Below are 352,972 nucleotides of genomic sequence, written 5' to 3' on the forward strand. Positions count from 1 at the left end.
CGGCAGACCATGAAGCCGAACCTGTGGCAGAATGGCTCGCTTCGCTGGGGATCCACGCGTTCGTGCTGCGATATCCAGTGGCACCGCATCGGCACCCGGTGCCGTTAGCCGCCGCCAAGCAAGCCATGATCTGGATCCGTAACGGAGGGCATGGGCTGAAGGTTGATCCCTCGCGTGTGGGTGTCCTCGGGTTCTCGGCGGGTGGGCATCTTGCAGCCACCTTGTCCGTGCAGGTGCCCGCGGGCGATCCTGCGCTGGACATCCGCGAGTCGGTTCCGGACCTCAGCATCCTCTGCTATCCGGTCATTTCTTTCGTGGACTCGGCGCATCAGGGATCCGTGGACAACCTGGCCGGCGAGGTAACGGGGCCTGAAATCCTGCGGCAGCTCTCCGCCGAGCTGCACGTCACCCCGGCAACGCCCCCGGCGTTCATCTGGCACACGGCCGACGACGAACCCGTTCCCGTCAGCCACAGCCTGGCCTACGCAGGAGCGCTCAGCAGGGCCGGAGTTGCCACGGAGCTGCACGTTTTTCCGAACGGTATCCACGGCATTGGCCTGGCCGCAAAAACTCCCGGTGCACACCAATGGCCGGTCCTTTGCGCAGCCTGGCTCGGCCGCATGGGCTGGACCGTTCAGTCTTCTTAGTCTTCGCCCAGGGTGATGGTATGCAGGAAGGCGGCGTCGTTGAGCACGTTGTCCGGCAGGTCGTCTTCGACGAACTCCAGCATGATGTCCATGTCCTTGCCGTTGCCCCGCAGGACATCGGTGACGGTCTGCCACAGCAACTTCCGATTGCGCAGCGGGTAGCGCTCGGCCTCCGGCCCCCACGAGAAACAATGCACGCCCACCACATGCGGCAGGACCTGGTGGAGCGAGTCCAGAGCCTGCTGGTCTGAGAGCCCGACGGCGGGCTGCCAGTAAGTGCCCACGTTGGCGTGGTTGACCCGGTTCAGGAGGTCGAGGGTGGTGGCGGGGGAGTCGGTGAGAGTGTTGCCGTGGTATTCGAAAGCAATGGCCACCCCGCGTTCGGCGGCAAGATCGGCAATGCGTCGGGTGTCCTGCACAACCGCGTCGAAGTGTTCCTGGCTTGCGCCTGCCGAGCCAAGTTCGCCGGCCCAGACCCTGATGCGGGGCGCCCCCAGCCCTGCAGCGAGGTCCAGGATCCTGTCGAAATCTCCGAAGGACCCGCACCGATAGTACGAGCCCAGGGACAGGACGGTGAGCCCTGCCGCTTCCGAAGCTTTCCTGGCATGCGCCGCTGATTCGGCATCGCTGACGTGGACATCGGTGCCCCATTCGATGCCGGCCAGGCCCGCGTCCGAGGAAATCTGGACGACGTCGTCGATCCCGTGCGAGCGGAGAGTGACGGAACAAATGCCAGGCGTGAGGTCAGCCAGCGTGGTGAGGTCGATCATGCTTCACAGAATACCGGGAATGCGCTTACCCGGTAAGGGTGTATCGACTGGTGAACAGATATGAACGCTGTTGATTACAGAGTGATCCAGTAACGGCGGATCGGCTCGGTGATGCCCAGGTCTGGAGCAAACGTCTCCGCCGGGCGGACAACCTCAAGGACGCCGCCGCAGGCTTCGATGGTGCGGGCAGAAGCCGGGTTGGACTGCTTGCACGTCACCATGACCCGCTCCATCCCGAGCACGCGCCCTTCCTGCAGCGCGCCCTTGAGCGCGAGCTTGGCGAGCCCTCGGCCCCGCGCACTGGGCCGGATGCCGTAGCCGATGTTGCCTCCCACCTCAACGAGGTAGTCATTGACCAACGAGTGCCTGAGGCTGGCAGCCCCCATGTAGGCGTTGCCCTCGACAACCCAGATGGTGGTCTGGTTGGCCAAGCCTTCGGGAGGTTGGAAGCTCTCCTTGGGCAACTCGTGCAGCAGGCCAACCCATTCCGCGAAGTCGCTGCTGTCGCGGAGATCCAGGCCGTACCTCGCGGCCACAAAAGCCGCCGAGCCATCCTGATTAAGGGTCCCCCACTCGTTCCAGCTCTCCACCCAGGAAGCATGGAAGTTTGCGGACGGCCTCGTGAGCTTGGCGTCAATCATTGGGTGAGCGTACTACGGCCGCTTCAACGGGACCTGCACACGTGGCCATTAATTCGACTTACTCAGCGTCCGGCCCATGATGGCCTGGGTCAGGGCATCGATCACTTCGGCGTTGGCCAGTGGGTTGCGGATCAGGGTGAAATCGACATCCCCCACAGGCGGCAGGCCAAACCTCTGAGTGATGACTTTCAGGTCCTCCGGAACCAGTGATGCCGGCATCACGGCGACGCCGATGCCTGCCCGGACCGCAGCCAGGACGCCGCTGATCTGCTTGGTACTGCAGGTGATCCGCCAGGTGCGGCCCTCGGCTTCCAGCGCATCTATAGCCAGCTTCCGGCTCAGGCTGGGAGCCGGATAGGCGATAAGGGGAACCGGAGCTCCAGGTTCCAGCACGGTCTGCTCGACGCCAACCCAGGCGAAGTTGTCATGCCGGACTACTGTGCCTTCCTTGGCGCCGGCCACCCACTTTACGAATACAAGGTCAAGCTGCCCGGCGTTGAGTCGCTTGTAGAGCTGGTCGCTCTGGCTGACGGTGAGCTCGAGGTTGATTTGCGGGTACAGCTGCCGGAACTCGCGGAGGATGCGGGGGAGGCCCGTGATGGCAAGGTCGTCGGCGGTGCCAAAGCGGAGTCGGCCGCGCATGGCCGAACCCGAAAAGTATCGTGCGGCGGAGTCGTGGGCGGCAAGGATACTTCGGGCAAAGCCAGCCATGGCGTCACCGTTGTCCGTCAGCCTGACTTCGCGGGTATCGCGGGCAACCAGCACCCTCTTGGCGGCGGCTTCCAGCTTGCGGACGTGCTGGCTGACCGTCGGTTGCGCAAGTCCCAGACGCTCTGCGGCTTTGGTGAAACTCAGCGTCTCTGCGACGGCCAAAAAGGAACGGAGCTGGACAGGTTCGAACACGGAACTCCTAAAGCGCAGGTCAACGCCGGGCCGGAGTATTGCGCCGTTTCCCCTCGTGCTGCAAGCAGCTCATTGCATTCCGCAATGCTAGTTATAGGCGCAATACGCTTCCATAATTGCTGCTGGCAACCATAGCGTTAAACGCATCCCACCGAAACTCTCCATCCGAGGACTACTTTTGGCACCCCCACCGCCTTCAGCGGCACACGTCAGCCAGCCCGTCATCGATTCTCTGTCCGCCCGTCCCTTGCCGGACACAAACCAGCCGGACACCGTCACCCAGCCACTCGCCGTCGTGAGTGAAAAGCTGCCCTGGCGGCATACCTTCATCTCCCTGAAGGTCCCCAACTTCAGGATTTTCGCGATCGGCCACTTCATCGCCGTGATCGCGATCTGGATGCAGCGCATCGCGCAGGACTGGATGGTTCTTGAACTCTCCGGTTCCGTCACCGCTGTCGGAATTACCGTGGCGCTGCAGTTCATGCCGTCGCTGTTCCTGGGGCCCTGGGGCGGCATGATCGCCGACCGCTTCCCCAAACGGAAGATCCTCATCATCTGCCAGTCGGCAGCTGCGGTGCTGGCTGCCCTGTTGGCCGTGCTGTCACTGAGCCAGCGGGTTGAGGTCTGGCACGTGTATGCCATTGCCCTGGCGTTGGGCCTCGTGACGGTCCTCGACCAACCGGCACGGCAGGTCTTCGTCAATGAACTCGTCGGGCCAAAATACCTGCGCAACGCCATCAGCGTGAACTCAACGACCTTCCAGCTCGGCGGCCTGATCGGGCCGGCCCTGGCCGGTGTGCTGCTCACCGCCGTGGGCGCAGGCTGGGCGTTCGCCGCCAACGCGGTTGCGTGCTGCTCCACCGTGACCATGCTGCTCATCCTGCGCAAGGACCAGCTGCACCTCAGCCAGCCCACACCGCGCAAGAAGGGCATGCTGCGGGAAGGCCTGAACTACGCGCTCAGCAAGCCCACCATCTACTGGCCTTGGCTCATGGCGGGCTTCGTCGCAGTTTTCGCGATGAGCCTTCCGGTGCTGTTGGCGGCTTTTGCGGACCACGTGTACGACGCCGGAGCCGGAGGCTACGGCCTGCTGAACGCGATGGTTGCGCTCGGTGCACTGACCGGCGCGGTGGCGTCCACCCGACGTCGGCAGTTGCGGTTACGTTCGGTGGTCACCTCCGCCGGGTTGTACGGGCTGATGCTCTGCGTATCCTCCGTGATGCCGTCCATGGTGTGGTTCAGCGTCATCATGGTGCTCGCCGGATTCTGGTGCCTTATGTTCCTCACCGCGGCCAACCAGATGGTGCAAACCAGCTCCAACATGAGCATCCGCGGCCGCGTCATGAGCCTTTACCTCGTGGTGCTGATCGGCGGCCAGGCCATCGGCGGCCCCATGATGGGGTGGCTCGCCGAGCACCTTGGTCCGCACCTGGCTATTTTGATAGCGGGCGGCGTGCCGGCCATTGCGGCTGCGGTAGTCGCCGTCGTCCTGGCCCGGAAGTCGTCCTTGCACCTGAAGGTAGACCTGCGCGACCGGCGCCGGGTGCTGCGGATTGTGCAGGAGCCCCAGACGGCTTAACAGAGAAGGCAGCGCCGCTGGCGAACCGCGGGCGCTGCCTTCTGTGTGGTGCTATGACGTTGCGAGGTGCGGGTACTCCGCCGAGCGACCCTGGAACTCCAGGACGTCCGGATTCCGGATGACGCCGTCGCGGATTTCGATGGCTCGGGAGATGGTCTCGTTGGCATCCCATCCGTCCGGTCCCGCCACCACGGTGTCCAGGAACGGAAGCAGGGCCTCGCTGATTTCCCAGCTGGCCGAATTCCACAGGTAGGACGGGCTGTGGTCCACGGCGTAGTAATTGACGTGCCCGCCCACGCGGAACATGGGCTCGTCGAACGTCGTGGTCCGCGCCCAGCTGAAGCCCATGCCTTCGTCGCAGGAAACATCCACGATCAAGCTGTCCGGCTGGAATTCCGTCAAGTCCTCGGTCCGCAAGTATGTCAGCGGCGCATTCGGGTCCTGCAGGGTGCAATTGACCACGATGTCCGCCGCAGCCAGGAAGGGCGCCAACGGCTTGCGACCGTTGTTGGTGATGACTTCGCTGAGGAACGGGGCCTTACTGTCATGGTCGAACTGTACGATTCGCACTGAATGGATCGGCGATCCCACGGCAGCGACACCCCGATTGGTCAGGACCTGCACATCGTGGACGCCGTGGGCGTTCAACGCGGTGACGGCACCGCGGGCAGTGGCCCCGAAACCGATGACCACCGCACTCAAGCGCCGGCCGTAATCGCCGGTGGAACCCGTGAGGGCCAGAGCATGCAACACGGAGCAGTATCCGGCGAGCTCGTTGTTCTTGTGGAAGACGTGCAGGCCAAACCCGCCGTCGCCCGCCCAGTGGTTCATGGCCTCGAAAGCGATGAGCGTGAGCTTCTTGTCAATGGCCAACTGCGTTATAGCCCGGTCCTGCACGCAGTGAGGCCATCCCCACAACGTTTGGCCGTCCCGGAGTTCGGCCAGGTCCTGGGCTTGCGGCTTGGGCAGCAGGATGACGTCGCTGGTGGCGATCAACTCCTGGCGCGTGCCAAGCCCACCCACCAACGACTCCAGCGTGCTGTCCGGCACACCAAACCGTTCGCCGTAGCCGTATTCGAACCGGAGCTGTTGACGCACTTCCGGAGCAATACGCTCCAAATGCTGTGGGTGGATCGGCAGGCGCCGCTCGTTGGGTTTCAGCGAGGTAGCAAGGACGCCTATGCTCAGCTGGCCGGTTGGCGCCGTCACTTCTTGTTGCCGGTAGAAGGCTTCGCAGCCTCGGTGGCGGAGGACTCGGAAGCCCGCTTATCCGCCCGCTTTTCCTTGATGGACTTGCTGGATTTCTTCGATGCGGTTTGGCGCGGTGATTTGTCGCCCATGATGGCTCCCTTAGAGCGGAGTCGACATGACTCCTGACTCCTGACGATACACCTCTGCGGAACACGCTGTGGCAGGGGTCACTGGGCTGGCTCGACCGCGGGACGACCATGGGTGACCCGGTGGGTCACGCGTTCTGCGGTGTCGTCCACGGCCACGACCTTCTCCACGGGCTCCAGGTAGAACCGGGCGCTGCTGATGATGTCCTCGTCCACGCCGAAGATAATGACTCCGGTCATTTCGTGCGGGGTGCCGTCGCGCCATGCCCCCTTCAACTGCAGTTCAGTCCATATCGTGCTGCCGTTGACACTGTGCGAAAGCAGGTGCGCCTTGATGTCGGGGACACCCGTGAAGAGTTGCTCCCAGTTGCTGCGGATGGTGTCCCGCCCCGTAAAACCCCGCGTGGGATGGGCCGGTGTTTCATTGACATAGCCCGGCGCAAAGCACGCCGCCAGGCTCTCGAGATCGTGCTTGTTCGTGGCTTCCAGCAGGCGGTTGATGACGGCGAGCGGACCCGCCTCACCAGCGTCGGTGAGAGTCATGGGGGACCTCCCGGATAGTGGATGTACGTACGAGTGTAGGCTCGGGAAGCCTCCCGGTCGACGGGTTCCAGAACCCCCTTTGGCGGGTCCCGCCGTCGAGCGTTTCCTGCCTGGACGCAAAGAAACCCCGGATCGTGGGATCCGGGGTTTTCCTTGAGCGGGCGACGGGAATCGAACCCGCGTATCGAGCTTGGGAAGCTAGCGCTCTACCATTGAGCTACGCCCGCGTTGCCCGGGAAATTTCGCCCCGAGCGAGTCCTAGCTTAGCGCAGTTGCGGAGGTGCTCATGACAGGCGCGTCGGACGGCTACTTGAACAGCTTCAGGCCGTTCCATCCCGAGCCCACCTGACCGTATGTGGTCCACTGCCCGCGGCCCAGGCCATAGTTATAGAGGTTGCCGTCGGCGGTCTGCGCTGTGATGCCGCGCGTGCCGGCACCGGTCAGCCCGAAGCTCGGCGCCAATACACGCATGTACTGCCAGCCGGTGCCCACGGTTGTGGCCGGTCCGTAGAAGCCTGCCCAACCATCACCGCGGTAGTTGATAAGGGAGCCAGATGGGGTCCGGGCCAGAATGTCGTTGGCGCCGTCGCCTTCCCAGTCGGCAATGGTAAGTTCCATGCCGTTCCAGCCGGTGCCGATGGTGCGGGGGCTGCTTAGTGCGCCACCAAAAGTGTTGGGGTAGTAGCGGAGCACACCGTCCGGGAAGTACCCGACGACGCCCGGCCGGCCGTCCGCGTGGGTCCATTTGCCAACAGTGATGGTCATCCGATCCCAGCCGCCGTCGCCCACGATCACTTGGCCGGCAAAGCCCCCGGTGGGAAGGCCGCGGAAAACGCCCAGAGTGCCGTTGTTCCACTGGGCCAGGAGGTCATAGACGCCATCGATATCCCAGTCCACCACGAAGGCCTGTTTCAGGCCCGTCCACCCGGAACCGATCTGGACCGCGCTCATGTAGCCGCCCGCCGCCGTCGCCGGGTATCGCAGCAGACGGCCGGAAGCGTCTGCTGCCACCAGGTCTGCTCCGGATTTGATGCTGGCTGCTACCGCGGTGTTGCCGGCAAAATACTGCTCCAAGGTGGGGAAACCGCGGCGATTCATGTCGGTAGCCAAGGCCACGCCCACGTAGCGCAAGTGCCACGGCTCGTAGCTGTAACCCGTGGTTCCGGTGTAACCGTTGGGATACCGGACAATGAAGCCATACTTGTGGGCATTGGCCGCTACCCATTTCCCCGCGGCGGTATCGCCAAAGCATGTGCTGAGCCCACAGGAACCCGCCGCATTGCCGATGTCCATGGCCAGACCGGTCTGGTGCTCGCTGTAGCCGGGGCGGGCAGAAATGGTATCCGCGTACGCCTGGCCGTAAATGCTGACGTAGTACGCGTAGACCTGTTGCTGCTGGGCGTAGGAACGGTAACCGCTCACGATCGACAATCCGCCGGTCCCGGCATCAGCCGCGCCCTGGAACAGGCCGTTGAGCCACGCAGCGGCTTCTGCCCGCATGTACTGGCCCGAGCCGCGAGCGTTGACAAGGTCCGACGGCGCGTAGCTGGCAGGGTTCAATGGCCGGGACTTGTTGACAAGCACCGAATAGCTGGTGGGGTCCCCAATGGGATCCACGCTGGGAAGAGGATTCACTGTGGCGGGCAGGGCAGAGGCCGTGGCCGGAACCGCGGAAACAGCGCCGCCAACCACCGCAACGGCTAGGAAGACCGCGCAAGCAGCCGCCCGTCGTCGGAATTTGCCCTTAAGACCTTGGCGATCCTGAACCTGCATGACGTCCCCCATTTTTTGATTCTTCCAACCGGGGGCACTCTACCGTGTGCCCGGTCAGGTGTCATCGGAGACTTTATTGGTACGTCAGATAACCTTTCGGTCAAGGCTCGCTTCCAGAGGACCCAAGTGAAGTTCTGCTGGCTAGGCTGAAAGTGTTAGCTGCTGAGTAGGGGGGAACCGGGCTACGTTACCGAACCGTACGCCGAAAGAGGTTTCCATGGCATTCGCCGACCATGAAGTGGTGATTCACCGGGACGCCATGACCATTTATGCCTTCTTGATGGACGGAATGAACAACTCACTGTGGCGTTCAGGGATCCGTAGCATTTCCCTCCGATCCGGCAACCGTGGTCAAAAAGGCGCCCTGTACCAGCAGACAATCATTGGCCCGGGCGGCCGCCCCGTAGCGGCCGACTTCCAGATCACCGAGGCTCGGCCAGGTGCGGAAGTGCGCTTTGCCGTCGTGGCCGGACCGGCCCGGCCAACCGGTGGTTACTACCTCAGCACCGAAGGCCAGAGCACACGCCTGCGGTTCGCCCTGGAGTACCACCCTAAGGGGCTGCAGAAGCTGATGAACCCCATGATTCAGAAAAGCATGGAGCAGGAAGTGGCGCAGTTGGAGCAGTTGAAGAGCGTGATGGAATCGCGGTCCGTGGCCTGAGCCTTACTGGGCCAGCCTGAAGCCGGCCCAGCCGCCGCCTACTGTCACAGGCGTGGTGAGCTTGCCTGAGGTGAGGTCCCAATACTCCAGGACACCGTTGGTGCCCAACCCGGCAACGCCTGTGGTGCCTGGTCCATTGACTCCTTGCAGGGCACGCAATGCGGAGTAGTCAGTCCACGCCGCGCCTACCACCGGCCTGGCTTCTTGTTTGGGGGTGCCCAGGCCGCTGCCGCGGTAAAGGCGAAGGTATCCGTTGGGCTCAACGGTCAACAGGTCCTGCAATCCGTCTGCGTTGTAATCCACCATGCTGAGCCGTACGGCCTTGTTTCCTGTGCCGATCGCCGCCTGTGAACGGATGAACGTCAGGCCTGCGTTCCTGTACAACCACAAGCCACCCGAAGCATCCATGGCGACAATTTGCGGCAGGCGGTTGTTGGCACACCAGTTACCAATGGCAAGATTCAGGGACTGCCATCCCTGGCCAAGGACGCCCGGGGAGCCGAAGCCGCCGCTGGCCCTTCCCGGATAGACCAGTAGTGCGCCGTCAGTCCTTTGCGCTATGAGATCGAAAACGCCGTCGCGGTCCCAGTCAGAAACGAACAGCTCCTTGAGCCCCGTAAAGCCGACGCCGATCTTCTTGACAGCGCCATACTTGGCATTCCCTCGCGACGGATACGAGTACACCGTTCCGTCCGGCCCCACGGACACGAGGTCGGCAGCGCTGCTGATGGATGCCGCGCTCAGGTTGACCGTAGGCGGTTGGTATTTGTTGTCCGGTTCGCACACAGCCACCGGATCGGTGGGCGGGGTGACCGTTCCCCCGGGCCGTGTGGTGGTCCCCGCCGGGAGGGTGGTGTAGCCAAAGAAGTTCACCACACCCCAAATCGTGTAACGGTTCGGCGTGGTCTGCCAGTTGCCGTCCGTGTACGTGATGCCAATGCCCATCACGTTGAACCGCGGATCCCGGAGGAGGGCATCGTGGCCCGGTGACTGCTTCCACCACTCCACAAGCTGCGCGGCGTCACGGTCCCAGCGGACTGCGATGACTTCACCCGCGCCGTTGTTCGGGTTGAGTGCCCGGGGGTCGGTCCAGAAATTGGGACGGTGCTGGATCACTTCGCGGGTCGCGATGTTGTTGGACCACTCCTGGGCCAGGCTTGCCACGGTTGCGTGGTACTTCACCGGTGCCAAGCCGAGGGACGCGCGGTAGCTGTTGATCGCGTTGAACACCGTCAGGATCGCGGCCGCATTGCTGTCAGGGAGGAGCGCCAATGCTCCATTGTCGGGACCGGTTGCCTCGCTGGGTGCTTTGCCAGGGAAGGGGGTTGTGGTTGTCGCGGGTGATGTCGGATTCGGGGCTGGGGTTACCATCGACGGCGCGGGGCTTGGCGTCTGCGGCGGCGCGGACGGCGTTGTTGCCGCGGACGGCGCTGGGGTCGGCGTCTGGGTAGGGACCGACGGCGCGGGGCTTGGCGTTGTTGCCGCCGACGGCGTTATGCTCGGCGTCTGCTGTGGAACCGGTCCGATCGCGGGAGCCGTTGGCGCGGGATCGGGTGTAACGGCGGATGTGGTGTCGCGGGGTGCAGGCTCAGCCTCCGTGGCTGGGGGACCGGTGATCCCGGTATCCGGGACACTGGGGTTGTCAGGTCCCCACGACGGTCCGATGTTCGGCACCGGCGGTGGCGTCTCGAACATTGGATCTATCGCTACCGGCCCGTCGCCGGTAGCCGGTTCCGGAGCCGGAATGCTGGCGGGGTCCTCGGCGCTGCCGGCTACTGGAGCCGCTTCGGAAGGGCCAGGGTCAGCGAGCGGTGCCGGGTCCGCCGTCGTGGTCGCTTCCGGTGCGTTCAGCCGCGACAGGACACCCGCTGAAGAAGCGGTGCCGTCAGGGACCGTCTGCGTGGCCGGAAGGAGCTGACTGGAAGCAGCCACGCACAGGGCCAGCGCTCCGGCCAGCACGATAGCGGCAGGCGCTGCCAGTTTTTTCACAATTACCCCGCGAATGCTCGATGCCCCCAGGTACGGGCGCGGTTCTACATGTCCGGGAACTATAGTCCCATGGGGCGGGCCGGACAATGCATCGGGTATTTGGCGCATGGGGTATTTTTGATGCTGTGCTGATCTCTGACCGCGATATTCGTGCCGAAATAGACTCCCAACGGATTGTTCTTGAACCGTACGACCCCGCGATGGTCCAGCCGTCTTCCGTGGACGTCCGGATTGACCGGTTCTTCCGGCTCTTCGACAACCACAAATACGCCCACATCGACCCCGCCGAAGAACAGCCGGAACTCACGCGGCTCGTAGAGGTCGAAGGCGACGAACCTTTCATCCTTCACCCCGGTGAGTTCGTGCTGGGTTCCACCTACGAAACGGTCAGCCTCGCGGACGACATCGCCGCGCGCCTCGAAGGAAAGTCGTCACTGGGGCGCCTCGGGCTGCTGACGCACTCCACCGCCGGCTTCATCGACCCCGGGTTTTCCGGGCACGTGACATTGGAACTGTCGAACGTTGCCACCCTCCCCATCAAGCTGTGGCCGGGCATGAAGATCGGCCAGCTCTGCTTCTTCCGCCTCACGTCGTCGGCCGAGCACCCCTACGGCTCCGGCGAATACGGCAACCGCTACCAGGGCCAGCGCGGCCCTACCGCCAGCCGCAGCCACCAGAACTTCCACCGGACGTCTATTTAGTTCTTCTTAGTTCTTGGCGTCGAGGGGGTAAGTCCTACCGCGGACAGGACTTACCAGTTTAGGCGGGAGCGCGCTCGGGGCGCCGGGGTGGGGCTCCGGGGGTTTTGCGGAAGACCTTGACCACGGGTTCGACGAACCGTGCTGCCAGCGGGCCGAGGATGGCCATGATGAGGACGTAGGCCGTGGCGAGTGCGGCGAGTTCGTCGGGGACGGCTCCGGACGTGACGGCGAGGCCTGCGATGACGATCGAAAACTCGCCGCGGGCGATCAGGGCTGCCCCGGCGCGGAAACGTCCAGGCACTGCGATGCCGGCACGTTTCGCAGCCCAGAATCCCGTGAGCATTTTGGTGAGGGTGGTCAGGACGGCCAACACGAGGGCCCACCCGAGCACAGGCGGGATGGACGTGGGATCTGTGTTCAGCCCGAATGCCACGAAAAAGATTGCCGCAAACAGGTCACGCAAGGGTTCCAGGATCCGTGTGGCGTTATGCGCGGTGGCCCCGGAGATCGCGATGCCCAACATGAAGGCACCCACAGCAGCCGATACCTGCAATGCCGAGGCTATGCCAGCCACCAACAGGGCGAGCCCCAGCAAGTTCAGCAGGAAGACTTCGGAGTTTTCGCTGTGGATCGCTTGGGACACCCGGTGGCCGTGCTTGAGGGCGATCACCAGCACCACCGTGACCACGGCCAGGGCGATGCCCACGGTCTGAAGGCCGCCGAGGAAACCAACACCGGCGAGAATCGCGGTGAGGATGGGGAGGTAGATGGCCATGGCGAGGTCTTCGAACACCAGGATGGACAGCACGACGGGCGTCTCGCGGTTACCAATGCGGCCCAGGTCGGTGATGACTTTTGCGGCAATCCCTGACGACGAGATGTAGGTGACGCCGCCCATGACGATGGCGCCCACCAGGCCCCACCCCAGGAGGACGGCTATACCGGCTCCTGGAATGAAGTTCAGGATGAAGTCCAGTACGCCCGCCTGCCATGAGCGCCTCAGCCCGGTTACGAGCTCTGATGCTGTGTATTCCAGTCCGAGCATAAGCAGGAGCAGTATGACGCCGATTTCGCCGGAGAGGTGCGAAAACTCGTGCATGCCGTCCAGCTTGACGAATCCGCCGGCACCGAAGGCCAAACCGCCCACAAGGTAGAGCGGAATGGGCGACATGCCAATTCGACCCGCTAACCGAGCCAGGAGGCCGAGGCAGAAGACGACGGCCCCCAGTTCAACGAGGGCTAATGCAAGCGGATCCATCCGGGTTAGCCGTTACGCAGGATGTCGGCTGCTGAGTCAAGACCTTCCTGCGTGCCGACTGCTACCAGTAAGTCACCGGTGTGGAGTACGACGTCGGGCGCAGGCGAGGGTACGACCTCGCCTTCGCGCATGATCGCGACGATGGAAACGCCGCTGCGGGTACGAACCTGGGCTTTGCCCATGGGCTGGTTGACGAAGGGCGAGTCCGGGGTGATGGAGAACTGCCGCGTGACGATGCCGGGAACCTCGCGGTGCGCTTCCGCCAGACGCATGGCTATGTGCTGGCCACCGAGGAGGTTGCCCAGGGCGGCTGCTTCATCGGCTGTCAGGGGTATGGTCGCCTGGCACGTGTCGGGGTCGTCCCACGTGGACACGAAGAGTTGGGTCTCGCCCTCCCGCAGTTCCACCACGCCAATACGCCGGCCCGAGGCCGTGACGAAATCCTTACGGACCCCAAGGCCCGGGAGTTCAGTCTCATCCACATTCATAGCTACACCCTAACTCTGGGAACCGGTCTGGTGTGGGGGTGGCCCTCCGCCGGTCCTATGTAGTTAACGCTCTGGCACCACGGCTATTTCCACTTTTGCAGGTGGCTTTACCGGCAGGATCACCAACAGCCCAGCGAGGAGTACCACCATGATCCCAAGGATGCCCCAGCGTTGGGCCTCACCCTCTGCGACCAGGGGAGAAGCAATGGCGATGCACAGGGTGAAGAGTGCCGGGGCCAGGAAGCTGACGGCACGCCCCGTGGTGGCGTAGAGGCCGAAGAGTTCACCGGATTCTCCGGCTGGTGCGAGCCGTGCCAGATACGCGCGGGAGGACGACTGGGCGGGGCCTACGAACAAGCAGAGCAGCAAGCCGAAGACCCAGAACGTTGAGGCTCCCGGCCATTCATTGCCGAAGAACACGTAGTCCCCGTTGCCCAACACGAGGATGAACGTACCGGCCATCAGGAGGCCCACCAAAGACAGGACGATGACAGCCTTGGGGCCGATCTTGTCATCAAGGAAGCCGCCAATGATGGCACCCACAGCGGCGACAACATTGCCGAAGATGGCAAAGAAGATCACTTCCTTGAGCTCGAAACCAAAGGTGCCCGCGGCAATGACGCCGCCGAAGGTGAACACGGCGGCCAGGCCGTCGCGGAAGATGGCACTGGAGAGCAGGAAATAGATGGTGTGGGGGCTGGTCCGGTAGATGGCCCCGATACGCCGGATGAGCAACCTATATGAGGCGAAGAAGCCCAACGATGCGGTTGCTTTTTTTACGGGCACTTCGGGTACAGCGAACATGACCGGCAGTGCGAAGATGAAAAACCAGAGCGCCGAGAAGATCGCGACGAGCCGGATGTTGAGGGAGTCCTGGGTGGAGGCACCAAACCACTCAAAGGACGGCTGGACGAAGAGCTGAAGGACCAGCAGGAGTGCCACGATTCCGCCGAGGTATCCCATGCCCCAACCGAAGCCGCTGACCTTGCCGATATTCCGTGGCGTCGAGATCTGGGCCAGCATGGCGTTGTAGTTGACGCCCGCGAACTCGAAGAAGATGTTGGCCAGTGCAATCAAGCAGACGCCCAACAGTAGAAACTCCGGCCGCGGGAATACGAAGAAACACAGCGCCGTGAGGACGGCTGTGGCGGCAGTGTTGACCCCTAGCCACAGCTTGCGCCGACCGCCCGCGTCTGAGCGCTGGCCGGTAACGGGAGCAAGCAAGGCAATGGCGAGGCCTGCGATGGCCAAGGCTGCACCCAAGGCCGCCGACGCCGCGTCTTCTCCGCCGAAAGCGTTCGACGTCAGGTAGACGGTGAAAACGAAGGTGGTCATGACGGCGTTGAAGGCAGCCGAACCCCAGTCCCAGGACGCCCACGCCAGGATTTGTCCCTTCTTTGAAGCGACGGGACCGGAGGCGAGCTCGGACGTTGGGTGGGTTTCTGGAACTGCAGCCGCGTTCATAGCTTGAATGCTATAGGGACCACGCGAACGGTGCTGGCATGACAGACCCTATGTGGATATCACTGTCCGTGCCCCTTGATAAACTAGCTAAACCGAACCCAACGTATGACCGCTTGCTCCAACTTTTGACAATTCGTTCCTGACTTTGCGGAGAAAACAGTGCTCACAGTTCTCGCCATCACCTTTGTAGCGGCAACTGTGGCGCCCTTGATCTTCCGTGCATTGGGCCGGAATGCGTTCTACGTCCTGGCCGTCGTCCCCGCGGCTGCGTTCGTCTGGCTGCTCTTCCAATACGGACCCGCATATTCCGTTGGCGGCATGGAAGAGATCCTCCCGTGGATTCCCAGCCTGAAACTGGAACTCGCGTTCCGCATGGACCCTTTGGCATGGATGATGTCCTTGCTCATCCTCGGTGTCGGTTCGTTGGTGCTGGTCTATTGCGCACGATACTTCAAGAACCAAGATCCGGACCTTGGCGGATTCGGAGCCCAGCTGCTCGCTTTTGCGGGAGCCATGTTTGGATTGGTCACCTCTGATGACCTTCTGATGCTCTTCATTTTCTGGGAGCTCACCACCATCCTGTCCTACCTGTTGATCGGTTATGCCCGGACCCGCCTGGCCGCCCGCCGATCGGCGCTTCAAGCCCTGATGGTCACCACAGCAGGTGGCCTTGCCATGCTGGTTGGCCTCATCATCCTGGGTCAGGCCGCCGGAACGTACCGGATTTCGACCATCCTTGACCAAGCCGGGTCGCTCATGACTGGACCCATGCAGGGCGCGGTTGCCGCCGCCGTCGTGCTTGTCCTGTCTGGTGCGGTGACCAAATCGGCGCTGGTTCCGTTCCATTTCTGGCTGCCCGGTGCGATGGCCGCTCCCACTCCCGTGAGCGCCTACCTCCACGCAGCCGCGATGGTGAAGGCCGGCATCTACATTGTGGCCCGTTTGGCCCCTGGGTTCGCCGAATCACAATTCTGGCTGCCCGTGGTTCTGGGACTCGGGTTGGCCACCATGCTTGTCGGCGGGTACCGGGCCCTCCGCCAGACCGACATCAAGCTCATCCTCGCCTATGGAACGGTCAGCCAGCTCGGCTTCCTGATCATGGTGGTTGGGCTGGGTCGTCCCGATGCGGCGCTGGCGGGGCTGGGGCTGCTGCTGGCCCACGGCCTGTTCAAAGCGGCCCTCTTCCTGGTGGTGGGCATCATCGACCACCAGTCCGGAACGCGCGATATCCGTAAGCTTTCCGGCGTCTTCCGCTCTTCACGGGCGCTGGGCGTCGTGGCGGCCATCGCCGCAGCGTCCATGGCCGGTGTCCCGCCCTTGGCAGGTTTCGTCGCCAAAGAGTCGGTCTTTGAGGCTTTCGTCCACTACGGAACGGGCCATGACGCGCCGGCTTGGGGCATCTGGATACTGGTCGGCCTGGTGATCGGATCGATCCTCACCTTCGCCTACAGCGCCCGATTCATGTGGGGTGCGTTCGCCACGAAGCCCGGTGTGGAGCCCACACCGTTCAAGCCCATCAAGCCTGCGTTCCTCGCCGCCCCCGCCATCCTGAGCTTGCTCACTATCGCCTACGGCCTGTGGCCGGTTCCGGTGGACACGTGGATCCAGCCTTATGCGGCGTTGTTCGCCGACGGTCCGGACGCGGTCGACGCCGGACACTTGGCTTTGTGGCACGGCGTCACCCCGGCTTTGGGCCTGACAGCGATAACGTTCGCGGCTGGCGCCGCGATGTTCTACGGCCGAAACCTCGTTTCCCGCGCCCAAGGCCTGGTCCCGGACTGGGTGGATGGCGACCGCGCCTACCAGAACACCATTGGCGCCTTGGACGATGTTGCGGTGTGGGTCACGGGCCGTACCCAGCGTGGTTCGCTGTACTTCTACCTGGCTGTCATCCTGACGGTCGCCTTCGCGGTGCCGGCGACCGCGCTGATCATGGCCAACAAGCCCTTGCCGGATGGCATCTATTTCATCGACCCCAATTCCCCGTTGCAAATGGTGGCCGGGGCAGGCATCGTGGTGGGCGCACTGGCAGCCGTCCGCGCCAACAAGCGCTTCCTTGCCGTGCTCATGGTGTCCGTGACGGGCTACGGCATCGCCCTCATGTTCGCACTGCAGGGCGCACCGGACCTGGCCCTGACGCAGATGCTGGTGGAAACCATCGTGCTGGTGGCCTTCGTGCTGGCCATGCGCAGCCTGCCCGCGGAGCTACGGGACAGGACCGGCGGCAGGCTCAGGGTGATCCGCGTGATCATCGGAGCGGCCTTCGGCATCACTATGATCTTCGTGGCGATCTACGCCATGGGTGCCCGCGTGGCTACCCCTGTCTCCCTTGATTTCCCGCGCCTGGCTTATGAAGGCGGCGGGGGATTGAACGTGGTCAACGTGACCCTCGTGGACATCCGCGCCTGGGACACATTCGGTGAGATTTCCGTGTTGGCCATTGCCGCCACGGGTGTCGCCAGCCTGATCTTCGTCCGCAGCCGTGGCGACCGGATAAAGACCTCCGAAGCAGTGCCCGAAGGCAGCGTGGGGCGCCGCATCGGCGTCGAACGCGGGTCCCGTGCCAATGCCACGCTGGCCGTGGCGAAGAAGTTCACCGACGTGACCCGCGACGTCTGGCTCGTTGCCGGCCGCACCTTGGCGCCCGAGCGCCGTTCGATCATTTTCGAGGTTGTCACCCGGCTGATCTTCCACTCAATGATCGTGTTCTCCATCTACCTTCTCCTTGCAGGACACAACCTGCCCGGTGGCGGCTTCGCGGGCGGCCTTACCGCTGGACTCGCCCTGACCATCCGCTACCTCGCTGGTGGCCGGTTCGAGTTGAGCGAGGCAGCGACAGTAAGTGCCGGAACCCTTTTGGGGACGGGTCTTGCGACGGCGGCCGCGTCCGGCGTGGTCCCGCTCTTCCTGGGCGGGCAGGTTTTTCAAAGCGCCATCATCGAGTTCTGGCTTCCGGTGTTCGGCAACATCAAGTTCGTCACCTCCACCATTTTCGATATTGGGGTGTACATCGTGGTGGTGGGATTGGCCCTTGATGTCCTCCGCAGCCTCGGTGCCGAGATCGACGAGCATTTTGAGGGCCAAGGCTCACCGCTGGCAGAGGAAGATGCTGCAGGGCTGGCCGAAGAGGCAGCCGAATCAGCCGCATCAGGGAAAGGTACCGCATGAGCATCAACCTGACCCTGCTGATCATCATGGGCGTGCTGTACGCCTGCGGCATCTACTTGATCCTTGAACGCAGCCTGACGCGTGTGCTGCTGGGATTGATGCTGCTGGCCAATGCCACCAACATCCTGATCCTGAGCACCGGCGGTTACGCGGGGCTGGCGCCCTTGTACAGCAAGGAAACAAACCCCGAGGCTTACAGCGATCCCTTGCCGCAGGCACTGATCCTGACATCCATCGTGATCTCGTTCGCGGTGACCGCCTTCATGCTGGGCATCATCTACCGGACGTGGGTCCTGGCCCGCCAGGACGAGATCCAGGACGACCTCGAGGACGTTCGCGTGGCCAAGACTCCAAGCTTCGACGCCGAAGACGACGCCATTGTTCCCTTGGAAACCTCGGAGTTCGCCGTAACGCCCATCACGACGACGGACCGGAGCCATCCGGAAGCCACGGAAAAGCCGCACACCAGTACCACCCAGGAAGGAGGCAGCGCGTGAATCTCGCGAGCCTGTCGCCGCTAGCAGTCCTCCTGCCGATCCTGGGTGCAGCACTCGCATTCCTGTTGATCCGGCACCACTCAGCCCAGCGGGCGGTGAGCATAGGCATCCTGAGCGCCACCCTCTTGCTCGAGTGCCTGCTCCTGGTATCCGTGTGGAACGGCGGCACCACGTCCGTAACCCTGGGCGGTTGGCTGCCTCCGTGGGGCGTCGTCCTTGTAGTGGACCAGTTCTCCTCGCTGATGCTGGTGGTGTCCACCGTGGTGAGCCTCGCGGTGTTGATCTACGCCACCGGCCAGGGCATGGCTGATGGCGACCAGGAAGCGCCGGTCTCGATCTTCCACCCCACATACCTGATCCTGGTGGCAGGCGTGTCCAACGCGTTCCTCACCGGCGACCTTTTCAACCTTTACGTTGGCTTCGAGATCCTGCTCACGGCAAGCTACGTCCTGATGACCCTGGGCGGGACGGGGCCACGCATTCGTGCCGGCGTCACGTACGTGGTTGTTTCCGTCGTGTCGTCCGTGTTGTTCCTGGTGGCCATCGCCATGATTTACGGTGCCACTGGAACCATCACCATGGCGGACCTGGCGATAAAGCTCGCCGAGTTGGACCAGGGGACCCAGAATCTCCTGCATGTGATGTTGCTGGTGGCGTTCGGCATCAAGGCCGCAGTGTTCCCGCTGTCCTTCTGGCTTCCTGACTCGTACCCAACAGCGCCGGCTCCCGTCACCGCGGTGTTCGCTGGTTTGCTCACCAAGGTGGGCGTTTACGCCATGGTTCGCACCGAGACGTTGCTGTTCCCGGGAGATACCCTCAACGTCCCATTGATGGTGGTGGCGTTACTGACCATGGTGGTGGGTATCTTGGGCGCTTTGGCCCAAAGCGACATAAAGCGTCTCCTGTCCTTCACGTTGGTGAGCCACATCGGGTACATGGTGTTTGGCCTCGCCATGAGTTCCGTCGCAGGCCTGGGCGCCGCGGTCTTCTACGTGGCGCACCACATCACCGTGCAGACCAGTCTGTTCCTGGTGACGGGCCTTATCGAGCGCCGGGGTGGCAGTTCGTCGATCGACCGGCTGGGTGGCCTGGCCAAACTCTCGCCACTGCTGGCATTGCTGTTCTTCGTTCCAGCCATGAATTTGGCAGGCATACCGCCCTTCTCAGGCTTCCTCGGCAAGTTGGGCCTCCTGCAAGCCGGCGTGGAACTGGGCACGCCACTGGCCATCACCTTGGTGGTCGGCGGCGTGGTCACCAGCCTGCTGACGCTGCTAGCCATCGCCAGGGTCTGGAACAGGGCGTTCTGGCGTAAGCCCGAGGATGCTGAATATCCGGATCCCGTGCTGTTGGCCAGTGGGAACGTTGGGGTGCTCCCGCGGACCATGGTCGGTTCGACGGCGGGACTGGTAGTTTTCGGGGTGGCGCTGACGGTGTTCGCCGGGCCGCTCTTCCACCTCGCGGATGGTTCCGCGGAGATCATGCTTGACCGATCGGCCTACATCCATTCGGTCCTGGGCGATGCAGTCGAGGTTCCGGCGCTGCCGCAGACGGGTGGTCCCAAATGAGCCGTAAACCGAACTCCTTCCGTACCGAGCTGCCGCTGCTCATCTGGTTGGTCATTGTCTGGGGTGCGCTGTGGCGGGATTTCAGCCCGGGCAACTTGTTGTTCGGTGCTTTGATCGCGGTGCTGGTGGCAAAATTCTTCTACCTTCCTCCGGTTGAGCTCAGCGGCAGGTTCAACATTCGGCGGGCCATCCCGTTTGCCCTGATGTTCCTCTCCAAAGTGGTGGCAGCGAGCTTCCTGGTGCTGTACCTGGCTGTGGTCAAAGGGCCAAAGGTGCGCAGCGCCGTCGTCGCCGTTCCGTTGCGGAGCCACTCCGACCTCATGGTGACGGCAACAGGGCACGTCATCTCGCTGATTCCAGGCTCGCTGGTGGTAGAAGTGGACCGTTCGACGTCCACGCTGTACCTGCACGCGCTCAACATTTATCAAGAGGCTGACATCGATAAGATCCGTCAGGAAGTCCAGAACATTGAAGCCGGCTTGATCCGCATCATGGGCACCCGCGAAGAAGTCCAGGCGCTGGGAGCCGAGATGGGTTCCGGAGTGAAAGGGGCAGCCCTGTGAAGGAAGTGGTCCTCATAGTTACGGCCGTGATTCTCAGCCTGGCTGCTGCCGGCGCCATTGTGCGGATCGCGATCGGTCCTTCGCTGCTGGACCGGGTTTTGGCCTCAGACGTTTTGCTGGCCATTCTCGGCGCAGCCCTTGCGATCGACATGGCGGTGAACCGGCACCTGAATAACCTGATGCTGTTGGTGGCGCTGGCCGTGATTGGCTTCATTGGTTCGGTGACGGTGGCCCGGTTCGTGGCCGAGCGGAGGGAACAGAGCAATGAGTCCTGATGCCACCGGCGTGGATGCCGTCATCGATATTGTGACCGCTGTGTTCCTGGTGGTCGGAGCGCTGATGTCCCTTGGCGCAGCGGTCGGTTTGCTGCGTTTCCCTGACTTGATGAGCCGCATGCACGCTGCTACCAAGCCGCAGGTGCTGGGCTTGTTCCTCATGCTGGCAGCTATTGGTCTCCAAATGCGGACCTGGTGGGTTTGGCCCGTGCTGTTGGTGGCGTGGATATTCCAGCTGCTCACCGCACCCGTCTCGGCCCACATGGTGGGGCGGTCCGCGTACCGTACCAAGCATGGCCACCGGGAGATGCTCACCAAGGACGAACTTGAGGCCGTTGTTCAGCGGGCAGCCGCGGGTCAAACCGACCACGAGCGTTAAAGCCAACACAGGGTCATTTCCGGCCTATCCCGAGGGGAAATAGTGCCGGAAATGACCCCGCGTTGCCTTGGACGGTGATGCCCTAGACGATGTCCTGGGACTTCGCGAAGCGGGCGATTGCACGCTGCGTGCCCCTGCTGGCAAGCACCTGGATGAGTGTGCTCACGAACGCCGAAATCAGGGCGAAGGTGAGGGCGGAGCGCAGGCTCGTTTCCATGTCATCGTTGCCTACGGGCGGCTTGTTGCCTGTGGCCTTTTCCCACCCTTTGTTGACGAGTTTTGTTCCGACGAAGCCTGCCCCGAGGCTTACTCCGGCGCCGATCAGCTTGAAGAAGAGGTTCATGCCCCCAGCCTAGCCGCAACGGGTGGGCCGACAACGCTAGCGGCGGCTTTCCCGTTCCTTGAGGAATGCGGTCAGGGAGCCTACGGGTGCCAGCACGGGTACGACAGGGTGATCGGCCGACCATACGGCGTCGACAGTCCCGTATTCAGCGATTTCCTTGAGGAGATAGTAAGTGGGCGGCATCAGTTTCAGGGTGCCTTCCGCCTCCGACGCGAGGATTCCCGCTACAGGCATCCAGAGGGATTGCCACGCTTCAGTTGTTTGGTGGTGTGGTGCCAAGTCCGCCGACGGCTTGGCCACATAGAAGAACGTGTCGAACCGCTTGGGCATGTCGATCGGGGTAATCCAGTTGGCCCACGGGCGCAGGTCACTGGCGTCGATGCTCAGCCCGGCTTCCTCGCGGACCTCACGGATGGCGGCTGTGAGCACGGTTCCGGCATTCCTGGCCGCATCTTGTGGATCCGCCCCAATGGAGCTTGCCTGCCAGTCCGCCGCGTGGCGGTGGAGCAGTTCGGGGGCGTAGTCCCACCCGGAGTGGTCGGCGGGGTCCACGCGTCCTCCCGGAAACACCACCATTCCGGCGGCGAAGTCCATGGTGCTGACCCTGTGTTGGACGAACGCCTCGAGCCCGGACGGGGTATCGCGGAGCAGGATGACGCTTGCGGCGAGGCGTGCATCCGGTACGACAGCGTTGTCTGGGAGGCCTGAGCCGGGTTGGTCCGTCATGAAGTGCGCCCCTTTGCTGCGGTGGATGTTGCTGGATCATTCTCTCAGGTCCGTTGTGGGGCCTGGTGTGCGTGCCTAAGCGTGGGGCAAGGGTGCAGAGTGGGCCTCGCAAGGCGCGTTCGTTGGGTTGTGGGGCCTGGTGTGCGTGCCTAAGAGTGGGGCAAGGGCGCAGAGTGGGCCTCGCAACGGTGAGGGTGGGCCGGATTGTGACTGGACGGCAGTCCCCACCACGGAGGGCAGGTGTAAACTGAACCAGCCCAGCAGGGCAGATTTAATAACGACAGGGGAGCGCCGCCGTCGGAGCTTGCAGAGATGCAGGAGCCGCGAGGGCGCTGAGAGTGCGGACAGCCGCAGACCCTCGAACCTGATCCGGTTAGTACCGGCGCAAGGGAGTCGAGCTTCTCAGAGTGTCCGGAACCGGGCGGCGCAGGCCGGCCGGGGAATCCGGGGAGCACTTTCCCCTCCTGTAACTCAGGAGGCAGAAAAATGACCACGGTAAACGTGAAGAAGACCAGTTATAACTGGCGTGTTGTAGACATTGTGGTGGCAGCCTTGATCGCTATCGCCGGCGGCGTGATTTTCTGGGCATGGTCCCAAGGCGCCGCACTCGTATCCATCCCCATGAACGCGGCGTATCCACCGCTGACGGGCCTGATCGCGGGCGGTTGGATGATTCCTGCAGTCCTGGGCATGCTCATCATCCGCAAGCCGGGTGCTGCCCTGTTCTGCGAGGCCGTCGCAGCCACAGGCGAGCTCATCATGGGCTCCCAGTACGGCACCACCGTACTCATCTCCGGCATTCTGCAGGGCCTCGGCGCGGAGCTTATCTTCGCCGCGTTCCTCTACAAGAAGTTCAACCTGCCCACCTCGCTCCTTGCCGGCGCAGGTGCGGGCCTCTTCTGCGGCCTCAACGACTCCTTCCTGCCATGGGGCTGGAACATTGCCTACGAGGCAGTCGACAAGCTCGCTTACATCACGTTCACCACGATCTCCGGCGCGATCATTGCCGGGGCACTCTCATGGATTGCCACGCGCGGTCTGGCGAAGACAGGCGTCCTGAGTTCCTTCGCGTCGCGCAAGGCCGCTTCGGAGCCCGTCTTTAACTGATGTCCGCAACCGAACGCGGCGAGCGGGTCCGGCCTGCCGCCATCTCAGCCGAGGGCTGGGGATGGCGGCACGCCGGCAGGGCCACGCCAGCCATCCAAGGCCTTGACCTCCGGATCGAACCTGGGGAGCGGGTGCTGCTGCTCGGCCCTTCGGGTGCGGGCAAGTCCACGCTCCTGCATGCCCTAGCGGGGGTGCTGGGGGACGAGGAAGACGACTCGGACGAGACCGGCTCGCTGCTCATCGACGGCGTTGCTCCCCGCGAGCAGCGGGGCCGCGCCGGCCTGATGCAGCAGGACCCCGAAACGCAGGTTGTGCTGTCCCGCGTGGGGGACGACGTCGCCTTCGGCGCCGAGAACCTGGCCGTGCCGCGGGAGGAAATTTGGTCCCGCGTCCATGAAGCGCTCGACGACGTCGGGCTGCGCACCGCTTCGGGCGGCGGACTGGCGTTGGACCACCCGACGGCGGCACTCTCAGGCGGGCAGAAACAACGCCTCGCGCTTGCCGGGATTTTGGCGATGCGGCCCGGGCTGATCCTGCTGGACGAACCAACGGCCAACCTGGACCCGGCAGGGGTCCTGGAGGTGCGGGACGCAGTGGGGCGCTGCCTCGACAAGACCGGTGCCACGCTTGTTGTGGTGGAACACCGCGTGTCCGTGTGGAAGGACCTGGTGGACCGGATTGTGGTGCTTCAGCCAGGATCCGGCGCCGCGGGAGCCGCGGGCACTCCCGGCGTCCTGTTGGACGGGCCGCCGGAACAGGTCCTGTCCGAGGCCCGCACCATGCTGATGGCAGCCGGCGTTTGGGTTCCCGGATACGTCCCCGCAACTCGTGCCCGGCGCACTGAAACCGCCACCGCGCAACTGCTCCTTGCCGCCCAGGATGTGGCAGTCTCCCGCGGAAAGCCGCGCAGGAAAGGCTTCCGGACCATCCCGCCCGTTACCGTGCAATCCGATATCAGCGCCCTGGTCAGGGCCGGGCAAGCATTGACCATCACTGGTCCGAATGGTGCCGGTAAGTCTACGTTCGCGCTCACGCTGGCCGGCCTTTTGGCGCCGGTGGACGGCAAAGTGAGTGCCGCCGTCGAGCTTTCAGAAGGGGCCGGAATCGACCCGTTCAGGTGGAAGGCTGACCAGCTGATTTCACGCATCGGGACAGTATTCCAGGAGCCCGAGCACCAGTTCGTCACGGGCAAGGTGCTGGATGAGCTGATGTTTGGTCCGAAGCACCTCGGCCATGGCGAGGAACGCGTGGACGAACTCCTGGAGCGGTTGCGGCTCACGCATCTGGTGGACGCGAACCCGTACACCCTGTCCGGCGGCGAGAAGCGCAGGCTTTCGGTGGCCACGGTGCTGGCCGCGCATCCCAAAGTCCTCGTCCTTGATGAGCCCACGTTCGGCCAGGACGCGAACACCTGGGCCGAGCTGGCGTCGTTCCTTTCGGAGTTGCTCGACGCCGGTACAGCCGTGGTCTCCGTAACCCACGACCAGGAATTCAGTGCCGTGCTCGGCGGCACGGAGCTGCGTCTGAACCCTGCGGCGCGTGCCGAAAGCGACCGCCAGGAAGCCGGTGCGGCATGAGGGACGCACTGAACCTGCGAGGTAACCATGCCCTGCTGACCAACGCGAATCCGCTGGCCAAGTTCGCCGCGGTCTTCCTTATTTCGCTGGTGCTGGCCCTCTCCATCGACTGGGTCTCAGCATCAACCGCGCTCGTTGCCGAACTGGCGCTGTTCCCGCTCGCTGGGCTCACACTGCGGCTTTTGTGGCAGCGGGCGTGGCCGTTGATCATCGCGGCGGCGATTGGTGGCTGGAGCACGGCGATCGTGGCGGCTGACAGCGGCGTTGTACTGCTCGACGTCGGCCTGTGGTCCATCAGCGAAGGTTCCCTTGAGCTGGGGCTCGGTTTCATGCTGCGCGGCTTGGCGATTGCCCTTCCGGCGATCCTGCTGATGACCTGCACGGATCCCACGGACTTGGCAGATGCCCTGGCGCAGAAGGCGAAGCTGCCGCACCGGTTCGTCCTGGGATCCCTTGCCGCCATGCGGTTGGTTGGCCTCATGGCGGAGGAATGGCAGACCATCGGCATGGCCCGCCGCGCCAGGGGTGTCGGTTCGCAAGGCAGCCCGGTCCAGCGGTTGAAAGCTACCCTCGGCCAGAGCTTCGGGCTGCTGGTCCAAGCTGTTCGGCGCGCGTCGCGGTTGGCTGTGACCATGGAAGCACGCGGCTTTGGCGGGGGACAGCGGACGTGGGCGCGCGAATCCACGTACTCGGTGCTGGACATTTGGGTGGTCCTTGGCGGAGTGGTCATCGCTGCGGGTGCCGTGCTGGCCGCCGTGAGTGCCGGGACATGGAGCTTTGTCTGGCGCTAGCGGGCGGAACGTTCCTGGACTTCATCGAAGCCGGACCGGGTGAGGAAGCCCAGCTGGGCTTCCTTTTCCGCGAGCTGGACGATGGGTCCCAGTTCAAAGCAGGTTGCTTCCAAGCGGCGCAGGGCCTTGGCGTTGCGGGAATCGGGCTCCACGACGATCCGGTCCTTGCCCGGCAGGGAAAACATGTACTTGATCAGTGACGTGGCCAGCCGGGGAGTGAAATGCGGAATGGGCCGCGTCGCCGGAGCCAGCAGCAGGTGCATGCCGATGTCTTCCTCCCGCGCAGGGTAGGCCTCACCCACGGGGTCGTGCAACGGCTCGTAGGTCTGGAACAACGCCAGGGCCTCCCCGTCCAGGATCACCAGGAACGCGTGGTGGGTGTCCAGGGAGTCAAGGAATTCATAGATGCCCAGGACGTCCTCACGGGTGTGCTCGGTCATTCCCCAGAACTTCGCGCGGGGCTGGGTCACCCACTCAAAGACAAGCCCGATGTCCTCGCTTGGAATCAGCGGGACAATGCGCAGGGAACCCCACCCTTCGAGCTCTTCGGTGTAGACGGTGGTGCGGACGGAGAAGTCCTGGGCGGTGATGGTCATGGCTTCCTTCGGGTGCATGGGCTGGGTTTTCGTGCTGCGACTGGGGGTGAAGAGTCAGGATGCTTCTTTGCTCAGGACCGACCAATCCGTGGCCACCGGGGCAAGCTGCCCGGCGGTCCACAGGGGCAATTGGTCGGCGAAATGCTGGTGGCCCGGCGTTCCGGCGGCGCCGAAGGGAACAATCCACCGGCTGTTCCGGCGCTCGGACAGGTCCCAGACGTAGCGGGCCACAGGGCCGCGGAAGCTCCGGTCATCCACGCCCGGGAGGCTCTCAGTGCACAGCACGCATCCGGTGTCGCCGCTGAGGCCGGCAGTTGGCGCGGCGTCTGCAAGGGAACCGGGGAGGAGATGAACGGCCAGCAGCTTATGGCGGTCACCCCATGACGCTCCGTCCAGCAGAGCCTCTTCCAGCGCCGCGTCTTCAAGACTTGCAGCCGCTTCCACTCCAGCATCGATGCCGAGCTCCGAACCTCGGAGCAGCAGCGTCTCAAGGGCGAAACCGACCCGGGAGGGAACGGACAACCACGGCCCGAATAACGGTGAATAGCCTGCGGAGTCGTTCAATGCAGCAAGGGATGGGTGCTTGGCGAAGCGTTGGACCAAGGCACCCCTCCACCCGGAAAAAAGGGCAGCCGGCTTGCTGCCGGCATCCATCCGGCCATCCCACCGAAGCAGTCGTGAGCGCACTTCCTTGGCCTCCCGGGACAGGTCAGCGGGATCCAAGGCGGCCAAGATCGACCGGTACAACGGCCATGGACCCAGCAGAGTATCCATGTGGATGGCCTGCATGTGGTCGGGAGCGAGAGGGCCTTCAACCGCTTCAAGCAGCTCGCGGATCCGCGCGGCGCGGTATGCGGGTGCAAACTCCATTGCGACGGCGTCCCCACCGCCTGCTGCGCGGTCATTCGCGCTGACGGCGAACGTCTGAACCGCGGACCGGGGAAGGACCACGTACTGCCCGTTCCACGCATGGCGGGCTGAGTACGCGGGTGCGGGCAGGCGACGGTTGGCGGGATTCCGCTGGGGGACGAGCCCGGCGACAAACTGCGTCACGGTTCCGGACGTGTCAGCGGCAATCACACTGTTGACGGGCTCCACCCATGCATCCAAGGCCGCTTCCACCGCGGAGACGCTCCGGCTACGAAGCAACGGCAGGAGGGCCTCGAAACCCAGCCGCCCCTCAACCCACGCAGGAAAGCGCAAACTCAAGGCGCCGCCGTCGGGCGACTCCGAGATGACCGGTCCACGGGCGGTCTCGATAACCTCCACGACTACCTGATCGCCGCCGCGGACGTCGATGGTCTCGGTCCCGGCTTGGGCGGGTTCCCAGCCCTGCTCGCCACGTGCCTCGACGCGCACGCCGGAGTAGTCGGTGACACGGCGCAGTTCCTCCTCGAAGAGGTCCTGGTAATCGGCCATGGCGTTCGTGACGGCCCACGCGGTGTGCTCCGTCTGGGCGAAGTGCGGAAGGCCGGGAACTCCCGGAAACGCGAACCCGACGGCGTCGAATTCCGGGCAGCCGAGCCGCACCTGCTGATACACGCCGGGCAGTTCCATCAGACGGTGTGGGTCTCCGGCGATCAGCGGGGAACCGCTCACTGACGCCGAACCATGGGCCGCCCACGCGTTGCTGCCCGACCAAACCGGAGCTTCGATACTGAACAGGCCGACGGCATCTTCGCCGAGGGTCCGTGCGACGTGGGCCCGGAACAGCTTGTTGGGGAAAGTGGAGAAAAGGATGTGGTGCACCAGGAAGACGCCAAGGGGGGTCCAGGGATTCCATGGGTGGGGAGTGCTCCCGGACTCGGCGAACTCCGGGCTGTCCCGGTGCCCGTCAGCCAGTGCGCGGTTGACCCCGTCCACGTACTGGCTGCACCAGCTTTGCGTGTCGGCGTCGAGATTGTCGAAGCATCGGCGGGCGGTGTCGTCCAGCCGCGCTTGCCGGGCGAACCGGTCCCAACTCACGGCATCCGCGCCAAGCACTTGGGCGGTGCGGCCTTCGGAACGCCAGCGTTCCAGCTCGATCTGCCATGACCGGTCAATCGCCGCATTGCGGCCTTGCAGGAACGCCAGTTCGTTGGCGGATTCGGCCCAGAGGTGCGGGATTCCCCATGTGTCGCGGTACGTTCCGGGACCGCCTGCCGGTCTTGACGGTTGCGTTGGGGCAGGCGTCATCTTCTCGATCCGCTTTCGGGCTTAGGTTAGGCTTACTTAAGTTCAAGATAAGTGGCTTTGGCTCCGTGCACAAATCGTGGCCATTCGTGAAGGAGAGTTCCTTGAAGCGCAATTGGGAAAGCGTGGTCCTCAAGGTGATGGGCGCCAAGGACTTCACCCTCGAAGTGACGGGACGGGAGGAGATCACCCCGGATTTCCTCAGAATCCATGTGCGCGACGGCGGACTCCTGGAGCGCAGTGGACTCCATCCCACCATGTGGATCCGGTTGTGGTTCGACGACTCCGGCAAAGCGCACCAGCGCGCCTACACCGTGGTGAACGCGGACCCGGCAGCCGGTACGTTCAGCATGGACTTCGCGATGCACCAAGGCGTGGCGGCCGATTGGGCCTGGTCGGCACAGGCCGGGGAAACCATCGAGGCTACCGTCCAGGGCAGCTCGTTCGCCTTCCCGCAGCCGTCCCCTCGCCGCATCTGGGTGGTGGGGGACCCCGCGTCCATCCCCGCCATCAATTCCCTGCTGGACGAACGGGAACGCTGCGCCGCTGGAACGGCGCCCGTGACGGCATGGCTTGAATACCGGCACGACGCCGACACGTCACTCCAGGTGCGCACGTCCGGCTCCGACGTCGTCACCTGGATTCCGCGCAAACGTGACGGGGCTGCTTTGGTGGAGGAGGTCTGCCGCGCCCTTGATACTGACGTGGTCTCGGCGTCGGAGGACTTCTTCTGGATCGCCTGCGAAGCATCCAGCACCCGGGCCATCATCAAGCATCTGCGCAAAGAACTCGGTGTGGACAAGCACCGCATCGACGCCTTGGGATACTGGAGGGCCTAGGCCCCCCAACGGCTGGCCCCCCCACGGCTGGACCCCGCAGGGTGCCTGACGCCGCTTCGGTGACGGCCGGCGTCGTGCTTCATATCTCACAATCCGGGTATGGTGTGAGATTAACCGCTCAAAGCGAGTTTTTCTGGCCACTTCTAGCTCACCTGTGATATTTCTTGGGTATGACGCAAGCTACGCCAGAACACATAGGCCTCCTGCTCCGCAACGCTCGGGGCGAAAAGGGCTGGACGCAGGGGCAGTTGGCTGCCGAGCTGGGCACCAGCCAAAGCGCAATTGCCCGGATGGAACAGGGTAAGCAGAACCTGAGCCTTCGAATGATTGAACGCCTTGAAGCGATCTTCGGCCGCTCGATCGTCAAAGTCGGCAAACCCCAGATGACGCACCTCCGTGTGGAAGGTGGCCGGACGCTCTCCGGTGAGGTGGATGTCAACAGCAGCAAGAACGCCGGTGTGGCGCTGCTGTGTGCAAGCCTCATCAACCGTGGCACCACCACGCTGCGCCGGTTGGCCCGCATCGAGGAAGTAAACAGGATCGTAGAAGTCCTGACCTCCATTGGCGTCGAATGCACCTGGCTTAACGGCAGCGATCTCCGGATTCGCCGGCCCGAGGTCCTGGACCTCGAATCGATGGACGTTGACGCCGCACGCCGTACCCGCAGCGTCATCATGCTTTTGGGTCCGCTGCTGGACGAGACCAGCGCATACCTGCTGCCCTACGCCGGAGGTTGCGACCTCGGAACCCGCACCGTTGAACCGCACATGCAGGCCTTGCGGCAGTTTGGATTGGCCGTCGAAGCCCGGTCCGGGTTCTACTCGGTAACCGCACCACCCGCCGACGACGACAACCGGTCCTTCGTCCTGACTGAACGCGGCGACACCGTTACCGAGAACGCCATCATGGCTGCCGCCCACCGCGAAGGTACAACGGTCATCCGCAACGCCAGCCCCAACTACATGGTCCAGGACCTCTGCTTCTACCTGCAGGGGCTCGGCGTGGAGATCGACGGCGTAGGAACAACTACCCTCAAGATCACGGGCCGGTCCGCCATCGATGTGGACATTGAATACTTCCCGTCCGAGGACCCCATCGAGGCCATGAGCCTCATCACCGCAGGCATCGTCACCAACTCGGAGGTCACCATCCGCCGGGTGCCCATCGAATTCATGGAGATCGAACTCGCCACCTTGGAGCAGATGGGGCAAAACCTCGAGGTTTCCGGCGAGTACATGGCCCGCAACGGCCGCACCCGCCTGGTGGATGTGACCACCAAGCCCTCCGAACTCCGGGCACCCCAGGACAAGATCCACCCCATGCCCTTCCCCGGCCTGAACATCGACAACCTGCCGTTCTTCGCGGTGATCGCAGGCAATGCCGAGGGCCAGACCATGATCCACGACTGGGTCTACGAGAACCGTGCGATCTACCTGACAGAGCTCAACAAGCTGGGTGCGCAGGTGCAACTGCTGGATCCGCACCGGATCTACGTCAACGGGCCCACCAAATGGCGCGCCGCGGAAATCGGCTGCCCACCGGCCCTCCGTCCGGCCGCCTGCCTGCTCCTGGCGATGCTGGCGGCCCGGGGAACGTCGGAGCTGCGTAACATCTACGTGATCGAGCGTGGCTACGAGGACCTGGCTGAGCGCCTGAACACCATCGGCGCGAAAATCGAGTACTTCCAGGACTAAGCCTGCAGGAATGCGCCCACCCGGCCAACCCACTGTCGCCCTTGGGCACTCTGGCGCAGAATGAAGCATGCGGACTTTCGGGGTTGAGGAGGAGCTGCTGATCGTTGATCCCGTGACGGGGATGCCCTTGGCCCTCGCGGACGCGCTCCTCGCAGGCCAGGAGGAGCCAGGGAAAGCGGAAACGGGTCTGGGTCACGAACTGAAGCTGGAGCAGATCGAGACCCAGACGCGCCCCTGCCACAGCTACGCCGAACTCCTCCACCAGATCCACCGCGGCAGGGCCATGGCCAACGACGCCGCCCGCCACCACGGCGCCAGGGTGGCTGCGATTGCCACCTCGCCGTTGGCCTCGAACACGCACACCACCCCGGATCCCAGGTACGCCGAGATGTTGGACCGCTTCGGCATCATTGCCACCGAGCAACTGACGTGCGGATTCCATGTGCACACCTCGGTGGAGTCGCCGGAGGAAGGCGTGGTGGTACTTGACCACATCCGCGACAAACTTGCGGTGCTCACGGCCCTTACCGCCAACTCTCCCTACTGGCGCGGGCTCCCCACGGGATTCGACAGCTACCGAACGCAGGCTTGGAACCGCTGGCCCACCTCGGGCCCATCGGCGGTCTTCGGCTCGCTCACGGCCTATCGCCGGATCGTGAAACGGCTCCTGGAAACCGGCGTGATCCTCGATGAGGGCATGATCTACTTCGACGCCCGGATCTCCAGGAACCACCCCACAGTGGAGGTCCGCGTGGCCGATGTGTGCCTCAGGGCCGAAGATGCGGCACTGGTGGCGGTGCTGGTCCGGGCTTTGGTGGAGACGGCTTCGCTGGAAATGCTCGACGGCGTCGAACCCACCCATGTGCCGACGGCGTTGCTCCGGATGGCGAGTTGGCAGGCCAGCAGTTCAGGGCTCCGCGGGAAGCTGCTGGACTTCGGGGATTTCCGTCCCGCACCCGCCGCGGACGTCGTCTGGGCGCTGGTGGACTACGTGAGCCCGGTCCTGGATGACCAAGATGAGCTGGCTCTGGTGAAAGCGGGCATTTCGAAGCTTCTAGAGCGCGGAAACGGTGCCCAGGAGCAACGCGATGCCGCGATGCGCTACGGCGACAGGCGGGGCCACGGGCATAACCCGCCCGGAAGTCCGCCAACCGGGGAAGCCTTGGCCGCCGTAGTTGGACATGCTGCGAGAGTGACCGTGCGGGGCGCTGGAGCTGATGCGCGTAAGGACCCCGCACCGATGCTGACCATGGTTCGTAGGCCCTAGTTTTCCGGTTCCTCCCACGTCATCAGGTAAGCCCCGGTGGCCCCTTCGATGAGGTAGAAAACCAGCGGCGGAATGTCCTTCTTGGCGAGGAGAATTCCCCCGAATACAGGAGCGCTGGCCGCGGCGGTATAGCCGATCCAGCGCTTGGCGGGCGAGGAAAGCAGGCTCCCACCGAGCGCCCCCAGCGCCAAAACATGCAGGGCGGAATACAACAGGAACGGCGCGTTCGATCCGCGCCGCGCAGCGAAGCGCTCCAGATCCGAAGCGCGGCGCGAGATGCTGTAAACAAAAAACGGGGCGCCGGCCAGCAGTGCGGCCGCAGCGGCAACGGCCCACTTCTTCGACTTCCCGCGTTCTTTATCGATGCCCGGAACTGCGCCAGCGAACGCTGCGAAACCCACCGGCACGGCGACGGTTCCGGCGGCAGTCAGGTGCTGTCCCACCACCCAGCCGCGTCGACCGGCCTGGAGCATCCGCAGCCGTTCTGTTGCCTCTGGCGTGATGTATACGCGGCTGACCGGTGAGATTCCCACGAACCACACCACCGTGCCGGCAACGATGACCGCTCCGGCACGGCGGTAAGGGTAAGTCCCGCTCATGACAGCAAGGCTAGACCTGTTTGAGGGCCTTCTCCAGATCCAGGATGAGGTCGTCCACGTCTTCCAGGCCCACGGACAAGCGAACCACTCCATCCGAGAGGCCAATCGCCGCCCGGCCTTCCGGACCCATGGCCCGGTGCGTCGTGGTGGCTGGGTGGGTGATGAGGGACTTGGAGTCGCCCAGGTTGTTGGAGATGTCGATGACGCGGAGTCCATCAAGCAGCGCGAAAGCGGCTTCCTTGGCCGAACGCCCGGCTGACGGCGAAAGCTCGAATGTCAGGACCGTGCCGCCGGCTTTCATCTGCTTCGCGGCGAGCTCGTACTGCGGGTGCGATTTCAGCAGCGGGTATTTGACCCAGCTGATGGCGGGCTGCCGCTCTAGCCACTCCGCGATCTTCAAGGCCGACGCGGAGCTGTGGTTCACGCGGAGCCCCATGGTTTCCAAACCCTTGGTCAGCACCCAGGCGTTGAACGCGGATAGCGAAGGTCCGGTGTGCCGCATGAGCTGCTTGACCGGGCCGTCGATGAATTCCTTGGTTCCAAGGATGGCGCCGCCAAGTACGCGACCCTGGCCGTCGATGTGTTTGGTGCCGGAGTACACGATCACGTCGGCGCCCAGCTCACCGCAGCGCTGCAGCAGGGGAGTGGCAAAGACATTGTCGACGACGACGGTCGCCCCTGCGGCATGCGCCAGTTCGCTGACGGCGGCGACGTCGACGATCTCCTGCATGGGGTTGGACGGAGACTCGAAAAACACGGCCGTGGTGGGCTCGGACAGGGCCTCACGCCACTGGTCCAGGTCGGGTCCATCAACGAATACCGTCTCCACGCCCCAGCGCGGCAGGATTTCGTTGAGGATCACGAAGCAGGATCCAAACAGGGAGCGGGCAGCCACCACGCGGTCGCCGGCAGCCAGCAGGGCACCCAGGGCGGTGAACACCGCGGACATTCCGGACGCCGTCGCAAAGCACGCTTCGGTTCCTTCCAACAGGCGGAGCCGTTCCTGGAAGGTGGCCACGGAGGGGTTGCCGTAGCGGGAGTAGACGAATCGTTCGTCCTCGCCAGTGAAGGCGCGTTCGGCAGCGGCAGCGGATTCGTAGACAAAGCCGGAGTTCAGGAAAACGGGTTCGGACGTTTCCTGGAAGTTGGTACGGTCAAGACCGCCACGGACAGCCTGGGTGTCAGGGTTCCAGCCAGCGGCGTCGGGATTGAAAGTCACTTAGTCGGTCCCCAGGTTCGTCGGTAGGCCACGGTTTTTCCAGCCATTCACGGTGCGCTCGCCGTAGCGGTCGGGTTCACCTTCAAAGCCCTCGAGGACGTTGTATGCGGTGAAGCCTGCCTGCGTTGCTGCAATGGCCGCGGAGATGGAGCGCTGGCCGGAGCGGCACAGGAAGACCAGTTCCACGCCGTCGTTTTCAGGCGCCTGTTGCCGCAGGTCCTCGATGAAGCGCGAGTTGGGGATGCCGCCGGCGAGGTTCCATTGGATGAACAGGGGATCGTTCTCCGTGGCCTTGGTGTCCGGGATGCCGATGTGGGCCCATTCGCCCTCCGTGCGGACATCCACCAGGATGGCGCCCGCTTCAAGTTTGGCCCACGCGTCCTGCGGGGTCAGATCACCTGCGTAGCTCATGCGTGCCCCTCGAATGCTTCGTCGTCGTCATTTTCAAGCTGGTCGACGGCGTCGGCCACGGCAGCGTCTGCGTTGGCGATCGCCGCGGGAAGCACGATTGCCTGGGCGACGATGACGTCCGTGCCGTTAAAGGTGGCTGCCGGACTGCCATGGAGCACATAGCCTTCGGCGAGTGCGGCGCTGATCCGCTCGCAGAAATCGCGGGTGTCCGGGCCTGTGATCAGGCGGTAGGAGAGTTTTTCTTCAGTGGGTTCAGGCATTGCTGGTGCTCCTCAGTCACGCTTGCAGTTCGAGTTGTCGATACGCCGAGTAGTCACCTGAGGCACCCCGCCGGAGAGAGGGTTGCCGACCAGCAAGTCAGGGCTTCGCGCTGGTACTCATTACTCAAGAAAAACGTAACATCCACGACGGCTGGGCTGCATGCGGCGGGGGTGTAGCCGTCGTCATGTTGCGTAATCGGCGGCTGCTGGGAGCTAGCCGGTCCTAAGCGCACGTACGGCAGCGCCGATCGTAGGAAAGAAGTGCTCGGGTGTAAATCGGGCTGCGGTCCCGAAGCGGAGCAGCTTGTCCTTGACCGGTCCTTTGAGCTCGGCAAAGACCAAGCCCACCCCCTTGCTTGACAGCCATTCGTCGAGGGTGACGAGGTCGTCCAAGGCTGTGGTGTCAATGCCTGTGATGGGTTCGGAGGCCAGGACCACATGGGAGATCCCCTCCGGATTATCGTCCAGGAGTTCGCGGACAAAGGCACCCAGAACGTGGCCGTTGCCAAAGAACAATGGAGCATCAAAACGGAGGATCATTAGCCCGGGAATGCGGTTGGCCTCAGGGTGGCGCGCTCGGTCGTGATATCCCGGCAACCCTTTTTCGGAACCCAGTTCGGCGCGGTAGGGGTCCCAGGCACGGCGAACGAAGTCCAGAAGCGCCAAAGCGACAGCAACCAAAATTCCTTGCAGGACGCCCACCGTCAGGACCCCGAGGAACGCTGCCAGCATTACCACCGATTCGCTGCGGCTCAGGCGCAGAAGGCGTCGAACCCCGGATGGGTCCGCGAGGGCGACGGCTGCAGCGATCACGACGGCGGCAAGGGTGGCCGACGGAAGGTACTGGGTCACTCCGGGAGCCAGCAGCATGAACGCCAGTACCAGCACCGAACCCACCACCCCGGTCAACTGGGACTTGGCTCCGGCATCCACAGCTACCGGGGTCCGGGAGGCGCTTCCGGACATGGGGAAGCCGCCGAACAACCCGGTAGCTGCGTTTGCGGCGCCGAGCGCCGCCATTTCCCGGTTGCCGGAGACCGTTCTGCCCTCCTTGGCGGCCAGCGATTGGGACAAGACACCAGTGTCAGCGAAGGCCATGAGTGCGATGCCCGCAGCAGCCGGCAGCAGGAGCACGGCATCGGACCAGCCGATTCCGCCGAGTGCGGGCATGGGCAGGCCCTGCGGCAGGACGCCAGTGACCTTCACGGCGTCGCCGAGGCCCCAGACCGCCGTCGCAAGGCACGAGCCGACTACCGCAAGCAGGACGCCGGGAACCTTCCATTTCAGCACCCGGGGGACCCAAATGAGGGTCAACGAGCCAATTCCCAGCAGCGCGGCCGGGAGATTTACTGTGCCATGCATTACCCCGGACGTCACATTTGCGAGCTTCTTCCAGACGTCGCCGTCGGCCTCAATTCCCAGGAAAGCAGGCAACTGGGAGAGCGCCACCAGCAATGCGATCGCGTTGAGGTACCCGAGGCGGATGGGCTTGGACAGCAATCCCGTAATGGTCCCCAACCGAAGCGCTGACCCCACGAGCATGAGGAGTCCCACCAGTATGGCCAAGAGCCCGGCAAGGGCCACCGATCTCCCAGTGCTGCCGGCCGAAAGAGGCAAAATTGCGGCCGCGATCAGCGGAGCAAGAGCGGAATCGGGCCCCAGGACCAGGACTCGGGACGGCCCGATGACGGCGTAAACCAGCAAGGGCACCACGGTTGCATAGAGCCCGGTGACAGGGGGCAGCCCGGCGGCTTGCGCATACGCCATACCTGCGGGCACCAGAAGGGCGAACAGTGCTGTCCCGGCAACGATGTCGTGGCGCAGCCATTCGCGCTTGTAGCCCTTGAGCGCCCAGACGCCGGAAAGCCGGTCCCTGACGGAACGGCGGACGGTAGGCGCACTCATACAGCGATCATTCCCGACCCTTGCTGTTTGCGGAACCCGGGCCACCTCTGAGCTCCTCCCTTTATGACGCCCCGGGAGCATAATTGACGCAGTACGTCCCCCTGTAACTTCGCAAGAAATCAGGTAGCGGTGAACGGACAGAGCAGTTCTACACTCAAGCCCATGCTGCATTTTGGATGGTTCGTGGGTCACGGATTCGGAGTCCAGGGCTGGGGGACTCCCGGCTACAGCCTGGGCTACGACTGGAAAAAGCCCGCCCTCTATCAGGAGGCCGTGTGCGCGTTCGAGCAATCCGGGCTGGACCTGTTCATCATTGAGGACTCGCTCACCGTTCCGGACACGTATGGCGGTACGGCTGAGGTTTCGCTGGCCCATGCCTCCTTTGCGCCGAAACATGATCCTTTGGCCCTCGTCCCCTACTTGCTCGCGGCCACTGAGCATCTGGGGATCGTTCCCACTGTCAGCGCTTCCTTCTACCCGCCCTTCACGGCCGCCCGGCTGCTGGCCACGTTGCAGCACTTCTCTGAGGGCCAGCTGGGCTGGAACGTGGTGACATCGGGCAGCGACCTCGCCGCGCAGAACTACGGGCTGGATCAACAGATTGAACACGACCTGCGGTACGAAAAGGCGGAGGAATTCGTCGACGTCGTGAGGCGGCTTTGGCGGAGCTGGGAACCTGGCGCCGTGCTTGAGGACGTTTCCGCCGGGGTATTCGCGGACCATACCAAGGTGCACCCGATCAACCATGAGGGCGACTTCTTCAAGGTCCGTGGCCCGCTGAACACGGCGCCCCTGCCGGAGGAACCGGTTTTGGTTCAGGCGGGGGCTTCACCCCGCGGCAAGGCCTTCGCTGGCGGGCATGCCGATGTAGCGATCGCCTTGGCACGAGGTGTGGACGGGATGAAGGCCTACCGGGACTCCATCCGCGCTGAGGCTGCGAAGGCCGGCAGGAACCCCGATGACGTGAAGGTCCTGTTTGTCCTCAAGCCCACGGTGGTCGGTTCGCCTGCGGAAGCCGAGGAACTGCGCGCCCAGAGGCGTGAGCTCACCCAACGGGATATCGACAGCCAGCTCAACTCCATCTCCTACCTCTCTGTGATCGACTTCAAGCAGTTCGACCTCGATGCCCCATTGCCTGAGCTGAGCACCAACAGCAACCAGGGCACCCTGGAGCATTTCGCCAAAGCAGCGCCGCCAGGTTCCACGCTTCGCCAGATCCTGCAGGCCCGTAGTGGCGGGGCAGGCGACTCGATTATCGGTACGGTGGGCGAAATCGCCGACTACCTCGAGGAAACCGGCTCTGCCGTGGGCGGAGATGGATTCCTCTTCTCCGGCTTCGTGGATCCGGTGACGGTGCATGGCGTGCTGGACAAACTCACCCCTGAACTGCGCCGACGGGGGCTGTTGAGGAAGAGTTATGGCAACGGTGGATTCCGGCAGAACCTCCTGGACTTCTGATGGCTAGCGATGATCCAAGAACCCTGGTGATAGGAACGGCCCCAATACGGGCGGAACGCCTAGCTCTGGCGGCCAACGATGCCTCGTTTCACGTGAAACTCAACCACGATGCGTTGACTTTGATCGGCCGCTCCCGCGAGATCCTGGAGGAGGCTGCCTCTTCCGGCCAGAGGGTCTACGGGCTCAACACCCTGCTGGGATCCGGTCGGGACACCATTGTGGAGGACAAGTCGATCCTCAGTTACCAGGTGCAGGTGGTCCGGTACCACAACAGTGGTGTGGGCCCATATCTGGACCGTGCCGCCGCCCGTGCCGTCATCCTGGCCCGGCTCGTCGGATTCAGCCGTGGTGGCTCCGGAGTTCGTCCCGACACGGCCCGCTTCTATGCCGAACTCCTGAACCGCGGCGTCCACCCCGCCATCCCGGCCGAAGGCTCGGTGGGCTCATCGGACCTCACCCAACTCGCCGCCGTCGCTGCTGTCGCCCTTGGCGAAGGTGAAGCGTTCGATGCCGACGGCACCTTGGTTCCGGGTGCCAAAGCGCTCGCCGACGCCGGGCTACAGCCCCTCACCCTCGCAGCCGGCGAGGCCCTGTCACTGGTGAGCGCCAACTCCTACTCCGTGGGCGTCGGCACCCTGGTCCTCCTGCGGTTGCGGCACGTAGCCGAACTTGCCGACGTCGCGCTTTCCCTCTCGCTTGAGGCAATCGCAAGGTACGACGGCGGTGGGAACCTCAGCCCGTTTTCGCCGGCGATCCAGGCAGCCAAGGCGGTGGACGGCCAGCGGGACTCGGCCGCTGCTGTCCGACGCCTTTTGGGCGGAGGCTGGCTGGAGGATGTTCGGCCTGGGGTTTCGGTTCAGGACGCCCTCTCCTTCCGCGCCGCACCGCAGACGCACGGGGCATTCCGGTCCCTGATTTCGGACCTGGGCAAGGCGCTGGAGGTGGAACTGAACGGTCGCGGTGACAACCCGCTGGTGGACGTCGGGTCCGGGCTGGTGGTGTCCGGCGGGAATTTCCAGCCTACGCAGTTGGCGCTGTCCTTCGAAGTGTTGCGGCTCGCTTTGGCCCATGTGGGCATTTCCAGCGAGCGGCGCATCGCCAAGTTGTACCCGCCGCAGCGGGCCATCCGGGCCAAGCACCTCGCTGCAGCCACCGACAAGTTGGGCCTTGCACACGAAGAACTGCCGGGACTGCTCTGGTACTCCGCCGCGGGGCTCCTGGCCGAACTCAAGTTCCTGGCAGCGCCGGCGACCCTTGGAGCACCAACCCTGTCTGCCGACGTCGAAGACCACTCCACCCTGGCCCCGCTCGCGTTGCAGCAACTTGAAAAGTCGTTGGAGGCCGCGGAGAAGCTGTTGGCGATTGAAGCCCTCACTGCGTCCTACTTGCTGCTCGAAGCGGGGGCCGCGCAGCCACTCGGGAAGGGGACGGGCGCCGTCGTCGGACGTTTGGCCGATGTCCTGGCGGACCGGCCGTCCGCGCCGGATTTGGTGGAGAGGGCGCGGTCTGGGCTGCGCGAGGTCGTGCAACAACTAATCGAGTCCGAAGGAGGGGAAGGATGGTGAACACCGCTATCCGCAAACACGGCGCGCACTCAGCCGAGCCGACGCCGGACGTGCTGGATGCCTCAGTCCTGGACAAGGTGGGGAACACCCCACTGGTGAAACTCGAGGCCATAGGCCGTGGGTTGGGCAGCGCCATCCACGTCAAACTCGAATCCGAGAACCCCGGGGGCTCCATCAAGGACCGCACAGCCTTGAGCATGGTCCGTGCCGCTGAACGCTCAGGGGAGTTGAAACCGGGCGCCACCATCGTGGAGAGCACCTCCGGAAACACGGGGATCGGACTGGCCCTGATCGGGCACCTCACCGGCCACCCGGTTGTTGTGGTCACCGGCGACACCATCTCACAGGAGAAGCTCGCCGCACTGCACAACTACGGCGCACGCGTGATCCTCACGGACTGGAACGCGCCCTCGGAATCGCCGGAGAATGCCCGTGCAGTGGCTGCCCGCATCACCGCAGAGACGCCCGGCGCCTGGCGGCCGATGCAGTTCGACAACCCAGCCAATCCCGCCGCGCATTACGAGAATACCGGCCCTGAAATCTGGGAACAGACGGGCGGCTTGATCACACATTTCGTGGCTAGCATCGGGACCGGCGGGACCATCAGTGGCAACGGGCGGTTCCTGAAAGAGCAGGTGGCAGCTTCACGGCCGGGCGGTCACCTGGAAGTGGTGGGCGCCGACCCCTACGGATCCGCGTACAGTGGCGGCCACCCTGGAGAAATCCTGGTGGATGGCGTGGGCAACTCGTGGCCCGAACCCGAGTGGCCCAAGGCTTTCAACCGCGGGATCGTGGACCGTTTCCTCCGGATACCCAACGACGAGGTGTACACCACGGTGCACCGGCTCCTGGACGAGGAGGGGCTCGCCCTGGGGCCGTCGTCCGGGCTTGCGGTGGCTGCAGCCCTCCGGGTGGCCCGCGCCGCGCCGCACGGTTCGGTGGTGGTTGCCATAGCCCCCGACGCCGGCACCAACTACCTGAGCAAAGCCTTCAACCCCGTTTGGCTGGCAGAGCACGGCATCCGCCTGGCTGCCGATGTCCCCGAAGCACGCAACCCCCGGGAGTAGATCCTCGCTCACGTTCCGCCCGCTTGCGGCGGACGCTCGCTCACGTTCCGCCCGCTTGCGGCGGACGCTCGCTCACGTTCCGCCCGCTTGCGTCGGACGCTCGCTCACGTGCGGCTATTTCTTGGCCACGCGTACGGGGTGCTCGCTCAGAATGGAGAGCCGATTGAAGGCGTTGATCCCGATCGCTGCCATGCAGAGGACGCTGATCTGTTCGTCGCTGTAATGCTGTCGCGCCCGCTCGAAAAGTTCAGGGCGGGGGCGCGATGTGCTCATTCGCGTGATCTGTTCGGCCACCTCCATGGCTATCACTTCAGCGGGCTCGAACAGTTGAACTTCCCGGTAGACGGCCACCAAGGAAAGCCTCTGTTCTGTTTCGCCGTACTTCAATGCCCGCCGGTGATGAAGATCCAGGCAAAATGCACAGCCGTTGATTTGCGAGGATAAGTAATTTATGAGCTCGAGGGTGCGCCGCGGAACACCTAGCCGGTCAGCTTCTTCGACGAGCTGTTGGGAATAGTGGCTGAGCGTGGCATAAAGGTCTGGCTGCTGCTTATCCAGATAGCCGGCAAGACATGGTTTCGTTTCCTGTTCGGGCATGGATGGAGCCTAACGCACCGCGCGCGGGCCAACGAAGTGAGCGAGCGTTCGGTTAAAGGGGGTGGGATGTGAGCGAGCGTTCGGTTGAAAGGGGTGGGATGTGAGCGAGCGTTCGGTTGAAGGGGGTGGGATGTGAGTGAGGGTCGGACGAGACCAGCCCCTGGGCAACCCGATCAGGTTGCTCAGGGGCTGGTCCTTCGTAACGCTAGGTCAGGGAACTGGGGGCCTAAGCGCCGACAACCTTCTTGAGCGACCGCCGTCGTCCGTACTTGAAGTAGAAGAATGCGTAGCAGGCTCCGACGAACGGTACGCCGAACAAGAGCGCCGCGACCTGGTTGGGATCAAAGGCGATGCCAATCAGCGACACCACGCACAAGGTGAAGGCCAGGATCGGGACCAAGGGGAAGAGCGGGGCCTTGTAGGGGAGCGTCGAGACGTCGCCCCCGTTCTTCACGAAGGTTCGGCGGTAGATGAAGTGTGAAGCGACAATCGACATCCAGACGCCCACCGTCGCGAAGCCGGCCACAGACACCAGCACCAAGTAGACCGTTGCCGGCGCCACAACACTGCTGATCAGGGAAGCCAGACCACCGAGCATACTGACGCACAGGGCGATCATGGGGATGCCGCGTTTGGTCAGCTTCTTGAATGCCTTGGGTGCGTGGCCTTCGTCTGCCAACGAGAAGAGCATGCGGGCACAGGAGAAGAGTCCGCAGTTGCCAGCCGAAAGCAGGGCGGTGATGATCACGAAGTTCATGATGTCCGCGGCGAAGGGGATGCCCAGCATGGAGAAGACGGTGACGAACGGGCTCTCGTCCACGCTGACTTGTTCGTAGGGGATGGTGGCCGCGATGACCACGATCGCGCCGACGAAGAAGATCATGAGCCGGATGACCGTGGTGCGCATCGCTTTGGGGATGTTCGCCCCCGGGTTGGCGGTTTCGCCTGCTGCGACGCCGATGAGTTCGGAGCCGGAGAACGCGTAGAAAACAGCCAGGCACGTAACGAACACACCCGTGAAGCCATTCGGGAACAGGCCGTTTGGAGTCGCGAAGTTCTCCCCGAACGAAGGGAAGCCGCCTGTGGCGAGGGGGTGGAAGCCCGCCAGCGCAGCGCCGCCCAGGATGATGAGGCCGACGACGGCGGCGACCTTGATGAGCGCGAACCAAAACTCTGATTCACCAAAGACACGCGATGAGATGGCATTCAGTGTGAAAAGGACTGTGGCGAAGACGAAGCACCAGATCCATACATCGACACCGGGGAACCAGCGCTGCATGAGTAGGCCCGCAGCCGTGAATTCCGAGCCCAAGGCCACTGCCCAGCAAAGCCAGTACAGCCAGGCGGTGGCGAAGCCTGTTGCAGGGCCGATGGTCCGGGCCGCGTAGATGTGGAAAGCGCCTGAAACGGGGAACGCTACGGCGAGTTCTCCGAGGCAGGCCATCACCAGATAAACCACGACAGCGCCGATGAGGAAGGCCAGGACCGCGCCCAAGGGGCCTGCGGTGGCGATCGTGTAACCGGAACTGACGAACAGGCCAGAGCCGATGACGCCACCCATTGCGATCATCACCAGGTGCCGGGCCTCCATGGACCGGCGAAGACCTGTTGACGGGGCGTCAGTCTGGGGCTGCGCCTTGGTTGCCGATGCTTCGGCTTCTGTGGGGGAGCTGAGTCCCATATTCCCTCCGGGAAGTTAGCCAGCAAAGTTTGGGTAGTGCCAGCCGGACGTGATCCAACTAACACGAGAACAAGATTCATCACATGACGGATGACCATTTCAAGGAGGATAAGGAATGCGATTGGACGCGCAGGAAGCCCTCGGCTGAGGCCAAGCGTTTCTTATCTATAAGTCACGCGAGCGATTACTCTGCTTGCGATCTGCTAGATTCCAAGCGGAGTCCCTGCGCCTTCTCCTCCGCGGGGCGGGCTTACTCGATTCCCGCGAACAGCTCGTTCAACTCGGCTGTGAGCTGCTTCCGCACCGCGGGCGTGCCGATTTCCTTGCCGTTGATGTGGTTAACGGGAGCGATCAAGCGGATGCTTGAGATTAGCCAGACAGCGTCGGCGTCGAACAGGTCCTGTGGGACGAGGGGCCCGTAGCCAAGTTCCCAACCTGCGGCTTTCGCTGCAGCGAACAGGGCGCCCTGGGATGTTCCGGGCAGAATTCCGCTGTCGTGTTGGGGCGTGATGAGGCGGCGTACGGTCTTGACCGAACCCTCGCCGTCGTCGACCTCTTCAAGGTGCGCCAGCAACACGGTGGACGTCGGACCTTCCAGGACGCGGCCGTCCGTGGAGGTGAAGATGGCGTCGTCAGCGCCCTGCTTGTGCGCGTAGCGAAGCGCCGCCATGTTGACCGCATAGGAGAGCGTCTTGGCGCCAAGCAGCAGCCAGGGTGCCCTCTCGCCGGCTTCCGTGTCGAAGCCGCGGTCCAAAAGGACGACGTCGATGCCCGTCTCGCGCTGTCGGCGACTGCCCGCGGGGGACGGCGAAGCCTGTACCCAACACGTGGGGTTTGCCGCGCCTTCAACGCCGCGGGTCACAATCAGCTTCACGACCACCTCATCCTCCTCCGGCGTCGGGGCCGGGTGGAGGTGGCGGAACTCGGTAATGGCAGTGTCGATTGCCCTGCGCCAGGCGTCCTGCTCCGGGAGTGCCAGATCGAGTGCTGCAGCGGACCCACCCAAACGGTTCAGGTGTGCCTGCACTTTGCGGGGGCGTCCTTGGACCGCCAACAGCGATTCGAACACTCCATCGCCACGTGTGGCACCCAGATCCGTTGCCATGAGCTGGGGTTGGCTGGAATCGGCAAGACGGCCGTTTTCGAACGCGGGATCCAGGAAAACCAGGACCGTGGGGGCAGGTGAAGTCATGGTCCCAGCTTAGTGCCGGGCCATTGAATATGACTTTGCCGGATAGGCTGTGGTCACTGTTGTTCACGGAACGTGGGGGTTGGTCGGTGCTCTTTCCTTTTCCTTTTGGCCAGGAGTGGACCTGGTTATTGGGTGTCTGGGCCATTGTGGAAGTCGTCATGCGCATTGTGCTGCTTGGCATCATTCCCGGCAATCGTCGTCCCACCACGGCCATGGCATGGCTTCTGGCTGTGTTCCTCATCCCATCCGTCGGCTTTGTCCTGTTCCTTCTCTTCGGAAACTTCAAGCTGTCAAAGCGCAGGCGGGAGCAGCAGGAAGAAGTTAACCGCCGGGTCCGCGCAGTAACTTCCGACCTTTCCGATCCCGTGAGCGTCTACTCCGGCCCCGAATGGGTGAAATCGGCAGGCGAACTCAACCATCGGCTCGGATCGTTGCCCATGGTTGACGGCAACAAGGTAGAGCTCATTCCTGGCTACGAAGAGTCCATTAAGGCCATGGCTGAGGCAGTCAGGGGCGCCAACAGGTACGTCAATGCGGAGTTCTACATCATGAGCAGCGACTCCGTTACGGACGAACTGCTGACGGAGTTGGAAAAAGCCGCCGAACGTGGCGTCACTGTCCGGCTGCTTTTCGATCACATCGGCACACTCCGGGTCAAGGGCTACCGCCGGTTGATACGTAGGCTCAAGGCTGGAAAGATCCAGTGGCGGCGGATGCTCCCCCTGCTTCCGATCCATGGCCAGTGGCGGCGCCCGGACCTCCGGAACCACCGCAAAATCATGGTGATTGACGGCATGGTTGCCTTCACGGGCTCGCAGAACCTGATCGAACCGTCGTACAACAACCCCAAGCACCGCAAGGTGGGCCGCAAATGGGTTGAGCTCATGTCCCGTCTCGAAGGTCCGATCGTGGCAACCCTCAACGTCGTGTTTGCGACAGACTGGCTCAGCGAGACAGACGAATCCCTGGAAGACCAGCTTCGGCTGCCCTCCCAGCCTTCTCCGGGCAAGGTCACGGCACAGGTGGTTCCCAGTGGTCCAGGTTTTGCAACAGAGAACAACCTCCGCCTGTTCAACACCCTGATCTATTCCGCGCAGCACAGGATCTCCATCTGCAGCCCGTACTTCGTTCCGGATGACTCGCTGCTCTACGCCATCACCACCGCGGCACAGCGGGGCGTGGACGTGGAGCTATTCGTCTCCGAGAAGGGCGACCAGTTCCTGGTCCACCACGCGCAACGCTCCTACTACGAGGCCCTCCTGGGTGCCGGGGTACGCATTTACCTGTACCGGGCACCGTACGTCCTCCATGCCAAGCACTTCACCATTGACGACGAAGTGGCAGTTCTTGGTTCCAGCAACATGGACATGCGCTCCTTCTCCCTGAACATGGAGGTTTCGGTGATGCTGTTGGGCGCCGAAACCGTGAACCTCATGCGCGCCGTGGAGTCCACGTATCGCGAGGTGTCCCGTGAGCTTATGTTGGAAGACTGGGTTGATAGGCCCCCGCTGGCCAAGTATGTGGATAACGTGGCCAGATTGACGGCCACCCTGCAGTAGCCCTCAACAGGTATCAGCCAGGGAACTCCGCCCCCAGGGTGGAAAGCACGCCGTACGCCTTAGTCCGGATTTCCTCGTACTCGTCGTCGGCCAGCGAATCCGCTGTGATGGCCCCGCCCACGCCCAGGCTCAGGGTTCTCCCGCCTGCACCGGAAGGGTTTACCACCAGTGTTCGGATCACCACGGCGAGGTCCGTTGCGGCGTTCAGCGAGAAGTAGCCGATAGCTCCCGAGTAGATCCCCCGTGGCCCCGACTCGAGGTGGTCAAGGATGTCCATGGTGCTGATTTTGGGCGCGCCCGTCATCGACCCCGCAGGGAAAGCGGCCGCTACCGCTTCCGCCCGGGGAGCCCCCGGATTGAGGTGGGCATCCACCGTGCTCACCATTTGGTGGACCGTGGCGTAGCTTTCGATCGCGCACAGCCGGCTTACAGTGACCGAACCGGGGATGGCGAAGTGGCTGAGGTCGTTGCGCAGCAGATCCACGATCATGATGTTCTCCGCGCGGTCCTTCAGCGAGGTCTCCAGGTCATGCTGCAACGCTGCGTCTTCAGCGGGGTCGGCACTGCGCCCGCGCGTGCCCTTGATCGGTTCGGCGCGCATGCCGCCGTCGGACAGGATGCGAAGGAACCGTTCGGGCGACGTGCTTGCGACCACCAGTTCGCCGAACCGCAGGTAGCTGGCAAATGGTGCCGGGTTCCGGCGTCGAAGGTTAAGGTACGCAATCCAGGGGTCAAGGTCGCCGGCGGGGGCTTCGAGGGTGGTCGTCAGGCACACCTCGTAGGTGTTGCCTTCGGAGATTTCGTGTTGGGAGGCCGCGATTTTCCGCTTGTAGTCGGTCGCGGAGTCGCGGCTGACGAATTCGGGGACAATCCCCGAGGAGGCGGCGACGGCGGCGGCCGCCGGGACAGCAGCAGCCCCGACTGCGACGCGTGCTTCGTGGAACCATGCGTCGGCGTCGGGCGCATCCAGCGCGAGAAGCCACGCGGTTTGTTCGCGGTGATCGAGGACGACGGCCCGTCCAGCGAAGAGGAGCGCAGCGTCAGGGGTTTCGGACTGGACGTCGCTCCCGCCGGTTTCGCGTTTGAGCTCGTACCCAAGGTATCCGAGCCAGCCGAGCGTGAACTGGCCGTCGTAACCGCGGGGTGCGCGGACGGCCCGGCGGCCCCACACGGAGTCGAGCCAGCGGAAGAACGTCCCGGATGTGGTCACCGTGGCGGAGCCCGCTGTTACTTGCGTGGCCCCGGACCGGTGGGTTGCCAGCTGGCCGTAAGTGCCGCCGTCGTCAGCCAAAATGCTGAAGCGGCTGCGTGCCGCGGCCTGTGCCGTCCCTGCAACTGACGACGCGTTGGAGGAGTCGAGCCAGACGGCGTTGGCGGACTTGCCGTAGAGGGACTCGAAGAGCTGGGCTGCGTCAGGCATGCTGTCCACCCGCTCGGAGCGCAACTGGAGTCCGCGGCGGGCACTGAGTTCCGGCGCGAGGATTGCCGCCAGGGATGGCAGATACATGAGGGCCTGCAGGACGTCGTCAGGTGCACTGCCATCGGCGAGGTTGAGGACGTGGACGTCCGCGGCGCTGGCCGCCGGGTCCGATTCCAGCCATGCGTCTTCCTGCGCAGCCCAGCTGTCCCAGTACGGTTCGTAGGTACTTCCGTCCCGCGTCAAGGCCCGACGACGGCGGTCGTCACCGGGGGACTCGACCCACACCACGGCGTCCAACATCGGCCGGGCAGCCTCAGCAGCGGCACCCACGCCTTCCACGATCACGATCTCGGCGGGCAGGGTGACTTTCAGGCCGCCGTCGTAATGGCGTTCCCAATCCCAACTGGTCCATTCGGCAGCGAGGCCGGCATTCAGCGGCGGGAGGACAGTGGCCACGTAACGTTCGATGCCCGGCATGAGGCCGTTCCAGCCGGGGTAGATGTCCTCCAGGTGGAACAGTGAGACTTTGTGGTGCTGCCGCAACCTGGCCGCCAATTCGACGGCCAATGTGGTTTTTCCTGCGCCGGACCTGCCGTCAACAGCGATGATCACGGGTGCAGGGGTCATGACATAGAGGTTACCTGCTGGTGCTCGCCGGATTCGGCCTCCACCTGGGGACCGATGGCTGTTTTGACATGTTGCACGATCCCCGGGATGGCGTCCTTGATGAGGGTCCAGGTGGTGTCGAAGTCCGTGTGGCCCCCATACCAAGGGTCTTCGATGCCCAGATCGAGGGAGCTGCGCCCGGCCACGTGCGGATCGAAGCTGCGCAGCATCCTGACTTTTGCCAACGATCCGGCGTCCGGGGCGCCTTCCTGGAGCCACCCGAAATGATCGACGTCCAGGGCGAGGATGAGGTCCCGCTCAGCGAACCATTCTTGCCGCCATTTGCGGGCAACATGGTCTTCTGAGGCGATGTGTTTGGCGGATAAAACCCTGGCCGCACGGGGGTCTATGGGGTGCCCCACCTCGTAACCGGTGGTGCCGGCTGAATCCACCACCACAACGTCGCTGAGTCCTTCCGCTGCGAAGGCTTCGGTGAGCATGAGCGCCGCCATGGGCGAGCGGCAGATGTTTCCAGTGCAGACCGTGATGATGCGGTATGGGCTCGACGTTGAGTACATGAAGCAAGCATGGGTGATCCCACCCCCTCTTGGCTAGGGGCTACTTCACAAGCGAGTCACTTTTGATGTCAAACCTGTCACAGGGCCGCTGAAGTCAGGCTGTTGCCGGTTCGGTTGCTGCCGCTTCGGCGGCCAACGCTGCGGCCATCAAGCGGACGGTACGTACGACGGCAGCGCGCCGCCTTTCGGTGCGGCCCGGGTTGTCGCCGGCCATGAGCCCGTCGAGGGCCGGCAGTACGGGAGCGGAATCGCACAGGCTGACGATGGTGATGAGGAGATCGCCCGCGTCCTCCCGGGAGATGCCGGGGAGGGCTGCGATGGTGCTGTTGACCTTCGATGCGCAGTTGGCCATCCGCTTGGGCAGGCCCACGACGTCGGCGCCCCGTTCCAATCCTTCCCAGAACAGCAGGCGCGGGGCGGTGGCGTCCACCTGGTGGTGATCGAAAAGCCTCCCGGCGTAATCAGCCATGGCTTCCGGTCCGCTGCCCTCGATGGGGACCTCATCCATGAGGTTGGTCAGGGCGGTGACGATCACGGCGTCGAACAAGGCGTTCTTGTTGCCGAAGTACTGGTAGATCCGCTCTTTGTTGACGCCGGCTTCCGCGGCGATGCGGTCAATGCGGGCGCCGGCCAGTCCACGCGCGCAAAACTCTGTGGTGGCCGCGCTGAGCAGCAGCCCCTTGGTTCGCTCTGTGTCCCATGCCATAGAGTCATCTTAGCATTTTCCAACTATGTGGTTGTAATTTTTCTACGGCACGGGTTATGGTGATTCCAAGCCAATTTGCAACTATCTGGTTGGAGAATCCGATGACCACCGAAGCAACGCCCATCACCACAGAAGCGGAGCCCGTCGCAGCTCTCGCGACCGCGTCGGCCCGTCCCCAAGGTCCGTCCGTTCACATGCGGGCGCTCATCACCTGGCTCGCCATCTTCCCGCTGGTCTCCATTGGCATGCTGCTGCTGGGCCCCTTCATGGAACCGTGGCACCCTGTCCTTCGGGCACTCATCCTGACCGCATTCGTTGTTCCCACGGCTGTCTACCTGGTGGTTCCGCGGATGCTTGCGGGCCACGGCGTCCTCAGCCGTAAGATCGCCGCGCGCTCAGCCCTCCGCGCAGCCCGCAAGTCCGCTTAACCCAACTAGGGGACAGTAACGGCTCCACTGAGTGCCCAGTGGAGCCGTTGCTGTCCCCTAGTTGGGTGGGAGGCTGGGACTAAGCGCCCCGCAGTTCCTCAACCTCAGCGGCACTCGGGTACGCGGCCTGCGTGCCCTTCTTCGTGGCAGCAAGCGCGGCTGCCACTGAAGCGAACGCCGCGGCATGAGCCAGGGAATCTCCAGCTGCCAGGCGCGCAGCGACAGCACCCGTAAAGGCGTCGCCGGCTCCCGTGGTGTCGACGGCGGTCACGCGGGTAGGGGCGATACGGGTGATCTGATCCTCAGCACCATGTGCCAACGAATCCAGGACAACAGAGCCCTGGGCGCCAAGGGTTACCAATACCCGCTGCAAGCCCCTGTCAGCGAACTGGCTGCGGACTGGCTCCCATGCCCCCGCGCCAGCCTCAGCGTCAGGAATGTCCGCTTCCGAACCCAGGAACAGCGAAGCCTCGTGCGCATTTACCAGCAACACGTCGCTCAACCCGGCCAGTTCCTCCGGCACCTCGGCGTAAGGCGAGAGGTTCAGCAGGACTGTAGCTCCGGCGTCGTGCCCTGCTTGAGCGGCGGCCACCACGGTATCGATGCCCACCTCCAAGCAAAGGCACACCACGGCGGCGTCGCTGAAAGCAGCAGGCTCGACGTCGGCCGGGGTCAGGGTGCCGTTGGCGCCAGCCGAAATGATGATGCTGTTCTCGCCGCTCGCGTCCACTGAAATAACCGCGACACCGGTGGCAACATCCGCACGGAGGACGCGGGACACGTCCACACCGGCACTGGCCGTCGAGTCCAGGAGCATGGTGCCGTTGGGGTCCTCGCCCACGGCTCCGATCAGGGTGACCTGGCCGCCGAGCTTGCTGGCAGCCACTGCCTGGTTGGCGCTCTTGCCGCCGGGATTCACCGCAAAGCCGTTGCCGTGGACTGTTTCGCCGGGTTTCGGGAGACGGTCCGTGTAGATGGTGAGGTCCGCGTTGAGGGAGCCGACGACGACGATCCCCGCCTTGGGTGCGCCGCTCACACCGTCACCTCAGCATCTTCGGTTACTTCTGCGTCCACCGGCTTGGGGATCAGGAGCGACGCGGCGAAGGCAGCCAGGGTGATCGCAAGGCCCACCACAACCACCGTCAGGTACGAGGCTTTGGTGTCGTTCAACGAGGCGGTGGCGACCAGCACAGCGGGCAGTACCAGGAAGCTCAGCCCCGCGCCGAGGTTGAAAGCTCCCGCGTTCATGCCGGGGAGGAAGCCAGGGTTGCCCTTCGGTGAAAGGACCACGCCGAGTCCGTTCAGCATGATGTTGACGGTACCGGCGTACATGATGCCCAGCAAAGCCGTGCCAAGAATCATCATCGGCAGGCTACTCAGTCCGAAGAACGCGATGATGGCCAGGGCCACAAGGCTGCCGATGAGGCCGATGCGGAGAACCTTGGTGTACCCGAGGACCGGAGCAAGCCGGCCGCTGATGGGACCGAAGATCCAGCCAAGGAGTGCATAAGGGGTCAGGATCATGAGCGACATCTCGGTAGGCCCGACGCCGAAGCCGGGATCGGCTGCCTGAACGTACGCCGGGACGATGCCGTTGATGACCGCGAAGATACCGGTCATGGTCAGCGTGGTGGTCAGGAGCGGAGCCCACGTGGAGCGCTGGCGCAGGTGCACGGTTTCCACCATGGGCTGCTTTGCCCGCTTCTCGACGGTCCAGAACGCGAAGAACGCGACGGCGGCAATCACCGTCAGGAAGATCGCGAGGGTCAGGGTGCCGGCGTCGAAAGCCGTGGCCAGCTTGGAGCCCTCGTTCAGGGCCGTCAGCAGTGCGCCCACGGCGATCACGATGAAGAAGACGCCCAGCCAGTCCATGGTGGTGCCAGCTGCAGGCTTGCTTTCGCCGGCCAGGAATGCAATCAGGACGGTGGCAACGACGGCCAGTGCGACCATGAGCCAGAAGATGCTCCGGAAACCAAAGTTCTCTGCGAAGTAGCCGCCAACAAACGAGTCGACACCGGCCACGCCGCCGTTGACTGCCGTGATGAGGCCCATGAGCGTTCCATACTTGCGCGGGTTGCTTACTGCCGAGCGAAGCATGATCAGGCAGAGCGGAACCGTGGGCCCGCTGACGCCTTGGATGATGCGGCCAACAAAGAGCCAGGTAACGTCCGGGGCCATTGCTGCGATGACGGAGCCGACCGCCATCAGGACCATCATGCCGACCAGGATCTTCTTGCGGCCAACGATGTCGCTCAAACGTGGCAGGAAGAGGGAGAACAGGGCGGCCGCGGTGAAGAACCACGTCTGGGACAGGCCGATGGTTGCCTGGTCCGTGTTGAGTTCGTTGCCCATGGTGACCAGGGCGGGGCTAAGCATGGAGGCGTTGAGCTGGAAGGCTACGCAGGCTGCCAGCAGTGCCACCATAAGGGCGGTGACGTTGCCGCGGGCGGACTTTGTTTTAGTGAGCGTGGACATCAGTTGGACTCTCCTGCCAGGACCGCTTCGGCAACAATGGTGGCGTCAGCGCCGCCGTCGTGCGTTGGTTCGCCGATCCTGACAATCGCGTCGGTGACCAGGTCCCAGAACTTCTTGTGGTCCAGGTCGACGGCGACCGATGTGTGGCAGTCCTCCGGGGCGGGTGCGCGGAAGTCAGCCACGGTCATGCCGAGGGTGAGCTTGCCTTGAAGTTCGACGTCAACGGGGACCTTGCGCGTGGTCATGACCGTGGGGTCGATGACGTACGCGACGGCGCAGGGATCATGCACCGGCGGGAAGTCGAAGCCCTGGGCGTCCTTGTAGGTCTTCTTGAAGAATTCCATCAGTTCAAGGACGAACTTGGCGGGTTTGGTGCCGATCTTGGCGATCCTGTCCACAACCTCGTCCGTTGCCAGCGCTTGGTGCGTCAGGTCGAGGCCAACCATGACAACGGGCCACTTTTCGTTGAAGACGATGTGCGCAGCCTCAGGGTCGATGATGATGTTGAACTCGGCCACCGCGCTCCAGTTTCCCACGTGGTAGCCGCCGCCCATGAGGACAACTTCCTTCACGCGCTCCACGATGCGGGGCTCCTTGCGGGCCGCCATGGCGATGTTTGTCAGGCCCGCGGTGGGGACCAACGTGACGGTGCCAGGCTCGTGGGCCATGACGGTTTCAATGATGAGGTCGACGGCGTGGCGCGGGTCCAGTTCGATGGCGGACTCGGGCTGCTCAGGACCATCCATGCCCGAATCGCCGTGGATGCTGGGGGCGGTCTCGATGGTGCGGACCAAAGGGCGGTCGCAGCCTGCGGCGAAGGGGACGCCAGTGATGCCGGCAATGGTTGCCACCGAAAGGGCGTTGCGGGTGACCTTCTCGAGGGTCTGGTTGCCCACCACCGTGGTCACTGCGAGCAGTTCGATGTCCGGGTTGCCGTGAGCCAGCAGCATTGCTACGGCGTCGTCATGGCCAGGGTCGCAGTCAAGAATGATCTTCTTGCGTGTGTTGGGATCCACGTTTCTCTCCACGTCATTGGGGCCTGCCAGGTACTTGCCCGGGGCAGGGCGCTAAGCATTCAGGGGTGATTCTGGCACCGTTTCCGGCGTTACGTCAAACGCTTAACGTGGTGACTGTCCGGAATACGTCAAGCGCTTGATGCCTTCTCGCAGGTCAGGGCGGGATAACAACGCTACGATCGATGCATGGAATCCCTGGATCGGCGCCATGTACGCGCGCCACGAGTGACCGCCGCGATGGTGGCCGCCCGAGCCGGCGTTTCCACGGCGACCGTATCGCTGGTGGCCAACGGCAAGACGCAGGGTCGCGTATCCGATGACAACATCTCCCGCGTTCGCACGGCCATTTCCGAGCTTGGTTACGTAGTGGACAGCATCGGCAGCTCGCTGGCCCGCGGGGTCAGCTCCATCGTCATCCTGGTGACGCCGGACGTGTCCAACCCGTTCTTTGCCAACGTGATCGCCGGCGTGCGGGAATCGCTGGGTGCCGAATACCAGTTGCTGCTGTCAGTGACCGACGCCGGGGAGTCGCCGCAGGCCTCCGACGTGCGCAAATTGTTGGCCCTCCGCCCGGCGGGCCTGCTGGTGGGCGCGCCCAGTGCAGGGTTCCTTGAAGACCTCTCCGCGGCCGCACCCCTGGTGCTCCTGGACGCCCCCGGGCTAGAGAGCTTCGCGCCGTCCGTCAACCTCGATGTAGCCCAGGGTGCCCGCGAACTGGCCCGGCACTTGGCTTCCTCCGGACACACGAGGGCGGCGTATGTAGACGGCATCACTGGAACGGCCACGTTCCAGTTGCGCCGGGAAGCTTTCCTCGAGGAAGCCGCTTCCCTTGGCCTGGTGGTCTCGCAGGAGCACATCATCAGAACAGCGATCGACGTCGGTGCTGCCGCCGCCGCGTTTGCCGCCGCCTGGCCGGGATGGCAGCGTGAGGGGGTGACCGCCGTCGTCTGCGGTACCGATACGCACGCCTATGGAATGCTGCAGGAGGCGCGGGTGGAGGGGGTCCGCATCCCCGAAGAATTGGCTGTGGCCGGCTTCGACGACTTGCCCTATTCGGCTACCAGCAACCCCAGCCTCACCAGCGTCCACCTGCCGGCGACCCCCTTGGGACGCAAAGCGGGGGAGCAGCTGCGCGGGCTCATGGAGGGCCGTGAATTGTCGGAGCCGCATGTGACCTTGGAGAGCTCGCTGGTAGTGCGGGGTTCTACGGTCTCCAGCTGATCCTGGCTAGTGGATGACTGCCAGCAGGATGCCCACCAGCACGAACAAGCAACCGAAAATGCGGTTGAGGACCTTCTGGCCACGTTGGTCGTGGGTGAAACGCTGGAACGAACGCGCTGCAAGGGCGAAGAAGAACCACATCACCATGATGTCGATCGCCAAAACTGTGGCGGTCAGCACCACGTATTGCTGGACCAACGGCTGGTCCGGGCGGATGAACTGCGGCATGAAGGCCAGGAAGAAGACAATGGCCTTCGGGTTCAGCAGGTTGACCCAAACGCCCCGCTGGAACATGGATAGTGCGGGTTCGTTCTTCTTGTCCTCAACCTGTTCTTCGTCCAGATCGGGTTTCCGAAGGAACTGCCGGATGCCGAGGTACACCAGATAGGCCGCGCCCGCGTATCGGATCACATTGAAGATGACCGGCGAGTTGGAAACCAGGACACCCACACCCAGGGCCACGATCAGGATATGGATGACCAACGCCACCTGCTGGCCCAGAATGCCCCAAATGGAACGTCGGAAGCCGGAGTTGAGCGAGTTGCTCATGGTGAAGATGGCACCCGCGCCGGGAGTGAAACTGATCAGGGTGCCGGCACCAACCAAGGCCAGCCAGAGAGAAAATTGCACCACCTCAGCTTATGCCGGTGAAGGGAGTGGTTGGGACGCGTGCCGTCACCACCCACTTTGCCGGTGTCGGGCGGGGAATGCGCCCGAAATAGGTTGATTTCAGCAGCTGCCAAGTCCAAAGAAGGTGGTGAAGGTACAGCCAAGGCCCGCGTCCATGGGGCAGACTGATCCCGTGAGCGGAATCCCGTGGGTGTTGCACGTTGACCTGGACCAGTTCATTGCGGCGGTCGAGGTACTGCGGCGGCCCGAGCTGGCGGGCAAACCGATCATTGTGGGCGGCAGGGGAGATCCCACAGAAAGGGCTGTGGTGTCCACGGCATCCTACGAAGCAAGGGCCTACGGAGTTGGCTCAGGGATGCCCCTTCGCGTAGCGGCCCGGAAAGTCCCCGAAGCCATCATCCTGCCGGTCGACCAGAAAGCTTACCTTGCAGCATCAGAGGTGGTGATGGCGACTCTGCGGGAACAACCGGGTGCAACGGTTCAGGTGCTCGGCTGGGACGAGGCCTTTGTTGGCATCACAACGGAGGATCCCGAAGCCTACGCAGGGCAGATCCAAGAAGCTGTACTGGAACAGACCCGGCTTCACTGCAGTATCGGCATCGGCGACACCCTGGTCCGCGCAAAGAACGCCACCGACTTCGGCAAGCCCGCCGGGGTGTTCAGGCTGACCAAGGAAAACTGGCTGGAGGTCATGGGAGACAAGCCAACCAAGGAACTGTGGGGTGTTGGAAGCAAAATCTCACAGCGCCTCGCGAAGCACGGCATCACCACAGTCAACCAACTCGCCGCGGCAGACCCGCAGGACCTGGTGCCGGAGTTCGGCCCCAAGATGGGGCCGTGGTACGCACAGCTGGGGCGCGGCGAAGGCGCCACGGAAGTCGACGATACTCCCTGGGTGGCCCGCGCCCACGGTCGCGAAACCACCTTCCAGCAGGACCTCACCGAACCGGACCAGGTGGAGGCCGCCGTCAAGGAACTGACGGCCCGCGTCCTCGAGGATGTTGCAGCCGAGGACCGGCCAGTGGTGGGCCTTACGCTGAAAGTCCGCTACAAGCCCTTCTTCACCAAGACCTATGCGAGGAAGATCCCGGAGACCTTCAGCCGTGACGACGTCCTGACCCAGGCCTTGGAGCTCACCGGAAAAATCGAGCCGGACCGCCCGATCAGGCTGCTCGGACTGCGCGCCGAAATGGCCATGCCCGACGACGCCCGGAAGGGACACACTCCCACCCGGAGCGGTTGGTGAAAAACAGGTACGACGCCGGCCTGGCGGCTACCAGCGCGGGTGAATCGCTTCGCGGAAGTAGCGGTCGTAGATGTCCCGCACTCCATCTGCCAATCCAGCCCCGACCACGGGCATCTCCCCAGCCTCGGCGTTGATCCGGGCCTGCTCCGCGGACCGAGCTCCGGGGATCACGGAAGTGACGCCATCTTGTGCCACCACCCAGGCGAGGGCCGCTTGGGAGCTGGTGACGCCGTCGGGAACCAATGCACTGAACTCCTGGGCGGCTTTGACGCCAGTTTCGAAGTCGACGCCCGAGAAGGTTTCCCCCACATCGAAGGATGATCCGTCGCGGTTGTAGTTGCGGTGGTCGTCAGCCGGGAACTCAGTTGCAGCCGTGTATTTTCCGGACAGCAAACCCGAGGCCAGGGGAACCCGGGCGATGATGCCCACGTTGGCCGCCTTCGCTGCGGGCAGCACCTCATCGAGCGGCTTCAGGCGGAAGGCGTTGAGGATGATCTGCACGGAGGCGGTGTTCCCGCGCTTGATGGCTTCGAGGGCCTCGTCTGTCCGTTCGACGCTGACCCCGTAATTGCGGATGGCCCCTTCACTGACCAGCGTGTCGAGTGCGTCGTAGACTTCGTCGCGGCTGTAAACGGCGGTGGGCGGGCAGTGCAATTGGACGAGGTCCAGGGTGTCCTGTTGGAGGTTGCGCCGCGACCGGTCTGTCCACGCTCTGAAGTTCTCGAGAGTGTAGTTTTCGGGCACCTGGTCAACGCGGCGGCCCATCTTGGTGGCTACGGTGATGTCCAGGCCAGGGTTGGCGCGGAGGAATTTTCCGATGATTTCCTCGCTGCGGCCATCACCGTAAACGTCTGCGGTGTCGAAGAAGGTGACGCCGTGGTCCACGGAAGCCTTAAGCACGGACACCGCATCTTCTTCGCTGACATCCCCCCAGTCCGCCCCGAGTTGCCAGGTGCCAAGCCCGACGGTTGAGACGGATCGGCCGGTCTTGCCAAGTATGCGCTGTTCCATGGGTTCGACTATAAGGGTTCTTCCTTTGTTAGCGCTGCCATTTGGCACAGAAGATGCCACTGCTCCGGAATCCTCAGCGCGGGGAACGCCGATTGCGCGCTTGGCGGGCCAGCTGAATGAACCCATAAACGAAAGCAGCTTGCACAAGCACCATCAATCCCAGGAGCAGCCACTGACTCCGGGCAATGAAGACTACGGCGCCTGTGATGACCAGCGTGGTTCCCAGAATAAGGGCATACACGGCGAATCCAAGGGCGACTTTCGCGCTGCGCACACCCGTTCTGAAGCCGAAGCCCGCAGGTTCGTTGTCTGGATGGCCGCCCATGGGATCTGGGCGGGCAGGTTTGAGGTTGTCGAATTCTGCCCAGAGGTCCGGGTCCGGATTGCTCACGTCTTCATCATCCCTCAGCCTTCCGGTTTGGTGAACCAACCCAGGCATGGGACGGCCGATGGTTGCGGCAGCCGTGAGCCAGTAACTAGTATCTGGCCACGAAGGGGTAGAGCTCCATACCCACCATTGAACTGATGTTGGAGACCGTGATGCCTTCCTGGGGGTTCAAAGCCTGCACCACCTGCCCGTTCCCCAGATAGATGGCCACATGGTAAAAGTTGGACGGCGAACCCCATACCAAGAGGTCTCCACGCCGCGCCTGGGAGAGCGGGACATGGACGGGCGCTGCGGCATATTGCTGCGAGGCGGTACGCGGCAGTCGCATCCCGGCTGTGGCAAAGGCGGCCTGCACCAGTCCTGAGCAGTCAAACCCGTAGGGTCCGGTACCGCCCCACTGGTAGTAGAACGGCGAACCGACCTTACCCAGGGCGACGGAAATTGCTGTTTCGTAAGACCCGCTGGATGGCACAGACGGCGGCGCAGGTGCTGGGGCGGGTGCTGGGGCTGGCTCGGGTGCCGGTGCCGGTGCTGGAACGGGAGGCGCGGCGGGTCCTTGGACCGGGGCTGCCGGGACCGGGGCTGCCGGAGCCGGAGCAGCGGGTCCAGACGTGTCCGGCGACGTTGCCGGATTCCGGGGAGCCTGATCCTGCTCTGCCTTGTCGGTGCTGGCGGTCAGTGCCGCGAGCCGTGCCTCTTCGCGCTGCCGGTCCAGGGCATCAACCCTGGCCGACTCAAGCTCAACAGTGGAGTTGCGGAGCTGGGCCAGCTGGTCCACCAAAGTGGTCCGCTGCGCTTTCGCGTCGGCCACAGCCTTGACCTGCGCCGCGTTGGCCTGGTCAGCCTGTGTTTTGCGCTGTTCCGCTGTCTTGGCCGCGTCGTCCGCGGCTTTGGTGGCGTCATCCGCAGCTGCTGACAGGGACTTGGATGCGGCGGCGGCGCTGACGGCAACTTCAAGATCGCGGTTTCGCCTGGCTGAGAGGGCCTCCAGCGTGGCGGCCTGCTGGAAGCTTTCACTGCCACCGGCCAGCGTGACGAGTGCGGGATTCAGTCCACCGTTGCGGTACAGGTCACCGGCGATCTGCCCCACTTGTTTGCGCGTCCTGTCCTGCTGTTCCCGGGCGGCAGAGGCTTGGGCGCGGGCTGTAGAGGCGGTTTTGGTCCTTTGCTGCAGCTCCACCAGGGCCTCGCTGTAGGCGTTGTTGGCCTGCATGGCAGCCGTGGAGGCAACCTGCTGGTCAGCGGCTGCGTCTGCGAGGGTCCGCTCAATGGAGGCGACCTGGTCCGCCGTCGCCGCTTCATTGGCTTTGGCCGCCGCGATCTCCTCAGGCGAGGGCACGTCCGGAGACGCCCGGACAGTGAGGGGGGTAGTTGTTGCGGGTACAGCCGCTGAGGGAGTTACCACTGCCCCGAAAAGGACGACGACGGCGCACAGCACCGCGGTCCCGCGGGCGGATCGGGATAAAGCCATGTACAGAAACCTCGAAACGGGACGGGGGAGCGAGATTCTGGAGGAGGCGCGACTGCGACCCTCAGATGCTCTCGGCAGTCCTGAGGTTACGTGAGCGCTTGCACATTGGCAACAGCAGTCACACCAGTAACATAAACCACAATGTTGTGATTTCGGCCGACACGACGGGTGTGTCGTGGGTCAAGCTCCGCCGGTACCCAGCCCCGCTACTTTTCCCAACAAGTACCGCCGCTCCTGCAAGCTGGCAGTCTTTTTCGCGGCGCTGAGGTAGGCGGCGCGGGCTTCGGCGGGGGAGCCGGCCATCTCCAACAAGTGACCCCGGACTGCGTCCAAGCGGTGTGAGCGGCCAAGCACGGAATCCAATCCGTCCAGCAGCTCAAGCCCGGCGGCTGGCCCGTCAACCATGGCCACGGCAACCGCCCGGTTCAGGGTAACTACCGGGCTGGGCGCCACGGCTTCAAGGACTGTGTAGAGCGCCAGGATCTGTGACCAGTCGGTCGCGGCGTCTGTTGCTGCTTCGGCGTGCACTGCGGCGATCGCGGCTTGAAGCTGATAGGGACCTGCACGGCCGCGTCCGAGCACGGAAGAGAGCAGGGCGATACCTTCCTCGATTTGTTGGTGGTTCCACAGGCTCCGGTCCTGCTCCGCCAGCGGTACCGGAGTCCCGTCCGGCAGCGTTCGGGCGGCCCGCCGCGAATCGGTGAGCAGCATGAGCGCAAGCAGGCCGGTGGCCTCCAGCTCCGACTGCGCAGCAGCAACCAGCAACCGCGTCAACCGGATCGCCTCGGTGGTGAGGTCTTCGCGCTGCAGCGACGCCCCGGAACTCGCAGCGTAGCCTTCGTTGAAGATCAGGTACAGGACGTGAAGTACGACGCCGAGCCTCGCCTTCTGCTCCGAAGGCGGCGGCATGGTGAACGTGGCTCCAGCCTTCTGGATCCCCTGTTTCGCCCGGCTGATGCGTTGTCCCATGGTGGCTTCGGGGACAAGGAAGGCTGAGGCGATTTCCGCCGTCGTAAGTCCGCCAACTGCCCGTAGCGTTAGGGCGAGTTGTGAGGGTGCCGTGAGCGCCGGGTGGCAGCAGAGGAACATCAAGGTGAGGGTGTCATCTGTTGCCGGAGCGGAGCTGTAGGACAAGTCGACGTCCATGGCGGCGACGCGTTCCTCGCGGGAACGTCGTGCGCTTTCGCTCCGGTAAAAGTCCACCAAGCGGCGGTTGGCGACGGCCATCAGCCACGCTTTCGGGTCGCGCGGCAACTCGGATGGCCACTGCAGGGAGGCCTCCAGCAAGGCTTCCTGGACTGCGTCCTCACAAGCGTCGAACTGCCCGTGCTTGCGTACCAGCACGCCGAGGACCTGCGGCGCCAGCGTGCGCAGCAGGTCCTCGAGTCGCTTTTCCGGCGGGTGTTCCAGCTAGACCTCCGGAGGCGCTTCCTGGATAGCGCGTAGTTCCACGACTTGCGAGTACTTCACAATGCTCGCGCAGATCTCCACAGCCCGTTCCTCGCTGGCGACGTCAACCACCCAGTAGCCCACCAGGGATTCCTTGGACTCGGCAAAGGGGCCATCGGTGGTGATGACTCCGTCCGGGGTCTGCTTGACGAGCTTTGCGGTGCTGCCATCGGCCAGCCCGGCGTTGAAAACCATCTCACCGGACTCCGTCAGATCCTTGTCGATCTGGATCATGAACCCGATCATTTCCCGGATCCACTCAGGGTCGGCGGTTTCCATCATGCCCTCAGCCGACCCGAACATCATGATCATGTATTTCATCTCAAACTCCTTATGAACGGCGCCCCGTGTGGGCGCTTTCATTCATGGGTCGGAACTGCGGCGGGTATTTCTACATGGTGCGGCACATCTTTTTCGGGTCGCTACGCGCGGGCGATCACCTCGCCGTTGGGAATGAGGAAATAGCCATCCTCCGTGGCGCCCCAACGGTGCCAACCGGCGGCGATCCGGGCAAGATCGGCTTCGTTTGCCAGGCCGTATTCAAGAGCCTGTTCAGCGAAAGCGGAGTGCAGCACACGTTCGCTCCAAACCCGGGATTGCCAGGCGCGTTGCTGGGCGGTGGCATAGAGCCAGTTGCTGCTGGTGGGCGCCACCTGGGTGAATCCTGCCTGCTGGGCCCAGGAGACCAGGCGGCGTCCTGCGTCTGGTTCTGCACCGTTGCGGCGGGCGATCTTCTGGTACAGCTCCATCCAGTCGTCGAGCTCCGGGACTTCCGGGTACCAGCTCATGCCATGGAAATCGGCGTCGCGAACCGCCACGATGGCTCCGGGCTTGGCCACCCTGCGCATCTCCCGGAGCGCCGCAACCGGGTCGGTCAGGTGCTGGAGGACCTGGTGGGCGTGGACGAGGTCGAAGGTTTCGTCCTCAAAGTCGAGGTCGTAGATGTTGCCGGTCTGGAAGCTCACGTTGTCCACGCCGCGCTCCGAGGCAAGTTCAGCAGCCTGGGCCACGATGTCAGGTGAACGGTCCAGGCCGATTACCTGGCCGGGGGCAACCAGCCCCGCGAAATCGCACGTTATGCTCCCCGGGCCGCACCCGACGTCGAGCACGGAAGTGCCGGGGGTGAGATGCGGCATGACGAACGCCGCCGAATTCTCGACCGTCCGTGAGGCGTGGGCCCGGACAACCGACTCGTGGTGCCCGTGGGTGTAGACATCTTCAGGCTGCTGCGCGTTCATAGGGAAACGCTACAACCAGGAAGGCGAATTCAGGCGGAACGCGCACCCAACAGTCACCTAGTTGGGTTCAGGGTTCGTGGCTTCCTGGCGGGCGGCCAACGTCGCTTCCACCATGTCCGTCATGAAACGGGTGACAAGGTCCAACTCTTCGGCGCTGTAGGCGGCCATGGCCTTGCCCATTCGGAGGGCCAGCGGCATGAACATGGCGCTCCCGTCGCGGTAGGCCTTGGGTGTCATATGTAGCTGGACCTGCCGACGGTCAGTGCCAAGCCGTTCCCGGACAACGTGCCCGGACGCATGGAGCCTGTCGATTAAGGCCGTGGTGGCGGGCGAACTGAGCCGGAGCTCGGTCCGCAGGACGCCCGGCGTGACCACCTGGCCAGCGGCGGAGTGGCGCATGATCACGGCGAGCGCATTGAGGTCTGTGCGGTGCATGTCGTTGCGTCCGCCGGCTGCGTCGACGTAGTGGTTGGCTTCGAGGGTGAAGTTCTGGAGAAGCCGTACGAGTTCCTGCGGGGCCGCGTTTTCGGGCCTGCCGGCTTCGGGCCGCGGGGCTGATGGGTCAGACATTTCCGCCCTCCTGCCAGCGTTCGTCTCTTGTTTACTGCCTTCCGGATATTACTCCCAGCGGCCCCGGATTCCGGCATCAGCTCCAGGCGCTCTTGGAATAGTTCCATCATAGAGATAATCTATGATGGAATAAAGGCCGTGATCATCCCCGGAGAAGAAGGACGCATGAACGCGCAGAAAGTACCGTTCTGGCTGAGATGGCTGCTACCCGTGGTCCTGGTTATCACCTGGCTGGGCATCGCCGGAATCGGAGGGCCCACGTTCGGGCGGTTGGATGAAGTTTCTTCCAACGACCAGGCATCGTTCCTCCCTGCCGGCGCCGAAGCCACGGAGGCCGGTGACTGGCAGGCCAAGTTCAGGGACTCCGAAGAGATCCCGGCAGTGGTCATCGTTGAGAACGGTGCTGCGTTCACCCCGGCCCAGCTCGGCGAAGCAGCCCAGCTGAAAGCCGACATCGAGGCACTCAAGCTGGGGAGCGCCGTCGTCGGGCCTATCCCGTCCGAAGACGGCAAAGCCATCCAGTTCATCGTCCCCATGTCCTCCTCCGACGAGCTGCGGGATAAGGTCAAGGAGTTGCGCGACGTGGTTCAGCCCGGGGCTCCCGATGGCATGAAAGCGTTCGTGACGGGACCTGCCGGGCTTACCGCGGACCTCGTGAACGCGTTTGGCGGGATTGACGGCATCCTGTTGCTGGTGGCATTGGGCGCAGTGTTCGTGATCCTTCTGCTCGTCTACCGGTCCGTGGTGCTGCCACTGGCGGTGCTGTTCACCTCGGTGTTCGCGCTGTGCGCGGCTATCCTGCTGGTCTTCGGCATGGCCAAGCTCGGCTGGATCCAACTCAACGGACAAAGCCAAGGCATCCTGTCCATCCTGGTGATCGGTGCCGCCACCGATTACGCACTGCTTTATGTTGCGCGGTTCCGTGAAGCACTGACACACACCACCAACCGCACGCGCGCCGTCATCACAGCGTGGAAGGCATCTTTCGAGCCGATCCTCGCCTCGGGCGCCACGGTCATCATCGCCCTGCTCTGCCTGCTCTTCTCCGACCTGAACTCCAACAAAGCCCTGGGCCCGGTCGCGGCGGCCGGCATTCTCTGCTCACTGTTTGCCGCGCTCACGCTCCTGCCGGCCCTTATGGCACTGCTCGGACGTGCAGCCTTCTGGCCCTTCCGGCCCAAGCTACTGCCCGACGACGAACGCGAACCCGAGCTTGTTACTGGCCTGGAGGGGCAAAAGGGTCTCTGGAAGGGCGTTGGAACCCTCGTCTCCAAGCGCCCCCGGGTGGTCTGGATTGCTTCGGTCCTCCTGCTGCTTGTAGCGTCCGCGGGCGTGCTGCAGCTCAAAGCCAACGGCGTCCCACAAACCGACGTCATCCTGGCCAAGTCCGACGCCGTGGACGGCCAGGACGCGCTGGCGCGCCATTTCGACGCCGGTAGCGGCAGCCCCGCCGTCGTGGTCGCCTCCCAAGGTGCCGCGCAGCAGGTCCTGGATAAGGTCAAAGCGGCCGACGGCGTGGGTGACGCCTACCTCCTGGCTGACGGGAACGTGCCGATCACCGGAGCCCCGGGAACCCCGTCCGAACCGGCCGTGCGCGACGGCAGGGTGCTGATCAATGCGACGTTGAACTCTGCTGCAGACTCCATCGAAGCCGAGGACGCAGTGAAGTCCCTGCGTTCTGCCGTGCGCGAGGTTGATTCCGCGGCATTGGTGGGCGGGGTGACGGCCACTGCGCTGGACACCAACACCACCGCGCAGCGCGACCTTGCAGTCATCATCCCGATCGTCCTGGTAGTCATCCTGTTCATCCTCATGCTCCTGCTGCGATCCGTGGTGGCGCCGGTGCTGCTGGTGCTTTCCGTGGTTTTGTCGTATGGCGCAGCCATGGGTGTCTCGGCATGGGTGTTCAACGGAATCTTCGGATTCTCGGGGGCTGACGCTACTGTGCCGTTGTTCGGATTCGTGTTCCTCGTGGCGTTGGGGGTGGACTACAACATCTTCCTGATGAGCCGGGTCCGCGAGGAATCCCTGAAGCACGGGACGCGGCCCGGCATCCTGCGGGGCCTGGCCGTAACCGGCGGCGTCATCACCTCAGCCGGCGTGGTGCTGGCCGCGACGTTCGCAGCCCTGGGGGTCATCCCGATCATGTTCCTGGTGCAGCTGGCCTTCATCGTCGCGTTCGGGGTGCTGCTGGATACGGTGCTGGTCAGGTCGCTGTTGGTCCCGGCGCTGGCGTACGACATCGGCAGCAGGATCTGGTGGCCCAGTAAGCTCGGACGATCCTCCGGGGATGCGGTTGTGCGGCCACGCGAGGAAGAAGAAGCGTCGGTAGGGCGGTAGGTGTCCGGCTCCTGTTGAGTCCACCTAGATGACTCCGTGCGTATTAGACGACTCCTTCCGTCTAATACGCACGGAGCCGTCGAAACGGGGGTATCGCCCGTCCTCAAACGATCTGCTTCTGCTTCGCTTTCGCTCGTGACTTGCTCTTCCGCCTCCGCCGTCGCTTGGCTTGCACGTTGTACGGTGGCCGCGGTTCGCCGAGCCGCTGGCCCCTCCAGTACCGCCCGCCCAACAGGATCCCGGCCAGGATGCCATACGCCCACACAAAGGGAAGGGCCCCCTCCGTGAGGGCCCTAGGAGGGCTAGATAGTGGAGGATCGGCGTTCGATCAGGACGGTGTCCCGCCAGTGTCCTTCACGTGGTCCGTGCGGCATACGGGCGATACGACTTCTCCTGCCGACGACTGCAAATCCTTCGGCGGCGTGAAGTCTGAGGCTGGCCGCATTCTCGGGGAAAACGCTGGCTTGGATGGTCCAGATGCCTGCCTTCTCCGTGGAAGCAATGAGTGCACGTAGAAGGCGCTTCCCAACTCCCAGGCCCCTGGCTTCTCCGGCGACATAAATGGAATGTTCCACGACGCCGGAGTACGCGGCCCGCGATGACACGGGAGAAACGGCGGTCCAGCCAAGAACGCGGCCAGAGAACTCAGCCACAAACCTGTGATCCTTGAGTCGTGTGGCGTCGAATTGCTCCCAGTCCGGTGCCGCGGGTTCAAAGGTGGCATGCCCAGAGGCGATGCCTTCGCTGAAGATCTCCCTGACCGCGGGCCAGTCTGAGGGAGACATCGGCCGGATGGTGGCCTCGCTGCTCACAGGCTTTCCAAGAGTCCCGTGGTCCGTTCGATAGCACCGGGAACCAGGGAGTAGTAGGCCCAGGTGCCCCGCTTCTCGCGATGCAGCAGGCCCGCGTCGACAAGAATCTTCAGGTGGTGCGACACCGTTGGCTGCCCCAGGCTCAGGGGCTCCGTGAGGTCGCAGACGCACGCCTCACCGCCCTCCGAGCCCTTGACGATGGACAGAAGGCGCAGGCGGTTGGGGTCTGCGAGGGCTTTGAAGACGGAGGCCCGAAGTTGCGCCTCGTAGGTATCGATGGTGGGTTGCCCCGACGGTTCGCAGCACGCGTCAGTTGCTGCGTCCACTGGTGTCAGCTCGAGAGTTCTCCCGGAGTTCATGCATCCATTATGCACATACATTGACAACCATCGATATAGCTGCTGATACTTCTATATCGAAGTTCATCAATCTAACCGGGAGTGTTGTGGGTAGCGAAGCTGCTGTCATCGGAAAACTGTCTGCGTTGGACCGTCTCCTGCCAGTGTGGATTGTTGCGGCCATGGCATTGGGTTTGGCCTTAGGAGCGCTGATACCGGGACTCAATGTGGCTTTGGAAGCACTCGAAGTCGGCCAGGTGTCACTTCCCATCGCAGTGGGCCTGCTGGTGATGATGTACCCGGTCCTTGCGAAGGTCCGGTACGACCAAACGCGCAGGGTTCTGACAGACCGCAAGCTGATGGTCGCTTCCCTGGCCATCAATTGGGTTCTTGCACCGGCCTTCATGTTTACGCTGGCGTGGATATTCCTGCCTGACCTGCCGGAGTACCGCACGGGGCTGATCATTGTCGGCTTGGCACGCTGCATTGCCATGGTCATGATCTGGAACGACCTCGCCTGCGGAGACCGGGAATCAGCAGCTGTCCTGGTGTTCATCAACTCTGTGTTCCAAGTGGTCGCCTTCGGCGCCCTTGGCTGGTTCTATCTCCAGTGGCTCCCTTCACTCCTGGGCTTGCCCACCACCAGTGCCGACTTCTCCTTCTGGGCCATTACCTCTTCAGTGCTTATTTTCCTGGGTATCCCGCTGCTGGCAGGATTCTTGACCCGAGCGGTGGGGGAAAAGACCAAGGGCCGGGAATGGTACGAGTCCCGGTTCCTCCCCAGGATCGGCCCTTGGGCCCTGTACGGTCTGCTGTTTACCATCACTCTGCTCTTCGCTCTTCAGGGTGGGGCCATCACCTCCCGGCCAATGGACGTCGCCCGGATCGCCATCCCTCTGTTGGTCTATTTCCTGGTGGTATTCAGCGCCGGAATGGTGGCCGGGTTCTGGCTGGATCTTGGCTATGCGAAAACCACCACCTTGGCGTTCACCGCGGCCGGCAACAACTTTGAGTTGGCCATAGCTGTGTCCATAGGCACTTTTGGCGTGATGTCCGGACAGTCACTCGCGGGTGTCGTCGGGCCCTTGATTGAAGTACCCGTCCTTGTTGCACTGGTGTATGTGGCCCTCTGGGCGCGCACGCGCTATTTCACTACTGCTCCCGCCCCTATCGCTGCCTGACCCTCAAGGAGAATCCATGACCACCCCCACTGCCAGGAAGCCGTCGGTGCTGTTCGTCTGCGTTCACAACGCAGGGCGCTCGCAGATGGCCGCCGCCTTCCTCACCACTCTTTCCGACGGCGCCATCGAGGTCCGATCTGCTGGCTCGCAGCCGGCTGACAAGGTCAATCCCGCTGCCGTTGAAGCGATGGCTGAGCTGGGCATCGACATGTCATCAGAGATCCCCAAGGTCCTCACTACCGAGGCCGTCAAGGAGTCCGACGTCGTCATCACCATGGGGTGCGGCGACGAATGCCCCTATTTCCCTGGCAAGCGCTACGAGGACTGGGTTCTCGAGGACCCTGCCGGGCAAGGCGTGGACGCAGTCCGTCCCATCCGCGATGAGATCAAGACCCGCATCGAGAATCTGATCGCATCACTGATCCCCGCAGCTAAGTAAATCCGAGCATCCAGGAGCGATTTCCGTGAGCAACGAACAACTGATCATCATAGGGTCCGGCCCTGCCGGCTACACAGCTGCCATCTACGCGGCCCGCGCGGGGCTGAACCCCTTGGTTCTGGCTGGCTCGGTCACTGCTGGCGGCGCCCTCATGAACACCACGGAAGTGGAGAACTTCCCCGGGTTCCCCGGCGGTATCCAAGGGCCTGAGCTCATGGACGGTCTCCAGGAACAGGCCGAAAAGTTCGGCGCGCGGATAGTGTTCGACGACGTCACGGAGGTTGACCTGAAGGGTCACCTCAAGCGGGTGGTCACCGGAGCCGGTGAGACACACGAGGCACCTGCCGTCATCCTCGCCACAGGTTCTGCCTACAAAGAGCTGGGCCTGCCGGAAGAGAAGAAGCTCAGCGGCCACGGAGTGTCCTGGTGTGCCACCTGCGATGGCTTCTTCTTCCGTGAGCAGGACATCATCGTGGTTGGTGGCGGTGACTCCGCGATGGAAGAAGCTACCTTCCTGACGCGCTTCGGGAAGTCCGTCACAGTGGTGGTCCGGAAGGGTGAGCTGCGGGCCTCCCGCATCATGGCCCAGCGAGCCAAGGACAATCCCAAGATCACGTTCGCGTGGAACTCGGCCATCACCAAAATCCACGGTGACAACAAAGTGACCGGTGTGACGCTCACCGACACCCGAACCGGCGAAACCCGGGAGCAAGGGGCTACAGGTATCTTCGTGGCCATTGGCCACCTGCCGCGCACCGAGCTCGTCGCTGGGCAGGTAGAGCTTGACGACGAGGGCTACATCAAGGTGGAGTCGCCCACCACGCTGACCAATTTGTCGGGTGTGTTCGCATGCGGCGACGCCGTTGACCACCGCTATCGGCAAGCCATCACAGCGGCCGGCACTGGCTGCGCGGCTGCCTTGGACGCCGAACGCTATCTCGCAGCCCTGGACGACGCTGACAGCATCGCAACAGCACTGGTCGAAGAGCCTACCCACTTCTGAGCGTTACCAATGGAGGTATGAGTTACCCATGGTTGAAAACCTTCCCGTCGCCGTGATCGGTGCCGGTCCCGTCGGTTTGGCTGCAGCAGCCCACCTGCTTGAACGCGGTCTGGACCCGTTGATCTTTGAAGCCGGTGCAACGGCAGGTGCCGCCATCGAACAGTGGCGTCACATCCGGTTGTTCTCACCATGGCGATTCAACCTCGACGCCGCGGCCGTCCGCTTACTCGAACCCACGGGCTGGCAGTCTCCGCGGCTGACAGCTCTTCCCTACGGCGCCGAACTCATCGACAACTACCTTGCCCCGTTGGCCGCCATCCCGGCGATCGCTTCCCGACTCCGGACAGGAGCCCGGGTTCTCGGGGTCACCCGGCGTGGGTTGGACAAGACCCAGGGGCGCAACCGCGACACTACCCCCTTTGTTGTGCGCGTCCAAGATACGGCGGGGGAGGTGCGCGACTACGCCGTTTCGGCGGTCATCGATGCCTCAGGCACATGGTCAAGGCCCAACCCGCTGGGCATGTCGGGCCTGCCTGCCATCGGTGAGGACAGTGCCTCAGACCGGATCTCGTCATCCCTTCCCGACGTCTCAGGGCGGGACCGGCATTCCTTCGCTGGACGCCGGGTCCTGGTGGTCGGTGCGGGGCACTCTGCAGCGAATACTTTGATCAACCTTGCGGAACTTGCCAAGGAAGAGCCGGGGACACGCATTCTTTGGGCCGTACGCGGAGCCTCGGCAGAGAAGACATACGGCGGCGGTGATGCCGATGGTCTGCCCGCACGCGGACAGCTTGGTTCCCGACTCCGTCGCCTGGTGGAAGCCGGAAGGATCCACCTGCACACGGGCTTTGGTATCAGCTCCCTGGCCGAATCCGAGGGTGGCCTCACCGTCACAGCAAGCGACGGACGCACCTTGGCGGCGGACGTCGTCGTACCTTGTACCGGCTTTCGCCCCGACCTCGAGATGCTCCGCGAGCTGCGCCTGGACCTGGACCCGGCTGTTGAGGCGCCCACCGAACTGGGGCCACTCATCGATCCCGAGTTCCACTCCTGCGGCACTGTTCCGCCGCACGGCGCCAGGGTTCTCGCGCACCCGGAGAAGGACTTCTACATCGTGGGCATGAAGTCCTACGGCCGGGCTCCCACGTTTTTGCTGGCTACTGGCTACGAGCAGGTTCGTTCAGTGGCCGCGGCGCTGGCAGGAGATCGAGCGGCAGCTGACACCGTGCACCTGGAACTACCGGAAACCGGCGTGTGCTCGTCCGATGCCGGTACCAGCTGCGACGTTCCTGCTGTTGCGTCTGCGGAGGATGATTCCAGCAGCTGCTGCTCCGTTCCCGAACCGGTGCTCATCGGCATTCCGACCGGGCTGGCCCACGGTCGTTCCGGAGCCTAGCCCAAGCGATCAACCGGGTCAGGCGCTGACCGTATTCCGTTCCCTGTAGGAGTCTGCTGCGTAGACGCCGAGGACGCGCACTTCCGTTGTGAAGAACTCCAACTCCTCCAGCGCACGCCGCAGGCGGGCGTCCTCGGGGTGGCCTTCCACGTCGGACAGGAACATAGTTGCGGCGAACTCGTCGCCCACCATGTAGCTTTCCAAACGGGTCATGTTGAGGCCGTTGGTGGCGAATCCACCCAGCGCCTTGTAGAGGGCTGAGGGAACGTTGCGGACCCGGAAGACGAAGCTGGTGATCGCGGGACCGGGGAGTTCTTCTTTGGTGGGAAGCTCGCGTTCCCGGGCCAGGACAACAAATCGGGTGGTGTTGCTTGGGTTGTCTTCGACGCCGGAGGCAAGCACGTCCAGTCCGTACAGTTGGGCGGCAAGCGGCGGAGCCAGCGACAGCTTGCGCGGATCATTCCACTCGCTGACTTCGCGGGCTGAACCCGCCGTGTCACCGGCAATGACAGGCTTGAGCCCGGCTTCGCGGATGATCCTGCGGCACTGACCCAGCGCATGGATGTGGCTGTGGACCTCGGTGGCCTCCTCAATGGTGCTCCCCGGAATTCCCATCAGGTCAAAGTGGATCGGCAGGAAGTACTCTCCGACGATCTGGAGCTTCGATTGGGGAAGCAGCACGTGAATGTCGGCTACTCGTCCAGCGATGGAGTTCTCGATGGGGATCATGGCCAGATCGACGTCTCCGTTGGAGACCAGTTCAAACGCGTCCTCAAAGCTGGCGCACGGCACGCTTTCAAGTTCGGGGAACATTTCCTTGCACGCGAGATCCGAATTGGCTCCGGGCTCACCTTGGTACGCAATCTTCTGGGCCATGCTGCTCATGGTTACATGGCTGGCGCCCGGCAACCCAACCGCGTCCACCCTGTGACGGGACAAGCGGGGCAATCATCTGGTTTCGTGGCCTGTAGGGTTTCGAAGGTGAACTTCCACGCCTTTGAGCGCTTCGTGGCCCGGCAGTCGAGTCCCGATGATTCCCGTGGGGTTGTCCACGCGGAAGAGCAGAACAGCGACTACGAATCCGGAGTTGCATTGATCGACGGACAGCAGTGGCGCATCCGGACTGCACGGATCACACCGACGAAACCAGGCGCATTTGTGGCGGTGTGGAAGCGGGACAACAGTGGCTCAACCCGTCCCTTCACCGCCGCGGAGTCGCTGTCAGGCCTGCTCGTCTTCGTGGAGGTCGGTGAGAGATTCGGAGCATTCCGGTTCACCCCTGAGCAGCTGATCTCACTGGGTTATGTCAGCTCCGGGTCGCGTCAGGGCAAACGAGGCTTCCGGGTCTATCCACCGTGGTGCACTGATTTGAATCCCCAAGCGCTGCGCACCCAGCGCGGGCAGGCCCCTGCGTTCGTCGAGCTACCGTCGACGTGCGCAGCGGGGCCCGCCCCGGCCACTGGTGGAGCTAGCCGTTGATGACCTGCGGAACGCCGAGTGCTTTGAGGCCCTCGGCGCCGAACTCCAAGCCGTAGCCGGACTGCTTCGCTCCACCGAACGGGACGCGGGGGTCCACGGCTCCGTGCTTGTTGATCCACACGGTGCCGGCCTGGATACGTGAAGCGACTTCGCGCGCGGCACCCAAGTCTGAGGACCAAACCGAGGCGCCCAGTCCGACGTCGAGCGCGTTCGCCTTGGCGACCGCCTCATCAACGGTGCTGTACTTGATGATCGGCAGGGCCGGGCCGAACTGTTCCTCGGCGACCAGCGGGTTGTCGTTGTCGATGTCCGCCACCAGGGTGGTGGGGTAGAAGTTGCCGGGGGCGTCGGCGTCGGGGTTGCCGCCGATCAGCACCCGGGCACCGGAATCGCGAGCGGCTTCCACCAGACGGGCCACGATGTCGTATTGCTGCCGGTTCTGCAGCGGACCCAGAACGTTGTTCTCGTCCAGACCGTTGCCCATGGGCATCGCCGCAGCAACAGCAGTGAGCTCTGAACATACGGCCTCGTACTGCGATTCGTGGACGTACAGGCGCTTCAGTGCCGCGCAGGTTTGGCCGGTGTTGATGAACGCACCCCAGAACAGCCCCTCGGCAATTGCCTTGGGATCCGAATCAGGGAGGACGATGCCGGCGTCGTTGCCACCGAGTTCCAGCGTGAGCCTCTTGACCGTGTCGGCCGACGATCGAATGATCGCCTTGCCCGTGGCGGTGGAACCGGTGAACATGACCTTGCCGATCGCGTCGTGCGAGGCCAGCGCTTCACCGACGTCGCGGCCACCGGAGACCACGGACAGCAGGCCTTCCGGCAGTTCCTGGTTGATGATCGAGGCCAGTGCCAGCACGGACAGCGGGGTGTATTCGGACGGTTTGACCACCACGGCGTTGCCCATGCGCAGGGCCGGTGCGATCTGCCAGACGGTGATCATCATGGGCCAGTTCCACGGGCCAATGGCACCCACGACGCCGATGGGCCGGTAGTGCAGTTCGGCGTGGGTTTCGCCGTCGTCCACTACGGTTTCCGGGTCGAGCGGCGTGGCGGCGGTGGCGCGCAGCCATGCCGCGCAGGCGCCGACTTCGAAACGCGCGTTCGGGCCGTTCAGCGGCTTCCCCTGTTCGCGGGAGAGCAGCTGGGCGAGTTCTTCGGCAGAGCGTTCGACGGCGTCGGCTGCTTTCATGAGCGCAGCGGACCTGGCGTCGTGGCCCAGGGCAGCCCAGGCAGGTTGCGCTGCCGTGGCGGCGGTGATGGCTGCTTCGAGATCCTGGACGGTGTGCACGGGGGCTTCGCCAACCGCTTCACCCGTTGCCGGGTCAAGGATGGTGCGGCTGTTCTGGCCGGTGGCCGGGGTGATCGAGGCCAGCAGGGCGTCGTAAGTCTCCATTGGTACTCCGCTCGGGTAGTAAGTCTTGGCGGCCGGTGAGGCGCGCGCCGATGTTTCCAGTGTGGTCGGCGTCACGCGTTCCCGCCTTGTCGTTGAACGAACAGCCCTTGACGGGAAGCGAACGCTTTCCGTCAAGGGCTGCCGTGCCCGATAATCGAGCTTGTGACTCTTGCTTCCCTTGCGGCCTTCGCCGGTCTGTGCCTCGTCTTGTCCGTCACTCCCGGTCCGGACACGTTCCTCGTGCTGCGGATCGCGCTGAACCGGCCAAGCGCGGGAATCGCTGCGGCTGCCGGGTCTTCCGCGGCGGCGATCGTTTGGGCCGGGCTGGTGGGTGTCGGCCTGGCCGCCCTCCTGGAGCAGTCCGCGGAACTGTTTCGGTGGGTCAAGATCGCCGGCGGCTTGTACTTGCTGTATCTGGGAGTCTCGTCGTTCATCAAGTCACGCAAGGCAGCCAAAGCAGCCGGGGCAGCCGGAACAGCGGAGGAGAACGCGCCCCTCCCTTACAACCGTCTCTCAGCATTCGCCGCGGGCGCGCTCTCCACGCTCCTCAACCCCAAGGTTGGCTTGTTCTACCTGGCCGTGGTCCCGCAGTTCATCCCGCACGGCGGCGACACCATGGGTACGTCGCTCATTCTGGGCGTCGTCGTTGCAGTGATCGCCTTCGCGTACCTCTCGATGATCGCCGTCGTGGCCTTCAAAGCGATGCGGTGGCTCAAACGACCCAAGGTGAGCACCGTCGTCGAACGTGTCAGCAGCGGCGTGATCGCCGGTCTTGGCGTCGGCGTGGTTGCCTCGGGCGCTACGAGCTAAGCGGCCAGCAGCGCCAGGTAGTTATCCAACTGTCCGGAAAGATCCTGGGAGAAATGCTCGGCAGGGGAAAGCGCCGCGACGATCTGCGCGCCGAGCATCATGTTGAGCAGGTGGTCGGCGACGGCGGCGTCCCCGATCGGGGTGCTGATCTCACCGGCCGCGCGGGCTGCTGCGGCATGAGCCGTGATGGTGGTGTGCCACTGGTTCATGGACTCGCTGTGGAGCGCGGCCATGTCAGCGTCGTTGAGGGCCTTCTGCCAGAACGGAATCACAATGCGGGCCTCGTTGACGCGTTCCTCATCCAGCGGCAGAACTTCAGCGCAGAACGCGCGAAGCGCAGCGACGCCTGACAGCCCCTCGGTCATCGTGGCGATGCGCTGGTTGGTGCGGTTGAAGACGTGGCCGAAAGCTGATGTCAGCAGCAGGTCCTTGGTGGGGAAGTAGGGCTTCAAGGCACCGTTGGCGAAACCTGCTTCCTCGGCGATTTCCCGCATGGTGGCGCCTTCCATGCCGAGCCGGGCAATGATCCGCCACGTTGCGTCGACCAGCTCGAGGCGTCGTTGATCGTGGTCCACAATCTTTGGCACTTGGTGGTCTCCCGGAAAAATAATCGGCGGAAAGGTCTTGTGACTCATCTTACGTTTTGGTTATTCTCTACAACTATAGAAAATAAATCCTGACCGTACGCGGTCCCGGACAAGAGGCAGCCATGACGCCCACAGCAACTGAGACAGCCGCCATTGAGGAAACGCAGTACCGCCTCGCCACGGGTGCAGAAATCTCCGAGGTCCAGGGAATCCTGCAGGCCGCCGGACACCTCGGCTCCGGAAAACGAATCGCCTACCTGGGGCTGGTTGACCCCTCCCGCGGCCAGACGGAAGAAGACCGCCGCTTCCGCATCTTCATCCACGACATCTCCGGGGGCGCACCCACCGACGTCCTCGTCTCAGTGACCCGTGGCGAGATCCTGTCCGCGACCGAACTGGACACCAAGGTCTCTGGTGAACTGCCCGTACTGGAAGAAGAATTCGAGGTAGTGGAGACGCTCCTGGCTACGGACGAGCGTTGGCTCGCAGCCCTTGCAGCCCGCGACCTGGACGTCGCCAAAGTCCGGGTGGCCCCGCTGTCCGCCGGCGTCTTCGAGTACGACGAAGAAAAGGGCCGCCGCATCCTCCGCGGGCTGGCTTTCGTGCAGGACTTTCCCGAGGACAGTGCTTGGGCGCATCCGGTGGATGGACTGGTGGCTTATGTGGACGTGGTCAACAAGGAGGTGACCCAGGTCATCGATCTTGGGGTCATGCCCATTCCGGCCGAACACGGAAACTACACGGACCCGGAACTGACCGGCCCGCTCCGGGAAACCCAGAAGCCCATCAGCATCACCCAACCGGAAGGCCCCAGCTTCACCGTAACCGGCGGCAACCACGTCGAATGGGAAAAGTGGAGCGTGGACGTCGGCTTCGATGTCCGCGAAGGAGTTGTCCTCCACAACCTCGCCTTCCGGGACGGCGACAGGCTCAGGCCCATCATCAACCGCGCCTCCATCGCCGAGATGGTGGTCCCGTACGGCGACCCGTCTCCTATCCGGTCCTGGCAAAACTACTTCGACACCGGAGAATACCTGGTGGGCCAGTATGCCAACTCCCTGGAACTGGGCTGCGATTGCCTGGGTGACATCACCTACCTGAGCCCGGTCATCAGCGACGCCTTTGGGAACCCCCGCGAAATCCGCAACGGCATCTGCATGCACGAGGAAGACTGGGGAATCCTCTCCAAGCACTCCGATCTTTGGACCGGCATCAACTACACCCGCCGCAACCGTCGCCTGGTGATTTCCTTCTTCACTACCATCGGCAACTACGATTACGGCTTCTACTGGTACCTCTACCTGGACGGGACCATCGAATTCGAGGCCAAGGCTACCGGCGTCGTCTTCACCAGCGCTTTCCCGGAAGGCGGTTCGGACAACATTTCCCAGCTCGCGCCAGGACTTGGGGCCCCCTTCCACCAGCACCTGTTCAGTGCCCGCCTGGACATGGCTGTTGATGGCCTGACCAACCGGGTGGAAGAAGAAGATGTGGTCCGCCAGGCCATGGGCCCAGGCAACGAGCGCGGCAACGCGTTTTCCCGCAAGCGCACCCTCCTCACCCGCGAATCCGAGGCAGTCCGGGAAGCCGACGCGCGTGCGGGACGCACCTGGATCATCTCCAACCCGGAGTCCCGGAACCGCCTGGGTGAGCCTGTTGGTTACAAGCTCCACTCCGAGAACCAGCCCACCCTCCTGGCCGACCCGGATTCTTCCATTGCCAAACGCGCCGCGTTCGCCACCAAGGACGTCTGGGTTACCCACTACGCCGACGAGGAACGCTACCCCACAGGCGATTTCGTGAACCAGCACTCCGGCGGCGCTGGGCTGCCAGCGTATGTGGCCCAGGACCGCGACATCGACGGCCGGGACATCGTGCTGTGGCACACCTTCGGCCTCACACACTTCCCCCGCGTTGAAGATTGGCCGATCATGCCCGTGGATACGGTTGGCTTCAAGCTGCGCCCGGAAGGTTTCTTCGACCGCAGCCCAGTGTTGGACGTGCCTGCCAACTCCTCCGGCTCCAGCTGCCACAGCACCGCAGCTTCAGGTGCGGCAGGCGAAGAGCACGGCGAGCCCGCCGGGCACTGCCACTAGCGTGGCCACGGCCATCAGTGGAGGACGGGCCGGACCCGTCCTCCACCCCCGGGTCTGCGCCGTCCTGACCGCACTTTCCTGCGTGGTCCACCTTGGGCTCGCAGCCTCAGGGCACCACGACGCCTGGCTGGCTATCCTCATGATCGCCCTTGCAGCCGTGTGCATCCCCTGCACAGTCCACATCTGGCGCCACAGCCGCGTCGGTGCACTCCACCAGGTCACCGGCTCAGCCCTTGCCATGGTCACCTTGCACGCCGTGCTGCTGCTGGGAGCGGGCGGTTCCGGACACGCTCATGGGGGCAGGCCGACGTCGAACGCTGTTGATCCATCCGGCACTGTTGCTTTATCCGGCTCTGCCGGGTTGTTGCTGGTGATCGCGCTGGAAATCACGACGGCGTTACTCGCCTCGACGCTGGTGGCCCGCCTCAGGCGGGTCCGGGCGCAGTCCCTGTAACCGGAGTACCCGAAAATTCGGCAGGATATTGCTGTTTGCAGGCAGTATCCCTGCTTGTTGGACCCCTTCCGAATACTGTTCAGTGGGAGGGTGAATAAAGCTGTCAACAGTTCGGGTCTGGGCCTCTTCCGTGCAACGGGAATTTATGTTGGTGCCATTCTTGGTTCAGGCGTGCTGGTTCTGCCCGCCATTGCCGCTCAGGTGGCTGGGCCGGCGTCGATATTGGCGTGGGGCTTGCTCCTGGTGTTCTGCACGCCCGTGGCATTCAGTTTCGCCGAAATGTCCCGGCAACAGCCCGACGCCGGTGGCATAGCAACGTTCGTCACGAGGGCCTTCGGGCACCGGGCGTCAGCAGTGGCCGGCTACCTGTTCTACTTCGCGATTCCCTTCGGCGCGCCCGCGACCGCGGTGATTGGCGGGGAGTACATCGCCCACGCCATGGGAGGTGGCCGGGAGACGGCCCTTATTGCCGCCGGGCTGATCCTGGCGGCTGGTTTTCTGAGCAACGCGGTGGGCATCAGGGTCTCCAGCAAACTGCAGCTGCTCCTCATGGCGTTGTTGGTGGCGTTGCTTGCCTTCGCTGTTGTTGTGGCCGGGCCGTATGCCAGGGTGGAGAATTTCGAGCCCTTCGCCCCGCATGGCTACTGGGCTGTGGGAGGTGCGGCCAGCTTGTTGTTCTTTTGTTTCGCGGGATGGGAAGCCGTGACACACCTGGCCGGCGAGTTCCGCAACCCCGAGCGCGACCTGAAGCGGGCAACTTGGCTGACGCTCGTCGTCGTCGGTGTGGTGTACATCGGGCTCGTGGCTGCGTGCGTAGCTGTCCTGGGCCCCGCGCTCGCGGGCAGCAGCGTCCCGGTTGCCGAGCTGCTGGCGAAAGGGCTCGGCCCTGCGGCAGCACCGGTTACCGCCGTCGCGGCGGCGGTGCTCACGTTCGGTCCGTTGAATACTTTCGTGGCCGGTGCCAGCAAGCTCGGTGCCAGGTTGGCGTCCGACGGCGTGCTGCCGCGGGCTTTGGCGCGCGGCGCCGGGCCGGGGGAGGTCCCATCGGTGAGTCTCGGCGTCCTTGGCATGTTGGCGTCGATCTCCTTTGCTCTCGCCGCGACCGGTCTGCTGAGCATGGAGTTCCAGATCGGCGCGGCCTCGGCTTGCTTCACCGCGGTGACCGCCTTTGGCTTGGCTGCCGGAGTGGTACTGCTCCGCCGTGGAACTCCGGCTTGGTACGGGGTGATCGTGGCGGCGGTAGTGATGCTCGTTGTGCTCGTGTTCAGCGGATGGGCGCTGCTGGTCCCGGCCGGCCTGGGTGTGGCGGCGCTGGCTGCCTGGCGAGTTCGCGGGAAACCTGCCACTTCGCACGGAAGCTTCCCGGCGAGCCCGCAGCCTTCCCGCGAACTCGCGGCTAGGAACGGCAGACCCTCGTAAGTTTGTCCGGGTTGGACACCCCAGCAGGCGGTTCCGTTCGCTTTGCCACGCCACCGTGGCCGAGACTGCAAGCGTCATGCTGCCCACGTTACCGTTCAGGCCAGCGGATTCTTCTCGTCCACCGGCGGCTCCATCTGTGTGCTGATCGCAATCCTGTTCCATACATTGATGGTGGAGATCGCCAGGACCAAACCGCCCATCTGGCCGTCGTCGAAATGGGTTGCGGCAGCGTTCCAGATCTCGTCGGTCACAGTGTCGGGCCCCAACTGGGTCAAGGCATCGGTGAGGGCAAGGACGGCCTGCTCCCGGGCGTCGAAAAAGACTTTCGAGTGCTGCCAGGCGGCCACAGCATGCAACTTCCGTGACGGGATGCCACGCTTGTGGCCATCGGTCGCGTGCATATCCACGCAGAAACCGAAGCCGTTGAGGATCGAGGCGCGGAGCTTGATCAGCTCGTAAAGATCGGGATCCACAGAGGTGCGGGCGTAGCCTTCCAGGCCAATGACGGCAGCGTAGCCGAGTTTGTTGCTGCGGCCGATGTTGATGCGGGTCATGCTGACTTCCCTTCAGAGTTGGTGCGTTACAACAGTGATGTCGGAAGCAGCAGCAAAAGTGTGACAGGGCTGCCCGATTGTTAGAGTCGATCCGTGCGAGCAGTGATTTTTGATGAGGTCCGGACCCAGCCCTACGTTCGGGAGGTCGACAAACCGGAGGCACCCGCAGGGGGCGTCGTGGTGAAAGTGCTCGCTACGGGCATGTGCCGCAGCGACTGGCACGCGTGGGCCGGCCACGACGACATCGCCATGCCGCACGTCCCCGGGCACGAGCTTGCCGGTGTCATCGACGCAGTGGGCGAGGGCGTCCGGAACTGGAAGGTGGGCGACCGCGTCACCGTCCCCTTCGTCTGCGGGTGCGGCACGTGCGAATGGTGCCTGGCAGGCGACGCGCAGGTCTGCCCCGAGCAGCAGCAACCCGGTTTCACCCACTGGGGATCGTTCGCCGAGTACGTGGCGCTGCACGCAGCCGACAGCAACCTGGTTGCCATCCCGGACAGTATTGAATTCACGACGGCGGCCAGCCTCGGCTGCCGCTTCGCCACGGCTTACCGGGCATTGGCAGCCCGGGCGCAGGTCAAAGCCGGCGAATGGGTGACCGTGGTAGGCGTGGGAGGCGTCGGCCTCAGTGCCGTGATGATCGCAAAAGCCATGGGAGCGAGGGTCATTGCTGTGGACCGGAACCCGTCAGCCCTGGCTGTGGCCGCCCGGCTGGGCGCAGAACACACGGTCCTCGCTGATGGCACGGACATCCCTGCCACCGTAAACGTCCTCTCCGGCGGAGGCAGCCACGTGGCGGTGGACGCCGTCGGAAGTGAACAGACCTGCGCCGACGCGATCCTCAGCCTCCGCCGCCGTGGCCGGCACGTCCAGATTGGTTTGCTGCCGTCCATCGACGGCAACCCGCAAGTGCCCATGGCAAGGGTGATCGGTTGGGAACTGGACCTGTTGGGCAGCCACGGCATGGCCGCTGTGGACTATCCGGGGATGATGACGCTCATCGAGCAAGGCTTGCTTGAGCCGCAGCTGCTGATCGAACGCACCATCGGGCTGGAAGACGCGGCAGCGCTGTTGCCCGGCTTCGACCAGGCCAGTCCGGCCGGTATGACCATGGTGGACCCGGCACTTTAGTCAGTTGGTTTCCCGTGCCGGCCGGTTTCGGTAAGCCGCGAGGAAGTGCGATATACGGCGCACAGCTTCTTCGATGTCCTCCACTGCCGGCAGGATCACGAAGCGGAAGTGGTCCGGCGTTGGCCAGTTGAAGGCCGTGCCGTGCGAGACCAGGATCTTCTGTTCCTGCAGGAGTTGGAGGACAAACTTCTCGTCGCTCTCGATCGGGTAAATCTCAGGGTCCAAACGCGGGAACAGGTACATGGCGCCGGCGGCGGGGACACAGGAAACACCCGGGATGGCCGTCAACAGTTTCCAGGCCAAGTCCCGTTGCTCGCGCAACCGCCCGCCAGGACGAATGAGGGCCTCGATGCTCTGGTACCCGCCCAGGCAGGTCTGGATGGCGTGTTGCGCCGGAACATTGGCGCAGAGGCGCAAGGAAGCCAGCAGTTCCAAAGACTCACGGTACGCGGCAGTGGCAGCAAGTGGCCCCGTCACAGCGACCCAGCCGGCCCGGTACCCGGGCATGCGGTAGGCCTTGGACAGTCCGCTGAACGTCAGGACACACACGTCCTCAGCCACTGCCGCGGTGTGGATGTGGGGTGCGTCGACGTAGCGGATCTTTTCGTAGATCTCGTCCGAGAACAGCACCAGGTCATACTTCCGGGCCAGGGCGGCGAACTGCTCAAGGATGTGCCGCGGGTACACGGCCCCGGTGGGATTGTTCGGGTTGATGATCACGATGCCCTTGGTGCGCGGGGTGATCTTCGCTTCGACGTCGGCCATGTCCGGCCACCAGTTCTCGTCCTCATCACACAGGTAGTGAACAGCTTGGCCACCGGTGAACGTCACGGCGGCGGTCCAGAGGGGGTAGTCAGGGGCAGGAATAAGGATCTCGTCGCCGTTCTCCATGAACGCCTGGAGGGTCATGGAAATCAGTTCGCTGACGCCGTTGCCAATGAAGAGGTCTTCGACGCCGATGTTCATCAGTCCGCGGGTTTGGTAGTACTGCGAAATGGCGGTGCGTGCGGAGAAGATCCCTTTGGAATCGCTGTAACCCTGCGCGCCGCGGAGGTGATGGATCATGTCCACCACCACCGACTCCGGCGCCTCCAGGCCAAACGGCGCGGTGTCCCCAAGGTTCATCTTGAGGATCCTGTGACCCTCCGCTTCCATGGCCTTGGCGGCTTGGAGGATAGGACCGCGGAGTTCATAGCGGACGTTCTGGAGTTTGCTGGAGTGCTGCATCGGACGCATGGTTGATCTTTTCATGCCGCAGGGCAGGGCGGGCAAACTGTTCCAAAAACAGCGGGTTCACACCCAGCGGATCACTACCGGAAGGTCGCCGGCGATCGCTGAGACTTCCCTTTCGGTTCCGTCCACCGCTACGGCAAAGTGTTGCAGCTCGTCCATGGACGCGGGGACTTCGAAGTGCCCGGTGGCGTCGCTCCTGGCGGCTGACGCGGACGAGTGGGCGTGGATGTACGCATCAGGGATTCCCTTGTTGTGGACATCCACCAGGCGTCCCTGGATCCGGCGTCCCGTGCTGGAACTGGGGCCGGAGGTGAGTCGTTCGGGTGCCTCCGATGGTTCGTCGAAGCCCAGGGAAACCGGCACACACACCAAGAACCCCAGGCCTTGGGAGGAAACGTCGGACTGCTCGGCTCGCGTCATGTCGCCCTTGGAAACCACGGCGTAATCCCCATGCAGTTCAACTGCCAGCAGGAGCCGCTCCATGAGGTCCAGCTGCTGCGGCCCATGGCATTGGACCAACACACGCAATTCCAGGTCCAAGACGGGCCCGTTGTGCCTGGACCGGCCCACCCGGGTGAGCGACGAAGCGCGGACGGTGACCGGAGCGTCGGGCGGGGGAACAACGGCGACCGGGGACCCGTCGTCGAACCTTAGCCGCTGTGGAGCGGCGGCCTCCGCGAGTACCAGCAGAAGGTCGGACAGTGAAGAACGAACAAGGCCCACGGCAGAACCCCAGCCGGACGGAATCCACTAAATCAACTGGAACAAGGCTACTCCCGCCGTCCGCCGTGATCGAGTTTTTGCACGAAAGACTCCCGCGCCGGGGTCAGGCCAGGCCAGGAACGCCGTCGGTGATCGTGAAGGATTTTTTCGTGCTGACCGGGGCGCCTGGTGTGGTGACGTGGTCAAGCACCCGGAAGTCGGCGGTCATTGCGTCCTTGGTGATGCGCGTGTTCACGTAGCCGCGGTTGTCGTTGTAGAACTTCAGGTGCGGATTCCAGGCCATGGTTGCGTCCGTGGTGGACCCCGTCCCGTCGCCCGTGGATGTAATGGACGAGCACACGAGTTCCGAACCGACAACGGCTGCTGCCGGGTCCTTGTAGTCCACCTTGAGGTCGGTGGCCCAGTGGCGGTGGACGTCGCCGGTGAGTACGACGGCGTTGCGCACCTTGGCGTATACCCAACCTTGGGTGATGCGGCGGCGGGACGCTGCGTAACCGTCCCATCCGTCCATGGAGACGTCGTCGATGTCCGGCGCCTTGTCCCTGTCGCGCTCGGCAAAGAACACCTGCTGGCCAATGATGTCCCAGCGTTGGGTGGAGTTTCTGAAGCCGTCCAGAAGCCATTTTTCCTGCTCAGCGCCCGTGATGGTCCGGTTCTCGTCCAAACGTTCGGCCACGTTCTTCCGCCAACCGTCGCCGGCGAGCTGGTCGTCCCGGTACTGGCGCGTGTCCATCATGTGGAAGTTGGCCAGCTGGCCCCACTGGATGGTGCGGTAGATCTTCATGTCGAACCCAGCCGGGACCGAGGACGGACGCAGCGGCATGTTCTCGTAGTACGCCTGGAACGCGGCCGCGCGGCGTTGCCGGAAATGTTCGGTGGTGTCGTTGAGTTGGCCGGCATCGCTGTTCTCGGGGACGTCGTCAGCCCAGTTGTTGTCCACCTCGTGGTCATCCCACACCACCAGCCACGGTGCTATCGCGTGCGCGGCCTGCAGGTCGGCGTCCGCCTTGTACTGGGCGTGCCGCTGGCGGTAGCTTGCCAGGCTGACAGTCTCGGGCCCTTCGTGGTCGCGGGGATTGCCGCCGCCGATCACGTAGCTGCCCTTCTTGTACTCGTAGAGGTAGTCGCCGAGGTGGAGCACCAGGTCAGGGTGGTCTTCGGCAAGTCGCCTGTACGGGGTGAAATAGCCGTGCTCATACTGGGCGCAGCTGGCGAAGGCCATGGCCAGCGCGGCCGGGGTCTCTCCGGGCGCAGGGCTGGTCAGCGTGCGGCCCACTTCGCTCAGGTGCCGTCCGGTACGGAAACGGTAGAAGTACTCACGGCCCGGCCTGAGGCCCTTGATCTCCGCGTGCACGGAATGGGCGGTTTCGATCCTGGCATGCTCGACGCCGCGGGCTACTACCCGGCGCATGGCGGGGTCTTCTGCGACTTCCCAGGCGACGGCGACGTTGCGGGAAGGCATGCTGCCCAGGCCATCCTCGGCCACGGGATTCACTGCCAGGCGTGTCCAGATGACGAACCCGTCGGGCCATGGTTCGCCCGACGCGATGCCGAGCGTAAACGGGTAGGTGCGGAGACCGGCGTCGTCCGCTGTTGAAACCGCAACAGCGGCCTGCGGCATCGCGGCTGACACACCGGCGACGAGCCCGGCGCCGAGTCCGGCGGAGATGAGGGACCTGCGGGAGATGTTTTCCATACAGCCGACCCTATGAAGTCCGAATTGACTGCGTTCAAGCCGGGTATGAATAGCCGGTTAATTGTGTGACAAAACATGTTAACCCGTACTGGACCCCTGCCAGTCCTTAGGAGCGCTCGTCTATGCTCAGTCCATGATGACCGGGGAGCGACCCAAGCGCCCTGGTGCCGTGACGTTTTCGGTGGTCCTGATGTACATCGGCGGCATCGCCCAGATCCTTCTTGGAATCCTCACGATCTTCCTGCGGTACACGCCCGAGGCCCAGTCAGGTGGCATCGCCTTTCCCATCACCCTGCTCGGCGCGGGGATGGTCCTCTTTGGGTTGTTGGTCATCGGCCTGGCGTCCGGTGTGGCAAGGGGAAGCACCGCGGCGCGTCGCGGTGCTACAGCTGTCATGCTGCTCGGGTTGGCCTTCGCTGTGCTGGACCTCATCATCGGCGCTGATGGAGACTGGTCCGCGGTCATTTCCCAATCCATCGCAACGGTGATGGTGCTGGTGCCGTTGTGGACGGCGCGGGGTCGCCGCTACTTCGAGGGGTGATGCAGGGCTTCCTGGGCGTCCCGGTACGCCACCCGGCGGTGCACGAAACGGACAATCTCGATCAGCGCGATGCAGGCCGCGGACGTTCCCAGGATGAGTAGCGCAGTTGGGAGCGTAGGGTCAGTGAACTGCAGGAAGTCCCGCGCGACGGGCACGGAATACACCAGGACCAGGCCCACCATCATGGCGCCGATCACCAGTCCCTTGAACCGGGTCACTGGCCGTGAAAGCACCACCAGGATCCAGATGCCGATGATGGCCAGGATGAGTGTGGACCCCGTCCTGATCTCCACCTCGGGGATGGCCATGTTCGCGGCCAGGCGCGCATAGGACGCAAGCCCCAGCGTCACGGCCACTCCGGCTGGGACGGCGAAGGTCAGCGACCGCCGGAGGAAACCCGGAATGTAGCGCTGGGCGTTGGGCAACAATGCCAGGAAGAAGGCAGGGATGCCGATGGTGAGTCCGTCGGTGACCGAGAGCTGCCGGGGGAGGAAAGGGAACGGGAGCAGGAGGATGCCGAACGCGATGGCCAGGAAAGTGGCATATGCGGTTTTGGTAAGGAACAGCATGGAGACCCGCTCGATGTTGGCGATCACCTGGCGGCCTTCAGCCACCACGCTTGGCAGGTGAGAGAATTTACCATCCAGCAGGACCAGCCGCGCCACGGCTTTGGTAGCGGCAGCACCGGAGTTCATGGCCACTCCGATGTCGGCCTCCTTGATGGCCAGGGCATCATTGACCCCGTCGCCGGTCATCGCCACCGTATGGCCGGCCGACTTCAGAGCCAGGACGATCCGCTTTTTCTGGTCGGGCGTCACACGGCCAAACACCACGTTGTTGTTGATGGCGTCCAGAAATTCCCGGTCATCGTCCGGCAGCTCACGGGCATCAAAACCGTGGGGCGCATCCAGGCCTACCTCCCGCGCAATCGCGGCCACTGTGTGCGGGTTGTCGCCTGAAATGATCCGCACGTCCACGTCCTGCGCGGCGAAGTAGGCGAGCGTTTCGGCAGCGTCCGGGCGGATGTTCTCCTTGAAGGTCAGGAGCACTACGGGAACAGCGTCAGCGGGAACGGTCTCGTCCTGTGTTGGAGTTCCGTGGGCCAGGACCAGCGTCCGGCGGCCTGTTGCGGCCAATTCCTCGGCCTTGATCGCGAGCTGCTGCTGGGCGGGGTCGGTGGAGTTGCGAGCCGGGAAAACCATTTCAGGTCCGCCCAGGATCCACATTTCCTGGTCGAACACCACGGCGCTCCACTTGCGGGCCGAGGAGAACGGAACCCGGTCTGTTGGCAGTTCGGCGGGTGGAATGGTGAACTGCCCGGCGAGGCTGCGGGCCGTGGCATTGGCGTCGTTTTGCACCCCATACCAAGCCAGAATGGCTTCCCACCCTGCCCGGACTGTCAGTGGGTGGGCCGCGTCGAAAACGATGTCGCCTTGGGTGAGGGTACCCGTCTTGTCGAGGCAAATGATGTCCACGCGCGCCAGGCCTTCGACGGCGGGCAACTCCTGGACGAGAACCTGCTGGCGGGCCAGTTTCACGGCCCCCACGGCGAACGTAATGCTTGTCATGAGCACCAGCCCCAAAGGGACCATCGCGACGACGGACGCGATGGTGGCGGTGGCCGCGTCACGCCAGGCGCCACTCGAGGAGGCATGGCCCCACCCGCCTTGAGCAATCATCTGTGCGTTCAGGACCAACAAAGCCACGGGGCCCACGAACCATGTCACCCACTTGAGGACCCGATCGATGGAGGAGCGCAATTCCGAGGCCACCAGCGAAAACCTCTTGGCTTCGGCGGCGAGCGAGTTCGCGAAGGAATCAGCACCTACCTTGTCCACCACGGCTGTCCCGTCTCCGGCCACCACCACGGAGCCGGACAGGACCCTGTCTTCGGAGGTCTTCTCCACGGCATCGGACTCACCCGTGAGCATGGATTCGTCCACCTGCAGACCGCGTGATCCCGTGACCACCGCATCTGCTGGCACCTGGTCCCCGGCCCTGAGGACAAGGGTGTCGTCCAGGACCACATCATCCAGTGGGATTTCCGTTTCCGAACCTTCGCGCATTACCCGTGCATGTGGTGCGTTAAGCAGTGCCAAACGGTCCAAGGCCCGCTTTGCCCGGTATTCCTGGACGCTGCCGATAACTGCGTTAGCGATGGCACTGAATCCGAACAGGGCATCCTGCCAGCGACCGATCGCGAAGAGGACGATGAAGCAGGCAAGGATGATGCCGTTGAACAGTGTGAGAACGTTGGCGCGGACGATGCTCCACACGCTGCGGCTGGTGTCCTGGACGAAGGCGTTGGTTTGTCCGGCGGCGACCCTCTCGGCAACATCTGCCGCGCCCAGCCCCTGCGTCGATGACACCTTCGCCCGGACGGTTGCCCGTTGAAGGTCCTTCTCCATGCCAATCATGCCCCTGTTGTTGAACCGATCCCGGGATAACCACAAGCAGGTGGTGCGATGGTTTGAGTATGGCAGCCGTGGTGCCTTAAGTCCCGGTTTGCCGGGTGGTGGTGATGCCTGACGTTGGCCGAGGGGTAGTGGGCGTCGGCGGACCCTGATTCCGGACGCCCTCCCGCTTGCCGCCCAGCGGGACTAGGATGGCCCGCATCCACGGGCAGGCTCGGGCTTTCACCGAAGGAACACACTATGGGCACTCTTTCTGTTGACCTTTTCCTCACCCTCGACGGCGTCTACCAAGCACCGGGTGGACCCGACGAGGACACTTCCGACGGCTTCACTTTCGGCGGCTGGCAGGCGGCGTATTCAGATGAAGAAGCCGGTGCCGCGATCGTCGCCGGGATTGACCGCATGGACGCGCTCCTCCTGGGACGCAGGACCTACGACATCTTCGCGGGCTACTGGCCAAAGCAAAGCGACCACATTGGCGACACCTTGAACGCACTGCCCAAGTTCGTCGAATCGCGGACCCTGACCGACCCCAGGTGGGAGGGAACGACGGCCCTGACGGATGTGAAGGAGGTGGCTGCGGTGAAGGAGCGGTTCAATGACGTCCACGTCATAGGCAGCGGCGTCCTGGCACGCTCGCTCCTCGAAGCCGACCTTGTGGACCGGCTCAACCTGTACCTGTACCCACTGACGTTCGGAACGGGTAAGCGGTTGTTCCCGGACGGCGCAGGCGTGCCCGCAGCCTTCCGATTGGCCCAGCCACCCCAGGCATTCCCCAATGGCGCCATCCTGCTCGCCTACGACCGCGCCGGCGACCCCGTTACGGGCATTGATATCAGCCAGTCGTAGCCGGTCATCTTCCAACAGAAGCGTGGGGGGGGGGGGGGGGGCCCCCCCCCCCCCCCCCCACGCTTCTGTGGGTTTATGGGGGGGCCCCCCCCCCCCAAAAAAATAGAAAGGGGCCCCGCAAAACCCAGGGGGGGGGCGACTCCGCCCGCGGGGCCCCCCGGGTTCGGCTTTTTCTCCCCCCCCGGGGGTGGCGTCCCATACCAAACCCGTGGGGTGGGGGGGGGGGGCCCCCCCCCCCCCCCCACGCTTCTGTTTTCTGGTTCTTACGGCGGGCGCCCGCCACCGTCAATTCCTTGCCAGGGGCAGCGTAATCCGCATGCGGGTGCCTTCCGGGCCGGTGTATGCGACGTCCGCGGAGCCGCCCGCGGCGACGGCTATATCGCGGACCAGGGACAGCCCGATCCCGAAGCTACGCTGCTGTTGGCCGGGATGGGGGTCGGGTGTCCTGGCGAAACGATCGAAGATCCGGTCCTGGTCGATACCTGTAATACCGTGGCCGGTATCGGTGACGGTGATGACTGCCTGGTTAGCGGCCACGGTGCTGTCAACCGTGATGAGGCCGCCCGCCGGCGTGTGGACGAGTGCGTTCTCGGCCAAACCGAGGATGGCGCGGTGAAGTCGCTGCGGGGTGATCATGGCCCGGGGGTGCCCAGTGCTCGAACAATGCAGGGTGATGCCCCGGTCCGCGGCCAAGTGCTGGAGGCTGTCCACGACCTCCTGTGTGACGTCGGGGATATTCGTTGCCGTGGCGGCGGGTTCTTGGAGCGTGCCGGTAGCGGATTCGAGGAGTTCGTTGACTATTCCGGTGAGGGCGGCTGTGTCGTCCCGGATCCGTGTCAGTTGCCGGCCGGCGGGCGATTCCGGAGCGGTGCTGCGTTGTGCCACTTGGATCCGGGCATCAAGGATGGCCAAGGGCGTCCGCATTTCATGGCTGGCGTCCTGGATGAAACGTCGTTGCAGGATCAGGGCTTCGCCGAGGGGGCGGATGGCACTGCGGGCGCTGAGCCATCCAACACCGCCCGCCAGCAGGATGCCCGCTGCCCCGGCGATGACCATGGCTTTGATCAGGTCTTTGGTGTCGAGATAGGCATAGACGGCACCAGGTTCGGCTGGTTCCGGATTGCCGGCCTGGCTCAGCAGGTACATGGTGGCCGCGGTCAGGAGGCATAGGACCAGCAGGGCGCAGACTGCACTGATTCGTAGCGCGATCTTCAAGGAGGCCTTGCGAAGGATTGCCTGATCCTGGGCCGGGGCCATGGACTGATCAGTCATGGGCTTCGCCTATCTGGTAACCCACCCCGTGGACGGTCCGGATGACCGATCTGGCGACTTTTCGGCGAAGGTGGTGAACATGGGTGTCGATGACTCCGGGCAGGTCACCTTGGCTATCGGTGGCGACAATCAGCTCCTCCCTGGTGAACACCCGGTCCGGCTCGGCAGCAAGAACCGACAGCAACTCCGATTCGGTCGCGGTCAACGAGGCAAGGAACCCGTGAATGGAGCGCATGGATCTGGTGGTGGAGTCCAGTTCCCAGTCGCCGATGACGGTGATCCGGGGTGCCTGGTGGTAGCTGCGGGTCAAGGCCCTCAGGCGTGCCCCCAATTCCATGGCGTCGAAGGGCTTGGTCATGTAGTCGTTCGCGCCGGCGTCGAGCCCCCGAACCTTCTCGTCCACAGAACCAATGGCGGTGAGGATGAGGATTGGGGTGGCGATCCCCTTGGAACGTAGCGCGGCGATCAGCGCGATGCCATCCAGGCCCGGAAGCCCCCGGTCGATCACCATCGCATCCCACGTTCCCACCAGGGCCTGGCTCAAGCCTTCATGGCCGTCGACGGCGATGTGCACCTGATAGTCGGGCTCAAGGAGCTCCGCGATCAGTGGCCCCAGGGCAGGATCGTCTTCCACCAGCAGGACGGACAGCTTGGAGTCAGTGGTCACGGATCTATTCTTGCGCGGAGGAGGACTCCGCCGCGCGGGTACGCCTGCGTTTGAGGTATTCGATACCCCACGGCAGCACGGAGGCCAGCACCATCACCACGGCTATGACGTCGATGTTCTTTGCGATGATCTCGAAATGGCCCAACCAGGAGCCAAGGAGCGTAACGGAGCTCGCCCAAAGGATCGCCCCAGTGATGTTCCAGAGGGCAAAGGACTTGTAGTGATACCGGGCGATGCCGGCACTGAGGGGCGCGAAGGTGCGCACCACCGGCACGAAACGGGCAAGGATCAGCGCGGGCCCGCCCCGGCGTTGGAAGAAGTCTTCGGCCTTTGCCAGATGGGACGTTTTCAGGACCCTGGCGTCGTCGGAGAACCATCGGCGTCCGAAGCGGCGCCCCAGCAGATAGCCCACCTGATCGCCCGCGATGGCGGCCACAGTCACCACTGTTATCAGCACAGGAAGTGTCAGGTTCAGTTGCTGGTGAAGGAGCCCGGCAGTGAAGAGCAGGGAGTCACCGGGCAGGAAGGGGAACAGAACACCTGATTCAATGAAGATCATCAGGGCCACCACCCCGAGGGTCGCGGGTCCCAAGCCCTGCAGAAGGCTGGCCGGGTCCAGGAGGGGGAGGCGCTCGGTAGGGTTCAGTGCAGGCACCAAGGCAAGGGCTTCCATAGAGTCTCTTTCATTTGGGAGAGCGTGCGGACGTGGCCCGGGAATGAATCGTGGCCCTGACAGCTGGTGCACAGCGGTTCCAGGTTCCGGCCATGATCAGGACCGCCGCGATCGTTGCCGGGAACGAGGCAACAACGTCCAACGGATAATGGGCGCCGATGTACACCCGGGACCAAGCGACCACCACGGCCATGACCGTCCCTGCCCAGAGGACCGGGTTCGCCCACCGTGTTTCACGAACCAGCAGGAACGTCGCCAGCGTGAGTGCGACCGCCAAGGACGTGTGGCCGCTGGGGAAGCTGTTGGACACGGGCTCCGGCACCAGGGGATCGAACAGCAAGGCAGGATCCGGCCTGATCCGGCCGGTAACCACCTTGAACAATTGGCACGTCAGCCATCCACACGCCACCGTAAGGGAAAAGAGCGCTGCATTCTGCGGAGAACGTCGGATCAGTGCCAGATACAAACTGACAGCGATCACGATCAGCGTTCCCGCCACCGGACCGAAAAGCGCGTTCAACACCAGGGCCAGCCCGGTCAGCCCGGGTGTGTGATGGCGGCTGAAGTCATCGTCCACCGCCAGTTCAGCCAAGGTCAGGCCAGGGACCACCTGAATCGCCCACCCCGCCAAGACAACGGCGGCCGCAAGTACCAGCCCGATGATCAGCCAGTGCTTGGGTGCGGGCAGGGGGTTGAAGCGCACGGGATGCGGCGCGGAATGCGGAAACATGGAACCCCTCGACAGGACGACTCGTTTCTTGGATTCTCCGCCGCGGGTTTTAAGAACTCGTTAAGAACTGCGCTGGTCCGCCCCGCGCCACCACGCCATGGTCGCGGCAGCGGCCTCCGGCAGGGGAGTTGGGTCCAGGTCCAGTACCCGCTGGCTTTCGGAGGAATCCATCACGAATGGGCGCTCAAACTGGTACAGCAACTCAGCCAATTCGCGCATATCGGTTGAGACCAGTCCGGCGGCCCGCAGCACCCAGCCGGGAACAGCGCTCACCTTTGGTTCCGTCAGACCAGCCGCTTGGGCATGTGCTACTGCGATGTCCCGCTGGGTCACGGCCGCGCCGGTGGGTGCATGCAGCACGCTGTTCCAGAGTTCGGGCTTCCCTGCGGCGGCGATCATGGCCGCAGCGAGATCCGGCACATAGGTGAAGGAATGCGGCTGGCTGGCGCTGCCAATGAACTGCAGCCGTTTGCCCGCCAGGATTGGCGTGACCATGCGCTCGCCGGCATGTGCCATCTTCACGCGCGGTCCAAAGAAGTCGCCGGCCACTACGCTCACGGTGTTGGCCGCATGCGCCCGCCGCGCCTTCAACAGTGCCGTCCGGATGCCACGCTTTCCGCCCGCAGCTTCGCGGGGGCTCGATTCGGTCATGATGCGTTCGGGCTCACTGTACGAGTACAGGCTTTCGGGAAATACGACGACGGCGCCCGCGGCTGCCGCTGCGTCCATCACCGCTTGTTCGGCCCGGGGGAGTTCCGCGGCCCAAGCTGCAGCGCTGTACTCCGATCCGTGGATGCAGTGGAAGATGGCCGCTGATCCCGCGACGGCTTCCTTGAGCTGTTCAGGATCGGATGCATCTACGCGCATCTTCTCCACCAGTGGGTGGTCCGGGCCGCTGCCGGAGCGCGTCAGTACGCGTACCGGGTGCCCCAGCCCTGCGAGTTGTTCGGCGATGGTGTAGCCCACGGGTCCTGCTCCTGTGACGACGTACATGATGGTCCTCTTTCTTTGTGTAGGTGGGGTGCAAAGCAAGAGCAGTGCTCTCTGAATCCAGAATGACTGTCCTTTGGCGCGAAGTCAAGAGCACTGCTCTTGTTTGTTGACACCGCTCTCCTTTGTGGCAAGCTATGGGCATGACTCCAGCTGCAACCAAGGCCAAGCCGCCTACTCCCAGGGAACGGGCACGCGCACAAACCATCGCCGACATCATCCGGCTGGGCCGTCAGCATCTGGCCCTCCACGGCGCGGCAGCCCTGTCCCTTCGCGCGGTAGCCAGGGACCTTGGCGTCGTGTCCTCGGCCGTGTATCGCTACGTGGAGAGCCGCGACGAGCTCCTCACCCTCCTGCTCATCGACGCGTACAACGAGCTGGGCGACCATGTGGACGCAGCCGTGGAGGCCGTTCCCGGCAACGACTTCGCCGGGCAATTCCGGGCGCTTGGCACTGCCGTCCGATCGTGGGCGCTCCGCGAGCCAGCAAGCTACGCACTGCTGTTCGGTAGTCCCGTCCCCGGCTACCAGGCGCCGGGCGAGCGCACCACCGTCCCTGGAACGCGCGTCATCGTCCGCCTCGTGGGCATATTTGACGCAGCATTCCGCGCCGGAGCCATGCGCGCAGACGTGAGTCCCGCCGTCGTGGTTCCTCCGGCCCTTGCCAAAGACCTGGCGGCCATCCGCGAAGAGATGAACCTCGCGGCTCCGGACCCTTCATTGGCGCGGGGTGTGCTGGCCTGGACGTCGGTGTTCGGTGCCGTTAGTTTTGAGGTTTTTGGGCAGTATGGCGCCGATACTTTCGCCGCCCGCGATGAGCTTTTCGAGCATCAACTGAGCGTTCTCCAGGGCGTCGTGGGGCTCTAAGGTGCGAACGGTAAAGTATTCAGATGGTTCGTGGACTGGCTGACATTGGTGCGGAGGGCGTCCTCCTCGCCGGAGCGGGCCGCGCAATCCTCCTGCAGATCGCCGACCCCAAGGTAGGCCACGGCGTGGCAGAGCACAGCAATTTCGCCGAGCGCCCCATGGACCGGCTCCGCGCCACCATGACGTACGTGTACGCGGTGGTGTACGGCTCGGAGGACCAGCTGAAGGCCGTCCGCCGCGCCGTCAATCGTGCCCACGCCCCGGTCCGGCGCGGACCCGATGCCACCTCCGGCGGGTACAGCGCCTTCGACGCAGAGTCCCAACTCTGGGTGGTCGCCACCCTTTACGACACTGCCGTCACCGTTTATGAGCAGGTACATGGACCGCTCGACGGCGGGGATGCCGACCGTATCTACCGCGAGTACGCGCGGATCGGGACGGCCCTGCAGCTTCCGGCTGATAAGTGGCCGGCCGATCGGGAGGCCTTCGCAGAATACTGGGACTCCCATGTGCGGGGACTTCAACCGGATGACACGGCGATCAAAGTCGCACAGGACCTCCTCTATCCCGCTGGAGGTCCGCGACTCCTGCGCCTGGCGATGCCCTTGGCCCGGTTCCTCACGGCCGGCTTGCTGCCTGATCATTTGCGTGCCGGCTTCGGATTCGACTGGAGCCCTGATCGCGCGCGGCGTTTCGAGCAAACCATGCGGATGCTTGGCCGTTTCTACCCGCGGCTGCCCCAGCGGATCCGGCATTGGCCGCGAGACTACTACCTTGGGCAACTCGCCGCCGATCCGAAGGGCGGCAATGCGTAACTCCACCCCGGTTGAACAGTCCATCGACAACCTCGCGCACCGGTATCTGGACGGCAGGCGGGGCAGTCGCCTGCAGGCCGGGCTCACCGAGTTTGTGGTGTTCGGGCTGAAGCAGGCCTGGGCGTGCGTCTTCGGTGCAGCGCTGCTCGCGGTGATCATCGCTGTCCGCCTTTGGTACCCGGACAACGCGGCGCTCGCCCGGAACGACTTCCTCACCCTTGCCGCCGTCCTCATCCAGGTCCTGATGATCTCATTCAGGCTGGAGACGTTGCGGGAGCTGCGGGTAATCCTGCTGTTCCATGTGGTGGGGACGGTAATGGAATTGTTCAAAACCGACGTTGGCTCCTGGGCTTACGAGGCCGAGGGCCTCCTCCGGATCGGTGCGGTCCCGTTGTTCAGCGGCTTCATGTACGCGGCCGTGGGTTCCTATATGGTGCGCGTCTTCCGGTTGTTCGATCTCCGCTTTGACAGGTATCCCCGCCGGTGGATCACGGCTCTTGTGGCAGGGGCGATCTACGTGAACTTCTTCTCGCACCACTTCATAGTTGACCTGCGCTGGGTGCTGCTGGCCGCCGTCGTTCTTGTCTACGGGCGGTGCGTCATGCACTTCCGGGTGTTCCGGCGTCGTTTCCGCATGCCGATCCTGGTGTCCTTCCTGCTGGTGGCGCTGTTCATCTGGTTCGCGGAGAACATCGGAACGTGGTCGCGGGCGTGGCTGTATCCGAACCAACTGAATGGGTGGCAGGCGGTCTCGATCGACAAGCTCCTGGCGTGGTTCCTGCTGATGATCATCTCGGTGGTGCTGGTGGCCTGGGTGTACAAACCGGAGCCGCTCGGCGCTGAGGCCGCCCAAACCCCTGGTGACGCCCAAATTCGCCCAGGACGCTCGGATATGGGTGTCACCACTCCGAGTGAGTGACGCCGATCTGGTTGCGCGTCGGAAGCGCACTTCCGTGAACCACTGCGCCTTCGACGTTCCGCACCTGTTGATCCAGCCGGTCGTTCATGGCCCAGAGCCCGTCCGGCGGCACGTATCCCGAGAACTCCATCGCGCCATTTTGCCAGTTCACCGAGGGCGAAAACAGCCCTTCTGGCGCGGGATTCCGGGAAATTTCCTCAGCCTGAAAGTAAAGTTGAGTGCACTCGACTCAACTTTGGATTGACATCTAACTGAGGCTGAGTACAGTTGAGTGCAGAACGCTCAACTAGCCGATTGTTGAGCAGGCTCCCGGCACCTCAACCGCCCAGCGGACCGATGCCGGACGCAATCTCCAACATCGGCCATTGAAAGGAAACAAGATATGTCACGTGCAGTAGGTATCGACCTCGGAACAACCAACTCCGTGGTTTCTGTTCTCGAAGGTGGCGAGCCCACCGTTATCGCCAACGCAGAAGGCGGCCGCACCACGCCGTCGGTCGTTGCATTCTCCAAGTCCGGTGAAGTCCTGGTCGGCGAAATCGCCAAGCGCCAGGCCGTCAACAACATCGACCGCACCATCGCTTCCGTCAAGCGCCACATGGGCACCGACTGGAACGTAGCCATCGATGACAAGAAGTACACGCCGCAGGAAATCTCCGCGCGTATCCTCATGAAGCTCAAGAACGACGCCGAGAGCTACTTGGGCGAAAAGGTCACCGACGCTGTGATCACCGTTCCGGCCTACTTCAACGACGCCGAGCGCCAGTCCACCAAGGAAGCCGGCGAAATCGCAGGCCTCAACGTCCTCCGCATTGTCAACGAGCCCACCGCGGCTGCACTGGCCTACGGCTTGGACAAGGGCAAGGAGGACGAACTCATCCTGGTCTTCGACCTCGGTGGCGGAACCTTCGACGTCTCCCTCCTCGAGGTTGGCAAGGACGAAGACAACTTCTCCACCATCCAGGTCCGCGCAACCGCCGGTGACAACCGCCTCGGTGGCGACGACTGGGACAACCGCGTCGTCGAGTGGCTCCTGAGCCAGCTCAAGGTCAAGGGCATCGACCTCTCCAAGGACAAGATCGCCCTCCAGCGTCTCCGCGAAGCTGCAGAGCAGGCCAAGAAGGAACTGTCCTCCTCCACCAGCACCAACATCTCCCTCCAGTACCTGTCCGTCACCCCTGACGGCCCGGTCCACCTGGACGAGCAGCTGACCCGTGCCAAGTTCCAGGACCTCACCAAGGACCTGCTGGACCGCACCAAGAAGCCGTTCCACGACGTCATCGCCGAAGCCGGCATCAAGGTTTCCGACATCGACCACATCGTCCTCGTCGGTGGCTCCACCCGTATGCCTGCTGTCTCCGAGCTCGTGAAGGAACTTGCTGGCGGCAAGGAGCCCAACAAGGGCGTCAACCCGGACGAAGTTGTGGCTGTAGGTGCCGCACTGCAGGCCGGCGTCCTGAAGGGCGAGCGCAAGGACGTCCTCCTCATCGACGTCACCCCGCTGTCCCTCGGTATCGAAACCAAGGGTGGTGTCATGACGCACCTCATCGAGCGCAACACCGCCATCCCCACCAAGCGTTCCGAGACCTTCACCACCGCTGACGACAACCAGCCGTCCGTAGCCATCCAGGTCTTCCAGGGCGAGCGTGAATTCACCCGCGACAACAAGCCGCTGGGCACGTTTGAACTGACCGGTATCGCTCCGGCACCGCGTGGCGTACCGCAGGTCGAGGTCACCTTCGACATCGACGCCAACGGCATCGTCCACGTGTCCGCCAAGGACAAGGGCACCGGCAAGGAACAGTCCATGACCATCACCGGTGGTACGGCACTCTCCAAGGACGACATCGACCGCATGGTCCGTGAAGCCGAAGAGCACGCCGCGGAAGACAAGGCCCGCCGCGAAGCTACGGATACCCGTAACTCCGCAGAGCAGCTCGCCTACTCCGTGGACAAGCTGATCGCCGACAACGACGACAAGTTGCCGGAAGAGGTCAAGACCGAGGTCAAGGCCGACGTCGACGCCCTCAAGTCCGCGCTGGAAGGCACCGACGACGCCGCCGTCAAGACCGCGTTCGAGAAGCTCCAGGCATCCCAGACCAAGCTCGGCGAAGCAATCTACTCGCAGGCCTCCGCAGCTGATGCTCCGGGCGCCGGTGCAGAAGGTGCACCTGCCGGCGAGCAGGCTGCAGCTGACGAGGACATCGTCGACGCCGAGATCATCGACGAAGACGAAGCGAAGAAGTAGCCATGCCTCATCACGGCAACGAAGCAGAGCACTCTGAGGGCAACGAGCCACGCAAGCCAGTTATTCGGGACAACCGCAAGGTTGACCCGAAGACCGGCGAAGCCCGTCACCCTGACAGCGAAGCTGCGGCTCCCACCGAAGGCAATGCCGCTCCCACGGACGGTGACGCCCTCTCCCAGGCTGAGGAAATCCTCAACGGGGTAGAGGTGCCGGCTGAAGAGTCGGTAGCCTCCGGTGCCGCGGCAGAAGCCCAGGCAGCGGAGCTCCGCAACGACCTCCTTCGCCTTCAGGCTGAGTACGTCAACTACCGCAAGCGCGTCGAACGCGACCGCGCCGTAGCAGGAGAGATGGCCGTCATTGGCGTCCTCAACTCCCTGCTCCCGGTGCTGGACGACGTGGACGCCGCACGCCAGCACGGTGACCTCGAAGACGGCCCCTTCGCCGCCATCGCCACCAAGCTGGAGAACGCGCTGAAGACCTACGGTCTGGAACGCATCGCGGACACTGGAGTCGAATTCGACCCCACCATCCACGAAGCACTTATCCAGCAGCCCGGCGAGGACATCCAGGTGGATACGGTCAGCCAGGTCCTGCGCTCCGGATACCGCTCAGGAGAGCGTGTCCTGCGTGCAGCCCAGGTGATCGTCGCGGTTCCCGCTTAGTCCCACCGCGAAGCGAGACAAGGGGCCCCGCCCCTACGCGTGGCGGCTTCGTCCTACGGACTTAGCCGCCACGCTCCGGCAGCGGATATTGGCCTTCCCAACACTCGCAAGCTCGTGTCGGGGCCCTCGGCCAGATCCTTCGAAGCCTCTCCCGGGCCCCTTGTCTCGCTCCGCTCCGGCAGTTGACTCGCCTAAGGTGGGTGGACGCAGGTGCTTGTTTATTGATTTGAAAGGAAACGCTCTTGGCCAGCCAGGACTGGGTTGAAAAGGATTTTTACGCGATCCTTGGTATCGCCAAGGACGCGTCCGACGCGGATATTAAGAAGGCTTACCGCAAGCTAGCCCGGCAGTACCACCCGGATACCAATGCCGGGGATGCTGCCGCGGAGAAGAAGTTCAAGGACATTTCCGAGGCTTACTCGGTGTTGTCGAGTCCTGAGGACCGGCAGCAGTATGATGCCATCCGTGCCATGGGCGGTGCCCGGTTCGCTCCGGGTGCTGGCGCTGGACGCGGCGGGCCTGCGGGCGCCAACGGCGGGTTCGAGGACCTGTTCGGTGGTCTGTTTGGCGGCGGCCCGGGTGCCCGCCAGCCCCAGGGCGGCGGCATCCCTCCGGAGTTCGCCGACCTGTTTGGTGGCGGATTCGGTGGTGCCGGGCAGACCGGTTTCCAGCGTGCGCCTCAAAAGGGCTCGGATCGCACGGCCACCACGTCCATCTCGTTCGCCGGCTCAATCAAGGGCACCACAGTGAGCCTGCGTGAGAGTAATGGCAACGTCATCGACGTGAAAATTCCTGCCGGAATCAAGGACGGCCAGAAGGTCCGCCAGCGGGGCAAGGGCAACGTTGGTCCCGCCGGTAACGGCGACCTCATCATCACTGTGAACGTGAAGCCGCACGACTTCTTCCATCGAGACGGCGACAACATCCGCATCCACGTGCCCGTCACGTTCGCGGAGGCCGCGCTGGGTGCCACTATCGAGGTTCCCACCCTCGACGGCGACACGGTGAAGTTGCGCGTGCCGCCGGGAACACCCGCAGGCCGTACCCTCCGGGTCAAGGGCCGCGGTGTGAAGACGTCCAAGGGGACCGGCGACCTGTTGGTGACTATCGACGTCGCAGTTCCGCAGAATCTGAACAAGGAAGCGGAAGAGGCCGTGAAGGCGTTCGCCGCTGCCACCACTGACGCGAACCCGCGCCACGACCTGGCCGCTAAGGCCCGGTTGTAAGGAGGCGGTGATGGGCATCGACGTCAACCAGCCGATCTTCGTCATCTCCGTTGCCGCGGAGCTTGCCGACATGCATCCGCAGACGTTGCGCCAGTACGACCGCCTGGGCATCGTCTCGCCCAGCCGTGCACCCGGCAAGTCCCGCCGTTATTCGCAGAATGACGTCAACAAACTGCGGGAGGTCCAGCGCCTCTCGCAGTCCGGCGTCTCACTTGAAGGCATCAAGCGTATCCTCGACCTGGAAAACCAGGTGGCCGCCCTTCAATACCGGGTAGCCGAACTGACGGAGGAACTGACCCGCCGCCGCGCCCCAGTGGACACCCGCATCTTCGCGGCGGGCACTGCTGGCGACGTGGTTTCGCTGGCGCGTGGCCAGCGTCCCCGGGCGCGGTCCCAGGCCGTTGTGGTGTGGAGGCCGCGGCAGGGCGAAAGTCTCTAGCCCGTCACCGTGTCGGCATGCCGGTGGGCCACTTTCCATTCCCCGCCCTCGCGGCGGTAGACCTGGGTGGCGCGGAGCACGTACTGACGCGGTTCCCCATTGATGGACGCCGAGGTGTGCTCCAACCCGGCCGTGTAGGCCATGTCGCCTATCACGTCGTACGCCTGAAGCTCGAAGCTGTAGGAGAGGCAGTGCGAGAAACTCTCCGCCAGCGCCGCAAAGAGCTCATCCAATTCCTGCTGGCCGTGCGCGTTCCGAAACGCGCCGAGCACGCTGACGGGCTCTTTTCGCGACCAGATTGCCCGGCGTAGCGAGGCATCGCCGTTGTGGAGGGCGAATTCCGCCTGATACAGGGTGGACCTGACCCATCCGAGGAAATCTTCGGTCCCATTCATGCCTTCAGTATGCGCCTTGCTAGCGCTGCCGGTCCCAGCTGACCACAACCCGTACAGCCCCGTTCTCGGTGCGTTCCACATTGGTGACGATCTGCGACTCAGCCGCGCCCATGGCCCTGATCTGCTGACGGTAGTCCTCGATATGCGCCTGCAGTGACTCTTCTGTCCATTCGCCCGGGCGCATCCGGGTCGAGATCTCGACGGGTTCCTCCCGGACCATGATCTCTTCGGGCTCGCTGGGCTGTGCAGGTTCCGGCATCGGGGCTTGCGGCACCAACATGCGGAAAGCGAAAACTCCGCCCGCAACGCCTGCAACCAGGCCGGCGGCGATGAGCCAGAGCGTACGCCGGGGTCCGCGGCCAGCGGGGGTGGACTTCGGAAGCGCCATATTCTTTGCAGTTTTGTGTGCCATGGGAATTCAACTTTCCGGTCGGCGGTCTGTGTTTGTGCTCGTGGCGCAAGGGGCCCGCAGCCCCAGCGTATGCAAATTCGTGACTTGTAGGAACCCGCGGCTGATGGAACCCCAGCAAGAACCTGCCCCTTGGCATCTGTGGCACGTGCACCAAAACGGGCAGATAATGAAGGCATGGCACGGCAAGCAGCGCACGTGCTGATGGCCTGAGCATCGTGAGGATGATGTCGGTGTCGTTGTCGGATGAAGAACGCAGGAGCTTGGAAGAGCTGGAGCGGGAACTGGCTTCGACCGATCCCGATCTCGCCTCCGAGTTGACGTCGGGCCGCCCCCGCGGAGCGGCAGCCCGCACTCTGGTCGGCAGCCTGGCCGTTCTTTGCGGCTTCGTGATGATGATCGCCGGGATCATGACCCAGATAGTGGTTCTGGGCGTCTTAGGATTTCTTTTGGCCAGCGCGGGAGCCTATTGGCTGCTGGCCGGAACCTCGTTTCGGAGGCGGGTTGGGAGGCACGACGGCGACCCCGCACCTTAGCGGGGCCGCTCGCCAGTGCTGCTGGCTGTAGCTGGTAAGGGCGTTGCCTAGGGAACCGGTGGTACGGGAGGCTGACCCTGCGTCTCTTTCACGGGCTCAGGTTCGCCCGGGGGTACCATCATGCGCCATGCCAGGACAGCGCCCGCGCCGGCAACAGCCCCGATGAGCAGGCCGATCACCCATCCGGACAGGCGCGGAGCGCGCTGACGGCTGTTCCGTTTCAAGGCCTGCGTTGTCCTTGTCACAGCTTTGGCGGCCGTTCGCTGGGCTTCCTTGGCGGCTTTCTTATTTCCGGTCAATGTGAGAATGACACCGTGGACCACTGATGGCACATCGGCATGGTTGATCCGGGCAAGCGCCCACCGCACCACGGCATCCGTCTGTGCGGATGTGCCGTCTGTTGCGTGCTTCACCCATTCCCTGGCAAGGTCCTGTGCTGCTGGAATGATGTTCTGCGGTTTGTACATGGTGCACCCCTATCTCAGTAGCTGGCCTGTTTGCCAGCCTACGCCGGAGCCCCAATGACCAACAGGTACCCCGGCGTCGAAAGGCTTAGTCGCGGACCACGGCCGCGAGTTCCACCGGGTTCTCCAAACCGGCCCACTGTCCGTTCAGCGTCAGCTCGCCATGGAGCTCGGGAGCCGCAGCGGTGCTGGCAGAAGCGTCCGCAGCGGTATCAAGGACCCGTGCCACCTTCAACTTCAGCTCACCGGCATCAATGATCGTCACGCCGCTGCCCGATACCGGCGCCGAGGCACTCAAGGTGGGGACGCCGCCGTCGAGCTTTCCGCTGCCCTGCACCGTCACCGTGCTGGGTCGCGGTCCCAGTTCGCCGTCGACAATGAGTTCGGCCTCTTTCCGGCCGGTCAGAATGGTGGTCGCGAGGGCCCTGACGTAGACGGGATCGGCGCACGCGTCATACACATAGCGCTTGCCCAGGACCGAATGATCCATGGTGCCGATGAGCCATTCCTCGGCGCCGGCCAGCTCGTAGCCGCGGTAGCTCAAGGGGACCTGGTAGATCCGGTCGCCCGCGGCGACGACGTGCGTCTCGATTCCCACCTCACCGGCAGGATCATCGAAACGGTAGGCGCCGATGATCTCCGGCGCGCCTTCCTGGATAAACCAGGGCTGGTTCGGCAGGTAGTCAGCGATGAGTTCGAGCTTGGACGGGGACAGGGTTGCCTTGTGAATGATCGCCATGGTCTCCAGCCTAGGGCAGGGCGCGCTGAGACTGCGCGCGTGGGCGCAGTCTCAGGGTTCGTTCAGCCCCGGGTTGGGCCTAGGCGCTCGGGGTGGCCATGAGGGATCCGGGGACCGCGCCCACCATGCCCTCCACTGCGCGGGCAAGGTGGGTGCCGCGATCGTTGACGCCGTCCCAGCGGACCAGGGCCTGCGCGTTGAGGCCGTCCACCATGCCGAGGATCTGCCAGGCGACGGCAGCGGCATCGGAAACGTTGAAATCTCCAGTCGCGTTGCCGTCCTCCACGACTCCCTGAAAGACCTTCTGCCAGGCGTCCATTTGCTCGCGGACGGAAGCGGCCAGCATCTCATTGCGCCGCCCCAGCGTCCAGGCCTCCACCCAGATTGCCGTGACGTCCAGCCGGCTGTTGTCCAGGAGGGTGTCCACCAGCAGGCCGAGCCGTTCCGACGGTCCTGGGCGCTGGCTCAGCAGGCCTGCGACTTCCTGGGTTTCCGCGGCCACGATGGTTGCGAATGTGCTGGAGACGAGTGCATCCATATTGGGCTGATAGTGCGCAACCAGGCCTGAAGCGACACCCACGCGGGCGGCAACATTGCGCAGCGTCAGTGCCGTGAGCCCGGCCTCGAGTGCGAGCTCGCGGGCGGCTTCGGTGATTTCTGCGGCGCGTTCTGCCGGGGACTTCCGGACGGCGCGCTTCTGTGGAGTGCTTGACATCAAGGACCAGTCTAGATTACCTTTTCAGCATTGTTGATCGTGTGATCAACAAGAGGATTGCACTGAAGACGAAGGAGTCACCCATGGCTTGGAGAATGCCGGCCGAAACCGCACCGCATGAGCGCACCTGGATGGCGTTTCCCCGCACCGGCCTGACGCTTGGCCACGACGCCGCCTCGGCCGAAGAGGCGTACCAGGCCTGGACCGCCGTCGCCCATGCAGTGGCCGAATTCGAACCAGTCACCATGGTCGTGGACCCGAGCGAGCGCCAGCGCGCCGCCCGCATGCTGGGCAGCGGAATCGAACAGGTTGAGGCGCCGTTGGACGAGTTCTGGATGCGCGACGTCGGACCTACCTTTGTCATCGACGACGAACGTCCCGGCGTGCTTGGCGCCGTGGACTGGATCTTCAACGGATGGGGTGCGCCGGCGTGGTCCGAATGGCAGAAGAGCGCCGGAATGGCCCGCTTCGTCGCTGCGAACTCCGGCGCCGAACTGGTCAGCTCACTGCTGGTCAACGAGGGCGGCGCCATCCATGTAGACGGCGAAGGCACCGTGCTGATCACCGAAACCGTGCAGCTGGATCCGGGCCGGAACCCCTACGCCGACAAGGCAGCGGTTGAAGCCGAACTGGCCCGCACCATCGGAGCCACCAAGGTCATTTGGGTTCCCCGCGGACTGACCCGTGACTACGAGGACCTGGGCACGCGGGGCCACATCGACATGGTGGCCACCTTGCCCACTCCCGGCCGTATCCTGCTGCATTCCCAGACCAACCCGGAGCACCCGGACCACGAGGTCAGCCGCAGTCTCCAGAAATTCCTGGAAACGCAGACAGACGCGGCGGGCAAACCGTTCGAGATTGTGCCGCTGCCGGCGCCGGAAACGCTGCGCGACGACGACGGCTATGTGGACTGGAGCTACGTCAACCACCTGGTGGTCAACGGAGGCGTAATCGCCTGCGGCTACGGCGAAGAACGGGCTGACTCCCTTGCCACAGAAATCCTGGCGGAGGCCTACCCTGGCCGCCGTGTGGTCACTGTGGATGCCCGGCCCATCCTGGCCCGCGGCGGCGGTATCCACTGCATCACCCAGCAGCAGCCGCGTCTCAGCGGAACACAGGTCGCTGGAGGCGCAGCGTAATGGCTCCATTCGACGTCGTTGAGGCCTCTATCCTGCAATTGCGCCAGGCGCTGGAAACAGGGAAGGTGACCAGCGAGGAACTGACCCAGGCGTACCTTGACCGCATCGAGGCCTATGACCGAAACGGCACCAAGCTCAACGCATTGGTGGTCATGAATCCCGATGCGTTGGCCGATGCCCGGGCCTCGGACGAACGCCGGGCGCAGGGGACGGCGCTCGGACCGCTGGACGGCATCCCCTACACAGCCAAGGACAGCTACCTGGCCAAGGGGCTCACTGCCGCGGCAGGTTCGCCCGCCTTTGAGCATCTGGTGGCGCAGCGTGACGCATTCACCATCGAACGGCTCCGCGATGCCGGGGCCGTGCTGATCGGCCTGACCAACATGCCACCGATGGCGAATGGCGGCATGCAGCGTGGTGTCTACGGCCGCGCCGAAAGCCCCTACAACGCAGACTTCCTGACGGCCGCATTCGGTTCCGGTTCCTCCAACGGTTCCGGCACCGCGACGGCTGCCAGTTTCGGGGCCTTCGGCCTCGGCGAGGAGACCTGGTCAAGTGGCCGCGCACCGGCGTCGAACAATGCTCTGTGCGCGTACACGCCCTCGCGCGGCGTCATCTCCGTGCGCGGCAACTGGCCACTGGTCCCCACCATGGACGTCGTGGTTCCGCACACTCGAACCATGGCCGACATGCTGGAACTCCTGGACGTGATCGTGGCCGACGACGCCGAGTCCCGCGGTGACTTCTGGCGTGCGCAGCACTGGGTTCAGATCCCGAAGTCGTCCGAGGTCCGGCCGGAGTCATACCTGGCGCTTGCCGTGGAAGACGCCGACGGCGGGCGGCTGGCATTGCGGGGCAAGCGCTTCGGAGTGCCGCGCATGTACATCAACGCCGATCCGGACGCCGGGACCAGCGAGCAGCCGGGCATCGGTGGCCCCACCGGGCAGCGTATCGAGACGCGTGCTTCCGTGATGGAACTGTGGGAAGCCGCGAAGCGCGACCTTGAAGCTGCCGGGGCTGAGGTTCTGCTGGTGGACTTCCCCGTGGTCTCCAACTATGAAGGCGACCGGCCGGGCACACCCACCATCGCCACCCGCGGCCTGGTCAGCTCCGAGTACCTCAAGCGTGAAATCGAGGACCTCTCGGCCTGGGCATGGGACGACTTCCTGCGCGCCAACGGCGATCCCGCCCTCAACAGGCTTGCCGATGTGGATGGCGCACAGATCTTCCCCCACCCGAAGGGCGCCCTCGCGGACCGCTACACCGGATTCGACGACCACATCTCCGAATATCCCCGGCATGTCCGCGAATTCGGCGTATCCCAATTCACCGAGATCCCTGAGCTGGAAGGCGGAGTGCGCGGACTGGAAGAGACCCGGCGCGTTGACTTGGAGGACTGGATGGACGGGCTCGGACTGGACGCGGTCCTGTTCCCGGCAGCGGCCGACGTCGGACCTGCCGACATGGACGTCAACCCAGCCTCCGCTGACCTCGGCTGGCGCAACGGCGTGTGGGTGGCCAACGGCAACCTCGTCCCACGCCACCTAGGCATCCCCACCGTCACGGTGCCGATGGGAACCATGGCAGACATTGGCATGCCCGTAGGCCTCACGTTCGCAGGGCGAGCCTACGACGACACGGCACTGCTGACGCTGGCTGCTGCCTTCGAAGCCACGGGCTCGCGCCGGACGGTTCCGCCCCGGACGCCGGCGCTCTAGCGGCTTCGCGGCCGGCAAGCCCGACCTAATGCGTGACCGGGGCCTGGCACTGATTACAATCAAAGGGACGTCGACCACTGAGGGAATCATGAAGAAACTCACCACTGTCCTGATCGCTGCCGGGCTTATCGCCTCGGCATCCGCCTGCTCCGCCCAGCAGCAGCTGACCACAGCAGAAACCTGTGACCGGGTTGGCGTCGCCGCAGCCGGCATCCCGAGCAACCAGAGCAAGACCGCCACGACCCGCGTTGCCAACGCAATCCGGCCCCTGGAGCCGGTGGCTTCCACGGAGATGAAGCCTGTGGTGACCGCGATCCTGGAGTTCATGGATGAGCAGTCCAAGGAGAACCCGGACGAGGCCAAACTGGCCGAACTTGGTCAGGCCTACCAGGAAGCCGGCACCAAATACGGCGAGCTCTGCCGCGGCTAATGACGCCCGCGGCCTAGCGGCTTTGCAAGACCTTCAAAAGGGACCGGTTGATCAACCGGTCCCTTTTGCGCACCTGACGCTCTCTCACATCCCACCCCTTTCGCCCTGACGCTCTCTCACCTAACGGCCCTAAAACCGGAACGGTCTCTCACTTCTTTCAAGCAAGTGAGAGAGCGATCGGGGAAAGGGGGTGGGATGTGAGTGAGCGATCGGGGAAAGGGGGTGGGATGTGAGAGAGGGCTACTTTTCGTCGGAGCCCAGGTCAGGCCCGACGGCGAAACGTACCTCGCGTGTCGCGCTTCCGTGGAGTTCCAGGATGGCGAACTCGTTGGTGCCTTCGCGGATCAACGGACCAGGTACGTACAGGGTGCGCTGCGGACCGCGGCTCCAGTGGCGGCCGAGATTGAAGCCATTCATGAAGACAACTCCCTTGGTCCAACCGTCCAAGCGCAGGAAACGGTCACCGGGGCCGTCGGCCTCGAAGGTCGCAAAGGAAACGGATGGGCCAGCCACGCCTGCCGCAGCATCGCCGGGTGGTAGAGGCACGGCAGCGGACCGGAATGCCTCCAGAGAGTCCAGGTCCACAGCACCCACTTCCCAGTCCACAACCTCCACGCCGTTCAGCAGCGCCGGTCCGATCAAACCCTTGGCTTCGCCGATTCTCTGCCCGTAATTCACCCTGCCTTGGTCCTCAAGGAGAACCTGCAGGCGGCCACCCGCGGGGATGACGACAGAACGCTCGCCCAGTTCCCGGCTCAGCACCCCCACGGGCACGCCGTCCAGGAAAAACTGAGCCCTATCCCGGACTTCGGAAAAGGACAGGACTCCGCCACCGGGCAGCGAGGCCTCGTACAGGTAGAAGCCACGGTAGTGACCGGTCAATTCAACAGGAGGGACGGAGCCGGAAACCAGATGCGTGGCAACCGGAACATCCAGCAAGGACACAGAGTGAGAGACCGCGAGCGAGGACGTCGGAACCGGCATCCGCCCAGGCGGGACCTCGGCCGGAACCGGGAAATGCTTGGCAATGACGTCCCGGAAGGCGAAGTACTTGGCCGTCGGATGCCCGTCCTCGGACAGTGGTGCGTCGTAGTCGTACGAGGTGATGGTGGGCTCGTAGATGCCTTTGTCGTTGGCGCCGTTGGTGAAGCCGAAGTTGGTGCCGCCGTGGAACATGTAAATGTTCACAGAAGCCCCGGCTGTCAGAAGGGCGTCGAGTTCGGCGGCGGAAGCAGCGGCGTCGGTGGTGTGGTGGTGCGTTCCCCAGTTGTCGAACCAGCCGTTCCAGAACTCCGCGCACATCAGCGGCCCCGTGGGCTGCCGTTCGCGCAGGAACGCGAGCCGTTCATCAGCACGGGACCCAAACGTCCCCGTCTTGTGCAGATCCGGCAGCGAGCCGTCCTCGATCATGGCCCCGAACGGCTGGTCGCACGTGAACAGCGGAACGTCCACACCCAAGCGCTTGGACAGGTCCACCAGATGCTGCAGGTAGGCCTTGTCGTTCCCGTAGGCGCCGTACTCGTTCTCGATCTGGAACATGATCACGGGTCCGCCCCGCGAAATCTGCCGGGGCACCACCACGTCCAGAACCGACTCCATATAGGAGGAGCCGGCGGCGAGATAGCCTGTTTCGCTGCTGCGCACGCCAACAGTGGGATCGGTGAACAGCCACGCCGGCAGCCCACCGTTGTCCCATTCCGCGCAAATGTAGGGCCCGGGCCGGACAATCGCGTGCATCCCGGATTCGGCCACAAGGTCCAGGAATCGCCCGAGGTCCAAGCCGTCATCGGTAACAAACGCGCCAGGAACAGGCGAGTGCTCGTTCCACGGCACGTAGGTTTCGATGGTGTTCAAACCCATCAACCGGGCCTTATGGATCCGGTCCGCCCACAGGTCGGGGTGCACGCGGAAGTAGTGGATGGCTCCGGAGAGGATACGGAAAGGCTCGTTGTTCAGGAGGAAGTCCTGATCGCCGATCGCGAAGGTGTCCAAGGAGGGTCCTAACAGGGGTCTACGCCGGGCGCAGCACGGCGTGGAATGCGTACGAAGCGTTGCTCCAGATCACGAACAGCAGCGGCGCGGGAGCCAGCGCGATGCCCAGGACCGGCTGCAGCACGGCAGCGGAGACGATGATCCCCAGCAGGATCAGCATCGCCAGGCTGAGGTACCAGCGCTGCACCACCAGATACAGCGACGCCTTGAGGATGCTTTTCAGCCTCGCCTCGGGCAGAAGTACGACGCCGGCAATCGCCGTGACAGCGAGGCTCACCGTCACGGCGGCTGCTACGACGATCAGCGGCACCAGAAGGGCAATGCCCTGGACGTCCCCGCCCAGGTTGTGGACCAGGGCAAGGTCCACGCCGAGGAACATCAACAGGGCCACAGCGCCCACACCCAGCACCGCGGCTTTCGCGAAACTGCGTTTGTATCCCTGAAGGAAGGCGGCAACCGGCTTGACCGCGCCGCCGTCGTCGTTCAATGCCTTGAAGGCAGCGAAGATGCCGGCGAGGGATGGCGCAAGGGTGACCGAGAGTGCCAGGAAGAAGGGCCATGCGGCGGCGGGGTCTGCCACGAGCGAGAGGCTGAGGACCAGCGGCGCGTTGGCCACGGCGAGCAGTGCGTTGCCGGCCAGGAAGGTGTAGATGAACCCGAAGATGCTCCCGAAGGTTTCGAATCCCGGTCCGGCCCACCGCCGTCGCTTCTGCCCAGCCACGGCACTCATCCTTTCATCCCGCTGGTCGCGATGCCTTGGATGAAGTAGCGTTGGCCGATGAGGAAGATGATGAGGATCGGGATCACGGAAATCACAGAGCCCGTCATGATCATGGCGTATTCAGCGTCGAACTGGCCGACGAAGGACCGAAGGCCCAGCTGGACGGTCCAGAGTCGGTTGGACGTGAGGTAGATGAACGGACCCATGTAGTCGTTCCACGTGTTCACGAACGTCAGCAGGGCAAGGCTGGCGAGGGCCGGCTTGGACAGGGGCAGGATTACGCGGGCCCAGATGCCGTACTCGCTGAGGCCGTCGATGCGGGCTGCTTCGCAGAGTTCGTCCGGGATGGTCATGTAGTACTGGCGCATCAGGAACACACCGAAAGCACCGAATGCCTGCAGGAGAATCAACGCGTTGAAGCTGTTGGTCAGGCCAAGGTTCTGCATCATGATGTACTGCGGCACCATGTAGGCCTGCCACGGAACGGCGATGGTGCCGATGTAGGCGAGGAACAGCACGTCGCGGCCCGGGAAGCGGACCTTGGAGAATCCATAGGCAGCCAGCGAACCCGTGAGTACCTGAAGGCACGTGATGATCACAGCAAGGTACAGCGAGTTCTGCAGGTAGCCCATCATGGGGATACGGGTCCAGATGTCCGTGTAGTTGCTCCACACGAACTCCTGCGGAATCCACTGGATGGGGACCGTGAGGACCTGGTTGTTCTCCTTCAGCGAGGACGAAAGCATCCAGATGAACGGCACCATGAGCGCCACCACCAGGACCACCAGGACACCGTAGATCACGATGTTCGCGGTCCGCTTCTTCTGCTCGCGCGGGGAACGCTGACGGTCAGTACGACGGCGGTCTTCCGCAGAGGGTGCCCCTGACGGGGACGGAGCTGCGTCCTTCACAAGGGACGCCTTGAGGTCTTCGGCCATGTTGGTCATCAGCGTTCCCTCCGCTGTTGGATCTTGAACTGCAGGACGGTGACCGTCAGTACGATGATGAACAGGACCAGCGAAATGGCCGAGGAGTAGCCGAACTTACCTTCGCCGATGCCCTCCTGGTAGATCAGCTGGGACAGCACAGTGGTGGAGCGGCCCGGGCCACCGTTGGTCATGACCACGATCAGGTCGAACACCTTGAAGCTGGAGACCGTTAGCATGACCACGACGAAGAACGTGGTGGGACGCAGCGACGGGATGGTGACGTTCCAGAAGCGCTGCCAGGCGCTGGCGCCGTCCACTTCAGCTGCCTCGTACAGCTCTGTGGGGATGGCCTGCAGGCCGGCCAAATACAGGACCATGTAGTAGCCCATGTCCCGCCACACGCTGGTGATGATGACGGCGGGCATGGCCCAATCGGAGCTGGAGGTCCAGCCCGGCGGGTTGGCGATGCCGATGGCGCCGAGGAACTGGTTGATGGGGCCGCTGTCCGGGCTGAACAGCATGTTCCAGACCACTGCGACGGCCACCAGGGAGGTGATGTACGGGAAGAAGATGGCGACCCGGAAGAAGCCGATGCCCTTGAGCTTGCGGTTCAGCAGCATCGCCAGGATGAGGGCCAAGGCCATCGTGAGCGGGACGTGGCCGAGGGCGTAGACAAGGGTGTTCCGCAACGCGATCCAGAAGGAGTCGGATGCGAACATGCGCTCGAAGTTGGCCAGGCCAACCCACTTGGGAGCGCTGAATGAGGTCCATTCCATGAAGGAGAGCGCGAAAGCGGCCACGACGGGAATGAGGGTGAAGGCCAGGAAGCCAAGGAAGTTCGGAAGGATGAACGTCCAGCCGATCAGCGTGTTACGCCTGGCCTGCTTCCTGTTGCCGCGGCTGTGCACGGGGGCAGGCGCCTGGGTGATTGTTTCTGTAGTCATGATGACCGCTCCCTGGGTGGGGGCGTTCCTCCATTTCAGGATCCGGAGAATTCAGGTCCGGCCCGGTGCCGCGTCCAGGGACGCAGCACCGGAGCCAGTGGCTGGTCTGGACTTACTTGCCCAGGACTTCGCTGGTGACGCGCTTGCCCATCTCGGCGATGCCGTCGGTGACGGAGCGCTCGCCGACCATGATGAGGTCGTGCTCCTGGTTGAGGATCTTGTCGGTGGCGGCGGACTTGTCGCTGACGGGCATTTCCAGGGCGGTCTCATCCGGCGAGAACGCCTTCTTGGAGAGCTCGTCCGTGGGCATGCCGTCCAGCTTGAAGTACTCGTCCGTGATGGCGTCGTTCTGCAGCGCGGGGACAACACCGATCTTGGAGATGGCTTTGGCGCCTTCTTCTCCGGCAGCCCACTCGATGAACTTCTTGGCCTCATCGGAGTGGCTGGCGTTCTTGTTCACAGCGAAGGCTGTGGGCGAACCGAACGTGGTGACCTTGCCGTCGTCGTTCTTCTGCGGCATCGGAGCCAAGCCCCAGTTGACGTTGGTTTTCCCGTCCTTCTTGGCCTGCAGGATGCCCGCGGTGTACCAGGTGCCCATGGGCATCATGGCAGCCTGGCCGGACTCGAACATGGTGCGGTAGCTGGTCTTCTGGCTCTTGGCGGTGCCGAAGTCCAGGGTGGTGCCGGACTTCTGCAGGTCCAAGGCGGTGTTGTACTGATCCTCCATGAAGCCGTAGTCGCCGCTGTTCTGGTCAGCACCGTTCTGGGCTGCAGCGATGGCCTGGACCACGGAGCGCCAAATGTGGTGGTAGGTGCCGTAGACCTTCTTGCCCCCGGCCTCTGTGGTGAGCTTCTTGGCGATCTCCGTGTACTTTTCCCAGGTCAGGTCCTTGGGCTCTTCGATCCCGGCAGCCTTGAACAGGTCCTTGTTGTAGTACAGGAGCCAGAAGTCCTGGCGGTACGGGGCGGCGAAGTACTTGCCGTCCATGTCGAAAGCGTCCAGGCCAGCCAGGTTGTCCTTGCCCACCTTGTCCACAACGCTGTTGATCTCCTGCAGCTGGCCGTTGTTGGCATAACGGGAGTAGTCGATCACGTTCTTCATGGTGAGGACGTCAGTGGTGTCGCCACCGGCAAGCATGGTGGTGACTTTCTGGGGGTAGTCATCGGCCAGGATGTCCACGGGCTCAATGTCGATGTTCGGGTTGGCAGCTTCGTAGCCGTCAAAGAGGGCCTTGAACTCCGGGGTGCCCTCGTAGTTCCAGACCGAAACGGTCAGCTTGGTCTTGCCGTTTGCTGCCGGCTGCTCCGCGGGACCGGCGGCGCCTGCGCAACCGGTGAGTCCAAGCCCTGCAGTCACCGCAAGGGCGATTGCGGCGAGGGTTGTGCGCTTCATTGCGTTCTCCTTTAGTACTGGGTTACAAGTTTGCCGCAGGTGCGGCGGGTGTATTTGGGCCTAGGCGCTGAGGCCGAGGTCCGCGTGGACTACTTGGGCAAGGAGATCCTTGCCGGCGAGATACCGTTCAAGGTCATCCAGTGCGGCATCGGACATCCGCCGGGTCTCAGTCCCGAGCGAACCTGCGATGTGCGGGGTGATGATCACGTTGGGGAGGTCGTACAGGGTGGATTCGGCGGGCAACGGCTCGGGTTCCGTGACGTCCAACAGCGCCGTGATCCTGCCAGTGGCACACTCTTTCTCGAGTGCTGCCGTGTCAATGAGTGAACCGCGCGCCGTGTTGATGAGCGTTGCGTGGTCCTTCATGGCCTGGAGTTCCGCCGTGCTGATCATGTGTCGGGTCTCTGGGAGTGCGGGTGCGTGGACGGTGACCACGTCCGATACCGGCAAGAGCTCTTCAAGCGGGACCAACGTACCGCCGGCCGCCGCAACCTCCAGAGGATCAGCATGGGGATCGCTCACCAGGCAGGTGACGTCCTGGAGTTGCTGGACCAGATGGACCACCCGGCGGCCGATTCGGGAGAAGCCGATGACGCCGATGACGCGGCCAATATTGCCCAGCTCGCCGCGATCGCTGATGTAGCTCCAGTCGTCCCGGTGCGTACGGGCGTCGTTGGCCAGCACGTGTGCTTTCTTGCCTGCCAGGACGATCGAGGCGAACGTGAACTCCGCAACCGGGATGGCGTTGGCGTCGGCGCCGTTGGTGACGGTGATGCCGCGGTCCCACAGTGCTTCGCTGACGAAGCTGCGGACTGTTCCTGCGCAGTGGAACACTGCCCGAAGTTTTGGCATGCGCTCCAAACGCTCTGCGTTCAGCTGGGGAACCCCCCAGCTGGTGAGGAGGATTTCCACCTCTTCCAGGCGGTCCGCCAGTTCAGGTGCGTCCAAGGAATCCGTCCACGGTTGGTCACCAAGATCGACGAGCCCGGCAAGCCGCTCCAGTCGCGTGGAATCGAACTGGTCAGCAAAGGTTCCGCTATTCATGACCAGCAGTGCCTGGGGCTTGAGCGACATTGAGGGGATCCTCCCTTCGAAATTTCCGGTGGCCTGTTCGACCGTGATTTATGTGTTGCATCACATCTAATAATCAGTACATACTCATAAACAAGACAGTTCATTCAACTCAATCGAACTTGTTCTGAAACGTTCAAACTCGAACAAATGAGAGAAGAATCCTTATGGCAACCGGCATCGCCGCCGTTGAGGTGCCACCCCTGTATCCCTTGCGAAGTGCCTGGGGCTCCGCAGCCGCCGCGCCCTCCTTGGTGAATTCGCTCCGCGGCTCGTGTGACCGCCTCACCGTCCGTCCAGCGTCCGACGCCGGATGGCAGCGCGCTGCTGCCCAGCCCCTTACGGAGCTGCGCGCCCAAGCAGCGGCGGAGAAGGGGAGCGCTTGGCCCCAACCACTGGTCTCCCACTACGCGCGCTACTTCCGCGACGGCAATCGCACGGCATACGAGGGGCTCGTGGCGAGCAGACAGCAACGGCTGACGCGCGCCGTCGTGATGGCTGCGGTGGGTGAGCCCAATTGGCTCGATGAGGTGATCGACGGGGCATACCTCCTGTGCGAGCAGAGTTCCTGGAGTTGGGCGGCGCACGACGACGTGTTTACCCGCAATGGCGACGTGGTCCCGGATCGTTCCCGGCCTTACTTGGACCTTGGCGCCGGAGAAGTGGTGGCCCAGTTGGCGTGGCTGGACCATATGCTCGGTGATGCGCTGGATGAGCGGGCTCCCGGCCTGCGGAAACGCCTCCGTGCCGAAGCAAATGAACGCGTCATCCGCCCGTTCCTGGACCGCCTCGACTGGCACTGGCTGGGGTTGCATGGAGACGTCCATAACTGGAACCCGTGGATCCACTCGAACATCATTGTGGCCGCGCTGTTGCTGGTGGACGATCCCGAGCTGCGGGCACAGGTTGTTGTCCGGTGCATCGAGGGCCTGGACCGCTTCCTGGCCTCAATACCCGCAGACGGCGCCATCGACGAGGGCTTCGCCTACTGGTGGAATGGTGCCGGCCGCGCGCTGGAAGGGCTCGCCCTCTTGGAAGAAGCCAGCGGCGGTGTGCTCGACCCGGACTTGCCGGTGATCCGCGCCCTGGTCGCTTTCCCGCACCGCATGCACCTGGGGGATCGGTGGTTCCTCAACGTTGCCGATGGCCCCGCCCGTGCCCACCAAGGACTCCCGTGGGACATGCTGCGCCGCTGGGCCGTCCGGCTGGGTGACTCCGAAGCAGCCTGGCTCGCCGCCGCGTTCATGGCGGCAGAGCCCGAGCCCAACGCCGCCGCCGGCCTGGGCCGCGTCCTCACCCAACTAAGCGACAGCAGACCTCGCAATGGGGGTCCATCGGGACAATTGTCGTTACCTGGTGGGGGGACGTACCTGCCATCGGTGCAGATCATGGTCGCGCGCCAGAATCCAGGCTCCAGCGATGGGCTCACGCTCGCGGCCAAGGGCGGACACAACGGCGAGCACCACAACCACCGCGACGTCGGTTCGGTGGTGGTTGCCGTCGATGGCGTGCCCCTGTTGGTCGACGCCGGGCAGCCCACATACACCGCGCAAACGTTCGGCCCTGATCGGTACTTGATTCGGGCCATGCAAAGTGCGTGGCACAGCGTCCCGGCGCCCTTCGGCTTGGAACAGGGGACCGGCGCGGAATTCAAAGCGGCCGTTCTCCAGGAGCCCACTCCCGGTGAGCCGACCCTCGCGCTCGGGCTCGGGGCCGCCTACGGACTGGACCACGCTGAGCAATGGATCCGCACCTCGGTAGTGAACCGTGAGCAGGGGTCCGTGGTTATTGACGACCGCTGGAACCTGCCCGAACAGGCGCCTGAGGGAATGCACCCGCCCGAAGGAACGCCCGACATCGACATCACCTATCTGGTTGCCGGCACCGTCACTGTCGGTACAGACGCGACGGCGACCATCACGCCCGACGGTATTCCAACCGTCAGTGGCGGGCGGGGACTGCACCTCCGCTGGAAGCCCGCCACCGCCGTCGTGCTGGTGGACGAATGGCACCTCGACGATCCGCTCCTCAGCGATATCTGGGGCGGGAAACTGACCCGGATCCGGTTCCGCATGCCCGCCGAAAACCGCGCCTCGGGCGCGTTTACCCTCACAGTGGAGGCAACACCATGAGTTCCGAACAGACCCCGGAAACGGGCGGCAAGTCCCTCTTTTCCCTGCAGCGCCGTGAACGGCTGATGGAGGAGTTACGGGCCCACGGGGCCATCACGGTCCGCGATATTGCCGCGAAACTGGGCGTCAGTGAGCTGACTATCCGGCGCGACGTGAACACGCTCGCGGACGAAGGACTCGTCTCCCGCGTCCACGGTGGGGCGACGCTGCCGAGTCCGCTGGACCGGTCGGTGGCGGTGGGACGGCCGGCGGCGCACAGCTATTCGATCGGCATGGTGGTTCCATCGCTGGACTATTACTGGCCGCAGGTCATTTCCGGTGCGCGCGGGGAGGCCGAAGCGCAGAACCTCCGGATCCTGGTCCGGGGCTCGGCCTACGATGCCGCAGACAACCGCCGCCAAGTCCAGGCGTTGCTGGACACCCAGAACATCGACGGACTGATCGTGGCACCGGACATGGGTGGCGAGCACGGCAAGGAGTTGCTCCGCTGGCTCAATGCCCTGCCGATTCCCGTGATCCTGGCCGAACGGCGGGCACCGGCGGAAATCCCCGCGCACCGGCTCGAGTGGGTCGCCACCGATCACTCCTTCGGTGCCGGCATGGCCGTACGCCATCTCTGGCAGGAGGGGCACCGCATGATTGGCTGCCTCACGGACTCCACCAGCCCCACCAGTCCCCACGTGGTCCGGGGCTGGAAGCAGGCATTGGCTGCGCTGAAAATCCCGCTGGACGCATCAATCCATGAGGATTCGGCGAAGCTGGACAACGGCGACCGTGCCAAGCACTTCGACCACGTCCTGGAACTCTGCCGCTCCACCGGGACCACCGCCATGCTGGTGCATTCGGATACCCAGGCTGTGGCATTCGTGCAGCACTGCGTGGACCGTGGCGTGGACGTTCCCGGCAGCATGGCGATCGTGGGCTACGACGACGAAGTCGCCTATCTGGCTGAACCGGCCATCTCCGCCGTCCGGCCTCCCAAAAGCTACGTCGGCAAGGTGGCGGTGCAGCTCATGGCTGCACGCCTGGCCGAAGGAAGGATGCGCCCCGTGCATCGAATTGACCTGAACCCGGAGCTCATTGTCCGGGAATCATCCGTAGGCGCACCGCGAGGGTTGGCTGGAGTCGTCCTGGAGGATTCGCTCTGATGCTTTTGCCGCCCCTGGATTACCAGCTCTCACCCTGCACCGGCCTCACCCGCGGACACTGGTGTGCTTACGCCGACCACCTCCTGCGCTCGGCGCACCACTTTGGTACCCCGGATCACGCCAACATCCACCTTCCCGGGGCCAACAGCCGGTACGGCCCGCGGAGTGATTCACTGGAGGCCTTCGCCCGGACCTTCCTGTTGGCCTCGTTCCGAATCGCGGGCGACCCGGCTACCACCGGCTGGATCGCCGACTGGTACGCCGCGGGCCTTGATGCCGGAACCAACCCCGCGAATCCCGACCGGTGGCCGACGCCGGGTGAGCTGGGGCAGGCGAAGGTGGAGGCGGCGTCGTTGGCTGTTGGCCTGGCGCTGACCCGCGACGTGCTCTGGGACAAGCTGCCCCAGCGAGTCCAGGAGCAGCTCATTGCCTGGTTCGAGACTGTGATTGGCGAGGAATATCCGCCCATCAACTGGGTGTGGTTCCAGATCGTGGTGGAGACGTTCCTGGCGTCGGTGGGCGGGCGGTCTTCGGACGAGGACATCGACGCAGGGCTCGCCATCCATGACTCGCTGTACCGGGGCGGTGGCTGGTTCGCGGACGGTCCCGAGCGCGCGTATGACCACTACGTGGGTTGGGCGTTTCAGGTTTATCCGCAGCTGTGGGCCCTGATGGCACCCAACGATCCGCGGGTGATTGCCCGGAAAGCGCTCGACGGCGACCGGCTGGCAGATTACCTGGACGACGCTGCGTATTTGGTCGGTGCGAACGGAGCTCCGCTGATCCAAGGCAGGAGCCTGATCTACCGATTCGCGGCGGCCGCCCCCTTCTGGGTAGGGGAATTGTCCGGGCACACGCGGTTGGCGCCGGGCATGGCCCGCCGGGCTGCCTCAGGGATGCTCGACTACTTTGCCCGCCACGGCTCCATCACTGAGGACGGCCTCCTCTCCATCGGCTGGCACCGCGAGTTCCCGGGCATGAAGCAGGCCTACTCCGGCGCAGGGTCACCGTACTGGGCCGCGAAAGGCATGCTCGGGCTCGCGCTGCCCGCGGATCACCGGGTGTGGACTGCGGTGGAGGCGCCTTTGCCCGTTGAGGTTGCCGACACGCAGCGCCTCATCACTGCTCCGGGGTGGCAGGTGGACGGGACTGCGGCGGACGGGGTTGTCCGGATCCGGAACCATGCCACGGATCACGCCGTTCCCGGGGCCTTGGTGTCCGACTCTCCGCTGTATGCCCGCTTTGGCTACTCCACGCACACGTTCCCCGACCTGAACCCGGAATCCCGGGACAATGCCGTGGTGTTCGTTTCCCCTGACGGCGCCTTGACGCATCGGACCGGGTTTGAGTACTTGGGCTCCTTTGCCGAGGGCGGCGTCCAGGTGGGCGCTTCCCGGTTCACTGCCCACTGGATCGAACCCGACCCCGACGCCGGACCCGATCACGGCAGCGGCGTCACCGGCACCGCGACCCCTGGGCCTTCTGTAACCGTGGTGTCAGCGACGCGGGGTGCTGTTGAGCTGCGGTTGGTACGCGTTGCCGGTTCTTCGGTCGCTCCGCTCAGGATTGGGGGATGGCCGGTGGACAGTGCCTCCTCCGTGGTTAGCTCGGTGCTTCCCGTGCCTGGGTTTGGGTTGTCCTTGGATACATCGGGGACCTTCGTCCGTTCCGGCGCACACCCCATGGGGTCGGAACTCGCCATTCCGTGGGTGGGCACCTCGGGCACCGCGCACGACGGCGACTACGCCGCCGTCGTGGTTCTCGCCGGTGACGGAGGTGCTTCGGCGGATACTGGTGTCACGTTTGTTGCCGGAGAGGATGGCGGCCGCTTCGTGTTCCCCGACGGCGCCTCTGTGGCCCTCGCGCGGCTCGCCCGTTTCGACGCCTAGCTGCACAGTAGACGACTCCTACCATCTAACGCGCAGCAAACCATCGAGTCGGTTGCCCGGGGCGTGCGTGGGGAGCCCAAGAGGGTCTGCAGTAGGCTCGCTGGATGAGCCAAACCGATGATCGGGCACGCTTCCTCGCGGCCTATGACCAGGACCTTCGCACCGACGCTGAGACCCCAAGTGCCCTCAAAGTGACCCAGCATGGCCCCCTGCGCTTGGTGACCTTCATGAAGGGTCGCGGGTTCGTCACGTACAGGGATCTGGATGATGCGGATGCGCCGACCGTGAAGCGGCTCGTCGCTGAGGCAGTCGCCTACTTCCGTGCTGAACCTGAGATCACCAGGGTGGAATGGAAATCCCGCGGGCACGATCACGCTCCGGGTTTGCACGAGGCGCTCATTGAGAACGGCTTCACCCAGGACGAGCCGGAGTCGATCATGATCGGTGAAGCGAAGGCTCTGAGCACAGCCGTGCCACTTCCCGACGGCGTGACGCTGCGGCAAGTCAGGGACGAGCCGGACGTTCGGGCCATGAGCGCGATGCAGGATGAAGTGTTTGGCGAACCGGTGTCGGATGAGATGGCTGAGGCCTTGCTGCGACGGCTCTCGCTGGGTGACGGAATGCAACTGTGGGTGGCCGAAGCAGAGGGCCGGATGGTCAGCGCCGGACGCCTGGAGCCAGTGCCCGGCACAAGCTTTGCCGGCATCTGGGGTGGTGCCACAAGGGAGGAGTGGCGCGGCCGGGGGATTTACCGGGCATTGACCGCCCGCCGCGCTCAGGCCGCCCTTGAGCTGGGAAAGACCCTCATCCACAGCGATTCCACCGAATTCTCAAGGCCAATCCTGGAGCGCTCCGGGCTGCTCAAAGTTTCGACGACGACGCCGTACCGTTGGGTGCGTGGCTGAGAAGCTCAGACGGCTTTGAGGGCCAAGAATTACCTTGTTCCATGCGCTGTTCATTTGTGCGCGCTCGTCCCGCTTCGGTAAAGACACAGCAAGGCCCCCCAGGATCCACATCCGGAGGGGCCTCGCTGGCTCAAGAATCCACTACTTACCAGCCGCGAAGAAGCTCACGCACTGCCCCTGGTTCTTGAATACGGGTGACGGACTCGTCTTCCACCCATCGTTCTTGCACGCGTCCTTGCCGGTGGACACAGTCACGCGATACTCCTTCGTGGTGCCGTCGGGCGCTGTCACCGTGATTACCGCCGTCGGGTTCTCAACGGTGGAATGCTGAACCGTCACCTTTGCGTTCGTGTCCAGCGGGTAGCCAACGACGGCGGGAGTCGCCGACGTCGACAACACCCGGTAGTCGGTGGTCCCCGGGGCAAAGCCCACTACGGATGCCTGGTTCACCAGCAGGCGGCCGAGGTCTGCAAGGCTGCTGTCCGCCAAGCGGGACCCGGCGATGGCTACCTCTGCGATCTTCGTGTACGAAGCCGTGGTCACAAACGACACCCGGATCCCGCGGGTCGTTACGGGGTCGAAACGAACCGTCGCTGGTGAAGAAGTGGACAGGCCGGTGATGGTTCCCGCGGAGGTGTCCTGCCACGCTCCGGTCGCGTCCTGGTACTGGACCTTAAGGCTCGCAGCAGCCTTCTCCGCGGACGTCACGGTCACGGAGGAAACGGTGTAGTCGCGGCTGAAAGCGTAGCTCAGGTTGTCGCCGGCCCGGCCGCCGCTCACCCAGTTGGACCATCGCGTAGAGGCATTGGCGTCGCACGTGTTCTTCGCGATGTACGAGCCCTCGGTGTAGCTGGCGGTGGCGGCTGTGGTGGGGTCCTCCTTGCAGATGTTGCTGCTGGGAACCCGGTCCACTACCACGATGGTGAGTGTCGCGGGCAGGGAGCCGGCCTTGCCAGGAACGGTCACGGAACCAACGGATTCCAACGCAGAGTCAGACAAGGAAGCCCAGTCCCATGTGACCGGCAGCGGGTTGCGGGCAGGTCCGTCGCCGATCTGTCCGGGGACGGTTGCAGGTGCAGCAGCCTGCACGGCAGCGACGGTAGAGCCAACACCAACTGTCACGGAGGCGGGATCCGTGGCGACGTACTGCCCAACCGTCACAGTGAGGAGCGCGTCGTCAAAAACCTGCCCGTAAGGGTCAACGCCGGAACCGCGGAGGGTTACCTTGCCGTCCTTCTCCCAGACCGACGGATCAACTGCGGACCAGGTAACGGCCAGCGGCTTTCCCGGACCCGACTCATACAGCGGAGTCACTGTCGAAGGGAGGGTCGGCGCAACGCCGGTGAGTGTGCTCAAGTCAACGGGCGAAACACCCAAGAGCTTCAAGTCAGCGATATCCGTGAACGCCCACGCCTGATGTGGGCTGGCGGTAGCGGTAGCCGTAGTTCCGGTCGACGACGCCAGGGCCACCGATGTTCCAGCAGCCGTTTGATTGCCCGAAACCTGCAGCGCAATCGCCGCGCCGGCGTTCACCAAGGACCACTGCTTGCCGTTTTCAGTGGTCACTATCCACTGTGCAGAAGGAGTGGCTTTCGCCTGGTCCAATGTCAGGGAAGCCAGTGTTGCCGCACCGCTCTGGCTACCGTTCAGCACGCCTCCATTGCCCGTGAGCACCCGGCCATCCTTGTCCGTGACAACCCAGCGGCGATCGTTGGCGAACCCATCCTTGCCATTCACGGCGTTGAACGTCCACATCTGCGGAGCCACCCCGGCAGCGTCCGTGCCCAGTCCTTCAATCGAGGCAGATCCATCCGTACGCCCGGTCAGGTACTTGCCGCTCGCTTCACCGCTGAGGTGGTAGCTGTGGCCGTCCTGCACCGGTGCGGCGTCGTCCGAAACTCCACTGACGCCGTCGACGACGAACGTCACCACTGATGCGGCAGGAACCTCGAGCGTCGCGGACTTCGCCGCGGCGTCGACTGTAACCGGGGTACCCTTCACGAGCGCATTTTTCTCGATGTCATCCAGCGGCGACTTGGTGGTGACCACGGGCGTGACCTTGGCACCCGGCGCGATGCTGCCGAAGCGGCTGAGATCAATGGTGACCTTTTCCGGCGTCGGGGTGTCATTGAAGTGGACCAGCGTGGCGCCGTTGCCGTCGGCACGGAGGGCGCTGGCGGTCTTGGCGTTGTCGTTTTGGATCAGGAAGTCGCCGGGCCGGATGAAGTGGGTGAAGTTGCGGGTGGTGTTGTACTTCTGGTTGGTCAGGACCTTGCACTTGGCGTTATCCAAGGTGGCGCCATCGTTGATCCTGCGGTTTGAGTAGCCTTCCCGGCCGGCGTAGTTGCAGTCGAAGTCCACGTAAATGGAACCCCAGCCCTTATCAGCCTTCTCCTGCTTGTACGTGTCCTCCACAGGCTGCCAGAAGACCCAGGCGTTGGGGTCGAGCTCACGGAGGTCGTTGACCATGCGGCTGGCGATGCCCAGGCCGTTGGTGATGTTGGAGCGGTCCCAGCCGCTGGTGGAGTCGCCCAGCGCAGGGTTGCCCGGCCAGAATCCGCCCACCTCGCTCATCCACAGTGGCTTGTCCGTGGAGCTGGCCAGGTCCCGGACGCGGCGGCGGTCATTGGTGCCGTACGTGTGGACGTTGAGCTGCGCTACGGCGTCCTTGGCTTCCTGGCTGTACCCGTTCCAGTTGGTCATGAACTTGGTGGGGTCGGTCTCGTCCATCGCGGAGATGACGGCGTCCGTGGTGCCCTTCTCCAGCTCAGCGGACAGCAGTTTGGTCACGCGGTCCTGGGCCGCGGGGTAGATCAGCGCACCCTCCTGCTTCTGCGTGTAGGTGGTGGGCGGTTTGCCGGTGGTGGCGTTGATGTCCGTGCCCCAGTAGCCCGAGTTCGGCTCGTTGAAGGGATCGATGGTATCGACCTTGATGCCGCTTCCCTTTTCGAGAAGTTCGACGGCGTTCCTCATGTAGGCGGCGAACTTGGCTTCGGCTTCGGGCAGGAGATTTTCGCCCTTGGCCGTGTTGACCTGGCCGGAAACATATCCGCTCTTGGTCATGAACCACGGCGGGGAGTTGCTGAACGCTTCCCAATGGGTGATCTGCTGATCCGCGGCGAGGCGTTCCACCCACCAGCGCTGGTTCTGGTCGGCGTCGGGGTTGTAGGACGCGGGATCGTCCGGGTTCCATGCCTTGAGGAACGCGAGCTTGTTGGCCTGCGCTTTGTCGACGGTTCCATCCGGGTTGTACAGGTTCGACGCCGGCTGGCCGGGTTGCGCTTCGGCCACCGGCTTCCACCATCCCTCCACAGCGCTGCCATCGTTGAGGTAGTTGACTACGTCTGACGCGTTGCCTCCGCCCACGTTGTATCGGGCGATGTTGAGGTTGAGTCCGTCCTCCCCGAAAACTTTCTGGTACAGCTCCTCCCGCAGCTCGGGGGAGTAGCCCGCCGTCGCATTCGCGAACCACACCAGGCTGGTTCCCCACCCTTCGAACGCTTCGCCGCGGGTGGCGGGGTTCGGGGTGATGGTGACGGCTGTTGCATCGTCTGCGTGTGCTTGCAGTGTGGTTGCGGGCATGAGTGCCAGGCTCGCGGCTGCTGTAACGGCTGCCGCCAGGACTGCCACTGGCCGTCGGATTCTTCGCGCGGAAAACGCCATGGGTGGACCTCATCGTCGGGGTTTCATTGGGTGCTGTCCGGGCTTCGGGGAAGGCCGGGCAAGCCGAGACTATGAGGCTCTTGGGGTGATAAACAAGGCACTCGAACAGGCTCGAACGGGGTTGGTCGGATGTGGTCAGAGGGGTAACAAGATTGCCCGCCACTTCCCCAGCCATGTATAGATGTATACAAGTACACCTTCTTCTCGGCAGGGCGGCATCACTTGGCAGATCCACAATCACGCAACACAGGGGCTCACTTGGTCTATGGCGAGCTGAAGCGCCGAATCCTCAGCCTCGAACTGAAACCGGGTGAGCGTATCTACGAACCAGCCATGGCGGCTGAACTGAAGGTCAGCCGCACTCCACTCCGCGAGGCCATGCGTCTCTTGGTTTCGGAGAGCCTGCTTGAGCAGCAGCCCACCGGGGGAGTGCTGGTGCCGGCGCTGGATGAGAAGGTGATTTCAGAGCTGTACGACGTCCGGGCCGCTCTGGAATCCCTGATGGCCCGCGAAGCGTGCGCCAATGCCACCGCGGCAGATCTGGAAGAACTTCAGGGAATCGTGGCTCGGAATGCCGCGATGGTGGAGTTTCCCGACGAAGCCATGAAGTACGGGGTTGCCCTGCACGCCGCGATCGCCAGAATCGCCGGAAACTCCTGGGCCCAACGCTTCCATGGCCAGATCGCCAGCCAGGTTGAGCGCTACCGGTACTTCACCAACAACGCTCCCGAACGCCGCCACGAAGCACTCGCCAATCACCGGCTCCTGGTTGAGGCGATCGGTTCCAAGGACGCGGAAAAGGCAGCAAAGGTTGCCTTTGACCACGTGATCGGCGCGCGGGAGGAGACCTTGCGGGTCATTTCCGCCTCCGGCCTCGTCATCGAATGATCGGCGAACTCGGACGGCGCTCGTCCACCGCACTCCTGGTCCATTCGGCGCTCATCCAAGCCGTCACATTCCTGGTCCGCCCGGCTACCACGTACCGCGCACTCGAATTGGATGTTCCCGGGTTCGCCCTTGGCCTTCTCGCCGCCAGCTACGCAGTGTTTCCCTTGCTGCTCGCCCTGCCCATCGGCGGACTGGTGGACCGCCTTGGTGAGCGTCGGCTCATGGCGATCGGAGCCGCCGTCGTGCTGGGTTGTTCGGCTTTTCTGTTGTTTTGGGGGACGTCAGTCCCCGCGCTGGTGGCTGGAACGGCGCTGTTGGGCGCAGGCCAGCTGGCTTGCGTGGTGGGTCAGCAGGCGGTGGTCGCGAACAACGCTGCATCGTCGCGTCTGGATTCTGCCTTCGGGTACCTGACCTTCGCCGCATCTTTGGGCCAAGCCCTTGGACCGTTGGCCATTTCCGTGGTGGGCGGTGCTTCCGTTCGACCGAACACGCAGGCGATCTTCCTCCTCGCGACCGCCATGAGCTTGGTGATGTTCCTGACCACGTTCGTGATCTCTTCGAAGGTCAGCCGGGGCAGGCGGACAGCCAAGGGCACGGGTACCAAGGGCAGTTCACTGGCCCTTCTCCGGACTCCCGGCGTCGTCCGCGCGTTGGCCACCAGCGCCACCGTCCTGGCAGTAGTGGACCTGACAGTGGTCTATCTGCCTGCACTCGGCGCCGAACGCGGCCTAACTGCGGCCACCGTGGGCCTGATGCTGACCGTCCGGGCGGTGTTCTCCATGATTTCCCGGCTGGGACTCGGCAGCGTGACCCGAAAACTGGGGCGCATGAAACTGCTGATCCTGAGCCTGGCCATATCAACCGTGGCCCTTGCTGTGGCCGCCATTCCGATGCCCGAGTGGCTGCTGTTTGTGGTCATGGCATTCCTCGGCCTCGGGCTGGGTATCGGCCAACCACTGACCATGTCCTGGCTCTCAGCCCAGGCGCCCGAAGGCCAACGTGGGCGCGCGCTTGCTTTGAGGCTCGCGGGAAACAGGGTGGGCCAGGTGGTCCTCCCCAGTGCCATCGGGGTGGTGGCGGTAGGTCTTGGAGCGGCAGGGGTGTTCCTGGCCTCCGCGGTTGCCGTCGGCGGAACCATGCTGTTGCTGCGCGGGGTTCGGCTGGACGACTGACCGGGAGATCACTCCGCGAACAGCGCCGCCAGGTCCTCCGCCGTCAACGAGCCACCGGCAAGAGCATCGCCTTCCATCACATCCGCGAACAGTTGCGATTTCTTGGCCTTCAAAGCCATAACCTTTTCCTCGATGGTGTCCTTGGCAACCAGTCGGTAGACCATCACGTTCCGCGCCTGCCCAATGCGGTGCGTGCGGTCCACGGCCTGTGCCTCTGATGCCGGGTTCCACCACGGATCCAGCAGGAACACGTAGTCTGCCTCGGTCAGGTTGAGCCCAAACCCGCCGGCCTTCAACGAAATCAGGAACACCGGGGCGGACCCGTTCTTGAACTCGCTGACAACATCGCCACGGTTCCGGGTGCTGCCATCGAGGTAGCAGTACTCAATGCCCTCAGCGTCCATACGGTCGCGGACCTTGCCGAGGAAGCCCGTGAACTGGCTGAAAATCAAGGTCCGGTGGCCTTCGGAAATGATGTCTTCCAGCTGTTCGAACAACACATCAAGTTTGGACGACCGAACGCCGGACAGCGAAGAGTCCACCAACGACGCATCCAGGCTCAGCTGCCGCAGCAACGTCAAGGACTGGAAGATCGTGAAGCGGTTCTTGTTCACATCGTCGATCAGGCCAAGGATTTTCTGCCGTTCGCGCTGCAAGTGGGTCTGGTAGACCTTCTGATGCCGCGGGTTCAGCACGACCTCCAGGATCTGCTCCTGCTTGGGCGGCAAATCCTTGATGACCTGTTCTTTGGTGCGGCGCATCATGAGCGGACGGACACGACGCCGGAGCTTGCCCAATTGCGCGGAGTCGCCGTTCTTTTCCACGGGCTTTTGGTAGTTCTCGGCGAACCGTTTGGGGCTGGGGAACAACCCCGGCGCCACAATGGAGGTCAGGGCCCAGAACTCCATGAGGTTGTTCTCCAGGGGCGTGCCCGTGATGGCCAGCTTGAAACGGGCCGGCAGCTTGCGTGCGCACTGGTAGGCCTTGGACTGGTGGTTCTTCACGAACTGCGCCTCATCCAGCATCAGTCCGGCCCACTGGAACGACGCGTAGGCATCGTAATCGATCCGGAACAGTGCATATGAGGTAATGACGACGTCGGCACCCGCCAACGCGTCCACCGGTGACAGGCCGCTCTTGGCAAAGGTTTCACCGACGGTCCGCACCACCAGGCCAGGGGCGAACCGTTGTGCTTCCAGAGCCCAGTTGCTGACGACACTTGTTGGTGCGACCACCAGGAAAGGAGCGCGCGGATTCACCTCAGCAGAATCACCCTGCGCGGCAGCAACGGTCTCCGCGGCCAGGTCCTTGGCCGCGCACATCAGCGCGATCGCTTGCACGGTTTTACCCAGGCCCATGTCGTCAGCGAGCACGCCACCGAGGCTGTGCTTGTACAGGAAGCTCAGCCAGTTGAATCCTTCGAGCTGATACGGACGCAGCTCAGCGTTAAGGCTGGCCGGCAGCGGCAGCCCGGTCACGCCGTCGTCGAGCAGTCCGCCCACAGCTTCGCGCCACGCGGCGGCTTGCTCGTCCACAATCCCGAGCTGCGCCAGCTCGTCCCATAGCCCCGCCTGGAATCGGCTGATCTGCAGGGTGCCGTCCTTGTTGTCCGGGTTGTCCTGCAGGGAGCGCGCTTCGTCGATCAAGGCGCGCAACTGGTGGAGCTCGGGCAGGTCAAGCGAGAAGTAGGCGCCGCTGGGCAGCAGCATACGGCTCATGCCGGCGGCGAGGGCGGAGAACACCGCGGCAAAGGAAACGGGTTCGCCCTCGAGCGTGATCACGATGCCGAGGTCGAACCAGTCGCCGCTTGCTGTTTCCTTCGTGGAAATCGACACAACGGGAGCTTCGGCGGCCTCGCGGTAATCGGCGATGTCACCGGAGGTTTCCACCACGACGTCGGGCAGTTCCCGCAGTGCCGGAAGTACCTCTTCGGTGAACGCCAGCGTGTCCAAACCGCCTAGTTCCACCGAGGCAGCCAGTCGCGGAGCACCCCAACCACCCGTTGCCGACTCCGCCAACGCAGCCACGACATCCCATGGACGGCCCAGCGATTCCAGTATCCGGGCTTCCTCGGGATCATCGCGGTAGCCGCGGTCATCCGGGTGCCGCCAGAGCGGTTGGGCCGTGACCAAGGTCCCGGATTTGTAGTGCCACTCCCAGTGCAGCCGGACCTTATGGTCGTTGCCGTAGTTGGCCAGCAGGGACAGCGTGGGGACAGCCAGCGTGGGCAGTTCCACCGATTCGTCCGCGGCCTGGACCGGTGTGGACTGGCGCAGCTTCGGGTAGAACGAGGTCAGGAAGCGGCTCTCATCCTCGGCAGGAATCTGAAGCGTTTGGCCATCGGTGACGAACTCCAGGAGCTCATCGCTGACATCGCCCTCGATCGGGGCCAAGGTGATCAGGTTATTCTGCTGCGGCACGCCCGGCAGGGTGGCGCCCGAATGCGTGAAGAAAATCCCGTTGGCTGGCTTGCCCAGGAAGCCCACAGACGCGGCGTCAACAGGCTCCCCACCCACGGTGACGGACGGCGCAAGCTGCAGGCCGCCGTCGTGCGTTGTTTCGGTTCCGTCCGCGTCCAAGCGCGCCAAACTGAGTCCGACGACGGCGGGTTGCGTCTCGACGCGGACAGGCTCAGACCCAGCTGAATGAATGAGTGGGATGCCGGCTTTGGTGGCGTCGGAAAGGAGGGTCCAGAGGTTCTTGGCGGCGAAGTCGTTGAGGCTCAGCCACATGGCGCCCGACGGCTGCTGGCGGCCATTGCTGGAGCCATGCGCAGCCAGGAAAGTCTGAAGCCATTCCACCTGTATTTCGTTGAATTCGCGCCGGAAACTGACGTAGCTGAGGTTGTTCCAGGAGACGTCGCCTCGAATCCACTTGCCCTTGGCGCCCATCATGACGGGGCGGGCCTTGAGCTGGCGGACGCTGCGCATGGGGTCGCGGCGGCCTGTATAGGAGAAGTGGGCGGCGGGCTCTTCCACTTCGAACTGCAGCGCGAGCGGAATGCCGGCCGCGCTCGGGGCCGTGCCGGGTTTCGCGATGAGCCTGTTGAGTGCCTGTTCCCACGCCGGACGGGCGGTGCCGCCCTGCTGGCCCGAACCCAGGCGCGATGTCTGGATGCCCGGTGCCTGGGAAAGGAGCTGCGCGCGGATGGTGGGGTGATCCTCGGCAGTGAAGAGCAACGCGGCGACGTGCTTGCAATCCTTGCGGACCGGGCAGCTGCAGATACCTACCGTGCAGCTCCAGCCGCTGGGTTTGCGGACCAGTTTCGCCGACGTCGAATAGGGCTGTGGGCCCGTGCCGCGGACCTTGCCCATCAGGAGGCCCGTAGCCGCGTCGAAAGAAATCCCGCTCACTCGGCTGCCCATGGCATAGGCCAATCCGGCCGCCAGGGAGCGGTCGTTAATGGCAGGAGTCTGAATGGCCAGTTCCCAGGTTTCGTCTGTGTGGGACGGCATGCGTCGGGCTACTTTCGGCAGGAGGTTATCTGCTCAATCTTAGTCAGCAGAAAACGGCTCCCAAACTTCGCCCTCCGTTAACCTCAACCTCGATTGCGGCGGAGCTCCCACGCGTACGTTGAAAGAGTCCGGAGCACCATCAGCTTTCAGCAGTGAGGATTCCCCATGACTACCAACGAGTACCCCGTCGTCCTGAACAAGACCAGCTTCGAAGCAGGCAATGCGGATGTTGTGGATTCCAACGTCAACGTCGTGAACCAGATGTACCAGGAACTCCTGAACAGCGACGAAATCGCCACCGCTGCACTCAACAGCTATTTCGTGGATTTCTACCTGACCCAGGCGCTGTCCGGCGGCTTCGCCCAGTACGTCTTCACCGCACCGGAGCGCGAAGAAGTGGACGGGTACGTGCGCGCGGGGCTTTCGGAAATGGGTGCCGTACGCCACCTTGACTTGTTCAACCGCACAGCGTCGGCGTTCGATGCCTTGAGCGAGGACGAAGCCGAGGCCTACCTCGACGGCGAACTGGACGAGACCGAAGCCCCGCTTCCCGCTGTCGCGCTCCTTGACGAGCTGGACGGCGAGTTCGAAGCCCTCCTCGAAGAGGAAGACATCATCGACCTCAACGCCGCATACCTCCGGGACCAGTCCGAACTGCTGGTGCTCTCGGACGAAGACATCGAGGCACACATCGCCGAACGCGTCGCACAGATCCCGGACCTTGCCGAGCGTCAGGCTGAAGCCGAGGAAGAAGCCCTCGCCAACGCCCCCGAGTTCGAAGTCATCATCCGCGAACTGTGCGACGTCGCAGGGTACGCCCTGGAAAAGATCACCATGGGCGACCCCAACTACCAGCACGACGGCGTCACCACCCTCGCCTGGCACTTCACCACCGACCACGGCGACTACATCATGGTGGAAGACGACGACGAGGCCTTCATGATCCACCCCGAGACGAAGGAAATCATCGCCGCCGTGGAGTTCGAGGAGTCCGACGAGTTCGCTGACGCGTAAGTAGTCCCTATGTTCGGCCGGCCGGCCGGCATCCTCCGCATGCTGCTCCTTCGTCGCTTTGACGCACGCTTCCGGATGCCGGCCGCCCAGCCACCGTTTTACCTAAGGTGTGGATCCGATGGACTGGGTTTAGGTAGTTTTCGTGCGGCGCAGCTGGAGGAATCCCCAGATGATTGTCGCTTGCCAGAAGGCGAGTACGCCCATCCAGATCCAGTCGAGGCCACCTTCCGTGGCGTTGATGACCATGGCGACGAAGCCCAGGGCCCAAGCGACTTCCTGCATGACAAGGAACGCCGGGCTGGGCGGATTCTTGGTGCCGTTGCGTGCCATATTCCCTCCCCAATGAGTAGCCTGCAGTCTAACGGACCCCGAATTCGCTGGAACGATGCGGGACCTGGGGGTAAGCTCCCGCGGTCTCGCACGATTCCCGCGATCTCGACGTCCCAAGAACTCAGTAACCGGAGGCCGCAGCGCCCTTGACCATCTCACCCGTAGGGCTGACCAGGTACCAGACACTGCCCACGCCTTGGCCGGTCACGTCCCCAGGAGCCTTGTCTTTGGCGTAGTAGTAGAGCGGCATGCCGTTGAGGGTCACGTGCTTCTTGCCGTCCGGGGACGTAATGGTTCCCACGGTTCCGGTGACGCCTTCAACGGTGGGAGCGTCCGACGTCGTGGTGAAAATCGGCCACGCAGTCAGGCAAGCGTCGACGCAGGCGCTCTTGCCTGAGTCCTTGACGTCCTTGGTGAAGAAGTAGAGGCTCATGCCTTTGCTGTCCACCACGATCTGGCCGGCACTGGACGAGGCGACCTTCATCTCCGCAGCGGCCATGGCTGAGGCGGACGCTGAGCTCGGCGAAGCAGCAGCGGACGTGGGCGCCGCGGACGAAGCAGGCGGGGGAGCGGACGACGTGGTGGTTCCCGGGCTTCCCCCACATCCCGCCAGCGCAGCGCTCAATACCAACGCTCCGATTCCAAGGCTGAGTCGTGTAGTCATCTCTAGCTCCTTTGCTTGGCCGGCCGGGATGAGTCGGCGCTAACCCCTACGACGCAGATGGGGGAAGAATGGTTCACAGGACTGAACCTTTTCTGCACAGCAGGCGTCTTATGGGCGAAGGGGCAACGGGAAAGGGGTGGAGATGCCGCTGGATGAGGACGTGGTGGCTGCCATCTACCGTGACCACGGCACGGCCCTGAAGCGCTTTGTGCTCAGCTGCACCCCGGACGCCCATCAAGCAGACGATGTAGTGCAGGAGACCATCCTGAAGGTGTGGCAGCACGCGCCGCAAATCACGGGCAGCCTCCGCAGCTATCTCTTCCGCACGGCCCGCAACGTCATCATCGACAATTATCGGAAGGCGCAGCGGCGACCTGCCGAAACCGGTGAGCATGATCTCCCGGACCATGCGGCCACAGAACGCGTGGATGAGTTGCTGAACCGGGTCCTGATGGAGGAGGCCCTGCTCCGGCTCAGCCATGAACACCGCGAGGTCCTGGTGGCACTGCACTACCAGCGGTTCACCGTCAGCGAGGCAGCGCTGCAGCTGAACATCCCGGCGGGAACCGTGAAGTCCCGGGCTTTCTACGCTGTGAAAGCCCTCCGAACAATCCTTGACGAAATGGGGGTGGAACGATGAATGGCAACTCCGTCCACCAATTGCTGGGCGCCTACCTTTTGGGCGGGCTCGACCCCGAGGAGGAGGCGGCCTTCCGGGACCACCTGGCCAATTGCGCGGACTGCCGTCGCGAGCTGGAGGAACTGGAAAGCCTCCCCGCATTGCTCGACGCCGTCCCGGCGGCCGACGCTATCGCCCTCACCGCAGCCGGGGGTGCCAGCGCCCTCGCGCCGCTGGAACCCCTGCCCGAGGTGCTTCCGGAGAAGGTCCTTGTTGATTTGTCCGTCCGCAGGCGGAAATCACGACGGCGGTGGGCAGCTTTGGTGGGTGCAGTCGCCGCTGCTTGCCTGGCAGTCGGGTTCTTCGCCGGGCCGCTGTTGAACCAGGCACCGAAGCCTGATGCGAGCTACTCAGTCCAGTCGGACAGCGGATTGCAACTGACGGTGGGCATGGTGAAGAAGACCTGGGGCACCGAGCTTGAGGTGGAGGGCCGGAGCATGCCGCTTGAAGGCACCCTCTATTTGTGGGTGAAAGGCCGGGACGGTGCTGAGGAACGGACCTGCGGTTGGACAGCAACACCAAGCGGCCGGATCAAGATCACCGGTGCCACCCCGGTGCAGTTGGCGGGCATCGCCGGTGTTGAGTTACGCGACGACGCCGAGAAGACGGTCGCATCAATTTCGGTGCCGTAAGGGTTAGTGCTCCGGGGCGCCCTGCGATCGGAGGTCTGCCACGAGGGCAGGATCCTCGCAGGCCCTGGCGAACGCCTCGATGCGTCGCTCGATTTCGCGGCCCAGCAGCCAGCCGCCGATCCGCTCTGCCACTGGCTTCAGCAACGCCGGGCGGCATGAAAAGGTGTACTTCCAGACTGCCCGGGTGCCGCCGTCGTCCGCTGTGAACCGCCAACCGCCGCCGAAGTTCTCGAAGAACCAGGGCCCGGAGACCATGGTCATGCCCACGTTGCGGGGCGGCGTGTAGGAGACATATTCGCTGACCATTCTCAGGCCCATGCGGGAAACCGTCCTGGTCCGCACTCCTTTCCCCGCGGACTGGGCGCCGTCCAGCAAGCTCTGCGCCGAGATGAACGGATCCCACTTGAGCCGGAAGGCACCGGTGGTTTGTGAGAGGGCAAAAGCCGTTTCGGGATCGAGGCGAATGAGACGCTCGGCGCGGACCTGCGGCATATCAGTTCCCCTGCCCTGCGCCGAGCACAAGGAAAACCATGAAGACCACACCAAAGATGTTGACCGCCATGACTGCCAGACCGATGATGCCAGTGATGCGCCCGGCGTTCATGCGCCCGGCCCGGAACACAGCGATCAGTCCGCAGGCCACAGCAACGACGGCCAGCAGTACCGCAACCCCCGCCAGGATCAGCGCACCAAACCACCAGGCGTCGTTGCCCTGGTTGTAGCCGCTCATAGCCGAGGCGACGGCTGCAATGCCCAGGGGAATGCTGACTACTGCCGCGATGGGCGAGAGCACGGCAGCGATGATGCTCGTGATGCCGGCACCCAGGCCGCGGTTGCCGGTGCGTTCGGGTTGTTGGTAGTAGTCGATCGGTGGCTGGTAGCTCATGGTTCCCCCAAAGGTCCTTCGGCTAGATCTTGCGGTAGGTGAGGTCGAAGATCATGCGCCCGGCCTCGTGGGCTTTGTTCTCGAAGCTCGTCCGGATGCGGCCCTCAAAGCGCGGAGCCCAGCCACCTTCCTGGTCGACTCCCTCATTAGGGCCGGTGTGCTCGGTACTTACCGGCGCGCGGCCTTCCCTGACGGGCGCGCCGCCCACCACGGACTCGACGCCGGACTGCCACACTTGCGTCAGCGGGCTCTCCTCGCCGCTGCGCTCGCCTTCGTGCATGTTCTCGAATTCCTTTGAACCTGCCAGGACTTCGCGGACGTGCACGGCGTAGTTGGACCAGTCGGTGGCGATGCGCCAGTATCCGCCCTTTTCGAGTGCCTTTGCGGCAACCGAGGCGAAAGCCGGCTGGATCAGCCGGCGCTTGTGGTGACGGGCCTTATGCCATGGATCCGGGAAGAACACCCACAGCTCGCTGACCGAACCCTCCGGGAGCATCGACTCAAGGACCTCGGGAGCGTTGGCTTCCACCACGCGCACGTTGGTCAACCCGCGGCTGTTGATCTTGATGATGGTGTTGGCCAGTCCTGGCGTGTAGACCTCGACGGCGAGGAAGTCCTTATCGGGGTTTTGCTCGGCTGCGTGAACCACCGCATCACCCAGTCCCGAACCGATCTCCACAATCAACGGAGCCTTCCGTCCGAAGACGGCCTCGGCGTCGAACGTGTAGTCCGGGTGCACTGACGTGTTGGCGACGTGGCGGGGAACCTGGATGGCCCAGCGTTCGGCGTGCTCTTCCCATGCGGCTTGCCTACGGCCCTGCAAGCGGGTGCCTCGGCGCACAAAGCTGACCGGGCGGCCGCCGTAGGTTCCGAAGGAGGCCTGGGTGCCGGGCGTGACTGGTCGAGGGGAATCTGGGGTTTCACTCATCGCTTCCAGAATACTTTGGTCCCGCACTGTTCCAGGACGGAACCACCACGATCAGCGCTTCAGCCGACCTGCTGGCCAGCGTCTGGCGAATGGGGTCTCGCCTTCTTCCAGGTGCCCGCTGACTCAATACAAGTGGCCTCCACCTTGACGGTCTTGGGGCACAGTGGGCTCATTTCCGGAGTCAGGCAAAGAGGCGGGGCATTCCCCTGGTGGGATGCCCCGCCCCTGACCCTGAATAGAGTTGGTAGTTCAGCTTTGAGGCTCTGCTGCGTGTTTGGGGATGGTCATATCGTTTTCGGGTGATCCTTCCTCGTTCTCCTCGGCTCCAGCCCTTTTCTGGACCCTCTTTGCCCACGCTGAGGTGACGATCGGGCAGAGCACGGCGGTGACGACAACTGATGCTGCGACCAGGACGGTGGCGTGTTCTGCTGCCGGGGCGTAGACCGGGTTGGCCGTGGCGATGATTGCCGGAACCAGGGCCGCGTTGCCGGCTGTGGTTGCTGCTGCGAGGCCCGCGACGCCGTCGCCGCCGGTGAGTTTGTCGGCCAGGAGCAGCACTGCTCCGCCGACGAAGACCACGAACAGGCCAAGGGCGATTCCGAGCAGGCCGGCTTCGACAACGGCGTTGAGGTTGATGGTCAGACCGAGAGCCAGGCCCAGGAACGGCACCATCGCCGGTACCAGCGGAGCCAGAAGGTGGCGCATGTTCTTGTCTAGGTTTCCCAGGAGCATGCCCAGGGCGAGGGGAAGAATGGCGCCCACCAAGGCCTGCCAGGGGAACGCGGCGAGACCGGCGATGCCCAGGGTGACCATCGTCAGGAAGGGCCCTGATTCCAGGGACAGGATGGAGTATGCGCCTGCATCGCGTTTGCGCCCGAACTGGCCCATCAGGGAGATGTAAAGCCCACCGTTGGTGTCGTTCAGGGCTGCGACGAGCGCCAGGGTTGACAGGCCGGCGAGGACTCCGTGTTCTATGGGTGCTTCGCCAAGGAAGCGGCCTGCGATGACGCCGATGAGGACGGCGAAGAGAATTTTTGAGCCGAGGAGCACGCCGCCCTTCTTGAGGATGTAGGGCGTGGACTTTACCTCTAGGGTTGCGCCGAGGCAGACGAAGAACACAGCCAGCAGCGGTGCCAGGCCGGTAAAGAAGGCTCCTGTGAAGGATCCAAAGAATTTGCCAGCGTCCGGGGCGAGGGTGTGTATGACGGCGCCGATGCCAAGCGGCACCAGCATCATGCCGCCAGGAACCTTCTCCAGAGCTTTCTTGATGGGAATCGACATTGATTTCTCCTATGAATAGCTGAACGGTGGGAACTGCAGTTGGGGTTGTCAGTTCCGTTGTTTGTGGGGTTAGCCGAGGCCGGGGATGAGCAGGACTTTGCAGGCGTCTCCGGTGAGGAGCTCCACTGCTTCGTCGATTTCGCTGAGCTTCTTGCGGTGGGTGATGAGCCAATCGAGTTCGAGCTTGCCGGAGTCCAGCAGCAGCAGGCTCTGTTCCCAGGTTTCCCATAGCCGGCGGCCGAAGATTCCGCGAAGGGTGATGCCCTTCTTATTGATGTAGGCAGCAATGTCGACTTCAGCCGGGCGGCTGGGGTGACCGACGGTGATGACGGTGGCTTCCCGGCGGACGGCTTCGAAAAGAGTGGCCAGGGTGCCGGGCGCGCCGGAGCATTCGAAGGCAACGTCGAATCCGCCCCGGCGGCCGGTGAGTTCGCGGCAGCGTTCAATGATGCCGTCGTTGGGGTGCAGGGCGGTCGCCCCGAGCTTTTCGGCTTGGGCGCGGCGGTAGGGGTTGGGATCTACGGCGATGACGTGGGAGGCGCCCATGAGCAGTGCCAGATTCACTACGACGAGGCCCACCGGGCCCGCGCCGCTGACTAGTACTGCCCGGCCCGCGACGGAGTAGTTGGCGCGCTGGATCGCATGGACGGCTACGCCGGCGGCCTCAAGGAGGGCCCCGGATTCGAGTGACAGGCCGGTGGGGAGCTTGACGCAGATGTCCTGCGGGACGGCGGCGTATTCGGCGAAGACGCCGTCGATGTGCATGCCGAGGATTCCGGTGCGTTCGCAGGTGTGGGCGTCTCCGGTGCGGCAGGGGAAGCACTGGCCGCAGGTCAGATGGCTTTCCAGCGCAACTTGGTCACCGACTTTGAGCCCGGTGACGCCTGCGCCGACCTCCACGATGGTTCCTGCGCCTTCGTGGCCGAGGATGACCGGGAGGTTGAGGTTGAATGCCTGGGCGGAGGGGGTCCATTCGTAGAGTTCGCGGTCTGTGCCGCACAGGGAGGCCGCGCCGACTTCGATGACGACTGAGCCTTCTGTTGCCTTGGGATCTCCAGCGTCGGTGACGTATGTGACGCCTCGCTCGGCTGCGCTTTTGACTACTGCCCGCATGGGGGCCGCCTTTCGTTGGTTCTGGTGATGCGTGGAGGAAATTATGTGGAGTGCTAGCTGGGAAGCTGGCCGGCGAAGCGACGCAGGATGTCGATGGGTCCCACCTGTCCGCCCTTGAGCAGCAGTCGGGATCCGCTGACGGCCGATGCGCTATCGGCCAGGAGGACGGGGCCGGCGGTGACGAACTGGTCGGAGACCCGGAGTTGGCGGACGCCCATGGCAATAAGTGCATGGCTGGAGGTATCGCCACCGCAGACCGCGATGTCACGGGTGAGCCCTGCGGTGGCCATCCTGGCGGCGATGCCGCCGATCAGGGTGCCGACGTAGCCGGCGTCCACTGGTGTGCCTGTACCGTAGCGGGGGTCTGCCGCACCGCGGGTGGTGTGAACGACGACGTTTCGTCCTGTCCGTAGGGCGGCTGAAACGCGTTCATCGAGGACCTGGACCTGGGCGGCGTCATCGCGGTGGAGGAGCTCAGCAGGAACCGGGACGTCCACCCAGCCGTTCGAGATTGCGTCGTTGATCTGCTCGGCTGTCGTGCTGGAGGCCGAGGCGCTGATCGCCAGCACAGGTCCCGCGGGGTTCTGCGGTCCGGGGGTGCGTGGGGCGTGGTCTGAGACCGACCTTGCCAGCGCTGCCATGATCCCCCCGGATCCGACCACGATCGAGGGACCGTGACCGTGTTCTTCCCGGGTGAGGGCTTCCGCGACGGCGTCCATGTGATGTTCGTTCACGGCGTCGACCACGAAGGCCTTCGCGCCGTGTTCCCGACTCCGGTCCGCCCATGCGTCCTTGAAGGTGCCGTCTTCGTAAGCGGGAAGATGAATAGCTTCAGGGGTTTCGGGACCGCCGAGTTGTTGGGCCAGTACCTGGCGCAGGTCCGCTTCGGACATGGGCGTTGATGGATGACGGGACATGACCGGGTGGCGGTCCAGCCGGTAGATCTTCCCGGCGTAGGTTGCATAGTGATTGCTGAACGCGGTGTACCTGCCAAAGGCGGGCTGGGCAGGTACGACTGGGACGGGTCCGTGCAGCGGGAACTGCTCATGGAGCAGCTGGATCCCACGGCCTATGCTGCCGACGGTGGGCGAGCTGTCGAATGTGGAGCAAACCTTGTAGAGCAGCACTTCCAGGTTCAATGCCGCGATACCTGCGAGGTCACGGGTGACCAAGTTGTCGAAAGCAGCTCCGGACAGCGAACGTGCCGGCCCGGCGAACCCGACGACGTCAGTGTCAGTGGGCAATGGGGCGTCCCCGATGACAAGCGCAGCTTCAAGCCCGTAGCGGTGGGCCTGGGCGAGGACATCGGCTGCCCCGGTGAGGTCGTCGGCGACGAAACCGAAGGCGGTCATGTCAGGCCCCTTTCCCGAAGGTCTGGACTGCGTGCAGGAGAGCGGCGTCCCCGGTGTGGGCGAGTTTTTCTGCTGCGTTGTGCAGTGTCACGCCGTCCACGGCTGCCTCCCATGCCTGGCGGAGGCTCCGCACTCCGGCTGCCGGTCCGTCCGGGTGCGCTGCGACGCCGCCGCCGGCGAGCATCATCAGGTCTGTCGAACCAACTGCCTCGAATGTCGGGCCTGGGGTGGTGACGTTCTGCCCCGAGGACAACACGGGAAGCGGTGCAATGGTTTGCCCGAGTGGTTCAAGCAGGCTGCGGATGTTGGAGGCGACCTCTTCGTCGAGCTCATAGAACTTGCTGCCCAGACCGCTTGCATGAAGGTGGTCTGCGCCGGCCAAACGGGCCATCTGCTGCCAGACCCGGTAATCCATGCCCAAGGCTTTGGACCTCATGGAAGCTGCCAACCCCGCCCGGTGGCCGTGGATGGGGACCTCCGTGAAGCTGCGCAACAACGCCAGTGCAGGCATTCCCATCACTGGGATGTTCAGCATTACGCAGCGGCCGCCGGCTTCAACCACCAGGTCGTGGCGCTTTCGCAGTCCGGCGAGGTCACCGGTGATGTTGAACGCATACATGGTGGCGTGGCCTGTGAGCTGTTCGGCAGCGCGGATCTCTTCCGTGGCGACGGCGATCCGGCGTTCCAACGGAAGGTACGCCGGATCAGTCATGAGCTCATCGTCCTTGATCAGATCGATGGAGGCCATGGCCAGATCACGGACCACGAGCCGGAATTCATCCTCGGAAAGTCCTACGTTGGGCTTGACGATGGTGCCAACCATGACGCCCTGGACATCGCTGATGAGCTTGCGAGTGCCCTCGATACCGAATGCCGGCCCGGGATGGGCGGCAACGAAGTCTTCAGGCAGCTGAATGTCTTGAAGCCGGCACGCGTAAAGATCGCCCAACTCGAAGAGGTTCCCTGCGATGGCCGTCTGCAAAGTGGCCAAGTCTGTGCCGACATTCTCCATCGGGAAGTCAACGGTAACCAAGGCAGCGCGGACCTTCTCCGGATTTGCCCGGGACGGCAGCGAAGGGCGGCAGAAGCCAATCGCCTGGACAGCCGAGATCCGCGCGGCGTGCCGCTCCCGGATCCGGGCGGACTCGCCCGGGACCGGGAGGAAGGTACCGCTGGATTGTTCGCCGGCCATGATGGCTGCCGCCTTCTCCGGGTCAATCTCGGACTCAAGGTAGTAGGTGCAACGCACCGAGCGCGGGTCGCGCATGGACTCTCCAATTCGGGGGATTTTGAAACTTACGTATCCGACTGTCATCTGCAGGTACTCTCATTTCGCTTACGCTCCAGTGCGGGCTCAAGCAGGTAATTCGGACTTCGCATTCACGGCATCCTCGGTGATTCCGTTGATCGAAGTTGTACGTACCTTTGATACGTACAATAATAGGTGGCGTAGATCACGTCAAGACCAGATGTTCTTTCGCCCCCCATCGCGCACCGAAGGTTCAGGGCTAAGATTGCACAGCGGCAAAGGAGTCAACGTGAGTTTGGAATCGGCAGAAGCAGCGGCGGAGCCGGTGGGACGCATCAGCCCACTGAACCGGGACGGCGGCGGTCCTCTCCACGCTCAGATCCGGGACATCCTGCACCGTCAGATCGTGGACATGGCACTGTCCCCGGGATCTTCATTGCCCACTGAAGAGGAGCTGCAAAGGCAGTTCGGGGTTTCCCGCAGCGTAGTGCGCCAAGCTTTGTCCGGCCTTTCTGACCTTGGACTGATCCGGCGTCAGCGCGGCCGGGGCAGCGTAGTGGCCTCGACACCAGTGCTCCGACGCCATGTGCAGCGCGCGGGCGGCCTGGACGAGCAAGCCGCGGCGCATGGCCAGCGTCTTCGTACACATGTCATCAGCGTCGAACCTTCCGAACCGCCCCAAGCGGGCATAGACGCCCTTGGCACCACCAATACCTGGCAAATCGAGCGGGTACGCTACCTTGGTGACCTGCCCGTCGCCTTCATGAGAACGTGGGTCCCGCGCGACTTCTTTCCCCATTTCACTGCGGAATTGCTAGAAAACGCATCCCTTCTAGGTCTGATGCGGGACCATGGCTACCAGCCAGCCGGTGGCCCCCGCCAGGTGCAGGCCGTGTCTTCGGATCATGACCTTGCCCGAACGCTGAATGTCAACGCCGGAGAACCGCTGCTCCTGCTCCAAGGTGTGACCCGCGACGCGCTGGGCCACGGACTGGAATGGTTTAACGTTTGGCACAGCCCCAACACTGTCTTTGACGTCGATGCGCAAGTCACCACCCAGCCGGGGCGGATTTCCCAAGAACATGTCCGGCGCCTCCGCAACCTCACCCAGCAACTTGAGTCCGAACTCGCAGACCTCGAACGAGGAGGGCGTTAGAAGGCACCTCGCCCACCCTGAGTGTGCTGATCGCCCGCTGGGGTTGGTCCCTTCCTGGGTGAGGAATACCAGGAGTGACTCGATTCTTGAGAAGCCGTCTTCCGGGCAGCTGCAGTCAAGCGCATGTAGATAAGCCGCGCACTGGTCGCAATTGGCTCATGAGGCAATCCACGTCAAGCGGCTGACAGAATAGGACGTGTGACCTCCTCGAAGACGCCCGGCTACCCCAAGGATTCGGCCCTGCCCCCGGCCCCACCTTCAATCGCAGTTGACGCGGAAATCGACGAGGAACCACCGGCGGACCCCACGCAGCTTCGTGGCAGGAGGGGCCTCGTTTACCTCGGTATTTGCCTGGTGCTTATCGGACTGAACCTGCGGACGGTCTTCTCGAGTTTCTCCGCCGTGCTTCCGGAGATTACGTCCGACGTCGGCCTGCCGGGCTGGTCGCTGGTGGTCCTCACCACCGTCCCCGTCACCTTGTTGGGCGTCTTCGCACCACTGGCGCCCATCCTCGCCCGCAGGTTCGGCGCTGAGCGGGTGCTGCTGGGCGCGATGGTTGTACTCACGCTCGGGCTGCTCCTGCGCCCGGTTGACACAGAAAGCGCGGGCCACCTTCCCACGCTTATCGCCGGAACCGCCGCCTGCGGAGCGGCTATTGCGCTCTGCAACGTCCTCCTTCCCGGCGTAGTGAAGCGCGACTTCCCGCACCGACTGGGACTTATGGGCGGCCTCTACACAACGGCGATCTGCGCATCCGCCGCCCTTGGCGCGGGCTTCACGTATCCGGTGTTTGCGGCAACCGGCCACTGGACATCGGCGCTGTGGTTCTGGGCGGTGCCGGCCGCCATCGTGCTTTTGCTTTTCCTGCCGCTCGCCATCCGCCAGCCGTCGGTAAAGCATCAGGCCGTTCGCGGTGGCGTGAATGTGTGGCGTTCAGCCGTGGCCTGGCAGGTCACGCTGTTCATGGTGTTGCAGGCCATGATGTCGTTCAGCGTGTTCGCGTGGATGGCGCCTATCCTGCGCGACCGGGGGATCGACGGCGGAACGGCCGGGCTGATCGTGTCGGTGTCGATCGTGCTCCAGATGCTTGGCTCGTTGTTTGCCCCGGCCTTGGCCACGCGTTTCAAGGACCAGCGGATCATCAACATGGTGGTTGCCCTCATGACGGGTGGTGGTTTTGCGCTGACCATCTTTGGCCCCACCGAGCTGATCTGGGCCTGGACCGGGCTGAACGGCCTGGGGCAGGGATCGCTCACCGCCGTGGCACTCACCATGATCATGGTCCGCACCCGCGACGCCCACACCGCCGCGCATTTATCGGGGATGATGCAGGGCGTGGGTTACGGAGTGGGATCTGTTGGCACCTTGATGGTGGGGCAACTTCATCAGGCAACGGGCGGGTTTGAAGCGGCCGGGGTCCTGTTCCTGGTGGTCGGATCCCTGGCCGCGTTCTTCGGATACCGGGCCGGCCGCGATCGCTTCGTTTAACGTTGTGAGGCCCGCTCTGCGTCCCAAAACCTCAGGGAAGAACGCAGAGCGGGCCTCGCAACGAAAGAGAACTCAGACGGTGAGGTCCTTGCCCTTCGTCTCCGGGATGGTGAAGGCGAACACGATGCCCACCAGCAACAGGATCACCGCGTACACGTTGAACAGCTGAGCCTGGCCGATGCTGCCGAGCCACGTCTGCAGGTACGGAGCCGTGCCACCGAACGCAGCGACGCAGATGGAGTACGGGACGCCGACGCCGATGGTGCGGATGTGGGTCGGGAACAGTTCCGCGTAGACGGCCGGAACGATCGCAGCACTGCCGGCGATGAAGAACAGCATCACGGACATGGACACCGCGAGCTGCCACGGCGAGTCCTTGAGCAGCCACGTCATCGGGAAGTGCAGCAGAGCGGCGCCGGCCGCAGACGCGATGATCACCGGCTTCCTCCCGATACGGTCGGACAACTTGCCCCAGAACGGCAGGGCCGCGATGAAAACGACGTTGGCGATCACACCGGCCCAAAGGGCTTCACCCCGGTCCATCTTCAACGAAGTTGCAGCGTAGCTCGGAGCGACGACGCCCCAGATGTAGTACACAACGGTCAGGCCAACCGTGAGGCCGATGACCTGCAACGCCTGCTTGCGGTACTTGACGATCTGCGGCCAGATCGGCAGGCGCCTCTCCTTGGGAGCCTCGGCCTCGAACGCTTCGGTTTCCTTCATCTTGGCCCGCATGACCAGGGCGTAGACACCCAGCGCGCCACCGACAAGGAACGGGATCCGCCAACCCCAGGCACTCATCTCTTCCTTGCTCAGGACAGCGGTGAGGATAGCGCCCAGCAGTGTGCCTGCCAGAATTCCGGCAGTGCCCGAAGTGTAGATCAGGGTGGCCCAGAAGCCGCGCTTTTCCTTCGGCGCCATTTCGGACAAATACGTTTGCGACGACGGCAACTCACCGCCGTGGGCGAGGCCCTGGATGAGCCGGGCCACCAGCAGCATCACCGAAGCGAAAGCGCCCACAGCGGCGAACGTCGGCGCGATACCGATCATGAGGCTGCCCACCGCGCCCAACGCCACAGCGAAGGTCATGGATGTTTTACGGCCGATCCGGTCGCCGATCCAGCCGAACACGAAACCGCCGAACGGACGGGCAACGAACCCGACGGCGAAGATCGCCAAGGTGGACAGCACGGCCGACGTGGGGTCCGCCTGGCTGAACAGGGCGCTCGCGATGAATGGCGAGAACGTGGCGTAAATGGCCCAGTCGTACCATTCGACGGCGTTGCCAATGCCGGTTCCGACCAGTGTTCGCACATGGGACTTGTGGACTTTGACCTCGGGGGTCGTTCCTACGGTAGCGGTCATGTCATTCTCCAAGATGGGGAGGGGCTGGGAGTCAGTTGCCGGCGAGGGCAGCGATGCGGGACACGGCAAGTTCGGCATACAGCGCGGCACCGTCGGTGAGGACGCCGTCGTCGAACATTGCGTAGGGCGAGTGGTTGAAAGGCGACGTCGTGTGGTCGGTGCCGGGGGCAACGGCGCTGAGCCCCACGAAGGTGCCGGGAACTTCAGCGAGGACGCGGGAGAAATCTTCGGAGCCGCTGAGGGGAGTGGCCATCCGGGTGTGCCGGGATTCGCCGAACATTTCGGCGATGACGTTCTCCGCGGTGGTGGTTTCGTCGTCGTTGTTGATGGTGAGGGGGTATTCCTCCTGGTAGTGCACGTCCACCTCCAAGCCATGGGCTGCGGCGATTCCCTGGAGCAGCCGGGGTACTGCTTGCATCATCTTCTGCCGGGACGCCTCGGAGAAGGTCCTGATGGTGGCCTCGATGCGGGCAGTTTCGGGGATGACGTTCCGCTTGGTGCCAGCGTGCAGGACGCCGACGGTCAGGACGACGGGATCGAACATGTTGAACTGTCGCGTGACCATCACCTGGAGCGCGGTGACCATCTCGGCCGCTGCCGTGACCGGGTCCTTTGCTGAGTATGGTGCTGAGCCATGGCCACCCGCGCCCAAGACCGTCACCACCAGCCCGTCGGAGGAACTGAGCATGACGCCGGGCTTGGTGACGAACTGCCCGTGCGGTTCCAGGGAGGAGAAGACGTGCATTCCGTAGGCGGTGTCCGCGCGACGGCCGGCTGCGTCCAGGACGCCTTCCTTGATCATGTAGCTGGCCCCATCGAAGCCTTCTTCGCCGGGCTGGAACATGAGGATGACGTCGCCGGCCAACTGGTCACGCCGCTCCGCGAGAATTGTGGCTGCGCCGGCAAGCATGGAGGTGTGGAGGTCGTGGCCGCAGGCGTGCATTGCACCCTCAATACGGGAGGTGTAGTCCACGCCCGTGCGTTCCTGCACGGGAAGCCCGTCCATGTCGGCGCGCAGCAGGACCACGGGCTTCTCGGCTGAAGCGTGCGCGGCGCCGCCCCGCAGAACCGCGGTGACCGACGTCGTTTCCTTGCCGAGGGTGATCTCGTACGGCAGCCCGTCCAGCGCCTTGAGCACCTTCTCCTGCGTGCGGGGAAGCTGCAGGCCGATTTCGGGCTCGCGGTGGAGGTCGTGACGGAGTCGAACGATGTCGTCCTGCAGTTCCTTGGCGTCGGCCACGATGGTCATTTGTGCTCCTGGGTTGCTTGGGGGCGGGTTCCTTATGCCATTGTGAGGTGACGTGATTCACATGCTCTGAAACATCTGAAAATATGCACAAGAGGGCTGTCTTTTGCAGCAATCATGCAGCGTCTCTGGATAATGGACTCATGGAACTCAGCGAGGAAGACCTGCGCCTGGTCAACGCACTACAGATCTCGCCCCGGATCAGCTGGTCCGACGCCGGTCAGGTACTGGGCGTGCACGGCACCACTCTGGCCGCCCGATGGGAGCGTCTCAGGGCGGCCGGTGCGGCCTGGACCACGGCCCACCTCATGGGTGATCCGAAGGACATGTGCCTGGCCATGGTGGACATCGACTGCGAAATGCACCTCAGGCCCCTTGTCACTGCCGCCGTTGCCCAACTCCCCGAGGTCATCACCGTGGAAGAGGCGGCGAGCAACCGGGATCTTACGCTCACCGTCATCACCCAGGACCTGGAACAGTTCAGTACGCTGCTGCTGCCCAAGCTCAAGGAAATCCAGGGGCTCACCAAATACCAAACGGCCCTCTGCACCCGGATCCACACGAGCGGCTATGCCTGGCGGCTCAATGTCCTCACCAAGGCGGAGCAGCAGGCACTCCGGGCTCTCGCCGGACCCGAGTCCGCCAACCCCTCGGCGCAGGATGCGATCGTGGTCCCACTCCCGGAAAGCCACTTGGCACTCATCCCGTTCCTCGCCCGCGACGGCCGCGCTACCGCTGCGGAAATCGCCCGGGCTTTGGGCCGGAATCCAGCAACCGTCCAGCGACAACTCGGCCGTGTGCTGGCCAGCCGGATGCTGTCCTTCCGCTGCGAAATCGCCCAGCAGTTCTCCGGCTTCCCCGTCACGGTGCAATGGTTCGCGAACGTTCCAGCGGGAGAGCATGAAGCAGCGGCTACCGAACTCCGGGCCATCAGGAACACCCGGTTTTCTGCATCGACCACAGGCCGCACCAACTTCACCATGATCATGTGGCTGCGTTCATTGGCCGATGTCATGGAATTGGAGCTCATCATCCAACAGCGGATTCCAGGCATTGAATTGGTGGAAAGCGTGGTCATGTTGAACACGGCAAAGCGTGTCGGTTGGATGCTCAACCCGGACTCCACCGCCACCGGAACAGTGGTCCCGCCGTATGGAGAGCTGCTTCCGGACGGTGTTTAGCCCGCTGGCTTCGTCGTCAGTTACGCGCCGGGCCCAGTTTGGTGGCCTTGAGGACGGCGTCCAAGGTAGTTCCGGCTTCGCCGTTGGGCCCCGACACTGCGCGCTTCCTTTCGTCCAGCACCTCTACCTGCCAGCTGTCGCTGTTGCCCATGCCGAGCTCCGCGGCCAGTTGCTCCGGGGTGAAGAACATGCCGGAATCGTGGTGATGGCTCCACTCCGGCAGCCCCTGCGGGTGGTGCCCCACGATTAACAGCGTTCCGCCGGGCGCCACAGCAGCCGCGGCCTTTACCGCGGAGTCCTGCCACGGCAACAGGGGGGAATGCAGGAAATGGGCTGACACCAGATCAAATTCCGGCTCCGGATCCCATTCCGTGAGGTCCTGCTGCTGCCAGGTGATCCTGTTTGCGTACTCGGTTTCCGCTGCGTGGGCGGCTGCCCGTTCAAGCGCGACGGCGGACACGTCCAGTGCCGTGACGGTCCAGCCTTGCGCTGCCAACCAGATCGCGTCCCCGCCCTCTCCGGAGCCCAGATCCAAGGCCTTGCCCGGCAGCATGTCCGTGACCTCGGCAACCAACAGAGGGTTGGGGTTCCCGCTCCAGATTTTCGCCCGCTCCCGGTACATGCCGTCCCACATGTCCACGGCATTGTCAGCGTCTTCGTGGAGGTTGAGCCCGGTCTGTTGGGCGCCATCATGGGTGTGTTCGCCGTGCTGGTGGGTGCCGGCGTCGTGCAGGTTTTCGGTCATGGGACAAGCGTGCCGTGAGCCGCGTCCCCAAGGCAACGCCTGTTGCCGAATCGGCAAGCTACCCCAAGGTATGGTTTTTTGGTTCGATGGTGGCTAGCCTCAGGTGGACAGCGCCCCTGTTGGTCTCGCGGCGCATGAACCGGGGGATTCATGATGTTTCTTAGGCGAAAATTGCGTTGGTTCCGCGGACGGACGGGAATCGTGGGTGTCTTGGCGGTCGGCGGACTTTTGGCGTCCGGACTCCCGGCTGCAGCAGTGCCTGCCCAGGCTTGGACCAGTGACAAGGACGCGTTGCGTGCGGCCGCTGTTCCGAATCTTGATCCTGTGAAGATTGATGTGACCAGCCCCCGATTCGTAGAACCCAGCGCGGATAGCTCACGGCTCTTCGCGGCGTCCGAAAAAGGTGACTTCACTGTCATAAACGTGCCCACGGACCAGGTCTCGGCGACCCTCAAAGTGGGAAACGTGTCTTCCATGGTGGTCAGTCCTGACGGTTTGAGAGTCTTTCTCGCCACGAGCCAACAGCAGAAGTACGGCGTGACTCTCGTTACCGTTCCGTGGAAAGAGCCAACCGTCATACCAATGGAAGGCCCTGTGCGGGGTATGGCCGTCTCACCTGATGGCTCCTCCGTGTATGCCGCCGTGTCTGCGTCCCCTCTCGGCTCCATTGCCGTTATCGACGTTGCTACGGCACGAATCCGCATGACAATTCCTGTGGGCCACGACCCTTCACAGATCCTTGTGGCGCCGGCCGGGGACAAGATCTACATCCTCAGCGCCACCGACCGGTCCGTCACAGTCATAGCCACCTCGACGGGCACCGTAGGAAGCAAAATTCCCTTGGGCGGTGCTCCGATGGAGGGGGCTATATCTCCAGACGGAAGTCATTTGTATTACCCCAAGGGCGATGGCGGCATCGCCGTGGTGTCGGCGCTCAAGAGTGCTGTGATCGGTGAAATTCCGACGCGCGCCGTGGCCACAGCCCCGATCTTTACTCCCGACGGGTCCCGTGCCTTCACCGTTGACCAGACTGGTGACGAGTATTCGTTGGCGGAAATCGATCTCCAACGCAATTCGCTGACAACGGTGGATCTTCAACCCTTGGGACCGCCGACCATGAACCTGGGAGCCTTTACGGTCCGGTTGAGCCACGATGGTTCGCGTCTCTTCGTCGTCAGCTCCTACATCATGGTGGTCAACGTCCCGACGCTTGTAGTGGCAAGGCATATTTCCCCTCAGGGGGACTACCTGCAGGGTCTGCTGACAGTTCTTCCGAACGGGGAAAAGGGATATGTGGCGCCGGCGGATCAAGGGAACTACCTCTGGGTGATTCCCACTCCGCGGTCGGCGAATATTTGGAAGGACTATAACTCCGATGGCCGTACTGACGTCCTCGCCCGCGATACCGCAGGTGAGTTGTGGCTGTATCCCGGCAATGGCCGGGGTGACTGGCTTCCCCGCTCGCGGGTTGGAACCGGTTGGAACACCATGAACTTGATCATGACCCCCGGCGACTTCAACGGCGATGGGTCATCGGACGTTCTTGCCCGGGATCAAGCAGGTGATCTGTGGCTGTACCCGGGGAACGGTCGCTCTGACTGGCTGCCACGCTCAAAGGTGGGCGGTGGCTGGAACGTGATGACCGCCGTCGTGACCCCCGGCGACTTCAACGGTGACGGTCACGGCGACGTTCTGGCGCGCGATGCCCAAGGTGATCTCTGGCTCTACCCGGGTACCGGTAGAGGGGCCTTGCTTCCGAGAACCAAGGTAGGAACAGGTTGGAACGACATGACCGCCATCCTGGGTCCGGGCGATACACACCAGCAAGGACGTGACGTAGTCGCCCGGGACAAGTGGGGAACCCTGTGGCTGTATCAGGGGGATAACTCGGGCGGGTGGGTGCCCTTCCGGCTGCTGGTGGGCCTTGAGTGGAACGTCATGACGGCGATGGCCACACCCGGCGACTTCGACGGCGATGACCTGCCGGACATTCTGGCCCGGGACTCGGCAGGCGTCCTGTGGCTTTACCCAGGAACTCTTTATGGCGGCTATCAGCCCAGGCAGCGGGCAGGTGTTGGTTGGAATGTTATGACGGCTCTGGTTTGACCAGCTGACTCCAGCGCTGCGCTCCCGTGCCGGAAGCGCCGAGTTCATCGGACGGGTTCTGCAGCGTGCACGACTTCAGGCTGAGGCAGCCACAGCCGATGCAGCCATCCAGATCGTTGCGCAGGTGTTGAAGGGCCGCGATCCGTTCGTCCAGTTCTTTCCGCCAGCGCAGCGACAGCTTGGCCCAGTCGTGCCTGGTGGGGGTGCGGCCCTCCGGCAGCGAATCCAACGCCTCGAGGATGTCCTTCAGTGGCAGCCCTACACGCTGGGACGTCTTGATGAACGCAACCCGTCGGAGCGTATCGCGCCGGTACCGCCGCTGGTTTCCGGCGGTCCGCTCGGCGTGGATGAGTCCGTTGCGTTCATAAAAGTGCAGGGCCGACGGCGACACTCCGCTTCGTTCGGAAAGCTCGCCGATGCTGAGGGGCCGGTGCGTCTCAACGGGTGTCATGTGTTGCTCCGGGAAAGGGTGTGCTGGATTGACCTCAACATTAGTTGAGGTTCTAGGGTAGCGTGCATGACCACTGACACCCCAACGGCCGGGATACTCCGCCGTCCATACCTGCTTGCCACCGTGGGGGCTTGCGCGCTTGTTTTCCTCAGCGCGTTCGAGTCCCTGGCGGTGACCACCATCATGCCGCTCGTGAGCCGGGACCTGGACGGAGCCGCCCTCTACGCGCTCGCTTTCGCTGGGCCGCTGGCTACCGGTGTGATGGGCATGGTTGGCGCGGGAAACTGGTCTGACCGTCGTGGTCCGGCGGCGCCGCTGTACTCCTCGGTGGCGCTTTTTGTCCTCGGCCTCCTCATTGCCGGGACCGCGGGGGCCATGGAGATCCTGGTGCTTGGCCGGCTGGTACAGGGCCTCGGCGGCGGCGCTATGACTGTGGCACTATACGTGTTGGTGGCGCGCGTTTACCCGCCTTCCCTGCACCCCAAAATCTTCGCGGCCTTCGCGGCGTCCTGGGTGGTTCCTTCCCTGATTGGCCCATTCGCTGCAGGAGTAGTCGCCCAACTGAGCAGCTGGCACTGGGTGTTCCTTGGCGTGGTGGGCCTGGTGGTGCCGGCGTTGTTGATGGTGGTTCCCGCAGTACGCGGAATGAACTCCGAACCCCCTGCGGACCCGGTTCCGTGGGCCTTCGGACGCATGGGATGGGCAGCCCTGGCGGCCGTCGCCGTCCTGGGACTGAACTTGTCCGCAGGGGTGCCGGGCATCGGCGGGGTGATTGCCGCCGTCGCGCTTGTCCTTGCGTTGGTGGCCTTACGACCTTTGGTGCCGCAGGGGACCCTCACCGCCCGCCGGGGATTGCCCAGTGTGATCCTGGTTCGTGGGCTGGCATCGGCCGGGTTTTTCGGTGCCGAGGTGTACCTGCCGTACCTGTTGACAGAGCGGTACGCCTTCACGCCCACATTCGCGGGCCTCACACTGACCGGTGCTGCGCTCGCGTGGGCGGGGGCGTCGGCGATCCAAGGCCGGCTTGGCGGCCGCTTGGCTGACGACCTCGCCATTAAGATCGGTGCCTCGCTGGTCCTGGTCGCCATTCTTTCGACCCTGGCAACGGCGGCGTTCGCCCTTCCCGCAGCCGCGGCTATTGTGGGTTGGATCCTTGCCGGTGGCGGGATGGGGCTCATGTACCCACGGCTTAGCGTGATGACCCTGGCCCTCTCCACGCCGGAGAACCAGGGCTTCAACAGCGCGGCCATGTCCATCTCCGATTCGCTCGGGGGTGCCCTCTCCCTCGCCGCCACCGGACTGGTCTTCGCGGCGTTCTCAGCCAGCCCCTTCGCTGCCGTCTTCACGCTGACGGCGGTGATCGCCGTCGTCGGGGTTGTCATGGCGCCGCGGGTCGCTGCCCGCTCAGGCTCCTCCGACGCCCGGGGCGCTGGCGACCCCCAACCCGCCGACCCCCAAGCCGAACTCACGCGCCCCTGACCTGTTGTTGGGCCTGCTCTGCAGGGTATTCCGTCCGCGAACCCTGTTGAGCAGGCCTCGCAACGCACCCCTGACGCGTTGTTGGGCCTGCTCTGCACGGTATTCCGTCCGCGAACCCTGTTGAGCAGGCCTCGCAACGCACCCCTGACCTGCCCCGATGCGAGGGAGCCGACGAATCACTGCTAAGATGGGTTTACTTGATGTGCGGTGACGCCCTGAAGCAGGTGGCCTGAAAGGCTACGCGGCGGGGCATTTTTCATGTGAGAGGCACATCCTGCGTCGATGAACGCGTTCTATTTGGTCCCGGCCACCGCTGTTGAAGCGAATCGGTAGACCACCTGACTTTTCCTCGGCGAACCCCTGGCCCAACCGGCGTCGGGGGCCGATGTCCGCAACTGGACACCGCCCGAAAGACATGAAGTTTATGACTACTTTTGCTGCCCTTGGCACGCCCAAGCCCATTGCTGAATCCCTGGCCGCAGACGGCATCGAAGAGGCATTCCCCATCCAGGTGAAGACCCTCCCGGACACCCTCGCAGGTCGCGACGTGCTGGGCCGTGGCCGCACCGGTTCCGGTAAGACCATCGCTTTCGCCATCCCGCTCGTGGCCCGCTTGGCCGAGCGCGAAGCAAAGCATTTCCGCAAGCCGGGCCGCCCCATGGGCCTGGTCCTTGCACCCACCCGTGAACTGGCAACCCAGATCAACGCCACCATCGAGCCGTTGGCCAAGGCCATGGGCCTGAACACCACGGTCATCTACGGCGGCATCTCCCAGGCACGCCAGGAAAAGGCGCTGCGCGCCGGCGTCGACATCGTCATCGCCTGCCCGGGCCGCCTCGAAGACCTGATTCGCCAGCGCATCCTGACTCTCGAAGCCGTTGAGGTCACCGTGCTGGACGAGGCCGACCACATGGCCGACCTCGGCTTCCTCCCCGTAGTCAAGAAGCTCATGGACATGACCCCCACCCAGGGTCAGCGCCTGCTCTTCTCCGCGACGCTGGACAACGGTGTTGACAAGCTGGTCAACCGTTACCTGTCCAACCCGCTGACGCACTCTGTGGACGACCCCCAGGCCGCTGTCACCACCATGGAACACCACGTCCTGGTGGTCAACGACCAGACCGTCAAGAAGCAGCTCATCGTTGAACTGGCCTCCGGCGCCGGACGCCGCGTCCTCTTCATGCGGACCAAGCACCACGCCCGCAAGCTTGCCAAGACCCTCACCGACGCCGGCATCCCCGCCGTCGACCTTCACGGCAACCTGTCGCAGAACGCCCGCGACCGCAACCTTGCGGAGTTCTCCAACGGTGACGTCCGCGTCCTGGTGGCTACCGATGTCGCAGCCCGTGGCGTGCACGTTGACGACGTCGAACTCGTCATCCACGTGGACCCGCCCACAGAGCACAAGGCATACCTGCACCGCTCCGGCCGTACGGCCCGCGCCGGTTCCGATGGCACCGTGGTCACGCTGACGCTTCCCGAGCAGCAGAGCGACGTCAAGAAGCTCATGAAGGCTGCCGGCGTTGATGTTTCGTTTGAACGCGTTACCGCCAACTCGCCGCTGGTAGCCGAGCTTGTGGGCGACATTGCCGACAAGGTCGATCCCCGCACCCGTGCAGCCCTCCTCGCGGCGAAAGCCCCGCAGGGTGGCGGCACCTCCACCGGGGCCAACGCACAGCGCAAGCGCGCACGCCGTTCCACGCAGGCTGCACCCACCGCTGGTGGCCGTGGCGGTCGTAATGGACGCGGCAAGGTTGCTGCTGAGCCGGTTCGCACGGACACCAACCGTGCGGATCGCCGCGCAGCAGCAAACGACGACGTCGCCCGCAGCTCACGCGGTCGCGGCAAGTCGGGTGCAACTCACCGCAATGACGTTCCCGGCTCGCAGGGTCAGAACGGTCGCAGCGGTCGTCCGGCTACCGGCCAGCGCTCAGCCTCGGCTCCGCGCACGGCGTCCACCACCTCGACGCGCACTGGCGGAAACAAGGCCGTTTGGTCTTCCGCTACGGGTGCCACGTCCAGTGGATCCTACGGTTCGGGTGCTTCCGGCAACTCCGGTCGCGGTGGCTCGGGCGCAGGTCGTCCGGCACGCAACGGCCCGCGTCGTGCTTCTGCTCCGGCCTCGAACGAGCGTCGCGGCCGCTAACCTCCCATTGTGAGGCCCGCTCTGCGCGCTATTCCTGAGGTTTAGGACGCAGAGCAGGCCCCGCAAGTTACCAGCCTCGGGCGCGCCACTCCTCAAGGTGTGGCCGCTCGGCTCCGAGGGTCGTGGGCAATCCATGGCCGGGGTGCACCAGAGTTTCGTCCGGATAGGCGTCGAACAGTCGTTCCGACACGTCGTTCAACAGAGAAGTGAAGCGTGCAGGATCTTTCTGTGTGTTGCCGACGCCTCCCGGAAACAGCGAGTCTCCACTGAAAATGTGGGCCGGCCCGTCCGGATCCTGGTAAACGAAAGCGATCGAGCCCGGGGTGTGTCCACGCAAGTGGACTGCCGTGAGCTCAAAGCCGTCGAACCGCTCCACGTCCCCGTGGCCAAGGCGGACATCCACCGGAACTGGCAACGCATCGGCGTCGTCCGCTCCTGCTGAGGTGGTTGCCCCGGTGGCTTCCACCAAGTCAGCCAGGGCACGGACGTGGTCCCAGTGCTGATGGGTGGTGGCGATCCTCGCCAGTTTGGTAGCGGCCGACGAATCAGTGGCGCCGTCCTCCAGAAGCTGCTGAATGGCCGGAAGGTCGTCGGCGGCATCGATCAACACCTGCGTACCCGTGGACTTGGACGTCAACAGATACACGTTGTTGTTCATCTCGCTGACCGAAATGCTGCGGATGGTGACGTCACGGGATGAGTGAATAAGCGAATCCATCGGTTCAGCCTACGTTGTTGCCTCGCGACCCTGCGACACCCAGTTGGGGTCGGCGGAACGCGAACCCACGACGGCGGCCGCGGCCTGGTCGAGCACCTCAAGTTGTGCTGTCCCCAGTTGCAGGGACAGCGCCCCCAGGTTCTCGTCGATCCGATGCGTTTTGCGCGTGCCGGGGATGGGAACCACGGAAATCCCAAGGCGCTGACCTTGGGCGAACAGCCAAGCCAGGGCTACTTGGGCCGGAGTTGCATCCAGCCCACTGGCTACCTCGCGAACCGCGGCCACTACGGCCTGGTTCGCATCCAGGGCCTCGTTGCCAAAACGGGGGATCTTGTGGCGGAAGTCGTTCTCGCCCAGGTCGCTTGAGTTGATGGTGCCGGTGAGGAATCCCCGGCCCAGCGGCGAATACGGCACGAACCCAACGCCAAGCTCCTTGGCTGCTGGAACAACGTTGAGTTCAACATCCCTGCTCCAGATTGACCATTCACTCTGGACCGCGGCAATGGGATGGACAGCGTTGGCCTGCCTGAGTTCCTCGGCTGTCACTTCGGACAGTCCAAGGTGCCGGACCTTGCCCTCACGAACAAGCTCTGCCATGGCCTCCACGGTTTCCACTATCGGAACGCGGAGGTCGCGGCGGTGCATGTAGTAGAGGTCAATCACGTCAGTGTCCAGGCGGCGGAGGCTCGCTTCCGCCGCTTGCCTGATGTAGGGCGCATCCCCGCGGACTCCCGTGTACCCGTCCGCGGGGTTGCCCTCAATTCCAAACTTGGTGGCAACCTGGATTTCGTCGCGGCGCCCTTTCAAAAGCCTGCCCACGAGTTCCTCGTTGCTGCCCGCGCCATACACATCTGCGGTGTCGATGAATGTGATGCCGGCGTCTACGGCATGCCTGAGTGTTTGCAGGCCTTCCTCGGGGTCGATTCCGCCATAGACAGGGGTAAGGGCCATTCCGCCGAAACCGAGGGGGCTGACCGTGAGGCCATCGCCTAGTTGAACTGCAGTCATGAACGTCTCCAATGCGTGGGGGTGCTCTTGAAAGCGTGAACCCGGTGACGGCCGAAGGTATTCCGGCGGGGGGCTGATGCCCTGCCCGATTCGATGGTTTGCTGCGCATTCGATGGTAGGAGACGTCTAATGCGCAGCGAGGCATCGAAATGGATTACGTTCCACCCCGCAGTGGTCGCTACTCGCCGGCGGGCTGCGGCCTCTCGGTAGGCAGGGCCTTCAAACCAGCGGCACAGCCTACGATGCCCGCGATGAAGAGCAGCTTCAGCGGGCTCGCGGACTCCACGCCGGTAATCATGGCCCAGCCCACGGTCAGAGCTGCGCCGATGCCAACCCACACTGCGTAGGCCGTACCGAGGGGAATACGCTTCACTGCAATGCCCAGTCCCAGCATGCTCAGAACTGCTGTAACAGCGAAGACCACGGTGGGCGCCGGTTGCGTGAAACCGTTGGAGAGGCCCAAGGCTGTGGCCCACACGGCTTCGAGGAGGGCCGATGCCAGGAGTATGACCCAGAAGATTCCGGAAGTGCCGGAGTTCCTGATGTTTCCAGTGTTCGCGGTCATGGCTATGCCACCACCTTCAGGCCGACAACGCATGCGCCTATGCCGGCGAGCAGGAGCAGCCGGGCCGTCGTCGCGCGTTCGACCTTGGTGACCATGGCGTACGTCGCTGTCAGCACGACGCCAACACCAACCCACACCGCGTAGGCGGTGCCTGTGGGAATGGACTGCATGGCGATCGCGAGTCCGGCCATGCTGGCAATCACGGACACAAGGAACACAGCAGTTGGGATGGGTTTACGGAAGCCCTTGGAACGGTGGAGTGCTGCGGCCCAGACGGCCTCAAGCGCACCGGAGAAAATGAGAATTAACCACGACATGACATTTCCTTTGGCCAGTCTTGTCGCGTGCCGGGTACTGAACCGTCGTCCGGAGGTTCCAGAGCGGAACCTTCATTTCAGGCTAGCAACTCCCGCGCAGGGTGGCCACTTCTGGTGGTTAACGTCACCAGTTACGGTTCGACGTGGTCGATAGAGATGACTGCTACGAAGCCCCTGCCCGAGATCTCCGGGCTGCGTGAGTCCGAGCCCACTACGGTGTCGTAGCGGGACAACTCGACAGGTTCGCTGGTGGCGGTTGCCGGGGCGTCGCCGTCGGACTCTTCCTCTGCAGCGGCGCCGGGAGCAACGGTGGCCTTGCCCTCCAACAAGACAGCCAACTGGCCCTCGAAGACAGGATGCGCACGCTTCTTGGAAATTTCGACAATGGACGTGTAACCCTTGAAAGCGTCGGTGCGGGCTATGACGTTGAGGTCCCGGATGTCGCCGGTGGGAAGCGTCGCCGCGGACGCGGCCTCGCCCGAGAACCGGAACGGCCTGTACTTCTCCAGCGGGTGCTCGGAGCCGTCGACCGTAAGGAGCAGCAGTTCGCCGTCGATGATGGTGATGACCCGCTCCATGCCCGGAAAGGTGGAGAACTCGCCGGCTTTCGCGACGTCGGCGATGCTGACGCGCCAATCCCACGCACCGTCCTGTGCCGAAGCGGCCTTCGGATGGCTGGCGAGCTCGCGCGTCACCCCGCCTCCGTTGCGCCACGGTTCAGGACGGATGTCGGCAAAGCGGATGATCTCCATTCGACCAGCCTAGTGGTGGACAGCGCTTCTTCGTTGACGATTCGGCTTGCTAACGTCATATGTGGAAAACGTTGTGAGAATGGCTGGAGGCGCGGGAATGTTCGTCAAAGTGTGCGGTCTGAGCACGCCCGAGTCTGTCCGTGAAGCCGTCGACGCCGGTGCGGACGCAGTTGGGTTTGTGCTGACCGCCAGCCCCCGCGAAGTCAACCCCGACCAAGTGCGCGTTCTGTTGCCGTTGGTCCCTTCTTCGGTCAAGGCCGTTGGGGTGTTCCGCCACGAGTCTGCCGCTGATGCTGTGGAAATTGCCCGCGCCGCCGGGCTCGACTGGGTCCAACTGCACGGTCACCGGACCGCCGAGGACGTCACCACAGTGCACGACGCCGGGATGCGGCTCATCCGGGCCGTCACCATGGGGGCGGGCCAGGACGAGTTCGCTGATCTGGGCGAAGAAGTGTTCCTGGTCGATGCCGCAGTTCCGGGGTCAGGAGAGGCATGGGACTATGCGTCCGTGCAGGAGAAGGGGCTTGATGGCAGGAAGTGGCTGCTGGCTGGCGGCCTTGAGCCCGGAAACGTGGCCTTCGCTGCGACCGCGGCCGGCGCATGGGGTGTGGACGTTTCCTCGGGTGTTGAGGCTTCGCGGGGCGTGAAGGATCTGGCGAAGATCCGCGCGTTCGTTGAAGCCGCCAAAGCCTGACCCCCGCATGCAGGGCATCCAAGATGTCACTGCCACCCCCTAGACTCGCTCCAACAGCAGGTCCACCGCCGAAAACACGGAATCCAGGAGCCACCCAATGAGCACGGAACACTTCACCTTGACCATGATCCGCGAGTTCGATGCTCCCCGTGAGAAAGTCTTTGAGGCCTGGATGAACCCGGATCTGCTCACGCAGTGGTTCGGGCCGGTGGACGTGGATGCTCCGCGCGAGAAGATCATCATCGAACCCAGGGTCGGCGGTGCCTGGCAGGTAGTGATGGGGTGGACGGACGAGAATGGCAGGCAGGAAGCCCCGATCGAGGCCGTCATCAAGGAGTTGGATGCTCCTGCACTTCTGGTTTCCACGGCGAAGGCGGCCCCCGACGCCGATCACGAATTCGAGGAAATGCGTCTCGAGTTTGAGGACCTCAATGGCCGAACAAGGATGCACCTGACGCAAAGCCCGTTCGCTTCCGAGGATTGGGTTGAGATGACCCGCGAAGGCTGGGGTACGTCCTTCGACAAACTGGATGAACTGCTGGCCTAGGCTCCGGCCGGGCGGCGCCGCGCAATAAGCGCGTTATGAGTCAGGGAAGATTCAGGGCAGACCCCTAGGTGTTTTGTCTGACCCGCAGGGGAGAATGAGGACTATGAAAACGATCCTTAACGTCATTTGGCTTGTCTTCGGTGGGTTCTGGCTGGCCCTGGGCTATTTCGCAGCCGGCATTATTTGTTGCGTGCTGATCGTGACCATACCCTGGGGCATCGCCTCGTTCCGGATCGGCGCCTTCTGCCTTTGGCCTTTCGGGCAGATGGTGGTTGAGAAGCCCGGTGGCGCAGGGGTATTCGCGCTCCTCGGAAACGTCATCTGGTTGCTGGTTGCGGGTATTTGGATTGCCATCGGCCACGTGCTTACGGCCTTCGCCATGGCGATCACCATCATCGGAATCCCGCTGGCGATCGCCAACCTGAAGTTGATCCCGGTTTCGCTGATGCCGCTTGGCAAGCAGATCGTGCCCACCAACCAGCCGTTCGTCAGCACCTACCGCTAGGACACCTCCACGGCGCCGGTGCGCAGATCGAAACTGAACGTCCGCTCCAAGCGCACCGTGCCCGCAGCAGGTCCGGACCCGCCGTCGGCCTCTACGGCGAAGACGAGGTCCAGCGTTTCCCGGCGAAGGTCCGAATCGGTGATGGTGTATGTCGGTGTGAAGTACAGTGCGTGCCCGCCTGGCGGCAGGGTCGTGGCCGGGAAATCGTCCGCGTTGCCGTGCGGGCCAAGAAGCTCGACGCCGGTAGCCGCCTGTGTGCCGACGTTGCCCACCCGTCCGGTAAAGGCGAGGATGTCCCCGGCCTTATAGCCGGGGATGATGGCGCCGTAGTTCAGGTCCTGGGCTTCTCGTGTGCCCAAAACCTGGTCCTGGTCCGTATAGCCCTGGCCGATTTCTTTCCACGTTTGGACGTCCCATTGGCCGTCACTGTTGGAAGGGACCACATGAAAGTCGCCGGCATTCTGCCAGACAGCGGGACGACCGGGAGTGATGGAGCGCAGTTCCATGTGGAAGACCAGGCCGCCCGTTTCCGTAGCGGCCGCGGGAGCCTGAGCGGCCGCGGGAGCCTGGGCGGCTGCCAAAGCGCGGGCGCCTGCCGGACCCGGCCAGCCAGCCAGCTGCTGCGTCAGTTGCCCGGCGGGGATCGAAGCGAAAACAATCTCCCGATACCCTTGCCGCTCGTAGAGCACGCCCACATTTCCGTCGGGTAGCCGGGTAACGGTCGAGTACGCCGAGCTTCCGGGGCACACCATCAGCTTCGCGGGCCACGTGGCGCCGTTGTCCGGGGAGAGGCTCAGCACCGTATTTCGGCGAAGATGCGGGTCCTGGTTGTTGCTCGCGATCAGCCATCGGGAGGTGTCTGGCTGTGAAGTTCCTGCCTCGGCGAAGGAAGCCACGGATGGAAGTCCGTCAAAGCGGGCGAGGGAGCCGTTGTCGCTGGGGTCCGGCAGGTCCGCGACGGGCCGGAGCGGACTCCAGGAAAGCCCGCCGTCCTTCGACACGCCAGACAAGCGGTGGGGCGTAGCCCGCGAGTGGAGGAGCAGCCGGCCGTCGTCAAGGCACACAACCTTGTTTTCGTTGGGTCCTATGCCTGAAAGGCCAGGGCCGATCAACTCTCCCAGGGTCCAGTTTTCCCCGTGGTCGTCGCTGAACGCGGAGGCTGCCATGATGGAGCCGTCCACCAACAATACGAACTGCTGAACCAGGCGGCCCTTGTAGGGACCGGTATGCATCTGGATTCCCTGTCCTGCGGCCGCGAACAGCCCGGTGATCCCGCCTGTTTTGAGCTGGGCGGTGAGCCGGCGGTGCTGCCAGGTGTCGCCGTCGTCGTCTGAGTAGCTGAGATCGGCGTGCTGGATGTCGTCCTCGGGTTCCAGGCCAGGGACCGCTTCGAAAAATCCCGCATGCGTTCCCGCCGCGTGGAACATGAAAATACGGCCTGTCTGGGCATCTACCAACAAGCTTGGATCACCGAAGCCCTGGAGCCCCGATCCCGTGCGGACCACCTGTTGCGGGCCCCACGTGTTCCCGTTGTCGTAGCTGCGGCGCAGGAGGAGGTCGATGGGGTTGGGAAGGTCGTCCAGGTTTGGCCGCCCGTCGTAGGCGGCCAACACCGTTCCCCCGGTGCTCACGGCGAGTGCCGGGATGCGGTACTTGCGGTATCCACCCACCCCACGGACAGCCAGGACATGCTCAATCGACGGTTCCGCGAGTGGAGGATGGCCCTGTGATGGGTGGAGGTAGGAGGTCATACCTTATAGCTTAGACGCCTTGAAAAGCCCCGTCCCTCAGGAGGGCCACAGTAGTGCTGGCGTCCAGCCCGGCGGCGATCTCGACGTCGTCCGCGTAACCGGCATCCATGAGTTCCCTCCCACTGGAGCACCCACGCAGAACAGCTGCGAGCTGCGGTTCTGCAGCGTCAAAAGCCGCCGCCGCCGCTGCCGCCTCCGGGGAGAAATTGTGCCGCCCGGCCGCTGCGAGCCCCGCAATGAACGCGCCGGCTCCGAGCTGGTCTTCCAAAGCCGGCCGCAGTGCCCCATGGGCCCACTTCTCACCCGCTGCGATCACGGCGATGACTGCGCCCTCGGGCAGGGTGGAGTGGACCCAGTCGGCTGTCGCGGCGGCGTTGCGAAGCGACACCGCCACCACCTGCCGGGCCGAGACCGCGAGCTCATGGCTGATCGCCGAACCATTGGGTGAGGGCAGCACCACGCGGTCCAGCAGGTGGGCAGAGAGAAGGCTTGCGGGGGACAAGCTGAGGCCCTCCGACCCCCGCGCCCCCGCCAACGCAGCCCTGTGATGGGCGGCGAACTCGCTGGCCCCCGCATCCCGCTGAGGGTAGGGAAAAACCAGTGCCCCTCGATCCACGGCGACGCTGACGCACGTGGTGAATGACAGGACGTCAACCACTATCGCAAGGTCAGCTCCCGGAACAACCGACCGGGCGCCGTCGAGCCCCCATTCGAACCGTACCGAGTACGGCAGTTGACGTTGCGGCGCCCCGGGTTCGCTCAGCACGCTGTTCACCCAAGTTCGCTGGTGAGGTTCCGGTGGGCTGCTTCGAGCCACAGCGCCTTGGCGCGTTCGCCGTGGAACAACGGCTCCAAGCCCAGCAGGTGGCGTACGACGGCGACGCGACCCTTCGCGAAGTCGTCGTCGCTGACGTAGGCGTAGTCCTCGCGGACGGCGGCCAGGTAGCGTGCGTAGGATTCTTCGTCACCACCGAGTACGGAGAGGTCGGCGTCGCAGAGGAGGGCGCCGGCGTGGTCGCCGGGTTCGGGATCGTGCGTGGAGGTGAGCCGGACGAGCCGCGCAACTTCAGCCACGTCGTCGGGAGCCAAGCCTGCCTCGGACAGTCGGGCCTCGGCCAGGAGGGCGGATTCTTCCTCATCCTGGCCTGCCACGCCTTCGTAGACGGCATCATGGAACCAAGCGGCCAAGGATACCGTCCGGGCGGGGAGGGCAGGCTCGGTGAGGGTGTCCAAGGCTTCGAGGACCGCTAGCAGGTGGGTGCGGCTGTGGTACTTCCGGCCGTCCTCTCCCCAGCGTTCCAGCAGCTCAAGTCCCAGGGTTTCGTGGCCGGGGTAAATGCTGTTCCAACGCTCCATCAGCGGTACGGTCAATGCCTTGCTCCGCTCACGGGCGGGGATGCGGAGCCCGCTGGCGATGAGTTTGCGGACCAGGATCCGTGCTTCCACGGGGATGGCGCCGGCTGCGACGAGGTCGTCATAACGGCGTTCGGGAACGTCGTAGTGGTCGCCGTCGAAGGCCCGCTCCGGTACTCCGGCAGCGGCCGCGAACGCGTGGAGCTCAGTCAGCGATTTGTCTGAAACGAGGTGCGAGAACACGGTCCCGTGGGCCGGCCAGAGTGGTGGATCGACGTAGATGGCCATGGCCAAAGTGTACCGAAACGATCCTTCCCAGTTGCCGGCCATCAGGACGTCTACCGCCGTGCTTGCCGTCCCGGAAAACGGGCGTCTGTGCCCGTGCTATTCACGGCAACTGGGAAGGAGCGCAGTGAACCCAACAACAGGGTACGGCTGGGGACCGCCGACGGGCTAGGGTTCGACGGCGGACTGCCGCCCTCGGGGGTGGGCGCGGTGACGTGTCATATTTCGTTTGCGGAACAATCAAGGCTTGGAAACCGTACATGCGGAACTAGACTCATTTCATGCCGCAAATACGAATTTCCGAAGCTGCCCGTTTCCTCGGCGTCAGTGACGACACCGTGAGGCGTTGGACCGAGAACGGGACGCTGACGCCGCAGAAAGACGGGGGAGGCCGTTTGGCAGTGGATGGGCTTGAGCTGGCCACGCTTGCAAGGGACCAGTCCCATCTCCCGGACGACCGCGCCGGCAATGGAAGTTCAGCGCGGAACCGCTTCGTCGGCTTGGTTACGGGGATTACCACCGACAAGGTCATGGCCCAGGTCGAGCTTCAATGCGGTCCCTTCCGGGTTGTGTCGCTCATGAGCAGCGAGGCCGTCCGGGAGCTCGGGCTGGAACTCGGATCCGTGGCTACCGCCGTCGTTAAGGCCACCACCGTCATTATCGAAACTCCGCAGGGAAAGAGCATCATATGAGGGCACACATGAAGAAGGGCATTGTGGCCGCGGCTGTCGCTGTGGGATTGGCCAGCGCCCTGACAGCCTGCGGCACTACCGCCCCCGCAGCCGCACCATCGAGCAACAGCAACACGTCCCAGCTGAGCGGAACAGTGACCGTCTTCGCTGCGGCTTCCCTCAAGTCCACCTTCACCCAGCTGGCCAAGGACTTCGAAGCCCAGAACCCCGGCACCAAGGTGACGCTGAGCTTCGCCGGTTCCTCGGACCTGGTCACCCAGATCACCCAAGGGGCGCCAGCGGACGTGTTCGCCTCGGCCGATACCAAGAACATGACCAAGCTTTCCGACGCCAAGCTGCTGGACGGTACCGCAACGAACTTCGCAACCAATGTCCTGGAGATCGCCGTCCCGCCCAGCAACCCGGCGTCGATCTCTTCATTTGCGGACCTCGCCAAGCCCGGCGTAAAGGTTGTGACGTGTGCCAGCCAGGTTCCCTGCGGCGCGGCGACGGACACCGTGGAGAAGGCCACGGGAATCTCGCTGAGCCCGGTCAGCGAAGAGTCATCGGTGACCGATGTCCTGGGCAAAGTCACCTCGGGCGAGGCCGATGCGGGGCTGGTCTACGTCACGGACGTCAAGGGCGCCGGAGACAAGGTCAAGGGCATCGCCTTCCCGGAGTCGGACAAGGCGGTCAATACCTATCCCATAGCCACGGTAAACTCCAGCCAGAACAAGGAACTGGCCGCGGCATTTATCGGCTCGGTGACCAGCGAGGCGGGTAAGAAGGTACTGGGTAACGCCGGATTCGGCGCGCCCTAAGCACCGAGCCGCACCACTTTGAGGAGACCATGAAGACCGCCACCGGCTACCAAGGCATTCCACGCTGGATCTATGCCGTCGCAGCCGTGGGCGGACTGCTGGTGGTCCTTCCGTTGGTCGCCATGGTGGCCAAAGTGAACTGGCCACAGTTCATCCCGCTCATCACGTCCGATTCGTCGCTGGCCGCGCTGGGGTTGAGCTTGCGAACCTCGGCGGCCAGCACCGTCCTTTGCGCCGTGCTGGGTGTCCCGTTGGCGTTGGTGCTGGCCCGCGGCGAGTTCCCCGGACAGAGGCTCCTCCGCTCATTCGTGCTGTTGCCGCTGGTGCTGCCACCCGTCGTCGGAGGCATAGCGCTGCTGTACACGTTCGGGCGGCAGGGCCTCCTGGGGAAGTCGCTGGAAGTGGCCGGTATCCAGATCGCGTTTTCCACTACCGCAGTGGTTCTGGCTCAGACGTTCGTGGCCTTGCCGTTCCTGGTGGTCAGTTTGGAGGGTGCCCTGCGATCGGCCGGAAACAGGTTTGAAGCCGTTGCTGCGACGCTCGGTGCCCGGCCCACCACGGTTCTCCGGAGGGTCACCCTTCCCCTGGTCCTGCCAGGGCTGGCATCCGGGGCTGTATTGTCGTTCGCGCGGAGCCTGGGTGAGTTTGGGGCCACGCTGACCTTCGCTGGGAGCCTTGAAGGGGTCACCCGGACGCTACCGCTGGAAATCTACCTGCAACGGGAATCCGACGCCGATGCCGCCGTCGCGCTGTCCTTGGTCCTGGTGGCGGTGGCAGTTACGGTGGTGGGGCTCAGCTATGGTGCCCGCCGGAGCAGTGCACCTGTGGCGGTCCAGCCATGAGCTTCGAGCTGCAGGCCAGTCTCGGCGCCAGAAATTTCGACATGTCCCTGAGCCTCCGCGATGGCGAAACAGTGGCCATCCTTGGTCCTAACGGGGCGGGCAAGTCCACTCTGTTGGGAGTGATCGCGGGGCTGCTGCGCCCGGACTCCGGGGCCGCACGGATCGGCGATAAAGAACTGTTCAACCTCGACGGCGGCTCCCACCATTGGAGCCCACCGCACCAGCGCGGGACTGCGTTGCTGGCCCAGGAGGCGCTGCTTTTCCCGCACCTGAACGCGCTGGACAACGTGGCTTTCGGTCCCCGCAGTGCCGGAGCATCCAAAGCGGCTGCTCGGGAAGCGGCCCAACATTGGCTGACGGAGGTGGACGCCCTGCCGCTTGCCCATCGAAAACCCGCCCAACTGTCCGGCGGGCAGGCGCAGCGGATCGCCGTGGCCCGTGCGTTGGCTGCCGAGCCCGAGCTCCTCCTCCTCGACGAACCCATGGCGGCGCTGGACATCCACGCGGCACCGTTACTCCGCCGCGTGCTCAAGCGGGTGCTGAAGGATCGGAAGGCCATCATCGTCACGCACGATGTCCTGGACGCCTACATGCTGGCCCATCGCGTAATCGTCGTTGAAAAGGGCCGCATCGCCGAACAAGGACCCACGCGCCAAGTCCTGGAACGCCCCAGAAGCCAGTTTGCCGCCGGACTCGCGGGCCTGAACCTCATCTCCGGGACCATCGCCAAGGACGGAATTACGACGCCGGATGGCCAGGTTTTCGCCGGCCAGCACGATCCCGACTGGTCACCTTTGCCCGGCCAAGCTGGTGTGGCGGCCTTCCCGCCATCGAGCGTTTCTGTCTTTTTGGGCGACGTCCACGGGAGTCCGCGCAACGCGTTCCCCGTCACCGTCACGGACCTTGAGCGGCACGGAGACCAGATCCGCGTCCGGGCCAGCGCGGGCGCGTTAGCCCAAGCCTTGTCCGCCGATATCACGCCCGCGGCGTCGGCAGACCTCGGCCTTGTGCCAGGAATGGACGTGCGGTTCGTGGTCAAGTCCGCGCTGGTGTCGGTTTACCCGGCGTGACGGGTCAGTCCCGGTACATTCCGTCGGCGTAGGACGGTCCGTAGTAGGACTCCAGTTCCTCCAGCGGGGCTTCGGGCTGGGTGTAGGTCTTCGCGAGCACGGCAATGCTCGGCAAATCGCCGCTCTCCCAGGTTTCGGGCTGCCAGAGTCCGCTGCGCATGAACGCCTTGCCGCAGTGCGTGAACACTTCCTCCACGGTCACCACGACGGCGGCCCGTGGGCGGTGCCCCTTGACCACCATGTGTTCAAAGAAGTCTGCGTCGCTGACGATGCGCGCGGTCCCGTTGATCCGCAAGGTGTCGGTGCGCCCCGGGACGACAGAAAGGATGCCGACGTTGGGGTTCTCCAGGATGTTGTGGAAGCCGAAGGCGAGCTTGTTGCCCGGTCGTTCGGGGATGGCGATGGTGTTGTCGTCCAGGACGTGGATGAAGCCGGCGGGGTCACCCTTGGGTGAGGCATCCACGCGGCCCTGGGCATCGGTAGTGGAGATCACGCAGAAGGGGCTCGCGGCGAGCCATTGCCGGTCGAAAGCGCTGAGCTGGCGCCGCACCTTCTTCCGTACGCGATCCAAGGGGCGTCCAATGAGTTCTTCGAGTTCCTCCGCGCTGGAGATAGTGTCCATGCCCCCAGCCTAAGCGCCTCCCCAACCCGAAGGCTCTGGACACTGGTTTCGCCGTGGGCAAACATGGAACACAAGGCCCCATATTTCAAAGTTGAGCGTAGTACACTCAACTTGAAAGAATCGGTCTCACCAGAAAGGGTGCACTCTTTGGACGTCAAATTCACTACCAAAAGCCAGGAGGCCCTTTCTGCGGCCGCCATGAACGCCTCAACCGCGGGTAATCCGCAGCTCGAGCCCGCACACTTGCTCAAAGCACTGATGGACCAGCGCGAAGGCGTCGCGGTGGCGCTCCTGCGTGCCACGGGTGCGGACCCGGATGCCGTCAGCGTCCAGGCAAGCTCTGCCATCAAGGCGCTGCCGTCGTCCTCGGGCAGTTCGGTCCAGCAGGCGCAACTCTCCCGCCAGTCCATGCAGGCCATCCAGGCCGCCCAAGGCGAGGCCGACAAACTCGGTGACTCCTTTGTCTCAACCGAGCACTTGCTGCTGGGGCTCTCGGCCGGAAGTGACGCCGTCGGGAAATTACTGCGCGACGCCGGTGCCTCCCATGAGGCGCTGCTTGCCGCCTTGCCGGGTGTCCGTGGCGATAGGAACGTCAACTCGCCGGACCCAGAAAACACGTTCCAGGCCTTGGAGAAGTTCGGTACCGACCTCACGGCAGTGGCCCGGTCCGGCAAGCTGGATCCGGTCATTGGGCGCGACAGCGAGATTCGCCGCGTCATCCAGGTCCTGAGCCGCCGCACCAAGAACAACCCGGTGCTGATCGGCGAGCCCGGTGTCGGTAAGACGGCGGTCGTGGAGGGCCTGGCCCAACGCATGGTGGCCGGTGACGTCCCGGAAAGCCTGCGCGGTAAGACCCTGATCGCACTGGACCTCGCTTCCATGGTGGCCGGGGCCAAGTACCGTGGCGAGTTCGAGGAGCGGCTGAAGGCTGTCCTTGAGGAAATCAAGAACTCCAACGGCCAGATCGTCACGTTCATCGACGAAATCCACACAGTCGTAGGTGCCGGGGCTACCGGCGAGAGTGCCATGGACGCCGGCAACATGCTCAAGCCCATGCTTGCCCGTGGGGAACTGCGCCTGATTGGTGCCACCACCCTGGATGAGTATCGCGAGAACATCGAAAAGGACCCGGCCTTGGAACGCCGCTTCCAGCAGGTCTACGTCGGTGAGCCCAGTGTCGAGGACACCATCGGCATTCTTCGTGGCTTGAAGGAACGCTACGAGGCGCACCACAAGGTAGCCATTGCCGACTCCGCACTCGTGGCTGCGGCCACCCTGTCCAACCGTTACATCTCTGGCAGGCAGCTGCCGGACAAGGCAATCGACCTTGTGGACGAGGCCGCGTCCCGGCTCCGCATGGAGATCGATTCCGCGCCGGAAGAGATCGACCAGCTCCGCCGCGCCGTCGACCGTTTGACCATGGAGGAACTGGCGCTCCAGAAGGAGACCGACCCGGCCTCGGTGGAGCGGTTGGCTGCGCTGCGTGCCGACATGGCCGATAAGAAAGAGGAGCTCAGCGCCCTCAATGCTCGCTGGGAGGCCGAGAAAGCGGGCCTGAATCGCGTTGGTGACCTCAAAGCCAAGATCGACGAGTTGCGTTCCGCCGCGGACAAGTCGCAGCGCGAAGGCGACCTGGAATCGGCGTCGCGCATTCTCTACGGAGAGCTGCCCGCCCTGGAACGGGAGCTGAGTGCCGCGGCCGAAGAAGAAGCCCGCACCAGTGCCGACAACAAGCCGGAACTCATGGTGGCCGAGGAGGTGACCGCGGACGACATCGCCGAGGTCATCTCCGCGTGGACGGGCATCCCGGCGGGGCGCATGCTCCAAGGGGAATCGCAGAAGCTCCTCCACATGGAAGAGGAACTCGGGAAGCGCCTGATCGGCCAAAGCAAGGCTGTGCAGGCCGTGTCTGACGCCGTCCGCCGGGCCCGCGCAGGCATTAGCGATCCCAACCGGCCCACGGGTTCGTTCCTGTTCCTGGGCCCCACGGGCGTCGGTAAGACGGAGCTGGCCAAAGCGCTGGCAGACTTCCTCTTTGATGATGAGCGCGCCATGATCCGGATCGACATGTCCGAGTACAGCGAGAAGCATGCTGTAGCGCGGCTGGTGGGTGCCCCTCCGGGATACGTGGGCTACGAGGAAGGCGGCCAGCTGACCGAGGCTGTTCGCCGCCGCCCCTACTCGGTGGTGCTGCTGGACGAAGTGGAGAAGGCCCACCCCGAGGTCTTCGACATCCTTCTGCAGGTGCTCGACGACGGTCGCCTCACCGACGGCCAGGGCCGCACCGTGGACTTCCGCAACACCATCCTGGTGCTGACGTCCAACTCCGGAAGCCAGTTCCTGGTGGACCAGTCACTGGACGCAAGGGCCAAACGGGAAGCGGTCATGGCCGTGGTGCAGGCATCCTTCAAGCCTGAGTTCCTGAACCGCCTGGATGAAATCGTCCTGTTCGATCCGCTGTCCGTTGAGGAACTGGCCCGGATTGTTGAACTGCATGTGGCAGAGCTGGGCAACCGCCTTCGCGATCGCCGCCTGAGCCTGGAAGTCACCGACGGCGCGCGTGCGTGGTTGGCTATGTCCGGCTACGACCCCGCGTACGGCGCACGCCCGCTCCGCAGGCTTGTCCAGCGCGAGATCGGCGACCGGCTCGCCAAGGAGATCCTTGCAGGGGAGATCAGCGATGGTGACACCGTGCTGGTGGACACTGCCGCGGACCTGGACGAACTCACCATTGAGGGCTTTGAGGCGCTGACAGGGCCCGACGGCGGAATGCCGGTGGGTGCCGGCCTGACGGTCCGCAGGAAGTAGGGGACCCGGCAGCTACTTTTCGAGGAGGTCTTCCTTGATGGTGTTGCCGGAATCCACAACGATGAAGCAATCAACGCGGCGGTCGCCACGATCCCAGCTGGTGGTGCTTGGGTAGACGTTCTGCTGAAGCAGCACGTAGTTGTCGGCCGCCTTGTTGAGCTTCACTGTCCGGCACACTTCGCGGCCCTTGTCACGCAACGCATTGGTTCCGGGGAACGACTCGTCTCCGGCGTAAGTGAAAACAGCGCCGAGTTGGGCCGAGTGCTCGGTATCACACGCCACGGCCCGCGCTTTGGAAGCATTGGGGTCGAAGTCGGCAAAGCAGTCTCCCACTTGGAAATCCTTGGCCTCGGCATCACGGGGGAGAGGGCCGGGTGTTGCTGTGGCACTGGGGCTGGTGGTTGCCGCTTCCGGGCGGGTGCCAAGCAGGTTGAGCAGCACCCAGATCACCACGCCGATGAGCACCAGGACGCCTACGACGATCCCGCCAATGACCAGCCGCTGCCGCTTGACCGGATCACCGTGCTGCTCGGGCTGCCACTCTTCGGACCCATTCGGTTGCTGCCCCGGATACGCACTGGGGTAGCTCGGTGCCTGGCCGTCCGTCGGCGGGGCCGCGGGGTCCGGCTGTTCGCCGGGATTGGGTACGAAGTCGGGATCCATTTCGGGTGCAGGGTCGGGCTGCAGACCGGAAGGCGGGGCCCACGGTGCAGCGGGAGGTTCCTGGCCCGGCGCATTCGGTTCCACCGCGTCCTCGCCCTGTTCGCGTGGTGAACCGTCACGTGGTGGGGTGTTGTCCTGGCTCATATTCCGGTGAGTGCCTTCCTGCTCTGGGGTCGCATTGAGGCAGACTCTACCGAATTTTCGCCCTTGTTGGAGGTGTCCAGCCTTGGTTTTGCTTGTGGTTGGCTGTGCCGCCGCGTTGTGTTGGCACGCAGGCACCTCCGAAAGCATGTAATCTAGACATACGACAAATTGACCAAACATTCCGGGGCCTCACCGATAGCCAAGGTGACCACCTCCGGTCCAAGTACAAAAGGGGGTCACGCCATGGGGCGCGGCCGTCAAAAGGCAAAAGCTACCAAGCAGGCTCGGGACATTAAGTACTACTCCCCGAACACTGACTATTCGGCACTTGAGCGGGAGCTCACGGGTCCGTCCAGTCGTGTAAAGAGCCACTTCCCCGAAGATCCCCCCGAGCCGGACTATTCGGCCTATGAGGACAAGTACGCGGAAGACGATGACGACGAGGTAGACACCCGCCGTATCGGATAGCTGTCGTGACCAACAGGTGCCCCTGGCACTGAGTTGCGGACCGCCGTCGTACATCAAGGTCATCGCGCATCTTCGGATGCCGTAAATCTTTTGATAAGGGCCCCTCAGGGCGCGCCGTTCATTGGCGTACCCTGGGGGCCCTTTTCTGCGTAGTCTTGAGGTCGGGTGCATCGAAAGGGAGAACCATGCCGGAGGTCGATAGCTACAAGCAGGGGACACCGTGTTGGGTGGACCTGTCCTCCAATGACATCGACGTGTCCACCAAGTTCTACCGCGACCTTTTCGGCTGGGAGCTGGAGGCCCGGGATGCCGGGAACGGCATGACGTACTACATGGCGAAGCTTAAAGGCCGATTCGTTGCAGGCCTGATGCAGCAATCCCTGGACGCGCCACCGGGGATGCCGTCCTACTGGGCGAATTACCTCGCCGTGGATTCTGCTGACGCCACCGCCCGGAGCGTGGAAGCCGCCGGAGGATCGTTGCTTTCGCAGCCCGAATCGGTCCCCAACGGCAGCGGCCGCATGTTTTTCGCCACAGACCCCACAGGAGCCCAGATCGGTTTTTGGGAGGCCAAAAACCATGCTGGATCGGGTCTTGTGAACGAGCCCGGCACCATGATCTGGAACGAACTCCAAACCAACAACGTCCCGAAGGCGGTGGCGTTCTACGAGGCCGTGACCGGGTGCGACAGCCGGACCGAGCCCGCGGGTGACCTGCAGGAGTACACCAGCCTGCTGGTGGACGGAAAACGAATCGCCGGCGCCCTCACCCTGCCCATCGAGGGTCTTTCGCCCTTCTGGATGACCTACTTCGCCGTGGCGAACGTGGACGCCGGAGTGGACCGGGCGGTGGAACTGGGTAGCCATGTGATCGCCCCAGCGTTCGACGTGCCGGGCATAGGACGCATGGCAGTGCTCATGGACCCTGCAGGGGCAGCGTTCAGCATCATGACGGGGGTGGCAGCGTGACCGTCCGGAAGCACTACGCCAACGGCGAGCCGTGCTGGGCCGACCTGCAAACCAGGGACGTGGCGGCGGCAAAGGAGTTCTACCAGCATATTTTCGGGTGGAGCTATAAGGACCTGCCGACTCCGGACGGCCGGAGCTACTCCCAGGCCTTCGCTGGGGAGCACCTCGTGGCAGTCATCGCCCCGCAGAACCCCCTCCAGGAGTCCGCCGGGACACACGGTCAGTGGAACATCTACATCGCAGCCACGGACACGGAGGAAATCGGGGAGGACGCCGTTCATGCCGGCGGGAAGCTCCAGTTCGGACCGGAGCACGTCGCGGATACAGGGGTGTTGGCGTTCATTGAACCCCCTGGCGGCGGAACCACTGGTGTCTGGCAGGCCGGTACCCACATTGGCAGCCACCTCTTCAATGAGCCCGGCGCGTTGGCCTGGGCCGAGCTGTTGACGCCTGAGCCGCAGGCCGCCGTCGGGTTCTTCCAGCAGCTTTTCGGGCATGAGGTCACCGAATACCCCCAGGACGACGGCGGCAGCTACAGCACGCTGATGGTCAACGGTGACGAGGTGGCCGGCATTGTTCCCGCCGACGAGGGCGACGATCCTGGCTGGCAGGTCTATTTCGGTGTCGCGGACGTGCGCCGGGCTGTCGACGCTGCGGTAGCCGCCGGGGGAGAGGTGCTGGTGGAGCCTGAGGACAACACCGAGCCTGGCTCACTGGCCACCATCCGGGACCCCCAGAGCGGCGTGCTGAGCCTGATCCAGGTGGTGTCACCCAACTAGGGGACAGATAAGGTCGCTATGAACGCTCATAGCGACCTTATCTGTCCCCTAGTTGGGGAAGCGGGGAAAACGACAGGAGGCCGCTTAGGCGTACGCGTTCACCAAACGGACAGCGCCGCCGTCGACACCCTTGGCACCCTGGACGTAATCCGGGCCGGTCTTGTCGATCGAATCCGAGTCAGCGGAGACCGTACCCATGACCCACGACGGCAGTCCGCGGTCGTTGAGGCGGGCAACAGCAGCGTCGGCAACTTCGGGGGACACAATGGCGATCATGCCCACGCCGAGGTTCAGGGTGCGCTCCAGGTCGGCCAGGGGAACGTTGCCGAGCTCGGAAACCAGCTTGAAAATGGCAGGCAGTTCCCAGGTGTTGCGGTCAACCGTGGCCACGAGGCCCTGCGGGAGGACGCGCGCCAGGTTGGCGGCCAAGCCACCACCGGTCACGTGGCTGAAGCCGTGAACTGCGCCACCACCAGTGAGGGGGAAGGTACGTGCAAGGTCCAGGCAGTCGGCTGCGTAGACACGGGTCGGCTCCAGGAGCTCTTCGCCCAGCGTGCGGCCGAGCTCGGAAACCTGGCGGTCCAAGGCCCAACCAGCGTGGTTGATGACGCGACGGACCAGGGAGTAGCCGTTGGAGTGGAGTCCGGAGGATGCCATGCCGATCACGACGTCGCCGGCGCGGACGCGGTCCGGGCCAAGCAGGGCATCGGCTTCGACAACACCGGTAGCGGCACCGGCAACGTCGTACTCGTGCTCACCCAGGAGGCCAGGGTGCTCAGCGGTTTCGCCGCCCACAAGGGCGGTGCCGGCTACAGAACACGCAGCCGCGATACCGCGCACGATGTCGGCGATGCGCTCCGGGACAACCTTGCCGCAGGCGATGTAGTCGGTCATGTACAGCGGCTCAGCACCAACCACCACGATGTCGTCCACAACCATGCCCACCAGGTCGAAACCGATGGTGTCGTGGATGTCCATGGCCTGGGCGATGGCAACCTTCGTGCCCACGCCGTCAGTGGACGTGGCGAGCAGCGGCTTCTTGTAGGTCAGCAGCTTCGAGACGTCATACAGGCCAGCGAAACCGCCGACGCCGCCAATCACCGAATTGTTGTGGGTCGCCTTGACGGCATCCTTCATGAGTTCGACGGCGCGGTCTCCCGCTTCGACGTCGACACCGGCTGAAGCGTAGGTGATGCCGGCGTTGTTTTCAGCGGCGGGGGTTGCGGAGGTCATACAGACTCTTTCTTGTCGGCGTCGGTCAAACGATCAGCGTCGGTAAGGAGGTTTTCGAATTCGGCGTCGGGTCCCGGATCGCAGCCTGTGGCACCGGGCTTCTCGGCCGGGTCCTCGGAGTCGTCCACGGACTCGGACTCAGCGGCCGGTTCCAGACCGCCCAGGTCCGTGCGCTCCAGCAGGTTCTTGCCCAGCTTGTCCGCATGTGGCAGCTCAATCGGGTACTTGCCCGTAAAGCAGGCCGTGCACAGGCGTTCGCGCGGCTGCTGGGTGGCGCCGATCATGCCATCCTCGGAGATGTATGCCAGCGAGTCAGCGCCGATGGCCTGCGAAATCTCCTCGATGGTTGCGCCGTTGGCGATCAGCTCCGCGCGGGACGCGAAATCGATGCCATAGAAGCAGGGCCACTGAACCGGCGGGGAGGAGATCTTCACGTGCACCGCTGCAGCGCCGGCTTCGCGGAGCATCCGGACGATTGCGCGCTGCGTGTTGCCGCGGACGATCGAGTCATCCACCACCACAATGCGCTTGCCACGGATCACCGATTCCAAGGCGTTGAGCTTCAGGCGGATACCCAGCTGGCGCAGGGTCTGCGAGGGCTGGATAAAGGTACGGCCAACGTAGGCGTTCTTGACGAAGCCGTGGGCGAACGGGATGCCCGACTGTTCGGCGTAACCAACAGCCGCAGGGGTACCCGATTCCGGAACGGGGATGACCAGATCCGCCTCGTGCGTGTTTTCGCGGGCCAGTTGGCGGCCCATCTCCACGCGGGCCTCGTACACGGAGCGGCCGGCAATGGCAGCGTCCGGGCGGGCGAGGTAGACGTATTCGAAGACGCAGCCGGCGGGGGTCGCCTCAGCGAAGCGCTGCGAACGTACGCCGTCCTCGTCGATGGCAATGAATTCGCCGGGTTCGATCTCGCGGATGAAGCTCGCACCAACGGTGGCAAGGCCGGCCTGCTCGGAAGCGACCACCCAGCCACGGTCCAGGCGGCCCAGGCACAGCGGGCGGATGCCGTACGTGTCGCGGGCTGCGTAGAGGGTTCCCTCGTCCATGAAGACGAAGCAGAAGCCACCCTTGATCTTGGGCAGCAGCTCCAGTGCGGTCTGCTCCAGGGTCTTGCCCTCTTCACCCTCAAGGAGTGCGGTCACCAGGGCGGTGTCAGAGGTGTTGCCCTGCTTCATCTCACCGGTCAGCTGGCCATCGTTGCGCTCAAGGATCATTTCCCGGAGTTCAGCGGTGTTGGTCAGGTTGCCGTTGTGGGCCAGAGCAACCGTGCCGGTTGCGGTCGCACCCAGGGTTGGCTGCGCGTTGGCCCAGTGGCTTGCACCGGTGGTCGAGTACCGGCAGTGGCCAACGGCCAAATGTCCGGTCAGGGTGTTAAGGGTTGTCTCGTCGAAGACCTGGGACACAAGGCCCATGTCTTTATAGACATTGATGCGCTTGCCGTCACTGGTAGCGATACCAGCCGATTCTTGTCCGCGGTGCTGCAGCGCATACAGCCCGTAATAGGTGAGTTTTGCTACTTCTTCACCGGGAGCCCAAACCCCGAAGACGCCACAAGCGTCCTGGGGGCCTTTTTCGCCAGGGAGAAGATCATGAGAAAGTTTTCCGTCGCCACGTGCCACTGGTCGATTGTCTCATGTTGTGGCCGTGGTAGGTCCCCCCGCAGCCTATGTGACCCCGCGAACAGCGCCGATACGGGCAAAATGCGACACGTCTCACAGTGCCTCCCCCGCGAAAGGTGGGTCTTAACGCCTGGCCTAGCGGACGTCGTCGTGCTCTGGGCCTTCATCCGGGACCGAATCCGGAACGGCTTCCACCACGGCGCGCTGTGAACGCTTGACGCTGATGCGGTCCAGGACCAGGGCGAGGATCGAGAACAGGATGACGCCGCCGCCGGCGCAGACGATCAGGAAGAAACCAAAGACTGTGCTGGCGTCGAAGGCGGGGTCGGCCGGGCGGCCGTAGGCGATGATCGCGGCCACGATTGCGCCCACCACCGCGCCCAGAATCATGAAGGGTACGAACTTGGGTGCCCGGCGAACAGTGATTTCGCGGCGGGCGGAGTTGGGGGTGGTGTCCTCTGAAGCCATGCGTTAAAGCCTACCGTTTCCCGCCGATACGACAGTTAATGCCAATGTTCTTGGTGAACATTGGCATTAACTGTCAACTCGGCGGGGTGGGTTAGCTGCCGCGGTACGTCGAGAACGCGAAGGGGCTCAGCAGCAGGGGTACGTGATAGTGCTCGCCGGCGTCGGAGACCGTGAAGTTTAAGTCCACTTCCGGGAAGAACGTCTCGGTGCCGAGGCCTTCGTAGTAGGCGCCCGTGGCGAAGTTCAGCCGGTAGGCTCCGCCGGGGATCCGCTCGGGGCCGAGGGTCTTGATACGGCCGTCGGCGTCCGTTTCGCCCTTCGCCACCAGGGTCCAGTCGTCACCCTCGCGGACGTAAAGTACGACGGCGACACCTGCCGCCGGGCGGCCGGAACCGGTGTCGAGGATATGCGTTGTAACCTGCGAAACGCTCATGCGTTGACTCCTTCGCTGACCAGTCCGGAGAGGCGCAGCAGTGCGATCTCCCGCAGCTGGCCAGCCACTATTGTGTCTTCTTCTTCGGGGGTGTGGGTGAGGCGTTCCTGCAACGTGTTGAGGATTTCCTCGGCGCTGCGGCCGGCGGCACGGATCAGGAAAACCCTGCCGAATTTCTCCTCGTAGGCGCGGTTTCCTTCGGCCAGGGCTGCTGTTGTTTGGTTGTCGCCGGGGTCCACTCCGGCCTGCTCCGAACGCGACATGGCAGCCTCGGTGGTTTGCGCCTTGGGGCGTTCGCCGATCCGGGGGTGGTGAGCCATGGCGGACTCCACTTCGGCTGGGGTGAAGGGTTCGGCGGCTTTGTTGGCGTGGGCCAGCAACTCCTCCACGCTTGCGAAGGGGCGGGCGTCGACGGTTGTTTCAACCCAGCGGCTGATATCCAGGCAAGGCGTCAGGGTCTTGATGGCCTCGTCCCGGTCAAGGCTGTTGAATACTGCAAGCTCCATGCTTGTCATCCTCAGGCAAATGCTGGCATCCATGGTGTGGGCTATGCGGAACCCCTGCTTGTCAGCAGGAGGAAGCACTGTACTTCTGCTTCCGCATCATGGAACTGTTATTTCAGCATACGTAATTTAGTTAAGCGGAGAGATCGGCTCGGTGTCAAGAGACTACCGCGGCGTGACGCCTCGTACGCACAGTCAGATAGAGGCGATGGGCCGTGATGACCAGCGCCAACCACGAGATGCCAATAGCCCAGGCTGCCAGGACGTCGGTCAGCCAGTGGTGGCCGAGGTAGACGCGGCTCAGGCCCATGGTGATGGCAAATGCTGCCGCCACCGCCACGGTGATCACCCGCGCGCGCAGGGTCTTGAGCCTCAGGATGACCAGGTACGCCACGATGCCCGCGATCACCAGTGAGTTCAGGGAGTGTCCGCTGGGAAAGGAGGGCGAGTGCTCGTAGGGCGGGATGGCGTCGGCAAGGTCCGGCCGGGTGCGGCCAAAGAGTGGCTTACCGAGGACGGTGATGAGCAGTGAGCCGAGCCCGGCGGCAAGCATCAGGATGACCGGTGTCCAGGACTTCCTTCGCGAGGCCAGGAAAATCATGATCACCACGGCAATGATGGGCATGCCCACGGTGCCGCCGATATTTGTGTACGCGGTGATCGCAACATCCAAAGCAGGGGATCGGACCGTCTTGGCTGCATCAAGTACGGGATGGTCCAGGCCCGCAACGCCGTCAGCTTCCGTGACGGACTCGTAAACTTCGCCGAAAGCCAACGCCAGCGACAATGCAACAGCAAGTCCCAGCCCCAGCGTGATGATGAGCGCTGCATAGGGGCCGAGGAGCCTGGTGATCCACTCGGCGCCCCTGGCCAAGGTGCGCCCGATCGGGGATTTCCAGCGCGTCAGATCCTGGCCCGCAACGAAGCGGTCCTGGCTTACTTCGCCCTGGACGCCGGCTTCTGGCTGCTTCTGCCCTTCAGTCGTCACTCTTGTCCCCTATCCGTGGCGGCCTCCGCATTGGTGAGCAACCTTAGCATTTTCACCTTGGGCGATCCTGGGGATGCGTTCAGGGAAGCTGCTGGCCCACCTTGACCACCTGGGCTTCTTGGGGGTCGAGTTCCTTTCCGCCGGATCCGAAGGGGTGAAGCTGCGGGACTGGCTGTCCGGTCGACGTGTCGATGAGGACTGAGTGCCTTTCGTCGGGACCGAAAGCGTTGCGTTCGCCCCATTGCCGAAGGCTCAGGATCAGCGTGAAGAGGTCGCGCCCCGCATCAGTGAGCTCATACTCGCTCCGCGTGCCGCGGGGGTTGGGGATCCGCGTCAGGATGCCTCTGTCAACCAGGAGTCGAAGCCGGTCCGAAAGGATGTTCTTCGCGACGCCCAGGGACTTCTCAAACTCGGAGAAGCGACGTTTGCCATCCAGCGAATCCCTGATGATCAGCAGGGTCCATTTGTCGCCAACAAGGTCGGTCGTCCTGGCGACAGGGCACTCGGGATCTGTCCAGTCCACATCGGTTGGTTGCAACATGAAACCATTCTGCCATACGCTCGTTTGGTTGCATATCGAAACCAAGCGAAAGAGGTAAGCCCCATGGGCAACGCCACAAAATCTGCACAGGGCCTAAGCCCTGGATTACTCTTGCTGCTCGCAGTCGCTGCCGGGTTCATGGTGTCCAACCTCTACTACGGGCAGCCGCTCCTCGAAGTCATTGGCTCGGACGTCGGGATACCGGTGGCAGGCATCGGCTGGATTGTGGCCTCAGCCCAAGCCGGGTACTTAGTGGGGCTGGTTCTTTTGGTTCCACTGGGAGACGTAACCGATCGCCGAAAGCTGATGGCCCTTCAAGTCGGGGCCAGTGCCGTGGGAGCATGCACAGTCACCTTTGCGTCATCGCCCACCCTCTTGCTCCTTGGATTCGTTCTCCTGGGAGGTGCCTCGTCCGTGGTGCAGACCATCGTGGCGTTCACCGCCGCATCCAGTAGCCCGGACCAAAGGGGGCGCAACATCGGTACCGTAACTGCCGGCGTCGTGAGTGGCATTATCCTTGCGCGGACCGTAGCGGGTGGCTTGACGGATGCGTGGGGCTGGAGGTCGGTCTATATCCTGGCGGCTTCGGTTGCGGTGATCCTCTCCGCAGCCCTTTTCAGGGCGTTGCCCCAGGACCGGCCGGATCGAGGCGGCGTCAGCTACCGGCAGGCAGTCCAGTCGGTTGTGGTCCTCACCCGCAGCAATCCCGTTTTTCGGACCCGGGCCCTGATCACCATGCTTCTTTTCGCGTCCTTCGGCGTGCTGTGGAGCGGGATGTCACTGCTGCTGGGTGGCCCCGGCTGGGACCTGCCGCCCGGCGTCATTGGACTCTTTGGGCTGGCCGGCCTGGCGGGGATACTGGCCGCGTCAAAGGCCGGAGCAGCGGCAGACCGGGGTTGGGGCCAACGCGTCACCGGTGCGGGCTTAATCGCACTGCTTGGCTCGTGGATCGCGTTGTGGTTGGGAGAGTCGTCGCTGCAGTGGTTCGTCGTCGGAATCGTCGTGCTCGACGCCGCCGTGCAGGCCATCCACGTCAGCAGCCAAACGCTGATTGTTGCGGGGGCCGAGGAGTCGGCCAGCAGCATCATCGGCAGCTACATGGTGTTCTACTCCGTGGGCAGCGCCGCTGGGGCCGCGACGGTGGCGCCCGTTTACGCCGCGTGGGGCTGGGCCGGTGCCAGCATGCTGGGGGCGGCGTTCGCGTTCGGAGCGCTGGCCATTTGGGGTGCCGACCAGCTCCGATCGGCCAATTCCGGCTCCACGGCAGGTGCGGTTCGCGCCTCCCACCACGCTGGGGCAGAATGACCACTACCAGCTGAAGGAGTTCCACATGCCAGACATTCTGACGTCCAGGTTCCTGTTCGGTCCCGGCCCGAGCAATTGCTACCCCGAAGCCATGGCCGCCTTGGCGTACCCCGTGCTAGGCCACCTGGACCCAGTGTTCATTGAGCGGCTGGACCACACCTGCGAGGGCCTCCGGACAGTGTGGGGCACCTCCAACGCGCGCACGCTTCCGTTGAGCGCTACCGGTTCCGGCGGGATGGAAGCGGCTTTCGTGAACACCGTGTCCGACGGCGACGTGGCAGTCATCGCTGTTAACGGACTTTTTGGGGTACGGATGTGCGAGGTCGCCCGGCGGTGCGGGGCAGCAGTGGTCCGCGTCGACCACGAATGGGGGCAGCCCGTGGATGCTGACCGGGTCCTCTCGGCACACCCTCATCCGAAAGTGATCGCGGCGGTCCACGCTGAGACATCCGTAGGCGTGCTCTCCGACATCGCCGCACTCGGCGCCGGAAAGGGCGACGCTCTACTGATTACGGACGCTGTCACATCGATCGGCGGGTTGGAGCTCCTGGCAGACGACTGGGGGATCGACGTCGGATACGCGGGCACGCAGAAGTGCTTAGGCGTCCCGCCGGGATTGTCGCCGTTCACGGTGTCCGACCGCGCGTTCGAACGCCGCGTTAAGGACCCGCGCTCCTGGTACCTGGATATTGGGCTGCTCGGTGGCTACGTCGGCGCGGCCAGTGGTGCCCGGACCTACCACCACACAGCGCCGGTCACCATGATCGCCGGCCTCGAAGCTGCGCTGGACCGTATCCTCGCCGAAGGGCTGGACGTTGTGCAGGCCCGGCATCGCGCCGCTGGTGACGCGTTGCAGAACGGGCTGCAGGGGATGGGGCTGGAACTGTTCGCCGCCGAAGGTTCCCGGTTGCCGAGCCTCACCACCGTCAAAGTGCCCGACGGCGTGAACTCGGCTGCCGTACGCGCCTACCTTTTGGAGCACTTCAGTATGGAAATTGGCTCGGGGGTGGGGGAATACGCGGACACGGTATGGCGGATCGGCATGATGGGCCCCAACGCCAACAGTGCGTCGGTGACACTGGTGCTGGGCGCGCTGAAGGAGGCGCTCGCCAAAGCCTGACGCTCTCTCACGTTCCGCCTGTTTGGGCCTGACGCTCTCTCACGTTCCGGCTGTTTGGGCGTGACGCTCTCTCACGTTCCGCCTGTTTGGGCCTGACGCTCTCTCACGTTCCGCCTGTTTGGGCGTGACGCTCTCTCACATCCCGGTGTCGTACTTTAACGTCACCGAGGCGAGGGCCGAGTCGTCGTCGGGATGGATGCCGGTGACGGTGAGAATCCCCGCTCCGGGGAGGGTGACGGACTGGCCCTCCCGGAAGGCCTGCTTCCGTTCCTGCTCTGCCGTCCGGATCCAGAACTGTACTGCAGGGGCTCCTTCGGCGATGCCGATCTTCACCACGCCAACTTTCACGCCGTCGAAGGTTGGCTGCATTCCTTGTTTCACGGTTACCAGCTGTTCCACGGCCATCCCTACTTCACATCCACGGAGTACACGGAATCGAAGTTTTCCTTGTACTCATCTTCGGTCAGTTCCAGCGTTCCGGACTTGTGGTCGCTGTCGCCCTCCATGTAACCGCCTGAAGGCCCCCACGGGTTGGCCAGCACGATGACCTTCTGGCCGTCGTCGTTGGTTTTCACATCCACCACCATGTACGCGTGGTTGGGGACCACATCTGTGCGGTTGACCTCTTCAGATTCCCAGAACCAGTCGAAGTCGTCGTCTTTCACATCTTCGGTGCCTACCGAGACCGCTTTGCCGTCCGAAAGTTTGTCCTCGATTTCGTCCAGGTTCAGTTCCCCGTCCTTATCCGCGGACTTACCGGTCATCAGTTCCATGGCTTCGTTGCTGTAGCCGCCATCAATGTCATCGTAGGAGCCGCCCCGGTGTTCAGCGGCAGCGCGCTCGTAGATGGACAGCCAGTTCGGCTCGCCGTCGGCCCCGCGGACCCCGCCCTCCGTGGACTTGGCCTCCACAGTCACTTCCACGGGTTCGCCGTCCTCGTACAGGGTGACAACCCAGTGCGTGGGCGGGTCGCCGACTGGTCGCATGTGCGACTCGAGGAATTCGTCCAGCTTGCCTTGGCGCTCCAATTCCTGGGCCACCGAACCGATTCCGGCAAGTAGCCAGCAGTCACCGATCTGGCCCTGACGGATGTCGCTGGGGTCACCGGCGTCGGGGTCCTTTCGAACATCGCCGGGAACATCGACGTCGGGCGCGTCCGGGTTCAGGGGCCCGGGGTCGCCGGGTGGGTTGGAGTCGCCCTTGCCTGAGCCGTCCGAACCGGAGGCACCGGAGCTGCTGGTGTCTTGCTGGTCCGCATTGCGCTCCAGCTCACGTGCTTGATTGTGCAGCTCGGCAGAGATCCTTTTCAGCATTGGCCGGTGCTCGGAGTTCCAGGAAGCCCGAAATGTCGCGGCGTCGCGACCATCCCAGCGGGCGTTGGTGATGAGGTTGCCCAGCTCAAGGGACAACGAGGTCATTCTTTCTGAGTGTCTGGACATCGTCTTGGCGAGAGCCCGCAACTGTTCAATGTCAGCACCGTAAAATCCCGGCATTATTTGTCCCCCCCTGCCAGTTCGTTGGTATCGCAGCGTTCGGACGCCACCGGCGCGGTGATCCGCAGGTAGGCCGGGCTCTTCGATTCGATGGTGACAGTGGCGCCGACGCCGTCAGTGCTCCGGGTGACCACCCAGCCGCCCGGGACTGGGTCAGTGCCGTCAAATGCTGGGAATCCGTGCTTCTTGAGGACGGGATCGGCGGCAGTAAAGACCTCTTCGAAGTTCCTTGAACGCTCCACAATGTCCGCGCTGCTTTTCATACTCTGCGGGGAAAACACGCACCTGCCGTCTTGAACGCGGCTCATGCGTGCCGGATCATCCGCGGACCAAGTGATGTCCGGCATCTGTTTCTCCAGCGCGGCAACGAGGTCGGCGCGCAGCGAATCGTACTTGTCGGCGCTCTCGGCCAGGGGAGCCGGACTGGCGGTGACGGGAGGCGCGCTGCTCGGTTCCCGGGTGGGACCGTCGGGGGTGGTGGTGCATCCCGCAGCAACGGTCGCCATCAACAGTGCAGCAGCCAGCGCCCAAGGTTTTCGGTCCAGACGGCGGTTCATAGGATCCCCAGTTCGTTGAGCGCCCGACGGCGGTTCTCACCGAATGCTTTCACGCCGGCTTGGGTATGGCGATGGGGAGAACAACCCGTGGGATGTGAGGGAGGGTTGGCGGGAAGGGGGTGGGAGGTGAGAGAGGGTTGGGCGGAAGGGGGTGGGAGGTGAGGGAGGGTTGGCGGGAAGGGGGTGGGATGTGAGGGAGGGTCAGGTGTTGCGGGTGAGGATCCAGGTGTTGGTGCCGTCCTGGCGCTCGAACGTCACCGTGGTCACCAGGGCTTCGATGAGTGCCAACCCACGTCCGGACTCCGCGTCCTCGCCGGGCATACTGGCCTGCATGTCGTCGGCGAAGGGCTCGCGGGCGTTGAAAGCGCTGACCCTGGCCACCAGCCTGCTGGGCCGGACGCTGATGTCGACGTCGATCTCCACGGGCTTCTCCGCAGCCGGCAGGGCGTGCTGCACGATGTTGGCGGCGGCTTCGATTACGGCGGTGGCGAAGGTCATCCGGTCCATGTCCGGCACGAAGGATGCGTCGTCCCACAAGGCGTCCAGTTCGTTGTGGATGGACTCGATCGCTTCGTCGTTGGACTGGCCACGGTAGCCCCGGCGGGCGATCACGTCAGTCATCGCCGAAAGCTTCCTCAGCCGAAGGGTAGGCCGTGAGCACGCGGTCCATGTTGGTCAACTCGAGGACCATCTTCACCTGCGGTTGGACCCCGGCGATGCGGAGGTCTCCGCCGGCCTGGCGCGCTGCTTTGAGGCAACCGATGAGTGCGCCCAGCCCGGACGAATCCATGAAGTCGGTTTCAGCCAGGTTCACCACCACCCGGCTTGAGCCTCCGGCCACCACCTCGGCTACCACTTCGCGGAGTTTGGGCGCGGCCACCATGTTCAAACGGCCCACGCTCTTAACTTCGGCGTAGGAGTCCTTGACCTCATAGCTAAACTGCATCTGCATTCCTTTCCTCCGGGCGCTGCCGCCCAACATCCTCAGGCACGAAACCCTTGTACAAAACTGCCTTCACCAGGACGCTCAGGACCACCAGATCGAACGCCACCCACGCCACGTTCACCAACGTGCCCAACGGTTCGGAAAGCCCGGTCAGCAGGCGGGCGATGCCCACCACCAACGCCACGGCCAGCAGGACAGCCACGATGATCTGTGGCCGGATCAGGCTCCAACTCGGTCCGCCACTCTGGCGGGCCTTGGGGGTGACCGCGAACCCGAGGGGACGCCCGAACCAGACGTTCCGGGCAGCCGTCGTGCATGCCTTGATCCAGGTGGGGAACAGCGCAAGGCTGTACTGCTGCCCGCGCCACGTGGGGATGCCATGCCCGGCCACCACGAACAGCAGCTGGTTGACCACCATGAACGGGATGAAGCGGATGAAGAAGTCGTAGCTGAGGCTGCTGACCGGGAGGATGCCGAGCGTCAGGTAAATGATCGGCGCAGCGAAATAGACCACGGCCGCAAACCCGCTCAGGTAGCTCCACATGGTGGAGAAGTACATGAGCCGTTGTCCCCAGGAGAGCCGGGGCTGGACCAGCGGATTTTCGCGAAGGAGGACCTGCATGGTGCCCTGCGCCCAGCGGAGTCGCTGGGTGAGCATGGTTTTGAGGTCCTCGGGCGCGAGTCCGTTGGCGAGGATTTCGTGGTGGTACACGCTCTTCCAGCCGAGCCCGTGGATGCGCATTGCCGTTGCCATGTCTTCGGTGACCGAGATGGTGGCCAGCGGCATGATCGGCTGCGCTTCGTCGGTGCGCTCCACGGAGATGGCGTCCAGCACGGCGTGGACCGATTCGAGCGCGCCCAGGGGCGACCAGTCGCGCCCGGACATGCGGTCGACGGCGTCACTCGCCACAGTTGTCACGCCGGACTCGCCGACGTGGGCGAGTTCCATCGCCGCGATTTCTTCGAGGTCGGACTGCAGTGCGGAGAAGTCCGCGGCGACCAGGGTGCGTACGGCTTCGTCCACTTTGCGGCGCACGCGGTACGTGATCTCGCTGAGGGACACGCGTGCATCGAGTTCTTGCTGGGCCGTATTGGTGGCAGCTTCCACCTCGTTGAGCATCTGCTCCACCAGCGGGTTACGGGCCTCCTCTGAACGGCGCGCCTTCTTGATGGCCGAACGGGAGGCGTTCAATGCCCGACGGACACTCTTCTCGGTGGCTTTGACGTAGCCCACCAAACCCAGTTGCATGAGGGCTTCACGGCGCAGGATCGCGTTGGAGCCACAGAAGAACGCAGCGTTCCAGCCGTCCTTGCCTTGCTGGATGGGGCCGTAGAACAGGGGAGCCTGGCTGCCCAGGGGATCGTCCGCGGGGACGTTGATGAAATACTGCGGCGTTTGGACGAGTGCTACGCGATCATCGTTGAAGTAGCCCAGCGTTTTGTCCAGGATGTCCGGTTCCGGGATCTGGTCGGCGTCGAGGATGAGCAAGTACTCGCCCGAGGTGACCATGAGCGCGTTGTTGAGGTTTCCTGCTTTGGCGTGCCGCGGCATGTCCGGTGTCCAGTCCGCACCGCGGGTCACGTAGCCGATCCCGTTCGATTCGGCGAGTTCGCGCATCTCGGGGCGATTGCCGTCGTCGAGAATCCAGGTGCTATGCGGCCACCGGATGTCCTTGGCGGCCAAGGCCGTGGTCAGGACCAGGTCCAGGGGCTCGTTGTAGGTGGTGATGAAGACGTCGACGGTGGCGTCGGCGGGCGGCGGGGGAGGCGGCTTGCGGATCTTGAGGTTCCACACCGTCAAGCCGAAAAGCATCACGTCGATCAGGCTGTACGTCTCGGCAATGACCAACGGAACGGCGATCCACCATGCATCCCAGTTCAGCGAAGCCAACCACCGCCAGGCCACATAGTTGACGCCCAAAATGACCGTGAGGACAACCAGAAGCCGGGTCCAGAAACGTGTCACAATCCCCCCTTTAATGTGGCTCAGTGTTTACGGCGAACGACGACGGCGGTCACGTCATCTTCTGCAGTGTCGGCGGGTGCCAACTCCAGAAGGGCGGCGCAGACCTCGTCCGAGGTAGCTCCGTTACGTGTCACCTTTTCGACGTTCACCAGGAATTCTTCAAGGGAGGCGTGAGCATCGAGCACCCCGTCGCTGACGATCACCAGGGAATCTCCGGGCTCCAGCTCAAGTTCCGCGGCCGGCCACAGCTGGTCGTCGAGAATTCCCACCGGCGGACCGGCTGAGACCAGCCGCTGAGCCGTCCCTTCCGCCGGAACGTGCAGCGCAAGGCCGTGACCGGCGTCGATATAGCTGAGCCTTCCGGAGGCAGCGTCCAGCCGTGCGTGGAACATGGTGACGAATGAGCCGGACTGGTCCAGGTCCGACGTGATAGTGGCGCTGGCCGAGCCGAACGCGTCAGCAATCGCCGGCGTGTCCGCAACCGACCTCATCACGGCCCGGACGGTCGCTGCGATCAATGCCGCGCCCATTCCCTTGCCCATGGCGTCGGCGAACGTCAGGTGCATGCCGTCGTGGGTCTGGTACCAGTCGTAGAAGTCCCCACCAACGCTTCGGGTCGGGCGGAAGGCACCAGCGACGTCGTAACCCTCAACGCGGACCGTCTCCCGGGGGAGGAGGCTCTGTTGGACCACGGCCGCCCGTTCAAGTTCATCGGCTTGGCGCTGATCCTCGGCGGGAGCGGCAGGGGTGCGCGCCCGACGGAACAGCGCGCGGATGCGGGCCTGGACTTCTTTGGGACTGAAGGGCTTGCTGATGTAATCATCGGCGCCCGTGTCCAGGCCGTTGAGCCGGTCGATCTCATCTGCGCGGGCTGTGAGCATCAGGACGTAGGCGTCCGAGAATTCCCGCAGCCGGCGGCAGACTTCCATGCCGTCGATGTCGGGGAGGTTGATGTCCAGCGTCACCAGTTCGGCGTTGGTGGACCGGACGGCCTCGACGCCGGAAAGGCCATCGGGTGCCTCTGTCACCACGAAGTCGAGCTGCTCGAGGATGAGAACGAGGAGCCCGCGGATGTCGGCGTCATCTTCGACGACTACAGCGTGGCGTGGAGACGAGGTTGAGGCCATGGCTCCATTAACTAATGCGGCTGGGTATTTGTCACGTTTAGTCACGACATATGAAACGCCCGCTCACAAAAGTGAGCGGGCGTTACATGATTTGTGCAGTTATGTGAGAGAGGGATTCCCTCAAGCAGGCGGGATGTGAGAGAGGGTTAGACGCCCAGCTCTTCCTTCAGCGCCTGGACGTGGCCCTGCGCAGAAACCTGGTACTGGGCGAGCTGGACTGTGCCTTCGCCATCCAGGACAACGGTGGAGCGGACGATGCCCTCGACGATTTCGCCGTCTACCAGCTTCTCGCCCCAGGCACCGTAGGCCAGGGCAACCTTGTGGTCTTCGTCGGAGAGCAGCGGGAAGGTCAGCGCGAATTCGCCGGTGAACTTTGCGAGGGCCTCGGGGCCGTCGGGGGAGATCCCGATGACGTCGTAGCCGTTGCCCTGCAGGCTGGCGAGGTTGTCGCGGAAGTCGCAAGCCTCGGTGGTGCAGCCGGGGGTGGCTGCTTTGGGGTAGAAGTACACAATGACGTTGCGTCCGCGGTAGTCGGACAGCGAGACCTTGGTGCCGTCGGCGTCGAGAAGCGCGAAATCAGGTGCTTGCGTTCCGACGAGGAGTTTCTGGGTCATGGCGATCCTTTACATTCAACCGGTGTGCACCGGCGGTCATTTCAAACAACAGCGATCATTCAAAGAACGAAGTCAATGAAGTAGAACAGCGAAATCAGATGCTGTATTCCGCAGGTCCGCGCACTGTGGCATAAGGCCCTGGCACGAACTGGTAGCCGCCACCACGGACGGTGGCGACGGTGTGTCGGGCGGAGCCTAGCTTCCGCCGCACCCTTCCAACATAAACGTCGATCGAGCGAAATGCCGCGCCGGGGAGGTCAAATGACTCCAGGAAGCGTTGCAATTCTTCACGTGCAATGGCCCGGGAGCAGTTCACCACGAGGTAGCGCAGCAGCTTGTATTCCATGCCAGTAAAGGAAACGGGCTCCCCATCCAGCAGGACTACTTCAGCGGCCAGGTCCACCGCAAGTTGGCTGCGGCGGCTGGCCAACGTTACGGGCTCGACGGCGGTGCTGCCGCCCGCTGAGGCGCCGTCGCCGCCGTCGGAAGCGGCTTCCGAACGCGCCTCCGCGAGGGCGTCCGCGAGTGTCACGGTCGCCGCCGACTTGGTACCGGCGTCGGCGGCTTCCTGCGGAGTGCCGCCCCAGGAAGTGTCGCCGACGCCGGAGTGCTCTGCCCCGGGGGCGGGCCAGATGCGGACTTCCGCCTCCGGGGCAAGTTTCATGGCACGGGCCAGCACAAGGCGTGCTGCCCGTTCCCAGACCTCAGGATCGATCTCGTCGCCCTCGGCCGGGTTGACCCAGAGCGCGAGGCCGTGAGCTGTCAGGCCGTTGCGATCGTTGAGGCTCCGAGGGTTCTGGCCGGGCCGCCGTGCGGAGGACCCGCGTGCTGCGGGTCCTCGCGACGGCGGCGGCCCGTAGGCATTGACTGCCATGGCGGTTGACCTAAACGTTGCCGCGGCGGAGCAGCTTGCCGCCGGGGTTCTGGCCGTCGATCGGGGTTCCGCGCAGGTAAGTCTTGCGGACGACGCCGGCCAGCGGACGGCCGTCGTACGGCGTGATCGGGTTCTTGTGCTTGAGCTTGGTGACGTCCACAACGAAGGCTTCGTCCGGGGCGAAGATGGAGAAGTCGGCGTCGTAGCCCAAGGCGAGCTGGCCCTTGTTGTGCAGGCGGGCCAGGGCGGCGGGCTTCTCGGCCATCCAGGACACGACCTGCTCCAGCGGGATGCCGCGGTGGCGGGCTTCGGTCCAGATCAGGGACAGGCCCAGCTGCAGCGAGGAAACGCCACCCCAGGCAACAGCGAAGTCGCCGTTCTCCAGGTCCTTGAGGTCCAGCGTGGAGGGGGAGTGGTCCGAGACAATGCAGTCGATGGTGCCGTCCTGCAGGCCCTTCCAGAGGAGCTCGCGGTTGGAGGCTTCGCGGATCGGCGGGCAGCACTTGTAGGCCGTGGCGCCGTCGGGGATTTCTTCGGCCATGAGCGTCAGGTAGTGCGGGCACGTCTCAACGGTGAGGTTGACGCCGTCGCGCTTTGCTGAGGCGATCATCGGCAGCGCGTCGGAGGAGGAGAGGTGCAGGATGTGGGCGCGGGCGCCGGTCCAGCGGGCGCGCTCGATGACCTCGGCGATTGCCTTGTTCTCGGCGCCGCGGGGGCGGGAAGCCAGGAAGGTTTCGTAGTGGTCGCCGCCTGGGTGCGGGGCGCGGTCAATAGCGTGGGAGTCCTCGGCGTGCACGATCATGAGGGAGTCGAAGGACTTGAGTTCCTTCATGTCCTCTTCCATCTCATCCGCGTCCAGGTGCGGGAACTCGTCCACGCCTGAGTGCAGGAGGAAGCACTTGAAGCCGAAGACGCCTTCGTCGTGCAGCGGGCGGAGGTCGCTCTTGTTGCCAGGGATGGCACCGCCCCAGAAACCGACGTCCACGAACGCCTGGTCCTTGGCGACTACGCGCTTTTGCTCCAGGCCGTCCACGGTGGTGGTGGGCGGGATGGAGTTCAGCGGCATGTCGATGATGGTGGTGACGCCACCGGCAGCTGCGGCACGGGTGGCGGAGGCGAAGCCTTCCCACTCGGTACGGCCGGGCTCGTTGACGTGGACGTGGGTGTCCACCAAGCCGGGGATGAGGGTTTCGTCGTCTGCGAGTTCGATGACCTCGTCGCCCGTCAGGCCGTTGCCCAGGGGTTCGATGGCGACGATGACGCCGTCGCGGATGCCAACTTCGCGTGCTGCGAGGCCTGCGGTGGTCAGGATGCGCTGGCCCCGGATAACGAGGTCATAGGCGCCGATTGCTTCAGACATTGAGGTACTCCTTGTTTTCGGTCCGTTCTGCCAGGTACACGCCTATGTGCCTACCTAATTGTTCAAGCAACGGACCTGCTTCAGCGATACATTTTTGGACATCTTTTTCCAGATCGGTCAGTGCGTGGACCGTATGGAAGCCGGCATCCGTGAGTTGTTCCCGGCTCAGGGTACTCCGGCCGCACACTGCGATCACGGGAACGCCGTTCCTTTGCGCGGCGCGTGAGACACCCATGGGCGTCTTGCCGAGAAGGCTTTGCTCATCCAGGCTGCCTTCTCCGGTGATCACCAGATCGGCGCCCTTGAGCCGTTCTTCCAGTTCCGTGAATTCAAGCACGACGTCGATACCCGGCCGTCGCTCTGCCTTCAGGGCCGCTATGGCAATGTAGCCAACGCCGCCTGCCGCTCCAGCGCCTTCTGCCTTGGCGGCGTACTTGGCATGCTGCCCGGTGGTTGCTGCGAGGACGTCGACGAAGTGGCTCAGTGCCGCATCGAGCGAGGTGACGTCGTCCGGCGTCGCGCCCTTCTGCGGACCGAAGATGGCTGGGGCACCGCTGGCCCCCAAAAGGGGATTGTCGACGTCGGACGCCAACACGAACTCCGTGGCTTCGACGCGGACGTCGAAGTTGGAGAAGTCGATGCTATTCAGCTGTGCCAAGGCGGCACCGCCGCCGGGGAGCTCGTTGCCGTTCTCGTCCAGGAAGACGGCGCCGAGGCCCTGCAGGACTCCCGCGCCGGCGTCGGTGTTGGCGCTGCCGCCGACACCCAGGATGATCTTGCGGCAGCCGAGGTCCAGCGCGGCCCGAATGAGTTCGCCCGTGCCGATGCTGGTTGCGGTCCTGGCTGTTTCAGACGTGGGGCCGTCCGGGAGGAGGGCGAGACCGGAAGCCGCCGCCATTTCGATGACAGCTTCCTGGTCCCGCACCGCGAAGTCGGCCTTTACTGGCTCGCCGAGCGGGCCGGTGACGGTGGTGGTCCGGCGGGTGAAGCCGGAGCCGATGGCGGCGTCGATGGTTCCTTCGCCGCCGTCGGCCACCGGAATGCGTGTTGCTTCAATGCCTTGGCCGAACCCCACCTGCAGGCCTGTTGCCAGGTGCTTGGCGACGTCGGGCGCGGACAGCGAGCCCTTGAATTTGTCCGGGGCGATGACAACACGCATTCCGGTGCCTCCTTTCTTTTACTGTTACTTACGCTTTGGTCAGGATCGCGGTGGGTGCGTCCGCCGCGGTTTCTGCCAGCTCTTCGAACTCGTTCACGCCGTTGATCTCAACGCCCATGGAGATGTTGGTGATCTTTTCCAGGATCACTTCAACCACCACGGGAACCTTGAACTCGCCCATCAGTGCCTTGGCCTTGTCGAAAGCGGCAGGCAGATCGTTCGGGTCCTCAACGCGGATGGCCTTGACGCCCAAGCCCTCGGCAACCTTGATGTGGTCAACGCCGTAGCCGTTGGTCTCCGGGCTGTTGATGTTCTCGAAGGCCAGGGAAACGTTCTGTTCCATGTTGAAGCCGCGCTGGCTCTGACGGATCAGGCCCAGGTAGCTGTTGTTCACCACAACGTGGATGTACGGCAGGTTGAACTGTGCGCCAACGGCCAGTTCCTCGATCATGAACTGGAAGTCGTAGTCACCGGACAGGGCAACAACGGTGGCGTCCGGGGTTCCACGAACCACGCCCAGGGCAGCGGGACCGGTCCAACCCAGCGGGCCGGCCTGGCCAGCGTTGATCCACTTGCGGGCACCGAACACGTGCAGCATCTGTGCGCCGGCGATCTGCGAGAGGCCAATGGTGGACACGTAGGTGGTGTCGCGGCCGAATGCCTTGTTCATCTCCTGGTACACGCGCTGCGGCTTGATGGGCACGTTGTCGAAGTTGGTCTTGCGGTGCAGGGAGCCCTTGCGCTCCTGGCACTCGGCAACCCAGCCTGAGTAGTCCGGCAGGGTCTTGGCGGCCTGGCGTTCGCGAGCCAGCTCCAACAGACCGTCCAGCGCCGCACCGGCGTCGGACGTGATGCCCAAATCCGGCGAGAAAACGCGACCGATCTGGGTCGGCTCAATATCGATGTGAACGAACTTACGGCCGGCCGTGTAGGTGTCCAGACCGCCGGTGTGGCGGTTGGCCCAACGGTTGCCGATGCCGATCACGAAGTCGCTCTGCAGGAACGTCTCGTTGCCGTAGCGGTGCGAGGTCTGCAGGCCAACCATGCCGGCCATCAGCTGGTGGTCGTCCGGGATGGCGCCCCAGCCCATCAGCGTGGGGATAACCGGAACGTTCAGGATCTCAGCCAGCTCAACCAGCTGGGCCGAAGCGCCGGCGTTGATGATGCCGCCACCGGCAACGATCAGCGGGTGCTGGGCTGCGGTCAGCAGGTCCAAAGCCTTTTCCAGCTGCTTGCGGGAAGCCTTGGGCTTCTCCACCGGCAGGGGCTCGTAGGCGTCGATGTCGAACTCGATCTCGGCCATCTGAACGTCGATGGGCAGGTCCAGCAGAACCGGGCCCGGGCGACCCGAACGCATCAGCTGGAACGCCTTCTGGAACGCGCCGGGAACCTGGCCCGGCTCCAGGATGGTCATGGCGAACTTGGTCAACGGCTTGGCGATGGACTCGATGTCCACGGCCTGGAAGTCTTCCTTGTGCAGCTTGGCAACGGGTGCCTGGCCGGTGATGCAGAGCATGGGGATGGAATCTGCCCATGCTGCGTACAGGCCGGTGATCATGTCCGTGCCGGCGGGGCCCGACGTGCCGATGCAGATGCCGATGTTGCCATCAGCTGCGCGGCTGTAGCCGTCAGCCATGTGGCTGGCGCCTTCAACGTGGCGGGCCAGCGTGTGGCGGATGCCGCCGTGGGCACGCATTGCGGAATAGAAGGGGTTGATCGCTGCGCCTGGCAGGCCGAAAGCCTCGGTGGCGCCTTCCTTTTCCAGGATGGCGACTGCCGCGTCAACGGTGCGCATCTTAGCCATGGTGTACTCCTTGTTTTTTGCCCTTACGGGCGAAGTCTGTGGTGTTTTTGGGTGTGGTGAGGGAGCCGCCGTCGTTTAGGTACGACGGCGGGTTCCCTGCTTTTCGTTGCTTGGTGCCTCTGGGCTTACTTCCGGCCGCTGAGCTGGAGGACCTGCTTGAAGAGGCCCGAGTGGTCGAGGCCGCCGTCGCCCTGGTTGACGGTTGCGGCGACGAGCTGGGCGACGACTGCGCCGAGCGGGACGGAGACGTTGGCTTCGCGGGCTGCGGAGGTGACGATGCCGAGGTCCTTGTGGTGGAGGGCCAGGCGGAAGCCGGGGTCGAAGTTGCGGTCCAGCATCTTCTGACCCTTCTGGTCGAGGACCTTGGAGCCGGCCAAGCCGCCGCCCAGGACCTTCAGCGCTGCGTCGGTGTCTACGCCGTAGGCCTCAAGGAAGGCGATGGCCTCGCCGAGAACCTGGATGTTGACGGCCACGATCAGCTGGTTGGCTGCCTTGACGGTCTGGCCGGAGCCGGACGGGCCGACGTGGACGATGGTCTTGCCCACTGCGTTGAGGACATCCTGTGCTGCCTCGAAGTCTGCAGCTTCGCCGCCGACCATGATGGACAGGACGGCGTCGATTGCGCCCTGCTCGCCACCGGATACAGGGGCGTCAAGCGGGCGGATGCCGGCTGCAACTGCATCGTCCGAGAGGCGCTTGGCGACGTCCGGGCGGATGCTGGATGCGTCGATCCAGATGGTGCCCTTCTTCGCGTTGGCGAAGACGCCGTCCTTGCCGCTGACAACACCCTCAACATCGGGGGAGTCCGGGACCATAGTGATGACGACGTCGGCGTCCTTGACTGCGTCCGCGATGCTGGTAGCACCCTGGCCGCCCTCGGAGACGAGCTTGTCGATCTTGTCCTGGCTGCGGTTGAAACCGGTGACCGTGTGGCCGGCCTTGACGAGGTTGATGGCCATGGGGAGACCCATGATTCCGAGGCCGATGACTGCAACGTTGCTCATTGTGGTTCTCTTTCTTGAAAGTCTTTTTAGCTCAGGTGTGCTGGATGGCGAGTCAGCCGCTTAGGCGGGTGGCGCCGTCGTTTGCTAGTTGGCGTTGGCGCGCTGGCGGATGGCCCAGCTGAAAGCCGATTCCTGCGGTTCCTTGTACTCGAGGCCGATGTAGCCGTCGTAGCCGAGTTCGCGGCTGCGGGCGATCCATTCGCCGAGGGGGAGCGTGCCGGTTCCGGGAGCCCCGCGGCCGGGGTTGTCGGCGATCTGGATGTGGCCGAAGTCCTTGGCGTGGTTCTCGATGACGGATTCGACGTCGTCGCCGTTGACTGCCAGGTGGTAGAAGTCGGCGAGGAGCTTGATGTTTTGTGCGCCGGATTCTGCCTTGACGCGGGCGATGACCTTGAGTGCGTCTTCGGCGGTGAGGAGCGGGTACTTGGGTGCGCCGCTGACCGGTTCGAGGAGGACGGTGCCGCCGATGCGGGCGACGCCTTCCGCTGCTGCGGCGAGGTTCTTGGCGGCGAGTTCGTCCTGCTCTTCAGGGGTGAACTCGTCCTGGCGGTTGCCGTAGAGGGCGTTGAAGGCCTTGCAGCCGAGGCGCTCACCGATGCCGGCTACGACGTCGATGTTGTCCTTGAACTCGGAGCAACGTCCCTTCCAGGAAACCAGGCCGCGGTCGCCGCCGGGCATGTTGCCAGCGTTGAAGTTCAGGCCCGTGAGCTGAACGCCTGCGTCCTTGATGGCGTTCTCGAATTCGCTTACTTGTGCGTCGGTGGGGACGGAGGTCTCGAAGGGCCACCAGAACTCGACGGCGTCAAAACCGGCTGCCTTCGCGGCGGCGGGGCGCTCGAGCAAGGGCAGCTCCGTCAGGAGGATGGAGCAGTTCACTGTGTACGTCATCGTAGGTCCTTCCGAGGAGGGGCTTTGATCTATCTTCCGGATGCTTGCTGCTGCCTTGTTGCTTGGCTTCAGTTTCCGCTTTGTGGAATTTAGATTCTGCTTTATGAAAAGTTTAGGGAAGGTGGGGGTGGGAGTCAAGGGGGTGGGTGGGGAGGTGGGGGTTTGGGATACCAGATTCTTGTCTAAGAAGTCCCCAGTCTGCGTGCCGGTCTAGGCGGCAATCCCTTGAGGGCTGCGGCGCCCGAGCCTGGGGGTCCTCTTGAGTGGGCTGGCTTGATGCTCCTAATCGACACTGAAAGGTGGAATCTTGTAAAGATTCCGACGAGACGTATACTTTGAGTGCACTCTGAGTGCATCTAGGAAACCCAAGGAGCCCTCATGTTGCTCGCTCTACGCGTTAAAAACTTCAGATCAATCCGTGATCCCCAGGAACTTAACCTGAGACGCACGCGACCTGCCTTACCGGAGAAGCTCGGGGTGGGATACGAGGCGTGGGATCGATTGGTCACCCCGGTGGTTTCTATTTACGGAGCGAATGCTTCCGGAAAGACCTCCTTTATCGAGGCGCTTCGATTCCTCCTGAGGTGTATCCGCAAGTCGCAAGGCTGGGAGCCGGGTGAAGCTATAGATCGCACTCCGTTCCTCCTTGATCTAGGCTCTCGCAATGAACCCACCGAGCTTGAGGTGGAGTTCGCTATGAATGGCGATAGGTACCAATATGGCTTCAGTGTCAACGATAGTGAGTTCGTGGCTGAGTGGCTTTATGTTTACAAGTCTGCAAAGCCCACAGTTCTTTTTGAGCGCGGTGTTAACGATGAAGGATCTTGGACATTTGGTCGTTCATTAAAGGGACAGAATAACTCAATAGCAAAAAGGACCCGACCAAATGCGCTGTTCCTTTCGGCGGCAGCGAGCGACGCTCATGAACTGATGACTAGGGTTTTTGAGCATCTCATCGACAATGTGCTGATCTATAACTCATCTGGCTACGAACATGCCCACAGCAAACTTTCTACACGCATGTTTAAGGATAAGAAGTTTGCTGGACAGCTTACGGAGATCTTAAGAGCCAGTGACACTGGCATCAGGGGTGTGCATATTGAAGTAAATGATCAGACACCCGAGCAGCGTAAGGAAATAAGAGGCCAGCTCGTTGCAAGTGGAATGAGTGAGAAGCGAGCTGACACCATCCTCGATCAATGGGAAGCGGATACTAAATACGTACTCTCCTTTGAGCATCAAGCCGGCGAAGGTGTTCATAGGTTGCCGCTCGAAGTCGAGTCGACAGGTACACAGGCCCTTCTCTCGCACGGCGAAGCCGTTTTGGATGCGCTGACAACGGGTGGCGTCTGCGTTTTCGACGAGATCGATACCAGCTTGCATCCTTTACTTGTAGCTGAACTCGTCAGGCTCTTCCAGAGTCCCGCAACGAATCCCCTTCAGGCGCAGATCATTTTCACAACACACGAGGCCTCACTGCTAGATCCTGGGGGATCGACGCCGGGGAGCCTGGATCGAGATCAAGTATGGGTCACTCAGAAGGACGACTTCGGATCCACAAACTTGACGGCATTCAGTGACTTCAAGCCGCGACCGAATGAGAACTTGCGCCGCGGTTACATGTCAGGCAGGTTTGGAGGGTTGCCTCTAATCCCGTCGGACAAAGGCTACGCGGAGGCGATCAGCTAGTGTCTAGGCGAAGTTTTGGTAAGCCGACCAGTAATAGACCCAGGCGGGCGGGCTCCCGGCCCCAGTACCTAAAAGTCTTGATAGTCACTGAAGGTGAAGTAAGTGAACCGCAGTACTTTGAGTTCGTCAGAACTCAATTGAATTCTTTTGGTGTCAGTGTAAAGTGCGTTCCGGGAAAGGTGGATCCACAACGATTGGTTCAGAAGGCAGTCGAACTACGAGACAAAGAAGTATCTGCCTTTGGTGAATCCGGTGGATATGATGCTACATGGGTGGCAGTGGACGTAGATCGTCATGCAAAGTTGCCGGCGGCCATGGAACTTGCTCAACGACAAGGTGTCTCCATGGCTATCAGCAATCCATGTTTCGAAATCTGGCTTCTTCTGCACCTAGTGGATCATTCTGCTTTTGCTGAGACGAAGGATATTGTGACCAAGTGGCGTATGAAATCTGGAGCGACGGATAAGTCGATCGACTGGACAAAGCTGGTGGGTCAATTTGAAATCGCTGAGAAACGCTCCCAAGGTAATCGGGTAATGCATGAACGAGACGGAAAGTCTCATCCGGACGACAATCCAAGTTCGAACATAGATGAATTGGTTCGTCTGCTTCTGGACGGCGCTCGTGCCTCCTCAAACAATACTGAGTTGTCTCTTTGATCTAGTGCAGGGCTAAAGCCGTAGGGCGAGCATGCATCTACCTCGTTGGTTTGTCGGCCGTGTCGGATCTGCTTGCGCTTTGGAGGACTAACGTGCTGGCTATTTCGACTCGTGCGAATAGCCGCCCTGGATTCCTCCGTGTGGAGTAGTTGGATCGGTTGTCAGTGTTGGATGAAGATCAGAAGCCGGCATTCCAGTCGATAGAGTGGGCAAGGGCACGGCGGCGAGGACCATCGTCGCTGCTCGCGGAAGGACAAATAATGGCTCGGCCGACAGTGCAGGACGTCGCCAAAACGGCGGGTGTGTCCGTGGGTACGGTTTCGCGCGTCTTGAACGGGAGCTCGGCTGTAAGCGAGGCGGCCAAGGAAAAGGTCAACGCGGCCATCCGTCAGCTCAGCTATCGCCCATTGGCCTCCGCGCGGGATCTTCGAAGAGACCGGACAATGCGCGTTCTTGCGCTGGCCAAGAACCTAGACTCGCTCGTCATCAGCGAAGTCTTCCGAGGTGTCGGCGATGCTGCAGCTGACTCGGGCTACGTCAGCCTCATCGCAGCCACTGACGGCGATCTGGATCGCGAACAGCAACTGGTCGACATGCTGCGGAACGGATCTGTGGACGGACTCGTCATCTTTTCGCCAACAATGCCGGACGACGACGTCAACACGGTCGCTGAGCAACTGAGCGTGATCCAGGTCTGTGAAATCGTCGACGCCGAGGCCGCTTTCGGGGTGTCCATCGATGACCGCCAGGCCGCCTACGACATCACCAAGCACCTGATGGACACGGGCGCCAAGAAGCTGGCCATGCTCGCCCATAGGGGAGCCCGCTCGGGCCGGCTCCGGGAAGAGGGCTTCCGCCAAGCGCTCACGGAGCAAGGCCTGGAACCCGACCAGATCCTGTTCGGCGAAGGCAACTTCGGCTTCCACGCCGGCCGTACGCTCGCCAGGAAGCTTCTCAAAGCAAAAGACCGCCCGGACGCCGTTTTCTGCGGAACCGACGTCGTCGCCGCCGGTTGCGTTCGGGAACTCACGGATGCCGGACTCCGAGTTCCACAAGACATCGCCGTGGCAGGTTTCGACGACTCGGCCCAAGCAGAGATGTGCGTCCCAGAGCTGACCACGGTAAGACAACCGGCCTACGAAATGGGCCGAGTCGCCTTCGCTGAACTCCTCGACCGCATGACAGTGCCAGGCGCTCATCGCCAGGGAAGAACCTTCCTCGCGCACGAACTCGTCATCCGAGACTCCACCAAATAAAGAGGGTTGACAGCCCTCCGTGGTCCCTGTCACACTACTTTGGAATCGATTCCACGGCCGCAAGGCCGATTCTTTTGAATACATTTGGAATCGATTCCACGGATCAAAAAGAACCACCGGCAAAGAAGCCACCCTCAGCATGCGGGACAGCCAAAACGCGTACTGAATGCCACCGCCCACAGACCCCAAAGGAGCCACTTGTGGACTTGAACCGACCTGCTTTCCCGCTCCAGAGTCAGAACAAAGCCCCACGAAACCGCACGACGCTAGCGGCCACCGCGATGGCCGCAGCCCTCCTCCTCAGCGCATGCGGCGGGGGAGCCGCACCCCAAGGTGCGGAACAAGCGGCAGCTGCCGATCCGGCGTCGGGCGCTAATGCCAGCGGCGCTGTGAACATCTGCGGCGTCAAGGACGCGAGCGGCATCTACAAGGGCACGGCGGAGGCGTTCACCAAAGCGAATGGCAAAGTCACGGCCAAGTACACGGAGATCGGCGCCACCACGGATGAAGCCCGCACGCAGATCGTGCAGCGGCTTGAGGGCAAGTCCACAGAGTGCGACCTCTTCGTCACGGACGTCATCTGGACCTCCGAGTTCGCCTCCCAGGGCTGGCTGCTGGACCAGACCAAGCTGGTGGAAGCCAACAAGGACCGGCTCATTCCCTCCACTGTGGAAACCACCAAGTACCAGGACAAATACTGGGGCTCGCCGTTCTTCACCAATGCTGGGCTGATCTACTACCAGAAGGACAAAGTAGCCAAGCCCGAGTCCTGGCAGCAGCTCTACGCAGAAGCCGCGAAGGCTCCCGGCAACGGCTTCGTCTACCAGGGTAAGCAGTACGAGGGCCTCACGGTGAACTTCCTCGAAATGCTCTACAGTGCAGGCGGCGAAGTCCTCAACGACCAGGGCGAGGTGAAGATCGACTCCAAGGAAACCCGCGACGTCCTCAACTTCATGAGCGACGGACTCAAGAACGGCTCAGCCGACCGCGCCGTCCTCACCTACAACGAAGACCCGGCCCGCCTCGCGTACGAGTCCGGCGACTTCGGATACCAGCGCAACTGGCCGCACGTTTACCGCCTGCTCAACGCGACACCGCTGGCGTCCACCTTCGGCGTCGCGCCGTTGCCGGCATGGGAAGGCGGCAAGGCTTCCGGCGTGCTGGGCGGCTGGAACCTGGCGATCTCGGCCCACTCCACCAACCAGTCCGGGGCTGTCGCGTTCATCGACTTCGCCACCAGCCCGGACTGGCAGAAGCACGTGGCTATGGACTACTCCCAGGCACCGGTCAACGAAGCTGCCTACTCTGATGCCGCGGTGCTCCAGAAGATGCCGTTCGCCACGGAACTCCTCGCCTCCGTGAAGGGTGCCAAGCCGCGCCCGATCTCCCCGGTCTACCCGCAGATCAGCCAGGCGATCTACAAGAACGTCTATGCCGTCCTCTCCGGCACCGCCTCCACCGAGGACGCCGTGAAGAAGATGGCTGACGAAATCACCACCGCCAAGGCGAGCTTCTAGCTATGGCCATCAAAACAATCCCGGCAAGCCGCGGCCCAGCAAAAACAAGCGGCCGCGACCGCGCCGAGCGCAAGCTCGCGTTCCGCATGACCGCGCCGTCGCTGGTCATCATGGCGCTGGTTGCGGCGGTCCCCATCGGCTATGCCATCTGGCTCTCGCTGAACCAGTACAGCGTCCGCACCGCAGGCCTCTCCCGTTTTGTCGGCCTGGAAAACTACATCAACGCCCTGGCAAGCCGGGAGTGGTGGGCTGCGTTCGGCCAGACGTTCCTCTTTGCGGGCCTCTCGGTCAGCTTGGAACTCGTCCTCGGTACAGCCATGGCGCTGCTGCTCAACCTCGCGTTCAAGGGCCGCGCCGTCCTGCGCACCGTGGTTTTGCTGCCGTACGCCATCATCACCGTGGTCAGCGCCATCACCTGGCAAACGATGTTCCAGCCCAACATGGGCCTGGTCACCAACATCCTCTCCGCATTGGGGCTGCCGGGCGGCGACGTCGTCTGGCTCGGTGAGCACGGCTATGCGATGGCCGTGATCGTCATGGCCGACGTCTGGAAGACCACGCCCTTCGCGGCGCTCATCATCCTGGCCGGCCTGCAGGTCATCTCCGCCGAAACGTACGAAGCCGCGGAACTCGACGGCGCCAGCAAATGGCAGACCTTCGTGAACATCACCCTGCCGCTCCTACGCCCGGCAATCGTCCTCGCCGCGATCTTCCGCACCATGGATGCCCTCCGCGTCTTCGACCTGCCGTTCGTCCTCACCCGCGGCGCCAACGGCACCGAATCCATGTCCATGCTCGCCTACACGCAACTGCGCGAAAACCGGTTGGTGGGCGAAGGCTCGGCGCTGTCCATCCTGACCTTCCTCACCGTCATGGTGGTCTCGGTCATCTACGTCCGCTTCGCTGGCGGCAACATCCGCGACGTCGCGAAGGAGGAACAATGAGCACGCTGACTGCAGAACGCCCGACGGCGGAACTCGCCACGCGCCCCAAGGCGCCGAAGCGTCGCTTGCGTGGGGAATCGAAACTGCATCCCTTGGTGTGGGTGTTCGTGGTGGCCGTCATGGCCTTTTCGCTCATCCCGTTCTACTGGCTGGTGAACACGTCCCTTAAGAAGGGAGCGAGCCTGTCCCAAGGCGAGCTCTTCCCGAGCCAGCCGACCCTCGAGAACTATCTGGTGGTCTTCCAGAACCCCGAGTTCCTCCTGGCCTTGCGCAACTCGGTGATTATCGCCGTCGTGACTACAACCGTGGCGCTGGTGTTCGCGTCCTTCGCCGCCTATGCGCTGGCCCGGCTGAAGATGCGCCGCAAGGCGATGATCCTGACGCTGATCCTCTCGGTCACCACGTTCCCGGCCATCGCCATCGCGGCGCCGATGTTCTCCATCTGGCGCGAAATCGGCCTGTACGACACGTTGCTTGGCCTCATCATTCCGAAGCTGACGTTTGCGTTGCCGCTGGCGATTTACACGCTGACGTCGTTCTTCAAGGAGATCCCGCGTGAGCTTGAGGAATCCGCGTATATGGATGGCGCCACACCGTTTGTGGCCTTCCGCAAGGTGATCCTGCCGCTAGCGGTGCCCGGCTTGGCGACGACGGCGATCCTGGTGTTCATCTCGGTCTGGAACGAATTCCTCCTGGCCGTCACGCTGACCACCTCGCCCGAAGCCCGGCCCGTGCCGGTCGCGATTGCCTTCTTCAGCGGCACCAGCGAGTTCGACCAACCCCTGGGCACCATCAGCGCGGCGTCGGTGATCATCACCGTCCCGCTCGTGATCCTGGTGCTCGTGTGCCAGAAGCGCATCGTTTCGGGCATGACGGCCGGCGCCGTCAAGGGCTGACCCCAAACCTAGTAACCACAGAAAGAACAGGAACAACGTGAGCATTCAGCAGCAGGCCCCGTCCGCAACCCTCAAAGTAGGAGTTGTGGGCATCGGTTGGGCCGGCCAGCAGCACCTCAAGGCGTACAGCAATATCGACGGCGTCGAGATTGTCGCCGTCGCCGGCATGGAAGCTGATCTTCTTGCCCAGCTGAAGGAGGAGTACAGCATTCCCCACGCCTTCGCCCGCTGGGAAGACATGATCGAGCTCGAAGGCCTCGACGCCGTCAGCGTCGCCGTGCCGACGTTCCTGCATGCGCCCATCGCGATTGCTTCGCTTGAGCGGGGACTGCACGTGCTGAGCGAAAAGCCGTTGGCGCGCAACGCCGTCGAAGGTCAACAGATGGTGGACGCCGCCCGCAAGGCTGGCCGCGTCCTTGACGTTGCGTTCAACCACCGCCGCCGCGGCGACATCCAGGCGCTCAAGGAAGTAATCGACGCCGGGACGCTGGGTCGCCCGTACTACGCCAAGGCATCGTGGCTCCGGCGCCAAGGTATTCCGATGCTGGGCAGTTGGTTCACCAACCCGGAGCTCGCCGGCGGCGGACCGCTGGCTGACATCGGCGTGCACGTCCTGGACTATTCGCTGCACCTCCTCGGTGAGCCCAAGGTTCTGGCTGTTTCCGCGTCGACCCATTCCGAACTCGGCCCACGCGGACTCGGCGGCAACGCCCGCTACACAGCTTCGAACTCCAGTCATAAGTTTGAAGTGGAAGACTTCGCCTCCGCGTTCATCCGGCTGGAAGGCGGCGGTACCTTGATCCTGGAAGCGGGCTGGGCCACGTACCGCGACGAGCGGGACCTCATGGACTTCACCGTTTACGGGACCGACGGCGGCGCGGACTTGCGCTCGGTCGGCGCCTCCGAGAACCCGGTCGCGGACGTCCACGTCTTCACCGAGAAGGACGGCGAAAACGCCGACTTCGAAGTGGTGGCCGAACCCGGCAGAGCCCACCAGGCCGTCGTCGACGACTTCGTCGCCGCTGTGCGCGGCGGCGAGACTGTGTGGGGAAGCCACGACGGTTCGCTCGCCCTCAGCCGTGCCCTGGTGCTCGACGCCTGCTACAAATCCGCCCTCGAACAACGTGAAGTGGTGCTCTGAAATGTCTGATGCGAAATTGAAGATTGTCGTCTGGAACGAAGCTGTCCACGAGGCCCGCAACGAGCCTGCAACCATTGGCGAGATGTACCCCGAAGGGATCCACGGCGCCATCGCCGCCGGGCTGCGCGGCTTCTACCCGGACTCCGAAATCACGACGGCGACACTCGCCGATCCCGAGCACGGCCTTTCTGAAGAGGTGCTGGAGCAGACCGACGTGCTGCTCTGGTGGGGGCACATCGCCCATGGGGAAGTCGCGGAGGAAGTGGTGGAGCGCGTGCAGCGGCATGTGCTCGGCGGAATGGGACTGGTGGTGCTCCATTCCGGGCACTTCGCCAAGATCTTCACCCGGTTGCTGGGTACCACCTGCTCGCTGAAGTGGCGCAACGAGGGCGAACGCGAGCTGGTGTGGACGGTCAAGCCGTCGCACCCCATCGCGGCAGGTATCGAGAGCCCGATTGTGATTCCGCAGCAGGAAATGTACGGCGAACTGTTCGACATTCCCGAGCCCGACGACCTGATCTTCATCAGCTCGTTCACCGGGGGAGAGGTGTTCCGCTCCGGCGTGACGTTCTCGCGCGGCAAGGGCCGGATCTTCTACTTCAGCCCCGGCGACCAGGAATACCCGGTGTACCACCAGCCACAGATCCAGAAGGTCATCGCCAACGGTGTCGGCTGGGTGGCCCAGCCCGGCGTCTTCCGCGAAGCGCCCGAGGTTTCCAACCCTTCGCGGGGCTGGTTCGAGGCTTAGAGACGATGAACACTCCTCTTCCTAGTGGCCGTCCGTTGGGCGTGGCTGCCATCGGTTACGCCTTCATGGGGAAGGCCCACTCGAACGCGTGGCGGAACGTGGCCAGCTTCTTCGACGTCCCGGCCGTCGAGCAGAAAGTGCTGGTTGGCCGGGATGCCTTGGCGGTGAGCGAGGCCGCTGCCAAGTATGGCTGGGCCGAGTCAGCCACGGACTGGCGTTCCGTGATTGCGCGGGACGACATCGACATTGTGGACATCTGCGCAACGGGCTGGATGCACGCGGAGATCGCTCTGGAAGCTCTGGCTGCCGGGAAGCATGTGCTCGTGGAGAAGCCGCTCGCCAACACTCTGGAGGAGGCCGAGTTGATGGCTACCGCCGCAGTGTCGGCGCGGGGCCGGGGTGTGCAGTCGATGATCGGTTTCAACTACCGCCGCGTCCCTGCACTCGCATTGGCCCGCGAACTGATTGCCGAAGGGCGTCTCGGAACCGTGCGGCACGTCCGTGCCGCCTACCTGCAGGACTGGCTTTCCGACGTCGAAACCCCCATGAGTTGGCGGCTCCGCAAGGAGACGGCCGGCTCCGGGGCGCTGGGCGATATCGCCTCCCACGCCATCGACCAGGTCCAGCACCTCACGGGCCAAACCGTCACGGAGGTGACCGGAACGTTGCGGACTTTCGTGGCCGAGCGCCCCGGTGCCGCTGGGCTGGAGAAAGTGACAGTCGACGACGCCGCGTGGGCCACTTTGGGCCTGACCGGCGGCCTCAGCGCGTCGGTAGAAGCGTCACGAGTGGCTACCGGGCAGAAGAACTCTTTGAAAATCGAAATCTATGGATCGTTGGGGTCTTTGACGTTTGATCTGGAGAACCTGAACGAGCTCGGTTTCCTGGATGCCACGCTTCCCGTGCGGGAGCAGGGCTTCCGGCGGATCCTGGTCAACGAGCCCGAGCACCCTTACGCTGCGGCGTGGTGGCCGCAGGGGCACATCATCGGTTGGGAGCACACCTTCACGCACCAGGTCCGCGACTTCCTCCTTGCCGTTCGCGACGGAAACGAGCTGTCGCCGTCGTTCGATGACGGGCTGCAGATCCAGCGGGTACTGGCCGCCGTCGAAGAATCAGCGCGGAACAGAAGCACCGTGACTGAGGTTCCTGAACGGGTTGCCGTCAGTTAGCCGGAACTACGCTGGCTTCCGCGTGTATAAGAGCGAGTCCATCGCGGTAGGAGGTCACTGCGAACTCAGGGAAGCGCGTCGTGAACTTCGTGGAGTCAAAACGGTTGTCGTGCTCGTACCGCGGCAGAAGTTCCCTTAGTTCCCGTACCTGCGGCGAGAACAGCCCGGCTGCGCTGAGGACCCATCGGGGAACGACGATGTAGCCGGGTTCCTGGCCGAATTCTTTGGCGGCCATGGTGGCGAATTCCCGGTAGGTCGGCCGCTCTGCAGCCACCGGAAGGTGCCACGTCTGCCCATAGGCGTCCGGCGTATTGCCCAGAAGCGCAAGGGCGCGGCTCGCGTCCGGGGTCCAGATGAGCGTGCGCACTCGGTCGGCCCGCACCGGGACGCGGGGCTTCTTGCCCGACTTGAGAGGGTCAATGATCAGGGTGTTGGTGAAGCTCTGCGTCCGGCCGGGCCCGTAGAACTCGGGAGCGCGGGCGATGAGGACGGGAATGTCGCCCCGGGCCATCTCCTCAAGCACCATGGACGCCATAGCCGCGCGGACCTTTCCCTTCCGTCCGTTGGGAACGAAGGGGGTCTCTTCGGTCTGGATGCGGTCGTCCTGGGGGTACATGTAGGTGTTGTCGAAATAGACGAACTTGGCGCCGGCTGTCCGAGCCGCATCCAGCGCATTCTGGAGCATCGTAGGGAACTGCGCCTCCCATAGTTCAGTCTTCGCCGGCAGCCCCGCGGTGAAATACACGATGTCGCTGCCCCCAACAGCGGCAGCCGTCTGCCCGGCGTCGAGCAGGTCCGCACTTATGACGACGTCGGACTCGCTCACCTTGCGTGGGTTGCGGCTCACCAGCCGCAGGTCCTCGGTGTAGGCGCGGTGTAGCTCGCGGGCGAGTTCCACGGCGATCTGGCCGTTCGCGCCCAGAATGGTCTGCATTTCAACCTCCGCTGATGGGATGACATGGGAATCGCAATGCGGTATGTTTGCACTGCTTACATCAGCGTAGGAGGCAAAGTTAGCAGTGTCAACATCGACTAAGAACTACCACCATGGTGACCTTCGAGCCGCCTTGCTGGCAGCTGCGATCGAGAGTCTCGAAGCGGGTGAGCCATTCTCCCTGCGGGCTGTCGCCCGCCGCGCAGGAGTGTCGCCCACCGCGCCGTACCGGCACTTCGCGGACCGCGAAGCGCTCGACAGTGCGGTTGCGGTTGAGGGTTTCAGGGATCTCCGAGCGGACCTCGAGGCTGCGTTGGCTGTCTTGGCGGATCCCGCGGAGCCTGAGGGTGTGATCACGGCACTCGGAGTCACCTATGTTGGCTTCGCGTTGAGGCGGCCGGCCGTGTTCCGGTTGATGTTCGGCAACGAATGCGATGAGGAGGACAGTGAACGCGTGCTGGCCTCGGAGCAGCTCCACGGGATGTTGAACCAAGCGATCGAGCGCCTTTTCCCGGGCGCCAACAACTCCAACCTATCCATCGCGCTGTGGAGCATGGCGCATGGCCTGGCCTTCCTTCATCTCGACGGCAAGTTACGGCCTCAAACCAGCGACGACGTTACAGCCCGCGTGAAGTCGGCGGTTGGGGCGATCTTCGCGCTCAATGCCAACACTGCCGTAGCTAGTCCCGATCCCGTCACACGTCCAGGAGAACGAGCATGACAAAACGCATCCTTCACGTCGTCACCAATGTCAGCCACTACGAGGATCCTTCACACCAGACCGGCCTGTGGCTGTCCGAACTGGTTCACGCCTGGGAGGTCTTCGAGGCGCACGGTTTCGAACAGGACATAGTCAGCCCGCAAGGCGGAGCTGCACCTTTGGAACCACGTTCACTGAAGTTCCCCAGCTACGACAAGGCGGCCAAATCGTGGCACAACGACCCAGCTCGGATGGCCCTTCTTGAAAACACCGCCAGTCCGGCGAGCATCAACGCGGCCGACTACGACGCCATCTACTTCACCGGCGGCCATGCGGTGATGTACGACTTCCCTGACAGCGAAGGGTTGCAGAGGATCACCCGCGAAATCTGGGAACAGGGTGGCATCGTGTCGTCGGTTTGCCACGGGTACTGCGGCCTGCTCAACACCAGGCTTTCGGACGGCAGCCTTCTGGTCCAGGGCCGGAAAGTGACTGGCTTCGCGTGGCAGGAAGAAGTGTTGGCTCGGGTCGACAAGCTGGTGCCGTACAACGCCGAGGAGGAGATGAAAGAACGCGGGGCACTCTATGAGAAGGCACTGCTGCCGTTCGTCTCCTACGCCATCGCCGACGGCAACCTTGTCACCGGCCAGAATCCGGGATCGGCCAAAGCGACCGCCCAAAAGGTTGCGGCACTGCTCTAAAGCGTCTGGCGGGGACACCGCGAAAGGCGAGTGCCGGCGTCGTGGGTTAATCCCCAGAGCGCAGGGGCCGCGACCTTCGGTGGTCACGGCCCCTGCACGTGCAGGACTGCTATTTGATCAGTGCTGCGGCCTGCTCCATGAGGTCGCTGGCCGTGGCAACGCCGTTGGCATCAGCGCCCTTGCCGGACGCCGTAGCGGAGATCAGCACGCCCTCCTTGATGGCGTAGGCCATGTAGGTGGTTTGTGCCGCGCCGCTGGCTGTGGACATTTCGGTCTTGTAGGCCACAGTTCCGGGGACCGTGTTGATGCCGTCGAACTTTGCAGTGGAGACGTTCATCGATTGACCGGACATAGACAGCGTCATCTTCGAGCACTTCTCTGCCTGGACACCGCTCTTATCGATGCTGTCCTGTAGCTTCTGCTTATCGAGCCCGGACGTCAGGGTCACCATGGTCATGACCCCTGATGTAGCGTCCAGATCGGCGCCCGCTGCCGTGGTTGAACCGGCGAGGGTCTCACTGCCGCCCAGCGTTGCAAGGTCCTTGCACTCAGCGGGTTCGACGGTGAACATGCTCATGAGCGCTTTCATGGGGTTCTCCTGGGCGAGTTCATCGCTGGAGGCGACTGTCAATTCTTTGCCGGACTTCGGCTTGATCTGCTTGACCAGTTCAACGAGCTCGTCGTTGGTGTACTGCTTGGCGGCGGTGGGCGTCGGCGACGCCGTGGCTTCGGGCGAAGCGGCATCAGTCGAGCCCGTTGACCCGCCGCATCCGGTCAGTGCCATCATTGCCAGCGCCGATATTGCTACGCTCTGCAGCGCAAACTTCTTCAATTTGTTCCCCCATTGGGTCTACTTTTACGGCCGGGTGGTCCCCAGCTGAGATAACACTATCGGTCACTAACGTGCGGGCGCCGCTGGCTTGAGACGGGGGAAGTTCGCTATCCAACGTGGCTCCGCGTCCCTTTGCGGCTTTGAGTCAGGTTCGCTTGCGGCTCGCGATCAAGTCAGAAAGCTGCTGCACATCGACGGGGTCCGCGTCCGGGGCAAGGGCCACGTAGTGGTCCATGACTGCTGGGCGGTAGCGCACTGGCAAAGTCTGTCCTGGGGCGAGTCGGGTGAGAGCGGTGATCGTTAGGCTTTCGTCTGCGATGCCACGAAAGGAGACACCGTCGGCTGTTTCCACGTCGAGCATCAGGACAACGCGCGGGTTGCTGTTGACCTCCCGCCAGTCGACGAGAACACCAAGCGCCAGCGTTCCATTGCGCAGTTCCGCATTGCGCTTCCGCGCTTCACCGCTGAGGACCGGGTTCGGGGCGACGCCCGGGAAATTGGTGCCGACGCCGAGCGACTCCCGACTGAGGTCCGGCCTCAGCTGCTCCATAAGGTCGTTGAGCTTCTTCTTCGAACCGAACATTCTGACCTCTCCCCCCAACAGCGGTGCCGGAATTTCGGCCTTAAGCTTCGCCTCACCGCGATTCTATGTCATGGACATTCCCGGCCACTGTTGCGAATCTGGCACACCTCCCAACGTCCACAGAGGCCAAATATGGTCCCCCAATGGATGAGACGAATGCGGAACCCGGAATGACCTCCGCCATGTGGAGGGTCGGGCAAACGGCCGTGGAGATGTATTTCTTCGTTGCCCTTCGCCATCGGTCCAAATCGGTGTCGTACACGCCGACCGGAGCGCAACTTTTGAAGGTCGCCGTTCCAACTGAATAGCTGGTCGCCGATTAAGCCAAAGTCAGCCCCGGCAGTAAATCACCCGTGCCCGCCCGCCGCCAGCCCCGCACCCACAGCAGCAACGAACGCGTCCGTCTCCGCTGACCGCCTACTCTTCAACCACAACGCCGACGTTCGCCACGCCAGCGGGTCGCCGACCAGCGGCCGCCACACAATACCCGCGGGCAACGGAGTCCACGGCTCCTCATTGAAGTGCACGCCGCGGCCGGCCATGATCAGCCCGTGGGTGAAGTGCTGGTTCCGGGCATGAACAATAGCCGCGGGAAGATACCCGGCATCCCGGCACGTGTGCAGGAACGAGTCGTACAGCGTGGGCGCCATGTGCCGGGGGAAGATGATCAGCGGGCTCCCCGCCAATTCGCCTAAGCGCACGGAAGTAGCAGAAGCCAGCGGGTGCGCCGCGTTCAGCACCACTCCCAGCGCCCGCGAATACAAAGGCCCCGACTCGAAACCCACGCTGCTCAACGGGTGGCGCACCACCGCAACGTCCAGTTCGCCGTCGCGCAGTCGCTCAACCTGCTCAACGGTGGTGAGCTCATGCAGGTTCAGCAGAACGTCGGGCGCAGACGCAGCGAACGATGAAACCATCGTGGACAGGGCAACCGGGTTCGTGTCCGGCGGTACCGCCACCTGCAGCACGCCTGACGCGCCAGGCCGGATCCGCCGCATCGACTCCTGCGCCATCGCCACGTGATCCAGTACCCCACGCGCATGCTCCAACAGCAAAGCCCCGGCTTCAGACAGCTCCACGCCGGTGCGCCTGCGATGAAACAGCTGAACCCCGAGCTCTTTCTCCAGGTCCTTTATCCGTTGCGAAAGTGGCGGTTGGGCCATGTGCAAACGCTGCGCCGCGCGCCCGAAATGCAGCTCCTCGGAGAGCACCACGAAGTACTTGAGATGGTGGAGATCCATCCGCGCACCATATCAGTTTGGTATCAGGGCGAGTAGATATTGATGTTAGACGGGTCACATTCGCCGGTGGTCAGATGGGAATCAAGAAGCCCCAACGAGCCAAAGGAAATTCCCCAATGTCCCAGGACGTCCTCTTCGAACAAAACGGACCCATCGCCACCATCACCCTGAACCGCCCGGAGAAGCTTAACGCCTGGACCGAGGCCATGCGCAGCGAACTCATCGACTACCTGGAAGGCCTCAAGGGCAACGATGAAGTCCGCACGGTCATCCTCACCGGCAGCGGCCGCGCGTTCTGCGCCGGGCAGGACCTGGCCGAGACTGCATCCATGAACCCCGAGGATCACGAGTCCGCCGAGGCCTGGATCGACGGCTTCGACCGCCTCTACCGCGCCGTACGCAACCTCGACCAGATCACCATCGCCGCGGTCAACGGCGTTGCCGCCGGCTCCGGTTTCCAGTACTCGCTCCTCGCCGACCTCCGCGTCGGTGACTCCAAAGTCCGCATGGGCCAGCCGGAAGTCCTCTCCGGTATCCCCAGCATCACCGGGATCTGGGCCATGTGGAGCATCCTGGGCAAGTCCAAGACCTCCCAGTTCGTCCTCACCGGCGAGCTGGTGGACGCTGCCGAGGCTCAGCGTCTCGGCCTCCTCAACTACTTGGCGGACGACGGCGGCGTGCTGGCTTACGCGAAGGACCTCGCCGCTCGCTTGAGCCTCCTTCCTCCGGGTGCAGTCCGTCTGACCAAGAACCGACTGCGCAGCCTCGAAGACGACGACCTCACCGACGCCATGGCAGAAGCCAAACGCGTGCACCGCGAGGCATACGGCACCGGCGAACCGCAGCGCGAAATGGCCCGCTTCCTCGCCGGCCGCCGCTGATCGGACGGGAAAACAACATGAAAACAGCAACCCAAGACCGCTACACCGAACTCCGGAACAGCCACCGCTGGGAGGTGCCGGAACTCTACAACATGGCCGTCGACGTCGCCGACCAGCACCCAAGGGACAAGCGCGCACTCATCCTGGAGTCCGCCGTCGAAGGTCAACGTGAGGTGAGCTGGGGCGAGATCCAGGACCGTTCCCGGCAGATCGCCGCGACTCTCCAACAGGCCGGCATCAGGAAGGGTGACCGGGTTGCCGTCTTGCTCCCGCAGCGCTCCGACACCCCGGCCGCGTACCTCGGCGTGCTCCGGACCGGAGCCATCCTGGTCACGATGTCCCTGCTGTGGGCGGCTGAGCCGATCCGGTTCCGGCTGGAGGACAGCGGCGCGTCGGTGATCATCGCCGAGGACTCGGCGAAGCATCTCTTTGAGGGCTACGAGGGCACGTTCATCGACATCGACAGCCCGGCCGTCAAAGATGCGCCCACAGACTTCCAGAACGTCGAAACGAAAGCCGACGACCCAGCCCTGATCTTCTACACCTCGGGCACCACCGGCCGCGCGAAAGGAATCGTCCACGCGCACCGGACGCTTCTTGGCCACAACGAATTCGAGTACTGCCACCAGCTTGGCGACGGCGACGTGTTCTACGGCGCGGGGGATTGGGCCTGGTCGCTGGCCAAGCTCATGGGCCCGCTCCGGCTCGGCGCCACGCACCTGGTGTTCCGGCCAACCGGCGGCTTCGACCCGGCGGCCCTGCTGGACAGCATGAGCCGCCACCGCGTCACCAGCGCGCTGGTCAACCCGACGTTCCTGCGCAAGATGCGCGAAGACGTGCCCGACGCCGGCGCCCGCTTCCCGCTGTCCCTGCGGACGGTTTGTTCGTCCAACGAGCCGCTGACGTCGGACTTGATCGCATGGTTCGAAGCACAGTACGGCGTGACCCTGCTCGATTACTACGGTTCCACAGAGTCCTACCCCCTGCTGGGCAATTACCCCGACGTGCCGGTGAAGCCGGGGTCCATGGGGCGCCCACTTCCTGGCTGGGAAGTCCGGTTATTGGACGAAAATGAGCAGGAAGTGGCCCCTGGCGAGACCGGCGAGGTTTGCCTCCGTGCGCGGTCCAACCCTCAATTTCCCTTGGGATACTGGAACGTGCCGGAGGCGTCCGCTACCGCGTTCGGAGGCGATTGGTACCACACGAAGGACCAGGCCTACGCGGATGAGGACGGCTATTTCTGGTTCCTGGGGAGGACCGACGACGTCATCAAAACGTCCGGATACCGGGTTGGACCCTATGAGTTGGAGGCAGTCATTCGTGAGCTCGATCCCGTGCGGGACGTGTCAGTGACGGGTGTGCCTGACGAGCTCCGTGGCCAGTCCATCAAAGCCTGGATCGAACTGATGCCCGGTCACGCTGGGGGAGCGGAACTGAGCGAAACCATCGTGGCGCACGTCAAGGAGAACTTCTCCCGGTTTGCGTACCCGCGGTTCATCGAATACGTCTCCGCGCTGCCCAAGTCGGCCACCGGAAAAGTCCAGCGGGCCCAGCTCCGCGAACTCCCGCACCATCTCCGTGAAGGACAGTCATCATGAATGCTGTGACCCAGAATTCCGCCGCCGAAACCGAGGCGTCCCCGCGCCGGAGCCTCAAGCGCGTTGCCGCGGCAGCCGCCGTCGGAAATTTCGTCGAATGGTTCGACTCCGCGGCCTATGCGGTCATGTCCGTCACCATCGCGAAGCTCTTCTTCCCGGATTACTCAACGACGGCGTCACTTCTGGCCGTGTGGGCGATCTTCGCCGGCGGCTTCATCGCCAGGCCGCTCGGGGCAGCTTTCTTTGGACGCTACGGCGACCGAATTGGCCGGAACAAGATGCTCGGGTTGTGCGTCTTGATCATGAGTGCGGCAACGTTCTGCATCGGTATCCTGCCGACGTTCGCGGTGATCGGTGTGTGGGCGCCGATCCTGCTGTTCGTCTTCCGTGCGGTGCAGGGCTTCACAACGGGCGGCGAGTACACAGGGTCCTCAGCCTTCATTGTCGAATATGCTCCGGAAGGTAAGCGGGCCACCTACGCCAGCATCATCCCGGCGACTGTTGGGCTGGCCTCGGTTGCCGGTGCGTTGCTGGGTGCTGCAATTACCGCGACGTTGAGCACTGCAGACCTTCAAGCTTGGGGCTGGCGGATCCCGTTCCTGCTCGCGGCACCGCTGGGACTCATTGGCCTGTACATCCGGTCCAGGGTTGACGACACCCCTGTGTTCCGCGGCCTGGAAAATAAGGGTGAAGTGGCTAAGCGGCCTTTGGGTGATGCCATTCGGATGTGTTCGCGCCAGATCTTCACCCTCTTCGGCTACAGCATCACCAACGCGATCGCCTACTACCTGATGAGCAGTTACATGATTGCGTACATGACATCGAGCCTTGGATACTCCTCGGCAGAGTCGATGATCACGAGCGTGATCACGATGCTGGTGTACACGGCCGTCTGCCCGCTGGCCGCCCGTTTGAGCGATCGGCATGGTCGGAAGAAGATGCTGCTGGTTGCGTGTGTTGGTTTCGTGGTGATGACCATTCCAGCGTTCTCCATCATGCCGCTGGGTCTCGGTTTCGCGATCCTAGGAACGAGTGTCCTGGGCGCCCTGGTCGCGGTGATCGGAACGTCCAACGTGCCGGCACTGGTGGAGATGTTCCCGTCATCGGTCCGCGCTTCGGGATCTGCGATTGGCTACACGCTGGCCTATGTCCTGTTCGGTGGGACGGCCCCATTCGTGGCAACCGGCTTGGTAGCGGGCTTTGGAACTCCGTTGGCTCCGGCGTTCTACCTGATGGGCATGGCCTTGGTGTCAGCGGTGGTTGTGGTCCTGTTCTTCCGTGAGACCAAGAACCTGTCACTTTCGCGGGCGACGGTTCTGTAGGGGTTCGAAACGAAGCCCCGGCGAGTCCGTTTTATGCAGGCTCGCTGGGGCTTCGTTGCGTCCGGCTGCAGTCTGCTGGTTGGCTAGGCAGCATGGAACAACGCTTTGTGCGCTACCAGTCGACTACGCCTGATCCCAAGGGCCGATACCTTGGGATCTTCGCCTTAGCGAACAGACTGGCGAAGGAAGGCCGTCTCAGTCCGGAAGATTGGGGCTTTTGGCGCAGCGCCAACGACTTCTACGACGCTGCATACGCCACGCCTGAGGCATCGCTCTATGCATCCCCGCACGCACAGGCCTGGTTCAAGCTCTCAGCTACACACCTGATAGACAGAATAGGTTTCTATTCCGATCTTCTGCGTCGCCACGACATCCCCTGCGATGCGTTCTACTCTGCTGATCCCGGCGCGATCCTTTATGAAGACGACGTTCAAGTTGTTGCCGTTCCCTATGAACAATCAAGCGGTTCCTGATACCAGGGTGAGCGACGAGACAAATTTATCGATTCGGTCAAACACCTCACCCTGTGCCTTCTGCGAAGCCCGCCAATCGTCCGGAATCTGCAAAGAATGATCGGCCCCCGGCACCTCCAGGAATGTCCCGCAACGCTCGGACTTCCGTCCGCCGTCCCACAGCTTGTCCAGCGAACCGCCAACAAAGAGGTCCTCTTTGGTTGTCGCCGCAATCGTGCTGCGGACAAGGGAATCCGTAAGCAGCGGCGTCAGCCAGATACCCGGCACGTTGTTGTTTTCTGCCCACGGAATGCTCAACGTGCTGAATGACTTGGCAACAATCAACCTCTGGTGGGCATCCGGAGAGGAAGCGAAGGCGCTTTCGACGGCCCTGGCCATAAATGAGTGCGGGTCAGCATGAGGCGAATCATCGGGAGTCCACCGGACGGCTTGAACGTGCCAACCGAGCGATCCCAGCATTTCCCCGATCCAGAAAAGGACCGGGCCTTCTACTGGATACCCTGACCCCGGCAGCAGCACAGCGACCTTGGTTTTATCCGGCTTTTCTGTAGGGGCTTTAGCCCACATGAATGACTCCATAAGGCAGGCTACTCGTTGGCCGGTGACAGGTCCAAGCAATTGATAGTCGCATGTCAATAACATCGGTCCCGTCATTTACACTGAAAATTCGCGTCCGGCAAAGAAGCGCCGCGGCTTGAACTAGGGGATCAGGATGACGGAAATGTTGCAAGGAACCTACGCGATTTTTGACGGCGTCGAACTTCCCCTGAGCCGAAAAGGCCAGGGGTGGGAGTTGCGGACCGATGAGGCAATTGCAGGCTTCACCCGAAACGAGTACGGCCAATATGTGAAGCGGATAGCCCAGGGTGATCCTTTGGAATTGGAGTGCTTCACGCTCACGTATCAGGGCACTTATCGCGGCATCACCTTTGCGCTCCAAGTTCCTTCAGATCCGGTCCAGGCGTGGACGAACAACTCGCAGGCGCAGGCTGCGGGGTTCCGGCAGGTGGATCGTGGTGAGTGGAGGAAGGAAATCCCGCTCGATGACGCGGAGCTGCGCATCACAACTCACCGAACTGCCATTCCCACACCTTGGGCGGCAGCGGTAAAGGACGACGGCGGAAGGCAAGCCTGGGATGCCTTCCGGGACAGGCTCGCCACCACTTTCCGCAGCACCTCGGACCGGGACATCCTGGTTGTCGCATCGGCCGCGGACCCAAGGAGATACGTACAGTTCGCACGTGAGTCGGACAGACTCTACGCCGAGGCCCCGGGAGTGGAAGTTGTGACCGACGCAGGAGAGTCTGTGCTGAAAGACAATGAGTGGAAAGCTCCGGTGGTGGAACAACCCAATTGGACATCTGAACTCGCCCTTCCGGCATTGACCGCTGAGTACAAAGCGCTCGCGGATCGCTGTGTCGCGGCCCTGCGCCAGTCGTATCGCATCAACAGCCCGGAGGATCTTTGCTACCGCGCCTGGCGCGAGGCGGAGCAGATGCCGGCAGGAGAGACGTGGTCAGCGGAGAAAGTGGAGCGTATGGACCCGGGCGCCGGTTCGCTGGCAGTTCCTGGTCTGGGTCTCAAGCGAATGAAGCCTAAAGGAGCACGATCTTGAAAATCATGGAACCAGCCGAACTTTGCGACATCATGGACTTCTGGATTGCTGCGCCATGGCCCCTGACAGAGGATGAGACGCAACAACGTGCCGTCGAGCGGTTTGGCTGGACCATCGAGGTGGACGGCGGTACGCCGTATTTAATGGACACGGTTTCCAACTTCACCATCCCGGACGTCATGACCGTCCCATACAAGGACCGCATGATGGAGCTCAGCCTGCAGGCTTCTGACACCACCCGGGAGATCACGTCCCCACTGACGGAGCTCCTCGGCGACGCCTTCACTCTCATGGTCCGCGAGGGCGAAGGGCGGTGGGGGAAGCCCACACTGCTGGATTCCAAGAGCGGTCCCACAGCGCGGTGGAACGTCGACGGCGGTGCACGCGTGTCCTTCATCTTTCTCTCCCGTGGCCTCTTGGCGATGTTTGAAACACCGCAAGGCGCGGAAGTCGAGCGGAAACTAGGCGACCGATGACGCGCCGCCCCGCCCGAACCACCCCACCTTTCACCACCTAGATACCCTCGATTCAGCACCTAGGTACCCCTAAATTCCGGCCAAAACGGGCCTCTTCACCACCTAGTTCCCGCATACTGCCCTGTGGCCCTCCAGCCCGCCCATAGTGTCCTTCAAAGAACGAGCCCGCGGTAAAACACGGCGGCCGCTCCAGAAAAACGTGGACAACATTGGGGTTGGGGAATTGAAGCTGAGTCAGCAACAAAGCATTGCCGCCGCCACGGATCAGTGGATCACCGGCATTCCGGGTCGCATTCCGGGTCATGTCATTTTCGTAGAGAATCCCGAGCATACGGGCTACGCCAAGTCCCTCGCCGCTGAAGGCTCCACCATCCTCGTCTGCAATGGCGACAAGGATGACCGCGGTATTGTCCCGGTCAGCGGATCATTCGACGCCGCCGGTGAAGAGCTCCTGGTGGACGGCACACTCAGCCTCGAGATCCAGGATTACATAGCCATCCCGTTCGTGAACCTGGTGGGCGTAACCGTCGTCAGGATCACCACTAAAGAGGACTGGCAAGCCTTCTTCGACGATGCTGACGAAGCCCGCAGCTCGGGCCACTTCGTCCCGCAACTGACCGAGGTCAACGCGGTGCTGGCGGAACGCGGACTGCTGGCCGGGACCCAGAAGAACAACCTGCTGCTGTCCAGGCTCCACATCACAAGGGACGGATCTGTCCTCAGCGGACCATACGGAACCAGGATCGGCAAGGTGGGTGATCACCTGGCGGATCTCAAGATACGGGCCATCATGCTCCGTCCGGAGTCGGCGGTGGCCGCTGTTTACTACCCGTGGGACATCCAGGATTCCTTGGCTGCCAAACCTTGGATACCCCGCTACTTGGCCGCCTTGGACGCGTGGAAGTTCATTCCCCGTGAGGAGCGCCCCACCACCAAGCTGGTGGGATTTGGCACGAGCCTTTACGGTGCAGCACCAAGCGACCACCTTCCGTCACCACAGGCTCCCTTCATCCTCACAAGGGGCCTGGACCACACCCTTTTGGACACCAAGACGGGCCGTCTCTTCAAACTTGGACCGGATGCAGCCGTGATCATCGAGGCCGTCTCCAACCTGCGGGATGTCAAAGCAGCGGCCATCAGGACAGCGCCGCAGCTCAAAGTATCGGTCTCGATCGCTGAGGAATCCGCACGAGCTGTCCTGGCACGCTTTGAGCAGCTTGGCATCGACGTCATTGGTGCGAACCGATGACCGTTGTACCCATTCTCCCCACACCTCGCACACAGTTGCCGCTCTGGGTTCCCCTGACCACCCAGCATGATTTCGCTGCGGACAGCTTTACTGCAGTGAAGGCCGACGGCGTTCACGTCACCTTTGAGGATGGGCGGCGGAGGCTGTGTGCCAAGAGCGGACTCTGGAATGCCAACCTGGGCTACGGCAATCAGCACATTGCCGCGAACATCAGTACGGAACTCCAAGCAGCGTCGTATTTGCCGCTCTTCCGTTCGGCCCATCGCCAAGCCATTGATGCCTCCACAGCCCTCCTGGGCCTGCCAAAGCACGCCTTTCATCGTGTCGTGTTTTCCACCTCCGGCGGCGCTGCCAACGACGCCGCGATGAAGCTCGCCCGCCAGCACTTCGTCCTCGAAGGACAGCCGGAGCGGAAACTCATTGTCGGCCTCAAAGGCAGCTACCACGGGCTCACATATGGAAGCCAGGCTCTCAGCGGCGACGAACTCGGGCAGGCCATGTACTCAGTGGATCAAAGGAACATCCGCCACATAGCGTTCGACGACGGCAGGGAACTGACCCAACTGATGAACCGCGAAGGCCACAGGATCGCAGCCGTCATTGTGGAACCGGTCCTCGGATCGGGCGCGGAAGCAGTGCCGGACGACTTCCTGGAAGAAGTCATGAAGCACAGAAAGCAGCACGGCTTCCTCCTGGTGGCGGACGAGGTTGCCACCGGATTCGGCCGGGTGGGCGGCTGGTTCGCGTCGGATGAGTGGGCGGAGCAGCCGGACGTCATCATCACGTCCAAAGGCCTGACCAACGGCACCAGCGCATGCGCCGCACTGCTCATCGGCCAAAAGGTCACCGAAACCTTTGACAAGAACGAGGCCGTCTTTGTCCACGGCGAGACCCAGGCAGGAACCCCGGCAACGTGCGCCGCGATCCTGGGCACTATCGACGAAATGCGGAGGCTCGACTTCAGGACTCTCAACAAAGGCGTTTCACGTGGCCTGGACACACTCATCACTGAACTCCAGCGCACCAAGGGCGTGGGCAACTCCTCCGGCCGGGGCTGCATGCGGGGCCTCAAGCTTTTGTCCAACAACGGCTTGCCCCTCTCAGCCGAGGGAGTCCTCGCCGTAGTCAAACGCATCCACCATGCGGGCGCCATCGTGCAGCCCGGACCAGGCCGGATTCAGCTCTTGCCGGCTCTTGTTTACACCGAGGAGAACTTCCAGGAGCTCAGGACTGCGATCAAAGCTGGCCTCACCACAGCACACTTCGACGGAGTGTTCGCATGATCGCGGACCACCTGTGGAAGACGCGCTGCGTGGTGTTGGACGCAGGAATGTCGCCCAAGTACATCGATGGAATTACCCGCGGCCGGACAGGCCTGGTGGTGGACAAAGCACTGCCGCAGCATCGGGACAAACTCCTGGCCGGTGATCTCAAGGGTGTTCCGGTCCTGGAACTCACGGCCAGACCCGTCGATGTGGGCACCCTGCGCGTCGTGGGTACTTTCATTCGCGAGAACGGACTCCAAACCGTTGTTGGACTGGGAGGCGGGTCGGTTCTGGACGCCGTGAAACTCGCCGCCCTTTTCACGGCTGACCCGAGCCTGCCCATTTTCGCGGAACGGCACGCTAAACGCTCGGGACTCCTGGTCCTGCCTCCAGTCACCACAACCAAGGAACGCCCCAAGACCATTCTTATGCCGTCCACCGTGGGGACCGGCGCGGAAGTCAGCGGCGTAGCGTGCCTGGACACCGCCGTCGGGCGCCGTTTGATCGTCTCCCGCCGCCTGGCGGGTGACACCGCAATGCTCGACGCCGGCCACCTCGCCACCCTGCCGACGGCGATGGTCTTCGAGGGCCTACTGGAAGCGTTCCTTCGGGTGGCTGGAACCATGATCGGCAGCACCGCGAACATGTTCGACGACGACGGCTACTCGCTCATCCAACGGATCATCCGGCTGAGCCAACGCCTGCTCCGGGGCGATTCCCCGGAGCTGCGGCTGGCTGCGGGCCGCCTCAGCATGGAGACCCACACCGGTTGGGCGCTGATGGGACGCAACCCTTATGGCGCGAAACATTGGTACGTCGCCAACGAGCTTGCCTACGTCACCGGCGAACGGAAGATGGCGGCGACGGCGTCAGTAATCGGTCCCATCTGGCGGGAGATCGCCAGCGGAGCAGCAGCATGGGGAGACAAAGCCCGCCTCCACGAGCTGTGGGCCGTGGTGAGGGACGTTGAGCCTTCGCTTGACCCCAGTCCCGGCGGAGGCATCGATGAGTTGATGTCGCGGTGGGGCATAGCCGGGCTTGGCGCAATCAGCAAAGACACGGAGTCGCGAACCGCCGACGCAACCGTCCAGAACTGGGGTGGGGCGCTGCCCATGCTGCGCGGAATCGACGCCGTTCAGGTGCAGCACGTGCTCGCCGGAGCGGCGGCAGCAACCCGGACGGCGGCAGCAGCCCAAAACTTGCCAAGCCCAGTGGGCCAACTACGAGTGGCAGGGGAGAGGGGGTGAAGCACATGAACATCAGCACAGCAGTCAAGCCCCTGGACCTCAGCATCCAGGAACTTGAACCCATGGACGTCCCGGATGACTGGGACGAGCGCATCAAGGGAATCTCAGCAGGCCTGGCTTTGGTGGGGATCGCGGTCGCGATCACCTGATCGGCCTCACAGCGGAAAAGCACGCCCGCAGGCCACTCTGCGCCGAGAGGAGGTGAACGCACATGCAGGATCAGCTCAACATCTCCATCCAGGAGATCGAGTCGATGGATACCCCGGACTTCAACAACTGGTTCATCGGAGTCACCCAGGGAGTCGCCATCGGCATCATCGCCGTCAGCATCACCTAAGCCAGCCACGGCCCAAAAACGGCAAGCACCGAACAGACAAACAAAGAAGAGAAAGGAGGAGCCAATGATCGCAACCTCGAACCTCCAGCTGTCCATCGAAGAGCTCGAGAACCTCGACACCCCGGACGATACACCGTGGTACATCCGGGTCGGTGACGTCATCATCATCGCCGGCATCGTCGTCGGCATCGCCGCCACCTAGCCAGTGCACGCGGGTGGTGTTCCGTTCCGTCGCCACCCGCGTGCGCTCCCGGCCCAACCAACTTCCGGAGGACACAGTTGATGAAAACCGCTCCCGACAAGACTGCCGACGCCATCCTGCGCGTGCTCGGACACCTCGATCCGCCCGAGGATTTATACAGTGTTTCCGGGTCCCGCCTCTACGACCGGATCACCGCCAACGACCTCACCGAGCTTCCCGAGATCCTGGCCGCGGCTCGCAAAACGTCCGGTCCTATCCTCGAATTGGCTTCGGGTTCGGGCCGGATCACCCGGCCCCTCCTCACGCTGGGACGCCCGCTGACCGCCGTCGACTCTTCACCGGAAATGCTCGCACTACTTCAGGCCAGGGTAGCCAGCCGGGCCTTCAATCCCAGGGAGGTTCGGGTGGACTTGGTGGAGGCGGACATGTCCCGCTTTGAGCTCGACGGCGGGTACGGTTGCGTGGTTCTCGGTGCCAGTTCCATCACCCTCCTGGATGGGTCCACCCGGCGTGAGCTCTTCCGCCGCGTCCGTGACTGCCTGACGCCGGACGGCGTCTTCCTGCTGACCGTCCTGAACGCTGACAGCCACCAAGCAGCAGACGACGACGGCGACACCACCATCTCTGCGTTCGGGGAAGACTCATTCCTGATCACCGCCGAAAGCCGTGATCCTGTTAATGGGGCACGGCATGTGACCATGATCCACGTCAGCTTCAACGAGGGCGGCACCTACCGGTCCTCCGCCTACACCAGCGAGGTTGCCTTCGTCAGCAACGACCTCATCGCGGAGGAAATCGTGGGCCAGGGGCTCACCATCCGGGAACGCCGTCCGGTTCGGATCGCGTCCCGCAGTTCCCGCCTAAACGACATTGAGCTGTGGGTGTGCGCAGCATGAGCCTCGATCCCGTCCGCACGCTGGACCCATCCTCAGGGTTGGTGTCCGAGGCTTCCGTGTATGTGCCGAACGACGTCGGCTTGTGGCGAACCGTGGGGGTGCTCGCACAAGCGCGGGCCTCCCAGCCAGGGTTCGCATCCGCCGTCGGCGCTTTTGATGTCACCAAACGCGCCTCCTTGACCAGGGGCGCCGGGGAGGCTGTGGAGCGTTTCGCCCTGGTACCCGCTCAGACCGATGACGAGCACCTTCGTGCCCGGCCAGGCAGCGACGAGCAGCGCCTTGATTTCGTCACGGCCGGGCTGGGTCGAGCGTCGGCGTTGGCGTTCGATTTCCCTTGGTACCGAGCTACTGACCTCCTGACGCAAAAAGTGACCTATGTTCCGGCTCCGCTGGTGGATTACGGTCCCGGGCTCGCGGGGCTCAATCCGTGGGACACGTTCTTCGATCCGTCCCCGAATGGCGCCGCTTCGGGTCCGTCCGAAAGTTTTGCCCAGGCTGCGGGGATTGCTGAAGTTCTGGAGCGTGATGCCTTCCTTTCCGCTTGGCGTAACAGGACGCCGCTCCACCTCTTCGACGTCGCCGGTCTGCAGGATGCGCGCGGCAACCGAAGCTTGGTAGCGCTTCTCGCCACCGCCCGCGCAGCTGGGGTGGAGCCTACGCTCGCGTTCGTTCCTCAGCATGGCGGCCCTTTGGAGACAGCGGTTTGTATCGTTACCAACCCCTCCGGACCAAGGCCGTTCGGCGCCGTCGGGTTGAAAGCTTCGCCGGACCCCGTAGCAGCGCTGCGGGGAGCCCTGCAGGAAGGACTGCAGATACGGGAGCTCTTCCTTGCCCGCACACAGGCTGCTGTTCCCGTGCTGGCAGTTACCGACGACGAATCACGCGCTGAGTTCTGGACCACCGAACCCGCCATCTACGAGTTGCTTCAGTGGGTCAGTACATTCACGCCGTCTCCGCTGCCTGCCTGTCAGCCGGTAGCCAGCGTCGACGCCCTGGTAAATCACTTGGAGGGGAGGGACATCCCGACCTTGTGGGTCAGCCTCACCCACCGGCTCCCGGAAGCCATCCGGGATATGGGCTGGGTGGCCGGCAAGGTCATCTGCCCCGGTACGGTCCCCTTGTCGATGGACGAAACCAAAGGTCTGTCCGGTACGGCCTCTACCCCGCATCCCTTGATATGAACCGCGCAGCAAAAGCCGGAACCACTGTGGAATGGCCGGTCCAACTCGCCCCCACGGCCTCCATCGACGAACCGCTAAAGGAGGGCGGCCCGTGGATTGTTGCCGTGAACGGTGTGCCGAAAGCGCGGGTCTCTGCCGACGTCGCCCATGTCCTCAAAGTGGTGGACGGCCATAAAGACCCGGCGCAGGTTGCCGTCCGCCTGGGATCGCCGTGGACATCCGCGGACGTCATGGGAATTGTGCGTCAGCTCGCGCACACCGGAATGTTCGACGCCGGCGCGCGGCCGGCAGAGGCACGACGGGTCCAGTTCCGGGCGCCGCTGACCTTACAGTTCACGCTGTTCAACCCGGCCCCGCTGCTGCAGGCACTTCGACCGGTGGTCGCCGCGATGATGCGACCTTCTGCGGCCGTCGTTGCTTTGTTGTTGCTGCTGGGAGGCTTGATAGGCGCCGCGATAGCGGGACCGCAACTGTGGCGGGTCCTCGCCTCGCCACTTCCCGTTGAAGCGTACCTGTACGTTGTTGGCGCCATGTTTGTGTCCACGCTTTTGCATGAGCTGGGGCACGGGATGGCCCTCAGCTACTTTGGCGGAACACCGCGACGCATCGGGATCATGCTGTTCTACCTGTCGCCCGCGTTCTTCTGCGACGTTACAGACGGGTGGCGGTTGAGCTCACGAAAACAACGAGTACTGGTTGCCCTCGCGGGGCCCTTGGTACACGTTGCGCTTGGCAGTATCGCCTTGACTCTCCAAACCCTTCTTCCTGAGTCATCCGTGAAGGACGCGGCAGTCCTGTACGGCCTGATCTGCTACGCGGTGGCAGTCCTGAACCTTTTTCCTTTCATCAAACTGGATGGCTACGTCGCGTTGATGTCCGCCGTGGACATCCCCCACCTCCGGAAGAAATCGCTGAACGCGCTGGGCGAGATCGTTGGCTCCCGCGTTCTCGGCTCTCAGACGACCTTCAGGAGCCAAGGCCTCCTGCCGTGGTTCGGGCTCGCTTGCTTCATCTCCGGGATCGTTTTCATGCTGGTCGGGTTCCAGCGACTCATGCCGATCTTCCTGCAGCTCGGATACCCGGGGCACGTGGTTGTTCTCCTGGTTCTTTGCCTGCTGGTAGGAATGGCGGCCAAAAGTGTGTACCGGTTTTTCAGCACAGCGGCCAGGAACGGAAGTGCCCTGTGGCGGCGGATCCTCGTTGCGCTGCTGGGGTTTCTGGTCGCTGGCTTGCTCCTGGCCATCATTCCGGTGCGGCCAGTGACGGTAGCCGGGTACACCTATCACGATGGCCAATTGAGCATCGTGGTCCCGCTCGAAGGCTCGGCCTATGCGCTCTCACCGGGGGATCACGTCACCTTGCAATCGCAGGGAATGATCATTCACGAGAACCTGGGGCGGGCCACCGTGGGCGAGCAGCCGCCGTCGAAATCCATGGCACCGCTGGAAACACTGGTTCCCGTAGCGCTGGAAGGCGGCAGCCTTCCCGTCCTCGCCTTCCCGGCGCGCTTGGAATCAGGGACCAATCTTTCCTCCTCAGGACGTGCGGAAGTCACCAGCCAACAGCAATCAAGCCTGGGGGAGTGGCTGTGGGACTCGGTTACGACATCGCCGTTGTGGCCCGCCCATTCCGTCGATGCGTTGAAAGGGCGATCGTGACGATTCATGCCAGCTTTGATCATTTCAGCAAGAAACGAGGCTCGAGATTCGCCGTCGAAGACCTGACGTTCGACGTTCGGGCCGGCACTGTCGTGGGCCTGATCGGCCCCAACGGGGCGGGGAAAAGCACGGCGCTCGCTGGCCTGACCGGGCTCTTGGAACCGACCTCCGGCAGGGCGACGGTGTTCGGCTCCGACTACCGGACGCTGCGTCGTCCCGCCACGAAGGTGGGGGTGTACCTGGAGGGGATGGATGTGGAGCCCGGGCTCACCGGACGGCGCCACCTGCAGATCTGCCAACTCGCGGCAGGAGTTGACCGCGAAAGCGTGGACCGCGTCCTCGATCAGGTGGATCTTGTCGCCGACGCAGGCCGGAGGGTCCGGGACTACTCGTTGGGCATGCGGCAACGCCTCGGGATTGCGTCCGCCCTTGTCGGCAGCCCCCAGCTCCTTGTCCTCGACGAACCCGCCAACGGGCTGGACCCCGAAGGCATCCAGTGGCTCCGATGGTTCCTGCGCGATTTCGCTGCCGATGGAGGCAGCGCGCTCGTTTCCAGCCACCAACTCATGGAACTGGAACAGGTGGCTGACGAGGTAGTCATTCTCAAGCAAAGAACGCTATTCCGCGGGTCCCTGGACGAAGCGAAGGCCATGGGCGGCGGCAGCTTGGAATCCGCGTACTTCGCCATTCTCGGGTCGGCGGCCGAATGAACAGCCTGCTCTGCGGTCTCCGTTCGGAACTCCTCCGGTACTTCAGCGGGTACTCAGTCCTGGGCATCCTGGCCTTCAGCGGCCTGGTGCCATGGTTCGTTGCCAACTTCCTCGGCTGGCCCCAAAACTCGGATCGGCTCCAGGCCGCGGACAACGTTGGGATCTTCTGGGCCGTCGCTGCCAGCATTGCCCCCGTGGCCACGTTTGCCGGGAGTTACCTGGTCACCCGGGAGTCGTACTACGGGACGATTCGACGCAGCGTGGTGGCCTCGGGTGCGATGAGCGTGTTCAGGGCCAAATACGTTGCAGCGCTCGCTGTTGGAATGGGTACCGCGCTCGCAGGAATCGTGGTGTGGGGCGGCAGCGTGGTGTTCGCCCTGGCGCCGACTACCCGGGAGCAGTTGCTGGCGCCTGAATCACTGGGCGCCTTTGGCGCCGTCGTCCTTGCGTCCAGCCTCGGTGCGCTTTGGGGATGCTCCCTCGGTTGGATCATCCAGCACTACTACGCGACGACGATTCTCACCTTGCTCATTCCACTCGCCATTGAGCTGCCCTTGATGGCCAATGCTCCCGAGGTTGCGCGCTGGCTTCCTTCCGGGGCTCTGGCAGGTGTGGTGTCTCTGCCGATGGAAGGTTTGCTGGAGCCCGTAGCGGCGTTCCTTATATTCGTTGCCTGGACGCTCATTGCTGGCGTAGGGGCGCTGTGGGTGGTTCGGAGGAGGGAACTGTAGTGGTTGGTTTGGCAGCGGCCCTTCGCTCGGACCTCCGGCGGCCGTGGTTATGGAAGGGCTCGGCCATCAGCGCTGCGTTGGCTTTGGGACTCCTCGGAATACTGCTTGTTGCAGGCACTGACGGGGCCGGAGCGGAAACACCTGGCATGTCCACAGCCCTACTGGAAGCGGTGACCTCGTTGGTGCTGACAGTTTCCGCGGTGGCTGGGTCGTTCTCCTTCACCTCTGACTACCGGGCAGGCAGCCTCAACCGCCGGGTCTTGTTGTTCCAGCGGAGACCGGCGTTCCTCGGACGCGCACTCTCGACGGCGGCGGCCGCCCTCCTTGCTGGGGCCGCTATTGGCTTGGCCTTCGGTTTCGCTTCGGCAGTTCTCAAGGTTGCCGGGACGCTCTCTCCGAGCATGGTCCTGGCCTTTGCGGGGGCAGCCGCCATGGGGGCTCTCTGGGGCTTCGCCCTTGGCTCCCTCCTCCGGAACCACCTGCTCAGCCTCTTTGCGGTTCCGCTCAGCGTGGCCCTGCCCGGGTTGCTGCCCGACCCCTTACACCCAATGGGGACGTTCTTCTTCCCCGCGCTGGCCGCCGACTGGGCCCAACAAGCGGCTGTCAACATACCGGCGTCGGGGGCTTTCTGCGGAGCCGCAGGCTGGCTTGTACTGGTGGCAGCGGCAGCATTCACGGTGTTCGTGAAGCGTGACCTGGCCTGAAGAATCACCACATATTAAGGAATGCATTGTGAATCGAAAACCCCTGGTCTGGCTGCTCCTATCGTTAGTACTGGCGGCCTACGCCGTCTCCATTTTCGTGTCCAACACCCAGCAGGCGTGGTGGTCCACGGTTTCCGGAGTCATCATCGCGGCCGCCTCGCTGGTGATGGCGTGGAGGTTCAGCCGGGAGCTCAAGAACAACCGCCGTCCTTGAGCCACGGGCCAACCTCAGCGCCCCTTCGTAGCTTTGACCACCATCGCTGAACCGCCGCCTCGACGAACCGGCTCCGCAGCAGCTGTTGTTGATCCATCCTTGTTGAACTCGATTGCTGTCGCAGCACCGATTTCCGGATCTGATGTGAGGCCGTCACCTGCAGGAACCAGCTGGTGGCCCAAGGACTTCAGCGCGTCGCCATACTTGGCGATGAAGGCGGGTTCGGACGTTACGGTTGTGCCGTTCCTGGGTGCAGCGCGCGGCGCAGCAAGAGCTTCGGATACCGTCATTCCCAGGTCCACCCGGTTCAGGATGGTTTGCAAGACCGTAGTGATGATGGTGGAACCGCCGGGGGAGCCGAGGGCCAGGAACGGATCGCCGTCCTTCAGGATGATGGTGGGCGACATCGACGACCGGGGACGCTTGCCCGCTTCGATTCGGTTCGGGTCAGTGGCTTTATATTCCGTGCTGAAATCGGTCAATTCGTTGTTCAGCAGGAAACCACGGCCGGGCACAACAATTCCGGAACCACCGGTCTGTTCGATCGTCAGCGTGTACTCCACCACGTTGCCCCACTTGTCGGCGACAGTCATGTTCGTCGTCGAAATGTTCTCTGTATCCGTCTCATCGGCGAGCGGCGCCGCAGAAGACGGGCACACGCCGTCGTACGTTTCTATGTTGCCTGGGGCCACTGGCTTCTTGGCCGCCGTCGGACCGATTTCGCAGGCACGTTCTTTAGCGAACACGTCACTCAGCAGGGTCTGTGTGGGGACATTGACGAAGTTGGGATCGCCCACGTAGGCACCACGATCAGCGTAGGCAAGCGAACTGGCCTCGATGTAGTGATGCAGGGCGTCCACCGGCTGCATGTCCTTGAGGTTGTAGTTCTCCAGGATGTTCAACGCTTCGCCCACCGTGGTGCCGCCGCTGCTGGAGGGGGCCATGCCGTAGACGTCGTATCCCCGGTACTGCACCTTGGTAGCGTCCTGGTTCTCTACTTTGTAGTTCGCCAGGTCCTTGGCGGTCATTGAGCCAACCGGGACGGGAAGTGTTGTGTCCGTGGTCTTCGGGGGAGCCTGGACGGTTTTGGCGATTTCTTCGGCAAGTGCACCGCGATAGAAGGCGTCAGCGCCCTCTTTGGCGAGCAGCTTGTACGTCGCCGCGAGATCGTGGTTCTGGAACACGCTTCCGACGGCGGGAGCGTCGCCACCGGGAAGGAACAGGTCCTGGGTGGAGGTGAAGGCATTGAAGCGGAGCTTGTTATCGAGTGTCTGCTTGCGGAAGGTGCTGTCCACCACGAAACCGCGGGTAGCTACCTTGATGGCCGGTTTCAGGGCATCGCCCAAGTCCATGGTGCCCCAGCGCTTCAGCGCTTGCTCCCACGTTGCGGCAGTGCCGGGGACCCCCACCGAGACACCGCTGGTGACCAGTTCCGGGGTGAAGTTGTAGGGCTTCTTGGTGGCGGGGTCGATGAACGCATCGTTGGTGATGCCGGCCGGGGCAGTTTCACGGCCGTCGATGGTGCCAACCTGCTTGGTCTTGGCGTCGTAGTAGACAAAGTAGCCACCACCGCCAATGCCTGCGCTGTAAGGTTCGGTGACGCCGAGGGTGGCCGCTGCGGCGACAGCTGCGTCGGCCGCGTTGCCTCCCTTCCGGAGCACTTCGATGGCCGCCGCCGAGGCTTCAGGATCCACGGTGCTGACAGCCCCGCCGTAGCCCGTGACCGTAGGGACTTTGTCGGTTTGGCGGGGATCGGCGAGGGCTGGACTGGCCATCGCTCCGCTGGTCACGGTCAGTGCCAAGGCTGCCGTGACAGCAGCCAGCTGACGTCTCACATGTGTCATGGTGTCTCCCAGAATTTCCCAGACGATGATGTGGTTGGACGGTCCGGTCACCCTACCCCGGGGTTTTGCGGGGAACAACGGTTGCCTTGGCGCGGCGATGGGAGTATTGCGGGCGCGTGGGAATCAAGAATTCCGCCACAGCTGCGACACACTTGGGTATGTGGCGGACAGGTACAGGGTATGAGCTTCCCATCGAGAGCCGCTGACAGCCAACGGGCCTTTCGGTTTCTATATGAGTCCGCATACGCCGACCTCCTGAAATTCGTTCAACGCCGAACAGATCCGGCGAATGCCGAGGACGTAGTGGCGGAGGCATTTCTGATCGTTTGGCGGCGGTTCCAGGAAGTACCGGGGAACCAGGATGACGCCCGAGCATGGATCTTTGGAATCGCACGCAATCTGTTGCTGAATGCCCGTCGCAGTGAACAGCGGCAGCAGGCGCTGGGGGTCCGTCTGGCTGAAGCGTCGATGGAATCCCCTTCGGATTCCCACGCTGACCTGGTCAGCAGCCGGGTTGACCTAAGCAGGGCTTGGGCGCTCCTTTCGGAGGTCCATCAGGAAACCCTTGGGCTCGCCGTATTTGAAAACCTGGCCGCGCCCCAAGCAGCTCGTGTCGTCGGAATCTCGCCAGTGGCCTTTCGATTGCGCCTCACCCGAGCCCGGCGAGCTTTGAGGCTCCTGCTGGAACATTCCCCGCACCAGGCTCATGCCACGCCTCTCCCGACGCTTTCAGAAAAGGCATCGACACCATGAAAAACAACCAGCACATTGCCGAGATCCTCTTGTCCATGGATGCAGCTGAGCAGAGCCCGGCTTCTGATCCGGGTCGACGAGAGAAGGACCTTCGTCAAATTCTTGAAACCAAACCCAGCGTTTCTGTCTTGCCGGCGGTCCCACGCCCCGGCCGGCGTTGGAAAACGCTGGCGCTGGCTGGATCTACGGTCGCAGCAACGGCTGCCCTCATCTTTGTTCCGGCGCTTTCCGGGGGAGACCCCGCCTTTGCAACGTGGACTGCCGCGCCGGGTCAGCTCAGCGGGACCGAACGGGATGACGCTGTTTCCGACTGCCTCCGATCACGCGAAAGCGTAGGCGGTGGTATGTACTCGGACGATCTGGCCGTGGCCGACGTCGCGATCGCCGAGCGACGAGGTGCCTGGACAACTGTGGTCCTCACAGGAGCCGACGGTTTTGAAGCAACCTGCACCACAGATGCCTCGGCTCCATGGTTCAACAGGGGATCATTCGGATCCATAGGAAAACCCTTCCCTGGCGAATCCCTATCGGCCCGTGGCGTCAGGGCCACAGAACTGGGGACAGGTGTCATCTCCAACAAGCCTCTGTCCATGGCCGCTGGTCGAGTGGGAGCAGAAGTCACTGCGATCGTTTACACCAGCGCAGCGGGAAAACGGATCGAAGCAACGGTGTCCAAAGGTCAGTTCGCGTTTTGGCTGCCCGGTGCCGAAATAACAAACTCTTCCGATCAACGGGTCCCAATCGAGGTGACTTTCATCGATAACTCGAAGGAAACCGTCTATCTCAGCCTCTGACTGGCTACACTCAGTTGACACTTACGAAACGGGGGTATTGTGAGTTCTTCAACAACGCAGGTACCGCTTTCCAGCCAAACAGTAAACAAACTGGCGATCGTAGCCCTGGCTCTTGGTGGCCTGGCCACTTTCGCTGTGGGTGCCGGGCACGTTTCATTGAACCAGATCAAACTGAAGCACCAGAAGGGGCGGGGCCTAGCCCTGGCCGCGTTGGTGATCGGCTACGGAATTGCCACGGGGGCCCTTCTGAGCGTTCTTAGGTACATACCGACTTCCGTACAGCAATGGATCACCTGATTGTGCGGCAAGTATCGATCCCAGGCGCTCAGCGCCGGAGAGTTCGGGCTTGCCGAAGCGCCAATGGGGATGGTCAACCAAGCTGACACCGTAGGTGATCCCCGTGAGCATTTCGGGTTCAGGAACGTCGTCGTAGACGACAACAGTCACACCAGGCAAACCAGGATGACTGGTTTCAACCGGGATGTACCGCGGCTCGATCCCGCCGCTTATACGGTCGAGGTGGGACAGGAACTGCTCAACGCGAGTAGACACCTCGTTACAGTAGCAACGCCAAGGCGAAAGAGTGCGCTGGAGTTGGAAGGGAAGCTTACGCTTATTGTCCACATCGGCTCACCAACATCACCCAAAGCCCGCAAGCGGATCCTTCACCGGGCACTAACGAACTCACGATTCCAGGCGGGCTATGCCGCCAACCGGAGCGCAGCAGGTCGCACTATGCTGGCGGCATGTACAGCGTTCTTTTCGAGCAGGTCGTTCATACTGACTACGGTCAGTTCGATCTCACTTGGGGCGAGGAGTTCGCTGACGGTGTTGGTTTCAATGGAATCTTCGAACAGTTCTTCAAGGGGCAAGTCAATGGCCTAATTGGCGCGTCCGACCCTGCGGGACTGTACGTTCACTTTGGCCGCCGCTCAGGTGGCTCTTCTCTTCGCATCATCCTTATGGAAGAGCGGCCCCCGGACGCCACTGACGACGCGCTGTGGGAGGACATCGTCGAAGTATCTTTCACTCTCCCCGCAGGAAGAAAGTTGAAATGGAGCTCCTGGGCGGCTGAAACCAGCGGCACTCTGGACGCGATCCTCCCGGGCACATATCGGCTCCGGGCCAGCGAAAAGGGACGAGACGAGGGCGCTGAAGGTGAGTTCACCGAACAACTCCTCGACTGGTATCTGCTGGAGATCTGGCCGGAACCACCTCGGCCAGACCAAATACTCCGTTCTATGAGCATCGACGGCCAGTACTGGCACCGCACTCTAGGGGAGCAACACTCAAAGCCCTAAAGGGCGCGAGGATTAGTGCAGTGCACGGGTAGCGGCTGAGAAGTCCAGAAGTGGCCCGTGCGCGTAAACCGATCCCTATTCGTACATCACGGCCAACCAGCTAGCTGGCAGTCGCGCGGGATGATGCAGCCTAGGCATCCTTGTAGTGGAGTCGCCGGAGCGGGGAGGACGGGACGTCCGGCTTCGGGAACGTCGTCCCGAATTTCGCCCAGTGGCCGCTGCAGACATGAAGTCCCTCTACGACATCGCGGTTCTCGTACCGGTATAGGAGCCAAACGTGGATGTCGGCCAGCGGCGGGTTCAATTGCGGCGGCCTGAGGTCGTGCGAATTCGACGGGGGCACATAGCGGCTGAAGGCTGCAGTCAAATTCCCTGGCGGACCGAACGGGTACATCACCAGATGCTTGTTCGGGTACCCGTTCAACTTCGTGGCCAGGGCCTGCACCCCACCGCGCTGCTCCTTGTCAACGATGTGCAGCGATTGCCGAATCAAATCCCATGGATCAACAGGGGAGGGTTCGTGCACGATAGACCACTGGATCTGATGAGACTCAGCGTGCGTATGCTGACAGCGTTGAACGCACAGCACTTTGACGCCATCGTCGTAAGCCCGAAGGCCGAGGACCGGTTGGGGATCGACGCCTGGGCGCAACTCAAGTTCGTCGCGCGATGACCAATGATTTTTACACCCGGGCTTCGCCGTCCACCGCAGGACATCTGCCTTGATTTTGTTGCGCACGGCTTTGGTGGCGCCTCCCACGATCCTGTATGGCAGGATCACCCATACGCAGTGGGGCAGCGTCGCGTGCGGCATCGGGTCTAGGCTTTGTTGTGCCTCACGGATGGCGTACGGAGCGGTCGTAATCACTTCCGCCACGTGGTTCCCGTCCAGAGATAGAAGGTCGGGCATTTTCGGTTTGGATCCGTCGTCGTGGTGTTGGAATTCCACTCCGAGCTGGCCTTCGAGCACGATTCTCGCGTGCTCTTCTTCCGCCCTAAACGCCATAGTCCACCCTTCCACATGCCCGCTGAATCATCCTTCAACGGACGCTTGGAGGCTCCGGAGAGCCACCGCCTTTATGGTCGCCATTTCTATGGTTGGGCTAGCGGCGTAAGTGCCCGAGCGAGGGCCGATGTTCTGGCGCAGCGAGGCGCTCCCGAGCCGAGAGACACCTCGCTCAGTAGGTAAAGCAGCGCCATGCTGCGAGGCGCTGAATGCCGAAAATAGACGATCACCCTCAAACCATCGCTGATTAGAATCTCAAGTCTCAAGGCCTAAGACGATTCGCGTTCACCTTTCAGAGGCGACAAGCCCAGAATCAGGGGCGTGGAACGACCATCGACCTGGTTCCCTCCGAGGATCGTCCTCAACTCGATAAGTGAGGCCTGAGTGAGTAGGGATGGGTTCTTCTCAATCATAAGAGTGATGGTCTCACCCACCTGCTGCGGTGTAAGCGTCTCCACTGCTGTCCGTAAATCAGCCGGGCCAGCATCGTCTTCGATGCGGACATTCCGCAGTAGTCTCATTTGCTCGTCGCTGAATGCTCGTGCGAGGAGCGCAGAGACGAAACGTTCCCTTGCCTCGGTGCTGCCCATAGAGGCCCGATATTTTTGGAAGGCGACTTCCAGTTCAGTTGACGGCGTGTGTAGGGCTGCCTCGGCATCGGGGAGGATCACTTGGGAAGCATTAGGCGGGGTCGCTTTCCATTTCGTGGCCACGTTTTTCCAGGGAGCAGATAACGTCCGAACAGCTTTGTTTCTAGCCGATCTAATGCCTGGCACGGCTGTGTCCTGCCACCACTTCTTCACGTGCGGGGCCGCCTCCGCTGCAACCGCCGCCACGATGATTCCTAGACCCACCAGGGCCCCGAGTAACTCGGCCAATTCATCGTCTGTGAGCTCCCGCCTCTCGCCCGAGGCTGGTTCTGAAACGTATACGTACTCAACATACGGCTCACGGGCGCTGTCCTCGTCGGTTTCGAACAGCTCAGCATGACCAACGAGATCATTCGTTTCATTATCAAAGAGATGCGCACGATATGCTCCGTCAGTGTCTCGGGAGAACCCGAGATGTTGTCCATCGGGAACTTCGACGTCGAAATTCTTTCTAGCCATTTTTCCTTCTTTACGGGTGGGTGAGTGCTAGCACCGACATCCCTTGATCGGACGGTATCGACGGGGGCGGAGGGTTGCCGGCCCCCGTCGTGAAGATCAGCTTTGGTGGTAAGAGATAGGGTTTTGGGACTTGCTCAGCTCGACTTCGGTTCCGACCCTTGGATCGCCTTCCAGTAGGTCACCTACAACCTCCAGTCGATTGCCGTGCTTGATCAGGCCCCGCATGGTTGCGACTGCAAGAATGATGCCAGCGGGATCTACGATGCGCACTTCATCCTCCTCGATGGCCCTGCTGGCTTTCATCACCCAACATCCGCGGCCGGCTTCCCACGCATCACGCTCGCTCATGTTTGGTTCAGCCCCCACCCAGTGACGTCCCAAGGGGTCGTTCTGTACGTTCTGCTTGTGCCCCAACTTGATTTGCAACATCGCTAGCTCCTCCATACTTAGATACTTGAATAAGAGTATACATGTAGCTAAGTATCGGTCAATGTTCCAAACCGCCGCCTCTCAAGATATGGCTGGGCAAGTCCTGATACTGCCCGATAGGCGGTCCTCCACCGGCCGCCGTTCAGACTCACTCGGCGCGCGTCGGCACTCCCTACGTTCGGGGGCCTCCCGATTCCCGTAAGACCCGCCCGCAAAACTGCCCGGTGAGGGTGCCCTAAACGCTACACGTCCCCCCCAGCAAGTAGCGGCGGATCTTCACGCTGCCCGTCACCACGAAGGTTCGCGGCAAACCTGTTGCGAAGATCAGTGGAAAATCGCCCGCTCATGCTGCAAGGAGTCTGTGCCGCATGTCGCCCCAAACCTTTGAGACAACGCTGCTGCTCAAACAACCAGCCGCAGCGGCCGCTGTCCCAGCTGGACCGTGATCTCCTGCCCCCAGGACGCCGTCAACCGGTCGTCCTCCATCCCGTCCCCGAACACCACCAACTGGTCGGATGCCACGGTGATCCGGAGGACCTCGCCGGCTTCCAGTACCCCTTCGGTGAGCGAAGCACCCGTAACCGGGGACGGCCACGCTTCCCGCACGAACCAGGCGAGCCGTGGATCAGTGGGCGCCGGCAAGGCACGTCCGCCGCGCTCCAAAGCGATCGATGCGCACCAGCCCGTGGCGCCCGTGCCGGTGGAGACAATAAGGCCCGACGACGACTGCCGCTCAGTCTGTCCGCCTGCTTGGGTGAAACTGGGTACAGAGAGGGTGTATTTCGCCGACTGATGCGAGGCGTGCCCGACGAAAACTTCGTTGAGCGCCGAAAGCTGCTGACCGTCGTCGAGCGTTGCTGTCACGGTGGTGAGGTCCTGGCAGCGCAGCCGCCCCGGGTCTCCGGTGCGCAGCAGCGCGGCGGCGGCTGCCGGGGTGTGCCGGACCAGGACGCCGGGGTTGGCGCACGGCTCGGGATCGACGCCGATGACCGGCTGGCCGTTCAGGTACTTGGCCACGTTGGCCACCAATCCGTCCTGCCCCACCACGGCGATGATGTCCTCGGCGGTCAGCAGGAACCGGCTGAGGTCGGCGCGTTCCACTTCGGCTTGGCGCCAATCCGACGGTACGGAAGCCCTGATAGTTGCCAGGGCGTTGGTTAGACGCTCGTGCCGGTCCTGTACGTCCTGGATGCTGCGGCCCCGGGTGCTCAGGAAGAACTCCGCCTGCCCGCGGGTGGCGTGCCGGTCCAGGAGTTCCTGCAGTTCGGTTCGCCGGTGGACGAGGACGATGCGCGGGGTTGCCATGGTGGGTCCTTACTTGGTGATTTCGGCGGTGGCTGCGGGTTCCTTGAACAGCCCGGCGAGTGCTCCGCTGAGCAGGTCCGGGGTGATGGTGAGATTCCCGATGTTCGGGAGGCTGCCGGCGGCGTCCTTGAGCGCGAGGGCCAGCAGGGTGGCCTGTTCCATACCGCGGTACACCTCCATCGTGGCGGCTTCGCGGGCTGCGGCAGCTTCGCCAACCAGGCGGATCTGGTTTGCTTCCGCTGCGGCGCCGATGCCCTTTCGCTCGGCTGACCCTTGGGCTTCGATGAGCCCGGCTGCGGCCTTTTCTTCGGCGGCGCGGCGGGCGTTGGCGCCCTCTTGCGCCACCAGGTTCTCGCGGCGGACGGCCAGTTCGATCTGGCTGGCCATCTCGTTCTCGGAAATGGTGCGTTCACGTTCGACGGCGACCGCTCGCCTTTCGTAAACCGCCCGGTCCGCTTCGGCCTGGAGTTGTTCGCGCACCGGGGTCTGCAGGGCGCGTTCGACGTCGGATTCGGGGCGAACCGCGAGGACCTGGACACCGAGGATCTCGATACCTGTGGATTGGAGCCGTGCATCGGCCCGCAGTGCGTCGGTGAGCACCAGGCGGAGTTGGCTGACTCCGCGTTCCAGGGCCTCGGCGAGCGTGGTTGTGGCGATCTGGTCGATTGCGTGGCTCTGGCAGAGCTGGCCGATGATCGTCGAAACTTGCTCGCGTCCGGTGGCCGGCGCCTTGCCTGCGGTCTGCAGCCCGAAGTCGAGGCGGGTGGAAACTGCCACGGGGTCGATGAAGCGGTAGGTCACGTTTGCCTGGACACTGACGTCCTGGTGGTCGCGGGTGATGGCGTGGAAAAGAGTGGGGAGCTCCTGATCGTCCACGGGAACCTCGCTGAGTACTGAGTTGGCGGGACGGAAGAAGAACGCCTGGCCCACTCCTTGGTGCTTGACTGCACCCTTCTGCAGGTGCACGACGTAGCCGGTGGGGCTGCCGAGGAAGTGGCTGATCCAGGGGTAGCGCTTGATGGTGGCCATGATGTTCGCTCCTTAATTTTTTTCTCGTCAACTTGACGATAACTCGACTGTAGAGCCGGCGCGGCATTATTGTCAACATGACGATAATTACCTACGATTGATGCATGCCTGAATCCCACCCGGCGCCCCAGCGCTTCCCGGTGACCGTCGACGTCGTCGCCCTTACCGTTCGCAACGGAGAGCTGAACGTCCTGCTGATCACCCGACTCATCGAGCCATATCGCGGCAAACTGGCGCTTCCCGGTGGCTTCGTTCTGGCGGGGGAGGACTTGCAGGAAGCGGCGGGCCGGGAACTCGCGGAGGAGACCGGCGTCGAGCATCTGCCCGGGCACCTTGAGCAATTGGGGAGTTATGGTCCGAAAGGGCGCGACCCCCGCGGTGACATCCTGACCGTCGCCCACCTGCTGCTTGCGCCCGACTTTCCCGTTTTGGCGGCGGGCAGCGACGCCGAACAGGCGGCCTGGTATCCGGTTCGGGATATCCAGAGCGGGGAGTTGCAGCTCGCTTTCGACCATGCACAGATCCTCGAAGACGCGTTGGAGCGGGCCAAGTCGAAGCTGGAATATTCACCCCTCGGAGCGGCCTTCTGCGGCGAGGAGTTCACCATCGCCCAGCTTCGCGCCGTCTATGAGGCGGTCTGGGGTACGCGCCTGGACCCGCGGAATTTCCATCGAAAGGCGACAGGGACGCCCGGATTCCTCGAGGAAACCGGCCGAATGACAGCGGGCGACGCCGGCAGGCCGGCTGCGCTTTTCCGGCTCGCCCCCGCGGCGCGCCCGACGGCGGGTCAGCCCACGCGTGCGGTACTCAATCCACCCCTGATGCGCCCGCGGGAATCATGATGACCGTGAGCTGTGGGAACGGGCAAGAACTGCCGCGGCTGCTGAACAGGCACATCCTGCCAATGACGCCAGCGATGACTCTTTTGGAGCCATGGCCGATGGTCGCGGCGGAGATCAGCTGAGCCTGGCTAGCGCTGTCCGGTTCTGTCATCTGTCCCTCCCGGAGCCGGGCGTTTTGTGGCGCGCTTCGCCCGGATATAACGGTCAAGATAGACGGCCGCCGCGGCGACAACTAAGCCAATAAGCAACGCGTAGATAAAACCCACCGGCCGCAGCAGGATGGCGTACGTCCCGAATCCAAAGATGAAGACCAGAAGACTGCGCCGCGTTTTGTAGCTCATGAAGATCCCCCAAAGGAACGTTGCCGGCGTCCCTTCGCCGACGTGGTGCGAGCCTACCCGGCGCCGGGCGGAACGCAAGTCAAGAGACGGCTCAAACCCGGGCTGGCTCAGCGGCGGCCATCGCCCGGTTGAGCCGGGCCAGCACGTCATCGGGCGTACCGTTCGCGTCCACCACCAGGAATTCGTCGAATTCAGGGAGCGATCGGTAAGCCGCCCGGAATGCCTGGAGATCGGCGAGGGATTCCTTGTCGGTGCCGCGAGCCATGACGCGGTCGTGGGCAACACGCGGATCGACGTCGAAGTGGATCATGAGGTCCGGAGCGGGAAGCTTCCCCAGCAGCCACGGAATCAAACGGCCGCGACCCAATCCGTTGGCTTGGCGCAACGCGAGTTGGCAGTGAAGGTGGCGGTCCATCACCACCAGCCCGTCGAACTTTCGAGCGGCAGACGAGGCGCGGGCGTGATTTATCAGCACGTTGAAAACTCGAATGCCGGTCTCAACAAAATCGGCAAACCAAGGCTGCAGGTGCAAGTTCAATCTCGCGGAAAGAAGCGATAAATGCCTCCGGCCGGCGTGGTTACTGAGCAGCAGGGCGTTCCGTCCCTCGGCGCGGGCCGAATCGACCAAGGCGTGGGCCGCCGTCGTCTTTCCAGAACCGTCGATTCCTGTCAGAACAATGAGCATGAGGCCTCCCCTCGTTTCCTGTCCAACGAAACGAGGGGAGGTATTGTCCCGCGATGCGGCGTAGATCACTCCATAGGCCGCCACTGGAACTGAGGTAGCTGGCGGTTCAGGAACGCGTTGATGCCGATCTCCATGTCCGGGCTGGCAGGCATCGCAGCCCAGGCATCGGCCCATTCCTGGTCCACCACCGATTTGCCCGTTGCCCCCTCACAATCCACCAGCCGCTTCATCGCGTGCATGGAGAAACGGGATCGGCTGCGCAGCGTATTGATAAGTGCTGCGCACTTCTCTTCAAAGGACTCTGAGGGTACGACGTCGGCCACCAACCCCAGTGCCTTGGCTTCAGTGGCGCTGAACGTCTGTCCGGTGAGGAGTATGTACTTTGCATTGGCGTGGCCCACTAGCCGCACCAACCGTTCCAAACCGGGGCGGGGATAGATGATGCCGATCTTCGCCGGGGTCAGCCCAATGACAGCTCGTTCGTTGGCGATGACGAAGTCGCATGCAGCTGCAATCTGCCAGCCACCACCCATGCACGCGCCGTCCACCAGGGCGAGTGTTGGCTTCGACACGGAAGCAATGGCGGAATCGGCGCGGCTGAGGTGGTCCACCGTGGGGCCGTTAGGTTGGGGGTCGGTGAGGACGGAGGAGAGTTCACTGATGGACGCGCCGGCACAGAACGTGTCCCCGGCGCCGCGCAGCACCACTACCGAAACATCAGGATCGGAGTCCAGCTGCGGCATGAGTTCCTGGAACTCCAAGCACATGGCTTTGGTCAGGGCGTTGCGCTGGGCAAGGTTGGAGATCTCCACTGTCGCCACACCGCCGGCAACTGAAACGGAAAGGCGGCCGGTGCGCACCTCGGAAGCGATGCTCATGAACGCGCTCCCGCTTCTGCGGAAGCCCGAAATGCCGGCCCGCACACAACGCGACCCTCACGCTCAAGCCGGGACACGTCGTCGTGCGTCATTCCAAGTTCCATCAGAACCTCCGCTGTGTGCTCGCCCAGAAGTGGTGGCGCGGCATGGATTTCGCTGGCTTCGCCGTCCAGGCTCAGCGGCCCGCGCAGGAGGGGAAGCTCGGAGCCGTCCTGCCGATGGCGGCGCTGAACGAGCTTCAACGCGGCTACTTGTTCCGTTGCCAGCGCCTGTGTGTAGTTGTAGATGGGTCCGCAGGGGATGCCCGCCTGGCTGATCTGCGGAACCCATTCGGAAGCGGGCCTTGTGACGAGCGAGGACTCAATGAGCTCCGTCAGCTGATCCCGGTTCGCGGAACGATCCGCTCCGGTGGCAAAACGGGGATCGTCCACGGCCGAGGCAGCACCGAGCAACCCGCAGAACGCCCGCCATTGCTTGTCGCTGCCCACGGCGATGTTGATGGATTCCGTGGCGGTGGCAAACGTGCCGTAAGGCGCGATGACGGGGTGGTTGTTGCCTTGCGGTGTGGCTGCTTCGCCTAGGCTTAGGGCTTTCTGTCCCTGGAATGCGGACAGGTTCAGCGCGGTTTCCAGCAGTGAGGTGGACACCCGGCCGGGGCGTTCACCGTTCCGTGCGCCCAAGAGCGCTGAAACGATGCCGAACGCGCAAACCATCCCCGAGGTGATGTCCACGATGGGAAGACCTACGCGATAAGCTTTCCCGGGTCCGGGCCCCGTGACGGACATCAGCCCCGACATTCCCTGGATGACCTGGTCCAGCCCGGCGTCGTCCTTGAGGGGCCCGGTGTTCCCGAACCCACTGACGGACCCCAGCACGAGGCCAGGGTTGAGTTCCTCCAGCCGCGCGGCAGTGAAGCCCATCTTGTCCAGGGTGCCGGGTTTGAAGTTCTCCACCAGGACATCGGCATCGGCGATCAGGCCGGCGAGGATGTCGCGGCCCTCGGTCGAATAGAAGTCCAGGCACACGGATGCTTTGTTGCGGTTGACGGACTCGAAATAGAGGCTGTGCCCGTCCTGGAATGGCGGCCATTGGCGGGCGGTGTCACCCCCGTTGACGCTTTCCACTTTGATGATCCTGGCACCCATATCGGCCAGGAGCGCTGTGCAGTAGGGCCCGGCGAGGGCCCGGCTGAGGTCGATCACGGTGATTCCGCGGAGTGGTTTGAGCATGGTTGTGTACCTAACGTTGGAGCGGATTTAGAGGCTGGAGGGCAGCACCAGGGCGCCCACCAGCAGGAGCGGGCCGACCACCACCATGGACAGTCCCCACCGGGTGAGGAGGGTGGTGATGCGGGGGCGTTCATCGGCGTCGACGGTGGCCACGAACGTGGCGCCAACAGTGGAGAACGGCGAAACGTCCACGATGGACGAACACACGCCCAGCGCCGCGATGACTGCCCACCCGGCGATGTCGCCGGAGGCCACCAGCGGCAGGGCAAGCGGCACAAGGGCCGCGAGCATGCCGGTGGTTGAAGCGAACGCGGACACGAGGCCGCCGATCGCGCAGATCACCAGCGCGGCCAGGAGCGGGGTTCCGACGGCGCCGGCTGCTTCGCCGAGCAGGGTGACCGCTCCCATGGTCTGAAGCACTCCGACGAACGTGATGATCCCGCCCACCAGCAGGACCGTGGACCAGTCGATCTTGGCTACGGCCGGCTTGCCGGACTGCGGATCGCACAGGGTGAGGACCGAGGCGAAGGCGAAGCACAGGACGCCGATGTCCGGGCTGGCGCCCAGGACAGACATGAGGATGACGGTGAGGACCAAACCCGCCATGCAGATCACTGTGATGACCTGGTTGCGGTTGAGTTGAGGGCCCGACGCCGGTGCCTCCGTCCGCGGTCCGTCCAGGACCTGGATGGTTTGTTGCGCCGCTTGCTTGCCCCGCGCGATGTTGCCGTCGCGCTCAAAGGGGTGTGACGGCGTCGGGCGTTCTTTGCTGAAGCGTGGCACAGCTGTGCCAAAACCGTCCGTGGTGCGGGTGTTGAGCAGCTTGAAGCCGCCGAAGAGGACGTAGGCGGCAGCTACGAGAGCCAGGTTGGTGCCAAGTGCCACGGTGAAGAGAACCAGCGGATCGAGGTCGATTCCCGCTGCGCGTGCCGTGCCATAGGTGACGATGCCGAACAAGCTGGTGGGGGCGAATCCTCCAGCGCTGAGGCCTGAGCCGATGGCGATCCCCATCAGCATGCGGTCGATGCCGTACCGTTTGGCCAGCGGCATCCCAATGGGCGCCATGACCAATCCGGCCAGGGGCGAACCCATGGCCGAAATGCCAATGGTCAGCGCGAAGAAGGCCAGCGGCAGGAAGAATGCCCGGTCACCAACTTTGGCAATGGCCCGCTCAATGATCACGTCGATGGTCCCGTTCGCTTGGGCGATCGCGAAGAAATAGGTGACGCCAACCAGCAGGACCAGGATCCCGATGGGGAATCCCGCCACGACCTTGTCGATGGTCATCCCTGCCATCCATACGCCGACACCTGCTGCCGCTGCGAACATGAGCACGCCGATGTGCACCTTGCGCAGTGTGGCCAGTACGAACACGCCCACAAAGATGGCGAGAGCCGCGATCTGTAATTCCATAGCCCGTTCTCCAATCAAACTTCTTCGGTTCACTGGATGAACCAACGGTTCATTTTGGGAAGTCGCCTGTAATGTAGAGGACAGGGAAAAGGCCGTCAAGCGGGAGAGTGGATGAGTACGCAGAGTGTGGTCACAGCAATCCGGGTGCTTGAAGCGGTCTCCGACAACCAGCCGGCGGGTTTGTCCGAACTGAGCCGGGAGGTGGATGTTCCCAAGGCCACGGTGCTCCGCGTGCTGAGGACGCTGGGCGAATTGGGGTGGGTTTCGCAGTCCGAAGCCCAGGCCGGCAAATGGGTCCTGACCAATCACGCGTTTGCCGTGGCCAGCCGTGGAAGCAGCGGCTCAGTCATCCGTGACGCCGCCATGGGCCCACTCAACGCGCTGCAGCTGGACACCACCGAAACAGTGCACCTGGCGGTACCTGACCGCGGCTACATGCTCATCATCGAACGCCTGGATACCCCGCACGTCCTCAGGGCATTCCTCCCGTTGGGCTCACGTTTGCCCATGCACGCTTCCTCCACCGGCATGGCGTACCTGTCGGCAGCCGATGAAGCCTTCGTAGAGGAGTACCTGGCTGGTCCGCTGGAAGCGCTGACTCCGCAAACCGTTGTGGACCCGGCCCAGCTCCGGGCGATGATCGTGGACACCAGGGCCCGCGGGTACTCCATCAACGAGCAGGGGCTCAGTACCGGCATCACCTCGATCGGTGTCCCGCTGCTGGGACCGGGCGGCGTGGCGGCCGGATCCATTTCCATTTCAGGGCCCTCAAGCAGGATTGTTCCCGCCAAGTACCAGGAGTACGGCGAGGCTGCAGCAGGAACCGCCCGGGAGATCAGCCGTGCTCTCGGAGCGTTTTCATCAAAAGGTTACTAAGTTTCCTGAGCAACTACTTCGCTGGACGTCATTGCACGCCTATCATGATGCTGTGAACGTGCTCCTTCCGGCCAATTGTTCTGTTTGAACTCTTTTCCGGGAGGGTACGTAAGCGATAAGGAGATGAATTTCTCCGATCGGTGCCCGTTGGCATGGGTGGCGCTCCTTCGGGGGTACCAGCGGACGCCTTCCTGAATAGACAAACATTTATTGAAGGGATGCGTAGCTCAATGAACACACTCCTGATAATCGCTGGCGTAATTGCGATCATCTTGCTTCTCGTCGGTGGATTTAACCAAGCCCTCAGTTTCCTGCTGTGGGTAGGAATTATCCTGCTGGTGCTGGCCCTCATTGGATGGGTGCTGGGCCGGGGCCGGTCTCGCGTATGACAACTGATCCAAGCGAAGTTGCCGGCTATGCCCAGGTTCGCGATGGAACTACTACGCCCGGGCGCCCCGTTCCCAGGGACCCGGGCGTGCCCGGAACCGGTGGGCAGGTGCCGGTCAGCGACGGTCCCGAGGAAGCTCCAGAGGATGCCGTTGATGCTGGACCCAGCGAATCAGCAAATCCGCCGGGGCCGGCAGAGGAAAAGGATGAGCAGACTGCGGACAACCGCGGTTTGACCACCGAAACCAATCCCACGGACTGACAGTGGGCTTTTGCGGCCGCGGGCGGAAGAAATTCCGGCTGCGGCCGCACTCGTAACCTTTGACTGCGGCGGGGCAGCCAACTCAGCGATTGAGGTTGTTATGCGGATCGGTTCAATCATCGGCCTGCTGGTAGTGGTTTGGCTGGTTATCGGAGCGGTAGCTGCGGGCCAGCGGGGTTACTACGGCACGCCACCCGCCCAGTGCTCCCAGTTCTCAACCATTGCGCTCAACATTGCCGCGGGGCCACTGAACTACACCGGCCTGGACCCCCAGGGCGGGTGTGAGATTCCGAAGCCGTCATGATCCGGCGCGGGAAGTTTTTGGCAGCAACCCTGGCCGCCCTGATCTTCCTGGGCGGAATGATCACCGGTTGCGCCCAAAGCCCTTCAACGGATGCACTTAAAGGCCCCGCGAAGGAAGCCGCCTCAGCTGTCCGGACCGCCTCACTTGCGGTGGACCTGAGGCTCCAGGAGCGTGCGACGGCGGCAGCAGGGACTACTACTGCGGACGACATGCTGAAGGGTATGCAATCTGCTACCGACGAGCTGGAAAGCTTCGGTGCGAAAACGCAGGAGGAGCAGTCGCTGCGGGACAGCATGCTGGCGTGCTTCTCCACTATCTCCCGGTCGCTGATACACGCCCGTGATGCCTTGGCGGCCCCCACTTCAGCCCCCGACGGCGGCAAGAACCTCGCAGGAAGTGTCCAGCTCCCGGCGGTCCAGGGTGAACTCCGAACGGCTACTGAACAACTTGACGAACTCATGACCAAGGCCGGCATCCAGTGAAACGGCTCCTCGGTGTTGCACTCGGCATCCTGACAGCGATCGGGGGCTTTGTCGACATCGGGGATCTTGTGACCAACGCCGTCGTTGGCTCCCGCTTTGGACTCTCGCTGGCTTGGGTGGTTGTGGTTGGCGTGGTGGGAATTTGCCTCTTCGCCAATATGTCGGGACGGGTCGCCGCCGTGTCTGGACGGGCCACCTTCGAGGTGATTCGGGAGCGCATGGGACCGCGGGCGGGCCTTGCCAATCTCACCGCATCCTTCCTGATCAACCTCATGACTGTCACTGCGGAGATCGGCGGGATTGCCTTGGCCCTCCAATTGGCCAGCGGCGTTTCGTACATGCTGTGGGTTCCGTTCGCCCTGATCGCGGTATGGCTGGTGATATGGCGGGTGAAGTTCAGCATCATGGAAAACGTGACAGGGCTTGTAGGCCTGTCCCTGGTGGTCTTCGCCGTAGCGCTCTTCCTCCTCAAGCCGGACTGGGGTTCGCTCGCCTCCCAGGCGCTGAACCCCTCAATCCCCTCGGAGGAGGGCTCCGGCGTGTACTGGTACTACGCCATTGCCTTGTTCGGAGCAGCCATGACACCGTACGAAGTGTTCTTCTTCTCCTCCGGTGCCGTAGAGGAGCGCTGGAAGGTCAAGGACCTGGTGCAATCGCGGATCAACGTCCTGTTGGGCTTCCCACTGGGAGGGTTCCTGTCCCTCGCCATAGCGGCCTGCGCCGCCGTCGTCCTCCTGCCGGCCGGAATCAGCGTGACGACGCTGTCGCAGGTGGCCCTGCCGGTAATCCAGGCGGGCGGGCAACTGGCTCTGGCTGTCCTGATCCTCGGCGTTGTCGCCGCGACCTTCGGTGCTGCGCTGGAAACGACCCTGTCCAGCGGGTACACGCTGGCCCAGTTCTTCGGTTGGTCCTGGGGTAAGTTCCGGCGCCCGACGGAGGCGGCCCGCTTCCACGTGGCCATGATCGTGGTCCTGCTGGCGGGTGTCGCTGTCCTGGCCACCGGTGTGGACCCTATCCTGGTCACCGAATATTCCGTGGTGTTTTCCGCGATCGCGTTGCCGCTGACCTACCTGCCCATCCTGATCGTGGCGAACGATCCCCAGTACATGGGCAAGCACGTCAACGGCCGGGCTGTGAACATTGTGGCCCTCATTTACCTGGTCATCATCCTGGTGGCCTCTGTGGCGGCCATCCCCCTCATGATTGCGACGGGAGCAGGGGCATGAGCAAAGCGAAGCCGATTCCGGCTCAGGACATCAAGCCCGCGCCGCGCCCGGCCGGCTTGGTGCTGGATGCCCAGCTGCACTTGCTGGACCGGCAAATACTGGACGTCGACGGCGTACCCGTCACCACGGTTGACGATGTGGAGTTGAGCGGCCCCGCACCTGATGAACCCATCCCCGAAGGAGCCGAGGCTCCCCACATCACGGGATTGCTGACGGGGCCGGTCCTGGGCACGCGGATCTTTGGCGGCAGGCCGCCGTCGAGCCGGTTCATCAGGATCCCGTGGGACATGGTGGCTGGCGTGGATACGGTGGTTTCGCTGGGAGTCCGAGCCAATTCACTCGATGCCTCCTGGGTTGAGCGGTGGATGCGGGACCAGGTCATCGCGAAAATTCCAGGAGGCCGGCATGATCCTGAATGACATTCTGGGCAGGGCCGTCATGGACAGCAATGGCGAACGGTTGGGTGAGGTGTCGGACGTCAGGTTCGCCCTGGACGCTGCACCGGCGCAGCTCTTGAGCCGTGCCCGGATGGTGGGCATCGTGGTGAGTCCCCGGACGGCGACGTCGTTCCTCGGGTATGAGCGGCAGGACCTGTCTCAGCCTTGGCCCGTGGCACAGCTGCTGCGATGGCGGCATCGGGGATCGTTCCTGGTGTTGTGGGAGGACATCGCGGTGATGGGTCCCGACGGCGTGAGGCTGCGCTCCGAGTTCACGGCGTACGAATCAACGCTGCCAAGGTAGTCGCTGTTTGCAAATGCTAAGTTTGCTGATTAGTTTGGTAGTAGGGCATGGACATGCCACAGAACGCCCTTAGGGGTTCGAAGAGTTCCATATACACGTTCACCGCTTTTGGAAAGGACAGGTCGCATGGACAAGCAGAACGCCACGCCGGAAGAGGAAGTGGGAGGCTACGGCACCCCCACCGCGGAGCAGGAATCCGGCGGAGGGCAGGCACAGCCCCGCGTGGAAGAAGACCTCTCTGAAGCCGGTTTGAGCCAAGACAGCCCTGACGGCGAAACGTTCGCCACCGGTGCGCCGAACCTCAGCCACTTGGACCCCGAAGACTCGGACAGCTCAGGGGAGCCGGGCGCTGGTCGCTTCGGCGGGACTGAAGAACAGTCGCACGCCGAGCAGTCCTTGCAGCCGGACGGCAACGACGATGACTTGCCGGACGGCAGCGGCAACGACCTCCCCCAAGAGGAGTCTCCGAATGACGATGACGAAGAAGATTTCGACGCCGGCTAAAAACTCCAGCTGGCGCGCTTAAGCAGGCGCGCCTCCGGTTAAGCAGCCAGCCGGCTGGCGTGCCACTGGCACCACCCGCACTAAGCACCCGAGACACGATCGAAGGAGCAGTCACCTATGGCCACTGTGAATAAGTCAATCGAAGTAGACGTCCCCGTATCCGTCGCCTACAACCAATGGACGCAGTTCGAGACGTTCCCCGAGTTCATGAACGGGGTGGATGCCGTTGAGCAGATCGACGAAACGGGCCTCCACTTCTCAACCAACGTGGGCGGTGTAAAGCGCGATTACAACGCGCAGATCGTGGAACAGGTCCCGGACACCTTGGTCAGTTGGGCCAGCGTGGACGGCCCCCGCAACGGCGGTACGGTGAGCTTCGAGTCGCTCGAACCTGCCAGGACCCGGGTCTCGGTCGAGATCGTGTGGGAGCCGGAGAGCCTCACTGAAAAGGCTGGTTCGGCCCTTGGGGTGGACAGCCTGCGTGTTGGTGCGGACCTGGACAAGTTCAAGAAGTTCATTGAGGCCCAGGGTCACGAAACCGGTGCCTGGCGTGGGACGGTGTCTGGCGGCGACGTGGATGACACAGGCGAAGGAACGCTGGATCCCACCCGCCCCCGCTCGGTAGACATCTAGCGCGGCGCTGCGGACTCGTTCACACTGGTAACAGCACCAAATAGATAGCTCCAAAGAGGGCCGGCCACTTATACGGGCCGGCCCTCGCGGCTTATCCGGGAGCTGAAACGGCAGAGGAGCACGGGGTACATGGCAGCGTCCAGCAACATCGAGACTGAGCGGAAATTCGACGCCGATGATTCCTCGCCGCTCCCGGATCTGGGATCCATCGATGGCGTCGGGAGAGTTGGTGAGCCCGCGGTCCATCACCTGGAAGCCGTTTACTTCGACACCAGCCAGCTGGCCCTGGCCGCCCGCGGGATAACGCTGCGCCGCCGTACCGGCGGTACCGACGCCGGGTGGCACCTCAAACTTCCGCATAGCCCTGGCAACAGGACAGAAATCCAGGCACCCCTGGGCTCCGTGGATGCCATCCCTGATGAACTCCTGGAGCGCGTGCTTGCCTACACCTGTGGTCGGCCGCTGGCCCCTGTCGCGACCCTGAGTACCGAACGCACCAGCTTCGCCCTGTATGGCGAAGGCGGCGAACGCCTTGCCGACTTTGTCGATGACCAGGTACGCGCCCACGTCGTTGTCGACGGGCCCCGTGAGTCGAAGTGGCGCGAGTGGGAGCTGGAGTTGGCCGCAACTGATGGCCAGGAGAGTGCCTTGCAGGAGGCTCTTGCCGGACAGTTGGCAGACGTCGGGGCGAAGCCCAGCACCCGAGTCTCCAAGTTGGCCACGGCCCTGGGCGATTCATGGCCCGCACCCCGGGAAGCGGCAAGGAAATCCTCCAGCGGCAAGGCCCCGGCGGTGACTCCGGTACTGGAGTACCTGGACGCACAAATGGCAGAACTGCTCCTTCAGGACGCCCACGTTCGGCAGGACCGGGACGATGCAGTGCACCAAATGCGCTCCCTGATCCGGCGCATCCGCTCCGTGCTGCACAGCTACCGGAAGCTTTTCGATCCGGAGGCAGTCGACGGGCTCGAATCAGAACTGAAATCCCTCGCCGAGACGCTGGGCCGCTACCGGGATACAGAGGTCTTGCATGAACGGCTGCGTCTTGCGCTGGATGAGTTGCCGCCCAAGCTGGTGTTGGGACCGGTGCAGGATGAACTCGACCAGCTCATGCAGGTCAGGGCGGACACGGCGTTGTCGGCTATCCGGGAGCGCCTGGACAGTCCACGTTATTACCGGCTGCTTGAACACCTCGAGGCGTTCATCCAAGCCCCGCCCGTCGCTCCCAAGGGGAGCCGTCCAGCTGGCAAAACAACCGCCAAGCTCGTCAACAAAGCCGCCCAACGGCTCGGCAAACGCCACGACGCCGCGGTGGGTTCCGCCGTCGGGCCTCAACGCGACAAGGCGTTCCATGAGGTCCGCAAGGCCGCCAAGAAGCTTCGCTTCGCTGCCGCGGCTGTAGCAAGCGTGCACGGCAAGCGCGCCGGCAAAGTGGAGGACGCGGCTCACAAGGTCCAGTCGATCCTCGGCGAGCACCAGGACAGTGCCATGGCCCGCGAGGAGCTGCTGAAACTGGGCTCGGCTTCGGACGTTGGGAGCGTGGCGTTTACCTACGGCGTGCTCCACGCGCTGGAACGCAATGCGGCCGATGCAACAGAGCAGCTGTACCTGCAGAGCGGCAAGAAGGCGCGAAAGCTACGACTCAAGCCCTGACACACGATTGCCCCTAGTTGCCCGCGGCAACCAGACGTAAACTGGCCTTCGGTTCACACGGCGTCTGCTTGGAGATCTCATGCTTTGGAAGGTCCTTGTCCGGTTCCTGCGGCCGCATCAGCGGCTTTTGATCGCCGTCGTCGTCTTCCAGTTGGCGCAGTCCATCGCCTCCCTGTACCTACCGACGCTCAACGCCGACATCATCGATCACGGTGTCGCCACCGGCGATACCGACTACATCATGCGCATGGGCGGGCTCATGCTGCTGATCACCCTGCTGCAGATTGCGTGCGCCGTGGTGGCCGTGTACTTCGGCGCGAAAGCGGCCATGGGGATGGGGCGCGACGTCCGCGACGCGATTTTCAGCCGGGTCGGCGAGTTCTCCGAGCAAGAGGTCACCAGGTTCGGGGCGCCGTCCCTGATCACACGCTCCACCAACGACGTCCAGCAGATCCAGCAGTTGGTCCTCATGTCCTGCACGCTGATGGTCGCCGCCCCCATGCTGAGCATCGGCGGCGTGATCATGGCCGTCCGGCAGGACGCCCAGCTGTCGTGGCTGATTGCGGTGTGCGTGCCGGTGCTGCTGGTGGCTGTCGGCCTGATCGTCACACGGATGGTGCCGCTGTTCCGCAAAATGCAGGTCAGGATCGACGCCGTAAACCGGGTCCTGCGAGAGCAACTCACCGGCATCCGCGTGGTCCGGGCCTTCGTGCGCGAAGACATGGAGACCTCCCGTTTCGGCAAAGCCAACGACGACGTCACTGACGTGGCGCTGCGGGCGGGCCGTTTGATGTCGCTCATGTTCCCGGTGGTCATGCTGGTCATGAACGTCTCCAGTGTGGCGGTGATCTGGTTCGGGTCCTTCAGGATCGAGGACGGTTCCATGCAGGTGGGCACCCTGATTGCCTTCCTGAGCTACCTGATGCAGATCCTCATGTCCGTCATGATGGCCACGTTCATGGCCGTGATGATTCCGCGGGCGTCCGTCTCCGCCGACCGGATAGGTGAGGTGCTCGATACCGCCTCAAGTGTCCAGCCGCCGTCGAACCCTGTTGCCGCCGGTATCCGGCGGGGCGAACTGGCCATGCACGACGTCGGATTCGCGTACCCGGGTGCCGAGCAACCCGTGCTGAGCGGCGTCACCTTCACGGCCTTCGCGGGGCAGACCACCGCGATCATCGGCAGCACCGGCGCCGGCAAGACCACCCTGGTGAACCTCATGCCGCGCCTTTTCGATGCCACCAGCGGATCCGTACGAATGGATGGCGTGGACGTCCGCGACCTGCACCCCGACAAATTATGGGGACATATCGGCCTGGTGCCGCAACGGCCGTACCTGTTCTCCGGAACAGTCCGCAGTAACCTCCAATACGGCAAGCCCGACGCTACCGAGGAGGAGATGTGGCAGGCATTGTCTGTAGCGCAGGCACGTGACTTCGTCGAAGAAATGGAAGGTGGCCTCGACGCAGCCATCTCCCAGGGTGGAACCAACGTTTCCGGTGGGCAGCGCCAGCGGCTCGCGATTGCGCGGGCATTGGTGAAGCAGCCCGAACTGTACATCTTCGACGACTCGTTCTCCTCGTTGGACACCGCAACGGACGCCCGGCTGCGACAAGCCCTCAAACGGCACACCAACGGCGCCACCCTGGTGATCATCGCCCAACGCGTGTCCAGCATCGCCGACGCGGACCAGATCCTGGTGCTCGACGACGGCAGGATCGTGGGGCAGGGAACGCACGATGAGTTGTTGGAGTCCTCCGAAACCTACCGCGAAATCGTGTCGTCCCAGCTCGCATCGGAGGAAGCAGCATGAGCACCGTCACCCGTGGACCCCAACGCCCAGCCATGGGTCCTGGACGCGGCGGTCCCTTCGCCGGGATGAACGTTCCGGCCGAGAAAGCATCCAACTTCAGCGCTTCCGCCCGGCGCCTTTTGGGGACACTGCGTCCGGAGCGGTTGTGGCTGACCTTGGTCCTGGTGTTCGCCGTAGTCAGCGTCGCCCTGTCCGTGATCGGACCCCGGCTGCTTGGCGAAGGCACCAACCTGATCTTTGCCGGCGTCGTCTCCAAGCAGTTGCCCGCAGGCGTAACCAAAGCCGAAGTGATCGACAGGCTCCGCGCCTCAGGCGAGGGCAGCAAAGCCGACATGCTCAGCGCCATGACCCTCACGCCCGGCGTCGGAATCGACTTCGGTGCGCTGTCCTCCGTGCTGCTCTGGGCGCTGGCCCTGTACGTCCTGGCCTCCGCGTTCGGTTGGATGCAGGCGTACGTCCTCAACGGTGTGGTCCAGCGGACCGTCTACCGGCTGCGTGAGCGGATCGAAGCGAAAATCCACCGGCTGCCGCTCCGGTACTTCGACTCCATCCAGCGCGGCGAGCTGCTCAGCCGGGTAACCAACGATGTGGACAACATCTCCCAAAGCCTGCAGCAATCCATCAGCCAAGTAGTCTCGTCCTTACTCACTGTGCTGGGCGTGCTGGTGATGATGTTCGTCCTCTCGCCGCTGCTGGCACTGATTGCCCTGGTGACCATCCCGCTCACGCTGGGGACAACCCTTCTGATCGCCAAACGGTCCCAGAAGATGTTCGTGGCCCAGTGGAAAAACACCGGCGAACTGAACGGCCAGATCGAAGAAACCTACACGGGCCACGCGTTGGTGAAGGTGTTCGGACGCCAGAACGAGGTCCAGGAGAAGTTCCGCGCGAAGAACTCAGAGCTGTACCAGGCGAGCTTTGGAGCGCAGTTCGTTAGCGGGCTGATCATGCCCGCCATGACCTTCATCGGCAACCTCGTCTATGTGGGAATCGCCGTCGTCGGTGGCCTCCAGGTCGCTTCCGGTGCCATGCAGTTGGGCGACGTCCAGGCGTTCATCCAATACTCGCGGCAGTTCACCATGCCGCTGGCCCAGCTCGGGTCCATGGCCAACATGCTCCAATCCGGTGTTGCGTCCGCCGAACGCGTCTTCGACCTGCTCGATGAAGAGGAGGAGTCCGAAGAGCCGGCAGCTTCCGCTTCGGGCCCCTCACGTGGACGGCTCGTGTTCGAGAACGTGTCCTTCCGCTACTCGCCGGACAAGCCACTGATCACGGACCTCAGCCTGGTCGCCGAGCCAGGGCAGAGCATCGCGATCGTCGGGCCCACCGGTGCCGGCAAGACAACGCTGGTGAACCTCATGATGCGGTTCTACGACCTCGACGGCGGCCGGATCACCTTGGACGGCGTGGACATCGCATCCCTTTCACGGCAGGAACTGCGCTCGCGGATGGGCATGGTGCTGCAGGATACGTGGCTGTTTGGCGGGACCATCCGAGACAACATCGCTTATGGTCGGCCCACCGCTTCCGAATCCGAGATCGTTGAAGCCGCGCAGGCAACGTACGTCGACCGATTCGTGCGGTCGCTCCCGGAAGGCTACGACACCCTGCTCGATGACGAGGGCGGCAACGTGTCGGCAGGTGAGAAGCAGTTGCTGACCATTGCGCGTGCCTTCCTGTCCCGGCCGTCCGTCTTGATCCTGGATGAAGCCACCAGCTCAGTGGATACCCGCACCGAGGTGCTGGTGCAGAAAGCCATGAATGCGCTGCGCTCGGACCGGACCAGTTTTGTGATTGCGCACCGGCTCTCCACCATCCGCGACGCCGACCTCATCCTGGTCATGGAGGCCGGGCAGATCGTGGAACAGGGGACCCACTCGGAACTGCTGGCCACCGGTGGAGCGTATTCCAGGCTGTATGAGGCGCAGTTCGCAGCACCGGCCGCCGAAGTTTAGGGGCCTGGGGGCAGCGGCTCAGCCCCGTTGTCGGGCCAAGGCGTAGGACGGTTCCCGGAGCCGTCGTGTCCAGTCGTACGTCCCTGCGCCGGGGAGGGGGTTGAGGACGGGATCGAAACGCTCGTCGGAATCCTGGCCGTGATCAGCCACGGTAAGCGTCAACGTCCCAAGACGGCACCAAGGACCCAGCGGGCTGGCGTGATGGAGCTTCAGTGTCCACGGCCCACGTCCAAGAGCGGCACGGAACGCCCTGGGTTCCACGGGCAACTTCCCAGGTCCTTCAATGGTGCGTGCTGCTATCAGGACGGGTCCGGACATTGATTTGTAGGGCATCATGCTGGAGAACACGGCGGATGCGGCGTTGCGTCGGAGCCGGAGGATGAACCTGCCGATTCCTGTGGGACCGGTGGTAGCCAGCAACATGTCGGCCTGCTTGCCGTGCTCCGTGAAGCGTATGGCCAGGCCAATGATGTCCGGCAGGGCATCGGGCAATCCGATCGAGCGCGACAGCCGCGCATTCACCGGGTTGGTCCCTGAACCATCCAGCCACGGGATGCCCGACGGCCTGCGCTGGCCCGGATCCCTCTTCAGCGTTCCCACCAGATGGATCCCCGTCGGATGGATGGGGCGATGCGGGCGGGCGACCTTGATGGCCCTGAAAAGGCCGGCAAAGGTGGCCCCGGCCATTCCTTGTACCCTGCTGCTCAATGTACCCATCTGGTCACCCTATGCGGGACAAACCCGGAAAGACAGCAACCTGATGATCGCGGAGTGCTCCCTAGGGCAGGCGTGACGGTCGAAGCACGTTCGCGTCTCCGGCCTTGGCTGGGTCCAGAGGCACCGGACTAACCAGAACCGCCGCCCCACGGTTCAGCATGCCGCCGGAAACCACTTGGCATCGCACACCACCACGCCCGCGCATCGCTTTGTGGGCCCCAGGGGCGAGCATTTCGTCCATCCAAGCACAGGGGTGGGCCGGGCGTCCGGCTTTCAACCGCACCGCATCACCGCCGGACTCCAATGTGAACTCGTGGCCGAGCAAGGGCGCCAGCTCGGCACCCCTGAGCACAACATTGCGGCGCGTCAGCAACGGATCGAAAGGCCCGGCGTCGAGTTCGGCTGCCATTGACTCCAGCGCTTCAACTGCGAAGAGGGTTACGGCGGCGTCCATGTGAGCGGCCTTGCCGAAGAACCTGTCTCCAACAATCCCCTTGCCGGAGACCAGTTCGGCGTGTGCGGCATCAGCAGTGGGGACATCCGCGGCGCCCTCCCGGGCACGGCCAAAGTAGGCATGCGCCGGCGACACCAAAAGGTGCAGCACCTCGACGTCGTACCTGTATTCAGTCGTCACCCCTTAACGCTAGCCGACGGACCAACGCGTCAACGATGGGCAGTTGCCCCTTGACCAGCTTGGTCCTGGCCGTGGCTTCATCAAACCAGCGTGCGTCATCAATCTCAGGGAAATTTTTGATGTCCCCTGAGCCTTTTGGCCACTCCATGGGAAAGGTGTTGCTGACAATTTTGTCCGGTTGAAATTCCGCGGCTTCGGCGGCGAAAGCGGTGATGAGTTTGCCGGAGGGCTGGCGAAAAACTCCCAATAATTCGTAGTCCACGGATGGGGGAGGGGAACCTATTTCTTCCGTAAATTCCCGTTTTGCTGCCTCTAGGGCGTCTTCATCGTCAGGAAATTCGCCCTTGGGAATGGACCATGCGTGCTGGTCTTTCCGTGACCAGAACGGGCCGCCCATGTGGGCTACCCATAGTTCCAACAGACCAGACAAGGGCTGCCGGTAAAGAAGTATGCCTGCGCTGCGAATTGCCATGTTTCCCTTCGAACCATCCAGGGCGTCCAAGGTCAGAAAACGAGCCTACCGGATGCGTGGCCCCGGACCATGGGCGGCGTCATCGTCCGTCTGCCCGAAGCTGCTGGATCATCCTGCCGTAGTCATCTACGCCTACCCCGTTTCCGGCGCGGTTCTTCCCCCTGAAGAGGTCCTCTTCGAAGCCGAACAGGAACATGGTCATCCCACACTCTGCGGCGTACTCCGGCGCAAGCCTCAACTGATCGGCAAGGCTGTGTGAGAACGGCGAACCACCGGTGAACGGCGCATCGGGAGGGCCGGGATTTTCCCCAACCAACCCGAGCCCTGCGCGTCGGGCCAACGCGCTCGTGTATCTGTGGGACGACCACTCAGAAACGTCGTCCCGGACCACACCCGTTTCGTCACCCGGGCGGCAGCGGTCCTGCGGTGGATCGGCCGTGCGTGCCCACACATCAGAGACGTCGTCCAAGCCAGTGAAGTCGATAGCCACACCGGGCAACGCCGCCAATACGGCGAACTGGGCAACATAGTCAAGACCGCGTTCCAGGGCGCCATCCGGGTTGGCGCGCCCATCGAGGCGACCGTCGACAGCTTGAACCACGTCAGCAGGCAAAGCTCCCCGACCCGCCACCGGAACGTGAATCAGCCCTTCGTAGCCGAGCTTCCGCAGCTCGCCCACCTGCCACACCACCGCGTCCACGGCGGACCCCGCGTACCAGTCCCACCAGTTCCGGACCTGCTGGGGGGTGACCACCCGTCCGTTCCAGGACCGGGAGCCTGGAACCCAACCCGGCATGGGCGAGCGCACCACTCCTTCAGCCAATCCGATCCCGAGTTGGGGAGCGTCTCCGAAGGCCCAAAACTCGCCTTCATTTCCGCCGTCCTCGGGCCCCGGGTATCCCAGCTCACCGCTGGCGTCCGTACCAACCCTTATTGCCGTAATGTGCTCCAGCCCCAGGTCCGACGCGACGCGGGCCAAGTATCGTTGGGCGGCGTCCCGTGTTGCGGCACTGAAGATCAACTCCGCCCCGCCGTGCCGGGCCACGCCTCCGGAACTGCCTTTCAAGACACCGCCGGCCAGGCGCCTGACCCAGTTGGGCGCGTAGTGAAGGCCCGGGGACAGGACCACCCCCATGCCGGCCTGGCGACACGCGTCCAATCGCGCCTGCACCTCGGCAACGTAACGTGAATCCACCCGGCCCTCGACCGGCTCGTAGCGGTCCCACGCCAGTGGCAGCTCCACCACGGACACCCCGGCCGTCCGCAGCGCGGCCAGCCTGTCAGGCGAACAGCTCGAACCCAAGACGCCGAAAGCCATCGGGGCAGGGCTGGCGCGCCCGGTTCCGGCCGAACAGCCAACGGTTGAGCCCAGGATCACCAACGCCAGGAAGGTCAAGAGGCTAACGCGCCTCATGGGTATCCGCCGGTCACCGGTGGCAGTGTCATCCCTCCGGCCACGGCGGCGTCCAGCTTGTCGCGGTCCAGTTTCCACACGACGGTGTCCCCGGACGTGGGCCCGGAGAAGGTGAAGACCGGCTGGGCATTGTTCTGCAGCCAGTCCAGGAACGCCGGCGACGCGTAGCCGTAACCCTGCCCCAGTTGCCTGCCCTGGGTCAGGACATACTCCGCGTTCCGGTCCTGCAACGACTGCAAGGACGGCAAAACCTCCCAGCCCTGGTGCGGCAACAGTGCGAACTCACCTGTGACGGACGTTAGCCCTACTATTGCGGACTCAGGTAGTTCCGTATTCATGAAGGCCCGCGCACGGACAAGCCCGTCGTCAACCACCGACCTTGCCTGAACACCCAGAAACAGGCCCAGGCCCGTCATGACGACCACGACGGCGGCGACCACACCCCGCAGGCGGGGCCGCCACGTTACGACCATCACTGCGGCCACAGGCGTTGAAACCAAGGCCGCCAGCACCACGCAATAGCCGAACTGTTCTTCAGCGGCACCGAAAAACACGGAGTAGACGCCCACCAAGCCGGTAATCAATGAGAACAAGCCAATAACGCGCCGTTCCACCAGCGGGGATGCCGCGGCCAGCCCGCCGGCCACGATGGACAGACCCAGGAGCACGTAGCTTGTGCCGAACCGCCCCATCAGATCTACAAGCCGATCCACCAGGCCGACGCCAGGGACGGCATTGAACCCAGTCATCTGAACCACGCCCGCCATTCTTAGGACACCCACGGACTTTTGTTCCAGGAACTGGGGGAGCAGCCCACCTGCAGTGATCAGGCTCAAATAGATGAGGTACGGAACCACGGAACAAACAACCATCCGCAGGGCAGTCCGCGGAGGCACTGTTCGCCGCCAGGCTACGCCGGCCAGCAGTGGGACCACTGTGAAAACCGCCGTCATGTCTTTCATGACGATTGCCAGTCCAAAGACCAGTCCTGCAGCTATTTCAAGCCACAGCCGGGGGCGTCCCCGTTCGCGCTTGAGCAGCAGCAGGACCAGCAGCCAACCGGACAGGACCGCCAACCCAGTGGGCGTCTCCATCATCAACCGCCCGTCCATGCGGAGCACAAAGGGGTCGCTGGCCAGGATCATTCCGGCCACTGTCGCGGGCCCGAGCCCTACCAAACGGCGGACCAGCAGGAAGCAGACAACAACGGTGCCCACACCCAGGAACGCGTTGAACCACCGCAGTTGAAGGGCCAGGTCCATCGGATGCCCGTCGAGGCCCATGATCCGGATCACCAAGGCGTTGAGCGCATAGGATCCGGGAGGATGGAGGAAGAAGGGAGCGCCGGATGTTGAGGGTATTTGTCCGGCCGCCAGTTGCCTGGCCAAATCGGCGTAGGTTACTTCGTCGATGAAAACGTCGTTGGCCCGTTCCACTCCGGTTACCCGGAACACCATGGCCAGCAAGCCCACCAGCCCCGCAACCCACAAAGGATGCCTGAACAGCTTCGCGGTTCTGGACTGCTTCCGGATCCGAACCCGGAGCATGGGTGCCTCGGGTTGGTCCTGCGCGTTCATGGGTTGTTCTGGAGAGATTGTGCTTGGGGTCAGCATGTAGTGGTTTGGGTGTTCCTGATACGCGGTGTCTGATTTTTGGCGGAGGACAGCTCACCGGGGGCCTCGATGGGCATAAGGTTGCCGGGCTCTGCGGTACCGCTGCTGCTTGTCATTGGATGAGTCTCCGATCTAACGTCCATGTCTTTCTGCATCAAGGCATGTGTCCTGTCACTTTGTTAGTGCGGGCAAACGAGTGATCGTGACGCGGCCGGAGTCGCCCCGGAATGCAGCGCCAGGGGCAGTGCGAAGGCCCACCGTTATCCAATTGATGTGGTAACGCCGATTTTGCTGGCCCATTTCGCTTCCGACAGGACCCTGCCTAATCGATAATCGAGGAGTTGCACGTTCCTCGGGGGTGGAACGTCACGGCGGCCTCAGGCAATTGCCGGAGGCATTTCTGGGCGCATCAGCAGGAGGACACAGCTATGGCATTGTCAGTGAAGCTCCTTCCACATGGGGGAAGAAAAGCAATGGGATTGGCCGTCATTGCGGCGGTAGGTTTATCGATGTTCACGGGCATGGGCCCCTCAAGTGCCGCGGATACTACGCCGATGGCTGATGATCCCGGGCCAGTGGGCAGTTTTGCGTGGAAGGGATTCAACTGGCAAAAGCGTTTTTGGGGTGGGGCGCCCATGTACAACGCCAGCTGGGACGCCAACAATGTGAGCAATCCTGACGCCAACGGGTACGTCAAGCTCTCCATCACCAACCCCACAGGTACCGCTCCCAAGGGGGCGGAGTTCCAGTCCACCCGTGAAGGATTTGGCTATGGCACCTACAGCACCACGGTGGAGAAGGATGTCAGCGCCCTGCAGAAGGAAGTTGTATGGGGTTGCCTGTTCACGTACGACCCCGCAGCGGAACCCGGGTACACCGAAATCGATCTTTGCGAAGCGTCGGCGTGGGGTGGCGGAGCGGCTTACGGCGAGAACTGGCCGGTAACGCAGGGGCATGGCTACTGGTTCGATGCCACCAAGCCTCCAGGGCAGGGCAATAACACTGTCACCTTCGATGTCACCAACGCTCCGATTCTCACGCACAGGATGGTGTGGGAGCCGGGCAAGCTGACTTTCGAGACGTTCGCAGGGGAGGGCTACACAGGGACGCTGCTGAAAAGGACCGTCCTCCAGGGGTCCACGGTTCCGCTTCCCGCCAAGGAACAGATCCACTTCAACCTTTGGGTGACCGGCGGTGGGGGAGGAGACGCAGCAGGTGTTGCTCCGGAATCCGTCACCATCCGCGATTTCTCCTTTGTCCCGGGCATCCCGCTGACGGCCCCGACTCCTACGGTGACCGGAACGGCAGCGGTGGGTTCAACGTTGACGGCTGCGCCGGGAACATGGACCACGGGCACTGCACTGACTTACCAGTGGTACAGGAATGGAGCGGCGATTGCAGGCGCCACCAACGCAACCCGCGTCCTGGCTGCGGCAGACCAAGGCACAAAATTGACTGTCCGGGTCACCGGAACCAAAGCCGGGTACGCAACAAGCACCAAGGAGTCCGCGCCAACGGCAACAGTTGTCGCAGGCACCCTGGTGGCACCTGTTCCCACCATCACTGGGACGTTGAGCGTGGGCTCCACACTGACAGCCAATACGGGCACCTGGACCTCAGGAACCACCCTGACGTACCAGTGGTATCGGTCAGGGGTGGCGATTTCGGGGGCAACGGCTAAAACCTACGTGCTGGTGAGCGCTGACCAGGCCGACACGATGAGTGTGAAGGTCACCGGCACCAATCCTGGTTACACCACGGCGGCCAAGACATCCGCCAGCACAGCGGTTGTGGCCTGAGTTTTAAAACAACAGGCCCGCAGTTGTGTCGCGCTGGGGGAAAGCGACACACCTGCGGGCCTGTTGGGCTTTGGGGAGAAGCGGCTAGGCCTTCTTCTCGGCACGGACTGGCACGATCCTCTTGATGGCGAGGCCCAGGGCGAGCATTGCGAAGGCAGCCAGGGCGAACCAGAACAGATCACCTGCGCCTGTCATGGCGAGCGTTCCTGAGCCTGTGGCACCTACGAATGCGCCTGCTGCGGGTCCTGCCGGGTTGTTGTACATCAGTGATTACCAAACTTTCTTGCGGTTGAGGGCTGCATCCAGGTAGGCCTTGGCGTGCACGGCCTGGAGGAAGATATCGATGACGGTTTCGTACATGGTTGCGGCCAGCAGCATGTACCTCCAGCCCCGGAAGCGCAGTGTGACGATGCGCTCCAGGACGAAGATGCCGGTGACTGCGATCCAGAATGGCTGGAGGTTCAGGCCCATTCCGGTGGTCAAAGCAAAAATGATGGAGCCGAAGTAAGCCAGGGTCACCACGACGCCGATCATCGACAGGAACTGGCGTCCCCAGTAGGCGCGAGTCACCTTGGTCCAGCCGTACTGCACGCAGTTCTCCACCGCGCCACGCTTCCAGCGGAGCCGCTGCGCCCAGAGTTCACGCCATGTAGGCATGACCTCCGTGACCAGCGTGCAGTTGGACGGCGAAGCGATGCGGTACCCGAGGGTCAGCAGGGCGAAGGAGAGCTCGTTGTCTTCGGTGAGGACCGACGTGTCGTAGACGCCGCCCTTGCCGTTGCCTGGAGGGAGGGTGCCCGCCAGACGGGCTGCGACCACATCGCGCAACGTCTTGACCCGGAACAGTGCAGCCGTTCCGGTCACCACCAGGCATTTGCCGTGGAGGCGCTTGACGTCCCTGGCGTAGCGGGCGTACTCGTTACGCTGCAGGTGTCCTACGAAGCCGCCGCCGGGGCCGCCGCTGAACACGCCGCCAACTGCGCCGAGCAGTTCATCGGTGAGCAGGTTGTCGGTGGCGTTTTCGATGAAGTCGAGGGCCAACTGCGAGTCGGCATCCTGGACCAGGACCAGGTCTTCAGGGTCGGCGTCCGGAAGCAACTCGCTCAGCGCGAAGTTCAGGGCACCGGCCTTCTTGTCCTTGTTGCCGACCGTCCTCATGACCTCGACGCCCTGGGCAAGCGCGAGAGTCTCGGTGTCGTCGGTGCAGTTGTCGGCCACCACGATGATGCGGTCCGGGCGGCGGGTCTGGTTGTTCAGGGACAGCAGCGTCTCAGTGATGCCAGCCGACTCGTTGTGGGCCGGGACCAGGACTGTTACTACTCCGCCGGCGGCACGGTGGGATCCGCGCGGGGTGGCATCCGTGTCCGGTGCGTCTGCACTAACCGTGATTTCCGTGAGCATTGTGATCCCTCCGTTCGAGCGTTGAAGCGTTGACTCATTTAGAGTTCCAACGCCAACGCAAGAAACACGCAGGCAAAGCGTCAAGGAAAACTCAAGGTTTGCTCAGGACTTCCCGTGAGGCATCACGAATCATGGTCCGGGACCACTTGTACGTTCTTTGGCGCACCTCTGGAGGCGCCTTAAACGCAAGAGGACGACGCCGGCAAGTACCGGCGTCGTCCTCTTGCGTTTGCTGTGGGCTGCTTAGCGGCTCAGGCTGACCGTGAAGGTTTTCGGTCCGCTGAGCGTCACTGCGATGCCGCAGTTTTCGGCGGCGGCGCGGTGTGAGAGGGACTGGATGGCGGCATCGACGGTGTGGTCGATGGCCGACTTGTCCCAGATTTTCAGCGTGATGGAGTCAGTATGTGTCGTCATTGTCAGTACTTTCACTCAGGCCGTTATCAGCCCCAAGCTTCTTCGCCCGGGGCCGCATCCTCGTCGGTGAGGATTGCTGATTCAGCTTGTATGGGAAACGAATTCCCTCATTCATGGTTCATGTTGCGTACCGTGATTGACAAGCGAATCCGGCCAAGTGTGACCGATTACACGTTGCTCATTACTCCGTGTAACCGGTGCTGGCACTGTGTTCCCGCCAACGGTCAACCTCTGCCCGCATGGCTTCCTCCACGGCGTCGTACGCATAGACAGCGTCCGCTCCGAGCAACAGGAAAGCCGGGGTCTGCTCGGCTTCCACTGCGCTGATAATCACCTGCGCAGCCTTGTCCGGGTCGCCCGGCTGGGTGCCGTGCACGGTGTCGTTTTCCTTGCGGCGTTTCCCGGCTGTGTCAGCGTAGTCGGCGATTGCTTCGGCTGACTGGGTGAGTGAGCGGCCGGCGAAATCGGTCCGGAACCCGCCCGGTTCCACAGCTGTAACGGAGATCCCGAGGGGTTGGAGTTCCTTGTGGAGCGAACCTGAGATTCCCTCCAGGGCGGCCTTGGACGCGGAGTAATAGCCCGATCCGGGCGGGCAGATCCGGGCGCCGATGGAGGAGATGTTCACGATTGTGCCCGATCGCCTTGAACGCATCCCCGGAAGGACGGCCTTGATCATGGCTACGGGGCCGAACACATTGGTGTCGAAAAGTGTGCGGACGTCGGCGTCGTCGCCTTCTTCGATGGCAGCGCGGTAGCCGTAACCGGCGTTGTTGACCAGGACGTCTACGCCGCCGAAACGCTCGGCGGCCTGCTGAACCGCCGCGTCCACCTGGGACTGATCGGTGACGTCGAGCGACACGGCGAGTGCCGTCTTCGGGAATTCAGCGGTGAGGTCCTGCAGAGAATCGGTGTTGCGGGCGGTAACCACTGCGTTATCGCCTTTTGCGAGGACGGCGTGGGCCAGGGCCCGGCCGAGTCCTGTGGAGCAGCCTGTGATGAGCCAGGTAGTCATGATGTTCCTTTTCCTAGGGGACCATTCCATTGGAACGCTACTCCTGGGAACGCGGGAGTGCCTGGCGGTAGGGGTGATGCCGGTGCCTCCTTTATGCCGGCGGGAGCTCCAGCGTGTAGACCACCAGCTGCACCTTTGGCGCAGGGCGCTCCTTCTCACGCTCGGGTCGACGAACATAGCCCAAGCGACGGTAAAGGCGCTGGGACCCTTCATTGTCGACGGCGGTGTCCAGCACCACGCGCACGGCACCCCGTGCGGTGGCAAGGCGGGCGGATTCGTCCAGGAGTTTCTGGCCAAGGCCCGTCCTGCGCGCGTCCGGGTGCACAGCCAGCAGCCGCAACTCCACCTCGCCTTCTTCGGCCTGCCGGCTGAGGTGTGAGCCAAAGGGCAGCAGGCTGGCTGTGCCCACCAGACGCCCGGTTTCCACCTCTTCGGCCACCAGCAGCACGCCTTCGCGGGCCCGCGCCGCGGAATCGAGCAGAAGCTCCAACCGCTGTTCGTCAGGCTGATGCGCGCCTGGGAGATGATGACCGAAGCCTTCGTACGTCAGCCGCCCCACGGCGTCGTACTCCTCGGGGCGAGCCTGGCGGATCACGTGGGTGGCGGCGGCGACGGTTGGTGTGGTGGTCATGGTTGTCCTTTCGGCTGCGGATCGAGTCCGAGGTGCGATTTCAGGGTGGTGCCCGCATACTCAGTGCGCGCCAGGCCGCGTTCCTGGAGCAACGGAATGACGCCCTTGGCGAAGCGCTCCAGGTCCTGTGGGAGGAGCGAGAACATGAGGTTGAAGCCGTCGGCTGCGCCTTCTGCGTGCCAGCGTTCCAAGGAGTCGGCCACGTGCTGCGGGGTGCCGATGAAGTCGTGGTTCCGTTTGTCGCCCGTGAGGATTGAGTAGAGGTCCTTGAGCGTGACCTCGTCTTCACGTCCACTGATCTGTTCACCGGCGGAACGGAAATCGGTCCGGGGCTGTGCGATGGTGGGAATGCCGGACTGGGCCACGGTGGCGTCAGCGGCGAGGCCGGTGAAGTCCAACTGGCCCGCGAAATACTCCTGCAGGAAGTCCAGGACCTGCTGGTCGGTGATCAGGTTGTCCAACTCCCGGATGCGTTCCAAGGCCTCGTCGCGGGTGTCCGCCACTACAGGGGAGATGGCTTGGTAGACGTAGAGTTCGTCGGGATTCCGGCCAAACGCCTTTGCTTGGGCCCTTACGGAATCCCGGTAATGGCGTGCCTGAGGGATATCCGGGTGGCTAGCGAAAAGCGCGTTGGCGAAGCGCGCTCCCAGCTGTTGGCCTGGAACGGAAGTGCCCGCCTGGGCCAGCAAAGGGGAATGCTGCGGTGATGGCCCAATGTTGAGCGGACCTGCAACCTTGAAGAACTCGCCCTTGTACTCCAGGCGGCGGAGTTTGTGGCGGTCGAAGAACCGGCCGTTGTCCTTGTCATAGAGGAAGGCGTCCGTGTCCCAGGAATTCCAGAGGCCTTGGGTCACCTCAACGAACTCTTCAGCGCGTCGGTACCGGAGGCTGTGGTCGAAGTGCTCATCGGCGCTGAAGTTGCCGGCCGTGCTGTTGGTGAGGTCGCGCGTGGTGACGATGTTCCAGCCGACGCGGCCACCGCTGATGTGGTCCGCGGTGAGGGCAGCCCGGGCAAAGTTGAAGGGCTCGTCATAAGAGGTGGAGGACGTGGCGATGAGGCCGATCCTGTTGGTGACCGCGCCAAGGGCCGTGACCAGGCCGATGGGGTCGAACCTGTTGAGGATGCCCGGGTTGGACGTCTCGTCGATCGCCAGGGAGTCGCCCAGGAAGATCGCATCGAACTTGGCGTCTTCGGCTGTCCTGGCGAGTTTTACCTGGTGCCCGAAGTCGATGCTGGCTTGGGGAAACGCCGTTTCGTGGCGCCATGAAGCCAAATGGATGCCGGTGCCCACAAGGTAGGCGAAGAAGTGGATCTGCTGGCGTTCGCGGGCGAGTGTCTGGTTCATGGGCCTGTTCGGTGCTGTTCGGAGTCAGGAAAGGTTGAGGGGCGGCGACGGTCTGTGGCGCAGGGCCGCCACCCCTCACGTGCTACTTGGCCTTCTTGATGGCCTGTTCTTCAGCGGTCAGGACTTCCTGCAGCTTGGCCGCTGTCCAGTCCGCCTTGAACTGAAGGTTGCCGTCGTTCAGTTTGGTCACCGAAGCCTCAACCTCTGGCGTGTGATAGGCGTCCACGATCTTCTTCCAGGTGGGATCGTCCTTGCGGTCGGCCTTCACCACGAAGCCGTTGATGTACGGCGCCAGGGATTCCGAGTTCAGGTCTTCCTTGAAGATGATCTTCTCGTCACCCAGTCCGCCTTTCTGGGCCTGGGTGTTGTTGACGACGGCAGCATCCGTGGTGCCCTTGAGCGCGTTGACCGTCTGGTTGCTGTCCACCGGGACCACCTTGATCTTGCTGGAGGTGATCTCAGCCGGGGTGGACAGCGAGTTACCGCCGTCCTTGAGCTGCAGCAAGCCAGCGGTCTGCAGGTTCAGCAGGGCGCGTGCCTGGTTAGTGGGGTTGTTCGGGATGGCAACTTCGGCGTCCGCGGGCAGTTCCTCAACGGACTTGAACTTCTCCGAGTACAAGGCCAGCGGGTAGACGGCTGTGGCACCAACAGGAACCAGGGTGCCGTTGCTGTTGACGTTGAACTGGGACAGGTACTTCAGGTGCTGGAACAGGTTGATGTCCACCTGGCCCTGCTGGGTTGCCGTGTTGATCTGCGCACCGTCAGTGAAGTTCTTGACCTCAAGGTCGATGCCCTGGTCCTTCAACTTGTTCTTCAACAAGGTCCAGTGCTCTTCAGCGCCGTCGTCCACGCCTATCACTACCTTGGTGTTCCCGGACGTCGTGGAACCACTTGAAGCACCCCCGCATGCCGAGAGCGATAGGGCGGCGATCAGGCCGACGGCGGCAACTAACAGGCGGTTCTTCATGATGCTTCTCCGTACAAAGGGTATTGATGCGAATGGAAGGTACGGGGTGTTCCCCTGCCTCACGCTAGGCAGCGCGGGCGGTCGGAATCGAACGCGTCCGCAACACTCCGACGCGCATCGTCAAGGAAAGAAACCGCAGGTCACAAGGGGTCACGGGTTCGATCTGCAGGCTTGCGCGCTGTTGGAATGGGCATCCAAACAACCCCAAAGGAGGCTCCGGTGAGCGCGATCGTTTCGCTGCGCGGCGTCAGCAAACTGTTCCCGGTCCAAGGTGGCAACCGCGCCCAAGGAAGCAAACGCGCGGGCAACAGGACCACGGAGCCGGTACGCGCCGTCGACCATGTCACCTTGGACGTGGAGGAGGGGACCGTCGTGGGCATCGTCGGATACTCGGGAGCGGGCAAATCCACCCTCGTCCGGCTGCTCAACGGGCTGGAGCGTCCCACGGAGGGGCAGGTCTTCGTCAAAGGCCAGGACATCTCGTCCCTCCCGGAAAGCGAACTCCGGAAGGTTCGCGCCGGCATCGGCATGATCTTCCAACAGTTCAACCTCTTGAAGTCCCGCACCGTGTTCGGAAACGTCGCCTACCCGCTCAAGGTGGCCGGCTGGCCCAAGGACAAAATCAAGCCACGAGTGGACGAGCTCCTGGAGTTCGTGGGCATCGCTGACAAGGCGGGCTCCTACCCTCGGCGGCTTTCCGGCGGGCAGCAGCAACGCGTCGGCATCGCCCGCGCCCTGGCGAACGCTCCGGACATCCTTCTCGCCGACGAAGCCACCAGCGCACTGGACCCGGAAACCACCCGCGACGTCCTCCGTCTGCTCCGGCGTATCAACAAGGAACTGGGGACCACCGTTGTGGTGATCACTCACGAGATGCACGTGGTCCGGGAAATCTGCGACACCGTGGTGATGATGGAATCCGGCAAGGTGGTGGAAGCCGGGCCGACGTACTCCGTGTTCGCCAACCCGCAGAGCGACTCCACCCAGCGCTTCGTCTCCACAGCTGTCCACGGCACCCCCGAACCGGACACCGTAAGCCGGCTCGCCGCTGCGCATCCGGGCCGGCTCGTCTCCATCGGTATCTCCGAGGCAGCGCCCACTCCCTTGGTTGCTGCCACCTTTGAACGACACGGTGTCGGCTCCAGCGTCGTGTTCGGCGGTGTCACGGAGATCCAGAACAAGATTCTGGGCACTCTCACGTATGAGCTCACGGGCAGCGACGACGCCATTGACGCCGCGCTCGCCGACCTAGGCGACGTCACCGCCGTCGAACGCCAGACAGCCGCCGCCGATAGTGCCGTACCGCACCTGCCCGTCCCCGCGAACGCCGGAGAATAGCCATGACCGACTGGACAACCCTCCTGCCCGTCCTGGGCGAATCCTTCCAACAGACCATCTACATGGTGGTCATCACGGTCCTGCTCAGCGGTCTTGCCGGGCTCGCGCTGGGGGTCACGCTCTACGCCACCCGGCCGGGCAACCTGTTCGCCAACAAGGCCGTGTTCTCCTTCCTGAACTTCCTGGTCAACATCATCCGGCCCATCCCGTTCATCATCTTCATCACGGCCATCGCCCCGCTGACGCTGATCGTCATGGGAACCACCATCGGCACCACGGCCGCGATCCTGCCCATGGCGCTCATGGCCGGCGTCGTCATTGGGCGTGTGGTGGAACAAAACCTGGTCGCATCCGATCCCGGTGTTGTGGAAGCCGCCCGGGCCATGGGTGACAGCCGCCTGCACATCCTGTGGTCCGTGGTGATTCCCGAGTCGCTGGCGCCGCTGATCCTGGGCTACACGTTCATGATCATCGCCATCGTGGATATGTCCGCCATGGCCGGGTACATCGGCGGCGGTGGCTTGGGCAACTTCGCCATCATGTACGGCTACCAGCAGTTCAACTGGGAAGTCACCCTGGTGACCGTCCTGATCATCATCGTCATGGTCCAGGCCGCGCAGTTGCTGGGCAACTTCCTGGCCCAGCGCATCCTCCGCCGCTAACTCGTTTTAAGGGAGAACCACAATGCCTATCGAATTCCTCGGCATGGGTGCCGGCAACGATTCCACCGAGACGTCGCCAGCCACCACGCCCTTCTTCGATCCCCAGTACGCTGCCCGTATCGCGAGGATCCATGAGGACAACAACTGGGACCACGTCCTGTTCGCTTACAACTCCACTACCCAGGACCCTTCAGTCCACGCAGCGTGGGTCGCCGCTCATACCGAGCGAATTCAGTTGCGGCTGGCGCACCGGCCCAACGTTTCCCACCCCACGTTCGCGGCGCGCTCCTTCCTGACGCTCGACCACATCGCCCAAGGCCGACTGACCGTGCACTTCATCACCGGCGGCAGCCAGGCGGACCAAGCCCGCGAAGGTGATTTCCTTGCCAAGGATGCCCGGTACGGCCGGACGCAGGAATACATGCAGATCGTCCGGCGGGCATGGTCCGGTGATTCGTTCAGTTGGGACAGTGAGCACTACCGGTTTGAAGACTTCGCTTCTGGTCTGGCGCCCTTTGCGGGGAAACGCCCGGGTATTTCCTTTGGCGGATCCTCCGAGGCTGCCTGGTCCGTGGGTGCCGCGGAGGCCGATATCTATGCGCTCTTCGGGGAGCCGTTGGCGGATGCTGCCGGGCAGCAGGAGCAGATCCTTGCTCGGGCCGCTGCCCTCGGACGCACTCATCCCCTGCGCTGGCAGATTGCGTTCCGGCCCATTGTTGCGCCAACTGATGAGCTCGCGTGGGAGAAAGCACACGCCATCCTGGGCACCTTCGAGGCCCGGCGGTCTGCCGGTGAGGTGATTGATCCAGTCCGCCACTACAACCAGAAGCCGGAGGCCGCCGGCACCCAGCGACTCCTCGCTGCAGCCGAGCGCGGGGACCTCCACGACCGCGCGCTGTGGACGGCCCTCGCCAAAGCGGCAGGTGGCGGGGGCGGAAGCGCGACGGCGTTGGTTGGCTCCTACGACACCGTCACCCAGGCGATCCTGGACTACCACGACCTCGGATTCGAGATCTTCGGCCTCCGTGGCTACGACTTCGTCCCGGACGCCCTGGAGTTCGGGCAGCACGTTATTCCGCAGCTGAAGCAGGAAGTGGCGCACCGGGAGCAGGGCCGCACCGCCGAGGAGATCCGGGCAAGCCAAGCCGCCGCCCGGGCCCGGGTCCTGGCCGCGGCCTCCTGACCCTCTCTCACGTTCCGCCCGTTTGGGGCTGTCCCTCTCTCACGTTCCGCCGGCTTGAGGCCAACGCTCCCTCTCTCACGTTCCGCCCTGTGAGAGAGGGTTTGGGGGTGGGGGAGGTTTGGTGAGAGAGGGTCAGGGGACGGTGGCGGCGATTCGGCCATCAACCAGGACCGCGATGACCTCCTGCTCGGCCCCCTGCCCTTCTGCAGCTGTTTCTGGCGACCCTCGGCCCACGGATCTGTTCCCCGCAAGTACAAGGCTTGCCGGGAGCCCCGCGGCAACCGTGCGGTGGGGGATGGCCGCGGTGAGTGCCAAGGCGGCGGGCTCAACCGTTCCCAACGAACGCAGGGTCACCACTCCCACCACTTCACGCGGATGGACGGTTCCAAAGGTCTCGCCACGGTCCAGGACCAAGAACGCCGGATCGTCCGGCGCCATCTCCCGCCCATGAAGTTCGACGGCGGCCTCCGCCGCCGTCAGGCCGCTCGCCAGAAGCTGGACTCCGGCAGGCGCGGTGGTGAGCAATGAACGGACGGTTCCTTCCGGCGTCGTGGGTTCCAGGAAGCCGAGCGAGATGAGCCAGTCGTCATCGAAGTAGGTGGAGAGATAATTCCGTCCGGAGTCGGGCAGGATCACCACGATGGTGTGTTGCTCGTCCAGGGCCGCGGCAAGGTTCAAAGCTGCTGCCAGGGCGGTGCCGCCGGTGGCGCCGATCAACAGGCCTTCCTCGCGGGCAGCACGGCGGGCGGTGAAGATGGCGTCGCGATCGCTGACGCTGATGTATTTGTCCACCAGTGCGGTGTCGAATGCTTCGGGCCAGATGTCCTCCGCCGATGCCGGGTGCAAGGGGTGACCGGCGCCTTCGGTATATTTGAGCGATCCGTTGCCGCCGCCGTAGCGGGAGTGCTCGGGGTCTGCGGCAATGACCTGCACGCGTCCGTCGCTTGCTTGCTTCAGGAATCGCCCTGTCCCGGAGATGGTTCCGCCGGTCCCGACGCTCGCCACAAAGTGGGTGACCGACCCCTGGGTGTCGCTCCAGATCTCCGGCCCCGTGCTCTCCTGATGGGCTTGCGGGTTGGCCGGGTTGTCGTACTGCAACGCGAGCCAGGCCCCGGGAGTGGCAGCCGCGAAAGCTGCGGCCCGGTTGGCCAGGTGACCGGGATCGGACCGAGGAACGAAGTCAGCCACCAGATGTACTTCGGCACCGAAGGCCCGCAGAAGCCGCACCTTTTCCGCAGCAGTGGCGGCGGGTACGAAGATCACCGAGCGGTAGCCCAACTGTGCAGCCACCAAGCTCAGACCGATGCCGGTGTTGCCGCTGGTGCCCTCCACCACAGTCCCGCCGGGGCCAAGGAGGCCGGCACTTTCTGCGGCGCGGATCATGGCCAGAGCGGCGCGGTCCTTCACGCTCCCGCCGATGTTCTGGAACTCGAGCTTCGCGTAGATGCGGGGCCGGGCACCGGCGCCAAGCCGCTTCAGCCGAAGCAGGGGAGTGCCGCCGATCGCATCCAGGACTGATTCATACACGGTCATGCCGCCCACGCTAGGACGCGGGTATTCCCTCGCAAAAAAGCGTTTCCCGCCGCGTCCTTCCGTGACCTGAGCCATGCCGGGCTTGCCCCAAAGAGTCACATAGGAGTCACCGGCGGTAACCCGGATTCACGCCCCTTAACCGGGTGACTTGCGATACCCAAAGCCAGCAGGAACACGCCTAGAGTCCACATCATGGGCCACGGAAACCACGCTAAACGTTCCGCCCTCTGGCTTTGCTTGGGCGCAGGGTTCATTACGCTGCTGGACCAGTCAATGTTCGTGCTGGCGGTACCGGCTATGTCTGCGTCCCTGCACGCCGATTCCGGGTCCGTGCAGTGGATCCTGGCGAGCTACTCGCTGGCGTTCGGCGTCGCGCTGGTTCCCGCGGGCAGACTGGGCGACATCGTGGGACGGCGCACGCTCTTCATTGCGGGTATTGCTGTTTTCGGTGCATCCAGCTTGGTGGGTGGCCTGGCCACGGACCCATCGCTGGTCATCATCGCCAGGCTCCTCCAAGGACTCGGCGCCGGCACCCTGAACCCGCAGGTGCTGGGCCTCCTGCAGGACATATATTCCGGACACGACCGCGCGAAAGCGCTCGGTGCGTACGCTGCCGCCGGGGGTTCCGCTGCGGTCTGCGGACCGCTGCTCGGCGGAGTGGTCCTTTCCCTGGGCGACCCCTCGATCGGATGGAGGATCCTGTTCCTCGCCAACGTTCCCTTGGTGATGGTCCTGGTGCCGCTTGCCTTCCGGCTCCTCCCGAGGGCGGCCGGCAAACACCCCGACAACGGGACAGCGAAACCTTCCATCGACGTCCTGGGTGCCTTGCTGCTCGGCGGAGTGGTGATCGCCTCGCTCATTCCCACGATCTACGGTGCGGGCATCATTGCAGTGACATCGCTGGCGATCGGTGCGGGGACGCTTCTGGCCTTCGCTGGCTGGGAGCTCCTTTATCACCGGCGCGGCCGAACCCCGTTGCTCAGTGCCTCCTTGGTGAAATCCAGGGGCTACGCCTTGGGTACGGTGGTGGCGCTCTGCCAGTTCGGCGTCGGTGCCGGAATGGCCGCCGTGACTGCCTTCTACTTCCTCTCCGGGGCGGGGATGGCGCCGTTGGCGGCCGCAGCGATCCTCGCGCCGCAAGCAGCAGGAATGCTGTTGGCGTCCAGCTTCAGTTGGCGCTTCCTGGCCCGATACGGTCGCGCCGGGATCGTCTACGCGCTGGTGGGCAGCCTGGCCTGCCTGATTGCCAAGGACCTCTTCGTGCAAGGGCTCGACGGCGGTACGGCGGCTCTGGCGGTGGCCGCCGTCGGACTTATCCAAGGTGTGGCAACAGGCCTTGTGGTGGCGCCAAACCAGACACTCACGCTTGCCCATGCGCCCGCAGGTGCCGCAGGGGTGGCTGCAGGCTTCTACCAGCTCAGCCAACGTTTCGCGGCGGCCCTGTGCTCAGCTGCGGCCGCAGGCATGTTCCTTCAAGCGCACGGAGCGGCCACCGGCCAAGCCTCCAAGGACGCCTTCCACCAAGGCATCGTGATGTGCTGCGTTTTGCTGGGGGTCGCACTGCTCGCCGGCGGACTCGACTGGCTTCGCGAGGGAAGGGACCGCAGAAACGCACGAGCCGCCGTCGTGGCTTCCGGAAAGGAAACCGCGACGACGGCGGCAGTGCAAACGCCGGAACGTCCGACGGCGGGAGGTACTCAGCGTTCGGAGGCCACCGAATCGGTGGATGCCTGAGCGGATCCGACAGGCGGGGCCGATTCGACGGGCGGGGCGGTCGGCCCGGTGGTGGGGACGCCGGCGTCGCGCAGGGCCGGGAAGCCGCCGTCCACGTGGACGGCGTTGGCGTAGCCGAGGACCTGGAGCTTCTGCGCGACGGGACGTGAACCGTTGACGGAGCCGCAGAACACCACGATCTTCTGGTCCGTACCGCTGACCTGGGTCAGGCGGTGGGCGGACTCCGGGCTGAAGTCCTCCTCCACATGCTCGCGGTTGACCACCACGGCACCGGGGACGGCCCCGGTGCTGGCGCGGCCGCCTTCGCTGCGGACATCGATCAGCAGCGCGCCTTCTTCGATGAGTTTGGCCGCTTCCTGGGCGGTGATCAGCTGCGTATCCTGCACGTCGTTTTCCGGTACCGCGGTTTCGATGGACATGGTGCTCCCTTTGTTGGTGGTGGGTGGAAAATCGGATAGCTAGAGACCCCAGGCCTCGGCGAGCAACTGGTATGAGCTCTGCCGATCGGCGGGGTCATGGGCAATGGTGGTGATGAGCAGTTCCTGGGCGCCTGTGGCCCGCTGCAGAGTGCGAAGCTTGTCCCTGACCTGGTGCGGGTCGCCCACCAGCCGGGTGTCCACACGGTCTTTGACAAGGTCTTTGGCGTCAGCGTCCAAGGGCAGATCCAAGGCATCCTCCGGGGAGGGGTAGGGGATGGCACCCTGTCCGCTGCGAATACCGTGTACCCACTGGGCATAGCCGCGGGCGAGGCGCTGTGCTTGGTGTTCGTCCGGGGCCACCAGCACGTCCGCCGAGACGATCACCTGTGGTTCCTGCAGGGAAGCAGACGGTTCAAAGTGGGCCCGGTATTCGGCAATGGAGTCCAGTACGCCGGCCGGTGCTACGTGATAATTTGCGCCGAAGGGAAGGCCCAACTTGCCGGCGAGGCGGGCGCTGGGACCCGCTGTTGAACCGTGGATCCAGAACTGTGGCGACTGCCCGAGGGCCGGCGTCGCGGTGACTTCCTCGCCATGCCTGGTGCGGTACCCGCCGGTGAAGAACCCGATGATGTCCTGGACGTCGTTCTCGAAGTTGTCGGTGTCTCCCGGGAAGCGGCCCAGCAGTTCACCTTGCAAACGGAATTTCCTGGGGAGGACGGCGCCGAAGATGGGCCGCGGTGAAGGAATCAGCAAACCGTCAACCACGCGGTCGCCGGGTGTGTCCGTCGGGGTCACTACTCCGGGAGCCGGTTCGCTGGGCGACTTCGGCGGCCCGGAACGGCCAAAGCCAAGGTCCACACGGTCCGGGAACACCGCAGCGAGAGTGCCGATGCTCTCTGCAATCTGGAGCGGCCTGTAATTGCCCAACAGGGTGGCCGCCGTGCCGACACGGATGGTTTTGGTGGCAGACGCAACCAACCCGGCGAGGATGTGCGGGGCAGAACCAGCAACGCCGGTGTTGAGATGGTGCTCGGCCAGCCAGTACCGCGAGTAGCCGGAAGCCTCGGCAGCGGCAGCGAGAGCAAGGGTGCTTCGCAGGGCCTCGCCGGGGGACTGCCCGGCAGAGACCGGAGTCAGGTCAAGGACGGACAGGGGAGTAACTGAAGGCTTCGGCATGGCACGACACTACGGAGCGCAGTACCTTGGCCAAAGCCGATCCGTCACCCCGCTCAACCGGGCTAAATCCAGCGAAATGCGGCGAAACGGACCGTCACAAGGGCGCCCCCGTCGGCCTGAAGATGACGATTCTGGCAGCCCGTTGACGCGGTATTTCCCGCGTTGACGCCGCGAGTCCAGCGGTTTGTACATTCTTTGGACAGCCTCCTAGATTCAAGTTCAGGTCAAGAGTCAGCACGCCAAGGACCGGCTCGTGCTGCGGCAACCCTCAGGCATTACGTGGCGGGGTGCTCCGGAAACAGACCAGGCCGCAAGAGCGGCAAGTGAATGTCGTCCCGGCCGCTGTGCGGCCTCTGAAAGAGAGAATCATGCCTTCCACACCCGTACCCGAATTCCGCTCCCGCATCATCGCGTTGGAGCTCGACGGCGATGGGGCCCACCCCGCGTCGTGGCGCAAGGCCCATCATGATCCGCAGGCACTATTGGGGGGCCAGCGGATCCGTGAGACCGTGCAAGCTGCGGATATCGCGGGCTTCCATATAGCTACTTTCAAGGACACCCGGGTGGTGGACCCGGGAACCACAGGAATCGCCGGCCGGATCGATGCGATCCAGCGTGCAGCTTTCGCAGCTCCGATCACCCGGTCCATCGGTCTGGTGCCCGAGGCTGGAACGATCTTTACCGAGCCGTTCCACGTGGCCACCCAGTTGGCCAGCCTGGACTATTCCTCCTTGGGCAGGGCCGGATGGCTGGTCAACGCGGAAAACCTGAAGAGGGAAGCCCTGTCAGTGGGACGCGTACAACTGAACGAAGGCGACGTCACCAGCGAAGCAGCCGACGTGGTCCAGGCAGCCCACCGCCTATGGGACTCCTGGGAAGATGACGCGGTGATCCGCGACGTCTCCACCGGACGGTATGTGGATCGGGACAAGCTGCACTACGCCGACTTTGAAGGCGAACGCTTCTCCGTCAAGGGACCGTCCATCATTCCGCGCCCGCTTCAAGGCCAACTGGTGGTGTTCGCGCCCGCAGAGCTGCTTCCCGCCGTCGAGGCTGATGTTGCCTTGGTGTCTGCTGACACCGTTGACGATCTTCCCCGGGCCGCCCAAGCGGCTGCGACGGCAGGGGCTCCGCGGACACTCGTGGAGCTGGACGTCATCCTCGATTCCCGTGGACAAACCGCGGAGGACCGCTTGGCCGAGCTCGATTCCTACGAGGAGTGGACGGGCGGCGCGCGCTACGTGGGCAGCGCTGAAGGACTGGTGGAACTGCTCACCACGCTGTTCGCATCAGCCGACGGCGTCCGCCTCAAGCCCGCAGTCCTGGACGTGGACCTCCCCGAACTTGCCACCAAGGTCCTGCCGGAACTGCATCGCTCAGGACTGGTGGTGCCGCCGCTGCCGCACACCACGCTCCGTGAAACCTTCGGGCTTCCCCGTCCCGCAAACCGCTTCGCCGCGGCCTGACCGACGCCCGCCACAAGAGCCAACGGCCATCAGCCAGATTCAGAGAGCAGAACCATGACCAACCATCACCGCATCGCAGGCAACGGGCAGATCCAGTTCGGTGTCTTTTTCCAAGGGGTAAACCACACCACCGTTTGGAAGGACGCACACAGCGGCTCGCAAACGGACTTCGAGTCGTTCCGCCGGGTAGCCCAAACCGCTGAACGCGGACTCTTCTCCGCCTTCTTCCTCGGTGAAGGGCTGCGCCTCAGGGAGCACCTCGGGAAGATCCACGACCTCGATGTCGTCGGCCGTCCCGACGCGCAGACCGCCCTCGCCGCGCTCGCAGCCATCACCACCAACATCGGTTTGGTGGCAACGCAGAACACTACATACAACGATCCCGCGGACCTTGCCCACCGCTTGGCCAGCCTGGACCTGCTGTCCGGCGGCCGTGCGGCATGGAACATCGTCACCACGGACAACGCCTGGACCGGTGCCAATTTCAGGCGGGGCGGGTTCCTCAAGCACGAGGACCGCTATGTCCGGGCCGAGGCGTTCGTCCAGACAGCGAAGGCCATCTGGGATTCCTGGGCTGACGGCGCAATCGCCGGGTCCCGGAATGATCCACGCTGGCTCCGCGAGGACGCCATCAACGCGGTCAAGCGCCAGGATGAGAGTTTCGACGTCGAAGTCACCGGCAGGTTGCCGCGCTCCAGCCAGCAGCATCCCGTCCTGTTCCAGGCCGGCGACTCGCCGGACGGCCGGGACTTCGCCGTCAGGAATGCCGATGTGATCTTCTCGGCACATCCGGAACTGGAAGACGCCAAGAAATTCCGGGACGACATCGTGGCCCGTACCCTCAAGGCCGGCCGCCCCGCGGATGACGTGAAGATCTTCCCTGGACAGGAGTTCATCCTGGGTGCCACGCCTGCAGAAGCGGAAGAAAAGCACCAGTGGGTCCGCTCGCTGCAGGTGGGTCCGGAGACGGCCATCGCCTACCTTGAACAGTTCTGGGGACGGACCCTCACCGAATACGACCCCGATGGTCCTTTGCCGGACATCGACCCCGTTGTGGACGTCACCAACCCCACCCGCGGCAACGCCTTCCATGGGAAGAGCGCCAAGGACCTCGCGGCCCAGTGGCGTGCGGACGCCAAGGAAAACGGCCACTCGATCAGGCAGTTCGTGGCTGCACGTTCCCGGCTCAATGGCCGTGGCCTGGTGGGATCGTATGACGACATTGCGGACAAACTCGCCGAATATGCCCATGCCGGTGCCGTTGATGGTTTCAACATCACCCCGTGGATCGTCCCGGGCGGACTGGACGACATCGTCAACGAGCTGGTTCCCCGCCTGCAGGACCGCGGCGTCTACCGCACCGAATACGAAGGCACCAACCTCCGCGAGAACCTGGGCCTCCGTGCCCCGCTGACCCGCCGAGGATCACTCACCAGCACCCAACTCACTGAAAGCGAAGAAGTCGCATGAGCGTCCCCAACCGTCCCGCAACCCGCACGCTGCGGAAACCTGCCGCCGTCGTCGCCGTCCTGGGAGCCGTTGCGCTCCTCGCCTCAGCTTGCGCTGGAGGGGCCGACGCCGGCACGCAGCAAAGTGCCGACGCCACACCTGTGTCGGGTGGGAACCTGAACTTCGCGGTGTCGGTGGACCGTGGTTGCATCGACCCGCAGCAGGTGGGCAATAACGATGCCATCGCCATTGCCCGCCAAACGGTGGCGTCGCTGACGTCGCAGGACCCAAAGACCGGCGACATTGTCCCGTGGCTTGCCGAGAAGTTCGAAACCAACGCGAACGCCACCAGCTTTACGTTCACGCTCCGCAGCGGTGCAACGTTCGCGGACGGAACAGCGATTGACGCTCAATCCGTGAAGACCAACTTCGAGGCGATCAAGGCACTCGGTGCCAAGGCCACGCTGGGCTCCACCTACCTGAGTGACGTCAGCGCGATCACCGTGAAGGATCCGCAAACAGTGGTGGTGGACTTCTCCAAGCCGAACGCGCAGTTCCTCCAGGCAACGTCCACGTTCACACTCGGCCTGTTGTCCCCGGCCTCTGCAACTCTTTCCGAAGCTGACCGTTGCGCCGGGAAGTTCTCCGGCTCCGGCCCGTTCAGCGTGAAGAGCTACACCGTAGACAAGGAAGCTGCCTTGGAACGCAGGGCCGGTTACAACTGGCCCGCCGCCACCAACAGCAACAAGGGCGAGGCCTACCTGGACACTGTCACCTTCAAGATCATTCCGGAGGCGGGTAACCGTACAGGCAGCCTGCAGTCCGGCCAGATCGACGCCACGGCGGCAATTTCCGCCGCTGACATCAGCCTGTTCAACGGCAACGGTTTCTGGAATGAGACGCGCGCCAACCCGGGTGTCGTCTACAACCTGTACGCCAACCAGTCCAACCCGAAGCTCAAGGAAACCGCCGTCCGCCAGGCCATCTCCAAGGCCATCAACCGTGAGGAAATTACCAAGACCCTGCTGACCGAAGCGGACCAACCTGCCAAGGGCGTTCTCTCCCACACCACTCCGTACTTCAAGGACTACAGCGAGCTTCTGAAGCACGATCCCGACGGCGCCAAGAAGCTGCTGGACGATGCCGGCTGGAAGGTTGGCGCGGACGGGGTCCGCGAAAAGAACGGCGAGAAGCTGTCCTTCAAGGTCACCTACTGGCAGTCGCCCAAGGAAGTACTGGAACTCGTGCAGCAGCAGCTCAAAGTGATCGGCGTGGACCTGCAGTTGAAGTTCACCACCATCGCGGACGTGACGGCTGCCCAGGCTGACAAGACCTATGACTTCTCCTACGGCAACCTGACCCGAAGCGACCCGGACGTCCTCCGCACCGTCTTCGCCTCCACCACAGCCCGTGGCGGTAGCAACCTCCGCGAGAAGCTGCCCGTGGACGATGTCCTGGGCGAGCAGGCCGCGGCGCTGGACAAGGACGCACGCCAGAAACTGGTGGACGAAGCACAGGAAATCCTGATCAAGGACGCCCACTCCATCCCGCTGTATGAGCTGTCCACTACCATTGCCGCCAGCGACAAAGTCAAGGGCCTCACGTTCGAAGCTTCCAGCCGCCTGGACTTCTACGACGCCTGGCTGAGCAAGTAGGAATCCCATGATCCGCTACATCGGCCAACGACTCCTGCAGGGCGCCTTCGTCCTGTGGGCCGCCTACACCGTGTCCTTCCTGATCCTGTACCTGCTGCCCGGCGACGCCGTGAGCATCATGGCCAGCGGGGACGAACAGAACGCGGTGGATCCGGCACTCGTGGAGAAGCTGCGGGCGGAGTATGGCCTGGACAGGCCTCTTTACGAGCAATACATCATTGCCCTGTTCAAGGCGCTCCAGCTGGATTTCGGGTTGTCCATCAAGAATGGCGTTCCGGCCACCCAAACGGTGGCGGAAGTCCTGCCTGAGACCATCAAGTTGGCCGTAGCGGGCTTCGCCCTGGCAGTGCTTCTTGGCAGTGCCTTGGCAGTGGTTGCGGCTTTCAGCCGCAACCGCTGGATCCGCCAGGCATTCTCCTCCCTGCCACCCCTGGGTATCGCCGTGCCGACCTTCTGGATCGGGCTCCTGCTGCTCCAGTTCTTCTCGTTCAGGTTGCGGTTGTTTCCGGCGATAGGGAACGACGGCGGCCAGAGCCTCGTGCTTCCCGCCTTGACTCTGGCGATACCCACGTCAGCCGTGATCGCCCAGCTGCTGACGCGCAGCTTGCGCCAAACCTTGGGCGAGCCGTACATCGAACAGATCCGGGCAAAAGGCGGCAGCGAAGCGCTGATCAACTTTGGCCATGCCCTCCGGAACGCAGCCATCCCCACGCTCACCATGCTCGGAATCCTGGTGGGAAACCTACTGGCTGGTGCAGTGGTGAGCGAAACAGTGTTCTCCCGTGCAGGCATCGGGCGGCTCACTGTCACGGCTGTCAACAGCAGGGACATCCCGGTGGTGCAGACGCTGGTAGTGCTGGCCGCTGCCACCTTCGTGATCACCAGCTTGATCGTTGACCTGATCTATCCGCTCGTGGACCCGCGCATCAACACCGCGCGGGCCAAGGCCTAGGAGGACCATCATGACGCAGCAACTTGTGAGGGAGACACGGCCTCTGGGGGACTCCGCACCGGGGCATCCGCTCGCGGGCTCCGTCATCCCGGAGCCGGGACCGCCTGCCAGGCCCCGGGCTTCCACTTCCGGCTGGGCTGCCAAGGGCCGCACGTTCCTGGCCAGGCCGGGGCTGGTGCTGTCCGTCGCAGTGCTGGTGCTGGTGATCCTTTGGGCGTTGATTCCCACGGCTTTCACGCACTGGCCGCCGGATACTGGAGTCCCCTCTGACCGGCTCAAGCCGCCATCCGCCGATCACTGGTTCGGCACCGACAGCCTTGGACGCGACCTGTTCTCCCGGGTGGTCCACGGCTCGGCGACGTCCTTGGCTGCTACGGCCGTGGCGGTAGCTGTCGGCTTGGTTGCGGGATCCGCCTTGGGTTTGCTGGCCGGCTCCACCAGGGGGTGGGTGGATGACGCCATCATGCGTGTCATGGACGTGCTGTTGGCCATCCCCAGCCTGCTGCTTTCGCTGGCACTCATCACAGTGCTGGGCTTCGGGACCATCAACATCGCCATCGCGGTCGGTATTGCCAGCGTGGCCAACTTCGCCCGGATCATGCGGGCTGAAACCCTCCGAGTGAGCACCGCTGTGTACGTGGAAGCCGCGAGGTCCTCAGGTGTCCGGTGGCATTCCATCCTGCTTCGACATGTCCTCCCCGACGCTGCCGGCCCTGTTCTGGCGCTGTCCGCGCTGGAGTTCGGCATGGCCGTCCTGTCCATCTCTTCCCTGAGCTTCCTTGGCTTCGGAGCTCCGCCGCCTGCCGCCGAATGGGGTTCGCTCGTGGCCGGAGGCCGCGACTACCTCGTGGCCGCATGGTGGCTGGTGACGTTGCCGGGCGTGGTGATTGCCGCCGTCGTGCTGTCCACCAACCGAATTTCGCATGCTTTCCAAAACTCTGAAAGGAACCGGGCATGAGCTCCGCACTGCTGACGGTTGAGAACCTCCGCATCGACTATCTGGTGGACGGGTCACCCCGGACAGCCGTGGCCGGTGTCAGCTTCGAGGTCAACGCCGGGGAAGTGGTGGCCATTGTGGGGGAGTCCGGTTCCGGGAAGACCACCACGGCGCAGTCCATTATCAACCTGCTCCCCGGCAATGCCCGGGTTTCCGCCGGCACAGTGAGCTTCGACGGCACCGACCTGACGAAGCTGACGCGCAAGGAATGGCAGGGCGTCCGAGGCAAGGAAATCGGGCTGATCCCGCAGGACCCCACGGCATCGTTGGATCCGCTGCAACGTGTAGGCGACCAAGTTGCAGAGGCGCTCACCATCCACCGGATCCAACCCAGGAAGGCTGCACGCCACAGTGCCGTGCGGCTCCTTGAGGAGTCCGGAATCCGTGATGCCCCGACCCGCGCACGTCAATTTCCGCACCAGTTCTCCGGTGGCATGCGGCAGCGTGTGCTCATTGCCACAGCGTTTGCTGCGCGGCCGAAGCTGGTCATCGCCGATGAACCCACCAGCGCCCTCGACGTCACGGTCCAGCGGCAGATCCTGGACAACATCGCAGCCCTTACTGCCGAGCGGGGGACGGCCGTACTGCTCATCACGCACGACCTTGGCGTCGCTGCCGATCGTGCCGACCGGATCATCGTGATGCGCGGCGGCGAGATTGTGGAGGAAGGGTCCGCCGCCGCTGTCCTGGGGAGTCCGCAGCACAGCTACACCCGGCAACTCATCGCGGCGGCACCGGGACTCAACCCCCGGCGGTTGCGGCCTTCGGTTTCGGTTCCGGACCCAGGCGCGCCGCCGGGCGGCGGCGCAGTGCCCGACTCGCCGCTGGTGGAGGCGAAGTCCCTCCGGAAAGTGTTCAGCCTGCCGCGGACCGCCGGTGGCGCCAGGACCTTGACAGCCGTCGACGATGTCTCCCTGGACATTCGCCGCGGCGAGACCTTGGCGCTGGTGGGGGAGTCAGGCTCGGGAAAGAGCACCGTGGCCCGTTTGTTGCTGCGTTTGGACAAGCCGACCTCCGGTTCCGTGGAGTTCGACGGCGTGGACCTGGCCAGCGCGAAGGGGGAGAAGCTGCGCCAACTGCGGCGCCGGTTCCAAGTGGTGTTCCAAAGTCCTTACGCATCCCTGGACCCACGTTTCACTGTGGAGGACATCATTGCCGAGCCGCTCCGGGCTTTCGCGGAGGGATCTACCCTTGACCGGAAACGCCGGGTGGAGGCCTTGTTGGACGAGGTTCACCTCCCTGCGGACTATGCGGGACGTCGTCCGGCCGAACTCTCCGGAGGGCAGCGGCAACGCGTCGCGATTGCCCGTGCCTTGGCGCTGAAGCCGGAGCTGGTGGTGCTCGACGAAGCAGTGTCCGCTTTGGACGTTTCCGTGCAGGCACAGATCCTCACGCTACTGGCGGAACTGCAGGTCCAGGAGGCTTTGAGCTACCTGTTCATTTCCCACGACCTTGCCGTGGTGCAACAGATCTCGGACCGGGTGGCCGTCATGCAGGCAGGCAAGCTCGTGGAGATGGGAGGTGCCATCGACGTGCTGGAGAACCCCGCTGAGGACTACACCCGCCAGCTCGTCTCGGCGATTCCCGGGCGGGTTCCGGCGCTCGGGTGACGCACAAGCGTGAACATTTTCTCACGTTGCCTCACAGTCATTTCCTGTCAAACCCTTGACCCGGCCGTTGAGGCGCTGGTAAACCTTGTGGGCGGAAAGCGTTTTCTCGCACAACCCACTATCGGCGCCTGAGCAGGCCGGCGTTGCCTGCAGTGTGAGTGAAACGTTCCAAAAAGTGCGTGCAGACCCACTGCCGCCCATCAAAGGAGATGTTCTTTGGCCTACCCCTCGAAATGTTCCTACCGCCCCTCCCGTGGCCGTGCGTGGAAAGCAGTCCCGCTCGCGGCCTCCGCTTCACTCGCTGCCGCGGCCATCGCGCTGACGGGTGTCCCACTCGCCCAAGCAGCCCCCGTCCACCTCCCGCAGGCAGCGCAAGCCGGCCTTCCCGGCGTCGTGCCTGCCGCGAAAGACGCAGCACCGCTGAAGCGCCAAGTGGAAAACCTGGACCGGGCGCCGGTTGCAGTCCTGACGGACCAGGGTGTCACCGTGAGTTGGCGCATGCTGGGCCTGGACAAGGACAGCATCGGCTTCCAGATCCTGCGCGATGGCGTTAACATCACTCCCGAGCCCATCCGCAACGCCACCCTGTTCGTGGACCCCGCAGGCACGGCACAGTCCAGCTATGTCATCAAGACCGTCGGAAACGGACAGGGCCAGGACAAGCTGACCGAAGCCGTGACGCCAATGGCGAAGAACTACCTGGCCATCAAGCTGGACAAGCCAGCCGACGGAGTGACCCCGGACGGCAAGCCGTACACGTACTCGGCCAACGACGCGACCGTCGCGGACCTCGACGGCGACGGCAAATATGAGGTCATCCAGACGTGGTCGCCGTCCAACGCCAAGGACAACTCCCAGTCCGGCTACACGGGCAACGTGTACGTGGACGCCTACAAACTGGACGGCACCAAGCTGTGGCGCATCGATTTGGGGCGCAACATCCGTGCCGGTGCGCACTACACGCAGGTTCTGGCCTACGACTTCGACGGCGACGGCAAAGCCGAAGTGGCCTTCAAGACGGCCGACGGCACCAAGGATGCGGCCGGCACCGTGATTGGAAACGCCGACGCCGACTTCCGCAACACCGCCGGTTACGTCCTGTCCGGTCCCGAATTCCTTACCGTCTTCAAGGGGGAAGCCGGCACCATCATGGACACCGTGGCCTACGAGCCCGAGCGCGGCACGGTAGCCAGCTGGGGCGACAACTACGGCAACCGGGTGGACCGCTTCCTGGCTGGAGTGGCGTACCTCGACGGGGAACACCCTTCCATGATGTTCAGCCGTGGCTACTACACCCGCACTGTCCTGGTCACCTATGACCTCGTCAATGGCAAGCTCCAGAAGCGCTGGACGTTCGACTCCAACCAGGCGGGCGATGAGTACAAGGGGCAGGGCAACCACAACCTGTCCGTAGCCGACGTAGACCAGGACGGCAAGGATGAGTTCGTCTTCGGTTCCATGACCATCGACGACAATGGCCAGCCGTTGTACAACACTAAGCTCGGTCATGGCGATGCTATACATACGGGCGATCTTGATCCGTCCAGGCCGGGACTGGAAACGTTCGCCGTCCACGAGAGCATGAGCCAGAGCGGCAACCGCGGGGCGACCTTCCGCGATGCCGCCACCGGTGAGGTCCTGTGGAGCATTCCGGCCATCAAGGACACGGGCCGCGGCGCTGCCGGCGATATTGATCCGCGGTATGAAGGCGCGGAAGGCTGGGCCGTGGGCGGTTCCGCCGCTTGGGACTCGCCGGTGGGCCAGCTCATGTCCGCCAAGGGTGAGCTGATCGCCGAAAAGATCCCGGCCGCCAACTTCCTGGCCTGGTGGGATGGCGACCTGCTGCGTGAGATCGTGGACCACGATTACGACGCCACCGTGTCCCGCGGCGTTCCCACCATTTCCAAGTGGAACTGGGAAACGGAAACCAGTGACCGGCTCCTGACCGCTGAGGGTGCCCGCAGCAACAACACCACCAAGGGAAACCCGTCCATCCAGGCTGACATCCTGGGCGACTGGCGCGAAGAGATCGCGTGGCCGTCCACGGACAGCTCCGAGCTGCGGATCTACACCACCACGGCTCCCACCGACGTCCGCCTCCGGACGCTGATGCACGATACCGTCTACCGCACAGCTGTGGCACGGGAGAACGTGGCCTACAACCAGCCGCCACACCCGAGCTTCTTCATCGGTGAGGGCATGCAGGCTCCGGCGATGCCCGCCGTCGTCTACACCGGCAAGAAGTAGCCCAAACTACAAAGCCGCCCGGGTCGCGTTGATCCGGGCGGCTTTGTGGTCGGTTGGACTACCGCTGTCCCGGCAGGCCGCCCATGGGTGGGATGAAGCCTTCGCCTCGTCCATCGCCGTCGCCACGTTCCGCGGCGCTGCGGGTATCGCTTTCCGCGGTTCCGTCCGAGTCGCCGTCGTCGTCGGCCAACCCGTTCGTCTGGTCGAAGGGATGGGTGACGGGATCTACGATCGGCGTCGTGTCCGTTGCGCTGGTGTCAGGCTCGACGGCGGTGCCCGCGGTTCCGGCGCCGGTCGCCGGAGTCGGGGTCCCGGTCGCCGGAGCGGCCGTAGTGGTCCCGGCAGTAGACGCGGTTTCCGGTGCCTGCTTTTCGATGTACTCCTTGAACTTCTTCAAGTCTGACTCAGCCTGCCTCTCAACAACGTGCAACTTGTCCCCAAGGAATTCCAGGACGCCGTGGGGTTCGTATTCCAACGACAGGTGCAGGGACGTCTGGCTGGGCCCGGCTTCCTTGAACTCCACCCACCCTGCGTTCTTGACGCCCTCGACGGCGGCCCATGCCACGGCCCGGTTGACATCCTGCTGGACGATCTTTGCTTCCCATTTGCGGTGGACGCCCGCGATTTCGGCGACCCATTCCAGGCGGTCATCGCCAAGCCGCGTCACCCGTTCGACTCCGCCCATGAAATGCGGGAATTCTTCGAACTGGGTCCACTGCCTGTAGGCCGTACTGATCGGAACGTTGACCATGATTGTCTTGTTCACTTTCGTGGTCATGTCTTCCTCCTTGACTCGATATTGATCAGCATACTTACATTATCGGGCTTTTTGGAGGGTAAAGACAGGCCCTGGTGACGCAGGAACTAGGAGATCTCGCGGCCGTTCTGGATGAGGTGTTCCAGATGCTCGGCGATGTCGGCAAGCACGGAAATATCTGCCACCGGATCCGCATCCAGGATCAGCATGTCCGCGTCCGCGCCAGGTGCGATCACGCCAAGTTCACCTTCGCGCTCAAGCAGCAGGGCCGCCGTCGTGGTTGCAGAACGGATGGCATCAATGGCCGGCTGGACCTTGCCCAGCAGTCTGAACTGTTCATTCTGGTGGCGGTGCATGCCACCCAGGAGGTCGGAACCGAAGGCCATTTTCACGCCGGCCTCGTGGGCGCGGGCGATTGCCTCGAGGCCGCTGGTGAGCACCGAGTCCACCTTGGCCCACATTTCTTCCGTGAGCCCAAACTCCTTGCCCTCTTCCTTGAGCGCCCAGTAGGTGACCAGGGTGGGAACCAGGAAGGCGTCCTTTTCGAGGAACAGCTTCAGGCTTTCGTCGTCCAGCAGGTTGCCGTGTTCGATCGAGCGGACACCAGCTTCCAGTGCGCGGTTGATGGCGCGTGCAGTGTAGGCGTGGGCGGCGACGTAGCGGTTTGCGGCCTGGGCTTCTTCCACTGCTGCACGCATTTCCTCCATGGAGTACTGGGTGGAGTCGATGCGGTCAGTAGGTGACGAGACCCCGCCGGATGCCATGATCTTGATGTGGTGGGCGCCCTTGCGGATCTCGTCCCTGGCGGCCGCGCGGACGGCATCCACGCCGTCGGCCACGCGACCTATTCCGCAGCAGCCGCGGCCGTTGGGGTCATGGTCTTCGCCGGGGAGGCGCATGTCGCCGTGGCCGCCGGTCTGGCTCAGCGCGTGGCCGCAGAAGTGGATCTTCGGACCCTCCAGGAGTCCTTCTTCCTGGGCCATCGCCAGGCCAAAGTCGGCACCTGAGAGGTCGCGGACAGTGGTGAAGCCGCGGCGGAGCATCTCGCCCATGATGCGGGCGGTTTGCGCATAGACATACGACGCCGGTGTGTAGGTGAGGGAGCGGAAGTCGGCGCTGGAAGCAACGACGTGGACGTGGGCATCAATCAGGCCGGGGATCAGGAACTTGCCGGTGCCATCGATGACCCGCGCACCTTCCGGAGCGTCGGCGTTCGGCCCGACGCTGCTGATCTTTCCGTCAACACTGACGACGTCGGCGGTGGAGTACGTGCCTGCGTCGACGTCCAGGACGCTGGCGTTTCGTATAACGAGGGGTGTGGTGCTCATGTTAAACGGTGTCCTTCGCAGGTGCTTCAGTGGATTCGGGGACTTTGACTTCAGTGGGGTGGGCTTCGAAGGCCTGTATAAGTTGTGCCTGGTTTGCGTTGACGAGGGCGACGGCGGTGTCCACGCTTTGCTGCGTGTACTTGCCTTCTGCGTCGAGGAGGGCAAGGACGCCCACCACGTTGCTGTCCGGATCGAGGACGGGCACATTGATCACGGCCCCGCAGCCGAGTTGTTGGATGAGCCCGGAGTCGGCAAAGACTTCCTTCAGCGCGTCCAGGTCTGCCGCGAGGAACGGCTTCTTGTCCTCGATGACGGTTCCGAGCCACCCGGGGGAGATCTCAACTGTCTTTTCGCCGCCCACCGGATACTCTGCGGGGTGGCTTGTGAAGAGGCGCTTCAGGCTGGAGCGCTGGGGGATCCATTGAAGGGCGGTAAAAAGGACGACGCCTGGGTCCTGCTGCAGCGCATCGAAGGCCTGCTGGAAAGTAGTGTCCGATTCCATGAAGCTCATTTGGTGACCGTTCCTGCGTGGTTGTCTGGCGCTGCGTCATGCTCGGCGCGGGCGTTGATGTCCTCCAAGGACTTACCGGCCGTGGAAGCTCCGAAGATCACGACGCCCAGGACGCCGATGGTCAGGACCACCGTGGTCATGGTGAACACGCCGCCGAAGCCGAGTGAGGCTGCGAAAATGCCGATGATGGATGGTGCCAGGATGCTGCCGATGCGGCCAACGGCACTGGCCAGGCCAACGCCCGTAGCGCGCATCCAGGTGGGGAAGAGCTCCGGGGTGTAGGCGTAGACGCCGGCGTAGGTGCCGTTGAGGAAGAAGGACAGTGTTGCGGCGGCCAGCAGGATCATGCCGGAATCGTTGGACTGGCTTAGCCAGAAGGCGCTGATGGCCGATCCCGCCAAGTAGAGGGCGATGGTGTTCTTGCGGTCGATCCGGTCGCACAACCAGGCGGCGGAGAAGTACCCGGGGATCTGTGCAAGGTAGATCAGGATCGAGAACTCGAAGCTCTTGGTGACCGTGATGCCGCGGCCGACCAGCAGGGTGGGGATCCAGGAGAAGAAGCCGTAGTAGGAGAACGTAATCACGAACCAGATCAGCCAGATCACCGCTGTCCGGCGACGCATCGCCTTGGACCACATGAACTTCAGGGCATTCCAGACGCTGATTTTCTGCTCGTGCTTGGTGATCTCTTCAGTACCGGGTTCCAGGGGCGCGAGTTCCTTGCCGGTGGCTTTCACAACGCTCTGCTCGAAGCGTTCCACTACCGCCGTCGCCTCCGCGACGCGCCCCCGGCTGATCAGGAAGCGGGGTGATTCGGGCAGTCCCCGGCGCCACCAGAGCAGGAGGAGGATGGGGATTGCCGTAATGACCTGGGCCCAGCGCCAGCCGTCCTCGCCCATGGGAACCACGAACCGGCCAATCAATGCTGCGGCGACAAAGCCGAAGGAGAAGAATCCGGCAAGGGTTCCAATGAACCAGCCGCGGCGCTTTGGGGGAATGAACTCTGACAGGAACGGCGCGATGATCACGCTTTCCGCGCCTGCGCCCAGTCCTGCAAAGATCCGTGCAATCAGGAAGATCTCGAAGTTCGGGGCCATCGCCGCGATGATCGACATGAGGCAGTAGAACGCGAGAGCCCACAGCATGACCTTCTTGCGGCCGAAGCGGTCGCCCATCCAGCCGGACAGGATCGCGCCGAAGAAGAAGCCGAAGGGGGCTGCCGAACCTACCAGTCCGAGGCTGGCGGTGCTGAGGCCCCACAGTTCCTGGATGCGCGGGAGCAGGAAAGCAACCACTGCCCCGTCCATGCCGTCGAACGAGTAGCCGAGGCCTCCGATGAGGAGAAGCTTGTAGTGTGGTCGACTGAGAGCCAGACGATCCAGGCGTGCTGTGAGAGACATGGTGATTCCTGCCAAAGTGGGCCAAGTTGTACATTTTTAGGAATATGCACGGATCTGTGCAGAAGTGATGTATCGAAGTTACGGCCAAAGTGTGAGGTAGGTCAATAGGTGGAAGAAGATTTCGACTCGTCAACGTTGACCGAGTGGCTCGACAGCCGTGTCCAAGGACGGAAGCTCGCGGCGCGCCAAATGCAGGTCATCGGCATCCTCCGATCCCAGCCCCGGCTTGCGTCCTATGGCTCCGTCAGTGACATTGCCGCAGTGGCCGCTTCAAACGCCTCCACCGTGACAAGGACCGCGCAAACACTGGGATTCAAGGGGTGGGCTGACTTCCAGTTCGAGCTCAGGTCACGCTTCCTGGCATCCCTGAGCGCGGTGGAGGTTGCGGCCGAACACAACGGCCACATCAGTAGTCCTGCACAGGCTGCGGTATCCACTGACCGGGCGAATCTGGCGCATTTCGAGCGCACATTGGACGCCCACACTCTCCATAATATTGCGGAGGCGATCGCGGGTGCACGGCAAACTTACATCGTTGCCGCCGGTAGTTACGCGATCCCCGGCAAGGCCCTGGAGCACAACGCGATCATTGCCGGCTACAACGTCCGGCTCCTGGACGCCGACGTCGCCGCACTCACCAATGCCATTGCACGGCTCGGTGCAGAGGACCTGGTGATCGCCATCAGCCTTTGGCGGGTTTATGACAGCACCATGCGGGCCGTCGACATCGCCCACAACCTGGGCACGCCCATCGTGTCCATCACGGACAGCGCCGGATCGCCCGTGGCCGTGCATGCCGACCACAGGATCGTGGTGCCCACTGAGGGCGCCGGGTTCTTCCCATCGTTGACAGGTGCGGTGGCTGCGGTCCAGGCGATCGCCGTCGAGCTTGCCTCTTTGGACCGGGAACGCTCCAACCAGAACATCGCTGCTTCGGAGCGGACCTGGGACCAGATGCGGATCATGCATCCGCGCTCCAGTTCCTAGGCCCGCCTCCCGAAGCAGCATGACTTTACGACGCCGGGACCTCTTGCGGCGTATCGGCCGCCGCCGGCAGATGCTGACCAACCAGGGCCAGGTTCTGAATGACGGCCAGGCCGAACTGGGCGGTGTCGTTGGTGGAGACGGTGGGAGCCTCATCGACCGGCTGAAGCACGTGCGGCGGCCGGATCTTCTTCAGGGTGAAAGCTTCTGCGTGGTTGAGGTTCTCTCCGCCCTCGGCAAAGCTCTCCCAGGCCAATTCCGCCAATTCCGGGGAGCCCAGCTTGGCCGCAGCGTAGGCCGCGAGCCTGCTGTGCGCCTGCGTGAGGTAGATGCCGGCGAGGGGCTGGCCCACCTCCGCGATCTGCTCTTCCGGAGTGGCCAGGAACAGCCGGCAATACTGCATCCAGGCTTCCTCGAAGTCCTTGTCCGGCACCAGGCCGATAAGTTCGCTGCAGATTTCCACCAAACCGAACACGGCACTCAGGTGCGAGACGCTGATGACTTCCCGGCCGGCGTCGAACCTTCCCGCATCAAGGTCATAGAGCGCCTCGCCCGTCAGGAAGCCGTACTTCAGTGCGCCGATATCGGCCATGGTTCCCAGCAGGCGATCACGGGAGCGCGGGTTCCCCGTGCGTTCCCAATCCGTGAGCCACGTGGCGGCCAGCGAACCCCAATCCGTCCCCAGCCCCACGCCCAGGGCGCCGCGGTCAGGGCGGTACGTATCGGCGTCGGGCCTTACTTTGCGGACAGGGTCCAGCCCCAGGAAGTTCTGGTCGCTGTCCACCAGTTCGGTGAGGAGGTCGCCGGTGCGTTCGTCGGCGGTCAGGTAGTAGTAGAAGCGCCGGTAGGCCGGGGTGCTGATGCGCAGCTGCTTGGCGCTGCAACCCCAGTGCTGGACGTTGTGCCGCGATCCCAGGCCACGCCAGGGGCCAAGGTGGTAGACATCCACCTCGCCGGTGTGGCGGGTCATGGCCTCGGCGTAGCGGAAGACGTCTGCGCGGCCCGTGCGGAGGTACATGTACCAAAGCCAGAGGTCGGGTGAGAGCTCGGAGTTGTCCCACGCATAGCCGCCCACGTCGTAGCGCCAGACGTGCCTGTCGGCGTCGTAGGTGTGCATGACGTCGCCGTAGTTCCAGAACCCGTACCAGCGGCGCTGCTCCGTCTGGCCCTGGTAGAAATCGAACAGGAAGTCCAGCTTGTCTTCGAGCTCCGCCCGTGCCTGCGTGCTGCGGTCCATGGGAGCCCAATCGCCAAAGACGCCGGCTTTGTGAAGGTACTCCGGTGAGGGCTGCAGTAGTGGGGGAGCGGACGCAGCCTGGGCGTCGGCGGCGAGGCTCTCCGTGGACGGCGTGGCGTCGTAAGCGAACAGCGTCAGCTCGTGCGTCCGGGCGATCCCCGTCGGATTGCCGAATCCGGGTTCGTAATCCTCGTACGTGATTTCAAGGCCCTCAAGCTGGTCCTCGAACGTGTCCTGGCCCAGGCCGTCGTGGTAGAAGCGGAGGTCCATGGGCTGGGCTTCAGGGGAGTAGAGCCATGCGGTCATGGTCGCTTCTGTGGTGGCTGCTCCACGGATATCCAGCTGCCCCGGGTGGGACTGCCAAAAGTTCCTCACTCCGATGCCGAAACCGCCGCGTAGATCGCTCAGCGAACAGAAACCAGCTGACCGGGTTCCGCCGGAAATGCCCACCCATCCGTGGCCGGGCGCCGTCCGTTTGCGCAGCTCGAAGCCGTCAGCAGACAGTTGGGTGAGGGTGTAGTCGTTCCAACGCGGGATGAGGTGGAGGCGCTCGGAGACAAGTGGGCTCCACCCGGTGAGCGGCGGGGTGGCCTGACCGGCAACCTGCGCCGCACGCACCGCCTCGCCCGGATCCCGCCGCAGACCAGTCACGCCGCGGACTGCTTCCACGAGGAATCCGCCGTCAGCACCGGCAATCCGGACATGGCGGTTATGGAGTTCGCTCTGCAGAGGCACGGTGAACTCCACGCCCAGCCCTGCCAGGAAGTCCTCCTCCGCGTCGCCGTCCCAGATGAACGAGTGCACCATCCTGACGCTACGGGCGCCTGCGTAGAAGTAGAAACGAGCGGTGAAGGGGAGCCATTCTTTGCTGCCTTCCTTGGCGCGGTGTTGCCCTTCGATGCGGGCTACTGCCCGAACTGGACCGCGCTGTTCCACCGTCACACTTGAGACGCAGCTGGCGTAGGCCTCGCGCGTAGTGCTGCCCGGACCTTCTTGCAGGCCGTTCTGCAGGAGACTCACCAGCCGCGCATCCGTCGCTACGGCATTTCCGCCGCGACGGAGCTCGCTGAACAGTGTTTCGCCTCGTCTGGGGATGACCATTTCGAGCGTACCCGTGGAGATAGTGACGGAGTCTGCGCTCTCGGTGACCGTCACCTCCGGTGAAGGTTCGACGCCGGCTGCCGGGCCGGCGTCGTGCGTTGACGTTGGGTTGGGTGTGCCCGTTGGCCTGGTGGAGACGCTGTATGCGGGCGCGGGGTTTTCCGTTGCGCCCAAGGCGATGCCCGCCCACTTGAGGGAGCCGTCCGGCCAGGTGGCGAGTGGCCATGTCTGGGCGTTGACGGTGCTGCCGCTTGAGTCGCGTACCTCGAGGCATTCCGTGTCCGCGACGGTGCCGCGCGGGAATGGCATGCCCCAGGTCGTGCCGCCGCTGAGCCCGGCAGGAGGTTCGCCATCGATCCACCTGAGCGGGGTGTGCTGAGTCATGATCATTCCACCTAAAGGGTTGGGAAAACGCTTTCTTTGAGACGTTTCAATAACCTACCTGCGTACGCGCTGAGTCGCAAGGGCTGGCCGGGTTATGGCCGTCGGTGGGATGCATCCGCCCCCCAGCCCGCTGGCACCACCCACGTCCGGGCGCCGCTGACGTCCGGGCGTCGCCCACGAAATTTGGGTGGCATAGGTGATCCTGCCGCCGTCGTCGGCGTATGGTTTAAGTCCCGGCCGCCTCTCGAAACGGACCAGTGTCATGGCGCGACTGATCATCATGGGCCCTCCTGGTTCCGGTAAAGGCACACAGGCGGAGCACATCGCCGGCCACTTCCGGATCCCAGCCATTTCCACTGGAGACTTGTTCCGCACCCACGTTCGCCAAAAGACGGAGTTGGGGGCCGAGGCCAGTGCGTACATGGATCACGGCGAGTTCGTGCCGGACCATGTCACCACTGCCATGCTGAGGCAACGACTGGACGAAGGTGACGCCGAAGAGGGGTTCCTCCTGGACGGCTACCCGCGAACGGTCATCCAGGTTGCTGCCCTGGACGAGATGCTCACCGATCGGGGGCAGGCGCTTGACGCAGCCCTCGCGTTGACGGCCGCGGACCATGAGCTGCTGGCCCGGATGCTCCGCCGCGCCCAGGAGCAAGGGCGAAGCGATGACACCGAGTCCGTCATTCAGCGCCGATTGGAGCTCTACAGTGACCAGACCCAGCCGGTCCTGGCTGCGTACTTAAATCGTGGAATTTTGTTGACTGTGAACGGATCCGGTGAGAGGGAAGCGATCACCAAGGACGCGATAGCCGCCATCGAAAGGGCCTTGGCGGGTAAGGCCGTAGGGGCTTAGCTCCCTGTCGCAGCTGGAAGTTCCGCGCCCAGAGTCCGCAGATACGCTGCGAATCCCTCGGGTGCCCGGGCATGGGTCCGGCCGGAGGTGAGAACCCTGATGGAGTCCGTAGCAATCACCCTGAATCCTTGGTGACGGGTACGCTCCACCAGGCGCCTGTCCTCATGGGCCCTGAGGTGGGGGAAACCCCCCGCGGCCAGGTACGCCGAGGCCCGGATCCCCAGGTTGGCGCCGTAGATGTGCTGGTGGTTTTCGCGAAAGGGGTGGAGTTCCAGCCACCGGCTGAGCACCGCCGGGTCCAGATCATAGGCATCCGGTTCCACTGACCCCAGAACCACGTCCGCGCCAGCGTTGGCCAAGCCGAGCTGGCGCACCAGCCAGTTCGGGGGAACAACCGAGTCGGCGTCCGTGTTGGCGAGCCACAAGCTCCCTGTGGCTTCCGCCGGATGCGAAAGCAGGGCCGTCCGAATACCCTGGTCCCGGCAAGCTCCCGCGCTCCGCAGTTGCACGGCGACGGAAGCAAAACGTGGGTCGGCGGCGACACGGGCGGCGGTGATCCCGGCCGAACCGTCAGTGCAACTGTCCAGAACCACGGTGACAGTGGCAGGCACACCCGGATGCTCCCGCTCCAGGGTGTCCAACGCTGTACCCAGTGCTGCCAGGGCCCTGCCGATGTGCTGCTCCTCGTCGTGGGCGGGCATGGTGACCGCAATGCGTTGGATCTGCTGCTCGGTGCCCCCGGTCATGTCGGGCCGTCACTGACCGCCGTGGCCGGAGCAACCAAGGTTTCCAGCACGAAGTCCTTCTCGCGGTAGACCCCCAAAGTTGGCCAGGCAAGCTGCTGCCGCGCCATCGAGTGAACGGTCTCCGCGTCCAGCTGCCAGCCGGAGATCGGATGACGCCAATGGCACAGGAGAAGCGTTCCGCCGGGTTTCATGGAGGACTCGATGTGCCCGAACACTCTCGTCAGCTCTTCCGGCGCCAAGTAATAGCCCATCTCGGAGAGCACCACCAGGTCAAAGGAGCCTTCCGGCCACTCATTGGGGATGGTGAGGTGACGGGCTTCGGCGGAGGGGTAGGTGGAAAGCCGCTCAGCTGCCCTTTTTGCCGCAATGCCACTGGCTTCAACACCGAGGAACGCCTTGCAGCGTTGGGCGAGTTCCTCGCTGAGTGTGCCAATGGAGCAACCGAGTTCCAACCCGGATTCGTACGATTCCTCCGGGAGGGCTGCCAAGGTCAGTGCGCGTTTTCGGCGCTCGTACCAGCTGGTGGTGTATGCCCAGGGATCGTCTCCCTTGGCGTGGACTTCATCAAAGATACGTTCAGCGTCGGCCGCGGTGTTGTTGCCTGCCTTTGACGGTTGCCAGGCGAAGGTTTCCCACGGCCTTTCGAAGTGCTCCAGGAAAGTCCCCGACAGGAGGGTCCCGTCGCCGGGTTGTTCCGATAACGGTTCAATCTGGGACGTGTGGGCGCCCATGGCTTTCGCCTTGCCCTCCTGCTCGTGGCTGGTCAATGGCACCCGCACCCAGGACTGCCATGTGGCGTCGTCGAGGCCAGCCCACAACCAGTACCAGATGGGGTATTCCAAGAGGCCGTGGCCGTCCTCTTCAGCAACCTTGGCTGCTGTTGCGCCAAGGGCATCGTGGTCGGTGTGGCCGTCCTCGCGGTACGGAGCAACGATGACGATCTTCTCCGGTGGTCGCCCAAGCGCCGAAATGGCGTCGCGTATCGCCTCAGCAATGCGGCCACTGTTGGCCGCCAACTGGCCGTCGGGCAACCCCAAAAACTTCCAGGTCGCGCTGGGAGCCAACCCGGACACACCCTTGTCGAACTCAGCGAGCCTCACGGCGGCAAGCTGTTCCGGCGTCGTCGTTGGGGACTCCGGGTGGGATGCTTCACCGGCCGTGCACAGCAGGAGTTCCACCGCAGCTCCGGACGAATGCAGTTTGGCCAGGAACCCACCCGCGCCCAAAGTTTCATCGTCGGGGTGCGCGGCCAGGACGACGAAAGCCATGTCCGCGAGTTCGTCCTGGCCCAAAGGGAGCTCGGGCAGCGCGGCGACGCCGCTGGCCAACCATTCCGATTCCGTCGTGCCCGTGTCCGTGTGCGAAAAAGCTACCACCGGCGGTCCCCTTTCAGCACCAGCGCCCCCAGTTGGGCGTCGTCCCGCATGGCGTGATGCTGGCGGACATAGAGGGACAAATCCGCCATCCGCTTGCCGTACTGTTCGTTGAACGCCAACGGCCCGGGGCCCAGGTTTTGCGTCACCAGGGTTTGGACGCGTTCGACGGCGGAGGCAACGGTTCCGCGGACGCGCAAGGCTTCGGGCCAGGGGCTTTCGCCCTCGTCGCCTGAATCTGCGAGGTCGCCGGCGTCGATGCGCTCAGCCGTTTGAGCCAAGTATCCGGTGACCGAGGCGATGATCCTGTCTACCTCGCCCAGGGAGGCGAGTGCGATCTGGTCCGGTTCACGGCCGTTGTCCGATGCCCTGGCAAGGGAGTTGCGGAAGTCCCTGGCCACAGCCACGGCGCCGCCCAGCCAGCAGGCGGCCACGCCCATGCCACCCCAGGCGAAGCCAGGGCGCTCGAAATACCAGCCCGCGCCGCCGACGGCTGCAGCTGGTACATGGTCGAAGTGCACCGTTCCGCTGGGGATTTCCTTGAGTCCGCGGCTGGTCCATTCGGGTGTTTCGGCTGTCACGCCGGAGTGCTTAAGGTCCACTGCGAAGGCGGCCCGGGTGTTGTCCCCAGCGACATGTGCGGTGACGACGGCCCCGTCCAGTTGCGCAGCGAGGGAACACCACGGCTTTGAGCCGCTGAGGACGTAACTACCGTCAGCTTCCTGCATGGCCTCGAGCTTCAGGCCCGGGCCCTCCGCCGCGAAAACGCCCCACGTTCCTTCAGGTTGGGGCTGCTCCGCCTGGGCCAGAATCCCGACGGCGTCAAGGTGCGGTTCGAGTACGCGCCCCGCCGCGACGTCCACAGCCGTGACCGAAGCCAGCAGCTCCCACAGTTTCGCTGTGTTGCCATCACCTGGTGTGGGAGCCGTCTGTCCGATTGCCTCCGCGATGGCCAGCAACGCCGGGACATCGCCCACTGCCGCGTGCACCTTTTCCAGGACGGGCTCCAGTGCTTGCAGCTGTACGGGCACGGAGCTGATGCGTACGGGCTGCACTTCTGTATCGCTCATAGGAACCAGCCTATTCTAAGGAACCTTAGTTTAGGTGCGCGCGGCAAGACGACGACGGCGGGAGGTGCCCGCAGTCGTTCGATTGCCACGCCGAACACCGATCACAGGAACCCTCCAACGATCCCCACCCCCGCAAAAGTTCCCCTTGGTCCCAAGATGAAGCGCATCTTCACAGCTTTTGTCATGCTTGTCACATCTTGTTGTCATTAACCGTGACAGGTTCCGTAGCTTGGAGGAGTCAGCACTACCGAGCCAAAGGAACACCATGCCGCAGTCCAACGAATCCGCCACAGTCCCCACCGATTCGCACAGCCCGCCAGGAAGGACCAAGCCCAGCTTCCTCAGCAACCTGGGCGCGGATCTGCCCGCGTCCCTTGTAGTCTTCCTCGTCGCCCTCCCGCTTTCCCTCGGTATCGCTGCGGCTTCAGGGGCTCCGATCATGGCCGGCCTTATCGCAGCAGCGGTCGGAGGAATAGTCGCCGGCAGTTTGGGTGGTTCGCCTCTGCAGGTGAGTGGCCCAGCCGCCGGGCTCACCGTCGTCGTCGCCGGCTTGGTAGCCGAGTTCGGCTGGCAGGTGACCTGCGCCATCACCGCTGCGGCCGGCGTCGTGCAGTTGCTGATGGGTGTCAGCCGCATCGGGCGGGCAGCGCTGGCAGTGTCGCCGGTAGTGGTCAAGGCCATGCTCGCGGGCATCGGGATCACCATCATCCTGCAGCAACTCCACGTGCTGCTGGGCGGCCAAGCCGCGGGTTCCGCCGTTGAGAACCTGGCGGGCCTCCCCGCAGCCATCACCAACGTCGAGCTGCATTCGGCGCTGCTGGGCCTGGCCGTCGTCGTGATTCTCCTGGCCTGGAAGTACTTTCCCGCGATGGTGCGGAAAGTTCCCGGACCGCTGGCCGCCGTCGTCGCCGTGACAGCGCTGTCAGTGGCGGTGGCGCCAAACGTTGAGCGGATCAGCTTCAGCGGTTCAATTCTGGACGCCGTCGCCCTGCCCAGCCTGCCCGACGGCAACTGGCGCGCCGCAGCGATGGCCGTCATTACCGTGGCGTTGATCGCCAGCATCGAATCGCTGCTGTCCGCCGTGGCCGTAGACAAAATGGGCGGCTCGCGGACCAACCTGAACCGCGAACTCGTCGGCCAAGGCTCCGCGAACATGGTTTCCGGCATGCTTGGCGGACTCCCGGTGACCGGCGTGATCGTCCGCAGCGCCACCAACGTCGAAGCCGGAGCCAAAAGCCGAACCTCGGCCATCCTGCACGGCGTCTGGGTCCTGGTCTTCTCCGTGCTGTTCGCCGGTCTTATCCAACTGATCCCCATGTCCGTGCTCGCAGGACTCCTGCTGGTCATCGGTGCCAAGCTCATCAAGGTAGCCGACATCCGCACCAGCCTCCGCACCGGCGACCTGCTGGTCTACGCAGTGACGTTGGTGTGCGTGGTGGTGCTGAACCTCCTCGAAGGTGTCCTCATCGGCTTGGCCCTCGCTGCTGTCTGTGTGCTGTGGCGGGTGCTCCGCGCTCAAATCCACGCGCACGCGCCCGCCGGTTCGGGGCTGCCGTGGCGGGTCACCATTGCCGGCTCGTGCAGCTTTTTCGCGCTCCCGCGGCTCAACCGCGTCCTGCATTCCGTGCCCGAAGGCCAGGACGCTGTGGTGGAACTCAACGCCGACTACCTCGACCACGCCTTCCGCGAAGCCCTGGTTGCCTGGCAGAAGCAGCAACGCAACACCGGCGCGTCCGTGACCCTCGAAGAGCACGGCACCACCGCTTTCACCGACGCCGAGGACAACACTCCCCAGCGCCAGGACCCCCGTGAATTTCCGCTGCCGCCGAAGACATCCTGGTTGCCGTCCGGTGACGACACAACAGCAGACGACGACGGTGGGCGGCTGCCGCTGCGGTCGATCCTCCTGGGCATCGACAAATACCATCGACGCCACGCGGACAAGGTCCGACCCCTGGTTCAGGACCTCACGGAAGGCCAGAATCCGGACACGCTGTTCGTGGCCTGCGTGGATTCCAGGGTCAATCCCAACCTGATCACCAGCAGCGGACCGGGCGACCTTCTTACCCTGCGGAACATCGGAAACGTGGTGTGCAATGACGGCCGCGATGCTTCGATCGACTCCGCGCTCTCCTTCGCAGTCAAAGGGTTGTCCGTGGACTCGATCGTCATCTGCGGGCATTCGAACTGCGGTGCGATGAAAGCTGTCATTGCCGACTTTGAAGGTGCCGGGCCCGCCCTGGGCAGTGGCTTCGATTCGTGGCTGGAGCACGCGCGGCCCAGCTACTCGGCCCTGCTTTCCGGACATCCCGTGGCATTGGCCGCAGCTGCCGAAGGCTACAGCCGGCTGGACCAACTCAGCATGGTCAACGTTGCCATGCAGCTCCGCAAGCTCGATGAGCACCCCGTCACCGGGCCGGCCCTCGCTTCCGGACAGCTGCAGGCCACCGGTTTGTTCTACGACATCTGCACGGCCCGCGTAGTCCTGGTGACTCCCGAGGGCATCGAGCAACTCGACCCGAGCATGGCGGTTCGTTCATAGCTCCAGCGGCGGGCCCCCACCACCCACTCTGGGCCGACACCCAGCCCCGACACACCGTTCGCACGGCGTGTCGGGGCTGGTTCGTTTCCATAGTGGGTGGTGGGGGTACAGGCCGAAACAGGGCCAATGTGCGGAATACTTGGAACCAGAACCACGATGTCCGGCAGGAGAGGACTGCCGTGCGAGGAGGTGGCAGAACGTGAATGCCGGGAACAACGCCTTCAGGCGCAGGCTTGAGCGCGGCGCGGAGTTACGCGCCGTGCGTGGTTGGGACGGGAACGCAGAAGAAGACGCGGAGATCGAGGCCGCCGATGCCCAAGAGCGGGAGAAGCGCCGGAAGGTGGACGACGCTGCCCGGGTTGAGTACCTGATCCGTGACGCCATGGACCAGGGAAAATTCGACAACCTCAAGTACGCCGGCAAACCCATCCCGGGCCTGGGGGAGCACTACGATCCCGATTGGTGGGTCAAAGGCCTCATCCAACGCGAACGTCTCAGCGGTATCGGTCCGCCGGCGATCCTGCTGCGGATTGAGGATGCAGAGCTCGACGCCAAGCTGGACCAGCAATACACGGACAAACAAGTCCGGGACGTCCTTGAAGACTTCAACAAACGGGTGATCGAGGCCCGACGCCAACTTCAGGGCGGCCCACCCGTCATCACCAAGCTCCGTGATGTGGACGCAGAGCTGGAACGGTGGCGCCAGCGCAGGGCCGCCGCAGCTCCTCCCGAGCCGGAACCGGAGCCGCCGGGCAAACGGACGTGGTGGCAGCGCATCTGGAACGGTTCAGGATAAAACCATAACGACGCAAACAGCAGCCGACGGCGGGACTCTGGTTCCGCCGTCGGCTGCTGCTCCTTTGTGGTGCTGTCAGGCGAAGCTGTCTTCCTTGACCTGTTCGGACCTGGGCGCGGCAGGCTTCCGGCCAATCAGCGCGGAAAGGTGCGCCTGCTGCTGGCGGAAGTGGCCGTGGGCGGTGAGTCCGAACTCGTAGGCCGACTCGGCGTGCTGGGTGAGGTCCACTCCGGTGACTTCGTGCTCCAGGGGAACCCGGAAGCCGATGGTCTTGTGGATGGCCCGGCCGATGACCAGGGTGCCCAGGCCCGAGAGCGCGATGGTGATCAACACGGCCATGGTCTGTGCGATGAGCTGCTGGGGGCCACCTCCGTAGAGCAAGCCGCCCGCGACCCCGTCCTGCGGGAAGGCGATGAAGCCCAGGGAGAGCGTGCCGATGACACCGGCGCCGAAGTGGACGCCCACCACGTCAAGGGAATCGTCGAAACCGAACTTGTACTTCAGGTCCACGAACACTGCACAGGCGGCACCGGCCACCAGGCCCAGGCCCAGTGCCGCGAGTGGGGTGATGTTGGCGCAGGAAGGGGTGATCGCAACGAGGCCGGCGACCACACCGGATGCCGCACCCAGGGAGGTGGGGTGTCCGTGACGGACCTTCTCGACGACGAGCCAGCTGAGCATGGCCGCCGCCGGGGCCACCAGGGTATTGACCCAGATGAGGCCGGCCTGCGCGGCGGTAGTAGCAGCGCCGCCATTGAAACCGAACCAGCCAAACCACAGGATGGCTGCGCCGATCATGATGAACGGTACGTTGTGTGGGCGGTGGTTGGGGTCTTTGGCGAAGCCGTGACGCTTTCCCACGATCAATGCGAGGACGAAAGCGGCGGTTCCGGAACTGACCTCAACCACTGCACCGCCGGCGAAGTCGATGACCTGGCCGAAGATCTCCGTGAGGGCACCGCCGGCGCTCATCAGGCCACCACCCCACACCATGTACGCCAGGGGGCAGTAGACCACGGTGACCCAGATCGGGACGAACAGGGCCCAGGCGCCGAACTTGGCCCGGTCAGCGATTGCGCCGCTGATGAGGGCCACAGTGATGATGGCGAAGGTAGCGGCGAAGCCTGCCTTGATGAGGTCGGGGGATCCCATCAGGTCCTGCAGGCCGAAGTGCGCGAAGGGATTGCCGAACAGGCCCAGGATGCCGTCGCCGGTGGTCATCGAGTAGCCCCACAGGACCCACACCACGCCCACGATTCCGGCGGAGATGAAGCTCATCATGATCATGTTCAGGGCGGCCTTGGCACGGGTCATTCCGCCGTAGAACAGGCCGAGGCCCGGGGTCATGAATAGCACCATCGCCGATGACAACATCAGCCAGACGTGTTGCGCAGAGATCTCCACCTGCGTTCCCTTCTGATCAAGCCTGTCCGAAACGGGCCTGGATTTGTCCGGCCCTCGCTAGCCCCCCGATCAATATTCGGTGAGCTATGTTTCCGACTCAGAAGAGCTAAGTTGCAGGAAAGTTACAGAAATCCCTCGTTCGTGAAGATCACGTCACTGGCATGTTTCGGAAATGTTAACGGCGCTTCTCCCGCGGCCCTGCCGGGTAGCCGCCGCGGCGGCTGGCGATGATGATCACCAGCGCGATGGCAGTGGGAATGGCCGCGGCAAACGGGACAAGTTGGGCTCCGACGCTGGTGAGGGCGAAGGCTCCATAGACCGCTCCGACGGCGATGCCCAATTGGATGGTCACCACGGTGAGGCCGTTGGCAGCATCTTTGTGGTCCCCACCTGCGCGGAGAATCGCCGCCTGGTTGTAGATACCCACCGCACCGAACGCGATTCCCCACAAAGTCATGAGGCCAAACGCGCCCACCCAGGTGCCTCCCAGTGCCGGGAGCAGTGCGAATGCAAGCGTCAGCAGTCCGACGGCGGCAATCACCGAGCGGCGTGGCCACGAGTCAGCTGTCATGCCGGCAATCCAGATACCCACCAGGCTGGCGACTCCCACGACGGAGAGGGAAAGGCTGGTGGCGGATTCCGGCAGTCCGGAGGCCAGGAGGAACGGGGCAACGTAGGTGAAGAGTGTGAAGTGGGCCAGCAGCAGGAGGGGCCATGCGATGGCGATGGCGACGACGCCGGGCAGTTTCATGGCTGCCCGCAATGACGGAGCTTTCTGGCTGGCGTGGTCGTGGGCCCCCGGAAGAAGACAGAGAGCCAGCACCGCCAGCAGGACACCCACTCCGGCCAGGACCAGGAAAGAAGCACGCCAGGTCATCAGCGAGCCCATCAAAGTGCCAATGGGAGCGCCGACAGCCAGGGCGATGCTGTTGCCGCTGAAGACCACGGCCATGGCCTTGCCAACGGAGTGCGCGGGAACGATGCGCGCCACATAGGGGGCCATGCTGGACCACAGCATGCCATGCGCGATGCCACCAAGGAGCCTCGCCCCGATCGCCCATCCCAGGGTGGGGCTCAACGCCAAGAGCACATTGCTCAGGGCGAAGGCCAGTACGGTGGCGATCAGCAGGGTCTTCCGGGGAACCCTTCCGGCCAAGAACCGGGAAAGCGGCAAGGCCGTGAAGACGATGATGGCCGCGTACACAGCTGTGAGGGAACCCACGGCGGACTCGTCAACGCCCAAGTCGCGGCTGATTTGGGGGAGCAAACCCGAGGGCAGGAGTTCGGTGGTCACCGCCGTGAAGCCGGCTGCCGCGAGCACTAGAAGGCCACCCCACGGGATCTTCTTGGGCTGCTGCCTTTCCACGGCCGGCGTTTTGGGCGTTTGCGGTTGGACGACCACAGGGTCTTGCTTCAAAAATTGCTCCTCGGGGATGGGCCGTGCTGGGGTGCTGTTCACAGGGGGTTGGGTCAACCCTATGCAGCCAAAGCGAACTGAGGGAGTCTCTGCCAGAAACCCCCTCCTTCCAGCAACACACTTTGTCCGCCAGCCATTCCTCGCGCAGACTGGCCTTGTGAAGCCCTTTCTCTTGCTGGCCACCCGCGCCGAAGATGCCGCAGCCGAAGACGAGTATCAGGCCTACCTCCGATACTGCGGCCTGAAACCTGAAGAACTGGTCCGTTTGCGGTTGGAATCCGAGCCATTGCCGCCCCTTGAACTGTCCGACTATTCGGGCGTGATCGTCGGTGGCAGTCCTTATACGTCCAGCGATCCGATGGACGAGAAGGACCCAGCCCAGATTCGGGTTGAGGCGGAACTCTCAGCACTCCTGGACCGGATCGTGGCCGAGGACTTCCCGTTCCTGGGTGCCTGCTACGGTGTCGGCACCCTGGGCGTGCACCAGGGCGCCGTCATCGATCGCCGTTTCGGTGAACCTGTGGGACCCACGGAGATCAAGCTCACTGCTGAGGGGGAGCGCGATCCCATGCTGCGGGGCGTCCCACACATTTTCGACGCGTTTGTGGGTCACAAAGAAGCGTGCAGCAAACTGCCTGCCCACGCGGTTCTGTTGGCGAGCTCGGCGTCATGCCCGGTGCACATGTTCCGGATCAAGAACAACCTCTACGCCACGCAATTCCACCCCGAGCTCGACGCCGACGGCCTCATCACCCGCATCAACATCTACAAGAACTCCGGCTACTTCCCGCCGCACACAGCGGACGAACTCATCGAAACGGCCCGGAGCTCATCGGTGACGGAGCCCATGCGTGTCCTGCGGAACTTCACGGAGCTCTACGCCCGCTAACCCCTCCGTTGTGGGGCCTGCTTTGCGTGCTTGGGCCATGGGTTGCCGCGCAGAGTGGGCCTCGCATCGTGGGGTGGGTGTGTTGTGAGGCCCATTGTGCAGGGTTTGGCGTGCGTGTTGGGTGTAGAGCGGGCCTCGCAACGTGGGGTGGGTGTGTTGTGGGGCCTATTGTGCAGGGTTTGGCGTGCGTGTCGGGTGTAGAGCGGGCCTGGCAACGCAAACGCCCGACGGCGGTAGTCGCCGTCGAGCGTTTGTGTCCCCCCCCAAGGTGCGGCTACTGGGGTCGGGCCGCGAGATCTTCCCCAACAGCGAAGGCCCGCGTGATCGCAGACCCCAGGGTTGCCCCACCGCCCGGATAGTTGTTCCGGAAGACACCGGCCGAGACGTTGCCCGCAGCGTAGAGCCCTGGAATCGCTTGCTGCCGATGGTCCAGCACGCGCCCGTTGAAGTCCGTGGCCAGCCCGCCGGATGTCCCCAGCACGCCGGCATGGATGGGTACGGCGTAGAACGGAGCCGTGAGCAAAGGCGCCAGGCAAGGATTGGGCGTGTTGCCGGCGTCGCCCAGGAAGCGGTCCTGTGGTGTCGCTCCCCGCCCAAATTCGGTGTCCACTCCCACGGCCGCGTCGGCGTTGAACCGAGCAACCGTCGACTCCAGACCGGCCGAATTGATGCCCACCTCCTTGGCCAGCAGCTCCAGGCTCGGCGCGGACACCATCCATTCAGCGGGTTCGCCGGGCAGAGACCCCGCCACCGGGTACTTGGCGCGATAGTCCGCATCGAACACCAACCACGCGGGATTGTTTTGCTGCCTGCCCGTGTGCGGATTGATGGACGCGAACACCCGGCTGGCATCGTGATAATTCAACGCCTCGTTCACGAAGCGCTTTCCGTCGCTGTTCACAGTGATGGAACCCGGAAGCGTCATTTCCACGTTCCCCATGCGGCCCGAACGCCGGCCGTCGTACTGATGGGCCGCCGTCGAAATAACCGGGACACCCCACACAGCCGACATGTCCTCCACAGCCGCACCGACCTTCAGCCCAAGTTCCAGGCCGTCGCCCTCATTGGATGGGGCACTGATCGGCGTCACAGGATACGGAAGTAAAGCGGAACGGAGCCGCGGGTTCCATTCGAAGCCGCCGGAAGCAAGCACGACGGCGGTTGCTGCCAAGGGGGCCTGGGCGGCGGTACCGCCCAGGGTCACCAGCCACCCGGTCCCGGTGCGCGACAACTCCTCCACAGGGCACGACACCACGATGTGGACCCCGCGGTCCAACGCGCTCGCAACCAGGCTTCCCACCAGTGCCCCGCCCATGGTTCGGATGCCCGTGGATGCGCGGTGCTCGAGGAGCGAAGGGTCGGCTGCGCGGCCGTTGAGTTCGTCCCGCTCGGTCATGGTGAGCAACGGAAAGTACGACGACGGCCGGATCAACTCCGCCAAGCCCGGGTACTCCTGGGGGTCGAACGCGTTGTTGTCCAAGCCCCTGCCGCCGTTCGCGGCACCTTTCCACTCCATGTGGTAATCGGGGCGGGCGATGGGAACCATGGAGACTCTGGTGTTCGTGTTGAGGAACTCCACGGCTCGCGGCGCAGTGGAGACGTACCAGTCGATTTCCCCGGCCGTCATCACGTGGCCAGCCGCCTCTGAGAGGTAAGCAACGCCGTCGGCATGGCTGTCCTGGTACCCGGCCGCCTTGGCGAGGTGATTGTTGGGCGCCCACATGACGCCGCCGCCTGCCGCCGTCGTACCGCCCAAGAGCGAAGCCTTTTCAACAACAAGGACGCCTAATCCGGCGTCGGCCGCGCGGACGGCGGCGACCAGCCCTGCCGCGCCACTGCCCATAATCACGACGTCGTAACTTGGGTTGAGTTGGCCGGTTTCAGTGGGAATGGGGGTACTCATGCGACACCCGCCGCCGGCATCTCAATGAGGATCTTGCCGATCTTTTCCGTGCGTCCCTGCATGAGGTGGAATGCCTGCTGGAGATCGGCGAGGGCGAAGCGGTGGGTCATGAGGGCTCGGGCTTTTTCAGGGTGGCGGGACAACAATGCGAGGCCGTCAGGAATGAGGTTCAGGCTCATTCGGCTGCCCATGATGTCCAATTCCTTGTAGGGGATGTCCTTCATGGAAACGTTGGCCTGCCGTGGCGAGATACCCACTTGGACGATCCTCCCGGCGCTGGCAACAAGCCTGATCGCGTTTTCCAGCGATGACGGCACGCCCGTTGCCTCCATGACCAGTTGGGGCCCGTAACCGTCGGTCATTGCGTCCAATCGTGGAGCTTGATGGGCGTCGGGGAACTCCATTCCCGGCGTCACCAAGAGGGTGTCCACGGCCCCAAATTCGATGGCGAGGTCCAATCGGTGCTGCTCGGTATCGGCACAGATCACCTTGACGCCGAGCTCCGTCAGGTAGAGCGTGGCCAGCAAACCAACGGGCCCGCTTCCCAGCACCAATGCTGTTTCCCCGGCCTCTGGCCTGCCCCGGTTCACCGCCTGCATGGCGATGGAAGCAGGTTCGCCCATGGCTGCGATGTCCAGCGGAAGTTCGTCCGGCACTGGGTGGAGTTTATCCAGGGGGACGCTGATCAGTTCAGTGAGCGCACCATCCGAGTAACAACCCAGGCAGCCGACATTCTGGCAGACGTTATACCGACCGCTCAGGCAGGGTCGGCACTGGCCGCAGGAGATGATGGGGTTCACCGCAACGCGGTCTCCCATCGCGAAGCCTGGGGTGTTCCCTGTGGCAATGGCTTCGACGATTCCGGAGAATTCGTGCCCCTGGATCAGCGGCAACTCTGTGGGGTAGTCGTCCTCCCAGATGTGGAGATCGGTGCCGCAGAGCGTGACGTTGTGGACTCGCACCAGGGCATGGCCGGGCTCCAGGGCGGGTTCAGGGGATTCCCGGAATTCAATCGTTTCCCGGGAGACTGTGACTGCTGACAGCATGTGGGAACCTCAGTTCCTGCCGGCCGGCTGTACGGCGGGCTGTACCGCCGGCTGTACGGCGTCGGCGCCGAAGAAGATGTTCCACTGCCGAACCGTGCGCTCATCAATGAGCCCTGCTTCGTGGAATGGGTCCTGGTCCATAAGGGATTCGACGTCTGCCTTGGAATCACCCGCGATGATCAGCAGGGCGCCCGGAGCTTCCTCCGGTCCGAAGGGTCCGCTTTTCAGGAGACGGCCGTTTTGGAACTGGGCTTTGAGGAACTCCACGTGGACTGGCCGGACGACGTCCCGTTGGGCGGCCGTGGAATCGGAATAGGAGTAGGTGACGGCAAAAGTGGCCATGAGGGTGTCCTCTTCATTGAGTTGATGGGGCTTCCTCAATGGTGGGCAACGTATTAGGCCCTGTCCAATACTTAGTTAGTCAAGAACTATGTAAAATATCCACATAGTAGGCACGGGGCAGGTCAGGTCGTGGGTGTGGGGAGTACTTTCTCGGCTACCTGAAGGGCGGCCCGGAGCGCGGGCGACACGGCACCCGGGTTCCACGCCAGCCCGGAGAACAGCAGGACGTCGTCGCCGTCGAGCGGCAGGAACACGGTTCCGGTTGGCATGATCCCCTCGATCGATTCCGGCATGAGGCTGATCCCCACCCCACTGGCCACCAGGGAAAGCGCAGTGTACGGATCCGCAACCTCTTGGCTGATCCTTGGCCGGAAGCCTGCGGCAGCGCAGGCAGCAAAAGTGACTTCCCGCAGGGTGGACCCCTGCGCGGCCGGCATGGTGATGAAGGGGTCGCCGGCGAGATCCAGCAGTTCCACCGAGGACCGACCTGCAAGGAGATGATCTGTGGGTACGGTGGCGCCCAAACGCTCAGTAGCTATGCGGCGGGTGGCCAAGGACGGGGCGTCTACGGGCAGGCCGATGAAAGCGAGGTCCAACGCCCCGTTGCCCAGTTGCTGAAGTGCTTCCTGGGTCAGCAAACCACCACGCAGCGTCACCTCGAGTTGGGGATACTCCTGGCGCAAGGCGCGGGTCAGCGGCGGGAGCGTGGTGTGGTTCAAAGCCCCGGAGAAGCCGATGGCCAGCTTGCCGTAGACGGTTGCGTTGCCAGCGTTCACGGCCCTCTGCGCCAGGTCCACTTCCTCAAGGATCCTGCGGGCATGTGGGAGCAGTGAGTGGCCCGCAGTGGTCAGTGTGACGGACCTGGTATTGCGCTCAAAAAGTGGTGCGCCCAGGCCTTTCTCGAGCTTCTTGATGGTCTGGCTCAGTGGTGATTGTGCCATGCGGAGCCGCTCAGCCGCCCGGCCAAAGTGCAGTTCCTCGGCTACAGCCAGGAAGGCCTCGATTTGCCGCAGTTCCACAATGCCTCCCAGGTTTTACGGATCCAGTGCAAGGCTATATTGGGTTCTGGTTCCGGGTGAAAGCAGCCGGACGGTTCAACGGAGGCACCATGGCTAACTCGGCGTCGGGGGAGTCCGTCATTGAGCGCGTCGTGAAGATCATGGATGCGTTTTCCAAGGGTCAGCCGTGGCTACCGCTCAAGGAACTCGTCCGGATCACCGGGATGTCCAGCAGCACGGTGCACCGGCTTGCCATGGACCTGGCATCCAATGGCCTCCTTGTACGAAACGAGGCCGGTGAATTCGGGGTCGGCATGAAGATGTGGGAGCTGGCATCCCGCAGCAATCCGCTTGAGGAATTCAGGCGTCGTGGACTGCCGTTCCTGGAAGGTGTCCATGCAGCCGTCAGGGAACATGTGTCCTTGTCCATCCCGGATATCGAGTCCAACAGCGTCCTCTACCTGGAACGGTTGGACCGGCACGGGACGGTCATGAACCTGGCTGAGGTAGCCGGGCGGTTGGACATCCACACCACGTCCTCAGGAATGGCCATGATGGCGCACATGCCCGGCTGGGTCCAGGATCGGTTCATCGCCGGGAAGTTGGAAAAGACCACCCCCGCCACTGAGACAGATCCGGCCCGTCTCAGGAGCAACCTTGCCCTCATCCGCGAGCGCGGCTATGCCCGTCTGGTGGGTGTTCTGGTGGCCGAAAACACTGCCTTTTCGGTGCCTGTGTTTGGCCAGGGCCAGGCAGTCATAGGTGCGATTTCCGTCGTCGTGCCTTCTGTCGACGAGGATGCCGGGCTGATCCTGCCGGTGTTGGTGGCCGCAGGCCGCGGCCTGTCCAGAACCATGGGTGCTGAGCGCCGGCCTTACGGATCCCGGCCATGGTTGTCGCAGGCTGGTTCCGCGTAGTCAAAGGGCGTGTCCCGTTCAACGGGAAGTTCGTCCATGTGGTGTGACCTGGGTCCTACAGTCGATCCCAGAGGAACAATCGTCAGTGATCTGGAGCACACATCCGGAGCCGTTATCAACGGCAACATGATGGGCTGCACAACAAAGCGGCAGCCGGCGATCCGGACCTCATCTAATTCTTTGCCGGGCAAGGCACCATGGCGGTGCCACTTCCCGCGGCACTCAATGAGGAGACAGTATGGGACACGTGCAGCAGCACTCGCCCTCGGATGTAAACGAACCGGCATCGCCGGTGGGAACAGAGCCGGTTGACCACGTCAAAATGCCCAAGAAGGCAGCACTCGCTTCCTTCCTCGGATCCACCCTGGAGTACTACGACTTCTTCATCTACGGCACGGCCGCAGCGCTGATCTTCCCCAAGATCTTCTTCCCGGGAGGCGATCCCGTGGTTGCTTTGCTCGGAGCCATGGCGACGTTCGGAGTCGGCTACCTGGCCAGGCCGCTGGGCGGGCTCGTGATGAGCCATTACGGTGACAAGATCGGACGCAAGCAGGCGCTGATGGTCACGTTGGTGATCATGGGCCTCGCCTCGATCGGTATCGGTTTCCTGCCCACATACGGGCAGATCGGCTACTGGGCAACAGCGTTGTTGTTGGTAGGCCGCCTCGCCCAGGGCTTCTCCGCAGGTGCCGAATCCGCTGGCGCCTCCACCCTGACCATGGAGCACTCACCGGAAGGTCGCAGGGCTTTCTTCACCAGCTTCGTGATGACCGGCTACGCCTCGGGAATGGTGTTGTCCACCATCGTGTTCATCCCGCTCGCAGCCCTGCCCGAAGACCAGCTCCTCAGTTGGGGTTGGCGGGTGCCGTTCTGGCTCTCGGTTGTGGTGCTGGCTGTGGCGTACTGGATCCGGACCCGTTTGGACGAGCCGCCCGTCTTCGAAGAAATCGTGGAGAACAGCAAGCCCAAAGCCATCCCCGCCGTCGCCGTCCTCAAGACCCAGTGGCGCGACGTCCTGCGCGTTGGTGTGGTGATGCTGTTCTCCGTCATGCAAACCACCTTCACCGTGTACGCCCTGGCCTACGCAACCGGACCGGCCGTGGGCATCGACCGCACGCTCATGCTCACTGTGAACGCTGTGACCATCGGCCTCTCGATGGTCACCATCCCGATCTCAGCCATGATCTCCGACCGTATTGGCCGGAAGAAGGTCCTGCTGGTGGGTGCCCTCGGCTGCGCACTGACCACGGTGGGCTACTTCTGGGCCATCAGCGAGCAGAACATCGGATTGATCTTCCTCTTCGGATTCCTCAACATGACGGTCTTCTACTCCTGCTGGAACGGCGTGTGGACGGTCTTCTTCCCGGAAATGTTCCCCGCCGCTGTCCGCTACTCCGGCATGGCGATCGGTAGCCAGATCGGCCTCATCCTGGCCGGATTCGCGCCCGCTATCGCGACGCTGCTGGCCCAGCCCGGGCCGAACGGTTGGATGCCCGTGGCGGGATTCACCATCCTCTGCCTGGCGGCCTCGGCCATCGCCATCATGACGGCCCGCGAAACCTACAACGTCCCGCTTGAGGATCTCGGCAAACCGCGCGCGGCCCGCAACTAACGAACAAACCACGACGCCGGGCGGCACCTTCCAGCCGCCCGGCACCTTGCCCCGGGCACCGGCACCCGTCCCCGCCCCCGCTGGCCCGGCACCCGCCCCCGCTGGCCCGGCACCCGCCCCCGCTGGCCCGGCACCCGTCCCCGCCCCCGCTGGCCCGGCACCCGGGCTCAACCATCCAAGCAACCACCCAGTCCCGAAAGTTGGATACCCCATGACTTCCCCAGCACCGGCAACCCGCACCTTCCGCGTTGGAATCGCGGGTTGCGGCGCCATTTCCCGCAACCACCTGGAATCTTTCAAGGCTTTGGACAACGTCCAGTTGGTGGGCGTTTGCGACGTGGATGCGGACAGAGCAAGGGCCACAGCTGTTGCCTGGGACATCCCCAACGCGCTCACCAGCGTGGATGAGCTCCTGGCGCTGGATGTGGACATCATCTCCGTCTGCACGCCGCACCCCACGCACGAGGAAGTGGTCCTGAAGGCCGCGGCCGCTGGTGTTAACGTCCTCTGTGAGAAGCCCATTGCCACCAGGCTGGAGTCCGCCGAGCGCATGGTGGCAGCCTGCGAGGAAGCGGGAGTCCAACTTGGTGTCCTGTTCCAGCGCCGCTTCTGGCCGGCTTCGCAGAAAATCCGCGAAGCGATCGACGACGGCACGTTGGGTAGGGCAATCATGGCGCAATGCTCGGTCATGCTTCACCGGGCACCGGACTATTACAACCGCGACGCCTGGCGAGGCACTTGGGACAGCGACGGCGGCGGGGTCCTGATGTCCCAGGCTGTACACCAGATCGACCTCCTCCAGTGGTATCTGGGGGACGTGGCCGAGGTCTATGGCAAGGTCAACACCTACCTCCACGGTGACTACATAGAGGTAGAGGATTCCGCGACGGCGGTGATCACCTTCACCGCAGGTGCCATGGCTACCTTGGAGGCATCCACCGCTGTATCGCCGAACCTTGGGATCCAGCTCCGCATCACCGGCGAAACAGGCGCCTCGGCTTCCCTGACGGAGTTCCCGGAAGGCAGCGATGGCCGGTTGGACCTGTGGGCGGTGGGCGAGAGGATCGTCGTCGAACCTGTCCACCCGGAAGGCGTGGAGCCGAACGTCGATCTGTCCGCCATCAACGGCCAGCTGATTCCGTTCCACAAATTGCAGGTCCAGGATTTCGTCCAGTCGCTGGAAAGCGGGACGGAACCGGCCATCACGGGCAAGGACGCGTTGAAGTCCCTCCGCATTCTCCTTGCCGTGTACGAGTCCTCACGCACTGGCCAACCCGTCCGCTTCGCGCCTGTTGATCCCGCGCACCAGGCGATACCAGGGCTCCGGGATCGCGAGAAGGTGGCTGGCTGACCATGGCACTGACAAGAATCGCCGGAACACCCGTGACCCTTGGCCGCAACGGCCGCACCCCCAAGACACTCCGCAACCGCCTGGCCTCAGCCCCCATGGAGCGCAACTATGGCACCACGGGCGGCTACATCACCGCGCAATACATCGACTACCTGGTGACACGCGCCAAAGCCGGACTCGGCATGGTCACCACCGAAGCCACGTACGTCCGGGCCGACGGCAAGGGCCGTACCCACCAGCTTGGCCTGCACACCGATGACATGATCCCCGGACTGCGTCGCCTCACCGACGCCTTGCACGCCGAAGGTGCGCTCGCCGCCGTCGAGCTTAATCACGGCGGCCGCACCGCGCAGGCCGCAGTTTCCGGTTTCAAGAACCTCGCGCCGTCGCCGGTTCCATGCCCGACGGCGGGTGGAGAGGTTCCGCGGGAACTCACCGCCGCCGAGTGCTACGAACTGGTGGAAGCCTATGGGGCTGCGGCCCGCCGCGCGGTTGCCGCCGGGTTCGACGTCATCAACCTGCACGGTGCCCACGGATACCTGATTCACCAGTTCATGTCGCCCATTTCGAACCACCGCACGGATGAGTTCGCGGCGCCGGAGTTCTTCATGAACCTGGTCATCGACGCCGTTCGGCAGGCTGTTCCGGACACGATCGTGGGCATGCGCGTCTCGGTAGTGGAAGGCCCGGCAGACGGCATCAGCGCTGAACAGCAAGTGGCCATCATCGCCAAAGCCCACCTGGAGAAGCTCGACTTCCTGGACATCTCCGCGGGCAGCTACGACGCCGGCGAATGGATCGTCCAGTCAGGGGAGTGGAAGCCCGGAATCCTGGCCGATTATGCCAAGGCCTACCGCCAATTCGGGCTCCCCTTGGGCATGGCTGGGCGTTTGAATTCGCCGGAGATCATTGAGGAAGTCCTGTCTCAGGGCACCTGCGACTTCGTGAGCCTGGCCCGTGCCATCCATGCCGATCCCGCGTTCGTGGGCGGGGTGCTGCGCAGCGACCGTTACCGTCCGTGCATCGCGTGCAACGTGTGCATCGATAACCTTGGCCTTGGTCAGGTCACCTGCACGGTCAACCCGGCGGTTGGGCGTTCACGAGTCCCGGTTCCAACGCCGGCCGTTCGTTCCGGAGCCAAAGTGCTGGTGGTGGGTGCAGGCCCGGCTGGCCTCACCGCCGCGCGTGAACTCGCCGAAGCCGGAGCCAACGTGACGCTGATGGACGACGGCGTCCGGCCGGGCGGGCAGTTCGCGCTCGCCGAGCGCATGAAATCGACGCCGGACTTCCACCGCTTTGCAGACTGGTCCAGCGCGGAAAACGAGCGTCTGGGTGTTGAGGTTCGCTTGGGAGTTCACGTGGGCACCTCCGACGCCGGTAAGCTGGCCCGCGACTTCGGCGCCGATGCCGTGCTCATCGCAACCGGTGGGCATCGGCCGACGCCAGGGTTTATCGGAGCCGACTCGCCGCGGGTGTTGGATGTCAGGGCCTGGCTTGCCGCGCACCCGGACATTCTCGACGCCGGTAAGCCGGGTTCCGTGTGTGTCCCTCCTGAGGCTGTGACCATTTGGGGTGCTGATTCCGTGGCCATGACTGTTGCGGACACCCTCGCTTCCCTGGGCACGGCGGTGCTGATTGTTGGTCCCCAGGATGCGCTGGCTCCTGAGTCGGGGCGCCGCGCCAAGATCCTTGCCGTGCCGCGGCTTGAGGCCAATCCCAAGGTGCGGATCTTCCTGTCCAGCACTATCGAGGAGTTCGACGGTACTCGGGTCCGGATCAGTCGAGCGGGTGCTGAGGACCAATGGATTGACGCGCCGGGGGAGCTCTTGGTTTCGCGTTCCGTGCTGCCGCTGGATGGTTCCATCTCGCTGGAGGAACGGGAAGCCGGGCTAAGCCTGGCTGCGTCCGTACCGGTCGCGCTGGCGGGAACTGTTGTTGATACAGCTCCGGCCATCGTGTCCAACGCCGTTAAGAGTGGGTACGACGCAGCCCAACGCATGGCCGCCGCGTTGGCCGGAAGTGGGAGCGCGGGAGCCGAGTTCGCGGGAACGGTGCCAGATCGCCGGAGCTTTCCAGCGAAGTCGCATGCTTCCAGCGAACTCGGGGCACAGACTGGTGGGGCTCAGCCACGGCGGCTCGGATTGGCCCAGCTTTCCTTGGTGGGTATCGCGCCTCCGGACCTGGTGACCATCGCAGCCGAGGCAGGATTCGACTTCATTGGCGCGCGGGTCCGGCCGGTCACTGCTACGGAGCGCCCCTATGACCTTCAGCCGGGCTCGCCCATGCTTCGCCAAACCCTGGCCCGCATGGCTGACACAGGGATCACGGTTGAAGACATCGAGTTCCTGCTCTTGGACGGAACGGGGCTGCAAAACGGTGCTGATCAGCGCCAGGCGTGGCTGCAGATGATGGAGGCCGGCCAAGCCTTGGGAGCCTCGACCCTGACGGTGGCATGCGCGGACCCAGACCTTGATCGCTTTGGTGACCACCTCGCCCAGATGACCCTGGATGGCAAGGCCTATGGGATTGTGCCCACCTTGGAACCCATCTCTTACCAGGCAGTCCGTTCCATACCGCAGGCGGCAGCGCTGGCTCGCCGGGCGGGCTGCAAGATCGTGGTGGACGCCCTCCACATCAACCGTTTCGGGGGTTCCTTGGATGAGCTTGCTGCCGCTGCGGATCTTGTTCCTTTGATCCAACTTTGCGACGGACCTTCATCACCGCCAGGGAACAGGGAGGGACTGGTCAAGGAGTCCCGTTCCGAGCGCGGCGTCCCGGGAGAAGGCGAATTCGACCTTGCGTCCCTCGTAGCTGCGTTCCCCGCGGGTACTGCGGTCAGCGTCGAAACCCCATCGGACAGCCGGGTCGCGGCACTGGGCGAATCCGGATGGGCCAAGCACCTCAAAGCGGCAGCCGGAGCTGTCCTCAGCACCCTCACAATCAACAACGCAGCACTTACCGGGAGCACCAAATGAACACCAAGCAACCTCTGCCTACTGTGGACTGCGACGTCCTGGTGATCGGCTCAGGGGCCGGAGGCCTTTCAGCGGCAGTGACGGCCGCCTATCACGGGCTGAAAGTCATCGTGGTGGAAAAAGCCGACGTGTGCGGCGGTGCAACGTCCTGGTCCGGCGGCTGGGCCTGGGCGCCGGGCAATCCCCTCGCCAAGAAGGAAGGCGTCAACGAGGATAAGGACACCTTCCGAACCTACCTCCGCGGGGTCCTCGGGGACGACTATCAGGCCGACAAAGTGGATGCATTCCTCGAAGCTGCTCCACACATGGTGGGCTTCTTCCACGAAAAAACATCCCTGCAGTTTGTTCCCGGCAGCAAGATCAACGACATCTACGGCAAGCTGCCCGGCGCCGGCACAGGCAACCGATCCGTTGGGCCCAAACCGCTGAACGCCCGCGCCATTACGCCCGCCGTGCGCGCCAAGATGCGGCACCAACTGTACGAAACATCGTTCCTCGGCATGGGCATCATGGCCGGCCCGGACCTGGGCAAATTCCTCTCGGCATCGCGGGGAAATCCCAAAGGGCTTTTCCATGCGGGCTGGCGTTTCGGCTTCCACCTGTTGGACCTGCTGACCCATCGCCGCAACATGCAACTGGTCAACGGCACAGCTCTCACCGGCAGGCTCATGAAATCGGCGGATGCCCTCGGCGTCGACATCCGCGTTTCCACGCCAGCCACAGCGTTACTCAGCGACGAAGAGGGCAAGGTGACAGGCGCCGTCGTACGTTCGGTGGAAGGTGAGCTGCAGATCAACGCGGGTCGCGGCGTCGTGCTGGCGTCCGGTGGGTTCCCCAACGATGTGCAGCGACGCAAGGAGTTGTTCCCCAAAACCCCAACGGGCCGTGAGCACTGGACGCTTGCGCCGCGGGAAACCACCGGCGACGGCATCAACCTGGCCCAGTCGGTGGGGGCCAGCTTCAAGACTGCGGTGAAATCACCGGCCGCATGGTGTCCGGTGTCCCTGGTGCCGTACCGCAACGGCAGGACGGGGGTGTTCCCGCACATCATGGACCGCGCCAAGCCGGGCAGCATCGGTGTCCGTGCGGACGGCCAACGGTTCGTGAACGAGGCCAACGGCTACTACGACTACGTCGAGGCACTTTTCGCCGCGACGCCCGAAGGCGAGGCCGTGGAGTCGTGGCAGATCGCGGACAGCCGTTTTGTCCGCAGGTTCCCGCTGGGCATGGCCAAGCCTCTGCCCGTACCCCTTTTCCCGTACCTGCGTTCGGGATACCTGATCAAAGGCAGGACAATCGAGGAGCTGGCGGAGAAATGCGGCATAGACCCGGCCGGTCTGCGCCGAACTGTGGCCAGATTCAACGCCAACGCGCGTGCCGGCGTCGACCCCGACTTCGGCCGGGGCGAGACCGCCTTCAACCGGTACGGCGGAGATGCCGGCAACAAGCCCAACCCGTCTCTTGGCCCGATCGAGAAGGGCCCCTTCTACGCGGTACGCGTGGTTCCCGGCAGCTTCGGGACCTTTGCCGGTGTTGAGACCGATGGGCGTGCACGGGCACTTGACCTCCACGGTGAGCCGATTCAGGGACTCTACGTTGCGGGCAACGACCAAGCCAACGTCATGGGCGGCCACTACCCGGCAGGCGGCATCAACCTCGGTCCCGCGCTGACGTTCGGTTACATCGCCGGGCGGGACCTCGCTGGCGTGGACACGTATGAGGACGACGGCACGTGCGCGGAAGAGCGCGTGGCGTTGTGAGGCCTGCTCTGCAGGGTATGGAGGGCGCGAACCCCGCAGATCGGGCCTCGCAACGAGGTGGGAGCTACTACCGGGGAGCTGCGGGCGCAGTGGTAACGGGAGCGGGCGGTGGAGGGGGAGCCGGCGCGGGGAAGGGACCACTGGGATAGAGGGCAGTGGCTTCCATCATGTAGTTGGCCCACTGCGGACCGGCGATCATGTAGCCGTCCAGCGACTTATAGAACTTGCCGTTGATGGTGACGTTCTGGCCTGCCCGTTGCTGGCCCGCCGAGGTATCCCCGAAGAACGACGCCGTGGCCAGCGCCGTCGTGAAGCCTGCCACCCACGTGGCTCCGTTGTTGTTCGAGGTTCCCGTTTTCGCTGCAACAGGGACCTGGCTCTGCACCTTGGGCTCGATGTAGACGCCGGAACCCATCTTCAGCACGTCCTGTAGCACCGCGTTAACTCCACGGGCAACAGCGGGTTTGACGGCATCCCGGCATTCCGGTTCCTGCGCCTCGTACTGCCGCCCCTGCGCGTCTGTGATTTCGGTGATGGCGATGGGGGCGCAATAGGTACCGTCGTTGGCGAACGTGGCATAGGCGCTGGCCAGCACCACAGGCGCTACACCGATGGAGCCGAGGAGATTGCCGATCTGGTGCATGTTGACCGGTGCGTTATCCAAGCCACTGTGCAGGCCCACCGTGTCCACCATCCGCTGGATACCGCAGAAATCCAGTTGGGCGGCGGTAGCGAACGTGGCCGTGTTGATCGAGTTGTAGAGGCCATAGTTGATGGGCATCGGGCGGTAATAGCCGGGATCGTTGTTTTGCAGATCGTCATCGGCGCCGAGGTTTGCCGCTTTTTGGGCGGTGCTATAGCCTCCCAGGACCTTTCCACAACTGTCACGCCAAGGGAAGCCCACGGGGTAGACCCTGCGGGAAGCGTCAACCACTGCGGTGGGGTTCTTGCCTTCATTGAGCCACTCCGCATAGATAAACGGCTTCATGGTTGACCCGGGCTGGAAGCCCCCCGCACCGTTGAGGTCGTAGCCGTTTTCGTCCTTGGCGTCCACGTTGAAGTTCAGCTGGGTATCGTACTTTCCTTCCTCCGGAACGAACACGGTGTTCTGGGCCATGGCAAGGATTTTGCCGGTGCCGGGCTGCACCGTGGTCATGGCCGCGCCCCACTTGTCAGGATTGTCCCCGGCCGAGGCGTCGACTTGTTTTTGCGCGGCGGCCTGGAGGCGGCTGTCCAGCGTGGTGGTGATGGTGAGGCCGCCGCGGTACAGGAGCCGCTCGCGTTCTTCCAAGGTGGAACCGTACGCCTCGTTGTTAAGGATGAGATGCGAAACGTAATCGCAGAAGTACGTGGCGATGGAGGCTCCCGCGCAGCCCTGCATCGAGGGCGTGACGTTGAGCTCCACAGGTGTTGCCACGGCAACTCCGTGGTCCACGGCAGTGATCTTCCCTTGCTCCAGCATCCGGTCCAGCACCAGGTTCCTGCGTGTCAGCGCTGCCTCCGGGTCCACCGTGGGGTCATAGATACTGGGGCCGTTCACGAGCCCGGCCAACAACGCGGCCTGCGGCAGGGTCAGGTCCTTGGCGGAAGTACTGAAGAAATAGCGCGACGCCGCCTCGATGCCGTAGGCGTTCCGGTTGAAGAAGACAATGTTCAGGTAGCCCTCAAGGATTTGGTCCTTACTGAACCGTTTTTCCAGTTCCAGGGCCAGCTTGATTTCGCGCAGCTTGTCACCCATTGTCTTTTCGCCGCTGAGGACAACATCCTCCGGCTTCCCCTCCGACAGCCGGGACTCGTTGAGCACATTGGTGACGTATTGCTGCGTCAATGTGGAAGCTCCCTGACGGGTTCCCTTGGTCAGGTTTGAGGTCAGCGCCCTCATGATGCCTTGGGCATCCACACCAGGGTGCTCGTAGAACCGGCTGTCCTCAATGGCGACGATCGCTTCCCGGATGAACGGCGACATTTCCTCCAGCGGAACCTTCACCCGGTTCTCGGCATAGAAGGTGGCAATGTGTTGGCCGTCCGCCGTGACAACGGTGCTGGAAAGGGACGGCGAGTCGACGTTGAGTTCGCTGGGCAGGCTCTCGTAGAACCCGATGGATCCACCCACCGTGGTGCTGGTGAAGGCGACTACGGGCACCACGAACCCGGAGATCAGCACGCCGCAGAGGATGCTCACGGAAAAGAAACCGAAGATCCTGAGCAGGACCTTTCCGAGAGCTGGCTTCCGACCCTTGTTCCGCGCCATTTTCGATGCCATTCCGTAGGGACATGAGGCTGAAAAGTAGGTACAGAATACGTCCGGCACTGCCGCCGATCCATGGGGTGGAAGCCTAAATAAGGTCCCAAATAGGACTCAATCCAGAGGAAGGGTGACCCTCACGCTGGTGCCCCGTCCAACCTCGGAGTCGATGTCCACTGTCCCGCCGGCGTCGTGCACTGCGATCGACATCATGAGGAGCCCAAAACCGTGGCGACGTCCGCTGGGCGCTGCATGGATTTCGAAGCCGCTGCCATCATCGGTGATAGTGAGCTGGATGCCGTGGTACACCGCGTTCAGGCGGATGGTGAGCTCGCTGGCTCCTGCGTAGTTGAGGGTGTTGCTGAACGCTTCCTGGGCCACGTGATACAAAAGGGCCGCCGCGGAAGAGGAGATCTCGATTCCGTGGTGCGGGGTGTGCCAATGCACTGTCACACCGGCCCTGCGAAGCGGAGCGGCCAGCCGGTCGATGCATCCCGCAACACCCAGCGCGTAGAAATCCACGGGGTGCTGATCCTGGATGATGCCCTTGACGGCCATCACCTCACTGAGAGCTGCTGACTGGTCCATTGGGTCCCCCACATCGTTGTGATTCATACCGGAAATTCGTTGCCGAAGACTCCGTGTATTGGTGCTTCGACTGCTTCCAGCGTGGCGCTGATGTATCAAGGAACCTTTTCGATTAGCTCAAGTTCGTATCAAGTTTGCGGGGCGGACTTGCGCCGGTGGAAGCTGTCGCATAACAGCGCCCGACGGCGGCACTTGAGTGCCGCCGTCGGGCGCTTGAAGACACAAAGCCTAGCGGCGGCCAGGGCCTTGCGACTGGGTGTACTGGCCCGCTGTCACCGTGCCCTGCTGCTCGGCTCCGTCGATGGCACCGGTGGTGAGGCCGGCCTTCGCGTCAGCACTGCCACCTATGTAGACCGTGTACGTACCACCGTCCGAGATCGCCGACGACGAGTACACCAGAGAAGCGATGGTCTTGCTGGTCACAAACGTGGCCACCACTGTCCCCGACGTGTCAACAATGTGGACCGGAGTGCCCGCAGCCACCGAGGAGCTGAACGTGACCTGCACTCCGGATTGGCTGGAAGAAGTTCCGGGGGTCACGGCCATTCCCGCGCTGCCAGCCGCAGCCACTGTCCCGCCGGTGACGGTCAGCTCGCCATTCACGTCCAGTGCTCCATTGCCGTCGTTGGTGGGCCCGTTGACCACCACGGTGCCTCCGGAGATCGTCGCATTGCCGTTGGAGTCCAGACCGTCACCCTCGGAATTGATGGTCAGGGTGCCGCCGGAGACGTCCACGGAGTAGTCGCCCACGGTTTCACCGCCGCCCATTCCGCCGCCGCCGGGTCCGCCCATTCCGCCCCCAGCCGTGCCCCCAGCCGTGCCCGCGTCCGTGCTGGTGGAACTGCCGGAAGCATTCACGCCGTCGTCATTTGAGGTGACGGTGACATCGCCGCCGGAGATGGCGATGTGCTGTGCTTCGAGTCCTTCCTCCGACTCAGCTACCGTGACCGTCCCGCCGCCGATGGTCAAGGTATTAAAGGCTTTCACACCGTCGTCGCCCGCTTTCACGGTGAGCGCCCCGCCACTGACCAGCAGCCACCCGCGACCCTCATCGGTTTCATTGTCGGCTTTGACGCCGTCCCCGCCGGCGGTCACCTGGTACGCGCCGTCCAGCAGGACCGTGTAGTCCTTGCCCCGGATGCCGTCGTCCACAGCATCAACAGTGACCTTGCCCGACGCCATCACCAGCCCGTCCTTGGAGACGATGCCGTCGTTGTACTTGCCGTTGACGCTGAGGGATCCGGGGCCGGCAATGGTCAGGTCGGCCATGGAGTAGAGCGCGGCTTTGGGGGCGTCGTCGCCTTGATCCGCGTACGTGGTGGCGTCCGTCACCGTGTTGGCGCTGCCATCCTCCAGGTAGACAATCGCTTCGTCAGCGCTTTGCACCACGAACGGCGAGCCGGTGGCGTTGCCCAGTTCAACGCCGTCCAGGATGATCCTGACGGTGTCCTGATCGCCCGCTGCCACCACGACCTTCCCGTCGCTCAATGAGCCGCTGAGGCGGTAGGTTCCTGCCGCACTGATGGTCACCGTGTTGCCGTCCACGGCCACGCCGGTGGAGGACGTCGACGTCACTTTGCTGCCGCCGTCGGACAAGCTGATTGCCACCTCGGTAGCGGCATCCCAGGTGAGGTCGTCGCTGTCGTAGTGGGTGTCTTCCCCGATGGTGGCGGCTGTGACTGCCTGCTGGGTGGCGGTTGTCGTGGTGGACGTGCCAGTGGTGCCTGGGGAGTTGGTGGCGGCCGTGGAGCACCCGGCCAGGGAGATGGCCAACGCGACGGCGGCAACGGAAAGGGACGTGCGGAAGGAGCGCATGGTGGGTTTCCTTAGGTCTGAAGGGGAGCTAGCTGATGGGGCGCAGGTGCATGCGGCGCCGAAGGGTTTGGTTCCAGCGGTTGGCAGGGAGCTCCGGGTGGAGCGCGGCCATGCCGGTGGCGAACTTCGAGATGCGGCACGGCCGGACGCCGTGCGCCCAGAGGTGCCTGTCCAGGGGACCGGGCGCGGAGCCGGATTTCGTCTCCACCACCACTGCGTCGTCAAGGATCCACGGCTGCCCATCGGGGCGCTGCCACGTCACGTGGGAATCGATGGTGGCACGGCTACCGGACCCGGGGAGGAACAAAGTGGTGCGGTCGTATCGTGTGGAAAGGACGGGCTCCAAGGGGCTGAAGGTGACATCTCCAATCGTGGCCGCCAAGGTCTCGTTCACGTAGGCCAGGCCTTCATCGGTCAGCCGGTCCCGGTCGCACGGTTCGTACGGGATGCGTTCCTTGACGGTGGCCTCGCGCGCCCCTTCGGTCTTGACCTCCAGGAAGCTCACGGCACTGTCCACGTAGGTACGGGTGCGGATCTTGAAGCGCCGACGCCTGCCGCGGGCGGCCAGCAGATAACTGTCCAAGCCCGGGGTGTCGAAGTAGACGGAGTCGTAGGCGAAGGTGCGTTTCCCGTCCATTTCCAGGACCCGGGCCTCCGTGCTGAACGTGCTCAGGATCTGGCGGGCCGTCGCCGACGGAACCAGGTACTTTCGGTCGACCCGGGTCAGTAGCGCGGCTTCCGTGGTGAGTTCTTCAAGTCCGACGGCGGGTAGGCCGCCCAGCTGCGGCATGATCGGTGCGGCATCGACGCGGCTCACGCTACACCGGCCGAGGAGGGCACGGACTGCTGGGTGTGCGCCGCTGCCGGCCCGGGCTGCGCTGGCAGTTCCTGAGGTGCGGGCGAGAGGGCGCCGGCAGGCTGGTGGAAACCAAGCTGCGGGGGTTGTGGCTGCTGCTGGGGGCGGACTGCGTAACGGACGTCCACGATCGTCTTGTCGTTGACCATATCCAGCTCCTGGATGGTGGCCGAATGGACAGTGCCGTTGAGAACCTCCTCCAGCCGGGCGTAGAGCTCGGGCTCGTTGTTGATGGCGCGGTCCAGGACTACGGTCTGGTGACGGTAGGCCGGCAGGACCCGTGGGTTGTCGCCGATGAACATCACCAGGAGCACCAGCGCCATGAGGGACAGGGTCAGCCAGAGCGGTTCGACGCCGATACCCGCGATCAGGCCCAGAGCCAGGGCTGAGAAGTAGTAGGCCACCTCGTGCTGGGCGAGTTCCGTTGACCGGAGCCGGATGATCGACAGCACTCCGAACAGGCCAAGTCCCAAGCCAACACCGGCAGCTGATCCGGACAACGCCGTTGCCACGGCCAGGACGCCAACGTTCATGCCCAAGTAGGACACCACCAGGTCGCGGCGCCGGTGCCGGCGGAGGTAGAGGGCGAGCGTCAGAATGGCGATGGCGGCCAAATCTGCCGCGATAAGAATGATGGTGTTCATCAGTTACTCCGGAATCTCTTGGGGGATTGGTCTCCACTTTTCCCGGTCATGCTGTGCTGAAACTGTGCCGGGACCAAGGCTGGGATATGGGTTTCGGTGGGATCGGTTTCCGTTGGCTCGGCACGCTTACCGCGGCCGAACAGGAAACGCTGCTGAACGGCGTAACTGATGCCCAGCAACGTCATTTCAGTAGCAAGCTTGGCCAGCAACTGCGGAACTGCCACGGACGTCAGAGCCCATATCAGGACGTAGTTTGCCGACAGGAGCACAAGGACAAGGGCTACATACCCTGTGACGGCAGCCCGCAACGACGTGTCCCTGCCGTGCTCGAACACCAGTCGCCGGTTGACCATGAAGTTGATGCCGGCACTGATGACACGTGCGCCGACTACCGCCAACAGCAGCGAGTCTGTAGCCGCACTAAGGACAAGAAAGACCACCGTGTCCACCAGGAACGCTGAGAAGGAGGACGCCAGGAACTTCAGCAGCGGCGCGTAGATCCGGACCGAATCAGCGACGGGACGGAAATGCGATCCGGAGTTGTCGTCGACGTACACGGTGGCAATGTCCACGGTGTCGATCCCGTAGCCTGCCTGTTTCGATTCAAGCAGGAGGTTTAGTTCATACTCGTACCGCTGCCCCCGGACGGTCAGCAACCACGGAATCATGTCGGCACGGTAACCGCGCAGTCCCGTCTGTGTGTCGCTGATCTGCTGTCCCGTGGCCAGCCTGAACAACCAGCGCGTCACGGTGTTGCCGAATTTGCTGCGGGCCGGGACGTCGCCGGTGAAGTTCCTGCACCCAAGGACCATTGATGCGGTGACCCGACGGACGCGGTCTGCAACTGCCAGGATGTCCGCCACACCATGCTGCCCGTCGCTGTCGGCGCACACCACATCGTGGCCGGGAAAGCGTTCGGCAATGAACGCAAAGCCGCTCTTCAGGGCGTGTCCCTTGCCGCCGTTTACGGCGTAACTGAGCACATGGCACCCAAGCCGCGCGGCGTCGTCGAACGTTTCTTTATAGTCAGGCCCGGAACCGTCGTCAACCACCACGATGGTCAGCCACGGATCGGCTTCCCGAAGACTGCGGACAAGGGAAGTGAGCTGGTGGTCCGGCTCGTACGCCGGTATCAGGATGATCATGACTGGGCGATGTAGAGGATGTCCGAGGTACCGCGCTCTTTGTTTTCACCGAGCGGGTTGTTCACCAGGGAGCCGTTGAAGTACATGGTGGACGAGCCGCCGCCGTCAATGTTGTAGGCGGTGGTGGCGCCCAGGTCCTTCATGATCTGGGCCAGTCCGGTCATGGTGACGCCGGCGCTGTAGCCGGGGCTGCGGCCGTCCACCACCACGAACACCAGGTGGTTACTGTCAATGACGCCCACCGCCGTGCGCGGCTGTTCGCCCTGGATGGAGTGGTTGCCGAAGTTTGTATCCACCTCCACGTCCTCAATGCCCGAGGCGATTTCACCGTTGTCCAGCAGCGACGGCCCGAACGACAGTGTGTTCCATACGCCGTCAGCGACGAGCTCGTCAGCGGTGGTGGTGGTTTCGTCATAGACCTTGACGGTGCCGTCCTTGTAGAACGCCAACCCCTGGCGGGCGCCCTCGTCCCGGTACACCACGCCGTTGCGGATCACGATCCCGGTGTCCCGGAAGCCGTAGTAGTCACCGTTGATGGCGAAGATCGCGTTGTGGTCCGCGGCAATGGCGGAGGTATTTTCGGTGATGTTTTCGCCGTAGGTATCCTCGGCGAATGCCGACTTCAGCGTGGTGGCGTCATCAAGCACGACGTCGGCAACGTAGTACGTCACGGTATCGTCACCGCTGCCTGTGGTCACCGTTGAGATGGTGACGCCGGTGTCCCCAGAGGTGTACGAGGTATCCGTGACAACGGCGGTCGCGGCCGTGTCAGCGGAAGTGCCCTCCGTCGAGCTGTTTGTCGTAGTGCCGGCCTGGCTTGCTTCGTATTCGGAGACGTTGGTGATCTGTGCGTGCGGAATGACGAAGCGGTCCAGGGCCCAGGCGGCGGCACCCCCGGCAGAGAGAGTGACCGCTAGAACGGCGGAGACGACGGCGCGCCGGGTCCGGCTGCCCTTACGGTTCTTGGTCTGTGGAGGAGTCATGCCCCATTTCTACGGAGCAAGGCTACGCCGGAGATTTGCCCAACGTATGCGTGGGCTGTGAAGGTTCACCAGTGCCGGCCGTCTGCCTCCCGGGCTGCTTCCTCGATCCGGAACCTATGGGCCGCCCACTCCTCGGAGTTACGGCCGGGGATGTTGGGATCGCCCGGTCTCTGCCCGGCGGAGCCGTCGATGAGCTCGCGGATGATGTCTGCGTGCCCGGCATGCCTGGCGGTTTCCACGCACATGTGGACCAGGATCTGGTGGAGCGTGACGTTCTTCTTCTCGTCCGACCACCACGGCACCACGCCCGGTGCATCCAGCGGGAGGGACTCAATGGTCTCGTCGCTGTGCTTCGCGGAAAAATGGTGCAGCTCCAGGATCTCTTCCCGGCTCTCGGTGGCAGGGACCCACATATCGGAGTCCGGTTCGGCGTCGTCAGCCAGCCACGGCATGTCCCTGCCGCTGGGTCGTCCGAAAGTCACTCCGAAATAGTCCAGCTGCACGCTGGCCACATGCTTCACGAGGCCCAGCAGATTGGTTCCTGTGGGAGTCATGGGCCTGCGGGCGTCATACTCGCTGAGGTTCTCCACCTTGCCGAGCAGGTCCGCCCTCCGGAGCCGCAAATAACCGAGCAACGTCGCTTTGTCATCCATGGGGAGCACTCTACCGAAGGGCGGGACCCGCGACTTCGCTGGAACACTGCGGCTTCGCCGGAAAGTTCCAGCGGTCTCGCACGTTTCCAGCGACGTGGACGCGACCAGGTACTGCTTTATTCCTCTCTTCGGCATCGCGTTGACTTCAACCCAAGCCAGTGGCGGACCCGGCAAAGGACGTCGGACCCTGTCCAGCCACGAGTGTTAGGAGCACTCCTTGTCACTTCAATTCCCCCGCAGGACCCTGCTCCAGGGTGCCGGCGCACTATCCCTGGCGGCAGTGGTCAGCTCGATGTTCGCTCAGAACGCGTGGGCCGACGCAGAACCGGGCGCAGCGGAGTTCGCAGCGCTGCGAAACCGTTGGGTGGACCAGATCACGGGTCGCAACGTCATCCAGGCCGGCGACCCCGACTTCGCCAAAGCCGTGACTGCCCTGAATAACAAAGCCGCAGACTCCTTGGCCAAGCTCAACACGTCGTCTGGCCGAACCTCGGTGTTCACGGACCTGTCCTTGGCCAAGGACGCAGAAATGGTCACCACCTACACCCGCCTGTCCCAACTGGCCACGGCCTGGGCCACCCCCACGGCGGCCGTGTTCGGGGACGCCGCGGTCCTTGCCGCCATCAAGGCCGGCCTCGCCGATGCCAACACCCTTTGCTACAACGACAGGAAGGAAGAAGTAGGAAACTGGTGGTCCTGGGAGATCGGCGTACCCCGGGCACTCGCTGATGCCATGGTGCTCCTGCACGCGGAATTGTCCGCAGCGGAGCGCACTGCCTACTGCGCGGCCATCGACCATTTTGTGCCCGACCCGTGGCTGCAGTTCCCGCCCAAGCGCGGCAAGATCACCTCCGTTGGCGCAAACCGCGTGGACCTGTGCCAGGGCATCATCATCCGGTCCTTGGCCGGTGAAGACCCGGTCAAACTCAACCATGCAGTGGCCGGACTCAGCCAGGTGTGGCAGTACGTGACCAGCGGAGACGGCATATTCCGGGACGGCTCGTTCATCCAACACAGCACTACTCCCTACACCGGTTCCTACGGAGTTGTCCTGCTCACCGGACTGTCCAAATTGTTCTCCTTGCTGGGAGGTACGGCGTTCGAGGTTTCCGACCCAACGCGCAGCATCTTCTTCGACGCCGTGGAGGGTTCGTTTGCGCCCGTCATGATCAACGGGGCGATGGCCGATGCCGTTCGTGGCAGGAGCATCAGCCGCGAGGCCAACACCGGCTATGATCTCGGGGCGTCGGCTATCGAGGCCATCCTGCTCTTGGCACGGGCCATGGATCCAGCGACGGCCGCCCGATGGCGGGTTTTGTGCGCGGGCTGGATTGTGCGCAATCCCTATCGACCGATCCTCAACAGTGCAAGCGTGCCCAGGACGGCACTGGTCAAGGAACTCCAAGCTACGGGTGTCACCCCCGTGGCAGAAGCGACCGGCCACAAGCTTTTCCCTGCGATGGACCGCACCATGCACCGCGGACCCGGGTGGGCATTGTCGCTCTCCATGTCCAGCAACCGCATTGCCTGGTACGAATGCGGCAACGGCGAGAACAACCGCGGCTATCACACCGGCTCCGGCATGACCTACTTCTACACGTCCGACCTCGGCCAGTACGACGACGCGTTCTGGGCAACGGCCAACTACCAGCGCTTGCCCGGCACCACGGTGGACACCACCCCCTTGCCGGACAAGGTGGAGGGGGAGTGGGGTGCCGCCGTTCCCGCGAATGAGTGGAGCGGAGCCACAGCGCTGGGCGAGGTTGCCGCCGTCGGACAGCATCTGGTGGGGCCGGGCCGCACGGGCCTGTCCGCCCGGAAGTCCTGGTTTGTCAGCGGCGACGTCACCGTTTGCCTCGGCGCGGACATCAGCACTGCTTCAGTCGCCAGGGTGGAAACCATCGTCGACCACCGCAATCTCCACCAAGGCAGCAATACACTCACGACGGCGGCGGGCACCATCGCTGGAACGGCAGGCAGCGCTGAGGTGCTGGGCGATGGGCGCTGGGTGCACCTGGAGGGATTCGGCGGGTACGCGATGCTCGATGATTCCCCGCTCCACGTGCTGCGGGAAACCCGATCGGGCAGTTGGTCCGGGGTCAACGTCAACGGCAGCGCCACAGTGCAGCAGCGGAATTTCGCTACCCTCTACGTGGACCACGGGGCTGGGCCTGTCGCCGGCAGTTATGCGTACATGGTGGCGCCGGGAGCATCGGTGGACCTGACCCGGAAGTTATTGCAGGGAAACAAGTACAACGTGATCCGCAACGATGCAACGGCCCAGTGTGTGGAGTTCAAGACCGAGAAGTCCACGGCCGCAACGTTCTGGAAGCCCGGAATGGCAGGGGATCTTGGGGCGTCGGGTCCGGCCTGCGTGGTGTTCTCCAGGCATGGGAATGAGCTGAGCCTGGCTGTCAGCGAGCCGACGCAGAAGGCTGCCAGCCTCACCCTGACCTTGCCGGAGGGAACGTGGTCCAGCGTGCTGGAGGGCGCGGGCACCCTGGGGACGGACGCCGACGGGCGGAGCACTTTGACCATTGATACCGCCGGGCTCAGCGGCCAGACAAAGCTCATCACGCTACGCCGCTAGAGCCTCGTTGTGGGGCCTGCTCTGCGCGCCATTTAGCCCCGAAAGGCCGCAGAGCGGGCCTCACAACGCTTCGCCCCGCAGGAGTCACGGACAACAATGCGTGGCCGCAACCGGATCTGGTAGAGCGGACACGCGTCGCCTTCGGTCAGCCGACGCAGCAAGACATCGGCGGCCATGACGCCCAGCCTGTGCTTGGCGGGCGAAACCGCCGTGAGCGGTATCCGGGCGAGGTCAGCCATTTCGTCGTCATAGGAGACCAAGGCGAGGTCTTCCGGCACGCGGACCCCGTGGCGGGACGCAGCGCCTTCCAGTAGAGCGGCTTCCCGGTCTCCGAAGACCAACGCCGCCGTGGCGCCACTGCCGGCCAGCAGCCCGAACATGTGCTCGGCCTGGTCGGCTTCCCACTCCGGTTTCGTTGCGCTGAACGCCATGCGCCTGTCGGTCTCCAACCCCAACGCCGCGATGGCAGCCGAATACCCTGCGATGACCGCAGCCTGCGTGGGATTGCTGCTGCGAGCGGCCTCGTTCGCCCGCGTGAGCAGCCCAATCTTTCGGTGACCCAAGCGGTGGAGGTGCATGACGGCGTCGTACGCTCCGCCTTGGTGATCCGAGCAGACGTGTTCTGTGAGGTCGCCCGGCCCCAAGTCGTCCAGGCTCCGCTCCAGGAGGACAACCGGCACGGGAAGGGCCATGAGTTCGGCGACGCGCTGCTGGGGATCGGCCAAGCCCGTCAGCGTTGGCACCAGGATGAGGCCGTCCACTCCGGCCTCCAGGAGGAATTGGATGCTGGCATTCTCGCGGGTGAAGTCGTAGTGGTACGTGGACAGTTGCAGGCTCGCGCCCCGGGCCGAGAGGTGTTCCTCGATCCCCTGGAGGACGCGCGGGTAGTAGAGCTGTGTGTCCGGGAGCAGGACACCGATGACGAACCTCGAGCGTTTCTGCGTGCGCTGGGGTGCAGCGACGAAGCTGCCGGCGCCCTGCCGCCTGACCACCAGCCCTTTGCCTACAAGGTCCTCGAAGGCCCTCCGCACCGTGGTTAGGGAAAGGCCGGTCTCTGCAGCGAGTTGCTGCTCGGTGGGGAGCTTGGTCCCCACGGCCCACGTCCCGGCGATGATGTCCCTGCGGAGGTCGTCGCTCAAGTCCTGGAACTTCAAGTTGGCCTTGGCGGTGTCGCGAAGAGGCGCTCCGCCTGAGTCCGGTTCCTGTTTCCTCTTTGGCATGATCCATCTCCACCTGTGGCCAGACATTTCTCTTATCATGCACCACGATTTAGAGAGTATTCAGGGAGTAATTGCCGCCAACCTGTGGGTATTTCGTGGCAAGGGGGAATGCTCATTGATTCCTTGTCTCGAGGCCCAGTAGCTATGGGAGGGTGTCCAACAAGAAGCCAAATATCCTTTTCATCCTCAGCGACGACCAAGGTGCCTGGTCGCTGGGTTGCGCCGGAAACACCGAGATCCACACGCCCACCCTGGATGCCCTCGCCGCCCGCGGCACCCGCTTGGAGAACTTCTTCTGCGCCTCACCCGTTTGCTCCCCGGCGCGCGCCAGCCTGATGACCGGGAACATCCCGTCGCGCCACGGCGTCCATGACTACCTGGCGGGCGTCGAAACCGGGCCGCAGGCCATCGACTACCTGCAGGGGCAGCGGTTGTTCACTGATGACCTCTCCGATGCCGGCTACCGCTTGGGCCTGTCCGGCAAATGGCACCTTGGCGCCAACGATGCTCCCCGGAAAGGCTTCAGCCACTGGTTCGCACTGGAAGGCGGCGGCAGCCCGTATGATCGCTCGGTCATGTACAGGTTCGACGCCGGCACCAGCCACCGGGAAACGGTCACCGAGTACTTGACGGACGCGATCACCGGCGATGCCCTGGACTTCATCGCCGAAGCCTCGCAAGAGCCCGAACCCTTTTTCCTGGCCCTTAACTACACCGCTCCCCACAAGCCGTGGAAGGGGCAACATCCGCCGGAATTTGAGGAGCTCTACAGCGACTGCGGGTTTTCCAGCTGCCCGCAGGAAGAACTGCATCCGTGGACACCCACCGTGGACGGGGTGCCGATCGGCGGCGAAGCGGACACCCGTGCAGCACTTGTGGGGTACTTTGCCGCCGTCAGTGCCATGGACGCCGGGATCGGGACGATCCTCAGCCGGCTGGAGGAACTCGAGGTACGGGACAACACCTTGGTGATCTTCAGCAGCGATAACGGGTTCAATTGCGGGCACCACGGCATTTGGGGGAAGGGCAACGGGACGTTTCCGCAGAACGTCTACGACTCCTCCGTCAAAGTGCCTGCGATCTTCGCGCTCCCGGGCAGGATCCGGCAGGGCGCGGTTGTGACGGAGTTGTTGTCCGCCTACGACCTGGCGGCCACCGTCCTGGAGCTGGCGGGGGTGGACCACGGCCCCTTCGAAGACGGGCCGGGACAGTCTTTCGCGGAGCTATTAGGCGGGCTGCCACCAGCGGCCGGGGACCGCGCCGTCGTGGTCTTTGACGAATACGGTCCTGTCCGGATGATCCGCAGCACCGACTGGAAGTACGTGCACCGGTATCCGCACGGTCCGCATGAACTCTACGATCTTGTGGCCGACCCGGACGAGCGAGCCAACCTGGTGGACCAGCCCGCGCACGCTGCACGGGTGTCCGCCATGCGTACCCAGCTCCAGGAGTGGTTCCAGCAGCACGCCGTCCCCGGGTTAGACGGGAGTTGGCTTCCCGTGGCTGGGGCGGGCCAGACTGCGTCCGTGCTGGATGATCCCCTGGGAGCTTTCACCCCACCCAACTGGGATGGCACGGACGCAGCCGGTGGGTCGTCCTAGCCGACTTCGGTCAGGGTGCGTGCGGTGCTGATGTCTTCGCCGGTTTCCGCGAACTGCACGGGCCTGCCGGTCTTGTCGGCCGCATAGGAAGCCAGGACTACCTCCACGATGTGGCGGGCGTGCTCAACACTGACTTTGGGGACGCCGCCTTTGAGCACTGTGATGAAGTCCTGCAATTGCAGGAAGAAACCCTCCTGAATGTCCTCGGGCCGCGGTTCCCATACCGTGCGTGTCACGCCGTCGCGTCGGACCAAGGTTCCATGGTGTGGGCTGCAGGACAGGGTGCCGAACTCACCCACGATGAGGATCTCGTCCAGGCGTTGGGCAGCGTCGGACACCACGGAGATGCTGACATGGACTCCGTTCTTGAGGGTCAGCGCAATGGCGCCGTCGGTTTCCACGGGAACGCCGAAGCGTTTGAGGGTAGAGGCGCTCACGGATTCGACGGGTGCGCCACCGAACCAGATGGAGCGGTCAAGGCAATGGCCGCCGATGTTCATCAGTGCACCTCCACCGGCCATGGCCTCGCTGAAGAACCAGTCCGGCCGGGTTCCCGGACGATAATCGGTGGTCCTGTAGTCGCGGATCATCAGGACCCGGCCGAGTTCGCCGCTGGCCAGCACGTCCTGGGCTGCCAGCTTCTCCGGGAGGAAATGCTGGATTTGCCCGATGACCAAGGACACCCCGGCCTCCCGGCACGCTTGAATCATGCGATCGCAGTCGGCCACGGTGGTGGCCATGGGCTTTTCCACCAGCACGTGCAATCCGTGGTCGGCCGCGGCCAGCACCATCTCCAGGTGCAGGGCGTGCGGGGTATTGATGATGACGGCGTTCAAGCCGGCATCACGGAACATGGCCAGGTAGTCCCCGTAGACGGAAGCCCCCCATGGCGATGCGACCCTCTCTGCGGCTTCAGGCCGCAGGTCGCAGACGGCGGCCAACTCCACGTTGCCGATCCGCGCTGCGGATGCTGCATGGAAGTGTGCCACGGCGCCCGCGCCAATGATTCCAAGTCGTATCAATTTCCCTCTTTAGCTCGGAGCCGGAGCGCGGGCTCGTCCAATCGGAACGCCGCGCAGGTCTCCTCGATTGTTGGGCAGCCTGGAAAGAGGAATAAATGCCTAATTGGGCCGGACTCACCCGGGGTACGCCGGGGATGCCAAACCATCATCGAAACTTTCCAAAATACTCATTGAATCCTGCTTTCGGGGGCTGTGAGAGTCGTCTCACTGAACCGCATCCGGCTGGTTCCCCCTCACTCGAAAGGTGATTCCCATGGGCAAAACAGCCCGTCATCTTCGCCCGCTGGCCGCCCTGTTGGGTGCAGCGCTTGCCTTGTCCACCACTGCTTGCGGCGGAGCCACCGATGCCTCCTCGGCCGCCGAAGCCGTGGATATTTCCGGGTCCATTTCCGGCCAGACCATCAACTATTGGTCAATGTGGAAGGACGGCGAACCTCAGCAAAAGGTCATCGCCACTGCCATCGCGGACTTCGAAAAAGAAACCGGAGCCAAAGTCAGCGTCCAATGGCAGGGACGAAGCAACACCGAAAAGCTCGTCCCCGCGCTGAACACCAACAACGTCCCGGATCTGGTGGACGGAACGCTCGCCAAGCTCGCTCCGGTGATCGGCGAAACAGGGCAGGCCAGCCCCCTGACGTCCGTCTACTCGTACGAGTTGGATGGGAAGACCGTCAGCTCAGTGATCCCGGAGAAGTTCACCAGCAACGGCGTCTTCAAGGGAGAAGACGGACAGCCCTGGATGGTTCCCTACAGCATCAGCTCCGACGGCATCTGGTTCGATGCCGCCAAACACCCGGAGCTCAAAGCCGCGCCGCCCGCCACCTGGGATGAATTTATTAAGGTCCTGGACAAGCTGAAGGCCGGTGGAACAGCACCCATTGCCGCGGACGGCGACATCGCCGGCTACAACTCCACCTGGTTCGTCACCGCGCTGCTCCGGCTCAAAGGCGCTGGCAGCTTCAAGGCCCTCGCCGAAGACAAATCCGGCGCAGGATGGGACGACCCTGCCGTTCTTGAAGCAGCCCAAAAGGTGGAAACCCTGGTTAAAGGCGGATACCTCAACAGTGGCTACAACGCCAGCAAGTTCCCGGCGCAACAGCAGCTCTGGGCAAACGGCGACGCCGCACTGATCCTCAACGGCTCGTGGACGCCCACCGAAACCGGCTCGTACGCCGCCCCGGGCTTCGAATACTCCTCCTTCCAGTTCCCGGCCATCGGCGACAAGCCAGCCAGTGCCCGCGTGGACTTCATCGGCTTCGCAGTTCCAGCAAAATCCAAGAACCAGGTTCCTGCCCAGCGACTTGCGGCGTACCTGCTGGGCACCAAGTACCAGGACGCCCTCGGAACGGTCGCCAAGGTGCTGCCGGTGAGGCAGGACGCACCGGTGGATCCCGCCGTCGCAAGCGTCAAAGCCGCCATCGACGCCGCTCCGGCCACGCACCTGCAGAACGACGGCGTGACGTTCCCCGGTTACACCGAGAAAGTCTTCTTCCCCAGGGACGATGAACTGTTCCTTGGAAAGACCACAGCCGCAGAGTTCGTGGCGAAGATGAAGGAAGCCCAGATCCAGTACTGGAAGGACAACGGCTGATGTCTGTCGGCCTGAAAGAAGCCCGCGCCAGTAAGTCGCCACTGCAGCATTCGGCGGCCCGGAGACCGGCCACAAGGAAGTCATCAGTTCAAGGCCGCCAGGCGGGAAGCTCCATCGATGTGCAGCGCAAGAAGCTGCTGATTCCGTTCGTGGGTCCGGCGTTCGTCCTGTACACGGTCCTGTTCATCGTTCCCGCCCTTGGTGCAGTGTGGATCAGCCTCCACAAATGGGCCGGATCCGGACCCATGAAATTCGTGGGCCTGGACAACTACGGCCGGATCTTCCGGGACCCGCTGTTCCTGTCATCGTTCGGCAACACCCTGATGCTGCTGTTCGTGGTGGGAGCCGCGATCTTCATTCTCGCTTTTGCCATGACGCTCGTCCTCCGGGACATGGCAGGGAAGAAAGTGGTCCGCAACGTCATCTTCTTCCCGCACCTCATCAACGCGCTCGTGTTCGGTGTCCTGGCCGGCTTCATCTTCAACCCTGGCGGGATGGTCAACAGCCTCCTTGCGCCCCTTGGGGTGACGGACCCGCCCAAGTGGCTGGCACAGGACAACATCTTCCCGCTCATCATGGTCACCCTGGTCTGCACAACCACCGGTTACTTCACCACCATCCTGATGGCCGGCGTCGACCGTATTCCGCCCTACTACTACGAGGACTGCGCTTTGGCAGGAGCAACCGCATTCCAGCGGCTGCGGTATGTCATCCTCCCGCTGACCTGGGATGTCTTTGGCACTTGTGCCGTGCTGTGGACCATCTCGTCGGTGAAGATCTTCGAGATCGTCTGGGTCTTCGGTGGAAGTTCCGGGGCAGGGGTGCCGCCCACCCAAAGCTGGACGGCCGCCGTCTACACCTACGTCAACGCCTTCTCCGGACAGTCAACGCCTGCCTATGGAGCCGCAACGGCTTCCGCCGTGTTGTCGCTGGCGCTGATCTCCGTCCTGGTTGTCCTGCTGCGCCGCGCGATGCGTCGCGACGCCGTCGAGTTCTAAAGGAAATGTCATGAGCGAATACAAATTGCTGGCTCCCGTGACTGCCCGCAGGCGGGGACGCCGTGGCGTCAGTCCCGCCCTGCGCGGGGAGCGCAGCGTGGTCCGCGGTATCGGCGTGGGGCTGCTGTGGCTGGTGGTCGCGATCAGTATTGCAGCCCTGGTGTGGATGGTGGCGCAGGCCTTCAGGGACACCCGGTCCATTCTGGACGACCCCTGGGGCGTCCCGGCGTCCCTGGACTTCAGCAACTTCGTTCGGGCTTGGACCGTGGGAGACTTCGCGGTGGCCACGTGGAACAGCCTGCTGACCACTGTGGTGTCTTCGGTTTTGACCGTCGCCATCGCCGCACCGTGCGCGTACTACCTGAGTCGGGTGGACAACAAGCTCACCCGTGGCCTGAGCCTCTACTTCATCCTGGGCCTCGGCATTCCGGCGCAGGTCATCCTGATTCCGCTGTTCGTGATGCTGAACAAGGTGTACCTCACGGACAGCATCATCGGCTTGAACCTCGTCTACATTGGGGTTTCCATGCCGTTCACAGTCTTCCTTCTGACCGCGTTCTTCCGCTCCCTGCCCTTGGAAATGGAAGAGGCAGCGGCACTGGATGGGACCACGGCCTTCGGGACGTTCTGGCGCATCACGTTGCCATTGGCGAAGGGAGGCATCCTCACCGCCTTCATCCTCCAGGTCATCTCGCACTGGAACGAGACCCTTCTGGCCTTGACCCTGCTTCAATCCACCGAGAAATACACGCTCCCCGTGGCTCTGATTTCCTTCGTGCAGCAGCAGACCTACTCAGGAGCCGACTGGGGCGGACTGTTTGCAGGCCTCGTGATCGTGGTCCTGCCGATGCTCATCATCTATGTATGGTTGGGCCGGCGGTTGACGGAGGGACTGACACTCGGGATGGGCAAATAGCCCCCGACGGCGTTGCTACCGCGGACTTTTGTCGATTACGCAGAAGCGGTTGCCGTCAGGATCTGCAAGAACCACGAAGTCCGGATCCTCGGGGTACAGGTCCCAGTCCACACGTTGGGCGCCGAGCCCGATGAGCCGTTCAATCTCTGCGGCCTGGTCATCCGCGTAGAGATCGAGGTGGGTGCGGGGATGCTCCTGCACAGGGGTTTCGCTCAGCATGAGGGCGAGTTGGGGCCCGGGGCCTGACGCTGGCACCAGGATCACCCAGGTGTCATCGCCCAGCCTAGCCGCGGCCGGATCCCTTGTCGTGGGACAAGCGCCAGTGCCACAGTGAACCATGGCCACAGAAGAGGACGTCAGGAGGATCTGCCTGGAGATGCCGGGTGTCAGCGAACGCTTGAGTTGGAGGCAACCGGCGTGGTTCACCAAGACGCTCATGGCCCGGATGTGGGAGGACGGGGTCCTTACGGTGAAGACCGACGAACGCGAGGCGCTCGCGGCCATGAATCCCGATACCTTTTTCTGGACCCCGCATCACGAGCAATCCCCGAAGCTGATGCTGATCCGGCTGGAAAAGATCGACGTGGGGGAGCTCGACGAGTTGCTGCAGGAGTCGTACAGAATCGCCGGCGGGGCGGGCTAGACTCGCCGCATGGGGGAACACAAACTTGGGGAACACAGCACACCGAAGCCTGCCCGCAGGGTCTCTGCCGTCGTCGTGCCTTTGCTGGGGTTAATCGCCGTGGTTGTGGGCGTGATCGTGGCGTGGAACGGCATGAGTGACCAGATTGGCTGGTTTGCCTACGCGCCGCTGAGCGACAGTGTGTTCGTGGGGGACAACGGCTCATTCGTGAGTAAGGGGACGCAGCTCGGCTTGGCCGTGGCGGGGGTTGGCCTGCTGGTCCTCGCGTTCTGGGCGGGGCTGGCCGTGGGGCGTCGACGCTGAGTTCGCCGGAGAAACGCGAAATCGCCGGATAGCTCCAGCGAACTGGCAGCTTTCCGGCGATCTCGGCGCAAGCATCAAACCTAGGTGAGCTTCACCTGGCGGTTCATGTCCTTATACAGCAGGTAACGGAACTCGCCCGGACCACCGGCGTAGCAGGCCTGCGGGCAGAACGCGCGCAGCCACATGAAGTCGCCGGCCTCCACCTCAACCCAGTCGTTGTTGAGCAGGTACATGGCCTTGCCCTCGAGCACGTACAGGCCGTGCTCCATGACGTGGGTTTCCGGGAAGGGGATCACGCCGCCGGGCTGGAACGTGACGATGTTGACCTGCATGTCGTGTGCCAGGTCGCTGGAATCCGTGAAGCGGGTGGTCTTCCAGACGTCGTTGGTGTCCGGCATGGAGGTGGGCTCCACGTCCTTCTCGTTGGTGACGAAGGACTTGGCTTCGAAGCCTTCGAGCCGCTCGTAGGCCTTGCGGATCCAGTGGAAGGAGACGATGTCGTCGGAGACGTTCTCCAAGCCCCACTCCGAACCCGCGGCGAGGTAGGCGTAGCCGCCCTCTTCGAGGTGGTGCAGTTCTCCGTCGAGAGTCAGGTTGACCTGGCCCTTGGTGACGAAGATGACGCCTTCGACGCCTGCCTCGAACTCGGCCTTGGGAGCCCCGCCGCCCGCGCCGATCTCGACGATCAGCTGGGAGAACGTGGTGGCGAAGCCGGAGATCGGCCGCGCGATGATCCAGGAGCGGGTATTGGAGAAGCCTGGCAGGTTGCTGGTGACGATGTCCGTCATGACGCCCTTGGGGATCACCGTGTAGGCCTCGGTGACGATGGCCCGTTCGGTGGTCAGGTGGGTCTGCGGGGGCAGCCCGCCCTCGGGGTAGTAGTACTTACCCATGCGTGTGCTCCTTATCAGTGGGAAGTCGGTTGTGCGAGCCGCGGGTGCGCCAGCGCGGTCAGCTGTGAAAGTTCGACGCCGGCAAGTGCCTTGACCTCGTCGGTCCCCACGGCGCCGCACTGGACGCCGCGGAGGACGAAGCCGGCCAGCGCGCGGGCAGTGGCGGGCTCATCCATGACGCCGCCTTCGGTGCGTTCGACGTAGTTGCGTAGGCGCAGTGCCGCGGCGGGCAAGCCTTCGCGGTAGAAAGCGTACGACGCCGAGAAGCGGCTGGGCAGTTGGGCGGCGTGGAGATCCCACCCTTGGTAGTAGCCGTTTTCCAGGGAACGTCGGACCAGTCGGCCGTGCAGTTTCCAAGCGTCTTCCACTGCGTCACCCACGGGGATGATGTTGGTGGAACCGTCAGAGAGACGGATTCCCGTACCGGCAACAGCGAGCTGCATGACTTCCTTGGCGAAGTCGGCCACAGGGTGCTCCATGGACTGGTACTCGGCGGAGATGCCCAGCGAAGCGCTGTAATCGTAGGTCCCGTAGTGCAGGGCGCTGATGCGGCCCGGAACGACGTGGGGGAGCTGTGCCACAGGCGAGGTTCCGTCAGCGCCGATGATGAGCTGCGGCGTTTCCACCTGCACCTCAAAACGAAGCCGGCCGGCGGGAAGACCGTGGACTTCCTCAAGCCGGGACACCGCGTAGTCCATGGCCTGAACCTGGGCCACCGTGGTGACCTTGGGCAGGGTGAGGATCAGTCCGGCTGGGAGTTCCCCGGCGGCCGCGAGCGTGGACACGAACAGGTCCAGGGTCTTCAGGCCGCGGGCCCGGGTGGGGGCCTCGAAGCACTTGAAGCGGATGCCAATGAACGGCGGAGCAGTTCCGGCCGAAACCGCAGCCGCGACGGCGTTGGCGGCAGCAACGGCGTCGGCGTCTTCTGCCTCGTCGCCGCGGTCACCGTAGCCGTCTTCGAAATCGAGCCGCAGGTCCTCAATGGGCTCCGAGGAAAGCTTGGAAGCAACCCGTGAAGCAACGGCCGCAGCAAGGTCGGGCTCCTGGCCCAGCAGCCGGCCGAGCTTTTCGAGTCCGCCGTGAGCTTCCGCCGTCGCGAGTGCCTGGGCGCCCCAGTCCGCCACGAAGGTGGGCGTGAAGCGGTCTGCCGGGATGTAAACGGTGTGGATGGGCTGGCGGGAGCCGTCGTCGCCGGGGTAGTTGCGGTCGAGCAACTGGTCGGTGGCAGCGAGTTGCGCCTCGATGTGGGCGAGGTCTGAGGAAGAGAATGATCCCATCTCAGCCCACCAGCTCATACGCGGGTGTGGTCAGGAAGTCCGTGTACTCATCGGAGAGACAAATGTCCTCGATCAGCTTGGACGCCGGCTCGTAGTACTTGGTGAAGTTCTCGTCGCCGAATTCGATGCGCAGGCGCTCGGTCTCTTCGCCCAGGATGCGGGTCACCAGTTCGCGGGTCACCGTGTTGCCCGTGTCAGCAAGGATCGACTTGTTGCGGAGCTGCTGCCACACCTGCGAGCGGGAGATTTCTGCCGTCGCGGCGTCTTCCATGAGGTTGTGGATGGCTACGGCACCGCTGCCGGAGATCCAGACGCCGGTGTAAGCGACGGCGACGTACAGGTTCAGGCGCAGGCCGGCCTCTGTCACGGTGCCGCCGGCGGAGGCGACGTCGATCAGCTGCTCGGCGGTGACGTTCACCTCGGGGCGCTGCTTGTCCAGCTGGTTGGGGCGGTCGCCCAGGACGGAGTCGAACACTTCGCGGCAGGTGGGAACCAGGTCCGGGTGGGCAACCCATGAGCCGTCGAAGCCATCGTTTGCTTCGCGGGTCTTGTCGGCGCGGACCTTATCGAAGGCTGCGGCGGTGACGTCGGGCTGCTTGCGGTTGGGGATGACGGCGGCCATGCCACCCATGGCGAAGGCACCACGCTTGTGGCAGGTCTTCACCAGGAGCTCGGTGTAGGCGCGCATGAACGGAGCCGTCATGGCCACGGTGGCGCGGTCCGGGAGCACGAACTCTTCGCCGGCATCACGGAAGTACTTGATGATGCTGAAGAGGTAGTCCCAGCGTCCGGCGTTCAAACCTGAAGCATGGTTGCGCAGTTCGTAGAGGATCTCGTCCATTTCGAATGCTGCCGGGATGGTTTCGATCAGCACGGTGGCGCGGACGCTGCCCTGCGGGATGCCGAGGAAGTCCTGCGCGAAGACAAAGACATCGTTCCAGAGGCGTGCCTCCAGGTGGCTCTCCATCTTGGGCAGGTAGTAGTACGGGCCGTGGCCGTTGAGGAGCAGCTGCTTGGCGATGTGGAAGAAGTGCAGGCCGAAGTCCACCAGCGCACCCACGGCGGGTTGGCCGTCGATCAGCAGGTGCCGTTCCTCCATGTGCCAGCCGCGGGGGCGGGCAACAACAACGGCCAGGGGAGCGTCCGTGCGGAGACGGTATTCCTTGCCTTCCGGCGACGTGTAGCTCAGGGTTCCCTGGGCGGCGTCCCGGAGGTTCAGGATGGCGTCGATGACGTTGGGCCACGTGGGAGTGCTGGCATCTTCGAGGTCAGCCAGCCACACCTTGGCGCCGGAGTTGAGGGCGTTGATGGCCATTTTGGCCGGGGTTGCGGGGCCGGTCATTTCAACGCGGCGGTCCTGCAGAGCTGCCGGTGCCTCGGCGACTTTCCAGTCGCCGTCGCGGATTTCCTGGGTTTCCGGAAGGAAGTCCAGGCGGGACGTGTCGGCAACCTTCTGGCGCTTAACCTTGCGTGCTTCCAACAGCTCGTTTCGGGTGCCGGCGAAGCGCTTGTGCAGTTCCTCGATGAAGGCCAGTGCCTTGGGGGTGAGGATTTCCTCGGCGCGGTCGATCGGCCGGGGATCGGTGACTGTGATAGCCATGTGAGCGGATTCCTTTGTTCTAGAGTGCGCTGGCGGCGTTGGCGTGCGCAGCAGCAGCTACGGCAGCAGCCACATCGGCGGCAACATGGGGATCGAAGACGCTGGGGATAATGTAACTCGCGTTCAGCTCATCGTCAGCCACCCTGTTGGCAATTGCCTCGGCCGCGGCCACCAGCATGTTCGGCGTGATGTCCGATGCTCCGGCGTCCAGCAGCCCGCGGAAGAATCCGGGGAAGGCCAGCACGTTGTTGATCTGGTTCGGGAAGTCGCTGCGGCCCGTTGCCACCACGGCGGCGTGCTTGGACGCGATGACAGGATCGATTTCCGGCGTCGGGTTGGCCATGGCGAACACGATCGCGTCATCGGCCATCGAGGCAACCTGCTCCTCGCCGATCACGTGCGGGGCGCTGACGCCGATGAAGACATCCGCACCCTTGAGGGCGTCGTGGAGCGTACCGGAGAAACCTTCTTCGTTGGTGTTCGCGGCGATCCAGCTGCGGTGCTCGTCGCTGTATTCCTCACCCGAGTGGATGGCTCCGGAGCGGCCCGCGGCAATGATGTGCTGCGCGCCCTGGGCCTTCAGGAGCTGGATGATGGCCGAGCCGGCAGCACCGACACCGGAAACCACGATCTTGACCTCGGACAGCTTCTTGTCCACGACGCGGAGGGCGTTGACAAGGGCCGCGAGCGTGACGATCGCGGTGCCGTGCTGGTCATCGTGGAAGACCGGGATGTCCAGTTCTTCGCGGAGGCGGTTCTCGATTTCGAAGCAGCGCGGTGCAGCGATGTCTTCAAGGTTGATGCCGCCGTAAACGGGGGCCATGGCCTTGGCGATCATGATGATTTCTTCGGTGTCCTGGGTGTCCAGGCAGACCGGCCAGGCGTCAACGTTGGCGAACTGCTTGAACAGTGCGGCCTTGCCTTCCATGACCGGGAGGGCCGCGGCCGGGCCGATGTTACCCAGGCCCAGGACGGCGGAACCGTCAGTGAGGACCGCGATGGTGTTGCGCTTAACCGTGAGGTTGCGGGCGGCGGCCGGGTCTTCTGCGATGGCCATGCAAACACGCGCGACGCCGGGAGTGTAGGCACGCGAGAGATCGTCGCGGTTGCGCAGGGCTACTTTGGGGACGACCTCGAGCTTGCCGCCGAGGTGCATGAGGAAGGTGCGGTCCGAAACGTGCTGGACGGTGACGCCGTCGAGTGCGTTCAGGGCGTCCTTGACGCGGGCTGCGTGATCGTCATCGGTGGTGTTGCAGGTGACGTCAACGACGATCGTCTCGTGGTGGGATTCCGTGACGTCCAGCGCGGTGATTGCTGCACCGGCTGCGCCGACGGCTGCTGCCAGTTCACTGGTAGCGGTGAAGCTCGACGGTGCGGCGACGCGCAGGGTGATCGAGTTTCCGGGGCTCGGATTCGCCATTGAAATTCCTCCTGTTAGGCCCGTTCCCGGGCCGCCGTTCCTACTAAATGTTTTCGTATTATGGATATTATTATCTACAAAGTGGAAACACAACCCCCGGCTTGGTCATGATCGGTGTCGTCGCGCCGGTGGCATGTGTGCTGTATGTTGGGTGTTCTAAGCAATTCTTTTCACGATGCGGATAAGAGTTGTCGGAATCTGAGTCATTGGAGACAAGGGAATGGCTGAAAAAGCCTCCGGAGGCGTGCAGTCCGTAGAGCGCGTCTTTGAACTGCTGGAACTGATCACGGACGCTGGCGGCGACGTCACCCTGAGCGAGCTCTCCTCGTCCACGGACTTGCCCCTGCCTACAATCCATCGCCTTTTGAGGACGCTGGTCTCCCTTGGCTACATCCGCCAGCTGCCTAATCGCCGCTACGCCCTGGGCCCCCGCCTCATCCGGCTCGGCGAAGGTGCCAGCAAGCAACTCGGTGCCGTAGCCCGTCCGCAGCTCAAGACGCTCGTTGAACGCCTCGGTGAGACCTCCAACATGGCTGTCCTGGACTCGGACATGGTCATCTACGTGGCCCAGGTCCCGTCCATGCACTCCATGCGCATGTTCACCGAAGTTGGCCGCCGCGCCCACACGCACGATACCGGCGTCGGCAAAGCCATCCTGGCCCAGCTGGACGACGAGGTTGTCCGTGGCATCGTGGCCCGCACCGGCATGCCCACGCCTACGGCCAAGAGCATCGGCGACATTGACTCCCTGCTCGCGGACCTTGCACTGATTCGCGAACGTGGCTACTCCATCGACGAAGAAGAGCAGGAGCTCGGCGTCCGCTGCTTCGCCATGGCCGTACCCAATGCGCCCACCCCCACGGCAATCTCCGTGTCGGGGCCGATCACCCGCGTCGACCAGAGCTTCGCCGATCGTGCTGTGCCCATGCTGCGTGAAGCAGCCAAGGCGATCTCCGCGGAGCTCAACCAGAACTAGCTCCACTTCCCGCCGAGTTGGCACTTAACGCCCATGTTTCCCAAAAGCATGGGCGTTAGCTGTCACCGCGGCGAGGTCGCTGAGCTGGCGGGTGGCCGCTCCGCCAAGGCGGGTGCCGCCGTCGTACGCTTTCCCCCAACGCAGAAGGCGGCAGTGTCCCCCAAGGAAACACTGCCGCCTGTCATCTGCGGGAGGGTGCTAGTGCTCTGACGCGCTGGAGGTCTTGAGTGGGACCTCGTTGCCGTCGGCGTCGATCAGCTTGCCGTTCTCAAAGCGGTCACCTTCGCTGAGGCACTTGATGTCCTCTTCGCTGACAATCCGGTCCGTTCCTGCAACGAACACCGACTGATTGTCCGAGTTGCCGGCCTTGAAGTGGTTGAACAGGATGTTGAGCAGGATCGCCATGACAGCTGCGGAGCTGATGCCGGAGTGGAAGATCGTGGAGAACCAGGACGGGAACTGGTCGTAGAACTTCGGCGCGGCGATCGGGATCATGCCGAAGCCGATCGAGGCCGCCACGATGATCAGGTTCATGTTGTTCTTGTACTCAACCTTGGCCAGGGTACGGATACCGCTGGCGGCAACCGTACCGAAAAGTACGACGCCGGCGCCGCCCAGGACGGGCGTCGGAACCGCTGCGACAACGCGGCCCAGGATCGGCAGGAGGCCCAGGATCACCAGGATGAGGCCGCCGGCACTGACCACGAAGCGGCTCTTGATGCCCGTGATGGCAACGAGGCCAACGTTCTGGGCGAAAGCGCTCTGCGTGAAGGAGTTGAACAGCGGGGAGATGGCGCTGGAGAGCATGTCGGCGCGGAGTCCGTCACCGATGCGGCGCGAATCAACCTTGGTGTCCACGATCTCGCCCACCGCGATGATGTCCGCGGAGGTCTCGGTGAGGGTCACCAGGATAACGATCAGCATGGAGATGATGGCTGCGACTTCAAAGGTGGGTGCACCGAAAGCGAAGGGTGTGGGGAAAGCAACGATGTCGCCCTGGCCAACCTTGGAGAAGTCTGCCATGCCGGCAATGAGCGCAATGATGGTGCCGATTACCATGGCCAGCAGGATCGAGAGCCGGGAGATCGCGGCGTTGCCAACCTTGCTCAGGAGCAGAACGATGCCCATGGTTGCTGCGGCCAATCCGATGTTGGCCATGCTGCCGTAGTTGTCAGCCTTGGCGTTGCCGCCCATGGCCCAGTTCGCGGCCACCGGCATCAGGGTGAGCCCAATGGTGGTGATCACCGTGCCCGTAACCACAGGTGGGAAGAATTTGATGATCTTCGAGAACAGGGGAGTGATGGCCAAACCGATCAGCGAGGCCACGATCACCGAGCCGAACACCGCCTGGATCCCACCGCCACCCTGGACGATCGCCACCATGGTGGAAACGCCGGCGAAGGACACGCCCTGGACCAACGGCAGCTGCGAGCCGAACCACGGGATGCCCACCGTCTGAAGGATGGTGGCGAGCCCGCCCACAAACAAACAGGCGGCGATCAAAAGGCCGATGTCCTGTGAGTTCATGCCGGCCGCTGCACCGATGATCAGGGGCGGGGCAATGATTCCGCCGTACATGGTGAGGACGTGCTGGAAGCCGTAAGCGAACGTGCTTCCGATCGAGAGGCGCTTGTCCTCTGGCCGTTCCGACTGATGTTTCTGCGAAGAGGTGGTATTCGCAGGGCGGGATTTCTTCTTGATGTTCATGGCAGACTTTCTGGGTTCATGGCAGACGCCTTCGTCTGGCTAACTGTGTCTGGCTAACAAATCTTGAGGTTTTTGGGGTTGGGTTTGTGTACAGGTCCGGCCTTGACGGGGCGCCGTGGGGGGCCTGTACACAAACCCGTTGGTAGTGCGGTTTAGCAGAAGCCGGCGATGCCGCTCCATGCAACGGGTGCAGCGTCGATGTCTTCGCGCTGGACGGTTGCCTCGATGAGGCCGTACGGGCGATCAGCCGCGAAGAAGACCTCGTTGGGGTTATCCAGGCCGAACGGGCTCAGGTCAACCAGGAAGTGGTGCTTGTTGGGCATGGAGAACTTGATCTCGTCCACTTCGCTGTGTGCTTCGAGGACCTTCTTGCCCATGTCGAACAGCGTCTGCTGCAGGGCGTGGGAGTAGTTCTCGGTGAAGCCTTCCAGCAGGAGGGCCTTGATGTCCTCGTAGCTCTTGTTGAAGTCCGTACCGGCGAAGTCCAGGTTGGTGTTGTAGCGCCAGCGGGCGGATACGTCGGTGGCAAGGATGCGGTCGGTGGTTTCCGGCAGGGTGGTGTACTTATCCCGCGGGTAGCCGACAAAGCCGGACTGCGTGGTCTTGAGGACGGTCAGGTCTTTGAGGCCGCTGATCAGGTGCGTGGTTGCGCCATCACGGACGACGACGGCGGTACGCACCTCTTGTCCGTTGCGGACGAAGCTGTGGTCGTGTCCCTCGCCGTGTGCCTGGATGCGATCCCAGCTGTAGGCCTCGGCTTCCCAGCGTCCGCCGGTTACCCAGTCGAACCCACCGGTGAAGTGATCGGCAAGGCGCAGGAGGAAGGCTTCGGGGGAGCCGATGCCTTCACGAGCGAAAGCGTAGACCGTGTTCTTTTGGGTGTCGGTGGCAACGACGTGGCCGTTGTCGCCTTCGAGGTGGGCTGCCTGGAAGTCGCCGCGCAGCTGCGAGGTGACGTTCAGGTCTTCGATGTGGTGGCGGTCCGTATCCCGAGTGACCTTGACGACGCGGACTTCTGCTTTGCCGTACTGGTTTTCGCCGAGGACGATGTTGTTGCTCATGGTCATATCCCAACTTCTGTGACGTGGAACCTAGGTTCCATCAATGAAATTAAGCGCGTGTTTCCACCGCGTTTCTGGTGGAGCCGACCCAACAAAAAAGAGCCGACATCCATTGATGCCAGCTCATTACGACCCTGCCTGCTGCTCTCAGGTTACGTGACCTACGCCACGAACTGATTCGAGAGTAGCTCATGGTTTCGGCCTGTGTATACGGGTTCCCAAGGATCGTTATGAACTACCCAAATGTGACCGGGGCAACTCACTTTGCTCCGGAGGGGCTCTTGACGCGTAGTTTGTCCGCTGCCTACACTTTCCACATAACAATAAAAGTTTTCCGAAGTGCGGAAACTGTTTGCATGAGAAAGAGGAGGAACAGATGGACTCGAAGGATACGAACAACGTCGTGGAATTCCCGGCGCCGGGTCAGGAGCTGTACCTGCCCTTTGGTGCAACAGATCCGGACTTCTACATTCCGGCCGACTGCGACCGCAAAGCCGGCGGGTTCTCCCGTTGGCTGCGCGGGCTCCCGGTGTTCGGCCGGCAGCGCCCCTAAGACCTGCAGCGAAGGGGCGCGGACTCTGCGCAACAGAGCCAACGAGGCGGGCGGTACCTGGGGAGGTGCCGCCCGCCTTTTGCGTGCGGACGGCCCGTTTCGATGCATCGCTGCGGGCTAGATGGTAAGAGCCATCTAGCCCGCAGCAAGCCATCGAAGTGGACTTTTCCACATAGGGTTGAGGGCGCCTGTCCATGAACGCGCGGCCTACCGAGACTTGGTTCATGAACAATGTGAACCCCAGGGAGCTTCCGTCCGGCATGGACTTGTGGCGGACCAGCCAGCTCAATGAGGCGGGATTCAATGCCCGTGCCATTGCTGCGTTGGTGCGAAGGGGAGCGCTGGTTAGGCTCCGCCGGGGGTGCTACATTCGTGGACGCACCTGGGCGGCGCAAAAACCGTGGATCCGAAGCCGGCAACTGATCGCCGCGCACGCCCACGGGACACTGGCAACGTCAGGCGGTGGCTTGGTTTACAGCCACACCTCTGCAGCGCGCCTCCACCGTTTGTTCCTGTGGGACGTGGACGATCGTGTGCACATCACCCAGAAGACCACACCGTCGTCGATTTCGCATGGCCGCGACGTAGTCGCCCACACCACGATGCTCAAGGAGGACGATGTCGTCTTCGTGGACGGGCTGCCGTGTACATCGCTGGAGCGGACGGTGGTGGACTGTTGCCTGATGTTGGGCTATCGGCAAAGTCTTGTCTTGATGGATCATGCCCTCCGCATAGGTGCTGATGTCGCAAGGTTGACGCAGATGTGCGAATTTCTGTCCGGAAGAAACGGAGTGCTTTCGTTGCGACGGGCTTTGGAAAATGCCGATCCCCGCTCTGAGTCCCCGGGTGAGACTCTAAGTCGGGAACTTCTACAGCGTCTCCATATTGAACCACCGGAACTCCAGGTTGAAGTCCGCACGGTTGAGGGCCGGCACCGTTTGGACTTAGCCTGGCGCGACAAGAAGGTGGCCTTGGAGTTCGACGGCAGGATCAAATACTTCGACTACGCGCCAACGGATGAGGTGATCTTCCAAGAACGTCAGCGTGAAAAGGCCCTGACCGAGATCGGCTGGAGGTTCATTCGCATCAAATGGCGGGATCTGTTCCAGGAGCGCGACTTCAAGATGCGCGTGCTGCGAACTCTCCGTGCGGCCGAATAGACGAATCCCTGCGCACTCGACGACTCCTGCCGTCTTATGCGCAGCGAAGCATCGAAACGGCGGGATGTGACCGACGGCCACGGCCACTCCGGACAAAACCTACCCAGCCACCAACTTCCGCGCAGCCGCAGAGTGCTCGGCGATCAGCCCGGCCACGTCCAGGCCCGGGATCGCCCCGTCAACGACGCGCCAGGAGCCGCCCACCATCACCCGGTCAGCACGGTCGGCACCGCACAGCAACAACGCCGCTACGGGGTCATGGCTGCCGGAGAACCGAAGCTCGTCGGGCTTAAACAAGGCCAGGTCGGCCTGCATCCCGGGGGCCAACTGGCCGATGTCCGAGCGCCCCAGGACTGCTGCGGACCCACGCGTCGCCCACCCCAACGCACGGGACACGGGAACGGAGGCACCGTAGCGGAGCCGCTGCAAGTACAGTGCCTGCCGTGCCTCAAGGATCATGTTGGACGCATCATTCGACGCCGATCCGTCCACTCCCAGCCCCACCGGAACGCCCGCGGCTTCCAGTTCCAACACCCGTGCCGTACCGGAAGCGAGCCGCATGTTGGAGGTTGGGCAGTGCGCGACGGCGGTGCCCGCGGCTCCCAGTCTGGCGATCTCCTCGTCGTTGAAGTGGATGCCGTGTCCCAGCCAGGTGCGGGACCCGAGCCAGCCCACGGACTCCAGGTAATCCACGGTCCGCAGGCCGAACATGGACTGGCAGAAGTCTTCCTCGTCGATGGTTTCGGCAAGGTGAGTGTGCAGCCGGACGTCGAAGCGTTCAGCCATCGCCGCTGATTCGGCCATGATTTCCTTGGTCACCGAGAAGGGCGAGCACGGGGCAAGCGCGATCTGCACAACAGCGCCGGGACCTGTCTCGTGGTACTTGCGAATCAGGCGTTCGCTGTCCGCAAGGATCGCTTCGGGCGACTGGACCGTGGTCCTGGGCGGCAGCCCGCCGTCGTCCTCTCCCAGGGTCATGGAACCGCGCGTCAAGGTGGCCCGCATTCCCATGGACCGTACTGCAGACACCTCGATGTCGATGGCGTCTTCCATGCCGTCGGGGAAGAGGTAGTGGTGGTCGGCTGCGGTGGTGCAGCCGGACAGCAGCAGCTCGGCCAGGGCAACTTGCACGGCAAGCTCAAGGCTGCGCGGGGTGAGCCGCGCCCACACGGGGTAGAGGTTCTGCAGCCACGGGAACAGGGGTGCGTTGGCCACGGGTCCCCAGGCCCGGGTGAGGGTTTGGTAGAAGTGGTGGTGCGTGTTGATCAGGCCCGGCAGCACCACGTAGGAGGACGCGTCGAACACGGAACACGGCATGGAGGGCTCAGCGCCGGAGGGCACGAGTTCAACGATGGTTCCGTCGTCGGAGACCACCAGGCCGTTGCCGGCGTCGAGGTCGTTGGCGGTGAAGATACCCAGCGGGTTTTTGATCCAAAGCATGGAGGTCCTTGTCTGGTCGGCGTGTTCGCGTTCCAGCTCAGTTAGGCCCTGTCTGCTGATCCAGGTTTCCCGGGCGCCGGGGGCGTCGGGTCCCCAAAGCGTAGAATGCACGACGGCGGCAGTCAACGCCCGCGGGCCGGCCGCGGTCACATTTGGCGGCACCGGAGCAGACAAAGTAATTTCGCATGACGAAATTAAATTTTCAAAAAACTATGGCGCGGCTCACAAACGTGGTGCTACGCTCTAACTGCCAAAGGCGGGCACCCGGACCTCGGGAAGCTATCTACCAGGCGCAACTTAACCTTCATCGCACATGCTGAAGCCTGGTAACCAAGCTAACTGGAGCTCCTTTCTGTAGCGCCCCCAAACAGGTCACCTGGCTTCCTCAGCACTAAGGAAGTCGCAACATGAGTACAACCGTCACGGCCGAGCAATTCCTGGCCACCTCCATTGAGCTGGCAACAGCCAATGTCCTGAACAGTGGTGGCCCTTTCGGCGCCGTCATTGTCACCGCGGACGGACGAGCCTTCGAAGGCGTCAACCGCGTTACCGCCACAAACGATCCCACCGCACACGCAGAAGTCACGGCTATCCGTAACGCCTGCCGCGAACTGGGAACCTTCGATTTGAGCGGAGCAACCCTTTACACCAGCTGCGAGCCATGCCCCATGTGCCTGGCCTCCGCGCTCTGGGCACGCGTTGACCGCGTGTTCTTCGCCGCAGACCGTCACGACGCCGCATCCGTCGGCTTCGACGACGCCGTCTTCTACGAGTACTTCGAGAACGACAACCGGGACGCGCTGATGCCGGTAGCCAAGCTGGAACTGGGCGACCCCCAGGCTCCGGCGGCCCTCCAGCCGTTCAACACATGGAACACGCTTGATTCCAGGATTGATTACTAGGGCCCGGTGGCTGACATGGAAATCCTGGATACCGCAGAAATGCAGACAGCAGCTGAAAAGCAGGCTGCGCTCCTCCCCAACGGAGGCAAAGGCGCAGAGCCCACAGCGGCAAAGCACACGGCAACCGGCCTGGCAGGCGGCAAAGGCAAGCCCCCGGTGTCGAACTCCTTCCTGGACAAGTTTTTCCAGATCTCCAAGCGTGGCTCCACGCTGGCCCGCGAATTCCGCGGCGGTCTGGTCACGTTCTTCACCATGGCGTACATCGTCATCCTGAATCCGCTTATCCTGGGTGGCTTCTCGGCAGAGAACGCACCCACCGACGTCGCTGGTGGCTGGCTCTCGGCTGCGCAGGTCGGTGCGGTCACCGGCCTCACCGCCGGCGTCATGACCATCATCTTCGGCCTGGTCGCCAACCTTCCCTTTGGTCTCGCGGCCGGTCTGGGCATCAACTCGTTCCTCGCCGTCGCGGTCATCCAGGAAGTCACGTGGCCAGAAGCCATGGGACTGGTGGTCATCAACGGCATCCTGATCGTCCTCTTCGGTGCCACCGGTGCCCGGACGGCGATCTTCAAGGCAGTCCCCAAGGAACTCAAAGCCGCCATCACCGTTGGCATCGGCTTGTTCATCGCCTTCATCGGCTTCGTTGACTCCGGCTTCGTCCGTCCCACCGCGGGCGGGCCGCCGGTCCAACTCGGCAATGATGGCTCCATCACTTCCATCCCCACGCTTGTTTTCATCGTCGGGCTGTTGGCCATGGGCATCCTCGTGGCACGCAAAATCCAAGGCGGCCTGCTCATCGGCATTGTCGCCACCACTGTCCTTGCCGCTGTTGTCGAGGCCATCTTCCACATTGGTCCGGGCAGTGCCACCAACCCCGGCGGCTGGCACTTGAATGTACCGATCCTGTCGAGCCAGCTGGTGTCCGTGCCGGACCTCAGCCTGGTGGGCCAGTTCGATCTCTTCGGCTCGTTCGCACGGATCGGCGGATTGGCGGCCACCATGTTGGTCTTCACCCTGGTGTTCACCAACTTCTTCGACGCCATGGGTACCATGACCGGCCTGGCCAAGAGCGCAGGCGTGGCCCACAAGGACGGTACGTTCCCCAAGCTGAAGTCGGCCTTCATTGTTGAGGGCATGGGTGCAGTAGTGGGCGGCGCAACGTCCGGTTCGTCCAACACCGTGTACATCGATTCCGCGGCCGGTATCGGCGAAGGTGCCCGCACGGGCCTGGCCTCCGTGGTCACCGGATTGCTGTTCCTGGGTTCGATGTTCTTCACGCCGCTCACGTCGGTTGTACCGCTGGAAGTAGCTGCTGCAGCACTGGTGGTGGTGGGTGCGATGATGATGGCGCAGATCCGCGAGATCAAGTTCACCAAGTTCTCCATCGCGCTCCCTGCCTTCCTCACTATCGTGACCATGCCGCTGACCTACTCCATCGCCAACGGCATCGGCGTCGGGTTCATCTCCTTCGCCGTCATCAGTGCAGCGTCGGGCAGGGCCAAGAAGGTCCATCCGCTCATGTGGGTGGTCACGGTTGGCTTCATCATCTACTTCGCACGGGGTCCCATCAACGCACTGATGGGCGTCTAGCCCGGAACCCCCAGCCCGCGCCGGAGGGCACCATTCCGGCACTCCGATCGGCGGTCCGTCGATACCCACCGCACGAATAGGCGCCCGCCGTCGTCGTCCCTGAAAGCAGGCACGACGGCGGGCGGCGGTTGGGTGCCGATGCTCCGTCAGGGAACGGGGGCAGGGAGATGAAGCCCTTGCCCCCGTTCCTATGAACTCTTACTGACTGAACTTTTACTGAACAGCCGCGACTACCCCTCAACAGCCTCTGCGAATGAGATTATGAGGCAAGATCGCGCACTGCTCCGGCCGGGCCACCTGGCCGGGACACCTGGAATAAGGATGTGTTGCCATGCTGGATCTGATGCCTTCACTGGGCGGCTGGCGGACGGCGGTCTCCGGCCAACGATGCGCTGTGGCCACGATCGTAGGGACTGGCGGCTCCGTGCCGCGGCCCCTGGGGACGTCCATGATGGTCTCCGAGCGCGGCGAAATCCTGGGCAGCCTGTCCGGTGGTTGCGTAGAGGGTGCCGTGGTGGAGGCCGCTTTGGAAGCAATGCGCGACGGCGGCCCCCGCCTTGAGTCCTTCGGATACAGTCCCGAAGACGCGTTCGCCGTTGGGCTCACCTGTGGAGGGGAATTGGAAGTCCACATCCAGCCGCTGCAGGAAGGCTCGCCCGAACTCTCAATGCTGGCCGAAACCCACCGGCCCGCCGCACTCATCCGCCGCCTTGATGCCGGTGGCGGAGTGATGGTGGTGGCGGATCCCGTACGGTTCCGTGCCATGGAATCGGAAGAGCTGGCCAAACTGGTGGGTGACCACCCCGCTACGCTGTTCGCGGCAGCCGCCCAAGTGGAGCCGCTCCTCCAAGGTGGCCGCGCAGGATTGGTCCGGCTGGCCCCGCCCGAGGGCTGCATCGAGGGTTGGGTGACAGCCGAGAGGTTGGCTGCGCCACCCCGTGAAGAAGAAGAACCACAGCCCATAACCTTGTTTGTCGAAAGCAGGTTGCCTGCAGCGAGGATGCTGGTCTTTGGCGCCAACGACTTTGGTGCCGCGTTGCTTCCCGCCGGGCAACTGCTTGGCTACGAGGTCACTTTGTGCGATGCGCGTCCGGCCTTCGCGCAGCAAGGTCGCTTCGCCGGAGCCGACCAGGTAGTGACGGACTGGCCCCACCGCTATCTCGAGGCTGAAGCCGCAGCGGGTCGCATCGATTCCCGGACCGTAGTCTGCGTCCTGACCCACGACCCCAAATTCGACATCCCGTTGCTGGAGGCCGCCCTCCGCCTCAACCTGGCCTACGTTGGCGCGATGGGATCCCGCCGCAGCCACCGCCAACGGATCGACGCCCTCCTCGAGGCAGGCACCTCCACCGAGTTCCTGTCACGGCTGCACTCACCCATCGGCTTGAACCTTGGTGCTGTGACCCCGGCAGAAGTGGCGGTCTCCATCACGGCCGAGATCATCGCCGAGCGCGGACCGGGTCCCAGGGAAGAGCACGGCACGCCCGGTTTCCCTTCCCTTAAAGACGGCACCGGCCCGATTCACCCAGCACCTCAACACCTCACTCAGGAGGACCCATGGACATGAACACCATCGAGGCCGTGGTGCCCACTACGGACCCGGCCCAGTGGCGCGACGGCGATGCCTGGCTCGCCGGCGGCACGGTCCTTTTCTCCTACGGAAGCACCGTCCTCAAACGACTCCTTGACCTCGGCGACGCCGGCTGGCCTGCCGTCACCGTCACCGACGACGGCATTGAATTGGCTGCCACCTGCACCGTCGCTGAGCTCTACGCCTTGCCGGCAAGTGCAGACACAACCCACCGCGAGTGGCCCGGACTGGCCTTGATCCGGCCAAGTTGCGACTCGTTCGTGGCGTCCTTCAAAATCTGGAACATGTCCACCGTGGGCGGCAACATCTGCACTGGCCTGCCTGCAGGACCCATGACTTCGCTCTGCGCCGGACTCGATGGAATCGCCACCATCCTCAGCCCCGACGGTTCCAGCCGCACGGTCCCGGTTGCCGACTTCGTGATCGGCGATATGCAGACTGTCCTCGCCCCGGGGGAGTTGCTGCGCAGTATCCACCTCCCTGCCGAGGCACTCTCGGCCCGGGTGGCGTTCAGGCGCTTGTCGCTGAGCAACCTTGGCCGCTCGGGCGTGTTGCTGATTGGCAGGTTGGATCCCGTGTTCGGCCTGGTCATCACGGTGACTGCCTCGACCAAGCGCCCGGTGCAACTAAGGTTCCCCGCCGGGAAGGTTCCCGACGCGCGGACGCTGGCTGACGCCGTCGAACGTTCCATTCCCTGGCCGCTGTACCACGACGATATCCACGGGCTGCCGGCATGGCGCCGCGACATGACGCTCAAGCTGGCCGAGGAGATACGGGCGGAATTGATGGACGAGTCGATGACCGTGTCCGGCGATTTCTGGCCGCCGCACGCCACGTCGGCCCAGCCGTCCACGCAACCCGAAATCCCCGGCACCCAGAAGGAGGCCTCCCATGGCAATTGAGATCAACGGCGCTGCCTCGCAGGCCACACCCCGACCAGGCCAATGCCTCCGCACCTTCCTCCGGGAGGAGGGCAACTTCGGCGTCAAGAAGGGATGCGACGGCGGCGACTGCGGAGCCTGCACCGTCCACGTCGACGGAACCCCGGTGCACAGCTGCATCTACCCGGCCGTCCGCGCCGAGGGCAAAGCGGTTACCACCATCGAGGGCCTCGCCAAGGACGGACAACTGCACCCTGTGCAGGAGCAGTTCCACCATGGCCAGGGTTTCCAGTGCGGCTTCTGTACCGCAGGCATGATGATGACAGCCGCCACCTTCGACGACGAACAACGCGCCAATCTGCCCCGGAACCTCAAGGGAAACCTGTGCCGTTGCACCGGCTATCGCTCCATCGCGGACGCCGTCTGTGACCACGACGGAGGCCACGGCGGCCAACACCAGCACGACGCCGGAGCTGACGTTTCCGGGGCGCAGTCACAGGCCGCTGTTGAGGCCATCCCTGGCCGGCTTGGCGACAATGTCCCCGCCCTGGCCAGCGACGCCGTGGTGACAGGAACCGCACGGTACACCTTGGACGTTCCGGCTGAACAGCTGCCTGGTTTGCTGCACCTCAAGCTGGCCCGTTCGCCGCATCCGCACGCCCGGATCGTGTCCATCGATAAGGCCCCGGCGTTGGCTGTGCCGGGCGTGGTTGCCGTGTTCACTCACGAGGACGCGCCGCAGCAACTCTTCTCCACGGCCCAACACGAGAATTTCACTGACGATCCCGATGACACCCGGGTCCTGGACAACGTTGTGCGGTTCATCGGGCAGCGCGTTGCCGCGGTAGTGGCCGAATCCGTGGGCGCGGCCGAAGCCGGTGCGCGTGCGTTGGCCGTGGAGTACGAACTCCTTGAACCGGTCTTCACGCCCCAGGACGCCATCCTTCCCGGTGCCCCGGCGATTCACGGCGAGAAAGACGGCGTCGAATCCCGCATTTCCAGGCCGCTCCAGAACGTGGTGGCCGAGGTCCACGCGGAACTGGGCAGCGTACAGGACGGTTTCGCTGAGGCGGACTACATCCACGAGCACACGTACCAAACCCAGCGGGTGCAGCACGTGGCCATGGAAACCCACTCGTCCATTTCCTGGCTCGATGAGGAAGGACGGTTGGTTGTCCGTTCCTCCACCCAAGTCCCGTTCCTGGTGAAGCGCACGTTGAGCCGGTTGTTCAACCTGCCACCGGAAACCATCCGCGTAGTGGCCGGCCGGGTCGGCGGCGGTTTCGGTGGAAAGCAGGAAGTCCTTACCGAAGATCTGGTGGCATTGGCAACCCTTGCCCTGAAGCGTCCCGTGCAGCTCGAGTTCACCCGGACCGAGCAGTTCACGGCAACCACCACCCGGCACCCGTTCACCATCCACCTCAAGGCGGGCGCCAACAAGGACGGTTACCTGACCGCGTTGCAGTTGAACGTCCTTACCAACACCGGCGCCTACGGAAACCACGCTCCCGGCGTCATGTTCCACGGCTGCGGCGAGTCTTTGGCGGTGTACAAGTGCGTGAACAAGAAGGTGGACGCCCACGCCGTCTACACCAACACTGTTCCCGCCGGGGCTTTCCGGGGCTACGGGTTGAGCCAGATGATCTTCGCGATCGAATCGGCCATCGACGAGCTCGCTGTTGGGATTGGCATGGATCCCTTGGAGTTCCGCCTCAAGAACATGGTCCGTCCCGGTGACCACATGCTGTCCACAACTCCGGAGCCTGAAGAAGACGTGCACTATGGCAGCTACGGCCTGGACCAGTGCGTGGCCTTGGTACGCGACGCCCTGGACCGCGGCAAGGAGCGCTACCGTGCAGCGGGACTCGATGACCTCGGCCCCGAATGGGCCATCGGCGAAGGTTCAGCGCTGTCCATGATCGACACCGTCCCGCCCCGCGGCCACTTCGCCCACACCCGGGTGAGCCTGGAAGCGGATGGAAGGTTCGCCGTCGACGTCGGTACTGCCGAATTCGGGAACGGCACCACCACAGTACACGCGCAGCTGGCGGCCACGGCGCTGGCTACCTCAGCGTCCAAGGTGACCGTGCGCCAGTCCGATACCGACCTCGTGGAGCACGACACCGGTGCCTTCGGGTCCGCGGGAACGGTGGTTGCCGGCAAAGCGACCCTGGGTGCGGCGCTGGAATTGGCTACCCGCATCCAGACCGTCGCGGCCTCGCTCACAGGGGTGGCGCTGACGGAGTGCCGTTTGGTGGATGGGGCTGTCCAGTGCGGCGACCGGACGGTGCAGCTCACGGAAATCGTCGACGCCGCCCGGCTGCAAGGCGTCCGCCTCGCCACCGACGGAAACTGGGGAGGAACGCCGCGTTCGGTGGCCTTCAACGTTCACGGCTTCCGGGTTGCCGTGAACACGGGAACCGGTGAGCTGAGGATCCTGCAGAGCGTGCAGGCCGCCGACGCCGGTGTGGTGGTCAACCCGCGGCAGTGCCGTGGGCAGATCGAGGGCGGAATCGCGCAGGCCCTCGGTGCGGTGCTGTACGAGGAAGTTAAAGTGGACGACGCCGGTCGGGTCACCACGGATATCCTGCGGCAGTATCACATTCCCTCGTTCGCGGACGTGCCCAGGAGCGAGGTCTATTTCGCCAAAACCAACGACAGCACTGGCCCACTTGGCGCCAAGTCCATGAGCGAGAGTCCGTTCAACCCGGTGGCACCGGCGCTGGCCAACGCCATCCGCAACGCAACGGGGATCCGTTTCGCTGAGCTGCCCATCGCCCGGGACAAGATCTATCTGGCGCTCCGCGATCGGACCCTGATCCGCAACTAACCCAACCCCACTCAGCCCGCTAGAGGGGGAGCTCCATGAAGACGCTGTTCGGGTCCAGGGTGTAATCCGCGAACGGCGGGCATTCGGTGAACCCATGCCGTTCGTACAGGCGCCGCGCCGGGGCGAAGTAGTCCTCGGTGCCGGTTTCCAGGCTGAGCCGTTCGTATCCGCGTCGGCCGGCTTCCTTGACGATGTGTTCAAGCATGCGGGTTGCCACGCCACGTCCCCGGGCATTGGCCGTGGTGCGCATCGACTTGATCTCGGCATGCCCCGGGGACAACGCCTTCAGCGCCCCGCATCCGAGCAGGACACCGTCCTCGCGGGCAGTCCAGAAAGTGATCGCGTCGTGCGACAACGCCGAGTGGTCCAATGCGTGCACGCTTTCTGCGGGCGAGGTGGCGAACATGTCGGCCAGGTGTTCGCTGAGGAGCTTGTGGACATCAGGGCGCGCTGGATCGTCAATCTCGATGCTGATCATGCACCCTAATTTACCCGCCGCTATCCGTCCAAAAGATGCAGCTGATCCTTGGTGTCCAGGTCTTCACCTGAGCAAAGGTCGCTGCAATCCACCAGGTCCACCAGGCCGGGATGCGCCTTGAGGAAGGACCGCGCGCCCGTGTCGCCATTGGCGGCCGCGGCCGCTTCGGCTCGAAGCCCGACGTCGAAAATCACCGGGTGCCTGCGCTTCAGCCTCCCTGACTCATCAGGGTAGGCGGCGGCGGTGACCCGCCCTGGACGATGGCCGCCCAGCAACCTGCTGACCGCCGTCGGGGTTAATCCGGGCTGGTCCACCAAAGCCACCATGATGTTGTTTCCCGGTGCGGCGGCGTCGATGCCTGCACGGAAGGACCCGGCCATCCCTTTGGCCCAATTCTGATTCTCAACCACGGTATGTCCGCCCAGTTCGGTGTTGTTCCGAACGTGGTCGGCCTCGGCTCCGACTACCACCACCACCTCGCTGCAACCACCGTCGAAAAGCGTGTCGGCGAGTACTTCCACCAGCGTGCGCCCGCGGAAGGGCAGCAGCGCCTTGGGGCCGCGCCCCAGGCGGGTGCCGGCGCCCGCAGCGAGCAGGACGCCCGTGGTGGGCGTGCCGGATTGAGTCATATCCTCACCATACGCGCGGCGTTGCATGCGGTCTCTAGCTCCTTGTGGGCTTTCCATTTGATCTACCAATATCGGTTTCAAACTACTGATGAGTAGGGCTTTTAGCCCCGCGAAATGGCCGTTATGGTCGATGAGGGAGTTATGAAGTCAGCTCGAGGACGCAACGACGCGTTAAGGGACAGGGGAAAATGGCGGGTAGTTTCGAGATTCTCAAGGCAGGTACTGATTCATTCCGATTCCGGCTCACAGCCGACGACGGCACGGTGGTGGCAGTGTCGCCTCAATTTCCGAACCTGAAGGCCGTTGTGGCCGGTATCAACGCCGTTCGCGAGAATGCGGCCACAGGTTTCGTCGTCGACCGGAGGAATCTGGGCACCTGACCTACCCGGCACCGCGAGGTGCAGCTGAACGACAAATGGCGGCAGTGTTCAACACGAACACTGCCGCCATTTGTTGTTGTTGGGGCTTAGGCGTCGCCGCCCGCTCCGCCGGTGGTGCCGGCGTTCACATCGAGCAGCTTGTAGCGGTCAATGGCGTACGACGGCGCGCCCTCCTCAACCTCGCCCCTCGCCGCCAGCATCTGCAGGGTTTTGGCGACGATGGAGTGGGTGTCGTTTTTGAAGTAGCGGCGTGCGGCTTGGCGGGTGTCGGAGAAGCCGAAGCCGTCTGCTCCGAGGGA

336 protein-coding genes, 1 tRNA gene, 2 pseudogenes and 4 riboswitches (1 of these 343 running past the window's edge) are annotated in these 352,972 nt (G+C 63.6%); of the genes and pseudogenes, 161 read left to right on the plus strand and 178 right to left on the minus strand.

Features of this window, described 5'->3' with window-relative positions; all coding sequences use genetic code 11:
- Positions 1-647 carry the 3' portion of an alpha/beta hydrolase gene (locus J2Y68_RS12160; RefSeq protein WP_309993772.1) on the plus strand. The gene continues 115 nt to the left of window position 1, outside the view, so the window shows 647 of its 762 coding nt (coding positions 116-762); its start codon lies off the left edge, out of view; it ends in the stop codon at positions 645-647.
- Here J2Y68_RS12160 and J2Y68_RS12165 read toward each other — a convergent pair.
- The 3 genes from J2Y68_RS12165 to J2Y68_RS12175 form a co-directional block, all read right to left on the minus strand.
- Positions 644-1,417 (minus strand): sugar phosphate isomerase/epimerase family protein, encoded by a 774-nt coding sequence (locus J2Y68_RS12165; protein ID WP_309993773.1) that lies wholly within the window; start codon positions 1,415-1,417, stop codon positions 644-646. The genes J2Y68_RS12160 and J2Y68_RS12165 overlap by 4 nt on opposite strands.
- 74 nt (positions 1,418-1,491) lie before the next feature.
- Positions 1,492-2,058 carry a GNAT family N-acetyltransferase gene (locus J2Y68_RS12170; protein WP_309993775.1) on the minus strand — a complete coding sequence of 189 codons (567 nt, stop codon included), beginning with the start codon at positions 2,056-2,058 and terminating at the stop codon, positions 1,492-1,494.
- A gap of 48 nt (positions 2,059-2,106) precedes the next feature.
- On the minus strand, positions 2,107-2,961 hold the full coding sequence (locus tag J2Y68_RS12175; protein WP_024818365.1) for a LysR substrate-binding domain-containing protein: 855 nt from the start codon (positions 2,959-2,961) through the stop codon (positions 2,107-2,109).
- A 178-nt stretch (positions 2,962-3,139) separates the two neighbouring features.
- Here J2Y68_RS12175 and J2Y68_RS12180 point away from each other — a divergent pair, with 178 nt between their 5' ends.
- Entirely contained in the window at positions 3,140-4,540 is a 1,401-nt protein-coding gene (locus J2Y68_RS12180; protein WP_309993778.1) for an MFS transporter, read from the plus strand.
- 51 nt (positions 4,541-4,591) lie between these two features.
- Here the strand turns inward: J2Y68_RS12180 and J2Y68_RS12185 are convergent, their stop codons facing one another.
- From J2Y68_RS12185 to J2Y68_RS12205, 5 genes are all read right to left on the minus strand, one after another.
- Entirely contained in the window at positions 4,592-5,749 is a 1,158-nt protein-coding gene (locus J2Y68_RS12185; RefSeq protein WP_309993779.1) for a N(5)-(carboxyethyl)ornithine synthase, read from the minus strand.
- Complete coding sequence (locus J2Y68_RS12190; RefSeq protein ID WP_011776304.1) at positions 5,746-5,880, minus strand: hypothetical protein; 135 nt, start codon at positions 5,878-5,880, stop codon at positions 5,746-5,748. Before J2Y68_RS12190 ends, J2Y68_RS12185 begins: the two co-directional genes overlap by 4 nt.
- Positions 5,881-5,958: 78 nt before the next feature.
- Positions 5,959-6,420, minus strand: a complete 462-nt coding sequence (locus J2Y68_RS12195) for a nuclear transport factor 2 family protein (protein WP_309993780.1) — start codon at positions 6,418-6,420, stop codon at positions 5,959-5,961.
- Positions 6,421-6,576: 156 nt separating this feature from the next.
- Positions 6,577-6,647 (minus strand) — tRNA-Gly (locus J2Y68_RS12200).
- A gap of 79 nt (positions 6,648-6,726) precedes the next feature.
- Positions 6,727-8,205 carry a M15 family metallopeptidase gene (locus J2Y68_RS12205; protein ID WP_309993782.1) on the minus strand — a complete coding sequence of 493 codons (1,479 nt, stop codon included), beginning with the start codon at positions 8,203-8,205 and terminating at the stop codon, positions 6,727-6,729.
- A gap of 205 nt (positions 8,206-8,410) precedes the next feature.
- On the opposite strand from J2Y68_RS12205, the gene J2Y68_RS12210 reads away from it, so the two are divergent.
- Positions 8,411-8,854: an SRPBCC family protein gene (locus J2Y68_RS12210; protein ID WP_309993783.1), complete on the plus strand. Its 444-nt coding sequence runs from the start codon at positions 8,411-8,413 to the stop codon at positions 8,852-8,854.
- Positions 8,855-8,857: 3 nt separating this feature from the next.
- On the opposite strand, the gene J2Y68_RS12215 is transcribed toward J2Y68_RS12210, so the two are convergent.
- Positions 8,858-10,126, minus strand: coding sequence for a CAP domain-containing protein (locus J2Y68_RS12215; RefSeq protein WP_309993784.1), 1,269 nt, complete (start codon positions 10,124-10,126; stop codon positions 8,858-8,860).
- A gap of 55 nt (positions 10,127-10,181) precedes the next feature.
- On the opposite strand from J2Y68_RS12215, the gene J2Y68_RS12220 reads away from it, so the two are divergent.
- Together J2Y68_RS12220 and dcd are read left to right on the plus strand one after the other, a co-directional pair.
- Positions 10,182-10,772 carry a hypothetical protein gene (locus J2Y68_RS12220; protein WP_309993786.1) on the plus strand — a complete coding sequence of 197 codons (591 nt, stop codon included), beginning with the start codon at positions 10,182-10,184 and terminating at the stop codon, positions 10,770-10,772.
- 196 nt (positions 10,773-10,968) lie between these two features.
- The gene (gene dcd, locus J2Y68_RS12225) at positions 10,969-11,544 is read left to right on the plus strand and encodes a dCTP deaminase (RefSeq protein WP_011776299.1); all 576 of its coding nucleotides are present in this window, start codon (positions 10,969-10,971) and stop codon (positions 11,542-11,544) included.
- Positions 11,545-11,602: 58 nt separating this feature from the next.
- Here the strand turns inward: dcd and J2Y68_RS12230 are convergent, their stop codons facing one another.
- The 3 genes from J2Y68_RS12230 to J2Y68_RS12240 form a co-directional block, all read right to left on the minus strand.
- A complete protein-coding gene (locus J2Y68_RS12230) occupies positions 11,603-12,802 on the minus strand; it encodes a cation:proton antiporter (RefSeq protein WP_211713610.1) in 1,200 nt (399 codons plus the stop codon).
- Between the two features lie 5 nt (positions 12,803-12,807).
- Positions 12,808-13,290 (minus strand): cation:proton antiporter regulatory subunit, encoded by a 483-nt coding sequence (locus tag J2Y68_RS12235; protein WP_211713611.1) that lies wholly within the window; start codon positions 13,288-13,290, stop codon positions 12,808-12,810.
- Between the two features lie 63 nt (positions 13,291-13,353).
- Positions 13,354-14,754, minus strand: a complete 1,401-nt coding sequence (locus J2Y68_RS12240) for an MFS transporter (protein WP_309993789.1) — start codon at positions 14,752-14,754, stop codon at positions 13,354-13,356.
- Between the two features lie 159 nt (positions 14,755-14,913).
- Between J2Y68_RS12240 and J2Y68_RS12245 the strand changes: the two genes are divergently transcribed.
- The 6 genes from J2Y68_RS12245 to mnhG are packed head-to-tail and all read left to right on the plus strand — an operon-like array spanning position 14,914 to position 21,201.
- Positions 14,914-17,922, plus strand: coding sequence for a Na+/H+ antiporter subunit A (locus J2Y68_RS12245; RefSeq protein ID WP_309993791.1), 3,009 nt, complete (start codon positions 14,914-14,916; stop codon positions 17,920-17,922).
- A complete protein-coding gene (locus J2Y68_RS12250; protein ID WP_309993792.1) occupies positions 17,919-18,419 on the plus strand; it encodes a Na(+)/H(+) antiporter subunit C in 501 nt (166 codons plus the stop codon). The genes J2Y68_RS12245 and J2Y68_RS12250 overlap by 4 nt, the downstream gene beginning before the upstream one ends.
- Positions 18,416-19,984 carry a Na+/H+ antiporter subunit D gene (locus J2Y68_RS12255; protein WP_211713615.1) on the plus strand — a complete coding sequence of 523 codons (1,569 nt, stop codon included), beginning with the start codon at positions 18,416-18,418 and terminating at the stop codon, positions 19,982-19,984. Before J2Y68_RS12250 ends, J2Y68_RS12255 begins: the two co-directional genes overlap by 4 nt.
- Positions 19,981-20,547, plus strand: a complete 567-nt coding sequence (locus tag J2Y68_RS12260) for a Na+/H+ antiporter subunit E (RefSeq protein ID WP_309993794.1) — start codon at positions 19,981-19,983, stop codon at positions 20,545-20,547. The genes J2Y68_RS12255 and J2Y68_RS12260 overlap by 4 nt, the downstream gene beginning before the upstream one ends.
- A complete protein-coding gene (locus J2Y68_RS12265) occupies positions 20,544-20,822 on the plus strand; it encodes an MrpF/PhaF family protein (RefSeq protein WP_309993796.1) in 279 nt (92 codons plus the stop codon). Before J2Y68_RS12260 ends, J2Y68_RS12265 begins: the two co-directional genes overlap by 4 nt.
- Complete coding sequence (gene mnhG / locus J2Y68_RS12270) at positions 20,812-21,201, plus strand: monovalent cation/H(+) antiporter subunit G (protein ID WP_211713618.1); 390 nt, start codon at positions 20,812-20,814, stop codon at positions 21,199-21,201. Before J2Y68_RS12265 ends, mnhG begins: the two co-directional genes overlap by 11 nt.
- A gap of 82 nt (positions 21,202-21,283) precedes the next feature.
- Here the strand turns inward: mnhG and J2Y68_RS12275 are convergent, their stop codons facing one another.
- Complete coding sequence (locus tag J2Y68_RS12275; protein ID WP_211713619.1) at positions 21,284-21,544, minus strand: DUF4235 domain-containing protein; 261 nt, start codon at positions 21,542-21,544, stop codon at positions 21,284-21,286.
- A gap of 36 nt (positions 21,545-21,580) precedes the next feature.
- The gene (locus J2Y68_RS12280; RefSeq protein ID WP_309993798.1) at positions 21,581-22,270 is read right to left on the minus strand and encodes an NUDIX hydrolase; all 690 of its coding nucleotides are present in this window, start codon (positions 22,268-22,270) and stop codon (positions 21,581-21,583) included.
- 272 nt (positions 22,271-22,542) lie between these two features.
- Positions 22,543-22,679, plus strand: a riboswitch (TPP riboswitch).
- A 77-nt stretch (positions 22,680-22,756) separates the two neighbouring features.
- Here J2Y68_RS12280 and J2Y68_RS12285 point away from each other — a divergent pair.
- The 3 genes from J2Y68_RS12285 to J2Y68_RS12295 are packed head-to-tail and all read left to right on the plus strand — an operon-like array spanning position 22,757 to position 25,745.
- Positions 22,757-23,377 (plus strand): ECF transporter S component, encoded by a 621-nt coding sequence (locus tag J2Y68_RS12285; protein WP_309993800.1) that lies wholly within the window; start codon positions 22,757-22,759, stop codon positions 23,375-23,377.
- Positions 23,377-24,954, plus strand: coding sequence for an ABC transporter ATP-binding protein (locus tag J2Y68_RS12290; protein WP_309993802.1), 1,578 nt, complete (start codon positions 23,377-23,379; stop codon positions 24,952-24,954). Before J2Y68_RS12285 ends, J2Y68_RS12290 begins: the two co-directional genes overlap by 1 nt.
- Entirely contained in the window at positions 24,951-25,745 is a 795-nt protein-coding gene (locus J2Y68_RS12295) for an energy-coupling factor transporter transmembrane component T family protein (protein WP_309993804.1), read from the plus strand. The genes J2Y68_RS12290 and J2Y68_RS12295 overlap by 4 nt, the downstream gene beginning before the upstream one ends.
- On the opposite strand, the gene J2Y68_RS12300 is transcribed toward J2Y68_RS12295, so the two are convergent.
- Both J2Y68_RS12300 and J2Y68_RS12305 read right to left on the minus strand, forming a co-directional pair.
- Positions 25,742-26,341, minus strand: a complete 600-nt coding sequence (locus tag J2Y68_RS12300) for a GNAT family N-acetyltransferase (RefSeq protein WP_309993805.1) — start codon at positions 26,339-26,341, stop codon at positions 25,742-25,744. The two genes, J2Y68_RS12295 and J2Y68_RS12300, sit on opposite strands and share 4 nt — an antisense overlap.
- Before the next feature lie 54 nt (positions 26,342-26,395).
- Positions 26,396-28,516, minus strand: coding sequence for a penicillin acylase family protein (locus tag J2Y68_RS12305; RefSeq protein ID WP_309993807.1), 2,121 nt, complete (start codon positions 28,514-28,516; stop codon positions 26,396-26,398).
- Positions 28,517-28,617: 101 nt separating this feature from the next.
- Here J2Y68_RS12305 and J2Y68_RS12310 point away from each other — a divergent pair, with 101 nt between their 5' ends.
- From J2Y68_RS12310 to J2Y68_RS12320, 3 genes are all read left to right on the plus strand, one after another.
- Positions 28,618-29,352, plus strand: coding sequence for a siderophore-interacting protein (locus J2Y68_RS12310; protein ID WP_309993809.1), 735 nt, complete (start codon positions 28,618-28,620; stop codon positions 29,350-29,352).
- 170 nt (positions 29,353-29,522) lie between these two features.
- Complete coding sequence (locus J2Y68_RS12315) at positions 29,523-31,046, plus strand: UDP-N-acetylglucosamine 1-carboxyvinyltransferase (RefSeq protein ID WP_309993810.1); 1,524 nt, start codon at positions 29,523-29,525, stop codon at positions 31,044-31,046.
- A 67-nt stretch (positions 31,047-31,113) separates the two neighbouring features.
- Positions 31,114-32,313: a glutamate--cysteine ligase 2 gene (locus J2Y68_RS12320; RefSeq protein WP_309993812.1), complete on the plus strand. Its 1,200-nt coding sequence runs from the start codon at positions 31,114-31,116 to the stop codon at positions 32,311-32,313.
- Here the strand turns inward: J2Y68_RS12320 and J2Y68_RS12325 are convergent.
- The 5 genes from J2Y68_RS12325 to J2Y68_RS12345 form a co-directional block, all read right to left on the minus strand.
- Entirely contained in the window at positions 32,310-32,912 is a 603-nt protein-coding gene (locus tag J2Y68_RS12325; protein WP_309993813.1) for a hypothetical protein, read from the minus strand. The two genes, J2Y68_RS12320 and J2Y68_RS12325, sit on opposite strands and share 4 nt — an antisense overlap.
- 10 nt (positions 32,913-32,922) lie before the next feature.
- Positions 32,923-34,131 carry an O-succinylhomoserine sulfhydrylase gene (locus tag J2Y68_RS12330; RefSeq protein ID WP_309993815.1) on the minus strand — a complete coding sequence of 403 codons (1,209 nt, stop codon included), beginning with the start codon at positions 34,129-34,131 and terminating at the stop codon, positions 32,923-32,925.
- Positions 34,132-34,542, minus strand: a complete 411-nt coding sequence (locus J2Y68_RS12335) for a rhodanese-like domain-containing protein (RefSeq protein WP_309993817.1) — start codon at positions 34,540-34,542, stop codon at positions 34,132-34,134.
- On the minus strand, positions 34,539-34,802 hold the full coding sequence (locus J2Y68_RS12340; RefSeq protein WP_309993819.1) for a DUF1737 domain-containing protein: 264 nt from the start codon (positions 34,800-34,802) through the stop codon (positions 34,539-34,541). Before J2Y68_RS12340 ends, J2Y68_RS12335 begins: the two co-directional genes overlap by 4 nt.
- A 13-nt stretch (positions 34,803-34,815) precedes the next feature.
- A riboswitch (SAM riboswitch) is annotated at positions 34,816-34,927 on the minus strand.
- 88 nt (positions 34,928-35,015) lie between these two features.
- On the minus strand, positions 35,016-36,707 hold the full coding sequence (locus J2Y68_RS12345) for a SulP family inorganic anion transporter (protein ID WP_309993820.1): 1,692 nt from the start codon (positions 36,705-36,707) through the stop codon (positions 35,016-35,018).
- Between the two features lie 129 nt (positions 36,708-36,836).
- On the opposite strand from J2Y68_RS12345, the gene J2Y68_RS12350 reads away from it, so the two are divergent.
- From J2Y68_RS12350 to J2Y68_RS12360, 3 genes are read left to right on the plus strand one after another with little or no spacing between them, the layout of a single operon-like run.
- On the plus strand, positions 36,837-38,165 hold the full coding sequence (locus tag J2Y68_RS12350) for an NtaA/DmoA family FMN-dependent monooxygenase (protein WP_309993821.1): 1,329 nt from the start codon (positions 36,837-36,839) through the stop codon (positions 38,163-38,165).
- Complete coding sequence (locus J2Y68_RS12355; RefSeq protein WP_309993823.1) at positions 38,165-39,730, plus strand: aromatic amino acid ammonia-lyase; 1,566 nt, start codon at positions 38,165-38,167, stop codon at positions 39,728-39,730. The genes J2Y68_RS12350 and J2Y68_RS12355 overlap by 1 nt, the downstream gene beginning before the upstream one ends.
- A complete protein-coding gene (locus tag J2Y68_RS12360) occupies positions 39,724-40,797 on the plus strand; it encodes a PLP-dependent cysteine synthase family protein (protein ID WP_309993824.1) in 1,074 nt (357 codons plus the stop codon). The genes J2Y68_RS12355 and J2Y68_RS12360 overlap by 7 nt, the downstream gene beginning before the upstream one ends.
- Before the next feature lie 114 nt (positions 40,798-40,911).
- On the opposite strand, the gene J2Y68_RS12365 is transcribed toward J2Y68_RS12360, so the two are convergent.
- The 3 genes from J2Y68_RS12365 to J2Y68_RS12375 all read right to left on the minus strand — a co-directional run bounded on the left by J2Y68_RS12365 (position 40,912) and on the right by J2Y68_RS12375 (position 44,267).
- The gene (locus J2Y68_RS12365; protein ID WP_309993826.1) at positions 40,912-41,394 is read right to left on the minus strand and encodes a carboxymuconolactone decarboxylase family protein; all 483 of its coding nucleotides are present in this window, start codon (positions 41,392-41,394) and stop codon (positions 40,912-40,914) included.
- A 226-nt stretch (positions 41,395-41,620) separates the two neighbouring features.
- Entirely contained in the window at positions 41,621-43,075 is a 1,455-nt protein-coding gene (locus J2Y68_RS12370) for an amino acid permease (protein ID WP_309993828.1), read from the minus strand.
- A gap of 250 nt (positions 43,076-43,325) precedes the next feature.
- Positions 43,326-44,267, minus strand: a complete 942-nt coding sequence (locus J2Y68_RS12375; RefSeq protein ID WP_309993830.1) for an aminodeoxychorismate lyase — start codon at positions 44,265-44,267, stop codon at positions 43,326-43,328.
- Positions 44,268-44,425: 158 nt separating this feature from the next.
- Here J2Y68_RS12375 and cls point away from each other — a divergent pair, with 158 nt between their 5' ends.
- Positions 44,426-45,826 carry a cardiolipin synthase gene (gene cls / locus J2Y68_RS12380; RefSeq protein WP_397334997.1) on the plus strand — a complete coding sequence of 467 codons (1,401 nt, stop codon included), beginning with the start codon at positions 44,426-44,428 and terminating at the stop codon, positions 45,824-45,826.
- Positions 45,827-45,839: 13 nt separating this feature from the next.
- On the opposite strand, the gene pabB is transcribed toward cls, so the two are convergent.
- The 3 genes from pabB to J2Y68_RS12395 form a co-directional block, all read right to left on the minus strand.
- On the minus strand, positions 45,840-47,873 hold the full coding sequence (gene pabB, locus J2Y68_RS12385; RefSeq protein WP_309993834.1) for an aminodeoxychorismate synthase component I: 2,034 nt from the start codon (positions 47,871-47,873) through the stop codon (positions 45,840-45,842).
- Positions 47,870-48,430 carry a low molecular weight protein-tyrosine-phosphatase gene (locus J2Y68_RS12390; protein WP_309993836.1) on the minus strand — a complete coding sequence of 187 codons (561 nt, stop codon included), beginning with the start codon at positions 48,428-48,430 and terminating at the stop codon, positions 47,870-47,872. The genes pabB and J2Y68_RS12390 overlap by 4 nt, the downstream gene beginning before the upstream one ends.
- Positions 48,431-48,524: 94 nt before the next feature.
- Positions 48,525-49,136, minus strand: a complete 612-nt coding sequence (locus tag J2Y68_RS12395) for a TetR/AcrR family transcriptional regulator (protein WP_309993838.1) — start codon at positions 49,134-49,136, stop codon at positions 48,525-48,527.
- 101 nt (positions 49,137-49,237) lie between these two features.
- Here J2Y68_RS12395 and J2Y68_RS12400 point away from each other — a divergent pair, with 101 nt between their 5' ends.
- Entirely contained in the window at positions 49,238-49,564 is a 327-nt protein-coding gene (locus tag J2Y68_RS12400) for a putative antibiotic biosynthesis monooxygenase (protein WP_309993839.1), read from the plus strand.
- Between the two features lie 79 nt (positions 49,565-49,643).
- Here J2Y68_RS12400 and J2Y68_RS12405 read toward each other — a convergent pair whose 3' ends face one another.
- The 3 genes from J2Y68_RS12405 to uriH are packed head-to-tail and all read right to left on the minus strand — an operon-like array spanning position 49,644 to position 53,055.
- Complete coding sequence (locus J2Y68_RS12405) at positions 49,644-50,600, minus strand: ribokinase (protein ID WP_309993840.1); 957 nt, start codon at positions 50,598-50,600, stop codon at positions 49,644-49,646.
- Entirely contained in the window at positions 50,597-52,039 is a 1,443-nt protein-coding gene (gene uriT, locus J2Y68_RS12410) for a uridine transporter UriT (RefSeq protein WP_309993841.1), read from the minus strand. The genes J2Y68_RS12405 and uriT overlap by 4 nt, the downstream gene beginning before the upstream one ends.
- Positions 52,039-53,055, minus strand: coding sequence for a uridine-preferring nucleoside hydrolase UriH (gene uriH, locus J2Y68_RS12415; RefSeq protein ID WP_309993843.1), 1,017 nt, complete (start codon positions 53,053-53,055; stop codon positions 52,039-52,041). Before uriH ends, uriT begins: the two co-directional genes overlap by 1 nt.
- Positions 53,056-53,241: 186 nt before the next feature.
- Here uriH and J2Y68_RS12420 point away from each other — a divergent pair, with 186 nt between their 5' ends.
- On the plus strand, positions 53,242-54,276 hold the full coding sequence (locus J2Y68_RS12420) for a LacI family DNA-binding transcriptional regulator (RefSeq protein ID WP_309993844.1): 1,035 nt from the start codon (positions 53,242-53,244) through the stop codon (positions 54,274-54,276).
- 6 nt (positions 54,277-54,282) lie between these two features.
- Here the strand turns inward: J2Y68_RS12420 and J2Y68_RS12425 are convergent, their stop codons facing one another.
- Entirely contained in the window at positions 54,283-54,906 is a 624-nt protein-coding gene (locus tag J2Y68_RS12425; protein ID WP_309993846.1) for a LysE family transporter, read from the minus strand.
- A 154-nt stretch (positions 54,907-55,060) separates the two neighbouring features.
- Between J2Y68_RS12425 and J2Y68_RS12430 the strand changes: the two genes are divergently transcribed.
- Entirely contained in the window at positions 55,061-56,152 is a 1,092-nt protein-coding gene (locus tag J2Y68_RS12430; protein ID WP_309993848.1) for a DNA polymerase IV, read from the plus strand.
- Between the two features lie 27 nt (positions 56,153-56,179).
- Here the strand turns inward: J2Y68_RS12430 and J2Y68_RS12435 are convergent, their stop codons facing one another.
- The 7 genes from J2Y68_RS12435 to J2Y68_RS12465 all read right to left on the minus strand — a co-directional run bounded on the left by J2Y68_RS12435 (position 56,180) and on the right by J2Y68_RS12465 (position 62,279).
- Positions 56,180-57,163, minus strand: a complete 984-nt coding sequence (locus J2Y68_RS12435) for an aldo/keto reductase (protein WP_309993850.1) — start codon at positions 57,161-57,163, stop codon at positions 56,180-56,182.
- Between the two features lie 73 nt (positions 57,164-57,236).
- Positions 57,237-57,602: a hypothetical protein gene (locus J2Y68_RS12440; RefSeq protein ID WP_397335004.1), complete on the minus strand. Its 366-nt coding sequence runs from the start codon at positions 57,600-57,602 to the stop codon at positions 57,237-57,239.
- A 37-nt stretch (positions 57,603-57,639) separates the two neighbouring features.
- Positions 57,640-59,022, minus strand: a complete 1,383-nt coding sequence (locus tag J2Y68_RS12445) for a C40 family peptidase (RefSeq protein WP_309993853.1) — start codon at positions 59,020-59,022, stop codon at positions 57,640-57,642.
- 180 nt (positions 59,023-59,202) lie between these two features.
- A complete protein-coding gene (locus tag J2Y68_RS12450) occupies positions 59,203-60,432 on the minus strand; it encodes an RNA polymerase sigma factor (RefSeq protein ID WP_309994315.1) in 1,230 nt (409 codons plus the stop codon).
- A complete protein-coding gene (locus tag J2Y68_RS12455) occupies positions 60,433-60,792 on the minus strand; it encodes a YciI family protein (protein ID WP_211713652.1) in 360 nt (119 codons plus the stop codon). It abuts the gene before it with no gap.
- A gap of 101 nt (positions 60,793-60,893) precedes the next feature.
- Positions 60,894-61,709 (minus strand): methyltransferase domain-containing protein, encoded by an 816-nt coding sequence (locus tag J2Y68_RS12460; RefSeq protein WP_309993855.1) that lies wholly within the window; start codon positions 61,707-61,709, stop codon positions 60,894-60,896.
- Between the two features lie 57 nt (positions 61,710-61,766).
- A complete protein-coding gene (locus tag J2Y68_RS12465; protein ID WP_309993857.1) occupies positions 61,767-62,279 on the minus strand; it encodes a MarR family winged helix-turn-helix transcriptional regulator in 513 nt (170 codons plus the stop codon).
- Between the two features lie 165 nt (positions 62,280-62,444).
- Between J2Y68_RS12465 and J2Y68_RS12470 the strand changes: the two genes are divergently transcribed.
- Positions 62,445-64,619: an MMPL family transporter gene (locus tag J2Y68_RS12470; RefSeq protein WP_309993859.1), complete on the plus strand. Its 2,175-nt coding sequence runs from the start codon at positions 62,445-62,447 to the stop codon at positions 64,617-64,619.
- A gap of 302 nt (positions 64,620-64,921) precedes the next feature.
- On the opposite strand, the gene J2Y68_RS12475 is transcribed toward J2Y68_RS12470, so the two are convergent.
- Together J2Y68_RS12475 and J2Y68_RS12480 are read right to left on the minus strand one after the other, a co-directional pair.
- A complete protein-coding gene (locus J2Y68_RS12475; RefSeq protein WP_309993861.1) occupies positions 64,922-65,404 on the minus strand; it encodes a GNAT family N-acetyltransferase in 483 nt (160 codons plus the stop codon).
- Between the two features lie 23 nt (positions 65,405-65,427).
- Positions 65,428-65,790 carry an ArsR/SmtB family transcription factor gene (locus J2Y68_RS12480; RefSeq protein WP_309993862.1) on the minus strand — a complete coding sequence of 121 codons (363 nt, stop codon included), beginning with the start codon at positions 65,788-65,790 and terminating at the stop codon, positions 65,428-65,430.
- 65 nt (positions 65,791-65,855) lie between these two features.
- Between J2Y68_RS12480 and arsB the strand changes: the two genes are divergently transcribed.
- The 4 genes from arsB to J2Y68_RS12500 are packed head-to-tail and all read left to right on the plus strand — an operon-like array spanning position 65,856 to position 69,788.
- Positions 65,856-66,950, plus strand: a complete 1,095-nt coding sequence (gene arsB, locus J2Y68_RS12485) for an ACR3 family arsenite efflux transporter (RefSeq protein ID WP_309994317.1) — start codon at positions 65,856-65,858, stop codon at positions 66,948-66,950.
- Between the two features lie 16 nt (positions 66,951-66,966).
- Complete coding sequence (locus J2Y68_RS12490; protein ID WP_309993863.1) at positions 66,967-67,389, plus strand: arsenate reductase ArsC; 423 nt, start codon at positions 66,967-66,969, stop codon at positions 67,387-67,389.
- A 25-nt stretch (positions 67,390-67,414) separates the two neighbouring features.
- The gene (gene trxB / locus J2Y68_RS12495; protein WP_309993864.1) at positions 67,415-68,392 is read left to right on the plus strand and encodes a thioredoxin-disulfide reductase; all 978 of its coding nucleotides are present in this window, start codon (positions 67,415-67,417) and stop codon (positions 68,390-68,392) included.
- A 28-nt stretch (positions 68,393-68,420) separates the two neighbouring features.
- Positions 68,421-69,788, plus strand: a complete 1,368-nt coding sequence (locus J2Y68_RS12500; RefSeq protein WP_309993865.1) for an NAD(P)-binding domain-containing protein — start codon at positions 68,421-68,423, stop codon at positions 69,786-69,788.
- 18 nt (positions 69,789-69,806) lie between these two features.
- Here J2Y68_RS12500 and J2Y68_RS12505 read toward each other — a convergent pair whose 3' ends face one another.
- Complete coding sequence (locus J2Y68_RS12505; protein ID WP_309993867.1) at positions 69,807-70,664, minus strand: prephenate dehydratase; 858 nt, start codon at positions 70,662-70,664, stop codon at positions 69,807-69,809.
- 105 nt (positions 70,665-70,769) lie between these two features.
- Here J2Y68_RS12505 and J2Y68_RS12510 point away from each other — a divergent pair, with 105 nt between their 5' ends.
- Complete coding sequence (locus J2Y68_RS12510; RefSeq protein ID WP_309993868.1) at positions 70,770-71,267, plus strand: MepB family protein; 498 nt, start codon at positions 70,770-70,772, stop codon at positions 71,265-71,267.
- On the opposite strand, the gene J2Y68_RS12515 is transcribed toward J2Y68_RS12510, so the two are convergent.
- Entirely contained in the window at positions 71,257-72,669 is a 1,413-nt protein-coding gene (locus J2Y68_RS12515; RefSeq protein ID WP_309994319.1) for an aldehyde dehydrogenase family protein, read from the minus strand. The genes J2Y68_RS12510 and J2Y68_RS12515 overlap by 11 nt on opposite strands.
- Before the next feature lie 162 nt (positions 72,670-72,831).
- Here J2Y68_RS12515 and J2Y68_RS12520 point away from each other — a divergent pair, with 162 nt between their 5' ends.
- Positions 72,832-73,479, plus strand: a complete 648-nt coding sequence (locus tag J2Y68_RS12520; RefSeq protein WP_309993870.1) for a LysE family translocator — start codon at positions 72,832-72,834, stop codon at positions 73,477-73,479.
- Here J2Y68_RS12520 and J2Y68_RS12525 read toward each other — a convergent pair.
- Positions 73,476-74,066 (minus strand): TetR/AcrR family transcriptional regulator, encoded by a 591-nt coding sequence (locus tag J2Y68_RS12525; RefSeq protein ID WP_309993872.1) that lies wholly within the window; start codon positions 74,064-74,066, stop codon positions 73,476-73,478. The genes J2Y68_RS12520 and J2Y68_RS12525 overlap by 4 nt on opposite strands.
- A 122-nt stretch (positions 74,067-74,188) precedes the next feature.
- Between J2Y68_RS12525 and J2Y68_RS12530 the strand changes: the two genes are divergently transcribed.
- The 3 genes from J2Y68_RS12530 to J2Y68_RS12540 all read left to right on the plus strand — a co-directional run bounded on the left by J2Y68_RS12530 (position 74,189) and on the right by J2Y68_RS12540 (position 78,035).
- On the plus strand, positions 74,189-76,162 hold the full coding sequence (locus J2Y68_RS12530) for a primary-amine oxidase (RefSeq protein ID WP_309993874.1): 1,974 nt from the start codon (positions 74,189-74,191) through the stop codon (positions 76,160-76,162).
- A 1-nt stretch (position 76,163) separates the two neighbouring features.
- Complete coding sequence (locus J2Y68_RS12535; RefSeq protein ID WP_309993876.1) at positions 76,164-76,616, plus strand: hypothetical protein; 453 nt, start codon at positions 76,164-76,166, stop codon at positions 76,614-76,616.
- 90 nt (positions 76,617-76,706) lie between these two features.
- Positions 76,707-78,035, plus strand: a complete 1,329-nt coding sequence (locus J2Y68_RS12540; RefSeq protein WP_309993878.1) for an APC family permease — start codon at positions 76,707-76,709, stop codon at positions 78,033-78,035.
- A gap of 95 nt (positions 78,036-78,130) precedes the next feature.
- On the opposite strand, the gene J2Y68_RS12545 is transcribed toward J2Y68_RS12540, so the two are convergent.
- A complete protein-coding gene (locus tag J2Y68_RS12545) occupies positions 78,131-78,589 on the minus strand; it encodes a carboxymuconolactone decarboxylase family protein (protein ID WP_309993880.1) in 459 nt (152 codons plus the stop codon).
- Between the two features lie 93 nt (positions 78,590-78,682).
- Here J2Y68_RS12545 and J2Y68_RS12550 point away from each other — a divergent pair, with 93 nt between their 5' ends.
- Entirely contained in the window at positions 78,683-79,720 is a 1,038-nt protein-coding gene (locus J2Y68_RS12550) for a zinc-dependent alcohol dehydrogenase family protein (protein ID WP_309993881.1), read from the plus strand.
- On the opposite strand, the gene J2Y68_RS12555 is transcribed toward J2Y68_RS12550, so the two are convergent.
- The 3 genes from J2Y68_RS12555 to J2Y68_RS12565 all read right to left on the minus strand — a co-directional run bounded on the left by J2Y68_RS12555 (position 79,721) and on the right by J2Y68_RS12565 (position 83,372).
- Positions 79,721-80,956 carry a pyridoxal phosphate-dependent aminotransferase gene (locus J2Y68_RS12555; RefSeq protein ID WP_309993883.1) on the minus strand — a complete coding sequence of 412 codons (1,236 nt, stop codon included), beginning with the start codon at positions 80,954-80,956 and terminating at the stop codon, positions 79,721-79,723. It abuts the gene before it with no gap.
- Between the two features lie 57 nt (positions 80,957-81,013).
- Complete coding sequence (locus tag J2Y68_RS12560) at positions 81,014-81,676, minus strand: hypothetical protein (RefSeq protein ID WP_309993885.1); 663 nt, start codon at positions 81,674-81,676, stop codon at positions 81,014-81,016.
- Positions 81,677-81,779: 103 nt separating this feature from the next.
- Positions 81,780-83,372, minus strand: coding sequence for an alkaline phosphatase D family protein (locus J2Y68_RS12565; RefSeq protein ID WP_309993887.1), 1,593 nt, complete (start codon positions 83,370-83,372; stop codon positions 81,780-81,782).
- Between the two features lie 133 nt (positions 83,373-83,505).
- Here J2Y68_RS12565 and J2Y68_RS12570 point away from each other — a divergent pair, with 133 nt between their 5' ends.
- Entirely contained in the window at positions 83,506-83,913 is a 408-nt protein-coding gene (locus tag J2Y68_RS12570; protein ID WP_309993889.1) for a hypothetical protein, read from the plus strand.
- On the opposite strand, the gene J2Y68_RS12575 is transcribed toward J2Y68_RS12570, so the two are convergent.
- Positions 83,898-86,321: an HAD-IC family P-type ATPase gene (locus J2Y68_RS12575; RefSeq protein WP_309994321.1), complete on the minus strand. Its 2,424-nt coding sequence runs from the start codon at positions 86,319-86,321 to the stop codon at positions 83,898-83,900. The genes J2Y68_RS12570 and J2Y68_RS12575 overlap by 16 nt on opposite strands.
- Positions 86,322-86,567: 246 nt before the next feature.
- Between J2Y68_RS12575 and J2Y68_RS12580 the strand changes: the two genes are divergently transcribed.
- Positions 86,568-87,176: a dihydrofolate reductase family protein gene (locus J2Y68_RS12580; RefSeq protein ID WP_309993891.1), complete on the plus strand. Its 609-nt coding sequence runs from the start codon at positions 86,568-86,570 to the stop codon at positions 87,174-87,176.
- A gap of 285 nt (positions 87,177-87,461) precedes the next feature.
- Here the strand turns inward: J2Y68_RS12580 and J2Y68_RS12585 are convergent, their stop codons facing one another.
- From J2Y68_RS12585 to J2Y68_RS12605, 5 genes are read right to left on the minus strand one after another with little or no spacing between them, the layout of a single operon-like run.
- Positions 87,462-88,448, minus strand: coding sequence for a sensor histidine kinase (locus J2Y68_RS12585; protein WP_309993893.1), 987 nt, complete (start codon positions 88,446-88,448; stop codon positions 87,462-87,464).
- A complete protein-coding gene (locus J2Y68_RS12590) occupies positions 88,441-89,115 on the minus strand; it encodes a response regulator transcription factor (RefSeq protein ID WP_166842232.1) in 675 nt (224 codons plus the stop codon). Before J2Y68_RS12590 ends, J2Y68_RS12585 begins: the two co-directional genes overlap by 8 nt.
- Positions 89,116-89,119: 4 nt before the next feature.
- Positions 89,120-89,788, minus strand: a complete 669-nt coding sequence (locus J2Y68_RS12595) for a DedA family protein (protein ID WP_309993895.1) — start codon at positions 89,786-89,788, stop codon at positions 89,120-89,122.
- Positions 89,789-89,798: 10 nt separating this feature from the next.
- Entirely contained in the window at positions 89,799-90,518 is a 720-nt protein-coding gene (locus J2Y68_RS12600) for a phosphatase PAP2 family protein (RefSeq protein WP_309993896.1), read from the minus strand.
- 60 nt (positions 90,519-90,578) lie between these two features.
- A complete protein-coding gene (locus J2Y68_RS12605) occupies positions 90,579-91,511 on the minus strand; it encodes an NAD-dependent epimerase/dehydratase family protein (RefSeq protein WP_309993898.1) in 933 nt (310 codons plus the stop codon).
- 134 nt (positions 91,512-91,645) lie between these two features.
- On the opposite strand from J2Y68_RS12605, the gene J2Y68_RS12610 reads away from it, so the two are divergent.
- The 3 genes from J2Y68_RS12610 to J2Y68_RS12620 are packed head-to-tail and all read left to right on the plus strand — an operon-like array spanning position 91,646 to position 94,108.
- Complete coding sequence (locus J2Y68_RS12610) at positions 91,646-92,374, plus strand: TetR/AcrR family transcriptional regulator (protein WP_397335015.1); 729 nt, start codon at positions 91,646-91,648, stop codon at positions 92,372-92,374.
- Between the two features lie 23 nt (positions 92,375-92,397).
- Positions 92,398-93,189 carry an oxygenase MpaB family protein gene (locus J2Y68_RS12615; protein ID WP_309993902.1) on the plus strand — a complete coding sequence of 264 codons (792 nt, stop codon included), beginning with the start codon at positions 92,398-92,400 and terminating at the stop codon, positions 93,187-93,189.
- A complete protein-coding gene (locus tag J2Y68_RS12620; protein WP_309993903.1) occupies positions 93,182-94,108 on the plus strand; it encodes a DUF817 domain-containing protein in 927 nt (308 codons plus the stop codon). The genes J2Y68_RS12615 and J2Y68_RS12620 overlap by 8 nt, the downstream gene beginning before the upstream one ends.
- Here J2Y68_RS12620 and J2Y68_RS12625 read toward each other — a convergent pair.
- Positions 94,089-94,238, minus strand: coding sequence for a hypothetical protein (locus J2Y68_RS12625; protein WP_309993905.1), 150 nt, complete (start codon positions 94,236-94,238; stop codon positions 94,089-94,091). The two genes, J2Y68_RS12620 and J2Y68_RS12625, sit on opposite strands and share 20 nt — an antisense overlap.
- Positions 94,239-94,490: 252 nt before the next feature.
- On the opposite strand from J2Y68_RS12625, the gene dnaK reads away from it, so the two are divergent.
- The 4 genes from dnaK to J2Y68_RS12645 all read left to right on the plus strand — a co-directional run bounded on the left by dnaK (position 94,491) and on the right by J2Y68_RS12645 (position 98,683).
- The gene (gene dnaK / locus J2Y68_RS12630; protein ID WP_309993907.1) at positions 94,491-96,356 is read left to right on the plus strand and encodes a molecular chaperone DnaK; all 1,866 of its coding nucleotides are present in this window, start codon (positions 94,491-94,493) and stop codon (positions 96,354-96,356) included.
- Between the two features lie 2 nt (positions 96,357-96,358).
- Positions 96,359-97,018, plus strand: coding sequence for a nucleotide exchange factor GrpE (locus J2Y68_RS12635; RefSeq protein ID WP_309993909.1), 660 nt, complete (start codon positions 96,359-96,361; stop codon positions 97,016-97,018).
- A 242-nt stretch (positions 97,019-97,260) separates the two neighbouring features.
- The gene (locus J2Y68_RS12640) at positions 97,261-98,244 is read left to right on the plus strand and encodes a DnaJ C-terminal domain-containing protein (protein WP_309993911.1); all 984 of its coding nucleotides are present in this window, start codon (positions 97,261-97,263) and stop codon (positions 98,242-98,244) included.
- Between the two features lie 10 nt (positions 98,245-98,254).
- Positions 98,255-98,683: a heat shock protein transcriptional repressor HspR gene (locus J2Y68_RS12645; RefSeq protein ID WP_309993913.1), complete on the plus strand. Its 429-nt coding sequence runs from the start codon at positions 98,255-98,257 to the stop codon at positions 98,681-98,683.
- Here J2Y68_RS12645 and J2Y68_RS12650 read toward each other — a convergent pair.
- Positions 98,680-99,078, minus strand: coding sequence for a nuclear transport factor 2 family protein (locus J2Y68_RS12650; RefSeq protein WP_309993914.1), 399 nt, complete (start codon positions 99,076-99,078; stop codon positions 98,680-98,682). The two genes, J2Y68_RS12645 and J2Y68_RS12650, sit on opposite strands and share 4 nt — an antisense overlap.
- A gap of 19 nt (positions 99,079-99,097) precedes the next feature.
- The gene (locus tag J2Y68_RS12655; RefSeq protein ID WP_309993916.1) at positions 99,098-99,490 is read right to left on the minus strand and encodes a hypothetical protein; all 393 of its coding nucleotides are present in this window, start codon (positions 99,488-99,490) and stop codon (positions 99,098-99,100) included.
- A gap of 224 nt (positions 99,491-99,714) precedes the next feature.
- Between J2Y68_RS12655 and J2Y68_RS12660 the strand changes: the two genes are divergently transcribed.
- A complete protein-coding gene (locus J2Y68_RS12660; protein ID WP_309994322.1) occupies positions 99,715-100,023 on the plus strand; it encodes a DUF3040 domain-containing protein in 309 nt (102 codons plus the stop codon).
- Between the two features lie 47 nt (positions 100,024-100,070).
- On the opposite strand, the gene J2Y68_RS12665 is transcribed toward J2Y68_RS12660, so the two are convergent.
- The 3 genes from J2Y68_RS12665 to J2Y68_RS12675 all read right to left on the minus strand — a co-directional run bounded on the left by J2Y68_RS12665 (position 100,071) and on the right by J2Y68_RS12675 (position 101,941).
- The gene (locus J2Y68_RS12665; RefSeq protein WP_309993918.1) at positions 100,071-100,490 is read right to left on the minus strand and encodes a hypothetical protein; all 420 of its coding nucleotides are present in this window, start codon (positions 100,488-100,490) and stop codon (positions 100,071-100,073) included.
- 85 nt (positions 100,491-100,575) lie between these two features.
- On the minus strand, positions 100,576-101,226 hold the full coding sequence (locus J2Y68_RS12670; RefSeq protein WP_309993920.1) for a CG0192-related protein: 651 nt from the start codon (positions 101,224-101,226) through the stop codon (positions 100,576-100,578).
- Positions 101,227-101,305: 79 nt separating this feature from the next.
- Positions 101,306-101,941: a TetR/AcrR family transcriptional regulator gene (locus J2Y68_RS12675; RefSeq protein ID WP_309993922.1), complete on the minus strand. Its 636-nt coding sequence runs from the start codon at positions 101,939-101,941 to the stop codon at positions 101,306-101,308.
- 83 nt (positions 101,942-102,024) lie between these two features.
- On the opposite strand from J2Y68_RS12675, the gene J2Y68_RS12680 reads away from it, so the two are divergent.
- The 3 genes from J2Y68_RS12680 (at position 102,025) to J2Y68_RS12690 (ending at position 105,231) form a co-directional block, all read left to right on the plus strand.
- Positions 102,025-103,083: an agmatine deiminase family protein gene (locus tag J2Y68_RS12680; protein WP_309993923.1), complete on the plus strand. Its 1,059-nt coding sequence runs from the start codon at positions 102,025-102,027 to the stop codon at positions 103,081-103,083.
- Positions 103,083-104,801: an amidase gene (locus J2Y68_RS12685; protein ID WP_309993925.1), complete on the plus strand. Its 1,719-nt coding sequence runs from the start codon at positions 103,083-103,085 to the stop codon at positions 104,799-104,801. The genes J2Y68_RS12680 and J2Y68_RS12685 overlap by 1 nt, the downstream gene beginning before the upstream one ends.
- An 88-nt stretch (positions 104,802-104,889) precedes the next feature.
- Positions 104,890-105,231 (plus strand): hypothetical protein, encoded by a 342-nt coding sequence (locus J2Y68_RS12690; RefSeq protein WP_309993927.1) that lies wholly within the window; start codon positions 104,890-104,892, stop codon positions 105,229-105,231.
- Positions 105,232-105,471: 240 nt separating this feature from the next.
- On the opposite strand, the gene J2Y68_RS12695 is transcribed toward J2Y68_RS12690, so the two are convergent.
- The 6 genes from J2Y68_RS12695 to J2Y68_RS12720 form a co-directional block, all read right to left on the minus strand.
- Entirely contained in the window at positions 105,472-107,223 is a 1,752-nt protein-coding gene (locus tag J2Y68_RS12695; protein ID WP_309993929.1) for a glycoside hydrolase family 35 protein, read from the minus strand.
- A 19-nt stretch (positions 107,224-107,242) separates the two neighbouring features.
- Positions 107,243-107,953 carry a DUF624 domain-containing protein gene (locus tag J2Y68_RS12700; RefSeq protein ID WP_374111526.1) on the minus strand — a complete coding sequence of 237 codons (711 nt, stop codon included), beginning with the start codon at positions 107,951-107,953 and terminating at the stop codon, positions 107,243-107,245.
- Complete coding sequence (locus J2Y68_RS12705) at positions 107,950-108,891, minus strand: carbohydrate ABC transporter permease (protein WP_309993931.1); 942 nt, start codon at positions 108,889-108,891, stop codon at positions 107,950-107,952. Before J2Y68_RS12705 ends, J2Y68_RS12700 begins: the two co-directional genes overlap by 4 nt.
- Positions 108,891-109,817, minus strand: coding sequence for a carbohydrate ABC transporter permease (locus J2Y68_RS12710; RefSeq protein ID WP_089596338.1), 927 nt, complete (start codon positions 109,815-109,817; stop codon positions 108,891-108,893). Before J2Y68_RS12710 ends, J2Y68_RS12705 begins: the two co-directional genes overlap by 1 nt.
- A 112-nt stretch (positions 109,818-109,929) precedes the next feature.
- Positions 109,930-111,210 carry an ABC transporter substrate-binding protein gene (locus J2Y68_RS12715; RefSeq protein ID WP_309993934.1) on the minus strand — a complete coding sequence of 427 codons (1,281 nt, stop codon included), beginning with the start codon at positions 111,208-111,210 and terminating at the stop codon, positions 109,930-109,932.
- A 60-nt stretch (positions 111,211-111,270) separates the two neighbouring features.
- A complete protein-coding gene (locus J2Y68_RS12720; protein ID WP_309993935.1) occupies positions 111,271-112,284 on the minus strand; it encodes a hydroxyacid dehydrogenase in 1,014 nt (337 codons plus the stop codon).
- Between the two features lie 164 nt (positions 112,285-112,448).
- Here J2Y68_RS12720 and J2Y68_RS12725 point away from each other — a divergent pair, with 164 nt between their 5' ends.
- The 4 genes from J2Y68_RS12725 to J2Y68_RS12740 all read left to right on the plus strand — a co-directional run bounded on the left by J2Y68_RS12725 (position 112,449) and on the right by J2Y68_RS12740 (position 118,355).
- Complete coding sequence (locus J2Y68_RS12725) at positions 112,449-114,413, plus strand: heparinase II/III family protein (protein WP_309993937.1); 1,965 nt, start codon at positions 112,449-112,451, stop codon at positions 114,411-114,413.
- A complete protein-coding gene (locus tag J2Y68_RS12730) occupies positions 114,410-115,561 on the plus strand; it encodes a LacI family DNA-binding transcriptional regulator (protein WP_257369476.1) in 1,152 nt (383 codons plus the stop codon). The genes J2Y68_RS12725 and J2Y68_RS12730 overlap by 4 nt, the downstream gene beginning before the upstream one ends.
- A complete protein-coding gene (locus J2Y68_RS12735; protein WP_309993940.1) occupies positions 115,561-117,450 on the plus strand; it encodes a DUF2264 domain-containing protein in 1,890 nt (629 codons plus the stop codon). Before J2Y68_RS12730 ends, J2Y68_RS12735 begins: the two co-directional genes overlap by 1 nt.
- Before the next feature lie 104 nt (positions 117,451-117,554).
- Positions 117,555-118,355: a GNAT family N-acetyltransferase gene (locus J2Y68_RS12740; RefSeq protein WP_309993942.1), complete on the plus strand. Its 801-nt coding sequence runs from the start codon at positions 117,555-117,557 to the stop codon at positions 118,353-118,355.
- A gap of 141 nt (positions 118,356-118,496) precedes the next feature.
- Here the strand turns inward: J2Y68_RS12740 and J2Y68_RS12745 are convergent, their stop codons facing one another.
- Positions 118,497-121,985 (minus strand): discoidin domain-containing protein, encoded by a 3,489-nt coding sequence (locus tag J2Y68_RS12745; protein WP_309993945.1) that lies wholly within the window; start codon positions 121,983-121,985, stop codon positions 118,497-118,499.
- A 255-nt stretch (positions 121,986-122,240) separates the two neighbouring features.
- On the opposite strand from J2Y68_RS12745, the gene J2Y68_RS12750 reads away from it, so the two are divergent.
- Together J2Y68_RS12750 and J2Y68_RS12755 are read left to right on the plus strand one after the other, a co-directional pair.
- Complete coding sequence (locus J2Y68_RS12750) at positions 122,241-122,906, plus strand: GntR family transcriptional regulator (protein ID WP_309993946.1); 666 nt, start codon at positions 122,241-122,243, stop codon at positions 122,904-122,906.
- Positions 122,903-124,078: an MFS transporter gene (locus J2Y68_RS12755; RefSeq protein ID WP_309993948.1), complete on the plus strand. Its 1,176-nt coding sequence runs from the start codon at positions 122,903-122,905 to the stop codon at positions 124,076-124,078. The genes J2Y68_RS12750 and J2Y68_RS12755 overlap by 4 nt, the downstream gene beginning before the upstream one ends.
- An 8-nt stretch (positions 124,079-124,086) precedes the next feature.
- Here the strand turns inward: J2Y68_RS12755 and J2Y68_RS12760 are convergent, their stop codons facing one another.
- Entirely contained in the window at positions 124,087-127,533 is a 3,447-nt protein-coding gene (locus J2Y68_RS12760) for a DEAD/DEAH box helicase (protein ID WP_309993950.1), read from the minus strand.
- Positions 127,534-127,698: 165 nt separating this feature from the next.
- Here J2Y68_RS12760 and J2Y68_RS12765 point away from each other — a divergent pair, with 165 nt between their 5' ends.
- On the plus strand, positions 127,699-128,547 hold the full coding sequence (locus J2Y68_RS12765; protein ID WP_309993951.1) for a DMP19 family protein: 849 nt from the start codon (positions 127,699-127,701) through the stop codon (positions 128,545-128,547).
- Positions 128,548-128,676: 129 nt separating this feature from the next.
- Here J2Y68_RS12765 and J2Y68_RS12770 read toward each other — a convergent pair whose 3' ends face one another.
- Positions 128,677-128,877 carry a hypothetical protein gene (locus J2Y68_RS12770; protein ID WP_309993953.1) on the minus strand — a complete coding sequence of 67 codons (201 nt, stop codon included), beginning with the start codon at positions 128,875-128,877 and terminating at the stop codon, positions 128,677-128,679.
- A 121-nt stretch (positions 128,878-128,998) separates the two neighbouring features.
- On the minus strand, positions 128,999-129,541 hold the full coding sequence (locus tag J2Y68_RS12775; RefSeq protein ID WP_309993955.1) for a COG4315 family predicted lipoprotein: 543 nt from the start codon (positions 129,539-129,541) through the stop codon (positions 128,999-129,001).
- Between the two features lie 142 nt (positions 129,542-129,683).
- Between J2Y68_RS12775 and J2Y68_RS12780 the strand changes: the two genes are divergently transcribed.
- Both J2Y68_RS12780 and J2Y68_RS12785 read left to right on the plus strand, forming a co-directional pair.
- Positions 129,684-130,181: a sigma-70 family RNA polymerase sigma factor gene (locus J2Y68_RS12780; RefSeq protein ID WP_211713707.1), complete on the plus strand. Its 498-nt coding sequence runs from the start codon at positions 129,684-129,686 to the stop codon at positions 130,179-130,181.
- Complete coding sequence (locus J2Y68_RS12785) at positions 130,178-130,852, plus strand: anti-sigma factor family protein (protein ID WP_309993957.1); 675 nt, start codon at positions 130,178-130,180, stop codon at positions 130,850-130,852. The genes J2Y68_RS12780 and J2Y68_RS12785 overlap by 4 nt, the downstream gene beginning before the upstream one ends.
- 3 nt (positions 130,853-130,855) lie before the next feature.
- Here the strand turns inward: J2Y68_RS12785 and J2Y68_RS12790 are convergent, their stop codons facing one another.
- The 7 genes from J2Y68_RS12790 to J2Y68_RS12820 all read right to left on the minus strand — a co-directional run bounded on the left by J2Y68_RS12790 (position 130,856) and on the right by J2Y68_RS12820 (position 137,679).
- Positions 130,856-131,344, minus strand: coding sequence for a type II toxin-antitoxin system RatA family toxin (locus tag J2Y68_RS12790; protein WP_309993959.1), 489 nt, complete (start codon positions 131,342-131,344; stop codon positions 130,856-130,858).
- A gap of 1 nt (position 131,345) precedes the next feature.
- A complete protein-coding gene (locus tag J2Y68_RS12795; RefSeq protein ID WP_309993961.1) occupies positions 131,346-131,738 on the minus strand; it encodes a hypothetical protein in 393 nt (130 codons plus the stop codon).
- 22 nt (positions 131,739-131,760) lie between these two features.
- Positions 131,761-132,666, minus strand: a complete 906-nt coding sequence (gene trmB, locus J2Y68_RS12800; RefSeq protein ID WP_309993963.1) for a tRNA (guanosine(46)-N7)-methyltransferase TrmB — start codon at positions 132,664-132,666, stop codon at positions 131,761-131,763.
- Positions 132,667-132,915: 249 nt separating this feature from the next.
- Entirely contained in the window at positions 132,916-133,947 is a 1,032-nt protein-coding gene (locus tag J2Y68_RS12805; protein WP_309993965.1) for a 2-keto-3-deoxygluconate permease, read from the minus strand.
- Between the two features lie 69 nt (positions 133,948-134,016).
- Positions 134,017-135,060 (minus strand): zinc-dependent alcohol dehydrogenase, encoded by a 1,044-nt coding sequence (locus J2Y68_RS12810; protein ID WP_309993967.1) that lies wholly within the window; start codon positions 135,058-135,060, stop codon positions 134,017-134,019.
- A gap of 53 nt (positions 135,061-135,113) precedes the next feature.
- Positions 135,114-136,412, minus strand: a complete 1,299-nt coding sequence (locus tag J2Y68_RS12815; RefSeq protein ID WP_309993968.1) for a four-carbon acid sugar kinase family protein — start codon at positions 136,410-136,412, stop codon at positions 135,114-135,116.
- A gap of 1 nt (position 136,413) precedes the next feature.
- A complete protein-coding gene (locus J2Y68_RS12820) occupies positions 136,414-137,679 on the minus strand; it encodes a RuBisCO large subunit C-terminal-like domain-containing protein (RefSeq protein WP_309993970.1) in 1,266 nt (421 codons plus the stop codon).
- Between the two features lie 271 nt (positions 137,680-137,950).
- Between J2Y68_RS12820 and J2Y68_RS12825 the strand changes: the two genes are divergently transcribed.
- Both J2Y68_RS12825 and J2Y68_RS12830 read left to right on the plus strand, forming a co-directional pair.
- Entirely contained in the window at positions 137,951-138,817 is an 867-nt protein-coding gene (locus J2Y68_RS12825) for a GntR family transcriptional regulator (protein ID WP_309993971.1), read from the plus strand.
- 198 nt (positions 138,818-139,015) lie between these two features.
- Complete coding sequence (locus J2Y68_RS12830) at positions 139,016-140,305, plus strand: CynX/NimT family MFS transporter (protein ID WP_309993973.1); 1,290 nt, start codon at positions 139,016-139,018, stop codon at positions 140,303-140,305.
- Positions 140,306-140,377: 72 nt separating this feature from the next.
- Here the strand turns inward: J2Y68_RS12830 and J2Y68_RS12835 are convergent, their stop codons facing one another.
- The gene (locus J2Y68_RS12835) at positions 140,378-141,670 is read right to left on the minus strand and encodes an MFS transporter (RefSeq protein ID WP_309993975.1); all 1,293 of its coding nucleotides are present in this window, start codon (positions 141,668-141,670) and stop codon (positions 140,378-140,380) included.
- A gap of 31 nt (positions 141,671-141,701) precedes the next feature.
- Positions 141,702-142,919: a M20 metallopeptidase family protein gene (locus J2Y68_RS12840; RefSeq protein WP_309993977.1), complete on the minus strand. Its 1,218-nt coding sequence runs from the start codon at positions 142,917-142,919 to the stop codon at positions 141,702-141,704.
- A gap of 140 nt (positions 142,920-143,059) precedes the next feature.
- Here J2Y68_RS12840 and J2Y68_RS12845 point away from each other — a divergent pair, with 140 nt between their 5' ends.
- Positions 143,060-144,097: an Lrp/AsnC family transcriptional regulator gene (locus J2Y68_RS12845; RefSeq protein ID WP_309993978.1), complete on the plus strand. Its 1,038-nt coding sequence runs from the start codon at positions 143,060-143,062 to the stop codon at positions 144,095-144,097.
- 16 nt (positions 144,098-144,113) lie between these two features.
- Here J2Y68_RS12845 and J2Y68_RS12850 read toward each other — a convergent pair whose 3' ends face one another.
- On the minus strand, positions 144,114-144,842 hold the full coding sequence (locus J2Y68_RS12850; protein WP_309993980.1) for a class I SAM-dependent methyltransferase: 729 nt from the start codon (positions 144,840-144,842) through the stop codon (positions 144,114-144,116).
- A 201-nt stretch (positions 144,843-145,043) separates the two neighbouring features.
- Between J2Y68_RS12850 and J2Y68_RS12855 the strand changes: the two genes are divergently transcribed.
- On the plus strand, positions 145,044-146,948 hold the full coding sequence (locus J2Y68_RS12855) for an FG-GAP-like repeat-containing protein (RefSeq protein ID WP_309993982.1): 1,905 nt from the start codon (positions 145,044-145,046) through the stop codon (positions 146,946-146,948).
- Here the strand turns inward: J2Y68_RS12855 and soxR are convergent.
- Positions 146,929-147,399, minus strand: a complete 471-nt coding sequence (soxR, locus tag J2Y68_RS12860; protein WP_309993983.1) for a redox-sensitive transcriptional activator SoxR — start codon at positions 147,397-147,399, stop codon at positions 146,929-146,931. The two genes, J2Y68_RS12855 and soxR, sit on opposite strands and share 20 nt — an antisense overlap.
- A gap of 66 nt (positions 147,400-147,465) precedes the next feature.
- Between soxR and J2Y68_RS12865 the strand changes: the two genes are divergently transcribed.
- Complete coding sequence (locus J2Y68_RS12865) at positions 147,466-148,878, plus strand: MFS transporter (RefSeq protein ID WP_309993985.1); 1,413 nt, start codon at positions 147,466-147,468, stop codon at positions 148,876-148,878.
- A gap of 424 nt (positions 148,879-149,302) precedes the next feature.
- Positions 149,303-151,024 carry a DEAD/DEAH box helicase gene (locus J2Y68_RS12870; RefSeq protein ID WP_309993987.1) on the plus strand — a complete coding sequence of 574 codons (1,722 nt, stop codon included), beginning with the start codon at positions 149,303-149,305 and terminating at the stop codon, positions 151,022-151,024.
- A gap of 67 nt (positions 151,025-151,091) precedes the next feature.
- Here the strand turns inward: J2Y68_RS12870 and J2Y68_RS12875 are convergent, their stop codons facing one another.
- The 5 genes from J2Y68_RS12875 to J2Y68_RS12895 form a co-directional block, all read right to left on the minus strand.
- Entirely contained in the window at positions 151,092-151,742 is a 651-nt protein-coding gene (locus J2Y68_RS12875; RefSeq protein WP_309993988.1) for an MBL fold metallo-hydrolase, read from the minus strand.
- Positions 151,743-151,751: 9 nt separating this feature from the next.
- Positions 151,752-152,750, minus strand: a complete 999-nt coding sequence (locus J2Y68_RS12880; RefSeq protein ID WP_309993990.1) for an aldo/keto reductase — start codon at positions 152,748-152,750, stop codon at positions 151,752-151,754.
- A gap of 178 nt (positions 152,751-152,928) precedes the next feature.
- Positions 152,929-153,315 carry a DMT family transporter gene (locus tag J2Y68_RS12885; RefSeq protein WP_309993992.1) on the minus strand — a complete coding sequence of 129 codons (387 nt, stop codon included), beginning with the start codon at positions 153,313-153,315 and terminating at the stop codon, positions 152,929-152,931.
- A 2-nt stretch (positions 153,316-153,317) separates the two neighbouring features.
- Positions 153,318-153,632, minus strand: coding sequence for a DMT family transporter (locus tag J2Y68_RS12890; protein WP_309993993.1), 315 nt, complete (start codon positions 153,630-153,632; stop codon positions 153,318-153,320).
- A gap of 9 nt (positions 153,633-153,641) precedes the next feature.
- A riboswitch (guanidine-III (ykkC-III) riboswitch) is annotated at positions 153,642-153,707 on the minus strand.
- Between the two features lie 56 nt (positions 153,708-153,763).
- On the minus strand, positions 153,764-154,384 hold the full coding sequence (locus J2Y68_RS12895; RefSeq protein ID WP_309993995.1) for a HutD/Ves family protein: 621 nt from the start codon (positions 154,382-154,384) through the stop codon (positions 153,764-153,766).
- Positions 154,385-154,481: 97 nt separating this feature from the next.
- Here J2Y68_RS12895 and J2Y68_RS12900 point away from each other — a divergent pair, with 97 nt between their 5' ends.
- From J2Y68_RS12900 to J2Y68_RS12910, 3 genes are all read left to right on the plus strand, one after another.
- Complete coding sequence (locus J2Y68_RS12900; RefSeq protein ID WP_309993998.1) at positions 154,482-155,078, plus strand: phosphoribosylanthranilate isomerase; 597 nt, start codon at positions 154,482-154,484, stop codon at positions 155,076-155,078.
- Between the two features lie 97 nt (positions 155,079-155,175).
- A complete protein-coding gene (locus tag J2Y68_RS12905) occupies positions 155,176-155,625 on the plus strand; it encodes an SRPBCC family protein (protein ID WP_309994000.1) in 450 nt (149 codons plus the stop codon).
- 103 nt (positions 155,626-155,728) lie between these two features.
- Entirely contained in the window at positions 155,729-156,130 is a 402-nt protein-coding gene (locus J2Y68_RS12910) for a YccF domain-containing protein (protein WP_309994002.1), read from the plus strand.
- Here J2Y68_RS12910 and J2Y68_RS12915 read toward each other — a convergent pair.
- The 3 genes from J2Y68_RS12915 to J2Y68_RS12925 are packed head-to-tail and all read right to left on the minus strand — an operon-like array spanning position 156,127 to position 159,522.
- Positions 156,127-157,881 (minus strand): sialidase family protein, encoded by a 1,755-nt coding sequence (locus J2Y68_RS12915; protein ID WP_309994004.1) that lies wholly within the window; start codon positions 157,879-157,881, stop codon positions 156,127-156,129. The two genes, J2Y68_RS12910 and J2Y68_RS12915, sit on opposite strands and share 4 nt — an antisense overlap.
- A 10-nt stretch (positions 157,882-157,891) precedes the next feature.
- Entirely contained in the window at positions 157,892-158,656 is a 765-nt protein-coding gene (locus tag J2Y68_RS12920) for a 2-phosphosulfolactate phosphatase (protein WP_309994005.1), read from the minus strand.
- A complete protein-coding gene (locus tag J2Y68_RS12925) occupies positions 158,653-159,522 on the minus strand; it encodes a DUF4031 domain-containing protein (RefSeq protein ID WP_309994007.1) in 870 nt (289 codons plus the stop codon). Before J2Y68_RS12925 ends, J2Y68_RS12920 begins: the two co-directional genes overlap by 4 nt.
- 278 nt (positions 159,523-159,800) lie before the next feature.
- Here J2Y68_RS12925 and J2Y68_RS12930 point away from each other — a divergent pair, with 278 nt between their 5' ends.
- Genes J2Y68_RS12930 through J2Y68_RS12945 form a run of 4 tightly spaced genes read left to right on the plus strand, consistent with a single transcriptional unit; the run spans position 159,801 to position 162,923 of the window.
- Positions 159,801-160,211, plus strand: coding sequence for a TOBE domain-containing protein (locus J2Y68_RS12930; RefSeq protein WP_309994008.1), 411 nt, complete (start codon positions 159,801-159,803; stop codon positions 160,209-160,211).
- Positions 160,208-161,011 (plus strand): molybdate ABC transporter substrate-binding protein, encoded by an 804-nt coding sequence (modA, locus tag J2Y68_RS12935; RefSeq protein WP_309994009.1) that lies wholly within the window; start codon positions 160,208-160,210, stop codon positions 161,009-161,011. Before J2Y68_RS12930 ends, modA begins: the two co-directional genes overlap by 4 nt.
- A gap of 29 nt (positions 161,012-161,040) precedes the next feature.
- Complete coding sequence (locus J2Y68_RS12940; RefSeq protein ID WP_309994010.1) at positions 161,041-161,853, plus strand: ABC transporter permease; 813 nt, start codon at positions 161,041-161,043, stop codon at positions 161,851-161,853.
- Positions 161,850-162,923: a sulfate/molybdate ABC transporter ATP-binding protein gene (locus J2Y68_RS12945; RefSeq protein WP_309994012.1), complete on the plus strand. Its 1,074-nt coding sequence runs from the start codon at positions 161,850-161,852 to the stop codon at positions 162,921-162,923. The genes J2Y68_RS12940 and J2Y68_RS12945 overlap by 4 nt, the downstream gene beginning before the upstream one ends.
- Before the next feature lie 4 nt (positions 162,924-162,927).
- On the opposite strand, the gene J2Y68_RS12950 is transcribed toward J2Y68_RS12945, so the two are convergent.
- Positions 162,928-163,545 (minus strand): MSMEG_1061 family FMN-dependent PPOX-type flavoprotein, encoded by a 618-nt coding sequence (locus J2Y68_RS12950; RefSeq protein WP_309994014.1) that lies wholly within the window; start codon positions 163,543-163,545, stop codon positions 162,928-162,930.
- A 147-nt stretch (positions 163,546-163,692) separates the two neighbouring features.
- On the opposite strand from J2Y68_RS12950, the gene clpB reads away from it, so the two are divergent.
- Entirely contained in the window at positions 163,693-166,353 is a 2,661-nt protein-coding gene (gene clpB / locus J2Y68_RS12955) for an ATP-dependent chaperone ClpB (protein WP_284987593.1), read from the plus strand.
- Positions 166,354-166,365: 12 nt separating this feature from the next.
- Here the strand turns inward: clpB and J2Y68_RS12960 are convergent, their stop codons facing one another.
- A complete protein-coding gene (locus tag J2Y68_RS12960) occupies positions 166,366-167,160 on the minus strand; it encodes a septum formation family protein (RefSeq protein WP_309994016.1) in 795 nt (264 codons plus the stop codon).
- Positions 167,161-167,403: 243 nt separating this feature from the next.
- On the opposite strand from J2Y68_RS12960, the gene J2Y68_RS12965 reads away from it, so the two are divergent.
- The 3 genes from J2Y68_RS12965 (at position 167,404) to J2Y68_RS12975 (ending at position 169,375) form a co-directional block, all read left to right on the plus strand.
- Positions 167,404-167,628, plus strand: coding sequence for a DUF3073 domain-containing protein (locus tag J2Y68_RS12965; RefSeq protein ID WP_024818182.1), 225 nt, complete (start codon positions 167,404-167,406; stop codon positions 167,626-167,628).
- Between the two features lie 185 nt (positions 167,629-167,813).
- Positions 167,814-168,596: a VOC family protein gene (locus J2Y68_RS12970; protein WP_309994018.1), complete on the plus strand. Its 783-nt coding sequence runs from the start codon at positions 167,814-167,816 to the stop codon at positions 168,594-168,596.
- The gene (locus J2Y68_RS12975) at positions 168,593-169,375 is read left to right on the plus strand and encodes a VOC family protein (protein ID WP_309994020.1); all 783 of its coding nucleotides are present in this window, start codon (positions 168,593-168,595) and stop codon (positions 169,373-169,375) included. Before J2Y68_RS12970 ends, J2Y68_RS12975 begins: the two co-directional genes overlap by 4 nt.
- Before the next feature lie 84 nt (positions 169,376-169,459).
- Here the strand turns inward: J2Y68_RS12975 and purM are convergent, their stop codons facing one another.
- The 7 genes from purM to J2Y68_RS13010 form a co-directional block, all read right to left on the minus strand.
- Positions 169,460-170,608, minus strand: a complete 1,149-nt coding sequence (gene purM, locus J2Y68_RS12980) for a phosphoribosylformylglycinamidine cyclo-ligase (RefSeq protein ID WP_309994022.1) — start codon at positions 170,606-170,608, stop codon at positions 169,460-169,462.
- Complete coding sequence (gene purF / locus J2Y68_RS12985; protein WP_235517716.1) at positions 170,605-172,236, minus strand: amidophosphoribosyltransferase; 1,632 nt, start codon at positions 172,234-172,236, stop codon at positions 170,605-170,607. Before purF ends, purM begins: the two co-directional genes overlap by 4 nt.
- 135 nt (positions 172,237-172,371) lie before the next feature.
- Positions 172,372-172,704, minus strand: coding sequence for a hypothetical protein (locus tag J2Y68_RS12990; RefSeq protein ID WP_309994023.1), 333 nt, complete (start codon positions 172,702-172,704; stop codon positions 172,372-172,374).
- Between the two features lie 91 nt (positions 172,705-172,795).
- Positions 172,796-173,137, minus strand: coding sequence for a hydroxyisourate hydrolase (uraH, locus tag J2Y68_RS12995; RefSeq protein ID WP_017199951.1), 342 nt, complete (start codon positions 173,135-173,137; stop codon positions 172,796-172,798).
- The gene (gene uraD / locus J2Y68_RS13000; RefSeq protein WP_309994025.1) at positions 173,134-173,643 is read right to left on the minus strand and encodes a 2-oxo-4-hydroxy-4-carboxy-5-ureidoimidazoline decarboxylase; all 510 of its coding nucleotides are present in this window, start codon (positions 173,641-173,643) and stop codon (positions 173,134-173,136) included. The genes uraH and uraD overlap by 4 nt, the downstream gene beginning before the upstream one ends.
- A gap of 154 nt (positions 173,644-173,797) precedes the next feature.
- A complete protein-coding gene (locus J2Y68_RS13005; protein WP_309994026.1) occupies positions 173,798-174,628 on the minus strand; it encodes a phosphatase PAP2 family protein in 831 nt (276 codons plus the stop codon).
- Positions 174,629-174,707: 79 nt separating this feature from the next.
- Positions 174,708-175,169: a winged helix-turn-helix transcriptional regulator gene (locus J2Y68_RS13010; RefSeq protein ID WP_309994028.1), complete on the minus strand. Its 462-nt coding sequence runs from the start codon at positions 175,167-175,169 to the stop codon at positions 174,708-174,710.
- Between the two features lie 111 nt (positions 175,170-175,280).
- Here J2Y68_RS13010 and J2Y68_RS13015 point away from each other — a divergent pair, with 111 nt between their 5' ends.
- On the plus strand, positions 175,281-176,474 hold the full coding sequence (locus tag J2Y68_RS13015) for an MFS transporter (protein WP_309994030.1): 1,194 nt from the start codon (positions 175,281-175,283) through the stop codon (positions 176,472-176,474).
- A gap of 25 nt (positions 176,475-176,499) precedes the next feature.
- Positions 176,500-177,594: a pyridoxal-phosphate-dependent aminotransferase family protein gene (locus J2Y68_RS13020; RefSeq protein WP_309994032.1), complete on the plus strand. Its 1,095-nt coding sequence runs from the start codon at positions 176,500-176,502 to the stop codon at positions 177,592-177,594.
- A 135-nt stretch (positions 177,595-177,729) separates the two neighbouring features.
- Here the strand turns inward: J2Y68_RS13020 and J2Y68_RS13025 are convergent, their stop codons facing one another.
- The 14 genes and pseudogenes from J2Y68_RS13025 to J2Y68_RS13090 form a co-directional block, all read right to left on the minus strand.
- A complete protein-coding gene (locus J2Y68_RS13025; protein WP_309994034.1) occupies positions 177,730-177,993 on the minus strand; it encodes a hypothetical protein in 264 nt (87 codons plus the stop codon).
- Between the two features lie 8 nt (positions 177,994-178,001).
- A complete protein-coding gene (locus J2Y68_RS13030) occupies positions 178,002-179,012 on the minus strand; it encodes a C2 family cysteine protease (RefSeq protein ID WP_309994035.1) in 1,011 nt (336 codons plus the stop codon).
- 74 nt (positions 179,013-179,086) lie between these two features.
- A complete protein-coding gene (locus tag J2Y68_RS13035; RefSeq protein ID WP_309994043.1) occupies positions 179,087-179,644 on the minus strand; it encodes a hypothetical protein in 558 nt (185 codons plus the stop codon).
- Between the two features lie 201 nt (positions 179,645-179,845).
- Entirely contained in the window at positions 179,846-180,265 is a 420-nt protein-coding gene (locus J2Y68_RS13040) for an ATP-binding protein (protein ID WP_309994045.1), read from the minus strand.
- The gene (locus J2Y68_RS13045; protein ID WP_309994046.1) at positions 180,258-180,590 is read right to left on the minus strand and encodes an STAS domain-containing protein; all 333 of its coding nucleotides are present in this window, start codon (positions 180,588-180,590) and stop codon (positions 180,258-180,260) included. Before J2Y68_RS13045 ends, J2Y68_RS13040 begins: the two co-directional genes overlap by 8 nt.
- Entirely contained in the window at positions 180,580-182,556 is a 1,977-nt protein-coding gene (locus J2Y68_RS13050; protein WP_309994047.1) for a glycosyltransferase family 2 protein, read from the minus strand. Before J2Y68_RS13050 ends, J2Y68_RS13045 begins: the two co-directional genes overlap by 11 nt.
- A 20-nt stretch (positions 182,557-182,576) precedes the next feature.
- Positions 182,577-183,683 (minus strand): PP2C family protein-serine/threonine phosphatase, encoded by a 1,107-nt coding sequence (locus J2Y68_RS13055; protein WP_309994048.1) that lies wholly within the window; start codon positions 183,681-183,683, stop codon positions 182,577-182,579.
- Positions 183,684-183,829: 146 nt separating this feature from the next.
- Positions 183,830-184,297, minus strand: coding sequence for a thioredoxin-dependent thiol peroxidase (bcp, locus tag J2Y68_RS13060; protein ID WP_257369550.1), 468 nt, complete (start codon positions 184,295-184,297; stop codon positions 183,830-183,832).
- Between the two features lie 94 nt (positions 184,298-184,391).
- A complete protein-coding gene (locus J2Y68_RS13065; RefSeq protein WP_309994049.1) occupies positions 184,392-185,171 on the minus strand; it encodes a winged helix-turn-helix domain-containing protein in 780 nt (259 codons plus the stop codon).
- 10 nt (positions 185,172-185,181) lie between these two features.
- Positions 185,182-186,531 (minus strand): allantoinase AllB, encoded by a 1,350-nt coding sequence (allB, locus tag J2Y68_RS13070; protein ID WP_055972580.1) that lies wholly within the window; start codon positions 186,529-186,531, stop codon positions 185,182-185,184.
- On the minus strand, positions 186,524-187,690 hold the full coding sequence (locus J2Y68_RS13075) for a glycerate kinase (RefSeq protein ID WP_309994050.1): 1,167 nt from the start codon (positions 187,688-187,690) through the stop codon (positions 186,524-186,526). The genes allB and J2Y68_RS13075 overlap by 8 nt, the downstream gene beginning before the upstream one ends.
- A 28-nt stretch (positions 187,691-187,718) precedes the next feature.
- Positions 187,719-189,494 (minus strand): glyoxylate carboligase, encoded by a 1,776-nt coding sequence (gcl, locus tag J2Y68_RS13080; protein WP_309994052.1) that lies wholly within the window; start codon positions 189,492-189,494, stop codon positions 187,719-187,721.
- 125 nt (positions 189,495-189,619) lie between these two features.
- Positions 189,620-190,504, minus strand: a pseudogene (locus J2Y68_RS13085) (2-hydroxy-3-oxopropionate reductase); the annotation flags it as partial.
- A 78-nt stretch (positions 190,505-190,582) separates the two neighbouring features.
- Positions 190,583-191,386 carry a hydroxypyruvate isomerase family protein gene (locus J2Y68_RS13090; RefSeq protein WP_309994054.1) on the minus strand — a complete coding sequence of 268 codons (804 nt, stop codon included), beginning with the start codon at positions 191,384-191,386 and terminating at the stop codon, positions 190,583-190,585.
- 378 nt (positions 191,387-191,764) lie between these two features.
- Between J2Y68_RS13090 and J2Y68_RS13095 the strand changes: the two genes are divergently transcribed.
- The 9 genes from J2Y68_RS13095 (at position 191,765) to J2Y68_RS13135 (ending at position 201,408) form a co-directional block, all read left to right on the plus strand.
- A complete protein-coding gene (locus J2Y68_RS13095; protein ID WP_309994058.1) occupies positions 191,765-193,075 on the plus strand; it encodes an AAA family ATPase in 1,311 nt (436 codons plus the stop codon).
- A gap of 77 nt (positions 193,076-193,152) precedes the next feature.
- Entirely contained in the window at positions 193,153-193,734 is a 582-nt protein-coding gene (locus J2Y68_RS13100) for an RloB family protein (RefSeq protein ID WP_309994061.1), read from the plus strand.
- A 260-nt stretch (positions 193,735-193,994) separates the two neighbouring features.
- Positions 193,995-194,990, plus strand: a complete 996-nt coding sequence (locus J2Y68_RS13105) for a LacI family DNA-binding transcriptional regulator (RefSeq protein WP_309994063.1) — start codon at positions 193,995-193,997, stop codon at positions 194,988-194,990.
- Between the two features lie 200 nt (positions 194,991-195,190).
- A complete protein-coding gene (locus tag J2Y68_RS13110) occupies positions 195,191-196,507 on the plus strand; it encodes an ABC transporter substrate-binding protein (protein ID WP_309994065.1) in 1,317 nt (438 codons plus the stop codon).
- A 2-nt stretch (positions 196,508-196,509) separates the two neighbouring features.
- Positions 196,510-197,451: a carbohydrate ABC transporter permease gene (locus J2Y68_RS13115; protein ID WP_309994066.1), complete on the plus strand. Its 942-nt coding sequence runs from the start codon at positions 196,510-196,512 to the stop codon at positions 197,449-197,451.
- Positions 197,448-198,347, plus strand: coding sequence for a carbohydrate ABC transporter permease (locus J2Y68_RS13120; protein WP_210065905.1), 900 nt, complete (start codon positions 197,448-197,450; stop codon positions 198,345-198,347). Before J2Y68_RS13115 ends, J2Y68_RS13120 begins: the two co-directional genes overlap by 4 nt.
- 37 nt (positions 198,348-198,384) lie before the next feature.
- The gene (locus tag J2Y68_RS13125; RefSeq protein WP_309994079.1) at positions 198,385-199,488 is read left to right on the plus strand and encodes a Gfo/Idh/MocA family protein; all 1,104 of its coding nucleotides are present in this window, start codon (positions 198,385-198,387) and stop codon (positions 199,486-199,488) included.
- Position 199,489: 1 nt separating this feature from the next.
- Entirely contained in the window at positions 199,490-200,236 is a 747-nt protein-coding gene (locus J2Y68_RS13130; protein WP_309994081.1) for a ThuA domain-containing protein, read from the plus strand.
- A gap of 5 nt (positions 200,237-200,241) precedes the next feature.
- Entirely contained in the window at positions 200,242-201,408 is a 1,167-nt protein-coding gene (locus J2Y68_RS13135; protein WP_309994082.1) for a Gfo/Idh/MocA family protein, read from the plus strand.
- Here J2Y68_RS13135 and J2Y68_RS13140 read toward each other — a convergent pair.
- Complete coding sequence (locus J2Y68_RS13140) at positions 201,401-202,342, minus strand: NAD-dependent epimerase/dehydratase family protein (RefSeq protein ID WP_309994083.1); 942 nt, start codon at positions 202,340-202,342, stop codon at positions 201,401-201,403. The genes J2Y68_RS13135 and J2Y68_RS13140 overlap by 8 nt on opposite strands.
- Positions 202,343-202,427: 85 nt before the next feature.
- Between J2Y68_RS13140 and J2Y68_RS13145 the strand changes: the two genes are divergently transcribed.
- Together J2Y68_RS13145 and J2Y68_RS13150 are read left to right on the plus strand one after the other, a co-directional pair.
- Positions 202,428-203,063, plus strand: coding sequence for a TetR/AcrR family transcriptional regulator (locus J2Y68_RS13145; RefSeq protein WP_309994085.1), 636 nt, complete (start codon positions 202,428-202,430; stop codon positions 203,061-203,063).
- Entirely contained in the window at positions 203,060-203,743 is a 684-nt protein-coding gene (locus J2Y68_RS13150; protein WP_309994087.1) for a type 1 glutamine amidotransferase domain-containing protein, read from the plus strand. The genes J2Y68_RS13145 and J2Y68_RS13150 overlap by 4 nt, the downstream gene beginning before the upstream one ends.
- 109 nt (positions 203,744-203,852) lie before the next feature.
- On the opposite strand, the gene J2Y68_RS13155 is transcribed toward J2Y68_RS13150, so the two are convergent.
- Entirely contained in the window at positions 203,853-204,575 is a 723-nt protein-coding gene (locus J2Y68_RS13155) for a hypothetical protein (RefSeq protein ID WP_284987639.1), read from the minus strand.
- A 145-nt stretch (positions 204,576-204,720) separates the two neighbouring features.
- A complete protein-coding gene (locus J2Y68_RS13160; RefSeq protein ID WP_309994089.1) occupies positions 204,721-205,158 on the minus strand; it encodes a hypothetical protein in 438 nt (145 codons plus the stop codon).
- 143 nt (positions 205,159-205,301) lie between these two features.
- Between J2Y68_RS13160 and J2Y68_RS13165 the strand changes: the two genes are divergently transcribed.
- Positions 205,302-205,466, plus strand: a complete 165-nt coding sequence (locus tag J2Y68_RS13165; protein WP_309994090.1) for a hypothetical protein — start codon at positions 205,302-205,304, stop codon at positions 205,464-205,466.
- 39 nt (positions 205,467-205,505) lie between these two features.
- Here the strand turns inward: J2Y68_RS13165 and J2Y68_RS13170 are convergent, their stop codons facing one another.
- Positions 205,506-206,399, minus strand: a complete 894-nt coding sequence (locus J2Y68_RS13170) for a LysR family transcriptional regulator (RefSeq protein ID WP_309994092.1) — start codon at positions 206,397-206,399, stop codon at positions 205,506-205,508.
- Positions 206,400-206,515: 116 nt separating this feature from the next.
- Between J2Y68_RS13170 and J2Y68_RS13175 the strand changes: the two genes are divergently transcribed.
- The 4 genes from J2Y68_RS13175 (at position 206,516) to J2Y68_RS13190 (ending at position 210,673) form a co-directional block, all read left to right on the plus strand.
- Positions 206,516-207,280: an enoyl-CoA hydratase/isomerase family protein gene (locus tag J2Y68_RS13175; RefSeq protein WP_309994095.1), complete on the plus strand. Its 765-nt coding sequence runs from the start codon at positions 206,516-206,518 to the stop codon at positions 207,278-207,280.
- 17 nt (positions 207,281-207,297) lie between these two features.
- On the plus strand, positions 207,298-208,878 hold the full coding sequence (locus tag J2Y68_RS13180) for an acyl-CoA synthetase (protein ID WP_309994096.1): 1,581 nt from the start codon (positions 207,298-207,300) through the stop codon (positions 208,876-208,878).
- Positions 208,875-210,200, plus strand: a complete 1,326-nt coding sequence (locus J2Y68_RS13185) for an MFS transporter (RefSeq protein WP_309994098.1) — start codon at positions 208,875-208,877, stop codon at positions 210,198-210,200. Before J2Y68_RS13180 ends, J2Y68_RS13185 begins: the two co-directional genes overlap by 4 nt.
- Positions 210,201-210,292: 92 nt before the next feature.
- Positions 210,293-210,673 carry a hypothetical protein gene (locus J2Y68_RS13190; RefSeq protein ID WP_309994099.1) on the plus strand — a complete coding sequence of 127 codons (381 nt, stop codon included), beginning with the start codon at positions 210,293-210,295 and terminating at the stop codon, positions 210,671-210,673.
- Here J2Y68_RS13190 and J2Y68_RS13195 read toward each other — a convergent pair.
- Complete coding sequence (locus J2Y68_RS13195; protein WP_309994101.1) at positions 210,659-211,327, minus strand: hypothetical protein; 669 nt, start codon at positions 211,325-211,327, stop codon at positions 210,659-210,661. The genes J2Y68_RS13190 and J2Y68_RS13195 overlap by 15 nt on opposite strands.
- 58 nt (positions 211,328-211,385) lie before the next feature.
- Here J2Y68_RS13195 and J2Y68_RS13200 point away from each other — a divergent pair, with 58 nt between their 5' ends.
- From J2Y68_RS13200 to J2Y68_RS13270, 15 genes are all read left to right on the plus strand, one after another.
- On the plus strand, positions 211,386-212,288 hold the full coding sequence (locus J2Y68_RS13200; protein WP_309994102.1) for a TY-Chap domain-containing protein: 903 nt from the start codon (positions 211,386-211,388) through the stop codon (positions 212,286-212,288).
- Positions 212,289-212,293: 5 nt separating this feature from the next.
- Positions 212,294-212,764 carry a DUF6301 family protein gene (locus tag J2Y68_RS13205; protein WP_309994325.1) on the plus strand — a complete coding sequence of 157 codons (471 nt, stop codon included), beginning with the start codon at positions 212,294-212,296 and terminating at the stop codon, positions 212,762-212,764.
- A 199-nt stretch (positions 212,765-212,963) separates the two neighbouring features.
- Complete coding sequence (mpaB, locus tag J2Y68_RS13210) at positions 212,964-214,013, plus strand: daptide biosynthesis RiPP recognition protein (RefSeq protein ID WP_309994103.1); 1,050 nt, start codon at positions 212,964-212,966, stop codon at positions 214,011-214,013.
- Entirely contained in the window at positions 214,010-215,296 is a 1,287-nt protein-coding gene (mpaD, locus tag J2Y68_RS13215; protein WP_309994105.1) for a daptide-type RiPP biosynthesis aminotransferase, read from the plus strand. The genes mpaB and mpaD overlap by 4 nt, the downstream gene beginning before the upstream one ends.
- Positions 215,293-216,525, plus strand: coding sequence for a daptide-type RiPP biosynthesis dehydogenase (gene mpaC, locus J2Y68_RS13220; RefSeq protein WP_309994107.1), 1,233 nt, complete (start codon positions 215,293-215,295; stop codon positions 216,523-216,525). The genes mpaD and mpaC overlap by 4 nt, the downstream gene beginning before the upstream one ends.
- Positions 216,526-216,530: 5 nt before the next feature.
- Positions 216,531-216,674 (plus strand): daptide-type RiPP, encoded by a 144-nt coding sequence (locus tag J2Y68_RS13225; RefSeq protein WP_309994108.1) that lies wholly within the window; start codon positions 216,531-216,533, stop codon positions 216,672-216,674.
- A 62-nt stretch (positions 216,675-216,736) separates the two neighbouring features.
- Entirely contained in the window at positions 216,737-216,862 is a 126-nt protein-coding gene (locus J2Y68_RS13230; RefSeq protein ID WP_255773712.1) for a daptide-type RiPP, read from the plus strand.
- Between the two features lie 64 nt (positions 216,863-216,926).
- Positions 216,927-217,064: a daptide-type RiPP gene (locus J2Y68_RS13235; RefSeq protein WP_211713282.1), complete on the plus strand. Its 138-nt coding sequence runs from the start codon at positions 216,927-216,929 to the stop codon at positions 217,062-217,064.
- Positions 217,065-217,144: 80 nt separating this feature from the next.
- Positions 217,145-217,960 carry a daptide-type RiPP biosynthesis methyltransferase gene (mpaM, locus tag J2Y68_RS13240; protein WP_309994111.1) on the plus strand — a complete coding sequence of 272 codons (816 nt, stop codon included), beginning with the start codon at positions 217,145-217,147 and terminating at the stop codon, positions 217,958-217,960.
- The gene (locus J2Y68_RS13245; protein WP_309994113.1) at positions 217,957-219,141 is read left to right on the plus strand and encodes a YcaO-like family protein; all 1,185 of its coding nucleotides are present in this window, start codon (positions 217,957-217,959) and stop codon (positions 219,139-219,141) included. Before mpaM ends, J2Y68_RS13245 begins: the two co-directional genes overlap by 4 nt.
- Entirely contained in the window at positions 219,138-220,799 is a 1,662-nt protein-coding gene (gene mpaP / locus J2Y68_RS13250) for a daptide biosynthesis intramembrane metalloprotease (RefSeq protein WP_309994115.1), read from the plus strand. The genes J2Y68_RS13245 and mpaP overlap by 4 nt, the downstream gene beginning before the upstream one ends.
- Positions 220,796-221,509: an ABC transporter ATP-binding protein gene (locus tag J2Y68_RS13255; RefSeq protein ID WP_309994116.1), complete on the plus strand. Its 714-nt coding sequence runs from the start codon at positions 220,796-220,798 to the stop codon at positions 221,507-221,509. Before mpaP ends, J2Y68_RS13255 begins: the two co-directional genes overlap by 4 nt.
- Complete coding sequence (locus J2Y68_RS13260; RefSeq protein WP_309994117.1) at positions 221,506-222,240, plus strand: hypothetical protein; 735 nt, start codon at positions 221,506-221,508, stop codon at positions 222,238-222,240. Before J2Y68_RS13255 ends, J2Y68_RS13260 begins: the two co-directional genes overlap by 4 nt.
- Entirely contained in the window at positions 222,240-222,944 is a 705-nt protein-coding gene (locus J2Y68_RS13265; protein ID WP_309994119.1) for a hypothetical protein, read from the plus strand. The genes J2Y68_RS13260 and J2Y68_RS13265 overlap by 1 nt, the downstream gene beginning before the upstream one ends.
- Before the next feature lie 28 nt (positions 222,945-222,972).
- Complete coding sequence (locus tag J2Y68_RS13270; RefSeq protein ID WP_257369601.1) at positions 222,973-223,158, plus strand: hypothetical protein; 186 nt, start codon at positions 222,973-222,975, stop codon at positions 223,156-223,158.
- A gap of 14 nt (positions 223,159-223,172) precedes the next feature.
- On the opposite strand, the gene ggt is transcribed toward J2Y68_RS13270, so the two are convergent.
- A complete protein-coding gene (gene ggt / locus J2Y68_RS13275; protein WP_309994121.1) occupies positions 223,173-225,002 on the minus strand; it encodes a gamma-glutamyltransferase in 1,830 nt (609 codons plus the stop codon).
- A 180-nt stretch (positions 225,003-225,182) separates the two neighbouring features.
- On the opposite strand from ggt, the gene J2Y68_RS13280 reads away from it, so the two are divergent.
- On the plus strand, positions 225,183-225,755 hold the full coding sequence (locus J2Y68_RS13280; protein WP_309994123.1) for an RNA polymerase sigma factor: 573 nt from the start codon (positions 225,183-225,185) through the stop codon (positions 225,753-225,755).
- Entirely contained in the window at positions 225,752-226,549 is a 798-nt protein-coding gene (locus tag J2Y68_RS13285; RefSeq protein ID WP_309994125.1) for a hypothetical protein, read from the plus strand. The genes J2Y68_RS13280 and J2Y68_RS13285 overlap by 4 nt, the downstream gene beginning before the upstream one ends.
- Positions 226,550-226,744: 195 nt before the next feature.
- Here the strand turns inward: J2Y68_RS13285 and J2Y68_RS13290 are convergent, their stop codons facing one another.
- Positions 226,745-227,101, minus strand: coding sequence for a hypothetical protein (locus J2Y68_RS13290; protein WP_309994126.1), 357 nt, complete (start codon positions 227,099-227,101; stop codon positions 226,745-226,747).
- A gap of 194 nt (positions 227,102-227,295) precedes the next feature.
- Between J2Y68_RS13290 and J2Y68_RS13295 the strand changes: the two genes are divergently transcribed.
- Positions 227,296-227,850, plus strand: coding sequence for a hypothetical protein (locus tag J2Y68_RS13295; protein WP_309994128.1), 555 nt, complete (start codon positions 227,296-227,298; stop codon positions 227,848-227,850).
- A 130-nt stretch (positions 227,851-227,980) separates the two neighbouring features.
- On the opposite strand, the gene J2Y68_RS13300 is transcribed toward J2Y68_RS13295, so the two are convergent.
- The 5 genes from J2Y68_RS13300 to J2Y68_RS13320 all read right to left on the minus strand — a co-directional run bounded on the left by J2Y68_RS13300 (position 227,981) and on the right by J2Y68_RS13320 (position 232,728).
- Complete coding sequence (locus tag J2Y68_RS13300) at positions 227,981-228,856, minus strand: hypothetical protein (protein ID WP_309994130.1); 876 nt, start codon at positions 228,854-228,856, stop codon at positions 227,981-227,983.
- 269 nt (positions 228,857-229,125) lie between these two features.
- Positions 229,126-229,965 (minus strand): hypothetical protein, encoded by an 840-nt coding sequence (locus tag J2Y68_RS13305; RefSeq protein WP_309994132.1) that lies wholly within the window; start codon positions 229,963-229,965, stop codon positions 229,126-229,128.
- 96 nt (positions 229,966-230,061) lie between these two features.
- Positions 230,062-230,394 (minus strand): hypothetical protein, encoded by a 333-nt coding sequence (locus J2Y68_RS13310; RefSeq protein WP_309994134.1) that lies wholly within the window; start codon positions 230,392-230,394, stop codon positions 230,062-230,064.
- 402 nt (positions 230,395-230,796) lie between these two features.
- Positions 230,797-231,699 (minus strand): diacylglycerol kinase catalytic domain-containing protein, encoded by a 903-nt coding sequence (locus tag J2Y68_RS13315; protein ID WP_309994136.1) that lies wholly within the window; start codon positions 231,697-231,699, stop codon positions 230,797-230,799.
- A 9-nt stretch (positions 231,700-231,708) separates the two neighbouring features.
- On the minus strand, positions 231,709-232,728 hold the full coding sequence (locus tag J2Y68_RS13320; protein ID WP_309994138.1) for an SPFH domain-containing protein: 1,020 nt from the start codon (positions 232,726-232,728) through the stop codon (positions 231,709-231,711).
- A gap of 104 nt (positions 232,729-232,832) precedes the next feature.
- Here J2Y68_RS13320 and J2Y68_RS13325 point away from each other — a divergent pair, with 104 nt between their 5' ends.
- Positions 232,833-233,570: an NUDIX hydrolase gene (locus J2Y68_RS13325; RefSeq protein WP_309994140.1), complete on the plus strand. Its 738-nt coding sequence runs from the start codon at positions 232,833-232,835 to the stop codon at positions 233,568-233,570.
- A gap of 128 nt (positions 233,571-233,698) precedes the next feature.
- Here J2Y68_RS13325 and J2Y68_RS13330 read toward each other — a convergent pair whose 3' ends face one another.
- From J2Y68_RS13330 to J2Y68_RS13350, 5 genes are all read right to left on the minus strand, one after another.
- Positions 233,699-233,911: a hypothetical protein gene (locus J2Y68_RS13330; protein WP_309994141.1), complete on the minus strand. Its 213-nt coding sequence runs from the start codon at positions 233,909-233,911 to the stop codon at positions 233,699-233,701.
- A 91-nt stretch (positions 233,912-234,002) separates the two neighbouring features.
- On the minus strand, positions 234,003-234,596 hold the full coding sequence (locus J2Y68_RS13335) for a nucleoside/nucleotide kinase family protein (protein WP_309994143.1): 594 nt from the start codon (positions 234,594-234,596) through the stop codon (positions 234,003-234,005).
- 65 nt (positions 234,597-234,661) lie between these two features.
- Positions 234,662-235,474, minus strand: a complete 813-nt coding sequence (locus tag J2Y68_RS13340; protein ID WP_309994144.1) for an enoyl-CoA hydratase/isomerase family protein — start codon at positions 235,472-235,474, stop codon at positions 234,662-234,664.
- Complete coding sequence (locus J2Y68_RS13345) at positions 235,471-236,703, minus strand: CaiB/BaiF CoA transferase family protein (RefSeq protein ID WP_309994145.1); 1,233 nt, start codon at positions 236,701-236,703, stop codon at positions 235,471-235,473. Before J2Y68_RS13345 ends, J2Y68_RS13340 begins: the two co-directional genes overlap by 4 nt.
- A 27-nt stretch (positions 236,704-236,730) precedes the next feature.
- Positions 236,731-238,116, minus strand: coding sequence for an SLC13 family permease (locus J2Y68_RS13350; protein ID WP_309994147.1), 1,386 nt, complete (start codon positions 238,114-238,116; stop codon positions 236,731-236,733).
- A 111-nt stretch (positions 238,117-238,227) separates the two neighbouring features.
- Between J2Y68_RS13350 and J2Y68_RS13355 the strand changes: the two genes are divergently transcribed.
- From J2Y68_RS13355 to J2Y68_RS13410, 12 genes are all read left to right on the plus strand, one after another.
- Positions 238,228-238,992, plus strand: a complete 765-nt coding sequence (locus J2Y68_RS13355; RefSeq protein WP_211713311.1) for an IclR family transcriptional regulator — start codon at positions 238,228-238,230, stop codon at positions 238,990-238,992.
- Positions 238,993-239,377: 385 nt separating this feature from the next.
- The gene (locus tag J2Y68_RS13360; protein ID WP_309994149.1) at positions 239,378-239,641 is read left to right on the plus strand and encodes a hypothetical protein; all 264 of its coding nucleotides are present in this window, start codon (positions 239,378-239,380) and stop codon (positions 239,639-239,641) included.
- 100 nt (positions 239,642-239,741) lie between these two features.
- Positions 239,742-239,945, plus strand: coding sequence for a hypothetical protein (locus J2Y68_RS13365; RefSeq protein ID WP_309994151.1), 204 nt, complete (start codon positions 239,742-239,744; stop codon positions 239,943-239,945).
- A 17-nt stretch (positions 239,946-239,962) separates the two neighbouring features.
- Positions 239,963-240,427 carry a hypothetical protein gene (locus J2Y68_RS13370; RefSeq protein ID WP_309994152.1) on the plus strand — a complete coding sequence of 155 codons (465 nt, stop codon included), beginning with the start codon at positions 239,963-239,965 and terminating at the stop codon, positions 240,425-240,427.
- Positions 240,424-241,653 (plus strand): Nramp family divalent metal transporter, encoded by a 1,230-nt coding sequence (locus J2Y68_RS13375; RefSeq protein ID WP_309994154.1) that lies wholly within the window; start codon positions 240,424-240,426, stop codon positions 241,651-241,653. The genes J2Y68_RS13370 and J2Y68_RS13375 overlap by 4 nt, the downstream gene beginning before the upstream one ends.
- Positions 241,650-242,072: a hypothetical protein gene (locus tag J2Y68_RS13380; RefSeq protein WP_309994155.1), complete on the plus strand. Its 423-nt coding sequence runs from the start codon at positions 241,650-241,652 to the stop codon at positions 242,070-242,072. Before J2Y68_RS13375 ends, J2Y68_RS13380 begins: the two co-directional genes overlap by 4 nt.
- Complete coding sequence (locus J2Y68_RS13385; protein ID WP_309994157.1) at positions 242,059-242,394, plus strand: PRC-barrel domain-containing protein; 336 nt, start codon at positions 242,059-242,061, stop codon at positions 242,392-242,394. Before J2Y68_RS13380 ends, J2Y68_RS13385 begins: the two co-directional genes overlap by 14 nt.
- A 126-nt stretch (positions 242,395-242,520) precedes the next feature.
- Positions 242,521-242,898 carry a hypothetical protein gene (locus tag J2Y68_RS13390; protein WP_309994158.1) on the plus strand — a complete coding sequence of 126 codons (378 nt, stop codon included), beginning with the start codon at positions 242,521-242,523 and terminating at the stop codon, positions 242,896-242,898.
- A gap of 117 nt (positions 242,899-243,015) precedes the next feature.
- Positions 243,016-243,531, plus strand: a complete 516-nt coding sequence (locus J2Y68_RS13395; RefSeq protein ID WP_309994160.1) for an SRPBCC family protein — start codon at positions 243,016-243,018, stop codon at positions 243,529-243,531.
- 129 nt (positions 243,532-243,660) lie between these two features.
- Entirely contained in the window at positions 243,661-245,184 is a 1,524-nt protein-coding gene (locus J2Y68_RS13400) for a CYTH and CHAD domain-containing protein (RefSeq protein WP_309994161.1), read from the plus strand.
- A gap of 79 nt (positions 245,185-245,263) precedes the next feature.
- Positions 245,264-246,997 carry an ABC transporter ATP-binding protein gene (locus tag J2Y68_RS13405; RefSeq protein WP_309994163.1) on the plus strand — a complete coding sequence of 578 codons (1,734 nt, stop codon included), beginning with the start codon at positions 245,264-245,266 and terminating at the stop codon, positions 246,995-246,997.
- Positions 246,994-248,952 carry an ABC transporter ATP-binding protein gene (locus tag J2Y68_RS13410; RefSeq protein ID WP_309994165.1) on the plus strand — a complete coding sequence of 653 codons (1,959 nt, stop codon included), beginning with the start codon at positions 246,994-246,996 and terminating at the stop codon, positions 248,950-248,952. The genes J2Y68_RS13405 and J2Y68_RS13410 overlap by 4 nt, the downstream gene beginning before the upstream one ends.
- 18 nt (positions 248,953-248,970) lie before the next feature.
- Here the strand turns inward: J2Y68_RS13410 and J2Y68_RS13415 are convergent, their stop codons facing one another.
- From J2Y68_RS13415 to J2Y68_RS13435, 5 genes are all read right to left on the minus strand, one after another.
- The gene (locus tag J2Y68_RS13415; RefSeq protein ID WP_309994166.1) at positions 248,971-249,669 is read right to left on the minus strand and encodes a hypothetical protein; all 699 of its coding nucleotides are present in this window, start codon (positions 249,667-249,669) and stop codon (positions 248,971-248,973) included.
- Positions 249,670-249,730: 61 nt separating this feature from the next.
- A complete protein-coding gene (locus tag J2Y68_RS13420) occupies positions 249,731-250,303 on the minus strand; it encodes an MOSC domain-containing protein (RefSeq protein ID WP_309994168.1) in 573 nt (190 codons plus the stop codon).
- A complete protein-coding gene (locus J2Y68_RS13425; RefSeq protein WP_309994327.1) occupies positions 250,293-250,775 on the minus strand; it encodes an NUDIX hydrolase in 483 nt (160 codons plus the stop codon). Before J2Y68_RS13425 ends, J2Y68_RS13420 begins: the two co-directional genes overlap by 11 nt.
- Before the next feature lie 79 nt (positions 250,776-250,854).
- A complete protein-coding gene (locus tag J2Y68_RS13430) occupies positions 250,855-252,189 on the minus strand; it encodes a hypothetical protein (protein ID WP_309994169.1) in 1,335 nt (444 codons plus the stop codon).
- Positions 252,186-253,766 carry an ArnT family glycosyltransferase gene (locus tag J2Y68_RS13435; RefSeq protein WP_309994171.1) on the minus strand — a complete coding sequence of 527 codons (1,581 nt, stop codon included), beginning with the start codon at positions 253,764-253,766 and terminating at the stop codon, positions 252,186-252,188. Before J2Y68_RS13435 ends, J2Y68_RS13430 begins: the two co-directional genes overlap by 4 nt.
- Before the next feature lie 590 nt (positions 253,767-254,356).
- Between J2Y68_RS13435 and J2Y68_RS13440 the strand changes: the two genes are divergently transcribed.
- On the plus strand, positions 254,357-255,601 hold the full coding sequence (locus tag J2Y68_RS13440) for a hypothetical protein (RefSeq protein ID WP_309994173.1): 1,245 nt from the start codon (positions 254,357-254,359) through the stop codon (positions 255,599-255,601).
- A gap of 84 nt (positions 255,602-255,685) precedes the next feature.
- Here J2Y68_RS13440 and J2Y68_RS13445 read toward each other — a convergent pair whose 3' ends face one another.
- From J2Y68_RS13445 to J2Y68_RS13475, 7 genes are all read right to left on the minus strand, one after another.
- Complete coding sequence (locus J2Y68_RS13445; RefSeq protein ID WP_211713326.1) at positions 255,686-255,865, minus strand: hypothetical protein; 180 nt, start codon at positions 255,863-255,865, stop codon at positions 255,686-255,688.
- 6 nt (positions 255,866-255,871) lie between these two features.
- A complete protein-coding gene (locus tag J2Y68_RS13450; RefSeq protein WP_309994175.1) occupies positions 255,872-257,002 on the minus strand; it encodes a glycosyltransferase family 2 protein in 1,131 nt (376 codons plus the stop codon).
- 243 nt (positions 257,003-257,245) lie between these two features.
- A complete protein-coding gene (locus J2Y68_RS13455; protein ID WP_309994177.1) occupies positions 257,246-257,416 on the minus strand; it encodes a hypothetical protein in 171 nt (56 codons plus the stop codon).
- A 181-nt stretch (positions 257,417-257,597) separates the two neighbouring features.
- Positions 257,598-258,428 (minus strand): oxidoreductase, encoded by an 831-nt coding sequence (locus J2Y68_RS13460; RefSeq protein ID WP_309994179.1) that lies wholly within the window; start codon positions 258,426-258,428, stop codon positions 257,598-257,600.
- Between the two features lie 91 nt (positions 258,429-258,519).
- Positions 258,520-259,059 (minus strand): GNAT family N-acetyltransferase, encoded by a 540-nt coding sequence (locus J2Y68_RS13465; protein ID WP_309994181.1) that lies wholly within the window; start codon positions 259,057-259,059, stop codon positions 258,520-258,522.
- A complete protein-coding gene (locus J2Y68_RS13470; RefSeq protein ID WP_309994184.1) occupies positions 259,056-260,405 on the minus strand; it encodes an LLM class flavin-dependent oxidoreductase in 1,350 nt (449 codons plus the stop codon). Before J2Y68_RS13470 ends, J2Y68_RS13465 begins: the two co-directional genes overlap by 4 nt.
- An 82-nt stretch (positions 260,406-260,487) precedes the next feature.
- Positions 260,488-261,372, minus strand: coding sequence for a MetQ/NlpA family ABC transporter substrate-binding protein (locus tag J2Y68_RS13475; RefSeq protein ID WP_309994185.1), 885 nt, complete (start codon positions 261,370-261,372; stop codon positions 260,488-260,490).
- 219 nt (positions 261,373-261,591) lie between these two features.
- Here J2Y68_RS13475 and J2Y68_RS13480 point away from each other — a divergent pair, with 219 nt between their 5' ends.
- Genes J2Y68_RS13480 through J2Y68_RS13490 form a run of 3 tightly spaced genes read left to right on the plus strand, consistent with a single transcriptional unit; the run spans position 261,592 to position 264,555 of the window.
- Positions 261,592-262,710, plus strand: a complete 1,119-nt coding sequence (locus tag J2Y68_RS13480; RefSeq protein ID WP_309994187.1) for a methionine ABC transporter ATP-binding protein — start codon at positions 261,592-261,594, stop codon at positions 262,708-262,710.
- Positions 262,711-262,712: 2 nt separating this feature from the next.
- Positions 262,713-263,372 carry a methionine ABC transporter permease gene (locus J2Y68_RS13485; protein WP_144649471.1) on the plus strand — a complete coding sequence of 220 codons (660 nt, stop codon included), beginning with the start codon at positions 262,713-262,715 and terminating at the stop codon, positions 263,370-263,372.
- Between the two features lie 22 nt (positions 263,373-263,394).
- Entirely contained in the window at positions 263,395-264,555 is a 1,161-nt protein-coding gene (locus J2Y68_RS13490) for an LLM class flavin-dependent oxidoreductase (protein WP_309994189.1), read from the plus strand.
- 132 nt (positions 264,556-264,687) lie between these two features.
- Here J2Y68_RS13490 and J2Y68_RS13495 read toward each other — a convergent pair whose 3' ends face one another.
- The gene (locus J2Y68_RS13495) at positions 264,688-266,088 is read right to left on the minus strand and encodes a PLP-dependent cysteine synthase family protein (protein ID WP_309994191.1); all 1,401 of its coding nucleotides are present in this window, start codon (positions 266,086-266,088) and stop codon (positions 264,688-264,690) included.
- A 192-nt stretch (positions 266,089-266,280) separates the two neighbouring features.
- Between J2Y68_RS13495 and J2Y68_RS13500 the strand changes: the two genes are divergently transcribed.
- Positions 266,281-267,822 (plus strand): MFS transporter, encoded by a 1,542-nt coding sequence (locus J2Y68_RS13500; RefSeq protein ID WP_309994192.1) that lies wholly within the window; start codon positions 266,281-266,283, stop codon positions 267,820-267,822.
- Here J2Y68_RS13500 and J2Y68_RS13505 read toward each other — a convergent pair.
- Together J2Y68_RS13505 and J2Y68_RS13510 are read right to left on the minus strand one after the other, a co-directional pair.
- Positions 267,786-268,241 carry a rhodanese-like domain-containing protein gene (locus tag J2Y68_RS13505; RefSeq protein WP_309994193.1) on the minus strand — a complete coding sequence of 152 codons (456 nt, stop codon included), beginning with the start codon at positions 268,239-268,241 and terminating at the stop codon, positions 267,786-267,788. The two genes, J2Y68_RS13500 and J2Y68_RS13505, sit on opposite strands and share 37 nt — an antisense overlap.
- Before the next feature lie 39 nt (positions 268,242-268,280).
- Positions 268,281-269,417: an LLM class flavin-dependent oxidoreductase gene (locus J2Y68_RS13510; protein ID WP_309994195.1), complete on the minus strand. Its 1,137-nt coding sequence runs from the start codon at positions 269,415-269,417 to the stop codon at positions 268,281-268,283.
- A gap of 222 nt (positions 269,418-269,639) precedes the next feature.
- A riboswitch (SAM riboswitch) is annotated at positions 269,640-269,749 on the plus strand.
- 36 nt (positions 269,750-269,785) lie between these two features.
- On the opposite strand from J2Y68_RS13510, the gene J2Y68_RS13515 reads away from it, so the two are divergent.
- The 7 genes from J2Y68_RS13515 (at position 269,786) to J2Y68_RS13545 (ending at position 279,793) form a co-directional block, all read left to right on the plus strand.
- Positions 269,786-270,883 carry an LLM class flavin-dependent oxidoreductase gene (locus tag J2Y68_RS13515; RefSeq protein ID WP_309994197.1) on the plus strand — a complete coding sequence of 366 codons (1,098 nt, stop codon included), beginning with the start codon at positions 269,786-269,788 and terminating at the stop codon, positions 270,881-270,883.
- A gap of 54 nt (positions 270,884-270,937) precedes the next feature.
- Positions 270,938-272,353, plus strand: coding sequence for an NtaA/DmoA family FMN-dependent monooxygenase (locus J2Y68_RS13520; RefSeq protein WP_309994198.1), 1,416 nt, complete (start codon positions 270,938-270,940; stop codon positions 272,351-272,353).
- Positions 272,350-273,987 carry an ABC transporter substrate-binding protein gene (locus tag J2Y68_RS13525; protein WP_309994199.1) on the plus strand — a complete coding sequence of 546 codons (1,638 nt, stop codon included), beginning with the start codon at positions 272,350-272,352 and terminating at the stop codon, positions 273,985-273,987. The genes J2Y68_RS13520 and J2Y68_RS13525 overlap by 4 nt, the downstream gene beginning before the upstream one ends.
- Before the next feature lie 7 nt (positions 273,988-273,994).
- Positions 273,995-274,939, plus strand: coding sequence for an ABC transporter permease (locus J2Y68_RS13530; RefSeq protein WP_309994200.1), 945 nt, complete (start codon positions 273,995-273,997; stop codon positions 274,937-274,939).
- 10 nt (positions 274,940-274,949) lie between these two features.
- Positions 274,950-275,897 (plus strand): ABC transporter permease, encoded by a 948-nt coding sequence (locus J2Y68_RS13535; protein WP_309994202.1) that lies wholly within the window; start codon positions 274,950-274,952, stop codon positions 275,895-275,897.
- A complete protein-coding gene (locus tag J2Y68_RS13540; protein ID WP_309994204.1) occupies positions 275,894-277,546 on the plus strand; it encodes an ABC transporter ATP-binding protein in 1,653 nt (550 codons plus the stop codon). The genes J2Y68_RS13535 and J2Y68_RS13540 overlap by 4 nt, the downstream gene beginning before the upstream one ends.
- A 216-nt stretch (positions 277,547-277,762) precedes the next feature.
- Positions 277,763-279,793 carry a rhamnogalacturonan lyase gene (locus tag J2Y68_RS13545; RefSeq protein ID WP_309994206.1) on the plus strand — a complete coding sequence of 677 codons (2,031 nt, stop codon included), beginning with the start codon at positions 277,763-277,765 and terminating at the stop codon, positions 279,791-279,793.
- Between the two features lie 58 nt (positions 279,794-279,851).
- Here the strand turns inward: J2Y68_RS13545 and J2Y68_RS13550 are convergent, their stop codons facing one another.
- The 4 genes from J2Y68_RS13550 to J2Y68_RS13565 form a co-directional block, all read right to left on the minus strand.
- Positions 279,852-280,571: an SRPBCC family protein gene (locus tag J2Y68_RS13550; RefSeq protein WP_309994207.1), complete on the minus strand. Its 720-nt coding sequence runs from the start codon at positions 280,569-280,571 to the stop codon at positions 279,852-279,854.
- 86 nt (positions 280,572-280,657) lie between these two features.
- A complete protein-coding gene (locus J2Y68_RS13555; protein WP_309994209.1) occupies positions 280,658-281,878 on the minus strand; it encodes a metal-dependent hydrolase family protein in 1,221 nt (406 codons plus the stop codon).
- 1 nt (position 281,879) lies between these two features.
- Entirely contained in the window at positions 281,880-282,389 is a 510-nt protein-coding gene (locus J2Y68_RS13560) for a GAF domain-containing protein (RefSeq protein WP_309994210.1), read from the minus strand.
- On the minus strand, positions 282,386-283,789 hold the full coding sequence (locus tag J2Y68_RS13565) for an MFS transporter (protein WP_309994211.1): 1,404 nt from the start codon (positions 283,787-283,789) through the stop codon (positions 282,386-282,388). The genes J2Y68_RS13560 and J2Y68_RS13565 overlap by 4 nt, the downstream gene beginning before the upstream one ends.
- Before the next feature lie 108 nt (positions 283,790-283,897).
- Here J2Y68_RS13565 and J2Y68_RS13570 point away from each other — a divergent pair, with 108 nt between their 5' ends.
- Positions 283,898-284,776: a MurR/RpiR family transcriptional regulator gene (locus J2Y68_RS13570; protein ID WP_309994213.1), complete on the plus strand. Its 879-nt coding sequence runs from the start codon at positions 283,898-283,900 to the stop codon at positions 284,774-284,776.
- Positions 284,777-284,801: 25 nt separating this feature from the next.
- Here J2Y68_RS13570 and J2Y68_RS13575 read toward each other — a convergent pair whose 3' ends face one another.
- Entirely contained in the window at positions 284,802-287,495 is a 2,694-nt protein-coding gene (locus tag J2Y68_RS13575; RefSeq protein ID WP_309994215.1) for an exo-rhamnogalacturonan lyase family protein, read from the minus strand.
- Between the two features lie 262 nt (positions 287,496-287,757).
- Here J2Y68_RS13575 and J2Y68_RS13580 point away from each other — a divergent pair, with 262 nt between their 5' ends.
- The gene (locus J2Y68_RS13580) at positions 287,758-288,351 is read left to right on the plus strand and encodes an adenylate kinase (protein ID WP_309994216.1); all 594 of its coding nucleotides are present in this window, start codon (positions 287,758-287,760) and stop codon (positions 288,349-288,351) included.
- Here J2Y68_RS13580 and J2Y68_RS13585 read toward each other — a convergent pair.
- Genes J2Y68_RS13585 through J2Y68_RS13595 form a run of 3 tightly spaced genes read right to left on the minus strand, consistent with a single transcriptional unit; the run spans position 288,348 to position 291,540 of the window.
- Positions 288,348-289,097: a glycosyltransferase family 2 protein gene (locus tag J2Y68_RS13585; RefSeq protein WP_309994217.1), complete on the minus strand. Its 750-nt coding sequence runs from the start codon at positions 289,095-289,097 to the stop codon at positions 288,348-288,350. The two genes, J2Y68_RS13580 and J2Y68_RS13585, sit on opposite strands and share 4 nt — an antisense overlap.
- The gene (locus tag J2Y68_RS13590) at positions 289,094-290,473 is read right to left on the minus strand and encodes a bifunctional PIG-L family deacetylase/class I SAM-dependent methyltransferase (RefSeq protein ID WP_309994218.1); all 1,380 of its coding nucleotides are present in this window, start codon (positions 290,471-290,473) and stop codon (positions 289,094-289,096) included. Before J2Y68_RS13590 ends, J2Y68_RS13585 begins: the two co-directional genes overlap by 4 nt.
- On the minus strand, positions 290,467-291,540 hold the full coding sequence (locus tag J2Y68_RS13595; RefSeq protein WP_309994219.1) for an acyl-CoA dehydrogenase family protein: 1,074 nt from the start codon (positions 291,538-291,540) through the stop codon (positions 290,467-290,469). The genes J2Y68_RS13590 and J2Y68_RS13595 overlap by 7 nt, the downstream gene beginning before the upstream one ends.
- A 265-nt stretch (positions 291,541-291,805) precedes the next feature.
- On the opposite strand from J2Y68_RS13595, the gene J2Y68_RS13600 reads away from it, so the two are divergent.
- Both J2Y68_RS13600 and J2Y68_RS13605 read left to right on the plus strand, forming a co-directional pair.
- On the plus strand, positions 291,806-294,082 hold the full coding sequence (locus J2Y68_RS13600) for a bifunctional SulP family inorganic anion transporter/carbonic anhydrase (protein ID WP_309994221.1): 2,277 nt from the start codon (positions 291,806-291,808) through the stop codon (positions 294,080-294,082).
- Between the two features lie 199 nt (positions 294,083-294,281).
- Positions 294,282-294,878 carry a DnaJ family domain-containing protein gene (locus tag J2Y68_RS13605; protein WP_309994222.1) on the plus strand — a complete coding sequence of 199 codons (597 nt, stop codon included), beginning with the start codon at positions 294,282-294,284 and terminating at the stop codon, positions 294,876-294,878.
- A 75-nt stretch (positions 294,879-294,953) separates the two neighbouring features.
- Here J2Y68_RS13605 and J2Y68_RS13610 read toward each other — a convergent pair whose 3' ends face one another.
- Together J2Y68_RS13610 and J2Y68_RS13615 are read right to left on the minus strand one after the other, a co-directional pair.
- A complete protein-coding gene (locus J2Y68_RS13610; RefSeq protein WP_309994223.1) occupies positions 294,954-296,282 on the minus strand; it encodes an ammonium transporter in 1,329 nt (442 codons plus the stop codon).
- Positions 296,283-296,457: 175 nt separating this feature from the next.
- Positions 296,458-297,699, minus strand: coding sequence for an MFS transporter (locus J2Y68_RS13615; RefSeq protein ID WP_309994225.1), 1,242 nt, complete (start codon positions 297,697-297,699; stop codon positions 296,458-296,460).
- A gap of 157 nt (positions 297,700-297,856) precedes the next feature.
- Between J2Y68_RS13615 and J2Y68_RS13620 the strand changes: the two genes are divergently transcribed.
- The gene (locus tag J2Y68_RS13620; protein ID WP_309994226.1) at positions 297,857-298,588 is read left to right on the plus strand and encodes a glutamine amidotransferase; all 732 of its coding nucleotides are present in this window, start codon (positions 297,857-297,859) and stop codon (positions 298,586-298,588) included.
- Between the two features lie 274 nt (positions 298,589-298,862).
- On the opposite strand, the gene J2Y68_RS13625 is transcribed toward J2Y68_RS13620, so the two are convergent.
- From J2Y68_RS13625 to J2Y68_RS13640, 4 genes are all read right to left on the minus strand, one after another.
- Entirely contained in the window at positions 298,863-300,491 is a 1,629-nt protein-coding gene (locus tag J2Y68_RS13625) for an FAD-dependent oxidoreductase (protein WP_309994228.1), read from the minus strand.
- Positions 300,488-301,537, minus strand: coding sequence for an alcohol dehydrogenase catalytic domain-containing protein (locus J2Y68_RS13630; RefSeq protein ID WP_309994230.1), 1,050 nt, complete (start codon positions 301,535-301,537; stop codon positions 300,488-300,490). Before J2Y68_RS13630 ends, J2Y68_RS13625 begins: the two co-directional genes overlap by 4 nt.
- Positions 301,538-301,546: 9 nt before the next feature.
- Positions 301,547-301,879 carry a YciI family protein gene (locus J2Y68_RS13635; RefSeq protein WP_309994232.1) on the minus strand — a complete coding sequence of 111 codons (333 nt, stop codon included), beginning with the start codon at positions 301,877-301,879 and terminating at the stop codon, positions 301,547-301,549.
- Positions 301,880-302,001: 122 nt separating this feature from the next.
- On the minus strand, positions 302,002-302,898 hold the full coding sequence (locus tag J2Y68_RS13640; protein ID WP_309994234.1) for a LysR family transcriptional regulator: 897 nt from the start codon (positions 302,896-302,898) through the stop codon (positions 302,002-302,004).
- A gap of 89 nt (positions 302,899-302,987) precedes the next feature.
- Here J2Y68_RS13640 and J2Y68_RS13645 point away from each other — a divergent pair, with 89 nt between their 5' ends.
- The 5 genes from J2Y68_RS13645 (at position 302,988) to J2Y68_RS13665 (ending at position 311,492) form a co-directional block, all read left to right on the plus strand.
- Complete coding sequence (locus tag J2Y68_RS13645) at positions 302,988-303,794, plus strand: IclR family transcriptional regulator (protein ID WP_309994236.1); 807 nt, start codon at positions 302,988-302,990, stop codon at positions 303,792-303,794.
- Positions 303,795-304,032: 238 nt separating this feature from the next.
- Positions 304,033-305,406, plus strand: a complete 1,374-nt coding sequence (locus J2Y68_RS13650) for an MFS transporter (protein ID WP_309994237.1) — start codon at positions 304,033-304,035, stop codon at positions 305,404-305,406.
- 211 nt (positions 305,407-305,617) lie between these two features.
- On the plus strand, positions 305,618-306,757 hold the full coding sequence (locus J2Y68_RS13655; protein ID WP_309994240.1) for a Gfo/Idh/MocA family protein: 1,140 nt from the start codon (positions 305,618-305,620) through the stop codon (positions 306,755-306,757).
- A gap of 2 nt (positions 306,758-306,759) precedes the next feature.
- On the plus strand, positions 306,760-309,732 hold the full coding sequence (locus tag J2Y68_RS13660) for an oxidoreductase (RefSeq protein WP_309994242.1): 2,973 nt from the start codon (positions 306,760-306,762) through the stop codon (positions 309,730-309,732).
- Positions 309,729-311,492: an FAD-dependent oxidoreductase gene (locus J2Y68_RS13665; RefSeq protein WP_309994244.1), complete on the plus strand. Its 1,764-nt coding sequence runs from the start codon at positions 309,729-309,731 to the stop codon at positions 311,490-311,492. The genes J2Y68_RS13660 and J2Y68_RS13665 overlap by 4 nt, the downstream gene beginning before the upstream one ends.
- Before the next feature lie 67 nt (positions 311,493-311,559).
- Here J2Y68_RS13665 and J2Y68_RS13670 read toward each other — a convergent pair whose 3' ends face one another.
- From J2Y68_RS13670 to J2Y68_RS13705, 8 genes are all read right to left on the minus strand, one after another.
- Entirely contained in the window at positions 311,560-313,743 is a 2,184-nt protein-coding gene (locus J2Y68_RS13670) for a transglycosylase domain-containing protein (RefSeq protein WP_309994245.1), read from the minus strand.
- 108 nt (positions 313,744-313,851) lie between these two features.
- A complete protein-coding gene (locus J2Y68_RS13675; RefSeq protein WP_257369693.1) occupies positions 313,852-314,352 on the minus strand; it encodes a sensor histidine kinase in 501 nt (166 codons plus the stop codon).
- 201 nt (positions 314,353-314,553) lie between these two features.
- Positions 314,554-316,140, minus strand: coding sequence for a carbohydrate-binding domain-containing protein (locus J2Y68_RS13680; protein WP_309994247.1), 1,587 nt, complete (start codon positions 316,138-316,140; stop codon positions 314,554-314,556).
- A 28-nt stretch (positions 316,141-316,168) separates the two neighbouring features.
- Positions 316,169-316,930 carry a polyphosphate polymerase domain-containing protein gene (locus J2Y68_RS13685; protein ID WP_309994329.1) on the minus strand — a complete coding sequence of 254 codons (762 nt, stop codon included), beginning with the start codon at positions 316,928-316,930 and terminating at the stop codon, positions 316,169-316,171.
- Between the two features lie 23 nt (positions 316,931-316,953).
- On the minus strand, positions 316,954-317,640 hold the full coding sequence (locus tag J2Y68_RS13690; RefSeq protein ID WP_309994250.1) for a DUF4956 domain-containing protein: 687 nt from the start codon (positions 317,638-317,640) through the stop codon (positions 316,954-316,956).
- A complete protein-coding gene (locus J2Y68_RS13695) occupies positions 317,640-318,785 on the minus strand; it encodes a bifunctional glycosyltransferase family 2/GtrA family protein (protein WP_309994251.1) in 1,146 nt (381 codons plus the stop codon). The genes J2Y68_RS13690 and J2Y68_RS13695 overlap by 1 nt, the downstream gene beginning before the upstream one ends.
- Positions 318,782-319,768, minus strand: coding sequence for a phosphodiester glycosidase family protein (locus J2Y68_RS13700; protein WP_309994254.1), 987 nt, complete (start codon positions 319,766-319,768; stop codon positions 318,782-318,784). The genes J2Y68_RS13695 and J2Y68_RS13700 overlap by 4 nt, the downstream gene beginning before the upstream one ends.
- A gap of 65 nt (positions 319,769-319,833) precedes the next feature.
- A complete protein-coding gene (locus J2Y68_RS13705) occupies positions 319,834-320,421 on the minus strand; it encodes a DinB family protein (RefSeq protein ID WP_309994256.1) in 588 nt (195 codons plus the stop codon).
- A gap of 217 nt (positions 320,422-320,638) precedes the next feature.
- Between J2Y68_RS13705 and J2Y68_RS13710 the strand changes: the two genes are divergently transcribed.
- The gene (locus J2Y68_RS13710) at positions 320,639-323,011 is read left to right on the plus strand and encodes a polysaccharide lyase 8 family protein (protein WP_309994258.1); all 2,373 of its coding nucleotides are present in this window, start codon (positions 320,639-320,641) and stop codon (positions 323,009-323,011) included.
- 32 nt (positions 323,012-323,043) lie between these two features.
- Here J2Y68_RS13710 and J2Y68_RS13715 read toward each other — a convergent pair whose 3' ends face one another.
- Positions 323,044-324,231: a GntR family transcriptional regulator gene (locus tag J2Y68_RS13715; protein ID WP_309994260.1), complete on the minus strand. Its 1,188-nt coding sequence runs from the start codon at positions 324,229-324,231 to the stop codon at positions 323,044-323,046.
- Between the two features lie 152 nt (positions 324,232-324,383).
- On the opposite strand from J2Y68_RS13715, the gene J2Y68_RS13720 reads away from it, so the two are divergent.
- Complete coding sequence (locus tag J2Y68_RS13720) at positions 324,384-325,832, plus strand: sulfatase-like hydrolase/transferase (protein ID WP_309994262.1); 1,449 nt, start codon at positions 324,384-324,386, stop codon at positions 325,830-325,832.
- On the opposite strand, the gene J2Y68_RS13725 is transcribed toward J2Y68_RS13720, so the two are convergent.
- Positions 325,829-326,854 (minus strand): Gfo/Idh/MocA family protein, encoded by a 1,026-nt coding sequence (locus J2Y68_RS13725; protein ID WP_309994264.1) that lies wholly within the window; start codon positions 326,852-326,854, stop codon positions 325,829-325,831. The genes J2Y68_RS13720 and J2Y68_RS13725 overlap by 4 nt on opposite strands.
- A 253-nt stretch (positions 326,855-327,107) precedes the next feature.
- Between J2Y68_RS13725 and J2Y68_RS13730 the strand changes: the two genes are divergently transcribed.
- Genes J2Y68_RS13730 through J2Y68_RS13740 form a run of 3 tightly spaced genes read left to right on the plus strand, consistent with a single transcriptional unit; the run spans position 327,108 to position 330,359 of the window.
- Complete coding sequence (locus tag J2Y68_RS13730) at positions 327,108-328,445, plus strand: ABC transporter substrate-binding protein (RefSeq protein WP_309994267.1); 1,338 nt, start codon at positions 327,108-327,110, stop codon at positions 328,443-328,445.
- On the plus strand, positions 328,445-329,443 hold the full coding sequence (locus J2Y68_RS13735) for a carbohydrate ABC transporter permease (RefSeq protein ID WP_309994268.1): 999 nt from the start codon (positions 328,445-328,447) through the stop codon (positions 329,441-329,443). The genes J2Y68_RS13730 and J2Y68_RS13735 overlap by 1 nt, the downstream gene beginning before the upstream one ends.
- Positions 329,444-329,453: 10 nt before the next feature.
- Positions 329,454-330,359 carry a carbohydrate ABC transporter permease gene (locus tag J2Y68_RS13740; RefSeq protein WP_309994270.1) on the plus strand — a complete coding sequence of 302 codons (906 nt, stop codon included), beginning with the start codon at positions 329,454-329,456 and terminating at the stop codon, positions 330,357-330,359.
- A gap of 15 nt (positions 330,360-330,374) precedes the next feature.
- Here J2Y68_RS13740 and J2Y68_RS13745 read toward each other — a convergent pair.
- Positions 330,375-330,638: pseudogene (locus J2Y68_RS13745) on the minus strand (VOC family protein); the annotation flags it as partial.
- 58 nt (positions 330,639-330,696) lie between these two features.
- Here J2Y68_RS13745 and J2Y68_RS13750 point away from each other — a divergent pair.
- Both J2Y68_RS13750 and J2Y68_RS13755 read left to right on the plus strand, forming a co-directional pair.
- A complete protein-coding gene (locus J2Y68_RS13750; RefSeq protein WP_309994273.1) occupies positions 330,697-331,002 on the plus strand; it encodes an MmcQ/YjbR family DNA-binding protein in 306 nt (101 codons plus the stop codon).
- Positions 331,003-331,011: 9 nt separating this feature from the next.
- The gene (locus J2Y68_RS13755; protein WP_309994275.1) at positions 331,012-331,305 is read left to right on the plus strand and encodes a hypothetical protein; all 294 of its coding nucleotides are present in this window, start codon (positions 331,012-331,014) and stop codon (positions 331,303-331,305) included.
- Between the two features lie 80 nt (positions 331,306-331,385).
- Here the strand turns inward: J2Y68_RS13755 and J2Y68_RS13760 are convergent, their stop codons facing one another.
- The 4 genes from J2Y68_RS13760 to J2Y68_RS13775 are packed head-to-tail and all read right to left on the minus strand — an operon-like array spanning position 331,386 to position 336,495.
- Positions 331,386-332,198 (minus strand): bifunctional allantoicase/(S)-ureidoglycine aminohydrolase, encoded by an 813-nt coding sequence (locus J2Y68_RS13760; protein ID WP_211713363.1) that lies wholly within the window; start codon positions 332,196-332,198, stop codon positions 331,386-331,388.
- A gap of 14 nt (positions 332,199-332,212) precedes the next feature.
- Positions 332,213-333,475: a DUF6986 family protein gene (locus J2Y68_RS13765; RefSeq protein WP_309994279.1), complete on the minus strand. Its 1,263-nt coding sequence runs from the start codon at positions 333,473-333,475 to the stop codon at positions 332,213-332,215.
- A 1-nt stretch (position 333,476) separates the two neighbouring features.
- Positions 333,477-335,075 (minus strand): malate synthase A, encoded by a 1,599-nt coding sequence (gene aceB / locus J2Y68_RS13770; protein WP_309994281.1) that lies wholly within the window; start codon positions 335,073-335,075, stop codon positions 333,477-333,479.
- Between the two features lie 19 nt (positions 335,076-335,094).
- On the minus strand, positions 335,095-336,495 hold the full coding sequence (locus J2Y68_RS13775; protein ID WP_309994283.1) for an NAD-dependent malic enzyme: 1,401 nt from the start codon (positions 336,493-336,495) through the stop codon (positions 335,095-335,097).
- Positions 336,496-336,715: 220 nt separating this feature from the next.
- Here J2Y68_RS13775 and J2Y68_RS13780 point away from each other — a divergent pair, with 220 nt between their 5' ends.
- Positions 336,716-337,471, plus strand: a complete 756-nt coding sequence (locus tag J2Y68_RS13780) for an IclR family transcriptional regulator (RefSeq protein ID WP_062071662.1) — start codon at positions 336,716-336,718, stop codon at positions 337,469-337,471.
- A gap of 198 nt (positions 337,472-337,669) precedes the next feature.
- Here the strand turns inward: J2Y68_RS13780 and J2Y68_RS13785 are convergent, their stop codons facing one another.
- Together J2Y68_RS13785 and pucL are read right to left on the minus strand one after the other, a co-directional pair.
- Positions 337,670-339,178: a nucleobase:cation symporter-2 family protein gene (locus tag J2Y68_RS13785; RefSeq protein ID WP_309994285.1), complete on the minus strand. Its 1,509-nt coding sequence runs from the start codon at positions 339,176-339,178 to the stop codon at positions 337,670-337,672.
- A 152-nt stretch (positions 339,179-339,330) separates the two neighbouring features.
- Entirely contained in the window at positions 339,331-340,245 is a 915-nt protein-coding gene (pucL, locus tag J2Y68_RS13790) for a factor-independent urate hydroxylase (RefSeq protein ID WP_284987739.1), read from the minus strand.
- 370 nt (positions 340,246-340,615) lie between these two features.
- Between pucL and J2Y68_RS13795 the strand changes: the two genes are divergently transcribed.
- Positions 340,616-340,792: a hypothetical protein gene (locus J2Y68_RS13795; RefSeq protein ID WP_211713369.1), complete on the plus strand. Its 177-nt coding sequence runs from the start codon at positions 340,616-340,618 to the stop codon at positions 340,790-340,792.
- A gap of 224 nt (positions 340,793-341,016) precedes the next feature.
- On the plus strand, positions 341,017-341,952 hold the full coding sequence (locus tag J2Y68_RS13800; RefSeq protein ID WP_309994288.1) for a type IV toxin-antitoxin system AbiEi family antitoxin domain-containing protein: 936 nt from the start codon (positions 341,017-341,019) through the stop codon (positions 341,950-341,952).
- A 99-nt stretch (positions 341,953-342,051) separates the two neighbouring features.
- Here J2Y68_RS13800 and J2Y68_RS13805 read toward each other — a convergent pair whose 3' ends face one another.
- The gene (locus J2Y68_RS13805; protein ID WP_309994290.1) at positions 342,052-343,392 is read right to left on the minus strand and encodes an 8-oxoguanine deaminase; all 1,341 of its coding nucleotides are present in this window, start codon (positions 343,390-343,392) and stop codon (positions 342,052-342,054) included.
- 407 nt (positions 343,393-343,799) lie between these two features.
- On the opposite strand from J2Y68_RS13805, the gene J2Y68_RS13810 reads away from it, so the two are divergent.
- The 5 genes from J2Y68_RS13810 (at position 343,800) to J2Y68_RS13830 (ending at position 351,186) form a co-directional block, all read left to right on the plus strand.
- Complete coding sequence (locus J2Y68_RS13810) at positions 343,800-344,294, plus strand: nucleoside deaminase (RefSeq protein ID WP_017200639.1); 495 nt, start codon at positions 343,800-343,802, stop codon at positions 344,292-344,294.
- A 6-nt stretch (positions 344,295-344,300) separates the two neighbouring features.
- Entirely contained in the window at positions 344,301-345,884 is a 1,584-nt protein-coding gene (locus J2Y68_RS13815; RefSeq protein WP_309994293.1) for an NCS2 family permease, read from the plus strand.
- A 331-nt stretch (positions 345,885-346,215) separates the two neighbouring features.
- Positions 346,216-347,451 carry an XdhC family protein gene (locus J2Y68_RS13820; RefSeq protein ID WP_309994295.1) on the plus strand — a complete coding sequence of 412 codons (1,236 nt, stop codon included), beginning with the start codon at positions 346,216-346,218 and terminating at the stop codon, positions 347,449-347,451.
- Entirely contained in the window at positions 347,442-348,377 is a 936-nt protein-coding gene (locus J2Y68_RS13825; protein ID WP_309994297.1) for an FAD binding domain-containing protein, read from the plus strand. Before J2Y68_RS13820 ends, J2Y68_RS13825 begins: the two co-directional genes overlap by 10 nt.
- Positions 348,367-351,186, plus strand: a complete 2,820-nt coding sequence (locus J2Y68_RS13830; RefSeq protein ID WP_309994299.1) for a molybdopterin-dependent oxidoreductase — start codon at positions 348,367-348,369, stop codon at positions 351,184-351,186. The genes J2Y68_RS13825 and J2Y68_RS13830 overlap by 11 nt, the downstream gene beginning before the upstream one ends.
- Before the next feature lie 19 nt (positions 351,187-351,205).
- On the opposite strand, the gene J2Y68_RS13835 is transcribed toward J2Y68_RS13830, so the two are convergent.
- Positions 351,206-351,664 carry a GNAT family N-acetyltransferase gene (locus J2Y68_RS13835; protein WP_309994301.1) on the minus strand — a complete coding sequence of 153 codons (459 nt, stop codon included), beginning with the start codon at positions 351,662-351,664 and terminating at the stop codon, positions 351,206-351,208.
- 20 nt (positions 351,665-351,684) lie between these two features.
- On the minus strand, positions 351,685-352,320 hold the full coding sequence (nboR, locus tag J2Y68_RS13840; RefSeq protein WP_309994303.1) for a nicotine blue oxidoreductase: 636 nt from the start codon (positions 352,318-352,320) through the stop codon (positions 351,685-351,687).
- Between the two features lie 161 nt (positions 352,321-352,481).
- Between nboR and J2Y68_RS13845 the strand changes: the two genes are divergently transcribed.
- A complete protein-coding gene (locus J2Y68_RS13845; RefSeq protein WP_309994305.1) occupies positions 352,482-352,673 on the plus strand; it encodes a YegP family protein in 192 nt (63 codons plus the stop codon).
- An 86-nt stretch (positions 352,674-352,759) separates the two neighbouring features.
- Here the strand turns inward: J2Y68_RS13845 and J2Y68_RS13850 are convergent.
- Positions 352,760-352,972 (minus strand): hypothetical protein (locus tag J2Y68_RS13850; RefSeq protein ID WP_309994307.1); only part of this gene is annotated, 213 nt, incomplete at its 5' end.

Source organism: Paenarthrobacter nitroguajacolicus (assembly GCF_031455195.1).
Classification (GTDB): domain Bacteria; phylum Actinomycetota; class Actinomycetes; order Actinomycetales; family Micrococcaceae; genus Arthrobacter; species Arthrobacter nitroguajacolicus_D.

Bases quoted from the DNA above. Each gene is read 5' to 3' on its own strand.
- J2Y68_RS12620 (WP_309993903.1), top strand. From the start codon at position 93,182: ATGCGTAACTCCACCCCGGTTGAACAGTCCATCGACAACCTCGCGCAC.
- J2Y68_RS12345 (WP_309993820.1), bottom strand. From the start codon at position 36,707: ATGAGTGCGCCTACCGTCCGCCGTTCCGTCAGGGACCGGCTTTCCGGC.
- J2Y68_RS13150 (WP_309994087.1), top strand. From the start codon at position 203,060: ATGACAAAACGCATCCTTCACGTCGTCACCAATGTCAGCCACTACGAG.
- J2Y68_RS12230 (WP_211713610.1), bottom strand. From the start codon at position 12,802: ATGGATCCGCTTGCATTAGCCCTCGTTGAACTGGGGGCCGTCGTCTTC.
- J2Y68_RS12890 (WP_309993993.1), bottom strand. From the start codon at position 153,632: ATGTCGTGGTTAATTCTCATTTTCTCCGGTGCGCTTGAGGCCGTCTGG.
- J2Y68_RS12275 (WP_211713619.1), bottom strand. From the start codon at position 21,544: ATGAACCTCTTCTTCAAGCTGATCGGCGCCGGAGTAAGCCTCGGGGCA.
- ggt (WP_309994121.1), bottom strand. From the start codon at position 225,002: ATGACACATGTGAGACGTCAGCTGGCTGCTGTCACGGCAGCCTTGGCA.
- J2Y68_RS13030 (WP_309994035.1), bottom strand. From the start codon at position 179,012: ATGACCTCGTTGTCCCTTGAGCTGGGCAACCTCATCACCAACGCCCGC.
- J2Y68_RS12365 (WP_309993826.1), bottom strand. From the start codon at position 41,394: ATGCCCGAACAGGAAACGAAACCATGTCTTGCCGGCTATCTGGATAAG.
- J2Y68_RS12435 (WP_309993850.1), bottom strand. From the start codon at position 57,163: ATGGAACAGCGCATACTTGGCAAGACCGGCCGATCCGTCTCAACCGTC.
- J2Y68_RS12865 (WP_309993985.1), top strand. From the start codon at position 147,466: ATGACCACTGACACCCCAACGGCCGGGATACTCCGCCGTCCATACCTG.
- J2Y68_RS13595 (WP_309994219.1), bottom strand. From the start codon at position 291,540: ATGAGCGATACAGAAGTGCAGCCCGTACGCATCAGCTCCGTGCCCGTA.
- J2Y68_RS12515 (WP_309994319.1), bottom strand. From the start codon at position 72,669: ATGGAGACTTACGACGCCCTGCTGGCCTCGATCACCCCGGCCACCGGC.
- J2Y68_RS12360 (WP_309993824.1), top strand. From the start codon at position 39,724: ATGGTGAACACCGCTATCCGCAAACACGGCGCGCACTCAGCCGAGCCG.
- J2Y68_RS13645 (WP_309994236.1), top strand. From the start codon at position 302,988: ATGGCTAACTCGGCGTCGGGGGAGTCCGTCATTGAGCGCGTCGTGAAG.
- mpaP (WP_309994115.1), top strand. From the start codon at position 219,138: ATGAACCGCGCAGCAAAAGCCGGAACCACTGTGGAATGGCCGGTCCAA.
- J2Y68_RS12615 (WP_309993902.1), top strand. From the start codon at position 92,398: ATGGTTCGTGGACTGGCTGACATTGGTGCGGAGGGCGTCCTCCTCGCC.
- J2Y68_RS13120 (WP_210065905.1), top strand. From the start codon at position 197,448: ATGAGCACGCTGACTGCAGAACGCCCGACGGCGGAACTCGCCACGCGC.
- J2Y68_RS13625 (WP_309994228.1), bottom strand. From the start codon at position 300,491: ATGAGTACCCCCATTCCCACTGAAACCGGCCAACTCAACCCAAGTTAC.
- J2Y68_RS13300 (WP_309994130.1), bottom strand. From the start codon at position 228,856: ATGGCGTTTAGGGCGGAAGAAGAGCACGCGAGAATCGTGCTCGAAGGC.
- J2Y68_RS13705 (WP_309994256.1), bottom strand. From the start codon at position 320,421: ATGGATGACAAAGCGACGTTGCTCGGTTATTTGCGGCTCCGGAGGGCG.
- J2Y68_RS12595 (WP_309993895.1), bottom strand. From the start codon at position 89,788: ATGGAAGCCCTTGCCTTGGTGCCTGCACTGAACCCTACCGAGCGCCTC.
- J2Y68_RS13735 (WP_309994268.1), top strand. From the start codon at position 328,445: ATGTCTGTCGGCCTGAAAGAAGCCCGCGCCAGTAAGTCGCCACTGCAG.
- uraD (WP_309994025.1), bottom strand. From the start codon at position 173,643: ATGGAGCTTGCAGTATTCAACAGCCTTGACCGGGACGAGGCCATCAAG.
- J2Y68_RS12430 (WP_309993848.1), top strand. From the start codon at position 55,061: ATGGGGCAGACTGATCCCGTGAGCGGAATCCCGTGGGTGTTGCACGTT.
- J2Y68_RS13670 (WP_309994245.1), bottom strand. From the start codon at position 313,743: ATGGCGCGGAACAAGGGTCGGAAGCCAGCTCTCGGAAAGGTCCTGCTC.
- purM (WP_309994022.1), bottom strand. From the start codon at position 170,608: ATGACCTCCGCAACCCCCGCCGCTGAAAACAACGCCGGCATCACCTAC.
- J2Y68_RS13320 (WP_309994138.1), bottom strand. From the start codon at position 232,728: ATGGCCACCATCAAGCGCTACCCCTGGATCAGCCACTTCCTCGGCAGC.
- J2Y68_RS12950 (WP_309994014.1), bottom strand. From the start codon at position 163,545: ATGGACACTATCTCCAGCGCGGAGGAACTCGAAGAACTCATTGGACGC.
- J2Y68_RS13470 (WP_309994184.1), bottom strand. From the start codon at position 260,405: ATGAACCAGACACTCGCCCGCGAACGCCAGCAGATCCACTTCTTCGCC.
- J2Y68_RS13565 (WP_309994211.1), bottom strand. From the start codon at position 283,789: ATGTCTCTCACAGCACGCCTGGATCGTCTGGCTCTCAGTCGACCACAC.
- J2Y68_RS13355 (WP_211713311.1), top strand. From the start codon at position 238,228: ATGAGTACGCAGAGTGTGGTCACAGCAATCCGGGTGCTTGAAGCGGTC.
- mnhG (WP_211713618.1), top strand. From the start codon at position 20,812: ATGAGTCCTGATGCCACCGGCGTGGATGCCGTCATCGATATTGTGACC.
- J2Y68_RS12700 (WP_374111526.1), bottom strand. From the start codon at position 107,953: ATGAGTGCCGTGGCTGGGCAGAAGCGACGGCGGTGGGCCGGACCGGGA.
- J2Y68_RS12735 (WP_309993940.1), top strand. From the start codon at position 115,561: ATGCTTTTGCCGCCCCTGGATTACCAGCTCTCACCCTGCACCGGCCTC.
- J2Y68_RS12320 (WP_309993812.1), top strand. From the start codon at position 31,114: ATGCGGACTTTCGGGGTTGAGGAGGAGCTGCTGATCGTTGATCCCGTG.
- J2Y68_RS12705 (WP_309993931.1), bottom strand. From the start codon at position 108,891: ATGACCAACATGGCCGAAGACCTCAAGGCGTCCCTTGTGAAGGACGCA.
- J2Y68_RS13535 (WP_309994202.1), top strand. From the start codon at position 274,950: ATGACGCAGCAACTTGTGAGGGAGACACGGCCTCTGGGGGACTCCGCA.
- J2Y68_RS12650 (WP_309993914.1), bottom strand. From the start codon at position 99,078: ATGAATGGGACCGAAGATTTCCTCGGATGGGTCAGGTCCACCCTGTAT.
- J2Y68_RS12670 (WP_309993920.1), bottom strand. From the start codon at position 101,226: ATGGCGATCATTCACAAGGCAACCCTGTCCCCGTCCAAGCTCGAACTC.
- cls (WP_397334997.1), top strand. From the start codon at position 44,426: ATGCGCATTGTGCTGCTTGGCATCATTCCCGGCAATCGTCGTCCCACC.
- J2Y68_RS13485 (WP_144649471.1), top strand. From the start codon at position 262,713: ATGACCGACTGGACAACCCTCCTGCCCGTCCTGGGCGAATCCTTCCAA.
- J2Y68_RS13020 (WP_309994032.1), top strand. From the start codon at position 176,500: ATGCCAGACATTCTGACGTCCAGGTTCCTGTTCGGTCCCGGCCCGAGC.
- J2Y68_RS12675 (WP_309993922.1), bottom strand. From the start codon at position 101,941: ATGTCAAGCACTCCACAGAAGCGCGCCGTCCGGAAGTCCCCGGCAGAA.
- J2Y68_RS13715 (WP_309994260.1), bottom strand. From the start codon at position 324,231: ATGCCAAAGAGGAAACAGGAACCGGACTCAGGCGGAGCGCCTCTTCGC.
- J2Y68_RS13195 (WP_309994101.1), bottom strand. From the start codon at position 211,327: ATGACGGGACCGATGTTATTGACATGCGACTATCAATTGCTTGGACCT.
- J2Y68_RS13385 (WP_309994157.1), top strand. From the start codon at position 242,059: ATGATCCTGAATGACATTCTGGGCAGGGCCGTCATGGACAGCAATGGC.
- J2Y68_RS12545 (WP_309993880.1), bottom strand. From the start codon at position 78,589: ATGACCCGCATCAACATCGGCCGCAGCAACAAACTCGGCTACGCTGCC.
- J2Y68_RS13775 (WP_309994283.1), bottom strand. From the start codon at position 336,495: ATGGCGAATCCGAGCCCCGGAAACTCGATCACCCTGCGCGTCGCCGCA.
- J2Y68_RS12870 (WP_309993987.1), top strand. From the start codon at position 149,303: ATGACTACTTTTGCTGCCCTTGGCACGCCCAAGCCCATTGCTGAATCC.
- J2Y68_RS12965 (WP_024818182.1), top strand. From the start codon at position 167,404: ATGGGGCGCGGCCGTCAAAAGGCAAAAGCTACCAAGCAGGCTCGGGAC.
- J2Y68_RS12455 (WP_211713652.1), bottom strand. From the start codon at position 60,792: ATGAAATACATGATCATGATGTTCGGGTCGGCTGAGGGCATGATGGAA.
- J2Y68_RS12240 (WP_309993789.1), bottom strand. From the start codon at position 14,754: ATGAACGCGGCTGCAGTTCCAGAAACCCACCCAACGTCCGAGCTCGCC.
- J2Y68_RS13635 (WP_309994232.1), bottom strand. From the start codon at position 301,879: ATGGCCACTTTTGCCGTCACCTACTCCTATTCCGATTCCACGGCCGCC.
- J2Y68_RS12480 (WP_309993862.1), bottom strand. From the start codon at position 65,790: ATGAACTCCGGGAGAACTCTCGAGCTGACACCAGTGGACGCAGCAACT.
- J2Y68_RS12195 (WP_309993780.1), bottom strand. From the start codon at position 6,420: ATGACTCTCACCGACGCTGGTGAGGCGGGTCCGCTCGCCGTCATCAAC.
- J2Y68_RS13490 (WP_309994189.1), top strand. From the start codon at position 263,395: ATGCCTATCGAATTCCTCGGCATGGGTGCCGGCAACGATTCCACCGAG.
- J2Y68_RS12810 (WP_309993967.1), bottom strand. From the start codon at position 135,060: ATGCGGGCAGTAGTCAAAAGCGCAGCCGAGCGAGGCGTCACATACGTC.
- J2Y68_RS12335 (WP_309993817.1), bottom strand. From the start codon at position 34,542: ATGAGCTACGCAGGTGATCTGACCCCGCAGGACGCGTGGGCCAAACTT.
- J2Y68_RS12570 (WP_309993889.1), top strand. From the start codon at position 83,506: ATGATGACCGGGGAGCGACCCAAGCGCCCTGGTGCCGTGACGTTTTCG.
- J2Y68_RS13400 (WP_309994161.1), top strand. From the start codon at position 243,661: ATGGCAGCGTCCAGCAACATCGAGACTGAGCGGAAATTCGACGCCGAT.
- J2Y68_RS13345 (WP_309994145.1), bottom strand. From the start codon at position 236,703: ATGCTCAAACCACTCCGCGGAATCACCGTGATCGACCTCAGCCGGGCC.
- J2Y68_RS13660 (WP_309994242.1), top strand. From the start codon at position 306,760: ATGGCACTGACAAGAATCGCCGGAACACCCGTGACCCTTGGCCGCAAC.
- J2Y68_RS13045 (WP_309994046.1), bottom strand. From the start codon at position 180,590: ATGCAGTTTAGCTATGAGGTCAAGGACTCCTACGCCGAAGTTAAGAGC.
- J2Y68_RS12605 (WP_309993898.1), bottom strand. From the start codon at position 91,511: ATGTACGTCGTCACAGGAGCAGGACCCGTGGGCTACACCATCGCCGAA.
- J2Y68_RS13560 (WP_309994210.1), bottom strand. From the start codon at position 282,389: ATGAGCTTCATGGAATCGGACACTACTTTCCAGCAGGCCTTCGATGCG.
- J2Y68_RS13305 (WP_309994132.1), bottom strand. From the start codon at position 229,965: ATGGCTAGAAAGAATTTCGACGTCGAAGTTCCCGATGGACAACATCTC.
- J2Y68_RS13065 (WP_309994049.1), bottom strand. From the start codon at position 185,171: ATGGCAGTCAATGCCTACGGGCCGCCGCCGTCGCGAGGACCCGCAGCA.
- J2Y68_RS13550 (WP_309994207.1), bottom strand. From the start codon at position 280,571: ATGACCACGAAAGTGAACAAGACAATCATGGTCAACGTTCCGATCAGT.
- J2Y68_RS12565 (WP_309993887.1), bottom strand. From the start codon at position 83,372: ATGGAAAACATCTCCCGCAGGTCCCTCATCTCCGCCGGACTCGGCGCC.
- J2Y68_RS13295 (WP_309994128.1), top strand. From the start codon at position 227,296: ATGTACAGCGTTCTTTTCGAGCAGGTCGTTCATACTGACTACGGTCAG.
- J2Y68_RS12790 (WP_309993959.1), bottom strand. From the start codon at position 131,344: ATGCCGCAGGTCCGCGCCGAGCGTCTCATTCGCCTCGATCCCGAAACG.
- J2Y68_RS12780 (WP_211713707.1), top strand. From the start codon at position 129,684: ATGCCGCTGGATGAGGACGTGGTGGCTGCCATCTACCGTGACCACGGC.
- J2Y68_RS13580 (WP_309994216.1), top strand. From the start codon at position 287,758: ATGGCGCGACTGATCATCATGGGCCCTCCTGGTTCCGGTAAAGGCACA.
- J2Y68_RS13515 (WP_309994197.1), top strand. From the start codon at position 269,786: ATGCCTTCCACACCCGTACCCGAATTCCGCTCCCGCATCATCGCGTTG.
- J2Y68_RS12420 (WP_309993844.1), top strand. From the start codon at position 53,242: ATGGAATCCCTGGATCGGCGCCATGTACGCGCGCCACGAGTGACCGCC.
- J2Y68_RS13055 (WP_309994048.1), bottom strand. From the start codon at position 183,683: ATGGCCTCAACCTCGTCTCCACGCCACGCTGTAGTCGTCGAAGATGAC.
- J2Y68_RS12655 (WP_309993916.1), bottom strand. From the start codon at position 99,490: ATGGCACACAAAACTGCAAAGAATATGGCGCTTCCGAAGTCCACCCCC.
- J2Y68_RS12340 (WP_309993819.1), bottom strand. From the start codon at position 34,802: ATGCCTGAACCCACTGAAGAAAAACTCTCCTACCGCCTGATCACAGGC.
- J2Y68_RS13460 (WP_309994179.1), bottom strand. From the start codon at position 258,428: ATGACTACCTGGCTCATCACAGGCTGCTCCACAGGACTCGGCCGGGCC.
- J2Y68_RS13260 (WP_309994117.1), top strand. From the start codon at position 221,506: ATGAACAGCCTGCTCTGCGGTCTCCGTTCGGAACTCCTCCGGTACTTC.
- J2Y68_RS12930 (WP_309994008.1), top strand. From the start codon at position 159,801: ATGCCGCAAATACGAATTTCCGAAGCTGCCCGTTTCCTCGGCGTCAGT.
- J2Y68_RS13600 (WP_309994221.1), top strand. From the start codon at position 291,806: ATGCCGCAGTCCAACGAATCCGCCACAGTCCCCACCGATTCGCACAGC.
- J2Y68_RS13525 (WP_309994199.1), top strand. From the start codon at position 272,350: ATGAGCGTCCCCAACCGTCCCGCAACCCGCACGCTGCGGAAACCTGCC.
- J2Y68_RS13825 (WP_309994297.1), top strand. From the start codon at position 347,442: ATGGACATGAACACCATCGAGGCCGTGGTGCCCACTACGGACCCGGCC.
- J2Y68_RS13310 (WP_309994134.1), bottom strand. From the start codon at position 230,394: ATGTTGCAAATCAAGTTGGGGCACAAGCAGAACGTACAGAACGACCCC.
- J2Y68_RS13315 (WP_309994136.1), bottom strand. From the start codon at position 231,699: ATGGCAACCCCGCGCATCGTCCTCGTCCACCGGCGAACCGAACTGCAG.
- J2Y68_RS12905 (WP_309994000.1), top strand. From the start codon at position 155,176: ATGAGCACGGAACACTTCACCTTGACCATGATCCGCGAGTTCGATGCT.
- J2Y68_RS13690 (WP_309994250.1), bottom strand. From the start codon at position 317,640: ATGAACACCATCATTCTTATCGCGGCAGATTTGGCCGCCATCGCCATT.
- J2Y68_RS12840 (WP_309993977.1), bottom strand. From the start codon at position 142,919: ATGACCATCGTGGCCGACGCCAAGGAACTGCAGGACGACATCGTTCGA.
- J2Y68_RS13780 (WP_062071662.1), top strand. From the start codon at position 336,716: ATGGCTGAAAAAGCCTCCGGAGGCGTGCAGTCCGTAGAGCGCGTCTTT.
- J2Y68_RS13225 (WP_309994108.1), top strand. From the start codon at position 216,531: ATGAACATCAGCACAGCAGTCAAGCCCCTGGACCTCAGCATCCAGGAA.
- J2Y68_RS13340 (WP_309994144.1), bottom strand. From the start codon at position 235,474: ATGAGCATCGCTTCCGAGGTGCGCACCGGCCGCCTTTCCGTTTCAGTT.
- J2Y68_RS13650 (WP_309994237.1), top strand. From the start codon at position 304,033: ATGGGACACGTGCAGCAGCACTCGCCCTCGGATGTAAACGAACCGGCA.
- J2Y68_RS13810 (WP_017200639.1), top strand. From the start codon at position 343,800: ATGAGTACAACCGTCACGGCCGAGCAATTCCTGGCCACCTCCATTGAG.
- J2Y68_RS13665 (WP_309994244.1), top strand. From the start codon at position 309,729: ATGAACACCAAGCAACCTCTGCCTACTGTGGACTGCGACGTCCTGGTG.
- J2Y68_RS12815 (WP_309993968.1), bottom strand. From the start codon at position 136,412: ATGACCGCCTTCGGTTTCGTCGCCGACGACCTCACCGGGGCAGCCGAT.
- J2Y68_RS12475 (WP_309993861.1), bottom strand. From the start codon at position 65,404: ATGTCTCCCTCAGACTGGCCCGCGGTCAGGGAGATCTTCAGCGAAGGC.
- J2Y68_RS12300 (WP_309993805.1), bottom strand. From the start codon at position 26,341: ATGACCATCACCGCCCAGGACTTCTCCGTCCGCACCACCGTCTACACC.
- J2Y68_RS12625 (WP_309993905.1), bottom strand. From the start codon at position 94,238: ATGGAGTTCTCGGGATACGTGCCGCCGGACGGGCTCTGGGCCATGAAC.
- J2Y68_RS12900 (WP_309993998.1), top strand. From the start codon at position 154,482: ATGTTCGTCAAAGTGTGCGGTCTGAGCACGCCCGAGTCTGTCCGTGAA.
- J2Y68_RS12755 (WP_309993948.1), top strand. From the start codon at position 122,903: ATGATCGGCGAACTCGGACGGCGCTCGTCCACCGCACTCCTGGTCCAT.
- J2Y68_RS12170 (WP_309993775.1), bottom strand. From the start codon at position 2,058: ATGATTGACGCCAAGCTCACGAGGCCGTCCGCAAACTTCCATGCTTCC.
- J2Y68_RS13455 (WP_309994177.1), bottom strand. From the start codon at position 257,416: ATGACGACACATACTGACTCCATCACGCTGAAAATCTGGGACAAGTCG.
- J2Y68_RS13435 (WP_309994171.1), bottom strand. From the start codon at position 253,766: ATGAACGCGCAGGACCAACCCGAGGCACCCATGCTCCGGGTTCGGATC.
- J2Y68_RS13160 (WP_309994089.1), bottom strand. From the start codon at position 205,158: ATGTTCGGTTCGAAGAAGAAGCTCAACGACCTTATGGAGCAGCTGAGG.
- J2Y68_RS13765 (WP_309994279.1), bottom strand. From the start codon at position 333,475: ATGGGATCATTCTCTTCCTCAGACCTCGCCCACATCGAGGCGCAACTC.
- J2Y68_RS12315 (WP_309993810.1), top strand. From the start codon at position 29,523: ATGACGCAAGCTACGCCAGAACACATAGGCCTCCTGCTCCGCAACGCT.
- J2Y68_RS12885 (WP_309993992.1), bottom strand. From the start codon at position 153,315: ATGACCGCGAACACTGGAAACATCAGGAACTCCGGCACTTCCGGAATC.
- nboR (WP_309994303.1), bottom strand. From the start codon at position 352,320: ATGCAACGCCGCGCGTATGGTGAGGATATGACTCAATCCGGCACGCCC.
- J2Y68_RS12470 (WP_309993859.1), top strand. From the start codon at position 62,445: ATGAACGCGCAGAAAGTACCGTTCTGGCTGAGATGGCTGCTACCCGTG.
- J2Y68_RS13685 (WP_309994329.1), bottom strand. From the start codon at position 316,930: ATGCCGCAGCTGGGCGGCCTACCCGCCGTCGGACTTGAAGAACTCACC.
- J2Y68_RS13230 (WP_255773712.1), top strand. From the start codon at position 216,737: ATGCAGGATCAGCTCAACATCTCCATCCAGGAGATCGAGTCGATGGAT.
- J2Y68_RS12835 (WP_309993975.1), bottom strand. From the start codon at position 141,670: ATGACCGCTACCGTAGGAACGACCCCCGAGGTCAAAGTCCACAAGTCC.
- J2Y68_RS12925 (WP_309994007.1), bottom strand. From the start codon at position 159,522: ATGGCCATCTACGTCGATCCACCACTCTGGCCGGCCCACGGGACCGTG.
- J2Y68_RS13010 (WP_309994028.1), bottom strand. From the start codon at position 175,169: ATGTTGCAACCAACCGATGTGGACTGGACAGATCCCGAGTGCCCTGTC.
- J2Y68_RS12165 (WP_309993773.1), bottom strand. From the start codon at position 1,417: ATGATCGACCTCACCACGCTGGCTGACCTCACGCCTGGCATTTGTTCC.
- J2Y68_RS13405 (WP_309994163.1), top strand. From the start codon at position 245,264: ATGCTTTGGAAGGTCCTTGTCCGGTTCCTGCGGCCGCATCAGCGGCTT.
- J2Y68_RS12235 (WP_211713611.1), bottom strand. From the start codon at position 13,290: ATGAATGTGGATGAGACTGAACTCCCGGGCCTTGGGGTCCGTAAGGAT.
- J2Y68_RS12660 (WP_309994322.1), top strand. From the start codon at position 99,715: ATGTCGGTGTCGTTGTCGGATGAAGAACGCAGGAGCTTGGAAGAGCTG.
- bcp (WP_257369550.1), bottom strand. From the start codon at position 184,297: ATGACCCAGAAACTCCTCGTCGGAACGCAAGCACCTGATTTCGCGCTT.
- J2Y68_RS13830 (WP_309994299.1), top strand. From the start codon at position 348,367: ATGGCAATTGAGATCAACGGCGCTGCCTCGCAGGCCACACCCCGACCA.
- J2Y68_RS13750 (WP_309994273.1), top strand. From the start codon at position 330,697: ATGGCCACAGAAGAGGACGTCAGGAGGATCTGCCTGGAGATGCCGGGT.
- J2Y68_RS12990 (WP_309994023.1), bottom strand. From the start codon at position 172,704: ATGGCTTCAGAGGACACCACCCCCAACTCCGCCCGCCGCGAAATCACT.
- uriT (WP_309993841.1), bottom strand. From the start codon at position 52,039: ATGTCCACGCTCACTAAAACAAAGTCCGCCCGCGGCAACGTCACCGCC.
- J2Y68_RS12460 (WP_309993855.1), bottom strand. From the start codon at position 61,709: ATGAACGCGCAGCAGCCTGAAGATGTCTACACCCACGGGCACCACGAG.
- J2Y68_RS13795 (WP_211713369.1), top strand. From the start codon at position 340,616: ATGGACTCGAAGGATACGAACAACGTCGTGGAATTCCCGGCGCCGGGT.
- J2Y68_RS13700 (WP_309994254.1), bottom strand. From the start codon at position 319,768: ATGACTCCTCCACAGACCAAGAACCGTAAGGGCAGCCGGACCCGGCGC.
- J2Y68_RS12490 (WP_309993863.1), top strand. From the start codon at position 66,967: ATGACCACCCCCACTGCCAGGAAGCCGTCGGTGCTGTTCGTCTGCGTT.
- J2Y68_RS13510 (WP_309994195.1), bottom strand. From the start codon at position 269,417: ATGCCGAAGCCTTCAGTTACTCCCCTGTCCGTCCTTGACCTGACTCCG.
- J2Y68_RS13335 (WP_309994143.1), bottom strand. From the start codon at position 234,596: ATGCTCATTGTTCTGACAGGAATCGACGGTTCTGGAAAGACGACGGCG.
- J2Y68_RS13175 (WP_309994095.1), top strand. From the start codon at position 206,516: ATGTCCCAGGACGTCCTCTTCGAACAAAACGGACCCATCGCCACCATC.
- J2Y68_RS13655 (WP_309994240.1), top strand. From the start codon at position 305,618: ATGACTTCCCCAGCACCGGCAACCCGCACCTTCCGCGTTGGAATCGCG.
- soxR (WP_309993983.1), bottom strand. From the start codon at position 147,399: ATGACACCCGTTGAGACGCACCGGCCCCTCAGCATCGGCGAGCTTTCC.
- J2Y68_RS12465 (WP_309993857.1), bottom strand. From the start codon at position 62,279: ATGTCTGACCCATCAGCCCCGCGGCCCGAAGCCGGCAGGCCCGAAAAC.
- J2Y68_RS12715 (WP_309993934.1), bottom strand. From the start codon at position 111,210: ATGAAGCGCACAACCCTCGCCGCAATCGCCCTTGCGGTGACTGCAGGG.
- J2Y68_RS13695 (WP_309994251.1), bottom strand. From the start codon at position 318,785: ATGATCATCCTGATACCGGCGTACGAGCCGGACCACCAGCTCACTTCC.
- J2Y68_RS12760 (WP_309993950.1), bottom strand. From the start codon at position 127,533: ATGCCGTCCCACACAGACGAAACCTGGGAACTGGCCATTCAGACTCCT.
- J2Y68_RS13575 (WP_309994215.1), bottom strand. From the start codon at position 287,495: ATGACTCAGCACACCCCGCTCAGGTGGATCGATGGCGAACCTCCTGCC.
- uraH (WP_017199951.1), bottom strand. From the start codon at position 173,137: ATGAGCGTTTCGCAGGTTACAACGCATATCCTCGACACCGGTTCCGGC.
- gcl (WP_309994052.1), bottom strand. From the start codon at position 189,494: ATGGCTAAGATGCGCACCGTTGACGCGGCAGTCGCCATCCTGGAAAAG.
- J2Y68_RS13185 (WP_309994098.1), top strand. From the start codon at position 208,875: ATGAATGCTGTGACCCAGAATTCCGCCGCCGAAACCGAGGCGTCCCCG.
- J2Y68_RS12260 (WP_309993794.1), top strand. From the start codon at position 19,981: ATGAGCCGTAAACCGAACTCCTTCCGTACCGAGCTGCCGCTGCTCATC.
- J2Y68_RS12505 (WP_309993867.1), bottom strand. From the start codon at position 70,664: ATGGCCCAGAAGATTGCGTACCAAGGTGAGCCCGGAGCCAATTCGGAT.
- J2Y68_RS13675 (WP_257369693.1), bottom strand. From the start codon at position 314,352: ATGAATCACAACGATGTGGGGGACCCAATGGACCAGTCAGCAGCTCTC.
- J2Y68_RS12305 (WP_309993807.1), bottom strand. From the start codon at position 28,516: ATGACGCCTGCCCCAACGCAACCGTCAAGACCGGCAGGCGGTCCCGGA.
- J2Y68_RS13360 (WP_309994149.1), top strand. From the start codon at position 239,378: ATGACAACTGATCCAAGCGAAGTTGCCGGCTATGCCCAGGTTCGCGAT.
- J2Y68_RS12645 (WP_309993913.1), top strand. From the start codon at position 98,255: ATGGGCATCGACGTCAACCAGCCGATCTTCGTCATCTCCGTTGCCGCG.
- J2Y68_RS12940 (WP_309994010.1), top strand. From the start codon at position 161,041: ATGAAGACCGCCACCGGCTACCAAGGCATTCCACGCTGGATCTATGCC.
- J2Y68_RS13430 (WP_309994169.1), bottom strand. From the start codon at position 252,189: ATGAGGCGCGTTAGCCTCTTGACCTTCCTGGCGTTGGTGATCCTGGGC.
- J2Y68_RS12740 (WP_309993942.1), top strand. From the start codon at position 117,555: ATGAGCCAAACCGATGATCGGGCACGCTTCCTCGCGGCCTATGACCAG.
- J2Y68_RS12555 (WP_309993883.1), bottom strand. From the start codon at position 80,956: ATGCGTCCGATGCAGCACTCCAGCAAACTCCAGAACGTCCGCTATGAA.
- J2Y68_RS13495 (WP_309994191.1), bottom strand. From the start codon at position 266,088: ATGACCGTGTATGAATCAGTCCTGGATGCGATCGGCGGCACTCCCCTG.
- J2Y68_RS13200 (WP_309994102.1), top strand. From the start codon at position 211,386: ATGACGGAAATGTTGCAAGGAACCTACGCGATTTTTGACGGCGTCGAA.
- J2Y68_RS13465 (WP_309994181.1), bottom strand. From the start codon at position 259,059: ATGACCACCACACCAACCGTCGCCGCCGCCACCCACGTGATCCGCCAG.
- J2Y68_RS12970 (WP_309994018.1), top strand. From the start codon at position 167,814: ATGCCGGAGGTCGATAGCTACAAGCAGGGGACACCGTGTTGGGTGGAC.
- J2Y68_RS12795 (WP_309993961.1), bottom strand. From the start codon at position 131,738: ATGAGCTACCAGCCACCGATCGACTACTACCAACAACCCGAACGCACC.
- J2Y68_RS12895 (WP_309993995.1), bottom strand. From the start codon at position 154,384: ATGGAGATCATCCGCTTTGCCGACATCCGTCCTGAACCGTGGCGCAAC.
- J2Y68_RS12845 (WP_309993978.1), top strand. From the start codon at position 143,060: ATGGAACTCAGCGAGGAAGACCTGCGCCTGGTCAACGCACTACAGATC.
- J2Y68_RS13730 (WP_309994267.1), top strand. From the start codon at position 327,108: ATGGGCAAAACAGCCCGTCATCTTCGCCCGCTGGCCGCCCTGTTGGGT.
- J2Y68_RS12610 (WP_397335015.1), top strand. From the start codon at position 91,646: ATGGGCATGACTCCAGCTGCAACCAAGGCCAAGCCGCCTACTCCCAGG.
- J2Y68_RS12915 (WP_309994004.1), bottom strand. From the start codon at position 157,881: ATGACCTCCTACCTCCACCCATCACAGGGCCATCCTCCACTCGCGGAA.
- J2Y68_RS13380 (WP_309994155.1), top strand. From the start codon at position 241,650: ATGAGCAAAGCGAAGCCGATTCCGGCTCAGGACATCAAGCCCGCGCCG.
- J2Y68_RS13760 (WP_211713363.1), bottom strand. From the start codon at position 332,198: ATGGGTAAGTACTACTACCCCGAGGGCGGGCTGCCCCCGCAGACCCAC.
- J2Y68_RS13330 (WP_309994141.1), bottom strand. From the start codon at position 233,911: ATGAGCTACAAAACGCGGCGCAGTCTTCTGGTCTTCATCTTTGGATTC.
- J2Y68_RS13835 (WP_309994301.1), bottom strand. From the start codon at position 351,664: ATGATCAGCATCGAGATTGACGATCCAGCGCGCCCTGATGTCCACAAG.
- J2Y68_RS12690 (WP_309993927.1), top strand. From the start codon at position 104,890: ATGAAGAAACTCACCACTGTCCTGATCGCTGCCGGGCTTATCGCCTCG.
- J2Y68_RS12710 (WP_089596338.1), bottom strand. From the start codon at position 109,817: ATGACTACAGAAACAATCACCCAGGCGCCTGCCCCCGTGCACAGCCGC.
- J2Y68_RS13095 (WP_309994058.1), top strand. From the start codon at position 191,765: ATGTTGCTCGCTCTACGCGTTAAAAACTTCAGATCAATCCGTGATCCC.
- modA (WP_309994009.1), top strand. From the start codon at position 160,208: ATGAGGGCACACATGAAGAAGGGCATTGTGGCCGCGGCTGTCGCTGTG.
- J2Y68_RS12250 (WP_309993792.1), top strand. From the start codon at position 17,919: ATGAGCATCAACCTGACCCTGCTGATCATCATGGGCGTGCTGTACGCC.
- J2Y68_RS13805 (WP_309994290.1), bottom strand. From the start codon at position 343,392: ATGCTTTGGATCAAAAACCCGCTGGGTATCTTCACCGCCAACGACCTC.
- J2Y68_RS13820 (WP_309994295.1), top strand. From the start codon at position 346,216: ATGCTGGATCTGATGCCTTCACTGGGCGGCTGGCGGACGGCGGTCTCC.
- J2Y68_RS13190 (WP_309994099.1), top strand. From the start codon at position 210,293: ATGGAACAACGCTTTGTGCGCTACCAGTCGACTACGCCTGATCCCAAG.
- J2Y68_RS13585 (WP_309994217.1), bottom strand. From the start codon at position 289,097: ATGACCGGGGGCACCGAGCAGCAGATCCAACGCATTGCGGTCACCATG.
- mpaM (WP_309994111.1), top strand. From the start codon at position 217,145: ATGAAAACCGCTCCCGACAAGACTGCCGACGCCATCCTGCGCGTGCTC.
- J2Y68_RS12575 (WP_309994321.1), bottom strand. From the start codon at position 86,321: ATGGAGAAGGACCTTCAACGGGCAACCGTCCGGGCGAAGGTGTCATCG.
- J2Y68_RS13440 (WP_309994173.1), top strand. From the start codon at position 254,357: ATGGCTGATGATCCCGGGCCAGTGGGCAGTTTTGCGTGGAAGGGATTC.
- J2Y68_RS12585 (WP_309993893.1), bottom strand. From the start codon at position 88,448: ATGACTGATCAGTCCATGGCCCCGGCCCAGGATCAGGCAATCCTTCGC.
- J2Y68_RS13205 (WP_309994325.1), top strand. From the start codon at position 212,294: ATGGAACCAGCCGAACTTTGCGACATCATGGACTTCTGGATTGCTGCG.
- J2Y68_RS12945 (WP_309994012.1), top strand. From the start codon at position 161,850: ATGAGCTTCGAGCTGCAGGCCAGTCTCGGCGCCAGAAATTTCGACATG.
- J2Y68_RS12770 (WP_309993953.1), bottom strand. From the start codon at position 128,877: ATGGCACGCAACGGCACCAAGAATCCGCCCAGCCCGGCGTTCCTTGTC.
- J2Y68_RS12530 (WP_309993874.1), top strand. From the start codon at position 74,189: ATGACGCCCACAGCAACTGAGACAGCCGCCATTGAGGAAACGCAGTAC.
- J2Y68_RS13445 (WP_211713326.1), bottom strand. From the start codon at position 255,865: ATGTACAACAACCCGGCAGGACCCGCAGCAGGCGCATTCGTAGGTGCC.
- J2Y68_RS12325 (WP_309993813.1), bottom strand. From the start codon at position 32,912: ATGAGCGGGACTTACCCTTACCGCCGTGCCGGAGCGGTCATCGTTGCC.
- J2Y68_RS12850 (WP_309993980.1), bottom strand. From the start codon at position 144,842: ATGACCGAAAACCTGCACGACGCCGGCACCCACCAGCACGGCGAACAC.
- J2Y68_RS12280 (WP_309993798.1), bottom strand. From the start codon at position 22,270: ATGACGGACCAACCCGGCTCAGGCCTCCCAGACAACGCTGTCGTACCG.
- J2Y68_RS12370 (WP_309993828.1), bottom strand. From the start codon at position 43,075: ATGGGACTCAGCTCCCCCACAGAAGCCGAAGCATCGGCAACCAAGGCG.
- J2Y68_RS12680 (WP_309993923.1), top strand. From the start codon at position 102,025: ATGGCTTGGAGAATGCCGGCCGAAACCGCACCGCATGAGCGCACCTGG.
- J2Y68_RS13280 (WP_309994123.1), top strand. From the start codon at position 225,183: ATGAGCTTCCCATCGAGAGCCGCTGACAGCCAACGGGCCTTTCGGTTT.
- J2Y68_RS12635 (WP_309993909.1), top strand. From the start codon at position 96,359: ATGCCTCATCACGGCAACGAAGCAGAGCACTCTGAGGGCAACGAGCCA.
- mpaD (WP_309994105.1), top strand. From the start codon at position 214,010: ATGACCGTTGTACCCATTCTCCCCACACCTCGCACACAGTTGCCGCTC.
- J2Y68_RS13035 (WP_309994043.1), bottom strand. From the start codon at position 179,644: ATGAACCGCCGTCTGGACCGAAAACCTTGGGCGCTGGCTGCTGCACTG.
- J2Y68_RS13040 (WP_309994045.1), bottom strand. From the start codon at position 180,265: ATGACTGACGTGATCGCCCGCCGGGGCTACCGTGGCCAGTCCAACGAC.
- pucL (WP_284987739.1), bottom strand. From the start codon at position 340,245: ATGACCATGAGCAACAACATCGTCCTCGGCGAAAACCAGTACGGCAAA.
- J2Y68_RS12820 (WP_309993970.1), bottom strand. From the start codon at position 137,679: ATGCGCGACCCGCGCTCGGTGCGTTGCACCTACTACCTTGAGTCCGAG.
- J2Y68_RS13130 (WP_309994081.1), top strand. From the start codon at position 199,490: ATGTCTGATGCGAAATTGAAGATTGTCGTCTGGAACGAAGCTGTCCAC.
- J2Y68_RS13075 (WP_309994050.1), bottom strand. From the start codon at position 187,690: ATGCGTGTTGTCATCGCCCCGGACAAATTCAAGGGCTCGCTGTCCGCG.
- J2Y68_RS12210 (WP_309993783.1), top strand. From the start codon at position 8,411: ATGGCATTCGCCGACCATGAAGTGGTGATTCACCGGGACGCCATGACC.
- J2Y68_RS13505 (WP_309994193.1), bottom strand. From the start codon at position 268,241: ATGTCCATCGAAACCGCGGTACCGGAAAACGACGTGCAGGATACGCAG.
- J2Y68_RS13395 (WP_309994160.1), top strand. From the start codon at position 243,016: ATGGCCACTGTGAATAAGTCAATCGAAGTAGACGTCCCCGTATCCGTC.
- J2Y68_RS12400 (WP_309993839.1), top strand. From the start codon at position 49,238: ATGACCACCGAAGCAACGCCCATCACCACAGAAGCGGAGCCCGTCGCA.
- J2Y68_RS13475 (WP_309994185.1), bottom strand. From the start codon at position 261,372: ATGAAGAACCGCCTGTTAGTTGCCGCCGTCGGCCTGATCGCCGCCCTA.
- allB (WP_055972580.1), bottom strand. From the start codon at position 186,531: ATGTCTGAAGCAATCGGCGCCTATGACCTCGTTATCCGGGGCCAGCGC.
- J2Y68_RS12395 (WP_309993838.1), bottom strand. From the start codon at position 49,136: ATGGCATGGGACACAGAGCGAACCAAGGGGCTGCTGCTCAGCGCGGCC.
- J2Y68_RS12785 (WP_309993957.1), top strand. From the start codon at position 130,178: ATGAATGGCAACTCCGTCCACCAATTGCTGGGCGCCTACCTTTTGGGC.
- J2Y68_RS12765 (WP_309993951.1), top strand. From the start codon at position 127,699: ATGACTACCAACGAGTACCCCGTCGTCCTGAACAAGACCAGCTTCGAA.
- J2Y68_RS13555 (WP_309994209.1), bottom strand. From the start codon at position 281,878: ATGAGCACCACACCCCTCGTTATACGAAACGCCAGCGTCCTGGACGTC.
- pabB (WP_309993834.1), bottom strand. From the start codon at position 47,873: ATGACCCCTGCACCCGTGATCATCGCTGTTGACGGCAGGTCCGGCGCA.
- J2Y68_RS13785 (WP_309994285.1), bottom strand. From the start codon at position 339,178: ATGAACATCAAGAAGAAATCCCGCCCTGCGAATACCACCTCTTCGCAG.
- mpaC (WP_309994107.1), top strand. From the start codon at position 215,293: ATGATCGCGGACCACCTGTGGAAGACGCGCTGCGTGGTGTTGGACGCA.
- J2Y68_RS12880 (WP_309993990.1), bottom strand. From the start codon at position 152,750: ATGACTGCAGTTCAACTAGGCGATGGCCTCACGGTCAGCCCCCTCGGT.
- J2Y68_RS13740 (WP_309994270.1), top strand. From the start codon at position 329,454: ATGAGCGAATACAAATTGCTGGCTCCCGTGACTGCCCGCAGGCGGGGA.
- J2Y68_RS12445 (WP_309993853.1), bottom strand. From the start codon at position 59,022: ATGGCTTTATCCCGATCCGCCCGCGGGACCGCGGTGCTGTGCGCCGTC.
- J2Y68_RS12390 (WP_309993836.1), bottom strand. From the start codon at position 48,430: ATGTACTCAACGTCGAGCCCATACCGCATCATCACGGTCTGCACTGGA.
- J2Y68_RS12665 (WP_309993918.1), bottom strand. From the start codon at position 100,490: ATGTACAAACCGCAGAACATCATTCCAGCAGCACAGGACCTTGCCAGG.
- J2Y68_RS12730 (WP_257369476.1), top strand. From the start codon at position 114,410: ATGAGTTCCGAACAGACCCCGGAAACGGGCGGCAAGTCCCTCTTTTCC.
- J2Y68_RS13090 (WP_309994054.1), bottom strand. From the start codon at position 191,386: ATGACGTACACAGTGAACTGCTCCATCCTCCTGACGGAGCTGCCCTTG.
- J2Y68_RS13500 (WP_309994192.1), top strand. From the start codon at position 266,281: ATGGGCCACGGAAACCACGCTAAACGTTCCGCCCTCTGGCTTTGCTTG.
- J2Y68_RS12295 (WP_309993804.1), top strand. From the start codon at position 24,951: ATGAGGGACGCACTGAACCTGCGAGGTAACCATGCCCTGCTGACCAAC.
- J2Y68_RS12500 (WP_309993865.1), top strand. From the start codon at position 68,421: ATGGTTGAAAACCTTCCCGTCGCCGTGATCGGTGCCGGTCCCGTCGGT.
- J2Y68_RS13630 (WP_309994230.1), bottom strand. From the start codon at position 301,537: ATGCTGTCAGCAGTCACAGTCTCCCGGGAAACGATTGAATTCCGGGAA.
- J2Y68_RS13425 (WP_309994327.1), bottom strand. From the start codon at position 250,775: ATGGCAATTCGCAGCGCAGGCATACTTCTTTACCGGCAGCCCTTGTCT.
- dnaK (WP_309993907.1), top strand. From the start codon at position 94,491: ATGTCACGTGCAGTAGGTATCGACCTCGGAACAACCAACTCCGTGGTT.
- J2Y68_RS13800 (WP_309994288.1), top strand. From the start codon at position 341,017: ATGAACAATGTGAACCCCAGGGAGCTTCCGTCCGGCATGGACTTGTGG.
- J2Y68_RS13245 (WP_309994113.1), top strand. From the start codon at position 217,957: ATGAGCCTCGATCCCGTCCGCACGCTGGACCCATCCTCAGGGTTGGTG.
- J2Y68_RS12290 (WP_309993802.1), top strand. From the start codon at position 23,377: ATGTCCGCAACCGAACGCGGCGAGCGGGTCCGGCCTGCCGCCATCTCA.
- J2Y68_RS12725 (WP_309993937.1), top strand. From the start codon at position 112,449: ATGGCAACCGGCATCGCCGCCGTTGAGGTGCCACCCCTGTATCCCTTG.
- J2Y68_RS12355 (WP_309993823.1), top strand. From the start codon at position 38,165: ATGGCTAGCGATGATCCAAGAACCCTGGTGATAGGAACGGCCCCAATA.
- J2Y68_RS12775 (WP_309993955.1), bottom strand. From the start codon at position 129,541: ATGACTACACGACTCAGCCTTGGAATCGGAGCGTTGGTATTGAGCGCT.
- J2Y68_RS12875 (WP_309993988.1), bottom strand. From the start codon at position 151,742: ATGGATTCGCTTATTCACTCATCCCGTGACGTCACCATCCGCAGCATT.
- J2Y68_RS13415 (WP_309994166.1), bottom strand. From the start codon at position 249,669: ATGGGTACATTGAGCAGCAGGGTACAAGGAATGGCCGGGGCCACCTTT.
- J2Y68_RS12960 (WP_309994016.1), bottom strand. From the start codon at position 167,160: ATGAGCCAGGACAACACCCCACCACGTGACGGTTCACCACGCGAACAG.
- J2Y68_RS12685 (WP_309993925.1), top strand. From the start codon at position 103,083: ATGGCTCCATTCGACGTCGTTGAGGCCTCTATCCTGCAATTGCGCCAG.
- J2Y68_RS12375 (WP_309993830.1), bottom strand. From the start codon at position 44,267: ATGACTTCACCTGCCCCCACGGTCCTGGTTTTCCTGGATCCCGCGTTC.
- J2Y68_RS13135 (WP_309994082.1), top strand. From the start codon at position 200,242: ATGAACACTCCTCTTCCTAGTGGCCGTCCGTTGGGCGTGGCTGCCATC.
- J2Y68_RS13350 (WP_309994147.1), bottom strand. From the start codon at position 238,116: ATGGAATTACAGATCGCGGCTCTCGCCATCTTTGTGGGCGTGTTCGTA.
- J2Y68_RS13450 (WP_309994175.1), bottom strand. From the start codon at position 257,002: ATGCTCACGGAAATCACGGTTAGTGCAGACGCACCGGACACGGATGCC.
- J2Y68_RS12720 (WP_309993935.1), bottom strand. From the start codon at position 112,284: ATGTCGCTCAAGCCCCAGGCACTGCTGGTCATGAATAGCGGAACCTTT.
- J2Y68_RS13115 (WP_309994066.1), top strand. From the start codon at position 196,510: ATGGCCATCAAAACAATCCCGGCAAGCCGCGGCCCAGCAAAAACAAGC.
- aceB (WP_309994281.1), bottom strand. From the start codon at position 335,075: ATGGCTATCACAGTCACCGATCCCCGGCCGATCGACCGCGCCGAGGAA.
- J2Y68_RS12285 (WP_309993800.1), top strand. From the start codon at position 22,757: ATGACCACGGTAAACGTGAAGAAGACCAGTTATAACTGGCGTGTTGTA.
- J2Y68_RS13165 (WP_309994090.1), top strand. From the start codon at position 205,302: ATGGATGAGACGAATGCGGAACCCGGAATGACCTCCGCCATGTGGAGG.
- J2Y68_RS12205 (WP_309993782.1), bottom strand. From the start codon at position 8,205: ATGGGGGACGTCATGCAGGTTCAGGATCGCCAAGGTCTTAAGGGCAAA.
- J2Y68_RS13235 (WP_211713282.1), top strand. From the start codon at position 216,927: ATGATCGCAACCTCGAACCTCCAGCTGTCCATCGAAGAGCTCGAGAAC.
- J2Y68_RS13755 (WP_309994275.1), top strand. From the start codon at position 331,012: ATGGGGGAACACAAACTTGGGGAACACAGCACACCGAAGCCTGCCCGC.
- trmB (WP_309993963.1), bottom strand. From the start codon at position 132,666: ATGAGTGAAACCCCAGATTCCCCTCGACCAGTCACGCCCGGCACCCAG.
- J2Y68_RS13140 (WP_309994083.1), bottom strand. From the start codon at position 202,342: ATGCAGACCATTCTGGGCGCGAACGGCCAGATCGCCGTGGAACTCGCC.
- J2Y68_RS12600 (WP_309993896.1), bottom strand. From the start codon at position 90,518: ATGTTTCCGCATTCCGCGCCGCATCCCGTGCGCTTCAACCCCCTGCCC.
- J2Y68_RS12580 (WP_309993891.1), top strand. From the start codon at position 86,568: ATGGGCACTCTTTCTGTTGACCTTTTCCTCACCCTCGACGGCGTCTAC.
- J2Y68_RS13105 (WP_309994063.1), top strand. From the start codon at position 193,995: ATGGCTCGGCCGACAGTGCAGGACGTCGCCAAAACGGCGGGTGTGTCC.
- J2Y68_RS13285 (WP_309994125.1), top strand. From the start codon at position 225,752: ATGAAAAACAACCAGCACATTGCCGAGATCCTCTTGTCCATGGATGCA.
- J2Y68_RS13170 (WP_309994092.1), bottom strand. From the start codon at position 206,399: ATGGATCTCCACCATCTCAAGTACTTCGTGGTGCTCTCCGAGGAGCTG.
- J2Y68_RS12190 (WP_011776304.1), bottom strand. From the start codon at position 5,880: ATGGGCGACAAATCACCGCGCCAAACCGCATCGAAGAAATCCAGCAAG.
- J2Y68_RS13540 (WP_309994204.1), top strand. From the start codon at position 275,894: ATGAGCTCCGCACTGCTGACGGTTGAGAACCTCCGCATCGACTATCTG.
- J2Y68_RS12805 (WP_309993965.1), bottom strand. From the start codon at position 133,947: ATGTCGATTCCCATCAAGAAAGCTCTGGAGAAGGTTCCTGGCGGCATG.
- J2Y68_RS13680 (WP_309994247.1), bottom strand. From the start codon at position 316,140: ATGCGCTCCTTCCGCACGTCCCTTTCCGTTGCCGCCGTCGCGTTGGCC.
- J2Y68_RS13410 (WP_309994165.1), top strand. From the start codon at position 246,994: ATGAGCACCGTCACCCGTGGACCCCAACGCCCAGCCATGGGTCCTGGA.
- J2Y68_RS13365 (WP_309994151.1), top strand. From the start codon at position 239,742: ATGCGGATCGGTTCAATCATCGGCCTGCTGGTAGTGGTTTGGCTGGTT.
- J2Y68_RS13325 (WP_309994140.1), top strand. From the start codon at position 232,833: ATGCCTGAATCCCACCCGGCGCCCCAGCGCTTCCCGGTGACCGTCGAC.
- J2Y68_RS13530 (WP_309994200.1), top strand. From the start codon at position 273,995: ATGATCCGCTACATCGGCCAACGACTCCTGCAGGGCGCCTTCGTCCTG.
- J2Y68_RS12910 (WP_309994002.1), top strand. From the start codon at position 155,729: ATGAAAACGATCCTTAACGTCATTTGGCTTGTCTTCGGTGGGTTCTGG.
- J2Y68_RS13520 (WP_309994198.1), top strand. From the start codon at position 270,938: ATGACCAACCATCACCGCATCGCAGGCAACGGGCAGATCCAGTTCGGT.
- J2Y68_RS13180 (WP_309994096.1), top strand. From the start codon at position 207,298: ATGAAAACAGCAACCCAAGACCGCTACACCGAACTCCGGAACAGCCAC.
- J2Y68_RS13845 (WP_309994305.1), top strand. From the start codon at position 352,482: ATGGCGGGTAGTTTCGAGATTCTCAAGGCAGGTACTGATTCATTCCGA.
- J2Y68_RS12440 (WP_397335004.1), bottom strand. From the start codon at position 57,602: ATGCCTGGGTTGGTTCACCAAACCGGAAGGCTGAGGGATGATGAAGAC.
- J2Y68_RS13390 (WP_309994158.1), top strand. From the start codon at position 242,521: ATGGACAAGCAGAACGCCACGCCGGAAGAGGAAGTGGGAGGCTACGGC.